A 461,373-nucleotide genomic window follows, 5' to 3' on the forward strand; every position below is an offset into this window, starting at 1 on the left:
TTAATAAATTAATATCAATCCCACAGCTTCGGTACATCACTTAGCCCCGTTCATTTTCGGCGCAAGATCGCTTGACTAGTGAGCTATTACGCACTCTTTCAAGGGTGGCTGCTTCTAGGCAAACCTCCTAGTTGTCTAGGCAATCTCACCTCCTTTATCACTTAGTGATGATTTGGGGACCTTAGCTGGTGGTCTGGGCTGTTTCCCTCTTGACAATGAAGCTTATCCCCCACTGTCTCACTGGCAATGTCTTCTTCTGGGTATTCTGAGTTTGTCTCGATTTGGTACCGGTCTCCCAGCCCGCACCGAAACAGTGCTTTACCCCCCAAATTTAATCATTACCGCTGCGCCTCAACACATTTCGGGGAGAACCAGCTAGCTCCTGGTTCGATTGGTATTTCACCCCTAACCACACCTCATCCGCTGATTTTTCAACATCAGTCGGTTCGGACCTCCACTTGGTGTTACCCAAGCTTCATCCTGGACATGGTTAGATCACCAGGGTTCGGGTCTATAAACACTGATTTAACGCCCTATTCAGACTCGGTTTCCCTTTGGCTCCAGCATTCTCGCTTTAACCTACCAGTGCCTATAAGTCGCCGGCTCATTCTTCAACAGGCACGCGGTCATCCGTTAAATCGGACTCCCACTGCTTGTAAGCTTATGGTTTCATGTTCTATTTCACTCCCCTTCCGGGGTTCTTTTCACCTTTCCCTCGCGGTACTTGTTCACTATCGGTCACACAGTAGTATTTAGCCTTACGAGGTGGTCCTCGCTGATTCACATGGAATTCCTCGTGCTCCATGCTACTCGGGATTCAGCTACTATCCTTTGGTTTTCGACTACGGGACTTTCACCCCCTCTGGTACAGTATTTAGCTGTTTCGTCTAACCTCTAGATTCGATATTGCTGTCCCACGACCCCAAAAGATAAATCTCTTGGTTTAGGCTCTTCCCCTTTCGCTCACCACTACTTAGGGAATCTCTAGTTTGATTTCTCTTCCTCCAGCTACTAAGATGTTTCAGTTCGCTGGGTTGGCTCTTTCCTGTCTATATATTCAACAGGTAGTACATAGGGTTGCCCCATTCGGACATTTCCGGATCTTAGTTTGCTTCCAACTCCCCGGAACATTTCGTCGGTAACCACGTCCTTCATCGCCTCTGTGTGCCTAGGTATCCACCATTAGCCCTTATTAGCTTGACCACATTTCTTTTTGTTTGCTTTCACAAAACACTCTCATGTCTGTGTCTGCCTGCTAATTCTCTTTCTCTTATGCAGTTTTCAAGGTTCTGGCTGGAATTCAACCCAGCATTCTAACTTAATTTGTTAGGTGCTGACTTTGATTCAGTTATGATCTAAAATTTAGTTTTTGACCTAAGGCAAATAATACTTTGAAAGATTTATCCCAATCTCGACCGACCTAGGTTAGACCAATTTAGTTTCTGTTGATAACTTTCATTACCTTCGATTTCTAAATGGATTAGGTCTCCCTAAAAGGAGGTGATCCAGCCACACCTTCCGGTACGGCTACCTTGTTACGACTTCACCCCAGTCATCAGTCCTACCTTAGGCATCCCCCTCCTTTCGGTTGGGGTAACGACTTCGGGCGTGACCAACTTCCATGGTGTGACGGGCGGTGTGTACAAGGCCCGGGAACGAATTCACTGCAGTATGCTGACCTGCAATTACTAGCGATTCCTCCTTCACGAAGGCGAGTTGCAGCCTTCGATCTGAACTGAGCTCCGGTTTATGAGATTCGCATCACATCGCTGTGTAGCTGCCCTTTGTCCGGAGCATTGTAGTACGTGTGTAGCCCAAGACGTAAGGGGCATGCTGACTTGACGTCATCCCCACCTTCCTCCGGTTTGTCACCGGCAGTCTCTCTAGAGTGCCCAACTTAATGCTGGCAACTAAAAACGAGGGTTGCGCTCGTTGCGGGACTTAACCCAACATCTCACGACACGAGCTGACGACAGCCATGCACCACCTGTGTTCACGCTCCCGAAGGCACTCCCAACTTTCGCCGGGATTCGTGACATGTCAATCCTTGGTAAGGTTCTTCGCGTTGCATCGAATTAAACCACATACTCCACCGCTTGTGCGGGCCCCCGTCAATTCCTTTGAGTTTCACAGTTGCCTGCGTACTCCCCAGGCGGGATACTTAACGCGTTAGCTACGGCACAGCTCGGGTCGATACGAGCTACGCCTAGTATCCATCGTTTACGGCTAGGACTACTGGGGTATCTAATCCCATTCGCTCCCCTAGCTTTCGTCCCTCAGTGTCAGTCTTGGCCTAGCAGAACGCCTTCGCCACCGGTGTTCTTCCTGATATCTACGCATTTCACCGCTACACCAGGAATTCCTTCTGCCCCGACCACACTCTAGCTTTGTAGTTTCCACCGCCTTGATCACGTTGAGCGTGACTCTTTAACAGCAGACTTACAATGCCACCTGCGGACCCTTTACGCCCAATCATTCCGGATAACGCTTGCATCCTCCGTATTACCGCGGCTGCTGGCACGGAGTTAGCCGATGCTTATTCCTCAGGTACCGTCATTTTTTTCTTCCCTGAGAAAAGAGGTTTACAACCCAAGAGCCTTCCTCCCTCACGCGGTATTGCTCCGTCAGGCTTTCGCCCATTGCGGAAAATTCCCCACTGCTGCCTCCCGTAGGAGTCTGGGCCGTGTCTCAGTCCCAGTGTGGCTGATCATCCTCTCAGACCAGCTACTGATCGTCGCCTAGGTGCGCCTTTACCACACCTACTAGCTAATCAGACGCAAGCTCTTCTTCAGGCAGCAAGCCTTTCACCTCTCGGCACATCCGGTATTAGCCACCGTTTCCAGTGGTTGTCCCGAACCTGAAGGTAGATTCTTACGCGTTACTCACCCGTCCGCCACTATCTCCGAAAAGACCGTTCGACTTGCATGTGTTAAGCATACCGCCAGCGTTCATCCTGAGCCAGGATCAAACTCTCCATTTTGTTTCTTCGAGTTTGTTGGCTCCGACATTAGTTAAAATCTCGGAATCCTCTACAATTATCTAGGAACTAATTCCTAGTAATTTAAATTATCTTACGACGAGGATTGGTTTAATCTATTCTTTCAAAGTATTATTTTTTCTCGGTTCAGTTGCCGGGAGTTGTTTCTCTCTTCGGCACTTAACTAATATATCAATCCTTCCTAGTTCTGTCAAGGGGTTTTGGCAATCTTTTTTTAGGGATGGTTAATTTGTTGGGGGTGAAAAGCTCAAAAAGCTTGAGCAGAAGGGATTTACTCTAGTTATTTTTTTTCTGAGTGGTTAAGCTTTGAAGAATGAAACTGTATTTTTTGTGGTGTGGGTTGGATTATTGCCAATAGTCTTTATGATCTTGGCTATCAAAACTATCTTTACTGTTGTTGATTGGGGTTTGGTCGTCATAGTAGTGTGGCGTGGATTGAGTGAAGGTGTATGTTAGGCTCTGACTTTGGTAGCTGGACTGCTGTGCGGGCGATGTTTCTAGACCACCAACACGCAACTTTAACGAATTTTCGCTAATGGAGACGACAATGGGAGGAAGGGGAATAGAGTTTGATGATTGAGATTGCAGGCTAAAAGGTAATTGTGATCCTATATTAATCAGATTAATAAATTGCAAGGGAAAAAAGGAGTCTAGCGGGGGGAATAAAGATGGCATTTGCAACCCCGGTGAAGGTGTTGGTGTTGTCGGCTGTGGATTAGTGCTATTTTCGGAGGCGCTGATGATGAGTTGCCGGACTTGGCTTTCTGTTAGATTAGGCATAGCACTAAGGATGAGAGCGACAACACCGGCAATGTGAGGAGCTGCCATAGAAGTGCCGTTGTAAAGGGCATATTGATTATTGGGTATTGTAGAGTAAACATCAACACCTGGCGCGGTAACATAGGTAATTTCTTGAGAACCAGAACGGTTGGAAAAGTCAGCCAGGTTATTATTTTTATCTACTGCACCTACGGCAATGCCTGAATTATAGGCGTAGCGAGCGGGATAAGATGGTATTGGGTTGCCATCATTACCTGCTGCCATGACAACAATTACGCCTTTTTTGCCGGCATATTCGATAGCTGACTTGAGAGTATCATTAGAGGAATTGCCTCCTAAACTAAGATTAATGACATTTGCGCCATTATCAACTGCATAATAAATGCCTTTGGCAATATTTGAGTAAGAACCTGAGCCATTTGCATCTAGGACTTTGACTGGCATAATTCTGGAATTATAGGCAATGCCAGTAACACCAATACCGTTATTTTCTGCGGCTATAGTTCCAGAAACATGAGTACCATGACCATTATTGTCTAGAACATTGTTATTGCTAGTATCAAAGTTCCAGCCTTGAACATCGTCAATATAACCGTTAGCATCATCATCTATGCCATTACCAGCTACTTCTTTGCTATTACTCCAAATATTGTTTTTTAAGTCTTCATGGTTATAGTCTACGCCTGTATCTATTACAGCAACGACAACACCTTTGCCTGTATATCCATGTTGCCAAGCTTCCGGAGCTTTGATCAAATCTGCTCCCCAATTATTGCCACCCATGTCAGGAACATCCGCATAGGGACTTTCACCAGCGGCTTTACTGACTGCTAATCCAGCATTTACTAAGCCATAGCCATTGCTTGAGTTATAACTACTATTACTAGCAATAGATGGGTTTGTTTCTAGATTATCTGGGCTAGAGGAACTATGTTTACCCCAATTGATACTATTATCAATTGGATTTTGAAAAGAATTAATTAGTGAAATAGGAGTGTAATTGATTTCTTTTTGAGATGAAAGGTTTTGAGAAATATCAAATGACATAAGTATTTAATCCCTAAAAATAGCAATATTTTCTCTGACAAGATAATTTTGTCAAAATCTGCAAATACAATAATTTGAAATTGAAATTACCAGTTATTCCCTTTTGTTAATTATTACTATGAGTTAGTTGTACAAAAAGATGTTTTAATTACGAATAAATTTTTATTTAATAAATGATGCTAATAAGAAAAATAAATTAATATTTGATGACAATAAAAGATATGATTTCATGACAAAATCATGATTATTTTATATTACGGATAGTGATCTGTTATTGTCTATAAATACCAAAATCCCCAACTTTTTCAAAAAGCTGGGGATCTAAAAAATGATCAGCTAAAACGCACCTAATTTAAATATTTGGGCGGGCAGGGATGCCCACCCCACAATATTTACACTCTTAACAGGTTATACAATGTAAATGCAGAATAGCTTACTTTGAAATAATTTTGGTTCTGACGTTACTTTTATGGAGAATTAAGTAGGTAGATATAAAATATCCTCTTATGAAGGAGGATAACCAGCAGCAATCAAAGCTTCTTTAATTGCAGTTTCTGAAGCTTGAGTTTCTATATTGACAAACTTGGTTTTAGGATCAGCTTCCACAATAGCATTAGCGTCAATAGCTTTAACTGCATTGGTAATATTATTAGCACAAGTAGCACAAGCCATTCCGGGAACAGTGAGTTTAATTGTCATAGGTAAAAAGGAGTGAAAACTCTATTAAAAGTCAAAAAAATACGCGTCTTAAGTAACTGCATTATGCCTGAAAAGAAAGTATATCCTAAATTTTCTAGATTAATTAGTCAAGGTAGAACAATTGTTGATTGTTGGTACCAAAAAACTAATCTCACTGCGCGGATTTTAACCTGTTACCTGTGGTAGTTGACAGCCAAACATTAATATAGTAGTTTTGTACTATATTAATCTGGTTCTCACTGTCATCTACCTATCGGGAATAAAGCAATGAAGCTATCTAAAATGGATTTAAGCAGTTTGTTGGCTATTTCTCACTCTGAGGGATATTTGCAATTATTACTCGACAGAGGCAACGAGTTTGAATTAATGCAAATTGCTGCCCCAGTAGAGGCTTATGAAGGTTTAAAACAACTAAATGAGGTAATTTCTGATACTGTACACGATGAAGAAGAAATTCCCATGCTACAGGTTAATTCATCTGTGGCTTATGCAATTGGTTATGATGCTGATTCACAAATTTTGCAAGTAGAATTCCAAAGTGGTGAACTTTATCAATATTTTGATGTAGCAGCAGAAACTTGGGAAGATTTTCATTCAGCAGATTCTATTGGTGAATTTTTTAATCAAGAAATCAAAGGTAATTATGAATGCGATTGCATAGATAATATGTATGATGAAGATTATTAAATTCAAAAAACTTATCTTACCCAACAAAAATTTTAACAATTTTGGTTTTCTCTCATTAACTCTGAATTAATGTTTGGAAACCCGGCTCATTTTTAATCTCATCAAAATCAATGTCACTTGCAGCATCTTCTCGATAAATGGGATTAAATTCAATGGCTTTTTGCAGATTTTCTAAAGCTAATTCCACCTTTCTTTGTAGTGCATAACAAGCAGCTTTGTTATAATAGGCACTAGGATAATCAAATTTAATTTCTAGTGCTTTATCGAAACTGGTAATTGCTTCATCATCTTCTCCCAACATTACCAATGTGTAACCTCGTTTATCCCAAACTTTAGGAGAATTGGGTTGAAATTCTAAAGCTTTATCAAAAGAAGCAACTGCATCTTCATAACGTTCTAATTCTACCAAAGATAAACCACGATTTACCCAAGCAACTCCATCATCAGGTTTAATTTTAGTGACTTTATCAAAACAGTTAAAAGCCTCTTGATGTTTGCCTAAATTTCCACAAGCTACACCAATATCACACCAAGCTTGATGATATTCAGGATTGATTTTGATAGCTTGATTGTAGGAAGCTATAGCATCTTTATAGCGTTTTAGACGATTAAGGATTATGCCACGTTTTAGCCAATTTTCTGGATTTTCTGGTTGAATTTTAATAAGTTGTTCATAAATAGCTAAAGCATCTTCATGACGTTTTTCTAAAAATAGCATTTCTGCTCGTTTGATATAATCATCAATAGAAACTTGTGGTTGTAATGCTGCTGGTGCTTTTTCTGGCGCTGGAGTTGGTGTAATTTCGGCTAACTCTTTGAGAATTATCTCTTTACGTTGTTGAGCATCAATTTCTAACTTTTGCAAATTTTCCAGAACAGTAGTTTGCTGTTTTTGCACGTCAGTTTGTAAATCTGAGAATTGAGATGTAAATTCTCCTCCAGATTTTTCTAAATTCTCAATAATTTGCTGTTGTCGTTGAATAGCTGTATTTTGTAATTCTCCAACTTGGTGAGAAAATTCAGCTTCTAATTTTTGCAAATTTTCTAGAACAGTAGTTTGCTGTTTTTGCACGTCAGTTTGTAAATCTGAAAATTGAGATGTAAATTCTCCTCCAGATTTTTCTAAATTATCAATAATTTGCTGTTGTCGTTGAATAGCTGTATTTTGTAATTCTCCAACTTGATGAGAAAATTCAGCTTCTAACTTTTGCAAATTTTCCAAAACAGTATTTTGCTGTTTTTGCACGTCAGTCTGTAAATCTGAGAATTGAGATGTAAATTCTCCTCCAGATTTTTGTAAATTATTAATAATTTGCTGTTGTCGTTGAATAGCTGTATTTTGTAATTCTCGAACTTGATGAGAAAATTCAGCTTCTAATTTTTGCAAATTTTCCAGAACAGTAGTTTGCTGTTTGTTCACGTCAGTTTGTAAATCTGAAAATTGAGATGTAAATTCTCCTCCAGATTTTTCTAAATTCTCAATAATTTGCCGTTGTCGTTGAATAGCTGTATTTTGTAACTCTCCAACTTGATGAGAAAATTCGTCTTGTATTTTAGCTAAACCATCAAGCAATTGATATTTTTGAACTTGAGCATCAGTTTTTAATTCAGTAACATCTGACTTAAATATATTATTAAGAGTTTCGATATTTTCTGTAACTATATCTTTTTGATTTTTAACATCTAATTGAAATTGTGATAATTCATGAGTAAATTCTGATTGTAATTTTGCCAAACTTTCTAAAGCATGATATTTTTGTTCTTGAGTCTCTGACTCCAAACTCTGAACTAATCCCTGAGACTGAGATATCAAATCAGCGCGAGATTGTTCAATACTATTAACAGCAATATCTTTTTGGGTTTCTACTTCTGATTTAAGTTGGGTAAATTGAGAGAATAACTCTATCTCTAATTTTTTAACATTGTCAATTGCAATTCTTTGTTGTTGAGCAGATAAACTTAATTGTTCTAGTTGAGTATTTAATCTAAATTCTAAATTACTAATATTCTCTTGAGCAGATTTAACTTCAAGTTCCAAAGCTGTTAAAAACTCTTGTTTTGATTTGGGTAAATCAGATAAAAGAATAGATAAATTTTGTTCCTCCCCTTGAATCTTTTGTTTCAGATTATTAACTTCCTGTGCTAATTCTTGAGTAGTATTTTTAGATTCTTGAATTAGTTGTTTTGCTTCTGATTGAACTGTAGTTAATTGAGTTTGTAAATTTTTAATACCTTGGATTTGCTGCATTGCTCGTTCTCCAATTTCTCGAATTACGGCTCGACGAAAAAACCATAATATAGCAATTAAAGCCACAGGAAATAAACTTAAAATAGTCAACCAAATATTAAGTAAAGTGTTGGTGCGAGTAAAAGCTCGTTCAAAATTCGATTGAACTTGTTTTTGAGCTTTAGTTTCCTCTCGTAGTCGCGCTAATTCTTCTCGTTCCTGATTTGATAGTATCTGAGCCGTAGCAGATGGTACAAGATAGCTACTGATAAAAGCCGTTGATAGCAGTAAGGGTGACAAGAAAATGGCGCTTTTTAAAGCTAGATCTGAGAATATGGGGTTTTTGTTTTTCATGACTATTTTCCCTATCCGGTGGTTAGTTTTTGCAGGAGCGTGACTGGATGTTAGGGTAGCTGTTTGATATTAGCAGATTATTTAGAGAGATATCCCCCATTTTAGAATGGAAGTATGGAAAATTAAAAGCTATTAAAGTTTTGTATTTTTCAATTTATGTGCAAAAATATATCAGATTTGATATAATAAAAATATGGAGCAAGCTGATAAACCTCTAGTTTGGCTACATGGGGAAGTTAAAACTCCGCCATTTACTGAAGCAGCACGAATAGAGGTTGGTGTATTACTGAGGCGTTTACAGCAAGGTGAAAATCTCGAAATGCCTCATTCTCGACAAATGCCAAGTATGGGAACACACTGTCACGAGTTAAGGGTGAGAGATGCAGATAAGAATTGGAGAATCATTTACAGAATTGATGATGATGCGATATTAATTGTGGAAGTATTCAACAAAAGTTCCAGAGAAACACCAGATAGTGTGATTGATATCTGTAAAAAACGGTTAGGTAAATATGACAGAGATTGAAAGGATTATATTTTATGGATAAATCAAAGAGAGAACGTCTAGAAGCTAAAGGTTGGAAAGTTGGAACAGTCGCAGAATTTCTGGAACTAACCCCAGAGGAAGCAGCGTTAGTAGAAATTAAATTAGCTCTCAGTCGCAGTTTGAAAGAACGAAGACAAAATTTAATGACTCAGGCTGATTTAGCAGCGAAACTTCATTCTAGTCAACCCAGAATTGCTAATGCTGAAAATGGAGATGCTTCTGTTTCAATTGAGTTATTGATCCGGGCGATGTTAGCTACTGGTGCAACTCCCCAAGATATCGGTAAAGTCATTGCTAGTATTAGGGAGTGAGATTATTAGAACTTACTTACAAGTAATGGAAAAACTAACCACGAAGACACGAAGTACACGAAGAAATAAGAGTTTCAGAGAGTTTTTGTATAAGTGCTAAAAATCAAGAAATAAAAGAATGAGCCGAACAAAGTCGCTCATTAAATAGAAGAATATAGAAATTTAGTATTTCCTGATTTCCTTAATGCTACGCTTCGCAATTTGTTACTAACTAATTTTAATGGTTAAATCTTGCTATTGTCAATACAGTTTTTGTCTAACTTATACTCATTCCCCCACTATCCTACCCAACCTTGTCAAGAACCTTTCCCCAATGCTACCGTCTATAATTTGACGTAGTAGTTGTACAGAGTGCAGAAACCATGAACCGTAGACCAAAAAAAGGCTTGCAAACAGTTATCAGCTTCAGCTTATTTACCACCTTCCTCACCCCCTACGCGGTTAGTTATACCCCCCCACGCACCCCAGATAAAACTGTCAACTGTGAGATTCTGATTGTGGGTGGTGGACTGTCTGGAGTAGCTACAGCTTATGAAGGTTTACTTGCAGGACGCACAGTTTGTTTAACAGAAATAACCGACTGGTTGGGGGGACAAATCTCTTCTCAAGGGACATCTGCATTAGATGAAAGACCAACTCAACGAGATAAACAATTCTATTCTCGCGGATATTTGGAATTGCGCGATCGCATTGAACGGAAATATGGCAAACTGAATCCTGGTGATTGTTGGGTAAGTGATTCCTGCTTTCTTCCCCATGATGCTCACGATATCATGGCACAAATGCTCAAGGATGCCGAAAAAAAGGGAAAAGGAAAGTTACAATGGTTTCCGAATACAGTAATTAAAGATTTAGAAATTAGTAAAGATGGCAAAATTATTAATAACGCCATAGCTATTCAACATCAACCAGCAGAAAATCAACCACCTCTAAATACTAATCCTTTATCTCAAACAATTGAAGATGCGTATAGTTATAAAAATTCATCTCTTTTAAATAAAACTATTATTCGTTTTCTGCCGAAACCTGAACAAAACAATTTAGGAAAATGGTATGTTGTAGATGCAAGTGAAACTGGAGAAATTATAGCTTTAGCCGATGTTCCTTATCGTTTGGGAATTGATGCCCGTTCTTATCTAGAACCTTCATCTTCTAGCACTACAAATGATCCTTACTGTACCCAGGGTTTCACTTATACCTTTGCAATGGAGGCAACAAACGAACCGCAAAAACAAATAATGCCACCATTTTATTTACAATATTCACCATATTTCAGTTATGAATTAAAGCGATTAGCAAATTTTGATTTAGTATTTACATATCGGCGGATTTGGAGTCCCCAAAAAGGACAACCAACTAATTTCAATGGTGTTAAGTTTACCGCACCTACACCAGGGGATATTTCCATGCAAAACTGGACTTGGGGCAATGATTACCGTCCAGGAACAGCCGCAGATAATTTAGTTTATACTCGGCAACAATTGCAAGCAAAGGGACAGTTAAAACCAGGAGGTTGGCAAGGAGGACTACGCACAGAAACTCTCCGTAAAGCTGAGGAAAAGGCATTTTCTTTTTTTTATTGGTTATATGGAGGAACTACAGATTCTCAGTTAGGTAATGGTGTTAAAAAACCGCAAACAAATATCCGTTTCTTAACAGGTTTAGATTCGCCAATGGGGACAGTTCATGGTTTATCTAAATACCCTTATATGCGGGAAGGAAGAAGGATAATTGGCCGTCCTAGTTGGGGACAACCAGAGGGTTTTGGCATTTGGGAAGTTGATATTTCTCGACGTAATTATAATGATGAATATTATCGTCAAACTCTACCAGCAAATATGTATCGCAATTTAAAAGCAACAGTAGCTGGTTTTGAAGCGACTTCTGTAATTAGGGGGGAAATTCCTCCAGAAAAAGCTATCCGCAGAAGTCGTTCGACAATTTACCCTGACGCTGTGGGTATTGGTCATTATGCTATAGATTTTCATCCTTGCATGGCAAAAAGCCCGGTGGAAGCACCTGGTAATAAGGAACGCGCGGGAGAAAGACGGGGTGCCGGTCAATCTTATCCTTTCCAAATTGCGCTCAGAGCCATGATTCCTCAAAAAATAGATAATTTATTGGTAGGGGGAAAAAGTATTGCTACGAGCCATATAGCTGCGGCTGCTTATCGAGTTCATTCTTTTGAATGGTCTTCTGGTGCGGCTGCGGGAACTGTGGCTAGTTTTGCACTCAAACAGGGAATTGACCCCTATCAATTAATTGATGATTTACCTCAACAAGAACCGCAATTACAAAATTTAAGAAAGCTGTTAGAACAAAATGGTAATCCTACGGCTTTTCCTAATACTTCTATTTTTAATGAAAGTTGGGACGATTGGCGGTAGGTTTGATATGTTTGGGGGCGACTAGAAGTCGCGGCTACACAGACAAAACCCACCTGCGTGGGTTTAAAATCCTTGATTGTTAAATTTGATACTGTAATTGAGAGGGCGGGGAAACCCTACAAGAGGGCGGGGAAACCCCGCCCCTACAGGCTTTGCGATTTACTGGCTGTATCTCACAAAGAGTGCATACCGCTATATTCTTTTTAATTTAGATCAGATTTTTCAACTTTTAACTGGAAAGTAAAGAAGTTAAACTGTAGCTTATTATATTAGTCGAGTCTATGGCTATCTAATTTTTGATATGTATATAAAATAAAATTGTCAACCAATTATTATCTTGGTATGTCACAACAAAAAAAAGAACCAAATGGATGTGGATGTGCAAATATTCCATTTTCTCTAGTTATAGTTATTTTCGGAGGTGGTTATTGGTGGTTTAGTCAGCCAGGAAATTTAGATATTAGCAAATTTCTACCTCAGATACAAAAATTGAATATTCCTATTTTTAATCCTCCTCCGATTGCTTCTACAATTCCTAATTCTTCTTCATCAACAATTGTTAATATCCCTTCTCATTCTCAGCCAATTGTTTCTAAAATTCCTACTTCTGCTATTTCTAAAAATCAGCAAGTTATCAGCAAAACAATTATCCCCAAAACTCCTTGGCAGAAAAAAGTAATTAGAGGCATTTATTTAAGTCGTTATCAAGTTACTAATAATGCCGATGAAAAAACAATTCGTGAGAGAGTTCGTTACTATCACTCTCAAGGTTTTAATACTATTATTCATGGTGTTTGGGGTAATGCTTGTACTATGTATAACAGTAAGGTTATGCAGCAAACTTTAGGCTATAAAAGTTGTCCAAATCTATTTCAAGATCAATGGCTAGATTGGCTGATTGATGAGGCACATAAACAGGGTATGCAGGTTCATGCTTATTTTGAGAAAGGGATTAAAATAGATAAAAATAGCCCAATTTTTAATTTAGCGATCGCTAAAAAATGGATTGTTCCTGGTGTAGACAAAACTTATTCTGGCATTGATCATTATGTTCTTGATGTAGAAATTCCTGAAGTTGCTAATTTCTTTAAAAATATCTTGGTAGAATTCGTCCAAAGGTATCCCAAAATTGATGCTGTGCAATGGGATGATTATCTTGGTTATCATGCTGAATTACCAGGAAAGGTAGATCGCACTGCTAAGTTAACGACTTTTGTGCAACAAATGATTAAGGGGATGAAACAAGCTAATCCGACCGTTAGTTTTGATATTTGTCATCATAACCCCTATTGGGCTAAACGATATTTCGCGGCTGATTGGCAAAAATGGAATGTAGATAGAGTGTTTATTCAAGTTTATAATGATGCTAATTTTAAAGAAGAACTAAATTATGTGAAAAATTCAGCGGGAATTGCTATTAGTGAGCAACAATTCCATCGTTTAAAAGAATTAGTAAATAACCCTGCTGTTAAAAGTGTTTTAGTTTTTCCCTCATCTGGAAAACCAGAGGAAACAGCTTCTAGCTTAAACAGTTTTATGATGAAATCAGGTGGCTTTCAGTAAGTACAAATTAATCTGGTAGAAATTCAGAACTGAGGGTTTGTTCGCAAGTATAAGGACATATCTCAGGAAATACCTGTTGACCTAATTGAGTTTCTCGCATTGCTAATGCTAAACCTAATTCATAAGCTGTGAGAAAAACTTCCTCTAAATACGGTTTTAAACTGGGACTATCTTGTAAAAGTAGTTTGATTTGAATCCGTTGTTCTCGAATTGTACTCAACCAACTACTACTTCGTTTTTCTGCTTGAAATTGCCACTTTAATAAATGTCCTAGCAACACGGCTAATCTGTTTCTAAATTCTTGTCTTTCTTTTCTTCCCAAAGTTTCTAGTTCTTCAATAATGTTAATAGTATCTAATGTATCCCATTGTTGAGTTTTAAGTAAATTAACCTGTTCTTGAGTCCAAGAGTGGAAGTCATTTGTATAAAGTGGAAATGTGTTCATTTTGTGCATCTGTTATTAAGTTTATATATTCTTCGTTCAATTGTATTCTGGATCTTATAAATAAAGTCCTGAAAAGATAAAGTATTAATTACATTTCATGTGTTTACAAATTATAGCCTGGTAGTTTAGTTATGTTGAACTTCAGTCTGACTACTAACCCAGCCAGCAATAGATTAAACTAGTTATTTGTAGCGTCAGTTTGTACAACGTCGTTTTTGACTTATTTTCCTATGGTAACAAGAATTGCAGATATGTACAGTATGGCTTCAGCACCAACTGTGACACCTGACCGAGTTAATCAAGTGACTCGGAAAACCTATCCTAATTATAAGGTGATTGTATTGAATGATGATTTCAATACTTTTCAGCACGTGTCTGAGTGTTTAATGAAGTATATTCCAGGGATGTCGGGCGATCGCGCTTGGGATCTCACAAATCAGGTCCACTATGAAGGACAAGCTATTGTCTGGACTGGACCCCAAGAACAAGCGGAATTATATCATCAACAACTGCGTCGGGCTGGGTTGACAATGGCTCCTCTGGAAGCTGCTTAACCATTATGTCTAAACCCACTGATGGTAGGCTAGTTTGGAATCATTCTACCCATATTCCTGGTCTTATTCCCATTTTAGAACGTTTGTGCAGACAGGATGGGATTGGGACTGTCACACCTGCGGTCATTGGTAGAGCCAGAGGTCATGCACCAAAAATGCAGTTGCGTGTGTCCGTACCCATTCGCGGTGGTTATAAAATCATTGCTCGTCAAGGTAAGACGGTGCAAGAAGTGTTTATCCTCACAACTTTACTACAGGATGAACTTGAAGGTGCGATCGCTATTGCTATGAGAATTGCTTAAACTATGAATTCAGAAATAGCAAGGTTGGAACTAAATTCAGTTCTAACCTTGACTTTTGATTATTCCTCAATTTTGTGAACTGCAAATTTATGTAACGGTAAACTGAGAATACAAGAAAATGTTAAGAAATATGACAAAGCTATAGTAATTCTCAAGCTGATAATAATAACTTCCCAGTCCAATAAAAATACTTTCTCAATCCCAAAGGCGATGCAATAAACTAACCAGTAAGCAAAGCTCATTCTCAAGAGACTTTCTTCTGTTTGCTGAAAATCATTTATTGATTGATTGCAATCCTTTAGTAACCATAGACCAAGAATACAAGCAATTGAAGAAATAGTAACTACAAACTCATGGCAACACAAATTTACCGTAGGCATTTGTCCAAAGTCTCCATTTTCAATGTTGGATATTTCTATGGAAACCTAGTCTAAAGGAATATGCCAGAGAGTTGTCCAAAATAGTTACAAACCGAAATCCCTCAACAACTTTCTTCACATATACCAATACTTACCCAACTAGTAGAACCATTTTGCCAATGTTCTTTTTTCCAAATCGGCGCATTGTGTTTTAATGTATTAATAGCATACTCACAAGCTGCAAAAGCTTCACCACGATGGGGACAACCTACAGCCACAACTACACTAATTTCTCCAACAGATAATCTGCCAACGCGGTGATATATCACTACCCGACTCACAATCGGCCATTGATCACGAATATCATTAGCAATTTGATAAAATACCTGTAACGCCATCGGTTCATAAGCTTGATATTCCAATGCTACTACAGGCTTACCATCGGTTTGATTACGAACCATGCCACTCATCACTACTACAGCACCATTAGCAGGATTATCTGCCTTTGTGTATACCTCTTCTACAGACAATGGTGCTAATGTTACCCCAAAGCTATCTTCAATTCTTGGTTTAGTTATGATCATTTCCCCTATCCTTAAATATAAAATTTAACAAAAAATAGACAAACACACCTAATAAATGTAGAGACGTTCCATGTAACCTCTCTACAACTACTGTAAAATCATGTAAACTTATGTTTCCATCTATTCACCAAAAACTACAATCATCCCATGCAAGTGCAACTCAGTGGATCTAAAAATCCCCTAGCTTATCTACTATTAATTGCTCCTTTTTTCCTTTGGGGTACAGCAATGGTAGCCATGAAAGGAGTAATTCCCCACACCACACCCCTATTTATGGCCGGAGTCAGGTTAATACCTGCGGGGGTGTTAATTCTCATGGTGGCTGCATTTATGGGGAAGCCCCAACCTAAAAGTTGGTTAGCATGGTTGTGGATTATTATATTTGCTTTAGTTGATGGCACTTTATTTCAAGGCTTTTTAGCAGAAGGTTTAGTCAGAACCAATGCTGGCTTAGGTTCGGTGATGATAGACTCCCAACCGCTTGCAGTGGCTTTACTTTCCCTCTGGCTATTTCAAGAACATATTGGTGTATGGGGATGGTTAGGGTTAGGTTTGGGAATCGCAGGAATTAGTCTGATTGGTTTACCCCAAGAGTGGATTTTTCATGTTCTGAACTCAGGAATCACAATCTCCATGGATAATTGGCAACAGTTATTTAATAATGGTGAGTGGTTAATGTTACTAGCTGCTTTATCAATGGCTGTGGGAACAGTGATGATTCGATTTGTCTGCCGATATGTAGATCCAGTAACAGCTACAGGATGGCACATGATTATCGGAGGCTTGCCTTTGTGGGGAATTTCTTCAGGATTAGAATCCCAACAGTGGCAAAATCTTATCCCATTGGATTGGATAGCGTTAAGTTATGCTACTGTTTTTGGCAGTGCGATCGCTTATGGTTTATTTTTCTATTTTGCTTCTAGTGGAAATCTCACCAGTTTAAGTTCTCTGACTTTTCTTACACCCATTTTCGCTTTAATATTCGGTTATATTTTTCTTTCAGAAATCCTCACAACTATCCAATGGTTAGGAGTTTTTCTCACCTTAATCAGTATTTATTTAATTAACCAGCGAGAAAATATCGGGGGAACAAATCAGACAATAACTATCCCGGAAACAACTACTACAGAACAATCATTAACTTTAGAAGTATCCGCCAAAAAAGGCGAATAGAATTCGCGTCTACACAAACAAAGTCCACCTGCGTGGACTAAAAAATCTCTTATTCCCCTCCTCGCTTGCGGGGAGGGGCTAGGGGTGGGGTGTTATTTTCAATGTCAAATTACTTACATTTTTTGCTGATGTCACTTCCTATCTTACCTCCAGCCCTCAAACCAGGTGATTTACTGCGCGTCATTGCCCCCAGTGGTGCATTACGAGAATTTGAGGCCTTTAATCAGGGTGTGGAAATTTGGAAAGCGCATGGCTACCGCATTGGAATCAGTGATAACATAGATAGCAGACATGGTTATCTAGCTGGTACGGATGCCCAACGTCGTCAGCAATTAGCCACAGCATGGCAAGATCCTGAATGCAAGGGTATTCTCTGCGCGAGAGGGGGTTTTGGTAGCGCTCGCATTTTAGAAAATTGGACTTGGCAAGAAAATGAAATTACACCTAAATGGTTAATCGGCTTTTCTGACATCACAGCCTTGCTTTGGAGTCTTCATGATGCCGGGATTGTCGGTGTACATGGTCCCGTGATGACTACCCTAGCCAATGAGCCAGAATGGTCAATACAGAGGCTATTTGACATAGTAGAAGGTCGTCCCCTTGCACCTTTAAAAGGTTGTGGTTGGGGTGGTGGTGAGGTGACAGGGTTGTTGCTTCCGGGTAATCTCACAGTAGCAACTCATCTTTTAGGAACACCGATTTTGCCTAATCTTGATGGTGTCATCTTAGCCTGGGAGGATGTGACAGAAACACCTTATCGCATTGATAGGATGTTAACTCAATGGCTTGCTAGTGGGGTTTTATCCAAAATTCGTGGTATTGCCTTGGGAGGGTTTACACAGTGTGAAGCCCCACCAAATATCCCTAGTTTTACTGTAGAAGAAGTATTAAGAGAACGCCTTGGTAATTTAGGAATTCCCATAGTTTCGGATTTACCATTTGGTCATGATAGCCCTAATGCTGCTTTACCTGCGGGAGTTATGGCAACATTGGACGCTAAGGAAGGAATCCTGCATTTTTGAACGTCAGTCTTTAGAGTTAAGCTGTCTGAGAGTCTTCTGTCAGTCAAGATAGCACTTGCCTGCTCAGTAAACTAACGATCGCCACCACCAATTTATCGGGTTCAATGGGCTTGACAATGTGTTTCTGAAAGCCTGCGGCGATCGCTTGTTGCCGATCAATTTCGCCAGCGTAGGCAGTCAGAGCGATCGCCGGAACCTGCCCTCCCTGATCTGGGGACAGAGACCGCACCTGTCTGAGCAGCGTATAGCCATCTACTTCTGGCATTCCAATATCACTCACTACCACATCGGGCTGAAATGACTCCAGGACATTGAGAAATTCAGCGGCAGAGGCGACGGTTGTTGCTTCGGCTCCAGCCACACTCTCTAATCTCAAAATAACGTAGTATACTGGGGTTAATCGTATTTAACCGAAAGATGAAATACCTAACCCCAGAACAAGTTTATAAACAGTTCGGCTATCACCCTAAGACGACGGCAGAATGGGCTGACTTAGGGAAAATAGAATGTATCCGTTCCCCTGGTGGACATCGAAGATATCCAGAATCAGCGTTTATAAAAACAGTCTCAACGGATAAAGAGCGGGTTCTTTACGCCCGTGTCAGCACAAAAACCCAGTTGTTAGACCTTGACACACAAATAGAATTTTTAGGTAAAACCTACCCAGGATGTCGAGTCGTCAAGGATGTGGCTAGTGGCATGAATTGGAAGCGGAAAAACTTTCTTAAATTAATGACTCAAGTTGCCCAGAATCAAATCTCTGAAATTGTCGTAGGGCATAAAGACAGATTATGCAGATTTGGATTTGAGTTCGTTGAGTGGTTTTGCAACCTTCACAGCTGCAAAATTGTTGTGGTAAACAATGCCAAGTTATCACCACACGAAGAGTTAATGCAGGACTTTATGGCTATCATGCACTGCTTTTCCTCCAAACTTTACTTCCTTCGGGCTTACAAGAAAAAAATAGCCGAAGAGCAAAATATTCATGAAACAAATAGTAGTCAATACGAGTCAATGGGTGTATAGTAGTAAAAGACGTAGTAAGCCAAACTCATGAAACTCAAGGTAAAGAATCAGTTAACCGTTACGAGAATCGCTATTTTAGGAACTGAAAAACTAAATAACTGGAAATCTAACGAGCTTGATTTGATCGCTTTGAGCTTGGGTAAACTACGCTCTGACCTGTGGAACGAGTTCGGGTCGTTGAAAGCCTGGGGTGTTTCTAAATTTGAGATTGACAAACAGCTACGCACCTTAAAAGACAAATATCAATTACCTGCTAAGTTATGGGAAGCGACTCTCTATGACGTAATTGATGATATTCATTTAGTTCAGGCTGCTTGTGTTGAGAAGGTGATAAAATCTTTGGGGCAATCGTTCCAGTCTTTTCAGGCTAAAAAAGGAGTTTTACAACTTACCTTAGAAAGTCGGGAATGGTTGGAACATCCCAAACTTTGCACCTTAGTTAGAAAGTTTTGGTATCGAGGACACACGAAAGTTTGTAACCAAATTATTGTAAAGGCTTATGATACTAAAACAGATGATAAAGGTGTGGTGTGGTTGCGTTTTGGAGGTTTAACTCCATGTAAAACTCTCAAACTACCAACGACTTTACCAACAGAAATCAAGTGTCAGATAAGGCTAATTAAGCGTAATAGTAGATGGCAAATACATTACACAACTGACATCCAAAAAGCTGAAAAAAAGACCGAGGGTAAAATAATTGGATGTGATAGAGGTTACACCGAAGTTTATGCCACATCTTCTAACGATGGCGCTAGATTTTTAGGTAATGACTTTGGTAAAATCCAAACTCAAGAAACCGATTACAGAACAGCGAAACAAGTTAAACGTAATAAAATCAAGTCAGTTTTTAACAAGTCTACAGCTAAAGGAAATGGTGCTAAGGCTGATAGAATTAAACGGAATAATCTTGGTAGAATCAAGTGGGACAATCGGGAAACATCCTTTAAAGGTAGGATTCAAACAATAGTTTTTACAGCTACGCATGACTTGATGACAGATGCGATCAAGGTAGCTTTTGAAGATTTGACGGAGCAAATAAAAGGCAAAAAGCCCATGAGAAAGCGCATGAAGAGAAATGTTTCTTCATGGTGCAAGGGGATAGTTGCGGATGCCCTCAAACAAGTTTCAACCCGTGTAGGTTGCACGGTTGTTAGTGTTAATTGTGCGTATACGTCACAACTTGACTCCAGATTTAGTACCTTAACGGGGACTAGAAATGGTGACAAGTTTACCGGACATGATGGGGTCGTGATGCACTCAGATACTAACGCTGCTGATAACGTTCTAGTAAGAATGGGTGACGTTGAAATCACTCGTTACATGAAACATTCAAACGTAAAAGTAATATTACTAGAACGAACTCAGAAGTTTCGGGAATCCCTAATAGTGGAGACTGAAGCGAAACCGGGCAAGGATAAGCCCCAGACTCTAGAACCTAAAAGCAAACTTGCGAACAAGGTCAATCAGAGAGCGAACTATAAGCAATTGACGTTGTTTGACCTTGGTTAACTACGTTATTTGTGTATCCCTGAGCAATGACCATCGAAATGAGTTCGCGGCTATCTGGATCGTCGTCAATGATCAGCACGCGGATGCCAGTTAGATCCAGGTTTTGCTCTGGCCATGGGCTAGATTGATCTGCCTTTGAGTTGACGTTGAGTAAGGGTAGCCTGACAGTAAAAGTAGCTCCTTTCCCTTCCCCAGGGCTGTCAGCGGTGACAGTGCCGCCGTGGGCTTCGACCAATTGATAGACAATTGCCATGCCCAACCCTAGCCCACCGTGTTTACGAGTTATGGAAGCATCTTCCTGGCGGAACGACTCAAAGATGTGGGGCAGAAAGTCTAGACTGATGCCTTTGCCCGTGTCTGTGATGGTGATCTGTGCCTGGTCGTTGATTTGCTCTAGCCGAATGTCAATGCGTCCGCCGCTGGGAGTGAACTTAACTGCGTTCGTGAGCAAGTTCCAAATAATCTGCTGGAGCCGAACGTCATCTCCCAAAACTTGCCCGATATCCCATAGCACGGGATTAATTTGCATGGATTTGGCGATCGCCGCAGTCTGCACAGTATCAATCGCAGATTTAATCACCAATAACAGATTGACAGAAGCAGGATTCAGACTTAGCTTGCCGTGCAACACGCGAGCCATATCCAGCAGGTCATCAATCAATTTACATTGCGCTTTAACATTTCGCTCTATCGTCTCCAATGCGGCGATGGTTTTGGTTTCATCGAGTCTGCGAGTTTGCAGCAGTTTTGTCCAGCCTAAGATCGGGCTGAGAGGCGATCGCAATTCGTGAGATAGCACGGTTAGAAACTCGTCTTTGATGTGGTTGATTCGTTCTGATTCCGCTAAGGCAGCTTGTTTATGTTGTAGGATCAGCTCACGATCATGTTCAAGTTGAACGCGATCGGTAATGTCTCGGGAAGTCGCTAATAGTTGACTGACTTGTCCTTCCTGATCCAACATCGGAGTCACAATCACATCCCACCATTTTGGTGTCCCTTTTGCAGTCAGACAAAAGCCCCGAAATCTACTTGTCTCTTTTGACTTTGCCAGCGCAATCGCTGCTTCTACCTTTTGCCGAGATTCGTCTTGCCAAAAATTGACCCAATTTGTGTTTAGATAGGGAGTTGAATCGTCGATCTCCAGCAGGCACAGCCCTCCCGCATTTATATATATAATTTGTGCATCGAGATCAAGGACTTTGATGCAGTCACGACTGCTCTCTAACACCTGTTTTCTAAACTCCTCACTCTGACGCAGTACCTCCTCTGTGCGTTTGCGCTCCGCGAGTTCGTTTTTGACTTGCTGATAAAGCTCTGCTTGGCGGATGGCAACGCTGACCTGTATGGACAACTGCTGAAGTAAATCAATCTCTAACGATCGCCACTGACGAGGGGCAGCACAGTGATGAGCAATCAGCACACCCCAAAAATAGTTGTCGTGCAAAATAGGCACCACTATATTCGCTCTGACTTGAAGCCCCTCCAAGAGTTTAACGTAGCATGGATTGATGCTGCTATCGTAAATATCGGCTTTGACACTCACCCTTCCTTGAAGCTGGGGATCAACATAGCTCTCGACAAAACAGGGATCATATATCTGCTCTGACAGAATCGATCGCCAGTCTGCGCCCACAGATTCTGCTACTACCCTGCCGTTGTCGTTGTCGTCTGGATCTACCTGGAACACGATCACGCGATCAGTCTGAAGAAATTGCCGCACTTCTGTGACGGTAGTGTGTAAAATCTCGTTTAAGTCGAGCAAGCGAGAGACTTTTTGCGAAATCTGGGCGATGACCCGCTCTCGATCAATGCGCTCTTGGAGTTGAGTTTGGATCTGTACCGTCTTAATCGTTGCGTCCAACGCCAGTTTCAGACCCTCTGAAGTGATTTGTTCCTTAACCAGATAATCTTGTACACCCGCCTTGATCGCCTGGACGGCGATCGCTTCGCTGCCAACGCCTGTCATCATCACAATTGACATAGGCGTTTGCGGTTGCTGAGTTTGCAGGGAAACGAGAAATTCTAGCCCGTCCATGTCGGGAAGTTGATAATCGAGCAACACTACATCTGGCTTGTGCTGTCGCCAAAGATTCAATCCTTCTTTACCCAGACTTGCCTCTATGATCGTGTAGTCATAGTCGTGATCGCGCAGCAAATATCGTCTGTACGTCTCGCGGTCTTCTGGGCTGTCTTCTACAATCAAGATAGTGCGATGAAGTTGAGTGTTCATACGTAATTTTTGTTAATTACAAGCCCCATCCTTCTTCAAGGTGGGGTTATTGACTAGCGTGGTTTTACCACATCAGTGGGAAGAATCGTAGTATCAAACCAGTAGTCTATTAAAATTTGAATACTATGCTTTAATCGGTTAAAATCCATAGGTTTGACAATATAGCTATTAACACCCTGTCTATAACAGGCTTCAATATCTTTGGGATTGTTAGAAGTTGTAAATATAACAACCGGAATTAACTTCATATTCTCATCTTGTTTAATTTTTTGCAATACTTCTCGTCCGTCCGTTCCGGGTAAGTTGAGATCGAGCAAAATCAGTCCTAGACGCGGGGCGATTTGGGCATCAGCGTAGCGACCTGTGCGATACAGAAATGCTAGAGCGTCATCGCCATCCACACAGCGATAAATCGGGATTGTCAACGGCGATCGCCGGACACAGCGTTGGAATGCTTCAAAATCTTCATTGCTGTCTTCAACGACTAATAAGAGCGGGGGTTTCTGGATCGCGGTAACAGATAATTCACTCATGATTGCCCTCTTGCTCCCAGCGTGAAGTAAAACGTGCTACCTTCATCGAGAGTTGATTTCACCCAGATTTTTCCCTCATGTCGCTCGACGATCTTTTTCACAATTGTCAAACCTGCCCCCGTTCCACCGCCATACTGGTCTTGAGCATGCAGCCGTTTGAAAATTTGAAACACTCGCTCCAAATGCTGAGGCGGAATGCCAATGCCATTGTCACGGATATAAAAGGTGTAGAGTAACGGGTTTTGAGGATCGCCTCCGTCTGACTCAATGAAACCAATTTCCACCCATTTCTCAGATTTGTCATTGTATTTAATGGCATTGGTAAGCAGGTTGGTGAATAACTCACTCATTTGGCCGCGATCGCAGCAGATCGTTGGCAAGGGACGAGGAAACAGGAACTTGATCAAGCTCTGCGGCTGACTGATTCCCAAGGTATCTATCGCTTGTTGCGCCACTTCATTGAGGTTGGTGAATTGGCGAGAGAGTTCGGCGCGTCCGAGTTGAGAATAGTGCAGCAGTGAATTAATCAGATCTTCCATTCGCTGAGTCAGCCGCACGACGGTATGCAGTTTGGCAACTCCATCAGCATCCAACACTTCTGCATAATCCTCCATCAAGAAATTGGAGTAATTGTGAATCCCTCGGAGTGGTTCCTTGAGATCATGAGACGCAATGTAGGCAAACGAATCGAGTTCAATGTTGCTGCGCTCTAGCTCCAGGTTGATTTTTGCCAAATTGTCCGCCTGCTTGAGAATCACGCCCACAATCAGGCTCCGCAGTTCGTCTACCACTTCGATTTCACAAGCTTTCCAAGGTAATGAGCAACCCTGTACCGTTTCTTGCCATTTTTCAAATGATTTGCGCGGTAATAGCCGTTTTTCTCCGCTGTCTGTCACTTCTACAGGGTTGTTGGGGTTGCCAGCCCAATTCACGGTTTGAATCACCTCTGGGCGAAACCAGAAAATGTAATTTTGGTGGAACCCAGAGAGTTTTAGCGCCAATAGCCCACTGGCAACTGCCTTAAAAGATGCTGCTGCGGGGTAAAGCTGAAAGAGCGATCGCGTCTGAAACAGGTTGTGTTGAATCTGAGTTTTGACCCAATCTCGTAGGGCTGTCAATTCAGTTTCTGGTGGCGTTTGACCGATGCGAATAATTTGATCTACCGTACAAATTGCCGCTCCTGATGCACTAACGAGATCAAGCAAATTTGAGTCTAGTTGGAGCAACCCATCCAAAAAGCGTTCTGACTGAGACAGTGATTCGACTAGTTTGCCTTGCAATGACTTCAAGGTTATTTTGTAGTCTAAGTCTTCACGAGCTTCCTTGTTAGACAGTTCCACCGACATCACTTGCCCCACAAACTCACACATCGTCCGCACACCATAAGGCACATAGCGAGGAGTTGAATGATGACAGACAATCAGCCCCCACATCTTTTGCTCTTGAATCAGAGAAATTGACATGGAAGCCCCAACTCCCATGTTGCTGAGGTATTCCAGATGACCATGAGACACACTCCGCAGCACGGATAAACTTAAATCTGTGGGGCGATCGTCCACTGGATTGTGCGCCGGAACTAACGCGCTCGGCTGATAGGTAACATCAGGAATTAACCGCAGCCAGTTGAGGGTGTAAAGCTTTTTTGCTTGGTCAGGAATGTCACTCTGAGGGTAGTATAAGCCTAGATAAGAAGTCAGATCGTCTGCCCGAGTTTCTGCGATTACTTGCCCGGCTCCTTCTGCATCAAACCGATAGACCATGACGCGATCAAACCCCGTAACCATCCGCACTTCTTTCACTACCGCTTCGGACATTTTTAGCAAGGTGGGAGCCTTTTGAATCTTGGTAATCATGCCTTTAACACGCTGGTAAAACTCAAAAAAATCTGCCTTCTGGCTTTCCTGTTTGGGTTCTAATTCCAAAAAAATTAGCGCATTCTGGCGATGTAAAATTCCATCAAACAGTAACACTTTGGTTGCACTTTCGATGGAGATATCCAACGGATTCACATGATCAAAATCTTCGCTTAAGCATTGCCGAATTGCAGCAATCTGCTTGGGAGCGAGTAAGGTTAATAACGGTTTACCTAATAATTCATCAGGAGAAATACGGATTAACTCAAGCGTGTTGCTACTAACCTGGATGATAGTCAAGTCAGTTTCTTGCAACACCAATAGCACGCCGTGGGGCTGAATTAGTCCCGGAATATGAATCGGTTCGTGGTTGCAATCGGTTAAGTCAACATTTTGATGGGTCATGAATAATTATGGGTACGAAACCAAAGCTCAAAAGCGGGGAACAAAAGGGGGCATACAACAAACAATACATACCCTTGGGGATCTCTAAAAGAGATTGCGTGAGTGGTGATTTTAGGTACTTACTTGTAGCGACCTGCAATTATAAATGCCCAAACCTGCAATCAAGGGATTTTCAAACCAGGATTAAATGCAACTATAATTACACTTCAACCAGAATTAATTGCAACTGAACCAGGATTAATTGCAACCAACCTGCAATCATCGCTTTCAACCAGGATTAATTGCAACTATAAATATTAACATTTTTATCGCAGTTTCAATCCGCTCAAAGTGGCAGTCCCGCCGCCAACATTTGCTCGTGTAATTCACGAGATCGCGCTGGGTCAAGTTGTCGGCGAAACAGCAATTTAATTTCCGCTGGTTTGGCATTAAACTGTTCTGCCAAGCCTCTTACATCGTAGCCATGCCGGGTTAAGGTGGGTTCCAAATCGTCAATTTGCTTAGATAAAACCGACTCAATAATCGCTGTGGTAACTGTTTTTTCTCCAAAAAGGTATGCAGCCTCGAAAGCTAGTGTCAAATGTTGCTCAATTTGCAATGGTGTCCTCAACCGCGTGGCAAGTAAGTCAATGGCATCCGGCTCCAATATGTCACTTATTTGGGTATCTTCAGTAGTACATTTAGATACCAACCATTCAATATATTCTTTTTGGCTACCAACAATACCCTCCAAGGAAAAGACAGTTGCCCGATAGCCAATTTCTTCCATAGTTGGACGGCGCAAATCATTTTTCAGCTTCGGATGACCAGCTAACACTACTGAGAGCGTACCACCACCGTCTTCAACTACCTCAATTAAACGTTTGAGTCCTGTAAGCGTACTGTAATGTAAGTCGTGAGCCTCATCTACAAACAACGCCACAGGCTTTTTACCTTTTCTAATCAGGTCACGCAGTTCTCGTTCCCTTTTTTCCCCAAGTGCAGGAATTTTAATTTCCTTATCTGTTGATAAATCGTAAAATAAGGCAGCAATCAGTGTTGGCAGCGTCGCTCGGTTTTTATCAACAGAAAGCGATTTCGAGACTAAAATCTTGCCTTCTTTCTCCAAAACCTCAAACAAACGTCGTAAAGTCGTTGTCTTGCCACATCCGATAATTCCCGTAATGGCAACCAGCTTTCCTGAATGGATTGCGACTTTAATATCCTTAAACAATTGTTTTTGGTGTTCTGTCTCGTAGTAGCCAGCCTTGCGGAACTCCCTGAGTAACCGAAAGTGTTCCATGACTTCAGTGAGCATTTTGTTCCTCTCCCTTATTTGAGCGGAAATATTGTCGCACTCGTTCAATAATCGCTTTTTTATTCAGAGTCTCAGCCAGCAGCGCATCAATGAATGCCAATTGTTCGGGAGACAATTTAGCCAAAGGTTTGGCCAGTTGTTCAGAAATCGCCCTCTTAGCAAACAATACAGTCGGATAAGTAAATTCTTGGTATGGGTCGGGGTCATTAAAAGGTGTAACAGTTGGCTCCAATTCCTTATATTTATCCACCAGAAATTGTAAGTCCGCGTTTTTATCCAAGGCAGTCCGTGGCAAACCCAACTTTTTAGCTAAATTGGCAATTTTATCTGCCCGTTCTTCAGTTTTAGTTTTCTTAAATTTACGGTAGCGGTGTAAGGGGATAGGTCCGTCAACTGGATAAAATGGTCCGTAACGACGGTCTTCTTTCTCTACGTACAGTTCGTTGTCAAACAAACCCCACCATAGCACGACAGTTTCTCCTGCTAAGTCCGGTTCTACCTCATAAGCCACACCCTCTACCGATACCCTAGCATCTGTTCCCACTTTTCTGCGTTGTGGCTCGCGGGCAAAGGTACAAAATCGCTCCCAACTACACATCGAACGTAAGCCAGACTTAGGTATATTACGCAACCAATCTTCCATCCGAGAATGCGGTTCTATGCGGTGTGGTTTGTCGTTGTAATGCAACAAATATTGGCGCAACCATAAGTTAGCTTCAATGTCGCTTTCCGGTTCATGAAAGTGATACAGAGTTTCGTGGGCTTCTTTGACTGTCCGAAAAGGTCTTTCCACTTTACCCTTGGATCGAGCTGTTACCCGGCGACCATCTTTACCCGCAGGCATATGGGTAACAAGATTGATTCTCAGACAATCCATCACGTTTTGAAATACGTGGCTTTTAGCAATGGGCCCGTTGTCGGTATAAATCATCTCTGGAATCCCCTGAAAGGCAAATCCGTCGGTTGTTTTCGCTGTCATCGCATTAAATAAGAACCGCAATGCAGCTTCCACATCCTCCCCATAAACACAGTGATATTCCTGATAACATAAACCACTACGGTCATCAACAATACTATAAAGCATCAGTAATGGATTCCCTCTCCCTGGTTCTACCCACGATGGCTGTTTTACGTGTTTTAAATCAGATGGGCTGAGGTCGAAATGCCAACATTCGTTGCTGTACTCCGCTTGAAAACGCACAGCAGGCGGTTGCCTAGTCATGCGTTGTTGGTCATACCCCCACGTTTTTAAGTAATAATTGACAGTGCTTCTAGTTAACGCACCTTTATCTGGTTGGACAAAACCATCGGGTGTTTCCATCCCAAACTCCTCCAACAGTTCAATCGCTCGGACTGTGGAGATATGTCGCCCTTTCTTGTTACTAGTACGGATTTTCATGGCCGCGATTATCTCGCAGTAACGTTCCATTTCCTCCAGCGAAAGTTTTCTAGGGGTTCCGCTATCTGAGCGATTTATGGATTTTGGGCGTGATGAGTTACGCAAAGCACGATATAGTGTATCTGTTGACACTCCATACAATGCTGCTGTCTCTTCGATGAGAATTCGCCGCTCTTGACAACGGCTGGGCAATCCGTCGAGGCGGTGGCGTAAATTAATAAGTGCCTCTACAGGGATTTGCTTATGTACCATGTTCAGTTTTTATCTCTGCAATATAGTTGTAGAGCGTTGGTTTGGAAATTCCCATTAACTTACATATTTCAATAATTGTGTATTGTTTTTCCGTATAAAGTCTTACTGCTAATTGACGTTTAGTTGGATCAAGGGCTTTTGGTCTACCTCCCCTATGACCACGCACTCGTGCTGCTACAAGTCCAGCCGTCGTGCGTTCACGGATGAGGTTGCGCTCAAATTCAGCCAATGCACCGAATAAATGGAAAATCAATCTACCACTGTTATTTGTGGTGGTGATGGATTCTTGCAAGCTAGAAAGCCCAATTCCTCGCTTATCCAAGGTTTCCATCATTGAAATCAGATCTTTGAGTGACCTTCCCAAGCGGTCTAGTCTCCATACAACCAAAACATCACCAGTCCTTGCTACTTCCAATGCCAAGGAGAGTCCAGGTCGTTCTGCTTTTGCACCGCTGATTCGGTCGGAGTAAATTTTCTCGCAACCAGCCTGCTGCAAAGCATCCTTTTGCAGATTCAGATTTTGGTCATCTGTTGAAATGCGGGCATAGCCTATCAACATACTTTGAACCCCAACAAGTAAATAAACTCGTTACCTAACAGCATATATTGCCTTTGATATAATTACCGAGTTTCGTTACTAAACTTGATTCAGTTTTGGTTTTGTTTGATGGAAGTAATAGCGGTAAAAGAAACGACCGTTTTTTTTACCTTTATAGTTGCATTTAATCCTGGCTGAAGTTCAAATAGTTTTGTTGATAAATTGGGGTGTTTTTTGAGCAAACTGGACAACTACCGTTTGACGGGACTTTCGGTCAGTTGCAATTAATCCTGGTTGAAAGCGATGATTGCAGGTTGGTTGCATTTAATCCTGGTTCAGTTGCAGTTAATTCTGGTTCAAATGAAATTATAGTTGCAAATAATCCCGGTTTGAAAATGTCTTGATTGCAGGTTTGGGCATTTATAATTGCAGGTCGCTACACTTACTGATAGCTTGCGTGGCGAAGCCATTCCCCACTAACCCCCTTAAAAAGCTCCGGTGTACACACAAGTGATTGAATCGCCCCCTAACCCCCAAAATTGGGGGAACAAGAATTTTCAAAGTCCCCCAGAATTGGGGGATTTAGGGGGCGAAATAGGCCGAAACTAAGACAGGTAGGACTTGTGTGTACACCGTAGCCTTAAAACGGGGGGAACTAGAGTCAAAGTCCCCCTTTTTAAGGGGGATTTATGAGGATCTGAAAATATTTGATACACCATGAGAGACTTTTAAAATATCCTCTAAGACAAAAACCTAAAACGTGACCACAGTCCGAATAGATTCCCCTTTGTGCATCAAATCAAAAGCATCATTAATCCTTTCAATCGGCATTACATGAGTAATTAAATCGTCAATATTAATTTTCCCATCCATATACCAATCTACAATTTTTGGTACATCTGTCCGTCCTCTTGCACCACCAAAAGCCGAACCTTTCCAAACCCTTCCTGTGACTAATTGAAACGGACGAGTGCTGATTTCTTTACCCGCACCAGCCACACCAATAATCACACTTACACCCCAACCTTTATGACAACATTCCAAAGCCTGACGCATGGTATTGACATTACCAATACATTCAAACGAATAGTCAGCACCACCTTTTGTTAAATCTACTAAATAGGGAACTAAATCACCTGCAACTTCTTGGGGATTTACAAAATGTGTCATCCCCATTTTTTCAGCCAAAGCCCGTTTATTAGGATTAATATCTACTCCAATAATCTTATTTGCGCCCACCATTCGCGCCCCTTGGATCACATTTAATCCTATTCCCCCCAAACCAAAAACTACCACATTTGCGCCTGCTTCTACCTTGGCTGTGTAAATGACTGCACCAATACCTGTAGTCACACCACAACCGATATAACAAACTTTGTCAAAGGGCGCATCTTCCCGAATTTTAGCAACGGCGATTTCTGGCAATACCGTATAATTAGCGAAAGTGGATGTACCCATATAATGGTGAATCATGTCACCACCGATCCTAAAACGGCTCGTACCATCGGGCATCAACCCCCGTCCTTGTGTACCGCGAATGGCTTGACAGAGATTAGTTTTGAAGCTTAAGCAATAATCACACTGCCGACATTCAGGCGTGTATAAAGGAATTACATGATCTCCAGGTTTGAGACTTTTGACATTAGCCCCCACTTCGACAACTATACCCGCCCCTTCATGTCCTAAAATAGCCGGAAATAAACCTTCAGGATCATTACCAGAAAGAGTAAAAGCATCAGTATGACAAACCCCACTGGCTTTAATCTCAATTAATACTTCTCCGGCTTGTGGGGGTGCTAATTCTACGGTTTCAATCGTGAGAGGTTTACCTGCGCTGTACGCTACTGCTGCTTTAACTTTCATTAAATTCTCCTGTCTTGTATTGATAAATAGTAATTATCTAATTGGGACTTTTAGTGCGATTCGTTGTTAGCTGAATCACGGTATTCAGTCCGTACATAAGCTAACCAACCCAATCCAACCATGGAGAAAGGTTGAACTCTCGGTCTGATATGGGTGTAAGTCCCATCTGCCAGACTCAGGCATGACTCCCTATCTGCCCACACTGACCAGACTCGGTATCTGGAGGGTGAAGCTGGAAGGCATAATCAGACATCCGTTGTGGGGTGACACTGGTGCTAATGGGGAGTTCCTATGGTAAAACAGAGCCTAGAAAAGCAACCTACCCATAAGCAGGACACAACATCTATACCTGACTTCACTGGAGCTAATTCCCGCCGCACATTAGAAGGGTAGCGGCAAGAGTCCAGGGAATCCAGTGGTTGAATTGGCTACACCTAACGGAACTATCAATCTAACCGAGGGAACGAATAAAAACGGATTGAAGGTCTAAGGGCGGTCGAACCCTAGGTAGGCTGGACGAGCAGCGGAACTCCTTCAATTCGGGTAGGACAAACCGTAATTGGTTTGAGGTGTTCAGAATACACAAACGGTCGCAGAGCATGATTAGACACAGAGACAACTAAGCGTGAATCCTGGAAGACTTTACCTTGGAAGAAATTCCGCCGTAACTTAACTATTGCCAAATTACGAGGTTGAGATAATAATACTTTAAGCATTGCTAGTAATTACATAGAGTAAATTTGATGAATACTATAAGAACATATTACATAAGCGCAGGTACTGCTGGTAACGATAGCAATGATGGACTCTCTACCTCATCGCCCTTCAAAACGATTCAAAAAGCGGCAAATCTCACCAATCCGGGAGATACGGTATTCATTATGGATGGAGTATATGCAAATACTGATCCTCTTGGTGGAATAGTATCAATTACACGCTCTGGAACCTCAAATGCACCCATTACTTATAAAGCATATCCTGGTCATTCCCCGAAGCTTCAGAGTAATGGCTGGAATGCGATCTCAATTACCAATGGAGCTTCTTATATCGAGATTAACGGATTGGAGCTGATCGGGAACAATAGCAATATTACTTTTGCTTATGCACTTAGTCAAAAAGACAACCCTTACAATCCGACAACAAACGGCAACGGTATCATTATTGATGGAAGGAAAAATGGTCATCCTCATCATATAAGTATTATTAATAATAAAATTCATGATTTCGGAGGGGGAGGTATTGCTACAATTCAAGCCGACTATGTGACTATAAATCGTAATGAAGTGTATAATAATGCTTGGTACTCTGTCTACGCTAACAGTGGTATTACTAATTACCAAAATTGGCGACTTGATAGTAGTCAGGGATATAAGATGATTATCTCAAACAATAAAGTTTACAATAATCGTCAATACATTCCCTGGTTTTATGGTGGTGGAAAAATTACTGATGGCAATGGTATTAGTATTGATGATTCCAGAAATACGCAAAATGGGTCTACATTAGGTGCATATAGTGGACGGACTTTGGTAAAAAACAATATCGTGTTTCAAAATGGAGGTTCGGGGATTCACACCTATCAGAGCGATCATGTTGATATTGTTAATAACACCGCTTATTTAAATAGTCAAAGTCCAGAAATAGACTATGGAGAAATATTTGCCAATTCCTCATCTGATGTCAAAATTATTAATAACATTCTCTACGCTATTTCTGGAAATAAGGTTAACAGCAATTATAATAATACAAACGTTACATATAACTATAACCTATACGCTAACAGTACCATTATACCAGTTAAAGGTACTAATGATATTGTCGCCAACCCTCAGTTTGTAAATGCCTCAATTGGGGATTTTCAACTTCACTCCACTAGTCCAGCAATTGACAAGGGTTTTGTGTGGACAGTTTTAACAACCGATTTTGCAGGTAACCCTCGTCCATCTGGCGCTGGGTATGATATTGGTGCATTTGAGGCAAATATTCTCACAGGTGGAGCAGGTAATGATACCCTTACAGGTGGAGCAGGTAATGATACGCTCGATGGTAAAGCAGGTGCAGATACCATGATTGGTGGGGGTGGTAATGATTCCTACTATGTTGATAATATCGGGGATATTATCACAGAAAATCTGAATGAAGGAACTGATACAGTTTTCAGTCCAGTTAATTACACCTTAGGAAGTAACCTAGAAAACCTAATTTTACAAGGTACATCTGCTATTAATGGGACTGGTAACGCCCTAAATAATCTCATTACAGGTAACACTGCTGATAATATTCTCATAGGCGGAGCAGGTACAGATACCATGATTGGTGGGGGTGGTAATGATTCCTACTATGTTGATAATTCCGGTGATATTATCACAGAAAATCTGAATGAAGGAACTGATAAAGTTTTCAGTCCAGTTAATTACACCTTAGGAAGTAACCTAGAAAACCTAATTTTACAAGGTACATCTGCTATTAATGGGACTGGTAACGCCCTAAATAATCTCATTACAGGTAACACTGCTGATAATATTCTCATAGGCGGAGCAGGTACAGATACCATGATTGGTGGTGCTGGTAATGATTCCTACTATGTTGATAATTCCGGTGATATTATCACAGAAAATCTGAATGAAGGAACTGATAAAGTTTTCAGTCCAGTTAATTACACCTTAAGTAGTAACCTAGAAAATCTAACTTTACAAGGCACATCTGCTATTAATGGGACTGGTAACGCCCTAAATAATCTCATTATAGGTAACACTGCTGATAATATTCTCATAGGCGGAGCAGGTACAGATACCATGATTGGTGGGGGTGGTAATGATTCCTACTATGTTGATAATTCCGGTGATATTATCACAGAAAATCTGAATGAAGGAACTGATATAGTTTTCAGTCCAGTTAATTACACCTTAAGTAGTAACCTAGAAAATCTAACTTTACAAGGCACATCTGCTATTAATGGGACTGGTAACGCCCTAAATAATCTCATTACAGGTAACACTGCTGATAATATTCTCATAGGCGGAGCAGGTACAGATACCATGATTGGTGGGGGTGGTAATGATTCCTACTATGTTGATAATTCCGGTGATATTATCACAGAAAATCTGAATGAAGGAACTGATATAGTTTTCAGTCCAGTTAATTACACCTTAAGTAGTAACCTAGAAAATCTAACTTTACAAGGCACATCTGCTATTAATGGGACTGGTAACGCCCTAAATAATCTCATTACAGGTAACACTGCTGATAATATTCTCATAGGCGGAGCAGGTACAGATACCATGATTGGTGGGGGTGGTAATGATTCCTACTATGTTGATAATTCCGGTGATATTATCACAGAAAATCTGAATGAAGGAACTGATATAGTTTTCAGCACAGTTAGCTACACATTAGGAAATAACCTAGAAAATCTAACTTTACAAGGCACATCTGCTATTAATGCTACTGGTAATGCCCTTAATAATCTCATTATAGGTAATACTGCTGCTAATATTCTCATAGGTGGAGAAGGTGCAGATACCATGATTGGTGGGGGTGGTAATGATTCCTACTATGTTGATAATTCCGGTGATATTATCACAGAAAATCTGAATGAAGGAACTGATACAGTTTTCAGCACAGTTAGCTACACATTAGGAAATAACCTAGAAAATCTAACTTTACAAGGCACATCTGCTATTAATGCTACTGGTAATGCCCTTAATAATCTCATTATAGGTAATACTGCTGCTAATATTCTCATAGGTGGAGAAGGTGCAGATACCATGATTGGTGGCGCTGGTAATGATATTATGATTGGTGGGGGTGGTAATGATTCCTACTATGTTGATAATTCCGGTGATATTATCACAGAAAATCTGAATGAAGGAACTGATACAGTTTTCAGCACAGTTAGCTACACATTAGGAAATAACCTAGAAAATCTAACTTTACAAGGCACATCTGCTATTAATGGGACTGGTAACGCCCTAAATAATCTCATTACAGGTAACACTGCTGATAATATTCTCATAGGCGGAGCAGGTACAGATACCATGATTGGTGGTGCTGGTAATGATTCCTACTATGTTGATAATTCCGGTGATATTATCACAGAAAATCTGAATGAAGGAACTGATACAGTTTTCAGCACAGTTAGCTACACCTTAAGTAGTAACCTAGAAAATCTAACTTTACAAGGCACATCTGCTATTAATGGTACTGGTAATGCCCTAAATAATCTCATTATAGGTAACACTGCTGATAATATTCTCATAGGCGGAGCAGGTACAGATACCATGATTGGTGGTGCTGGTAATGATTCCTACTATGTTGATAATTCCGGTGATATTATCACAGAAAATCTGAATGAAGGAACTGATAAAGTTTTCAGTCCAGTTAATTACACCTTAAGTAGTAACCTAGAAAATCTAACTTTACAAGGCACATCTGCTATTAATGGGACTGGTAACGCCCTAAATAATCTCATTATAGGTAACACTGCTGATAATATTCTCATAGGCGGAGCAGGTACAGATACCATAATTGGTGGTGCTGGTAATGATTCCTACTATGTTGATAATTCCGGTGATATTATCACAGAAAATCTGAATGAAGGAACTGATAAAGTTTTCAGTCCAGTTAATTACACCTTAAGTAGTAACCTAGAAAATCTAACTTTACAAGGCACATCTGCTATTAATGGGACTGGTAACGCCCTAAATAATCTCATTATAGGTAACACTGCTGATAATATTCTCATAGGCGGAGCAGGTACAGATACCATGATTGGTGGGGGTGGTAATGATTCCTACTATGTTGATAATTCCGGTGATATTATCACAGAAAATCTGAATGAAGGAACTGATAAAGTTTTCAGTCCAGTTAATTACACCTTAAGTAGTAACCTAGAAAATCTAACTTTACAAGGCACATCTGCTATTAATGGGACTGGTAACGCCCTAAATAATCTCATTATAGGTAACACTGCTGATAATATTCTCATAGGCGGAGCAGGTACAGATACCATGATTGGTGGTGCTGGTAATGATTCCTACTATGTTGATAATTCCGGTGATATTATCACAGAAAATCTGAATGAAGGAACTGATAAAGTTTTCAGTCCAGTTAATTACACCTTAAGTAGTAACCTAGAAAATCTAACTTTACAAGGCACATCTGCTATTAATGGGACTGGTAACGCCCTAAATAATCTCATTATAGGTAACACTGCTGCTAATATTCTCACAGGTGGTGTAGGTAATGATACGATCTATTTAGGTTTAAACGATGGTTCTGTAGATATTGTTAATTATGCTTTAAATGTAAATGATGGGTCAGATTTGGTTTATCAGTTTGTGCGCGGTGTTGGTGGTGATAAAATTCAGTTTACAGGGGTTGCTAATATTGATGTTGTAACATCAGGTGCTAATACTATGCTACGCATTGGTGATGGTATTATGAGTAATACTGGTTTTGGAACTGGTCAGTTATTAGTTACTTTATCAGGTATAACTGGCTTTACTGCTACTGATATTAATGTCAACCTGTTTGGTAGTGTTGGTACTAACTTCTTGTTTAGTTAACATAACACTCCTATGATGCGATTAGGAAGGTGGGGCGGAATATTTTCCATAATTGCTTGTCAAGTGATTTTTTATATAGTATATTAGTACGTATCACAAGAGAAACCCCCCACTTTCAATAGTGGGGCTTTATTAACTGCCATATTTTGTTAAAATCGCATTCACTGGTTTAGATTAATTAAAGGCAGTGGCTGTTTTGGCAACTATAATAAATTTTGTCTTAGCTGCAACTACCCAATCATCTGTCCACTTTGGCGATTAATTCAGTCTGTAACAAACATGATAAAACCTGCCCTTACTAAAATTGGCGCTCAAATGTCCAACTTGACTGGCGTAAGAGCGATTATGAAAGATATTAACGAAACCCTCAGAGCTAGTAAGGGACAGGAATTATATAATTTAAGTGCTGGCAATCCGTTGATTTTACTAGAGGTAGAACAGTTATGGCGCGATTGTACGGCAGATTTATTAGCTAGTTCTGAATATGGTGAAGTTGTTTGTCGTTATGGTTCTAGTCAAGGTTATGCACCATTAATTAACGCAATTGTCAATGATTTTAACCAGCGTTATGGGTTAAATTTAACTGAACGTAACATTTTAATTACTGCGGGTAGTCAAACTATCTATTTCTACGCTGCTAATGCTTTTGGTGGCGATATGGGTAATGGCGAGTTTAAAGAAATTGTCCTGCCTTTAAGCCCAGACTATACTGGTTATGGTGGTGTTTGTCTATTTCCAGAAGCGTTAGTTGCATATAAACCTACTCTGGATATTGATGCAACTGCACACAGATTTAAATATCGTCCTGATTTTAACCAACTTTCCATTACAGAAAAAACAGGTTGCGTGATTTTCTCCCGTCCTTGTAATCCTACAGGTAATGTTTTAACTAATGATGAGGTGAACAAAATCACTGATTTAGCTTCACCTTATAACGTACCTGTATTGATTGATTCCGCTTATGCACCTCCTTTCCCGGCGTTGAATTTTACAGAAATGACTCCAGTATTTGGGGAAAATATTCTCCATTGTATGAGTTTATCAAAAGCGGGATTGCCTGGAGAACGGATTGGGGTAGCAATTGGAGATGAAAACCTGATTCAAGTTTTGGAATGTTTCCAAACTAATGTGGGAATTCATTCTTCTCGATATGGTCAAGCGATCGCTGCTCGCGCGATAGAATCAGGGACATTAGCAAATATTGCCGAAAATGTGATTCGTCCTTTCTATCAGAAAAAGTTTGATGTCTTAGAAAGTACCCTAGAAGCAGCTATGCCTAAGAATATACCTTGGTTTTTACATCGCGGTGAAGGGGCGATTTTTGGCTGGTTGTGGTTGCAAGATTTACCCATGACTGATTGGGAATTTTACCAGGAATTAAAGAAAGTGGGTGTAATTCTTGTCCCTGGTAGTAGTTTCTTCCCTGGTTTAAAGGAGGACTGGGAACACAAACACCAATGTCTGCGAATTAGTTTAACTGGTAGTGACCAGGAAATTACTGTTGGTATGCAGCGTTTGGCTAAGGTTGCTGAACGGATTTATCGAAGTACGGCTGTAAGTGTGTAAGAGATAATGAACCACGAAGACGCAAAAAATGTTGATTATCTTCAACAATATTGTTAAAATACAACATACCCCCGCTATAGTCGTTAGATTGACATAGCGGGGGTATGTTGTATTATTACTGTTTAGCTAGTAAAGCTTTCTTATCTTGAATCAGAGCATTAATTTCGGAATTAATGTTTTTCAACTGTTCTTTTTTTTGCTCTATTGATAGTTCGGTGTTTTGAGAAATACCGTTTTTTTGGTCTCTATAATATGCAATTAGTTCGTCAATGTCTGCAACGGTTTGGGTGGGGGCCGGCGCAGTTGCAGCAGCAGCATATAGTACAGGAGCGGTATATACTGAAGCAGCAAGAGCGGTAGGCACGTTTAACAGCAAACTACAGAACGCGAATAATAACACGATTGAATGTAAAAACACGCGTTTGGCAGAAGTGAAAAGTTTCATTTTTTCTTGGATGATCATAAATTTTCAGTTTGCATACTATTATATTGTCAGTGATATTACGTCGAATTTTAAAATAATTTAACAATTGAGATGTTTTTACGCAATTCCTGTATTTTATATTAGAAGTAGTCTAACAAAATTAAATTCACTCATTGAGAGAGGGAACAGAGAACTAAGTAGGTTAGCATTAAAAATTGTCGTTATGGCAAGGCAAGAAGCACTCATGCAAGAGTGAAGAGGGTTTGGGCGATTTTACTTTTCTTTACACAGATTGGTTTTATTGTGTTCACCTACTTAAAAAATTAGTGTTATTTAACCTAATCTACAAACGTGAAGTGGTAAAATGGAGACAAAGTGAGCAATTAACTAATTAATGAACCACGAAGACGCGAAAAAGAAGCAGGGGAGCAAAGAACCGGGAGTAGGGGGAAAAGTTAAAAACTCTCCAGTCCCCAATCTTGATGATTGGTTGGAAATTGGGAAGATTGTCTCACCCCAAGGTTTAACTGGGGAGTTGCGGGTTTATCCTAATACTGACTTTCCTGAACGCTTTGAAGAACCGGGAAAACGCTGGTTATTACGTCCAGGGGAAACGGAACTTCAATCTGTGGAGTTATTAAATGGGCGGTATATTGAGAATAAGAATCTTTATGTGATTAAATTGAAAGGAGTATGCGATCGCTTTCAAGCTGAAAATATGCGTGATTGTCGGTTTTTTGTGCCTGTTAGCGATCGCCCAAAATTAGCAAAAGGTGAATTTCATGTGATAGATTTGCTAGGGTTACAAGTCTTCATGCAATCATCTGGGGAATTAGTGGGAACGGTGGTAGATATATTACCGTCAGGTCATGATTTATTAGAAGTTCAATTTGATCCTGCTTTTGTGACTAATAATGAAGAACTGACAACTGATAAAGCCCAAAAAACAGTTTTAATTCCTTTTGTGATGGAAATTGTGCCTATTGTTGATTTAGAAACCCGTCGAGTAGAAATTACTCCTCCCCCCGGTTTATTGTCAGTTAATAATTAGAACCATTTCAGGAAACCTGATAGTGTTTTGGGGCAAGCACGGGGGCATTGCCCCTACAAAAAATCCTACTTTACAGATTATTAAATCGGTGTTCTAGACTATAAATCATCATCAGATTCATCAGGATTAACACCTAATTGACGTAACTTTTCAGCTAATATTTCCATTTTCCGTTTTGCTTCAATCACTTCTTGTTCAGCTACAATAGCTCGTTTTGTTGCCACAGCAGCTTCTTCAACGGCAGCAGCAGCTTCTTCAATTGCAGTAATAGCTTCTTCACTCGGTTCAGGAATTAATTCTCCTGCGAGAGTAAACCACCTTAACCACAATTTAGAAATACCTCGAAATGAACCTTGCCATAATCCTAAACTTAACTCTAATTCAGGCATTGGTAATCGCCCTGTAGTCAAATTCATTGGTTCATAATGACCACCAACTAAATGAAATGCGCGGAGTTCATTGGTATAGCGACTAAAAACAATATAATAGGGAATTCGCAAAATACTTTCATAAACTTCCCATTTTGTAGGAGGTTTACCTTTAGCAGTTTTTGTGTTTCCTAAATCTTCATCTTCTGTACCAGGAGATAATAATTCTACTACCACAAAAGGATTTACTGGTTCTTGCCAAGTCACATAACTTAAACGCAAATCTTGACCATGATATAATCTTGATCCTCCAACAACACCAAACCAATCTGAACGTTTATACCATAAAGGATGCTGAAGATCATAATAAAGATTCATATCAGCAGCACTAAAAATGAGTTCTGGACTCCAATTTAGAGGTTGAAAGGTCAGATATAAAAGTAAAGGTTGTAAAAAATGAAATTCGTCTGGCAAACCTTTTTCCTCTGGATTTTCACTAGGTAAATCATACATTGTCGGCAGATTTTCCCAAGGAGGAAGGGGAGGATCTGATTGAGAAATCAACGGAGGGGAGAAAGTCATAAATAAATTAAATAAATTTTGCTTTTCTCAATCTTAGTTTAACAAATATTATGGTCTACCAACGACAAAATCCCCGACTTGTTTTAGAGGATGTTTGAAAAGTCCTTTTCTCGGTATCAAAAGTTTTAGATCCCTCTAAATCTCCCTTAAAAAGGGAGACTTTGATGACCGTTCCCCCTTTTTTAAGCTACGGTGTACACACAAGTCTTCTAGAGTTGCCCCACAACGTTTAGATCCCCCCAACCCCCCTTAAAAAGGGGGGGCTAAATTCTTCAAAGTCCCCCTTTTTAAGGGGGATTTAGGGGGATCGGATAACGTTTAGCATCCTGTCTAGAGATGTGTTTACACCGTAGCTTTTTTAAGGGGGGTTAGGGGGGATCTAAAAGTGCCTAAAGTCACAGCGAAACACTTTATGGCTACGCCACGCTTCGCTATCAAACAACCTCTGAGAAATGGGGGATATATGTTGATAATTATCTTCTAAATTTCCGTTCTAAAAAAGCAATAATTTGTGACCAAGCAGAGGTAGCTGCAACAGCATCATAACGATAACCATCATCTCTCATAAAAGTATGTTCTGCTTCATAAGCGAAAAATTGATGATGGACTTTAGCATTTTCTAAAGCATTAATTATAGTATGTCTATCCTGTTCAGAAATATGTGGATCTTCAGTTCCAAAAATTAACAACATTTCTCCCTTAATTTCCTCAAATCTTTGAATAGTCTCTGCTACACCTTTACCTAATTTACCGCTAGGAATCCCAGTAGGATAACAACAAACAGCCGCAGCAATTTCACTTTCAAAAGCAGTGCGAACAGCCAAATGTCCACCAATACAAAAACCCACAGTTCCGATTTTCTCAGCAATAACTGAACTATCATTTTTGAGAAAATCAATTACTGCACGAGTATCAGCATCATATTCAGAAATTAAGGTTCTTCGGGCATCATCATTACCGCGCATTCTGCCAATATCATTCGGTTCAATTACAGAACCCACAGGTTCAATGCGGTGAAAAATCTCTGGTGCTACAACCACATAACCAAAACTAGCTAAATAATTAACTAACCGAATTATGGCATCACCTAATTGATAGATATCACTATAAAAAACAATTCCTGGATATTTACCTGCTGGTTTAGGAGAAGCAACATAAACCCGCATTAAACTATCATCAACTCTTAAATCAATATTGCGTTTAACGATTTGCATTTTTCATATTTTGGTAATGTGTTAATTTGTAATTCCCAAAATTTAATAATAATCAGCATATTTTAATCAAAAAACATAATTATCTAAGCCTCTTTTCTCTTACCTTATAATTTTTAACGCCAACTTAACTTAGACTACTACTTATACCAATTTGATGTAAGGCTGCACAGAACCCTGAAATCAATTGATTGATACATCTTCATCTGCGTTCATCTGCGTTCATCTGCATTTATCTGCGTTTAATGTTCTTGAGATTTTATTGTATGCAGCTTCATATTAATTTAGTTTTACTGATAAAAAAGCAGAAAATAGTAGACATTCCCTCAATAAAATCTTTCATTTTGTCATAGAGAACTCCACAAAAAAGATGAACTGCTTGCAGCAGCGCTTCGCTATCCAATTTTGTGGGATGGGCATCTTGCCCGTCCCTGTATTATTAGGGGACCAGATGCCCGCACCACAAGAAATTTTGGATATTTCTTTAATTGGAAGTCTCATATATGACGAAATTATAGAAAAATACTCCAATCACTAATCCTATTCTCGTTATTTAATTTACCGAGAAAATATTGCCCATCAACCTATTCACAAAATTTGAGGCTATGATCAAGATAGAGGAATTGCAATTGTAGTCAATGTTGATTGTTTCCAGTCTCAAGACTGAATTAATTAACACATAGGGAAATAAGTATGAAAAATCAAAAATGTCCGACTTGTCAAGGTGAGTTAGAAACTAAGCAAATCGAAAAAATGTTAAAAGGAGGGAATAACACCGCCGTTATCCAAGTAGAAGCAGAAGTTTGTGCAAAATGTGGAGAAAAGCTCTATAAACCAGACGTTGTTAGCCAATTTACTCAAATTCGTGCCAAACTTAGAAACCAACAAACAGAAGATTTTCAAGTTATTGGTCAATCTTTCCGCATTTCTGTTTAATTAATTAATCAAGGAAAGCCGAAAAATCCTATCCTAAGTTTGATAACTGTGAAGATATCACTGAGTTTTCACTAGATGTCTGTTGATAATCTCACATCCCATGGAATTATGCTTTACTTTCAAAAATGGGTGGCCCGGGATTCGAACCCGGAACAAATCGGTTAAAAGCCGAGTACTCTACCGTTGAGTTAGCCACCCTTTTGCTGTTTTGTTTTTCCAACTTTATCAATATACCATCAACAGCTATGGTTTTGTCAAGGGGTTTTTAGAAAAGATTTGCCGTTAACCCAAAAGAAGCAGTACAACTAGCTCCTGGAGCTAACACCGTCAGGTTTTCACCAGTGTTGAAAGCATTGCGGGTGGCACTCCAAGGCTCTAGACAGTAAAATTCTTTGCCCTTAACAGTCCAGAAAACCAACCAGGTAGAGAAATCATCGTAGTCCAGGGTTAGCTTCAACTTGCGGCTGTTATCTGTCACAGAAGCAGATTTACTGGTAAGTCCCCCAAAGGCAAAATCAATTTCATCTTGGTTAAAATCGAATTTGCCGTTAAAGGTGTTAAATTCCTTAGTTTTGTTATCTTGATATCGTGTAGAAGGAAGTTCCACTTCTAGCTGATTTTTATCACCGCAGAGGAAGTAAGGGTGGAAACCAGCGGAAAATGGCATGGGTGTAGATGACAGATTTTTATATTCCTGACGCACCGTTAAAGTATTACCTTGGAGTTCGTAGGTAAAAGCCAATTGAAAATCAAAAGGATAAACTGCCTTTGTTTCCTCATTGCTGGTGAGAACTACAGTCAGACTAGCTTTATCTTCTGTGTGTTGTTGTGTTGCTGTCCAAGGCAATTCACGAGCAAAGCCATGTTGTTTAATAGTATACTCTTTTCCATCAACGCTGTAAGTATTATCAGGTAAGTTACCGCAAAGTGGAAACAAAATTGGATTGCCACCCCTGACGCTCAAATCAGGATGAGTAAAGCGTTCAGCGTCTAGGTAAAATATTTCTTGACCTTGCACCAGCCAACGAGTGATGATACCGCCTCTTTCTGGGACAACTTCTATTTGTGTACCAGCGGTTTTATCAGACAGGATGTAGGTTTTGTATTGTTGTTCTTGAATGTCAATGGTAAACATAGTTTTTAGTCATTAGTTATTAGTCATTAGTCATTAGATAACTCCACAAAAAAAATGCTCCAATCTTGTGGGATGGGCATTTGGCCCCTCCTTGGATTATTAGCAGGCAAGATGCCTGCACCACAAGAGAATTTGGGATATTTTTTATTTGGAAGTCTCTTAGTAATTGGGAATTGGTGATTGATAAAATTTACTTCTGTCACCTGTCACCTGTCAACTGTCAACTGTCAACTGTCACCTAATTACACGTCTTCGGCAAAAATGAAGCGATATAACTCACTAGGGTCTGGTTCAGGGCTACTTTCAGCAAATCTAACTGATTCGTCAATTACAGCCTGAATTTTCTTTTCCACATCTTTGAGTTCTGCTTCTGTGGCTAGATTTTGTTCTAGCAAATAAGCAGCTAACTTTTTAATGGGGTCACGAGCAAACCAAAATTCTTTTTCTTCTTTGCTTCGCATTTCGTCTGGGTCAGCCAGGGAATGACCCCGGAAGCGATAGGTCATAGCTTCAATCAGGGTTGGACCTTCTCCAGCACGAGCGCGGGCTACGGCTTCTTGAGCCACTTGTCGCACTGCTAAAACATCCATTCCATCTACTTCCACGCCCACCATGTTAAACACACTGGCTTTTTTGTAAATTTCTGGTTGGGAAGTTGCCCGTTCGTGAGACATACCAATTGCCCATTTATTATTTTCTACCACAAATAGAATTGGCAGTTTCCATAAAGCCGCCATATTCAATGTCTCGAAAAATTGACCGTTGTTAGCAGCCCCGTCACCAAAGAAGCAAGCGGTTACTTGGTCAGCGTTTTTATCTCCGAGAACTTCCCGACGGTATTTAGATTGAAAAGCAGCACCAGCAGCCACAGGAATACCTTCAGCTACGAAAGCATAACCACCTAATAATCGGTGTTCGGCGGAAAACATATGCATTGAACCACCGCGCCCTTTACTGCAACCTGTGGCTTTCCCAAATAATTCTGCCATTACCTCTCGTGCTGGGACTCCTGCACTCAAAGCATGAACGTGGTCACGGTAGGTACTGGAAACGAAGTCTTCACCGGGACGCATTGCACCTTTGACAATGCCACTACAAACTGCTTCCTGTCCATTGTATAAGTGGACAAAACCAAACATTTTCCCTCTATAGTACATTTCGGCACATTTATCTTCAAACAAACGCCCTAATGTCATGTCTTCGTATAAGCCTAGTCCTTCTTCTTTGGTGATTTGGACTGTGGCAGTATTAAATGTGGGTAATGCGCGCTCTTGAGCCATGCTGGTGAAGTATCCCTATTGTAAAAGTTAAAGTTAAGTTGGTCTTAGGTAAAGTTAGCTATAAATCAGCCACCATTAACAAGGGTCATTTATCAAACCTTATTTTAATATGTTAGCAATCAGGATTACTGGCTTTCTGCATAGCTATTAACAATTAACGTAATTTTATTTGCCGATGAGTTTGACTAGTCCAATCCCCCCAAAATATAGTCCTAAAACTGCACCTGCTAAAAGACTTTGGGTAAGAGGGTCTGTAGAAGGTGTCAGCACTGCTCCTAAAATTACTGCTGCCATAATTACATAACGCCAACCTTTTAACATCATCTGTGAAGAGACTATTCCCAAAATAGCCAGCAAAATTTGAATCACTGGAACTTGAAATGCTAGTCCTGTGGTGAATAACAATAACAGCACAAATTCAAAATACTTATCAATTGACCAAATCTGCTCAACAACATCAGCACCATAGTTAATGAAGAATTGCAAAGCGGCAGGGATGAGTGCTAGATATGAAAAAGCCAAACCAGCTACAAATAGGAAACTTGACCCCAGTACCACAGGAATGACTAACCGCCGTTCTCGCACTGTGAGACCGGGAAGTACAAACTGGATAATTTGATAAAGAATGAAGGGAGTAGCCAAGATTAAACCACCGTAAGCGGCGACTTTCATAGAGACAAAGAAAAATTCTCCTGGAGCTAATTGCAGAAATTTAACACCTTTTGCGGGAACTTCTAGTAACTGCACTAGGGGTTTAACTACGATAAAACAACCGACAACGCCCACTACTACCACTATGAGGGAGTAGAAAATTCTCTGCCGCAATTCCTCCAGGTGGTCAAAAATGGACATTTCTACTTCACCGGGTAATTCATCAAGCGGGTTAATAGATGGTTCGCTAGATGCTTCGGGGTCTAAATCAGGGGAATTTATGGTATCTACGTCTTGTGAAGAGGTCATGAGTTAGCAGGTGGGAAACATTTGTTAGGCAATCTTCGTTAACCATTTTATAAGGAATACGTCTGAAAACTCTTGAAGTTCTAATTAACTCAGGAAAATAGCTGTATTTATTTTTGGTAGTATTTGTACCTTTGTTTTTATTTTTACATTTGCAATTTGATTTTAAGAAAGTATTAATTAGCACGGAATTGATTTTAGCGTTGCTAAATTATTACTACTTCATAAATAAGTATTAATTCCAGACTAAGTATGACCTTATGAATTCTCAACTAACTATATAGCTTATTAAAGCTGGGTTTATTATGATCAGAAAAATACATTATATAGTTTTAAATCAAAAAGGTGTTTTACTGATGGTTTTAAAAGGTGATGCAGAAGAGTTAAGCAGTGTTAGTTTTAGTCCAGATGGTAAAATATTGGCTGCTGGTAGTGGTCAAGGTCATGTAATTTTACGGAAGTTGTCAGATATTAAATTAGAAAGTTTACTAAGAAATAATTGCAATATATTAAAAGATTATCTACAATATAATCCCAACATAACCAGAAGTGATGCCTACAGAGAGCAAAGTTATCAGGCTCTGTGTGATTATAACAGGTAACAGGTGACAGGTGACAGGGAATAGGTGACAGGGAACAGGTGACAGGGAACAGGGAACAGGGAACAGGGAACAGGGAACAGGGAACAGGGAACAGGGAACAGGGAACAGGGAACAGATAACAGAATTGAAGGTCTTATAGTGTTATGCAAATTAATTTTTTACCAGATAATATTACTGTTAATGCCGAAGTAGGAGAACCGTTGTTAGATGTCGCGGAACGGGCTGGAGTATCAATTCCTACGGGCTGCCTGATGGGAACTTGTCACGCTTGTACAGTAGAATTAGATGATGGAGAAATTATCCGGGCTTGCATTACCGCAGTTCCATTGAGACAAGATAAACTAATAGTACATCTTTTTAGTGATCCAACTTGGTAATTATCTATGCAGCAATCTGATTCTCGAAATCACCACGATTTTATCCGTCAACTGATAACTTTAGTCGCTATTGTCGGTTCTTTCGTGGTAAATGTAGCATCAAATATTTTTCCCCTCAATGGACTCAGTATAGGGGCAATTTCTAATACTTTATTTAAAGATGTGCTGATTATCCCTGCTAACTATGCTTTTGTGGTGTGGGGACTGATTTATTTAGGTTTATTCGTTTTAGGAGGTTATCAATTTCTCCCCCAGAAGAAAAAGGATAAAGATTTACGTAAGATAGGATATTTACTGGTTATTGCCTGTGTTGCTCAAAGTATTTGGGTATATTTATTTTTATCTAGACTTTTTGCCCTTTCTGTCATAGCAATGTTAGCTATTTTAGTGCCGCTGATCATTATTTATCGTGTTTTAGGCAGTAGCAAAAAGCGTGCATCTTCCAGAAAAAAGTTATGTTTACATACTCCTGTGAGTATTTATTTGAGTTGGATTAGTGTCGCTACTGTAGTTAATGTAGCTTGCGCGCTCTATTTTCATGGTTGGAATGGTTGGGGGATTAATAGTCAGGTATGGACTATGATCATGTTGGTGGTAGCTACAACAATTGCTACTGTGATTGTCATCAGCTATCGGGATTTTGCTTATACTGGGGTGACAATTTGGGCATTAATAGCGATCGCTATTAAACACAGTAATATTGAAATATTGATGAATCTATCTATATTTTTGGCAGCTATACTGATGTTTATAGTGATAATTCAAAGTTGGCGTAATTAAAAATTATCATATAATCCGTATTATGCCATTTAAGAGGTTGTTTGAAAAGTATTAGATGAAACCGATAATCTCCAAAAACCTAACCCCCCTGCCCCCCTTCCCTACGTTAGCGCAGCGTGCCGAAGGCTGGGAAAGGGGGTTTTAAAGCCTCTCCCCGAAGCGGGGAGAGGTTTACAAGAGGGGTTTATTTATACATTAAAAACTTGTTCATTCATCCTCTAATACAAACATTAAAGACTAAAAATCCACTTAATGGACAAAACACCAATTACACTTTATAGACAAGGAAATGCCAACTCTCCTAGAATTGATAATGTCCGCCCTAATAAAGATATAGCTTGCTATGATAAAGATGGGCAAGTGTGGGTTATGACTACTTTAGCAGATGGGGAATCAACAGGCGGAATATCAACATTTGCTAATCCAGGATATGGTAAAAATTGGTGGCAATTAGAAGCAAACACAAAAATACCAGAACAGCTAGAATTAGTTAATGACTATGATAATCATTGGCTGTGGAAACCCATTCAAGATATGCCATTGGAGGATTATCAAGAAGCATTGCAACAGATAGGCACATACTTCTCTAAAGTTAATGAATAGTAGTGACAATCATCTCTAGAAGGAATTAGCTATGGATTTATCATTTAAAGACATCAAATTTATGATCGAAGCTGTTGATAATTTGATGGTAAAATATCAAGAAAGAATCAATCAAATTGAAGACTCGGATGAATATGAAGATGAAGTTTCTGATCTAGGGAATGATATAATGTTTTTATCATCACTTCGCAAAAAAATAGATGAAAGTTTAAACGATAGCGTTAGTCCGCAATCAAATACTTCTATTTTCAAACTACTTTCTATTTCTCTTTTCAGATCCCTTTCTATTGGGACGAGAAAATATAGTAAAGAGGAAATCACAAAACCCAAATTAAAGCACTTAGAAGCAAGAATAAAGGCGTTAACCAATCACCCCAACGGACATATAAAGTCTGGGTTTGACGAGGATAAATAGTTTCTGCGTGGATTTGATAGGTATCATAAGCCGATTTCCAGAGAGTTTGCCCATGAGGATTAATAAATCCTGAATAACCTGTATTTGTTGCCCTCACAGCCCATCGATCAGTTTCAATTGCCCGCATGATATCCTGGGCATGATGTTGATCTGCCATTGCAGCAGTATAATGGGCATCATTGGAAGAACTGAGAATAAATTTTCCACCCTTATTGGCTTGATAACGGAAGTTTTCCGCAAACGCAGATTCATAACAAATACCAATAATTGCCCTGCCAAAAGGGGTATCAAAAGTTTGATTAGCCTTACCCGGAACTTGATGTGCTTCTAGTGGTGATAAACGTTGAATAATTCCCCCTAAAATATTTTCAAAAGGAATATATTCTCCTAAGGGTACAAGTTTAGATTTATCGTAACGGCTGGTAATTTCTCCATTCCCAAGAACAGTAAATAAACTATTTGTATAACTACTTCCTTTTTCACCAAAAGCACCTATCCAACCTATGACACCCTTTTCTTTAATAGCAGCCAGTAAAGGAGTTTGTGATAAATCACGGGAAAAAATAGGGATAGCGGCTTCCGGGATCAGAACGGCTTGAGCATCTTGATTAGTTAAACTTAAATATCCTTGAGTGTAACCCGTAATCGCTTGACGCAAACCTTGAGGAAGAACCTTAATTTTATTAGGAATATTTCCTTGAATAATCCCGATTTTTAAAGCTGTGCTGGGGATGGGATTTAGGGGGTTACTGTAGAGAATGAAGCCGATAAAATGGGAAGTGATTAATAGTGTGATTGCTAGTATTAGGTAAGAGTTAACAAACCGCCCAGACGCAGAGGTTTTTGAGGTCTGTTGGGTGAGAAATTCCGCAATTAAGCCATTAAATGCCACAATTACCGCAGTGACAGTATTAGGACCAGAAAGTTGTCCTAAATGAAGAATTACGAGATTTTGCGGTGATTGAGTGTAAGCCAAAGCACTCCACCAAAGAGGACTGGCACTCCAAAGACTTTCTAAACCACACCAAAGGGCTGTACCAATGAGGATACGTAACAAAGGGTTTCCCTTGTCTAGACGCACCATTAAAGCTGCCCAAATAGAGACTAAGATTCCACCCCAGAGGCTAATAAATGCCCAACATAATAAGGTGATAGTTAAACTGGGCAACCAAGGTACACCCAACCAATCCATAGGGTGAATACCAGTGATCCACGATAAGGCTACTCCGTGATAACCGATACCCCAAAGCAGGGCAGGGAGCAGGGGGTGGGGGGCAGGGGGATCTGTTTTGGATGTATATTTAATAATTAGTATCCATAGGGGTACATGGGCAATCCAGGCTAAGAACCATGCACCAATAGGGGCGACGGTTGCACCCATTAACATCCCACTGATAAATGATACTGTATAACAGGTGACAGGGCTGAAAGTCTTTTTAAATTTTGTCATGTAAAGTTGCGATCGCTAATTACTCATCAATTAATGCAGAATGATAAAAGTTTAACTACTGTTCTAGATTTATATATTACTGACATACTCTAATAATTGTTTTTTGCTACCATTTAAACACAAAGACTCAAAAATATATGATGCAAACAATAGCTGTTACTGATGCTATCACGACGATTGCTGAGGCTGAAAAAAGATTTGGGTTAAGTCGTAGTGAATCCCACGATTTTTTTACAGAATGGAATCACAAACTACCTGAAATCAATTCTGATGACCAGACTAACTTAGAAATTTTATGGAAACGTTATATTTATCATCGCTCTGGTGGACATCTATTAGAAGCTACAGTAATGTTATTACTGGTTTCTCCATTACTAACCGTCGCTGGTTTGTATGATCCACCCTTTTGGATTAAAGCTGAAGAATCAGTCCAGATAATAATCGCTGATAGTGAAGAAACTCTACAAGGTAGAATAGATATTTTAATATTACGCGATCAGTTATGGATAATTGTTTTAGAGTCCAAAAAAACTATGTTATCTGTGTGGTCAGCATTACCACAGACTCTAGCTTATCTTATGGCTAATCCTCATCGAAATTATCCCATGTTTGGAATGTTAACTAATGGTGATGATATTGTTTTTGTAAAAATAGAAAATCAAAAATATGGAATTTCTAGAGTATTTGCACCTTTAACTGCCCAAGGTGAATTAGAAATTGCTTGTAGAGTTCTACGTAAGATAGCAGAAATTTGTAAACAGAGTATCTAAACACTGATACAGGCAGGATGCCTGTACCACAATGGTAATAATTTACCCCTCTGCTTCTTCTAGTTCACCATTATCACCTGTGTCAGGGGGAACAATTGCCACTCCGGTAATGGCATCATCTTCGTCTAGACGTTGGACTCTGACTCCAGTGGCTGATCTTGATTGGATAGAAATTGCATTCACCGCTTGACGAATAATGATACCGCGATTGGTGGCCATCATGATTTCTTCGTCGCTGTTGACAATTCGCAAGGTGGCTAATTTGTCTTTGGTCTTGCGGTTTTTGAATTTGGTAGCCATTAAACCTTGACCGGCACGGTTTTGCAGTCGGAATTGGGAAACAGGAACACGTTTACCATAACCAGCCATTGTAATGACTAATACCCAAGGTCCCGTACTGTTGGCATTGCCGACTTCAACGATTTCTTCGGCATTTTCGATTTCCGCAATTTCTGCGGTTTCTACGATTTCTGTGGTTTCTTCAAGTTCTGCGGTTTCCGCAATTTCTGCGGTTTCTACAATTTCTGTGGTTTCTTCAAGTTCTGCGGTTTCTTCTATTTCCCCTTCTATGACAATATCCAAGGTATCGAGAATAGCCGCAGGCAAGATATCCATGCCTATGAGTTCATCTTTACCCTTGAGTTTCATGGATTTCACACCACGAGTTGCTCTACCCAGGGGACGCAGTTGGGAGTGAGTACAGCGGAAGTGAATGGCCATACCTTGACGAGAACCAATGATGATGCTGTCTTCTACTCTAGCTCTTCTCACCCAGCGCAGTTGGTCGCCTTCTTCTAAAGATATGGCAATTAATCCGTTGGCGCGAATATGGCTAAATGCTTCTAAGACGGTTTTTTTGATGTTACCGCCTTTGGTGAGCATAACGAGATATTCCTCGCTGCTAAATTCGTCTACGGGGACAATGGAAGTAATTTTCTCTTCTTTGGGAATAGGCAACATTTGCACAATCGGTGTGCCGCGACTGGTGCGAGAACTCACGGGAATTTGATATGCTCTGAGACAGTAAACGACTCCGCGATCGCTAAAGAATAAGATACTATCGTGATCACAGCAGGTTAGGAAATGCTCAATGGTATCATCATCTTTGACTTTAGCCCCGGCTTTGCCTCTAGTAGCCCGGCTTTGGGATTCAAAGGTGTTAACGGGCATCCGTTTGATGTAACCTTGTTCAGTGACCAGAATAATTGCTTTTTCATTGGCAATTAAGTCAATATCATCTATGTCTCCTTCCCCATGGGTAATTACTGTGCGTCGGGGTGTGGCAAAGCTGGTTTTGATTTGGCTGATTTCGGTTTGAATGATTTCTAGCACCCGTTCCCGGTTAGCTAAAATATCCAATAAGTCGGTAATTTTAACTTGTAAGTCGTCATGTTCGAGGCGAATTTTATCGGCTTCTAAGGCCGTTAATCGGCGTAGCTGCATTTGCAGAATTGCGTCTGCTTGCACTTCCGACAGTCCATAGGTGGTAATTAACTCACCTTTGGCTGTGGGTGCATCTGGTGCATGACGAATTAAAACAATAATTGAATCTAATCGTGATAGGGCAATTAATAATCCCTGTAAGAGGTGATCTCGTTCCTGTGCCTTGCGAAGTTCGTAGCGAGTCCGGCGTTCAATGGAGAGAATACGGAAATCTAGGAAAACACTGAGGAATTGTTTGAGACGGAGGGTTTGGGGTTCACTGTTGACTAATGCCAACATATTCGCCCCAAAGTTAGACTGTAAAGGGGTTTGTTTATAAAGGTTGTTTAAAACGACCCGGGGATAGGCATCACGTTTTAATTCTATAACGATTCTCATGCCGTCGCGATCGCTCTCGTCCCGAATATCGGAAATACCATCAATGCGTTTATCATTCACCAACTCGGCAATTTTTTCAATTAAGGCCGCTTTGTTGGTTTGGTAAGGCAATTCGGTGATGATAATTGCTTCCTTGTCTGGACGGTTGCGTTGTTGAAGGGTTTCAATATTGGCAACACCGCGCATGGTAATGGAACCCCGTCCAGTGGTGTAAGCATCTTTAATGCCACTGACTCCCAAAATCTGCGCCCCAGTTGGGAAGTCGGGTCCGTGAATATGCTGCATTAACTGAAGATCAGTTATTTCGGGATTGTGAATCAGGGCCACTAACCCATCAATCAATTCTCCCAAGTTGTGAGGAGGAATATTTGTGGCCATTCCCACTGCAATTCCTGAAGAACCATTCAGGAGAAGTTGGGGAATGCGGGAAGGTAAAACTGTGGGTTCTTGTTGAGAACCATCGAAGTTATCGGCAAAGTCTACGGTTTCGGCTTCAATATCTTGGAGGAGGGCTACACTGGTTAGGGCGTGTAGACGACATTCTGTGTACCGCATTGCCGCCGGCGGATCATTGTCTACTGAACCAAAGTTACCATGTCCACTGATGAGAGGTGATCGCATGGAGAAATCCTGCGCCATCCGCACCAAAGCATCATATATTGACGTGTCACCGTGAGGGTGATATTTACCCAATACGTCCCCGACTACACGGGCGCACTTTCTAAAGGGGCGATCATGTAGTAAACCCAGTTCGTGCATGGCATAGAGGATGCGACGATGCACAGGTTTAAGACCATCCCTAGCATCTGGCAGCGCCCGACCTACAATGACGCTCATGGCGTATTCTAGATAAGATCGCGACATTTCACCTCGCAAATCCGTCGGGATAATCCTCTCCTGTGAGGTTGTCATAAACTCCAAAACTCCAAAAAATGTAGATTTTAGCTTTCAACTTGACAAAAGACAAAATTATGTCAAATTAACTTTGAATAGTTGTCATATTTTGCTTCAATTCTAACATATTGTCACCCAATTAGCAAAATACCATGCAATCTCCCAAAATACTCAGTAAGTCAGCTTACACCGATTTTTAGCTCAATTAACTACCTTGAACAAAGTTTCGCGCAAAGAGACAAAGTAGCAAAGGCATAAAGATAGAAAAGATCAAAAATCTCGTCGCATATTTATAAAAAAATGTTGTTAATTACTAGAGGATATTTTATCTAAAAAAGTTTTAGTAATACTATCTTCTGTCCTATTATAAATATAGGTTTCTGGCTGTTTGATTTTTGCAGTTTTAAAAGTTTTTTCCGCACGATTCCACAAATCTACATCCTCTCCATAAGTAATATAATTAAATCCCTTTAATTCAAAAAATATGTGTCTTTTCCCAAAAAATGTTCCACCAGCAATACACTCTCTAATACTAATTACTTGATCGGGTTGAAAATAATCAGCAACGAAAAATTCTTCTTTAATTTCCCATCCACCTTCAATCAAGTCAATTTCCGGATGACATTTCATAAATTCTATTCGTGATTCTAGATGATTAGGTTTATATGTATCATCACTGTCAATAAATGTGATATAACTGCCGAAGGATGCTTGAATACCTGCATTTCTGGCATAAGCCAATTTACGATTTTGATGTTTAAGATAACGAATATTATTAAATTTTTGTAAGTAACCATTGACAATTTCAAAAGTATTATCTTGGCTACCATCGTCAACTATGACTAATTCAAAATCCTGAAAGGTTTGTTGCAATACACTATTTATGCAATCGGTTAAGTATTTTGCCCGATTGTAGGTAGATAGCACAATGGAGATCGTGGGTTTTGGAAAAAAATTTATACTAGGCATTTACTGAAATAGAACAAAGTTTTCTGAAATTAGGTATAACTTGCATATTATACGTTATTTATGGATTAGTATAAAAAACATACGTTTTTTCAACATCCTTCAACATGATTAATCAAAATCAGCTTATTCAGCGAGAGTTAAATCAGGACATAAGAAGTACAGAATTATATCCTAAAATTACAGTTGTTATGCCAGTATACAATAGTGAAAAATATCTTGACACAGCCATAAAAAGTATTTTAAATCAAACTTTTACGAATTTTGAATTTATCATTGTAGATGATGCTTCAACAGATAGCAGCGTAGAAATTATCAATTCTTATCAAGATCAACGGATTAAATTAATTCAAAATAATGTCAATCAAGGGATTCCAATCAGTAGAAATAAATCTTTAGCAGCATCATCAGGTGAATACATTGCTATTCTAGATAGTGATGATTATGCTTATCCATCTAGGTTAGCAGAACAGCTTGAGTTTATGGAAAACAACCCAGACTTTGGTATGGTTGGTTCTTGGGTGGAATTAATGGATGAAAATGGTGATTTGACTGGTGAAGTATGGAATGAAGAAGAACCTAATCAAAAAATTCCCTGTAGGTTGCTATTCCATAACTATTTTGCTCAGTCAGCGGTTTTTCTCAGAAGAAGTGCTTTAGATGCGGTGGAAATCAATGGAGAGTTTTACAGAAAAGATTATCCCAATGCTCAAGATTACGATCTATGGGTAAGAATATCCAGAAAATTCAAAGTTTGGAATCTGCCCAAAGTTTTGATTAAGTACCGTGTACATTCTAATTGTATAAGTCTCAAAGCAGCAAATTTAGTTGAAAGCTTGACCTGTAAAATAGTTACTGATCAAATTAATCAGTTAGGTATTCAACCTACGGCTAAAGAATTAGCATTACATAGACAGATAGGAGCATACGATCCAAAAGAAATTGATCCATCTATAGAGTACATGAAAGAAGTAGCAAATTGGTTGACCATGCTCAGAAATGCTAATCACAAAATTGGGTTATATGATCATCATCACTTTAATCAAGTTCTAGACGATTTACGATTAAAGAATCTCCGCGTCTAAAGACTCCGAGAATGTCAATTGGATAATTTTTAAGTAGGTAGGCATAATTAAATATAATATGGGCAGGCTAGAAGCCCACATGAGGAAAAGACTCGGGGGACAAGGCAGACAAGGTGACAAGGGAGAAAACACGTATAAAGGAATGTATGATCAGTAAAAAAGTAAACCGTAGTCCGAGTATTTTGTGGATAAAATCCTCCTTGTCTACTATCCTTCCTTCTCTTCCTGGTCTTGCCTTTACGGGGTGGGCTTGGTGGACTTCCAAGAGTTAACAATATTATTTTGATATTATTTCAGCCCATCTACATTACAGCAATTCCGGGTGTTATGAGGTACAAGAACCCCACCCCCAACCCCCTCCCCGCAAGCGATGAGGGGGCTAAGATGTACCTCATAAGAGCGGAAACCGCTGTAATAAGCTAAAAAACATTTAATTTACCAATACCTTAGCCAAATCAAAAAATTCCTTGATTCGTAGGTTGGCTTGAGTCCCGTCCACGCAGTGTATCGTAAGGCACAATCCGACAAATAGGTTGGGTTTCTCTTCGTTCAACCTAACCTACAAAAAAATGGCGAAGGTATTGATTTACACAATCGAATTAAACATAACTCTTGTGGGGTGGGCATCTTGCCCGCCCAGCTTATGCAACTTAAATGTTGATTAGCTTATTCTGATACTTTTAACCGAGACATTACCCGACATCTGAGATATCGTGAATATCTAGTATAACATCACCAATTTAGTCGGTGAAGGTGGTATCCCACATTGCCTTAGAACATAATTCCAAGGCTCTTGATTGTCTATCAACGAGTTCAATACCCAAATTTTCTCTAGAACTACCAAGTTTTCTAATGAAAGGTTTATTTTCTTTGTAGCCATTCAAGTCTATTCGGAACTATTACAGTTACTCAAAATATTTATTGACTTTAAATTAACTACAAAACTCTCGTATATATTTAATATTATGAACCTATTGTCGGGAAATGTCAATAGATGTCTGAAGATTTGATGTCCTATTCTTTATTCTCCCAATGTCTCAAATAACTTCGCTAACATCACATTAGAAAATATAAAACCATCGGGATCGCTAAAACGTAATCTATCTCCGACAATCTTCACCCAACCTTGAGCAAAGTATGGTTGCAAACAGCTTTGAATTTTGTCTACTTGATGGTGGCCAAATTTTACGGCTAGGGAATTTAAACTGATTCCTTCGGCTAACCGTAACCCTAACATTAAAGTTTCTAACAAGACATCTACCGCTGGTGTAACTTCGCAATCAATGACTACACCGTTTTTTAACCATTGGTAATATTCCTGGGTTTTGCGGGGGCGGGTGAAGCGTTTACCTTCTATATAGCTGGCTGCACCCATGCCAAAGCCATAATAGGGGCGATTTTGCCAATAAACTCGATTATGCTGGCATTGATGTCCTAGTTGGGCATAGTTGGAAATTTCGTAATGTTCGTAACCTGCATCTGTTAGGGTTTTTTGCGCGAGTTGATACATTTTGACTGTAGTTTCATCTGTGGGTAAGGGATGATCTCCCGGTTTGTAATAACGATTGAAGGCTGTTCCTGGTTCAATTGTCAGGTCATAGATGGAAATGTGAGTTGGTGCGGCTGTTACTGCTTGGGTTAAGGAATCTTGCCATTGTTCTAAGGACTGATACGGTAAGCCGGAGATTAAATCTAAGCTAAATTCGGGAATCTCGACTTTGTGAATTAACTCTATAGCTGTAAAAATATCTTTAAGTGTATGCGATCGCCCAGCAGCTTTTAACAATTCTTCCTGGAAGGCTTGCACACCTAAACTGACCCGATTTACGCCTGAACTGCGATAACCAGCTAGATGTGCTAAATCAAACGTCCCTGGATCAATTTCCATAGAAATTTCCACCTGAGCAGCAACCCCAAATTGCTTCTCTAAGGTTGTTAGTATACATTGCAACTGTTCAGTTGATAACAGAGAAGGAGTACCACCACCAAAAAAAATTGTTTCTAAAGGCTGACCATAAATGGGTGCAATTCTGATTTCTTGACATAAAACTTCAACATATTCGCTAATTGTCCCCGAATTTTCGCCTCGTGAGTTATCTCCGACCACAAACACAGGAAAATCACAATAAAAACATCGTCGCCGACAAAAGGGAATATGTACATAAGCAGAACGGGGAATCCCCCAACCAATATCTTGTTGACTCATTTGCAGAAATAGTGAAGTTAATTGGATTTGAAGATTAAAAATAATAAAAATGAGGAGTTTGTTGACAACTTTTTCGCCTTTTTCCCTAAAATTAAAAATAATATGCAGTAAAAACCCTTTGGTTATAATGTTGGCATATTCTGTCTGCCTGAGCAGCTAATATTATTCCATCACCAAAAAGGACTCAAGCAAGCGGACTTTACTCTATCAAATAAATATCGTTGTAGGAACACAACACAATCATGCTGGATGTCATTATTATTCTCTCATTTATCTTAGCAGCGGCGGGGATAGGTTATTTCAGCACTGATCTACTCCCCCCAGGTACTCTTGATGGAGTCACTAATTTAGATGCCTTGCGCTTAATTTTAGCTGTGTTTACGGCTATTGTCGGTGGTGCAGTCGGGCTGAGTTTCCAGATTACATACCGTCGTCTAGAGTCACAAGTTCGAGAACTACCCCTAGAAGTTATTTTAACCCGGGCCATTGGCTTAGTAATTGGGCTATTACTCGCCAATCTCATGTTGGCACCGCTATTTTTATTACCCATTCCCACAGATTTTGGCTTTATTAAACCCCTTGTAGCTGTTGTTGGCAGTATTATCCTCTCTGTGACTGGGATGAACTTGGCAGATACTCACGGACGGGGTTTATTAAGATTAATTAACCCCAATACTGTGGAAAGTATGGTGGTGGAAGGAACTCTTAAACCTGCTAACACCAAAGTTTTAGATACTAGCTGTATTATAGACGGACGAATTGAAACATTACTAGAAACAGGATTTTTAGAAGGGCTAATTCTTGTCCCCCAATTTGTTTTACAAGAATTACAACAAGTAGCTGATGCGAGTAAGGATATAAAACGGGTGAGGGGAAGAAGAGGACTAGAAATTCTCAACCGGATTCGAGAAACTTACCCAGATCGCATTTTAATTAATCCTGTAGATTATGAAGATACTGCGACTGTTGATGCCAAATTAGTCCGGTTTGCTCAAGAAATCAATGGCACATTACTCACCAATGATTACAACTTATCCAAAGTTGCCAGTGTGCAAAAAGTCCCAGTTTTGAATGTTCACGACTTAGTAAATGCGGTACGTCCGACTTATTTACCTGGTGATTATCTGGATTTAAAAATTCTTAAAGCAGGTAAAGAACCAAGTCAGGGAATTGGCTATTTAGATGATGGCACAATGGTAGTAGTGGAAGAAGGAAGTCCTTATGTTGGTGGTGAATTGAGGGTAGTAGTTACCAGTGCTTTACAAACTTCAGCCGGTCGGATGATTTTTGCTAAACCCCAAGCTTCCGCATTAGCCTAAGGAATATGGTAGGAAAAATTAGAGTTAAACTATGCAATCGGTGTGGGTAAACTGCACCGATTTTGTATAGAGTTAAAACAGTTTCAATGATAATTGAACGCGGATAAACGCTAATGGACGCAGATGAAGATGTGTCAATCAATGGATTTTAAGATTCTGTGCAGCCTCATAATGAAATTTTGTATTAGACATTTGGTAGAAATTAAATATGCGTGACATGAAACCTTTGTAGAGACGTTCCAGGTCACGTCTCTACATTTATTCCTGGAGATGTCTATTAGATATTTGATATTCTCTGACTATCATTATGGTGTTTTTACAGGTTTAATATTTTTAGCTTTATAAAATGTTTCTAAACTATCAGTATCACCCACAAACCGCCAATGCCAAGGTTCATAACTCACACCTTGAACATTATCTTTAGGAAAGGAAATTTCAAAACTAAACTTGGCAGCATTAGCTTGTAACCATTGATAAGCTTTAGTATTATCAAAATTGGCTTGGAGATTAGTCGCTGGGACTGTGCCATCACCAACATCCACAGCATAACCTGTATGATGTTCACTATGATTAGGAGGTGCGCTGAGGGCGGCTCTTTCCGCTGGGGTTTGATTACGCTGTGCGCCCACACCGAAAAATAACTGCTTTTGCTCTTGTACAGAACGAAAGCCAGAAATTGGGACTAAATTTACACCCGCACTTCTAGCCGCTTGTACCATTGCTTGAAACTTGACAGCAGCAGATTTTCGCATTCTGATTCTACTGTCACCTGTAATTGGTGCTAATTCTGATTCTGGTGCTTCTGAATATGGGAAGTGTCCTAACACCGTACCATTATCATTAATTGGTGTATTTGTAGTTGCAGGTGTAGGATTAATCGGTGCAACCGCAGAATTAGTAGTTTGTTTAGGTGTCGTCAGAGAAAACAAAAAACCACTAATAACAGCCAGCAGCAGAAATCCAGCAAATCCAGATAAGATTAAAACTTGTGGTTTTAATTCTATCTTCCTGCCAGTATCATTCGTATCGCGTAGAGCCACCGGAATATCATCACTAGAGTGAGAATTTGAATTATATGGTTTTTTAGGAAACCCAGCTTTATTCAAGTTTTTGCTCCTGTTTGTGTTTAATAATTAAGGAAAGAAAGAGTTTTTTTAATTTTTAATTCTTAATTTTGAATTGTTCTAGGTGTAATTTTGATAAATCTTTTAGAACTATATATCAAGTTAGTGGGATTAATCCTCGGAGGATTCATATTAGGACGTAAATTACCTGGCGATGCTTCTACTTACGTAGGTCAGTTTCTCTTTTGGGTGGGAGTACCCATCAGTATTATTGGTTTTTTAATACAAACAGATTTATCAGGGCAGATTTGGATTGCACCAGTAATAGCACACTTAGCCATCTTTTTAGGAGCATTGTTAGCTTGGTTAAAAATCAAAGTACAAGCCTATTTGAGCAATTCAGTCCCCCAACCAGCAACTCAAGGTAGTTTGATTTTAGCAGCAATGGTAGGGAATACAGGTTATTTGGGTTTTCCCATCACTTTAGCAATGGTTGGTAAAGAATATTTTGCTTGGGCTTTATTCTACGATATGTTGGGTTCACTTTTTGGAGCTTATGGGTTAGGAGTGGTTCTCGCTGCTAAGTTTGGTAATAATATCCAAAATCATATCCAAATAGCCAAGGTAATTTTCATTAATCCTGCTTTGTGGAGTTTTGGATTTGGCTTATTATTACATCAATTTGCGCTTCCCTCTCCAGTGGTATTTTGTTTAGAAACATTGGCTTGGGGTGCGGTGGCTTTATCTTTAATGTTAATTGGCATGAGACTTTCACAACTGAAATCTTGGCGAAAACTGCCACAAGCTGGGAGTAGTATCTTGATCAAAATGTTACTAGTTCCGCTGATTTTGGGTAGCACTCTTTCCCTGTTTGGGGTGACAGGTAACGCTGCACAGGTGATAGTTTTGCAAATGGGAATGCCTCCAGCTTTAGCTACACTGGTAATAGCGGAAACTTTTAATCTTGATCGTGATTTAGCCGTTACCGCTTTAGCTATGGGGATTATAGTATTATTATTTACTCTGCCTGTTTGGTTATGGTTGTTTTAAGTGAACCATTTAAGTATATATCGTGATAATTTCCAGAGTTTTTGATAAACTAAAAATAGCTCTGAAAGAAAGTATCAAGTAATAACAGTTACTAATTCATTAAAGGCCAGGTAAATTATGACCGTAAACACCGATTTACAATCTTTATATGAAATAGATGAAAGCTTATGGTTAGAAGAAACAGTTATTTTATTGAAAGAAAAACGTTTCCAAGACTTAGACTTAAATAATTTAATTGAGGAGTTAGAAGCATTGGGAAAAAGAGATAAAAACGCTGTTGCTAGTTTACTAGAACAAATAATTAGGCATCTGTTATTATTGCAATATTGGACAGAAGAATATGAAACCAATGGAAATCATTGGCGAACAGAAATTATTGGTTTTCGTAACCAACTTGAGAGATTATTAACCAATAATTTACAAAGTTATCTTCATAGTGAATTAGAAAAAATCTATAAAAGTACCTTAAAATATGTTAAACAAAAAACTAGATTTAAAATTGATTTCCCAGAACATTGTCCTTATAGTTTAGAGCAAATTTTAGATGAAACTTATTTGTAAATTGAGAATAATAAATGCGAGTATAGACGTTCCATGGAAAGTCTCTACAATATTTTTGGGTATTTTGAACTTTATCACCTGTTAAGTAAATGGGCTGAAATAATATCAAAATAATATTGTTAACTCTCGGGTGTTCACCAAGCCCACCCCGTAAAGGCAAGACCAGGAAGAGAAGGAAGGATAGTAGACAAGGAGGATTTTATCCACAAAATACTCGGACTACGGTTTACTTTTTTACTGATCATACATTCCTTTATACGTGTTTTCTCCCTTGTCACCTTGTCTGCCTTGTCCCCCGAGTCTTTTCCTCATGTGGGCTTCTAGCCTGCCCATATTATATTTAATTATGCCTACCTACTTACCTTTGATAACGGCTAAATTTTGCTTTTCTGCCAATTCAGCAGGAGTAATATTTTCATAATGTTCAAAAGGTTGATGAATCCAGGGGTTATCAGCAAGATAATCAACCTGGTAATCAGGAACTATGGCTGAACAAGCTTTATACCAAATTACAGCGGTGCGAATTTCCTCTATAGGGGATTGGCTATAGGAGTTTAACCAAGGAATTGTTTGTTGTAGAGTGATTCCAGAGTCTACTAAATCATCTACTAGCAGAATCCGTGAACCTAAATTTTCGCTAGTCATGGTCAATTGATGAGAAATAATTAAATTACTTCTTTCATGTTTATCCGCGTCGTTGTAAGATGAAGTAGATAAAATTGCTAATGGTTGATTATAAATGCGAGAAAGAATATCCCCTACTCGTAGTCCACCCCTAGCTAAACAGACAATTTGGTTAAATTGCCAGTCTGATTGATAAATCTTTACAGCCAATTGTTCAATTTTGTGGTGATAATCTGACCAAGAAATGTAAAGGTCTGACATAAGACTAAAATAAGTGTGTTAACAATTGTCAATTAATATGGGTGTGATTTATGGTTAAAGATGATTCTGATAATAACAATTTTCCTAAATCTCTGACAAGTGAAAAATTAAATTTTAAAACTAAACTAGCTTATGGGGCTGGAGATTTGGGACCAGCTATTACTGGAAATATTGCTGTTTTTTACTTGATGGTTTTCTTTACCAATGTAGCAGGAATTCCGGCGGGTTTGGCAGGTAGTATTTTGATGATTGGCAAAATTTGGGATGGTATCAATGATCCGATTGTGGGAATGTTGACTGATAAAACCCAATCCCGTCGTTGGGGTCGTCGTCTTCCTTGGCTTTTATATGGGGCAATTCCCTTTGGTTTTTTCTCTTTTTTGCAGTGGATTGTTCCTGAATTTAGTGCTGATAAAAATATTAATATTTGGGGTTTATTTTGGTATTATGTGATAATTGGGGTTATATCTCAGGCATTTTTTACTGTTGTTAATTTGCCTTATACAGCCATGACTCCTGAATTAACTCAGGATTACGATGAACGCACTAGTCTGAATAGTTTTCGCTTTACGTTTTCTATTGGTGGCAGTATTTTATCATTGATTTTAGCAAAAATAATTTTTTCACAAATTGCAGATCGTCAACAACAATATTTAGTATTAGCGGCAGTTTGTACGGTAATTGCAGTTTTGTCTTTGTATTGGTGCGTTTATGGGGTGCGCGATCGCATTTTGGCTTTTGAAGCTAAACGCATTTCTTTACCACAAGAAGCAGAAATTCCCTTTTTTGAACAGCTAAAAATTGTTTTTAGTAATAAACCTTTTCTTTTTGTCATTGCTATATATCTTTTTTCTTGGTTAGGTGTGCAAATCACAGCCAGCATTATTCCCTATTTCGTGGTTAACTGTATGCGTCTGCAAGAGGGAGATGTACCCAATGTCATGATTGCAGTCCAGGGAACGGCTTTAGTAATGTTATTTGTTTGGAGTTATTTAAGTAAAAAAATTGGTAAAAAACTGGTTTATTTTCTAGGAATGAGTTCCTGGATTATCGCTGCTGCTGGATTATTTTTCTTGCAGCCGAATCAAGTTGGTTTAATGTATGTTATGGCTGTAATGGCAGGTGTGGGAGTTTCTACAGCTTATCTCATTCCTTGGTCAATGATCCCTGATGTGATTGAATTAGATGAATTGCAAACTGGACAACGACGCGAAGGCATTTTTTATGGTTTCATGGTTTTATTGCAAAAATTTGGTTTAGCTTTCGGGTTATTTCTAGTTGGTAACACTTTACAAGCTTATGGTTTTAAAGAAGCTGTAATTGGACAAACTTCTTTACCTATACAACCTGAATCAGCACTTTTAGCTATTCGGATTGCTGTTGGACCGATACCAACTGTTTGTTTGATTGCAGGTTTAGTTTTAATCTACTTCTATCCCATTACCCGCGAAATGCACGCGGAAATCATGCTAAAACTGCAAGCACAGCGGGAGAAAGTTGGTTAAACCCTAAGAGAAAAACCATAGTTATTGAAAGTAGTGGGAGCATCTTGCTTCCTGCTGTTAGGTAGCGAGCAAGATGCTCCCACTACTTCAGGTTTCAAAATGGATGAGGTTTAGATGTTGAAAACCAACAATAAATCGGATAAAAGATTAAGCAGCATAACTACCACCGTTTCTATCGCGCAAATATTCCCAAATACGTTTAATTTCAGATTGCCAAGCTTCTCTATCATTTTCCGCATTTTGGATAGAGTGCATTGTGATATCAGTTAAATTGACAACATCATTAGTTAAATTGACAACATCATTAGTTAAATTGTCAATTTTGACACCTAAGTTAGCTATGGCTTGAGTGTTAGCGGCTTGTTGTTGAGCTACTTGGAAAAGTATTGATTCTATTTGATCTAATCGGCTTGGTTCTGTTGTCATAAGTTCTGGGTGTGGTTATTTATCTACTAAAACAAGCAATTCTCCTACCTGACATCCTAGTACCCTGCATAATCTTTCCAATGTGTCTAGTGGTATGGATTTTGCTTTGTTATATTCAATTTTTTGAACATTAGCTAAGGACATTTCTAGTAATCGGGCCAATTCGTTTTGAGAAATATCCTTATTTTTGCGTAATTCCTTGAGTCTTATGATCACGGTCATCGCTATATTAAACCTACTAATAGTATTACATACTCTTGGTAATCTAATTATAGATATTAGCAATACTCATAACAATACCATTAACGGATAACTAGCTGTTATATATCTATCTATCAAGTTACTAACTATCAGTAGGACAGTTTGTGGTAAGAAACCAACCAATCATAAATAGCTCACTGATTCTCGATAAATTTACTCCGAAAATCTCTTATGAGTCTTGCTTCGTAAGGGATTGAGGCTTTCAATCAGCAGCAGTTTTTGACGAATAAGTATATCAAAAACCGATAGATTATTATTATAATTCTATAAACTTGAATAATTATCCTGAAATAACTATATTTTCAAGCTAGAATCAAAGGTTACAGCAATTTTAACTTTAACATAGATACAATTTAGATAATGAACGCTACACAAGAACAACTAAAACTCAAGTTAACACAGGCTTTAGTAGCTGCTTTTGGTGAAGATTATACCAGTACAGATCCAATTTTAGTTTCTGCAAGTAATCCTAAATTTGGTGATTATCAAGCTAATGTAGCTTTATCTTTAAGTAAAAAGTTAGGAAAACAACCCAGAATTATTGCTGCGGAAATTGTTAGTAACTTAGATGTATCTGATATTTGTGAACCTCCAGAAATTGCAGGACCTGGTTTTATTAATCTCAAATTACAAACATCTTACCTGGAAGCACAACTCAACGCTATTCAAGTAGATGATAGATTGGGAATACCCACAGCAACAACTCCACAAAGGCAAATTGTTGATTTTTCCAGTCCGAATATTGCTAAGGAAATGCACGTCGGCCATTTACGTTCGACTATTATTGGTGATTCCATTGCCAGGATTTTAGAATTTTGTGGTCATGATGTTTTACGGTTAAATCATGTTGGTGATTGGGGTACACAATTTGGAATGCTAATTACCTATTTGCGGGAAGTTTATCCAGAAGCACTCACTACAGCAAATGCTTTAGATATTGGAGATTTAGTTAATTTTTACCGCAAAGCTAAACAGCGATTTGATGAAGATCCAGTTTTTCAAGAAACCTCCCGTCAAGAGGTTGTGAGATTACAAGCTGGGGCTGAAGATACGCTTCATGCTTGGAAACTTTTATGTGAACAATCTCGACAAGAATTTCAAATCATTTATGATTTACTGAATATCAAATTAATAGAAAGAGGGGAATCTTTTTATAATCCCTTATTACCAAAAGTTGTTGAGAATTTAGCTACAACGGGATTATTAGAATCAAGTCAAGGGGCAAAATGTGTTTTCTTGGATGGTTTTACTAATAGAGAAGGTAATCCTTTACCTTTAATTGTGCAAAAAACTGACGGTGGTTATAACTATGCAACTACAGATTTAGCTGCATTAGGTTATCGGATTCAAGAAGATCAAGCTAAACGAATAGTTTATGTTACAGATGAAGGACAATCTAATCATTTTGCTCAATTTTTCCAAGTTGCAAGAAAAGCCAACTGGATACCTGAAGATGTGGAATTAGTTCATGTTCCCTTTGGCTTAGTGTTAGGTGAAGATGGGAAAAAATTCAAAACTCGTTCTGGGGATACTGTACGGTTACGGGATTTGTTAGATGAAGCTATTAACCGCGCTCGTGCAGATATAGAAAGTAGATTACAAGAAGATGGGAGAGTAGAAACTGAAGAATTTATGCAAAATGTGGCTGAAATTGTGGGAATTAGTGCGGTAAAATATGCAGATTTAAGCCAAAATCGTACCAGCAGTTATGTCTTTAGTTATGACAAAATGTTATCTCTAAAAGGCAATACAGCCCCTTATCTTCTCTATGCTTATGTGAGGATTCAAGGTATTAGTCGTCAAGGGAATATTGATTTTACTAATTTGGGAATAAATCGCCAGATATTACTAAAAGAAGATGCAGAATTAACTTTAGCTAAACATCTGTTACAACTTGATGAGGTGATTAAGGAAGTAGAACAGGATTTATTACCAAATCGTTTGTGTGATTATTTGTATCAAGTCAGCGATAAGTTTAATAAGTTCTATGAAAATTGCCCTGTTCTTAAATCTGAAGAACCTGTCAAAACTTCGCGGTTAATGTTATGTGATTTAACTGCAAAAACTTTGAAGTTGGGATTGTCTTTGTTGGGAATTAAGGTTGTAGAAAGGATGTAATAAGCAATCAGATCCCCGACTTCTTTAAGAAGTCGGGGATCTTAATTTGTCTGAATCAGGATGTCCAGGATTTAAGGATTAACAGGATGGTTTGTTTCGTTTGCATGAGGATTTATAGAATGAAATTCAGGTTATGTTCCGGGACGAGAGCGAATATGATCTGGTATATGATGCCTATCGCCTAATATTTCTAATAAAGGACCATGAACATCAAATTTAACCATACTTACCGACGCGACCAAAATATTCACCCGATAGCGATAGCGTCCTAAATCAATTCCCAGTAAACTGCAAAGCATAATCCGAATTGTGGCTTTATGGGAAACTACTAAAACATTACCTTGGGGATATTTTTCTTGGATTTCAGCAATTACAGGCATAGAACGGTTTGCAATCTCTACCGCCGTTTCTCCACCTTTGGGCGCATTCCAAGCGGGTTCTGTTAACCATTTTACATAGTTTTCTGCATAATTCTCTTGAGCATAGGATTTACTCTTGCTTTCCCATTCGCCATAACTACCTTCTCTAAGTCCGTCACGCAATTGCATATCCATACCCATAGCATCACAAAATGGCTTGGCGGTTGCAATTGCGCGTTTCATTGGGCTGGCATAAACCGCTTCCCATTTTAAAGTTTTATAAACATCAGCAAAACTGGATGCCATTTGCAGCCCTTCGGATGTCAACTCTGCATCAGTTTTACCGCAGAAATTACCACTTTGACTAAAAGTAGTTTCTCCATGTCGCAGTAAATATAAATTGAGTGTCATAGCTTATATTGCGATTGGGATCAAGGAGTTTGTGTAAAAACAAAATACCATCAATCTCGCAATCAAGTATGTGATACCAGAACAAAGTAATTAATCAAAAAATGTCAGAAATGGCTAACGCCACACTACGTGAACAGGATTTTCAGGATTTGAGGATTTACAGGATGGTATTTTTTGTGGGAGTTAGGATTTATAGCAAATTGTCAGAATCAGGATATCCAGGATTTGAGGATTAACAGGATGGTATTTTTTGTTGGAGTCAGGATTTAAAGATTAACAGGATGGTATTTTTTGTTGGAGTTAGGATTCGCACTTGCTAAATTACTCAAAAACAGGAGACCAAATTTCAGAAATTGCTACTTCAAAACCGGGAAGTAAATCGGGTAGAGTCAAAATATCACCATCTTTTAAAATTACGGTTTCACCAAAACGAGAAACTTCTACTGTTCTTGTTTTTGGATTAATTAAAATTCCAATTTGTGAACCTAAATTGATAAATTCTTGAATCTTTTTTCGTAGTTTATCTAAAGAATCAGTTTTAGATTTTACTTCCACTACTAAATCTGGTACTAATTCTGCATAATCTTCTGTTGAATGTTTCAGTCTATCGGCTCTCACAAAAGATACATCTGGCGCACGCAAATCAGAATTTGGTAATTTAAAACCTGCGCTAGAACCAGTTACACGGCCTAGTTTACGTGGTCTTATCCAGTTACCTAAAATTCTCGCAAACTCAGTACCAACTTCTTCCGATTCATAACCTGACGGACTCATAATAATGATATTCCCCTCTACTAATTCCATACGATAGTCAGGATATGCTATCTGTATTTCTTCTAGTTCTTTTACGGTTAAAGACATGATGGTTTTCTCCTGAAATACTACGGAAATACTATATTGATTTTTGTATCTTATTATATCTTATCTTTTTAACTTGTAACAAAATTAATTAGTTGAATTTCATAAGACATCGCGGTAAGTGGGAAACGAGCGTGTCTTTAGACCTGAGAGGGAAACGACTCGTGCGGTAATAAAGGCATTGAATCTTGTTTCATTAGTGTTGTAATTCTCTAATTTTATTATAGAGGACTTTTACCACTTTTCAGCCCAATAAACTATTTCTGAAGATGCAACATCAATTGCAACTCCACTACTATTACCATGATTCCATTTTGAACCAGGTTGACTTTTATCTTCTGCTTTTAATACCAATATTTCATAGCTGCTAGGAAAGGTTTCTGTTTCTGCATCACTAGTATAAAAAAACGTTGTAGGTACGCCGTTGGGTTGATTACTATGATTATTTGTATTCCCACCCTGGTATTGATGCTGGGATATTTTTTTGTATTGTGTAAGGAGGGTTTTGATCTTTGCTTGTGGTTGTTTGAGACGAATTTGTAAAGAACTGCTTCCGGGAGTTAAACTAGAAGCATAAGCCATTTGTAAAACTTGAGTATCAGCGGGAATTTGTTGAGGAAAATATTGAATTTGTTGAATATCAGTCCATTTGTGATTCCGAATTTCCTGATATTGTGATGTATCAGTAATTAACTGCGATTGTTTATTTTTACTAGAAGCTTTACTAATCCAAAAACCGCCAATAACTAAACCTAAACTACCAATAGATAGTAAAATTATTGTAGCGAGTTTAATAAAAATAGATTGCTTCATAAGGTTGGTTTTTATCTAGCTTGTAGATTAATATCCCAACCTTGAAAACAATCGTCCTGATAGTTTTGAATCTAGCCTGAGTTAGATTGATAGAAAATTTTTTATTTGGTTACATTGATTACAAAATTAAAAAGAACCAACAATCATTCCGGCTAAAATTAAAAAACCAATCCACACATTTTGGCGAAACATTTCCCCGTAAGCAGGGTTAGGTATTTCTGGCTGTTGTAAGCGGATAATTTGCCAAATCCAGGCAATAGTAGCGAGAATTAAACTAATCCAAAAACTAATATTTAAATTAACTAAGAAACCTACGCCACCTAAAAGAATAACCGTACCAAGGAAGAAAATACCAATGGCTATAGGGGCATATTTTCCAAAGAATAAAGCGCTAGAATTAATGCCTATGCGTTGATCATCTATGCGATCGCTCATGGCATAAATGGTATCAAATCCTAATGTCCATAGTACAGTCGCCCCCCAAAGTAACCAAGTTGGCGCTGTAATACTGGCTGTTACTGCACTCCAACTAATTAACACCGCAAACCCCCAAGCAATGGAAAGCACCAATTGGGGAACAGGAAATACTCGTTTTGCGCCGGGATAAAGGACAATTACCGGAACTGCCGCTACAGACAACCAGAAGCTTAAAGGGTTAAGATAGAAAGCGACAACTGCGGCACAGGCAAGGGCGACTATGCCCACTACAATCCCAACTTGAACGGAAAGGGCGCGAGATGCTAAGGGGCGGCTGCTTGTCCTTTCTACCTGGGGATCAATATCTCTGTCCCATAAGTCATTAACTACACATCCAGCCGCACTGGTAGCGATACTACCGAAAATAATCACTCCTACTAAGGGTATAGGTGGTTTACCCGCAGCGGCTAGAAACACAGCCCACAATGCAGGAATCATCAAAATTAATCTCCCTTCGGGTTTATTCCAGCGTAACAACTGGATAATTACAAGCCATAATGGTTCTGGGTTGGTTTTTGGTGTTTCTAACATTTTTGATGATTTAACATATCTTTACATTTATAGGATAGCTTGGTAAGCGTAAAACTCAGTGGCTAAAGCCGGAGAGATATAAGCGACACGGGCGAATTTATTCGCCTTCAATCTTCATTTCTTCTATAAGCTTATCAGTAAATTCTCTTAATCGTTCTTGCCAGTTTGGGACGGCCTTTAACTTTGCCTTGACTCCAGGTAACACTTTAAAGCAAACAGGGTCTTTGTCAAACGGCTGTTTACTTGCGAAACCTAATTTGTTATTTTTTTGAAATGGCATCGCTATTTACTAAATATGTTGATATACTAACAATATCACAGCATTGCAGGTCGAAACAATGTCTAAGGCTAAAAAGTTAATGGGGGTCCAACAAGTTTTATTATCCCCAGATAACGAAACAAAAACGGTATTAGAGTATCTTTGTCAACAATCAGGCAAGATTTATAATAGTGGTGTTTACTTTGCTCGACAGACATTTTTCAAAACTGGAAAGTTGCTAACTAACAAGTTTGATTTGATTTACGAAAAATCTATCAGTAAATCACTTGTAGCTCAATCAATGCCGTCAGTCCCGATGCAACAAACTTTGATGTCAGTAGCTGAAAGTTTTAAATCTTTTAAAGAATTACGCTCTTTGTTTCTCAAAGGTCAATTACATTTTAAACCTAAAGTACCAGATTACTTAACAGGTTCTAAACTTTTCAAGGTCGCTTATCCAAATTCAGGAGGACAACCCCCAACATTAATTAACGGGCAACTTAGATTTTCTCTAGGATTAACTGTTAGACGATGGTTTGGTATTTCTGATTTTTTCCTAACAATGCCTTCAAACATTGCTTACTCAAAGGTTAAAGAGTTTACTATCCTCCCTAAGAATGAGGCTTTTTATCTGGAAATTTCTTATGAAGTCGAGAGACAAAAGCATGATTTAGATATTAGCCAAGCTCTGTCAATTGACTTAGGAACTGCCGATAATTTAGCTGCTTGTGTTGATACTTTGGGTAATTCTTTATTGATTGATGCTCGTTCGATGAAAGCAATGAATCAGTTATGGAATAAGAAAGTATCAACCCGTAAAGAAAATAAACCAGAAGCTTACTGGGATAATTGGTTAGACAGAGTAACCCGTAAACGCAACCATCAAATGAAAGATGGCATTAATAAAGCTGCAAAACTAATTATTGACCATTGCCTAAAGTACAGCATTGGTACATTAGTAATTGGCTGGAATGAAGGTTTTAAATCTAATGCCAATATGGGTAAATTAAACAATCAAAAGTTCGTTCAAATGCCTTTGGGTAAACTCAAAGACCGACTAAAACAATTATGTGATTTACACGGAATTAGATTTCAAGAAACTGAAGAATCTTATACGTCAAAAGCATCTTTCTTGGATGGAGACTCCCTACCCGTTTATGGTCAAAAACCAGAAGGGTGGAAAGCATCGGGTAAGCGCGTTAAACGTGGATTGTATCAGTCAGCTAATGGTTCAATTGTTAACGCTGATCTAAACGGCGCAGCGAACATTTTAAGAAAAGTAGCCAGCAATCTAAGCTTAGACTTAGGCTCACTGGGTAGGCGTTGTTTGACGAACGCAGCGAGAATTAGGCTTTGGGTTTTACCTAAATCTATTCTGTCAGTAGAATCTCAGTGTCTTTAGACCTGAGAGTGTCAATTGCTATTTGTCCTCTAGTAGTCTGTCAAGAACTAATTGACGGGTTCATTCGTTGCCATTTTGATTCTTCCTTCTTCCTTCTTCCTTCGTGTCCTTCGTTCCTATATCCCTCCGGGACGCTCCGCGAACGTGGTTCGTTTCTTATCCGTCAAAATTTATTTGACAGACTACTAGTCCCTATTCATCTATTCACAAGTACAACAAGATGGTAAATTTAATTTCGGCTAACACAGGAAATATATCCAATCAATCAGTTCACAAAAACCAGATGATTGCAGCCATTGATATTGGTACAAATTCTTTACACATGGTGGTAGTAGAAATTGAAGCTACCCTACCATCTTTTACTATTATTGCTAGAGAAAAGGAAACAGTAAGATTAGGCGATCGCAATTTGATTACTGGAGAATTAAAACCAGAAGTGATGAGTAAAGCGATCGCTTGTTTGGGAAGATTTAAAACCCTTGCCCATAGTTTAGGCGTAGATAGTATTGTCGCGGTTGCTACTAGTGCCGTCCGTGAATCTCCCAACGGTAAGGATTTTCTGCACCAAGTGGAAACTGAAGTCGGTTTAAGCGTTGACTTAATTTCTGGACCGGAAGAAGCCCGACGCATCTATTTAGGTGTGTTGTCGGGGATGGAATTTAACAACAAATCGCATATTATTATTGATATTGGTGGTGGTTCTACAGAATTGATTTTAGGAGACAGTGAAGAACCCCGTAGTCTTACTAGTACGAAAGTCGGTGCAGTGCGTTTAACAGGGGAATTAGTCAAATCAGATCCCATTAGCGAAAGCGAATTTAAATACCTTCAAGCTTATGCGAGAGGAATGTTAGAACGGGCTGTAGAAGAAATTCAAGGAAAACTCAAAATTGGCGATTCTCCCCAGTTAATCGGCACATCTGGGACAATAGAAACCATTGCTACCATCCACGCCCGGGAAAAATTAGGACTTGTTCCTTCTACTCTCAACGGCTATCAATTCAGTTTGCAGGACTTGCGAACCTGGGTAAATCGCTTACGCAAGATGACCAATGTAGAACGGGGAGCGATCGCCGAGATGCCAGAAAAAAGGTCAGAAGTGATACTTTCAGGGGCAGTAATTTTACAGGAAGCCATGACCTTATTAGGCGTAGAATCTTTAACAGTCTGTGAGCGATCTTTGCGGGAAGGGGTGATTGTAGATTGGATGCTGACACATGGTTTTATTGATAATAGACTGCGGTTTCAAAGTTCCATTCGGGAACGCAGTATATTAAAAACTGCCAAAAAATACCAGACTAATTTAGAACATAGTCAACGAGTTGCGGAATTTGCCTTGAGTTTATTTGACCAAACCCAAGGACAAATACATCATTGGGGTGCAGATGAACGTCAATTACTATGGGCTGCTGCAATTTTACACAATTGTGGTCACTATATCAGCCATTCAGCACACCACAAACATTCATACTACTTAATTAGAAATGGTGAATTACTGGGTTATAACGAAACCGAAATCGAAATTATTGCCAATATAGCCCGTTATCATCGCAAATCTCCCCCCAAGAAAAAACATGATAGCTATCGAAATCTACTCCACAGAGAACATCGGCAAATGGTTAATCAACTCAGCGCCATTTTAAGATTAGCTGTGGCTTTAGATAGAAGACAAATAGGGGCTATTTCTCATATTCAATGTGAATATTTTCTCAATTTCAAAGAATTTAAGATGTTCATCTTTCCATCCATGATTAATGATGAATGTGCTTTGGAAATGTGGAGTTTAGATTACAAAAAAGGCATTTTCGAGGAAGAATTTGGGTTAAAGTTTGTGGCAACATTAATGAATAGATAAAGTTGCTAAGTAGATGGGCTGAAATAAATATAGAATAATATCCTTGTCGGGTAAGCATACTGCCTGTCCATATTGTATTTAATAAAAGTGCTGTTACTAAAAAGATCAATCAAATTTGCAATCAAAAAGGCATATCTTCAGTATGGCAAAGAAATTTTCATGAACACATTAATCAGGATAAAAAATCATTAGAGACGATTAGAAACTACATTATTAATAATCCTTTAAATTGGGAAAATGATCCTGATAATCTTGGTGAGATTTATTATGATGGTACATTGTTATTAGATATGCCTTTTTAGATTTAGGGTTGATCTGTGGGTGTTTAGAATTGTAGGGGTTTAGCAGTGCTAAACCCCTACGGTTTTGGGATGTGGAAGGGCGTAAGCGTTGCGCGACCTAGGAATCGCTTCATGAAGAGTACAATTTTCTACGCACAGGAGCAAAGGGAATTTCTTTACCCTTTTGTTGATAATCTTCCTTCACTATCTCCCAGGCTAATTTTAGTTCTTGCAAAGCTTCTTCGGGAGTATCACCAAAAGCTGAAATGTTAGGTATTTCTTGGAAATGTGCTAACCAATCTCCTTGTTCATCAATATATAAATTAATTGTAAAGCCATTAAAATTATAATTATTTAAAGTCATTACTGATTTCCCTCTTGATATTCAAAGAACTGCTGAATTTGATAGAGTTTTGCTTTTCCATCTTTACGAGGTTGAATTGGTAAAGGTTGGCCACTAGGTGAATACCATAAACGATGACTTCCTTTTTGACGACTAAATTCCCACCCATTCTGAATGAGGAGAGTTTCAAATTCATCAAAAGTTAGATTTTCTGGACTATTTTTAGCTTTTTGCCATAGTTTTTCTTTTTTAGTCATCACCAAGGCTATTATTTAGTAGATTATCCCTTGATTTTATTATAGTCTGACAGGAATTTAATTTGTGATAGCGTAAGCGTTGCGCGACCTAGGAATCGCTTTTTGGGATGAAGGGATGCGATATAATGGCAGTAATATTGATCTTATTTCACACGAAACAAAAACTACAAAGAATTACCCACTGAGAGGAAAACCTATTACCATTGCTAGTGATTTTGATGAACCTCTGCCTGAACTTTGGGAAGCAATTGCTATAGTTTAATTCTGTCCTTCATCACCAATACCTATAAATAAAAATTATATATGTATAAATATCACAATACAAATTTATTATGTTTACGGTTGTACAGCCCTAACCACACCTTGATATATTCACAGAAGTATTTATCAAAACAAAGTAAAAAATACAACACTTAAATTCCAGAATTTCTTTTATTAAAAATCAGCCTAGCCGTGCTAAAGTCTTGATCTTGTTATATTCCTTAGCTGCTTCAGCTTATGCATCTGCCTTCTTTACATCCACAACACCTTGAAGAATTAGTCAAGAGTGGTGGTATAAACTTAGACTTAATTCGTTTAAATTTTAAATCGCTTCAAGGCAATAATGCTTATGAATATCTGCTAATTTCTGACCAACTCCCTCGCACCAATACAGGGATGATTAAAAATGCTTGGTTACAGCGTTATAGCCACATTACAGAAGGTGGTTGGTGGTGTTCTGGACTAGACCCCCTTAATAACTGGCAGAAGATGGAATGGGGATGTTTTAAACCCAACCAACCGCGACAAAATCAAAAAGGTAAATCAATTAAATACGAACATCCTCCCAGCACACCCACACGCATATTTTGTTTACGCATATCCTTAGAAATTTGGCAACAAGTTGGACAACGTTACAACTTAAAATTACCGGAAAATATTACTATTAATCATGATGGAGAAGCCGAAGGTTTTTGGTCATGGGTAATTAAAAATAAGATATCCATTGTGATTTGCGAAGGTGTGAAAAAAGCCGCAGCCCTTTTAAGCCAAGGATATGCTGCTATTGCTGTTCCTGGGATTACTAGCGGTTATCGAGTTATTAAAGATGAATTTGGCAAAGTTACCCGTCGGCAATTAATCCCCGACTTAGCAGCATTCACAACTACAAAACGCAACTTTTATATTTGTTTTGATTTTGAAACACAAGCTAAAAAAATTGCGGCTGTGAATAACGCTATTTCCCAACTGGGTTGTTTATTTCAACAACAAAACTGCCCTGTTAAAGTTGTCGAACTGCCAGGAAAAGAAAAAGGAGTTGATGAATTTATCATAGCTAAAGGTGTCATAGCCTTTGATAAAATTTATCGTCAAAGTCTAGATTTAGATATTTATATTGCCCAAACCAAACCCCATACAGAGTTAACAATTCCCGCAGCACTTACCGTTAACCGTCCTTATTTGGGAAATATTGCTTTTCCTACCTCTGGCTTAGTGGGAGTAAAATCAGCCAAAGGTACAGGTAAAACCACAGCATTACAAAGCATTGTTCAACAAGCAAAAAGCCGCAATCAACCAGTTTTACTAATTACCCATAGAATCATATTAGGACGGTTCTTGTGTGAAAAGATTGGCATTCAATGGGGAATTGACCATGCAGCATGGAGTATAGAAGCTGATGAAATACCTATTAAATGCCCTTTACCAATTACGCCATCTTTGGGATTATGTGTAGATTCAATTTGGAAATTAAAACCCGAAGATTGGCAAGGGGCAATATTAATTTTAGATGAAGTTGAGCAATCCTTATGGCATTTACTCAATAGTAATACCTGTAAACAAAAACGGGTGAAAATTCTCCGCATTTTTCAACAATTAATTTCTACAGTTCTCACAACTGGAGGTTTGATAATTGCTCAAGATGCCGATTTATCAGATGTATCTTTAGAATATTTACAAACTTTAGCAGGAATTAAATTAACTCCTTGGGTAGTTATCAACGAATGGAAACCAGAAAAAGGTTGGGATACCACTTTTTATGATTCTCCAAATCCTACACCCCTAATTCATCAATTAGAATTAGATCTAATTGCTGGAAGAAAATGCTATGTAACTACCGATAGTCGGGCTGGACGTTACAGTTGTGAAACTATTGAACGTTATTTAAAAGAACGTTTACAAAAACTTAGAAGAGAATTTCCAGAAACCTTAGTAGTTAGCAGTCATACTACGAATACACCTGGCCATGCAGCCGTTGATTTTATTGCTGCTATTAATCAGAAAATAACTGATTATGATACTGTTTTTGTTACCCCTAGTTTGGGAACAGGAATTAGTATTGATGTCCAACATTTTGACCGAGTTTATGGCATTTTTCAAGGGGTAATTCCTGACTCAGAAGCCCGTCAAGCCTTAGCAAGAGTGCGGGATAATGTCCCCCGCATTGTTTGGTGTGCTAAACGCGGTATTGGCTTAATTGGCAGCGGGAGTACAAATTATCGGTTATTATCTCATTGGTATCAAGAAAATCAAAAAGAAAATTTAGCTTTATTAAGTCCATTACATAAAATAGATGTAGATTTACCTCTTGTTTATGATCCTATTCATTTACGCACTTGGGCAAAATTATCTGCCAGAGTCAATGCTTCTATTCGGCTTTATCGGCAATCAATGCAAGATGGATTGATAACTGATGGTCATCAAATTCAAATGCGAAGTAATGAAGTGCAAAATAATATTCTTCGTGATTTGCGTTTGGCATTTTTTGCCACTGAACCTAGTGATTTAGAAAATCGCAAACGCTTAATTGTAGAAATTGTGAAAGTCCAAAAAGATTGGGCGCAAAGTTTGCAAAAATCCAAGGAAATTAAACGCAAAATCAAAGAAATTAAACAGCAAAATCAATTATCAGCCGCAAATTCTGTAGCTACTGCTAAAAATATTGATTATGTAGAATATGAACAGCTATTAACTAAACATTCTCTCAGTAATGTAGAACGTCATCAAGTAGATAAATATATCCTCAAACAAAGATATGGGATTGTAGTTACTCCCCAACTTAAATTACAGGATGAAAAGGGCTATTATGGACAATTATTAATTCACTATTACCTAACTCATGAAAGTGAATATTTTCATGTTAAAGATCAGCAAGAATGGAGTCAGCAGTTATTATGGGGTGAAGGTCAGGTTTTTCTCCCAGATTTAAGAACTTATACGCTCAAGGTGGAAGCTATGCGGGCTTTGGGAATGCTGCAAATTTTGGAAACAGCAAGGGTATTTAAGGAAAATGATCCTGATTTGATTTGGTTAAAAAATGTGGCTGGACAAAGCAGTAAACACATTAAAAGAGCTTTAGGAATTGATTTAGTCAGAGGTAAAGAATCTGTTTCCGGAATTAAGCTATTAAGTCGGCTTTTAGGGTTGTTGGGTTTGAAATTGCAGCAAATAAATGATGGTTATACAATTGATTTAGAAACCCTAAATGATGGTAGAGATAAAATATTTACAATTTGGCATCACCGGGATGATTTGATGTTAACTTCCTTACACAACATGGAAAGGGAAATGGTTAATTTACCTGAAAAATCTCAACATGAAGCTGTACTCATAAGTTAAACTCTATTGACACTCTCACCGTCTTTAGACACTGAGATTCTTTAATCAATGAGCCAACTTACAATTGCTGGATTACTCCAACAAAAACAGAGGTCGATTCTCCTAAAGCGTTAATGACCGTATCCCTACCGTACTCGATTTTTGTATTTCATTTTTCACCAAATTTAGCTTTCCTAAACTGCAATACTGTTAGGTATGACTACGCACTCAACCAAATTAGTTAAGTTTTTACGTTGTTTAGTTATACTTAAATTATGGAACTTTTAAAAGTATATCACACCTACTGTTACTAGTCAACGAGTTAGGCTAAATATTTTCGCCCGTGTCGCTTATATCTCAGCACTAAAGTGACTGAGCTTTACGCTTACCGAGTAATCTTGTAATCCTACATAATATGTGATAAATTACAACCACTGTAGGGTGCGTTAGCGCCAGCCTAACGCACCACTTATCTAGCTCAGGGTGCGTTACGGCTATGCCTAACACACCTTACAAATACTATATATAAGAAAACCCATGAATAAAAATATAAATTTTGATGTTGTTAATGCTTTACATCAACAGGGTTTAGACCATTATCATAGCGGTAATTATCAACAAGCACTGGCTAATTTTGATGCTGCTTTAGAATTATATGCTAATTTTGCGATCGCTTATATTAATCGCGGGAATATATTTCATATTTTAGGTAATTATGAGAAAGCTATTGTTGATTATAATCAATGTATAAAAATCAATCCTAATTTTGCAGAAGCTTACCATAATCGTGGTAATAGTTATTATGCTCTGCAAGATTATCACGGAGCAATAACTAATTACAATCGTTCTCTAGAAATTAATCCTAAATTTGGTGCAGCTTACTACAATCGGGGTTTAGTTTATGCCCGTATTCAAGATTATCACCAAGCAATTGCTGATTTCAATCAAGCATTAAGAATAGTTCCTGATGATGTTCCAGCATACTCTGAACGGGGTTTGGCATATAGCAATTTGGGAGATTATGAAAATGCAATTACTAATTATAATCAAGCATTACAAATTAATCCCGCATTAGTTTTAGTATATGGTTTTCGAGCCAATGCACATCATCAAATGGGAAATTATGAAAATGCCATTATTGATTATAATCAAGCATTACAAATTGACCCTCGTTTAGTTACAGCTTACTATGGACGGGGTAGGGTGTGGGAAGCTATGCAGGATTTTATCAATGCCATTGCAGATTATACCCAAGCCATAGAAATCTCCCCGGAATTTGCCCCAGCATATTGCAAACGGGGTGATGCTCACAAGTTGTTAGGTAATATACAAACAGCAATTCAAGACTATAACCAAGCATTAAAGATAGATTCAGATTTTTTAGCCGCTTATTATCATCGGGGCAGTAGTCGTTATATAGCTAAAGATTTTACTGGAGCAATTAGTGATTTTACTGAGGCTTTACGATTAGATTCCCAGTCTGCTGTCTTTTATAGCGATCGCGCTAATGCCCGTTATGCCCTGAAAGACTATCAAAAAGCCATATCAGATTATACTCAAGCAGTCATCATTAACCCTAATGTAGCTGAGGACTGGTTTAATCGGGGTCGTAGTCGCTTTCTATTGGGAGAATTAAATACCGCATTAACAGATTTAAATCAAGCAATACAATTGCAACCACGTTATTCCCTAGCCTATTTAGTCAGAGCAGATATACATAGAAATTTGGGAAATCAGCTAGAAGCAATTACTGATTTACGCAAATCTGCTGATCTTTATTCTCAGTCAGGAAACACGCGATATTACCAGGAAATTACCAATCTGATTTCCAGAATTTCTAACTCGTTTTCATGAGTTAGGGAACAGGGGGACAAATTTCCTTCTTCCTTCTTCCTTCGTGTCCTATCTCTACGAGACGCTCCGCGAACGCTCCTGCGTGGTTCAGTAGGGGCGTATTGCTATACGCCCCTACTTATAAATTAATTTCTCGATACCGTTTCTGAAGATCCTCAATTGTAAATAAAGCTTCAAACTGTAACCCAGCCGACTCATATAACGCCCCACCGCCTTGCAATCTATCTATCAGAGAAATTACCCTATCTACGGTATAACCAGCAGTCTGTAACCGCTCCACAGCCTTGAGCGCAGATTGTCCAGTTGTTACCACATCTTCCAAAACTACGACTTTTGCACCCTGGGGTAAATTCGGACCTTCAATGTAAGCCATTGTCCCATGTCCCTTGGCTTCCTTGCGAATAATTAAAGCTGGTATTGGTTTATTTTCGTACACAGAAACTACACTTACTGCTGATACAATAGGATCAGCCCCCAAGGTTAACCCAGCTACAGCTTGAGTATCTTCCGGTAACAGTGGTAACAATAATCTGGCCATAGCCAAAGCGCCTTGGGGATGGAGTGTGACTTGTTTACCGTTAATATAGTAAGAACTCCGTTGTCCAGAGGAAAGAACAAAATCACCTTCTTGATACGCCAACTGGCAAAATAAATCTAGTAGCTTGTGACGGAGAGTAGTTAAATCAGTAGTAGTTGCCCAAATATCTAGGTTACTGGGGGTTTGAGTGGAATAAGACATTACAAACCATTAAAAGTTGTGTTACACCGAAGTTGAAACTCAATAGAGTTCCCAAATTAAGCATAAATTAAGATTCACCCAAAAATTGAGGAGTTGACAAGATGGGTATAAAATTTCCAGCCCTGAGTGGATTACTGGTACTTTTAGCTACTAGTTCCGCCTTCCCTGGGGTGGCTCAAGCTGAAACCGCAACAGACCCCCCAGAAACAACCAGTAATACTTTTGAGCGAGCTTATTTTCGCCATGACCCTAACTTTTACGAAAATGGCAGTTTAAAACGTCAAGTAGATTCTTTAATCGGACCTGGGGGTAAATTTGGTACTACCTTTCCCGACAATGAAATCGCCAAAGATGCTGAGTTAGTAAATACTCTTTATCATGATGCTCTGGCTCAACAAACAACCGATGATCCGTATCTGCGGACACCTGACTTACCAAATCCTTATGACTCTTCTCTATTAATGACTCCCCGCTATAATGGCAATACGCTGAGAGTCGGGACAGAATATCGGTTTAAAAATTAACCACAGCTATCAGTTCTGGCTTAGTCTCAATTCCAGTTCTCATTCTTGGCACAAAATTCCCGAATTTTTGAAAATTCGGGAATCCATCATGTAAAAAAAATTCTACAATTTCACATCGGGTGGAAGTAGCACTTTATTAATTACATGAATTATACCGTTACTAGCTTTGACATCTGCTTTAATTACTTTGGCGTTATCTACAGTTACTCGACCTTTTCTAACTTTAATTTGAACTGAAGCACCTTCAACTGTTTTGACATTACCAGTTTTGATAATTTTGGAAGTAATTGCCCCAGGAACTACATGATAGGTCAAAATCTTGACTAAGGTGGCTTTATTTTCTGGTTTAAGGAGTCTTGCTAAAGTTCCTTTTGGTAAAGCTTTAAATGCTGCGTCTGTAGGTGCAAATACGGTAAATGGACCTTGACCAGAGAGGGTTTCTACCAAACCAGCGGCTTTAATAGCTGCTACCAGTGTTGTAAAAACAGGGTTGCTGCTGGCAACTTCGACAATTGTCCCTACAGTATTTGTTTGGGTAACTGGTGTAGCAGGTTTAGCCATAGGCTTTATTTCTGCTAATGTAGGGGCGCTCACAAAAAGAGTTGTTGCAGCTATAGCGATGCTAACTGTTTTATTAAAAAGAGAATTCATCGTTTGTACTCCAAAAAATATTAAAATGTGACGTTTCGGTTAATTTAACTTCACAATCAAGACTGTAACAGAATTTAACGATTTATAACAATTGATTACTATTCTGCCAACATTGCCAATAACTGTGCCTCACTCAACTGACTGATTCCTAAAGTCTGCGCTTTCTCTAATTTAGAACCAGCATCGGCTCCTACAACTAAAAAATCTGTTTTTTTACTTATTGAATCAGTGATTTTACCACCAGATTTTTGAATTAAGGCTTTGGCTTCATCGCGTTTTAAGGTTGGTAATGTGCCAGTCACGACAAATATTTTACCGACAAATTTTTGATTAATTTCGCCCACAGCTTGAGCTTCTGTGCTGGTTGCTAATTGTAAACCAATGGCTTGGATGCGGTCAATCAAGGTTTGATTAGCTGGAGTCCGAAACCATTGATAGACTGATTGGGCAATTTCTGCACCGATACCATAAACGCCTTCAATATCTGACTGTCTTGCAGTTGTTAACTCTGCAACAGTAATAAACTTCTCTGTTAATAATTGGGCGTTGACGCTGCCAACATGACGGATGCCTAAACCATATAATACTCTAGACCAAGGTTGAGTTTTTGATTGGGCGATCGCATTTATCAATTTTTCCGCCGACTTCTGCCCCATGCGTTCTAATTCACCTAATTTATCTGCTGTCAAGTCATATAAATCAGCAACGGAATGAACCAATCCCTTATCTACTAATTGATACACCAACTTTTCTCCAACACCTTTAATATCTAAAGCATCACGACTTACCCAATGTTCAATTTCTCCTTTGAGAATCGCCGCACAAGAAGCATTTACACACCTAGTAACTGCTTCTCCAGTTTCCCTGACTACCTTTTGTCCACAAACGGGACAATGGCAAGGCATAATAAAAGGCTGGGTGTCAGCGGGACGTAATTCTTTAATAACTCGGACCACTTCGGGAATGATTTCCCCAGCTTTGCGAACAATCACGGTGTCACCAATCCGGATATCTAATTGTTCAATGCGATCGCTATTATGTAAGGTAGCACGGGAAACAGTTGTTCCTGCTAATTGTACTGGTAACATTTCTGCTAAAGGAGTTAACGCCCCGCTTCTGCCAACATTAACTGTAATTTTTTCTACACGGGTTGGGGCTTCTTCAGCGGGATATTTTAACGCGATCGCCCAGCGGGGAAATTTCTGTGTAAACCCCAATTGTTCTTGCAGTCTAAACGTATTTAATTTGACGACAACACCATCTGTCATATAGGGAGAATTCAGCCGTTCTGTATCCCAATATTGGTAATATTCAGCCACTTCAGCAATAGAATGGCAGAGTTTATGATTGGTATCAACTCGAAAACCCAACCTTTGCAACAATTCCAAAGCTTCCCATTGAGTATTGGCAATACTGGAATCATCCAAACCCGTAATATGTAAAGTATAGGCACAGAAATCTAACTGCCGCTGTGCCACAATCCGCGAATCCAATTGTCTAAGCGTACCAGCTACAGCATTGCGCGGGTTAGCAAATACCTGTTCCCCGGTTTTTTGTCTTTTCTCGTTAATTTCCTTGAATACCTGTAAAGGTAGAAATACTTCTCCTCGGACTTCCACCTTAGTAATATTTTCCAACCCGTCAAAATTTAAACGCAGGGGAATTGAGCGAATAGTTCTCACATTTTGGGTAATCTCTTCACCCATTATCCCATCTCCTCTAGTTGTACCTCTGACTAGAAGTCCATCTTCATAAGTCAAAGCTAAAGCAGCACCATCAATTTTTAACTCAGATACATATTCTATTTCTCCGTCATTATACTGACTGGGTGCGTGTCGCCGCCACCGCTGATCCCAATTTTGCAATTCTTCAATATTAAAAGCATTTTCCAAACTGTAGAGGGGAATATTATGGCGGACTGAGGTAAAATGGGTAGCAGGTCTTTCGCCAACGCGCTGAGTCGGACTATCGGTCGTAACTAATTCTGGATACTTCGTTTCTAATTCTTGCAATTCTCGATACAGTCGGTCATAAACCGTATCTTCCAGAGTGGGCGCATCTAGTACATAATAAGCATAACTTGCTTTTTGCAATAATCGCCGCAATTCTTCTATTCGCTTCAATTCAGGTTGAGTTGACATCATGAGTTTAATAACCAAACAATAATAGTAGTAGGAATTTAATTAAGTAGGTAGGCACAATTAAATATAATATGGGCAGGCAGGATGCCCACCCCACAAGAATATTATACTTATTGTGGGGTGGGCTTCTAGCCTGCCCTAGTCAATAATATTATTTTGATATTTATTTGGGCCCATGTACTTATAAATAAGATCAGCAAGCAGTCATGACTCAAACTTTCACAGATAACTCCCCTATTATTATCGCTCATCGAGGCGCAAGTGGATACCGTCCTGAACATACTTTAGCCAGTTATGAATTAGCAATTGATTTAGGCGCTGACTATATTGAACCAGATTTAGTAATAACTAAAGATGGGATTTTAATTGCCCGTCATGAAAACGAAATATCAGAAACTACTGATATTGCTAATCATCCCGAATTTGCCCATTTAAAAACTACTAAAATCATTGATGGTGAAATTAAAATAGGTTGGTTTACAGAAGATTTTACCATAGCAGAAATTAAAACCCTAACAGCACAAGAACGCATTCCTCAAATCCGTCCTCAAAATATAGCTTATAACGGGATATTTACTATTCCCACTTTTGCAGAAATTATTGATTTAGTAAAGCATAAAAGTCAAGCAATTGGTCGCCATATTGGCATTTATCCAGAAACTAAACATCCCAGTTATTTTAAGGCGATTGGTTTATCATTAGAATCAACTTTATTATGGAATTTGCAGGGAATTAATTTACCTGTATTTATTCAATCATTTGAAGTTAGTAATCTGAAAGAATTATCACAAAAAACAGATTTACCCTTAGTGCAATTAATTAATGATATTGGTAAACCATACAATTTTATTATTAATGATGATCCGCGGACATATATAGATTTGTTAAGTCAACAAGGGTTAAAAGAAATTGCTGAATATGCCCAAGCGATAGGTGTACATAAAAACTTATTAATTCCTAGAGATATTCATGGTAAATTACTATCACCCACATCTTTAATCACAAATGCTCATAATGCTAATTTACAGGTTCATGTTTGGACTTTTAGAAATGAGGATTGTTTCTTACCCTCAGACTGTCAAGGAAATCCCCAAAAAGAATATGAAATATTTTTTAGTTTGGGCATAGATGGTGTATTTAGTGATTATCCAGATATGGCTTTAAAGATTAAACCTTATGAGTAATTTATTGTCAAATCGCTTAACTGAAGTTGCCCAACTATTTCTCAAATTAGGCATTATTGGCTTTGGTGGACCCGTTGCCCATATTGCCATGATAGAAGATGAAGTAGTTAAACGTCGTCAATGGTTAACACAAGAACATTTTCTAGATTTACTAGGGGCAACAAATTTAATTCCTGGTCCCAATTCCACAGAAATGGCTATTCATATTGGATATATTTATGCAGGTTGGTTAGGATTAATAGTTGCCGGAGTTTGTTTTATTTTACCTGCGATTTTAATTACAGGTTTATTGGCTTGGGTATATGTCAATTATGGAACTTCACCCCAGGTTGCACCGTTACTTTATGGAATTAAACCTGTTGTTTTAGCAATTATCATTAATGCTATTTGGGGTTTAGGAAAAAAAGCCATAAAAACAAGACAACTACTTGTAATTGCTGTAGCAGTTGGGTTAATAACTTGGTTTACTAAAGTTAACGAAGTTGTGGCTTTATTGCTAGGAGGAATATTAGGAATGATTTGGTTACGCAGTGGTAATCAAGCTAATTTAATGATTATTGGTTTAACCACAAGTACATTTTGGCAAACTACCGCAACTTTGAATACAGCGATAAATGATCATATTTCTGTACCTTTATGGCAATTGGGTTTATTTTTTCTCAAAGTTGGTAGTGTGTTATTTGGTGGTGGTTATTTATTAATTGCCTTTTTGCAAGGAGGATTAGTAGAAGAATATGATTGGTTAACACAACAACAATTATTAGATGCTATTGCTATTGGCCAATTTACTCCTGGTCCTGTGCTTTCTACCGCAACATTTATTGGTTATGTAATTGCTGGTTTTCCGGGAGCAATTGTCGCAACTTTAGGAATTTTTCTACCTTCATTTTTATTCGTGGCTGCCTTAAATCCTTTCATGAATCGTCTTCGTAATTCATCTTGGACAAGACCTTTTTTAGATGCTGTAAATGTGAGTGCTGTAGCGTTAATGGTTTTAACTACAATCCAATTAGGAATAGCTACTTTAATATTACCAAAAACCCATTCTGTAGATTTTTTAGGTTTAGTTATGGCTTTGATTTCAGCAGTTTTAGTAATTCGCTATCGCATTAATGCTGCTTATTTAATTATCAGTGGTGCTATTATTGGTTGGGGTGTGAAATGAATTTAGAATTTAGAAAAACAATCATAACATTAAAAATGGCTAACAAAGATATACAAGAAAGAACTCTAAACTTTAGGATAAGAATAGTTAATCTTTGTAAATTTTTGAGAGAAAATGGTGGAACAGGATATGATTTGAGCAAACAATTAATCCGCTCTGGAACAAGCATTGGAGCAAACATTGAGGAAGCACAAAATGCAGAGAGTAAACCTGATTTTATTCATAAAATGAGTATTTCTTTAAAGGAGACTAGAGAAACAAATTATTAGTTAAAAATATTAATTGCAACGGAGAAAACCCTAGAAAAAAGATTACTTCATTTATTAAATGAATCTAATGAATTAATTTCTATTATTCATGCAATCATTAAAAATACCAAGTCTCAAGATTAATTCTAAATTCTAAATTCTAAAAAGATCAATTATTTCTCTTTCTAAGTTATCACGGGCAGATTGTTCGGCACTATCAAACATCAAAGGTGTAAAATAAATTCGTTCTCGTTGCAAAAATCTTTCTAAAACTTGTCTTCTACCAGTGATATATGCCAATTCTGATACCCACGCATATTCTTGACGAATGGCTTGAGAATATTCTTGATATTCAATTGGTTTTGCGGCTAAGATTGCTAAATCTGCGTCAAGTAAAACGTGGCTATTTAAGTCATTACCTTGATGATATTTAGTATTTAAAATTAATTGGTGAACTATGTTAATGTTATTATCTGGAATTGCTAAATTTTCTAGTATCTTGGCAGCATAGTCAGCACTTTTTTCTTCACTGTCTTGACTTTGAGTATTATATATAACATCATGAAACCAAGCAGCAAGTTTTACAGCAGCTAGGTCTTGGGTATAGACTTGTAAAATATCAATCGTACTGATAACGTGATAAATATGCTTTAAATTGTGGTAGTAACGATTAGGACTAGAATATGCTGCAACTAAATCAGTAAAAGCTCTATTAGCTGCTACTTTATCTATATTGAAGAGGTAAAATGTGCTTTGCCAATGAAGAAATAAAGCAGATATCAGTTTTTTGGTATTCATAAGTATTATCATGTTTGGTTAAAGGCTGACAGATCAACTTATAAAGTGTAATATATAACATATACGCTACAATTGAGTAGTCAAATAGGCTTAATATTTAGTTAAAAGAAATTCTTCCTTATCTATTTTTAAATAAAAATAATAACTCAATGAAACTTTGGCAATCTAATCAATATCTGAATAATAATAGATTTATTATCCAAAATGTGTTGGGTAGCGGTGGCTTTGGTATTACATATAGTGTTAAAGAAATATGGCTCTTCGGTACTTGTTATGCTAAACCGAGAAATTGAGAGAAGGGAACAGGGAACAGGGAAAAAATTTTAATTTTCTAGTTTTTTAATAAGACTAATAATCATTCTGCTTTCTTCTTTTAATAAATTAAGAATCATTTCTACATCTTTTTCTGAACATAATCCTACTCGGTGAGATAAAATTAGATGAGTTTCTAATTCATTAACTGACCCTTGAGCTATGTTTAAAAATCTTATATATTCTCCTCTATATCTTCGTCCATATCATAAGAGATATATTAGCACCGAATAGATACAGCACTTCTTCTAATTTTGCATCAGCTGTATTCACATCCGTTGTAGCTAATTTAAGCAACTCCGGCCAATTTAAAGTTTGTGATTTACCACTGGCTGTCTCACCTTGAATAGCTAAATTCCACTGACGCTGCGGGTTCTTTTTGGCTTTATCTGCTAGAATTTCCGCATTGCGATTACTTGCTTCTTTACGCCATAATTCCAATTGTGTATTTGTCGGCTTTTTTGTACAACCTCCCAAGTAGACTACACTTATCCCCAAAGAGACTAAAGCCAAGTTTTTCCAGATATTCGAGACAACCACATTCAAAACTTTTACATCATTAGTCGACATTAATTCAGAAAACTGATTACTAACAAATTTTATGGTATTACAAGTAGAAAACAGCACTTACGAAGCAAAAACTCAAGAAATTGCCAAACAGGTTTTAGCTGCTACCGGGGAAAATCGCTCATTTTTCGGAGCTTTACGGGATCAAATGCGCCTTGATGATAAGTTACTCGACTGGGCTATGAGTAATCCTGGTTTACGAGTCCAACTATTTAGATTCATAGACACTTTACCCGCTTTACATAGTAAATCAGAAATTGCCTCCCATTTACAAGAATATTTGGGAGATGAGTCTGTAGAATTACCCGCAGCTTTAAAAGCAATCTTAAATTTTGCTAACCCTGATTCTATGCCCGCACAGGTAGCAGCCACAACTGTGGGAACTGCTGTAGAAACTTTAGCACATAAGTATATTTCTGGGGAAAATATTAAGCAAGTCATCAAAACCGTTGAGAGACTGCGAAAGGATAAAATGGCTTTCACCATTGACTTACTCGGTGAAGCGGTAATTACGGAAATAGAAGCCCAATCTTATTTAGAAAGATACCTGGAATTGATGCAGCAATTGGTGGAAGCATCCAAAAATTGGGCGAAAATCCCCGCTATTGATGAAGCTGACGGCGAAAATATCCCCAAAGTCCAGGTTTCTGTCAAATTAACGGCGTTTTATTCCCAATTTGATCCTTTAGATGCTGAAGGTAGCGAAGCACGGGTAAGTAATAATATTCGGACTTTACTCCGTCGTGCTAAAGAATTAGGAGCAGCAGTCCATTTTGATATGGAACAATACGCCTATAAGGATATTACTTTTACCATTCTCAAAAAGCTGTTACTGGAAGAGGAATTTCGTCAACGGACTGATATCGGCATGACTATTCAAGCATATCTGCGCGACAGTGAACAAGATGCTAGAGATATCATTGCTTGGTTAAAACAACGGGGTTATCCTCTCAGCATTCGTTTAGTTAAAGGTGCGTATTGGGATCAAGAAACTATCAAAGCTGCTCAAAAACATTGGCCGCAACCAGTTTATAATGATAAGGTCGCTACCGATGCCAATTTTGAAGCGATAACCCAGCTTTTACTAGAAAATCATCAATATGTCTATTCTGCCATAGGTAGTCATAATGTGCGATCGCAATCTCGCGCCATAGCCATAGCAGAAAGTCTCAATGTTCCCCGTCGTCGCTTTGAAATGCAGGTTCTTTACGGCATGGGTGATAAAATAGCTAAAGCTTTGGTAGATAAAGGTTATCGCGTGCGGGTTTATTGTCCCTATGGTGACTTGTTACCAGGAATGGCTTATTTAATTCGGCGTTTATTAGAAAACACCGCAAATAGTTCCTTTCTCCGCCAAAACTTAGAAAACCGTCCCGTTGAAGAATTACTAGCACCCCCAATTCCCATTCCTGCTTCCCCCTCGCTTGCGGGGGGGACCCAGGGGGGGTTCTTAGCTATAGCAGATACCGATTTTGCAAAAGAGGAAAAAAGAAAGAAATCAAGTTTAGCTTTTGCAAATGTGCGTCAGCAGTTAGGGAAAACCTATTTACCCTTGCTGAATGGCGAATATGTGAATACAACAACGTTTGTTGATTCTCTTAATCCTTCTAATTTTAGTGAAGTAGTTGGTAAAATTGGACTTCTGAATATTGAACAAGCCGAAGAAGCAATGAAGTTTGCTAAAGCTGCTTTTCCGGCTTGGAAGAAAACCCCAGTTAAGCAACGGGCTGATATTTTGCGTCAAGCTGGGAAGTTAATGGAGGAAAGACGCGCTGAACTTTCGGCTTGGATTGTTTTGGAGGTGGGTAAACCTGTTAAGGAAGCTGACGGGGAAGTTTCCGAAGCTATTGATTTTTGTCTCTATTATGCTGACGAAATGGAACGGCTGGACAAAGGTGTAATTTATGATGTTGTTGGTGAAACCAATCGTTATATTTACCAGCCTAAAGGTATCGCTGTTGTTATTTCTCCCTGGAATTTTCCTTTGGCTATTGCTTGCGGTATGACTGTTGCGGCTTTGGTTTCGGGAAATTGTACTTTGCTTAAACCTGCGGAAACTTCTTCTGTCATTACTGCGAAGTTTACAGAAATCTTAATTGAAGCAGGAATACCAAAAGGTGTTTTTCAATACGTCCCCGGTAAGGGTTCTCAAGTCGGAGCTTATTTGGTAAATCATCCTGATACTCATGTAATTGCTTTTACTGGTTCACAGGAGGTAGGTTGTAGAATTTACGCAGAAGCCGCCATTCTTAAACCTGGACAAAAGCATCTCAAAAAGGTAATTGCCGAGATGGGTGGCAAGAATGGTGTTATTATTGATGAAAGTGCTGATTTAGACCAGGCTGTTGTTGGTGTTGTCCAATCTGCTTTTGGTTATAGTGGGCAAAAATGTTCGGCTTGTTCACGGGTAATTGTGCTTGAACCAATTTATGATGCTTTTGTGGAAAGGTTGGTAGAAGCAACTAAATCTTTGAATATTGGGGAAACGGAATTACCCAGTACCCAAGTTGGACCAGTGATTGATGCTAATTCCCGCGATCGCATTCTGGAGTATATTCAAAAAGGGAAACAAGAAGCAAAGGTAGCTTTAGAATTACCTGCACCAACTCAAGGTTATTTTATCGGTCCGGTGATTTTTTCGGAAGTACCCGCAAATGGGGTAATAGCCCAGCAGGAACTATTTGGTCCTGTCTTAGCGGTAATTCGAGTTAAAGATTTTCAAGAAGCTTTGGAAGTTGCTAATGGCACAAACTACGCTTTAACTGGTGGGCTATATTCTCGCACACCTTCCCATATTGAACAAGCACAAGCAGAGTTTGAAGTGGGGAATCTCTACATTAACCGGAATATTACTGGGGCGTTAGTTTCTCGTCAACCTTTTGGTGGGTTTAAACTTTCTGGAGTCGGTTCAAAAGCAGGCGGTCCAGATTATCTTTTGCAATTCCTAGAACCACGCCATATCACAGAAAACATTCAACGTCAAGGTTTTGCCCCAATTGAGGGCGCAGATTAACTGGATGATATCACCAGATCCCCGACTTCTTCAAGAAGTCGGGGATCTAAAACTAATTATATATTTTCGCCACACTCACGTAACTTTTTCTTAGCGTAATAGCAATCAAAGTGAATTAATGCGTCTCTACTCGATTTAAACCTACCCAGAGTCACACCAGGATCTTTTTTTGGATCTTTGTCTTTATTCCAAATCTTCAAAGAGTATTTCTGACCATCATCACTAGACCATAACTCATAACGATACTCACCACCATAACCTTCACTTGTCAGGTAGTCAGCTAGTGCTGTACTTGATATAGATATAAGAGTAGATATAGCCAAGATGGGAACTAAAGCTACTTTCAATAGTTGACTTGTTTTCATAGATACACCAATCATTGCTTGCATTTTAAGCATAGTGTGACTGCGTATCATTGTCTAGACTGTAACTCTGCATCTTAGCAAAAAATAAAAATGTTATTCATCCCATCAATTTATGATAGAAGTCGGGGATCTTTATTTATCCTGTTAATCCTTAAATCCTGGAAATCCTGATTCTGACAAATTATGATATTTTGATGTTAAAATATAAAATCAGGGTTTGTCTATATTTATGGGTAAAAAAGATGATATTAAGCAAGTTGATGCAATTGCGAGAGAATTTCGTATGTTACCGGAATTAAGAGATGATTTTGGACCATTTCTGGAGGAAGAAAAAAGAAATGGTTATGGAGGAACTTTAAATAATAGAGGTGATTTTACATATCAGGAACTTAGACAAAAAGCTAAAGAATTTTTAGAGGATAGAGGATATTCATTATGACTCCTAAAACATCTCTTGCTAATTCAATACTAAATCTAAATCAAATTATTCAACCAATTATTGGTGAAATTTGTCATCAGATTACATTTAGCTATGGTGATGAATTACGGTTGCATTTTGGTGAAATGATTGCCTATTCCCATCCTAAATTAGCACATTTACGCAAAGGAACTTGGCGACTTAACACTAGGGCAACACCTTGGTATTTAATGATAGGAAACGGTCTTCTCAGTCATTCATCTATGTTCGTAAATTATAAAGATGCTGCCGAATGTGCTAAAATATCTTTACAATGTTTTTTGGAAAATAAAAAACTAACTAATTTTGTAATTGATAGTAATAATTTTAAACTCACTTTATCATTTGAGGATCATTACGAACTAATTTTAGAACCAGATTTAGAAGATGATTCTGGGCTTGCTTATTGGGAATTAATGATGCCAAATGAGCAAATTTTAACCGTTGGTCCGGGAATGTTTTGGGAATGTAAATCAATTCATGAACCTTATTAATCTGGATATTTAGGTTCAGATAAAATCCCCATCTTAAAATATAATTACTAATTAAAATGCTTAACTAAGTAGATTGGCGTTAAAAATTGTCGTTATGGCAAGGGAACAGGGAACGGGGAAAAGTCAAGAGGTTTTGGACGATTTTACTTTTCTTTACACAGATTGGTTTTATTATGTTCACCTACTTACCTATTATTGTCTAGAATCAAACTTTGTCCGGTTGCGTTTTGGCGGGAAATAAAAGTGATAACATCCTCAAGATAGATACCGCCTCTCTGAAAATATGCAAAAATGAAAGTAGAAACGTCTGTTAAAAAACTTAACTCCATTTTCTGTTTTTGACTCCTGAACTCCTATTTCCAGGGGGGTGAAACTATGATTGATACAAGTAACGATATAAGAATTATCTCTTTAATTCCGAGTGCTACGGAAATCATCGCTAAACTGGGTTTATTTGATGCTATGGTAGGGCGATCGCATGAATGTGACTATCCTCCCGAAATCGTTAACCTTCCAGTTTGTACCCAAGCCCGTTTGAATGGTGACGCTAATAACCATACTGATCACAACGAAGCCAAGGATATATTGCAATCTGCTCTGGGTATCTACAAAATCAAAGTTGATGTCTTAGAGAAATTGCACCCTACCCACATTATTACCCAAGACCAATGTGATATCTGCGCTGTAAGTTTACCAGAAGTAGAAAAAGCAGTTGCCCAACTTACCCACAGTTCACCGCAAATAATTTCCTTACAACCCAACACATTACAGGATCTTTGGGGCGATATTGAACGGGTTAGTCACACATTTGGAGTAGATTCAGTAGAAATACTGGAGAACTTAGAGGCTCGTGTAAGAATTTGCAAGCGTAGACTGCAAGGGCTTTCTCTCGCGGAAATGCCAAAAGTTGCTTGTATTGAATGGACAGATCCTTTAATGACTGCTGCAAATTGGGTTCCTGAATTAATCAAGTTAGCTGGGGGACAACCATTATTTGGCCTCATGGGTAAACCTGCAACCCATGTCAAATGGGAAACATTGGTAGCCAGTAACCCAGATGTGATTATTTTTATGCCCTGTGGCTTTGATTTACCACGGACTCAGCTAGAAACCGATGTATTAACTCAACGTCCAGAATGGAAGAAACTCCATGCAGTCCAAAGTGGTCGAGTTTTCATTACTGATGGTAATGCTTACTTTAACCGTCCTGGACCACGATTAGTAGATTCTTTGGAAATTTTGGCAGAAATATTGCATCCAGATATCTTTGACTATGGTTATAAAGGTACTGGTTGGAAAGTTTTGTAATAGTGAAGTTTTGAAAATATCCCCCGACTTCTCAAAGAAGTCGGGGATATAAAGCGTTACTTATTTCCTGGTATATCTATGTTTAACACCTATCGGAAAATACTCAAGATCACCAGTAGGTTTTAATTCTACTATCGGGGTTTGATATTGGGGAGGAACATAATTAGCAAATTCACTATTCAGACGCAATAATTGAGCCAAAATAGCAGCAGTGATAGATAATCTTTTCTCTTCTTGATCTTCTACTCCTGGCGCTAACTCTACGACTACAGATAAAAAGCGGTTTTTGTCTAAATCTTCCCTTACCTGTAAAACAAACTTACCCGTTACCCATTCTCTGATAATTGGTTGTTCTAATCCTACCGTCACATTTTCTGGATAAATATTTGCGCCAAAATAGGAAACTGTAAAGTTAGAACGTCCGAAAACATAAACAAAAGGTAATTGACGAATTCCGCGATGATTCTCTAATTCAGTGATAGGATCAAAATTCCAATTTGCTAAAAACTCTAGCATTTCGACATAAGTAATTAAGCCACCATGATCGCCAATATTATATCTAATTAAAGGCACACCATTATCACCGGAAAATAGTAAATTGCCCTCTTCCACTTCAAAAAACCGACTATTAGGATCATATTGAACTAAAGTAGGTAAACGAGATTCCCCAAATAATGCTTTAGCGGCTTCTGGTTTAGCTGCTAAAAACCGCCGAATACAAATACTTAAAGGGGTTTCATTTCCTAAAACTCCTGCGTCTGCTGTTCCATACATAGAGGCAAAATCATCACAGGGATTGTCAGAACCTATTCTTTGGGCTACTAAATTTCGCCATTCTTCACTAAATACTTCTCCGGCCATGACTAACTTAATATTATATTGTCCCCACTGCATCCCATTGGCAATACCAGTATCAATGACATCTTTTAAAAATGGTGGATATCCTAATAATACAACTTGCTGAAAATTAACGCCCAATTCCTGGACAATTCGCCAAATTTCCGTTTTATTATTCCCTGGAGTAATGACTGTAATTGGATAACCTTTCGCAGCTAAATGACGACAACAATTGGTAGTAAACATTCCGCCTACCCAAGTTCCCAAGGCAAAACAAATTACTGCTAAAGTGGTTTTATTATCTGCATGAAAACTGTCATGAAAAATTTGCTCAAACCGGGTGGCTATTTGTAATTCATCAGTTAAGGAACGTGGCCAAAATGTGGCTTTACCTGTTGAGCCGGAGGAGGCTGCGATCATATCACAGCCTCCTATATTTCCATTATTACACAATTGGGGCAAAGAATAACGGGAAATATAATTTTCTTTATTAATTTTTGGTAAGTTCTGGAAATCTGCTAATGTTTCAATGTTTCGAGGATTTATGCCTTGTTCTGCTAAAAATGCCTGGTAAGCAGGTACACTAGCAGCTACATCTTCAAATAATGCCAAAACTATTTCTTGACTGTCAATATGAAGATGCTGTTCTAGTTTCTGGGCTAAGGGAGTTGTTATAAAATTTTCTAATCCTAGAATTGCCCTTTGTGATGGTATTTGGTGTTTCATAAGGCTTGTAAATGGCAAAAATCTCGTCGCTTTTTGTGAGTATTCTATCCATAATGCTACAGGAACGTAAATTATCTTACTCCTTTTGTAGCCATTAATAACTCTCTATTTATCCTCCAATACCATGCAAATATATTGCAGTCAGCAGCACATAAATAATGGTAGTCATCGCTTTTGTACTCATTGTGGTGAAGCATTACCGTTGAATGTAGGGCAAGTTATTGATAATCGTTATGAAATTGCGCGGATCTTGGGACAGGGTGGTTTTGGACGCAGTTATTTGGCAATTGATCGGCAAAAATCTCGGAAAACCTGCGTTTTAAAGGAATTTGCCCCCAATATTGTCAAACCGCAGGATTTAGAAAAGGCTAAGGAACTGTTTGAACGAGAAGCCAGTGTGCTTAAAAAAATTCAACATGACCAAATTCCGCGTTTTCATGCTTCTTTTGCCGCCAAAATTGGGACTAAGGATTTTTTCTTTTTGGTGCAAGATTATATTGAAGGTGATAATTATGATCAATTATTTACACAGCGTCAAAGTCAGGGAAAGTCTTTTAGTGAGGAAGAAATTATTAATTTATTGCATAATATTCTGCCTGTGCTGACTTATATTCATTCTTTAGATATAGTTCACCGCGATATTTCCCCGGATAATTTGATTTTACGCGAAAGTGATAATTTGCCTGTATTGATTGATTTTGGTGGTGTCAAACAGTTACCAGCTTCTCAGGGTTTTTGGCGGACACAATTGGCTGTAAATGCAACTTTATTAGGTAAAAAGGGATACGCGCCTGAAGAACAGTTACTTCAGGGAAAAGTATATAAAAATAGTGATTTTTATTCCTTGGCGGTGACGGCTTTGGTATTAATAACAGGGAAAGAACCAAATTTACTTTATGATAGCTATAATGGCGTTTGGTTTTGGGGTAAGGAAATTAAAGTAAGTCCCAAATTAGAGGCTGTCTTCAAGAAGATGTTGGCATATAAGCCGAGCGATCGCTATCAAAAAGCCGAACAAGTTATTAAAGATTTACCTCCACCATCTACTGTATCTACACCACAAATTATGCAAACTTCTAAGAATAATCCCCATCCTTATATTACTAAGTTAAAAACAGAGGTGGTAGCACCGGGTATCAAACGCGCTCGGACTCTTCATGGTGGTGTCAAGAATCAGACGACATTGTTTGTCCAAAAAATACCGATGCCAATATGGTTGCGGCCTTTTACTGTCAGCTTTATCATGAGTACGGGAATATTATTAACTGGTGCGGGTTTCTTCGCTTTAGGAAATTTTGCGGTCAAGGGGATAACATCAATTCAAGTTCCTAAAATTGAAGTTCCCAAAATCCCATCTATTCATAATTCTGGAAGTGGGAATAATGGGAAACGTAGTATTCAACAAGTTTTTAGTCGTGTCCAACAGTTAGAAATTTCTTCAGTATTTTTTACGAATACGGTTAATGAAGTTTTCTATGCCCAAAAACCAGAGTTAAACAGACGCAAGTTAACTGAGAAATCGGAAGATGCGGCTTTACGTGAACAATGGACTCAGGTTGCTGATCAGTTGTTAAATAATCTAGAAAAAGCAAATCTAAGTGAAACAGCGAAAAAGAAAATAGGTAGTTATAGTCAACAAGATTCTCACCGCTGGGATCAACTTGCTAAGGCTGGAAAATTGGGTAATTATAAATCTTTTCAGGATTTACGCGCAGATACGTATCAGACATTTGAACCGTTGTTTCCTGGTCAAAAACGCGGGAATTTAAATCAACAAACTTTTTTGCAAATCTGGTATGCGATCGCATCTGATAAAGTAAAGAATAAGTAATGGGTAATTGGTAATTGGTAATTGGTAAGATGTGACAACTAACAACTAACAACTAACAACTAACAACTAACAACTGACCACTGACAACTGACCACTGACAAATGACAAATGACTAATCTTTATTGTTCTCAAAGGCATCAAAATCCGTCTGGTAGTAGGTTTTGTCTTCAATGTGGGGAGAAAATTGCCAATGTACCGACATCTGTAAATCAGGGTATTCAAGCGGGACAAGTTTTAGGCGATCGCTATGTTATTATCCGTCAAATTGGCCAAGGAGGATTTGGCACGACTTATTTAGCGGAAGATATTAACCGCTTTCGAGAAAATTGTGTTTTAAAAGAATTCTCTCCCCAAGTACAAACTCCTTATGTTGTGAAAAAAGCGGAGGAACTATTTCAGCGAGAAGCAAGTGTTCTTTATAAATTGCAACATCCTCAAATTCCTCGGTTTCGGGAACTGTTACGCATCAATTTACAAGGGAAAGAAAGTCTTTTTTTAGTCCAAGATTATGTAAATGGTGAAACTTATAATTCTTTATTAAATAGTCGTAAACAACGGGGTTTAAAATTTACAGAAGCAGAAATCCGCCAATTATTACAGCAACTTTTACCAGTTTTAGAATATATTCATTCCCTTGGTGTTATTCATCGTGATATTTCTCCTGATAATTTAATGCTGCGTAATAGTGATCAATTACCTGTGTTAATTGATTTTGGGGGTGTTAAACAAGTAGCCGCAACTGTTGCTTCTCAATATTACCAAACAGGGGCAAATGCATCTCCTACCAATGGCACTTTGTTGGGAAAAATAGGATTTGCACCCCCAGAACAAATGCAAACAGGTATGGTGTCTACCCACAGTGACTTATATGCTTTAGCTGTGACAATGTTAGTTTTACTGACAGGTAAACAACCTCAACAATTAATTGATACTTATAATCTGACTTGGCAATGGCGGCGGGAAGTAAAACTAAGTTCCGCATTCGGACAAATAATAGATAAAATGTTATCACCAATTGCTGGCAATCGCTATCAAACAGTTCGTCAAGTTCTCCAAGCCCTTAATCCCCAACCTATTAGCTATCAGCAAACTCAACCTCCCACATCTGCAACTGTCGCTATTTCTCCCCCGAAAATTCCAGTTCCCGAACCTGTGATGATTCCCTCTCTTCCCCAACCAGGTATTTGGACAGGAAGAAATGTTTTTATCCTCGTCATTGTATTGACTATTGGGAGTTATTGTTGGTGGAAATTCAAAACCCCTCATCATAATTTACAGGGAAGTAATGCGACAATTATATCTAGTCCCAATCCCCCGGAAGCCGCAAAACCCGAAGTTAAGTTTTCACTAGAGGAAATACAACGCAAACAAAAATTGCAAGATCGCCGTGAAGAATTGGGTATAAATTATAAATTTTATATTGCGCTGGTAAATCAAATATTTAGAGAAAAAGATCCTAGTTTAAAAGGGCGCACCCTCAGTAATAATCCAGAAGATGAAAGTTTAAGATCAGAATGGGATAAAACCGCCGCCGAAGTCCTAGAAAAGCTGTCAAAAATCACTTCTAATTCCCGTCGTCAACTGGGGAATTATGATTCATTCATACTCGATAACTGGAAAGCCCAAATCAATAAAATTAACGTTGGGAGTCGTTCTTTATCTGATTTAGCTGATGCCGCTTTTTTTAATGAATTTCCTGAACAAAAGGATAAAAGTTTTATTAAACAACCTATTGGACAAGTTTGGTACGCATTTGTCAATGATCAACTTAACGCTATTTTTACTAAAAACGCATTTGCAAAAATTGTTTTTGCTGAAGGTGCTACAGGTAAAACAGTGAGTGGAAGTCTGCAACCAGGAAAAGGTAAAGTTTTTATTGCTGAACTAGCCAAAGATCAGAATATGGAAGTTAAGTTAGAAGCAAATTCCCAAGTTTTATTATCAATTTATTCTCCTTCTGGGAAAATCCGATTTTTAGAAGATTCTCAAGAACGGACTATATCCAAAACATTACCAGAAAAAGGATTCTATGAATTTGTCATTGTTTCCACAGCCTCAGAACCTGTTGATTATCAACTGACTGTAACAGCAGAAAATCCTCCAGAACCAGAACCTACAGAAACCCCCATAGAAACACCAACGCAAGAACCAACTCCAACGGAAACACCCACACCTGAGAGTAATTAAAAAACTTTCTTCTTTCTTTTTCTTCTTTCTTTTTCTTCTTGTTGGCAACTTCTGCCTGTTCTTTTGATTTTTGGAGTTCTGTTGTCCGTTGTGCCACCTTTTCTTCTAAATTTTCAAAATAGCCAACTTATCTTAGCGCCACTACCGATAATGGTTGTTATACCGATTTTGCCCATTTCTAATAAAATATGATCGATACCTAATGAATAACTTTTATAAAAACTTAGAGAGCGTGTATTTTCAAGGTTCAAGTAAGGTGCTATCATTCGTGAACCGTTTATTTTCTGGTATTCAGGTACAAGAGTTATTTTTGGTAAAATACCTTCAATCATGGCTTTTGCCGATGGTTCTTCTAGCATAAAAACTTCTTTGAAGGCTTTGAAGTTTTTTAGACGGATACTTTCTATTTTCATAATTTATCATTAAACGGTTTTTCAAGGTCAATTTCTTTAATAAGATGTCATTAGTTGATAATTTTTCTTAATCCATCACGAAAAACTTGAAAACTTCTAGATTGGTTGTTTTCAACATCCATATGAGGAGATACTTTTTGAGCAAAGTTCATTTTTTGTAACCCTGTTTCATAGCCATACTTTTTGAGGATTTTATCTAATTCTTCCCACGTACCACCTTTGATCGCATCTGGATCACGAAATTTGGCTTGCTGAGGTAAAGAAGCAGGAATCTTTTCATATTCAGCCCTAATTGCTGCCACATCACCTATAAACCAAGATTCAAGTTCTTCTACAACAATTCTATGAAGAACAATATTTCCTTTTTTTTCAGTTACAACACTACTAGCATCACAGAGTTTGTTTTTTAATTCTAAACAATTTGCTCTATCTTCGTCTACTAAAATTACAATTCGCCAATCATCAGGTATAAAATTAGCATAAGCTTTCATCCGTTCAGGTAATTTTTTTAAAAGGTTATTTTTATTGCCAAAATTGTGTATTTCAAAAGTATGAATATTACCTATAATTTTAGGAACAATAAACTTTAAAGCAATTTCAGTGGAAGATTCTTCTACTAAAAAATGTATGTGCATAATCAGTAATTATAATTAATAGGGTAATCCTCTTAGATATCCTTCAGACCAGAGATCACCTAAACCTGCTTCGGATTCTATAAAATGTTTAGCATTAGGGATTTGGTCAGCCCTGGTAACAGTTACATAGCCATTATCATCACGTTGAAAAATCCATAGTTGTTTAGCATCTTTAATGGTATTAACAAAAAATGGTGAGTGAGTAGAAACAAATACCTGTGCGCGTTGTGCATAAGCCTGTAACTCTTCACTTAATGAATCAAGCAGTTTGTGGTGCAGACCATTTTCTGGTTCTTCAATACAAAGTAATTGGGGAGGATTTGGATCATTTAATAATATCAAATATGCTAATAACTTTAGTGTTCCATCTGAAGAAAATCTGGCTAAAAATGGATTATTGAAAGGTTTATCTTTAAATAAAAGAGCCAGTCTACCATCAATTGTTGGTTGAGCTTCTACTTTTTCTAATTGAGGAACACGGCTGGCTAATAACTTCAAAATACTAGATAAAGTTTCTGGATATTCATCAGCAAGGTATTGAACTACATTGGCAATATTGTCTCCTTCACGAGAGAGATGTTCCATTGCACCAGCAGTGGTTAATTGACGGGCTTGATCTGGGATAAAATAAGAGAGAAACCATCCTTCAATAAAACGTCGTAAACTAGCAATGCGCGGGTTATCTGATAGTTGCCCAATAGTTTTAATAGCAAGAGAACTAGGATCATCCATTTGATAATGAATTTTGCTGTCATTTATTTCTGGATTCTCCCCACTAATGACTTCACCTCCACCATTCTCAAACTTCAAATAATAAAAGGGTTTGCCATGAATATCTCGCCCCAATCTCAGAGTTTCTCTTGATACTATTGGCACTCCATTTTGTAAAGCAATAGCAACTGTATAATTAATAATAGGAGATTGTTTATTTTCACGATACTTAATTACAATTTCAATTTCTTGACTTTCACTCTCACGAGAGATAACTTCTGGAAATCTTCCTCGTTTTTCTAAGGCTTTTCTCACATTGGTAGTGATACAATCGGAAAGAAAACCTATTACATCAAAAAACGTAGTCTTGCCACTACCATTAGGTCCAAGGAAGACTGAGAAAGGTTTAATATCTTTGAGGGTAATATTTTGCAAAACCCTATAGTTTTTGACGGAAATTTCTTCAATTCTTGCCATTACATCATCACTTGTATAATTCTGGTACTGCTAAAACTATCTACTATTTTAAATTATTTGTGAATATCCAGATCCCCGACTTCTTAAAGAAGTCGGGGATCTAAATACTACACTACTGAGATTGTTATTAATTATATAAGTACCGCATCCCATTAACAAGCCCTTGTAGATAAGATATAATGAAAAGGCTGTATAAAAGTAAAAGTATGCAGCTAGAAGACTATTTTTAATTTTTAGACCCAGATAATATCCGTATCAAAGGGCATTGTATTAGTATTGACGATGTAATGGATTATTACCTGCAAGAATTTACACCAGAGCAAATTCTGGAGGAGTTGCGATCGCTGAATTTAGAGAAAATTCATGCTACGATTATCTCTCAGAAATAGAATGGCTCATGGTTTAATTAGTAATAATTATTTTTCTAGCCAAACCTACCTTTTCCACAGCCGCTACAGAGTCACCACCACCGATAATGGTAATTGCGCCGTTTTTGCTAATGTTTGCTAAAGTATGAGCGATTCCTACGGATCACTTCGAGATCGCATCACGCCGCAGCTACACATTGGAAGTTTTGCAGCCGATTCAACCATTGATTCCAGTGATAAACTAACTTTGTGCGATCAAACTGAAAAACTTCTGCTTCTTGGTCAGGTAAAGCCACAACAATTAAAGCATGATTAATTTTATCGCCAAATAGATTGGTGTAATAGTGTCTATTAATTGCGCCGCAATAAGCAGTTAGTTGTAAAGGTTTATCATAAAGCTTTTCTAGTTTCTCCTTTGGTTCTTCGGCTGTTGTCCATTCAATGACGTGGGGAATACCTTGATAACGCGCCACAAAATCAACTTTACCAGCGTAAGTTTCCACATAATTAGGTACAACTTGCTCAACCAGTTGCACATCGCTAATATGTTTAAATAAAGGTTGAATGCTATCCCAATAAGGTTGAATAAAGTTGTTTATAGGTTGCTGTGAGTGAGTTTGGAAATGGTGCTGAATCATTTTGTGTAAAGCATTTCCCCGACTACGACTACTATTAGCAACACGATTTGCTTCTGCATCTCCAACTTTTTTCCGCCAATAGTAAAGTCCATTTCGAGACTCTTGGGTTTGTGTGGCTTTAAGAACTGTAGTGACAGCAGGAAGGAGAACGCCGTTATTACCTCGGTAGTAGCATTGACTGTTGATGTAGGTAGATTTCATAGCTTTGTGCGTATTGAGTGACTACATCAACTAGCTTCGAGGGTTGGTGTCTGAGATAGCGTCTGAGTAAGTTGTCTAGGGTGTATGACTTTGTGTATGAGAGTGTATGACTTTTGATAATAATGCGGTTACAATAATTACAAGTTCTGTGGTTAAAATATGACTGGGCGATCGCTTACTGCATCTATAAAAGGTATAGAGAAAGCAAAAAAAGCTTTGCGAAGTAATAGCTTAAATCAAACAGCCTTAGCTAGAGATTTAGGCTTTTCTCGTTCAACTGTTACTAATTTCTTTCGTCAGATACCAATTGAACGCTTGAATTTTGAGGAAATTTGCACAAAACTAGGTTTAGACTGGCAAGATATTGTTGATGTACCAGCAAACGAAACTGAAATAGAGGAAATTGAAAATACTATATTTAAAGATCCTAATTTTTTAGGACGTGAGGAAGATATAGCAAGTATCAACAACCTAGTTAATGAGGGTAAAAAAGTTATTCTGATTAAAGCTGAGGGTGGTATTGGTAAAACAACCTTGGCTGAAAATTGGTTTAAAATTCAAGGTTTAGATTATTTAAAACTTAATGTAGGAACAACATCTCAAAATATCCAATCTGTAGAAGATTGGGTAAGGTTAAAGTTAAAAGATTATTTTCAAATTCCACCAGTAGAAAATTTCATGACAATGCTGGAACAATTTAAAATCAAATTACAGAATCTAAAAATAGGTATTCCACAACTTTTAAATTCTGTAATCCAGGATATTTATCCTTTATTACCTAATTTCATAGATAAACATATATTGGATGTTTATAATAACTATCTTGAGATGCTAAGTTTTTTGAAGACAAATGTTTTGAATGATAAAATATGTAATTTGCAATTTGAAATAGTTATATCATCATTATCTTTTGAGCAAATAAACAACTTAATTGAGAATGAAGGTTTTGATGAAATAAAATTCATCTATTTAGATATGGGTAATAGCATAATATCTAAAGTTACATTTACATTAGATGAATTTAAAGACTTAATAATTGGAGATTTAAGTCAATATCAAGAAAATAGTAACATTTGTATTTCAGGCATTCGTAGTCACAAATCAGAAGTCAAATCTTCAAAATTAAGTGAGAGCTTGATTTTTTATGAAAATCGCAATTTACAAGAAGAATGGAAATTAACGTATAAAGATATTAATATGCTCAGAGATTACTATGATGCTAATTTATTAATTACATATTCCTTATATCTTACTTCCCCAGAAGTTCGCTCTTATATCGAAGAAACCCTACTCCTACCCATCGAAGAAATAGAAAAACACCCATTCAAATATCAAGAATAAAATGTTTCATTTCTGCCAAGTTATCATCTTAGTAAAGATGTATGCTATAATAAAGCTCAGTTGAGTGAGTAAACTATTGATATAGTATATAAATTGTAGTTAAGAAAACCCTTGTATTACCACTGGAGGTTGATCAAAAATGCTAAACCAATCTATTACCGAAATGACTTTACAGGATTTAGAATCCTTAATTAATAGACTTGTTGATGAAAAAATTAATCAAATCAATCTTCCTAAACATCACAAAATAGAAAAGTCTGAACTTGTTAAAAAAATACATATCTTGCAAGAAAACTTAAAGCAAAAATATGGAGAATTTTCTGATTTAACAGAATTATTGCGAGAAGATAGAGACAGATGATCACAGATAAAATCGTCATTGATAGTAGTGTAGTCATTAAATGGTTTATTGCTCAAGATTATTCATTAGAAGCAAATAAAATCCTTGATGCTTATCAATCACAACAAATTACCTTGATTGCACCAGACTTGATTTATGCAGAAATTGGTAATATTGTTTGGAAAATACAGCGATTTCAAGGTTTAACAAATCAGGAAGCTGAAATGATACTTGATTTATTTCAGCAAATACAATTAAAAATATTTCCTGCTGATGAATTATTAAAAGATGCCTATCAGTTTGCAGTCAATTATCAAAGAACCGTCTATGATAGCCTTTACGTAGTTTTAAGTATCAGAGAGAACTGTAAATTTATTACTGCTGATGCAAAGTTGTACAATGCTATTTATCGGCATATTCCAAATATTCAACTTATTAAAGATTGGATTTAAGTTAATTCTTGAAAATGAAGGACAAAGCCCAAAAGCCTCATCCTTCATCCTATTAATTATGCTTCATCCAAAGCTGCAATACCAGGTAAAATCTTACCTTCCAACAACTCCAAACTAGCACCACCACCAGTAGAAATATGGCTCATTTGATCAGCCAAACCAACCTTTTCCACAGCCGCTACAGAGTCACCACCACCGATAATGGTAATTGCACCAGTTTTGCTGATATCTGCTAGAGTATGTGCGATCGCTTCTGTACCTGCCGCAAACTTATCAAACTCAAACACACCCATAGGCCCATTCCAAATCACAGTTTTACAATCAGCCAAAGCAGCTTGGAAAACTTTAATAGAATCAGGTCCAATATCTAAACCCATCCCATCGGCAGGGATATTTTCAATGCTGACAGTAGTAGCATTAGCATCAGGAGAAAACTTATCAGCAGAAACAATATCTGTAGGTAACAATAAAGCTACACCGCGTTCTTTAGCCTTAGCTTCTAACGCCTTCGCTAATTCCAGCTTATCTTCTTCTACCAAAGACTTACCAACACTCAAACCACGGGCTTTATAGAAGGTGAAAATCATCCCCCCACCAATGATCAACTTATCGCACTTTTCCAACAGAGTTTCAATAACTCCAATTTTGCTAGAAACCTTAGAACCGCCGATAATAGCCACCAAAGGACGTTGGGGACTTTCAATTGCACTTTGTAAGTATTGCAATTCCTTTTCCACCAAATAACCAGCTACAGAAGGACTTAAGAACTTAGTTACACCCTCAGTTGAAGCGTGGGCGCGGTGAGCAGTGCCAAAAGCATCATTTACATAAAAATCAGCATTTGCAGCTAATTTCTTGGCAAATTCAGGCTCGTTTTTTTCTTCTTCTGGGTAGAAGCGGACATTTTCCAACAACAGCACTTGACCATTTTGTAAAGCCGCAACCTTAGCAGCTACATCATCACCAATACAGTCATCAGTTTTGACAACTTCTTGTTTCAACAATTCAGAAAGGCGTTTAGCAACAGGTGTTAGACGTAATTTTTCATCTACACCCTTGGGACGGCCGAAATGACTTGCTAAAATGACCTTAGCGCCCTTTTGAGTCAAATCCTGGATAGTTGGCAGCGCAGCCCGAATCCGGGTATCATCAGTAATGTTGCCTTGATCATCCACAGGGACGTTAAAATCAACCCGCACTAAAGCGCGTTTTCCAGATATCTCAGCCGCAGATAAACTTGCTAAACTTTTTTTAGACACAGCCAAACTCTCCTGATTACTTTTTTGTTATTGTTTTCAAAATATGACTATCAAGATTTTACTGGAGTGAGGCGTGCAGAGGTGAAATATGTTTAAAACAGTTCTATTTCCCATTGATCAAAGTCGAGAAGCCAGAGAGGCCGCTGATATAGTTGCCAATATTGTGCAAACCTATGGCAGTCGCTTAATTCTGCTTTCGGTTGTTGAAGAGCCAGACTTAGAAGCACCTGCTACCAGTCCTATGGTGTCTCCAGAAGCAGTTGCCAAACTTTTAGAAAATGCCCAGGCTTTATTTTCTGGACAAGGAATCATCGCGGAATTACTAGAAAGACAAGGTAAACCAGCCTTTACTATCTGTGATGTGGCTGATGAAGTTGGGGCTGATTTAATTATTATGGGCTGTCGGGGACTAGGCTTAACTGACGAAGGTTCAACGGATAGCGTGACTACACGGGTGATTAACCTTTCCCCTTGTCCTGTTTTGGTTGTTCCTTAATTTAATAGACATCTGGTGAAAATTAAATCCGCGTCTTTCTGAACCCTTGTAGAGACGTTTCAGGTCACGTCTCTACATTCTTTTTCACAAGATGTCTATTGTCTAGAATACCCGATGCTGTAGGGATGGCATTTGCCGACGGACTTGTTCTAGTCTGGTAGGTTTAATTTCGGCGATCGCTACTCCTGGTTTTTCGCCAGCGTCTGCTAAAATGACACCCCAAGGGTCAATAATCATAGCGTGTCCATGAGTTTGGCGACGGTCATAATTAGTCCCAGTTTGAGCGGGAGCAATCACATAACAGGTATTTTCTATTGCTCTGGATTGTAGTAATACCTGCCAATGGTCTTTACCAGTAAAGGCTGTAAAAGCGGCGGGAACAAATAAAATATCTGCGCCCTGACTGGATAAATGGCGGTAGAGTTCAGGAAAGCGGACATCATAGCAAATAGAAAGGCCAATTTTCCCCAAGTCAGGGGAAGCATAAACAGCAGGTAATTCAAGTCCAGGCATGACGGTACTTGATTCCTGATAGGTATTACCATCAGGGACATTGACATCAAATAAATGCACTTTTTGGTAACGGGCGAGTTCTTGACCGTTAGCACCTATGAGCAATGCTGTATTATGAACCTTACCGCTACTATCTACAGGGATAGGAAAGCCGCCGCCAAGAATGGTAATTTGAAAGCGTTGTGCCATTTTATGAAGAAATGTTTCCGTTGCTGCGGCAATCTCATTTCCTTGTGCTAGTTTATCTTTTTCTTCCCCCATAAAAGAAAAATTTTCTGGCAAACCCACCAACTCCGCACCCTGACGCACGGCCAAATCAATTAATTCTTCTGCTTGTACCAAATTTTTTTGCAAATCAGGCACACTGGTCATTTGAATAGCGGCAGCTAAATAAGACTTCATAGATTCCAGAACAAACGGTAAATTTAGACAATGTAGATAATTAAATATATCGTTATCGGAGGGAACAGGGAACACGGAACGGGGAACAGAGTTAAGAGTCTTTTTGTGGATGGTTTTTTAGGAACATTTCGTGTCTCAATTAACGTCTATAGCACTTACCTACAGCAAATTGTCATCAAACCTGGAACAAGAACCCCACCCCCAACCCCCTCCCCGCAAGCGATGAGGGGGCTAAGATGTACCTTATATGATTGGAAATCGCTGTAAGTAGGGGCGCAGGGCCTGCGCCCAGTCAATGGTCAGGAGGCACGCCCTACGCCCAGTCAATGGTCATATTTTTACAAAAATCTTTTTTTCAAAGCTAATGGCAGATTTTTCGCCATTTCTAAACCTTCCACATTTTGCCAATTAGTTTTTTCATCCCAGCGGATATCACCAAAGGTATGATCACTAAAGATAGCACCCATAAAGTTCGCACCATCAAAGTTTGCACCGCGCAAATCCGCACCGCACAGATTAGCGCGACTCAAATCTACATCTTTGAGGTTTGCACCAGATAGGTTAGCACGGCTAAGATTTGCACCACTCAGGTAAGTTTCTCCTAAATTCGCGGAGGTAAAATCTGCATTTCTCAAATCTGCACCAATAAAATAGGCGCGGTTCAGGTTAGCATAGCTGAAATTTGCCCCACAAAGACTAGCACGGCTGAGGTCTGCTTCTGTTAAATCTGCGTAGCTTAAATTTATTTGTAACAGACTTGCCCCCCGAAGATGAGCGCCACTGAGAAATTGACCAACTAAATTGCGGAAATTTTCACCCTGTAAACAATTACTGTAATGAATAATATTGTTTAATTGGTAGGTAAAATTGTTCGCTTCCGGTTGACCAGAGGGATAAAAAATTATATGCTCTTTGAGTACCTCATCTTCTTGGGCATAACGCTGGATAGCTAAAAGTAAAATCATCACATTTAACCCAGCATAAATATCTACTTGACGCTGACCTAATTGGTGAATACCAATATTTTGTAATTCTCGTAGCTTGGTTTGGGGTAAGGTTTCTTCAGCGGTATCAATAAATTTACCTTGACACCAACTGACATAAAAATCATTTAACCGTTTATATAGTTGTACCCAACGGAAATTGGGAACAGCAATCATCAAACCCATTAAATATTCAACTATTTCTTTGGTAAGAATCCCAAAACCTAGCAAATCATAAATTTGCCAATTCATTTCGGATTCATTGGTAATTAATTCTTTACCAGATTCTGTATTACAATACTGTGTCCAGGCAGTGAGACTTAATTTCAAACTGTCAGCAAAGAGAAATTCACTAAAGCTTTGATGGCTAAATTTTACCCGATTATCTGACTCATGATCAGGATAAATATAAAAATCTGCTAAAGGTGTTTTGAAAATTTCATCCTTTATTAATTTTGCATCATCTTCAAGCTGAGATTTTAGCATTGATATTGCCGCAAATTCTCCACCTGACTGAGTTACAGCAACAGCAGCTTCTGTGAGAATATCTTTTAAATTTGGTAATTGATCATGGAAATTAGGTGATGATTTGGAAATTAACCAATTTATTGCTTCTTGATAAATTAAAGCTGTAGCAGTTTTAGAATTATCCGTTAATAAATTATCAATTACCAGTTGATCATCTCGATACATTCCCGCTAAAAAGTAAAGTAATAAAGGTTCACTGATTAATTCTTGAATAATTGCCGGACATTTTTGATTAACTAGAAACTCCTGTAAATCTGTATTTTTTCCGTAATTAGCTGGTAAAGATTGCCATCTTTCTAGCCATTTTTCCTGTTGCTGTTGATCTAAAGGCAGAATTTCTACTCTTTCTAAATTTGTGGGTAAATTAGAGATAATTGATAAAGGGATAATATCACTGGTAATTAATACTCTATGTCCCATTCTTTCGTCATTTTTACATTGTTGCTGAAATTCAGCAACTTGTTGGATAAACTTCTCTAAATTCTCACTATTTCTAGACACAATTGATAATTCATCCCAACCATCAAAGATAAAAATAAAGCGATTATTTTTATTTCTTAACCAGTTATGATCACCGCGAGTAAAGCTAATATCTAAATTTGCAGTTAATGTTTCTGATAGCTGAGATGATAAAGTTTTAATATCTTTAACATTAATTAAAATTGGTGTCCAGAAAGGATGTAAATGTTGTCTAATCCAATCTGCGAATATTTTGCAAAAAACACTTTTACCTCTGCCTATTTTTCCTTGGATAAATATAACTTTCTCCAAGTTATTTTCAGCGAGGATATTTTTCTTAACCCATGCTTCTAAATCACAAGATTCAGCATTAATATTTATTTGCCCATATTTATTGACAGGTTTAGCTTTGAGGGGAATATAAATATCTTTAAATGAGCAAGTTTGATCAAAAACCGGATCTAATGCTTGAGTAGCAATGTGATTTGTGAGATATTCCTGAATATTTTGAATGTTCTGTTGTTCTGTTTCCCATTTATCTCGACAATTTTCCATCACTGTTTGGATATCATCACCTAAATCCATCAAAGCTTTAATAATATATATATTAGTATTTCCTGCAATTCTTTTTGCTAAAAGTCTGGCTGGATATTTGCTAAGATAGGGGGATGTTAATCTTGTGGATAATAGGTTATTAAATGCGCCTGCTAATTCAGATTTCTGAAAACATTCAATTGTCTGCATAGCAGTTTGTTCATCTAATTCAATATTATTGATGGTTTCTAATATGGTTACTAATTCTGCATTTCCATCGAAATTATCATAATTTAAGGAAGGATATAAAGATAAAATATCACGGATACTTTCTAAGTAAGCCGCTTGACTAATAATAGATATATAGTCTTCTAAAGTAGGAGCTTGTTGAGAAATATCACGATAAGATTTCAGGAAAGCTATTCCCAGAGATAAAAATGATAATTCTCCATTTATTACCTGGGTTAAGGGTGAACATAACACATCTAATAAAGAAGATGAATTTTGCAGTAACAGTTGTAAAACTTCTAAATTAGCACCTTGTTCTTTAATGCTTGTTGCTGCTTCTAAAACTGCTTTACCAGTTTCCTGGGTTGTATTTATACTTTCTTCTACTGAGAAAGATTGACGAAACTGATACCAAATATTTGATAGGGATTTTTTCATACTAACTTTTTATCGCTACTCAAATTACTTAAAAATCTAATTTCTAGGTTAACAGTAATCACTTGTGAATATGGCTATATCTAAAATCTTTGCAAGAAAAATTTACACCACAAACCTATAGTAACGGTATAATTACGGTATTATTCTTTAGAATTACGATTAATCCAAATGCCTCTCATTCCTGCTGCTTTAGCACCTTGATAGTCATCTATCATACTATCACCGATGTGCCATGCGTCTTCTGGGGAACATTTATGCTTGTTTAAAGCAATTTTAAAAATTTCTGGATCTGGTTTAGCAGCACGGACTTGAGTAGAAATGGTAATAGAAGCAAAGTATTCTCTAAGTCCCAAACCTTGTAAGACTAAATACAGACGGGAATCAAAATTAGATAATACTCCTAATTCAATTCCTAAGCGTCGCCAGTTCATTAAAGCTAGGGTGACATCAGGATAAACATACCAAGGATCGGGAGTACCAAAGTGGATATAAAGTTCGGTAAAAAAAGCCGGAAAATCGACAAATTCTGGAAGAACACCGGCACATTCAAAGGTATTTAAAGCAATAATTCGCCACCAATCATATTCACGCTGGGGAATATCTTTGATATCTGCATCAAGAAATATTGGCGGTGGTGATGCTTTAAAGCTTTTAAAAAAGTTTTTATTTAAAACTTCAGGGGAAACGGAAACGCCAAAATCTGCGGCTATTTGACTATAAATTTCACCAACACTTCCTTTAACACCAAATAATGTCCCAACAGCATCAACAAAAATAACTTTAGGCTTTTTCATATTAATTTTAAATTATCGTGGTTTTCAGATCCCCGACTTCTTAAAGAAGTCGGGGATCTTTAATTTAACTTACTTAGAAACGGCTTCTATTATAGGGCTAACTAACCAATTAAAACCGACTTTCAATTGATGATTTAACGTGGGTAAACGATACAGATAAGCTAGACGACGGGCTAGGTATGCAAAAGAACCATCTAATTGCACACCTAAACCTGTGAGGGTGGCGTTATCTATTCCCAAAGCCATCATTTCTCCCAATGGTTGATAGCGGAAGGGAAGCAGGGGGCGATTGGTGATAGTAGCCCAGATGTTCCATGCGGTATAATCGGCTTGTTGGAAAGCAACTTGGGCGGTTGCGGGGACTTGTTTTCCTTCTGCGTCGAGAGAGTCGGCTAAATCTCCTAAAGCAAAGATTTCGGGATGTTCTAAAACCTGTAATTGGGGTGTGGTGGTGATTTTTCCTTGCTGATTTTGCTTGACTGGTAAGCTTTTCACCACTGGGGAAACTTTTGTTCCCACTGTCCAAATGACTAAATCTACGGGAATGGTGTCTATTTGATTTTTATACTCTAGAGAGATGCTATCTTGATCAATTGCTGCTACTTTGGTTTCTAGGTCAATAAATACGCCTTTGCTATCTAAGGCTTTTTTGGCAGCTTCACGGTTAAATTCTGGGGAAGTTTGTAAAATTTGATCACTGCGTTCAATCAAGCGGAAACGTCCTTTTTCACCAACCCTATCTGCTAGTTTACAGGCTAATTCTACGCCACTGTAACCCGCACCAACTATGGCGACACGGATTTTTTCTGGATTTGTGGTTTCGAGAATTCGCAGCCGTTCTTCTAATTTGTAGGCATCAGTAATGGTACGGAAGGGGTAGGCGTGGGTAGCTGCACCGGGAACTAAGTCTAGGGGTGTTTCGCCACCTAATGCTAAGACTAAGCGATCATAATTCAGTTCTGATTTATCTGCTAATTGGACTGTTTGTTTGTTGATATCTATGGCGGAAACAGCGGCTTGGTGGAATTGGATACCTGTTCCTTGAAGTAGTTCTGAGTAAGGTGGGGCGATTTCCCAGGTTTGAAGTTCTCTGGTCAGGAGTTCGTAAAGTAGGGGAGAAAAGACAAAGCGATCGCTCTGATCTACTAAAATAATCTCAGGTTTAGGTGTAGATTCCCACGGTAATTGGCTTAAACGCAGGGCGGTGTAGAGTCCACCGAAGCCACCACCTAGTATACAAATTTTTGTAGTTGGTTGAGTCATAGTTTTTTTGAGCAGTTAAATTTCGGTCAGATGTTTCTTTTATTGTAATGTTTTATTACGGTTTGTTGCTATTAACCAATAATTCTGATAATCGCCTTTATGCAAATTATGACATTTTTAACAGCTGAAATAATATTTTAGGTGTTGCTGATTAGAAGTATGATTTTGTTTCACGCAGAGGCGCAGAGTCACGGAGAGTAAGAGTTGAAAATCATTTATTTTTCAATGATAAGTTACATAGTTCCTAATACGAATTCTCCTTCATTAACAGAGTTATTTATTGATATATTGTAAACCAAACCTGATTTTTCTGCATGAACATGAATAGTTGTGGGTAATTCACCTATTTTATTGAAAGTGAGAACCTGATATAGCAAATCTCCCTCCTTGACTGAAGTACCTAATATAGCTTTAGATAAAATCATTCCTCCTACGGGACTCCAATATTTTTTAATTTGACTGAGTAAACGAAAACTAGTTTGATGAGATATGGTTTCTGATTTGGTTAAATCCTGGATTGCTAAAATACCTTTGTGATTTAAATAGTTTTTAATTCCGCGCACTCCTTTAGATACTGAATCTGGATTTATTTGCATTCCCGTTCCTAATTCTAAAGTCCATGCTTCTATATCAAATCTCATTTTTTCTCCGGTTAATTTTAACAAAGTTTTCTCTAAAGCTAACCAGGGTTTGATAAATGATTCATCAAAAGCATCACCATCATATTGATCAAATAAAATGCCATAATCAAGGAGAAATAAATTAGCATCATCTTCTCGATTTTGGAAATAATAAAGGTATTCTATTCCTTCTCCAGTGTGACTATGTAAATCAATTACGTAGTCTGCATCTAAATACAGAGATTGCAGCTTATAACGATATTTATCAGTTAATTGGACACTGCTAGGGGCATTTATTTTATCTAAAATACGATGAAAACTAGTTTGAATTTTTTGGTAAAAGTTATATTTAATTGTATCTATATCAAAACCAATTTGAGAACTAGCAAATTCTTCTATATCATGACATTTTTTTTCATAATCCCAAAAAATTCTATTCCAGTCTTTACCATCATAAATATTAAATCTACCTGTGGAAAAGTTATGAGTTCGCTGGTTAACAGCTAAAGGATTACAAACAGGTACAAGCCAAATTTCTCCTATTAACTGAGTATTATTTAATGATATTAAAAAATCAATGATTTGGTAAATGACAGCATTACCAACAATTTCCGCACCGTGTAAGTTAGATTGGATATATACTTTTTTACCAGATTTAGCACCAATAAATTTATATACCTGGAGAGAAAGAAACTCCCCAGAAGCAAGTTGAAAAAGGGGAATAGTTGCAATAGTGGGAATCATAAATCAAATCCCTAGTCAAACTAATAAACAGTTTACTACAAAATCCTAATTATTGAATTAGTTTTGTCTAACTATCTTGAGAATAAATGTCTAATTTATTTCAGATAAAGTTTTAAATTGTTTCTCACTAATACGTCCTGCTGCATATAAAGTTTCTGTAATTTCAGAAATTGTTAAAACTGCGTGTGCTTGATAACCATTTTCTCGCAATCTGTCTTTTACACCTTGTTCATGGTCCATAAATACTACAATATCATTGACATTTAATCCTGCATATTTTAACTTTTCTGCTCCTTCCATTACGCTTTTACCACTGATCAAAATATCATCAACAATGACAACAACTTCTCCAGGATTAAAATTACCTTCAATTACCTTGCGGGTTCCGTGTGCTTTTACTTCTTTGCGGGGAAAAATCATCGGGGAATTTAGATGTAATGATAATCCAGTAGCAGTGGGTAAAGAACCATAAGGAATACCGGCTATTCTATCATAAGTTAGGTCTTTGAGAATCTCTGCATAAGCAATTACTATCTGATGAAATATTTGGGGATTGGAAATGATTTTGCGGAGGTCTATATAATAGGGAAACGTAGCTCCAGAAGCTTGGACAAATTCACCAAACATGATACAACCAATGTCATAAAGTTGTAGAATTAAATCTAAAAGCGGGTGTTTATTTAACAAACAAACATCGGAAAACCAGACGAAACAAGTGGAGTTTTCTTGGGAAATTTCAGTTCTGAGATGATTAATTTCCGCCCTTAAAGATTGCAGTTGTGTACATAGATTTTCACTTCCTAACATATCTTGAGAAACGGGAAGAAGTAACCCATCACCATTATAATTTAATCCCGCTGATAGCAAATTTTTAAGATTACCACCTTCAGACCAAATACTGCGGGCTAAAATTACTCTTTCTGGTGCTTCTTTGCGAATTTTTGCTAAAATATTTGGCTGAATAGTTCCTACTTCTAAACCCAGTTGTTCAGGTGTTCCCCAGTTTTTTGCTTCTTTAACTACTTGTAAATAAAAAGGGGATTCCGCTGTAGGGTATTGCTGCAAAATCACTGCACCTGGATTAGAAGTTGTACACAAAATAAAAACGGCTTTATCGGGATAAACTAAAAAGGGTGCTACGTGATCTTGTCCTGCATAAGGACTCAATGTAATCGCATCAATTTGCCATTCTTCAAAAACAGTTTTAGCGAAAATTGTACTAGTATTAAGATCGCTATGTTTGGCATCTAATATAATCGGAATATGGGCAGGAATAGCTTTTAAAGTTTTTTCTAATAATTCCCATCCTGGAATACCTAAAGCTGCGTAAAATCCCAGAGTTGGTTTATAGGCACATACTAAATCACTGGTTTGGGAAATAGTAAATTCTAACCAATTCCACAGACTATGAATCATACTTTTGGGATCTGATTTCTGGGAATATCGTTCAGGGAGCATTTCTGGATTAGGATCTAGTCCTACAAATAGCAAACTCTGATTTTGAGCGATCGCCCCATTCAATTTATCGTAAAATTTCATAAGTTCTCCTAGCAATATTTTAACTTTAAGGCACTTACTAAAATACTAACTCGTTTTCTCTACCATCATATCATTAATGGTAACATGATTATCCGTATATACGTTAATCTGAGGTTAATATTATACTTGAGAAGGTCATAACTTGCGTTTTCACATCCATATATCCCCTTTAAGCAAAAGCTCAAATTGTCACCTTGCAAAGTATATCATTCCCTCCCATTTTGCTAAAATCTTATCACTAATTCTCGGTACTTTATCTACATCTTGTAAAGAAGTAAACTTTTGCTATTGACGGGCTATAATTATCCTTGGAGCTAACTTCTTACCGACCAGGAAGAGTTTCTAATTCTGCTTGACTGGCTGTATTGAGATTAATTTTAGTGTTAATCGAATTTACAAAAGATGATGGTTGTTTGATTTGGGGACATTTTTTAACTTCCGCATCAATTTTAGATTTGATATTTACTGGTAAGCCTGGCTTGATTTTACTATAAAGACGATTAAATTCCCGTTGATAATGTGCTGCTACTGTAGGATTTTCAATGACTATTAATGTTTCATCATTACCATTATTTGCAGCTTTTGACCAATTATGTGAACCTGTAATTACGGTTTGGTTATCAATGACGGCAAATTTATGATGTAATAAGTCACCTTTTGCTAAAATGGGAACTCCAACTGTAGAAAGAGGATTTTTCCAAGGATGATTATCAACTTCATATTTACAGTTATTACTCAAAGCAAATCCCATCATATCTAAAGCTTCACTGTAGGGACGATAGGCAAATTGGGGTTCAATTAAAGCCCTAACTTGAACATTTTGATGATGACGGTTTTCGAGAATATTTGCAAGTTGTTGATCGGAAAATACAAATAATGCTAAATCAACGGTTTTTGTACTTGTAGATAGGGTTTGAGCAATTAACCCATTACTGCTAATACTCCAAGGTTGAGTTGGAGAAATAGGGGAAAAATGAACTTTAATTTTACTATTACCTAAGATGATTGTTTGCGGTTCACGAACAGGTTTTTTAAGTCCAAACTTACTATCTGGTTTTCCTCCTACACCGTCACCCCATAAAATATTAAATTCTTCCGTTAGTAAAGTCGCTAATTCCGAACTATCAATTTTTAATAAATTATTGGCATTACCTAAACTGCTAGGATTTATATAATCTCCAGATGTATCACTTAACGTAAAATTGGCAGAAGTAATAATTACAAAGCGATGATCAACAATCACAAATTTATGGTGCATTAAACTACTACCTTTAGAACCATCAGCAGTATCATCTATCCAAGGAATTGGGGCATTTTGAATAATTGCTAACCCATCCCGTTGACTAATTTCCTCAGATGTGATTTGATCATCTTGATTGATATCAACAAATTTCCGAAATTCCTGATATCGTTCTTTTTCTCTTTTTCCTAATTTGGCTATTTCTGCGGAAGTGAAACTACTCCAAATTCGAGAATAGTTATTTTCTAAAATCAACCTAATTTTAACCCCAGCTTTTTGCTTTTCTGCTAATATTTGGGCAACTTTTGGTAAACGCAATTCTTGGACAGCTATATCTATAGTAAATTTAGCTTGGGAAATAGTGTCCACAATCTGCTTTTCCAAATCATCTCCTAACCGAGTTTGCTGACGATAGGTTTCTTGATATTCTGAAGATTGGGAATTATTGAAGTAAACTTGAATTAAAGGATCTTGGGGTAATGGTGCTAAACGCTGGTTTAATGATTGAACTTTTTGACAACCAAAAAGGGTGAATAGCAATAAAAAGATAGAAGAAAAATAGCGAATCTGTGAGAAAATAGACACAGTAATCTGATAAAAGTAAATTACAGAGATTTTAATGTATTTATATCACACTCTCCATTAATTTATTTCTTCTTTGCCATCTTTTCATTAAACTTTTACCTAAAAATGACAATAGGTAAATTATTATTCTCAGTCAATGATTAATTTTTATGCAAATATATCTAGATTACAGTGCAACTACTCCAACTCGTCCAGAAGCGATCGCTATCATAGAAGAAACCCTAGCTCAACAATGGGGTAATCCTTCCAGTTTACACGAATGGGGCAACCGCGCCGCTTTAGTTGTGGAAACAGCTAGAATCCAAGTTGCAGGTTTAATTAACGCTGTTCCCGAATCAATTATTTTCACTTCCGGGGGAACAGAAGCAGACAACTTAGCAATTATGGGGGTAGCGCGATGTTATACCGTCCCCCAGCATATTATCATTTCTAGTGTTGAACATTCCGCTATTTCCGAACCGGCGAAAATGTTAGAAAATTGGGGTTGGGAAATTACCCGTTTGGGTGTAAATCATCAAGGAAGAGTCAACCCTGAAGATTTAAAAGCCGCTTTACGAGATAATACCGTTTTGGTATCTGTGATTTATGGACAAAGTGAAATAGGAACAGTCCAACCCATTGCTGAATTAAGGAAAATTACTCAAATACACGGTGCTTTATTTCATACAGATGCAGTGCAAGTTGCTGGACGTTTGCCCATAGATGTACAGACTTTATCTGTAGATTTATTGAGTTTATCTAGTCATAAATTATATGGTGGTTTGGGTGCAGGGGCTTTATATGTACGTCCTGGTGTAGAATTAAAGCCGTTGCTGGGTGGGGGTGGACAGGAAAACGGAATGCGTTCAGGGACGCAAGCAATGCCCGCTATTGCTGGATTTGGGGTGGCTGCGGAGTTAGCAGGGAAAGAATTAGAGATGGAAACAGGGAGATTGATCCAATTACGCGATCGCCTTTTTGGTATCTTAGCAGATGTTCCTGGTTTAATTCCCACAGGTGACAAAATTCACCGTCTACCCCATCATCTTAGTTTTTATTTAGAAGCTGCGGACGGAGAAAAAATCAGCGGTAAAACTTTGGTACGTCAGTTAAATTTAGCCGGAATTGGTATTAGTGCCGGTGCTGCTTGTAATAGTGGGAAATTAAGCCCCAGTCCGATTTTATTAGCTATGGGATATTCTCAAAAAGCGGCTTTAGGGGGAATTAGATTAACATTAGGAAAACAAACAACAGCAGCGGATATTGATTGGACGGGAATGGTTTTCAAACAGGTTTTGGAGAGGGTTATAAATATTTTTGTTTGATAGCGTGGTGCGAACCATATTAGGATGTCCACCGATTTAAGGATTTTCAGAATTAAATAAAAGAGATTTTTTGAAATTTTAAAAGATTTATTTTGTCAGAATTAGGATACAGCACTTCCTGATGTTATGAGGTACAGTTTTTATTGCCAAACCCGTAGGGGCGCAGGGCCTGCGCCCTCCATTGTATTTCATTAGAGCGAGAATTGCTGTATCTCTGACAATTAACATATCAGACAATTGGTAGCATCTCAGCAACTACAATTTCTAAATCAGGAAAATCTAGAGGAGATATTATTTGATGTTCGGTGATAATTGCTTGATTTTGATAACCTTCAGTTGTAGGATTTCTAAATACAATTAATTCACGCTTGACTACATCTAACACCCAATAATCTTTAATTCCTGCTTGAGAATAAGCCTGAGCTTTAATTTCTGTATCTAATTTTAAACTGCTATCTGCAACTTCAATAATTAGATAAATTTCTGCTGGGGTAGGATGATGGTCTGCATAGTCTAGCGGATCTATTTTCACTACAGCAATATCTGGTTCTGGTTCAGACCGTTGATTTAATTTTACAGGGTCTTGAATAGCGATACAAGCTTTATGACCGATTCTGTTTTCCAACAACTTATATGTTCTCCCCACTGCTGAACGGTGGGCTGTTCCTTTAGCAACCATCCAAATTATTTTCCCTTCTAATAATTCTACCCGTTCACTTGGCTCAAATATTCCTGCTTCAGCCATTCTGTGGTATTCATCAACAGTCCACAGCCGCAATTGTAAGGGTGATTCTGTGGTTTGCATAGTTAATTGAGGTAAATATTTATCCGCTATTACATTATATCTTATTGTCAGAATCAGGATATCCACCGATTTAAGGATTTACAGGATTTTTTTTGGAAGTCTCTAATAGAATAGAGAAGGATATTTTTTAACAGGAATGTTGCTATGTATCAAACTGATCCACCAGGTTCTCCCCAGGAAGTGTTACCGACAATGTATGATCTTAAAAGTGAAGATCCAGAGGAGAAAGGTTTGCCAGATCAATTTCATTTATTACAACCCCGTTTATTAGATGAAACTTTTAATTCTCCTACCTATCCTAGCGACAAAATATTTACTGCTAGTGATATGAATTTATATTATGATCCAAATCATCCAAATTGGTACAAAAGACCAGATTGGTTTGTATCTGTGGGTGTTTCTCCCCTTTATAAAAATGGTGATTTACGACTGAGTTATGTAATTTGGCAAGAGGGAATTACTCCTTTTATTATCGTTGAATTGCTATCACCAGGAACAGAAAAAGAAGATTTAGGACAGACTTTGCGAGATGTGGAAAAACCGCCAACAAAGTGGGAAGTTTATGAACAGATTTTAAGGATTCCTTATTATGCTATTTTTGACCGTTATAGTTATACATTTAGAATGTTTAAATTAGATGGTGGTCGTTATGCGGAAATAGATTTATCATCATCAGATTCTCATTTTTGGATACCAGAAATAGAATTAGGTTTGGGTGTTTGGGAAGGAATTTATAATAATATTCAGCAGCCTTGGTTACGCTGGTATGATGTTTCTGGTAATTGGGTTTTGACTCCGACGGAACAGGAAAGAAAACTAAAAGAAAGGTTGATAGAACAGTTAAAGGCGCTTGGTGTTGAACCGGATATTTAATTTGTCAGAATCAGGATGTCCAGGATTTGAGGATTTACAGGATTTTATCTGGCACAATGGAAATCAAATAAACTGTGAATAAATAATGATTACTCAATTAATGGTTCAACCTTCATCTTTAATATCTGATGGTATAAAGATGAGTGAATTTGGTAATATTTATCTATTTAGATTTACCGATGAGTTACCGTCCCGTTTTGAAGAACTTTTAGATAAAAAAAAGCTGATATGCTCACTCTCGAAGAAGAAGCTGAATATATAGGTATTTCGGAGTTACAGCGGATATTCACTTTAATTAATGCTCAAATAGCAGCGAAAAGCAAAACTACTTTCTGCTAGTGAACTCAATCCAAATGCAAAGCTATTTTACCTATTGATGAACTTTTATAAACAAGTTGCAAAAATTATTATAAAATGAGATATATTGCTATATATATTCGGTTAAATACAAGGTAAAATATAAACTATGAAAATTCAAGGAATCATTAAAGGAAATACCATAGAATTATCAGATATAGTATTAGATAAAATTGTGCTACCTGATGGAGTTAGAATTTCCATAGAAATACCAGATGATTTAATCATTAAAAAACCTAAATGGCAAGAATGGGAAAGTATTATAGGTTTATGGAAAGATGATCCTGAAATTGATGAAATTTTTGATATTATTAATCAGGAACGTCATCAAGATTTAGGACGTGAAGTTAATTTAGATTAGTTTTAGCAATTTTAAGATTGATTTGAATAAATCCGAAATCATTAATAATAAAAAATCAGGAATTTATGTATTTACTAGATACTAATATTTGTATTGCGATAATTAAGGGCAATGAGAATGTTGTATCACATTTTCATAAAAAACATGAATCTTGCTATCTTGCGACTTTAGTATTAGCTGAATTATATAAAGGGGTTTATTGTTCAAGTAAGGTTGAGCGTAATTTGGATAATTTACAAAGGTTTGCTAGTCTATTACCAATTATAGATTTTGATGAAAAAGCAGCTATTGAGTTTGGAAAAATTCAGTATGAATTGAGGAAAATTGGTAAACCAACGGGACAATTAGATGCTTTAATTGCTGCTGTGGCTATTTGTAATAATTGTATTTTAGTAACTGATAATACTCGTCATTTTGAAAATATTAGTAATTTGTTGATAGAAAACTGGTTAAAATTATAATTACGAATAGGTAAATATTTATTCTCTATTATATGATATTTTTTGTCTGAATCAGGGTTCCTTAACTTGGTTATTATATTTGACATAATTGATAAGCGTGTTACCAGAAAGCAAAGCAATTACAGAAAAAACGCTTGTTATTAGATAGGAAAGAATAGATTTATCAGGAATACATTTATAAAGAATTTGATCATTAACACATTTTTCAGGAATAGCTAAGAAAAGTTCATACAACTTTGAAATTAGACAATGTGGAAAATCTAATAAAACCATCAACTGCTTTATATCTACTACCATCAGAAATAAAACTGTTATGAAAAATCCAAAATTCAGCAAGTAATACCCCTGAGTCATTGCTTTTATCCTTTATAAGTTTCAATGAATTTTATTAGATTATGAGAATTTATCCTGCGATCGCATTTCATGAACACAAAAATTTACCCCCGTTAACGTTGGGTTTATCAATGCCTTATTTACCCAATAATTCGAGTCGTGAAAGCCATAAATTAAAGTGAGGACATTTACTCCGAATGACTTCTAGTCCAATTGATTCAGCTAATAGTGGTCCATAAGTAGATTTTGCTCTTTTATAATCAGGAAATTGGGCAATAATACGTTTACTGGGGGCTGTTTCCCTGCTATCATTAATCAATTCAGGGGTTTCATAGCCATCAGCAATAGTCTTGAGAATTGCCACCTGATCTGAGCAATTATCATAAAAGGACTCAAAACAAGTAGGATCAGCAAAAAGGTAAGCTTCATATTCATGCAATTGAATGTACGGTATGAATCGTGGATCAACAATATCATCAGCAAAGCCTTTCTCCAAAAATTCGACTCGTTTTATGGGATTTTGGCGCATAATCTCAGCTTCAGCTAATCCCGGTAAATTATAATGAATTGCATACAAATCAATCATGGTAGTAAAGAATACATTAGTTCCTTTCTCCTGCTTGAGAAAACGCAAAATGTCGTCCCTCATGGGCTGATAGTCACCATAACCACTACCACCACGATGAGCTTTACCCTTTTTTCTTGAGTGAGCAATCAGTATAATCTTGTCCAAAAAAACACCATATTGAGCAAGGTGTGGTTTCAGGATGTTATCAGCAAATGTTTGTTCAGTTGGTCCTTCAGCAAATAAATAGAGTCGGATCACTAGTGTGGACCTCCACCCATGATATTTTTCTCCCAAACTTCTCCTAAACTATATTCTTCAAGCCAAGGTTCTAATTCTTCAGGATTTAACCGTTTAAATTGCGATTCCTTACCCACTCTATCTACCGTAATTACATCTTCAGGATTAAAGTTATCTAAAAAAGAACTAGATTGGGTGCTGATGAGAATTTGTGTATGATAGGAAGCCTTACCAAACATCGCAGCTACAACATTAAGCGCATAGGGATGAAGACCAAGTTCCGGTTCATCAACAATTATTAGTTTTGGAAGTTCATCTTCTGGCTGCAAAAGCAAGGTGGTTAGGCAGATAGCACGCAAAGTACCGTCCGAAAATTGGTGTGGACCAAACACTTGATCTGATCCTTTGTGCAGCCAGTTGAGAATAACATGATTCCCTCTAGGTACAAGAACAAAATCATCGAAAAATGGGGCAATTAAACGGATAGTTTTAATAATACGCTGATAGACTGTATTATTATCGTCGCGGAATCGGAGGAGTAAAGCAGCTAAATTTCCCGCATCGGGCTTTAACCAGCGAGTGTCACCAATATAACCAGCTAGACGAACTGGGGCAGTGGAAGATGTATCATGAAAGTGATAAACACGGGAATAGTTGAGTAAGAATCTGAGTGCTTTGGCTGTTTGCATACCACCGTCCGCTGCTTCATTGATTTTTGTCTCTTTATGTCCTACACCCAATGAGTCGGTTCTTGGAGATGACCAACCCTTTTGCAAAAAACTCAATGTCTCTTCGCCAAAAATCAGTGTATCACCTGCGGCATGGAACAAACGCAGGTTGTAGGTATCCATTCCATTCTCGACTTCAAACTCTAGTTGTGCCTCGATTTGCGGTGTTACCTTCGGTCCAAAGTATAATAGGGACTGAGCGTAACCCGATATACCGATATATTCTTGAAGTTTATCGCGCATCATCTCATTCAACATCTTAAAAAACGAGATGAGATTACTTTTACCTGCTCCATTAGCTCCAATCAATATGTTTAAGGGACGCAACTCAAGATCCATTGTCTTCATGGACTTGAAGCCATTGATAATTACTCGTTGTAGCATGATCAACAATTAATTTAATATTTATACAAATTTTTACACATCCTCAACAAACTCAGTCAAGAACCTAAACGCCTTCAAAATATAATTAGCACAGTCTTGAAGAGAACACAAATTAGAAGATTTGTAGGAAAACCAGCGTAAAAAACCTGCCAGAATTAGGTTATATTCAGATTGAGCCTCGCTGACTTCCTCTTGAATTAAAATACAAACCAAAACAGCATTTTTTTCAATTTCTTCTTGGCTAATTGACCATTTAATTGTGTCAAAATTCCCATAACGGGCTTTAACCTGAATACCAATTGATGAATCAGAAGTTAAAGTAAAATCAACCTTTCCATCTCCACCAATGCGTTTTTCATAATCAACCTCAGTTACAAAATTACCTAAACGACTTTTAACAACTTCCTCACCCAGTTTTCCCTTCAAATTATTGATAAAAACATCACGAATAGAAGTTGAAGAACTTCGTCTATATTTTTCAGCCATATTCCCGCAAAAATCCCGTAATTGCTTTAACCTCTCTCCAGATATAACCGTCAACTCACTATGCTGGCCTTCTTTCTCGCAATGCAGGAAATCACCAGATTTAATTCTGGCAATAAAATCAGTTTGTTGTGCTTTGAGTATAGTTGTCCAGTCCATTGGTAAAAATTCGCCTTTATCTGACAAAGAGTATTTATTCTAGTATTTCCTATCAAGCAACAAAAAACACTAATCTAGATCACAAATTATCCCCTTAACCTATATCTTCGAGACTCTCCCACGAACCTGAACACACCCTAAAACCTGTCCACAGATAAAACCGAAAACTTACCCAATTTTACAATATTTAAATAATCATCCTGTAAATCCTTAAATCGGTGGACATCCTGATTCAGACAAACTACAAACTAAATATCCTCCACAAACTCAGTCAAGAACCTAAACGCCTTCAAAATATAATTAGCGCAATCTTGAGGAGAACTATTATAAAATGATGGCCAGGCATGAGATTTATCTTCATCATAGCGATCGCTCCTATGGGGATGATTTTCTAGCCATGCTAACCGCACTGCGTGACCAATTAAGACATCTAAAACTATATATTCTTCAACTTGCAAGCTAGGATTATTAGCCACGATTGTAGCCAATTCCATCAAGGCTTCCACATTGACTTGACGATATTCTGGGGCTTCAATTTTATTTAGTAAATGTTCCACTAATAAAGCAAAATTTCTTTCTCCTGCTGTCATTTCTGAAAGCATAACTTCACTTTCTAAGCGATTTCTTCTTTCCAATTTATCGCCAATTACTAAACCTTTACAATGCTGCATTAATAGCCAAACTTGTTTAAAAAAGTCCTTGGGTACTCGATTCAGTGCGCCCTCAGCTTGACGAAATCTGCGCCAACCATCAGCAGGAACTTCTATTTCTTCACGAATTACAGGTAAGAAAACCCAAGCAATATCACTTTCTTTTTGTTTGACGTGCAATAATTCCTGTTGACGTAATAAACTACTTACGCCACTATATCCAGTTAATACTTGACGTAAACGCATTTTCACTTCAAAAGGTGATAATTGCATTAATTGTTCATAAGCCTCATCTTGGGTCAGGTTAAATTCTCTAGCAATTTCGCTGGTAATTAACAGAATCAAATAACCGACTCTTAATGTTAAAAATCCGCGAAATAATTCTGGTTCGGATTTGATTAAGACACCGAGATAAATTAATACTTCTTGCGTTAAAACGCGATCGCGGATATCCTCACGACAGAAGTTATTAATTTTCTCCACAATCTCATTTCCAGGCATGGGGACAACCATCAAGGAAGCCTGACTGTAAGCCCTACCCACTGCAATTTGCTTACCTTGGACTAAAATACTCGTTACCGCTTCTGATAAGCCAATATCCAGCATTTGGCGTAAACCCGCAGCCCGTCGCACTACCGCCCAAATTCCCATATCTCCGGCTTTGGTATAGACTTCATCGAGTAAATCAGCGACAGTGACAGTATGACTAGGACCTGCATATCCTGTATCAAATTCTAAACCCTGTAACCGAGTTAAAGTTTGCAGTAATTCAATTTGCTCATAAATATTTTCTGATGAGCGTAAATAGTCTAATAATAAATCTAAGTTAGTCTCACATTCCATTTGGAATTCTTGGGTATGTCCCAAACACCAACTTTTTTCTAAATGCGAAGTCAGGTAATAACAACGGATTCCCCGATTTGTAACTGGAGACTGAGATAATATTGTATCTGATAAAAAATCAACTCTTTGAATTGCTGCTGTCAGCATTAATTGATTGAGTTTTCCTAATTTTACCTTGACTCCATTGCAAATACCATCTTTGAGTTCTTGCATTAATTCTAATAATGCTTGAGAACCAGTTTCTAGCATTGTCCGCGTAATCATTAAAGTTAAAGTCGGACGACCTAACTCACTCCAGTATTTTTGAATATAAGCTAATTCTCCTCTAATTTCATCTAATAAAAAATGAGAATCTAGAGTTAAATAAAATTGCTGTGAATCTAGAAATGATGGTAAAAAGACAACCGTTTGATCTTGAATCCGAAAGAATCTTGATGTTGTCAAACTTCTGAGTCTGCGTAAAGGACGACCTGTTAAACCTAGTTGATCATTTCTGCCAATTTGTGTATAAATCTGGGAAAGTTCTTCAGATTTTCTCACTTGAATTGGTACTAATTGGGTAGGTGTTTGGGTTTCAATTCCATATACTTCTAATTGTTCTTGCAGCGTTTCATCTTCTGCAATTAAGGCAATTTGTACTAAAGAACTTCTATTTTTACCGACGTTCAAATGTCTTCCTAAAGGATCAATATCTCCTAGTGAGATTAAGCCTTCGCTTAACATTTCACCCAAATAATATAAACTTTGCGCCCAAACTAAAGGAATATTTTCATTAGGTAAACGTAACTGAGATTGAGGATCTAATTTTTCAGCTTCTATATTTTCTTCGGGGACATAATAAATTTCTGGTAATAGCTGTAATCCATTCTCTTCTACCAACAATGATTTTAAAAGTGTTTGATATTTCTCAACTTGTGCTTGTTCACCGCGAAATAAACCATCAAGAACTAAATAAGTGAAAAATAATGGCCATTCACATTCAATATTTTCAAATTGTTTAAGTTCACTAGGTTCATAGTGTAAGCGATCGCTATTTTCTAAAACGGTTTGATGTCCATCCTTTAAAAACCGTTTACAACCATATTTTCCTGCTAGTTTATGAATAATTTCATTAAATGTGCGTTCTCGCAATTGCTCATCTTTGACAGCAAAAGCAGGATAACTAATAATACTTAATAACGCCGCATCAATTTCCTTAGAACCTGATTCTCTGGGTAATAATGATTCTAAAGTAATTCTGGCTCTAGCGATTTCATCTGGTAAAACATGAATTACTGATGCTTGACTACCATGAACACCAAATAAATTCAGTCCATTTATAGATTCTAAAGCTGCTTTAGCCATTCCCAAAGAACTGGCGTTTAATTCTGCACTACCATGATTAATTTTATTTCCCCGTTCCCAAATGCCAAAATCTGGTGTGCGGTAAGCTCGACCAATATAATAAACTAAGTTTTGGACAAAGTTAACTTCATCCAATGTAAAAATAATTGATAATCCGCTGGCGGTCATTTGTGCCAACATCAATAAAAAGATAGATGTCGCGTCAAGTTGCAAATGTCCCCATTCATCATCACCGACAACAATATCACCTGTAGATGTATTGTATTTGGCGTGCAGTCCATCCAATAATGATTGTGTATGTTTGAATGTTTCAACTTTATGAGATTGTCGCATCATGGCAAACAATAGACCACGCATTAGTTTAACAACACTATGTTCTAATTCATAGGTGCGACCATGATCATGATCTAACTTGCGATAAGCTAGGGCTAAACCCCAAACTGCTAAAATACTATAAACATTATCTCGCACCCAGGCATCTGTATAATCGCCATGAGCAGTAATAGCGGTACTCGCTGGTAATAAACCAGTAATGGGGTTTTGACGGGCTAAAATTATTGTCTTGATTTGCTGATAGTAAAAATCTAAGCGAATTGGTGGTGTGGTGGATGTGTTCATTATGGTGATGAGAAAATTTAAGTTTGTTGCTGTGAGGCTAATAAATAAAAAAGTTGTATAATTCCCTCTTTTGCTGTATATAACAATCATCCAGAGGAGAATTTTTTTGAGTAGGTAGGATAGATTACAATTATAATATGCGACGTGACTCTATTTTCTATTATTTATTTCAAACATATCCAACGTTACTGTTTGAATTATTGCCAAATCCTCCCGCAAATGCGGCTAATTATCGCTTCGATTCGGTAGCAGTAAAAGAACCAAAGTTTGAAATTGACGGGGTGTTTCTACCACCAGAAACCGAAACTCCTGGTGTTGTTTATTTTTGTGAAGTGCAATTTCAAAAAGATGAACGACTGTATGAGCGGTTATTTGGGGAATTATTTCTCTATTTTTACAGAAATAGGGAACGTTTTCAAGATTGGCAAGCGGTGTTAATTTATCCAACTCGGAGTAAGGAACAGGGGGATATTCACCCCTATCGCGCACTTTTGAGTTCGGAACAAGTTCATCGAGTATATTTGGATGAGTTGGGAGAATTTGAGGAATTACCCCTTGATGTCAGTTTGTTGGTATTGACAACTCTAAAACAAAACAAAGCCCCAGTAGCAGCACGATATTTAATCAATCGTTGTCAGCAGGAGTTACAAGAACCAGCAGCTAGACGTGGCATAATGGAAATAATTACCACGATTATTTCTTATCGGTTTATTCGTTTAAGTCGTGTGGAGATAGAAGCAATGTTAGGCATAAGTTTTCAGCAAACTCGCTTGTATGAAGAACTCAGAGAAGAAGCTACCGAATTAGGTATGCAGCAAGGTATACAGCAAGGTAAACAACAAGGTAAACAGGAGGGGGAAGTAAATCTGATCCTGCGGTTGTTATCTAAAAGATTTGGGAAAATTCCTAGTCAGCTAAAAATGCAGATTGAGAAGTTATCTCTGGAGCAATTGGAAGCTTTAACTGAGGTGTTTTTAGATTTTGCGAGTTTAGATGATTTGGTTGTTTGGTTGCAAACTTTAGAAGTTTCTGAGAATTAGAGAATTTTTGAGTCATCTTAAAAATGACTTTTGCTATGAGACTGGGAATTTATTCCCAGTCTGGTTATAGATTGCATTAACAAATTCACTAAACTTAATCTGACGAAATTTATCTATATTTGTATATTTTGATTTAATTCAATAAAAAATAATATAACATAATCTAATAAACTCTTTACAACTATACTTGAGTGTGGTTATTATATTGTCTGAATCAGGATATCCAGGATTTGAGGATTTACAGGATTAATGATTAAAATCTTAGCCAAAAAAATCCTCTAAATCCTGATTCTGACAAAAAAGGAAAAAACTAAAAATGACTATCAACACAATCTTAGATGAATTTAGACAAAATGCTAATTCTCCCCGTGATTTAGGAGATAAATTTGAACGATTAATGGTGCAATATCTCAAAACCGATCCCTTTTACAAACAGCATTTTAGCGAAGTTTGGATGTGGATGGATTTTCCTAAACGGGGAAATATGCCAGATACAGGTATTGATTTAGTAGCAATTGAACGAGATACTGGCGATTATTGTGCGATTCAATGTAAATGTTATGCAGAAGATCAAACTTTAGAAAAATCAGATATAGATTCATTTTTTACTGCTTCAGGAACGAATTTATTTAAAAAACGCATGATTATTTCTACTACTGATAGGTGGAGTAAAAATGCTGAATCTGCTTTGTCAAATCAACAAATTCCCGTTGTTCGTGCTAGTATTTATGATTTAGCTAATAGTCCGGTTGACTGGGATAAATACAGTTTAAAAAATCCTGATAATTTAGAACTTAAACCTAAAAAACAAATTCGTCCTCATCAACAAACTGCTTTAGAAAAAGTCCTCGCAGGGTTTAAAAATGGTGATAGAGGTAAGTTAATTATGGCTTGCGGTACTGGTAAAACCTTTACTGCTTTGAAAATTGCGGAAAATTTCCCTAGAGAAAATAATTTAATTCTCTTTTTAGTTCCTTCTATTTCTTTACTTTCCCAAACTTTGCGAGAATGGACTGCTGAAAGTGATATTAATTTTCACAGTATCGCAGTTTGTTCTGATGTGAATGTGGGTAAAAATAAGAAAAAAAGTCAAAATGATGATCTTGCAGATTTGACTATTAATGATTTAGCTTTTCCTCCTACTACTAATGCTAACGATATTATTAAATCCTATCAAAAAATTCGTGAAAATAATACCGAAAATGTCAATAACATCCCCAATATAGAGACGTTCCATGGAACGTCTCTACAAAATCAACATAATCAAACAGAATTAACCGTTATTTTCTCCACTTATCAATCAATTCAAGCTATATCAGATGCACAATTAAAAGGTTTACCAGAGTTTGATTTAATTATCTGTGATGAAGCACATAGAACCACAGGAGTAACTATTTCTGGAGAAGATGAATCTTATTTTGTGAAAGTCCATAATCAAGATTTTCTCAAAAGTAAAAAGCGTCTTTATATGACAGCGACTCCAAAAATATATAGTCAAGATACAAAAGTTCAAGCCCAAGAAAATGATGCAGTTTTATGTTCAATGGATGATGGAGATATTTATGGTAAAGAATTTCATCGGTTAAGTTTTGGTGAAGCTGTCAGCACTGGTTTATTAAGTGATTATAAAGTCATGGTGTTAGCTGTTGATGAAAAATTTGTGAGTGCAACTTTTCAACAACAATTAGCAGATGCAAATAATGAATTAAATTTAGATGACGCGGTTAAAATTATCGGTTGTTGGAATGGTTTAGCAAAACGTTTAATTAAAGATACAGAAGGAGAAGATATAGAAGATATCAACCCCATGAAACGTGCGGTTGCTTTTTCTCGCACCATTAAAGATTCTCAAAAGATTGTTAAATTATTCGCTGATATTATTAATCAATATCAACAATTAAATCCTGATGATGAAGAATTATTAAATTGTCATTTAGATCATGTAGATGGTACTCAAAACTCCTTACAAAGAAATGGTAAATTAGAATGGTTAAAAGCTGAACCCCCTACAAGGGAGGGAAATAGCGGGAATATTTGTCGAATTTTATCAAATGCGCGGTGTTTATCGGAAGGTGTGGATGTTCCTGCTTTAGATGCTGTCATCTTTCTCACACCCCGTAATTCTATGGTGGATGTGGTCCAGTCCGTTGGTAGAGTGATGAGAAAAGCGGAGGGGAAAAAGTACGGTTATATTATTTTACCCATTGGTATTCCTGCGGATATGTCTCCCGATGTCGCTTTAAAAGATAATGAAAAATATAAAGTAATTTGGTCAGTATTACAGGCTTTGCGCTCCCATGATGAGCGCTTTAATGAAACTGTTAATAAGATAGAATTAAATAAACGTCGTCCTCCTCAAATTGCTGTTGTTGGAGTGGGAGGTAAAACTGAAAATAATGGAAGTTCTCAAAGTGCAAAAAAAGGAAGTTCTTACAAACAATTAGAATTGAATTTTCCCATTGAAGAATGGCGAGATGCGATTTATGCCAAAATTGTTGTTAAATGTGGTAATCGTCGTTATTGGGAAGATTGGGCTAAGGATGTAGCGAGAATTGCTGATACTCACACCTCCCGAATTAAGGGTTTATTAGCAAATTCAGAATCGGAAGCTAAACAGGTTTTTGATGAGTTTATCACGGGATTACATCAAAATATTAATCCCAATGTCAGTGAAGATGAAGCCATTGAAATGTTATCCCAACATTTAATTACTAAACCTGTTTTTGATGCTTTGTTTGAAGGTTACGAATTTACTAAGTTTAATCCTGTTTCTCAGACAATGCAAAGAATGTTAGATCTGTTGGAAAGTCAATCTTTGCAGAAGGAAGTAAAGACTTTAGAAAAGTTTTATCAAAGTGTGCGAGAACGCGCTAGTGGTATTGATAATGCAGAAGGAAAACAGCGGATAATTATTGAATTATATGATAAATTTTTCCGTGCGGCTTTTCCCAGGTTGGTTGAAAGATTGGGAATTGTTTATACTCCTGTGGAAGTGGTAGATTTTATTATTAAAAGTGCTGATTTTGCTTTAAAACAAGAGTTTGGAGTCGGTTTAAGTGATGAAGGTGTTAATGTTTTAGATCCGTTTACAGGGACGGGTACTTTTATCGTGCGGTTGTTACAAAGTGGGTTAATTAAACCGGAAGATTTACAACGCAAGTTTACTTCTGAACTGCATGGAAATGAGATTGTTTTATTAGCTTATTATATTGCTGCAATTAATATTGAGGAAAGTTATCATTTTTTAAGTGGTGGTAAGTATGAACCTTTTAATGGTATTGTTTTAACTGATACTTTTCAAATGTCTGAAAATGAAGGTTATTTGTTAGAAAGTATCTTTCCTGAAAATAATCAACGGGTTATTAATCAAAAGCAAAGGGATATTACTGTGATTATTGGTAATCCTCCTTATTCTGCTGGACAAAAAAACGAAAATGATGGGAATAAAAATCTCAAATACGATAATTTAGATGAAAAAATAGGAAATAGTTATGTAAAATATTCTACTGCTACTTTAAGAAATAGTCTTTATGGTTCAGAAATTAGGGCGTTAAGATGGGCTAGTGATAGAATTAAAGATAGAGGAATTATTTGTTTTGTTACTAATGGAGCATTTATTTATAAAGCTTTTGCTGATGGACTAAGAAAATGTCTAGCAAATGAATTTACTAGCATATATTGTTTCAATTTACGTGGTGATATGAGAGTTAGTAACTGGAAAGAAGAAGGAGGTAAAATTTTTGGTTCAGGTAGTCAAGCTGGTATTGCCATTATTCTACTTGTTAAAAACCCAAATCAAAAAACAGAAACTAAAATCTTTTACCATGATATTGGTGACTATTTAAGTCGTGAACAAAAACTCAGTATTATTAACAATTTTGCTGATATCTCTAGTATCACATGGCAAGAAATAACACCTAATCAAAATTATGATTGGATTAACCAACGCAATGATATTTTTGAAAGTTTTATTTCTTTGGGTGATAAGAAAGATGCAAACTCTAAAACTATTTTTGATTTATATTCAAGAGGTGTCATAAGTTGTCGTGATGCTTGGGTCTATAATTTTTCTTTTCAATCAGTTATTAATAATATGGACAGAATGATTGATTTTTATAATCAACAAGTCGAAAGTTTTAAACAATATATAAAAGGTCAAAATTTAACTAATGCTGAACAAAGAAAAAAACAAGTAGAAAAGTTTATTGATACTGATACAACAAAAATTAGCTGGACAAGAGAACTAAAAGAAGATTGCGGAAAATTGAAAATACACATCTTCAATGCACATGAAGTAACAAAAGGAATGTATCGTCCTTTTTGTAAACAATTCTACTATTTTAATAGATATCTAAATAACTGTGTTTACCAAATACCTAAGTTTTTTCCTAATCAAGATTTAAAAAACTTAGTAATTTGTGTAGTTGGAGTTGGCGCACAAAAAGACTTTTCAGCTTTGATAACAGATGTAATTCCTAATTTACATTTTCAACATACAAGTCAATGTTTCCCCTTATATAACTACGAAAAACAAAGCGAACTAGGTTCACTATTTGCAACAGCAAGCACAGAACAATACACCAAAAAAGAAAACATCCCCGATAGTATCTTAAAAGAATATCAGCAAAAATATCAAGACAAAACCATCAGCAAAGAAGACATCTTCTATTACATTTATGGAGTATTACATTCCCCCGAATATAAACAACGCTTTGCATCAGACCTCAAGAAAATGTTACCACGAATCCCCTTTACAGCCGATTTTTGGACATTCAGTAAAGCGGGAAGAGAATTAGCATATTGGCATATAAACTATGAAACCATAGAACCTTACACATTAGAAGAATTTAAAAAAGAATTATTCTTAAATGATGAAGATTATCGAGTCGAAAAAATGGTATTTGGTAAGAATAAAAACGGCATAGATAAAACCATCATCATCTATAATAGTAAACTTACCCTATCGCAAATTCCCCTAGAAGCCTACGAATATATAGTAAATGGCAAATCAGCCTTAGAATGGATTATGGAAAGGTATAAAGTCACCAAAGATAAAGATAGTGGCATAATTAATGATCCTAACCATTGGTCAGAAAATCCGCGTTATATAGTAGAATTAGTTAAAAGGATTGTGAGAGTAAGTTTAGAAACTGTCAAGATTGTTAATAGTTTACCAGCATTGAATGAAATTGTCTGATAATATTGTCTGAATCAGGATAACCAGGATTATAGGATTTACAGGATGTAATTTTTAAACTTCTGGTTTTCCTTTGCGTCTTATTGTCTGATAGCGAAGCGTGGCGTTAGCCATATCAGGATAACCAGGATTATAGGATGTACAGGATGATATTTTTTGTTGGCTAAAAAAAATGAAAAATAGAGATTAAATTATTATATAATATCTTTAAATTCTGATACAAACAGAAAATTAATCAATAACATCCTGCAAATCCTCAAATCCTGGATATCCTGATTCTGACAAAAAATGCTGATTTTTGTGATATTATATTAGTAATTAAATATAGGAGAAAATAAAATGACATTTAAAGAACAACTGGTTACAGAAATTGAATCAATGACAGAAGAAGAAATAGCAGAAGTGCTGATGATGGTTAAAAATATGAAAATTAAAAAAGCAAAACCTCCTCAACGTCTAGGTTCAGGTAAATCAATTTTACGCCATGCTGGTAAATGGCAAGGTGATGATCTTAAAGATTGTTTACAAGCAGTGTATGATTCTCGTGGTATAGCTGAATTTTAATCATATTAATAATATACTTATGTATTTACTTGATACTAACCATTGTAGTGCTTTTAATTTTTGGTGATTCTATCCTTATTGATCATGCTAAAAGTGTTGGAGAATCTAATTTAGCCATTTCTGCTATAACCGAGGGAGAATTACTGTATATGGCAGAAAATTCTCAGAAAATAGCCGAGAATTTGATGATTATTGAAGATTTTATAGCAGATATTTCTATTTATGATATAGATGATAAAGTTAGTCATATTTATGCAAAATTGAAAGCAAAAATTATGAATAAATTTGCACCAAAGGAAAGAAATAAACGCAGAAAAACCAAAATTACTGATCTTGGTATTGGTGAAAATGATTTATGGATTGCTGCTACTGCTATAGAAAATAATCTAATTGTAGTTTCTTGTGATAGAGATTTTCAAAAAATTCAACAAGCATGGGATTTTCCTTTAGAAAATTGGCATAATTTATTAGAATAACAATTATTTAATTATTTAATTATTTAACGATTTGGAAATAGGGATTTATAAGTTCATAAATCACAATCCTGTACATCCTCAAATCCTGGATATCCTGATTCAGACAAAATAGAAATTTTTCAATAATAGAAAAAAATATCCTATCAACAGTCACAAACAATTCACAAATCACAATCCTGTACATCCTCAAATCCTGGCTATCCTGATTCAGACAAAATAGAAATTTCCCAATGATATAAAAAAATATCCTATCAACATTCACAAAAAATCTATAAATCACAATCCTGTACATCCTCAAATCCTGGATATCCTGATTCAGACAAAAAATTTACCAGAAAACCTATACCCCAAGAGACTTTCAACCCCGTTCCTGTTCCCTGCGATAGCTTTTCTCCTGTTTGCTCTTGAGTGAAGGCGAACTTTATCCTAAAATGGCCAGTAGGCATTTGGTGAAGTGGTTAATTTTAATTGCCTCTTCCTACTGAAAATGAATCAAAAACAGTTAAAAGTAAGATAAGTCACCTGTGAGTAGCCCCTGAAAAAAGCTAACAGCTTGATATTGGATGCTCAAACAAGGTAGATTAGGCGTTTTGAGTATCTTATGAGTATTATGAAAACTATGAAAGCTGAAAAAATTGATTTTCCAGTGCTACACTCGGAATTATTCTTGCGTCATCGTCTACAGGTAGTAGAGGAACTGTGGGAGTCGGTTCTCCGTCAAGAATGTGGTCAAGAAATGGTAGACTTGTTACGTCAACTGCGAGATTTATGTTCTCCAGAAGGACAGGCTACAAATGACCAAGCTGCCTCTGCTGTGGAATTGATTGAACAATTGAATATCAATGAAGCAATTCGTGCGGCTCGCGCTTTTGCGCTTTATTTTCAGTTGATTAATATTATTGAGCAAGAATATGAGCAGAAGCAGCAATTAAACCGCTATGGGGATGAACAAGATGAGAGTGTTTTCCCCAGTATCATTTATTCCACTAACCAACGCGAAGAAGATTTACCTATTACTAAAGAAATAGGTAGCGACTTAATGACCTCGGAAACTCCCCAGAAAGGGACTTTTGCGGCTTTATTTCCCCTATTATTTAAGTTGAATGTCCCACCCCAACAAATTCAACGCCTGATTTCTCAACTGGATATCCGCTTAGTTTTCACTGCACACCCGACGGAGATTGTCCGTCATACTATCCGCGATAAACAGCGTCAGGTGGTCCATCTTTTACAAAAAATGGATCAGGCTCAATCTCATGCTGGGAGCTATCCTTGGGAAGCCTTGGAGGTGAAGGAAAGATTACTGGAAGAAATTCGCTTGTGGTGGCGTACTGATGAGTTGCATCAGTTTAAACCAACGGTTTTGGATGAAGTAGATTATGCCCTTCACTACTTCCAAGAAGTGTTGTTTGATGGAATTACGCAACTATATAAACGTTTCAAATATTCTCTAGCGGAAACTTTTCCCTGGTTAGAACCACCGACAACAAATTTTTGTTCCTTTGGTTCTTGGGTAGGTTCAGATCGAGATGGTAATCCCTCAGTCACACCGGAAGTAACTTGGAAAACCGCTTGTTATCAACGAAAAATGGTTGTCGAGAGATATATTAAGTCTGTGAAAGAGCTAGTGACATTATTAAGTGTGTCTATGCACTGGAGTGATGTACTGCCAGATTTATTAGAATCTTTGGAGTTAGATCAATCGCAGTTAAGCGGTGTTTATGATGCTTTGGCGTTGCGTTTTCGTCAAGAACCTTATCGCCTAAAATTATCTTACATTCTTAAACGGCTGGAAAATACCCGCGATCGCAATTTGGCTTTATATAATCGGGAAACGCCAAATAATGAAGATGCACCTATGTACCGTTCGGGTACAGAATTTTTAGCAGAGTTGTTATTAATTCAACGCAATTTAACGCAAACAGGTTTAAGTTGTCGAGAGTTGGAAAATCTGATTTGTCAAGTAGAAATATTTGATTTTAATTTGACTCAATTAGATATTCGTCAAGAATCATCCCGTCATGCTGACGCGTTAAATGAGATTCTCGAATATTTGCAGCTTTTACCCCAACCCTACAATGAATTATCGGAAGAACAAAGAATAGCTTGGTTAACTTCCGAATTGCAAACTCGCAGACCATTGATTCCTGCTGAATTACCGTTTTCGGAAAAAACCAACGATGTAATTGAAACTTTCCGAATTTTGCGATCGCTACAACAAGAATTTGGCATTAAAATCTGTCAAACTTATATTATTAGTATGTGCCGCGAAGTTAGCGACGTACTAGAAGTTTTACTCTTAGCCAAAGAATCGAGTTTATTTGATCCTGTGGTTGCGGTAGGCACAATTCGCGTCGTTCCTTTATTTGAAACGGTGGAAGATTTACAACGTTCTCGAAACGTGATGCGAGAACTGTTTGAATTGCCTTTATATCGGGCAATGCTGGCTGGTGGTTACGCCGCAATTAACAACAGCGCAGAACAAGCAGCCCCGTCTATCGCTACCCTTAATCCTAACTTACAAGAAGTAATGCTGGGGTATTCTGATAGTAATAAAGATTCTGGTTTTTTAAGTAGTAACTGGGAAATTCATAAAGCTCAAAAATCACTTCAGAAAATCGCTGAAAGTTACGGTGTAAATCTGCGGATTTTCCACGGACGAGGCGGTTCTGTGGGACGTGGTGGCGGTCCTGCTCATGAAGCGATTTTAGCCCAACCAGGTCACAGTATTAGTGGCCGAATTAAAATTACCGAACAAGGGGAAGTATTAGCTTCTAAATACTCCTTGTTAGATTTGGCTTTGTATCACCTAGAAACTATCACCACAGCCGTAATCCAAGCCAGTTTACTAGGAACAGGGTTTGATGATATTGAACCTTGGAATGAGATCATGGAAGAGTTATCTCATGCGTCGCGTCAGCACTATCGTAACCTAATTTATGAGCAACCTGATTTTATTGACTTCTTCCATCAAGTCACCCCCATTGAAGAAATCAGCCAATTGCAAATTAGTTCTCGTCCAGCCCGTCGTCCATCTGGTAAAAAAGATTTAAGCAGTTTGCGAGCGATTCCTTGGGTATTTAGTTGGACACAAACCCGCTTCTTATTACCTTCTTGGTATGGCGTTGGTACAGCCTTACAAGAATTTTTGGACGCAGAACCAGAACAACATCTCAAATTACTGCGCTATTTCTACCTCAAATGGCCATTCTTTAAAATGGTGATTTCTAAAGCCGAAATGACTTTAGCAAAAGTAGACATGGAAATGGCGCGTCATTATGTTGATGAATTGTCTAATCCTGAAGACAAACCTCGATTTGAGATAGTTTTTGAGCAAATTTCTAGAGAATTTTTTCTGACTAGAGATTTAGTTTTAAAAATCACTGGACATGAAAAACTATTAGATGGTGATCCAGTATTGCAACGTTCTGTACAATTAAGAAATGGGACAATTGTCCCTTTAGGATTTATCCAAGTTTCCCTCCTCAAACGCCTCCGTCAATCTAAAAATGCGCCAACAACCGGAGTAATTCACTCTCGTTACAGTAAAGGAGAATTACTCAGAGGGGCATTATTAACCATTAACGGTATTGCTGCCGGCATGAGAAATACAGGTTGATTTGATAATTGACAATTACCATTAAACAGGTAACAAAACCATCGTAGAGACGTTCCATGGAACGTCTCTACATTATTATATTCGCTAATTAATATGATTCAAAAACGCATTCTTATTTGTACATTTTTAGCACTTTCTTCTGGTTTTTTTAGTGGTTTAATAGGTGGACAAATTACCGTTATGCTGCATAGCCAAAGGTGTCAAAATCAGTCTTGGGGATTTAAACAGATGTGTAATGCCTTAGTAACTCCGGGAGCAAGTTTGCAAGGTAGTGCTGCGGGAATGTGGACAGGGACAATTTTAGGGGCGTTTGTGGGTGGGTTAATTACTCGTAAATCGAGTTATTAGTCATTAGTTATTGGTCATTAGTCATTAGTTATTAGAGAATTCCACAAAAAATGATGCAATCTTGTGGGATGGGCATCTGGTCCCTCCTTGTATTATTAGCAGGCAAGATGCCTGCACCACAAGAGAATTTGGGATATTTTTTTATTTGGAAGTCTCTTAATGAAAATTATTGCCTGTTACTTGTTACCTGGTAAAATATTTCCATATCTTTGAAAATGACGTGCTATGACTACTGAAACCACTGGTGCTGATGCTATTGATAGAGCAATTGATAGAGGAATTGATTTTGATGGTTCTCCTATTCCCATAGTCAAATTAGACTTGTATGAACAAGTTATGGGTTTAGAAGCCAATAGACAACGCAGTGGTGTCTCCAATACCATGCGTTCTCGCATTGTCCGGATTGGTGCTAAACACATTCCCCAACCTGAACTTGATAGAAAGCTAGTTGAAGCTGGTTTTGCACCCTTAAAAGAAAAGGAAGTTGCTTTTTTCTATGGTGGTAAATAAAAAATTTATTAACTAGAAATAATTCTGCTTTTTGCTAAGAATCCAGATGTAGGGGCGCAGGGCCTGCGCCCATTCAAGAATCTGTTTCCTGCCATAACATACAAAGCAATAAAAAATTTATTAACTAGAAATAATTCTGCTTTTTGCTAAGAATCCAGATGTAGGGGCGCAGGGCCTGCGCCCATTCAAGAATCTGTTTCCTGCCATAACATACAAAGCAATAAAAAATTTATTAACTAGAAATAATTCTACTTTTTGCTAAAAATCCAGAAGTAGGGGCGCAGGGCCTGCGCCCATTCAAGAATCTGTTTCCTGCCATAACATACAAAGCAATAAAAAATTTATTAACTAGAAATAATTCTACTTTTTGCTAAAAATCCAGAAGTAGGGGCGCAGGGCCTGCGCCCATTCAAAAATCTGTTTCCTGCCATAACATACAAAGCATTTATTTATTGTTTTTTGTATTACCATATTTGATAAAAAAGCAAACTAAAAACTTCTTTTTCTTTCGCTGCATCTTTTCCCCTTTTTGAATAAAGTAAACCTAAAGATATCTAGAATAAATTTCAGTTCTAGCCAGAAATTCTGCTAATTTGTAAATAATTGGTTAAGCTACAAAGATTTTTAGATCAAGAAACCAAGTCAACCAGGTATTTATCGTCATATCAACATTCACGTTTCAGGGGTTGTGGCAATGGATATTACGACGCTGTTAATTGTTTGGTTAGTCACGGCTGTGAGCTTGTGGATTATTAGTAAATTACCTTTGGGAGTTGAAATTGATACTCCAGAAAAGGCAATTTTTTCCGCCGCAGTTTTAGGTATTATTACAGCACTAGTTAAGCCAGTTCTCAAGATTTTGTTTGTGATCCCAAATTTAGCCACCTTTGACTTATTATCTGGTATCTTCACATTCATGATTGCTGTTGCCTGTTTTAGTATTGCTGCTTGGTTAGTAGATGGTTTCCGGTTACGTTTTGGGATTTGGAGTGCTATTTTAGGTGCGTTTGCTCTAACTATTGTTAATAACGTTATCTACAAATTATTGGGTGTTTAAAGATAGTTATTGGTTGGGTTGTAGCAATATCCCCAATGGTACAAAGTGAAACCCAACACAAAAATCACTATTAGACATCTCCAGTAAAATAAGGTAATTCCATGTAATGTCTCTGCATGGTTTGTAGAAACCGCATATTTCATTTCTGGAGATGTCTATTTATTATGATCTTGTTGATTTAACTATGTAAATTTGTAAATAATCTGGCATTATTACCACTCGCACCACTTACCCACACAGATGCTTATGTGAATTAAATCCTGAAACTCTTGTAATACCATTGATGATTCTGCCATTATCGTTTTAAAGAAATATGGAAACTCTGATAAAACGACAAAAATTTCAACTTATATAAAGATGGGTTAATGAAATATAATTCTACAGAAGGAGCGATAGCGAAGCGCTGCTGCAAGCAAATCGCACTCTTCTAGTTTATCTCATGCGAATCGCTTCCCTCACCAAAGAGATCGCTCTGATGCAAACAATAAAGGTGGGTTATTTTTAGAAAAAATCAGCGAAAATTTTCCTATATCCCCTTATTTTTGAAGATTCCTCATTCTCACTTTGTCATTTTCAACAGCATCAAGGGGGAAGTTTTCGTTAGCAAGGAAACGCATGAATTAGGCAGGAATAGCGTAGATTTTTTCGGATTTTAGAGAAGCACTAGCATAGGCAAGACAGGCTTGAATGTCTGCAAGGGTAATACCTGGATAATTACGCAAAATTTCGTCATTACTCCAGCCTTGGGACAGAAGATCGATGATAAATTCAACAGCTAGTCGTGTTCCTTTGATAATAGGTTTACCGACTAAGATGTTTGGGTCAATAGTAATTCGAGATTGCCAATCCATAGTTATTCAGATTACAAATATATGAAGGTGTTTATTAGTCTATTTCATCAATTATTGCACCGATCTCCTGAATTGCTAGGGACAAAAATTCCTCCGCGCGGTCAATTTGTTCTGCGGCTTGGTCTGTTGTGACGGCGTTCAATTGTCCGTAGTCGCCAGTTGTTCGCAGTTCCTGTGCTTCAATTAGGAACCGATGAAAATTAGTTGGGACTAATTGGGGTTTGGCAAATTCTCGCCCAAAAGCAGCAATAACGGCTGAATGTTTAGAAAATGAAAGTCCCTTACCTTCTAAAAATGCTTCTGCAATGTAGAACATGGCGTAGTAGGCGCGGGAAGTGGCGTAGTCTGGGAAGTGGTTGGTGAGTAGGAGTTTTGCAGCTTCTAAACTCTGTTGGGCTTTGAGGAGGAGTTCCCGTTGTTCGTCGGTCATAGAAGAACGCCTTCTTTACGGATATTACGAAGTAAAGAGCCATTGCGGGTTTGGTAGTGGGTTTCGTCCATGAAAAGACAGCTAATGACAACATCATAATCTAGGGAAAGATCGGCGATCGCTTTACCCGTGCGTTTGATTTCTTCTCCGGGGTTAACTGGAGGCTTCAGCACTACCAACACATCTATATCTGATCCGGGTTCTGCATCACCACGGGCTTGAGAACCAAAAAGGGTAAGGTGTTGTAAGCGATCGCCATACAGGTCAGTGAGTTCTTGTTTAAGGTGAGTGAGAATAGGCTGAAGGTTAATGTTCATGGTGATGAAGGTGATCTGAACTTTTCACGAGAATTAGGCATACAATAGCTGATTGTGAATTTCATCAGCCATTAATGTATTTACCAAAATACCAACCCGTTGTGCGATTTCATAGGCATTTTTCTGGGGGACAACGATAATGCCAGAATGCTGTTTGTCTTCCCCGATGTATTGAAAATGCAGTCGTTCAAAATCAACTCGGTTATAGGTGAGGATACATCTATTTAGAGAAGTTGCAAGTTCAAGCTGTTGACGATCCGTTTTTCCGAGGGTTGCTTGTTCGGGAACGGTTGTCACATCCAAACCACGAGAACGCATTCATGGTAGCGACTAATGCGGACATATCCTCATCTATATAAAGTGCTGCAAAGATGGTCATAATGTGCCTAATGCAGTCTTTACAGCAGGATGTACCAATTCATTAGGCACTTGATTTCGTTCAATATAATCGTTAATTTCTGCTTGATGATCAAGATAAAAACTCAAGGCATCAAATACTTGTGCCAGTGTTAAATGTGGTAAATGATTAGGTATTTCTTCTGGCATAATTCCTAATCGCCATAGACCAACAATAGCACGGATTGATGTACGAGTTCCTGTAATAATTGGCTCTCCACCTAAAATTTCAGGATTGCGGGTAACATAGCGTGAGGAGGTTTCAGCAAACATAAGATAAGTTGCTCAGATAGTCTGATGTTTTCTCTAGTTTATCAACTTAGCTGGCTGACTAAACTTTAATGATTATTTTAGTTCGTCTAACCACTTACCAATGCTCCAATACCAACCCATCTACATAATCAAAATCCGTATCATCTGTAACTAATATCCACCCTTTTTCCAAGCACTGAGCAGCAATCCAAATATCATTCATTGGAATTGGTCTGCCTTTGCGCTTCAGCATTAAACGAGTTCGAGCATAGATAGAAGTTGTTTCTCTTCCCAAGTGTACAACTGTACAAGTTGAAATAAACTCTAGATAACGCGGTAAATTTTGTAATGGACGCGATGAATTTTCAGCCCCAAATAACAATTCTCCTGCTACCACTAAAGGTAAAATAACTTCTGGTAACGTCAATACTCTTTCAATAATTGCAGTATCACCATTTAAAAAACGAACTGCAACAGAAGTATCTAAAGCAATTTCACCACTCATTTTTATCCACCTGCCGACATTCAGCAATTGATTGTTTTATCTCTGTTGCTTCTGCGTTGCTTAAAATTCCTGCAAATTTTGCCAGGGGATGATCTTTGCGTGTTGCCTGAACACGGTGTAAATAATCTAGTAACATTTGCACAAGGTCATCAGGTGCTTGTTCTAGTTCTTGGATTAATTGCTCACGGTTTGTCATATATTGCAACCTCTAAAGCATAATAAGTGGGAATCGCTCTCCTCTAGTTTATCTCATGCGATCGCCTGATCATCCTACATGAACCATAAAGATCGCTTCCCTTGTCGCAAACATCGCACTCATACAAAGAAAAAAGGTGGGTTAATAAAAAAAATGTAACTCTACAAGAGGGTCGATCACACTATTGGGTGTAAAATTTTTATGGTTGTTTTATGTTTACAACCTTGGTGCGGAAAACAATAAGTATTTCACTTTTAACTTTGTCTTGATTTGTTACAGAAGCATGACAAAGATGCTCATGACCATCTGGTCCACTTATGTAAATAGAACGTCCTTTCTTCCTTACCCAATAATTACTGCCATCTTCTCCTTCAGCAATAAACCACAGTTCTTTTTTTACCATTTAGCACCTTCTTATTTTCTTTGCATATCTATATTATTAGATAGAAACGTTCTGTTTCTTACAGCGAAGCTTTCCTTTAGTTATGTATAACCAATATCATCAAAATTCAGCTTTGTTTTTATTTCAAACGCCCCGACTTTTAGAGAAATAATGTCATCTAATAGCATAATAGTTCGCAATAAACATCTACGCGTTTCTGCTCTATAAACTTCCGAATGAACCCCTTTGTTAGCTAACTTAGATAATTTTTCTATCTGCTCACACAGAGTCTTTGTACTAACACAGATAAGGTCAATATTGGTATCACTCTTTCTGGTGTCATCCGCAAATGCTAAAAGCCGATTTCTATAGTGCGGTTTTCCAAGTTTGTGTTCTTCAGCTTTTTCTTCTACGGGAGGGAATAATTCATCTGAAACATATTCTACTATTCGTCTACAGGAAGCAGTAACTTGAGCAAATTCTTCATTAGTTTCAGCTTCATTAAAAGTTTTTAAAGTAGCCCATAATTTGTTCCCAAGATCAGGAGCAGTATCACCTAATCTGTGAGCTACACTGTCAGTAACAAAAGCTAATAAATTGCCACAATTTTTCTTCCATTCTGCAATTCTTCTCGCATGGTCAAAATCATGGTACTCGTCAAAGATTGAATATCTGCCATTCAAGCTTTCAAAACTGACTTGTTTGAAGCCAATCTGTCTAAGACGTTCAATAGTAGATTCATCCTTTGATTCATCATCAGGAAAACCATCCCAAAACACTGAGGCATTTTTATTATTAATTCTGTATCTTACACCTATTGCATTTGAGTATATAAACCAATGTACATAGGAAGCATCATCTACCTCCATTGCACCCAAATAGGCTTCAGTCTTTTCTCGAAGCTGTTCATCCAAATAATTGACAAGCTGCATTTCAATTGTTTCAAAACAAATTGTGAAAATCTCGTCTCTTAACGCTTGTATCAAGCTATCGTTAATCATCCTTGACCATACAGTATTCTCAGGATGAAGCCAAAGGTTTACAACCTGAAAATACTTATCTTGATTAAACTTTCGCGTTTCTGTTCCTGAGCTTGTTTTTCTAACATCAACAGCTAGATTCGATAGAAGTAAATCTCCAGTTAATATTTTTGATGATAAATTTAGATTCCGATGGTTCAGAAGAATATTGAATATAAATTTCTCTATATTATTTCCGTAATTTGAGCCTAGACTTGAGTGAAAAGCATTGAAATGGAAAGCGACTTTCATAAATTACAAAGCAGTAAATGTTTAACTTACTTAATAAAAGCTATTTAGATCGTACAAGAATATCATTTTGAATCGCTTGCTCATCATAAATAGTAGGCTTCTTATTAGGTCTTAAAATACTGTAGTAAAGTCTACCCAAATCTAGAACCAACATCTTAGTTTCTTGATTGTTTGGATTAGCTTCTAGTATTTTTAGTGATGTATTATACAACTCTTGCGCCTCAGCGTGTGTAATACCGATAGAAAGGTGAATTAAAGAAATAATTCTCTCCTTTATAGCTTGATTTTGAAACTCTTTCATAAGATTGTCTGCTAGAAGTCTGAATGTATTGGCTCTATTTCGCTTTCCAGCTATATTGATTCCAAAACTCATATTAAGTCTTTGTAAGACTTGTTCCAGTAGCTGCCAAGCTTTAATATTGGATGAGTTTTGCTCACATATTTTAAGAATTCGATCATAATAACCGCTATTAAATATGTCTTCATGCGGAATCCATGTGGAAGACCTCCAAGTTTCAATAAACTTATCGTAAATTTCAGGAAAACTGGGGTTTTTCTCTATTTGGATAATACAAGTTTCAATACTTTTTAACTCTGCTTTACCTTTGGTAGAAACATTGTACCTAACCCAAACTACAACTGCTATAGCTAACAATATGATAATAAACTCCAACATAAACTACTCTCTGATGCTTCACTTGGATATAGGACTCGTATTTATTATTTAACAGGCTATAAATAGCCTAACCCTTCAATTTTAAAGCTGCAACTGTTAGAGGGGCAATATGCACATCAGCAAGAAAGTGAAGGTTATTCATGCCGAAGGAATACCTACAATTCTATCTGAAACAGTCCAAGCTGCGTAGTTAAGAGCCTGTCGAATATCTTCATCCTCTAATTCTGGATAAGCTGCTAAAACTTCCTGAACCGAAAGGTTACTAGCCAGTAATTTCAAGACAAAGCCCACAGTAATCCGCATTCCCCGGATTGTTGGCTGTCCAAGGCAAACGTTAGGATTAACAGTAATACGATCTAATTGAGCCAGCACGGTGAGACTCCTGAAATATAAAAATTCTTTCTCTATTATATTATTTTAAGCGATTACGCCATTTTTTAGGATCTTGAGAACAGGGAAACACCGTATATATAGTTACTAACTCAAGTTGCTGGTCATCTAATTGAGCCTGGTAATTAGTTATAAAATCCCAGTCTTCATCCTGTAAATCCTTAAATCCTGGTCATCCTGATTCAGACATTTTCACATACAACAGGCTTGAGAAAAAAGTCAATTAGTCTTAAATTTAGTTACAGTTAGATCACAAATAAATCGTGAGGGGTGATACTATGCGTGTTTTGCTAGTTTATCCAATATTTCCAAGCACCTTTTGGTCCTATGAAAAAATCCTAGCATTGGTTGACAGAAAGGTTTTGTTACCACCATTGGGTTTGGTGACAGTAGCGGCAATTTTACCCCAAGAGTGGGAATTCAAACTTGTAGATCGTAACATCCGCGCCGCCACAGAAGAAGAATGGGCATGGGCAGATATGGTGATTTTCTCCGCCATGATTGTCCAAAAACAAGACTTATTAGAACAAATTCGGGAAGCAAAAAGACGCGGTAAGTCCGTAGCTTTGGGTGGACCTTATCCCACATCCACACCCCATGAAGTGGAAGCAGCAGGGGCAGATTTCCTGATTCTCGATGAAGGGGAACTGACTTTACCCATGTTTGTGGACGCTGTGCAACGGGGAGAAAAATCTGGAGTTTTCCGGGCTACAGAAAAACCTGATGTCACTGGTACACCGATTCCCCGGTTTGATTTATTAGAGTTTAATGCCTATGATATGATGTCCGTGCAGTTTTCGCGGGGTTGTCCCTTCCAGTGCGAATTTTGCGACATCATTGTGTTGTATGGACGCAAACCCAGAACCAAAAATCCCGCACAACTTTTAGCAGAGTTAGATTATCTCTATGATTTGGGTTGGCGGCGGGGTGTGTTTATGGTGGATGATAACTTTATTGGCAACAAACGTAATGTGAAATTGTTGCTAAAAGAGTTAAAAGTTTGGATGGAAGATCATCAATATCCCTTCAATTTTGACACAGAAGCTTCTATTGACTTGGCACAAGACCAAGAAATGATGGAGTTGATGGTTGATTGTGGATTTAAAGCGGTATTTTTGGGGATTGAAACCCCAGATGAAGATAGTTTACAACTAACTAAGAAATTCCAAAATACTCGCAGTTCTTTAACTGAAGCTGTAGAAACAATTATCAGAACTGGTTTAAGACCCATGGCTGGGTTTATTATTGGTTTTGATGGTGAAAAAGCTGGTGCAGGCGATCGCATTGTGCGTTTTGCAGAACTAGCAGCCATCCCTTCTACCACCTTTGCTATGTTACAGGCGTTACCTAATACCGCTTTATGGCATCGGCTCACCAAAGAAGGAAGACTGCGGGAAAACCAAGACGGGAACATCAATCAAACTACATTGATGAATTTTATTCCTACCCGTCCTCTGGAAGAATTAGCCAGGGAATATGTGGAAGCCTTCTGTGCTTTATATGACCCTGCTGCCTATTTAGATCGCACCTATCGCTGTTTTTTGATGTTAGGTTCTCCCAAATGGACAGCACCAGCGAAAACACCAGAATGGGTAGTTATTAGAGCTTTATTAATTGTCATTTGGAGACAAGGTTTTAAACGGGAAACTCGCTGGAAATTCTGGCATCATTTCTTTAGTATCCTCAAGCATAATCCCAAGGTAATTGAACAATACGTTTCTACCTGCGCTCACATTGAGCATTTTATGGAATATCGGCAAATTGTCCGCGATGAAATTGAAAGTCAATTAGCTGAATATTTAGCCCAAGGTGCAGAAAAACCTTATGTGATTGAGAAAGAAAAAGTAGTAGCTTAATAAGTAGTACCAGATCCCCGACTTCTTTAAGAGGGTGTTTGAAAAGTCTAATTTATACCCACCTGGCGACTAGAAGTCACAGCTACACAGACAAAACCCACCTTCGTGGGTTAAATAACCTTAATTTTTCGTTAGTCCACGCACCATCTGGACTTTGCTTGTGTAGTAGCGTACCCTTCGGGAAGCAAGCTACGCGAAGCGTGCCGGAGGCATCTTTATATTCGCCCAAAACTTTTCAAACATTCTCTAAGAAGTCGGGGATCTATGAGGGATTTATACCATTAAAGGAGGGCTTATGACTCAAGTTATGGAAAGTTCTTTGGCTTTACCATCAGTAGAACAACGTTTTTTCTGTGCAGGAGTAACTTGGGAAAGATTTCAAGTTATTCAAAAAAGTTTTGAAAATGTTCCAGGAGTGCGTTTATTTTATTGTCAGGGAGTGCTAGAAATTGTGAGTATTGGTAAATTACATGAGTTGATTAGTCATTTAATTGGTTTGTTGTTAGGACAGTATTTTTTAGATCAGGAAATTGAATTTTTTCCTAGTGGTAGTTATTCACAAATTATTCCGGGAATAGTTGAATATCAAGCTGATTTATCTTATTGTTTAGGAACTGATAAATCTAGACCAGATTTATGTATTGAAGTTGTTGTTACCAGTGGTAGTCCGATTAAATTAGAAAAATATAAATTAATGGCAGTTCCCGAAGTTTGGTTTTGGGAAGATGGTACACTTGCTGTTTACTGCTTACGGTCAGCAGAATATGAGAAAATTGTTAAAAGTGAGTTATTACCAGATTTAGATTTAAATTTATTTAATCGTTGTTTGTTAATGTCTTCTCCCTTAGAAGCTGTTAAAGAATTTCGTCGCCATTTGGGAACAGAAGCAATTAAAAATTAAAAAATTCCTGCATTTAAATTCAGGCTCAAGTGGCTGAATTTCAAACAACAGAGGCGACTGTAAAGCTGGAAGAGGAAAAAGCGCAAGTTTTAGTTTAGGGGTTGTTTTAGAAGTTTCTGGATGTGGCTTTAGGCACTTATTGATAGCTTGCGTGGCGAAGCCATTCCCCCCTAACCCGCCTTAACAAGCTACGGTGTACACACAAGTATTCTAGAGTTGCCCCACAACGTTTAGATCCCCCCAACCCCCCTTAAAAAGGGGGGCTAAATTCTTCAAAGTCCCCCTTTTTAAGGGGGATTTAGGGGGATTGGATAAGGTTTAGCATCCTGTCTAGAGATGTGTGTACACCGTAGCCTTAACAAGGGGGGAACGGTCATCAAAGTCCCCCTTTTTAAGGGGGATTTAGGGGGATCTAAAATTTTTTGATACATCACTAAGGACTTTATTGCTAACGCCACGTAAGCTATCAAACATCCTCTTAGGGGTTTTTGGTGGGCAATGCCCACCCTACGTAATGATCGGTAAAGTCACTGTAAAAGTTGAACCCACTCCAACTTGACTATTAACTGCAATGTCACCTCCGTGGTCTTGAATGCACTGTTTGACGATTGTTAATCCTAAACCACTACCAGGAATTATCCCTACATTTTCTCCCCGATGAAATGGTTCAAATAGTTGTTTTTGGTCTTTCTCAGTAATGCCAATTCCTTGATCTTGAAATTTTAAAATTATGTCTTTTTCTTGTTTAATTAATTCAAAGAGGACTGTACCACCGGGAATTGCATATTTAATGGCATTATTGAGTAAATTACTGATAATGTGTTTTAATAGAGTTTCATCCCCCAGGAATTCAAAACAGTGTTCGGAACTGGTAAAAATTAAATTCAAGTATTTTTCTTGGGCAGATAATTGAGCTTGTTCTACTAATTCATCGCATAATTTTTCTAAGTCGAGGATGTGTGGTTTGTAGGATAATTTACCTGAATCAGATTTACCAATTAATGAGGCTTCATCTAATAAATTTGATACATTTTTTATGGCTTTACGGATAAGTTGTAAATGATTTATTCTTCCATCATTTGTCAGTTCTTCATCATACTTTTGCAGTAATCCCGCTGCTAGGAGAATGGTATTTAAAGGATTACGAATATCATGGGAAAGCATAGTCACAAATTCAGATTTAAGCTTATTAATTTCTTGGGATTTTAAGAGTTCTGTAGTTTTTTTTTCGATTTGAGTTTCTAAGGTTTGATTGACTACACGTAATTTTTCTAAACATTGTTTACGCTCTATAGCATATCTGCACGAACGCACTAATATATCTGGATTTACGTGTCTTTTGACTAGATAATCTTGCGCTCCTTCTCTAACTGCTTCAATGGCTAATTCTTCATCATTTGTGTTCGTGATAACTATGATAGAAATGCTCGGATCTTTCTCCATTAACTGCGGTATAGAAGCTAATCCTTGACTGTCAGGAAGAGTCAAATCTAACAAAATTACGTCATATTTTTCGTTATTTAATTGGTTGATACCGTCTTGGAGTCTTTGGACATGAACTAAACTAAATTTTTGAGATTTTGTGAGTTTAATAAACTCTTGTAATAACCTAGCTTCTGCTAAGTTATCTTCAATTAATAGGATTTTTAATGGGGCAGTTGCAGTAATCATTCCTTGATTTAACCTGTTATGAATTCTGAGTAAGGTAGGTTGGTTTTGGTGGTCAATGCCCACCCTACGTGTATTTAAAAAATCACATATTCTTCTTATATATCCTAATTATTCTCATGGTAAGATCGCGGTAGAAAACCAAAATTCCTCTATATTTTTGATGATTTGGAATAGCTGATTGAGGTTACGAGGTTTGGCAATGTAGCAGTTAGCGTGTAAGTTGTAACAACGCAAAATATCATCTTGGTTTTTTGAAGTTGTTAATATGATGACGGGAATGGATTTTAATCGAGGATCAGATTTAATTTCTTCTAATACCTCTATGCCATTTTTTTGAGGTAAATTCAAATCCAATAAGATTAAGTCAGGGCGTAGTGCGTTAGTATATTCTCCCTCTTGATGGAGGTAAGTTATAGCTTCTATACCATCCCTAACTGTGACTACTTGATGGGGTAAGGAGATGATTTTCAATGCTTCTTGGATGAGACGAACATCAGCTTTATTGTCCTCCACCAGAAAGATTGTTTTGTGTGTTTCTGCCATTTTGACGTTCATGATCACGGCCTCTGATGGGAATCGTAAAGTAAAAAGTTGCCCCTTGGCCATCTTGAGACTCTACCCAAATTCGCCCCCCATGACATTCGATAATTTTTTTACAAATTGCTAAACCCATTCCCGTACCAGAATATTCATCTCTAGTGTGTAGACGTTGAAAGATGATAAAAATGCGATCGCCAAATTGCGGATCTATACCAATTCCGTTATCTTTAATTGAGAATAACCATTCATCTTCTAGTCTTTTTGCACTAATATGAATTTTTGGTGGTTGACTACTGTGGAATTTAATCGCGTTACCAATAAGATTCAAAAATAGCTGAATTAATTGTGTTTCATTAGCCATGACTGCGGGTAAGGGATCATAGGTAATGATTGTGCCAGTTTCAGTAATGCGTTGATGTAAATTCTTCAAAACTCGATTTAAAGCTGTTCCTACCGACGTGACTTGAAAAGCAGTTCCTAATGTATCTACTTTAGAGTATGCGAGTACGTCATCAATTAACGTCTGCATTAAACTTACACCTTCAACGATATAACCAATAAACTCTTTTCCATCTACGTCTAGTTCTGGGACATAACGCATTTCCAAGAGTTGCACATAATTGGCTACTTGATTGAGTGGTTCTTGCAAATCATGGGAAGCGACATAGGCAAATTTTTTCAATTCTGCATTAGAACGTTGTAAATTTTGGGCTAATTGGGCTAATTCATCAGCTTGACGTAAGACAATATTGATGATTGATTTTCGTAATTCCAATGCAGCTTTAATTTCTACATTTTGCCAAGGTAAAGATGTTAATTGAACTATTTCTTTCCATAAGTCAAATGATTTGCGGGGAGATAATCGGACATTTCCTTCAGATTGATCAACTGAAAAAGCTTGATGAGGATTTCCACCCCAATTTACAGTTTGAATTATTTCTGGTCGAAACCACAATACATAATTTTGCTTAGAAATGGGAATAGCTAATAAACCACTAGCGACATTTTTAAAACTAATCGCATCTGGATACATACTCGGTAAAGAATCTGTGGAAAATACCTCATCTTTTACATTATTTTTCAGCCATTCCACTAAAAAATTCAGTTCTTCTTCTGTGGGAGTATTTCCAATTAGGGTATACTTGCCACCAAAATACACCGCTGCACCTTCAGCATTAGTTAAATCCAGCAGATTTAGTTGATTTCTGACTAAACCATCAATAAAGTTATCTTCTTGAGACATATATTCAACCAACGATGATTGAACTTGTTTTAAATTTATCTGATAGTCGTAGTCTTCTGTTTCTTCTTTTCCAGAAATTTCTGAAAATATGATTCTTCCTAAAAATTCACAAGCTTTCCGTAATTCATAAGAAACAAATTTGGGTGCTTGGTGATGACAAGCAATTAAACCCCAAAGTTTGTTATCCTTAATTAAGGAGATTGTCAAAGATGCACCCACACCCATATTATGTAAATAATCTATATGACATGGTGCAGCACTTCTGAGAATGGAATTCGTTAAATCAATAGGTTTTCCACTAACTGGGTTAATTTTGGGAAAAAGTTCGGCTGATGATTGAAAGTTTGTATCGGGAATAACTCTAATCGAGTTTTCTAAAAATAATTGTCGCGCTGGCCGAGGAATATCTGATTCTGGATAATGTAAACCTAAATAAGGTTCTAAAGTATCTATTTTTTCTTCAGCAATTACAGAACCATGTCCATCATCAGCAAATTTATATAACATTACTCTGTCAAATTCGGTCATTTTGCGGATTTCTTGCACAATGATTTGACTAAAATCGTGGAAGCTTTTACTTTTTTCTAACCGATTAACTGAGGCTTGAGCTAAATGATAAAAACTTAAAAAGGGAATATTCTCTTGAGATGCAGTAGGTTCTAATTCTAAGATAAGAAACCCTTGAGAATGACGATAAAAAGTGGCATCAAATACTGTATATTCATCTCCTTGCTTCTTAATCCAAATTTTAGTAGGATTAATAAAATCAAGGTTCTCTTCCGATAACCAAAACTTAATTTTTTGGATTTGGTAAGGATCTAGTATATCTTCTAATTCCTGTTGCACCATATCTTCTGGAGATATGCCAAAAGTGCTGAAAGTATTTTGACTAATTTGTAATATTTGTAAATCTGGCTCTTTTAAGACCAACAAAACCCCATGTGGTTGAATTTCACTAACCAAATGTATTGGTGCTTCTTTTAAGCTGTTGATATTAACATACTGCTGCTTGACATTGATATCCATAAAGTCTTTCCTCCATGATTCTGGAGTCCAAAATATGTATGTAGCTTTACATCTAAATTCCTCACACCTGTAAAAATTCTTTTTGATTTAGTAGCTTTGATAGTGACAAAGCCATAGGTCCTAATCTCAGAATAATGTAGTGTTTCGTAGTCAATAGCAGAAAAATATTTCCTACTATTGACGTTTACGGTCGGTTTGACCAGTCATTATTTCTAAGTAAAGTTTGCTTCAACCTAGTTATCTAAGCTTGTTAAGGTAAAGACACTTTCCTTTCAGAATGTTTAATCAGTACCGACAGATCATGGAACTAGCGAATCCCAAGGTGTCATGACTTAAATAACGTTTACCCTTTGACTACACTCAGGGTGGTCTGGTTCACATCTAATCCGTATTACTACTTTTTAGAATGATCCCTAAAGTTGTATTTACTTTCATACTTTATTCTTACATAGTTTCACTATTCATTCCCTTATATATAGATAAGAAATGTAAAAATTTTCATGATTAAAGCTACAGTATTTGTGTACATATATTAAGAAAAAAGCAGAATTTAGGTGTAGATGAAACCAAGTATAAATTTAGGTGTAGAGACGTTCCATGGAACGTCTCTACTCTTAATCACCAACATCCAGAAAAAGATCAGAATTTAAATCAAATCCAAGAATTAAACCACATCCGCATTCTATAACCATCAGGAGATATGGGTAAACCTAAATAAATAGGCATCCAGAAAATAAAGGCAGCGATAATAATAAAAGTTATAGTTACCCCTACAATCCGTAATGTGCGATAATAACTCAGCAGACATTGATCAACAAACCAAGCGATCGCTATAAATGTAAAGATAACAGCAGACATATAATGATAGATAAAAACACACCTTGTTACCTCTACCCACGGAAGGAGATTAGCTGCATAATTTATGACTAAAAATAAACCAATCCAAGTATCAAGGCTGAGATTTTTAGGGATAAATAACCGCTTTTTTTCTATTGCCGGCATAGCAATTTTCATTATTACCATCCCAATTAGAAAGATCATAGCAGCTAAACCAAACCACCATAAAAATGGATTACCTATCGCATGAACATCATAAATTATCTTACCTGCACCACTAGGTAAAGGTGGTCCGAATACAGGTAAGCTATCATGAATACTTTGAGTAGTTTCATAGAAATAAGCCATTGGCCGAGTTAATAATGGCCATTTGTACCATGCTGCACAATAAGGATGAACACTAGGACTATTACCACCTAACTGGAGATGAAAGTGTAAGATTTGTTTATGAACTTCAATAAATCCATATCTTTGATCAAGTTGGAGATGAGGAATCCAAATCAGACTATAAATAACTGCGGGAATAATTCCTAAATAGGAAAACATTTGCCAAATATTTAATTTAGCCAGATTTTGTAAAGGTGTTTTTATGGTAACAACTGAGGAATTATTCTGGTGATTAAAAAAATGTAAATAAGAAAATAATGGCACGCGGGAGCTATTATCCAGAGATTGTAACCAGCGAATTATCCAAGCTGCTATCCATAAACCATAAGCACCACAGAGAAACCATAAACCGTTCCATTTTGTCCCAATAGAAGCTCCAAAACTTACACCAGAAAAAATTAACCAAAACCAACGTTTTTGCTTCTCTAATGCTAATAATAAAAACCATTGTCCGAGTAAACCAAAGATAACTATATATACGTTACTTAAAGCATAACGAGATTCTACTAAAAATAAGCCATCACAAGCTGTAAAAAATCCGGCTAATAAAGCAAAACGATGACGATAACTAAATTGATAAGTTAATAAACTCACTACTACGGGAATCAATGAACCAATGAGAGCATTTACCCACCGATAATTCCAAGGGGATAATAAAGAACCTGTAAGACTATTTACAGTATCTCGGCCAATGGGAATATGACTACTAATCCAAATACCCAACCCAATCATATATTGACTTAGTGGGGGATGAGCATTAAAAAATGGTGTATGGGTAAGATAATTATTGCCAAATTTAGCAAAATAGACTTCATCGAATACTAAAGTATTAAATCGGCTGAGTCCCCAAAAACGCAAGCTACATGAAAGCAGAAATATGCCTATTATTCCTAATCGAAACCAAGTTTTTTTCATGATGTTCTTCAGATATTTTGGAAAAAACTAACTAGAGTTAGATCCCCGACTTCTTAAAGAAGTCGGGGATCTTGTTGTTGTTGTCCACAAATATAGAATAATAGCTCTAATACAGTCAGAAAACTTAATTTACTATGGCACAATTAGAGCGATTGGTAAAAATGGCAGAAGATGAACTTACGGAGTATAGCACTGATGCCCGCAAAATGGAAAAACTTCGCCGCAAGATTGGTTTATCAGTATCATTAGCGGAACAGAGGCAAGTAAAAGCAACATTATTAGCTACAATACCATCTAGTAAAATTGCAGAAGTTGTGGAGGAGCAGAGACAAGTCGTGGCCTTGCCATTTTGGGGAATTGCTGGTTTGGGTTTGCTACTTGGGATTTCTCTAAATCAACCCATTGGCTTATTAGCAGCTATAGGGGGGACTGTAGTTGCTTTTAGAATTCAAAAATGGGGTTGGCAATTACAGGCAAATCGTCTATTATTACGGACATTAGAAGATATTGAAACCCGGATTTCTCAACCTAGTAATTAAGTACAAACAACCGATTAATTAAGGAGATAGCAGTTATGACCAAGTATGATTATATTTTTCAATCGAAAGAGACAATAAAAGAATCATTGAATAAACAAGAAGCAGTAGCAGCAATTGCTGTGATTACAACAATAGTTGATTCGGGTACTGAAGATATAGATGCGGAAAGTTTAGCTGATATTCTCTGGGAATTTGAGATATTTGATGAATACTCAGAAGAAGAAATGCTAGAAACAGTGGATAGACTTGTAGAAATTGCCGAGGAAGCTGGATTAGGTTCTTTGTTTAATGCTGCTAGTGCGGGGATTTCTGATGAAGTAGTTTTAGATGGTTTTGCGGCTGGAGTGATTATGCTTTTAGATGCAGAAAATATGATTATTCCTGCTAATAAAAAGGTTTTTCTGAAACAATTACAAAAAGCTTTAGAACTGGATGATGAAGAAGCAGAAGAAATTATTAAAGAGGTAATTGACTCCATAGAAGCAGGAGATGAGGAAGAATATCTAGATGAAGAATATGAAGCTGTAATCTTGAATGAATCGGGTGAACAATTTTATCAATCACCCTTGGGTAACTTTATAGTTCCTGTTCCTCTGGATTCTGAACAGGGTGGAAAAATTCAAGCTGAAGAAGGAATGGTGAGCTTTTCTAATGATATTGGCACTTTACTCAGAATTGATTATTATCCTCTCACTCTAGAACAGATTGATGATCTAGAATCTCAAGAAGATGAAACATATCTTAAATCTGTTCTTGTCAATAAATATGTCCCCCAGACAATTATTTCTCAAGTTCCTAGTGCTGAAGTCAAGTATACAGAATATTTGGAAGATACTTTGGAAACATCTTACTATGTATTAGTAAATATGCCCAAAGGTTCAACTATATCTAAGCATGAAAATAACGGCAATGGGATCAGATTAGATGCCTATAGAGGATTATTGTCCTTTGTCAATAATGAATGTTTGTATATAGTTAGTAGTCAACGCAGCTTTGTAAATGGTGAACTACCTGGTTCAGTCAAAGAAGAGGCTGCGAAAATGAAACAAACTATTTTAGATTTTGTTAGCACGATTGAATTTGCCTAAGAGCGTCTTTGATAGCTTGCGTGGCGTAGCCATAAAATCATGATTGATGTATCAAATATCTTTTACCCCACCCTAACCCTCCCCTTATTCCTAAAGTCAGCAACGCCAAAAATCGTTCAAAAGCTGGTTCCATATTACTTTTGATTTTTGACTTCCGCGAAGCGGTACTAGTACAGCACGGCGTAAATAAAACAACCATTCTCAATCGCCAAAAAGCTTACGCCATATTATTTTTGACTTTTGACTTTTGACTTTTGACTTTCGCCTTGCGGTACTAGGGTATTTCTCTTGAATGTAAAATATTATAGTTGTGGTAATTTTGGAAACATCACCACAACTATAATACAGCTTAAAAATCGTGTAAAACTCAGGATAAAGAAGTAATTGAACGATTTTAACTTTTCAAAGATAGTTTTTCATGGTTTTTGAGCATTTTTCTTTGAATTTCTCATAAATTCGCGTTTGTAAATAATTAGGTTCTGTTATACGTTTTACATGATATAGTACATAGATTAGAAAATACCCAAAAAATTATACATCTTGTGTATGAAATGTGTCTATTTTCTCCTTTAGGGACTTCCAAATAAAAAAATGTCCCAAAACTGACGCAAAAATTCTCTCTCTGTGTTCTCTGTGCCTCTGTGGTTCGTTTATTGGGATAATTTATTTCTTGGAAGTCCCTTAAATATCAAATCCCCAGATAATTTTCAGAAGTATCTACTAGATTTTTATTTTTCCAATATCTAACATGATTACACAAATTCAAAATCTGCGGATTTTTTATCCATTCCTAGTGCCATTTATAAGCTCATCTCAGATTTATTGGTTATACATTTTTTCGGCTTTGTTACTAGCTTTGATTATATATAAATTAGGGTTATCTCAACAAGACGAACAGATAAATTTAAGACAGTATCTTTTGCCAAAAGCAGTTTATTTACATCCTTCAGCGATCGCTGAATATAAGTATTATTTTTTATCTTCGCTCTTAGAAATATTTGTAATATTGCCAGTTATATTCTCTCTACCAAATCTAGCAAATATCATTTGTCATTATTTAACAGAAATTACGCACCTGACAACGCCTTTTTTAATTACCAATCCTCATTGGTATCATTATGTCATATTGAGTATTTTTGTGGCTTTAGCGGGGGATTTTGCCTATTATTGTTACCATTATTTAGCTCATAGAAGTTCATTCTTTTGGGAATTTCATAAAGTCCATCATTCTGCGGATGTACTAACTCCGATGACTGTTTATCGCTCTCATCCCTTTGATTTAATATTAAGTATGATCTTTGCGACGGTAATGCTGGGTTCTACCACGGGAATTTGGATTTATTTATTTGGTAATCAAGTCTCCCTTTTATCCATTTATGGAGTTAACTGGGAGATATTCCTATTTTATCTAACTGGTGCTAACTTACGACATTCTCATATTTGGTTGAACTACCCCTATAAAGTTAGTTATATGTTGATGAGTCCTGCTCAACATCATATTCATCATAGTGTTGAGCCAAAGCATTATGATAAAAACTTTGGTTATATTCTGTCTTTTTGGGACTGGATATTTGGGACTTTGTATATACCGAAAGGTTATGAAAAGCTGGATTTTGGTCTGTCAGATGGGGAATCAAGTTTATTTAATAATCCGATTAATTTATTGGTACAGCCATTTAAATCTATTTGGCAAAGTTACAACCAACAAATATCTAAGTAGGCAGGCAAAATTAATTACATGAAAGATTTAGATTTAATGTAGGGGTAGCGCCCCTGTGCCTACCCCCATATTTCGGGCAACCACAGGGGGTTTGCCCCTACAAAATTAATTGGTTTAGGGATTTTTAAAATACCCCCATATTTCGGGCAACCACAGGGGGTTTGCCCCTACAAAATTAATTGGTTTAGGGATTTTTAAAATACCCCCATATTTCGGGCAACCACAGGGGGTTTGCCCCTACAAAATTAATTGGTTTAGGGATTTTTAAAATGTTCAATTAATTTGGCACGACTACTTAAAAAGTAATTTCCTATCAACAATCTCAATGCAAATTAAGTCAAAAATATAGTTATGAATAACATGAAATTAGATTTGAGTTCAAATTTGTCGGATTCGACTACGATCATCAATGATTTGCCAGAAAATGGTTTTTGTATCCATGATTTATTTGCAATTCAGGTAAAAGCAGCGCCAGATTCAGTAGCGACAATATTTGAAAATCAGCAACTTACCTACCAAGAATTGAATGATAAAGCCAATCAGTTAGCACATTATTTACAGAGTATTGGTGTAGGTGCTGAAGTCATGGTCGGCTTGTGCGTAGAGCGATCGCTCGACCTGATTATCGGTATTCTTGGTATTCTTAAAGCTGGAGGTGCTTATGTACCCATAGATCCAGCCTATCCCCAAGAACGCATAGCATTTATGCTAGAAGATACTAAATTGCAATTTGTGGTGACACAACAACAATGGGTAGTATCTCTACCGGAAAACTCCACAACAATTTGCTTAGATACAGATTGGCAGAAAATAGAGTGTCAAAGTTCCCATGATCCAGTTAGTGGAGTCACAGCCGAAAATCTCGCTTATTTAATCTATACTTCTGGTTCTACTGGTAAGCCAAAAGGTGTACAAATGCCTCATGGTAGTATTTGTAATTATCTTGAGGCGATCGCTAAAATATTACCAGTTAATAGTAACGATATTTATCTCCACACAGCATCTTTCTCTTTTACTGCTTCAGTCAGACAATTATTTTTACCTTTATCTCAAGGTGCAACCAGTATTCTTGCTACTCGTGAACAAACCAGAACTCCTTTAAGTCTATTTGAATTAATTCAAAAACGTGGTGTTACTATTTGTGATGGTGTACCCTCTGTATGGCGATATGGACTCATTGCTTTAGAAAGTTTAGACCAACAATATACAGAATCTCTGAGCGAATCAAAATTAAGATTAATAGTATTTGGTGGCGAATTACTACCCTATCAACTAATTAAAAAGTTACGCAACCTATTCAAAACACCACCCCAATTTTTTAATATTCTTGGTCAAACTGAAAGTATTGGCCATGGTTTTTATACTGTTCCCGCAGACTACGATCTTGAAGATGGCTATGTTCCCGTTGGTCATCCTTTAGCAAATATTCAACAAGTTTATGTCCTTAACGCCAATATGGAAGAAGTCCCCATAGGAGGATCGGGAGAAGTCCATATTCAGTAAACCAAAAAGTTTTTTCCTGAAGGGAGATCGCCAAATACTGTGTAGTATAAAATACTTTTTTATTCCCGATACTCTAATCAGCAGACATAGTATAGATAATAATTACTTATGATTAGCTGGTTAATAATTTCTTGACGCTAACCGGATGGAATATAAATGCTTTCAACGACTTGATATTTCTTCTGTAGGGCTTGAGATAAAAAGGCTAACATCTGTTTGAGTGTAAAAAGTGTGCGATAAATTAATCTACTACCTTTCCTTTTACGACTGATTTTGAGCCATAGTAGATTCACCCAGATGTTAATTAGAAGAAAGGATATTCCAATGAATAGTAATCTCAAGACTGGATTTTTGTTATTCGTCTTAATTCGACAAATATTTTTCAGACGATAACTGGTTTCAATGCCAAATCTTTTTCGATAATCTTGATAGATATAATTTAAATTTGTTTTGACCTTATAAGCAACATAAACAAAGTATTGAACCCCATGCTTTTTATGCTTTCCCTTTCTATATTTACAGACGATCCATAAATCAAATGTGACAAAATCATCTTTGTCTCTTGTAATAGTATAGGTAGTTTTATAACTTTTTTTACCCTTGAGGAATTGTTTGATTCCTCCTTTTTTTCCAGTCTTGATAGCAGGCATAAGAAAGGGAATATCTAATGCCTGTAACCATCTAATTACAGGAGTATTAAAAAATCCCCTATCCAAATAGAGTTTTTTTACATTTATTTTTAGGGATTCAAGTTCTGCTAATAAATAAGTAATTAAAGCCACACTAGTATCTAATTGGCGAACACCTCTTATTGCTAGAGTTACACGCTTATTATTACTAATAACATATAAAGTGGCATAGGCATAAAATGAATTAGTACCAGATTTAGCTTCACTTCGATATATGTAGGGTAATTCTGACGATGTTGGTTGACCATAATAACAAATTAAATTTAAATCAATCGCTATTTTCAAACACCCTTTTTTTAATCCTAAAGGAATTCGACTTTTTAATGCTTGATTTATTTGCGCTTCTAATTCCTCAAAATTGTTAATTTTATTGAGATGATATCTAATATCATTAGCTGTCGGAATATTTTTTAACAATTTAGCTGTGTTTTCAATACTGTCTCCAGTGCTGGCTGCTTTAACCAGAATCTCGAATAAAGTTTGTTGGTCACAGGCTCCTTGCGTTTCAATCGAAAAATTTTCTACTAAACACTGAATAACCTCATCAAGAGTTTCTGAGTCGGTTAAAACGAGTTCTTCTGTAGACTCGCCCCGCGTGGCTTTTGTTAGAGATGAAACAGTCAATTTTTTCAGCCAATATGCTACACACTACTTTCATCATTTCATATTTTGATCCAGTGCAAATTATGATAACTATTTCTTATATATTTGGTATTCTATAGTACATGAGTATCTGTCGTATTTTGTTAGTGATGCCTGCTGCGTCTGTAGCAATAGCGTCAGCACTCCGTAAAAATCACTCTTTGGGAAAAACTTTTTGGTTTACTGATATTGCGGGTTCTACCTTAGCACGAGGCTATTTGAACCGCACCGAGGCAAATAGGGAAAAATTCATTATTAATCCTTTTAATCCTCAACAACGACTTTTTAAAACTGGGGATGTTGCTCGTTATTCAAGCGATCGCAATTTAGAAATTCTCGGACGTATTGATTTTCAGGTAAATATCCGCGGAATGAGGGTTGAATTGGAGGAAATTGAAGCAGTAATTAAACTCCATCCCAGCATCCGAGAAGCTGTGGTTTCTGCTAGAGAAGATGTATCTGGGGGTCAGCGATTAGTTGCTTATATCGTAGTAAATAACCAAGATTTTAATTCGGGAGAATTACGCAATTTCCTGTCCAGTAAACTGCCAGATTATATGATTCCCCATACCTTAATGGTGATGGAGAAATTGCCAGTTTTACCCAATGGAAAATTAGACAGAAAAAGTTTACCCGAACCTGATTTATCAGCAATTCAAAGTGAATTTGTCCCTCCGCAAACACCCACACAAGAAATCATCGCTAAAATCTGGGCAGAAGTTTTAGGCATCGCCAGAATTGGTATTCATGATAATTTTTTAGAATTGGGTGGACATTCTCTACTAGCAAGTTTAGTGATATCAAGATTGCGTGAGGCACTATCAGTAGAATTATCTATTGCCAGTTTATTTGCCGCGCCAACAATTGCCACATTTAGCGAACAAATTGGATCTTCTGCCCAGAATTTACTGCCAACCTTAGAACCAGTTTCCCGAAATATTGAATTACCACTTTCGTTAACTCAGCAGCGGTTTTGGTTTCTTGATCAAATGGAAGGGGCAAATCCTGCTTACAATATTGTCAGAGTCCTGAATTTACAAGGATTGCTTAACTTTATAGCACTTGAAGGGGCGATCGCCACAATTATTAATCGTCATGAAACCCTGCGTACCAGTTTTGGGATTGCCGATGGTAAACCCATTCAAGTTATTACTGATAAATTAGCATTTACCTTACCTGTAATTGATTTACAAGAATTAGCAGAAGATCAGAAAACGACTGCGGCACAAAGATTAACTACTAATGAATATCTTCGCCCTTTTGCCCTAACTGAATCATCTCTCTTAAGAGTGACATTGATCCAATTGGGGGCAGAATCCCACCAGCTATTAGTAATAATGCACCACATCATTTCTGATGCCTGGTCAGCAGGGAATTTTCTTCAAGAATTATCGGTTATTTATTCAGCCTTGACAGCGGGTTTACCTTCTCCCTTACCCCAATTATCAATTCAGTATGCCGACTATGCTTATTGGCAACGACAATGGCTGGAAAATCAACCCGCGCAACTTGATTATTGGCAACAACAATTAGCAGATATTCCCGCAGTCATTGAATTACCTACAGATCGATCACGAACAGCAATTCAAACCTTTCGCGGTGATCTCCAGAAATTTCAATTTGATTCCCAACTCACTCACAAACTTAAAAGCCTCAGTCAAAAATCGGGTTCTTCCCTATTTATGACACTTCTCACGGCCTTTGTGATCTTACTTTCCCGCTATAGTGGTCAGGAAGATATTGTTGTTGGTTCTCCTATTAGTAATCGCAATCGTGTCGCGTTAGAGCCATTAATTGGCTTTTTTGTGAATACTTTAGTTTTACGGACTCGTCTCGAAGGAAATCCCACATTTGAAGAATTACTTCAACAGGTGCGACAGATGGCACTTGATGCTTATGCTCATCAAGATGTCCCCTTTGATCAACTTGTAGAAACCCTCCAACCTCAGCGCCACCTCAGTCATAGTCCCTTATTTCAAGTTATGTTTGTATTGCAAAATTCTCCGGTGTCAAAACTGGAATTAGGAGATTTGCAAGTTACACAAATAGAATTAACAAGAGGGACTGCGGGGGCAACTTTTGATTTAACCTTATCAATGCAGGAAAAAGAGTCAGCATCAGGAACTGAATTAATAGGTGCATTTGAATATAATGCTAATTTGTTTAATGCTGATACTATTGCCAGGATGGTAGAGAGTTTTCACACCTTAGTTGAGGCAATTGTGGTAAATCCTCAAGAGCGGATTAGGACATTACCTTTATTAACAGCATCCCAAGAAAATCAGTTATTAGTTGAATGGAATAATCCAGGAACTGATTACCCACAAAAATCCATTCCTCAATTATTTGAGGAACAAGTAGAAAAAACACCTGATGCAGTAGCGGTAGTTTTTGAAGATCAGCAATTAACCTACCAACAATTAAATTCAGAAGCTAACAAACTAGCTCATTATTTGCAGTTTTTGGGTGTAGAACCAGAAATATTAGTGGGTGTTTATTTAGAACGTTCTCTGGAAATGATAGTAGGATATTTGGGAATTTTCAAAGCTGGTGGTGCTTATGTGCCACTCGATCCTAATTATCCCCCAGAACGTCTCAATTATATGGTGGCAGATTCACAAATGTCCATCATCTTGACTCATTCTTCATTACTCCCACATTTATCATTAACCCTAGAGCGATCTGCTTGCAGCAGCGCTTCGCTATCGCAAACTAAAATCATTTGTTGGGATCAAGATTTTAAAATTGAAATCGCCAGTCAAAGTTCCGATAATCCTATTCATAATTTCACACCTGAAAATTTAGCTTATGTAATTTATACTTCTGGTTCTACAGGGCGACCTAAAGGTGTACTAATTCAACATTCAGCACTATTAAATTTAGTGTTCTGGCACTTAAATAATTTTGAATTAAAATCATCAGATCGAACTACACAGTTAGCAGGAACAGCCTTTGATGCTGCTGTCTGGGAATTATGGCCTTATTTAGTAGTCGGAGCGAGTATATATTTAATTAAATCAGAATTTCTGCTGTCAGCAGAAACACTTCAAGAGAAGTTGATATCACATAATATTACTATTAGTTTTATTCCTACACCCTTAGCAGAACAATTATGTCTTTTATCCTGGACAGAAAAGACAACTTTGCGAACTATGTTAACTGGTGGAGATAGACTTAATTCTTATCCATCAAATAAGTTACCATTTAAGTTTTTTAATAACTATGGACCCACCGAAAATACAGTGGTTACAACGTCTGGACAAATTTTATCAGAAGAATCAGATGGTAAATTCCCACCCATAGGTCGTCCTATTACCAATACTCAAGTTTACATTCTTGATCACTATCTTCAACTCCTACCAATTGGCGTTTATGGAGAAATATACATTGGTGGTCTAGGTTTAGCTAGAGGGTATTTAAATCGTCCTGACTTAACATCTGAGCGATTTATTGCTAATCCTTTTGTGGCAAATGAGCGACTTTATAAAACTGGAGACTTAGGACGCTATTTACCAGACGGAAATATTGAATTTCTAGGACGCATTGATCATCAAGTTAAAATTCGGGGTTTTCGGATTGAACTAGGAGAAATTGAAACAGTATTAACCCAACATCCTCAAGTTCAGCAGGTAGTAGTCATTGTCCGCGAAGATCATCCAGGAAACAAGTATTTAACAGCTTATATTGTCAGCACCACAGAAACATTGACAAGTAGCGAATTACGTCAATTTCTCAAAGAACATCTTCCCGAATATATGATACCTGCGGCTTTTGTCATGCTCAAAACCTTACCTCTGACTCCCAATGGTAAAGTTGACCGGCGGATTTTACCAAAGCCAGAAACAACCAATTTAGAGCTAGAAACCGCTTTTGTTGCCCCTGTGACCGCGCTAGAAACAAAATTAGCCGAAATCTGGTGTACAGTATTAAATCGAGAGCAGGTGGGCATCTATGATAACTTCTTTGAATTAGGGGGACACTCTCTCCTGATCACATCTGTAATATCTCGCATTCGAGAACATTTTTCCATAGTTTTGCCTCTGCGTTCTCTATTTACAGCCCCGACTATCGCTGAACTTAGTCAAGTAATAATTACACATCAACTGGATGCCATGACAGTTGATACCTTACCACCTCTTGTCCCTCAAGCACGAGACACTTGTATCCCCCTGTCTTTTGCACAAGAGTCTATATGGCAGTTACAGCAATTAGCTCCTGAAAGTTGCGCCTACAACAGCTTTTTTATTTTACGTTTCACTGGCTCTCTTTCTGCAATTGCGTTGGAGTCCAGTTTCAATGAAATAATTCGTCGTCATGAAATATTACGCACGGCTTTTACTATATTAGAAGGTCAACCTGTACAAGTAATTAGCCCATTTCTGACTATCCCATTAGAAATTATAGACTTACAAAACCTACCTTTGATAGAGCGAACATCGGGCGCAGAAAGACTAGCTGCATTGCAATATCAGCACCATTTTGATCTGGCTTTAGTCCCTCTCATCAAAACAACTTTACTGCGACTAACTCCAGAAGAACATTGGTTAACACTAAATATGCACCATATCATCACAGATGGCTGGTCATTTGGTCTGTTGTTGGAGGAGTTAGGAATCCTCTATGCAGCTTTTGTCAATGGTTTACCTTCACCCCTACCGGAATTACCTGTTCATTACGCAGATTTTACCCTCTGGCAACGGCAATACTTTAATGAAAAGGTCATAGAAAAGCAATTGGCTTACTGGCTACAAAAACTAACTAATATTGCACTAGAATCTGATGAGATATCTAGCAATCAGCTACAGTTGAGTAATAAAAGTAGCAGCGCAGCTATTTATTCTGTGGTTCTGCCAGCAAGTCTTGTGACATCAATCGAAACCCTCTGCCGTTCTCAAAAGGTCAGCATTTTTACGATCATTCTCACTGCTCTAAATATACTTTTGTTTAAGTGCAATAGTAAGAACGACATTTTAGTAATAGCAACTATTGGTAATCGGAGTACGGTGGAAACTGAAAAAATGCTCGGTTGCTTCATCAATGACGTAATTTTGCGATCGCATCTTTCCTCTGAACAAACTGGAATTAATCTTTTAGAACAAGCCCAAGAAACTCTCACAGAAGCCATTAATAATAAAGAAATTGCTTGTCAAACAGTCACTGACACTATCACCAGCAAACAACCATTGAATATCTCGGCAGCCCTGGCTATGTTACCTCCACAAAATTGGCATAATTGGATGTTAGATGTTGACTTTGTATCAATTAAGCGCGATCTCGACTTGTGGGATGGAGAAATTCCTTTAGAAATTTATGTTTCTTCACCCTCAGTAAATAATCCCACCATGGAAATTAAGGTTTTCTACAGCACGGAGTTATTTACCAATGAAACTATCAAGTTTTTGTTTAGCTATTACCAGCAAATTCTTCAGCAGCTTGTCCAAGATCCAACTAGTCAGGTTTGTGAATTTTTTGATTTGTGAACATTGCAAGAGTCAGATCCCCAACTTCTTAGAGAAGTCGGGGATCTTATTTGACTACTTATATTGACACTCTCAGCCCTAAAGGGACTGAGATTCTGCGGACAGAGTAAACTTAGGTAACGCCCAAAGTCTAATTCTCGCTACGGTCGTCAAACACCGTCTACCCAGTGAGCTTAGGTCTATGCCTAAATTGCTGGCTACTTTTCGCAGAATATTAGCTGCGCCGTTCAAATCTGCATTGATCATTGAACCATTACCCGATTTGTACAAACCACGCTCAACACGTCTTCCAGATGCTTTCCACCCGTCTGGTTTTTGACCATAAACGGGTAGGGAGTCTCCATCTAGAAAACTAGCTTTTGAAGTGTACGCTTCCTCAGTTTCTTGAAATCTAATACCGTGCAAATCGCATAGTTGTTTTAACCTATCTTTGAGTTTACCTAACGGCATTTGGACAAACTTTTGATTATTAATTCTCCCCATGTTGGCGTTAGATTTAAACCCATCATTCCAGCCGATTACTAATGTCCCAATGCCGTATTTTAAGCAATAATCAATAATTAGTTTCGCAGCTTTATTAACCCCATCTTTCATTTGATGGTTACGTTTACGGGTCACACGGTCTAACCAATTATCCCAATAAGCCTCCGGTTTTCCGTCCTTGCGGGTAGATACTTTTTTATTCCAAAGCTGGTTCATTGACTTCATTGCGCGGGCATCAATCAATAGGGAATTACCCAATGTATCAACACAAGCCGCTAAATTATCAGCCGTTCCCAAGTCAATAGATAATGCCTGATGGATGTCTAAAACGTGGTTTTGCTTCTCAACTTCATAAGACATTTCCAGATAAAAAGCACCGTTTTTAGGTAGGATAGTGAACTCTTTAACCTTTGTAATGTCTATATTTGACGGCATTGGTAGGAAAAATTCAGAAATTCCAAACCATCTTCTAACTGTTAGTCCTAACGAAAATCTAAGTTGTCCATTAATTAAAGTTGGTTTTTGTCCCCCACTATTAGGATAGGCAACCTTGAAAAGTTTAGATCCTGTTAGATATCCTGGGGCTTTAGGGTTAAAATGTAATTGACCTTTGAGAAACAAAGAACGCAATTCTTTAAAAGATTTGAAAGCTTCAATTACAGACAATAAAGTTTGTTGTGCCGGGGTAGAAGGCATTGATTGAGCGACCATAGTTTTAGAAACTGAAGGTTCATAAGCTAAATCAAACTTACCCGTTAACAACTTTCCAGTTTTAAAAAATGTTTGTCTAGCGAAATAAACACCACTGTTATAGAGTTTCCCCGACTGCTGACAAAGATATTCTAATACTGCCTTAGTTTCATCATCAGGAGACAACAAAACCTGTTGAACTCCCATGGACTTTTTGTTTTTTACCACCAATTTACGATTTATGAGAAGTTGACTTCTCAATAATAATTGATTAAACTAGGATTGTCAATAAGTATAGAGAAAACAACAAATAAATATGTTAACGCAAGAAGACTACAAAACTCATAACCACGTTAAATTCCTAGTTAACTACCACTTTGTCTGGATACCCAAGCGCCGGAAAAAAGTTTTAATAGGAGAGATAGCAACAAGAGCAAGACAGATTTTTGCTGAACTGGCGATAGAAAAGGGTTGGGATATTTTAGCCTTAGAAGTAGCTCCAGACCATATCCATTTATTTATTAGCGTTAAGCCTACAGATACCCCACATTTAGTTATCAAGGCATTTAAAGGGCGTTCTAGTTTCTACTTGAGAAAAGAATTTCCCCAATTAAAAAAACTACCGTCTCTTTGGACAAGTAGTTATTTTGTAAGCACCGCAGGGAATGTTAGTAGTGAATCGGTGAGGAAATATATTGAAGATCCGCATCACGGATAATACAGAAAATACCACAGCGGTTAAAACCGCTCGCGCCGCTTCCCTCTCAGGTCTAAAGACGCGCTCGTTTCCCACTTACCGTGAGATCTTATGATAAATAAATGTTACATTAAACCATGAGGCTTTGCCGCAAATTCACTAATAATCACTATTGCTATGTTAGAAAACAGCCCACCAGAGTTAAAACAACAACCCAGACTTGGCTCATCTTTATTGAGATGGACTGAGTATTTCTCCAACCCAGAAGGAGAAATAACTCAAAGCATGAGCGTGTTTATCTTGATCTGGTTTGGTCAAGTGTTGTCTCTGGTTGGCTCGCGGACAACCAATTTTGCACTCAGTATTTGGGTCTATCAACATACGAATTCCACAACTCAATTTACACTGCTGATTCTCTCTACAACCCTACCGACAATTTTGATCTCTCCCATTGCTGGTGTGATTGTCGATCGCTTTCCTCGGCGCTGGATCATGATTATTAGTGATTTCTGTGCAGGTTTATGTACCTTACTAATTGCTTGGCTATTTATCAGTAATCACTTAGAAGTTTGGAGTCTGTGCGTAGTCAGTGCGATTAGTTCCAGTTTCAATGCTTTTCAGGGACTAGCCTATTCCTCAGCGACTACATTACTTGTGCCGAAAGCACAACTTGGTCGTGCCAGTTCGATGACACAGATCAGATTAGCGATCGCTGAAATTCTCTCCCCGGTATTAGCCGCAGCTTTATTAGTAACTGTAGAATTTTCAGGAATTGTCATCATTGATTTATCCACCTTAGTCTTAGCCTTGATCTGTTTGCTGGTAGTTAAATTTCCCGAAATTTCGTCCACAGAAAATCCCCATGCAGAAGCTAACTCTTTTTGGCAAGAAATCACCTTTGGCTGGAACTATTTAGTAGCACGTCCTGGACTCCTCGGATTAGTCATGTTCATTGCCATTATCAACTTTCTCGTTGGGAGCGCAGAAGCTCTAACTACACCCTTAGTGCTTTCCTTTGCTTCCGCTCAATCCCTAGGGACTATCTATTCTATTGCTGGTTTTGGACTACTACTGGGCAGTGCCGTGATCGGCATTTGGGGCGGGTTAGAACGCCAGATCAATACTATATTTGTGTCAATGATATTTTTGGGCATCTTCTATGTATTAGCTGGGTTGACGGCTTCAACAATTGTCTTTACGATCGCCAATTTATTGATATTTTTCATATTTCCCATCATCAATGGATCAATTCAAGTCATCTATCAAAAAAAAGTAGCGCCAGAAGTCCAGGGAAGGGTCTTTGCTTTTCGCACTGCCGCTGTGCAGGGGTTTTTACCACTGGCCTACCTGACCTGTGGAGCATTAGCTGATCAATTCTTTGAACCAATCATGGCCAAAGATGGGGCTTTAGCCAATAGTATTGGCCTGATTATTGGGGTGGGTCATGGTCGCGGCATGGGTTTAATGTTTATCATCCTGGGTCTGTTTTCTCTAGTCGCAACTTTAATTGCTTACTTGTATCCACGTCTGCGCTGCGTAGAAGATGAACTACCTGATGCAATTCCTGACCAACCAGATTTTTCTTAGTGTAAATAGGGTTTGCTGAAAAAGGCAAAAAAAATTGACCAGGTACCTAAATTCGATATAAGAAATTGGCTGTAGAATCTCAGTGGCTTTAGCCGCTGAGAGTGTCAATATGGGAGATTTGTTGAGAACAAAGTTCAAGGCCATTTTTCAGTAAAAAGCCTTATTTATAATGTTTTCGGGTATTTTTTTACGTCGAACTCAGGTAAATCACAACCTATTACTTTTTAAACATCCTCTAAATCTCAATTTCTGAGGTATTGGTAAACTTCTCTGATTTTATAGACAGGCATTGCCGAATATAGACAAATGTCTGAAAATTATTGGTAAAATTCTAGTAATTTTATAGACATTGTCATTCATGGTAAATTGCCTATAAAATAAAACTATATTCTCAAGAGTCGAAAACATCTGAATGTTGGGTGAGAGTCCTTTTGGGGTGCGAAGTCGGTAAACAATCCGAATCTATAGGAACTAAAAAGTAAATCACATCAGATCGAGATAATCAATCAGAGAATAAAATGCAAAAAACCATAAAAGTAATCCCTAATGATAAAATCTGATGGGATAAAGGGGATTGTAGTTTCTCCAGTAAAGGTAACACTTTCAAAGTAAAAGATATTTGTCTATATTTTTTACAACTATGCAGCCCTCTACCTTTTGGCATATTAGCGATCGCATAGGACACCAATTGCGAGAAACTAAGAACAAGTTTATTGAAAATAAGGAGAATCTCATGGCTTGGACTCAAGTTTTAGCTGCTAATGCACTGACTACTGGTACGCGGGAAGTAGTCAAAGTAGGCGATCGCAAAATCCTACTGTTAAACCACGAAAATCAACTTTATGCTGTAGATGATACCTGCCCTCACTTAAAAATGTCCTTGAAAAACGGTAAAATCGAAAATGGAGCAATAGTTTGCCCCTTCCACCGCAGTGCATTTGACTTGGGTAATGGTGAAGTAAAAACCTGGTGTCCGTTCCCACCCGTAGTTGGTAAATTACTGTCAATGGTTTCTTCAGAAAAAACTTTGCCAACCTATCCCCTCAAAGTGGAAGCAGGCAATATTTTGATTGATGTACCAGCATAATAGCAGAATTGATCACAATTCTCTGTGATATTGAAATCTAGAGACGTTCCATGGAACGTCTCTACAACTGAATATTTAGAGGATGTTTGATAGCTTGTGTGGCGTTAGCCATAAAGTCATGGTGTATCAAATATTTTTAGATCCCCCTAAATCCCCCTTAAAAAGGGGGACTTTGATTCTAGTTCCCCACTTTTTAAGCTACGGTGTACACACATCTCTAGACAGGATGCTAAACGTGATCCGATCCCCCTAAATCCCCCTTAAAAAGGGGGACTTTGAAGAATTTAGCCCCCCTTTTTAAGGGGGGTTGGGGGGATCTAAACGTTGTGGGGCAACTCTAGAAGACTTGTGTGTACACCGTAGCCTTTTTAAGGGGGGTGAGGGGGGATCAATACAACTTAACTAATTTCTGAATATTTAGTAATCATTGTTTTCACATTTAGTAAATGTTCTTCAATAATTTCGGGAATTTCGGTATTGGTTTCAATAATTAATTCACCAATGGTATTATTAGCAATTTCATTAATAGTATCAATTAAAAGATTTGGCATAGTAATATTGGCTTCAGCAATCTTTTTAATGGTAGCTTTGGGGTTATCTTGCTCAAGAATAGCTTTTAGAACTTGAATTTCATGACCTGGAAGATGTGCTAAGAAATTATGCCACTCTTTAGGTAAATGTCCCCTATTATGATCTTTTCTATCAACTGTATCCAATGGTTCTAATAATTCATCAAAAGGAAATAACTCTAGATAATTTTCGTCATTTTCAGGTAGTGCTGGGGAATCAATTGTTTCTACTTGTTGAAGTAATTCCCAAACTTGATTTTGCAATAAATCCCGTTCGTCTTGTAAGACAGAAATTTGATTTTGCAGTTGATTGACTTCAGATTTTTGTTCTAGTGTTTTGTTTTGTAAAGAATTGAGAGTATTTTCCAGATTAATTCTAGTTGTATTTGTCTGGCTTAGTAAATCATTTTGTTTAGCAATTTCCAGTTCTTGATTTTGAACTTCTATTCGCAGTTCATGAAGCTTTTTCTCTAGTTGTGGTTTAAGTCTTTCTAACAGAATTACATCATTTTCTAGTTCTTTTTTCTGATATTTGAGTGTATCAAGTTGAGGTTGAATTTGGTTAATTTCAGCACGAGATGAGTTACAATTTAATTCTAATTTTCGCTTCTGTATAATCAGATTATTGCAACTGTTATTTAGTTCTATATTACTGTTATCTAAGTTTTTAAATTCGAGTTTTAGATTATTTACTTCCGCTTCAATTTGCTTTTTTTGAGCAGCAAATGTACCTATGTCTCTATGTAAACTATCCCTTTGACTACGACAATCTCCAATTTGGTTTTCTAGTTGCTGAGTTTCTGTATCTAATAAATTTCTATATTCTTCTAATTGGTGTATTTCTCTGACAATACGGGATTTCAATCCTTCTATGTCCCGAATGCGTCTCTGGAGAGAACCAATCATCCTCATTTCATCAATTCTTCGCCGTTTATCAACAAGAAATGCGGCTGAATATGTAGCCAGAATTGTAATTATCCCGGTGAGAAAAGCTTTAGAAAAATCCCAGTTGGGAACAAGGCTTAAACCAAAACTGACACTAAACGCAGCTATCCCTAAAACAACTTGATAATTAACAATTACTGGTTGCATTTTGCGAGGTTTTAGTGTGGTTAAGCTGTTAGCATTATTAGTAATTAACGTCATTATGCCTCACATTTTTATTTGTAAATATACATAATTAGTAGGGGCAAACCCCCCGTGGTTGCCCCTGTTGTGGGGTAGGGGCAAACCCCCCGTGGTTGCCCCTGTTGTGGGGTAGGGGCAAACCCCCCGTGGTTGCCCCTGTTGTGGGGTAGGGGCAAACCCCCCGTGGTTGCCCCTGTTGTGGGGTAGGGGCAAACCCCCCGTGGTTGCCCCTGTTGTGGGGTAGGGGCAAACCCCCCGTGGTTGCCCCTGTTGTGGATTTAATGAACCACGAAGGCACGAAGGACACGAAGGAAGAAGGAAGGAAGAATAGTAAAAAGTTATGACTAACTTTTACCATAAGTTTTGTATCTTATTTAAGTGATACCGCTATAATTGATTTTGATCATGAGTCTGGAGTAAGATTTTTAGTTTCACCAAATACAGCTAAATCTGCTTTTAAAAAGTCAATAAACTGCCTTGCAGTTCTGCCAGAACGTCCATTATGACGAGTTGCCCATTGTAAAGCTTTGAATTCTAAATCTTCAGCAGAAATATTGATATTTGCTGCTAGGTGCTGGACTATTTGTAAATAGGTTTTTTGATCTGCGGCTTCAAACGTTAATGTTAGACCAAAGCGATCGCTAAAAGACAACTTCTCTTGCATTGTATCCCAACTATGAACTTCATTGTTATCCTTGGGATCTGGTCTATCAGTAAAATATTCCCGAATTAAGTGCCGACGGTTAGAAGTAGCATATACAACCACGTTTTTCGGTCTAGCAGTTATATTTCCTTCCAAAACTACTTTCATTGCTTTAAAAGTATCATCATCTTCTTCAAAGGAAAGATCATCTACAAAAATAATAAATTTCTGGGGAACGCCTCGCAATAGTTCGACAATTTTGGGTAAATCTGGCAATTCTGACTTAGACACTTCTATTAAACGCAGGTTTCTATGACTATACTCATTTAATAGAGCTTTAATTAAAGAAGATTTACCTGAACCACGACTACCATAAAGCAATACGTGCAGTGCTGTTTCTCCTGACAATAAAAACTCTGTATTTTTCACTAAAGCATCTTTTTGCCACTTGTAACCTACCAATGTAGACAGTTTGACCAAATCGGGGTGAGGAATACCAACTAACTCCCCATTTTGCCAACGAAAAGCCCAATATTGGGCAAATAAACCAATTCCATATTGCTGATAATAAGCGGCTAAATCTTCTACAGCATCACCCCAATTTTCTAACTGAGGAATAGATGCCATTAAACCCGTTTCTATGCCTACAGATTCCGGTTCTCGATACCAGACGACAGGGGAAATAGGTAAATGAGTTGCCATTTGCACCCACTCGCTTAAAACTGCACTATTACATTCATATAAACTTTGCAATACTTGTAAATCATGTTGCACAGCCACTACTAACGATGAGGCTAATTTGCTAAAATTCTGCTGTTGCGCCAATTTACTAAAAGGATTATCCGCAGTGAGAATTTGCTTAATCAGATATTCTTCCCAGGTTTGATGACTGCTGGCTAAAGCTTGGAAATAACTACCATAAGCTTGGAGGCAATCTCGCCCATCTGCATCAGTATAACGGATGGTTTGTAATAAATTAAGAAAGGTTCTGCCTACGTCGCTTTCCAGGACAGATTGGTACAGTAAAAGGGAGGCAGCCTGGCGTTGTAGAAGTTGAACTGCTGTATAAGATGTGGTATTTGCCGTAAGCATTGCTAGATGATCCATCAATCAACTGGGTAAATTATCTCTCATCATGAATTTAAGTATAATAGACATCTGGTGTAAAAGAATATAGAAACGTTCCCAAACAAAATTGTAGAGACATTCCCAAACAAAATTGTAGAGACGTTCCCAAACAAAATTGTAGAGACGTTCCCAAACAAAATTGTAGAGACGTTCCCAAACAAAATTGTAGAGACGTTCCCAAACAAAATTGTAGAGACGTTCCATGGAACGTCTCTACAAAGGTTCTAAGAAACTAAGAAACGCGTATTTAATGTTCAATGTCCCAAACTTCTTCTTTCTTCTTCTTCTTCTTCTTTCTTCCTTCTTCTTTCTTCCTTCTTCTTTCTTCCTTCTTCTTTCTTCCTTCTTCTTTCTTCCTTCTTCTTTCTTCCTTCCTTCTTCCTTCTTTCTTCTTCCTTCTTTCTTCCTTCGTGTCCTTCGTACCTTCGTGGTTCATTAACTCCTGACTCGGTGACTCGGTGACTCGGTGACTCCTTCTTCCTGACTCCTAATCTTTTCCAGCAATCTCTAAGTAAGAGTGAGTTATAACACCCGTGAGAAGTGATATAAAACTTATACCTACAGGAATACAAGTGTAGCCATTTATATATTAAAGTAGAGAGTGTTAGGGACAAAAGTAAACCGATACTGATAATAGTCAGGATAAATTGCCAACATATATACAGAGAATATGGAACACTGAAGATTGTAAGTAACCATTGTTTTCGCTAGATATCTACTAGCAATTATTTATGAAGCAGTAATGTTTTATTCAACGTGCAAGGCTATACTACAGATATTGTAAAGATTTTATAGTTTCTTCCGTAGACTTGAAAGTAGAAAAATAGCTAATATTGCCATTTTGGCAGGTCTTTCTGGCACAAATCGGATATTAGTAGATAGTAGCAATGTTTCGGAAATTTTTTACCATTAACTCAAGAACTGCTACAGCCACCTCAATCTTGACTGCGGTAATTCTTTAGCCATTAAAATCACTAGGAAATAATTCATGTTATCATCACTGTCTTCTCAAAATGTTATCCGGTATCTGCTCAATGCAGGTCTGTGTAGCGCGGAAGATGGCGCTGCATATAAATTTGTATTGCCAGAAAATAGTCAGAAGAATCGGAATTTATTGGTAATACTGGCAGATAATCGCCAACTGCTGATTAAACAAGAGCATAAAATTAATAATGATCTAAGTTCTCATGAACTCTTTAATGAGTGGCTATTTCACCAGTTATTACAGAAATTTCCGGTAATTGGTAATATTGGGGCGATCGCATCATCATTGCTACACTTTGATGAGGAAAACTCTATCCTTGTGCAGAGCTATTTAAGCGAATATGTGGAACTAGGAAAATTTTATCAACACAGCAGTATTTTCCCCACAGAGATTGCCAGCGCGATTGGTGCTACGTTAGCAGGATTACACCGAGCTACGTTTAATAAACGTGAGTATCGTGATTTTATGTCCACTGCACCCGCAGGACAGTTTCGCTATAATTTTTACAATCCCGCCCAAGGCATACCATCAATCAATCCAGACACGTTTGGTATAATTCCCACTGAGGCTCTAGAATTTCATCGTCTTTATCAACGTTACGAAAGTTTAGAATCGGCCATTGCTGATTTAGCTTATGAGTGGAAACCATCTTGTTTAACTCACAACGATTTACACCTAAGTAATATTTTAGTTCATTCTCGGTGGGAAAAGCTAGATAATTGCTTGATTAGATTAATTGACTGGGAAGCTTGCGGTTGGGGAGATCCAGCTTTTGATTTAGGAACTCTATTAGCAAGTTATTTAAGAATTTGGCTTTCTAGTTTAATAGTAGATCCGACATTGGAATTAGAAGAATCTTTAAATTTAGCCATGATTCCTCTAGAGGAACTACAACCTTCAATTCTGGCTTTAATCCGGGCTTATCTTGATGCTTTCCCCATGATTTTAGAATATCATCAGGATTTCATTGTGCGCGTAGTTAAGTTTGCCGGGTTAGCATTAATTCAACAAATTCAACACAGAATTGAATGCCAAAAATCCTTTGATAATAGTAATTTATGTATGCTCGAAGTTGCTAAAAGTCTTTTGACTATGCCTGAACAGTCAGTATTAACTATTTTTGGCATCTCCGCATCAGAAATTTTGCAATCTGTCTCCACACTTCAGAAACTTCCGCAGCCCCATAAAGAACAACAATTAATCCCTCTTTATTACCAAAGGACTCGCTTACGCGGTTGTTAGACTGATACATATAGTTCTCTAAAATTTGAGGTGCAAAACAAGTTAATGTTTGATGATTCTACCAATCAAATTTTCCAGTCATTATTCGATATTGCCAGTAATATCCAAATTGAATCTAATTTTTGTATTTACCATCCCAATTATCAACCTTTTGCTTTGCCCGCTAACATAGCAAGTAGGTTTCAACAAAACTCACCATCTTTGAAGCAGAAATATTTGAACATACTTTTGAGAAATTTTCTGTATGGGATTTATTACAATGGTTCACTGCAAACAGTTTTAGCCGCAAATAATCATAGTTGTCAATCTGGGGTAAATTTCCTAGAAAACAATAGTTTGGGTGTAGATGAAGATTTCTATGAACAGCTACATCATAGCAATCATGGTACAGGACATTATGAACCCAATTGGCAGATTTTGAGAATTGAACCTGATGGTAGTATGGCTGTTACTAAGAATGGTTTAACCTTATATATTGAGCCGGAATGTCATCTAAAACCCCGAAAAAAGTCGCCTAAAGCGGGGGAATTGATAGCAATATGGATGCCTAAAAATCGCCTGGAAAATGGCTGTTATGTGGCAGTAAGTAATGTAGCAATAGAAAAGCAAGATTCAAAAAATACTGATTTAGGTGTAGGGAGAATTTACTTTAATTTTACATCAGCCGGGGCAATTGTCCTGATGGAGAGTTTAACCCAAGCATTAAATAATGCGACTATTGCCTTTAGTTTTCAGGTTTTTTATAATCCCGCAGCTTATGGGCGTTATGATGCTGGTGTGCTGCATTTTGAACGCCAAAATTACCCAACAATTCGGACTATTCTTCAAGATATTTATCAAGAACATCAAGGTTATTTCCAGCCAGAAATTCCATTGTTTACTAAGTTTTTAGCGCCGGGATTAGGGTTAGCAGAAGAACCAAATCAAAAGTTTGCTCCTCAAGAAAGTTTTGGGATGAACCGTTGTCAAATTGTGGCCAATGCTTTATTGGAGTCTTGGGAAAAGGGTAAAAATGCCCTGGAGGAAAGAATAGAAATTATTAATCAACACTTTGCCCAACATTTAATTGATATGCAGCATCCTTATCTGAATCCGGCTTCTGAGGATATTTATCAACCTTTAAGTTGAGTTTTTAGATTAATCGAATTTTTAAGGAATCAGCCATACCATAAGTATTAACCCAATCTAAAACTTCTGGAGTGAGGAGATTTAAAGATGCACCTTGATTAGCTGCTGCTCTGAGTAAGTTTAAAACCGCTTCTGGTACATCATCAGAACTCAGGCTTTCCCAGCACTGTTTTAACTCTGTGATTTGCATTTGAGTTAATTCAAGTTGATGGATATTTTTAGGATAATTTACTCGCTTGATTTCTTGATCTAAGTTTCGTATCCGTTGCACATGATGACTAAATGCCTGGACTTTAGACAAAAGATTGAGCATTTCCTGATTAGTGCTGGGCATATTTTGGGATAAGTAGATTTGCCAATCTGTAGATAATTGCTGTTTTAAGGTTTGGGTAATATTATCTATTCCCTTCTTGAAAATTTTGGCATCAAAATGTTTATTGTCAATAATCCAATCTGGATTTTCACGAAAATCATTCTCAGCATGGATAATAAAATTTAGAAGATCATCTAATTTTTTATCCACAGTAATGTTACTAATACCTTTCTCTCGAAAAGCCTTTACAGCTTGCATAATTGTCTGTATTTCAGTGATGAAATTATTAATTTGTTCTTCTCTGGATTGAAAACCTTGAAGATTATCAGCATAATTTTTCAGTGAAACTTTACGCTGGGATAATTCAATTAATTCTTGTGATTTTTCTATCAACATATCATTTATCCTTTAATTTCTACAAGCAAATTACGTAAATTAGCTAAACCTTGTTGAATAGCTTGATGACTAGTTTCTACGGTTGCACCATCAGAATTTTCTAAGTCACTAATACTTTGTTTTACTTCTAGTAGAGAAGCATCTAAAAAATTATTAGTATGTTTGATAAAGTCTTCAGTATCTATCATAGTTTTTTGATAGTCTTCACTTAGATATGGCAGCAGTTTTCCTATTTGATCATGAGAATTTTCTTGCTCAGATTGTAGCTTCTTCATTGCTTCCATATAGCCAGAAGTAGCTGTACGTCGAAACTGATCTAGTACAGGTATCATATCCTCAAAGTTTTTTCTACCCCGAAAAACTCCAGCTTCTCTAGCTTTTTCCATTGCCGCTTTTAATTTATCAATAATCTCTTTTTTCTTGAAATCATTTCCTAATTCCACTACTAAAGATTGGTAAATAGCTAGTTGTCTTTCTGTTTCTTCTCTGATAGCTTTTTCTAGTAGTTCATCTACCTGTTGACGGGATTTATGGATTGGTTGAAAAATATCACAATCAACATCAGCAGGAATTTCAGATTGAGGTTGCCAAGATTTTTTAATCTTTTCTAATGGTTGAATAATTTGAGTTGAATCAATAATTTGAAACTGATTAGAGGCACCTTTAGTACAAGCAATGCGACTTTGGACAATCTCTAATAAATCTGGACGGTGTTTTTCGAGAGTAGTAAATAACTTTTTCCAACTAGAAGCGCGATTTACATTTTCTTTGTTATCTACTTCCAGAAATAACGCATTAATCAACTTATCTAAGGAATTAGTATCATGTCCGGCCATTGTAGAACCTATGGCCAACAATTCTAATGCTGCTGGTAGAGGATTCCAAGGTTCTCCAGACTCACGAGGATAACGACGAATCTCTGCTAAGACGTACTGACTCCATTTTTCTAATTGTTTGCTGTAGGTACGAAAATAGCGATCGCCATCTTTAAACTTCCAATGTTTATAATGACTATAGAATAGAATACCCTGGAAAGCTATAGTAGTTTCTCGGAAATCATCAGCATCATCTGGGTTGAGAGGTAGTGATAATTTCACACCAGCAATTGTTTCTCTTGTCACCCTGGGACTATAAAAAACAATATTTCTTTGTTTGAAATATTTACTAGAGTTACTAGCAAATGTTTTTTCTAGTAACATCTCATTGTCCCATTGAATGTGTTGAACAATAGCGGGAAAAATAAATTCACGTACCTCTGTAGCTACTTGTACCTGTAAAATATTTTGATTATTCCAATCATTCAAAATCTCTATTTTTTTAGCTAAGTTTTCGGGGATTCCTTCTATTTTTGTACTTATCTTAACAACAGGCTCAGATTCTGTTGTGTATGTCTTTTGTGGTTTTTCTTCCCCGACTGTAGTTATAGGTTTGGGAGATTGCTTAATCCTTACTCCTACTCCTATTAGAGGTACATTAAAAGCTGTATGCAACTCCGTTGGTAAATCACAAAGTTGATCTCCATCATCCCATAAATCTAAAAGTATCTGATGCCGATCAAAATTTTGTGGATCTTTATTTTTAATATCTTGTTGCAACATGGCACTTAAACGCATTCTGCCAAAGTGTTTTTGCAAACTAACAGATGGAAAATTTCCCTTTTTAATATCATTCCAACCATTGTCTAAAGTGTATTTGAGGACATCTTTAATCAGAATGCGGGGATTAAATTCTTTCTCATTTACTTTAGCAAACATCTGTTTTAAAGCTACAGCATTAAAAGGATATAATCCAACCCCATTAACATCACCAAAACCACTATGACAAGCTTGACGATGTTCGCAGTCATTACAAGCATTTGTTAAAGATTCTTGAACTACATTTTCTTGTTGATAATAACTAGCCCAATTGGAAATTACCTCATCTTCTAAACGAACAGCATTCAGGTATTTAGATACAAATTCTTGAATATCAACTTGAGTAACTAAAGATTGTTCTCCGATTTTTTCAATATCAAGATTGACGCTGAAAGTAACACGCTGTTGCACCGTATCAATTAAATTTTTAAAATAACCTGTAGTACAAGCTAAAGCCGTTCTGATAGCACATAGAGGTTTACTTCCTGGTTGTTGCGGTCTAGCTAAAACTGCCTCTAATAATTCTCTATCAATACCTTGTAATTTAGCAAAATCTTCAATTAATAAAACTAATTCAACCCCCTGTTCTGCTAAAGTTTCGCGCACTTCACGCATTAGTCTTTGTAAGTCTTCACGACCCAAATTCAAAACTTGAGTAATCGCTTCATCTAAGTGAAGATTCAACCAATCTACTGTGATTTTTTTAATTTCGTCATTACTCCAAAGTTCAGTATAAAAACTGCGCGACTTTTCTCCAGCTTTTTGGATATCGAAAATATCATTTGGTAAATCACTAAGAGAAAATTCTCGACGTTCTTCCACAATTTCTAATGTATCTCGATATCCCAGAATATGAATAACTAAACGGTGAATAATACCATTGTCTTTCAACCAATAATTTTCTCGAAAAAATGGATCATATAGCAGGGAATTTAGTTCTTCAACCAGATAAATTTCTTCATAAGTTAGTTTGCTTTTTTCCCGTTTCCCATTGTCCCCAACTGCTGCTGCTAATTGATTAAGTAACTGAACTCGTGCTTGGGTTTCTGTTAATATATTAGTTGCTCTATTTACCCGCTGCCGATAGTCATCAAATTTTTCTCCCTGCATACCTTGGAGAATTAAATTAATAATGTCTTTTAAATTAGTGCCAATTTTGGGAATTAATAAAACCTTTCTTTGCTTGGTTGATTGAATATTAGCTGCTAACCAACGAATTAAATGGGATTTACCTGTACCAGAAGTTCCTAATACTGGGACAAAAGCAAAATCTGGTTCAGCGAGAAAGTCTTTAAGAAATTGCTGTTCATTATAGGGTACTCCTGATGAAGTATCTCTGATCAGTTCATGACGATACATTTTAATAGGATGATGGGTAGCCAAGAAAATGTGATCTTGTGCTTGAGTCGCTTCCACATCCATGACACGATGGACATTTTCTAAATTCCAACAAACAAATTTTTCAAAAGTCATGATTTTTACCCTCTCAAAATAATATGTGAAATTTTGCTATTATCATCAACTTCATTATTCGCTTTCGGAAGCAGCATTAAATCTGCATCTGAATCTCGAATAAACTGAATATAACCTTCATCTTGAAGACGAAATAAAGCGAAAGCTGTACTAGTAGATAAATAGTTAGGTTGACGATAACCAATATTTGCTTCTACTTCATCTCTGAATTTACCTGTTTCAAATAAAGGACACTTTTTGGCTAATCTATCAATAAATTCTTTAATGGGAAGTTTTTTATCTTCTTGGTTAGAAAAGAAATGTTGAAGATTACGTTTAATGTAAGCTGTCGGATCAGGTACTATAACTTTTTTTCCTTCTAAAGCATGAGACCAAGCTAACCCCATGTAGCACATCCAGTCATTCATTTGACTATAAAGTGTACCACTGCTTATTTTTAACAATTCACCTACTTTTTGTTCACTGACTAGCTTTTCTACTGTTTCCCAACTTCCAGAAAAATCATAGATATCTTGTGCTAAAAACCAAGCACAAAGAAGACCAAAATCTTCTTCGTCTTGATTACCAGATGCAAAAAATAATGTAGCTAGAGTATCAGGTAATAAATATTCACCTAATTGGGGATTACGTGCTGCTTCTGATAACATGAGATTAATCCCAATATCATCCTCAATTTCTACTAAAAGACTAGATTTAATACATTCTCTAATATTGTTATGAAACATAGGATGTTTTGCTTTTTTATCACTGGCTTTTTCTTCGGTAGACAGAAGCCGCTCCACCAATTTATTAGGAGAAAGTATTTGTTCTAATACATTTCTCTTCTCTTTTTGATGTTCTTTAGCTAGTAAATATCGAAAAATTCCTTTAAATCTACTGGGTGTTGCTAAGGGTTCTTTAAGTACACTCATAAACCAATCTCCATGCAAAAAAGTGCAAATTTTAATTGTTTTCCGGGAAAAATATCTATTAATCGTCGGTCAGGACGACTAGGATCAGGTGTATCTATAGGCAAGAAAATAATTCGAGGTGCTTGAGAACTATTATTTCTTGTTAAATAGTTATCAAGTAATTTCTCTCCTTGAGGATGAAAAATCAATGTAGGAATATATGGCATTTTCAAAGGTTGATATTTCTCCCATAAAAAGATGAAAGCATGAGGAATGATATTTGCTTCATTGATTAAAGATTTTCTTAACTCTGGTGGCACAATCATATTAATAATTCCCTGTTTTATAAACCAGTTGAATAGTTGATTAATGCGTTCTTTGATATTTCTACTGTCTGAGGATTCATAAAAAATCAGTAATAATTTATTACCTACAAGTAAGCGTTCTAATTCCTTACCTACAAAAAATTTAGGTTCTTGCCAAACGCGACTAGGAGAGGGCATAATTCCGGCAAAGGTCTGTATACCCTTTTGCCGACAGACAAAACAACCTCCACAAGCACGAGAAACTCTCACACCATTTCTGGGTTGTGGTGCATTACGGGAAGGAATAGTATAGGCTTCTGCAAATATTTCTGAAAGACAACGTTTTGCTTTTAAAGCTTCTCTCATGAGTGCTAAATTTTTATCACTCCAGGCTTTACGTTGCCGTCGGATTGGTTCAACTTCATATTCCCAAGTAGATGGATCTAAATGTTTTTCATTGCGGATATTAATAATTCGAGTATTTTGGCTAAATTTATGGGTTTCTTCGGAATCAATATCAATTAATTTAGCCCGCTGTAATAATGTTAATGTGCGTAAATTCCAAGTTGTATTTTGTTCACTATTCATATCAATATCTTTAGTTTCCATAGAAGGAGGATTATTGATAGGAAATCGAAATCTACCATTATTTAATGTTTCTTTAGCATAAAACATACTTTGCCATCGTTGTAACCCTCTATCAACAGTTATGGCTGAATTGTCATTGATATCTCTAGCTACATCGTAATCTTTATTTGTGTATAATGTCAGTGATAAACAAGCTTTGCCATCTCTGCCTCCTCTGCCGACTTCTTGATAAAAGCGGTTGATATTTTCGGGAATACAAACATGAATAACTGCCCGCACATCAGCTAGATCTACACCTAATCCAAAGGCAGATGTAGCAATAACTATATCAATATTTTTTTCTCGCCAATCTTTGATTAATTGTGACCGTTCTTGCTCACTAGATTGACCCGTCATGATCGAACAGCGTTTAAATTCAGCCTGATCTAATTCCTTTTTTAAGTTCTTGACATCATCAATTATTGTTGCGTAAATAATTAGTGGCCGTGGTAGGTGATACAAGGCTTCAATCAACCTTTGTTTTTTCATTTCTTCACTATCACACCATTTAAACCAGTAAGCAGGTTCTGGACGTAGTTGGACAGCAGAAATAACTTGTAAATCTTGACCAAATAATGATTCTAAAGTATCTAAACAAGATTCAGTTAATGTTGCAGTCAGTAATAATGTAGTAAATGAACTATAGTTATGTAAATTTCTAATAAAACCAGGGAGTTCTTGAAAAGCTGGACGAAAATCATCACCCCATTGCTCAATCATATGGGCTTCATCAATAACGAAATATTGCAACATTCCCGATTTTGCAGCTTCATAAATAGAGCTTGCAAGACTACTCATCAGGCTTTCAGGTGAAGTAAAAATTATTTTTTGAGTTCCTGCCCAAATGCGATTTCGTATCCCTTGTCTCCTGGCTTTTCCTGCTGGAGAATCATCTTTATAATATGCTGTTGGATGATTAACAAATTGTTTTAATGCCCGTTCTTGATCTATTGCTAGTGCTGTTGTTGGCACAACTACCACACTAACACCACCATCTTGAGAACTTAATAAAGCTGGTAACTGAGCGCAAAGACTTTTCCCTGATCCTGTGGGTAAATTAATGATTAAAGTTGAGTTTTTTGGCGCAGTTAAAACTGCACGAATAGCTTCTCTTTGTCCAATGCTGAGATATTTATCTAACCGCATTGTTTGCAAAAATGGATCACCGTTAGCTGATTCATGATGACGGCGAATTTCTTCTTTAAATAACGGTGTATCTGGAGGATATTGATTTGTACAATCAAGCCATTTGGGTTGCCAAGGACGAGGACTAATCAGAAAGTAGTCTTGATCTTCACTCAGTATTTTTATACCACATCGTTCCCAAATATCTCGATTAGGAAAAGTATTGTTTCGAGGGATTTGCAGGAAAATTTGCGAATTTCCATCCTGCTTTTCATCTTCAAACCGCAAGATATGACGAATTAAACTGGCAATATCTCCTAAGCCAGATTTATTCCGCAAGGCATTAAATAAACGTTGGTAACACCCTTCTTTAAAATCGCTGATATCTTCAGGAATGTTGCCAGTTTTAAGAATTTCCCTCAGTTTAATAAATGAGTCTGTCATTCGTCACCCTCCTGAGTTAGTTGTAAGTTTCGTCCAGAAATGATCATAAAACCCACAGAATCTAAGCGAATATGTGGATGTTGAATCCCCGCAATTATTTCTTGATTTAATTCTGTTTCTGCTAAGAGTTCTTGCTGCAATACTGAATCATTAATCTGCTCTTCTTGATTAATTCTATTTATTCTTAAATGGAGTTGTTCTAACCTTTTACTAAGCTTTTGTTCAGCCCGTTTAGCAAATTTTTCACACAATTTCTGAAAATCTGGACGTTGATATATGATGTTTAAAGCCGAGTTACTAGCATTATGACAAAAACCTGCCCACTTGCTAGATTCAACAAAATTATCAAGAATAGATAGCCTATTTTTAGCTAAGTTGTAATCTCGGTATGGACTACCTTTAGCTTTATATGGAGTTTGTAATATTTTCAGTAGTTCTAAGTCATCAACAATGCTCATAGGTTCAGATCGAGCATCAATAAATATGGTTTGTAATCTGGGTGGAAATAGCCCATCTGCTAGTCTTTTCAGGGTTCTTAATTTAGCCGGGTTTGTAGTACATTTGGCTAAGTTTGTTTCGATAATATAGTTAAATCGAAAACCAAACCATTCCATCCTTTCACTAGTGTTCCAAGATGGGGCAACTCTCCACATAGCAAAACATTGTCCTCGATCATCCCAATGAATATAAGATGATAGGGAGTCTATAAATCTTTCACCGATTCGATAAAGATTAACTCCAGTATTTTTATTAGCAATTCTCCGGTTAAAAGTGCCAATGTTATTTGTACAAGTTGCAAAGTGAGTTTTGATTTCGTCTACTGAAATTAAGGTATGTTGACTAGGGTAATAGCTAATTACTCCTTCTTTATTTGTATCTAGACTCCGCCGAAAGTTTATGGTTTGACAAATCCAAGTTTCAGTTGCTTGCTGCATTTGCTGATGACAAGCATCATCATTATCTAATGCTTGAAAATATTCTGTTGCCTGATCATCAAGAGCATCAATTTCATCAAGGGCATATTGTTCATTGATCTTCAATATTTCGGCTTTGATTTGTTCCTTAAGTGGTTCAATTATTTCTAATATTCCCACAGCACTTAATTGAAACAAAACTGTTTCTAATTCTGGCAGTTTTTCATCTATGTAAAATTGTAGACTAGCAATTGATTGTTGAAAGATAGTAAAACCATTTTTCAACAGTTGAAACCAAGCATTATGGGGACTCTCTTCTGAATAAAGACCAAGGAATACACAAGATTGGAAATTGATTTTACTGCCAATGCGATCAAGTCTACCAATTCTTTGCTCTAAACGGTTAGGGGAAAAGGGTATATCGAAGTGAATTAACCAGTCTGCAAATTGGAGATTATGTCCTTCTTCCCCAGAGCGATCGCATACAAGAATAAAGCAATTTGGGTTATTCTGAAAATTAATTAAATTCTTCGCAATCTGTTCTCTTGATGCTCCAATATGACAGCTAACTACTGCGGTTTCTCCAAAACTCTGAATTAAATAGCGGACAATTTCTGTACAGGTTTGGACAAAACTTGTAAAGACAACAAATTTAGGTAGTGTATCCCCAGAAATTGGTCTACGAATTCTCTGTTGTATTTTTATGAGTAAATCCTGCTGATTCCGACGCACTGATGGTGGTAGTTTGAAGTAAATACCTAGCTGATTTAACAATACTGTCTGCAAATGTTCAATTCGTTCTCCTGCTTCTGGAGGTTGCTGAATTGTTTTGAGCAAGGATTGTAAAATCTCTTCTTCACCTGAAAATTTTGGTGTTTGCGTTAAGATATTAATATCTTTTTTTGTAAACTCTTGAATGAGTTTTTCTAACTGTTTATTATTACCTAGACGGGCGTTAATTACTTGCTCTAAAATGCCTAACCAAGTTCCAGAACCTAGGAAAAACAACAGATAAATCCGTTGATATTCCTGTTCATGAGGGGCAACAGAACGCCATTCATCAAGGAGTTGGTGAATATCTAGCGATCGCTCGTCTAAATCATATTCTTCTTGAGGTTTAATATTTCTGTCAAAAACAACATCTTCTACTGAAGCCCGACGATTACGCAGCATTCGCCGATGGAGACGATAGGTTTCACTAATGTGGGTGCGAATAGACCGAATAATTGGATCTGTTTGAGGGGATTTTTTTTGTAAACAACTTTCCAAATCATTCGCTAAATTCAATAAATAATTATCTTCTGCAAATAGGTTACGTAATAGCTTGAGATTAGATTTGATCACAAAAGGATTTGCGTCTTCTTTAAAGCCAAGAAGAACTCGACCAATTTGTTGACGATTTTCAACTCTGGTGCGAAACCCAGATACATCATTGAGATGATATGTTGTAGGATCAAGTAGATGTAACATTGCCAAAAAATCCCTCTCATTGTTGAGTACGGGAGTTGCAGACAATAAAAGTAGGCGATCGCTTTTATGGGCGATATCTTTACAAAGTTCAAACTTTTGACGTTCTCCAGGTTCTTGAGAATTTGCTAAACCTGCAATATGGTGAGCTTCATCTATAATCACCAAACCAATTTCTACTTTGGGATTAATTTTTTGAATTTCATCAATAGTAATTATTACTACTTGTTTAGGAAAATGGGAAAGATAAAATTTTTGTTCTAATTCTTGTTGCCATTGTCCTACTAAATATTCGGGAACTATAATTACTGCCCGACCTTTTGGTTCGTCTAACAGGTATTGGCGCAAAATCACACCAGCTTCAACGGTTTTTCCTAGTCCCACCTCATCTGCTAATAAATAGCGTTGTATGGGGTCTTCCAGAACCCGACGGACAACTTCAACTTGATGAGGATAAAGCTGAATATTAGCAGATATCAATCCTGTCATCCCCCGACAGACAGCACGTTGCGAAATTAAGGATTGGACAAAAGTAAGTCGTCTATCATGAAAATAGGGTGTTTCTTGACCTTTCATAGCCAAAGTTTCCATTGGGTTGGCTTGGGGACGATTACAGCGCACATAAATCTCTACCTCACTGACAAAAATTACTTCTTTATCAGGTAGATGAACTTGGTATTTTTGAATCTCTTCATCCCATTCGGAAACTCTGCCGATAATCCATATAGCTTGGGTTTCTAGCCAAATATAGCATCGAGTTTGACGCTGTAGCTTGGTTTTAGTTAATGTATCTAATAGAAAAGTTTCAGGTATGCGTTGACTAACAGAGTAAAAATACTCAACTGTTGCCTGGGTATCAGATATGTCAACGACTTTTCCCACCCCTAAATTATTTCTCTGAGAATAAACCAATGAACCAAGCTGTATCATATTTATAGTCGAATATTTACTTCAACCCTTATTTTTGTGTAGTATGGCAGTAACATAGGTGAGCAAAATCACACATTTTTTGTGATCCTTGGAACAGAAAGATCCCCGACTTCTTCAAGAAGTCGGGGATCTGCACCTCCCAGTATTTATAGATATCAATTAAAATTATCTTTTATAGCATGATTTTAATTGAGGAAATTCAACATGGCTTTTCCATATTACTACACTGTACGATTTCAAGATACTGATGCGGCTGGAGTCGTTTATTTCGCTAATATTTTAAGAATTTGTCATGAAGCTTATGAGGTTTCATTAGCAGCTTCTAGTATTAATCTTAAATCATTTTTTACTAATCAATCTGTAGTTTTTCCTATTGTCCATACAAGTGCTGATTTTTTGCGTCCCCTGTATTGTGGTGACAATTTAATGATTAGTTTATTAGCCGAAAAAATAGGTTTAGATAAATTTGAAATTACCTATGAAATTCTAGTAAATGAGGTAATAGTTGCCAAGGCAGTTACTAGGCACGTTTGTATTGATGTGAGTAGTCGAATTAAGCAGGAATTACCAAATTACATGAATGATTGGTTAGAAACGAACCACAGAGACGCAGAGGGCGCCCAGAGAAGAAAATCAAGGGAAGAGGTGATGTAATTAGTAAGTTTTCAGAAAGTCTTGGGCGATTTTTTGGAGTTGTTGACGGTTGATTTTACCTTGGGTGTTACGGGGTAATTCTGGTAGGGAAATCCAATGTTTAGGAATTTTGAATTTACTAAGTTGATTTTTTAGTTGTGTTTGAATTTCCATGTGAGAGATATTTTGATTATTAGGAATATAAATAGCTGTTAATGCTTGTCCCCAATGTTTATCAACTATACCAATTACACAAACATCAATCACCATGTTAGTTTTTCTAATCGCTGATTCAATTTCTATTGGGTAAACATTTTCCCCACCTGTAATAATTTTGTCACTATTCCGGCCAATAATATGTAAATAGCCTTGATTGTCTAAAAAACCAATATCATCAACTGCAAAATTATCTCTATTTTCCCACATTTCGGGATAATAACCTAATGCTAAAGATTTACTTTGAATATTTATATTTCCTGGTTGATTATCAATGATAATTTTAGCATGGGGAAGAATTTTCCCACTATTGAATTTACCTTGTAAAAATTCATCAGGTTTGAGAGTTGCAATTTGAGAAGCGGTTTCTGTCATTCCATAGGTAGGTGCTAATCTAATCTGATGAAATCTGGCTTTTTCTAATAATTCATCCCAAGCCGGCGCACCTCCTAAAAGTACGGTAGAAAATTTTGATAGCCATTCGGTTAATTCGGGATTTTGGAGGAGTTTTTGTAATTGCGTAGGCACTAAAGATATAAAAAATCCTGCTGGATTAATATTTGATATTTGAGCAGATTCTAATGTTTTAGATGAGGTAATTACTAATTTACCTCCTGTTGTGAATGAACGCATAAATTGCATTAATCCACTTACATGATATAGTGGTAATATACAAAATGAATTAACTGTATTTATTGGAAAATATTCTGTAAATCCTTGGACAGATGCGGTTAATGTTTGCCATGTATGAATCGCAAATTTAATCTTTCCTGATGAACCACCAGTAGGAATCATGATAGTATTGGGAATTGGGAATTGAGAATTGGGAATTGGTGATTTTGAAAAGTTATGATCTATTCCTAAAACTATATCTGGTTGGACTAAATTAAAGACTTGTTCCCATTCGTCGTGACTCCAATCTGGGTTACATAAGAAAACTGGACAGTTAGCCGCACAAGCAGCAATAAAACTGGCTAAAAATCTCACTGGTGATCTTTCCGCAATGATGATTTTTGGGTTTGATAACTGGGTTAATTTTACATATAATTCTGTTGCTATTTGCGGTAATTCTTGGCTATGATCACAAATTAGCCAATCATGGTTTTGGACATTTTCTAAAAGGTTTTCCATAGACTTTCTAACCAGTTTGCTTCTTGTTGTTTAAAAAAGTGATTAATTCCAAAACCAACAGCGCGATTATTTGCAGATAATTCTACTGCTAATTGTAATGCGGCTTGTCTACCAATTTCGGTTGCAAATACAGATGAGAATACAACATCAATTTGATGTTTTTTGCAAAACTGTCTTAACCGAAATGGTGAACCGACTATTCCCGGTTTAATCACAAAAATTCCCCGCCAACCTTGCTGAAAACAGGATTCTAATTGTTGAAGATTGGCGATAGATTCATCTAGTGCTATGGGGGTAGAATAGGAATTACTTAATTCCTGCATTTCTATAAATTTATTTAGAGGTAAAGGTTGTTCGATAAATTCAATTTTGGGGAAGAATTGATCACATTTATTTAACCATAATTCAGCTTGTTGATAAGTAAGTCCACCATTAGCATCTAAACGTAATTTTGCTGATGTTGGTAAACTGGATATTAGTAAATCAAATATTTCTAATTCTTGATTTATTTCATCAACACCGATTTTCCATTTAAATGTTTTATATCCTTGTTCCGATAAACTAGCCCATTGATTTAACGCTGATTTTCCTGCTGATAATAAGCCGCTGTAAGTGAGATTTGAATTGAGCGACTGGAAGTCGCGGCTACACAGACAAAACCCACCTTCGTGGGTTGGAATTAAAGCTGATTCAAAGGCAAATTGACAAGATGGTAAGTTATTGGGAATGGCGAAAATTATCTCTTTGGTAATTGTTTGTGGAAGTTGATTGCAAAAATCTAATGCTTGTTGGATGGTTTCTGAACCAAACCAAGAAATGGGGGAAATTTCCCCCCAGCTAATGTTATTTTTTTCATCAATCAAGCGGATAATAATGCTTTCGCGGATTTCCCAAACTCCATGATTAGTAATAATGGGATTTGTGAATTTTTGGCTAAAGTAACGAAAAGAAAATTGATAAATCATGAGATAAGAATTCAGGAGTCACCGAGTCACCGAGTCAGGAGAAAAAAGAAGAAGTAAGAAGAAAATTTCTTCCCTTCTCTGTTCCTTGCTTGCTATACAGCGGTTTCCGCTTTTATGAGGTACATCTTAGCCCCCTCATCGCTTGCGGGGAGGGGGTTGGGGGTGGGGTTCTTGTATATCCTGAATGCTGACAATCATTAACCAATAATAAATCCTAAACCTAAAAATAAGCAACTTAAAAAATGAACATTGATAGCGATAAATTTAGAATTACTTACTTTATCTGGTAGATTGTGATTTTCTAAGACGTGACGACATAATTTCACCGCAAAAGGTAAACTGAGGAAACTGAGTAATGTCCAAATTGGGAAAATATTCAAAATCACAAATAGCAAAGTTAGGGGATAAATACTCGCAGTAAATCCCACTAAAACCTTTGCAGCAGTTTGAGTTCCTAAACGCACAATAGGAGATTTCTTTCCTGCGGCTATGTCATCGGCAACTTGGTGAAAATGGGAGCAAAATAAGACTAAACTGGTAACAATGCCTAAAATCACTGAAGCTGCTAAATTAGTGATAGACCAGGTTTGGGTTTGGCTATAATAGGCTGCACCCATACCCAAGGGACCAAAGGCAAAAAAGCAGAGAATTTCGCCTAAACCCTGGTATCCTAGACGGAAGGGCGGACCTTGGTACATATAGCCCAAACCACAGCATAAGAGGATTATACCGATAACTGTAGGGTCTTTTTGCAAAAATGCGATCGCCATTATCCCCAACAAACCCAAACCTAAACACAGGTTTCCTATCCAAAACATTAAGGTTTTGTTACCAGTTAAATTCACCAATGAATGATGTTTATTCTGATCAATTCCTGTTGTAGCATCAAATACATCATTACTAATATTTTCCCAAGCTAAAATTAAAATTGCCGCAGCAATAAAAATTGAAAATATTGTTGTATTAAAAATCTTTTTCTCGCTAAATGCTACCGCCGAACCTACCCAAATCGGCATAATAGCAACACTGTACATTGGCGGTTTAATTGCCGCCATCCATAGTTTAGCTTGAGGTGGTGAAATCTGAGTTGAAGTCATCAGTTGTGATTAGTTAAATTACCAGAACTTTAGTTATCAATTAAATTTTATAATTTTCTGTGGCACTTGACTAGCTATTTTAGATTGGAGATTTAGGATTGTTTATCAGTTTAGATCCTACCCTTGCGGGTGTAATCAATCTAAAATTGTTTAACTTTGGTAAATGACCAAAAAATGTTAATTTTGTGATTATAGGTTCACATCCTCCAATATAACCTGCCCTCTTGCAGTCAAAATAGGATTAACCCCAGAACCTAGTCAAATCTATGCTGGTTAATGGTGACTGAATTATGTTACCTATAAAAATACCACCATGATTTATTACATTTTAGGAAGATAACTTAATAAAAATTAACTTATACATCCATGACAATTTCACCATGTCGCAGCCACACCTTTGTAGACTATAAATACCTGAATAAATTACTATTAGAGATTAAGGAGAATTGCCGTCGCCATAATCATAGTAAAATTGTGAGTATTCCCCTAGAAATTGATTTAGTTGATCCTTTGCTGGTTTTAGATAAATTTAAGCAGAAAAATGCCATAAATTTTTATTTTGAAAATAGAAGTAATGGTGAAGCCATAGCCGCAATTGATACTGTAGATAAATTAGAAATTTTTGGTAAAGACAGATTTACAAAATCAGAAGAATTTATTAAAAACTCTCTGAATAATATCATTACTATTTCTGAAGAAAGTCAAACTTTTTTATCACCCCGTTTTTTTTGTACTTTCAGTTTTTTTGATCAGCACGAAAAAGCTGATTGTCCATTTCCCTCGGCTACGGTTTTCTTACCTTGTTGGCAAATAGCTTTAAAAAGTAATTGCTGTACATTAGTAATGAATACAATTATTAATTCTAGTGTTAATATTACCAAAATATTAGATAATTTACAACGCCATTTAGAAATTATTAAGTCCTTAAAGAATTATTCTCTAAATATTAATAAATTTCCCTTGAATTTATATAAAAAAATCACGAAAAACGGTGATAAATTTAAAACCTCTGTCGCATCAGTATTAGAAATAATCCAGTCCAATCATCTCAGTAAGATTGTTTTGGCTGATACCTTAGATGTCAATGCCAATCATGATTTTAACTTATTACAATCTTTAGATAATCTGCGTCAATTACATCCTAATTGTTATATATTCTCTACCAGTAATGGGAAAGGACAAAACTTTATTGGTGCGAGTCCAGAACGGTTAATTAGTATTCACAAACAACAGTTAATTACCGATGCTTTAGCAGGTTCAGCCCCTAGAGGTAAAACACCTATAGAAGATACCGCAAATGCTAACAATTTAGTTAATAGTACCAAGGAAAAACACGAGCATAAACTTGTCCTAGATTTTATTACTCAACATTTATCTCAACTAGGTTTATTCCCCCAAGTTTTAGCCCCCAGACTCCGACAATTATCTAATATACAGCATTTATGGACACCAATTAGTGCCGTAGTTCCGACTAATATTCACCCTTTACAAATTGTTGCTCAACTCCATCCTACCCCAGCAGTTGCCGGGGCAGCGCGAGATATTGCTTGTGCAGAGATTCGCCGTTATGAAAGTTTTGAAAGAGGTTTATATGCAGCGCCTTTAGGTTGGGTAGACGGAGAGGGAAATTGTGAATTTATTGTGGGGATTCGTTCAGCTTTAATTGATGGTAATTATGCTAGGCTGTATGCAGGTGCAGGTATTGTAGCTGGTTCAGATCCAGAAAAAGAATTTGCAGAAGTGCAACTTAAACTGCAAGCTTTATTAAAAGCCTTAGTTTGAAGCAAAAAAACAAAAAAACCTCATCTAGTGATCTGATTACCCAAGACAAGCCCTGGCGATTATAAATCACGGAACCACACAAACAAAGTCTACCTCCGTGGACTAAGAAAAAATACTAGTCCAGGATATTTAACTGGAAATAATGTTATGACAAATCACGATGAGTAAATGATTTAGTATTTGCACCTGTGTATGTTTTCACAATATGTCCATTCCCAGACATTTGATATTTATATGTTACTAAACCTTCTAAACCAACGGGTCCACGAGGTGGCATTTGTTGGGTACTAATTCCCACTTCTGCACCAAAACCATAGCGAAAACCATCAGCAAACCGGGTAGAACAATTATGATAAACTCCCGCTGCATTTACTAGACCCTGGAATGTTTCTGCGGCTGTGATATCTTCAGTAATAATTGCTTCTGTATGTCGAGAACCATAATTACTGATATGAGATATAGCGTCTTCTAAAGAATCAACAATTTTAATGGCTAAAATCAAATCACTGTATTCTGTTTGCCAGTCTATTTCCATAGCTGCGGCAAGATTAGGTAAAATTTCTAAAGTACGTTCATCACCTTTTAATTCTACATTTTGTGCTTGTAAAGCTGTGGCAACTCGGGGGAGAAATTCGGCAGCAATGCTACTATGAACTAGCAAAGTTTCAATGGCATTACAAGCAGCGGGATATTGAATTTTAGAATCTACAGTAATACTAATAGCTTTGGCAATATCAGCGGCTTGATCTACATAAAGATGACAAATGCCATCAGCATGACCTAATACGGGAATGCGGGTATTATCTTGGACAAATTTCACAAAAGCATTAGAACCTCTAGGAATAATTAAATCTACGTATTTATCTAATTGCAAAAGTTCTAATATTTCTTCTCTGGTGGTTAACAATTGCACCGCATCAGGATTAACCGCAGTTTGAGATAATCCTTGTTTAATGGCTTTGACGATGGCTGCACAAGAACGTATTGCTTCTTTACCACCTTTGAGAATGACACCATTACCTGATTTAATTGCTAAAGAAACAATTTGAATTGCGGCTTCAGGACGGGCTTCAAAAATAATTCCTAAAACGCCTAAAGAACAAGTAATGCGTTTGAGAATTAAACCAGTGTCAATTTCTCGATGAATTTGGACTTTACCAATAGGATCTTCTAGTTTACCAACATCTCGCACACCAGCGATCGCATCCCTTAATTTATGTTCATCTAACTGCAACCGTTTATAAAGGGGTTTAGCGATTCCTTCGTCTGTTGCTGCGTGACAATCAGCCAGGTTTGCTTGCAGAATATCATCCTTTGCCAATTCTAAAGCTTGAGCGATCGCTTCAATAGCTTGATTTTTGGCCTCAGAGGAGAGAACTGCCAGCTTACTAGCAGCTTGACGGGTTTGTTGAGCGATAGCTTCGCTGGTAGTAGGCATCGCAGATAGAGGAGAAATAATTTTGAAATTAGTCATAAGAATACCTGGTAAGTGGGAAACTTTTGAGGAAAAAATTAGCTGAAACAGCTAATTTTTGACCCTATTTTTTGAAATTCACCAAATCGAGTCTAGACACTTAACCTTCTTGAACTCGACGTTCAAATTCTTCGGAAGTTTTTCCAACTACATCCAAGGCTGAGGGATAGATATCATTATGCTCCTGTTTCAGCCAGCCTAAGAGATTGGCAATCTGAGCATTCCGTAAATCTAAATCAGTCTGAAAAATGATTGAAGTCGCCATCGCTTCAGCATATTGATGTGGATGACCTTGCTGCACAAAAACATCCACCAAAGCGGCTAAAGCTGTCTGTGGAATATTAACAGGAGTCCCTTCTGTAGACATAATTTCTGAAAAAAATAAAATTCACAGGCCATTTTAATGTAAACCACGTTCAAGATGAAACCTGTAGTTTATCGAATTACCCCACCCCGGTTTTGCTAAAGCAAAACCTACCCTCCCCTTACCAAGGGGAGGGGATTGAGGGGAGGGGTTTTAATTCAGGTTTCAAGATGGATGAGGTATATCCAATAATATTGCCAAAGCCCTGAAACCCTATTGATATCGTCACGATTTTATTGGGTTTCAGACATATATATCTATAGGAATTTGATTGAAGTAGCCATCACGAACTAAGTAGGTTAGCATTAAAAATTGTCGTTATGGCAAGGCAAGAGGCAAGAGGCAAAAGGCAAGAGTGAAGAGGGTTTGGGCGATTTTACTTTTCTTTACACAGATTGGTTTTATTGTGTTCACCTACTTAGTTTACTTTTCGTTACATAACATACTGTTTTTTTTTGCACATCTATTATTCAATATTAATACTTATTTGTGTAACTTTTCTTCATTAGAGTAATTTGCAAAAATTCACAGAATTTAGGCTGTATATCTAAACAATCCAGTTTCAGTAAACCAAAAAGTTTTTTCCTGAAGGGAGATCGCCAAATACTGTGTAGTATAAAATACTTTTTTATTCCCGATACTCTAATCAGCAGACATAGTATAGATAATAATTACTTATGATTAGCTGGTTAATAATTTCTTGACGCTAACCGGATGGAATATAAATGCTTTCAACGACTTGATATTTCTTCTGTAGGGCTTGAGATAAAAAGGCTAACATCTGTTTGAGTGTAAAAAGTGTGCGATAAATTAATCTACTACCTTTCCTTTTACGACTGATTTTGAGCCATAGTAGATTCACCCAGATGTTAATTAGAAGAAAGGATATTCCAATGAATAGTAATCTCAAGACTGGATTTTTGTTATTCGTCTTAATTCGACAAATATTTTTCAGACGATAACTGGTTTCAATGCCAAATCTTTTTCGATAATCTTGATAGATATAATTTAAATTTGTTTTGACCTTATAAGCAACATAAACAAAGTATTGAACCCCATGCTTTTTATGCTTTCCCTTTCTATATTTACAGACGATCCATAAATCAAATGTGACAAAATCATCTTTGTCTCTTGTAATAGTATAGGTAGTTTTATAACTTTTTTTACCCTTGAGGAATTGTTTGATTCCTCCTTTTTTTCCAGTCTTGATAGCAGGCATAAGAAAGGGAATATCTAATGCCTGTAACCATCTAATTACAGGAGTATTAAAAAATCCCCTATCCAAATAGAGTTTTTTTACATTTATTTTTAGGGATTCAAGTTCTGCTAATAAATAAGTAATTAAAGCCACACTAGTATCTAATTGGCGAACACCTCTTATTGCTAGAGTTACACGCTTATTATTACTAATAACATATAAAGTGGCATAGGCATAAAATGAATTAGTACCAGATTTAGCTTCACTTCGATATATGTAGGGTAATTCTGACGATGTTGGTTGACCATAATAACAAATTAAATTTAAATCAATCGCTATTTTCAAACACCCTTTTTTTAATCCTAAAGGAATTCGACTTTTTAATGCTTGATTTATTTGCGCTTCTAATTCCTCAAAATTGTTAATTTTATTGAGATGATATCTAATATCATTAGCTGTCGGAATATTTTTTAACAATTTAGCTGTGTTTTCAATACTGTCTCCAGTGCTGGCTGCTTTAACCAGAATCTCGAATAAAGTTTGTTGGTCACAGGCTCCTTGCGTTTCAATCGAAAAATTTTCTACTAAACACTGAATAACCTCATCAAGAGTTTCTGAGTCGGTTAAAACGAGTTCTTCTGTAGACTCGCCCCGCGTGGCTTTTGTTAGAGATGAAACAGTCAATTTTTTCAGCCAATATGCTACACACTACTTTCATCATTTCATATTTTGATCCAGTGCAAATTATGATAACTATTTCTTATATATTTGGTATTCTATAGTACATGAGTATCTGTCGTATTTTGTTAGTGATGCCTGCTGCGTCTGTAGCAATAGCGTCAGCACTCCGTAAAAATCACTCTTTGGGAAAAACTTTTTGGTTTACTGAGTTTGATCTTTAAAAGGATTTGATCTTTAAAAAGAAAAGATACGTAGGGTGTGTTAGCGACATTCCAAAGCACCATTATCAAAGATTTTGTGCATTCAAGATTCCATCTTATCACGCTAAAATACTTATTTTTGTATGGCTACTCATGCTATAAAAAATACAATATTAATCATAGGTAAAATACAATAGCAATCATATAAAAAATACAATAGTAGTCATATAGACAAAATATGTAATGTGCTTTTTAGATATTTCAAGGTAATTTTTAATGGATAATTTTACCACTTAGGATTTGCTAATAGATCGTAGAGTGGCGTTAGATGTATATACATAAAACCTTTACACAGTAATAATTTTAGGGATATTAAACATTAATAATATGCAATAAACAAGCGTTATCCTATAAATTTATTACTGACTAACTTTCTTAGCAGTCTCTAAGGTTAAAAAAATATTATGCTATCCAGATTTTCTACGTATTGATGATTTACCACGATGTATATTTTTACCTAGTTCATTTGTCTCTCATTTTCTGTGACTCATAAACTTTACATTTCTTGACAGAGTTTTACTTTACATCATAAAAATTAGATGATAGTTTGTTTAAGGGTTAAGTAATTGCTTAACCGATAGTCATAAAACTAACAAAAAGGAATTAAAAAAATGGCAGTTGAAAAGACCAATTCTTCCTCCAGCTTGGCAGAAGTTATTGATAGAATCCTTGACAAAGGTATCGTAATTGACGCTTGGGTTCGTGTTTCCTTAGTTGGTATCGAACTATTAGCAATTGAAGCTCGGATCGTTATCGCTTCCGTTGAAACCTACTTGAAGTATGCTGAAGCAGTTGGTTTAACCCAATCAGCAGCAGTACCTGCTTAATTTAATTAAGCAAGTTACCAAGTAGGAGAATAACCATGACTCATATTTATAGTTATTCTCCGCATTTCCCAAATTTCCGACAATAAATCACAAGGAATTAAAAAAATGGCAGTTGAAAAAACCAATTCTTCCTCCAGCTTGGCAGAAGTTATTGATAGAATCCTTGACAAAGGTATCGTAATTGACGCTTGGGTTCGTGTTTCCTTAGTTGGTATCGAATTACTAGCAATTGAAGCTCGGATCGTTATCGCTTCCGTTGAAACCTACTTGAAGTATGCTGAAGCAGTTGGTTTAACCCAATCAGCAGCAGTACCTGCTTAATTTAATTAAGCAAGTTACCAAGTAGGAGAATAACCATGACTCATATTTATAGTTATTCTCCGCATTCCCCAAATTTCCGACCACAAATAACAAGGAATTAAAAAAATGGCAGTTGAAAAAACCAATTCTTCCTCCAGCTTGGCAGAAGTTATTGATAGAATCCTTGACAAAGGTATCGTAATTGACGCTTGGGTTCGTGTTTCCTTAGTTGGTATCGAATTACTAGCAATTGAAGCTCGGATCGTTATCGCTTCCGTTGAAACCTACTTGAAGTATGCTGAAGCAGTTGGTTTAACCCAATCAGCAGCAGTACCTGCTTAATTTAATTAAGCAAGTTACCAAGTAGGAGAATAACCATGACTCATATTTATAGTTATTCTCCGCATTCCCCAAATTTCCGACCACAAATAACAAGGAATTAAAAAAATGGCAGTTGAAAAAACCAATTCTTCCTCCAGCTTGGCAGAAGTTATTGATAGAATCCTTGACAAAGGTATCGTAATTGACGCTTGGGTTCGTGTTTCCTTAGTTGGTATCGAATTACTAGCAATTGAAGCTCGGATCGTTATCGCTTCCGTTGAAACCTACTTGAAGTATGCTGAAGCAGTTGGTTTAACCCAATCAGCAGCAGTACCTGCTTAATTTAATTAAGCAAGTTACCAAGTAGGAGAATAACCATGACTCATATTTATAGTTATTCTCCGCATTCCCCAAATTTCCGACCACAAATAACAAGGAATTAAAAAAATGGCAGTTGAAAAAACCAATTCTTCCTCCAGCTTGGCAGAAGTTATTGATAGAATCCTTGACAAAGGTATCGTAATTGACGCTTGGGTTCGTGTTTCCTTAGTTGGTATCGAATTACTAGCAATTGAAGCTCGGATCGTTATCGCTTCCGTTGAAACCTACTTGAAGTATGCTGAAGCAGTTGGTTTAACCCAATCAGCAGCAGTACCTGCTTAATTTAATTAAGCAAGTTACCAAGTAGGAGAATAACCATGACTCATATTTATAGTTATTCTCCGCATTCCCCAAATTTCCGACCACAAATAACAAGGAATTAAAAAAATGGCAGTTGAAAAAACCAATTCTTCCTCCAGCTTGGCAGAAGTTATTGATAGAATCCTTGACAAAGGTATCGTAATTGACGCTTGGGTTCGTGTTTCCTTAGTTGGTATCGAATTACTAGCAATTGAAGCTCGGATCGTTATCGCTTCCGTTGAAACCTACTTGAAGTATGCTGAAGCAGTTGGTTTAACCCAATCAGCAGCAGTACCTGCTTAATTTAATTAAGCAAGTTACCAAGTAGGAGAATAACCATGACTCATATTTATAGTTATTCTCCGCATTCCCCAAATTTCCGACCACAAATAACAAGGAATTAAAAAAATGGCAGTTGAAAAAACCAATTCTTCCTCCAGCTTGGCAGAAGTTATTGATAGAATCCTTGACAAAGGTATCGTAATTGACGCTTGGGTTCGTGTTTCCTTGGTTGGTATCGAATTACTAGCAATTGAAGCTCGGATCGTTATCGCTTCCGTTGAAACCTACTTGAAGTATGCTGAAGCAGTTGGTTTAACCCAATCAGCAGCAGTACCTGCTTAATCTAAGCAAGTTACCAAGTAGGAGAATAACCGTGACTCATATTTATAGTTATTCTCCGCATTTCCCAAATTTCCGACAACAAATAACAAGGAATTAAAAAAATGGCAGTTGAAAAAACCAATTCTTCCTCCAGCTTGGCAGAAGTTATTGATAGAATCCTTGACAAAGGTATCGTAATTGACGCTTGGGTTCGTGTTTCCTTAGTTGGTATCGAATTACTAGCAATTGAAGCTCGGATCGTTATCGCTTCCGTTGAAACCTACTTGAAGTATGCTGAAGCAGTTGGTTTAACCCAATCAGCAGCAGTACCTGCTTAATCTAAGCAAGCTCCATAATATCAGGATTAATTAATCCTGATATTGGTTCTGCTTTTTTTAATTATCTAGATATTTGGAAATCAACGCTTCTCAAAGGATATTACAAAAAAGTACGAATCCTTATAATGTAGTACCTGGAGAAGCAATTTCTGGTAGGTCTGGGCTAATTTACTATTTTTTGGAGAACTTCATGATTTCTTTAATGGCAAAAATCCGGCAAGAACATCAGTCAATAGCAGAGAAAGTGGCTGAACTATCTCTTGAGACCAGAGAATTCTTGTCCGTCACGACAGCGAAAAGACAAGAGCAAGCTGAAAAACAAGCTCAAGAACTGCAAGCATTCTACAAGGATCTTCAGGAAACAAGTCAGCAGTTTTTATCAGAAACAGCCCAAGCCAGAATTGCTCAAGCTGAAAAACAAGCGCAAGAACTGTTAGCATTCCACAAAGAACTTCAAGAAACAAGTCAGCAGTTTTTATCAGAAACAGCCCAAGCCAGAATTGCTCAAGCTGAAAAACAAGCGCAAGAACTGTTAGCATTTTATCAAGAAGTTCGGGAAACAAGTCAGCAGTTTTTATCTGCAACAGCCCAAGCAAGAATTGCTCAAGCTGAAAAACAAGCTCAAGAACTGTTAGCATTCCACAAAGAACTTCAAGAAACAAGTCAGCAGTTTTTATCAGCAACAGCCGACGCAAGAACTGCTCAAGCTAAGGAACAGAAGGAATCTCTCCTGAAATTCCGTCAGGATTTGTTTGTGAGTATCTTTGGTTAATAAATACTCTCATTACCTGTAGTCCATTTGTTGGACAATGGGGCTACATAATAAAACCCCCTGATATTCCAGTTGCAAGACTGGTAAGACAAGGGGGCGATTAATAAAATTCAACAACAATTAGTCTTGGCGTGAAGCTTCGGCTGTCTATATTTATACTCCGTATTCGTTAACATAGAAAATCTGTCTAGCATTAACGTTGATACTCTTATTAAACTAGGCTTCGTGCTTCATATACAAACCCAAGTTTGGCAATAATATCCGCACAAACATAAACTTTTTTACCATCTTCAACTCATGACTACTACCAAGGTTAATCATAAAAGAGCCGTTCTTCGTCTTCGTCCAGGGCAGTTTGTCGTCACACCTGCTATTGAGCGAGTCGCAATTCGGGCGCTACGTTATCTCAAATCGGGGTTTCCTGTTCACTTACGCGGACCAGCCGGCACAGGGAAAACAACCCTAGCCATGCACTTAGCTAACTGTCTGGACAGACCAGTCATGTTACTGTTTGGAGATGACCAGTTTAAGAGTTCGGACTTGATTGGTAGTGAATCTGGTTACACTCACAAAAAGGTACTAGACAACTATATCCATAGTGTTGTTAAACTCGAGGACGAATTTAAGCAAAATTGGGTTGATTCCCGATTAACCTTAGCTTGTCGTGAAGGTTTCACCTTAGTTTATGATGAATTTAACCGTTCACGACCTGAAGTTAATAACGTCTTGCTGTCAGCATTAGAAGAAAAAATTCTCAGTCTTCCTCCTAGCAGCAATCAGCCAGAATACTTGAGTGTTAATCCTCAATTTCGGGTGATTTTTACATCGAATCCAGAAGAGTATGCGGGAGTTCACTCAACCCAAGATGCTTTGATGGATAGATTGGTAACTATTAGTATGCCAGAACCAGATGAAATCACTCAAACAGAGATATTAATTCAGAAAACAAATATAGATCGAGAATCTGCTAACTTCATCGTGCGGTTAGTTAAGTCATTTCGTCTAGCTACCGGCGCGGAGAAAACTTCCGGCTTACGGTCTTGTTTAATGATTGCTAAGGTCTGTGCTGATAATAATATTCCGGTGACAACAGAAAGTTTAGATTTTCCAGATATTGCTATAGATATTCTGTTCAACCGCTCTCATTTATCTATGAGCGAATCCACAAACATTTTCTTGGAGTTACTAGAGAAATTCTCAGCCGAAGAACTGGAAATATTAAATAATAGAGTCACAGGAGACAATGATTTTCTGATTGACAATTCCCAATTTGTATCCCAACAATTAGTTGGTCAACCAAATTAGGTTAGAAAGTAGAAGCCTCTCACCTACCCGACCGGGAGGTGATGCGATCAATGCGGGCGAGTCACTACTTGAGCGACTAGCGAAGTTGAACATCGCTCAATCAACAGTGTTAGTCGCTGCGGAATGAACACTTTCTTGGTCAGTTTTTCTGCCGAATATTTGATATAATATTAAGCAGATAGGTGTAACTCAATAAATGTTGAGAAGCAACCTATCGAAAAGGTTAAAACCTCAACTCTGCTCGGCTTTAAGCCTGGGCAAAGCCTAAGGGTTAAAAATTATTTCCAAAAGTCCAAGACTAGTGGTCTGTCAGATTTATTTCGACGGGTTTTTGGTAGTGCGGGCATCTTGCCCGCGTGAGCGAGACGCTCACACTACAGTCCGTCATTTTTATCTTGACAAACTACTAGTAAAGTATGGCGTAAATAAAACAACCATTCTCAATCGCCAAAAAGCTTACGCCATATTACTTTTGACTTTTGACTTTTGACTTTCGCCTTGCGGTACTAGTGGTCTGTCAAATTTCTATTTGTTGATGAGGTTTATAGTTTATAGGCTCTCTATTTTCCCTCAAAATCACAATTTTTAGCCTGACAGACCACTAGCGCAAATGCAAAAAAAAGTTAATTTTTGCCAACTAATAATCAATGCTTTATTTTCTTTAGAGCAGGAATTTTTAGTCTTTAAAGTCAGATAGATATGAGTCCTATACCATTCAGGAGTTGAATTATTTGTGACTTCTACCCCAATACTACCAACACGTCCTCAGACTAACTCAAGTCGAACTATTAACACATCTACCCAAGGTTCGACTTTAGCGGACATTCTCGAAAGGGTTTTAGATAAGGGCATTGTGATTGCTGGCGATATTTCTATATCTATCGCATCCACCGAACTTGTACATATTCGGATTCGCTTGTTAATTTCCTCTGTGGATAAAGCCAAGGAAATGGGCATCAATTGGTGGGAAAGCGATCCTTATCTCAGCACTAAGGCTCAACGTTTGGTTGAAGAAAATCAACAACTTCAGCATCGTCTAGAGAGTCTAGAGGCAAAGCTAAATTCACTGACATCTTCTAGTGTGAAAGAGGAAATCCCCTTAGCAGCAGATGTTAAAGATGATTTGTATCAAACCAGTGCAAAAATTCCATCACCTGTAGATACACCAATTGAAGTTCTAGATTTTCAGGCTCAACCCAGTGGGGGAACTCCACCATATTTAAATACATCAATGGAAATTCTCGATTTCCAGGCTCAAACCAGTGCAGAAAGTTCATCACCTGTGGTTTCAACCGTGGAAATTCTCGATTTCCAGGCTCAAACCAGTGCAGAAAGTTCATCACCTGTGGTTTCAACCGTGGAAATTCTCGATTTTCAGGCTCAAACCAGTGCAGAAAGTTCATCACCTGTGGTTTCAACCGTGGAAATTCTCGATTTTCAGGCTCAAACCAGTGCAGAAAGTTCATCACCAGTAGATCCAGCGATTGATGTCTAACTTGAACTGTTATCTACATTCAATTGATAAAAACTGAAACTCTTGAAAATTTGATGGTCAAATTGCATCAGAGACGTTTAAAACTTTAGGTTGCATCATAAAAATGGTTTGCACTCCCGCTGAAAACTTAAATAATTCACTGACCATTGCTTCTAAACCCAAGAATGAAGCGGGTTTAGCTCCTTTACTTTTGACTGTATTGGAATTGGTGCGTCAGTTGATGGAAGCTCAAGTAATTCGGCGCATGGAAGAGGATTTACTGAGTGAACCTGACTTAGAACGGGCAGCAGACAGTCTGCAAAAGTTAGAAGAACAAATCTTACATTTGTGTGAGATGTTTGAGGTTGACCCGGCGGATTTGAATATAAATTTGGGGGAGATTGGGACTCTTTTACCATCTTCCGGTTCTTATTATCCAGGTCAACCCAGTAGTCGTCCTTCTGTATTAGAGCTATTAGATAGACTTTTAAATACTGGAATTGTTGTAGATGGTGAGATAGATTTAGGTATCGCTCAAATCGATCTTATTCACGCTAAATTACGTTTAGTTTTGACATCAAAACCAATGTAATCCCAATTTATCAATCATAAATTTAGGTTTAATTTATTCACAGCTTATGAGTATTCCTCTTTATTTGTACGGCATTTTTCCAAATAAAATTCCTGAAACTCTTGTTCTTGAAGGATTGGATAAGCAATCTGTTCATAGTCAAGTGGTTGATGAGTTTTGTTTCTTATATTCAGAGGCTCGTCAAGAAAAATATTTGGCTTCTCGCCGTAATTTGTTAACTCATGAAAAAGTTTTAGAACAAACAATGCATGAGGGTTTTCGTGTTCTTCTCCCCCTGCGGTTTGGATTAGTGGTTAAAGATTGGGAAACCATCTTGAGTCAATTGATTAATCCCCATAAAGATCAATTGAATCAATTGTTTCAAAAATTGGCAGGCAAAAGAGAGGTAAGCATTAAAATTTTCTGGGATGCTAAAGCGGAATTACAAACCATGATGGAGTCTCATCAGGATTTGAAGCAGCAGCGCGACAACATGGAAGGCAAAAAGTTGAGTATGGAGGAAGTCATCCAAATTGGACAATTAATTGAAAGTAATCTCCTAGCCCGCAAACAAGCTGTAATTGAAGTTTTCTCTCAGGAGCTAAATCCTTTCGCTCAGGAGATTGTAGTCAGTGACACCATGACGGAAGAAATGATTTACAATGCAGCCTTTTTGATTCCTTGGGAAAGTGAATCTGAATTTAGTGAACGTGTTGAACTGATTGATCAGAAATTTGGCGATCGCTTACGTATTCGCTACAACAATTTTACTGCTCCCTATACATTTGCCCAGCTTGATTCATAGGAGTTATTACGATGCTGACGAAACTGTTACTACTGCCCATCATGGGTCCTCTGAATGGAGTTGTCTGGATTGCAGAGCAAATCCAAGAGCGGACTAACACTGAATTTGATGCCCAAGAAAATTTGCATAAACAATTATTAAGCTTGCAACTTTCCTTTGATATTGGCGAAATTGGTGAGGAAGAATTCGAGATTCAAGAAGAAGAGATTCTTTTAAAAATTCAAGCCTTAGAAGAGGAAGCACGCTTGGAACTAGAAGCTGAACAAGAGGAAGCACGCTTAGAATTAGAAGCTGAACAGGAAGACTTTGAATATCCACCTCAGTTCACAGCAGAAGTTAATAAAGATCAACATCTCGTCTTGTTACCTTAGTATTGATGGGCGCAAGTAAGCCACCTCTTTTTATATTCAAAACCCTTAGAAAACGGTAATTGCGAATTATCCTATAGGAATCCTATTTGATTGTTGAAAAATTGAGAAAGTCCAAGCCTTTCCTGATCGGTGTTACAATCTAAGTATATTGAGTAAAATTCAAATAGGATGGTTATGTAACTAGTAGTTTGTCAATATAAAAATGATGGACTGTAGTGTGAGCGTCTCGCTCACGCGGGCAAGATGCCCGCACTACCAAAAACTGTAGCGTCTCGCTCACGCGGGCAAGATGCCCACACTACCAAAAACTGTAGCGTCTCGCTCACGCGGGCAAGATGCCCGCACTACCAAAAACTGTAGCGTCTCGCTCACGCGGGCAAGATGCCCACACTACCAAAAACTGTAGCGTCTCGCTCACGCGGGCAAGATGCCCACACTACCAAAAACTGTAGCGTCTCGCTCACGCGGGCAAGATGCCCACACTACCAAAAACTGTAGCGTCTCGCTCACGCGGGCAAGATGCCCACACTACCAAAAACTGTAGCGTCTCGCTCACGCGGGCAAGATGCCCGCACTACCAAAAACTGTAGCGTCTCGCTCACGCGGGCAAGATGCCCGCACTACCAAAAACTGTAGCGTCTCGCTCACGCGGGCAAGATGCCCGCACTACCAAAAACTGTAGCGTCTCGCTCACGCGGGCAAGATGCCCGCACTACCAAAAACTGTAGCGTCTCGCTCACGCGGGCAAGATGCCCACACTACCAAAAACTGTAGCGTCTCGCTCACGCGGGCAAGATGCCCACACTACCAAAAAACCGTCAAAATAAATTTAACAGACTACTAGTACAGAATGGCGTTAGTCAACCAACGGCTCGACTGAGATTTAGGTGTGAGAGCAGTCGAACGTCCATTAAAAATACCTGAAAAGCCTGTCTCGGCTAGTTTTTAGCGATTAAGAATGGTTGGTTTATTTACGCCGTGCTGTACTAGTACAATGTTTAGATGAAGTTTAAGTTGATCATAAAAAACCCGCTTTCGCGGGTCAAATGTGGAAAAGGTGTTCATATTTTGCCAAATTTATCAAGATTTAAGATCTTAATATTCAACCTCAAAAGTTTGGTAATTATTCGACTCAACAAAAATATTTGAACGCACTATATTTTGAGCAGTATTTGAGTGAGGTTGACGCAATTTATGAATCGTTTTTTCTGTCGCTTCTATCTGTTGATTGAGGACATCTAAGCGTTGTTGAAGTAAACCCATTCGTTCTTTAATAGAATACATATCTCGCTGAATACGTTGTTTCTCTGTCACCATTTTATAAAGATCCAATTGACTTGATGCATCAGACTTAGGCCGAGGCATTGTGCTAATTTTAGCTCTGATAATACTGCGATTACTAATTGTTTTCATGAAAAATACCTGAATATTTTTTATCATTATAACCAAGTTTTTGTAATTGTAAATCCCCAAATTATCTGGAAAAAAATTTATCCCTTGTTTTAATGAATATGAACTTTAGGTACTTCGTAACAGCAAATATTTTTATCTAGGTGAAATATATGGAATTAGAAAATCTCTACACTTATGCTTTTTTGGAAATACCTAGCTCTCCCTTGATTTTGCCACAGGGTGCTGCTAATCAAGTAGTGCTAATTAATGGTACTGAACTTGCGGCTATTGTCGAGCCGGGGATATTTTTAGAATCATTCCAAAATAATGATGAAAAAATTATCCAAATGGCTTTATATCATGATCGAGTAATTTGTGAACTTTTTCAACAGATTACAGTTTTACCCTTGCGGTTTGGAACTTATTTTACTTCTACAAATAATCTGCTAAACCATTTAAAATCCCATAAAAAAGAATATCAGAATAAGCTAGACAAGATCAATGGTAAAAACGAATTTACTTTAAAATTGATCCCACGAATGATAGAAGAAATACTACCATCTGAAGGGGGAGGTAAGGATTATTTCTTAGCTAAAAAGCAACGCTATCAAAACCAAAACAACTTTAGTATTGCTCAAGCAGCAGAAAAACAAAATCTTATTGATTTAATCACCAAAGTTAATCAATTACCCGTTGTTGTTCAAGAACAAGAGGAACAAGTACAGATTTACCTCTTAGTTAGTTGTCAAGATAAGACCTTACTTTTAGAACAGTTTTTAACCTGGCAGAAAGCTTGTCCAAGGTGGGATCTACTTTTAGGAGATTGTCTTCCTCCTTACCACTTTATTTAATGATTATTTATTAAGTAAGTCGGCGCAAAGAAACCAAACTATGTGAAGATAAGCAAATACGGAAAATAAATCTACTGAGGTGATTAAAATATGGGCGGCCGTTTAAGGGTATTTTTAACTCGTGAGCAAGATAAAACCCTATTTGAACCTAAGAACAAGGGATTTGCCGCAAAAAGTCAAAGATAGAGCCGAGGTAATTAGGTTAAATTCACATGGTTGGGATGTAGAAAAAATAGCTGCTCATTTATATCTTCTTTCTGCCCAAATATTGCTCTGAAATGAATCCAATTGAATTGGAATGGCAGCATCTCAAAAATTTTCCGCCGACCTACTTAGTCCTTTCGTTAATTTTCTAACTTTATTATGAAACAGTACGACTCACTTAATTTGGTCATGTTTAGCGGCAAAGGTGGAGTTGGCAAAACTACCACTTCTTGCAGTTTTGCTCGTTATTGGGCAAAACAGTTCCCAGAAGAAACAATTTTGTTACTTTCTACAGATCCGGCACATTCTTTAGGAGATGTATTACTGGCAGAAGTGAAAGATTATGCTTCACCATTAACCGATTTGCCTAATTTGAGTGTTCAGGCTTTAGATGCTGAAAAACTGCTATTAGAATTTAAGGCCAAATATAGCGAATTTTTAGAACTACTGGTTGAGCGGGGAAGTCTAGCAGACGGACAAGATTTAGCCCCAGTTTGGGATTTGAACTGGCCTGGTTTAAATGAATTAATGGGGTTACTAGAAATCGAACGTCTACTGTCTGAAAAAAAAGTAGATCGCATAGTACTTGATATGGCTCCTTCTGGTCATACCTTAAACCTATTGCGATTGAAAGATTTCTTAGATGTGAGTTTAAATTCATTAGAGTTATTCCAAAAAAAGCATCAGGTGATCACAGAAACTTTGACCAGAAAAAACTATACTCTTGATGAAGTTGATGACTTTTTGGCTGATCTAAAATTTCAATTAGCCGAAGGGAGACAACTGCTACAGGATAATCAATTTACAGGTTGTATAGTTGTCGCCATTTCCGAACCTATGTGTTTTGCCGAAACCGAGCGATTCATAGAAAGTTTAAAAAACCTAGATGTTCCCTATGCGGGAATAATAATCAATCGAATTTTGGCAAATTCAGATACAGAGCTAGACCGCTATGCAGAACAGCAAAACTTCATCAACAAATTCCTCAAAATTTCCCAAGATAAACCCGTTTTCATAGTACCACAACAGCAATTCCCACCATTAGGCGGGTTAGCATTAGATAATCTAGCAGGACAAATTCAAAATATTGATCAAGTGGAACTTGCTTCTCCACCACCAATTCAATGGCCGACTAAAATTCTACCTAGCTTTACTGATTTTGTAGCGGAAGGCTGTCAATTGATTGTTGTCGGTGGCAAAGGAGGAGTTGGTAAAACCACAGTGTCAGCAGCCATGGCCTGGGCTTTTGCTAATCGTTATCCTGATAAAAACATTCGCGTAATTTCCATAGATCCTGCTCATTCCTTGGGAGATGCTTTTGGTGAAAAATTAGGCCATGAACCAAAATTATTAGCTCCCAATTTAAGTGGACAGGAAATTAATGCTGAGAAAATATTAGATCAATTTCGTGCCGATTATCTTTGGGAATTGGCGGATATGATTAGTGGTGAAGGAACAGAGACGGAAAAAACCATAAATATTGCTTATCTTCCAGAGGCTTGGCGGCAGATTATGTCTCAAGCTTTACCAGGTATTGATGAGATGCTATCTCTAATCACCATCATGGATTTATTAGACAGCAACCAGCAAGATTTGATTATTCTAGATACAGCACCCACAGGTCATCTTCTGCAATTTTTGGAAATGCCAACTGCATTAGGAGATTGGTTATCTTGGATATTTAAGTTATGGATGAAATATCAGAATGTCTTGGGTCGAGTTGATTTCATTGGGCGGTTGCGAAATCTGCGCCAACAAGTGGTTAAAGCTCAGAAGAAATTAAAAAACCCAAAGCATACCCAATTTGTGGGTGTAATTCAGGGAGAAGCGGCAATTATAGCTGAACATATTCGCTTAACAGAATCTCTAAAAACCATAGGAATTCAACAGCGTTATGTGGTACAAAATCGCTACACTCAAGATGTAGAGATTGAGAGCAGCTTATTTTCACAGCAAACAATTATTCGCTTACCTAAGTTACCCAGATCTGTCGAACCCATGGCCAGAATTCAAGGTGCCGCCAATCTTTTATTTTAAGTGGATAATGTAGCCAAGAACAATACCTTGTCCAAATCGAAAAAGTCTTGATTTGTAGTTTGGGTTGAGGTACGTTCACGAAGTGTGGCGTATCCCTGCGATCGCCGGAGGCATCAGCCATAACCCAACATGAGCGTCGGGTTGCGCTGTCGCTTAACCCGACCTACAAAAAATGGACAAGGTATTGCCAGCAACAATGGTTTTTTTAGAGTCAATTTTTGGAGGAATCTGATGAGTGATTTATTCAAGGGATTTGAGCAGTTAGTGGAACTGGTAAAAGCTCTGGAAGAAAAGGCAGAAAACGGAGAAATCAAGACCAATGTCCAGTTTAACTCCCGACCCCTAAGCAGTATTCCCAGAACAGGAAATATCCCTCGTACCAGTAATATGGGGGGTAATATGGGCAGTATGGGTAATGATGTGGGTACAAGTCGGATGAACACTCAATCCCCCCCAGCTTCTGGTGCAGGTCCCTCAGATCCAGTTGTTCCTCCCGATCCTACTTCAGGTATTGCTCTTAAAGATATCGGTGGACTGAGCGAAATTCTTAAAGAACTCAAGGAACTGATTGCTATTCCTTTAAAACGCCCTGACCTACTGGCTAAATTAGGACTAGAACCCACCCATGGCGTATTATTAGTTGGTCCGCCAGGAACGGGCAAAACCCTCACCGCCCGAGCTTTAGCCGAAGAACTGGGCGTTAACTACATTGCCATTGTCGGTCCAGAAGTCATCAGTAAATATTACGGTGAAGCGGAACAAAGACTGCGCGGTATCTTTGAAAAAGCCGCCAAAAATGCTCCCTGTATTATTTTTATTGATGAAATTGATAGCCTCGCCCCAGACCGCAGTGCCGTAGAAGGGGAAGTTGAAAAGCGTCTGGTTGCCCAATTATTAGGCTTAATGGACGGTTTTTCCCATAGCCCAGGGGTGATTGTTCTCGCGGCTACCAACCGCCCTGACCACCTTGACCCAGCCCTGCGACGACCGGGAAGATTTGACCGAGAAGTGCAGTTTCGCATTCCTGATATCAACGGCCGTAAAGAAATTCTGCAAATTCTCACCCGTTCCATGCCCTTGGATAACACCGTTGACCTCGATTTTATCGCCGAGCGGGCGGTGGGATTTGTGGGGGCTGATTTGAAGGCCGTTTGTCAAAAGGCGGCTTACACAGCTTTGCGTCGTCAAGTTCCTTCTATAGAGGTGCAAGCGCCAGAAAACATGACGGTTATTCAAACTGATTTTTTGCAGGGACTAAAGGAAATCAAACCGGCTGTACTTCGGAGTGTGGAAGTTGAAGTTCCCCAAGTTGCTTGGGATGATATTGGTGGTTTAGAGAATATTAAGCAAACTCTGCGAGAATCCGTAGAAGGGGCGCTACTTTATCCAGAACTTTATCTACAAACTAAGGCTATAGCTCCCAAGGGGATTTTGCTATGGGGTCCTCCGGGAACTGGCAAAACTTTATTAGCCAAGGCTGTGGCCTCCCAGGCCAGGGCTAATTTTATTGGTGTCAACGGACCAGAGTTACTGACTCGTTGGGTGGGCGCTAGTGAACAAGCAGTGCGGGAATTATTTGCCAAGGCGCGACAAGCAGAACCCTGTGTCATATTCATTGATGAAATTGATACATTAGCTCCGGCAAGAGGAACTTACAGTGGTGATTCTGGCGTGAGTAACCGGGTAGTAGGGCAATTATTAACTGAGTTAGATGGTGTAGAAGTCGGTGCAAGTATTCTGGTCATTGGGGCGACAAACCGTCCTGATGCTCTTGACCCAGCGTTATTACGGGCAGGTAGGTTAGATTTACAACTTAAAGTAGATTTACCTGATTTGGCCAGTCGTTTAGATATTTTGCAGGTCTATACTCAGGGACGACCATTATTAGACGTGAATTTAACATATTGGTCTGAAGTCACAGAAGGCTGGAATGGCGCTGATTTAGTATTGCTGTGCAATCAAGCTGCTGTGGAAGCTATTCGCCGTTTCCGAGGGCAAGGACAGACAGATCCTGCTGATATCAGAATTACTAATCATGATTTTGAATATTCTCATCAGGTTTTAGTCAGTCAACGTCATGCTTAGTTAGATTCTCACTGTTACCCCCGGCTGCAAGGAATTTGGCCGGGGGTCACAAAACATAGAAAAATGAATTGATTTAGCGATCGCTTTACAGCAGTTTCCGATATTAATGATAAAAATCTTGTGGTGCGGGCATCTTGCCCGCCAAAAGTATATCTCACCCTTATGGTAATCCGCTTTATCGAATTTAGTTTAGGATATTACAATTAAAACATTCATTAATTAATTCAAACTCAAAAGAATTGGTAATCACTAAACTTGAAAAAGGATTACCTGCTATTACTCCAGCCTTTGTTGCAACACTAGCATAAGCCTGTGCTGTTTGTTTAATGTACGCAAAAAAGCAATTGCCGGCAGAATTCAAGCAAAACATCAAGCAAGAACTCATGAATAATTGTACCTTGATTTTAATTAATACTGGAATTTTAGCCTGTTGCCTGAGTGCCGCTAATTCTTCTAAACTTTACTATGCGACTATGTTATAAATTTTGTACATTTTGCGAAATTAGCATCACGAATGCTGTATCCATTGAGTGTTAATGAGATCAAAATATCAACCTTTCGGGGATATCATAAATGTCATTGCAATCAGGGTTAAATGCCTTTCAACAAGGGCAATATCAAGAGGCGGTTTATCTCCTAGAGGAATTTTCCCAAAATTCCCTAGAACTCAACTCTCCAGATTATCTGACAGCCCAAATATGGCTGGTGAAAGCTTATCAGAAAATAGGGAGAACTGAACAAGCGACTGTTCTCTGGCAAAAATTAATCAACAGCGATAACCTACAGGTGCGAGAATGGGCAGAAAAAAACCAGCCTGTTTTCTCTTCAGTCACACAGTCCAGTTTCCCAAAAGCGGGACGTGCAGCAACCATGGCAGTGAATTTGGCTATGGGAGGAGTAGGTGGGAGTTTAGCCTTAGCATCTGGTGTCACCATAGCCTTGTTATTTGGCATGGTTTTTGTTTTGGGTTTAAGCCTAGTATTAATTTCCACTAGTAGTGATCCTGTCACCGGACTAGCGATCGCTATTGGTATTACTTTAATATTCAATCTAGCGGCTTTTTTCCTCTCACCCTTCCTAATGGATCTAAGTCAAAGCTGGTTGTACCAAACTCGTTGGGTAAACTTAGCAGAAATCGAAAACCTCAGTCCAGAAACAGGGGAAATTATCCGCCAAGTCTGCCGACAAAAAAACATCAAAATCCCCAGACTGGGAATCATCGAAGATCAAAACCCCACAGCTTTTACTTATGGTTCTTTACCTAACAGTGCCCGCTTAGTCGTCAGCCAAGGACTGTTTACTTACCTAGATGATGATGAAGTTGCTACCGTTTACGCCCATGAACTAGGGCATATAGTCCACTGGGACTTTGCCATTATGACTGTGGCTTCTACCTTAGTGCAGATTTGTTACTTAATTTACAGTACAGTCAGAAGATTTACCAGTGGCGGTGACGACAACAAAATCAAAGATGCTTTAAAAACTGCTGGTTTCGTTGCCTATATCTTTCACATTATCGGTACATACCTGCTGTTATATCTTTCTCGCACCAGAGAATATTTTGCAGACCACTTTGCAGCGGAAACAACAGGGAATCCCAACGGACTCTCCCGCGCCTTAGTCAAAATTGCCTATGGCATCGTGCAAGAGGGTTCACGCGCCCAAGAACCCAGTCGCCTAATTGAAGGAACTCGCGCTTTAGGAATTTACGACCACAAAGCCGCATCTTCAACAGGTACAGCTTACCGCATTTCCTCAGATCCTCAAAAAATCGGTCGCGTCTTCTTGTGGGATATGTTTAACCCTTGGGGTTTGTGGATGGAATTAAATTCTACTCATCCTCTTACTGGTAAACGAGTCCGCGCCCTCAGCACATACTCCGAACAACTAGGTTTATCAACTGAGTTCGACATGGGGCGAGTCATCGGTGAGGGTAAAAACTTAAACAAGAAAAAGCTTTACGGCAACTTCTTTTTAGATGTGATTTTGTATGGTGCAGAAACTATCGGCTTCTTCCTGGGTTTAATTATCGGCGCATTCATATTCTCGGTTGCCAACAACCTTGGCCTAACACTAGGTGCGCCATTGATTGGTGTAGGAATCGGCATATTAATCAAAGCTTTTGTCATGTTCCCCGACTACAGCAAGTCCGTAGCTACAGATATTCTCACCTTAATGTCAAACCCCTATGCCAGTCCTTTGCGGGGACAACCCGCCACTTTAGAAGGGCAATTAATTGGCCGGGGTGATGCTGGTTATAAATTTGGTTCTGACTTGAAACTACAAGATCCTAGCGGAATGCTTTATTTACACTACGCTTCCCGTTTTGGTTCAATTGGTAATTTTCTGTTTGGGATGAAACGAGTAGAAAGTCTAATTGGTCAAAATGTAGGAACTATTGGTTGGTTTCGTCGGGGTATTATGCCTTGGATGGATTTAATCCAATTAAAAGGAGAAAATGGCACAATTGTCCACAGTTATCACCGCTTCTGGTCATTTATTATGGGTAGTGGATTAATTATTTTAGGAGTGGCATTGACTGTGCTTTTGAGTAGCAACTAGCAACTAATTTGCAAAATCAGCATTAGACACCTCCAAAATATAGAGACGTTCCATAGAACGTCTCTACAAGGTTTCTGAATAACGCATATTTAAATTCACCTGATGTCTAATGACCAAGTTGAGCTTTAGCCTGTTGCCACAGGGCATCTAATTCTTCTAAACTATAATCTGTCAACGGACGTTCAATTACATCTTCCATTTTTTGCAATCGTTGAATAAATCGCTGACTTGTCCCTTGTAAACCCGCACTAGGATCAAGTTTATGCCATCTGGCAATTTGAATAATGGCAAATAGTAAATCACCTAATTCTGATTCTTGTCTTTCTTTGGTTTCTTCAGCTAAAGCCTGTTGAAATTCCCCTAACTCTTCCTGGAATTTTCCCCAAACTTCATCTACATTATTCCACTCAAAACCAACTTTAGCAGCTTTTTCAGATATCTTCATCGCCGCATTTAAGGGGGGAAGACTGCGACGATAACGATTCAATTTATCACTGAGTTTTTGCTCTTCTACAGTTTCTCCTTTTTCTGCTGCTTTGATGGTTTCCCAATTTTTGTGTACCTCTTCCATATTTGCCACAGTCACATCAGCAAATACATGAGGATGACGACGGATTAACTTTTGAGCAATACCCTCAGCAATTTCTTGCAGAGAAAAATCACCCGCTTCACTGGCAATTTGCGCCTGTAATACTACTTGTAATAATAAATCACCTAATTCTTCAGAAATAGCCTTTTTATCCCCTGTTTGAATTGCGTCTACCACCTCATAAGCCTCCTCAATCACGTAAGGAGTCAGGCTTTCCGGGGTTTGTGCCAAATCCCAAGGACAACCTTGAGGCGATCGCAATTTTGCCACCACATCAATTAATTCTTGTAACGCCAGCAAAGTTTGATTAACTTCCATATTTTTTACCGCTTTTTCGCACTGCGACGACTGGGGCTAACTTTACGTTTCTTAATTTTGCCACGGGGGAGTAAACCTTGAATACCCTGTTTTTGAAATCGCTTGTAACCAGAAACAGTCCAATCGCTGCAAGAATGACTCATTGCCCCGAGTTCACAGCCGAGAAAGAGGGCAAAAAATTCTCCATAATATATATAGATAGTTTTCCCCAAAGTCCCCCAGACTTCCCCCCAGTTCCAAGTCACATTTCCCAACTTGGTGAAAATTATCACAACCAAAAGGGCTACAAGTGCCAAAAAAGTCGTGAGATATATCACCCTTAAAATCGTGCCAATAATCGGACCATGAGATAAAAAAGACCGATGACGCAGACTTTTTTGATAAGGTAGCCAAATCCACCGCAGAAAACCCCAACGCTGAAATTGACGGGAGTAAATATCCAAATCGGGACCAAACATCAGCCCCCCAAACATAAACCCACCCGCCACCAACAATGTCATATTACTGCTATGAGTGGAAACTAATGTTATACCCGCCACCACAGGCATAGACCAAATAGTAATGCGATCATGCGTTTGACCAGAGGGCATCGAAATTAAAAATATAAAATTAACAGTTAAATCCTGAGTCAGTATAGCTCAATACCGTTCCCATCAGCCTTTCCCATACCCCAAAAAAAAGTTTATCAAAAGACTTGCAAAATTTGCAGAGGCTATGCTATATTGATTAGGTGGAAGAAACGGGCGGTTAGCTCAGTTGGTAGAGCGCCTGCCTTACAAGCAGGATGTCATCAGTTCGAGTCTGGTACTGCCCATTTAAAAGAACAAATAAGTTTTATTATAGCGGTTTGCAATTAATATTGTGAACCGCTAAAACTTTTTGTGGCTAAATTTTTAATTGTACAAAATCATAAGATCTCACGGTAAGTGGGAAACTCACCGGCTAAAGCCGGTGAGAGGGAAGCGACACGAGGGATTTTAATCCCTGTGGTATGCTAGAATGAAATCGTGAGTAAGAACAATAAACATCTACGTGTTGAAACATCCTAGTCCGGAGAAATCCCGGCTCATAAGAAACAACGGTTAGGTTCAAGTCCTAGCGGCAGTATTGACAAGAAAGAGCAAGTAATGGCAGGTTGTGGAGCGTACCGCATCTTGGCTTAGTGATGGACTCACAAAAACACTGAAAACAATAAAAGTAAGCGCAATTTCGACACCTTGATTGGTGGTTGTATTGAGCGTCTAGGCGGCGTTTGATGGTCGCAGCGAGATTAGATTAGGCTAAACCCTTAATCTAATTCTGTCAGTAGAATCTCAGTGGCTGTCTTCCCTGAGAGTGTCAAATCCACCTCCGCTAACTTCCCTCTGGAAACCCGCGCAGGTGGTTTTTTTTTATGGCTTCTGTCACCAAGACTTCTTCTCTGATTTCAAATAAGCAAGCCTTCTCTTTAGCATTGATTATTTTTTTGTCAAGTTCTCACTTTGTAACAATCTTGTTATATTAGTTTACATAAAGTAACAAACAAAGAAAAAACATTGTGATACCACAACTAACGAAGAAGGGATCATTCTAAATCGTAGTAATACGGTTTAGATGTGAACCAAACCACCCACAAGCGTAGTCGAAGGGTAAACGTTATTTAAGTTATGACACCTTGGGATTCGCTAGTTCCATGCTCTGTCGGTACTGATTAAACATTCCTTGTATCGGCTCAATAAGTAGGGGTAACAACTAGTTCTTTGCGAAAAGCGCTCAGACATCGATCATCAAGATCACAAATAACAATGAGAACCGCAGGAAAATAAGATAAAGTTTTACCATAGCCTTTAATAAGTCGGGGCAATTGGTCAAGCAGAATTCGTTTTTTTGGATCAGAATTAGATGTGAGATTTTTAGGAATATGTCCTATTCCTTTATAAGCAATGATATTAAATGTGTGTTCTTCAGTGTTAATAATTTTGGGTACAAGAATATCAAGAGCAGTTTTGCCAGATTTATCCTCAACTAATATCTCAAAGTGCATATATTCACCTGGCATCTAAATAATCACTGTACCAAAGTCCCCCAAGGGGTAACCCTTCAGAAACAAGGTTATTAATTAGAGGATCTTCACTAGCTCGTTTAATTTTAGCAAATCCATCCTCACCTTTTTCCAATACCCAAACCTCTTCAGGTTCAAGGGCATCTACAAAATATGGTTGATGAGTTGTCACAAATATTTGTGATCCACCTTTTTGTCCTGTAGTGTGTTCTCGAAATTCTTGTGCCAGGGTTTCTAATAGTTTATGGTAAAGTCCATTTTCTGGTTCTTCAATGCACAAAAATGGCGGTGGTGAGGGATCTTCTAATAGGAGGAGATAAGCGAATACTTTAAGTGTTCCATCTGACATTTGTTGAGCATAAAATGGATCTTGAAACCCCTTATCATTGAAACGAAGTAGAAGTCTGCTGTCTAGAGTTTTGTCTGTACTAATTTTATTCACACCTGGAATTTTTTTTGCTATTTTTTCCAGTATGGATTGAAACTTTTTCGGGTGTTCTCTTTCCATAAACTGAACTACATTACCCAGATTATCCCCATGAATATTCAAATGCTTTTGTGGTCCAGCTAGAGGTAAACTGCGTGCAGCATCTGGGGTAAAATAGCTTAAATACCATCCTTCAATAAATCTCCGAAAACCTGAAATTCTTGGGTGTTGTTTGAGTGAACCTAAAGTAGCAATTCCCAGTTTTCGTTTATCATCAAGTTCGACTACCTCCGTTTCTTTACTCTCTTCTGCTGCTTCCCCTCTTTGGATTTTATCTATTAAATCTGACAAATCAAAATCATTTTCTGCTTCTTCAACCTGTTTACCTTCTTGTTCACCTTTCCACGCGATTCCTCTACCTTCATTGAGAATTAAAAAGGAAAAAGGTTGTCCCTTGCTTTGTCCTCTTCTGCGTTGTCTAAGTCTCTCACTCTTTACGTAAGGTCTTCCAGATGAGTCAATGTCTATTGCTAACTCATAAGTAATTGGTCTAGCATGACTATCCTCTTTATAATAGATATCAAACTGAATACTTCCTTCTTGTCCTTGGGAACGAATTCTCTCAAAACCACCACGACCACGAGCATCACAGGCTTCTTCTACTCCATTTTTTAAGCAGTCAGCAAGAAAGCCAAAAGTGTCGAAAATTGTACTTTTTCCCACACCATTTTTACCAATAACGGCTGTCATTGGTGCTAATGATTTGGCGTTCTGCGTGTTCCATAGCTTTCCTAACGTGATATCATGAAGAACTCTGTAATTTCTTACCCTAAAGCCTTCTATTTTAGACATTTAAGCCCCCTATTCAACTAATAATAATCAGATCAACTCAATTTTCATTTTTACTCGTTTCCTCACTAATTTTTTGAGGAATAAGATAAATAATTCCTGAAAGAATTGTTAATATTACAGATATCCAAAAGGCAATTAAAACAGGAGTTTGCCAAATTGGTGATAAGGGGGCAATTAATAGCGATATAGCAATGATTTGACTGACTGTTTTCAGTTTACCCCAAATATTCGCACCAGTAATAGTAGTTTGATTAACTCGCCAACCAGCGATCGCTAATTCCCGTGCTAAAATTATAAACACTGCCCAAGCTGGGATTTTTCCTAATTCTACTAATACTAATAATGGTGCAAGTACCAATAATTTATCTACCAAAGGATCAAGAAACTTACCTAACTCACTAATTTGGTTAAGTTTTCTGGCTAAATATCCATCTAACCAATCAGTTAAAGCCGCAATTAAAAATATAGTTAAACATATCCATTTTGCTTCATTGGTGGGATTGTATAAACCATAAAGTAAAAAAGGTATTCCCAGCAATCGAGAAAAAGTAATCCAGTTAGGTAAAGTCATCATAATTTAAAATTACAAACCAAAAATAATTATATAGCGATATACAATTGAATGAGGGACAAAATTCGGATTAGAGACTAGAAACTGGGTAATTTTCCTTCTTCCTTCTTCCTTCGTATCCTTCGTGGTTGAGTAGGGGCGTATTGCTATACGCCCCTACTGACTCCTAGTAGATTACAGCACTTCCTGCTGTTATGAGGTACATCATAGCCCCCTCCTCGCTTGCGGGGAGGGGGTTGGGGGTGGGGTTCATGTAACTCACTCAATCAAGAACCGCTGTATAAATCTTGCATAATTCTTTCTGCAGAGATTCCCGTGAATATTGCCACTAATAACCAGGTAATAGCTAATCCTACAACTTCTGCTAAAAATAAATTAGTAATTCTGTACAAAAATAAGCCCACAGTTGAACCAATGGGTATAGCTATCATCCAACTTATAATATTGACAAATACCCATTTCCATGCCGAAGGAAATGATGGGGGAATAGCTAACCACCATTGTGATATACCAATTAATAAACCCCCAATACCACCAGCAATAATTCCTGCAAAAATTCTTGTAGGGAAAAAATCAGCAGTAGTCACAGTCCAACCTAAAACACCAACCCCAATTGCAGCAATTACAAGCCAAGAAAAAACAGTAGATAATACCCAACTTACAGGAGAAATAGTTTTTCTGAGGATATAACTTTGGGGTAATGAAATAGATAAACTACCTATTAAAGCTTCAATAATATCCATATCTGGTTTTTCACTAATTTCAATCATTAATAAACTAAATAAAAACCCTAGTAAAGTCGCAAAAACCCACTTGAATGTAAAATTTAGAGTTCTATATTTAGTTTTAACAGGTAATGATTGCATTATAACTTCTTGATTTTTAATGGTCTGAGAGCTTGAGTATCAAACATCTTCAAAAAAGCCCGACGACGCTGATAAGGTGATTCAGGAGTAATATAACCCCATAAACTTTCCCAATAGAAAAAAGAGAAACCAGAAAGTTTTTGATTACGAACTATTTGTATTTGTTCTTTAATTTTGTTAATATTTACAGGCTTTAATAAATTTCCTGTTGATATACCAATAGCTACAGGAATTTTACTCGTAGCCAACTTAATTGTAGGTTTAGATATTTCCTTAATAAAAGAGGTTTTATCACTTCTATATACTTGTAAAATCAACTCATCAATTAAATCTTGTTTTACCCAAGTTTCCCAATCTTGTAAATAGTATTTATAGGCAAAATATTGTGAATTTGGAGAAAGAGATATTTTTATATAGGGCTTAATTGCCTTAACAGATTTAGAAATACTTACCATAAATGCAGTAATTTTATTAGCCCTCCAGCGCATCCATTCTGGATCAAGAGGATTAGTCGGCGGTTTTTTTCCTTGATGTTCCTTTTGATAAAGTTTTACAGTAAAAGCATCATAACCAAACTGCACAGGCATTCCAAAATGATCATCAATTTGAATGCCATCTACATTATAATTTTCAACAACTTCTAAAATTAAACCTCGAATAAAATTTTGGACTTGAGGATGTAGAGGATTTAACCAAGCTTGTTTATAAACCCCATTAATCATATCTTCTCGCAAATTTTCCGAGATAGATTCTACCCCCTTTTGTCCGATAGTTAACCAATTTGGGTGTAGTTTAGCTAAAGCTGAATCAGGAGGAGTCATGAACCCATATTCAAACCAGGGAATTATTGTCAAATTTTGACTTCTAGCTAATTTTATTAATTTGGCTAAAAAATCATTGTTCCCATGGATAAAATTCAGCAAAGGTTGACTATCTAAACCTGTGACTTTTTTCGCTAAAGGACTTTTATAAAAAGTGTACCCTCGATTCCAAACTACCGGATAAATAGTATTAAAATTGAGTGCCGCTAATTGACTTATAGCCCTTTCAATCCCCCAAGGCAGATAAAACACACCACTAGCAACATTAGTCAACCAAACACCGCGAATTTCTGTAGTTACAGGCAGAGAATTTGAATTTTGAGTATAACTAGGATTTGCAGAAATGGGAAACATTGTTAAACTGATGACAAATCCCAAACACAAAAAATACACAAAAAACCGCCGTAATACAGAATTCATTAGTTAAATAAGTCTAGATTGCTAATATCTATATAACTACAAAATCCAATTTTATTGTGGGGATTAGATAAAGATATGGATATTTTTTGATAAAACAGTAAAAAAGGCACAATATGTGGTGTACCTATAAGAATTATAAATAGACATCTCCAAAAAATTAGAGACGTTCCATGAAACGTCTCGAAAAGGGTTATAAAAAATTTTAAAGCTTTTTGAAGATGGTAAAACTGCTTCTCCCCCTCCTGTGAGGCTATTTTTAGCCTTGGGAATTCTTGCGTGAGTAATGCCATAGAACATTATTTCATTGTAGCATCTCGATGATTTGTTCTACTAATGTAAAAGGTTCAAATGGTTTGCTAATTATCCCTTTAACTCCTAAGTTGCGATATAGTTCTATATCTGAATTTTGGACTTTAGCAGTCATGAAAATTACTGGTATTGCTTGGGTCTTAGGTTCACTTTGCAATAAACCAAATAAAGTTATCCCATTCATTTCTGGCATCATTACATCTAAAAGGATGACATCTGGTTTTTGTGTTTGTGCTAAACTTAAACCTTTTTTCGCACTATTAGCTATCAACACTTGCGATGATCCAAATTCTTCCAGACAAGTGGAAATGAGAAATCCCACATCATCATTATCATCTATTACTAAAATACGTTTTTCTGGTTTTTCTGTCATTTTCTTATTGAACTCCAAAATAAATTATGATTAATCAATTTAAAGGTTGTTTGAAAAGCTTAAATTTATCCTTCACTTTTATCTTTTTTACCTGTCATCTGTTACCTGCTTAGGAATAGAAAAATAAAAAGTGCTACCTTGTCCTAAAACACTTTCTACCCAAATTTTGCCCTCATGCTGTTTAATAATAGTATCACAAATAGCTAAACCTAAACCTGTTCCTCCTTTTTCACGGGAGTCACTAGTATCTACTTGTTGAAACTTACCAAAAATTGTTTCTATTTTATCGCTAGGAATACCCCTCCCTTGATCTCGAATTTTAAATAAATGGCTATCTGGCGTTTCTTCCACAGTGATTTTGATGGTAGTGTGAGGGGGAGAAAATTTAAAGGCATTACTGATTAAGTTAACAAGAATTTGCAAAATTCTGTCTTCATCTATCCACAATTGCACAGAATTACCTAATATTTGTAAAGAAATATTCTCTTCTTTGACTAATGTTTGAATAGAGTCTACAGCCTGGTGTATTAATGTCATCGCATCGCAGGATTTTTTATTCAAGACAAATTTGTTAGTTTCTAGTCGTTCTAAATCAAGAATGTCATTTAATAACCTTGTTAAACGTTCGGCATTACTAGCAGCAATATCTAATATTTTCTGCATTTTTTCTGGGTTATTTCTGATGCCACTAGTAGTTAGTAATCCTAAAGAACTACGAATAGATGTTAATGGAGTTCGTAATTCATGACTAACTATGGAAATGAACTCACTTTTCATTTTTTCCATTAATCGATTATCTGTAATATCTTCGAGAGTGCCGACATATCCCACAAATTCATTAAGATCAGAAAATATGGGAACAGCAATTAGCCGACAAATCCGAACAGTTTTATCTTCATGGACAAAACGTATTTCTGTAGCGAGTTGCTGATGTGTTGATACTCCCTCATTCCACTGAGGTGAAAATACTTCTAAATCATCAAAGTGAATAAAATTGATCCAGCCTTCTCCTAATGATTGTTCTATGGTAAAACCACAAATTTTCTGACAGCTAGGATTGTTATAGATCATTCTTCCTTGGGTATCTGTTTGAAAAATACCTACAGGTGCAAATTCATTGAGAGAACGAAATAAGTTTTCACTACGTCGCAAAGCAGTTTCAATTTTTTGACGTTCTTGTAGTTCTTGTTCTAATTGTTGGTATAGTTCTGATTGTTGAATGGCAATGCCTACTTGTGTTGCTAATTTTTGCAGGAAATCAATTTCCCAAGGTTGCCACTGTCTTGATGTCGTACATTGATTGGCAATTAATAGCCCCCATAATTTTTGTCCCTGCATAATAGGAACTGACAATTTGGCTTTGATTTGAAATTTCGCTAGTAAATCACGATCACATTCAGCTAGATCGGCTGTATAAATATCTGCTATGGCTAGAAAGCCTCCTTGTATGTATCTCCCTCCATGATTTTCCATCAAGTAAGTATTTTCAATGCCGGCATTTAACGCAGGAGTCCAAGCATCATCAACAGATTCCACCACTACATATCCACTGTAGTCTCTGTAGTCTGGCTGAAAACGATAAATAAATACTCGGTCTGCTTGCATAAATTCCCGAACTTCATGTACAGCAGTGTTGAGGATTTGATCCAGATGCAAACTTTCACGAACACGTAAGGCGATCGCCATCACCAGTCTTTCCTGTTCTATTTGCCGTTGTAATGCTGCTTGATAATTTTCTAGGTCAACAGTTCGGTTTTTAACTTCTGCCAATAGTTCTTGATCACAGTTGCTTAAATCTATTGGTGTATTTACTTGTAAAAAATTGATTTTGTTCATATATAACTCGCATGGTAAACGATAAAAAGGTAAGCCAAATTATTAGAAATAAATTCAAACAAGGCCCTGCTGAATTAAAATCTGAAGTAGATAATTGGCTAAATTTGCCATTCAAATATATGCGTTTATTATAATAAAAATTTCTAATGATTAACCCTCTAATTCTATCTATCTATCTATCTATCTATCTATCTATCTTTAGATAGATACAATTACTTTTACTCTCTATCTTTAGTCTTGTAAAACTATCTGAACTCTCTAATTAAAAACGTTAGCGAAGCGTGGCGTTAGCCATACCACAGAGGACACAGAGAGAGGAGAAATAGTAGGTTGGGTTGTTTGCATTACGGTTGCGAAGCAATGGAACGAAACCCAACATTTATTTTTTACTTAGAATCTTTCTACATCTGGGAATTTTTGAATAGATGCTTTTGCTGATTCTCCACAAGTGCGAGGTGTGGGGAAAATCTTCCCAGGATTTGCTAAACCTTGGGGATTAAAAACCTGTCTTACCCATTGCATAGTTTCCAAATCAGATTCACTAAACATATCTGGCATATAGCATTTTTTATCAGCACCAATACCATGTTCACCGGAAATACTACCACCGACTTTTACACATAGCTTGAGAATTTCCCCTCCCAATTCTTCGACTTTTTCCAATTCTCCATGTACAGAATTATCAAATAAAATTAATGGGTGTAAATTACCATCTCCAGCATGAAAAACATTAGCAATGGGATAACCATATTTATGACTTAATCTTTCAATTTCCTGGAGAACATAAGGTAATTGAGTTCGAGGAATTACCCCATCTTGCACATAATAATCTGGGCTAATATGTCCCGCAGCCGCAAAAGCTGCTTTTCTACCTTTCCATAATTTTAATCTAGTTTCTGGGTCACTAGCACTAGTAACATTTCGCGCCCCATTCTTTTTACAAATTTCTATAACTCGCTGTTTATTGGCAGAAACTTCGACTTCTAAACCATCAATTTCTACTAACAAAATCGCCGTCGCATCACGGGGATAACAATTAGTAGCTACAACATCTTCTACAGCATTAATACTAATATTATCCATCATCTCCATACCACCGGGAATAATTCCCGCGCTGATAATATCAGAAACAGTAGCAGCCGCAGCATCTACACTGGTGAAATCGGCTAATAGCACACAAATTGATTCGGCAGTTTTGAGAATTTTTAAAGTGATTTCTGTGGCAATTCCTAATGTTCCTTCCGAACCCACAAAGACACCTGTTAAATCATAACCTGGGGTTTCGGGAATTTGTCCACCCACATCAACAATTGCACCATTAGGAAGCACAAGTTTTAAACCCAAAACATGATTAGTAGTGACACCATATTTTAAACAATGTACTCCCCCAGAATTTTCGGCAATATTCCCACCAATCGAACAAATAATTTGACTTGAAGGATCTGGGGCAAAATAAAACCCAGCCCCACTAACAGCTTGAGTCACCCAACTATTAATTACTCCCGGTTGAACCACAGCCCGCTGATTTTCTAAATCAATGCTGAGGATTTGTCGCATTAAAGAAGTGACAATTAAAACCGAATTTTCTGATGGTAAAGCCCCACCAGATAAACCTGTTCCTGAACCTCTAGCGATAAAAGGAACAGAGTATTGATTGCAAATTTTGACAATTTCTGATACTTGTTCTGTGGTGCGGGGTAATACTGCAACGGGGGGACGTTGTTTATAGCTAGTTAAACCGTCACACTCATAAGTGAGAAGTTCTTCTTTGCGTTGAACTACGCCTTTTTCACCGAGAACAGCGACAAATTTTTTGATAATGGGTTTCCAGTTGATTTGTGTTTTATCTTGGGTAAGCATAGATTTTTGTTTATGATGTGTAGATGTTTATTTTTACTTTCATCCTAGTATAATTTTTTTTTCGCGCAATCTCTCTTAGAGGTTGTTTGAAAACTTTTTCGTGTGGTCTATGGATTCTGATAGTGTAGGGTGGTGTTGGTATTAGCTATATTATTTGTTTTATGAATTTTCGTGATGAGTTTAAATTGTTACTCCGCGCTCGTTATCCGTTGATTTATATTCCTACTTATGAGGAGGAACGGGTAGAAGCGGCGATTCGGGAAGAGGCGATTAATCAAGGTAATTGTCCGGTGTATACTTGGGATTTTGTGGACGGTTATCAGGGAAGTCCTAATGATGTGGGATTTGGTAAACGTAACCCGTTACAGGCTTTGGAGTTTATAGAAAAGTTGAATGCTGCTGCACCTGCGGTGTTGATTTTGCGGGATTATCATCGGTTTTTGGATGATGTGGCTATTTCTCGGAAACTGCGTAATTTAGCCCGACTACTGAAGTCGCAACCGAAAAATATTGTTTTATTATCGCCTCGTGTCGCTATTCCTGACGATTTAATGGAAGTGTTAACGGTAGTTGAGTTTCCTTTGCCCAATGCCTCGGAAATCAAAACGGAAGTGGAACGGCTGTTACAAGCTACTGGGAATCCACCTGTGGGTAAGTTTTTGGATGATTTGGTGCGTTCCTGTCAAGGATTGTCTATGGAAAGAATTCGCCGGGTATTAGCGCGGGCGATCGCATCTCATGGACAATTAGAACCAGAAGATGTAGATTTAGTCTTGGCAGAAAAGCGCCAAACTATCCGCCAAACCCAAATCCTTGATTTTTACCCTGCTAATGAGGAAATTTCTGATATCGGTGGATTGGATAATTTGAAAGATTGGTTAATTCGGCGCGGTGGTTCATTTAGCGACAAGGCGCGACAATATGGTTTACCTCATCCCCGTGGGTTAATGTTGGTGGGAATACAGGGAACTGGTAAATCTTTAACAGCAAAAGCGATCGCTCATCATTGGCATTTACCTCTGTTACGCTTAGACGTAGGGCGGTTATTCGGCGGTTTGGTGGGTGAGTCAGAATCGCGGACAAGGCAAATGATTCAAGTAGCAGAAGCCCTTGCCCCTTGTATACTATGGATTGATGAAATTGATAAAGCTTTTTCTGGTTTGGGTAGCAAAGGTGACGCAGGAACGACTAGCCGGGTATTTGGGACTTTTATCAATTGGTTAGCCGAAAAAACTTCCCCTGTGTTTGTCGTAGCTACCGCTAACGATATTCAGTCCCTACCACCGGAAATGTTAAGAAAAGGGCGATTTGATGAAATTTTCTTTGTCGGTTTACCTAGCCAAGAAGAAAGAAAAGCAATTTTTAATGTGCATTTATCCCGATTACGTCCCCATAATTTGAACAGCTATGACATTGAGCGATTAGCCTACGAAACCCCCGATTTTTCCGGTGCAGAAATTGAGCAAACTTTAATTGAAGCTATGCACATTGGTTTTAGTCAAAATCGTGATTTCACAACTGATGATATTTTAGAAGCTACGAGTCAAATTATCCCCTTAGCGCGAACTGCACTTGAGCAAATTCAAAAACTCCAAGAATGGGCTGCTTCTGGTAGAGCGCGTCTAGCTTCAAAATACAGTCCTTTGAACGAACGTATTCAACGTCAATTATAGTAGGAGTCACCGAGTCAGGAGTCACCGAGTCAGGAGGAAGAAAGAAGAAGAAAGAAGAAGAAAGAAGAAGAAATTAGAAGAAAAAACAAGAAAGAAGAAGAAATTAGAAAAAAGAAATTTTATCCCTGCCCACTATTCCCTATTCCCTTTTATATGTTTACGAACTTACTTAAATTTATACTCGGTTTTGCGTTAGCGATCGCAGTTTTATGTGGTACTGGCTTGACAGTTGCTCTCTATTTTGTCAACCGTACCGCCATAACTCCTCCTAAACCGATGTATGCTAACGATAATCCATCTAACCAAGCCAAAAAGCCCAAAGCTATTCCCAAATCTCAACCGAAGACACAAAATACTCCTAACCCCACAACTAGCCCTACATCTACTCCCACTCCCACTCCCACAGAATCACCCAAATCATTACCACCAGATGCTTATGAAGGAACTGTTACTTGGTCTGGAGGGCTAAGTATGCGAGCAGAACCAGAGGCAAATTCTTCTAGTACAGGTGGAGTTGGCGCGAATAAAAAAGTGATTATTTTAGAAGAAAGTGCCGATAAAAAATGGCAGAAAATTCGTATTGCTGATACCGATACAGAAGGTTGGGTAAAATCAGGTAATATTCAACGTTCCCAGTAAATCTTTACAGGTTTTCTGTGTATTTCTCAGTCCACTAACCACTAACAAAACCACGTTTAATTTGTTCGCGTTCAATGGCTTGAAATAAAGCCATAAAGTTACCTTCCCCAAAACCTTGAGCCAGAGAACGACGTTCAATAAATTCAAAGAAAAAAGTTGGTTTTGAGAAAATTGGTTGACTGAAAATTTGCAGTAATAACTGCCCTGGATGAGCATCTTCATGCCAGTCTACCAGAATTTCTTGATCAGCGATCGCTTGTAACTCTTGAGGTGAGAGGGAAAATTTATAACGTTGTTGTAACTGGGAATAATAATTTTGGGGAATAGAAAGAAAGGATAAGCCAGCAGCCCGAAACCGAGAGATAGCATCCACAAGATTGGGTATTAATAAAGCAATATGTTGAATTCCTGCTCCTCGATTCACATCTAGAAACTCCTGAATTTGCGAACTAGGTGAAGCTGGTTCATTAATTGGTAATTGGACATAGCCATGAGGAGAAATCATTACCTGACTGTGCAAACCAGAGCGATCAGTTTTAATATTAAAAGCTTGTTGAGGTTGAAAATCAAATATTTTTTGATACCAACTAACAGCCCTTTCTAACTCACCAACTCCTACATTTAAAACTAGATGATCAATAGCAGTAATAGAATCATGTGAAATATTTTCGACTTCTTTTATTTTTGCTTTATTTCTGGTAATTAATGTATGATTCAAACCACCCCAAGCCGCGATTTTAGCATACTGACAAAATCCAGCATCTTGAACAGGTTGGAGAATTGTTGCCCCATGGGTTATGGCCCTTGCTGTCAATGATTCTACATCATCAACAGCAAAAGCTATATCAACCACACCAGGAGGATGTTGACGTAAAAACTCAGCCACAGGGCTAGTAGGTAAAATAGGAGAAGAAAGTAAAAAGTAGACAGATCCACTTTTCACCACTTCTGTACAAGTATGTAAAGATTTTTGATGATCAGAAAGACTTGGAAAAATGCCATCATTTACTGTTTGGAAACCAAGACAATATACAAACCAATCTCGCCACCTTTGGGCATCTTCGACATAGAAGTGAACGTGATCAATTTGCAGCATAATTCATTTAAAATCTTGTATTTACTATCATCTTTATCTATCACATACTAAAAAAATAAATGACTCTCAGGTTGAATATTAATTTCCATCGGTATAGCTTGGGGTTCAGCAGATAAAGCATAAAAAATAGCATTTGCAGCAGTTTCACAACTAAGCATTTTAGTCCGATCTACCTTTAAATTTACTTTATCCCAAAAAGGAGAATCTATCCCCCCAAAGTAAAAAAGCGTAATTTTCACACCAAAGCGTTTCAGTTCTTCTGCCATAGACTTACTAAAACCCACAACACCAAATTTAGAAGCAGAATAAGCCGCAGCCATTGGCATAGAATGTTTGCCAAGAATACCGACAACATTACAAATATGCCCAGATTTACGTTTTTGCATTTCTTTAGCTGCTGCTTGAGTGGTGTAAAAACAGCCTTTTAAATTCAGATCCACCATTGCATCTAAATCTGTCGGTTCAATGTTGTTGTATGCCTTGAGAATGCCTGCTCCGGCTGTATTTACTAGGACATCAATTTGTCCAAATTGGGCTACTGTCGTTTGGATTAACGCTTCTACCTGTTGAGGTTGAGTAATATCCGTAGGGACTGTTAGTACATCTGCTGCCAACTCATTTGCTAATGTGGCTAATTTTGCTGCGTCTCTAGCTACAAGTACCAACCGCGCACCAGTGGGAGCTAATTGACGAGTTAAGGTAGCACCAATACCACCCGTAGCACCGACAATGACAATAACTTTATCTTGCAGCATCACAATATTTACATTTCTTTACAGACTATATTTATCATACAGTCTATCCCGGTATTCTGGGTTTAATCATCTAAATCAAACAAATCACAGTTCCGACAGAATCATCTAAATCAAACAAATCAAACAAATCACAGTTCCGACAGAATCATCTAAATCAAACAAATCAAACAAATCACAGTTCCGACAGAATCATCTAAATCAAACAAATCAAACAAATCACAGTTCCGACAGAATCATCTAAATCAAACAAATCAAACGAATCACAGTTCCGACAGAATCATCTAAATCAAACAAATCAAACGAATCACAGTTCCGACAGAATCATCTAAATCAAACAAATCAAACGAATCACAGTTCCGACAGAATCATCTAAATCAAACAAATCAAACGAATCACAGTTCCGACAGAATCATCTAAATCAAACAAATCAAACGAATCACAGTTCCGACAGAATCATCTAAATCAAACAAATCAAACAAATCACAGTTCCGACAGAATCATCTAAATCAAACAAATCAAACAAATCATAGTTCCGACTTAACCCCCACTTCCCATTTTTTACCTACTTGCTGAACTTGCAAAGATTTGCAAGAATGCAAAAATTTAACAAAACTACCACCAATCTGTAATTGTTTTATTTGCTCAGTGATTGGGTTACCATATTGCTGATAAAACTTACTCCCTAAAATGCTAATATCAACAAATTTCTGATTATCTACCTTGCTGAAATCAGTCAAGATATTACTAATCGCTTGCTCTAAATCTGCGGAAGAAGTAATAGTAGATAATATTTTTGATGTTGTAGTTGGGGATTGTGAATTATTCTGACTATTTTCTGATTCGGGTTGATGATGTTCAAATAGTGTGAGATATAATTCAGATTTTTCATCAATTTGATGAACTACAATCTCAGATGGATAGTTAATAAATATCTCTCTGGCTTTTTTGCCAGGAAAGTGATGAGCAATAATTTGACTAATAGTTAATTGATGTTTGCTTTTAAATAATTTAGATAAAAGCGAAAGTTTAATCCAATAACTTGCAGTTTGTTTTTGCTGTAATTTGATTAAACCCTTAATTTGGGAAATAAACTGCTCTATAGATGGTATTTCTGGCAGGGGTTTGAGAGAATAATTGATAGTTTCACTGGTGGCACTATTGAATACCTTAACATTCTCCCCATGCTGACTAACTTGATAAACTAATATACCATTTTGTTGTAATGTATTACATAAATTTGTCATTACCTTATCTGATGAACAAACAAAAACTTCTTTAATATTGGGATAGCGTTCATGAATAGAAGAACCAAGAGCAATCATTTTACCATCAGCATTATCTCTCCCAGCGGGAACATGAATTAAATCATAACCACGTTCATGTAGTTCTATATCTAATTTTCCGCGATTTGACCAATTAGCAAAAGCAATTTTAACTTGCAAAGGACAATTACAAATAGTGCTTAAAAACCTTTCTGTACTGGTGTTAAGTTGGAGGTTTTCTGCATCTAAAAGCAAAATGGCTATACCAGGAGATTGTCGCTGGAGTAAATGTGTAGTATTTAAATCAGGATTTTCTGGATTTAGCCGATGAATAGAGGAAATTAAATCGGATACTATTTGTGAATCAAAAGCTGCGGGAACAAGCACTGCTTTCAGAGATGATTGCAGTTTTTGTAATAATTCATCCCAGCTTTGAGTTTGACTGAGTATTGCTCTAAATTTTGTACTTAAAGCTGATTTATTCGCAGATATTTGCCAATTAATAGTTCGATATTTTGCAATTAATAATTCTGGTTGCTGCTGTTGAATAGCAATAATTGATTGACAAATCTCGACAGAGATTTTTTGCAATAAGGCGGAATCATGATAGGACATGGCTTACATCGTACAGTAGAGCATCCTGGGCATAAAGTCTGAAGTCTGAAAATATATTTTCCAGAACTCAACTTTCAGTAACTTCTATAACTTTAACTGTTACCTTACCTTGTGCCAACTGAATCAGTAAATTTTCTCCTATAGTCAACTCTGATACAGAACGAGGAATGATCCCATTTTCTGTTCTCACCACTGCATAACCACGCTGTAATACGGCTTTGGGGTCAATACTAGCCAATTTTTGCCGTAATACTTCTAAGTGCTGCCTGGCTTGTTGCAATTGTCCTGTTGTGACTTGTAGTAATTGCCGATGTTTCCAAGATAACTTTTCTTTTTCCTGTTCTACTTGTCTATCTAACCTTAATTGACGCAATCGGTGTTTTAATGCCTGTAGCTGGTTTTCCCTAGCTGCTAATAATGAATTTACGGCTGTACATAAGACTGTAAGTCTCTGCTGGTGTTGAAGTTGTAAATCAGACAGTGCAGGAACAACGGTTTCTGCTGCGGCTGTTGGTGTATGTACGCATAAATCGGCAACTAGATCTGTTAAGGATTCATCCCTTTGGTGTCCAATACCAGTAATAACGGGAATAGAACAATTAGCAACAGCAATAACCACTCTTTCATCATTAAAGCAAGCTAACTCTTCAACAGCACCACCACCTCTTGATAAAATTAATACTTCTGCTCGACCATCTTTTTTAACTCGTTCGATAGCTTTAACTATGGATGCTGGCGCTTGTTCACCTTGCACTGTAGCAGGTGAAAATAAGATGTGTAAGCCGGGATATCTATGTTTGAGGGTTTTTTGAATATCACCCCAAGCAGCGGCGGTAGGAGAGGTAACAACGGCGATAATTTGCGGATGTGGGGGAAGCGATCGCTTTCTGGCTGTATCAAATAGTCCCTCAGCTTGTAAGCTATTTTTCAGTTGTTGATAACGTAATGCCTGTAAACCCACACCCGCAGGTAAAGCTTGCCATACTGTTAATTGATACTCTCCGCGTTGGGGATAAATGCGAATACTACCTAAAATAATTAACTGTTCACCAGTAACTGGCATTTGTGCTAATTTTGCTACTTGACTTTTCCAAGCCACGCACTTAATAGAGGCTGTACTATTAGTATCTTTTAATGTAAAAAATAACCCACTCTGGTGATGATTGGTGCTGGAAACTTCTCCAGTTACCCACACTTGTCTGAGAATTTCATCTTGTTCTAAGAGTAATTTTAGGTAGTCTGTTAAACCAGCTACGGAAAGGGCGGTATTAGGAAAGTCAAAGGTCATAGCAGTAAGTGATAGGTGATACAAATAACCGAGATCCCCGACTTTTTTATCACCTGATCATTTATTGACAAGATTATCTAAAAAGTCGGGGATCTTACTTGCATATTCACTATAATGAATCAAAAGGGGACCACACAGGCATTTCTGTGCAATTATTCAATGTTTCCAATTCTTCTGGGGAAAGTTCTGATGAATAATCATCTGTTGGGATTATTTTCCGTTGATTGTCTTCAGTATTAACCGCAGATTTTAAGTTATTAGCAACTGAATTTTTTGTTAATTGTGAGATATATTCCTGGAGATGTTCTACTACTTGTTTTTGGATATTTAAGGGTAAAGTTGCCATTAATGAGATTAATGCTTGGATATGAGGTGACATATTGTGAATATTTTTGTTAAAAATCTGATGTTGACTTTAATTCTTTCATGCTTTTGATCACTTCTACCAATTTCTTAATATGTCCTAACTCATGCGCTTTTGCTTAACCCAACCTAAAAAAAATAGCTCGATATCAACAATCTGTTTACTTGCAGGATTTATGCAGTCTGACGCACCCTACAACAGATTTTTAGTGTGACACTTGTGTAAGTCCTAGATAATTTAGAGAACTCCATAAAAAAGATGAACTGCTTGCAGCAGCGCTTCGCTATCCAATCTTGTGGGATGGGCATCTTGCCCGTCCTAATATTATTAGCAGGCAAGATGTCTGCACCACAAGAAATTTTGGGGTATTTTTTTATTTGGAAGTCTCTTACCTCACGCTTTCAGAATCGGGATATTGAATACGCTGACGATAAAACTTTATATACTGATATAAGAAAAGACTGATTTATGACAAGACAACCGCACGACCAACTAGCTAAAGAATATCTAGAAGAATTATTAGCACCTTTAGGAGAGGTCAAAACCAGTAAAGATGTAAAAAGCGAAGTTCAGGAAATAGATGTTTGGTTTGTTCCGACAACAACAGCTATAAATTCTGAATTAGGATTATTAGGAAAAATGGCGGTTACAAGCTGTCTTTTTGAACCTTACCGTAATGCACCTAATGAGGTAGAAATTAGGAGTTGTTTGTTAAAATTGTATAGTGTTCAGGGTGAATTGTTAAGACAAGCGAAAAGAGAAAAACGTTCTATCGCTGAAGAAGAATTACCCTTTCTATGGATTTTAACACCAACTTGTTCAGAAAAAATCCTGGAAGGTTTTGGAGCGAAAGCAAAGGAGGGATGGGAAAAAGGAGTGTATTTTCTGCCAAAATACCAAAAAGCAGCTATTGTTGCTATTAATCAGTTATCTGTGACAGAGGATACACTATGGTTAAGGGTACTAGGAAAAGGGAGAACTCAAACAGCGGCTATCAGCGAAGTCGTGGAACTGTCAAAAGACAATGATAAATGGAAGTATCTAGTAAGAATTTTCGCATCTTGGCGAAAAAATTTAGAATTGAATAGTAATGTCAATGATGAAGATGTAAAGGAGTTGATTATGAGTTTATCACCTGCATATCTTAAACAGTGTGAAGAATGGAAACAAGAAGGTAAAGAAGAAGGAAGACAAGAAGGACAAAAAGACGGACAGCGTTTGATGATAGAGAGTTTGTTAGCAGTACGTTTTGGTAATTTAGATGAGGATTTATCTGCTATTGTTAGTCAGTTGATGGAACTTTCTCTAACAGAAAGAACTCAGTTATTAATTAATCTTTCCCGTGAGGAATTATTAGCTAGGTTTAAAGTTGATTAAATGTAATGAAAAATAGAGGCGTTTTAGTTAACGTCTCTTTTAATCTTCTTCATCAGAATCTTGTTGTAAAATATGACTGTTCAATCTTTCATATTCATCCTCTAGTAGCCACATTTTAGCGGCTTCATAATTGTCACTAGCAAAGATAATTTTATAGTTTTGTGCAGGGTTATGGATACAGAATTTTCCTGATTGTTCTTTGACTAACATCAGAATATAAGGAGGAGATATCAAAGTATCTACCCAGATTTCTGCAAACTCCCATTCAGTTTCTTGTTCTGATGTTTGAGAGATTTTAGTAGCTTGTACGGGGTTTTGTGCGAGGTATGACATGATATTTGCCTGTAGTTTTCTTAATTTGTAAAGACTGCTGAAAGAGGGCGATCGCTCCCCAATACTGCTCGGTTAAGCCTCAAAAAGTCAAAATTATTAAAATGTTGGGTTTTATTACCTCAACCCAACTTTGTATCCCTCATCAAAAATTGGATGGATAAGGATAGTCAAAATGTGATTATAATTATCAATGTAATTACTCACCTGTATCTATGAGTCAGTGTCTTAACCCCGACTGTCTACAGCAAAATTCACCGAAGACGATATTCTGTCAACGTTGTGGGAGTAAACTGGTATTGCAAGAACGGTATCGTGGTGTGCGGGTTATTGGAGAAGGTGGCTTTGGGAGAACCTTTTTAGCAGTAGACGAACAAAGATTAGATACTCCCTGTGTGATTAAGCAATTTTTACCCCAACAGTCGGGAAGTGCGGCTTTAGAAAAAGCGACGGAGTTATTTAAACAAGAAGCTTTTCGACTGCGAGATTTAGGGAAACATTCACATATTCCAGATTTACTGGCTTTCTTTCCCCAAGAAGGAAGATTATATTTAATTCAGGAATTTATCGAAGGTAAAAATCTGTTAGATGAATTACAACAAAAAGGAAAATTCAGCGAATCGGAAGTTAAACAGATATTAGTTGAATTATTACCTATTTTACAATTTGTTCATGATAACAAAGTTATTCATAGAGATATTAAACCAGAAAATATTATTAGAAGTTCTCAAACTGGTGCTTTATTCCTAATTGATTTTGGAGTTTCTAAGGAAGTTGGGGGCAGTGTTCTGAGTAAAGTGGGGACGATTACGGGAACGCTGGGATATGCACCACCGGAACAAATGCGCGGGAAGGTTTTTCCGAATAGTGATCTTTATAGTTTAGCTGTAACTTGTATTCGTTTATTAACGGGATATTTTCAAAAAGATGATGGTGATGATTTAATATTTGATTCTATGAGAATGCAGTGGATATGGAAACAATATGTTTCTGTAAGTCAGGAGTTAGAAATTGTTTTAGATAAGATGTTGCAAGACTTACCTATTAATCGTTTTCAATCACCAACGGAAGTTTTATCAGCATTACAAATACAGGAAGTTCCAGCTAATATTATTGTCCCACAACTACCTGTTTCTCCTAATCCCTTTCAGCAAGGTTTACAATTTATTTCTCCACCACTAAAACCACCAGTTTATCCTAACCAAAATGAAAATTTAGGAAAAGGAGTAATTTTAGAAATGGTAGCAATACCTGGGGGAAAATTCCTCATGGGTTCACCCGAAGGAGAAGGAAATGATCGGGAAAAACCGCAACATCAAGTTACCATTCAACCATTTTACATGGGAAAATACCCTGTTACCCAAGCACAATGGGAAATGGTATCACGCTTACCAGAGGTGAAGATTGATTTAAGGTCTAAACCTTCACACTTCAAAGGTGCAAATCTTCCAGTTGAAAATGTATCATGGCATGACGCACAAGAATTTTGTGCTAGGATCAGCAAAGCTACAGGTAAATTATATCGCTTGCCCAGCGAAGCTGAATGGGAATATGCCTGTAGAGCTAATACCACAACTCCCTACTACTTTGGTAACACTATTACCACCGATTTAGTCAATCATAATAATAAGTATGGACAAACCACAGACGTAGGAAAATTTCTCCCCAATGCCTTTGGTTTATATGATATGCACGGGAATATATGGGAGTGGTGTGAAGATGGCTGGCACGAAAATTATATTAACGCACCTACTTGGCCTAATAACACTATCCCTTGGATTAGTCAAGGTGACAATAACCGTATGCTGCGTGGTGGTCAGTGGTATCTCAATCCTTCTTATTGCCGTTCGGCCAGTCGCAGCTACAATAATGGAGACCGCAGAAACAAAGACAACGGTTTTCGGTTGGTAGTTTCGGGTGCAGGGACTCTTTAATTCTTTACCCTTTCAAATACTTTTAATCGAAAATGTCTGAACTATGATTTTTATGATTTAAGGATTTACATGATTTGATTTTTTGCTAAATCTCTACAATGGTTTAAAAAGAAAATCTCTTCCTTTTCTTCTTTGCGACTTTGCGCGAAATAATTGTCAGAATCAGGCATTACCGTAACATTCCAGGCGAGCGCGACACAGGCGCAAGCGTCAATGTTTTACCCTACGAAATTGGATTACAATTAGGACTAGATTGGGATAAATGTGATACATCTGTTACCCTAGCAGGTAATTTAGCTAAATTTCCCGCCAAAGGAGCTACCATTGATGAATTTCTACCTGTGACTATGGTTTTTGCTTGGACTCAAGCTGAAAATACACCTTTACTATTGGGAAGAATCAATTTTTTTCAAGAGTTTGATGTGTGTTTTTATGGTTCTCAATTAGCTTTTGAAATTTTTACCAAGTCTAATGAATCTTAAATGGTGGTTTAGCAGTAGCGCACCAAAGTTATCACCTTTCTTTAGTTATTAAAAATGAAGTGCGATATCGCCTTTTTGCTGAAATGAGAGCGCGATAGCGAAGCGCTGCTGCAAGCAGTTCGCTTTTTTGGTGGAATGAGAGAGCGATTCCTAGGTCGCGCTTCGCTATCGCTCAAAAAAAGTTATAATTTAGAAAATACTCTTGATTAATGTCTTATGCTAACTACATACACCGCAAAATATACCAAAATAAATAGTGGGTATATGGGACAACTGATTGAATGGCAAGAAGTCATTACCGAAGGAGAAACACTAGAAATATGCAGAGCTATGTTACAAGATGCACTCAAAGAAATGATTTTTGCCTATCATCAGCAAAATAAAGAAATTCCCACAGGAAACTCTTTACTTGAACAAATTCCTGTAGAAGTATAATCATGTCCGTAAAACGAAAAGATTTAATTAAGTATTTGGAAGAAAATGGATTTTATTTATTGCGGGAAGGTGGCAACCATTCTATTTATACTAATGATATAAAAACTATTCCCGTCAAAAGACATCGTGCAATTGATCGTATTACTGCCAATTCAATTTGTAAACAAGCTGATTTATTACCTAAATTTTAAACCTTATGGTGTCACCTTTTGTAGTTATGGAAAATGAAGCGCGACCCTAGAAATCTCCTTTTTAGTGGAATGAGAGAGCGATAGCGAAGCACTGCTGCAAGCAGTTCACTTTTCTGTAGTTATCGAAAATAGAGAGCAATCTTGATTTTCGCTATTTATTACTCTAATTCTTCCATACTTTTAATCACTTCTACCAACTTCTGAATATGTCCTAACTCATGGGTAGCCATTACAGATATTCTAATTCGGCTGGTGCTAACTGTGGGGGGACGAATGGCTGGGGCAAAAATTCCCGATTCTCGCAAATGCTTTCCTGCTGTTAATGCTGCGGCTGCATTAGGTAATTGAAAACATAATATCGGCGATTCTGTGGGTAATAACTTTAAATTAGGTAAATTCTCTGTAATTAATTGTTTTAAATAATTGACATTTTGCCAAAGTTGCGATCGCCTTTCCGGTTCTTCTTGTACTATCTTAATAGCGGCTATTGCTGCTGCTGTGTCTGCGGGGGAAAGGGCTGTAGTATAAATCCAACTGGGGGCGCGATTGCGTAAAAAGTCAATTAGAGGAAGGCTACCAGCGACATATCCGCCTAAACTTCCCAAAGCTTTACTTAATGTGCCAATTTGAATTAATTCTCTCCCTGTACACCCAAAATGTTCTACACAGCCAGCACCAGTTTTTCCTATGACTCCCGTAGCATGAGCTTCATCGAGCAGTAGCATACTCCTAAATTCTTCAGCTAAATCTAGCAATTGTGGTAATGGACATAAATCACCATCCATACTAAAGACGCTATCAGTGATGATCAAACAGCGGCGAAAATTTTTCCTGTGTTCCCATAATTTTTCTTGCAGTACTGCAGTACCACCGTGCGGATATTCCATGACAGTTGCACCGCTGAGAATTGCTCCCTTTTTTAAGCTGGAATGATTATATTCATCAGATAAAATTAAGTCTCTTTTGCCGACTATGGCCGCAATTGTCCCTAAATTTGCTAAATAACCAGAACTAAATACTAATGCATCTTGGGTTTGCTTAGTAGATGCGATTCCCTGTTCTAATTCTCTATGTATTTCTCGATGCCCACTGAGTAATCTAGAACCTGTACTACCAGTGCCGAATTGTTGAATAGCAGTAATGGCGGCTATTTGTAAGCGTTCATCTCCTGCTAGTCCTAAGTAATCATTACTGGCAAAATTAATAACCTCTTGCCCAGATAATACCACAGTTGCACCGGGTCGGCTGTGAATAGTTTGCACGGAACGATACCAGTCAGCCCGATGAATAGTGGCGAGAGATTCATTTATCCAAGCATAAGGATTATTATTGATCATGGACTAGGAACACTCTACTTCACTGCTACTAAGATAAGCGATCGCTTGTCTAATCCAATCTTCCACATAGGCATTTTTGGGTAAACCAATATCTTCGCTGACGACGTGCAAGGCGTTACTAACTTCATGGGCAGTATATCCCAAAGCAAAGAGAGTCATTTGCACTTCTTCTAAAATTCCTGGTGCAGGTCCACCTGTGGCCACGAAGAAACCCGCTGATTTGCGCCATTCAATTAGTTTGCTCTTGAGTTCTAAACAGATGCGTTCAGCGGTTTTCTTGCCCACTCCAGGGGTTTGAATGAGCATTTGGATATTAGCGGCGACAATAGCTTGAACTAACTCTGGTAGTTCCATTGTATCCAAGAGTGCGATCGCTAATGCTGCACCAATGCCGCCGACACTGAGCAAATGGCGAAATAAATCTCGTTCCGAAGGAGAAGAAAAACCGTAGAGCATAGGTATTTCTTCTCGAATTTGGTAATGGGTAAAGATTTGGATCACATCTCCAGTTGATGTTAACTGGTTGGATAAACGTTGGGGAATTTGCAAATCGTAACCCATGCCATTGACTTCTAACGTCAAGATGACGCGATTGGGCGTAATGGCTTGGACACCAGCGACGATACCTTTAAGATAGCTAATCATTCTAGGAAACCAAAATATTTTAAACCTTCCATAATCCCAGCAGCACAACGGTTTTGGGCGAGGTAACGGTAGTCCGCAGGATGCTGATGATACCATTGGAGTAACTCGGGACGCGCATTCCCAACAATGATTCCCCGTTCCCTACCGACTGTGAATAAAGCTATATCATTACCCGAATCACCACAAACAACAGTCTGCTCGGCTGCAAATTTCCACTTCCGCCGTAAAAATTGCATTGCTTGACCTTTATCGCTGGTATGGGGTAAAATGTCAAGGTCAATTTCACTACTATAAATTAACTTTACATTTATTTGCGTTTTTTGCAACTCGGACTCCAATTGTGGTAAGATTCCGGACAATTCCGCCTTCAGAAAAAAGCTGACTTTGAAAGGACGTTGTTCTGTATCTGGTTGTAGCACTAATTCTGGGAATTGCTCAGTAATAGATAGAATTTTTTCCCTATCCCAACCTTGAGAAAGAATGTTTGACCATTCTGAGTCAGAATTATTACTACCATCTAAATAAATTTCCGTACCGACAGAGAGAACAAGCGCGTCCGGTGCAAAGAGGTTTTGTTCCTGTTGGAGTTCGCGGTAAAGAACAGGGGAACGTCCTGTAGAGTAGACTATCTTTGTACCATGTTGTTGACGATGTTGTTGCAAGCGATCGCTCAATGCCAATAATCCCTGATCATCGCCTACGAAGGTATGATCTAAATCAGTTACAAATAAAAACTTTGTCACAGTCAACTCCTTTTGTCAGGTTAATCAACAAAAGTGTATGCTGTTTTGGCGAGCATTGCCCACCCTACAATATTTAATATTTTTTTAGGAATCATTGAGGATTCCTAGATATTAATTAATCGGTATTTTGTTGTAACCAGTTTTCTAAATCAGCCATAGCAGAAAAGTCAAAGATACTTTCTCCTAATGTTTCTAATTGAGGACTTGATAACTGGCGAATTTGTGCTGCAAGTTCTTGATCTAAATTACCAAAACGCTTTGATAGTTGACGAATAACTAAATTAGCTTCACCTTCTTGTTTACCGCGTTGTTCCCCTCGCAGTTCTCCCTGTTGCAACCCACGTTTTTCCCCTTCCTTGAGGATTTCTTGATACCAGGGTGATTCTCTTAATACTATCATATCCCACCTCATGATTTGTTGAACTATTGGCATTTCCAGGACAAATGCTGCAAAAAATGATAATAACGGCTCTAAATCGCTTAATTGTTCATTTTCTCGCAGTTTAATTACTGCTTTTCTGACAACTGCTTCTTCTCCACCTCCTTTGAGAATTGGGACAAAGGGTAATAAACTTGATAAGTTTTCTGCAAATACTAAATCAGCTTCAATTTCCCAAAGATTAATGACTCGATAGTCTTGATAACTCTTCATTCCCATAAATTCTTGTTGATAGAAGTTGGGAATATTGGGTGTTTTGACGTGGGGTAAAATATTAATCAGTACGGGATATATGGGTAAATTATAGCGTTCTTCCGCTAAAGCGATATAAGCCCTCATTCTTAAAGGCATTGTCTCTTTATAACGCAATTGTAGCTCATTGAGTATTAAAAATTCCCCTTGTGGATTTTCGACTTTTATGAGTACGTCGTTATCGCGGCTTATCCATTGAAATTCTGAGGAAATAAACTCTTTCACCCAAATATCTTTTCTTTGTGTTACCCATTGTACCCAATTGTCGGGGGCGAGACTTATTAAGCGTTTACTACCAATATCTACTTTTTTGATCATGGATTGATAATTGGGATGTTAAAAATTAGGGAAGGATTATTATAGCAATCCCTATTCAAGTGAGGTACAAGCAGTCGTGATCAAACGCAGATAAACGCAGATAAACGCAGATGATTTTGTACTTTATTAGACTAGGGAATACTATAGCTGTAATGGCACCTTTAATAGAAAATTAAATTTCTGTCATAAATTTAGCCAAAAATACCTAACCTTTATCAATCATCATTTTACAATGTTGTGATAGGCACTCAATAATTTTCCAAAAGGTCTAATGTAAAGAATCATTTCTATAACTGCTGACTTAGCAATTAATAGAGATAACTTTTTATTTTGATACTGTGGATGTGTAAAAATTCAATTATGTTTATCAACACGAAAATAAATCTCTCCTGTCTACCTGCTTTTACTAAGTTGAAGATATATAGAAATGTTACACCTCTAGTATTTGGTTTAATATTATCAGCATTGATTCCTGGTGTGGCTAAAGCAGAAACTGTCATGCAAAAAGTAGCACGGACAGGAGTATTAACTGCTGGTACAAGTAGGGATGCTTTACCCTTTGCATACTCTGACAAGCAAGGAAAATTGACTGGTTATTCTGTGGATATGCTGATTTTGATTCAGCAGCAATTAGAGAAAGAATTAGGTAAAAAAATTCAACTTAAATTAGTTGCAGTTACCCCAGCAGCAAGGATTCCTAAGATCACAAACCGACAAGTTGATATTGTCTGTGATGCTAGTAGTTTTACTTGGGAACGAGATAAAAAGGTTGATTTTTCTATCAGCTATGGTGTCACAGGGACTCAAATCTTAATTAAGAAAAACAGCAATTTAGGTTCACCAGAATCTCTCATTAACAAGCGGATAGGTGTACTAGCTGGAACTACCAACGAACAAGCAATCAAGCGGGTACAACCCCAGGCAAAGCTTGTATATTTGAAAACTAGACCAGAAGGATTTGCGGCTTTGGAACAGGGTAAAATTGACGCTTTTGCATCCGATAGCATTCTTTTAGAAGGATGGTTACAAACAGCAAAAAATCAAGATAGTTTTGCAATTGTTCCCCCGCGTCCTTACTCACGAGAAGGAATTGCTTGCATGGTTCCTGAAAATAATTCTAAATTTCTCGACTCAGTAAACTATTCCCTGATCAAATTTATGCAAGGATTTGTCAACAATAACCCCAAATATGTGGCGATTTTTGACCGTTGGTTTGGTTCTCAAGGTGCTGTATATCTAAATCGAGATTTACGTGATTTAGCTATGGAAACTATGCAATTGATGATAGAGTTTCATGAAGAGATTCCTCAGAAAGATTTGTAGTTGTTAGTTAACAAAAATTCTCAGGCTTTAGATCGGCATCAATTTATTTAGGGACTTCCAAGAAATAAATTATCCCAATAAACGAACCACAGAGGCACAGAGAACACAGAGAGAGAATTTTTGCGTCAGTTTTGGGACATTTTTTTATTTGGAAGTCCCTTAATCAGGTAAAGTTTCAACCATTGGTGTCAACTTAATGTAAAATCTATTACCCGACAGCAATACCTCCAGGAATCCAAATAGGAGTGGATCCAGTGTTAGGATAGGTTGTGAATGTGTGGGATAGTAAAGCTGTAATATAGTAGGCGATCGCTACTATAATCTGCTGCCACCAAGCAACTCGATGAAAATTAAATAAATCTAATTGGGGATGAGGATTAAAAAATTTAAATAGTGATGGCATTTTTTTAATTCTTCAGTAATAGTAAATAGGTTGAGTTATAAGAAAAAGAACTACTTAATAAATATGTGAAAAAACGTCAAAATATATTTCTTTTGTAAAATGGCTAAAACTCAACCCAAATAACTTATTAAGGAAACTTTAAATATTTTGGTTATCTCACGTCCATTTACTTGTAATCATCTTGCAAAGTTTCAATTAACAAATCTACTTGCTGCTGTCGCTGCTGCAAAAAACTGTCACATTCCCGTAAATACTCAACCGCAGTCGCAAATTCTGTAAACACATCTGCTAATTCTAATTCTCCTCCCTCAATGCGAGTGATAATAGTTTCAATTTCTGCTATCTTAGCTTCATAACTTCCCCCATTTGCGGGCATGGAATTAGCCGAATTATTCCGTTTAGCCATAAAATTTTCTCCCCAAATAAATGATGAATTTAAACAATAATACAATAATTGGCGGTATATATGAAGTCTGTATTGGTGTCACAGATGCTATTTCCGCAATTCAATATTGGCAGCAATTTGGCTATCATATTGGAGAAATAGGAGAATTAACCGCAGCAATGGCTAATCAGCTATATCGGGTAAATTCAGCTTTACAGACTATTCGACTTTATCATCAAAATGCAGATCATGGATTAATTCGCTTAATGATTTGGCAAAATCCCACCTCTGCGGGTTTAGGTGTTAGTTCTATGAAAGTAAAAGGTAATCGTTGGGGTACTACCTTAACTGCTAATATATTAGGTATTTTAAATCATGCAGAAGCAGCAAAAGCAGTTAGTGAAAATATTATTTACACTCAACCTCACTGGGAAGTAATTTATAACAAAGATAAAAAAAGTCGTCCTTTTGTAGAACCTTTGGTGGGAGTGCGAGAAATGCTATTACTTCAACCATTAACTCGTCAAGTTTTATTTCAACGCTTTGGTTATAATCTTCTTGATTATGGACATATTAACCATCATGCAGCTTTGCAAACCAGTCAGTTTACTCATGTAGGAATAGTTGTTCAAGATGACAGTAAGGAGATTCTTAAATTCTATGAAGAAGTTTTAGGGTTATTGCGTGTGCGTGATGATGTAGAAACGACTTATGAATCATCTTTAGCAGGAAGAGAATTGTTTGAACTTAATCCAGGAGAAAAATTTATAGTTACGGCTTTTGATGATCCTCGTTCTTCTCAAACTGACTTTATGGCAGCACGCAGTGGTAGACTTTATATTATTCGGTTTCCCGAAAATATTACCTTAGAATCGCGCTTTGTAGATGCCAAACCTGGAAGTTTAGGAATGTGTCTTTATACTTACCAAGTCCAAGGAATAGAAACTTATTTTCAACAAGTGCGAGAAAGTACAGCAACACAAATTACGGAAATTGTTAGTAATGAGTTTGCCCAAAGAAGTTTTTCTTTTATTGCACCTGATGGTTATTTTTGGAATATAGTGGAAGGCAAGTAAATACAGCACTTCCTCCTATGATGAGGTAAATCATAGCCCCCTCCTCGCAAGCGGGGAGGGGGTTTAGTTACCAATTTAAATATTTTGAAAATTCAAGGAAATATAGAATGATACCACAATCTCAACTAGTAGATGTTCAACAATGGATTAAAACCCGTGCTTCTCTAAATCCTAACGAATCTAATTTTCTGAGTTGGACAGGGAATATTTATAGTTTTATTCCTGGAGAAAAACGACAATTATTATTTAAAATTGTGGGAATGAGCGTGAGTCGTTGTATTGCTACTAGTGAAAATAGTTGGGATTTTACTTCTAGAGAATTAACTTATTACCTCAACCCAGAAACAAAAGAGATTTTACATAAATGGGAAAACCCTTGGACAAAAGAAATAGTTCCAGTCATGCACGTTGCTAATAGTCCTGTTCAGGGTCAATTTAAAGGTAAATTACCTGTACAATTAGAAGGAGAAAAAACTAATTTTGTCTTTGATATCTTTCCTGATTATCCCAATCCTCTAGCTGAAAATCCCGAATTTGCTGATTATTGTTCAGGGGGAATTTACCAAGCAGCAGAATTATTTAAAATCTCTGTTTCTACAGTAGATTTAGAGAATTTAGAATTAAATTCCGTTACACAATTAAGCCTATCTTGGGATAGAATTGGACAATGGTTGCCTTGGATGAAAATGGGTAAGCATCCTGGTTATTTAATTTATAGTGCTACAGGTAATAAAGTTAGCGATTTTACAAAATTACACCCAATTTTACAACGGGAAATAAATACTCGCCTTCCTTTATATAAAGCAGCACCAAAAAGTTATATTGAGGGGGAAGATATGACATCTTGGCTTTATTTTCAAAAGCATTTTTCCGCATATTTAGCTGGAGAAACATTCCCCATAGCAGCAGAGGAAGTTTAATTAATTACAACTTTTGCATATTGTGACTAAGAGGATCAAAATTTCGAGGAAATTGGGTGCTTTCATCATAATATGCGCGATGTAAATTGGCTCCGTACAACTTAGTATAATGCAGCCTAGCACCTCGAAGATTTGCTTCAGCGAGATTGACACCAGATAAATTTGCTTTAGTCAAATTTGCCTTTGCTAAATTCGCGCTACTCAAATTTGCTCCCCAGAGTTTAGCTTTAGCTAAGTTAGCTTCACTTAAATCTGCTCCCCATAAATTAATTCCTGGTAAATAGGCATTAATTAGTTTAGCTTTGACTAATTTACCACAAACAAAATATCTTTCTCCTGCAAGATAACGCCGTTTTAGTTCCTCAGTTTCCATATCTTGTTAACCTACTTGAGCAACAAAACCTCTATCTTCAGAATACTTCCTAAGTTGTTTGTTGACATTTTATCAGCACAAAAATTTTTGTCTATATAAACTTACATAGTATTATTAAACATGAGTAAATTCATAATACTTCTACGAATGCCACTATTTTACACATAAAAAACGCCTGGGTTTTTAACCCAAGCGTTCCCCGTATAACTTTCTACCAATTCACTATAATTGTGACATTTGAAACCTGCGACTCAAATAACAGGAAGTATAAGCAGCGCCAGGGAAATTGTAACAAATATAATATGAAGTGGTATCACTCCTTGCATTTATCAAGAATATCCCTTTTAAAATCGAATGACTAGTGTAGAGAGTGACACTTTCTTAACTGACCCTAGTTAAAAATGAATCCTGGTAGATAGTAGCTAATAAAACACAGCTAAATAGTAAATAGCGGAGTATTTCCGTAGTTAAATGCCAGAAATGGTTTAAAATCTGTAATAGACAGTGTTTTATATTTTTGTTGAAGAAGATCCTTTTTCTTGACTCCTTCTTCCTTCTTCCTGACTCGGTGACTCCTGACTCCTTCTCCTGTTCGATAAAACAATAAAGTAACAAGTATAAAATTTACAAAAAACAGTTATGGCACTCAAACGGTTTATTATTGAAATGGGCATGGGTATAGACCAACACGGACAAGAACCGACAGTAGCAGCAGCAAGAGCAGTTAGGAATGCGATCGCTCATAATGCCTTACTTGGTATCATGGAAGTAGCAGGATTAAAAGATCCCAATGAAATGATTATCGAAGTCAAAATTGCAGTTCCCTATCCCGAACAAGTACGAGAAGCAGAAGTATTAGCTGTTCTTCCCTTTGGTCAAAAAACGCTCATATTAGAAGCAGGGGGAATGGTAGTTGATGGTTTAGCAATTGCTGCTCTCAACGATAAAAATGACGAAATGTTAATAGCTGTAGCCGCAGTTACAGTTTTTGTCGAAATTGGATAATTAATCTGAAAATATTGATTTTGTCTGGATTTTATGAGCTAAACTAGAAACACTGGGATCATCTCTGGCAGTAACTTTTCTAAATTATACATCTACAAAACTCCAGCGAAAATGTCTCAAGATCCTCAAAAATCATCTGAAATCCAAGAAATAATTGGACTAAAATCACAACACTTTGCTGACTTAATTAGAACCGCACAATTAATTTTTGATCCGACTGCGGGAGTTACCGGCAGAAATGTAAAAATTGATTGGCAAGATTTTGGCATCCCTCGGAATATAGAGGATAATCTCAGATTTATTGGTGAAGAGTTTCAATATGCTTCTCCCCATATTCCAGTTGATGTGATCTGGGGTAAATTAACGACAGAAACTCGAATTTGGTTTTTGAAAAATAAAGACCAATTGTGGCAATTTGAAGAAATTTTACCTGCACTTGACGAAGATTAACTATTGCCAAAAATGCTTTTTTATAGTAGGATATATAAATTTTGTATCCTACTTATTTACTGGAAAATTAAGTTTATGAAAATCCTAAATTCCCAGGTTTTAGTAGTTTCTTTGTCTTTGATAGTGCCTATAATAACTCCAGCTTTAAATAAGTCTAGTATGGCTTTAGCAGCAATTACAACAAAATATGATCAGTCAATTATTAATCAGCAAATAGTTGTTAATAAAAGTGAATTTGGAGTGAAGGTAGTCAGCGCAGAAGGAAAAGTGAATTTTTTCCCAACCACTACAGTTCCCCTAAAAGAAGGTGATGCTTATGGTTGGAGAATTACACTTGATAACTATCAAGGTAACGTTAAAGGTACAGTTAAATGGCGCGAAGTTTTAACTTTACCACAAGCTCCGGAAACTTGGACAACAGAAAATAATAAAAATTTCTCTATATCAAAAGATGGCAAAACAGCAATTTCCCAGCGCACTGCAACACCTGTTAATGGTGTAATTGAAAATTTCTGGACTATTTCTCCTGGAGATCCTTTGGGTAAACATCAAATAGAAGTCTATATTGATGAACGTTTGATTGGTACTTTTGTATTTGAAATAGTCCCATTTTAAAATGATAGTTTTGTGCTAAATATAAACATAGTATCTTTTTTATAGACTAATTATGTCAATCACATCTTACATTTTTCTAGCTGGTGCTAGTCGCGGTGTTGGTCAAGAAATTGCTAAATATTTGACAGCACAACAAATTCAAGTTAAGGCACTTTTGAGAACAGAAGCTGCTGCTGTGGAAGCGAAAGCAATGGGTATTTATCCAGTTTTAGGAGATGCGTTAAATGTGGCTGATGTGGAACAGGCAATTTTAAGAACTGAACCTATTCAAGCCGTTATCAGTACATTAGGAGGTTTACCTACAGATAATATCAAACCTGATTATATTGGTAATAAAAACCTCATTGATGCCGCCGTAAAAGCGGGAGTACAAAAGTTTATTCTGGTAACTTCCATTGGTTGTGGTGATAGTGTTGCCGCTTTACCTCCCCAAGCTTTAGAAGCACTCAAACCAGTTTTAATTGAAAAAGAAAAAGCAGAACAATATTTAATTACCAGCGGACTTAACTATACAATTATTCGTCCTGGTGGTTTAAAATCGGCACCAGCAACCAATAACGGAATTATCACCGAAAATCCCCAGATTGTGGGGACTATTCATCGTGCAGATGTTGCCAAATTAGTTTGTCGCTGTTTAAATTCTGCTCATACTAATAATAAGGTTTTTTCAGCCATAGATCGGAATATGATATATCCTGGATTACCGGAGTTTGTCGAATTTAATTTAGAGGATGTTTGAGAAGTTCTCTTGTCGGTATCAAAAGTTTTAGATCCCTCTAAATCTCCCTTAAAAAGGGAGACTTTGATGACCGTTCCCCCTTTTTTAAGGGGGGTTAGGGGGGATCTAAAAGTGCCTAAAGTCACAGCAAAACACTTTATGACTACACCACGCAAGCTATCAAACATCCTCTTAGATTAGTTGCTGTTGATGTTGAGGACTAAAGTCCTCACTACTAATTAAACAGAAAATACTACTCGAAACCCACACATTCTCAAACCACCGTCTGCTTCGTTCCAACTTCTACTAGCACTGCGACAAAGTTCTGCACTAAAATTCCATGCACCACCTCTTAAAACTCGACGATGTTGATCACCGCCATCTTCCCATACAGTACCATCTGTAGGTGCGTCATTATAGTTATTATGCCAAGAATCTGCACACCATTCCCACACTAAACCGTGCATATCATATAAACCAAAAGCATTAGCAACTTCAAAATAACCAACATGAGTTGTTTCTTTCCGAAATCTACTTTTTGGTTCTACAGAATAAGTATCACTACCGCTACAGTTAATTAAATCAGAAGTAATTGTTTCTCCAAAATGAAAAGATGTGGTAGTTCCCGCACGACAAGCATACTCCCATTCTGCTTCACTAGGTAAACGATATTGTCTCCCAGTTTTAATTGCCAATCTTGCACAAAATTCCACAGCTTCATACCAAGAAACATTTTCTACTGGCAGATTTGCACCTTTAAATTTTGATGGATTAGGGGGCAATGCTTGTTTAACTTCAGGTAAAGCTGCTACTGTTCTCCACTGTAATTGAGTAATAGGATATTTAGTTATAAAAAACGGTGGAACTATGACTTCATGTTGAGGACGTTCATCATCATCACCTTCACAACTCAGAGAACCCATGATAAAATTCCCACTGGGAATTGATACCATTTCTAAAGTTGTATTTCTGCCTAATTCTTCGGCAAAATATTTAGTATTCCGTCTATCACGGTTAACTTCTCTCCCAGAAGTATCTACCGTAATCACATAATAATCAAAGTTGTACAAGAGAGGTAAGGGAACAGTTATTTTTATTGGAGGTGGTGGTGTTAATGGTGGTTGAGGAAAGGAAGGAAATTTGATGGCTACGGGAGATTTAGGAAAGTTTAAATCATCCAAAACATCCATTGCTGACTGATATCTATCACTAGCAAAATGTTGAAGTAATTTATTTAATATTTGCTTTAATTCATCGCTAATAGTAATTTTTTTGATTCGTAAACGTTTTTCCCATAACCATTTAGCATTCATCGCATCATAAAGATGATCTTGAAGTTGTCCATAATCATCTTGTAATGGTAAATCTTGAGTTAATAACCGCACACAAGTGACACCCAAAGCATATAAATCACTCGCTTGACAAGCAAACCCGGCCATTTGTTCTGTCGGTGCATAACCAAGGGTATAAATAGCCGTAGCTTGTCTAGCTATACTGGTTTGAGTAACTTGTTTCGCACCTCCAAAATCAATTAAGACGGGTTTTTTGTCACTATCCCGACGCACAATGTTTTCTGGTTTAATATCGCGGTGAATTACATTGTGTTTGTGAACAAAATCTAAAACTGGTAACAAATCAGCTAAAAATTGCCGAACTTCGGTTTCACTATAAGCTTGATTTTGCAATTCTTCTAGCAGAGTTTTACCAATAATAAATTCCTGCACTAAATATAAACTAGAACCTTGTTCAAAGTAAGCTAAAAGTCGCGGAATTTGGGGATGATTTTCTCCCAAATCATACAATCTAAAAGCTTCTTCTTTGAAAAATTCTGCTGCTTTAGCACGTTGTCCAGTTCCTTGAACTTGAGGAAAAAATTGCTTAATTACACAAGGTGCATTCAGTCTATCTACATCTTCAGCAGCGTAGGTTCTGCTAAACCCACCTTCACCTAATAACCTCAAAACCCGGTAACGGTTTCGCAGCAATTCCCCAAAATTACTTTCTTGACAACTCAGACAAGATTGAGAGGTTTTCGGGTTGAAGGGGTTGGAACAATTGGGATTTTGGCAAATTTGCATGAATGTTGAGAAAATAGGATCTTGTCAAAATTCAGCCCCAATATTATTAAGTTGTCAAAACGATATTTATTACTGTGAGAAAAATTATCTGAACTATGATTTACTTGATTTAGATGATTATTGTGATTTAAATTAGAGAGATTCAAAAATCATCCTCATCACAAAAATCACAGTCTGAACTATGATTTATTTGATTTAGATGATTATTGTGATTTAAATTAGAGAGATTCAAAAATCATCCTCATCACAAAAATCACAGTCTGAACTATGATTTACTTGATTTAGATGATTATTGTGATTTAAATTAGAGAAATTTAAAAATCATCCTGATCACAAAAATCACAGTCTGAACTATGATTTACTTGATTTAGATGATTATTGTGATTTAAATTAGAGAAATTTAAAAATCATCCTGATCACAAAAATCACAGTCTGAACTATGATTTACTTGATTTAGATGATTATTGTGATTTAAATTAGAGAAATTTAAAAATCATCCTGATCACAAAAATCACAAAAATCACAAAAATCATAGTTCAGACGATGATTAGAGAGATTTAAAAATCATCCTCATCACAAAAATCACAAAAATCATAGTTCAGACGATGATTAGAGAAATCCCCAAATCATCCTCATCACAAAAATCACAAAAATCATAGTTCAGACGATGATTAGAGAGATTTAAAAATCATCCTCATCACAAAAATCACAAAAATAATAGTTCAGACGATGATTAGAGAAATCCCCAAATCATCCTCATCACAAAAATCACAAAAATCATAGTTCAGACGATGATTAGAGAAATCCCCAAATCATCCTCATCACAAAAATCACAAAAATCATAGTTCAGACGATGATTAGAGAAATCCCCAAATCATCCTCATCACAAAAATCACAAAAATCATAGTTCAGACGATGATTAGAGAAATCCCCAAATCATCCTCATCACAAAAATCACAAAAATCATAGTTCAGATTATTTATGAATAACACTATCAGCAGGAAAAATCTGTGTTGTTTGTTGCACAGATTCTAGCTTTTTTTTTGAATATGGTTCAGTTACTCCTTTAGGACTCGCAGAATATAGATTAAATGAACCAGGTATCCCTTACAAGACCGTAGGTATAGACGCAAAGGAAACGAAGGAAGGAAAGAAAAGTTTTGGACGAATATAATTAATAGGGAATATGTATCATTTTATAACTATCTTCACAACTTCTTCAAGTTTCTGATTTAACCTAAAGGTAGATAGAATGCAACTGTTTACAAGACAAATACATCAAAAAATACTTATATCAAGGATGACTTATGGATACTCTGGCATTTATGACCACAATGGAAAATAGATTTAGTTTCACCGCTGAAGATAAATCTATTTTGAAAGCAAATGCTGCTTGGGGTGCGGAAATTGCAGGGGAAATGGCGGAACATTTCTATGGATATTTAGGGCGTGATCCAGAAATGAATGCCATTATTAATGCTAGTGAAGGCAGAATTCAGCGGCTTACAGATACATTTATCAAATGGTTTGGCGAAATGTTTACCGGAATTGATGATTGGGGTGCTGTTTATGCCCAACGGCGTTGGCAAATTGGGGTAGTTCATGTAAAGGTGGGAATTCAACCCCAGCATATAGTTCCCGCCATGTCTACCGTCATTCATGAAGTCGCAAAAAAGCTGAAAGCTGAGGGTAAATCAGAGGATTTAAAAGATGCTTTAGGGCGAATCTGTATGATTGATTTAGCTTTTATCGAACAGTCTTATGTAGATGTTTCCGCCTCCGCTGTGTTAAAAGAAACGGGTTGGTCTTCCGCCTTATTAAAGCGATTAATTAGCACAGGTGCAGCATCAATATCTTAGGTGACAGGGAACAGGGAACAGGTTACGCAGAAAGAATCTTCTTCCTTCTTCTAAACTCCTGACTCCTGACTCCTATATCTTTAAACTTCGCAATTTAACTCGCCAGATTTTTTGGTAAAACGGCGATTTTCTCGATAATCTACGCGACAATCTATAACTGCTGGTACATCTTGAGCGAGCGCTTCTTTAAGTAAGGGAATAAAATCGGCAACAGATTCCACTCGATAACCTTTTAATCCCATACTTTCGGCAAATTTGACAAAATCAGGATTACCAAAATGGACAAAAGAAGAGTTACCTGGACCAAATTGATTTTCTTGTTTCCACTCAATTAAACCATAACCACCATCATTAAAAATCAGAGTTACAAATGGTGTTCCTACTCGCAAAGCTGTTTCTAATTCTTGACAATTCATCATAAAACCACCGTCACCAGTGGCAGCCACAACTTTACGATTAGGATGGACTAATTTTGCGGCTAATGCACCAGGAATAGCAATACCCATGGCGGCAAAACCATTGGAAATAATGCAAGTATTGGGACTATGACAATGATAATGTCTAGCAATCCACATTTTATGAGCGCCGACATCAGAAATAACAATATCATCTGGGCCCATAACTTGCCGCAAGTCATAAATTAATTTTTGCGGTTTAATCGGAAATTCATCATCTTGGGCATATTCTTCATAATCAGCGCGAATATTAGAACGCAAACTAATAGAATAGGGGTTAGGTTTGTTTTTTCTATCTGCTAATTTTAATATTTCATTCAGGGAATCAGAAATATCTCCAACTATTTCTACTTGAGGAATATAACTACTATCAATTTCCGAAGAAGTTGCTGCGACATGGATAATGGGGATTGTCCCTTCAGGATTCCATTTTTTGGGAGAAAATTCAATTAAATCATAGCCAATTGCTATAACTAAATCTGTATTATCAAAGCCGCAGGTAATAAAATCTCGTTGTTGTAATCCCACAGACCAAAGGGCTAAGGGATGGGTATAGGGAATGACACCTTTACCCATAAAAGTATTCACAACAGGAATATTCATTTGGGTAGCAAATTGCGTGACTGCATCACTAGCTTGGGCGCGAATTGCTCCATTCCCGACTAAAATTATGGGATTAACGGCTTGGGAAATTGCCCCAGCAGCAGCGCGAATACTGGCAAAAGAAGCATAGGTTTTTTCGCTATTATCCTTATTTAAAGGTTTGCCTTCTACAGGCATAGCGGCAATATTTTCAGGTAAATCAATGTGAACAGCACCAGGTTTTTCAGTTTGCGATCGCTTGAAGGCTTTTCTGACAACTTCAGGTGTAATACTTGGTCTAACAATCTGTTTATTCCACTTAGTCACCGGGGCAAACATAGCCACCAAATCTAAATATTGATGGGATTCAATGTGCATTCTATCCGTTCCCACCTGGCCAGTAATAGCGACTAATGGCGCACCATCTAGATTAGCATCTGCCACCCCAGTCATCAAATTAGTTGCCCCAGGCCCAAGAGTAGAAAGACATACTCCCGCTTTTCCTGTTAACCTGCCATAAACATCAGCCATGAAAGCTGCACCCTGTTCATGACGAGTAGTAATAAATTGAATTGATGATGTTTTTAAAGCTTCCAAAACGTGCAAATTTTCTTCACCAGGAAGTCCAAAAACATATTGAACCCCTTCGTTTTCTAAACACTGTACTAACAATTCTGCGGTATTCATAAATTTGGTAATTGGTAATTGGTAATTGGTGAAGATAAAAATTATATTTTCTGTCAACCGTCAACCGTCAACCGTCAACCGTCAACCGTCAGCTAATTAACCCAAACAGTTTTGATATTCACAAATTCATGAATACCTTGAATACTCAACTCTCGTCCATAGCCAGAACGCTTAATCCCGCCAAAAGGTAAACGGGGATCAGATTTAACCATGCTGTTAATAAATACTGCACCAGCTTCAATTTCTTGAATTAAGCGATTTTGTTCTTCTATATCTGTTGTCCATGCACTTGCACCCAAACCAAAGGGACTATCATTAGCTAATTTAATTGCCGCTTCGATATCAGGAACTCGGAATAATAATGCCACAGGCCCAAAAAATTCTGCTTGGGCAATTGGTGTACCTACAGGAATATCTATGATAATTGTAGGCGGATAAAAGTTCCCTAGCATTTCTGTTAAAGGATGTCCACCGGTGAGGACAATACCCCCACTTTTGACAGCATTTTTCACTTGTTCGTCTAATTCTTGGAGAATATCAGGAGTTGCCAATGGTCCCAAATCTGTATCTGGTAACATCGGGTTGCCAATTTTCAGGGCTTGAAATTTTTCTAACAGCAGTTTTTCAAATTGATCAGCAATAGCATCAGCAAGAATAAAACGTTTAGCAGCAATACAAGACTGCCCATTATTTAACATCCTTGCTGCTACTGCGGTAGATACTGCTGTTTCTAAATCAGCACTTTCTAACACAATAAATGGGTCACTGCCACCCAATTCTAAAACAGTTTTTTTGATTTGTTTGCCAGATGCAACAGCCAGAGATATTCCGGCTGGTTCACTACCCGTTAAAGTAGCGGCTTTAACTCGCTCATCAGCCATTAAATCGGCAACTTGGGAAGCACCAATTAACAATGTTTGAAATACACCTGTGGGAAAGCCCGCACGGTTGAGAATATCTTCGATTGCCAGGGCGCACTGTGGCACATTAGAGGCGTGTTTAAGTAGCCCCACATTGCCTGCCATTAGCGCTGGTGCAGCAAACCGAAAAACCTGCCAAAATGGAAAATTCCAAGGCATAACGGCGAGAATTACCCCTAAAGGCTGATATTTTACAAAACTATGACTAGCATCGGTTTTGATGGTGACATCAGCTAGAAAACTAGGAGCATTTTCAGCATAATAACGACAAACAAGGGCGCATTTTTCAACTTCAGCGATCGCCGCTTTTAATGGTTTACCCATCTCCAGCGTCATCAATTTCCCTAAATCTGCCTTTTCTTGGTCTAAAATGGTCGCTGCTTGTAATAACCAATGCGATCGCTCGATAAAACTCGTCTGACGGTATTTTTCAAAAGCTTTTCCTGCCACATCTAATTTAGCAGCAATTTCTCCATTTTTTAGCGGCTCAAAGGTTTTGAGCGTTTCCCCAGTGGTGGGATTAATGGTAGCGATAGCCATGATCTGACCTCCCATTTAAATAGCTTGAGTTAGCTTAATAGTTTTACACATATTAATTACAGAAGGTAACACGAAAATTGAACTCCGGGCAAAATAAAAATATGAATTTGTTTCCTACTCTAGGCGCTGCCTTGTCACCCATTAAGAGCTTTTTCATCAGCCTTTAAAAGTTCATATTTTAACCGTGCTGAGTATAACTAAAAATAACCGTATAAATCCGACGCTATCAGCAAACCCTACCTATTGTCTAGCATCTTCAGAACTTATGGTGCATACATTTTAGTTTGATACAGCTTAATTGAACGATCAATGCCTTTAAAACGATAGTTTCCTATGTCAGAGAAATCTGATTTTTCTGACAGCATATTGTAAGTAACTTCACTAATTACACATTCACCAGGAGAACAAATTGTTTCCATTCTTGCTGCTAAATTAATTGTTGTCCCCAAAGCAGTATAGTCTACCCGTTGAGAACTACCAACATCACCAACAATAGCTTTACCACTGTTAATAGCAATGCGTAATTGTAAAGGTTCATGCCAAAAATTATGGGCATTCAGATATTGTAACCGAGTTAACATTCCCTTCGCAGATGCAACTGCCCGATCTGCATGACCTGGATCTGGGTCAGGAGCGCCAAAAAATGCCATAATACAGTCGCCAATATATTTATCTAAAGTGCCACTATATAAAAATACTTCTTTCAACATTTCTTCAAATAACTTATTTAATAATTGAGCAATCTCTGTGGGAGTCAGTTTTTCAGAAATTGCCGTAAAACCTACCAAATCTGCAAATACAATACTAATTTCATGTTCTGTTGGAGCTAAACGTCCATCTGGTGAAGCACCGACAGCTATCAATTGTTGGACAACTGCGGGAGAATGGTATCTTTCTAAGCGATGACGAATTACTTCTTCATTTTTGAGTTTTTCTACTAATAACGAACGTTGGACACTAGAAGCTACAATATTTGCTAAAGCTGAAAAAAAGCTCAATTCCTCTTCCCCTTCTTTTTCCCAATGAGATGAAGAAAGACTAGCATCAGCATAGAGAACTCCAATTACTTTATGTTCATCCCATAATGGGACAGCCATAGCACTACGAATACCTTTAAATAAAATACTTTGTTCACCAGCAAAACGCTGATCAGATTGAGTATCAGCACTTTGAATAGCAATTTTTTCTGCAAATACTTTTTGACAAATACTTCGACTAATCCAACTACCATCCGTTGCTAGAGTTTGCTGCTCAAAAGAATTTCTAGTGGCAGAGTTTGTTAATTCCAAATTACCAGAATCATGAATTTGAACCAATAATGCTAATCTGTCAATACTATCAAGATAACGAAAAACTACTTGTTGTACTTGGGAGAAAATTTCCTCAATAGATGCAGCAGCACAAAGATTTTTAGCTATCTCTACCAAATCTTTAAGACGGGCAATAGTTTCATCGTTATTATTGTTCTTACTATTAATAGTATTAGCACCTATCCATTGTTGCTGTAGTTGCTCAACGTCACGAAAAATTATTTTTTGTGGCTGATTATTGACCTTTCTTAAGAACCTATTAGTAGTTCCATTTGTATCTGTATTTCTTAATTTGACTAATAGTTTAATATTGCCCAAAGAAATCACGTCGTTATTAAATAATTCTTGGATGCCAGTAATCAGATACTGATTAACTTGCGTACCATTTTTACTACCTATATCCTGAATAGTCCACACTCTGTCAGACTTTTTGACGATTCGCGCATGATTGCGGGAAATGCCGCCAAAAGGTAATACCATGTCACATTCGGGCAACCGTCCGATAATAAATACATCTTTATCTACTGGAACTAAGGTTTCGGTATTTCCTTCTTGCTGGAAGAGGAGTGTGAGTTGATTCATACTGTTATACATTCAGACTCGAAGCTTAGGGCGCAAGTATCAATGAAATTAATTTAATATATGGTTTATATATATCAGCACTTACACAGTAGATGCCAGACATTTATCAAAAATTGGTTTAGATACACCAGAATTTCTTGTGTAAGTTCTAACTTTCTATTTATGATACTATTCCTTACATTAAAAAATACCTTCGCCCGTAAAAAAAGATGATAAAAATAGGGCTGATTGGGAAATTATTGCTTTTGTTACTGCGGATTCCTTGAAGCAGAAAATTATGCAACAGGTTTTGGTCGAGAGAATTTCGGTATAGTGAGATTATCTTGACCTAATTGCTGACAATAAAAATAACAGTGCTGTTTTTTATTCATGGTTAATTCCTAACTCAAAATCTGAAGTTTAGCTTCATCAAATACCAGACCTCGACGGGTAAAATATTGATGAATGTTGATTTGCACAAATAAATCTTTGAGTTCTTCGGCAATTTCATTTGGTGGATTTCCTGATAAAGCAACTGCAATTAAATGTTCTGCACTGTGAATTTCTCCACAGTCAATTGCTAGGGTTGCGGCACTGCGATACAATATTGAACGGGTTGGTTCTGCTGCTAAATCATTTGCTATTAATTCTGCTGCTAATCGTTCTTTCTCAAATGCTTGTCGGGATAATTGAGAAGCTAAATCTAAGTTACTTCTAAGTTTAGCAACTTGTGCCATTTCGGCTAAATCCATAGCCTGTTTATGTAACTCTTGAATCTGAATCATTTTTTTACTATGAAGGCTAAAGGGTTGCTAAATTCAGCAACCACAATATAAGCTGGAAGTGTGCCATCTGTGGGGCTGACTTGCTCAAGTTTCTGTTTAATTCTAGCTTTTATTCGGCTGTCGTCGCCTTTACGGATGCCGGAAACTTCTAACCGCACTGCATTTTGAAATGGTAGTTCATTGTTATCACTTTTTTTACCTAACAGGCTTCTGCTAGTGTTGCACCAAAGGCAGGAGTGATAGCAGGTAATCCTTTTTCAAGTTTAGTGATTACCAATTCTTTCGAGTTAAAATTCATCAGTTAATGAATATTTTAATTGTAATATCTTACAATAAAGTGCGATCGCATTAAAAAGGCGATCTCCCTCCTCTAATCAGTTGGGGATTCGATATACCAACGTTATATTAGGTTGCCTAAATTTTTATAGAGACCTTCCATGGAAGGTCTCTACAACTAAGAAAGCTTTTTATTACTGATAACTACCAGTACCGACAGCAACACAGTAAAGAGCCGCATGACGTTCCCCGTCAATACCCAAAATAGTGTTCAAACCCATATCATTAAATCCACCAATACAAAGACTGTCCAGCCCCAATTGCACAGCCATTAAACATACATTTTCAGCTTGATGACCAGCTTCCAAAAGCGCAAAGCGATAACCCCGCGCACCATATTTACACATAGATCGCATAAAAACAGATGTGAACACAAATAGAGCATTGGCATTCACAATGTAATCTTGCTGTAACAATGGTTCTACAAAATCTGCTGGTACTGCCTCATTCACCCAATGTAGCCCATGTCCGCGAGGTTCATAGTGATATAGTCCAGCACCTAGACCTGCTACTGCTTGTGTAGAAACGAACATCTCCAGCGGATAAAGTCCTCCGGCAGAAGGTGAGTTGCGAGCTTCATAAAATTGACCGTCTACTTGACGCAGCCCGTGAAGTCCACATCCTGCGTCGAGCAATTGAGCCAAGCAGACGAGTGGCATGACATGATTCTCAAATGATCGCACAGAAGAACGCGCCGCCAAAAGCTCATTTAGTGGGCTATTGCGTGGTGCTTTTGGCAATTCCAGAAAAGGATCTTCTGGCAGATACCGCAGTTCAGTAGCCGGAACCCGCTTAACATAACTTTTAGGGACAGGAGAATTCAAATGATACAGGAGAGCTAACTCCAGAGGTTCATTAACTTTGTGCATGATTCTAATTTCCTTATTTTAAGCCATAGGATGGGGGCAGCGATTGAGATCATTTATTGTCCGTCGGCCACCATAACCCAACCTTTCTGGGACTTCAAACAAACGCCGAGTTCCCAGTGGCTCTTGTCCATAACCAAAATATATGGGAACGATTTCACTAGCTAAAGTCCGCACCACGCGGAACCCAAGGGAGGCAATATCAGGGGTTGTAATATCCACTAAATAGGGTTCAGCACCCACTGAATGCAGCCTAGTAACTACTGACTGTAATTTCTCTGCTTCTGCTTGAGATTCATAAATTGGTAGATATTCAACTTGGCAAGATTTGTTATGGTGAAATAAGAAATCCAACTCATTTAGGCGAGACGTTGTATAAAAGAAAGCGTTGTGATCGTCCAAATTCTTGACATCGCTATATTGATGGAGATTAGCCCCAGCCCCGGTAGTCATTCGTTCTATGTCACCAAAGCGGGCTTGACAAACTTCAAAAATCGCCTTATTAAAAGCCGTTGCCCCATCCAGATGGCATCCCATACCAGTGGCCACAGCCGGACTTTTGCCCGAACGGTCAATTAACATAGCCAGGACCACTGGGACTTGAATATCAGTAGTCAAATCAAAGGCAACTAGCTCAATTCCAAATCTAGCGTAGTGGCGGGCAATTTCCGTCTCAATTCCTGGTAGGTGGTCGAAATAGATGCGGGGAGCAGGGAGGCGATTTAACCAGGTAATAATAAAAGCATCGCGCTCAATTAACTCACACAAGCCCCGGTAGGCAGCAAACTCCAGATCAGGACCACTAGCCATACCATTAGAAGTAACAGGTAAAATATGATCTCCTTGTTGGTCGCCGTCCCAGTCCAAATAAACCAAGAAAGCTGGGACTAAAACCTGTTGGTTGCTGGCTAAAGACAGAGCAGTTATCCAGGAAGTCTGCATTGCTGGATCAAAAGCTGGGAAAGGGAAATTTGGATTGGAGTATTGTTGGTCAGAAAAAGGGGAAAAAACTGAAGGAGGAACGGCACGACTACCTAATTCTTCATAACTACCAAAAGTCAGTTGCCGATAATCAACAATACCGCCACAATATCTTTCTATAGCTTCGCCCACAGCCCCAAAAATAGCCTGCTCATCAGTCATGCCCCTACCGACACCGTAGCGTAAATCATCCTGCTGTTTGCGAAGCTGGAAACTTGCTAATTCAGCTTGCCACAAAACCGGGAAATCAAACTCCGTATAAGGCTTGTTAAATCTATCTAAAGCTCGGATAATCCCAGTATGAGGGCTGACCAAATCACGCCAGCGGGGACTTGCAATTGTTGTATTCACCTTCTTCTCTCCTATCTTTTTCTGTTCCCTGTTCCCTGTTCCCTATTCCCTTTCTTAGGTGAACAATGAGGACAACCTGGTTTCTTCAGGACAACGTTATGAGTGAGATTTGTACCGAGTAAGTCCAGATGCAATAATTTTCCGTCAGTAGCCATAGGTAGACCAAGAATCATTTTCACAGACTCCAGAGCTAAGTAACTGCCAACCAACATCTGGGCTATGGGCAAATTTTCGCGCAGCCGTGGTTGAGAAAGGCGTTCTCGGTTTAGCAACTGCTCAATTGCCAATTCCGCATCTGGCAGCTTAGAACAGGCCATAGACCGCATCCGATAGCATAGATAGCAAGGTCCCTCCTGGGAAAAAACCAGTGGACCAACAGTTCCCTCCACACCAGCCGCCCCACCTGGTAACAATGGGCGCTCCATCTTCAGGCATAATCTATTGAGACGATATGCCAGATTGACTGATACGGCATCAGTGGCAACAATCACGAGGTCAACGTCATCCAGCAAAGGATTGATTGTTGCGTCATCAGTTAAAGCATCGGTGATAATCTCAGTTTGGGTGACTCCACCAATGGACTCAATTTGTCGAGCCGCTTCTACACCCCGAAAAGCACCGATTTTATGCAATACCGAACCTGACATGATCAGAGAATCGGATGGAACTGTGTAGGCATCATCACATAAACGGAGAAAACCGATACCAGCAGTAGCTAGATTGATTGCTGCTATCAGTCCCGAACCTCCCAGCCCAAACACAGCAATCCTCGCATTGGCTAAGTGTTTCTGAACATCCTTTTTGTCAAAGCCTAACTCATGATAAAGGCTGACTTGAGGAAGTAAATAAGCACGACTATCTAAATCAACCGTATTTTCTAAAGACTCTTCCACCAAGCGATTATCCATCAAAAACTCTAAACATTGATTTAGTGAAGAAGCTGTCAACTTTTCGCCAATTGCATCTCGGATTTCTCCTATGGTTCGAGAGCCGTCTAGTAAAGGTAAAACGATGTTTTCTACATCATGTAGAGCTTGACCTTTTACTCTCAGAGTTCGCCGCGTCGTATTGAAGATCATACTTTCTTCGCCACTACAATCTGACGGCATCACATTAATAACAACGTGTTCTAATAGCCGTAGTCGCTGATCATCATTTAATTTCATAAAATTTGTTTGAGGAATTGAATACTTGTCAGTGCGTTTCCTAGATGTAGAGACGTTCCATGGAACGTCTCTACATTCTGTTCTCTCTCCAGGTTTAGTTAGTATCCAAATCCAATTTCATCAGTGTCATCCAACACACTTGATATTGTTCCATTATCGCTAAATCTACATCCCCCACAGCCAGTACAAGGTCTACAGCCACCACAGCCACGGCATCCACAGCCACCACAGCCACGGCATCCACCACAGCCACGGCATCCACCACATCCACCACCGCAATTAGCAAACCATCTTTGGGTGGTTTCAGAGTCAAATACTCCCGACATTGCTAGTTTTTCTAAAGCTGCTATTTCCTCCTCCGATAACAAAAGTCTTTCGAGTCTATCTGCTTTGTCTACTAAACGCATTTCTACAGTTGGTTGGTCCAGTGTTTTTTCTGCAAGCATTGTCATCTACTCCTTTTAATTTAAACTCAATAACCTGTTGGCAAATCTATATTCGAGTTCAATCAACAATTAAGAGTCCTTCAAGAAGCTGGTTTAATTTGCTTTTTGAATTTTTAATTGTTAATTCTGCCATGGGATAATAGCCGACAAAATGTCAAAATCACTTTCTGATTAGTGCGGGTAAGTATCAGATATAATTTGTATTTCCCCGTCATCTTTCTAGCCAAATATTGTTCTTGTTAGCATTGCAAATTATATCTTTTTTGCTTACCCAACTTCTATAAGAATATCTTTTCCTGTCAGATTTGCTTCATTCTTAAGTAGTATTAGTTTTACTATTGATAGTGAAGAAAGCAATTCATTAAATTGGGTTGATGATGCGTAAAGTTCTGGAAATAGAAAGTAATCTGATGGTTTAGCTTGATTTTAAATAATTTATAGGTAAGTTAAAAATGTAGTTCTATTTCTTTATGATTACTACTTTAGTAAGGTATTCATCCTTTTTTATTTTTCAGCATTTTATTTAAAGAAACCAAATTAGGCATTTAATAATCCTTTAATTATCAAGCCTCTATAGATTCTATGCAGTTTTGATATCCGTAAAAATCCTGAATTAACTATATATTTGAATATTTCTCATATATTCATCCCTAAGAAGTGGAGAACAAAAATTTTGACAATTAGAATAAAAAAATAATATAGGAATCATCAATGATATTTGAAAAATTTTCACTTTTGGTCAGCAATACCCAGCAGAACCTGTGCCAATTTAGCATCAACCTTTTGCAATCAGAGAATTGTCTAACATTTTTATGACTTACGCAAAAATCAGGAAAGAATGAACCACGAAGGAGCGAAGGACACGAAGGAAAGAGAGTTTGAGAGATATTTTGCGTAAGTCCTAATTTTATCAAAAATCAGGTTTAATTAATGAGCGATTTTAGAGTTTGGTTTGGAGACTGCACTAGAGTTTTATTTCGTTCTTTGCCTTTGTTATGGACAGCAGCACCTCAAGAAATGATCTTTTTGATTGCTGTGACTTTATTGCAAGGGTTTCTTCCGGGAATTAGTGTTTGGATTACCAAGCTAGTAGTAGATGCTGTAGCCACAGCCTTAACATCTGGAAGAGCATTAGACGATTCAATTCTCTGGCCTTTAGTAGCAGCATGGGTGGGAGCTTTGCTACTAGAAACGCTTTTATATCCTTGGATATTTGCACTTCAGGGGAATCTCAATGACAAGTTAGCAGCTCACATTAGTTTATTGTTAATGCGAAAAGCTGATAGTTTTGCCGACCTCAGCCGTTTTGAAGATGCTGAATTCTATGATGAGCTACAACTGCTCCAACAACAAGTTAGTTATAAACCGTTAAACTTAGTCGAAAATTTGGTGGAATTAAGTCGCTCTTTGGTGACTTTAATTGTAGTAGTCGGGTTACTAATTCCACTGGCTATTTGGATACCATTGGTAATTGCGATCGCTACTATACCCCAAATAGTAGTTTCTTCCCAATACGGTAGGGCTATTTGGCTCACTTTATTTGAAAACAGTCCCCAAGCTCGGAGAATGCAGTATTACACCACAGTAATGCTGACTGATACCTATGCCAAAGAAATCAGATTGTTTCAGCTAGGCTCATTTTTTATGGAGCTTTACGGACAAGCTTTTCAATCGTTACATCAATCTATGCGTCATCTGCGGGGTAAACAAGCATTTTGGTCATCTAGTTTAGCTATTCTCAGTACATTAGGAAATGGGTTTGCTTTCTATTGGGTGGTACAAAAAGCTTTTCGAGGAGCATTTAGTCCGGGTAGTGTCCTGCTGTTTGTTCAGTCATTAACTTACTTTCAAAATAATTTAGAAAGATTCGTCAGTCATTGGTTGGATCTATTTGAGAATATTATTTATATGCAGCAGTTTTTCAATTTTCTTGATAGTCCTACCCCAATGGTATTAAACATACCTGGAGAAAAAATCCCCACTCCGATTCGTTCCGGTATTACTTTTGAACAAGTTGATTTTCACTATCCAGATGGTAGATTAGCACTCAAGGATATTTCTTTTACTCTTTATCCAGGGGAAACAGTAGCCATAGTTGGAGAAAATGGTGCGGGAAAAACTACTTTAGTCAAGCTATTAACTAGGCTCTATGATCCCACAACCGGACGGATTATTGTTGATGGTATAGACCTGAGAGATTTAAATTTACAACAGTGGCGACAACAAATTGCTGGAGTTTTTCAAGACTTTGGCCACTACTCCCTGACAATAGGGGAAAATATCGCATTAGGAAATTTAGCGGCTTTAGAAAATCGAGAGATTCTTAAATATGCGGTAGAAAAAGCCGATATCGTCAAACTAGTTGCTGATTTTCCCAGCGGGGAAGATACACAATTGGGTAAACAGTTTGGCGGTACGGAACTTTCTGGAGGACAGTGGCAAAAGTTAGCCCTAGCTCGGGCTTTTGTCCGCAAAGAAGCCCAACTACTACTTCTGGATGAGCCTACCGCAGCACTTGACCCCCGCAGCGAGTGTGATTTTTACCTTCGCTTTGTTGAACTAGCTGAAGGCAAAACTACTATTCTCATTACTCACAGATTAGCCTCAGTGCGAATGGCTGACCGGATTTTAGTCCTCAAAGATGGTCATTTAATTGAGGATGGTACTCATCAGGAACTGTTACAAAGTGGAGGCGAATATACTGCCCTATGGAATATGCAGGTAAAACAGTACGGGGTATCATGAAACCCAAAAATCTGATTCCTTGGCTAATTGGGCTGGCTATATTTAGTTTATCGGGAGTTGGTATTGCTTATTTCAGCCATTGGTATCAACCTGCTAAGGATGATATTACAGATTTAACCGTCCCTGTTACTACCAGCAACTTAAAAATTAAAATCAAAACCAATGGAGTTGTCCAACCAGTCCGCAAAATAAATATTGGACCGAGAGAAGCAGGTAAAATTGCTAAACTCTATGTAGATGAAGGTAGTTCTGTTTACAAAGGCCAATTAGTGGCAGAAATGGAGCGTCAAGCTTTTCAAGCCCAAGTGAATCAGTATCGGGCAATGTTATTGAAAGCAAAAGCCGATTTGCAAGAAAAGCGCAAGGGTTACAGACCAGAAGAAATTGCGATCGCTCAAGCTGATGTACATAAATATACAGCACAAGTACGGGAAGCCCAATCTCGTTTGGTATTAGCCACTCAACGAGTCAAGCGCAGACAATATCCTGTATCTCAAGGGGCAATATCTCGTGATGATTTAGATACAGCTTTGAATGAAGAAAAAAGCACCAAAGATAATTTACAACAAGCTAAATTTAGTCTCATATCTGCTCAACAGCAACTAAAAAAACTACTTTCCGGCTATCAGTCTGAGGAAATTACTAAGGCCGCTGCTGAGGTAGCCCAGGCAACTGCCCAGTTACAATTTTACGAAACCCAGTTAGAAAATACTTACATTCGCGCTCCTTTCTCTGGCTTAATTACCCGGCGTTTTGCCCAAGCAGGTGACTTTGTAACCCCAAATACTTCCGTTTCTACCAATGAAGGAGGAACTAGCGCCTCAATTGCCGAATTAGCCAGTGGTTTGGAGATAGAAGCTAAAGTTCCCGAAGTAAATATGGCAAAGATTAAGCAAAATCAGCCTGTGGAAATTCGTCTTGATGCTTTTCCTGAACAAGTTTTTCAAGGAAAAGTTCGTTTGATTGCTCCTAGAGGTGTCAAGGAAGAAAATGTCACATTTATGCGAGTTAAGGTAGCTTTGGCAACAGGTCAAGATCAACTCAAGGTGGGGCTAAATGTCAAGTTAACTTTTCTCGTAAATGACATTCCCAATGCTTTGGTAATTCCTTCGGCTGCGGTGATATCTGGAAAGGAAGGCCAAGTGGGTGTACTTTTACCAGACAAAGATAATCAGGCAAAATTCCATCCTGTTCAAGTCGGAATTACATCTGGGGATAAAACCCAGATTTTGAGTGGACTTTCTCAGGGTGAACGGGTTTTTATTCAACCACCACCTAATCAATTAATTGATGGTATTGACCGTCAGATTGGATCTTAGTCTACTGCTTTCTTAGCAGACAAATATAGATTAAATGAACCACGTTCGCGGAGCGTCCCGGAGGGATATAGGAGCGAAGGACACGAAGGAAGAAGGAAGAAGGAAGAAGAAGGAAGAAATTTTATGCTAGGGAAGGGAGTATGAATTTGCTGGAAAGTGTAAATATGGCTTTTGCAACTATCTCTGCTAATAAACTTCGTAGCGGACTGACGATGCTGGGGATAATTATTGGCAATGCTTCTGTTATTAGTATGATCGGTATTGGACAGGGCGCACAGAATCTTGTATTGGGCAAGCTTGAGGCGTTTGGCGCAAATCAACTGACAGTATATACCAATTTTGAAGATGATGAGGGGATGAAATTTCCTGATGCTCAATTGGTGTTATCAGACGCGGAAGCAATTAAGGCACAAGTTCCCAGTGTTACTAAAGTTGCTCCTGTAGATGAACAGAAAATGTCAATCAGTTTTAATAATAAGTTAATATCAACAACTGTTAAAGGGACTACATCTGATTTACTCGCTGTCCAGAATCTTATTCTTGTTACTGGCAGAATGTTTAATCAAACACAACAGGAACAACAGGCTCAAGTTACTGTTTTGGGTGCGGAAACTAGCCGGAAGCTATTCGGTGATAAAAATCCTGTTGGGAAAGAGGTGATGATTAATAATATATCTTTTCAAGTTATTGGTTTGTTGCAATCAAAAGGTGCATTTGCTGGGGAGAATTTGGATCAAACTGCTATTGTCCCACTCACAACTTATGCTAATAGGTTAGTGGGACGGAGATCAATATCTGATATTCCTATTAGTTACATTTTGGTAACGGCAAAAAATAGAGATAGTGTTCGTACCGCAGGTTTTCAAATTACTAATGTTCTGTCTCGATTACATGGTAAAAAAGATATAGCTGTTTTTGCTAATAAAAAGTTTCAAGAATTAGTGTTACAGGTAACTGGTATTTTGTCATTATTATTAGCTTTGATTGCGGCTATTTCTTTGTTAGTCGGTGGAATTGGCATTATGAATATTATGTTAGTTTCTGTGACGGAACGCACTCAAGAAATTGGTTTACGGAAAGCTGTTGGCGCAACTCAGAATGATATTTTAATGCAGTTTTTAATTGAAGCGATTATTCTCTCTCTTTCTGGGTGTTTATTGGGAATAATTTTAGGAGTTGGGGGAACTTTGCCGTTAGCATTTTTCACGCCTTTGACTCCTCAATTTCCTCTGTATGCTGTTGTTGTAGCTGTGGGCATATCCGGGAGCATAGGCTTGATTTTTGGTGTGTTTCCTGCCCGACAAGCTGCTATGCTAGACCCAATTGTCGCTCTGAGAAGTGGTTAATTAGGATTTGCTGATAGCGGAGCGTGACGTAATTTATGGACAGGAAACAGAAAAACCTTGACAAAACATCTTTATCTGCGTTTATTTGCGTTTAATTAGTATTAATATTTTATTCTATGTAGCTAGGACTAGCCCTTTCAAGGTGTTGTGTAATGGGGTGATTTGTAGTTTGGTTAAGAGAGGTGAAAATCACAGGGTGGAGAAAAAAAATGAGTCTAGGGCAAGTATTTGAGCGGTTTATCAAAGAGAGTCCAGTATCAGTGATGATTCGTGGGCTTTTAGAAAAAGCACTAAGTCCACAAATTTTGGATGAACTATTTGAACGCACTGCGAAAACTCAGTACACCCGTGAATTATTATTCTCTACAGTCGTAAATTTAATGAGTCTTGTGGTGTGCGGAGTCCACCCATCAGTGAATGCAGCACATCAAGCATTAGCCGAAGAAATAGGAGTTTCAGTCACATCAGTCTATAACAAAATCAATGGCATTGAGCCAAATACCAGCACGGAATTAGTCAGAGAGGTTGCTGGTCAAATGGAAGCGACAATTCGGCATCTCAACGCTACGATACCTAATCTGCTCCCAGGTTATCGAGTGAAAATAATTGATGGTAATGCTATTGCCGCCAGTGAACATCGTTTAAAAGAACTACGCCAAATTAGTAGTGCCCCATTACCAGGAAAGTCCTTAGTTGTACTAGACCCTAGCTTGATGTTGGCAGTAGATGTATTTCTTTGTGAAGACGGTCATGCCCAAGAGCGTTCTTTATTTAACGAGGTACTATCAACTGTTGAAGAAGATGATGTTTGGATCGCTGACCGGAATTTTTGTACACTCAAGTTTTTATTTGGAATCGCTAGTCAAAAAGGCTACTTTATAATTCGACAGCATCAAAGTATGCCTTGGCAAGAGACCGATGATTTCCGTTTAGTTGGTCAAAACGATAGTGGTGTTGTGTTTGAGCAAAACATCATGTTAAGTGCGGATGATGGTCATCTCTTAAAAACTCGCCGAATCAAGGTGAGCCTGAAACAACCTAATCGTGATGGCGATAAGGAAATTTTTATTCTTACTAATTTGCCTTCTCAAGTTGCAGATGCACTACTTGTAGCTAAACTATACTGCAAACGTTGGAAGATTGAAACATTGTTTCAAGTCCTCACAGAAAATCTTCTCTGCGAGATTAATACATTAGGTTATCCAAAAGCTGCCTTATTTACCTTTTGTATTGCATTAGTCGCCTATAATGTCCTATCTGCGGTTCAGGCAGCACTTAGAAGTGTTCATGGAACTGATAAGGTAGAAACCGAAGTGCGAATCGTTGGCTAGAAACTAAAAACCCGTAAGGGTTTTGGAGGATTAGCCGCAAGGTACAAAACCTTGACAACTGAATGACCATGTAGGTGAGAGCCATTATCCTAGAACCCCTCAAACCCTACCCCGTAGGTGCAACGGTGAAAGCATCACCCCCAGGTTCGAGACTAGCCATCAAAGCCTGAAGCGGGGTGAAAAGGTGTTATTACTGACAGCCTAAGTTGGTAAGCATCGAGCAAAGTACCCATGAGTAAAGCCTAGGCTTGAAGATGCGATTGAATCGTCGTGACTACCAACCAGCGAAATAAGGCTAAAGGCGCTGGAGTCAAAAGACACAGGATAAGGAGTTGGCAATGTTCGGTTTGACCAATTTGCACTTCCAATAAACCCGGCGAATAGCATCACTCTAAAGGTACACAGCATGGTCATTCGGAACGAGATAACCTCTCGCTTGCTCTCAGGTGATCGAATACCTGAGTAGGTGCTAACCGTATGCAACGAGAAGGTGAGATTAAATCAAAAGCGAATGTCTGGGGTAATGCCCAGAATATGCTGACAGATTTACGGTGATTTGGATGATAAAGTCCCAAGTAGTGAGTATATATGTCTAATACACAGTCTCAACAACTGATGGTGGAATGGCACTCTATTAACTGGCGCAAGCTAGAACGTAGCGTGTATAAGCTCCAAAAGAGAATTTATCAAGCCTCCGCCCGTGGTGATGTAAAAGCATATCGCAGACTCCAAAAGACGCTGATGAAGTCATGGTCAGCAAGAGCTTTAGCGGTTCGTAGAGTCACCCAGGATAACCAAGGGAAAAAGACGGCTGGTGTAGATGGCGTTAAATCGCTGACTCCAAAACAGCGTCTAGAACTCACTGGAAATCTAAACCTGGGGTCAAAGGTCAGTCCAACTAGACGGGTATGGATTCCTAAGCCTGGAACGGAAGAGAAACGACCTTTGGGAATACCTACAATGAAAGACCGAGCCTTGCAAGCACTTGTCAAACTGGTATTAGAGCCAGAATGGGAAGCGCGATTTGAGCCTAACTCTTATGGGTTCAGAGCCGGACGCTCATGCCATGATGCAATAGGGGCAATATTTAACGCTATCAACGGGAAACCAAAATATGTTCTCGATGCCGATATTGCCAAATGTTTTGACCGCATCAACCAGGAAAAACTGCTAATAAAATTGAATACATCCCCCACCATCCGCAGACAAATTCGCGCATGGTTAAAAGCGGGAGTGATGGACGGTAAGCAGTTGTTTCCAACATCTGAGGGTACGCCACAGGGCGGGGTAATTTCCCCATTACTGGCAAATATTGCCCTCCACGGGATGGAAGAACGGATTAAGCAATATACAGAAACGCTGGAAGGAAGGAAGCAGCATAATTATCAAAGCCTCAGCTTAATCAGATATGCCGATGACTTTGTTATTCTCCACAAAGACATAACCGTTGTCCAAAGATGCAAAGAGATAATCTCTGAATGGTTACAAGGCATGGGTTTGGAATTAAAGCCTAGTAAAACGAGACTTACTCACACCCTCCATCAGTATGAGCAAGAAAAACCAGGGTTCGACTTCCTTGGTTTTACGATACAACAATTTCCAGTAGGAAAGTATCACTCGAAGCAGGGCTTTAAAACAATCATCACCCCAAGCAAGCAGAAGCAAAAGGTACACTACGACCAAATCGCCAGTGTTATTGAAGCTCATAAGGCAGCACCGCAAGCGGCGCTAATCAGCCGTTTAAACCCAATAATTAGGGGATGGGCAAATTACTACGCGACTGTGGTAAGTAAGGTGACTTACTCAGATATTGACCACCTTATTTACCAAAAGTTAAACGCTTGGGCAAAACACCGTCACCCCAAAAAGAACGGGAAATGGGTGTCAAAAAGGTATTGGCAATCCATAGACGGTGATAACTGGGTATTCGCAACCAGGAAGGAAGGTTCAACCTCACTTCGGTTACTAAATCATGCCGACACGCCAATAGTGCGTCATGTGAAAGTCAAAGGCGAATCGTCACCATACGACGGAAATCTGGTTTACTGGAGTACAAGAATGGGTAATAACCCAGAAATGCCAACCAGAGTATCAAAACTCCTGAAAAAGCAAAAAGGGAAATGTACCCACTGTGAAATGTTTTTCCGTGAAGACGATGTAATGGAAGTTGACCATATCATCCCAAAATCAAAAGGTGGAAAGGATGAGTATAAAAATCTTCAACTTTTACACAGACATTGCCACGATACAAAGACAGCCAATAATGGCAGTCCTGGCACAAAAATCCGGCTGCAATAGTGCCGAGCCTAAGCCCACCAGAAAACTTGAAAAAGTCGAAGGAAAATGGGTAATGAGGTGTGCATGACAAGCACCAAATCATTGAGGAGCCGTGTGAAGGGAAACTTTCATGCACGGTTTTGAAGACCAACGGGGTTGGTGACAACCTCGTTGAGTTTAATATTTCTAGCTATTATTTAGCTGATGAAATTAAGGGTGTTTATAGAGGGATGATGATTGCGATTCCTCCCCAAGAGTGGCGTGTTTTTCAGAACATCACCTTCACTGAATTATCGCAAATTCTCAAACATCTGGCAGGTCAAGTCAAACTGAGAGCTTTTCGCCGTCATCCACGGGGTCCTAAAACAGCTCAACCAAAACGAACTTACCTGAAGAACAAGCCTCATGTCTCAACTGCTAAGATTCTAGCTCAAAGAACACAGAAAATTAACACACCTTGAAAGGGCTAGTCCTAGAGTAGATGACATACCCGTACTACTCACACAAATAGAACGGTTAACTGTAACTCTTGCTAATTCCATTGAACCCGATTCTCTCACCAACTGGTTAAACCCTCGCCATACGCCGCAACTCACCTCGCCAAACTCAACTCCCCAAATTCACGCTCTGTGACCACGCCCAAAAACCTCGCCACAGTTTCAGCGATCGCACCAAGGAATTAATATTTTCCCAATTTCCGATTATGCTCTCAAATAACTACAAAAACAATGTCCGCGCATAATTTAAAACCTTGGATACCGTTTTATCAAGATGTCATTGACGGTCGCAAGACTTTTGAACGGGAGCAGTAGACCTATACAGTGTATGCTTATTGGTAGACTAGCTGTAGATACTAAATGGGAAACATAGGGTATAGAGTCTGGCTTATTAAAAAATGCTATTCTTCGTGTTTTATCACTATCCAAAATAGCGGATGTTAGATGTATTTTTGTTCACGCTAGTTCACGGTAAATGAAAGTTTTTCTAAGTTTATTTTCATTCATTAAATGAGAAAATATAACCGCGATTGGTTAAAGTTAAAACTGATCTTTTCCATTTAACCCCACCCTTTAGTACTCTATTATTAGTATCAATCTCGATACCACTAATGATGTAGTCCCGTAGTAGAACATTGTTTTCGACAAGCACTTTTTGTTGACCAGGCTTTATGATAAAATGATGATCTAAACCTGTATCAGCCTCTATTTGTACATTAATCATTTGATTAGTATTGTTATTGACATAAATATTGCCTGACGTAGGATCAACATTCCGTAATCCTTCTCTAACAGCAGAGTTTTGGTTAGTTGGATCAATATTAGTCAAACCATGATTTACAGAGTCAACTGCATCACTAAAGAATCCTGCTTGAGCAGATTTTGAAAAGGAAAGTGATAAACCTGAAACCAAACATGAAACAAAAATCAGAGTCGAAAACTTGTTAACTTTCATAGGATCTACTTCTCAGAATATTGTGATGAAAAACTTTCTAAATTCCAACATTTTTGAATTTAATATATAGGTAAACTGATAAAAAGTCAGATACTCTTAATATCATTTATAATCACCTATCTGCTAAGATTAAATTGCTTTCAGCCGATTGAAATTGATTTTGCTATCGACAATTAATTTGGGTAAAGTAAGAGTCTGCTGGTTGACTTGTCCATACTTTAGGTTTTGAATTAACGGAATTTGGGGAATCTGTAAGACTAAGAATCCATGCTTGAACTCTTGTACTCCTGTCGCCGTCAAGTATTTTCCAATAGCTAGATCCAGAAGATCCCTTTTTGTTACAATAGCTATTTGCAATGATATCTCTGGCTTTTTCTGAGCAACTAAGGACATTTGAAGTCCCTCCATTTGATGTATCTACAACATTAGAATAATAATAAGCACAACTACCTACATTCCTATTATCAAAATTGGGCAAATTTAAATTTGATTTATAACCACTCGGTGGTTCTGGCATACTTGGTGGAGCAACATTCCTGAATCCGTCTCTAATAGAGTGAACTTGATTACTAAAGAATCCTGCTTGAGCAGATTTTGAAAAAGAAAGTGAAAGACCTGAAACCAAACATGATACTAAAATCAGAGTCGAAAACTTCTTAACTTTCATAGGATATACTTCTCAGAATATTGTGATGAAAAAGTTTTAATTTCACACACAAGTAAACTGATAAAAAGTTAGATACTCTTAATATCATTTTATTACCTGTCAGCTAAAATTAAATGACTGAAACTCATATACAAACATACTCGATAAAATTCCAAAAGTAAAGTATTTATTCATGAATATTGTGTATGTTTTTTCTATCGAAATCGTGGGAGAATATACTTACTTTTCATCAAAAATAAATGCGAAATATACTTACTTTTGAAAATCTTAAAAACTTTTTCATAAATAAGTCTAGATAAATCTACACCTATACAATCTTGTTGCTAAGAACGAAGACTCACGCTACAAATACCTAACTGTCATAACCAGAAGGAGAACGGTGATATACTCAATACCTTAGCTAATTTTTTAGAACGCCCGCAGAATGCAGGTTTTGGGCTATCGGTTTAAACCTCCATTCAAAAGCCTGAAACCCTTTCTGTCTATGTAATTTAGCTTTTTTGTCTAGCTCTAACCCTCTAATTTTGGCGAAGGTATTGTTATAGGATCAATTTTTCTGTGGAGTTCTCTAAGCACTCTGGACAATTTAAAAATAACGTTATTGGTTAAACGAATATTCAAACTTTCTAAAATCCATTTGTTCAATTGCAGCTTCAAAAGCTTTGATTTTATCAGGGTCATCACAGTGACCCCAAAAAACAGATTGACAGCCTTTGACACCTTCTATAGGCTGCTTCAAAAGCTTTATCCTATCCATTTTATAAGCATAGCCACCTTGGCATGGGGTTGTAGCGTTAGGAAAATGTCCTAACTACCATACCAGCTAGTCAATTAGAATGAAATAGCCCTGCAAAGAGAAGCGCACAAAATCAGCGACAATTAATACGAGTAAAGAACCAATCAGCTGTACCAGATCTCCATTCCCGCGTATCGTCTGCTTTTTCATAAAGTGTCCACGAAACACGTCTATTGTCTACTGTACCTTGAGTCACAGAATAATTTATTGCCGTAGATCCTGAACCTACTTTCCGACAATAGGCGCTTGCAATATCATTTCTTTTGCCTTCACAATCTCGACTCTCGTCATCGTTGCCGTAATAGTAACAAAGAGAAATGTTTCTGCCCTTAAAGTTTGGCCAACTGGATTCAAATGGGAGAGCTGCGTTTGCAGGAGAAGCAAGCACTAAACTGAATGCACTAACTCCAAGCATTGAAATTAAACTAACAAAGCTTAAATTGAAACCTACTATAGCAATATTTTTCTTTGACATTTTTTTGACTCCAGTTAAAGTTGAATTGGCGGTATACACAAAACTGTAGCCCCATATACTATGACCCTCACTGACAAGGTAGGAGCAATTAATAAATTTGTCAGTTGCGTTAATTTGGGGTAAATATAGCGAGCGTGTTACCAGACGCAAGTAGTACAAAACCTCAGTTTGTAGTGAACCTACTCTAATCGTCTTAAAGTCAGCTCTATTACGTCTCGCAAAGTCCAACCGATAAACACCTGAGATGTATTTAGCGAAAAGGATAGACCTAAAAAGTGAGATACTTAAACCGCGAGTTCAAATCTGAAGTGCATCACTCTGTGTAGTTAGAATATGGTAAGCATATCAACTCTTTTGTACTTTCAAACGGAAGGTTTTTTTTGTTAACGCAGTCGCTTAAAAACTGTACATTGGCATTGGTCTGTCGAGATGCAATTTGCTCCCACGAAAGACGTTCAATCGGCATATTCAAACCGTAATATTGATTGAGCTCTGTACAGACACCTTCCATGCTGGGCAATTCCATGCATTGAGAATTCTCATTGATACGTTGCTGCAATCGATTTTTAAGCTCGTTCGCTTGTGCAGTGCCAATACGAACTTGCCGATTCATCCAGCGATCTGTAGCGGCTCCAAAGGCTCTTACACCAGAAGTAGTATCCAATACTTCGCGCGGATTGGTTTGTGTTGGATCACAGCCACCATGCACACAGTTCTTCAATTCATGGCGAACAGAGTCCACGGTATTACTCCAAAAGCCAGCACGAGCAGGAAACTGTAGCACTGTCAGCGAACTCGAAACTAAGACTGCTGTCGTGAGACCAAACATCATACGATGTTTGCTTGGGTTCATAAAAAGTTCCTCAAATCTAAATCGGAAATAGGTCTAGAGAGACGAAACGTGACTGAAATTAGCTTTATACAACTTTAGTTTCTGTGTATCTGATTCGACAGTCGGTAAAAGGGCTGTAAAAAGTCATTACTATAAAGAGGGCTAGTTCATGGCTTTGAATTGATGAGATTAAGTTTTTGATTGTCGATTGGTTAGTGGCGAATTGCACTTCTGGCAGTTCTTCCAGTTTGGTAGCCGAATTGCTCTGAAGAGAAACCAGAGGATGTTGTAAGATTGCAAGCTTCAAAAAGATTGGGAGCATTACCAACAAAGCGACAATAAGCAGCTTTACCATTTACTAATCTAAAACCTCTGGGAAGAGAATCGTATCCCTGATCAACACCACTTATTGATCTAAAGGAAAATTGATTTGCAGAAGACCATCTACCATTCCTGCTACCCAGAACACAAGCAATAAAAATATTTGGAGAGTCGCCAATAAATCGGCAATAATCCTTCACGCCATCACCATTTGCATCAATAAACTCTTTGGGTAGGTTATCATAACCTAAATCTATTCCAGCAGATTTCAAAGGATTAGAATAATAGGGTCCGCCAATCTCACTACCTGACGATTCATGGATACAGTTGCCCGTAAAGTCCAAAAAACCACAGTGATTTGCTTCTGCCTTATTTGCGAAAACAGAAGAAAGAATAACCGCAGTGAAAAGTGTTGTTGCTGACACCCATCGTATTAAGCAGCTTCGTGTTTTTTGAGATTTATTTAAACTCATAAATTGAGACTTCTAGTGTAACTATATGTTTGAACTGAATTCCATCTAATCTCCATACACCTGCCTTGTCAAGCGGATAAGGTATTGAGCCGAGATAGAAGTAAAAACCTGCAAGATGGTCTGGAAAGCGTTGCTATATTACTTGGGCTGTCATTTTTTACCTTAATTTATCTCTCACTTGTGCAAGTGTAATCAATAAAATATTGATTGGCAAGTGAAAAATAAAGATAATTAAATTCTTCTAAAAATGAAGTTTTCGTAATGAATATTAAGACTAAAAACCCTTGTAGGATAGCGTATCTATTGCCAATTAAATATATTTTTGCTACGAGCTATATAGCTTATTTGTCTCTCACTAAGCTGATAAGCGAAACGCCTCTCAACAATTAAGAGGCGTTTTAAATGAAGAACAGGGAAACGGGGAAACAGTTTTGGGTAAGTTTCCCGTTTAGTGGTAAATTGGAACTATAAAAAAGCGGCGGAATTTATCGCCGCTTTGCTGTGCTTATATATCCTTCTACATTCTATCCTTGTTAGTTTGAATGGCGAAAATTGGGCGTTAATCTACCTTGACAGCAATATATTTATTAATGTGACTTGAACCATAATTTGAGCCAAATTGTGAACCATAACATGAGCCATAAGTAACGCCAAATTAAGCTTTTCGAGCAATAGCAATATAAAACTTTGCATCAAATAATGAGCCAGAGTTGATTTTTTGCACCATAAAATAAACCTGAGTTTTAAAAACTCTGTCTAACAAAAATAGAAGTAAATAACCCTCAATCAACAGGAGAATTATCAACTTTAATACTAAGATATGGTTCAAAGTAACCATGTTATGCTTCAGAAACATTAGTAATCAGCAATCTCGTCTTATGTAGTAGCAATCCAAAAGTGTTGCTAGATAAAGGAAAACACACGCTTATCATCTATTATTGCAATGAATCGCTCTCAAAAAACAATGGGATTTCCATAACGCATATTAAGCGATGATTCCGCACAACAACATTTCCATGTAATACACCGTTAATTTGACGTTTTTCCGTGTATTACATGGATAAGATTAGTTCTCTACTTTAAAGAGAAGAGAAGCATAAAATGAGCTTTTAGCTCACTTTATGGTGCAAGTCACAATTAACGCCAACTCCATTGGATTGTTTAATGGTTTTGTTTTGCATAGTCCCCTTGTAACCTAACCAGGGAAGAAGAAGATTGAATCTACTTACAGCCGTATCTTTCATACCTTTAAAACTAATTCCCAGTGATTTAAAATACTCAAAATTATCTTTAATTTTGGTATCTATACCTTTAATTTCTAGTTGCTCTTGCCAGTATTCCTCACCATTTAAAATATTTTCAATCCCTAAGAAAGTGATCACCTCTTCAGATGTTTTAGGTCTAACCCACATTCCGCACCCTGGGGTGTCACATAGTATTATCACTTGATTTTTGGATACAAATTATGCCTTGTCGGCATCATGTATGCGTTAATTCATTGAGATTCGGTATATAATACATCCTCATTTCATCATAAAAAACAGTAAAAACCGATTGTGACAGTTGAGGGTGCGGAAGATAGGGTCTAAATGGTTCTTTTAGGGGTCAAGCCGGGATAAGGGTAAAATGGGACACGATGTAAATAAATGTTTCAGAATGTGCTTTATTGATTTACTAATTTCTTCATAAATGATAGAGGAGCAATTGAAATTTTGCAGAGCAAAATCTACTTTTTATACCTTTAGTACATTAAAATTTTCCGTTAATGATTATTTTTAGTGCTACTCCCAAATTGGGAAAGTATTAAAACAATGAGTAAAGAACGAAAAATCAATGGTTTTGAGCATTGCGTTTACAAAACTTTACATCGTGTCCCATTTTAGCCTTATCCCGGCTTGACCCCTACTTCAACCCAACCTACAAGATCGGCGATCGCACTCAAGAAGGTTTTACGTAAATCTTTCTCTCTCCAATAGATAAAATTTTGACAAGGCGACAGCATCAAAAGCTTTGTGGGATTTGCGTTTCATGGAATCTTGATTTTGTCAATGATTGTTAAGATGCGCTTAACTTGGGTAGATAATCAGTACCGAAGGGTGCCATGATCGTTCCAGATTCTTCCTAATCTTAGTTGAGAGCGAATTACTGCGCCATTACCGTTATCACATGAAGCACTTAATACATTTCCTTGAATAGACAAATCTCTACAGCTTAACTGGAAGCTACTAGAGTTAGTATTTGGATCTTCTTGTAGTGTTCCATTACGGTTCCAGATGCCTCTTAGACCTATGGAAGTCGGAACATAAGAACCGCCTCCTCTATCACATTCGGCACTCAAAATGTTTGAATTAATAGAGATATTCCTACAAGTCAAGTGGGAGCTGCTAGAGTTAGGATTCTGAGGGGGATGAGCGGATTTCAAAGGATTAGAATAATAGGGTCCGCCAATCTCACTACCTGACGATTCATGGATACAGTTGCCCGTAAAGTCCAAAAAACCACAGTGATTTGCTTCTGCCTTATTTGCGAAAACAGAAGAAAGAATAACCGCAGTTAAAAGTGTTGTTGCTGACACCCATCGTATTAAGCAGCTTCGTGTTCTTTGAGATTTATTTAAACTCATAAATTGAGACTTCTAGTGTAACTATATGTTTGAACTGAATTCAATCTAATCTCCATACACCTGACTTGTCAGGCGGATAAGGTATTGAGCCGAGATAGAAGTAAAAACCTGCAAGATGGTCTGGAAAGCGTTGCTATATTACTTGGGCTGTCATTTTTTACCTTAATTTATCTCTCACCTGTGCAAGTGTAATCAATAAAATATTGATTGGCAAGTGAAAAATAAAGATAATTAAATTCTTCTAAAAATGAAGTTTTCGTAATGAATATTAAGACTAGAAACCCTTGTAGGATAGCGTATCTATTGCCAATTAGATATATTTTTGCTACGATAAATACAACTTATTTGTCTCTCACTAAGCTGATAAGCGAAACGCCTCTCAACAATTAAGAGGCGTTTTAAATGAAGAACAGGGAAACGGGGTAGATATAGCGAGCGTGTCATGAGAGGCAAGATAGACTGAAAGTATTACTGCATATACTTTTCAGTTATCGTTTCCGATAAAATCATCTAGACCTAATTCGCACTTATCAGCCAAAATAACCACAAGGATGGAACGAAAGAATAAAGGTTTTAGCCATGTTCTGTCATAAGTAATGAGACAAAATTAATTACACAAACATTTGGACTGAAATCCTTAATGGGCAAAGGATTGGTAAATAAATAATATGTAATTAATTCTGTCCAGGTACTTACTACAAACTGAGGTTTTGTACTACTTGCCTCTGGTAACACGCTCGCTATATTTACCCCCATAAGCTTTATTTATTAAAAAATTTTACGTAAATATGCTGCTGTTAAACCTCATACTAAATATTAAAGTATTTGATGAAGCAATATTCATATCCTCAACTTCAATGAAAGCAAAGATCGTCTTGAGAAGCATTACAACAGCAGGATTAGTATTCTTAAGTATTGGCTTCAATTTTGGAGTATTTCAGTCACCAGCTAATGCAAAAGATTTGTGCGAAAGGGCTGGTATTTGCGCTTCTCCTCCAGAACGACCTACCAAATCCTCTATTGTCAAAAGACTGTCTGGCAATTTCCGTGGAACAGGAGGACAACAGGAAGCAATCATACACGATCTGGGGCGTAACAGAATACAGATTCTTGTCGATGGTGTCGTGTGGTTTGATTCAGGAGATGGAGAATTTAATTTCAGTAGTACACGCGGAAGATGTCTCACTGGTCTATTTTCAGGGAGCGGAAGGACGGATATTACCTGTATGTATGACTATGGCAACTCTAACGTAGGTTTTGTTGTTTTTACCTCTAATGGACGTGGTTTCAGTTTGAATCCGTGGTGGACGAGTGGAGCAGGTAATATGAATCCTGACATGATTGGCGAGATAGTCGCTGGGGACTTTGCTCGAACTGGTGCGACAGGACTTAGATTTTCATATAAATATCCTGAAAATACTGGTTATATTACTATGGCATCCAATGGTTCAAGTTTTAAAGTGCAGAAAATTGATCGATAAATTGAATATTTATTGCCAAAAAATTTGCTTGTAAGCACTAATTAGATTGATGTTTGGCTGTCAGGAATCATTTGTAGATTCTCTAGGATAGCTAGTTCTGAAGTTTCAAAACATTAAAGTCTGAAGATAAACGGATAAAAAATGAACAATAAAAAATTAAATTGCTTGCTTCCCATTGTAGGATTGGTATTGGCTCTTACACCAGTTTTAGAAGCTTCAGCCCAAAACAAGACACAATACTACGAAAGCGTTGCTGCTTCTTGTAAGGCAACGCTTAACTCTACAGGGCGTGCTTCTCTGTAGTCAGATATCCGAAATGCCGCTACCAACGATGCAGGAAACACCAGTAGTGACACTTATTACAAACGAGCGACCGAACATTGTGAGTACAATCTGAGAGGTGAGAAACCTTTATGGGAGCAGATCAGGTTAAATGCGATCGCTTCTCTACCAATTTCCAACCAACCTTATTACCAAAAGAGAATTGCTGCTCATTGTGAGTGGCTCCTAAGTAATACGGGGCGTGCAGACTGGTGGCGTTTAATTCGAGATTCCGCCATTAATGATGCAAATAATACTACTAGTGAGTATTATTACAGGAGAATTGGTGAACACTGTTCTTATCTCCTCAACCAAAGAAAGAAGCCTGAAGATTGGAATCTAATTGAGAAATCTGCAAGGTTAGATTCGTTTAATCAGTAACACGATGATTTTATGCGATACCTACGGCGGTAAACTACACACTGGCAATAGTCCCAATCGCACATCTGAATTTTTCGATTAATCGGTGGTTCAATCGCACAGACTTGACAAAAGCTGATTGCAGAATAATCTGACATAGAAAAAGTTAGAAGAATCTGCAATTTTTCTGGTAAACACTTAATACAAGGAAGGATTTGACTATGAACTTGAGTTTGGACTAACTGGCATTTAGCAGCAATGAAAAGAAGGCAAGAGAAAATTACCCAACATCCTTGAGAGGCCCAGTGTTGTTGAATCGTCGAAAAAGAAGCAGAAACTAAGCAGCAGTTAGGTCAGCGTTCTTAAGTGTTTCTTCTGATTTAGGTTTTTTAGATGGGTGTTTTTTGACAGTAGGATAACGGGGACGTGGAGGTGGCTGATGTCCTTGGGGGCGACCAGGTGATTTACCGCGAGTTTTGGGGGGTTGGGCAGGAGTGCCAATAACAGCTAAAATTAGAGGAAAAGCTTGTGCTACACGCCCTGGAGATAGTGTATCCTGAGTTGATTGCCAAGGCAATGGGGAGTCGATGCAGGCAGATATAGCTAACCATAGTTGCCAAGTTAACAGGGGCATTAGGTCACTCCATCGTTCTGCTGCCCGAGTTGAGCTAAGTTGAGGCTGTGTCCAATGTAACCTTTGCTTCGCAAAACGATACCAATGTTCTAGAGTAAAACGGCGTAAATATTTGTGCCAGAGATCCTCTAATGCAGGCATTGTCTGACCCAACCAAGCCAGCCATAAGGGTTGAAACTGACGATTGCGTCCGACTGGTTGGAGTATCTCGACGCGGATGATTTCCATTGCCCGGTTTGGGGATTGAAGGAAATGAAATCCACTCCAACGCATGACTTTCACCTTTCCAACTTTCGGGTCTTCCACTTCTAAAGTTTCAGTTGCCTCTGGCCAAGTTTCCGGGTCATTGAACTTAAACTTATGACCATGCTTACGAGGTGCGCCTCGTCCTTTATAAGTATCGGGTATACCCCATACACATCTGTTGGATGCTAACCGCAATAATAGGTCTGCCTCAATCTTCTCCGTGGCTTGCACAAATTTGGCATTACCATAGCCTCGGTCATAGGCTGCAAGGGGTCTTTTTCCTAACTCACGAGTGACTTGTAAGAGTTGAAATGCAGCTTTACTTACTGGCGTTTCAAAGCTAGTGATTCGTTCATGTTTCAACGGTAATGCCCAACTCCCATCCTTCTCTGGTATCCAGGCTAATGTACTATAACTTTGTCCGATACCTATGCTCCCTCTGGAGTCTCCATGAAATGTTCTTTCTTTTAGTATCTTTGCTTCTGGTCGTCCCCAAAAGCTATTATCTCCTGCCAGAAATGGCTGTTCATCCGTCTTTACCTCTTGTACCACTAGTTTCATTAGTTTCCTTTTCGGTGGACGACTATCATGCAGTGCTGCATAAGTACTTGACCATTGCCGTCTAAATACTGGACTTTGTGACAAGCTTACAAATGATGTGATACTTGGACTTGTCAATACTGCATCCATCAATTCAAATACTGCATCTCTGGCCTTCCCCAACGAATCATAGATACTTTGGCGAAATTTTTCTAGTTGTGTCAGGATCATCATGTCAATGATTTATTACTTTCATTGACTTTACGCCAGTCAGTGTTACTGCTGACTGCTTTTCTCTAGCTTTTTAGTCCAAAGTCCAGTTCCTATTGGTGGACAACAAACTAATTCTCAATATCAATTTACATTACAAAGTTTAAATATAGAAGAATTGCGAGAATATTTACCAAAGTTATTAAATAGAATTAGAGTGATACCGGGTTTGCGAAGTGTGGATAGTGATTTGCAACTTAGCACTCCTCAAATACAAGTTCAGGTTGATCATGCGAAAGCTGCAACTTTAGGGATTACAGCCGCACAAGTACAAAAAACTCTTAGTTATGCTTATGGTTCTAGTCAGGTTTCTACTATTTATAGTCCGAATAATCAATTTTATGTAATTTTAGAATTAACGCCAGAATATCAACGTGATCCAAATGCTTTAGCTATGCTTTATGTGCGCTCAAATAATGGTAAATTAATTCCTTTGAGTGCGATCGCTAATATAATCCAAACAGTTGCACCTTTGACTGTTAATCACCTATCTCAACTGCCTTCTGCAACTATATCTTTTGATACTTTACCTGAATTTTCTTTAAATCAAGCAACAGCAGCTATTCAGAAACTGGCCGAAGAAATTCTTCCTGCCACAATTACAACTAATTTTCAAGGTTCGGCACAGGTTTTTAATCAGTCTTTTGGAGATTTAGGTTGGTTATTACTAATATCTATTGTGGTAATTTATCTAATTCTAGGGATTCTTTATGAAGATTTTATTCACCCAATTACTATTCTTTCTGGTTTACCTGCGGCGGGTTTTGGTGCATTATTAACACTATATATTTTTCAGGTGGAATTAAATCTTTACTCGTTTATTGGCATTATTTTACTAGTGGGTATTGTGAAGAAAAATGGAATTATGTTGGTAGATTTTGCCATTGAATCCCAGCGTCAATCAGGAAAAACCCCAGTAATGGCAATTTATCAAGCTTGTTTAGTACGTTTTCGTCCCATTATGATGACAACTATGGCGGCGTTAATTGGAACTTTACCAATTGCTTTAGGAACGGGAACAGGTTCAGAAGCGCGTCGTCCCTTGGGAATTGCGATTGTTGGCGGTTTGTTATTTTCGCAAATTTTGACTTTGTATTTAACGCCAGTTTTTTATACCTATATGGAATCATTGAGAAAGAAACTAAATCGCCAAAACAAAAATAATCGGAATGGCTACTCCAAATTGAGAGCAGCAAGTCCTAATTCTCAAAACATCAATAGTGTGGATATAAATTAGCAGTTAAATTTGTGGTAATTCTAAGGGGATACTACCTAGAAGTCCTTTCCGAAAATCAGTGATCATTTGTCTGGCTGTGCGTTCTATATCACCCTTATAACGATGTTCTGCTAAGGCTTGTAAATAGTCTTCTCCTGTGTGCATGATGGAATCGAGATCATAGCGTTTAAGAAATGGGTGTGGTGGTAATGAATGAGAATGTGTTTTCTGAAGTTCATTAACTATATCTATGAATGCCGCAGCTATGAGTTGATTATCATAAGCCGCTTCACCGATATCATCACAAATAGCTAATTTGATAGCTGCGGCTTGGCTGTCAAGTCTGGCTGGAATGACACCAGGAGCATCTAGTAATTGTAGTTCATCTGAAATTCTTACCCACCGCAGTTGACGGGTAACACCGGGACGGGCTGCGCTTTCTACGACTCGCTTTCCTATCAACCGATTAATTAAAGCTGATTTACCGACATTGGGAAAACCAATCACGACAGCACGAACAGGACGAGGTAACATTCCTCTATCTATACGGCGTTGGTTCAGTTCTATCCCCGCTGCTTGAGCAGCTTTGATAATGGCAGTGATACCTTGACCATGTTGGGCGTTGGTAAAATATGGAAATTCACCTCGATTTTTAAACCACTCTATCCATTGCGATCGCACTTGTGGTAAAACCATATCTACTCGGTTGAGTACCAATATTCGGGCTTTTGTCCCTACCCATTCATTCATTTGTGGGTGATTTGTGGTTATGGGAATACGAATATCTCGCACTTCTAAAACTACATCAACCCGTTTTAGCTGTTCTTTGAGATTTTTCTCAGCTTTGGCAATGTGTCCGGGATACCATTGAATCAGATTTAATTTGTAATTTTGTGTTATTGACATTAGTTATTAGTCATTAGTTATTAGTCATTAGTCATTGGTAATATTTCCCCCTGTTCCCTATTACTTTGATTGATGTAAAATTAAACGGTTGCCGTCGGGGTCATAAGCGTAAATTTCTATTCCGTGGGAAGCTGTGCAAGTCATTCCGGGTGGGGGATAGCCTAAAGATGTTAGGTGAGATATGGCAGTTTCTAAATTATTTACTTCTAAACACAAACTTAGGGGACTTTGGGCATTAGTGACAAATTCCGGTTCATTTGCTGATTTAGGTGTAAAAATACCTAATTTTAACCCAGCAAGTTGAAACTCAGCATAAATATGGGGAATTAATTTATTCGGTTTTTGTTCTAGCAATTGAGTATAGAAACTGACTATATTGTCAAAATTAACTGTGGCTATAGTAACGATTATACTATTATATTGCATATAGGAGAATTCAAAAGTATTGCTAACGTTACGCTGCGCTATCAGCAGAAAATTTATTTTCTATTACCAATTACCTATTAAGCATAATATTGTGACATAAACTTATCAGTTACCTGCCAAAGTTGCTCATCTAATTTTGATAATGCCCATTCGGCGATTTCTTGGGGTACACCACCATAAAAGGCTTCAGCAATACTACCTGTAATACAAGCTATGGTGTTACTATCACCACCAATAGAAATAGCATTACGAATTGCGTCTTCAAAATCTGTAGATTCTAAAAAGGCAGTAATAGCTTGGGGAACGGATTCTAGGCAAGATTCATTGAATTCATAAGTTGGTCTAATTTCGGCTAAAGTAGGTTTTAAGTTGTAGCCAAAGGATTTTTGGACATAAGACCTAATACTAGATTTATCATACCCTGTCCGCGCTAAAAAGATGGTGGCTGCGGTTGCCTGTGCGCCCTTAATGCCTTCAGGATGGTTGTGGGTAACTTCGGCACTGCTTTGAGCTTCTTGTAATACAGTATTAAGATCATCAAAGACAGATCCTATGGAACTAACCCGCATGGCTGAACTGTTCCCCCAACTATTGTAGGCTTCGGTGCTATCGGATTTTGCCCATTCTCGAAATTTATCACTATAACCAAGTTCTGGATATTCAGCGTAGTATAATTTGAAGGTTTCAATATATCGAAATTGGTCAATATATTTAGCTATTTCACTGGCTTTTTAGACACAATAAAAGAGCTAGAATTTTTGTGTGCATAATTTATTTTTTGATAGTAACGTAATTTTTACGAACTATTGTTTTGAATTACCCGTGAATGTAGTTTTTGTATACTACTCATTGAAGTGCGGAATGTGGGATTTAAATCATGATTCAAATAAACTCATTTATTCGCCGCCAAATACTTTCTAATAAATCAGGATTATCCATATCAATATATTCAATATTCGGAGATTGTCTAAACCAAGTCCGTTGACGTTTTGCGAATTGTCTTGTATGTAAAGCAATTAAATCTATAGCTTCTTCTAAGTTAATTTCTCCCGTCAAATATTGCTTAATTTCTTGATATCCCAAGGTGTTTAATAAAGATAAATCAGTCCCATGTTTTTGGCAGAGATATTCAACTTCACCAACTAAACCATCGGCAATCATTTGTTCAGTTCGTTTGCGAATTCTCACATCTAAATGTTCTGCATTACTATCTAAACAAATTTGTAAAATTGGATAATTAGGGGGATTTTCTCCCTGTTGTTCAGAAATAGGAATACCAGTTGCATAATAAACTTCTAAAGCTCTTAATGTTCGCACCAAATCATTAGCGTGAATTTTTTGGGTAGCAATCGGATCAACTTGTTGCAATATTTGATAAAGTTGATGTTGACCAAGAGATTCTAATTGCGATCGCAATTCTAGTTGTGGTGATACTCTAGGAATCTTCATTCCCCGCACAATGGAACGGATATATAAGCCAGTCCCACCTACTAACAACAATGGCTTAACTGCCAAACTAGCAATTAAAGCTTGTGCTTGTTCCTGATAATCTGCTAATGTCATTACCTGAGTTGGTTCGCAGATGTCTATTAAATAATGGGGAACTAATTTTTGTTCAGCTATATTTGGTTTAGCTGTACCAATATCAAAATCACGATATACTTGACGGGAATCAGCGCTCAGAATTATAGTATCCAATCTCTGGGCTAAACTTAAAGCTAAACCGGATTTACCCGTCGCCGTCGCCCCACAAATTACAATTAATTTAGTCATTAGTTAGTAGGGGCGCAGGGCCTGCGCCCATTCATTAGTTAGTAGGGGCGCAGGGCCTGCGCCCATTCATTAGTCAGTAGGGGCGCAGGGCCTGCGCCCATTCATTAGTCAGTAGATATTGTTTGAAAAGTTTTTGGCGAATATAATTCGCTACTACACAAGCAAAGTCTATCTATTCCTTCGATCCCGTAAGGGATACGTGGACTAATGAAAAATCAAAGTTTTTTAACCCACGCAGGTGGGTTTTGTCTCTGTGGTTCCGCGACTTCCAGTTGCCAGGTAGGTTATAAATTAGACTTGTTCTTTCAACCTCTCAGGGGAAATATTCTTGCCCTCCTCTTTAGATCACATCATATCCCCTAGATAAACTTCTCATCAAATTGCGCTACAGACGGCAGGAAGGCTTTTGTGTTATAATGTTGGGGCGATTTGACTTTCTTCGCCTTTTGGCGATTTTAACCCCAAGCATCAGGAGAATTTTCATGACGAGCAGTTACAGTGCCGATCAGATTCAAGTTCTGGAAGGTCTGGAAGCCGTCCGCAAACGACCAGGGATGTACATTGGTACTACAGGTCCGCGAGGACTCCACCATTTAGTTTACGAGGTAGTGGACAACTCAGTTGATGAAGCTTTAGCAGGTTACTGTACCCATGTTGAAGTGGATATCAATGCTGATGGTTCTGTCACCGTAACAGATGATGGTCGGGGTATTCCTACCGGTATTCACCCCAAAACAGGGAAATCAGCTTTAGAAACAGTGTTAACTGTTCTCCATGCTGGTGGTAAGTTTGGTGGTGGTGGCTATAAAGTTTCCGGTGGTTTACACGGAGTCGGTATTTCTGTAGTTAACGCCTTATCTGAGTTTGTCGAAGTTACGGTTTGGCGAGATCACAAGGTACATAACCAACGGTATGAACGGAGTTTCCCCGTTACGGAATTGGTAGCACAGCCTTATGCAGAAGATAGAACTGGTACTTCTATTACCTTTAAGCCAGATACACAAATTTTTACCACCAGCATAGAATTCGATTACATTACTTTATCAGGACGTTTGCGCGAGTTGGCGTATCTGAATGCAGGTGTCAGAATTATTTTTACGGATCATCGTTTAGAAATCCTGAAAAGTGACACACCGAGAATAGAAACTTACGAATACAAGGGTGGTATTAAAGAGTATATCGCCTACATGAATCGGGAGAAGCAACCTCTCCATGAAGAAATTATCTATGTCCAGGGGGAACGCAACAACGTCCAAGTAGAAGTTGCTCTCCAGTGGTGTACTGATGCTTACACAGATAATGTCCTCGGCTTTGCTAATAATATTCGGACTATTGATGGTGGTACACACCTAGAAGGTTTAAAAGCAGTTTTAACTCGGACATTAAATGCGACGGCTCGCAAACGGAACAAAATTAAAGAAGGTGAATCTAACCTCAGTGGTGAACACGTTCGCGAAGGTTTAACCGCTGTAATTTCTGTCAAAGTCGTAGATCCTGAATTTGAAGGACAAACCAAAACTAAACTAGGAAATACAGAAGTTCGCGGTATCGTTGATTCTTTTGTCGGTGAAGTCCTCACGGAGTATTTAGACTTTCATCCTGGTATAGCTGATTCCATTTTAGACAAAGCTATTCAAGCCTTTAAAGCCGCTGAAGCTGCCCGTCATGCACGGGAATTAGTCCGCCGGAAATCGGTATTAGAATCTTCGCCGCTACCTGGTAAATTAGCAGATTGTAGTTCTCGTGATCCTGCTGAATCGGAAATATACATCGTAGAAGGCGATTCTGCCGGTGGCTGTTTTCATGGTGATACATTAGTAGCATTAGTTGATGGGCGATCGCTCAGTTTTAAAGAAATCGTCGCCGAACAAGCAATCGGCAAAGAGCATTTTTGCTATACCATTCGGAATAATGGCACTATTGGGGTAGAACGGATTATTAATCCCCGTATGACTAAAGCCAATGCTGAAGTCATCAAAGTAACATTAGATAATGGTGAAACAATTGTTTGCACACCGGATCATCGCTTTATGTTACGCGATGGCAGCTATAAGCAAGCTGCATTTTTAACCCCTGATGATTCCCTCATGCCTCTATATCAGCAAATATCTGATATAAACAATCCAGGGATTACCATTAATGGCTATGAAATGGTTTGGAATCCCCGTTCTGATTCTTGGCAGCAATGGACACCTGAATTTCGCGCCCAACATCATGCTACTTTGCAGCAAACCTACTATCGCAAAACGATTACTGTCCTCAAGCAGATTGAAGTTGAGCAAGGTAAGCTTGATTTAGAAGTTTATAACACCTATCGAAAACAGACAAAAGACAAGTCTTTATTACGGTTTGATAGTTTCTGTCAACGTTACTTTGAAGGTAATCCAGCCTTAGCTTATGAAGCTGTTGCTAATTACAACCACCGCATTGTCAGTATTGAACGGTTAGCAGAACAGGTGGATGTTTACGATATCGAAGTTCCTGAAACCCATAACTTCGCCTTAGCTAGTGGTGTATTTGTTCACAATAGCGCCAAGCAAGGACGCGATCGCCGTACCCAAGCAATTCTCCCGCTTCGTGGTAAAATTCTTAACATCGAAAAAACCGACGATGCCAAAATCTATAAAAATAACGAAATTCAATCGTTAATTACGGCACTTGGTTTAGGTGTCAAAGGTGAAGAATTCAACGCCGCGCAATTACGATATCATCATATAGTCTTAATGACTGATGCTGACGTAGATGGAGCGCACATCCGCACGCTGTTATTAACATTTTTCTATCGTTATCAACGGGCGCTGATTGAACAAGGATTCATCTATATTGCTTGTCCTCCACTCTACAAAGTAGAACGGGGCAAAAATTACCAGTATTGTTATAGCGAACGGGAATTGCAACAGCACCTTGGTACTCTTCCCAGCAATGCTAATTATACCATTCAGCGTTTTAAAGGTTTGGGGGAAATGATGCCTGCACAACTGTGGACAACCACCATGAATCCTGAAACTCGTACCCTCAAACGAGTGGAAATTGAAGACGCAGCCGAAGCTGATCGGATTTTTACCATCTTAATGGGTGATCGTGTCGCACCCCGTCGGGAATTCATTGAAACCTATGGTTCTAAACTGAATATGACAGATTTAGATATCTAAGTTGATTGGTAATTGGTAATTGGGGATTGGTAATTAGGGATTGGTAATTGGTAATTGGTAATTGGTAATTACTCCTCTACCTCCCCTGTTCCCCCTTTCCATAACTTTTTCCCTAAAAATCAGAAATTTTCTCCACAAAGAGGGAAAGCATTTGCTATGCTTATAAAACCCAATTAGATATTATCTACAAGCAAAGATTAATCAGGATACACAAAACTTTTCATAAGACCTGGCTGTAAGTGGGAAACGGGCGCGTCTTTACACCTGACAGCGTTGCCGCACGTAGCAAGATCCCGAAGAGTGCGATTTTAATCGCCGTGGTCTTTGTCTTTGTGTTATGTTTGAGAAAAAGTAAGCACAATGCTTTAAGCGGAGTGTCTAGTGGTTGTTTGGCTCAACCTTTACGAGTGAAAATCTCTTAAGAATCTCAGTGTCTTTAGACGGTGAGAGTGTCAAAAACAGATGACAGCCACCTTCTTAAAATCCAAAGTATTTAAAAGCACAATCAGCACACGTTGATTTACCTAAATATATTATTTGGCAACTTTAGCAACAATATTATTTATCACCTGATTAAAATATCGTTGTATACAGGAGGAACAGTTTGTCAACTTGCACAGGGTAGAAATCTCAACTCTGCGCTAATGTGTGAGTAAGGCTGAATTGATTGAAATCTCTATTCATCTCTCACCCCAATAAAATATGCCATAACTTTAACTCCTTAGTTCAGGTTCTTGGTATAGCATATACAAGGGTTAGTGCCTGGAAACAAACACCAATCACTAGCTGATAGTTAATATGTACAATTAGTTCAACCAGAACTAATTTCTGTAAACAATTACCTGCCGTCGGGTTGAGTTAGAGCAGAAGATAAACGCTAGTAGTTCAGTTGGGAGCAATTTGGATAAGTTTTATAAAGCAGCGAGTGTGCCTACCTCTTAATTTAATAAGAATGCCACTGCCAAACCAAAAAGTTTTCGACAAGATTTAATGGTATCACCGCCATTTTTAATGTCTTTTTGATAAAGGTGGCTTAGTCTTAGTAAATGAGTTCATAAATAATGCACAAAAACAGGCCAATTTTTGTGAAATAGGCTACAATCGGAACAGTATTTACAGTTAAATCTGTCAAGTGTCATCCACTTATATTCGCATCAGGAAACTTTTTGAAAAAGACCGATCTAGATAATAGATTTAGCCAATCAAAAGGGATATGCAGAATTTCCAGGGATGACAATTAAAAAAGCGAGCAATTCACTCTAAAAGTGACATTAGCTACTTTTACTAAACAATCCTGCCTAAAACAGGAAAAAATCACCGAAAATATCTCAAGGTAATCAGCCAAAACCCAATTTTCGGTTTATGGATTACTTAATGCCAAAAGTAATCAAAATGTCTTCATTAAATGATTCTGCAAGGAGCATGAGGAAAGCGGCATGAACCAGGCTAACAACGTACTCGAAAATATTTATCAGCCTGACCTAGAAATGATAAATCCGCCTGAGATCGAATTACAAGCACTCTTAATAGAAGAAGAAGAGGACTTACTGCTGACTGATGACGGCGAAATTGATGATTTTTTAGAGCCTCAGTCTGATGAGGACGACGCAAAGTCTGGAAAAGCCGCTAAATCGCGTCGTCGGACAACAACTACCAAGAAAAAGCACTACACCGAAGATTCAATTCGTTTGTACTTGCAAGAAATTGGGCGGATTCGTTTGTTACGCGCAGACGAAGAAATTGAACTAGCGCGGAAAATTGCTGAATTACTGGAACTAGAACGAGCGCGGGAAAGGCTTTGTGAACGCCTAGAACGCAATCCTAGAGACAGTGAATGGGCCGCAGAAGTATCATTACCATTACCAACCTTTCGTTATCGCCTCCACGTTGGCCGCCGAGCGAAAGACAAAATGGTACAATCTAACCTACGGCTTGTAGTTTCCATTGCCAAAAAATACATGAATCGAGGCTTGTCCTTCCAAGACTTGATTCAAGAAGGTAGTTTGGGTTTGATTCGTGCGGCTGAAAAGTTTGATCACGAAAAAGGCTATAAGTTTTCTACCTACGCTACATGGTGGATACGTCAAGCAATTACTAGAGCGATCGCTGATCAGTCCCGGACTATCCGTCTACCTGTTCATCTTTACGAAACCATATCACGGATTAAGAAAACCACCAAACTCCTATCCCAAGAAATGGGACGCAAGCCCACAGAAGAAGAAATTGCCACTCGCATGGAAATGACCATCGAGAAACTGCGGTTTATTGCTAAATCAGCCCAGTTACCAATTTCCTTAGAAACACCTATCGGTAAAGAAGAAGACTCCCGTTTAGGCGATTTTATTGAATCTGATGGTGAAACCCCAGAAGATCAAGTTTCTAAGAACTTGCTGCGGGAAGACCTAGAAAAAGTCCTCGATAGTCTCAGCCCCCGTGAAAGAGACGTTCTCCGACTGCGCTATGGTTTAGATGATGGTCGCATGAAAACTCTGGAAGAAATCGGCCAGATTTTTAACGTCACCCGCGAACGGATTCGCCAAATCGAAGCCAAAGCACTCCGTAAATTACGCCACCCCAACCGTAACAGCGTATTGAAAGAGTATATCCGTTAGAATCATCACTTATTACAATCATCAGGAGAAAGAGAAGCTGAATTATCAGGTTCTCTCTCTCCTGTGTTGTAATTCATTGGGTATCACTTTTTATACGGAACACGGTTAAACCCACATTCCGCACCCTGGGGTGTCACATAGTATTATCACTTGATTTTCTCTTGATTTTTGGATACAAATTATGCCTTGTCGGCATCATGTATCCGTTAATTCATCGAGATTCGGTATACAATACATCCTCATTTCATCATAAAAAACAGTAAAAACCGATTGTGACAGTTGAGGGTGCGGAAGATAGGTTAAAACATGGACTTTTAAAGGATCATGAAAAACCTAGATGTGTAGGGGTAAAGCAAGAGCTTCATTGGTGTCAACTTAACGTAAAACCTATAGCGGGTGTGGAAGCCAACAGATTTGAGTATATATAATAAATAATAAGAATAATCGAACGCGGATATACGCAGACAAACACAGATAAAGTTTATAGTATAATCTCATTTTTTCCTATTCTCTAACTGTTGTAATAACTGTTGGGAATTTTTAACCCACTGTACGTTACCTTGAATATTATATAAATTGTGTGCATATTGAAAGACTTGTATAGCTTCCTTGTATTGTTTTAACTGCATAAAAACTAACCCGGCACCATAATAGGCATTAGCATAACTAGAATTAGCTGCGGCTGATTTTCTGAAAGCTGCTAAACCTTCATTTAATTGACCCTGATTAAATAAAATTGAACCAAGATTATAGTATGCTTCTGCATATTTGGGATTAATTTTAATGGCTTGATTTAAAGCTACCTTCGCTTGCTCAATTTTTCCTTGTTGTAAATAACATATACCTAAATGGTAGGCAGGTTCTGGAGCATTTTGACTATAGGTTCTAGCTTTTTGAAAAGAGGCGATCGCACTTGACCAATTTTTCTCCTGTTCCCTGAGTAACCCCATGTTATAATGGGCAAAACCCAAATTTGGATTTAATTGCAAAGCTTTATTTAAATAATCTTGCGCCAATTTTAAATTATTTCCCTCTAATAAAGCCCCACCTAAATTTGCAAAAGCTAAAGCAAATTGAGAATCGGCTTGGGTAGCTTGATAAAAAGCATCTGCCGCAGGTTGTAACTTTCCTGATTGTCGGAGTGCTAAACCCAAATTATAGTGCGCTGCTGCTAATTTAGGATCTAATTTAATAGCTTGACGAAACGCGGCAATTGCTTCTTCTACTTTTCCTAACTGTATTTCCTGCAACCCTTGATTTAAAGCGTCTGTAGCTGCTTGACTATTGGTAGATTGTGCTAGAATCAGGGTAGGTAAAGAAGTGGAGGATACTGGTTTAATATTAATAGCTAATAACAAAAGACTGATTATCCCCAAGATAGGATATTTAATTAATGATAATTGCATTGATTTTTTGCCAAATAATATTTTTAGTGACGTTAAATAAATAAAAAGGTTGAGAATTTATTAATTTTTGTCTCACGCAAAGGGAAGAGAAAGAAAAGTTTCTTAGATTAACAATAGAAGGATAACACTACTTTAAATTACCCATTCATAACTCAACCTTAACCTTATTATTATACTTGTATGTTAAGTGTATATCACATCTTAACAATACAGAAAAATCTTATGGGCTTTATAGTCTCCCTCCTCACGAGTCTCATAGCAAGTCTCATATATCTCCAAACAGGCAGAATCACCAGCGAAAGGACTCAATTGGCAGTCCGAGGGATTACGATATTGATTGGTAGTATTGCCTTACTCGCGTCGATTTCTAGGCTGTTGGTGATTGTTCCACCGGGAAATGTGGGTATTATTAACTCATTTGGTAAAATTTCCGACAATACTCTTGATTCAGGAGTTCATCTAGTTAACCCCTTTGCCAAAGTCATCAACTTTTCCACTCGTCTTAAAGATATCAAGGAAAATATAGATACAACATCTCAAGAGGGTTTGAGTTTAAATCTTGATGTTAGTCTTCAATATAAACTTGATCCTCAGAAGGCAGCAATAGTATATAAAACAATTGGAACTGATGAAAAACAATTGATAATTTCTAGATTTCGTTCTACTGTTCGCGCTATTACTGCAAACTATCCAGCTAGTGCAATTTATTCAACCAAACGTCAAGAAATAGCTCAAAAAATTGATCAACAACTCACTCAAGAAATACCAACATTAGGCTTTATTGTTGATCAAGCACTTCTAAGAAACGTCAAAATGCCTGAAACTTTACAAAAAGCAATTCAAGAAAAGCTCAAAGCCGAACAAGAAAATGAACAAATGAAATTTGTATTAGAAAAAGAGCGCCAAGAAGCAGATAGGAAGAGAATTGAAGCTAAAGGTATAGCTGATTCTCAAAAAATTATCTCTGGTGGACTTACTAACCAAGTTTTGCAATTACGCTCAATTGAAGCTACGGAAAAACTTGCTCAATCTAATAATTCTAAAATTGTTGTTATCGGTGCAGAAAAGGGAGGAATGCCTATTTTAATTCAGTCAGAAACAGGAAAATCAAAACCTTAGAACCTTCTCTATTTTGGTTTATTGAAATCAAATAGATTTAAAATAAAATGTTTTTATATCATCTCTTAGAGGATGAATGAACAAGTTTTTAATGTATAAACAAACCACTCTCCAAACCTCTCCCCGAAGCGGGGAGAGGCTTTGAAAACCCCCTTCCCAGCCTTCGGCACGCTGCGCTAACGTAGGGAAGGGGGGCAGGGGGGTCTCACAAGGGTAGGTTTTTTACATTGTCGTGAGGGCAAGACTTGGAAAACAAGGCAGACAAGGTGGCAAGGGAGGAAAAGCGGACAAAATAAACCATAAACTGAGTATTTTGTGGATAAAATCCACCTTGTCTACTATCCTTCCTTGTCCTCCTGGTCTTGCCTTTACAGAGAATATTAAAAACCTACACCTGTCAGGGCAGGGTGGTTAGGTTTTTGGAGATTATCGGTTTCATCTAATACTTTATCGCTAACGCCACGCTATGCCTTCGGCACACTTCGTGAACGCTATCAAACAACCTCTTAAGCAGTTATTTTGTGTTGTGAGCGCCATTATTACCAAAAGATACACAAGGACTATCAATTTCTACTGCTGGAGTAAATGAATTGCAAAAAGTGACAGTAGCACAATTAACTGCCATCTCATCAGGGTGAGTGCATTCTAGATTGATATAAAAAGCACACTCTTCACAAATAGTTTTATGCAAAAATTGCATTGTTATCTTGCATTTATCGTAAATTAACCACAAAAGAACAGTTAAGAAACTGGACTTTAGTGACGTACTCCACACACTCCCTTTCAGGTGAGTGTGGGCAACGAGCGTGACTCCTAATCCGGACATTAACTGAGCTTTAAGACCGTGCGCCCCACGGTTCTTTGGTTTTGAGATTTGTTTTTTGTTTTGTAGGCTGCATTTGGAGCATTTAATTGGACTACACCTACTCTCCTATAATAACATAAAATCAACATTTTGTACTCGCAGGGCGAGAAGCAAGCTACGTTTCGTCGCTGTAGCCTTCTTTGTTTTCGCTACGCTCAAATACAATTTGGGCTACGCAACTCAACTCACGCGCATTCATGAGCCAGCGCTGTAGACGGGTTTCCCGTCGCAGGCGACTGGCATCCCCACGCTCCGGTATAGTGAGACGTGGGGCTTCTGCTGATTAAGCTAACTTATCTTGTTTTTATTAGTTTGTAGAATTAAGCTATTTTTGGTACATAGAATAAATAACGCTATAAATAATTGTCCTTTATCCCATACGTGACATCAAGCTTAGTGAGTGCTAAACGTCTGCCAGAAACTACTGCTCATGTGAGAGTTACCCGCCAATCTTGGCAACAAGGCTTTCTTGAAGGTGAAGTTAGTGCCGGTAATTTCCATTGGCATTTCCAGTGGCATTTCCGTCGGGGAGAACTGTCTGTGAAGCCTTCCCAAGGTCGTGCTTTAATCAAAGAACCTCTAGGGCGTTTTTTGGAACAACAAGATTATCAGTTAGAACCTGGGGGGGATTATGCTTTTACGATTCGGGCTGAACTTTAAATTAGTTATCAGTTAGTCGGTTGAGATATCGTTCAATCAGAAGAATGGCAACAATATCATCTATTGGCCGTGGTGGTTGACGTAAACCCTTGGGTAATAGTTTAGTTATGCCTTGGGGTGGATACATCTGCCAATAGCGATCGCGGGCTTCTAAAGTAGAATAACGTTCATCAACCAAAATGATATTGGTGGGTTTACTTAATTCTTGATTAAGTTGCTGTTTCCACTTTTTCGCCGTTGTTTGATCTCCCATCACTATTAAGGATACGGGGAATTTTTGCAGTTGTATTTCAATATTAGCGATCGCCTCATTTGCCAATACAACTTGATGATAGAACAGTTGTCGATCCAATCCCATCACCGCAACACCGCATTTATCACGACCGGGATCAAATCCTAAAATTACAGGTTGTGTGTTAGTCATTGGTCATTGGTCAGTTGTCAGTTGTCAGTTGTTAGTTGTTAGTTGTCATTAGATTTTTAATTGATTTCACGTACTAAACAGTATTTGTCCATTCAGGATGGCTACTAACTTGACTCTCAATGGACCCACAGTATAAGTATTATCTGCGGCTACAGCTTTAATTTCTACTTCTTGCTCTGTTTGCTGTAATTGACTCATAAAGCGCAGAAAAGTGCCATCTATTTGCACACTTTCTATAATTCCGGCATTGCGGGCGCGAAATTGAGAAGCGGAAATTAGTAAGTCTAAGCGTTGACGCATTTGTTCAGATGTCATATTTTTTAAATCTGCTGTAGTCGTAGCTAGTACCTCACCTGACGAAAATACCAGTTGATTGCGGACTGCATCTGCAAAAAATTCTATTTGCTTTTCACCTCTAACATAATTTCCTGCGGAGAAAATTCGGACTACATATTCTCGACCATCTTTAATTTGGGCAATTAGTTGTTCAACTTTATCCTTGGTAACACGAAGTATTTCTTTATTTACTGGCGTACTACCAGGTTCAGTTAACTGAACATTGGCATTGCGGTTAGCTTCCTGGAGAATTTGGATAATTGCCTGATGTGCCGCTACAGGCTTATCCACAGTAATTAACCCTGCTGCTATCACTTGACCTTTCACTAATGCTAGTTTACCTAACCGGAGGTCACGGTAGGACTGATAATATTTTTCTAGTCTGGCTACTTCGAGTTCTAAAAATTGTTGTTGTTTCTCTAATTCTTTCAAGCGAGATTCTCTAGTAATAATCACTTCCTCTCGCTGTTTAATTTCTAGATTACGATTTTGAATAAGTTTATCTAATTTGGCAATTTTGCGATCGCGTTTTTCAATTGCCGTCTTCGCTTCATCAATAGCTTGTTTAGCCTCAGCATACAATTTCTGCCGTTCCGTCTTTAACTCTGCCACTGCTGCTTGCAGTGTCAAACGCTGATTGTAAAGAGTTTGTAATTCATTTCTAGCTTGTTGATACTGAATGACAATCCCACCTAAATGACTTTGAGTTTCATTAAGTCGCGCTTGGGTTTTGGCTTGTTGATTCAGAGTGCGATTGAGTTGAGCTTGTGTAGCCCTTTGTTTAGTATTTGCCGTCTGTAATGATTTATTAATTTTCTGTAATTCTTGTTGTGCCTGACTTTGTTCCTGTCTGGCTTTATTTAACTTACCCTCTACTTGACTTTTTTGGGCTTCTGCGGTTTTTAGTTGTTCCCGCTTGTTTGTCAAGTCTCTTTGAATATCTTCTAACTCAAATACGCCCTTTCTCAATCCGCCATCAGCAGCAAAGAGAATTGCTAAAGTTGAAGCAGAAATTAGACCACCTGTAAAAATAGTGACAATTACAGCAGTTTTTTTCGGACGCAAATTGAAGAGTGAGAGACGGGCTTTGCCAACTCGTGTGCCGATGCGATCGCCCACGGTGGCAATTACGCCTCCCAAAATGAGAATTGCTGCAATCAGAATGTACCCAGTGGTCATTTTTAGCTACCGCAATCCTGACCGATACAGCCTACCGCACTCAACCATTGTAATCGGGTAAATGGAGTTGGGTAAAAGTATAAATTATTCAATTTTGAAATTTTCCTCCAAATTATTGGCTTAATTTCCGCAAATAGAACCAGCCCCAACTCCATTACCCAGAAATTTAAAAAAAGCATAGAGCAGGAGCAGGGTTTACCCGCTCGTTTATGAGTATACTGCCAGAAAAGTCTGTCATTCTGACTCGGTGACTCCTGTAGGGGCGTATTGCTATACGCCCATACAAAACTAGGGACGCATTGCTGTACATTCCTGTAAAACTGGGTACGCATTGCTGTACATTCCTATAAGACTGGGGACGTATTGCCGTGTATCCCTACAAGACCAGGGGCGTATTGCCATACGCCCCTACAAAACTAGGGACGTATTGCTATACGCCCCTACTGCTTTTTCTAAGTAAATTGCTTACTTAAAGCTACGGGTTTATGCACAGTAATCTTCTTTTTATGGATGGAAATCATTTTCTTCTCGCGCAGATCTCCCAGCAGTCTGGTGACAGTAACGCGAGTCGAGCCAATTGCTTCCGCGATCGCCTGATGGGATAACTTCAGATCAATGGTAATGCCATCAGCGCAAGGAACGCCAAAATCTCGACAAAGAATTAACAAGAAACTAATTAACCTTGAACCCATATCGCGGTGAGCAAGAGTTTCAATCATCATCTCGGTCTGAAGAATCCGCGAAGAAAGACCTCGCAGCATTAACATTGATAATTCTGGATTTTCCTTCAGTGCCTGTTCAACTTGTTCAATTGGTGCTGAAAGCAATTCTACAGTAGTAAATGCCACTGCATGATAGAATCGATCAGACTTGTTACCTGTCAGCAGCGACAGGACACCAAAAACGCTATTTTCCCGGAGCAGAGCTACCGTTATTTCTTCCCCTGCCTCATAGACCCTCGACAGTTTTACAGCACCCTTAAGAAGAAAATAAACTCGTTCAGCAGGATCTCCCGGAAAAAAGATCGTCTTATTGCGCTCAAACGTTTCCACAACCGGAGGAAATGCCCCCGTTGCCATTTGGCGAAAAACATTTGCTAGGGCTTTATCTTGTGTCACTATCATTTCTCCCTTCCCCTACCCAATGCCAGAAAAACAAAAACCGATTACCTAAGAATACACCTGAAAAATCAATAAATCACTATTAATCTTTCTGTCTTTTCCTCTAACCAAATCCAGAATTCTTAGTCATTCGTTTATAATGATACATAATTGTTGATCCGTTTAGCTATTAATTATTGATAAGTAGTTCCACCAAGGATAGTCAAAAGGTTTTGCCTCTAAAAATTGCAAATTCCTTGAGAATTTTTGCAAACATGACCATGTTTTTTTTGAGTCTTACTGCCTACTCTGGGAGCATTTTGGAAAATCTCTACCCCAATGAAGTCAAACTAAGCTCAGATTCTAGTATGCTCCTAATGATAAATTAAATTAGCAATTTCTATGCTCAATCTATCTGGAAAAAATGCCCTAGTTACAGGTATTGCCAATAACCGTTCTATCGCTTGGGGAATTGCCCAACAACTGCACAAAGCCGGGGCTAATTTGGGCATTACCTACTTGCCAGATGACAAGGGTAAAATGGAAAAAAAAGTTTCTGAATTAGTAGAACCGCTCAGTCCTAGCCTATTTTTGCCCTGCAATGTCGAAAATGATGAGCAAATTCAATCCACTTTTGAAACCATCCGGCAAGAATGGGGGAAAATAGATATTTTAGTGCATTGTTTAGCCTTTGCTAAAAGAGAAGATTTGACCGGCGGCTTTAGTCAAACTTCTCGTTCTGGTTTCAATACAGCATTGGAAGTTAGTACTTATTCACTTGTACAGTTAAGCGGTGCAGCCAAACCTTTGATGACTGAAGGTGGAAGTATTATTACTCTTACATATTTGGGAGCAGTTCGGGCAATTCCTAACTACAATGTTATGGGTGTGGCTAAAGCCGGCTTAGAAGCCAGTGTTCGTTACTTAGCCGCAGAACTCGGTCCTGAAAATATTCGCGTTAACGGTATTTCCGCTGGTCCCATCCGCACTTTAGCATCTTCAGCGGTGGGTGGTATTTTAGATATGATTCATCATGTGGAGCAAGTAGCCCCCCTCCGTCGCACCGTCACGCAACTAGAAGTAGGTAATACTGCGGCATTCTTATGTAGTGATTTAGCAAGCGGTATTACTGGACAAATCCTGTATGTAGATGCAGGATATGAAATCATGGGAATGTAGTCAGTGGTCAGTGGTCAGTGGTCAGTGGTCAGTGGCAAATAAAAACAACTGACAACTGACAACCGACAACCGACAACCAACAACTGACAACTAACAACTGACAACTAACAACTGACAACTGACAACTTACAAATGACAAATCACCGAATAGCCACAGTTCACCGCTCTACTGGTGAAACTAATGTTCATGTCACCATTAATCTGGACGGCACAGGGATATGTAAAGTTTCTACAGGTATTCCCTTTTTAGATCATATGCTCCATCAAATCGCATCCCATGGGTTGTTTGATTTGGATATTCAAGCCAAAGGTGATTGGGAAATTGATGATCACCACACTAATGAAGATGTGGGAATTACTTTAGGACAAGCGTTATTTCAAGCTTTGGGTAATAAAAAAGGAATTGTCCGCTTTGGAAATTTTCTTGCTCCCCTAGATGAAGCCTTAGTGCAAGTGGCCTTAGACTTCTCTGGTAGACCTCATCTCAGTTATGGTTTAGAAATTCCTACTCAACGGGTGGGAACTTATGATACACAGTTAGTTCGGGAGTTTTTTGTAGCGTTGGTAAATCATAGCCAAATGACTTTACATATTCGCCAATTGGATGGAATTAATTCTCATCATATTATTGAAGCCACATTTAAAGCCTTTGCTAGAGCCATGCGAATAGCTGTAGAAATTGATTCCCGTCGGGCAGAAACAATTCCTAGTTCTAAAGGTGTGTTATAAAAAATCCCAGCATCGGTTAATCTATTAGTTAGCTCTAAATAGTCAGTATTTGGTAGTTCCATAGCCGTCAGTAACCCAGACCGAAAGGGACTGAGCTTGCAAGAGCAATCAAACAAGCTGTACTGGACCACCCTGAGCATAGTCGTTTGCGTAGCATACCGAAGGTTAGGGTAGCCGTTATTTGAGTCACGACCCCCACCGAATGCGTAGCTAGTTCCCTGCTCTGTCGCTTGTAATTAAACAGTTCTCAGGTCACGCTTTGCAGTGTTACAAGCTCAAGCAAGCTCTTATAACGCAGTCGTTGCTAACATTACCCCAGAAATGGGAGTTGGTTTTTCAGGTTTCCTTTTCAAAAAACCTGACTAAAATTTAAGATTCAATGCCTTTATTACCGCCTGTTCAGTCATTGGGCTTGTCAGTCAATTTTGGATTTACGATTTTGGATTTTGGATTTACTCCACCCTAAAATGTGGAGCTTGAGGATTTTAGATTTTGGATTTTGGATGAATTCCGCCCTGAAGGGGCGGGGAACCTGTGCCGAAAATTCCCAATCTAAAATCTAAAATCTAAAATTTTTCGGTCAAAATGTCGCTTCCCTCTCAGCCCTAAAGGGACTGATTTTCCCGCGTACCACGAGGTCTTATGAATTCTGTTGTAGACAACCCCGATTCTCAACAAAATCCCCTAGATAAAAAACCCGTAGTCCTGACTTGTGAATTACGGAAAGTCTATCGCACAGGATTTTGGCTCAATCAAAAAGTTGTATCTCTCAAAAACTGTTCTTTACAAGTGTACCCAGGAGAAACCTTTGGTCTGTTGGGTCCCAATGGTGCGGGTAAAACTACGCTGTTAAAATTGTTGTTAGGGATTATCCGTCCTACATCTGGAAGAGGCTTACTTTTAGGTAAACCCATAGGCAACGCTAAAGTCAAGCAGCGGATTGGCTATCTTCCAGAAAATTCCTATTTATATGAATATCTGAGTGGTTGGGAGTTTTTGCAGTTAACAGCGGGTTTATTTCAAATTCCTCAAAAGTTACAACGTCAAAGGATTCCCCAATTATTGGAATTAGTTGGATTATCCCAAGCCGATGCTCGCAAAAAGCAAATGCGGCGTTATTCTAAAGGAATGCTTCAGCGTGTGGGTATGGCTCAGGCATTAATTAATGATCCAGATTTGATTTTTTTGGATGAACCTATGTCTGGACTTGATCCTCTGGGACGTTACCAAATGCGAGAAATTATTCTTTCTTTGAAAGCATCTGGGAAAACCATATTTTTTAATAGTCATGTGTTGAGTGAAGTCGAACAAATTTGCGATCGCGTTGCTATTCTGAATCAAGGAGAATTAATCTGTTGCGGTTCTCTCAATGAACTTTTAGGCAACCAAAACACATATCATGTTAAAGGTCAAGGAGGAGATGGAGAAATTTTGAAAAAATGGATAGGTAATTTAGAATTTGGGGCTGATGGTTTTTGGCACGGTATACTCCAAGAAGATTATTATGATTTTCTATCTAGTCTGAGGTTAATGGGCGGGAAAATCATTACCATGAACCTATCACGTCAATCTCTAGAAGAGTTTTTTATCCACCAGATTCAAACCCTAAATCATCCCCTTAATTAAGTTAAAAATTAAGAATTAACAATGAATACAGCGTAAACAAACCAATCATTCTAAATCTGCTTAAAGGCTTGTGTTGTATTTATTCTAAATTCCAAATTCCAATCAATATCCCCAGCAACAAATGATTTATGTCCGGAGAACTAAAGATTTATTAGAAAATAAAATTGTTGAGTCACTACGATTCTTCAGTATACTCGATGTTAAAATGCTTCAGAATAACTGTAAATATCCTCATTTTCAATTTCTAGGTAAATATGTTTAATAAAGATTTGTATAAATTTCTCAGCCATTCAACTATGGGTTTAGCATTGTTAACAACAGTGAATATCACCTTGCCATCTGTGAGTTTGGCGCAAAAACAGCCAGTAAAACCAATACTTAAACAACAGCCAGTTATATTCACGCCCCCAAAAGAATCAGTAAAATCAACACCAAGTATCGCTACAGACTACTTGTTAGGAGGAGGCGATCGCATCCGGGTCAATGTATTTGAAGTACCAGAATATACAGGTGAATATCAAGTTCCTCCTGGTGGTTCCATTAATATGCCTTTAATTGGCAGTATTCCTGTTTCGGGCTTAACCACAGAACAGGCTGCTGATACAATTGCTAAAAAATATGCTCGCTTTCTCAAACGGCCCCTAATTTCCGTCAACCTATTATCACCACGTCCCATCAATGTGTTTGTTGCGGGAGAAGTAACAACACCAGGAGCTTACACCCTTAGATTAGAAGGAGGTGCGGGAAACAACCCAGGTGTACAATACCCAACGGTATTGGCTGCATTAACAACCGCCCAAGGTGTAACACTAGCAGCAGATGTCACTCAAGTGCAATTACGCCGCAAGACAGGACGTTCTGGAGAGCAGACAGTCTCACTGAACTTAAAGGAATTGACACAAACAGGGAGAATATCCCAGGACATTACCTTACGAGATGGAGATACCATTGTTGTCCCCACAGCTACCAGTCTGAATGTAGCTGAAGCCCGAAATTTATTTGCAGCTAACTTTGCTGCTAGTCAAACTGCACCGCGCACAGTAGTGGTAATTGGTCAAGTTTACCGTCCTGGCTCTTACCTGGTGACGACGGGTAGTGGCGGTGGAGCAGAATCTAGTGGTGGTAGTGGTGCTACTGGCGCTGGTGGTGGTTTACCTACTGTGATGAGAAGTTTACAACTAGCAGGGGGAATTACATCTATGGCCGATGTGCGGAAGATCAAATTACGCCGTCCTACCCGCACTGGTACAGAGCAAACTATAGATATTAACCTATGGGAATTACTGCAAAGTGGTGATATCAATCAAGATATAGTGGTACAGGATGGCGATACAATTATTATTCCTACAGCTACGGATATTAGTGCTGCGGAAGCTACGCAATTGGCTACTACTACTCTATCACCAACAACTATTGAAGTGGGTGTAGTAGGTGAAGTCAAAAGAGCAGGAGCAGTTAAACTACAACCGAATAGTTCTTTAAATCAGGCATTATTAGCTGCCGGTGGTTTCAACGATGGTAGAGCCAGTAGAGGAAGTGTAGAGTTAATTCGCCTCAACGCCAATGGTACTGTTACTAAACGTCCAATTAAAGTAGATTTAGCTAAAGGCATTAATGACGAGACTAATCCTATCCTTCGCAATAATGATGTTGTGGTAGTTGATCGGAATACTTTAGCTAAAACAGGTGATAGAGTCAATACTGTAGCTGGGCCTCTCGGTACTATCTTGGGGATTATTAGATTATTCACTGGACTTTAAATTAAGTCTAAAAGTTGGTTTTCTAGGTTTCCACTCAAAAAATCTAGACCTCAGTAAATATATAGTAGCGTTGTCATTTTTTAACCTCACGCTCCAGGCGCAGAGAGGGTATAAGTTATTTGTATGGGATTTTGGGAAAAAAGATTTTCTCAATAATTTGGGGTCTATTCTCATGATTATTGAGAATAAAGTCAATAATTTAACGAGTTTTGGTTATTTCAGTCAGGGGGGTTGACAGTATTCCGAGTTTCGGGTATGCTTATATTAGATCTAGAAATCTGTCCGCGCATATATATTAGGGTTTTAAGTTTTTTATATTTTCAGCATGAGGATTTGAGGATTTTCAGAATCAAATCAATTTTAAATTTTAAGTTATTAACTGCACTTGCATCTCCAGATATTTTTAGTAATGGTGATTGTGAGTATATCTGGTAGTGTGGTGTTGAGTTTAATCATAAGCTTTTAGTGCAAATTATACATATTAATCGATCTTTTTTGCTGCAATTGATTATTAAAGGTGTGGCGATCGCTATACCTCTAATCGCTAATTCATTGGACAAAACTGGACATTAAGTACATATCATGCTATAGTTTTTCTATGGCTAAATATGTGAAACCTAATGAAGCAGCTAACACTCTGGGAGTTTGTTTGCGAACCCTCAGACGATGGGAAGCAGAAGGAAAAATCAGTACCGTTAAAACGCCATCAGGGCAAAGACGGTACGAGATTGAAAAGTTCATCAAGAAAGAGTCAGAACCAGACGGAGGACGCGCCACTGTTGTCTATGCTCGCGTCTCTACCAGACCACAGAAAGCAGACCTTGATCGACAAGTTGAACAATTATCAGCGATCTATCCCGGCGCTGAAGTCGTTAAGGAAGTGGGAGGAGGACTCAATCTTAGGAGGAAAGGACTCATCGCTCTTTTGGGACGAGTTTTGCGAGGTGATATCGCAATTATTGTGGTTGCCCACAAAGACAGACTTGCAAGATTCGGATTTGATATTATCGAATGGCTATGTGAACAATTTGACTGCAAAATCGTGGTTCTCAACCAAATCAGTCTCTCTCCACACGCCGAACTCGTTCAAGATATTGTCGCAATTCTCCACAGCTTTTCAAGCCGACTTGACTCCATTAAAAGACTTGAAAACCAAATCAAAGAAGAATTACAAGTCGAAACCAAGGCACAAAATACAGAAAGACAAGCCGAATAAAACACTTAAAATCAGAGTCTATCCTGAACTTAAATTGCATCAAAAATGGAAGTCGTGGCTATCAGCATCACGCTACTGCTACAACAAAGCTATTGCAGTATTAAAGGCGGGAGAGCAAGCCATAACTAGTGCCTACTCTTTAAGGGATTATGTGTTGAGACTAGACTTACCTGACTGGGTTAAGTCTGCACCATCTCATCCAAAAGAGAATGCTATTTTTGATGCTTGGGATGCTTGCAAACAAGCTAAATCTGTGAATGGTGAGGCAAGTTTTAGAAGTTGCCGACAACCATCACAGTCAATTAAATTTCACAAAGTTAATTTTAATGGAGAGACGTGAGAGTATTGCTATCGCGTATGATCTGTTTGTCCAGATATGTACAGCGTAACACCGTCAGCCTATAATGTGAGCGCAGGTTCATTTTACAGATAATGCAAGCCATAAACTTAATAATCAATTCTGCCCAAAGCTGAAAGAGGAAGATAATTTAATGGATCCAATAATTTTTATCATATTTTTAGCTCTAGTCGGTTATGCTTTGGCATCTGCAAAGATGGTAAATCAAGGAAATGTCGCATTAGTTGAACGGTTGGGGCGGTATCATCGCAAACTTAATCCGGGAATCAGCTTTATTGTTCCCATTCTTGATCAGATTGTGATGGAGGATACAACTAGAGAGCAGCTTTTAGATATTAAACCCCAAAATGTGATTACCCAAGACGGGATTTACTTAGAAGTTGATGCAATTCTTTACTGGCGCATTAAAGATATTGAAAAAAGCTTTTATGCAATTGATGATTTACAAGTGGCATTAGCAAACTTGGCAACAACTAACTTGCGGGAAAATATCGCTCAGAATTCTTTAGAGGATACGAATATGTCTAGAGACGAGATGGATAGAACTATCTTAGGCGCATTAAATCCCATTACATCTGCATGGGGAATTGAAATTATCCGTTTAGATATTCAGAGCATTACCCCACCGGAAACTGTCCGCAAGTCAATGGAAGAACAACAAAATGCACAAATTAAAAAAAAGGCAGTTATAGAAGCAGCAGAAGGGGAGCGACAAGCAGCAGTTAAACGGGCTGAAGGAACTAGAACATCCATAGAAATAATTTCTGAGGCCTTGCGTTCTCATCCTGAAAGTAAGGATATTTTAAGATATCTTGTTGCCCAAGATTATGTAGATGCTAGTCAAAAATTGGGTGAAAGCAATAATGCCAAAATTGTCTTTGTAGATCCTGCCAATTCAACAGAAATGTTTCAGGAATTGATTTCTGATTCAGTCCAAGAGAATCATGGTAAAAATTCTGGTAATGGCAATGGTAATGGCAAAGGTAACGGTAACGGTAACGGTAACGGTAATGGACTTAATTAGGGAATATAGCGGTATGCACTTGCATGAGATACATTCATAAACCCCCTCCTCACTTGCGGGGAGGGGGTTGGGGGTGGAGTTATTGTATTTCACTCAACCAATTTCCTGTTTAAAAGTTGCAACCAAGCGATCGCAATATGTGTGCTGCTGTAAAATCACTTTAGGGAGTTCCAAGAAATAAATTATCCCAAATTATTTGTATATTTATGAGAGTGAAGACCTTCCACCTAGTGTGTTAATTCTGAATCCCTTATCCCATAAGACTTCATGCACAAAATGTGTCGCATATTTTCATGAGGAAGTGCCTGGAAAAGATGCTTTCGGTGTAAACTACGGTAACACCAATAATTTTCTAGACAATCCCTCCAAAATACACAGAATTAACATACTAGCTTTAAACCCAGAAATAAAAATTACCACTCTCCGCAATTTTTCCAGTCTTTTGGTGTGAAATCGCTTGGCGTAAACACAAACTCACTGGAATTGCAATGACGACGCACCACAACCATTGTAATTGTGCCATATTTGCGATTGCCCTCCTCAAATTGAATTACTCCAGTTGTCCCTCTAACCGAGAATTTTGGTTGGGTAAGAGTTTTTTGAATGCCGCTGCGGGTGGGGTTTTCTGTGATGGCTTTGTTTAATACTAATACTGCATCGTAGCTTGTTGCAGTTCGCCAAGAGATTTCAGTATTGGTAGCAAGTGCTTTTTTAGGAATTTTCCAGAGGATTTGAGCTTGCTGTACAAACGCAGAGTTAGGATCATTCATAGGATGCCATGCTATGGCTAACGCCGTCCGTTCGATTCCCTGTGGTGAGACAATTTGATCAGCTTTGAGTAAGTCAGCATCATAGAGACTATCACCTGCAACAATCCAAGCTTGGTTAACATTTGAATGTATTACATTTACAGCATTGGGAATGGCATTATGTAATCCTACTCCAGCATCAGGAATAACGACAATCGCCGTTCCACCTTGAGTTTTGACTTGATTTAAAGCCGCTTTCGCATCAAAATTATCTCTAGCCAGATTGAAAGCTGGTTCCTGATTAATCACATTCCCTTTCAGTAATTTTGCAGCCTCTTGAAACGCTGTTGATAAAGATTGAGCATACTCACTATCCTGACTGTAAAAAATTGCTGCTTTTCGCTGTTGCAGTTCCGAGAAGAGATAGGTGGCCATTTTTTGTGCCGCAATGCGATCGCTAGGTACAGTACGGAAGAAAATAGGACTTTTGAGGCGATCAGAAGTGCTAGTTGCAGAAATTAAAACTACCCCTGCTTTGTGATAAATTGGCAGCGTTTGTTTGGTTGCATCACTGGAAAAATGACCCACAATCGAGAGTAAATCTCGATACTTTACCAATTTTTTGGCAATTCGACGAGCATTATTGCCAGTGTTGCTATCTGCACGATTATGATCATCAGCGATTAGAATCCGTAAAGGCTGGCCACTTTGCAGAATCAAAGTTTGAGCTTGAGCTATACCCCGCAAGATTTCCAACCCTCTAATAGTAGAACGCCCAAGTGGAACTGTAACTGCGATCGTATGAATTTTATCTGTGGTAAATTGCGTTTGAATTTTGGCGTTGTTGAGATAAATTAAAGTTTCTGGATCTGGTTGTTGATTGAAAGCAATTGTAAATAAATGTATAGCGTCAGGAAAATTTTTAGCTCGATATTGTGCAATTGCTGATCGCTTTTCTACTGGCGGCTGATTTGAGTCCGTAAAGTTATCAGGAATAAGGATTTCTTCACCACAACTAAGATTATCTTCTAGAACATTATCACAGGTCAGAGGTAGTGCTGTTTTTTCATAAATTAGTTTTGATCCGATGGTAATCAAAACACCGCAAGCTATCATTAAATAGAATTTTCGCCATTGCAACTGCGGATATTTTTTATTTTTAATATTGGCAACTTTTTCTAGAATTGCTTGAGCAGTTGGTGGACGACGCTGTGGATCGGTATCCGTCATCGTTTGAATTAGATGAATTAAGCTTTGAGGATTTTTTTTATCTTTAATATTTTTAAACCAATTGTAGGAACGAGCGCGACTATCATGAGCCGGATCAATCCCTGTCAGTAAATATATAAAAGTCCGACCTAAAGCATAGAAATCTGACTGGAGAACTGCTTGTCCTTGCATTTGTTCGGGAGCAGTATAACCACTGGAAATAATCACTGTTACTGGCTGATTATTAACAATAGTTTGGGTCAATTGACGCGCCGCACCAAAATCAATTAAAACTAATTTCCCATCAGGGCGAAGCATAATATTTGCAGGTTTGATATCTCGATGAAAAAAACTATTATTATGTACAAATTCGAGAATCTCAACTAATTGATAAAGCCAATCTAAAGCTATTTTATATGATGTTAAATATTGATTTTTAGATAGCCAAGTCTGCAAATTTTCACCAGGAACTTTTTTCATCACGAAACAGCGTAATTGGCGATTTGTCTGCAAAAAAAGTGGAAATATAGTTTCACCAACAGGTAAACCAGGATGTCGTAAATCGGTAAGTATTGATACTTCTTGTTCAAATAATCGAAGTAGATCAGGTGTGACATTTTTTAGTGACTTGAGAACCTTGGGGCGCTCGCGCTCAAGTAAATCTTCGATTTCAAATACTTCTGTATAGCTATGTGTCTCAAGTTGTAGGGGATGGATCAGCCTGTAGCGATTTTGCAGTAAAAGTGCTGTTCCACAAGCTTGACATACTGCACAATTATCAGGATTTTTTCGTTGTGAACAATCTGGATTGATACAGTAAGCCATAAGAGGATGCCTGAAAAGGTTTTAGTGTATAAATCAAATCAACCCCTCTCCAAACCTCTCCCCTGCAAGGAGAGAGGCTTTGAAACCCCCAGCTAAAAAAAGTTTTTCTGCTTCCCTCTCCTCTTAGGAGAGGGTTAGGGAGAGGTAGGGGGGTTAGGTTTTTAAACATCATCTAAAAATGAGAAGTAAATAAACGCTGTACACATTTTAGAAGAACAGGCTGCAAAATAAAGTATTCCTGTGTATTTACTTTCAGGGTTTCTACTAATGCCCGTCTTTTTAAAGATAAAAGTGCAGACAAAATATTTCCTGTTGAAGCATGGCTTGTAAGTTCTAATTGTATCTCCTCGCGAGTCAATCCCTGGGGATATGTAGCTAAACATTTAAGTAGAGTTTGTTCAAGAGAGGAAATGTGTTTAAGCCATTGCGTCACCAGTGGCTCAAATTCACCAGCGACAATAGTTCCCGAAGCTAGAAATTCTCCCACATTCCCAGCAAATAATTCGTGAATTAAATTTGCTGTCATATTTAAAAATAATGGATTACCACCATATTGATTTACCAAAATCATCCATTGTTCGGCATCAAATATCAGCCCATGATGCTGCAAAAGCTCGATCGCTCCTTCCATTAGTCCACCCAAAGGCAAAAAAACTGCACCATTGGCCGTTAAATTATTTAATCCTTCTGGTTGTTCACGACTGGTCAAAATTACGCAGCTTTCATGGGGTGTTTGCACTACCGATTCCAGAAAACTTCTATAGGCAATATATTCGGGAAGATATTTGCCAGCGCGATCGCCCCCCAAAATTCCATCCCAACCATCAAAAATTAGTAGAGTTTTCGGTGGTAGCGATGGTAAATCTGTTGTTGGTAAGGTGCGGTGAAAAGAAAACCACAGCGTTTGTTGAAACCTAGATTGTACTGCTTGGACAAGTTTTGAGGCTATAGCCGTTTTGCCAATACCACCAATCCCTGTAATCACAATCAAGGGTATTTTTTGTTCAATTGCTTGAGTTAGAGTTAGTAGTTCATAACCCCGCCCAAAGAATAAGGGAATATTAGGGATTTGGGATGTACTAGATCCAGAAAAATCCAGGGAACGTGCCAGTACGTCTTGCCAATTTAGCCCCAAAATTTGACAAAACGCTTTGAATACTGAGGCATCAATAGCATCACCTTTCAGAAACCGTTTCCAGGTAGGTAAAGATACACCATTTGCAAAAACTTCCGCATTTTCCCAGTTCCGTGTGGGTTCGAGAATTTGACTCGCGGCTTCTAACCAACAAGGATTATCAATCGTCCATCCTTTTTCTTTCCGAGTTTGTTTGATGATTTGTAGTCCGGTAACTGAGAGTTTGAGACTAGGCATGGGAGATTATTAGAGGCTTGTGCCAAATCTGTCAAGCTCAATTTTAGATCAATCTTGTAGTGAACTGAAACTTAACTAGAAATACTTAATTCCGATCAGTGATATTAAGTATATTCCTCAAGGACGACGGAAAACACTTATGAAGCGTTTTATCTCAACCGCTGTTACTACAGTTTCACTTATGAGTTTGTTATCAACTCAGGCATTTGCTCAAACCAAACCTTCGACGATTACAGCCTTCTTAGATCGTTTAGGTATGAATTATGAAGTCCAAAAAGATGGACGTATTTCAATATTAGCTGGAGTTGAGGGTAATCGGACTCAATATGGATTTATCGTGCCAGAACTTGGAAGAATGCTCAATAATGATGTTATTGCTGTAATGTCTTTTTCTCGAATCTCTAAAACACCTCCAGACGCAGAAAAAACAAAGCAATTGGAAAGCAAAGTTAATGACATATCAAGCGGTTCGGCTACAGTTTCTGAAGAAGGAATGTATGCCACTTTTTACTACAAGATTATACCTCTAAACAAAGATCCAGATTTGGCGCGTAAAGACATCATAGAACTTCTCAATATTGCAGACACCGAAGAAAAAAATTTGGGTAGCAAAGACACATTGTAAACAATTCAAAATTGAAACCAGAAAAATTATGTCAAAAAGTAAAGTTTTCAAGCTCTCAATGCTATGAATTTGAGCTATAGAAAAACCTTTGATTATTGTGCGGGAATTTCACATTTTCGCTTCATAAAGAATTCTTGAAAATCAGATAAAGGATCAAATTATGTGGACTAAATTTATCCGAAGATTCTCTCTATTTTGCATTGCTCTATTTTTCACTATTGGTCTTTCTCTCAATCATGCTACCGCACAAACACCTCCTTTTTATTGGGACTATATCAACGTTAATATTGATGTGCAAACTAACGGAGATATGTTAGTTACGGAAACACAAAAGTATGTTTTTACATCAGATTGGACAAATCAAAGATATCGCTATATTCCTTTAGATAAAGTTGATGAAATTAAGGAAGTAACGGTTCAAGAAAATAATCAAATCATTCCTAGTGAAACTGGAATTGAAAATAATCAATTTTGGATTCGTTGGCAACATCAATTAAAAGCACCAGAATCACATATTTTTGTAATTAAATATCGTGTAGTTGGTGGACTGCATATTAATGGTGATAATACTCAAGTTTACTGGAAAGCCATTTTTGCTGACCGTAAAGCCCCAATTCAAACAGCAAAAGTTAGGGTACAACTGCCAGAAGCTTTATCAGGTAAAGTCGAAGATTTTCAAAATTTTGGTATACCAGCTACAGCCAGTCAAGTAAATCCAAAAACATTGGAATTTGTAGCAAATCAGGCTATTCCACCCCAGGAAGAGTTAGAAGTTCAGGTAACATTCAAGAGTGAAATTCTCAATATTCCTCAAGCTAATTGGCAAAAACGCGGCTTTTTCGACTTTGATAAAGTTTTTAATTTAACTAACTTTATGTTTCTGATCTTTTTTGCCCCAATTGCCTATTACATATTTTCAGCAATCAATGATCGAAAATGTCCTGAATGTGAAAAATTTACCCTCAACCGGAATTCTAGAATATTAGTTGCTGCAACCACTAGCCATACAGGAAGGCAAAGAGTAACCCACCACTGCACAAACTGCTCATACCATAACGTGTCTGAAAAAATAATTCCAGTAATTAGTGAAAGTAGTGGTGGCGGTGGTGGCGGCGGTGGTGGCGGCGGCGGTGGTGGTGGCGGCGGCGGTGGTGGTTGATAGCCAGTCAGCATTTACACCTCATCACAAGTAGCGGTTATTAGTAGCAATTCTCATGTTTTGCACTATAGCGAAGGTATTGATAAATCTGAAAAGTTCTTAATTGAAGAAGGAAAACAAAATGAAAATGTCAAAATTAACAACTTTAGTTTTTGTGTTAGGAGCAATATTATATAGCCCTAAAGTTGATGCTCAAAATGTACCGAATATTTTAGAGTCAGGAAGAGAATCAAAATTACTGTTAGTACAAGTTAATTCACAAGATCCAAAATTTTACATCAAGCGTGGTGAAGCCCGATTGGAATCAGGAGATGTGAAAGGTGCGCTGGAAGATTTTAACCAAGCACTGCATCTTAATTCTAATGATGCCGAGGCTTACAATAACATAGGTGCTGTTCGGTATGAATCAGGAGATTTGAAAGGAGCGATGGAGTATTTAAATAAATCCATACGTCTTGATCCTAATGATGCAGTAGTCTACAGCAATCGAGGCATTGCCCGCTTTCAGTCGGGAGATGCGAAAGGAGCAATTGAAGATTTGAATAAAGCTTTGCATCTTAATCCCAACTCTGTAGAAGCCTACGTAAACAGAGGTGTTATTCGCCGTAAATCGGGAGATATGAAAGGAGCAATTGAAGATTTGAATAAAGCTTTGCGTCTTAATCCTAACTCTGTAAAAGCCTACAATCAAAGGAGTTCTACCCGCAGCGAATTGGGAGATACCAAAGGAGCAATTGAAGATTTGAATAAAGCTTTGCGTCTTAATCCTAACTCTGTAGAAGCCTACAATAACCGGGGTCTTGCCCGCCGTGAATCGGGAGATGCGAAAGGAGCAATTGAAGATTTGAATAAAGCTTTGCGTCTTAATCCTAACTCTGTAGAAGCCTATAATAACCGAGGTCTTGCCCGTACTGACTTAGGAGATGCGAAAGGGGCGATTGAAGATTTCAACCAAGCACTACGTATTAATCCTAACATTGCATTATCCCACAGTAATCGAGGTTTTGCCCGATTTCAATCAGGAGATGTGAAAGGGGCAATTGAAGATAACAACCAAGCCCTGCGTCTTAATCCTAACCTTGGAATAGCCCACTATAACCGAGGTTATGCCCGGTTTCAATCAGGAGATGTGAAAGGAGCTATGGAAGATTATAACCAAGCTCTGCGTCTTGATCCTAATCTTGGAGTAGCCTACTCTAACCGAGGCATTGCCCGCTTTCAATCGGGAGATGTGAAAGGGGCAATTGAAGATTACAACCAAGCTTTACGTCTTAATCCCAACTTTGCACAAACCTACGATAGCCGAGCTTTTGCCCGCGCTGAATCAGGAGATTTGAAAGGAGCAATTGAAGATTTAAATCAAGTTCTGCGTCTTAATCCTAACCTTGCAGATGCTTACAGCAAGCGAAGTTTTATCCGCCTTCAATTGGGAGATATGAAAGGGGCGACCGAAGATTTCAACCAAGCACTACATATCAATCCTAAATATGCAGAAGCCTATGTAATGAGAGGTCTTGCCCTCGCTAAATTAGGAGATTTGCAAGGAGCAATGGCAGATTACAACCAAGCCTTACGTCTTAATCCTACTCTTGCAGAAGCCTACGTAAGCAGAGGTGCTTTACTCGCTCAAATAGGCGATATAAAAGGAGCGATCGCTAATTTACAAAAAGCATCTGAACTATTTCAACAACAAGGAAAAATAGCCGAATATCAGTCTACTCTTAATTTACTTCGGGAGATAAATAATAAGTAGATTTCAGCATATTCCCCGTTATAATTGTCGAAAGGTCTACAAATTGTGAAGCCAACACCAGACGTGGATGAATTGAATGATTTACCGCAAGGGAGTTCCAAGAAATAAATTATCCCCAATTATTTGTATATTTATGAGGGTGAAGACCTTGCACCTGGAAGTGGGATGTGTTTAAAATTGGAGGGTAACAAGTTTTTGCATAATTACAAAAATTTTAAATGAGGTGAAAATGGAAGTTGGAGTTCTCTTAGTCAATCGCTACGAAATCTGCCAACAGCTTAGTAAAAAGGCAGCAAGACAGACATTCTTAGCCAAGGATTTACATACTCAACAATTAGTTATCGTCAAGACTTTACAACTTGGTCAAGAATTTCAGTGGGATGACTTGAAACTATTTGAGCGCGAAGCAAAAACCTTGCAAAACTTAAATCACCCTGGAATCCCAAAATATCTGGATTACTTTGAAGCAGAAATTGATAATATTAAGAGTTTCTTTCTCATCCAAACCTATATTGATGCTCCTTCTCTAGAAACAGTAATTCGTAATGGACGAAAATTTTCTGAAGTTGAAGTCATTGAACTAGCTAAAAGTTTTTTAAATATCCTCACCTATCTACACGAACAAATCCCACCAATAATTCATCGAGATATTAAACCAAGTAATATTCTCTTGACTAACCGTTCTGGTAATAGTATCGGCAATCTCTATTTAGTGGACTTTGGTTCAGTACAAACTGTAGCGAGTAAAGATAGTGGGACGATGACTATAGTGGGTAGCTATGGTTATATGCCTTTTGAACAATTCTCTGGGCAAACAACAATAGCTTCAGATTTGTATAGTTTTGGGATGACTCTAATTTATTTAATGACGGGAGTTCACCCTGCTGAACTGCCACAAGTTAATGGAAGAGTACAAGTCAAAAATATTGCTATTAGTAATAAGTTGATCCGATGGTTGGAGAAGATGACACATCCTTTTCCTGATCAACGATTTGATTCTGCAAAAGTAGCAATGGCTGAACTTAAATCTAAAAATGAAAGTCATAGCGATGATTCCCATCTCAGACCTGTTGGTAGCAAGGTAAAAATATACCGAGATCAAAATAAACTAGAAATAGTGTTGGAAAAATATGAACTAGGAGTGATGAGTATAGCATTACCATTAATAATCCTATCTATTGTTGCTGGGATGTTATTTACATCAGGAATTGCTGTTTTGGTTTGCTTTGGTTTAATTACTTTAGGTGTGCTTATACGTCCGGTTGCAGCCGTAATTAATACAACTAATTTAAGATATAAAATCATATCTATTAATCGGAACTCGACTATCAGGATAGGCTTTAGTGATGACATATCAAAACCTACACGATGGACTGACCCATCTTCGGTCAACAAAATTAATCTTTTAGTGTATAACGCCGGCTATACATTTGATAACTATTTAAATGACCAAGGGAGGGTAGTAAAAGTAACCTATGCAATAACAACTTATCCCAAGTTATTTATGTACGCAGGTAGTATCGAATACGAAGTTAGTCATCAAAATCCTCATAATCTTCAATACTTATCTCAATGTGAATTATTATGGCTAGGACAGGAAATAAGTGATTTTTTAGGGATAGAAATGAAAGTTATTTATCCAACTCCAAAAGTGCCACCAGAAATTGGCTGTGGAGGAGGTTGTTGATTGATGAATGACGTGAAAATGACACCAGAACAGCAAAATTTATATGTTCAGATTTGTCAATTTGAATTAGACCAGCCCTCAGCTTACTTGCCTTTTTCAGCTAAATTAGCTTGGGAATATCAATGGACAGGAATTTATACTTACAGGGCAATTCAGGAATATAAAAAATTTGTGTTTCTCGTCATGGTTGCTGGCCAAACTTTATCGCCTCCAACCACAGTTGATCGAGTATGGCATTTTCACCTTCTTTATACCCAGTCTTATTGGGATAAATTTTGTGGGGAGGTGCTTAATAGACCACTGCATCATCTTCCAAGTATAGGTGGAAAAGAAGAGGGACTGAAATATCACCAGCAGTATTGTCAAACTTTAGAACTCTATCGGCGTTATTTTGGTCCACCACCATCAGATATTTGGAATCTGCCCAAGGTAAAAACTGAAAGTGCATCCTTTCAATGGGTAGATCGTCATCAATATTGGATTATTCCTCAGCCAAGGATTTTACGAACTTTTCAAACTTTAGTATCTCGATTTATTCACCGTAAACTGTAAACATCAACCCCTTTTTCTGGTTCTATATTCTTTCTTGTTCCTGACTCTTAACCTTCACGATAAATAGCATCTGCTACTAAAGTAACTTGTTGGATTTCTTCAACATCGTGAACTCGAAGGATATCTGCACCATTAAAAATCGCTGCACAACAAGCTGCGGCTGTTCCCCAGACTCTTGCTTTCGGATCTGGTTGATTGAGAATATTACCTATAAAACTTTTACGAGATGCTCCCACCAGAATTGGAGAATTGAGGGTTTTTAATGATTCTAAACGGCGAAAAATTTCTAAATTTTGCTCATGGTTTTTAGCAAAACCAATACCAGGATCAATAATTATTTTATTTGGGTCAATTCCCAAAAGTGTAGCTTCGGTAATTTTCTGAGCTAAAAATTGATAAATATCAGGAATTAGATCTTCATAATCTGTGAATTTCTGCATAGTTTGGGGTTTTCCTCGGATGTGCATTAACACAATCGGCACATTTAAACTAGCAACAGTTGGCAACATTTGCGGGTCAAATGTACCAGCAGAAATATCATTAACTATATCAGCCCCAGCGATAATTGCAGCTTTAGCTACTTCTGCTCTAGTTGTATCTACGGAAATGGGGACATCAATTAGTGGACGAAGCAACTCCAAAACTGATATCACTCGCTCCAGTTCTGCTTCTAGGGATATTTGTTCTGCCCCTGGACGGGTTGATTGTCCACCAATATCAATAATGTCAGCACCAGCCGCCACCATTGCCTGTGCCTGGTTTAAAGCGGCTGATGTGGTGTTAAATTTACCACCATCACTAAAACTATCAGGGGTGACATTCAAAATCCCCATGATATAAGTCCGCTTTCCCCAAGCAAAACAGTGATCTCTGATAGTTAAGTTATGAGACATGAAATTTTTTAACTTTTAATTGATGTATCCCCAATCCCCAATCCCCATTATTGATAGTTGACAATTCTGGCAAAACTATCAGCTTTTAGACTAGCGCCACCAACGAGAGCGCCGTCAATTTCTGGTTGTGCCATAATTTCATCAATATTATTCGGGTTGACTGAACCGCCATATTGGATAGGAACTAGGGGATTAGTTAATTGACTGCGAATTAAGCCAATTACCCGATTTGCTTCCTTCGATTCACAGGTATCACCAGTCCCAATTGCCCAAATTGGCTCATAGGCAATGATCAAGTTGGTTTGATCGATGTCTACTAAGTCTTTTTTTAACTGGGTGCTAATTATTGATTCTGTTTCCTCTGCATCTCGTTGTTGTTTGGTTTCCCCAACACAGAGAATGGGGATGAGTCCATGCTTTTGAGCAGCTTTGAGCCGGAGATTCACGGTTACGTCTGTTTCTCCAAAAAACTGCCGTCTTTCGCTGTGGCCAACAATTACATAACGCACACCCATTTCTGTAAGCATAGGGGCAGAGATTTCGCCTGTATATGCTCCATTCTCTTCCCAGTGGACGTTTTGTGCGCCTAAATTTACACGGCTACCATGTAAAGATTTGGACACTAAGCTTAAATCAGTGAAGGGAGGAAACAGTACAATTTCTCGTTCTGAGGGGGTATCCTCCAGGTGAGACAAAAATCCGCTTAAAAAGTCTGCGGATTCTGCCTGGGTTTTAAACATTTTCCAGTTACCAGCAATAACGATTTTCCGCACAGGTGATTTAATCAAAATTTTAATGCTACTAGATGCACTTTTTAATGTACTACTTTTTAGGACTATTCACGAAGCAGAATCCATCGGGTTACAGAAACGGTAGTCAGTAGGAATATAGGCAGAAGTGTTGGTCTTTATAATAAATGAGATGCTTTATAAGTTATTTGTTTATATGCTATCAATCAAGAGGAGGATGCCAACCACTAATTACCCAACGCTTTCGAGCAATAAGAATTACTGGATTATTGATTCGTAGCTTGACTATTGTGGTGCGACCAATAGCATTTATACCTTCTAATCTTGTACCATCAGCACTCCATCCAAAATGGTCAGTCCATTTCTGTTGACGAGGGTTAAAAAGTTGTATAGTTTCACCACTCAAAGGATCTATAGATTCAACTACATCACTTTTGAATTCGTTACATGAACGACAAGCTAAACAGAGATTTTCAAAAGTTGTTTCTCCACCCTTAGAAACTGGTTGAATATGATCATAAGTCATAGGAATACCGCTATTTGCTTCAGATGTTAAGCAATAACAGCAACGTGATTTATCCCTATCTATAATTTTTTTTCTTAAACTTTCAGAAATATATGTAGACACAATAATTTAACAATTTGATAGACGATACCCTCGCCAACTGAGTAATACTGCTGCTTGGGCTTTACATAACATAAATAAATCAGCCTCATATCGAAGTGACATCAACTCTAATCGTTCTACTTCAGTAAGTATACCCCTAGAGTTATGATCAAGCAGGATATTATATCTGTCCATATCATCTGCTGTTTTCCGACTATTGGCAATTTGCCAAAGAGTATTGTCATCTAGCTTATCTAATGCTGCAATTTCAGCTTGAAATTCCTCTGGGACATCATCCCATGCTGGTGGACTACCAACTTGCAAAGCATGAAGCATTACTTCTTCTAAGGGACGTTGAGTGGCATTAGCAGTATTAACTAATCGCTGATAGATAATTTCCGGGATTTGGAGAGTTACAGTTTCACTAAGCATAGGGTTAAGGTTAGGAGCTATTTTGTCTGGTGATTTCCCTTATTCTCAATCATCAATCCATTTAAATCTGAATCGTGCATCCCTATACCATTCTTTACCACCTTCCTGAGTTCTAAATTGTTGATAATATCGTTTGTACAACTTTTCAATATCTGTATAACCTATTATATATCCTAAAAGTTTTAAATCACTAGGATTTCCTGTTTGTAACTGTTTTATTCTCCGAGGCAAGTTCTGAGTTTTACCAATTTTGATACAGTTAGGATCTGCTACTGAATAAATAAAATAAACTACCCCAGGTTCACCTATAGGAGCTTGTTTACAATCTTCACACTGAATTATTTTTGGTAATGGAACAAGAGTTTCAAAAAATTGAAGTTCTTCTTTTAGTCTTTGTCTAAGATTTCTTTCTATTGTAAGGTCTTGCTCTGCTCTTTTTCTCAAATCTCTTTCTATTTCTAATTCTGCTTCTAAGTCTTGGCTCTTATTACGGAAAATACTTAAGTATCTTTTTCTTAATTCTTCGGTCATTTTTTGGCTTGCCTACTTACTACATTATTTTTACTATAATTACATCTTACACAAATGTATAAAAATAGGCAATGTTTCTATATAAGCATTTTCAATCATAACTAAGGTACTGTATACAATATTTACATATAAGGCAGGCTTATCTTGATCTGCCTGCCCTAAATACCCAGTTATAGCTATCCTATCCCAAATACAGAACCCACTGTAGACTTAATTGAGTTTCCTGCATCCTTTAAAGCCTGACTAAAGGGTTGTTTATTCTGCAAGAATACCCGCGCACAATTGCGTCCTGGCATACCGGAAATTGAACCACCGGGGTGTGTTCCTGCACCTGTTAAAAAGAGATTTTCAATGGGGGTTTTATAATTGGCTAATTCTGGCAAAGGTCGGAAAAAGATCATTTGATCCATCGTCATATCAATATGATAATAATTACCTTTGTATGATCCTAATCTTTCTCCTAATTCCGCTGGACTTTCGACTCTTCTAGCAATGATTGATTTTTGCAAATTTGGCGAATAAGTTGCTAATTTATCCACTACTCTATCTGCCACTTTATTTTTCAATTCATCAGTCCAACCTGTCCCTTTTAAACCTGTACCTTCTGCACCAGCAATTTGATAAGGAGCAAAAAATTCAATCCATAAAGTATGTTTCCCCGGTGGTGCTAAACTGGGGTCAAGGGCGCTAGGCATAACAACATACATGGAGGGGTCAGAATCGGGAATTTCCCCTAATGTACATTTACTATGAGCTTGTTCTACATGATTCATAGAATCGGCAATTAGAATTGAACCAATGAGATATTCATCCTTATGATCATGATCAGAAAAATTCAGCGGTTCATCTAATGCTAAATCTATTTTCAGGATAGTTTCATTGTTGTTGATAATGCGGCGTTTTAACCTTTCCCATAAATCAGGATCAACTGCATCAATATCACTTTGTTCAGTCATTTGTAAAAACAATCTTTGGGCATCAATATTAGAAATTACTCCATGTTTTGCTAAATATTCTTTACCATTTGCCACCCGCACACCTACAGCTTTAGCATCATCAATGATAATCTTTTCTACGTGCTGGTCTGTGAGAATTACTCCACCTTTCGTAGTCACTAATTTCACCAATGCTTGCACCAATGCACCTGTACCACCGCGAGGTCTAGCCATACCAGGATTATGACGCATAGCCATCATCATCACCCCAATTGCCAGATTTTTTTGAGAAGGTGGCGCTCCTAATTCTGATGCTAATCTAGCTAGGGGTGCTTTCAAAAATTCTTCATCAAACCATTCATTGAGAATATCCTCAGCACTATTAAGCATTGTTCGCACAAAATCAAAGCTTTTAGCGGGAGAACCAACTACAGAAAATAAATCTTTAACTTGTTGAAGATTGTAATTGCCAAAAATATCTATAATTGATTTGGGTGGGGCATTGAACATGGGAATCATGGCGTTAATTGCCCGTTGCCAATAATCTGTAAATTCGGCATATTTTTTAGCATCTCTTTCATTATAACGAGCAATTTCTGCACAGGTTTTTTCTAATGATTTATGAGCTAAAAAATATTTACCGTCGGGGTGAGGACAAAATACAACTGGGTCACATTCTAGATATTCTAAGCCATATTTTGTCAGTTCTAATTCTTCAACTACTGGACCCAAATGGATAAATTCATGGTCAATGGCACACAAATTAAATTTAAAACCTGGTGCTTTATCTGGGATACATTCTTCTGTTGTTGCTGCACCACCAGGAACAGGACGTTTTTCTAGTAACAGAACACTATAACCTGCTTTGAGTAAATAAGCCGCACAAACTAAGCCGTTGTGTCCAGCACCGATGATGATAACGTCGTATTCTTGCATATTTCTTATTACATACAAACCTGGCTTTTTTATATTATTATATTTAGCGCAAATTGCAAATAAATAAAAAAATAGACGATAAACCCAGATCCCCGACTTCTGATATAAACTCATAATTTATTTACAAGGTGAAAAAAGAAGTCGGGGATCTTCATTGACTAGATTAAACTTTCACTGTTTCTAATTTTACAGATATTGGTTGACGAATATTCTCAATCACTAGATTAATAGGAGCATTTGGACCAGTGACTAAACCCCGTCTTTGTGGTTTAATTTCCTGAGTATCAATTAATTGCATTGACCATGTTTTCATGACTGTAGCTAATATTAATTTCATTTCCATTTGGGCAAATGCTAAACCTATACAACGTCTTGCACCACCTCCAAATGGGAGAAATTCATAAGGTGAAAATTGTTTTTCTAAAAAGCGTTCTGGGTTAAATTTTTCGGGTTGGGGATAAATATCTTCCCGTTGATGAGTTAAATAAATTGAACCCATGATAATTGTCCCTGGTTCAAGTTGATGACCACAAACAGAAATAGGTGTTTTCACTTTGCGGGGAAAAGTCAACATTCCTACAGGATAAATTCTTAATGTTTCATTACAAATGGCAGTTAAATATGGTAATTTAAAGATGGTATTAGAATCAGGATTTTCTCCCAAACTATCCAATTCTGCTAATAGTTTTTCTCGCACTTCTGGGAGTTTATGAATCCAGTAAAAAGCCCAAGAAATCGCTGTAGCTGTAGTTTCATGACCTGCAACTAATAAAGTCATTAATTCATCTCTTAATTCTTCATCAGTCATAGGTTGACCTTCTTCATCTCTAGCAGCCATAAGTAGAGTGAGGATATCTGTTCGAGAAGGATCAAAATTTTCTCTTCTTTCTTGAATTTCTTGGTAAATAATTTGGTCAGATTCCTCCATCTTCTTCATTTTTTGTTTCCAAATTTCTGAAATCCCAAACATCTCCTTTAATTGAGGAAAATACAGAAAAGTAACACTCAATCTGCTACTACTTTGTTCGATAATTTCACAAAGTAACTGTTTAAGTTTTTCAGGGCGTTCTCCTTCATAAATACCAAAAACAGCTTCCATCATTACCCCAAGTGTAATCTCTTGAGAAACATTTCTGATATTAAAAGGTTGATTTTTTGGTTGTTTATTGATAGTTTTTATGGTGATATTTTCAATTATTTCTGCATAAGTTCGCATTCTTTCCCCATGAAAAGGGGGCATAATTAATTGCCGTTGCCGTTGATGTTCTTTCCCACTCAGACTAATGACAGAATTCTTGCCCAGTAAATATTCAAAAATACTGTTCAAATCTCCTGGTGCTTCCAACTCTTTATGATCATTACTTAATATCTGCTGCATAGCTTCAGGAGAATGTACAAATAGCAGAGGTGGTAAACTACTTTGTAATTTCAAAGTAAACAAATCACCATAGGTTTTGGCACATTCTACCATATAAGGCATAGGTCTGAAAATCCAGTTTAACACTTGAATAGTAGCTGGTACTTTTGGTCCTGGTAGTAGTTGCATAATTTTCTCCTGTTATAACTAACTCAACTTCAACTATAAACCCTCTTAGGGTAATTGGAACTTGACACGAAACAAAAAACTAAAAAATCATCAACTTATTCTCAATTTTCAGATTTTGATAACCTGGTTAATCAAAATATTGAAATACCATTTTAATAGGTGGTTAATTCATTAGTATCACTGATAAAAATCATTGGTAATGTCTCCAAGTTACTAATGATAACTATGTTAACGCTTATTTTATTAGCTCTTCCTTCTTCCTTCGTGTACTTCGCTCCTTCGTGGTTCATTTAATCCATATTCTGCAAACAAAGACAGGATAACCGAAAAATTAGTAATTATGGGGGTAACTATTTAACCTACTTATGGTGATATTGGGAAAAAGCAATTAACTATTAGATCCTCAAAGATGTAAAATTTTGGTTACGTTAAACGAGAATCTCGAGTTTTTTCCGATTTTATTAAGGTACTCAGCATGACAGCAATTACGACAAAGACAACTTCCGCAGTTCCAAATTTTTGTGAAGGTATCCAATATTTTGGGGAAGCATTGCCAAATTTTGAAAAATATGGGGCAACGCCGATTATAGAATCTGGTAAAATAGCGATCGCAAATCCCACCGATATAAATGCAGTATATCAAACATTACTGGCTGCCGATGCCCTGCGCTACTTAACCCTACAAGTCGCCGCTAGTAAGGCTTCTGGACATCCCGGCGGTTTTGCCAGCCAAGCAGAAGCTTATGCAGCTTTGGTCATGCTGGGACATAAAAACATTATCACCGAAGTTGGACACCACGCCCCTGGTTTCTATAGTGCCATGTTCTTAGACCGCTCCTTAGAAGACATGGGCATTTCTACAGTACAACAATTGCGCGATCGCTTTCGAGAAAAGCATGGATTATTAGGACACCTTTCCGGCTTCATTCCCGGTATTCTTGCCCCTGCTGGACCCCTGGGACAAGGGCAACATTTCGCCATGTCTGCTGCACTCCTACACCGTGATAAACTCTTCCCCTTCACCCTGGGAGACGGGGGACTGGGTGAACCCTATATCATGAGTGCAATGGCGCATTTTAACACCGCTTACCCCACTGTTACCAACTTCTTACCCATATTAGTGTGGAACGGTTACAGCCAAGAACACCACAGCATGGTATCTCTGAAAACCAACGAAGAGATGATTGCATTCTGGAAAGGTAACGGTTTTGCGGAATTCGTGTTAGTAAATGCCAAAGATTTTGACGACCAAAATCAAACTGGTGATTATGTTGATAGTACCGCATTTTCTTTTGAGAAGCGCCTAGAATTTACCAAAGCCGTATTAGTAGGAATGGATAAAGCTGCGCGTTCTGCACTGAGCGGAAAATTAACAGTATTTATTATCAAACAACTCAAAGGGGCTGGGGTTCATGCTTTAGGTGCAAAATCCCACAACCTCTATCCTAAAGATACATTAGACGCGCCCCATATCGTCGCAGCTTTACAAAAACGGGCATTATCAGCAGCAGCATGGCAAATTGTGCGGACAAATGCCGAACGTGCGGGGGGAGGTCCAGCAGCTAAAACTGTGGTGACAGAATTTGAATTACCCTTAGCAGATTTAGGGGAATTACCATTAGAAGAATATAAAGTCGGTCCAATTCCTCAAGTTTCCACAACCGCAATGGGTAGGTTAGTGGGAATAGTCGGAAATAAAGATAAAAATTTCCTAGTTACCAACGCTGACGGTAACGAAGCATCAGGAATTGCTAACATTAACCAAGCTTTAAAAATCAATCATCCTACTACCGATGATTTATATAATCAAGCCCCAGGAGGTCAAGTTTACGAACCTTTGAGCGAAGATGCTTGTGCAGGTTTAGCCGCTGGTTTATCCTTAATGGGGGCGAGAACTTTGTGGTGTTCCTACGAATCTTTTGCTATCAATGGTTTACCAATTTGGCAAACTGTCACCCAAGCAATGGCAGAATTACGCCGCAAAACACCCTCAACAATTACATTATTTACAGCGGGGGCCTTAGAACAAGGTCGCAACGGTTGGACACACCAAAGACCAGAAATTGAAGCTTATTTTGCTTCTTTGATGAGAACCGGAAATGTCTTCCCATTATTTCCCCCTGATGCTAACAGTATTCAAGTCTGTTATGACTGGGCTTTGCAAACAAAAAATAAGGGCATTGTCATTACTGCTAGTAAGTCTCCTTTGCCCATTAGAACCACTTTAAAACAAACGGAAGAAGGGTTAGAAAAGGGCGCGATTTTATTACATGAAATAGCAGGAGGGAAGACTGTTGTATTGGCTGTAATTGGTGATATGACTTTAATTCCTGCTTTTGAAGCGGCAGCATTTTTAGAAACTGAAGGTATTGGGGTGAAGATTGTTTCTATTATCAATCCTCGTCGTTTATATCGTCCTCATGATACTGCTTGGGAGACTTGTTCTGAAGCTGATGGCGGTTTTTTAAGTGATGCGGATTTTGAGGATTTGTTTGGTGGAGATGCCTTAATTGGTGTGACAGGTGGCGCTGCGGCGATGTTAGAACCAATCATGTTACGCAGTAATTCTAAGCGTGATACTTTTGCCTGGAAGCGTGGGGAAACTACGGCTAGTGCGGGTGAGTTGATGGCTTTTAATGGTTTGACTGCGGAAGCGTTGACTAAGCGGGCTATTGAGTTGGTGCATTAATATAATATAGTACCCCATCTAGGTTTTACTTGGGGAGGGGTATTATACTCAAAACGGTTGGGACATAGACTTTTATAAAATCACGAAAAACCTAGATTTGTAGGGGTTTAGCAGTGCTAAACCCCTACCCGCTTAAATCCAATAACTAAGCTGTTTTGAGTATATATTATGGCTATAATTTCATACTAGATGGTATTAAATTTACTAAGCTTTCAAATTGATTATTTCCTTCAAAAAAACATAAAGCATCTCTACTTAACCAACCTAGTAATTCCTTAGCATCTTTGTAGGTTGTTAGTAATTCATTAAATGACAATTTTCTAGTATTGAAAACAGGTTCATGATGAAATACACGGTTACGTACAACTTTTATATCATATATAATTTTCCGTATTCGCTTTATATCGCGTGCAAAATTGAGTTTTGCAGGAGCATTTGGAAAAACCTCCTTAACATAACGATTTTTCTCAATAAGCCATATAATTTTGTCATAGTCAGAACCCATAATTTCTGTCCAAAAACCAAAATTTAGCTCTGGGGTTAAAGTATCTGATTTGACACTCTCACTGGCTTTAGCCACTGAGATTCTTGGTTCAACGAGTCCACTTAACTTAGAACCCTTGCGGTATCTAAGCCAGAGGTGGTTCTCTCCCCAAGCGTTAACTTTCCCTCTGCCCGAAGGTAGTTGCATTACTGCAAATTTTGATTGAGTTTAAATTCTGTGTCGTCTAGCTCCCATGAAGATTTTACCTATTCGGAGGGCAGTCACTAGAACTATGGAATAGAACCCCATATCTTCAGTTGTCAAGGTACAGATTGCGGTTAGGCAGTTAGGTTTTTATACAGGTTGATTACCATTCCTGTTGTGAACAGTATAACACCATTAAGAACAAAGATGACAAAACTTCATGCACCTCAACAAATCTTCATGAAAAGAAAGACTCTATGCGCTTTATTACCGCAGGATTCGCTTATATCTCAGGTCTAAAGACACTGAGCTTTACGCTTACCGGATGCTCTTGTAAGTAACTTTTGATATTGTGAATTGTTAATTTTCTTATTCTGCTTGTTAATTTCTTCTTTTGCTTTGTCTATCTGTTTTAATAGTCTTGCTCGTTGAGTATTACCAGTTTTGGCTTGCCATTCGGTTGAAGCTTTTCCATTTAACCACTTGCCTTCTTTTTCCTCAAACCAATTATCTCCAAATTCTTGAGCAAGTACATTACTAATTCTATTTCTTAAAGTTATTTCAAATATACATAAAAAGGAATATAGAGATTCGGATAATCTCATATTGAGTTTATATAGTTTTAATGCCTCTAGCTTATCTTGATTGGTAGCAATTAAATATCTTGAAAGGCGTGCTTCGGAAAAAACTATGCAAAGACTATCATAGGTACTAGAGTCAGACATATTAAAAATATGGGTATTAATTATCTCATAAGAATTAATTATAGATCAGTATAATATAGCTGGAGTTATTCAAACCGAAAACATTTATTCTGGATACTTGACAAATCTGGGGAATATTTGTACTATATATGGTGTAAGCCTTGGGTACTCCTTGGAACATAAAATTTGATTCGGCCTTCAAAACGTGAATCAGCGAAGATTAGGCTTTATCACAATTTAGAGTTCCCGACCCCAAGGTAAGAATTTTTTTAACCTAAATAGCCTTAATTAAGTTTGATAAACTAAGTCCGCAGTGATTAACATCCTCATGATACTGCTTGGGATACTTGTTCTGAAGCTGATGGCGGTTTTTTAAGTGATGCGGATTTTGAGGATTTGTTTGGTGGAGATGCCTTAATTGGTGTGACAGGTGGCGCTGCGGCGATGTTAGAACCAATCATGTTACGCAGTAATTCTAAGCGTGATACTTTTGCCTGGAAGCGTGGGGAAACTACGGCTAGTGCTGGTGAGTTGATGGCTTTTAATGGGTTGACTGCGGAGGCGTTGACTAAGCGGGCTATTGAGTTGGTGCATTAATTAGAACGCAGATTAACGCAGATGAACGCAGATAAACGCAGATAAACGCAGATGATTTTGTGTTGACTTACGTATATTTGCGGTTTTGTTTTGAGACATTAAAATATACACTGGCAATAATCTATTCAAAAATTAGGACTATGGGATTTATCGACGCAATTTTTGGATCTGGATCTTTTGTTTTCAAGGGAATCAACACCCTTCATCAACTAGCAAAAAATTATGTTGCTAGACTTGTTGATGAAGCTTTAAGAGAGAGAGGTGTAGAAAACCAGCCTGCATCAAATCCAAATTCTGTTAATGTGCATTTTTACAATGTTCAAAATGTTGAAAATGATATCAAAAATAATAATATTGAACAAACAGAGATTGAGAAAAAGCGGGCGCGTGATAGTTCTCTCAATTTAAGTGATAGAGAGAAATTAGAAGAACTCAAAAAGCAAGGTGAAGATAAGTTTGAGCAGTGGCAAAAGGCTAAAACGCAGGAAGTTATCATTGAACAGGCAAAAAATCCTGATTCCTATGAAACATCATTTTTGAATAATGAGAAGGTTCATCTACTTCAGTTTCAGATGGGGCAAGTTGTCTTAGAAAAGCGATGTGTATGCGGTAGACCAATGATGTTACAGCATAAAGATCGTAAAGATGGTAGTATATTTTTATTGAATGATTTTTTTTGGTCTTGTGTTGGTTATTATAGTAGTCAATGTAGAGCTACACAAAAATTTCAAACACAAGATATTGGTTTACTCCACAAAGCCAATATAATTGAACTTCAGCTATCAAATACCGAACTTGGTCAAAGTTTTACTCGTCCACTAATTCAAAAGACAGTTGTTAGGCTTAGACAACATTTAGGAGAAGAAGATAGAGATATACTTTGTCCAATACACCATGTACCTATGATTGTGAGAGAAAAAGATAAATCTAACCACTCAAATGTAGTTTTAGATATGTTTCATCTAAGATGTCCGCATTTTGAATGTCGGCACACAGTGAAGTTAAAATCACTTGCACAAATTGCAGCACTTTTATATCGTAAGGAAGAACGTGGAATACTTTAATAACTTCAAATTAAGCATTTTCTAAACTTATAAAAAAGCCATTCAGTAAATTTGTGTCTACTCCAAACTCAGATAAAAGCTGTAATTTTTCTTTTCCCGAAAAAAATCAGCAAAGTCAAAATACACCAAATTTAACAGATGTTGATCCTATAGGTAACACTTGGGAAAAGCATCGAGTTAATGCTGATAAAATTGCTGAATTTTACGCCAAATCAGATAATGATACTTTTAATACGTATGCTTGGCGGTTGCAAAGCTGTTCTGAGTGGCTAGAGTTTCGCTTAGTACCAGAAGAAACAGCAAACACTCTCAAATTAAAATTAACTAATGCGCGATTTTGTCGAGTGCGTCACTGTCCTGTTTGTCAGTGGCGACGTTCTATGATGTGGAAAGCAAAAGCTTATCAGATTCTCCCTCAAGTTGTCACAGATTACCCTAAATACCGTTGGTTGTTTATCACTCTGACGGTAAGAAATTGCAACATTGAAGAACTCAGAGAAACCTTAGATGAAATAAACAAAGCTTTTAAACGTTTATCAGAGTTGAAAGCATGGCCAGCTAAAGGTTGGGTAAAGTCTATAGAAGTCACCAAAGGTAAAGATGGAATATCAGCACACCCACATATACACCTTTTAGCGATGGTACAGCCTTCATATTTCAGTCATGGCTATATTTCTCAAGCTAAATGGGTATCATTATGGCAGCAATGTTTAAGGGTTAATTATCAGCCAGTAGTTGATGTGAGAGCGATTAAAAAACACCATGATCCAAAAGTGTTAATTCCTGAAATTCTGAAATATCAGGTGAAAGAGGCTGATTTAGTGGCTGATAGGGAATGGTTTTTAGAGTTAACCCGTCAACTACACAAAACTAGAGCGATCGCAGTTGGGGGAGTTCTCAGACATTATATGCGAGAATTAGAGGAGAAAAATCAAGACCTCATTGGTGACAGTGAAGAGATAGATGAGGTTAAGGATAATAGTTTATATTTCGGATGGAATAGAAAATTACGTAAGTACATAATAGAGGGATAACTAAGATTAGTCAAGACACTCACTATCAAGTAAATACTAGGGTTTGAGAACCTTAAATAGAGTAGAGTTTCTTCAAAATAGAGAGGGTATAGGAAGCAAACCAGGGATTAAGATATTGGGAAGCAAGGGAAGAATACAAAGAAACAGGTGCAATAAACCAGATACATATACCGTGCATATAGGAATGTTCACCAATAACATGAAATAAAGGAAGCCAAGAAAGAAAAAGAGGATGTGTAAGGAAAGAGTGAGAAACATAAAGTCTGCCAACAGGAATACCCTCAAACTTGGGATAACGGGTGAAAATAGAAAACTCAATAATCATTGAAACACCTCAAATGAAATAGATGATTTTGAAACTAGAATACTTTCCTTCACCACAAATCAGGCGTTAGCCTGTGTAGATTAATAAGAAAACAAAGAATATCCAAGAAACAAATTTGCGCGTAGCGCACATAAAAACATATTTGTCTTTCGGATTGAGATTAATGACAAAGTAAAAAACTCTCAATTACATAGTGTTGTAGTAAATGAGAGTTTAAAATAGCCTTCACTTGAAACTAATAAATATCTTCCAAAGAATCAAAAAACCCTGTATCTGTTTACATTATCTCAGTCAAGCATTACTAGGGATTAGTAGAGCGATAGCGAAGCGCTGCTGCAAGCAGTTCGCACCTGAAAACCTTACGCTGTATCTGTTTACGTTATCTCACTCAACCATTACTAGGGATTAATGGGGCGATAGCGAAGCGCTGCTGCAAGCAGTTCGCACCTAAAAACCTTACCCTGTATGTGTTTACATTATCTCACTCAACCATTACTGGATTAGTGGAGCGATCATGTAAATATTCACCTCACCTGAGAATTATCGGTGCGTAGTTTATAATAGGATCATACCGAAAAATTTTATATAGGATTTAAGGTTATTCATAATGCTGCAAATTATCCAAGCAACCTGTACCAACGGTGAACTTATTTTGAATGAAAAACTAAGTTCCGAATTAGAAGGTAAAACCATACAAATTATGATTCTCGAACCCAGCGAATCTAAACAACCAATAGATTCTCAAGAATCGAAAATACAGCAATTCTTAGCGCGAGTTAATAACTACTCCTTCCCAGTTCCCTCAGACTACAAATTTAATCGAGAAGAAATTTATGATAGATAAAATTTTTCTTGATAGTAACCTCTGGATTTATCTCTATGCTAAAAATCCGCTAGAAAAATCCCAGCAAGTTGCAGAAATCATCAAAAATAATTCTTCATCTCTGTTAGTTAGCACCCAGGTTTTAGGAGAATTATTTCATGTTTTAACTAGAAAAAAATTCACATCAAAAACAGATGCAATTACAATCATATCAGATATAGTGAATACTTTTCCGATTCAGGCAATCAACACAACAGAAGTTATACAAGCATTGGAAATCAATGCGAAATATAATTACTCTTATTGGGATAGTTTGATTATAGCTACAGCTTTATTAAGTGAATGTTCCATCATTTACTCAGAAGATATGCAACATAATCAACTAATAGAGAATAAGGTAAGAATTATCAATCCATTTGTTTAATTTCATATCTTTTTAATTCCTGTAGGGTGGCTTAACAACAATATAACCCACCATTAATAACACTAAATTATAACCCAAAAAACCTGTATCTGTTCACATTATCTCAGCCAACCATTACTAGGGATTACTAGAGCGATAGCGAAGCGCTGCTGCAAGCAGTTCGCACCTGAAAACCTTACCCTGTATATGTTTACATTATCTCACTCAACCATTACTAGGGATTACTGGGGCGATCCGCAGTTGAAAAACCCTGTATCTGTTCACATTATCTCACTTAACCATTACTAGGGATTACTGGAGCGATAGCGAAGCGCTGCTGCAAGCAGTTCGCACCCAAAAACCCTACCCTATATCTGTTTACATTATCTCACTCAACCATTACGAGGGATTACTAGAGCGATAGCGAAGCGCTGCTGCAAGCAGTTCGCACCTGAAAACCTTACCCTGTATCTGTTTACATTATCTCACTCAACCATTACTAGGGATTAGTGGAGCGATTCGCAGCCCAAAAACCCTGTATCTGTTCACATTATCTTACTCAACCATTACTAGGGATTAGTAGAGCGATAGCGAAGCGCTGCTGCAAGCAGTTCGCACCTGAAAACCTTACCCTGTATCTGTTTACATTATCTCACTTAACCATTACTAGGGATTACTGGGGCGATAGCGAAGCGCTGCTGCAAGCAGATCGTGTAAATAAGAGAAGATAATAGAACCATGACAGATACACCTGGAAAAATTCACCTCACCTGAGAATTATCACCCGACCATGAGTTATAATCAAGATTAAAGTCATAACCATAAAATTACTATGACTATCCAAACCTTAGACAAAACCACCACAATTTCCGAACAGCAATTTCTTCTACCTGGCCATTACACCTGGGAGGAATTTGAAACAATAGAAACCTTAACCGCAGACGCAGCAGGTTTGCGGATAACTTATCTTGATGGGTGCATCGAATTTATGACGCTGAGTGAACAACATGAAATGATTAAAACCATTCTTGGTTTTTTACTAGAATTATATTCCTGTGAAATAGGTATAAATCTGATTCCAGTAGGTAGTGCTACTCGTCGTGCAAAAGAAAAGAGTGCTTCCTTTGAACCTGATGAATCTTATTACATCGGAGAAAAAAAGGAAAATCCAGATTTGGCAATTGAAATTAATATTACCAGTGGCAGTATTGATAAACTAGAAAAATATAAAAGGTTTAATATTACCGAAGTCTGGTTTTGGGAAAATAATCAATTGTATTTATATCATCTTAAAAATGATAATTATGAGCAAATTAATAAAAGTGAATTATTGCCATATTTAGATATATATTTATTGATGAATTGTGTTTTAATGCCTTCCATCATTGATGCAAGAACAGCATTTATTAAAGGTATTAAAAAGTAGTAGTTTGTTGTTTGGGTTAACACAAGGAAACCCAACAATACCCACCATTAATAACACTAAATTCCAACCCAAAAACCCTGTATCTGTTCACATTATCTCACCCAACCATCACTAGCGATTACTGGGGCGATAGCGAAGCGCTGCTGCAAGCAGTTCGCACCTGAAAACCTTACCATGTATCTGTTCACATTATCTCACCCAACCATCACTAGCGATTACTGGGGCGATAGCGAAGCGCTGCTGCAAGCAGTTCGCACCTGAAAACCTTACCATGTATCTGTTTACATTATCTCACTTAAGCATTACTAGGGATTAGTAGAGCGATCCGCAGTTGAAAAACCATGTATCTGTTCACATTATCTCACCCAACCATTACTAGGGATTACTGGAGCGATAGCGAAGCGCTGCTGCAAGCAGTTCGCACCTGAAAACCTTACCCTGTATCTGTTTACATTATCTCACCCAACTATTACTAGGGATTAATAGAGCGATCCGCAGTTGAAAACCCTACCCTGTATCTGTTTACATTATCTCACTCAACCATTACTAGGGATTACTAGAGCGATAGCGAAGCGCTGCTGCAAGCAGTTCGCACCTGAAAACCCTACCCTGTATCTGTTTACATTATCTCACTCAACCATTACTAGGGATGTTTAGGGCGATAGCGAAGCGCTGCTGCAAGCAGTTCGCACCTAAAAACCTTACCCTGTATCTGTTTACGTTATCTCACTCAACCATTACTAGGGATTAGTAGAGCGATCGCACCCCAAAAGCCCTGTATCTGTTTACATTATCTCACTCAACCATTACTAGGGATTAGTAGAGCGATTCGCAGCCCAAAAAGCCTGTATCTGTTCACATTATCTCACTCAAGCATTACTAGGGATTAATGGGGCGATCCGCAGTTGAAAACCTTACCCTGTATCTGTTTACATTATCTCACTCAATCATTACTAGGGATTACTGGAGCGATCCGCAGTCCAAAAACCCTGTATTTGTTCACATTATCTCACTCAACCATTACTAGGGATTACTAGAGCGATAGCGAAGCGCTGCTGCAAGCAGTTCGCACCTGAAAAGCTTACCCTGTATCTGTTCACATTATCTCACTCAACCATTACTAGGGATTACTGGGGCGATAGCGAAGCGCTGCTGCAAGCAGTTCGCACCTAAAAAACTTACCCTGTATCTGTTTACATTATCTCACTCAAGCATTACTAGGGATTACTGGGGCGATCGCACCCCAAAAGCCCTGTATCTGTTTAGATTATCTTACTCAACCATTACTAGGGATGTTTAGGGCGATGCCTCCGGCGAGCGAAGCTATCATGTGAATAAGAGAAGACAATAGAACCATGACAGATACACCTGGAAAGATTCACCTCACTTGAGAACCATCACCCAGGGCGTAGTTTATAATAGAATCATACCGAAAAAATTTACTCAATTGAGGAGTTAATCATGGTAATAAAAATTGCAGAAGTATCTAAAGATATTGATACCCTAACAGAAGAAGCGCAAATCTTACTACTGGATTTTATTCAATTACTTAAAAAACGTTATCCAAAACCAGAAAATCAACTCATAGAAAATGAGATAACTGTCTCATCTACCCAAAAACAAAAACCACATCCACTAGACACATTTATAGAAAAACATGGTGCTTGGGAAGATGAACGCACAGCAGCAGAAATAGTCAAAGAGATTTATGATAGCCGTACTATTTCTAATTACGATATTAGCTTATGACTTATTTATTAGATACTGACACCTGCATTTACTGGATTAAAAATATTAATTCCGTCAGAGATAAAATTCAACAAATAGGATGGGAGCAAATTTATATTTGCAACATCACCGTTGCTGAACTGTATTTTGGTGCTTATAATTCTCAAAAAGTAGCAGAAAATTTAACTCGTGCAGAAAAATTCATTCAAGATATAGAAGTTATCAATTTAGATAATAATGCTGTCAAAAAGTTTGGAGAATTAAAAGCAGAACTTAGAAAAACCGGACAACCAGTAGCAGATTTCGATTTATTAATTGCTAGTGTTGCAATAACTAGAAACTATATTTTAGTAACTAACAACACTCGTCATTATAGCCGAATTTCCGAGCTAAAATTAGACAACTGGATTGCACCTTAAAAAAGTTCTTGAACATGAATTAACAGTAACATAACCCATCATTAATAACGCACTTATTACAACCCAAAAAGCCTGTATCTGTTTACGTTATCTCACTCAAGCATTATTAGGGATTAATAGAGCGATAGCGAAGCGCTGCTGCAAGCAGTTCGCACCTGAAAACCTTACCCTGTATCTGTTTACGTTATCTCACTCAAGCATTACTAGGGATTGATAGAGCGATAGCGAAGCGCTGCTGCAAGCAGTTCGCACCTGAAAACCTTACCCTGTATCTGTTTACGTTATCTCACTTACCATTACTAGGGATTACTGGGGCGATAGCGAAGCGCTGCTGCAAGCAGTTCGCAGCTATCATGTAAATAAGAGAAGACAATAGAACCACCATAGATACACCACCGAAACATTAACCTCACCTGATAATTATCACCCGAAGTAAATTAACATAGTGAATGATAGAATTAACAGCAAAGTAATGATTCAATTACAACAATTGCAAGAACAGGTATTAAAATTACCAATCAAAGAACGCTGGAATCTTGTGCAAACCGTACTAGCATCAATTCAACAAGAAACCCTATCTTCTATTTCTCCTCAACCCACCCTAGAAACCTTATCTGAACTTGACCCCTGGACACAAAGCCTAATAGGTGTAATTAGCTTAGAATCAGAAAATCCAGAAGAAAGTTATGTTAATTACCTAGAGGAGAAATATAATTGAAACAGATATTATTTGACAGCGATGTTTTGCTGGATATTTTAGCACAGCGTCAACCGTTTGTTGTTGCCTCAGCACAAGCATTAAATACAGTCGTGAAAAAACAGGTGCAAGGCTTTGTTTCAGGACACGCTGTCACCAATATTTTCTATATTTTACGCCGCCAAATTGGTAGCGAAGCAGCACGTAAATTAATAGAAAACTTATTACAACATATTCAAATTGCCAGCGTTACAGATGAAGTAATTCATCAAGCTTTAAAAAGTCCAATTAAAGATTTTGAAGATGCAGTGACAAGTGCCGCAGCAATGTCAACAGGTTTAGAAATAATAGTAACACGAAATAAAGCCGATTTTGTACAGTCTTCAATACCAGCAATGTTGCCAGAAGAGTTATTGAAAATGCTTTGAAAAGTAGGTTAGGTTGACGTAATGAAACCCAACAATACCACCATTAATAACACTAAATTACAGCCCAAAAACCCTGTATCTGTTTACGTTATCTCACTCAAGCATTACTGGGGATTAGTAGAGCGATAGCGAAGCGCTGCTGCAAGCAGTTCGCACCTGAAAACCTTACCCTGTATCTATTTACGTTATCTCACTCAACCATTACTAGGGATTAATAGAGCGATAGCGAAGCGCTGCTGCAAGCAGTTCGCACCTGAAAATCTTACCCTGTATCTGTTTACATTATCTCACTCAACCATTACTAGGGATTACTGGGGCGATCCTTACGGCTATCATGTAAATAAGAGAAGACAATAGAACCATCACAGATACACATAAAAATATTCATTTATATTAAATTCACTAAACCCAAACTAATCTGAATTGCTCTATCTACCTGTTCCATTGTGACTGATTCCAGAACACCCAACCGCTTAATTAATCTTTGTTTATCAATAGAACGAATTTGATTAAGAAGTGCAACAGAATCAACCTGTAAATCTCCTTCTGGTACTTTAATTAGCACTTCAGTAGGATATAAAGGTTCTGTAAACTGAGAAGTAAGAGCAGCAACAATAGTTATAGGACTATATTGATTAGAAACGTCATTTTGTAAAATTAAAGCTGGGCGTGTTTTTTTGATTTCTGAACCTATAGTTGGATCAAAATTAACCAAGTAGATTTCACCACGTTGGGGATAGATAATTTTTCCTTTACTTAACACGCTTCTTCTTCCAGATTAAACCACTCTTCAACTAATCCTAAATCACGTTCTGCTCTTTTAATAGCTCCTTGTTTCAACTGTTCTTTGATATTACTAAATTTACTATAACTACCATTCGCATATTCATCACGGACTAATTGAATTTCTTTTTTAGTTTCTTCATCTTCTTGCAAATTTTCCTCCTCATCATCAGCAATAGCTTCATTAAGAAGCTGCGAAATCTGCCGTTTTTCTGATAAACTTAGCGCATTTAAGGAATTAATCAGTAACTCCATCGGAATGAATAGATTTAATCCAGTTTGTGACATGGCTTTTATCATGATGCGATCACTATTCTACATCATATCAAATGATGATGGATTAGTCTATAAAAACCCTGTATCTGTTCACATTATCTCACCCAACCATCACTAGCGATTACTAGAGCGATAGCGAAGCGCTGCTGCAAGCAGTTCGCAGTCATGGCAGAAAATGACAAAACCTGCCATACTATAGAAAAGAAAATTCAGCGAAGTCACATTTTGAAAAGTATGAATATTTCCTTACCTGACACCATGCGCGATTATATAGAAGAACAGGTAGCGCAAGGTGGTTACAGCAGCGTTAGTGAATATTTTCGGGAATTAGTGCGACAAGACCAAAAACAGAGAGCAAATGAGCGACTACAAACAATGCTCTTAGAAGGATTAAACTCAGGAAATGCAACAGAAATGACTGCACAAGATTGGGAAGATATTCGTCAAGCAGTTTGTGAAAAAACTAACAAACGTCAAAGTGCAATTTAGCCATGATGTTTGCAATTAAAAAAAGACCTCAAGTTATCCGCGACTTGATAGATTTAGCCACCTACATAGTAGAAGACAGTTTAGACGTTTCCGACCGCTTTTTAATAGCAGCAGAAACAACATTTAAACAATTAGCTAAAACTCCAGCTATGGGGAAATTGACAGATTTTCCCCATCCTAATTTAGCAGATATTCGACAACAATCAATTAAAGGATTGAGAAAATATCTAATTTTTTATCGTATCACTGAATCAGAAATTGATATTTTGCGAGTTATTCATGGTGCAAGAGACATTGTAACAATATTAGATGAGGATTTAGAAATATGAGTAATTAGGTTGGGTTGACGCAAGAAAACCCAACAAAACCCACCATTAATAACACTAAATCGCAGCCCGAAAACCCTACCCTGTATCTGTTTACATTATCTCACTCAACCATTACTAGGGATTACTGGGGCGATAGCGAAGCGCTGCTGCAAGCAGTTCGTGTGAATAAGAGAAGATAATAGAACCATGATAGATACACCTGGAAATATTCACCTCACTTGAAAATTATCACCCGCACTAAATCAAACCTTCTACCGATAGGCTAAAATTAGTAAACAAGCCTTTTCACAAAATCACCAGTATGCAAGTTAATAATCTTACCATTGATCAACTAAAAGCCCTGATTCGAGAAACAGTTAGAGAAACCATAGAAGAACTGCTAACAGACTCAGAGACAAATCAAACCATCAAAGAGAATTTCAAACAAGAATTATTAACCATTCAGAAACGCAGAAAAACAGGTGCTAGAGGTATTTCCACAGCAGAAGTAATGCAAAGACTAGGTTTAGAAAACAGATGAATTACCTAGTTGAGTATGAACCAGAAGCACTAGCAGACCTAGAAAAATTGACAAAATCGGTTTGTCAAAGAATAGTTAATAAAATTAATTGGTTAGCTGAAAATTTCGACCAAATTACACCGCAACCCCTAACTGCTGACTTATCAGGTTTCTTTAAATTGAGAGTTGGAGATTATCGAGTTATTTATGAATTTGACTCTGATGAAAGAATTATTTTTATTGATAGAGTTGGACATCGGAGAGAGATTTACAACTAAATCATTTACTTGATTTTAAATTATTTGTTAGAGTGAATTAAACGCACTTATTACAACCCAAAAACCCTGTATCTGTTTACATTATCTCACTTAAGCATTACTAGGGATATTTAGGGCGGTCGCACCTGAAAAGCTTATCCTGTATCTGTTTACATTATCTCACTCAACCATTACTAGGGATTAATGGGGCGATAGCGAAGCGCTGCTGCAAGCAGTTCGCACCTGAAAACTTTGCCCTGTATCTGTTTACATTATCTCACTCAAGCATTACTAGGATGTTTAGAGCGATCGCACGGTTGGATATCTCGTAAAAAATCTTACTTGATTTTTCTTTACATATCGTGTTGCTTTGAGTTATTATTTAAGACTATGATAAAATTGCGGAATTGATTACTATAGAATCTGACTGTTATGAAAATACTTTCTCGAATCTTTGATAACAGAATAAACGCACACAATATTCTGACGGAAATTTCTATTAATGAATATTTAGAAATAGCTAATTTTATTAGTAAAAACAATCCTTTACAAAGGAAAAGATTAAAATCATATTCATCAATATATAACCTACTAAAAGAAGATATAAAAACAGGGTGTACTATACCACCTATAGTTTTAGCTCTTAGTAATGACATCCAGGAAAATATAGATATTAATAATGCTGATGAGGATATAATTATAAATTATATAAATCGCCATAAAGATAAATTAATAATTCTTGATGGACTACAAAGAACACACTTATTAATAGATGTAGATCAAGATTTACATTCTGAAAATAATATAGATGTACTAAAAAAATTTCATAATCATAAATTAAGATTTGAAATTTATTTAGGCATTAAGAAGATAGGTATTCTTTACAGAATGCTAACACTTAATACTGGTCAATCCCCTATGTCTGTTAGACATCAAATAGAAATACTTTATTCTGATTATCTTGATGAAAGTATTTCTTCAGAAATCAAGTTACTTAAAGAAGTTGATGAAGCAAGTCCTCATGAAATTGGGGAATATAGATTTGAATATAGATTTAATGATGTAATAGATGGCTTTACTTCCTATCTTCTTAGAGATGAGGCTAGTTTAGATAGAAGAGACTTACTTGAAATCATTAAAAGTTTAGAAAATCTCGCGCAGGAAAATCAGAATAAGGATCTATTTAAAAGTTATCTAGTAACATATAATGAATTTGTTAAAAAAATACGCGAATTGTCATGTGATTGGAAGTTTAATGATGAGCAAATCCGATTATCAAGTAAACCTTTTGGTGATAGCGTAGATAAGATATTTACTAAATCACAACTAATGACGGGTTTTGGTGCTGCTGTAGGATTTTTAAAAGATAAACATCTGATTAATTCATTTGATGATATAAATCAGAAGATTACCCAGATTCATCTTAGCAATAATGATCAAAGTTTTCTTGACGAGTTAATTCTAACATTAGATAAAATTAGTACAACAGCTAGAAAAATTGGTAATTCTCAAAGAATGTATTTTTACTACTTCTTTAGAGAACTATTTAACAGTGAAAGTGATTCATTTTTATCAATAGATAAATCAATAGAATCTAGTTTTAAAAAATATAGATTAAATGAACTATAAATTAAATGAGTAATTTTTGTATATGCCACTTGAAATAAAAAATGAACTTTCCGAAATCAAATATTCTTTGACAGAAGTTTTACCAAATATAAATAATGAGCAAACTTACTTTGAACTTTTCGATGTACAAAATAGTATTAAAATATATATTGATTATGTTTTAACTCCTCATACGGATTATAAACTTGAAGATTATTCATTATTTATATTGAAATCATTTGAATTAAATAGAGAAAATGATATTTTTCAAGTTTATGAAAAAGTAGCTGATTTGAGAATTGGTTGGATATTTCCTATTCAAGCACTTGTATCTAATAAACATGGATGTGCAGAGAATGAGCATTTTTTAAAATATGCCTATGTTGCGTTTTACAAACTATTACTTAATCAAGAAGATTATAGTCATTTTACTCCCTCTATTGAACAAATAGAAGATTATAAATTAACAGATTTTTACGGAGATAATATTATCATATTAATTTTATTTAAAACTAATATTCATAAAATAGCTAATTTTAATATAGATAATTACCTCACTTCTTTATATTCATACAGTTATTATTACTGTCAACCAACTGAAAATATAAAAGAAATTAAAAACTGTCAACCAACGGAAGATTTAAAAGAAATTAAAAATAGAGCTAATTTAGAATCTTCTGGTAAGACTAGACTTATACTTCAACAAAATTCGCAATATTTACAAAAAGAACCTTATATTGATAGAATTTTTAAAAGTTTATTGAAAACAGAAGAACATCATTTAGTTAGATTTTATCTTCTTTACCAAGTCATTGAACTCATGATACAGATAGTTTTTGAAAGAAAAATCTCAGATGAAATCAATAACTTCAATAATAATGCAGATAAAAACATACGTAAACTTAAGGAGAAAATAGACAATATTTCTACAGAAAAGAAAAGAGTATTCATATTAATCAATGATGATGTAAAAATTAATAATCCAAATTTACTTACATCCTGTAATGAATTAATTAAATTATTTAATGATGATGATAGCAATGAAAAAGATGATAGTAACAAAAAACAGGACTTGGGTGGTGCTTTATATGATGTTAGATGTTTGATTGTTCATCAATTTAGAAAGCTCCCGGATAAGACTTTAGAAGAAAAACTTCGAGAAATTAATAAAGAATTTGAAAATATTGTAATTAAAATAATCCTAGATTATAAATGAACAACTAAGAAATTAATAATTTTAAATTTTATATTTATTGATCTGTGGGTTATATTCCTCAATATATCCAAAATCTATGCCCATTTTAGTAACTCTCCAAAAACCCTGTATCTGTTTACATTATCTCACCCAACCATTACTAGGGATTAGTAGAGCGATAGCGAAGCGCTGCTGCAAGCGGTTCGCACCTGAAAACCTTACCCTGTATCTGTTTACGTTATCTCACTCAAGCATTACTAGGGATGTTTAGGGCGATAGCGAAGCGCTGCTGCAAGCAGATCGTGTAAATAAGAGAAGAGGATAGAAGCATAACAGATACACCACCGAAATATTCACCAGAATTATCACCCAAACTAAATCAAACATAGATTTGATAGATAGTTTAATATTATGCCATAGGGATAGGGGGAATTTATTTTAAAATTAATGTGGCATTCGATAACATTCATGAGCGTATAAAAGAAGCCGCAGCCAAACGCCTTCTATTTCTTCCTCACACCATTCGACAAATATCACGTCCAGAACGCATGATTACAACAAAAGAAATTCAGTCAATTGTGATGACAGGAGAAGTCATAGAAGACTATCCTGAAGATACAAGAGGTCATAGTTGTTTGATATTAGGCTTTGGACAAAATAACCGAGCAATTCACGTAGTTTGTTCACCCAAAGACGAATATTTAGCAATTATCACCGCTTACATTCCTGATTCAACACAATGGTCATCTGATTTCACAAGGAGACTTTAAAATGGAATGCTTATATTGTAAAGGACAAATGCACCGAGAAACAGCCCCATTTACCATTGATAGAAAAGGCTATCATATTTCTTGGGATGCAATTCCAGCATGGGTTTGTGATCAATGTGGTGAATCACTTTTTGAAACTCATGAAGTCGAATTAATTCAAGAAGCCCTTACCGTTTTAGATCGAGAAACAGCCGATTTAGTAAGTTCATCATCACCTTAGTTAGTATGTTGGGTTGACGCAATAAAACCCAACAATACCCACTATTAATAACACTACAATTACAACCAAAAAACACTGTATCTGTTCACATGATCTCACTCAAGCATTACTAGCGATTACTGGGGCGATAGCGAAGCGCTGCTGCAAGCAGTTCGCATCTGAAAACCTTACCCTGTATTTGTTTACATTATCTCACTCAACCATTACAAGGGATTAATGGGGCGATAGCGAAGCGCTGCTGCAAGCAGTTCGCAGCCTGAAAACCTTACTCTGTATCTGTTTACGTTATCTCACTCAACCATTACTAGGGATTAATAGAGCGATAGCGTTCGCGAGAGCGTCCCGGAGGGAACTAGCGCTGCTGCAAGCAGTTCGCTGCTATCATGTAAATAAGAGAAGATAATAGAACCATGACAGATACACCACCGAAAGATTCACCTCACCTGAGAATTATCACCCGACCATGAGTTATAATCAAGATTAAAGTCATAACCATAAAATTACTATGACTATCCAAACCTTAGACAAAACCACCACAATTTCCGAACAGCGATTTCTTCTACCTAGTTATTACACTTGGGAAGAATTTGAAACAATAGAAACCTTAACCGCAGATCCAGGACGTTTGCGGATAACTTATCTTGATGGGTGCATCGAATTTATGACACTTGGTGAACAACACGAAACTATTAGAAGTGTAATTGCTATATTCTTAGCATTATACTTTTTTGAAAAAGGTATAAACTTTATTCCAGTAGGTAGTGCTACTCGTCGCGCAAAAGAAAAAAGTGCTTCATTTGAACCCGATGAATCTTATTACATCGGAGAAAAAAAGGAAAATCCAGATTTAGCAATTGAAGTTAATATTACCAGTGGCAGTATTGACAAACTAGAAAAATATAAACGATTTAATATTACCGAAGTCTGGTTTTGGGAAAATAATCAATTGTCTCTATATCATCTCAAAAATGATAACTATGAGCAAATTAACCAAAGTGAATTATTGCCAGATTTAGATATAGATTTATTGATAAGTTGTGTTTTGATGCCTTCTATTATTGATGCAAGAACAGCATTTATTAAAGGTATTAAAAAGTAGTAGTTTGTAGGTTGGTTTGACATAAGTAAATCCAACAATACCCATCATTAATAATGAACTTATTACAATCCAAAAACCCTGTATCTGTTTACATTATCTCACTCAACCATTACTAGGGATTGCTAGAGCGATAGCGAAGCGCTGCTGCAAGCAGTTCCCTGCTATCGTGTAAATAAGAGAAGACAATAGAACCATCACAGATACACCTGGAAACATTCACCTCACCTGAGAATTATTACCAGAACTAAATCAAATTCTAGAATAAATAGCTTACGTGCTAGTAGTATAATATTAAATCGTCAACAAATTAATACACTTGAAATATAATCATGACCACAGATGCAGAATATCAAGCAAAAATTACCACTTATAACTGGGATGATTTAATCAAATTATGGTCAGAAATTAAAACAAAAAAGACCTCAAATTTTTGGGATGCAGGTAAAGCATTAGAATATTTGGTATTACGTGCATTTCAACTTGATGGTGCTGATATAGCTTGGCCAGAAACCGTTAAAATTCAAGGTAAAATAGTAGAACAAATTGATGGCGTAGTCTATGCAGATAGCCTAGCTTGTCTGATAGAATGTAAAGATACCAGCGAGGAAGTTAATATTGAACCCATAGCCAAACTCAGAAATCAATTATTGCGAAGACCAGCAACAGCTATTGGTAGTGTGTTTAGTCGCAGTGGATTTACAGAAGCTACAGTAACATTAACTGGATTTGTAGCACCTCAAACCATTCTATTGTGGGGAGGAGAAGAAATTGAATATTCATTAAAAAATAAATCTATATGTAAATTTCTCGTCAAAAAATATCGTGTTTGTGTTCATAAAGGTATCCCAAATTACGACATTATAATCTAATAATTACAGCATTGTAAAGGAGGTTTTTCATGAAACTAGCATACATTCTCACAGAAAGTGATAAGGACATAGAAATTCTACAGAAATTATTACCAAAAAAATTAACTCAAGATATTCAATTTATTGCTGGTGGAAGTTCTTACCGAGCGCGTTCTTTAGCTACTTCATTACTTGCTACTAGAAAAACACCAGTTGCTCTTGTCATAGATGCAGATACAAATAACGAATCGCAAATATTTGAAAAGAAAGATTTAATTAATTATGTATTAAGTCAAGCATCATCTGGTATTCCTTTTCAAGTTTCTCTAGCAGTTCCCGAAATAGAATCCGTATTTTTACAAGATAAATCATTAATTGAAAAAATAGCAAAACGTCAATTTAATGATTTAGAATGGCAATTAGCTCAAAGCAAACCTAAAGAATTTTTAGAGACAGTCTTAGATAATAAACAATCTCTCAATGACAAAATACTTGGAAATCTAAATGATGAAGAAATTAAGATATTGCAACAACATCCATTAATACAAGAAATCAAAGGTTTCTTGTCATCAATTATTGAGTCTTCTGTTGCTATTAATTAATCTAACTGGATATAGAATTTCTATTCACCTAATAACGCAGTTATTACAACCCGAAAACGAAAACCCTGTATCTGTTCACATCATCTCACCCAACCATCACCAGCGAACTGCTTGCAGTTCACACCTGAAAAGCTTACCCTGTATATGTTTACATTATCTCACTCAACTATTACTAGGGATTACTAGAGCGATAGCGAAGCGCTGCTGCAAGCAGTTCGTGTAAATAAGAGAAGATAATAGAACCATGACAGATACACATGGAAAGATTCACCTCACCTGAGAATTATCACCCGACCATGAGTTATAATCAAGATCAAAGTCATAACCATAAAATTACTATGACTCTCCAAATCCTAGACAAAACTACCACAATTTCCGAACAGCGATTTCTTCTACCTGGTTATTACACCTGGAAAGAATTTGAAATAATAGAAACCTTAACCGCAGATCCAGGACGTTTGCGGATAACTTATCTTGATGGGTGCATCGAATTTATGACACTTGGTGAACAACACGAATCTATTAAAAAAATTCTCGCTATTTTGATAGAAGCATACCTTTTTGAAAAAGGGATAAACTTCATTCCAGTAGGTAGTGCTACTCGTCGCGCAAAAGAAAAAAGTGCTTCCTTTGAACCTGATGAATCTTATTACATCGGAGAAAAAAAAGCAAATCCAGATTTAGCAATTGAGGTTAATATTACCAGTGGCAGTATTGATAAACTAGAAAAATATAAAAGATTTAATATTACCGAAGTCTGGTTTTGGGAAAATAATCAATTGTCTCTATATCATCTCAAAAATGATAACTATGAGCAAATTAACCAAAGTGAATTATTGCCAGATTTAGATATAGATTTATTGGTAAGTTGTGTTTTAATGCCTTACATTATTGACGCGAGAACAGCATTTATTAAAGGTATTAAAAAGTAGTAGTTTGTAGTTTAGATTGACACAAGGAAACCCAACAATACCCACCATTAATAACACTAAATTCCAACCCAAAAACCCTGTATCTGTTCACATTATCTCACTCAAGCATTACTAGGGATGTTTAGGGTGATAGCGAAGCGCTGCTGCAAGCAGTTCGCACCTGAAAACCTTACCCTGTATCTGTTTACGTTATCTCACTCAACCATTACTAGGGATTAGTAGAGCGATCCGCAGTTGAAAAACCCTGTATCTGTTTACGTTATCTCACTCAAGCATTACTAGGGATTACTGGGGCGATCGCGAAGCGCTGCTGCAAGCAGATCGTGTAAATATTCACCTCACCACCAGAACTAAATCAAATTCTCAAACAACTAGCCAAGAAAATTAGATATATTAATAATCAGCACACAAATATACAAACCCCTCCTGTATGAAATTTCAAGTAATATTCACCTATGATTCAGAATATCTAGGTTACGTTGCTGAAGTACCAGAACTTCCTGGTTGTGTCAGTCAAGGTACAAACTTAGATGAAGCAATTGAAAATATCAAAGATGCTATCAAAGGCTATCTTCACGTATTAGAAAAACATGGTAAACCCTATGTAACCAAAGAATCTCAATCTTTTGTAGGGGAAGTAGTAGTATAAATGGGACGCTTATCAAATATTTCCGGTAAACAAACAGTCAAAATCTTTGAAAAATTTGGCTATGCTGTAGATCATCAAACCGGAAGTCATATCATACTTTGGCACGAATCAAAACCCATTTTATCAGTTCCCAATCATAAAGAACTAGCCCCAGGGTTACTCAGAAGTTTAATTAGACAAGCAGGAATTACCGTAGATGAATTTTTAGGAAATAAGTAATACTTTCAGTGGGTTAACAACAAAATAACCCACTATTAATAACGCACTTATTACAACTCAAAAACCCTGTATCTGTTTACATTATCTCACTCAATCATCACCAGCGATTACTGGGGCGATAGCGTTCACGAGAGCGTCCCGGAGGGAACTAGCGCTGCTGCAAGCAGTTCGCACCTGAAAAGCTTACCCTGTATCTGTTTACATTATCTCACTCAAGCATTACTAGGGATTAGCGAAGCGCTGCTGCAAGCAGTTCGCACCTGAAAAGCTTACCCTGTATCTGTTTACGTTGTCTCACTCAACCATTACTAGGGATTAGTAGAGCGATAGCGAACGCGAGAGCGTCCCGGAGGGAACTAGCGCTGCTGCAAGCAGTTCGCACCTGAAAAGCTTACCCTGTATCTGTTTAGATTATCTCACTCAACTATTACTAGGGATTAGTAGAGCGATCGCGTTCGCGAGAGCGTCCCGGAGGGAACTAGCGCTGCTGCAAGCAGATCGTGTAAATAAGAGAAGATAATAGAACCATGACAGATACACCAGGAAATATTCACCTCACCTAAGAATTATTACCCGAACTATTTTAACTAATTTCAATAGGTGAGATATTTTTCCACTCTTCAGATTCATTTTTCGCACACCAAAGATCAAACTTTTGCTGAAGATTTAACCAAAGTTCCGGCGTAGTTTGAAAAGCATTTGCTAACCGCAAAGCAATATTAGGTGTTACATTTGCACGTTCATTCACAATTTCCGAAACCGTTTTTCGAGACACACCCAAAATATTAGCAAGTTCTGTCACCGTCATATTTAAAGGTTCTAAATATTGACGTTTAATCAAAGCACCAGGATGTCTTGGTTTTCTGTTAGTATTCATGTTAATAATCCTAATGATAATCCTCGTAATTTACGTCGTAAGCATCCCCATCTTCAAAAACAAAAGTTAAACGCCAATTACCAGAAACTGTAACTGAATATTCACCTTTCCTATTTCCTATTAATTGATGAAACTTAGAACCAGGAAAATTCATATCCTCGGCTACAGATGCAGCATCTAGTCTATCTAATAAATCTAACAGTTTTTCAGCATGATTCGGATTAACTCCACTTCCATTATCATCTTCAAACAGCTTTCTTAACCCCTTATGCTTGAAATTTCTGATCATAAGTAAAACAACAATATTTACTGTAACCTACAAGGTTACACTTGTCAATCCATAATATACGCTAAATTTGGTGATTTTGAAAACTCATTGATTAATATTTACAATACTTTACAAAACCAAACAAGCATCAGCAAAAGACATCGGAACAGATTGATAAATCTTGAGAAATTCACCAATAATTACAGATTCATCATCTAAATTAAAAGGTACTTTAATAACTCCATTCCTCACCAAATTTATCACAGCATCTTGACCACCATAAACATTTCGCAACAAAAAACAAGCCTCAGAAATTACAGCTTCACAAGTTAATAAAGGAGGCTCAATATTATCCCATTGTGATGTTACCCAACCATGAAACTGATCACGACGATTAATTATAGCTACCAATGGACTCGTATCTAGTAAAACACATCCTCTCATCATGCACCGTCATTATAGCCGAATTTCCGAGCCAAAATTAGAAACCTGGATTTAACCCCAAAAAACTACCATGACACAAATTACATTTGCAGAACTTCCCCAAACTGTCCAAAATTTAATAAACCAAGCCCAAAAAACAGGCGAACCCGTTACAATTATCCAAAATGGTATCCCCTTCGCTATTATTTTCCCTATTCAGAAACATAAAAGAGCCACCTTTGGAGTAATGAAAAATAGCGTTAGATAATAATTTAGAATAATGACAAATACACCCAAAGTAATGATTAAATTACAAGAATTGCAAGAACAAGTATTAAAATTACCAATCAAAGAACGCTGGAATTATCTCTATATCATATCAAAAATGATAATTATGAGCAAATTAATCAAAGTGAATTATTGCCAGATTTAGATATAGATTTGTTAGTAAATTGTGTTTTAATACCTTCCATTATTGATGCAAAAACAGCATTTATTAAAGGCATTAGAAAGTAGTAATTATCGGGTTTGTAAGTTGGGTTGATGCTCATGTTACCCAACCATTACCAACTATCATCAATAGTATTTTTTACCAATGCCAGAAAATGATAAAAACGGAATTAGATCCCCGACTTCTAAGATAAATTATTTGTATATTTGAAAAATCGTAAAAAGAAGTCGGGGATCTTTAGCTACCATAACCAATTATCAATCTTTGAAAAATTCCTTAGTCTACTTCAGTAGACTTGAGCTATTAGACAGGGAATAAATTCCCACCACGGGTGTGGAAGCCAACGGATAAGTAGGGGCGTATTGCAATACGCCCCTACTCAAATTGACACCAATGAAGCTCTTGCTTTACCCTTGCATTTGACTCGCAGTTTCTGGAACTTTGTTTAAAATTGCTTTTTTTTCACAAACCTCTTGACTTAACTCAGGTGATATGTGTTATAATAATCATGTTAATATTTTTCGGGGTTATAGCGCAGTTGGTAGCGCACCTCAATGGCATTGAGGGGGTCAGCGGTTCGAATCCGCTTAGCTCCATTAGGTTACACTATTTTAAATTATACTGCTGAGGGCTGAAGCCCTGTTTAAAAGAAATCAGAGCGACTTATGGATATTTACGCACATAAGTTAATTTAAGCTTTCATATTTATCAAACTATTGCCAGTAACCCTAATGTAAAAAAATGACACTTGATGCGAAGTGCCTTTTTATCAATTCCAGGGTTTTTATCGTTAGAAGAAAGCTAACTCACTACACTTATTTTTTATTGATGAAGATACCAAAAACTTGATAAGATATTGGCAATCTAGCTGGTAAGTTTAAAAAAATGCCAAGCATAAACGTTGAAGTTCAATTATCTTTGGAACAACTGTTTCAAGCTGTTGAACAATTAACCCAACCAAATTTAGAGCAGTTTCTCTCTCAACTTGTAATTTTGCATACTCACAAAAAAGCAGCCTCTTTGCTCAAGAATGAAGCGAAATTATTTTTAACCCCACATGAAGATATTATTATAGATAATAATAATTATGAAAAATTGATAGATAACAGAGAAGTAGCAACATTAAGAAAAGAAGAATATCAAGCATTATTATATTTGGGAGAACAGATAGATAAACTACAAGCACAACGAATAGAATATATGGCAGAACTGGCAAAAATACATGGTATTTCTTTAACTAAATTGATGGAAAAGCTAGGACTTGAGTAGAGATAAAATTAGTAATTAGTAATTAGCTATTGGCAGATGTAGCGATAGCGAAGCGCGACCTAGGAATCGCCTGTATACTTTATATTACATTGGATATATAACCAGAGAATTATATGATAGCTAAAACACCGCAATGGTTTAAAACCGCTTTACAAATCAAAGGTTCAGTCATTGCTGCAATTTATAAACGGGTGCTTTTATTTGGGGTTTTTGGAGTATTCATTTCTATACTGTATCATTTTCAAGTCCCCGTTTCTCAACCAATTTTGAGTAGTGTTATTCCCAGTATTGTCTTAGGTTTATTATTAGTATTTCGTACTAATACAGCTTATGATCGCTTTTGGGAAGGGAGAAAATCCTGGGGTACAATAGTCAATACTATTCGTAATCTAGCTCGACAAATTTGGATATCTATTGATGAAAAAGAACCAGAAGATAAAGATCGTAAAATTGATACTTTAAACTTACTTCTTGCGTTCGCAGTAGCCACAAAATTACATTTACGAGGTGAACCTATAAATAGTGATTTAGCAGCACTAATGCCTATTTCTCAATATATTAATTTGAAGATTATCAATAATCCTCCTTTAGAAGTGGCTTTTTGGATTAGCGATTATTTACAACATCAATATAAACGTAATTGTATCAATAGTTATCAACTAGTATCTATGCAAAAATTATTGGATATGCTGGTAGATAATTTAGGTGCTTGTGAAAGAATTTTGAAAACACCCATGCCTTTAGCTTATGCTATTCATCTCAAACAATTATTGTTACTATATTGCTTCCTCTTACCATTTCAAATAGTAGCGAATCTTCATTGGTGGACAGGTTTAATTTCTGCCTTAGTTAGCTTTACTTTGTTAGGTATTGAAGCCATTGGTTTAGAAATTGAAAACCCGTTTGGTTATGATGAAAATGACCTACCTTTAGACGCAATTTGCAAAACCATGAGACTGAATATTGACGACTTAATCAGCTTAACTCCTACTGTGAATAAATTCTGAATTTTCTCCAGCACTGGCAATACAATATCTTATTTTAATTATGGGAAATAGAAGCTATAAATGGGGAAATTGCCTCAACAAATGCCTGAGTATATTCATAAGGCATAACATTTTTACCAATGATTTTTACTCCCTGACTTTGAGGTAAGCAATTTAAATAATACGCTAATCTTTCATCAGTCGTTTCTGTTTTACTCTCTTGACTAATACCGCGAGCTTTTTCTCCCACAACTAATAATGTTCGCTGGGAAATGGAGGCAATATCACTACTGTAATCTCTTTGCCAAAATCTCGCTAAAAAAGCAAATACTGCATAACGTCCATTCATATTTTTAGCATCTGCCATGAGAGTATTTAGCCATTCATCATCAACATTTTCACTCATAGCAAATAATTTTTCAGATGAAAAAGAATACAAAAATTTACGAGTTCGAGCATAGCGAAAAAAAGCATTACCTATGGGAGAGGTAAAAATGCTCCAAAGCAAGTTCTGTTGCCATTTAGGAGCGTTTTTAGTAATAACTGGACGAGATGTAGGATCAGATAATACTAACCCGGCAATTAAATCTTGTTCCAGTTTCACTAATTCAATGGCAACTGGTAACAAAGCTCCTTGGACTACGATAATAACGGGTTGTTTAACAACGTTTTGCAAGAAGTATTGTAACTGTTTGGCCCAGTTAATTGGTGTATGCGCTAAAGCTGGCATATCACTTTCACCACATCCCAATAAGTCGGGATTGTAAAGAGAATTTGGGTGATTTTTATCATACCATTCGCGGCAAAATCGTTGCCAAAACTGCCTTGATAGCCCGACACCAATGGGATGAATTAAAAGTAAAGGAATGCCCGCTGCTGGAGAATTCAGAGGTTGATGAATTTCGTAAGCACAGCGGTAATTCTGCCAAATATAATACTCGGTTGGAGATGCTGTTGTGTTGTTCATTGGAGATGATGACATGATGAATATTTTGAATGGTGGCTAAAAAATTATGCGAGGATGAATAAATTGATATCCTGTATCTTTCAATTTCTGATTCGATACCCAGGCATTATATGGACGGATATTTTTATTATCTGCATCCCAAATAACATTAGGTAAATTATTTTTTGTCATCACATTATCAAGTAATTCTTTATTTGTGAGATGACTATCATCCACAAGATTATAAATACCTTGTAACCGATGCTCACGAGCAAATTCTATTGTGCCAACAATATCATCAATATGAATCCAATTGGTAGTATCTTCTCCATTCCCAGGACGAGTTGTTCCTGCGGCTCTACTAAATATTTTTTTCAGTTCTCTACCTGGTCCATAAATACCTCCTAAACGTAAAATACAAACGCGGGTATTGTCATTATTTGCTGATAATAATATATCCTCTGCTTTTCGCAGTAGTTGAGAATTGCGATTAGCTGGTGCTGGTGGACTTTCTTCGTCTACCCATACACCATTTCTATCTCCATAAATTGAATAACTGCTTGTATATATTACTTGGTGAATATGAGGAAATTGGGGTAAAAGAGAAACTAGAGTTTTGGCAGTTTCTACATAAGTTTCTTCATAAGCATCTGCACTTTTTGCCCCTACACTTAATAAAATAATTTCTTGATTTTTTAATACAGGTTTCAATTTTTCTATGTCATTCCCTGAAGTAACGATAACCTTTTGTGCCACTGTTTCTAAAGTAGGTATCCGTTCTGGGTTAGTGGTAGTCGCAGTCAGCATAAAATTACTATTTGACTGCCAATATTTGCTAACTGCATAACCTACATAACCACAGCCAATAATTGCAATGTTCATGATCATTAATAGAACTAAAATAAATTATTTTTAACAATTACCAGTCAATAATGAATAGTACAGGAATCAAGAAGTTTTTGACTAATAAATATTAGTTTGACTTTTTATTTCTGTCTATTCAAATATATAACGTTAGAGCGTGTTTGATAGCGAAGCGTGGCGTAGCCATAAAGTCATGATTGATGTATCAAATATCTTTTTACCCCACCCTAACCCTCCCCTTTCCCAGGGGAGGGAACTTGATTTGCCAATTTCCCCCATTTAGGAGGGAACTTGATTTTCCTTAATCCCCCCTTTATAAGGGGGGATTAAGGGGGGTAAAAAATCACGCCACGCAAGCTATCAAACAACCTCTTAGGAGGAAGCCACATTGATCATTAAATTTTGTGAATATAGCATCCTTTTTTGTCTGTAAACTTGCCTTATGCAGTCGAGCCGCAGGAGGTAGATTGTCTCACATATCATGGAGTATGGCTATATTATTAATTTTAGTGGCTATAACTATGTTAATCACTGGTAATCCAATTAGCAAGAAATATTACTAATTTTTTTTATATTATAAGTAATTTTAACTTGCTTTTTAATTGCTGGAATTGTTTTTAGGTATGAATTATACCATCAGGCATGATGGCTCCAGCTAACTTAGCACCAATTAATTTTACCAGTAAGCGATCGCCAGAACGAATTCTCGCCCCTGTCAAATCAGCACCACGCAAATCAGCACCGCTAAGATCCGCACCAATCAAATTTGCCGAGCGCAAATTGGCATCTCTTAAATCTGCTAACAGTAAGTTAGCTCTAAATAAATTGGCTTCTGACAAATCCGCACCTCTGAGAATCACCTTGTGCATAAAAGTATCACTGAGATTAGAGCCGCTTAAATTTGCATAGCTCAAATTTCTGCCTGATAAATCCCGGTTACTAAAATTAGCACGACTAAAATCTTTACCGCTTAAATCTGAATTTGGCTGTGGTTGTTGATAGGTTGTTTGTGGTGAAGAGTATGTAGATGATGGTTTATCTGCTTGAGGTGCTGGAGAATAAGAGGGCGTGGGCTGTTTATCTCCCAGAGAGCGCAATTTATCACGAGCTTCATTAAATAATTTCAGCTTTTCCTGTGCTTTGTGTTGTAAGCGCAGGTTATCTTTGGGGAGGCGGTCCGGGTGCCAAACAAACACCAAATCTTTATAAGCCTGGTTTATCTGTTCGAGTGTGGCCCCTGGCTCTAATTCTAAGATTCTGTAGTACCTCTCCAGTTCGCTGCTCGTCATGGTGTATTGGTGAATATTAATTACTTTTTGAACAAATGATGAGTTATACGGTTATTTTTTCAGTATAGCCATTGATTGCTACTGCTATCTGCATTAAACATAAATCCAGCAATAGCAACATGAAGAATAATCATAAAATCTGTTCTTTTTGCGAGAAATAAATCTGATAATTTGCGGGCAAATTTACCATAAGATGTTAATTAGGCGTTTTGTGCCTTTCCTAGAATCGAGCAGTAATTTAAGAAGTTTGTGCTCGTGAAAGAAATTTTAGGCTAAAATATAATAATTAATTTGTTACAAATCTGCCCAAATTACCATATTCTGTAAACTCAGGTTGGAGTTAATTCTCAACCGTGGATGAGTTAACTTATTTTTTAAGCGGACTTTCTATGTCCTTCTACCCTCAGATTAAGCAATTTTTTCTCGGTAAATCCTTACCAACCAGCGCCCATAGCGAAGAGCGATTGAGTAATGCAGCAGCCTTGTCTGTTCTTTCTTCCGACGCGCTTTCCTCTGTGGCTTATGCGACAGAAGAGATCTTACTAGTTTTAGTAGCAGCAGGAAGTGGCGCTCTGGGCTTGTCTCTGCCTATTGCTATTGCAATTATTGCCCTCCTGGGCGTAGTTGTCCTTTCCTATCGTCAAACCATTCGTGCTTATCCCCAAGGCGGTGGTTCTTACATTGTCGCTAGAGAAAATCTGGGTCTTTATCCAGGACTGGTGGCTGGTGGTTCGCTGATGATTGACTATATTTTAACTGTTACCGTCAGTATATCTGCGGGTACAGCAGCTTTAACATCAGCAATTCCTGCACTCCAATCTCACACAGTTATTTTGTGTTTGATTTTCATTTTCTTATTAATGCTCGCAAATCTGAGAGGTGTTAAGGAATCAGCCCAAATATTCATGGTTCCTACCTACGCCTTTGTTGTGAGCATTTTTCTATTAATTGGGATTGGATTGTTTAAGTATAGCACTGGGCAAGTTCCCGCAGCCTATCCTTCCCTTCCTGCTACCGAAAGCATAAGTTTATTCTTTATCTTACGGGCTTTTTCCGCCGGATGTACAGCACTGACTGGAGTGGAAGCAATATCTGATGGGGTATTAGCTTTTAAAGCCCCAGAATGGAAAAATGCTCGCCTTACTTTGTTGTATTTGGGAGTAATTTTGGGATTTATGTTTGTGGGTATTACTTACTTAGCAAATATTTATCATATTGTTCCCGAAGATGGACAAACAGTAGTATCTCTATTAGGGAGAGTAATTTTAGGGACAGGCCCTGTTTACTATTTCTTGCAAATAGTTACCTTGCTAGTTTTGATGTTAGCTGCTAATACCAGTTATGCGGATTTTCCCAGACTCTGTTATTTTCTGGCACGAGATGGATTTTTACCCCGCCAATTATCCCTATTAGGCGATCGCTTAGTTTACTCTAATGGTATTATTCTTCTCAGTAGTTGTGCCGGAATTTTAGCCATTATTTTCAAAGGTGAAGTTAACGCCATTATCCCTCTTTACGCGGTTGGTGTATTTACTTCCTTTACTCTTTCCCAAGCTGGTATGGTTCGTCATTGGTTTCAAGGACAAACCAGTAATTGGCGTGCAAGCGCAATCATGAATGGTTTAGGAGCAGTTGCCACCCTTGTAGTATTGATTGTAATCATTTCTACTAAGTTCCTATTAGGTGCTTGGTTGGTAGTCGTAGCAATTCCCTTAGTAGTAGTTTTATTTTCCGCTATTCAACAACATTATCAATATGTAGCTCAACGTCTAAGTATTCAAGATTTAGCACCCCGAAGTTATATCTGGGTTCCCAAACCAGCCGTAATCAGCCATCCTGCGGTAGTTGTGGTAGGACATCTGAACAGAGGCACAGTAGAAGCTTTGGACTATGCGCGGACAATTGCTGATGAAATTGTGGCTGTTCATGTAGATATTGGTTCTACAGACCGGGAAAAACTCCTAGAAAAATGGCAAAATCTCCAATCAGATATTCCTTTGGAAATTATTGACTCTCCTTATCGTTCTGTAATTGACCCAATTGTAGATTTTGTTGGTCAGTTCCAAGAAAATCACCCAGGTGTATTTACAACTATCATTATTCCCGTTTTTGTGCCTCGAAATTGGTGGGATAGTATGTTACATAACCAAACCACCTTGTTTTTAAAGAATGCTTTACGAGCCAAGAAAAGTCGCATTGTCACAACTGTTAGATATTATTTGTAAGGTCAGTAGGGGCGCAGGGCCTGCGCCCATTCATTATTCATTGCGCCCGTCCATTATTCATTGCGCCCGTCCATTATTCATTGCGCCCGTCCATTATTCATTGCGTCCATTCATTGGTGATAAAAATTATGATTACCAAACTCCTTCTTTTTTCCTCCTGACTTTTGACTGGGCGCAGGCCCTGCGCCCCTACCTTCTGACTGGGTGGAGGACTTGCGCCCTTACCTTTTGACTGGTCGCAGGCCCTGCGCTCCTACCTTTTGACTGGGTGGAGGACTTGCGTCCCTACCTTTTGACTGGGCGCAGGCCCTGCGCCCCTACTTCTTGATTTCAAAATCTCCGTTCAAACTCAATTACAGCCCGACTATCATCAGTTAAATTAGTAGAAGAACGGAGACGAAATTCATTATTTATTCGGTAATTAAGACCCCATTGCAAAGGATCACCTGCGGTCAGAATCTTAATAGTAGAAAGGGAAAATTTTGGAGAAATATCAATTCCTGCTTCTAAAGCTAATTCCAAAGATGAGTTATTTCTCCCTGCTTCTGGTCTTTCAGAAAGAATAGTCGGAAATATCCGCAATTCACTTAAACCAAAAGCATCACCAATTTGATTAAATGCACCTTGAAAATTACTGAAAACAGCCGAACTAGCAATATTGATTAAACCCAAGCTACTATCACCGCGTCCTTGATTATCAACAAACCCACCTCCTAACAAAGTGACAATTTGTGTTGGTGAACGAGAAGGATTGCTTTTTAGTTGTAAATTATCATTAATTTGACTACCTAAACCATCAATACTAGCTTCTACTCTAACTGTTTCTAACCCGGCTAAACCTAGAGAACCTTGTCTGCTCAGATCGCTATTTTGAGTTATATCCAGAACCTTCGCAAATAGACGAATATCCAAATTAGGATCACGAGGTTGACGAGCGCTAAAAGTAGCAGTGTGTTTATAACCTCTGGCCAAATTTAATTGGGTAGTGAACAAATTTACTGCACCTTTAGTTAAATTAATAGTTCCTTCTGGAATAGGTTCAGCCAAAGAACCATTAACAATTAGATCTCCAGCAGCTTGAAATTTGAATACTGGTGGTTTGGAAATTTGAATATTTCTACCTAGTTTTAATGCTAAATTATTTAATCTAATAATTTTATTTTCTGTATCTGCTTTATTTTGGTTATTAATTTTAGAAGAAGATGAATTATTATCTGGAGATTCTGTTAACAATACTTGACCATTAAATAATTCTATATTACCGCCAATTATTGGTTTGAGCAGAGAACCAGTAATTGCTAAATTACCATTAGCACCTCCTTGATATAATTCCTTGAGATTTAAAAGTAATTGTTGTAAATCAACAGTCAAGGGAACATCAATTTTGAGATTTGGATTATCAAAAATTGGTAATTCTCCCACAGCTTTAATATTGCCATCACTAAATTTACCTTCAAGATTTTTGATAAACACACGGGTTAAATCAAAAATTGCGTTACCATTTACATTGGTTAACTTTCCTGGTAAAGCTTGGGCGCTAAAGGTAGCATTATTAAGAGAAGCCGTTCCTTTAACAAACGGTTGTTTTCGAGTTCCCCGAACTTTTAAGTCTAATTCTCCTTCTCCCTTTTCAAAAGATATCTCATTAGTAAAGAGATTTAAAAGGGTCAAACCTTCATTCTTAACATTGACATCTAGGGTAACTTGGTCACTGTTTAATTTTTCAGATGCAAAGGGTAAAGTATAGGGAATACTACCACTAATATTTGCAGGTTCAGCCCCCACTCCCAGTACCTGACTACCAAAGTTTAAACGTCCATTAGCATAACTGAAACTAGCATTAGCTGATTCCACTGATTTTTTATCAATTGTCCCTTCTGTAATGCTTAATTCTCCCGTAGCTTGAGGATTGGAGATACTACCAGCTATGGCTGCATTAACATTTAGCTTCCCTGTAATTCCCAGCGGGAGTTTCACCAAATTATTAAATCGCTGAATGGGAAAGTTTTCGATGGTCAATTTACCTGATTGCTTATTACCACCAATGTTACCTGTAAAGGCAATTAGCTTTTGTTGAGCTTGAATGCTTAAAGGTTGTAAACGGAAAATTCCTTCTGCAAAACTACCTTTAGCTATGACCTGTTCCGCACGATAAAAACGGGTTGGTTCTGTTGGTTTGCCCCAAGTAAAGTTTTGTCCTTGGAGATTAAATTTTATTCTTGGTTCGTCCGTAGTTGCAGTATTAATAGAAATATTACCATCCAAAATCCCTTTTAAGTCTCTTAATTCAGGGATAGGTTTAGTATCTAACCGTTGTTGTTGTTGGGTAGTTAGCAGGGCATCAATTTCTGATAACCGTTGTACTTGGGTCAATAGAGACTCTAAGGGTAATCCTTGAGAGTAGGTGGTTAAATCCGCAGCTTTGCCGTAGACGGGGGCGTTTAAACCACGTTGGAAGTCTTGGATATCAAAGATTTGAGCCGCAGTAAGTATATCTTGAATATTGCCTTTGTCAATGTTGACTTTTGCTCGCAGTTGCGGTTTTTTCGTCCACGGTTTGATGTTGGCATCAAAAGTATATCTACTTTCACCTTTGCGAAACTCACTATCATCGAGAACGAATGTATTATTATCATAGCGTAGTTGGGTAGTAAAGCGATCGCCTTTAATTCGTCCCAGTTCAGGATTTTCAATGGCTATATTTCCTGCTGTGGCCAATGTCTGCGAATTAATTTGCAACTTTCCTGTTAATAATCCTCTCACACTTCCCGGACTTAAAGGAGTATTGGCTGGTAGAGCTATATTTAAAGCTTTTAAGGGGAAATTATCCACATTCATGGTCCAGTCAAATCCCGTTACTGCACCTGATAACAAAGCTTGTTGCCACTGAACTAAGAAAGATTGAGGACGATTGTTAGCATCTAAATTAACTGCTATCCTATCCTTTACACCGATAACATCTAAACTTAACCCCTGTCCTGATAGAGAATTCACATTACCAGTCAATAATGGCTCAAAGGCAAATTGCTGAACTTTTAAATTGCGTAACCCCAACTTACCTGTAATATTTGGTGCAGTTGGTTTTCCTATCACTTGTCCACTAAAATCTAAGCCCCCAGCAATATCTGCAAGATCAAGTAGTCGCACTGGCAACCGTTCCAGATTATAATTTTTTGCTTGGATCTGCAAATTCACATCAGTAATTTCTGGGATATTTGCTTTCTGAGCATTAGCTAATAAATAACCTTTGATAGTGAGCAAAGTCGAACTATTAGCTGAAGCATTGGCGCTATTATAACCATCAATAGTCAGCTTTTTTCCATTCCAACCAATATCAGCTTGAATAGGTGAATCAATTCCTCCTAACCCTTGGCTAAACCGCACCTGACCAACAGCAGCCACATCTGCTAATTTAGGAGCAGATAAAATTCCCGATACTTGCAACTTCCCTGCCAACTGTCCTTTTAACTGCTGGTTAAAACGGTTTAATTGTAAAGCTGAAGTAGTTAACAATGCTTGATAATTACCATTATTCAGTTGAATCTCAGAAGCCGTAACTGTCCCACTAGGTAATTTTAAGCGGCCTTTTCCGTCCCCTTGAATAGTTTCTGGCTGGAATGATTCGACAGAACCCGCTACTTGTAATTGACCAGTTATTATCCCCTGCATTTCTGGGCGCAAGGACTGCATTTCTGGGCGCAAGGACTGCATTTCTGGGCGCAAGGACTGCATTTCTGGGCGCAAGGACTGCATTTCTGGGCGCAAGGACTGCATTTCTGGGCGCAAGGACTGCATTTCTGGGCGCAAGGACTGCATTTCTGGGCGCAGGACTTGCATTTCTGGGCGCAGGCCCTGCGCCCCTACGAGTTTTGTTAAAGGGACATTATCAGCTTGAATTTTTGCCTGATAGCGACCTTCTGCAACTTGAATATTAGCGGCTTTAATTGTTCCTTTACCAATATATAGAAGGGCTTCACCGATTCCAGAGAAGGTTTTTAGACTGAAATTTTCCCTATTACCAGTAATCATGAAATTACCTACTAGGGGATTATTTAAAATTGGGTTGGCTTGTTTTAAGATTGTTCCTAAACGTAAATCTTTCCCCGATAACAGGGCTGTAAAATTTTGATCTTCTAACTTAATTTGGGAAATATTAACTTGACCACCAGCAATGTTAACATTGGCATTGTCAGGAATAATTGTCTCTATTTGGAATGGTGAAGAATTTCCTGCTAACCGCAAACCACCGTTAAATTCTGCCCCAACTAGAGAAATATTTTCCTGCTGTTTTTGGTCAACAAAAGATGTTAGTTTAATTTGGCTAGATTCAGCTAAAGCTTGCCAACGCTTACTATCATGATTATAACTACCACTACCCTTAACTATACCCCCACCAACCTTGGCGACTAGATCACGAAAAGAAACTGTGCGGTCGGGATTAATAATAGCTGTCCCTGTCGCTGGATATTTGGCTTGAGGAGCTTGCCATTTAACTACAGTGTGGGTATCATCAGCCACACCTTTTAGCTCTGCGGTAGCTGTCATCAGTCCAATCGGAAATCCTGTTTTGATATCATATACCTGAGCGATCGCATCCCCAGGAATATTTTCGGCTCGGAGTTGAAAATTCAGTGTGGATACTTGACCAAGTTCAATTATCCCCGCACCTTTAACCTCACCCCCATAGGTAGTTTTGCCTTGAATATCTGTAATTTTCAGTAGAGATTTACTACTGATAAGCTCAAATTTACTACTAACTTTCCCAAAATCAACTTGATCAATTCGGGCAGTTTTCAACGTCCTGACACTACCGGATAGCACTGGTTTAGTAGTTGCTCCAATTAGCTGCAAATCGGCTTGAGCGATGCCACGCACCGGAAATGGTAATTTCACCTTTAGAGTTGCTTGAGCATTAGCCAAACTGACCGCATTCACACGCCCTTTTAAATTAAACCCTGCTTGCTGATCAATAGTCCCCGATGCTGTTACCGGGATTTGTCCGTAGCTTGTAACTATATTATCTGATTTAATTACCAGTCCATCAAAACTGAGATTACCCTGACTATTATTGAGTAATTGGGTCAGCTTAGGAATTTGCATCGTCACCCCTTCCATAGTAGCATTACCATAGAGTAAGGTTTTCTGCTTTGGTATCACCTTAATTCGCAAATCACCATTTACTTTACCAGTTTTTAAAGTCAGTGGTAAAGTTACAATCCGGGTAATATCTGCGGCCAGGAGATTTTGCCCTTGCAGTCGAAAATCCCCTGCTAAAGTTTTTTGAGGAATTAGATCTCCGGCAATGGAAATATTACCCCCACTTACTGCTTTACCAGCTAAGTCTAATTTAATCAGTTTATTTTTATTTAAGAGTTGAGCCGTCCCATTAATTCCGGAAAATCCCACAGGAACAGGTAAAGAAAATTTCCCTCTTTCGCTTATTTTCGGCACTAATACTAAATTGGCATCCCGAAACCGCAACTTATCTAAATCAGTTTTAATCAGTGCCTTCCCACTAGGTGGAGCGATAGTAGTCGTTAACCACCGTCCTTGATTATCCTGTTCAACATAAACATCTGGATTAATTAAAGTTACATCTAAGCGAAGATTGCGGTTAATTACTAGCTGCCAAAGATCAAATCCCACATCTACTGCTTTGATATTTGCCCTATCTGAATCTGTGGGTGTAGCGGGAATCTCGGAAGCGGCAAACTGAACGCCAGTCAGGGAAAAGGACTCAACTGCTCCCAGTTTTACTGGACGATTGAGAGTAGTCGTGAGACTTTGGGTAGCTAATGGTACTAATTCCTGGTAAACAAAACTCCTTAATCGCCAAATACCAAAAATAATTCCCAATACTAACAAAGCACCTATCGCTAATCCACCACGACTCAATATCGTCAACCATAGACGCTTTGTTTCAGTATTGATGGGGTGAGAATTTTGATCATGAGAGTTAGACATAGGTTTTCACGTTTTTATTACCAGATATCTCGCAAGATACTCACTACACAGAACTAGACAATCATCAAGGTTGTTTAAGAGGATGTTTAAAAAGTAATACGTTGTAATTTTTTACCCCCCTTAATCCCCCCTGATAAAGGGGGGAAACCGGAAAATCAAGTCCTCTCCCCTTTACAAGGGAAGGGTTAGGGTGGGGTAAAAAGATATTTGATACATCAATGACACTAAGAATATAAATTAATTTTGATGTAATTTTACATTTAACCATTAGAGTATAACGGAACGAGGACAAAAATAACAGCCTGGGTTTGGGCAATCAGAAAATTATATCTTTTGGTCTATGCCTAATTTCCCATGAGCTTGCAAAAATTATCGGAGATTTTCATGAATATACAGCTTGGAACTTTATGATAAATTAAAGAACTGATCAAAGGATATATAATGCGTGTTTTTGTACTGATTTTCAATGCTGGTACTGATAATGAGGGGATTCACAGCATTCGGATTAGCAATGCTCAAGGGATAGAAGGGAATAAAATCCTCATGTTTGAATCAGAAGATGATGCCACCCGCTTTGCTTTAATGTTAGAAGCGCAAGACTTTGCTGTACCGACAGTGGAAATGATGAATGCTGATGATGTTAAGGAATTTTGCGAAAGCACTGGCTATTATTGGGAAGTGATTCCTGAAAACAGTGAATTAGTATTACCACCGGAAATAAACGTGGAACAAACTGATTGGCAAGCTGAAACAGAAATGGCGGATACTAATGAAGAGTTTTCCTCTTTGAATCCACCTAGTCCAGAAATTGCTAATTCTGAGCTAGATAGCTTTCGGCGCAAATTGGAAGGTTTATTGTAGTTTGTCACGAATCATGAGTCATGATGAATAAATGACAACCAACAACCGACCACTGACCATTGACCACTGACAATTAACACAAAATGACAAATTTCCAGGAACGCGGGCATCTGCTCACCGAACAAGTTAATCCCAATAGTCTTAATTTAGACCAACTCAATTCTTTAGAATTGGTGGAGTTATTTAATAACGAAGACCAAAAAGCAGTAGCAGCCGTAGCAGAAGCTAAGGTTCAGTTAGCAGCAGCTATTGACTGCACAGCAGAAAGGCTGCGTCAAGGTGGACGTTTATTCTACGTGGGTGCGGGGACAAGTGGTAGATTAGGAGTGTTAGATGCTGCCGAGTGTCCACCTACCTTCTGCACTCCACCCGAATTGGTACAAGGGATTATTGCTGGTGGTGCGGGAGCATTAGTCCGTAGTTCCGAGGATTTGGAAGATCGGTCGGAAGATGGGGCAAGTGCCATCGCTCAACGACAAATTACCCAACTGGATGTAGTTGTCGGTATTACTGCTGGAGGAACAACCCCTTTTGTTCATGGTGCTATTAATGCAGCTCGTCAACGGGGGGCTAAGACTATTTTTATCGCCTGTGTCCCCGCAGATCAAGTCAGTATTGAAGTTGATATTGATATTCGGTTGTTGACAGGGCCAGAAATTTTAGCTGGTTCTACTCGCTTAAAAGCGGGGACAGTCACAAAATTAGTTTTAAATACCCTTTCGACTGGGGTAATGGTTAAACTGGGTAAAGTTTATGGTAATCGGATGGTTGATGTCGCTGTCACTAATCAAAAATTACGCGATCGCGCTTTACAGATTCTACAAGACCTGACTGGTTTAAGTCGAGAAGCCTCTGGTTTTTTACTAGAACATAGCGGTAAATGGGTTAAATTAGCATTATTAATGCACTGGACTGGTTTAGACCAAGAAGCGGGTAAAAAACTCCTAACTGCCCATCAAGGTAATCTCCGACTAGCTGTAACAAGTTATAGTAGGAGTCAGGAGTCAGGAGTCAGGAATCAGGAGTAAAACCCTTGCGGGGGCTGAGTTTCGTCAATACCTACAGTAGGTTAACATGTTAACGTTAGCCGTGCGTTAGCACTACAATTGATATCCTAACCGTCTTATCCGTTACTATGCGATCATGATCAGAATTCCTCACTACCCAGGTTGCTAATATCGCAAAACAAAATTAAAAAATGGGTAATGGGTAATTACTTATTATTTATTTTACTCCAAGATAAGTATTGCTACTGATATGTTATCATTGGTGAAATGACTATACTGTTACAGTATTATTTAGTATACTAAGATAGTAAGCTACATATCACTGTATCAATTTTATACTTTTTCAATATCTCCTAGCACCGCAAATATTACGTAATATTACATAATAAACCAAGCTAAATTCTATTTGAGTGTTTTTAATTCTTCAATTAAATTGTCAAATGGTTGTTAAACAAGCCAAGCATTGATTTTTATAAATACTTAATCAATAAATTTTCAGGAACAGTATGATGATTAACCCAGAAGTAACAGAAGCGCAAAAATTATTCAATCAGTTTAAAAAGTGTATTCAAATACAATACAACGGACAACTAAATATCAAGAGTTCTAAAGGACGAAAATGGACTTTCTACTATCGTCTGGGGAGAATAGTCTGGGCTACAGGTAGTGATCATCCCTTCAGACGTTGGCGCAGAAACATGGCTAAATATTGTCCTGATGTTGATGTAAGTAAAATTCGCTGTCGTGATGAAGATATAGCTATTGACTTCTGGGATTATCAACTTCTAGACGTTTTATACAAAAAACAGAAAATCCAAAGAGAAAAAATTCACGCCATTGTCGAAAGCACTATAGCCGAATTATTTTTTGATTTAGCTCAGGAACTAGATTTTACCTCTGTTACTTGTAGCTACAGTCAGGAAGTGATTTTGGAAATGCCTATGAGCTTCACAAACGCGGATATGTCCATTAAACAAATGCAAGATGCGTGGTCAATTTGGTCACAAGCTGGGTTAACAAATATTTCTCCTAATTTAGCGCCAGTTCTGCGCCGACCAGAACAATTACAGCAAATGGTAAATCCATCTGTCTACAAAAATTTTGTTGGTTTGATCAATGGTCAATTCACATTGCGGGAATTAGGAATGAAGATGAAACAAGATGTCATGCCTGTGACTCGTTCTCTACTTCCCTATATCCTCAAAGGCATTATTGAGTTAGTACCAGTAATGGATTCACCCTTAACAGTTGAATCCAGTAGTTCTACTACTGTCAAGCAACCGAGAAAGCAAACTGCTCCATTAATAGTCTGTGTAGATGATAGTCCCCAGGTGTGTAAAATCTTAGAAGAAATTATGACCCGGAACGGACTGAGATTTATTCAAATCCAAGACGCTGTGCAAGCTTTACCTATTATTATCCAAGAAAAACCAGACTTAATTTTCTTAGATTTAATTATGCCCATAGCTAGTGGTTATGAAATCTGTACACAATTACGCAGAATTTCGGCTTTTGCACAGACACCAGTAATTATCTTAACTGGTAATGATGGCTTGGTAGATAGGGTTCGCGCTAAAGTCGTCGGCTCTACGGATTTCATGTCTAAGCCAATAGTAGCAGATCGGGTAATGAATATGGTTCGTAAATATTTACGCACACCAAATTTATCAAACAATAACAATAGTGGTAATTTACAAGCTCCCAGTGAGAACAATTTCTAACTTCTAGGACTTACGATGACAGGTAATATACATAATAGTCAGTATTTACAGGCTCTTATATTTAGATATCTCTAAAAAAGTTCATGATTTTTACGGAGATAGTCATAATAAAATAGTGTTAAGATTAACAATGTTGGCTGTTGATACTTTTGTAGATTGCAATCAGCATTAAGAGACTTCTAAATAAAAAAATATCTCAACTTCTCTTGTGGTGCAGGCATCTGGCCCTGCTAATAATATTAGGACCGGACCAGATGCCCATCCCACAAGATTAGATTATCTTTTTTGTGGAGTTCTCTAACTCTTTGCTAATAATATCAGGAGGGACCAGATGCCCATCCCACAAGATTAGATTATCTTTTTTGTGGAGTTCTCTAACTCTTTGCTAATAATATCAGGAGGGACCAGATGCCCATCCTACAAGATTAGATTATCTTTTTTGTGGAGTTCTCTAACTCTTTGCTAATAATATTAGGAGGGACCAGATGCCCATCCCACAAGATTAGATTATCTTTTTTGTGGAGTTCTCTAACTCTTTTTAAGAATGATTTATCAAGCCTAAAATTCATGATTAGGTATGTTAATTCATGTTGAACACGTAGTTACAATGGAGAAACATCTATACAATGTATCAAGTGAGATAGAATAAAACGTCAAAAAGTGTTTATTTAATCTGTCTAATAGGATATTTCAGTTTTTGTTAACATTCTTAAAAGAATTAAATAGGTAATTATCATGAGTACCGTTCTAGTAGTGGAAGATGGGATAACTGATATGCAGGTTATCAGTAAATATTTACAACAGGCTGGTTATTCTGTCGTTTGTGCTACGAATAGTGCAGAAGCACAATCTAAAATAGGTAGTGCTAAACCAGATGTGATAGTTTTAGATGTAATTTTACCTGATAAAAGCGGCTATGAAATTTGTCGGGAATTAAAAGATAATGCCGAAACTAGCAATATTCCTATCGTTTTTTGCTCTACTAAAAGCAGTGATGTAGATAAAATGTGGGGGAATATGTTAGGTGCTGATGCTTATCTAGCTAAACCAGTAGATAAGGAAGAATTAATGCGGACTTTGAAAGAATTAATTAAATCCTAGATTTTTCATTAGTCACTAATTCATAGTGACTAACAAGAATTGTTGAGGGTAAAAGGAAACTAACTTTGGAAACCAAACAAAAATTTTTAAGCTTTTCTTTGGGAGTAAATGACACGGCAGTAATTCCTCTAGAACAAATTACAGAAGTTGTGCAAATACCACTCACAGAAATATGTGGTGTTCCCCAAATGCCTAATTGTGTTGTTGGGATTTATAACTGGAGGGGGGAAATGTTGTGGTTGGTTGATTTGGAAGAAATGCTAGGTTATCCACCACTTTTACAAGGATCAAATTTCTTATCAAAAATGATGGCATTAGTGTTAGAACATGATGGGAAGTATTTAGGAATATTAATCCGTCAACTGATAGATATTGATTGGTTGAATACTCAAGAGATGAAACAAACATCTGGTGAAGTATTCTATCCAGAGATGACACCTTTCTTAAAGGGGTATTTCATCAATGATGCTGAACAAATGATTTTTAATTTAGATGCTTCAGCAATGTTGCAAAATTCTATGTGGATAACACATAACTAAAGAAAGGAGTAGTAGGGGCGTATTGCTATACGCCCCTACAGGAGTCAGGAAAAAGAAAGAAGAAGAAGAAGAAGAAGGAATAAAACTACCAATCACCAATCCCTAGTTTACTACTACTATAATTATTGAGGTTAATAGAATGACGACTTTATATCAAAACTCAAATGAAGATGCTGGAAATGGTTTTACTACAGCACAAAGCGAAGAAAAAAAACAAGGTAATGGCAATGGTGCTAATTATGATTCATCTAGTAAAAGTTTAATTGCTCAGGAATTTAAAATCTGGATACAGCGGTTTCAGGAAATAACCGCCAAAATGCGTCAAGTTCCAGATTTAGAGAAGTTATTAACTGTGACGGTAGCAGAAGTTAGAGATAAACTTGCTGGAGATGGCGAAGCGCCGCTGCGAGCAGATCGCGTCTTAATTTATCAGTTTACCACAGATGATACTGGAACTGTTGTAGCCGAATCCAGAGCCAGCGGTTGGACACCGACAATTAATGAAAATCTGGCAGCTATTTTGTTTGGTGTCTATACCAGTCAAGATTATTTAGAACCTGTAATTATTGACGATATTAATCAAATTCAAGTCACTCCTTACCAAAAGCAGCTACTAGATAAATTTCAAGTTAGATCCAGTCTAAGTTTACCGATTTTTCTTGATAGTAAAGTATGGGGTTTATTAGTAGTTCATCGTTGTGGAGTACCTCGACAATGGCAGGAAACAGAAACCACGCTTTTATCACAACTTGCCACAGAAATTACTTACAGAGTTCAGGGATTTAAATTACAAAGAGAACTGAAACAGTCTTCTCTAGCAAAGCAATCAGCAGCGAAAGTTATTACCAAGATTTTACAACAGCCAGATGTAGAAAAAATCTTTCAAACTACTACTCAAGAAGTCCGCCAATTATTGAAATGCCATCGCGTTGGTGTGTATCGTTTTAATGATGATTGGAGTGGGCAATTTGTCTCTGAATCTGTAGGTAATAATTGGGTAAAAGTGGTAACTCCCGGTTATCAAATGGTCTGGGAAGATACTCACCTCCAAGATACCAAAGGTGGTAGATATGCCAAAGGTGAAAGCTTTGTTGTTAACGACACCTATAAAGTTGGTTTAGATCAATGCCACATTGATATTTTAGAACAGTTTGAAGCTAAAGCTTATATCATTTCTCCCATCTTTTCTGGGGAAAAATTATGGGGTTTACTTGCAGCTTATCAAAATACCGGAGCGCGGGAATGGCAAGATTGGGAAGTAAGTTTTTTAAATCAGATTGGTTCACAATTTGGTGTGGCTGTTTCCCAAGGAGAATATTTAGGAAAAGTTCAGAAACAAACAGAACAATTAGGACAAATAGCTAAACAAGAAAAAGCATTAACTCAGATAGTCAGTCGCATTAGACAATCCTTAGATGTAGGAGAAATTTTTAAGATTGCTACCCAAGAAATGCGCCAGGTTTTGAAATGCGATCGCGTGGCAGTATTTAAATTTCACCCTGATTTTAGTGGCGAATTTGTAGCAGAATCAGTAAGTCAAGGTTGGGTAAGATTAGTTGATACTGCACATAAAGAACTGGTTGAAGATACATTTTTGCAAGAAACTAAGGGAGCGCGATTTGCTCAGGGAGAAACAATTGCTGTTAATGATATCTATGCTGCCAATATTACTCCTTGCTATTTAGAATTGTTGGAACAATTTGAAGCCAAAGCTTATATTACCGTTCCGATTTTCTTTGGTGATGAATTATGGGGTTTATTAGCGGTTTATCAAAATAGTAATTCTCGTGAATGGCAAACATCAGAAGTGAGTTTCTTGAGTCAAGTAGCTCTACAATTTAGTTTAGCAAAAACCCAGATAGATTATTTAACAGAACTCACAAAAAGAGCAGAAAAAGAAAAAGCTATTAATAGGATTGTGAATAGAATTCGTCAATCCTTCGATACAGAAGAAATCTTCCGCACCACTACTCAAGAAATAAGAGCGGCTTTACAATGCGATCGCGTGGGAGTTTATCAATTTCACCCTGATTGGAGTGGGACATTTATCGCTGAATCAGTAGGTAGTGGTTGGAAAAAAATAGTCACACCAGAATTCCAAATGGTCTGGACAGATACCCACATCCAAGAAACCCAAGGTGGTAGATATGCTAAAGGGGAAAACTTTGTAGTTAATGACATTTATCAAGTCGGCCATGCTCAATGTCATATTGAGATTTTAGAGCAGATTGAAGTCAAAGCCTATATAATTGTTCCCATCTTTTTTGAAGACAAATTATGGGGTTTGTTGGCGGCTTATCAAAACACGGGAACAAGAAAATGGCAAGAATCAGAAGTTAACTTTCTAGCGCAAATAGGCTTACAATTTAGCCTGGCTAAATCTCAAATTGATTATCTCGATAAATTACGAGAGCAATCTGCAAAAATCGCCCAAGCAATTGAACAGGAAAAAACTTTCTCCAAAATAGTTAACCAAATTCGTCAATCCTTAAATAGTGGAATAGAGGAAATTTTCAAATCTACCACTCAGGATATCCGCCAACTCTTCAAATGCGATCGCTGTGCTGTCTATAAATTTACATCTGATTGGGGTGGTAACTTTGTTTCCGAATCAGTAGCCACAGGTTGGATAAAACTAGTTACACCTGAACTTAAAACCGCCTTTGATGATCCTTGCTTACAAGCAATTAAAGGCGGTGATTATAAGAAGGGTAATAAATTAATAGTCAGTGACATTTATCAAGCCAGCTTTGATACTTGCTACATTGAACTATTAGAAGGGTTTGAAGCCAAAGCCTATGCAATTGTTCCTATCCTCTTCGGTGAAAAACTATGGGGACTATTGGCAGTTTATCAAAACTCCAGCACCCGTCATTGGCAAGAGTCAGAAACAAATCTGTTAGCGCGGATTGGGGATCAGTTAGGACTAGCTTTGCAACAAACAGAGTTCTTGCAACAGTTACAAACCCAATCGGCTGAACTATCAGCAGCAGCAAGCAAAGAAAAAGCAGCTAAAGAACTACTCCAACAGCGTTCTATTCAACTGCTAATTGCTCTCAAACCTGCATTAAAAGGAGATTTAACAGTTCGCGCCCCCATTACAGAAGATGAAATAGGCACAATTGCAGACGCTTATAACGGGACTCTGCAAGCCCTACAGCAAATCGTCATCAAGGTACAGTCAGCGTCTCAACAAGTAGCCGAAACTTCCAGTAATAGCAGTACATCACTGGTGGGATTGACTCATTTAGCAGAACAACAATCTGATGAAATCACTAAGGCTTTAGGTGATCTGCAACAGATGCTAAACTCTACCCAAGCGGTAGTTAGTAACGCTCAATTAGTCCAAATAGCTGTGCAACAAGCTAACAAAACTGTAGATTCTGGCGATACTGCTATGAATGAAACAGTTAATGCTATTCAAGCCATTCGAGAAACCGTCGCTCAAACCAGCAAAAAGATTAAACGCCTGAGTGAGTCATCTCAAAAAATCTCCAAAGTGGTAAATTTGATTAGTAGCTTTGCGACTCAAACCAACGTTCTCGCGCTCAACGCAGCTATTGAAGCTACTAGAGCCGGTGAATATGGTAAAGGCTTTGCAGTGGTAGCTGATGAAGTGCGTTCTTTATCTCGTCAGTCAGCGGCCGCAACTATCGAAATTGAAAAATTAGTTCAGGAAATTCAAGCAGAAACAGGGGAAGTTGCTGTCGCAATGGAAACGGGTATTCAGCAAGTTGTCGAAGGGACAAACTTAGTTAATGAAACTCGTCAAAACCTCAATGCCATTGTTTCTGCAACTGCGGAAATTAGTCAACTAATTGAACGCATTACTGAAGCTACTCAAATCCAAATGCAGCAATCTGGTACAGTTACTAAATCCATGAATGATGTGGCAGAAATTGCCAACAAAACCTTTGGAGAATCTCAAGAAATTGCCCATGTTTTCCAAAGCTTAACCGGAATGGCACAGGATTTATTAGCAACTGCTAGTAAGTTTAAGGTGAAGTAAACAGGGAATAGGGAATAGGGAATAGGGAATAGGGAATAGGGAACAAATTTTCTTCCTTCTTCCTTCTTCCTTCGTGTCCTTCGCTCCTATATCCCTCCGGTCCCGTCAGGGATACGTGGTTCATTAACTCCTGACTCCTAACTCCTAACTCGGTGAATTCTTACTTAAAATAATTACTAAAATCTAAAAGCAAAAATTATGATTACAGATTCAGCAATTCGTGAACAAGGCTATGCCTATTTTCTGGGTGAAGCACCGGAATTGTTACAAACTATTGAACAAGATTTATTTACTTTAGTTGAAAGTCATAGCACAGCTAAAGTACATAACTTAATGCGAGCAACCCATACAATTAAGGGTGGAGCAGCCAATGTTGGACTAGATACCATCATGACAATTGCCCATTCTTTAGAAGATATTTTCAAGGCTTTATATAGTCCCAATGTCGTTATTGATGGTGAATTACAAGCCTTACTTATTGAAGGTTATGAATGTTTACAATTAGCAGTTATATCTGAAGTTACCAATAGTAATATTAATGCTGATGAACTTTTAAATCGAGCGACTACAGCATTTGCTCAAATTCAAGAAAAGTTAGGTGATGCTTTTGGGGCAGAAACACATATTCCTACATCAGAAGAATTAGGATTTGATATTGTTAAATCTATTTTTGAAGTAGGAGTTAAACAACGGATAGATAGTCTCAATCAAGCTATTAATAATCCGCCAAATCCTAGTGAATTTTGTGAATTATTACACTCTCAAAGTGAAGTATTTATCGGGTTAGCAGAATCTTTAAATCTACCAGGATTGCAAAAACTAGCACGCACAATTATGGCGGCTGTGGATGGGAATCCTGAAAAAGTATTAGAAATTGCTAAAATAGCTTTTACTGATTTACAAGCAGCACAAAAAGCGGTATTAGCAGGCGATCGCACTTCCGGAGGTTCACCATCTTTAGAATTGCAAAAACTAGCAAATACAAATATTATAGATGATTCTGTCTCTGTTGTGGTTAAAACCAGCGCTTTAGCTATAGTACCAAAATATGAATCATCTCTAACATCTATACACCAATCTTTTGCCGAAACATTTTTTAATATTACCACAGAATTTTATCAATTTTTAATTACTCTGAGTAATGGCAATCATGAACCCTTAAAGCCAATTCATGCCAAAATTTATTTAAAAGTAATTCGCTATATTTTTGGCTGGTTTAACCACTATAGAGAGATTCCAGAATTAGAACTAAATCTATCTTTATTAATTCCTCCATCTATTCAAAAATATCCCGTTAATTATCTAGAAAATTGGCTAGGGGAATTTTTCTACTTTATCGAAAATGAAACAGATAGTCAGTCTTTATCTCTTTATCGGCGGGGGATAATTCTAATTATTCTCCTAGCTATTGCCAAATTCCAATATACTGTTGAGCAAAATAATAGTGCTATCCCCATTATTAAAAGATTAAGACAGCAAATCCGCGAACTAGGTCAAGAATATAAAAAATATCCACAAGTCACTGAAGCCGAAAAAAAATGGCTTGATCATCATAAATTACAAAATTTATTAGTTATTAAAGAAATAGTTTCGTCATTATCACTCGAAGACAATAATAATCTCCTGGAATCAATATGGGGAGGAGAATCTATTTTAGATAATAATCCGGAAATAGTCTCTACACCAATCATAGAAACAGGAGAAACTGTTAAACATGATAGTTATTTAGAAAGTGTGACATTATCAGCAGTCACTGAAGAGGTAATTACAGATGATGATTCTACAAGAATTAATCAGCAAGTAGAAGAAAAAACTACCGATTCTGTCAATAGAAACTCCCGTCAACCTTCCTTTGTGCGGGTAGATGTGGAAGGATTAGAACGCCTGAATTATCTCACAGGTGAATTACTAATTTACCAAAAAAGGCGCAGTTTATACGATGACCAAGTTATAGAACTAATTGATAGATTAAGTCAGCAACTTAACCAACACCAACTTACTTTATATCAATTACGGGACTTACCATTACAAGGTAATAATGTAATATCTCATAATAGCCAATCAGTGAGTAGCGTCAATTTTGATTCTTTAGAAATGGATATATATTCAGAGTTTCAATTGATATTACACTCAGCAATGGAAGAAACTCTGCAAATACAAGAAACTTCTGAATCTCTAGAATTACTGATGAGACAAGCTGGTCAAATCAGTGAGAAAAAACAGACTTTAACCCTAAATATTATAGATAACTTAGTAGAAGCGAGAATGTTACCTTTAGGAACTATCCTCAGTCGCTTCCCGCAAATGGTGCAGAATCTAGCCAATGTTTATGGGAAACAGGTAGAATTGAAACTTACTGGTACAAAAGTTCTGGTTGATAAAGCGATCGCGGAAAAACTCTATGATCCTTTATTACAACTGGTACGCAACTCTTTTGATCACGGCATTGAATCTCCAGAAATTCGCCGGGAAAGAGGTAAATCTGCACAAGGTATCATTGAAATTCGTGCCTATAATCAAGGTAGTCAAACTGTTATTGAAATTCATGATGATGGACAAGGTTTAAACTTAGAAAAAGTTCGTAGTAGAGCTATAGAACTGCATCTAATCCCCGATGATCATAGTGAAAATTATGTTCATCATCTCAGCGAATCCGAACTAATAGAGATGATGTTTGCTCCGGGATTTTCCACAGCGGGTAAAGTCAGTGAAATCTCTGGACGCGGTATGGGTTTAGATATTGTCCGTACCCAAATGCAATCACTTAACGGCTCAATTTCTGTGCAATCATCTCCTCATCAGGGAACAACTTTTATCCTCAAAATTCCTTTCTCTATGACTACAGATAAACTCATGTTAGTTCAGGCAGGTGGTGTTATTTATGCTTTACTACAAGATAGTATTGAAAAAATAGTTATTCCCTCTGCTCAACAAATCAAAGAATTTGAAGGCAAACAATTTTTACATTGGCGTACAGATGACGAAGAATTAATGGTCAGCCTCCAAAAATTAGAGGAGTTAATGTATTATAATGGTGCAGTTCTGAGTACGAATAATCTCCAAAATCTCCGCGATAATTCAGAAGCAGGAATAGTCAAAAATCCTATTCTTCTCCTCCGTCGTCATCAGGGAATGGTAGGAATAGAAGTTGATCAAATTATTGGGGAACAAGAATTAGTAATTAGACCTTTAGGAAGTTCTATTACTCCACCAAAATACGTTTACGGTTGTAGTAGTTTAGCTAATGGTAACTTGATCTTAATTATTGACGGCACTATGCTGATTGATACTAAAGAAATGCAAGCAACATTGGATGTCATGAGACTACCGATGACACCCCCAGCAAATCAACAATCTTTGCCAATGTCCAAGGAGATAATTTCCTCTACACCCTTAATTACTACATCAACTCCTGGAACTAATACCCAAAAACAACTAACTGCTAATGTGTCAGGAAATAGCAAATCACCAAAGGTAATTTTAGTGGTAGATGATGCTATTAGTCTACGGCAAACTCTTTCTCTGACTTTGCAAAAATCTGGCTATCAAGTATTACAAGCGCAAAATGGTGTAGAGGCTTTGGAACAGTTGCAGTTACATCCAGAAATTGCCGTAGTTATCTCTGATTTAGAAATGCCAAAAATGAACGGATTTGAATTATTAAGCCATATCCGTCAAAATCCAGATTTTGCCAAAAAACCAGTTGTGGTTCTCACTTCTCGTAGCGCGGATAAACATCGTCAATTAGCTTACGAATTAGGGGCAAATTCTTATTTAACTAAACCCTATTTAGAACATGAATTTTTGTCCACTGTTGAGAGTTTAGCTAATATCATTAAAAATGATTCGACCCAGGAGCTAATAACAGCAGGGAAGTAATGAGGTCTGAACTATGATTTGTGTGATTTACCTGATTTGGATGATTTTTTGCAAAAGTCATTCTAGCTAGAAGCGTAATGAGGTCTGAACTATGATTTGTGTGATTTACCTGATTTGGATGATTTTTTGCAAAAGTCATTCTAGCTAGAAGCGTAATGAGGTCTGAACTATGATTTGTGTGATTTACCTGATTTGGATGATTTTTTTGGCAGAAGTCATTCTAGCTAGAAGCGTAATGAGGTCTGAACTATGATTTGTGTGATTTACCTGATTTGGATGATTTTTTTGGCAGAAGTCATTCTAGCTAGAAGCGTAATGAGGTCTGAACTATGATTTGTGTGATTTACCTGATTTGGATGATTTTTTTGGCAGAAGTCATTCTAGCTAGAAGCGTAATGAGGTCTGAACTATGATTTGTGTGATTTACCTGATTTGGATGATTTTTTTTGGCAGAAGTCATTCTAGCTAGAAGCGTAATGAGGTCTGAACTATGATTTGTGTGATTTACCTGATTTGGATGATTTTTTTGGCAGAAGTCATTCTAGCTAGAAGCGTAATGAGGTCTGAACTATGATTTGTGTGATTTACCTGATTTGGATGATTTTTTTGGCAGAAGTCATTCTAGCTAGAAGCGTAATGAGGTCTGAACTATGATTTGTGTGATTTACCTGATTTGGATGATTTTTTTGGCAGAAGTCATTCTTAGCTAGAAGCGTAATGAGGTCTGAACTATGATTTGTGTGATTTACCTGATTTGGATGATTTTTTTGGCAGAAGTCATTCTTAGCTAGAAGCGTAATGAGGTCTGAACTATGATTTGTGTGATTTACCTGATTTGGATGATTTTTTTGGCAGAAGTCATTCTTAGCTAGAAGCGTAATGAGGTCTGAACTATGATTTGTGTGATTTACCTGATTTGGATGATTTTTTTGGCAGAAGTCATTCTAGCTAGAAGCGTAATGAGGTCTGAACTATGATTTGTGTGATTTACCTGATTTGGATGATTTTTTTGGCAGAAGTCATTCTTAGCTAGAAGCGTAATGAGGTCTGAACTATGATTTGTGTGATTTACCTGATTTGGATGATTTTTTTGGCAGAAGTCATTCTTAGCTAGAAGCGTAATGAGGTCTGAACTATGATTTGTGTGATTTACCTGATTTGGATGATTTTTTTGGCAGAAGTCATTCTTAGCTAGAAGCGTAATGAGGTCTGAACTATGATTTGTGTGATTTACCTGATTTGGATGATTTTTTTGGCAGAAGTCATTCTTAGCTAGAAGCGTAATGAGGTCTGAACTATGATTTGTGTGATTTACCTGATTTGGATGATTTTTTTGGCAGAAGTCATTCTTAGCTAGAAGCATGAGTCAGATAAATCACATAAATCAAAAAAATCAAAAAAATCATAGTTCAGATGATGATTTTTTGCAGAAGTCATTCTAGCTAGAAGCATGAGTCAGATAAATCACATAAATCACATAAATCAAAAAAATCATAGTTCAGATGATGATTTTTTTGGCAGAAGTCATCCTAACTAGAAGCATGAGTCAGATAAATCACATAAATCAAAAAAATCAAAAAAATCATAGTTCAGATGATGATTTTTTGCAGAAGTCATTCTAGCTAGAAGCATGAGTCAGATAAATCACATAAATCACATAAATCAAAAAAATCATAGTTCAGATGATGATTTTTTTGGCAGAAGTCATCCTAACTAGAAGCATGAGTCAGATAAATCACATAAATCAAAAAAATCAAAAAAATCATAGTTCAGATGATTTTTTTTGGCAGAAGTCATCCTAACTAGAAGCATGAGTCAGATAAATCACATAAATCAGAAAAATCATAGTTCAGATGATGATTTTTTGCAGAAGTCATTCTAGCTAGAAGCATGAGTCAGATAAATCACATAAATCACATAAATCAAAAAAATCATAGTTCAGATGATGATTTTTTGCAGAAGTCATTCTAGCTAGAAGCATGAGTCAGATAAATCACATAAATCACATAAATCAAAAAAATCATAGTTCAGATGATGATTTTTTTGGCAGAAGTCATCCTAACTAGAAGCATGAGTCAGATAAATCACATAAATCAAAAAAATCAAAAAAATCATAGTTCAGATGATGATTTTTTGCAGAAGTCATTCTAGCTAGAAGCATGAGTCAGATAAATCACATAAATCACATAAATCAAAAAAATCATAGTTCAGATGATGATTTTTTTGGCAGAAGTCATCCTAACTAGAAGCATGAGTCAGATAAATCACATAAATCAAAAAAATCAAAAAAATCATAGTTCAGATGATTTTTTTTGGCAGAAGTCATCCTAACTAGAAGCATGAGTCAGATAAATCACATAAATCAGAAAAATCATAGTTCAGATGATGATTTTTTGCAGAAGTCATTCTAGCTAGAAGCATGAGTCAGATAAATCACATAAATCACATAAATCAAAAAAATCATAGTTCAGATGATGATTTTTTGCAGAAGTCATTCTAGCTAGAAGCATGAGTCAGATAAATCACATAAATCACATAAATCAAAAAAATCATAGTTCAGATGATGATTTTTTTTGCAGAAGTCATCCTAACTAGAAGCATGAGTCAGATAAATCACATAAATCACATAAATCAAAAAAATCATAGTTCAGATGATGATTTTTTTTTGCAGAAGTCATCCTAACTAGAAGCATGAGTCAGATAAATCACATAAATCACATAAATCAAAAAAATCATAGTTCAGATGATGATTTTTTGCAGAAGTCATTCTAACTAGAAGCATGAGTCAGATAAATCACATAAATCAAAAAAATCATAGTTCAGATGATGATTTTTTGCAGAAGTCATTCTAACTAGAAGCATGAGTCAGATAAATCACATAAATCACATAAATCAAAAAAATCATAGTTCAGATGATGATTTTTTTGGCAGAAGTCATTCTAGCTAGAAGCATGAGTCAGATAAATCACATAAATCACATAAATCAAAAAAATCATAGTTCAGATGATGATTTTTTAAAAAAGTGAAAAAGAATGTAGAGACATTCCATGGAACGTCTCTACAAGGGTTTCAGGTCACGTATATTTAATTTTCACCAGATGTCTAATAATTTAAAGCTGTCTGACTACAGGTTTACCGTCAATAACTTCACCAACAAGAACGATATCTGCACAATTGACGAAAATACCATTTTCCAAAACACCAGGAATGTTATTCAGTGTTTTTTCCAGGTTTGCAGGATCATCAATACTATCGAATGTCACATCTAAAACCATATTACCTTGGTCAGTGATGACAGGACCTGCTTTTCTCACACCCATTCGCAATTCTGGCTTACCACCAAGGGCTTTAATGGCATTAGTGACGGGGGTAAGTGCCATAGGGATGACTTCTACAGGCACAGCAAAACTAGAACCCAGTTTATCTACTAATTTACCACCATCAACAACAACAATAAACTGTGCTGCAAGATAATCTACTACTTTTTCGCGGGTATGTGCTGCACCACCACCTTTAATCAAGTTTTTGTGAGGATCTACTTCATCAGCGCCATCTATGGCAATATCAATATGATCTACAGCGTCTAAAGTGGTGAGGGGAACGCCATACTCTTTAGCTAACACTTCTGATTGAAACGAAGTGGGGATACCGACAATATCTTTGAGTTCCCCTGATTTGAGACGTTCTCCTAAATACTGAATCGTGTAAGCTGTGGTTGAACCAGTACCCAAACCAACTATAGAACCGGATTTTACTAAATTGGCAGCGGCTTTGCCAACTTCTTGCTTCATCAATTTTACGGGATCTGCTGGTATGGACATTCTTTAACTCCTGAAAAACTCATGGGATCGAAAATACTATTACAGCCGACTATACTACAAAATTGGTAATGAGAATTTAGAATTTAGAATTGAGGATTGAGGATTTAGAATTGAGGATTTAGAACTAAAACTCCCTTAATTTTTGATTTTTGAGCAAAATCTTATATTTTATTTACATACAATTTGTTATAAAAATAAAGGTTTATAAATTATATTCAAAAAATCTTTATAATTAATTATCTATAAAATTGGCAACTTCAATTATGCAATTACCGTCAATATCAATAATCTAGTTAAAAGATAATAAGTAGGTAAACAGGAAAAATTAAAGGTATGTAACGGTATGTAAAGGTGTCTCAACGCAAGATTCTGATTGAGTTTCAGCCATTTTACAAAACGCAATAAATTTCGCTTTTATTATGTACACCTACTTAGTGGCAATGAAAAAATTACTGGGTGCATTGACTTTAATCACACTGCTGCAAACTTCCCCAATTATTGCACAGGAACAATCACCAGATACAATACCTGTTACCAGTGCAGAGTATCTACAAAAGGTAGTTGATTCTAAATTAATGGATAATTTTCCCGATGGTGAATTTCATCAGGATAAGTTAATTAGTCGAGCAGAATTGGCATCAATTTTGGTCAAGGCATTTTATTTAGATAAACGGGCTATTCTTTCAGAAAAAAAATCTGTATTCATCCCTGATGTTCCTGCTTCTCATTGGGCATATCAAGATATTCAGATAGTTTTGAAAACCGACATTATGAAAGGTTATCGAGGCAATCTGTTTTTCCCAAATCAAAAGGTTACTAGAGCCGAAGGTTTAGCGATTTTTGCCCAAGCTTATGGGGTTTTTCAATTTCCTGATCAAACTGTTAATAAGATTCTCTCATCACATCCAGATGCAAAAAATATACCTGATTGGTCTAGAAAGGCGATTGCCACACTCATTGCTGAGGAATTTGTGAATATGGATACACAAGGTAATATTTACCCACTAAGCCCCATAACAAGGGGAGATTTAGCTTATATGCTAAGTAAGTATTTACAACGTCAACAGAAGCAACCCTCGACACCTATAGTTCGCTAGATTTCTCCATGTTGATGAAGTTGGAGATGAGTAAAAGTTTTCAAGCTAAAAACTTTTCTAGACAACGCACAAACATTTCTACACCCATTGGTAAAGCAGTTTCATCAAAATCAAATCGGGGATGATGATGAGGATAATCTAATTTTTTCTCTGCATTTGCCGCACCGAGAAAAAAGTAACAACCGGGAACTTCCTGCAAGAAAAATGACATATCTTCCCCACCCATTGTTTGACATTCGGGAACTATCCCAATGGGCGTTTCTATTACATCTTCTGCAACAGAACGGACTAACTCAGCTATTCCAGGATCATTAATCACTGGTGGATAATAATGGATATAATCGAAGTCATAATTTGCCCCGTGACTTTGGCAAATTCCCGCAATAATTTGTTGGATACGGGCTTTAAAAAAACCTCCTAAATCAGGATTAAAATATCTCACAGTCCCACCCATTCTTGCCGTATCAGCAATCACATTAACTGCCGTTCCTGCGTGGAGTTCTCCCACGGTGACAACTGCCGCATCAATGGGGTTAATATTGCGGGAAACAATAGTTTGTAAAGCATTGACTATTTGCGCCGCTACAATTATGGAATCTACCGTTTGATGAGGAATTGCCCCATGTCCACCTTTACCAAAAATGGTACAATGGAACACTTCAACAGCAGCCATTAATGCTCCTGGACGGACTCCCACAGTCCCCAATGGCAGATTATTCCATAAGTGTAAACCGATAATGGCATCAACATCAGGGTTTTTAAGGACACCTGCTGCTACCATCGGTTTTGCCCCACCGGGACCTTCTTCTGCGGGTTGGAAGATAATTTTTACAGTCCCGCTAAAGTCTTGACGGTGTTGATTGAGGTAATATGCTGTACCGAGAGCGATCGCTGTATGTCCATCATGTCCACAAGCGTGCATCACCCCATCCTGTTGAGAACAATAGGAAACTTCGTTGAGTTCTTGAATAGGTAAAGCATCCATATCAGCCCGAATTGCTAATACTTTACCCTGCCCAGGTTTTTCACCTTTAATAATAGCAACAATTCCTGTTTGAGCAATTCCCGTTTGATGGGCAATTCCCCAACTTTGTAACTTCTGGGCAATAAATTCAGCGGTGATTTTTTCCTGAAAACCTAATTCTGGTTTTTGGTGGATTTCTCTTCTCCACTCCACTAATTGCGGTTGTAAAGCCCGAATTTCTAACCTGACATTTTTGAGATTTACCGTTGAAGCTAGAGGAAATGTAGAAACCATAGTTATCAATTAAAAATGCTACAATTAAAAATTAAAAAACTCCTAGCAATTCCCAATCCAAATCCGCAGCAACTTGGGCAAGTTTTGCTAAATCTCTGGGATTTTCCAAATAAGGTATACAACCTAAAACGGGAATATTTGTCAATGATTGAATCAAATCTGGGGGAGTTAAATCAGCAATTTCTGACTCTGTGCGAGGTTGGGTACAATTAAGAATAATTCCCCGCAGATTGATTTTAGCTTGCCTAGCTAATGCTACATTAGCAACAGCTTGAGCGATCGCTCCCAATCTCACACATACCACCAAAACAGTCGGTAATCGCCATTCACCCGCTAAATCAGCCACCGTCAACTCATCAGTAATTGGTGAGCCTAAACCCCCCAAAGATTCCACCAACACAAAATCACGTTGTTTCTGTAAAGCCAACAAAGTTCGCCAAACTATCGCCAAATCAACTTGACGATTTTCCTTAGCAGCAGCTATGGGAGGGGCTAAAGGAGCTTGAAAATACATAGGTGTAATTTCCTCCGGTGACTGTTCCAAATTAAACAGAGTTTGGTACAGTTCCCTATCTCCTACCCCTGATTGAATTGGCTTCATAATCCCCAAACTGCGCTGGGGATAATATTTTTGCCAATAAGCGGCTATTGTTGCTGTGACAACAGTTTTACCAGCGTCTGTATCAGTTCCCGTAATCAGTAAAGTATTCAACAATGTTTCCTGCTAAAATTGACAACTTAATTTGCTTCTTTTGCTAATTTAGCTTAATAAGCAGAAGCCTCTCACCCTGCGAGTACAAAATATTGATTTTATGTTATTATCACAGACTAGGTGTAAATAAATTAAATGCTCCAAATGTAGCCCACAAAACAAAAAACAGATCTTAAAACCAAAGAACCGTGGGGCGCACGGAGTAGGGGCGTATTGCAATACGCCCCTAACCACCTAGTTTCCTCATGGAGGAGTCACGCTCGTTGCCCACACTCATCTGAAAGGGAGTGTGTGGAGTCCGTCACCGTTAATTAGTCCCATTAAACCTGGGTATAGCAGTTTCCGCTGGTATTGGGGTTTCCGTTGGTGTGGGAGTTTCCCTTGGTGTGGGAGTTTCCCTTGGTGTAGGAGTTTCCCTTGGTGTAGGAGTTTCCGTTGGTATGGGAGTTTCCGTTGGTGTGGGGGTTTCCCTTGGTGCAGGAGTTTCCGTTGGTGTTGCTGCCTCTATTGCCACATTCAAACTATAGTTAACATCCGAAACACCTCCAGACAAACCTAATTGAATAATATATTTCCCATCATTGGCTAATATTCCCTCATAAGATGTAGATTGTGGATCTTGAGTATTAATAATTTCACGATCAGCCGTTAAAATCGTCAGCACAATACCACTGTTTTCATTTACAGATACAATTAATTTTTCCCCGCTCTTACCCCGAAAACTATATTGAACTAATTCATTTTCCTTCAGTATCCCGTCAACTTTCGCCTGGTTAGATTTGTCTAATCTCAGACGTTGGCTATTAATCACAGGTTCACTATTAGTTTCTATGGGTGTTGGGGTTGGTGTTAATGTTGTGCCACTAGGAATAACTGGGGAAGGAAAGGATTGTGGCGTTGTGATTGTTTCTCCTGCTGGGCGAGACTGACTTTTCAGTGAATTCACTAAAGTCCAAGAACCAAATCCTGCTAAAATAATCACAATACAGCCAATTCCTCCCAACGCCCAAGTGTTATCCAAAATAGAGCTACTTTGGCTAGAATCAACGGAAGGTTGCGGCTTTTCAGATATTTTTGATATAGGTTGAGGACGATGACCGACGGCGATAGTTTGTAGGTGAGATAAATTAGCAGCCGGTTGACGAGTATAGCCTGTGTTGAGCAGTGCTTGAGTAACATCAGCCGCACTTTGATAGCGTTCCCCTGGCAGATAACTCAACATTCGCTGCAAAACTTGAGCAAATTCTGGTTTCACCGTTGCCCATTGTTGCCAATTCCAAGTTAGTTGCTGCTCATCAAATAAATCTGTCGGTTCTTTCCCCGTCAACAAAACAATGGCCGTCACAGCCAATGCATACAAATCACTACTAGGATATGCTCTACCTGTTTGCATTTGTTCACTAGGCGCGTAACCCAATTTACCTACAGTAGTAACTGGTGTAGGGCTTGAGGATTGTAATTTTGTGGCTAATTCCTTTACTACCCCAAAGTCAATTAATACAGGCAGGAAATCATTTTCCCGTAGAATTATATTTTCTGGGGATATATCTCGATGAATAATTCCTTGACCGTGAATATAACTAAGAACAGGTAATAAAGTACCTAGTAAATGCAATACATCTGCTTCAGTCAAAGTTGTCCCCACGTCTTGGCGTTCTCTGAGCAAATTGCGGTAAGTTTTACCAGCTACAAAATCTTGCACCAAAAATAACTTTTCGTTTTGGGCAAATTTTTCTCGAAATTTGGGAATTTGGGGATGTTCAATTTGATACAAGATAGCAGCTTCTCGCTCAAATAATTCTTGTGCTTTCTGCCCACTATCTGTTCCTGTGATTGGGGCAATTAATTCCTTCAGCACACAAAGCTCATTAAATCGTCTTTGGTCTTCTGCTAGATAGGTTCTACCAAATCCCCCCTGGCCAATAATGTGAATTATGTGGTAACGATTTTGTAGGATAGTACCAACTGTAATCGGTGATTGCATGATCTATTAATTAGAATATAATAGCAACTGAGCTAGAACGAGAGCAAAAGCATCATTCATCCACAACATGACACAGCGTGTATTAATTGTGGCTTCCGTAATTATCCTCTGTTATCCCGCCTCAAAGGAAGTGTATACTAGAAATTAAGTCTTGCATTATTCTATTCTTACATTCTGCCTTGAGTCAGGATGTGTCCCATATAGTAACAGGTATAATCCAGAATGGATAAATTAAGCGGCATCACTAATAATATCAACGTAGCTACTTAACGGTATCTTAGTTTACTGTTTACACACTTAATAGATCCGGAAATTTGACTTCCTGATGATTTCGCTAGTACCACTTTCTCGGAATTTAGAATTAAGAATTAAGAATTTAGAATGAATACAGCATAAGTTTTTCACAAATTCGGAATGGTTCATTAACTTACGCCGGACTGTGCTAGTGTTCTTGATACAAGATACAAATATTTAATCTTTAGTTCACTAGGTCGTTAATTGGTAATAAGTATCATAGAATAATTGTTTGCACTTTCCGTGCTATTTAATAATAGGTGTTCTCACACCCCAGAGCTAACTTGAATATTATTGCTTGACTCCAATTTCCGTTAAATTTGCTCAATCTCTGATAATATTTCTATGAATGCACTTCGAGGATCTGCTGTGCTAAGTTCTGCAACTTTACCAGTCCAGTCAATAGCAACGGGACTACCTGACAATAATCGCTTGCGACTGTTTTCTGGTTCTGCCAATATGAAACTATCGCAAGAAGTAGCTCGTTATCTAGGCATGGACTTAGGTCCAATGATTCGCAAAAGATTTGCGGACGGTGAACTTTATGTTCAAATCCAAGAATCAATTCGGGGTTGCGATGTCTATTTAATCCAGCCCAGTTGTCAACCCGTCAATGATCATTTGATGGAATTACTAATTATGATTGATGCCTGTCGTCGGGCTTCTGCACGACAGATCACAGCAGTAATTCCTTATTATGGTTATGCTCGTGCTGACCGGAAAACAGCCGGCAGAGAATCCATTACGGCTAAGTTAGTGGCTAACTTAATCACTCAAGCAGGCGCTAACCGAGTTCTAGCGATGGATTTACACGCAGCCCAAATCCAGGGCTATTTCGATATCCCCTTTGATCATGTATATGGTTCACCAGTTATCCTCGATTATCTAGTTAGTAAAGGATTACAGGATATTGTGGTTGTTTCCCCTGACGTGGGTGGGGTAGCACGCGCCAGAGCATTTGCCAAAAAACTGAATGATGCTCCACTAGCAATTATTGACAAACGCCGTCAGGCTCATAATGTTGCCGAAGTTTTAAATGTCATTGGTGATGTGAGAGGCAAAATCGCCGTATTGGTAGATGACATGATTGATACTGGCGGTACGATTGCGGAAGGGGCTAGATTACTGCGTCAAGAAGGAGCAAGTCAGGTATATGCCTGTGCTACTCATGCTGTATTTTCTCCCCCGGCAATTGAGAGGTTGTCCAGTGGGGTATTTGAGGAAGTGATAGTCACTAACACTATTCCTATCCCAGAGGCTAGTCAGTTTCCTCAATTGGTGACGCTTTCAGTCGCTAATTTACTGGGCGAAGCAATTTGGCGGATTCACGAAGATAGTTCTCTAAGTAGTCTATTCCGTTAATCAACAAATAACTATCATCCTTAAGGATGAAATATCAATTGTGAAGGATGAAATTTTTCGTTCTTCATTTTTTGTATGCAGCTAAAACTTCTAATTCAGAAACTACTCTTGCTAATTCTTCAACTAAGGGCGTAATTTGATGTTGCCCGAAAGCATCTGCTAGGGCGCGATAATACCAAAGTGTGCCTTCTTTTCCACCTTGAAACCGTTCCCAAACTGCATCACCGATAATCCGATAATCTTTGAGAATTGACCGCACATTATGAAGTTTATCAGATGCAGAAACTAGCAATACTGAGGGGGAAGCGGTGGAAATATGGGCAATATAAGCCTCTTTTCGGGGTTTCCAAGGGGGTTTAGGTGTGGTGTCTGCGTCTGTGCAACCATCAACTATGGCGGTAACATTATCCCCAAACCGCCGGCGAATTTCTTCTCTGGTGGCTGCTCCGCCTTGGTCTTCTATGGCATCATGTAGTAAAGCTGCGATCGCTTCGTCTTCGTTTGCACCATATTCTAAGGCTATGCTGGCTACTCCTAGTAAATGGGTAATGTAGGGAATATCGCCAGCTTTGCGTTTTTGGGTGGCGTGGAGTTCATGGGCGTAGGTAAGAGCTTGGGTAAAGCGTTCTGATAGCATTTTTCGTTAAACAGTTATTTTGACATTATTGGCAGCATTAATAATGTTATTATCTTCTTGGTCAATCATAGTGATAGTTAATTTTAATCCCAAAGCATTGAGCCAATTTGCTAAGTTATAAATTGCTTCATTTCCTGGTTGGGATAGTATTTGATCTAATTGTTCTCGATGTAGTTTAGCTTGTTCTGGAGTAAGATTTTGTTCAGCTAAGGCTTCTGCTACATGACTTAATGCTAGTTTAATTAATCTAGAATCTGGTTCTTCTCCATCGTCTTCTAAGTGCGTTTCTAGATATGTAGCAGCATAAGCTGGATCTTTTAAATGTGAAATTAGAAAGTCATGGTATGGTAAACTTTTAACCATTGTTTTAACTCCTATAGTTTTGCCAATATTCTATAGCTTGGTGAATATCTTGATCTTGGGTGCTTTTATCTCCACCACATAGCAGAAGCACAATTGTTGTCCCAATTTGTCCAAAATAAATCCGATAACCAGATCCATAATCAATTTTAAGTTCAAAAACCCCTTCTCGAAGTGCGCGATAATCACCTAAATTTCCTAAATTAACTCTGTTGAGTCTTTTATTAATTTTTATTTGAGCTTTAATATCTCGGAGATTATCAAACCAGTCATCAAAAGGAATTTTACCGTCTGGTTTAATATATCGTTGAATTTCTCGTGGTTGGGCTTCCATGATCTAAATTGTAACTTATTCTTGTTTATTAATCCATTACCGGAGCTTACCATAGGTATTGATCTCTAGTTTGGTGTTGAGGTTGACAAGAGACAAAGCATATTTGCGTAGCATCCCGTAGGGATAGAACACGAAGGAAGAGAAAGGTGATAGTTTTGAACTAAAATTAGGATTTTACAGTTTGACAAGCTTTATCCATCATTTCTTTTGCTAATGGATGATAACCGTTGTTATTTAAAAATGCTAAGATTGACTCTTTTACTTGATAACTAATTGCTTCATTCGTTGTCACTAATCTAGCAAAGTGTTCACAGTTCCAACCTAATAAACCATAATTCCAAGTTTTGAATAATTCATAAGCAATTAAACATCTATCAAGAACTTCTTTTCTAGGTAATAACTTTATATCTCTTGCTCTTTTAGCTTTTCTGGGAATAGGAAATACAGTAAATCCATTTCCACCAAAATTAAAGGCGTGGGTATCAGAAATAGTTATGTGATAATGCAATGTAGGATCTTTACGATGATCTTTATGATGAATGAGATATCCTGCATTGGAACTATTATAGTCAACATGAATTTGAAATTTACGGACTATATTATCTATTGGTGGAGAATTAACTATTTGAAAAGGTGAAAAACTAATATTTGCAGTTTGAATAATTGGAATATTTAAAAGAGATAACCAATCATTAATTGACTGTGGACGATTTTCCGGCTTTATTTCCATTCCTTTAATTATTGTCTGATTCACCCTATCACTAATACTAGAATTTATCTTTTTCGCTTCTTCCAATTCTGTACCAATAGCTCTCATTGGTGCTATAGTTGGTAATTCTCCAGTTAACAAAGAATACAAAGTTGCAGCTAAAGCATAAACATCTGTAAATGCTCCCCTTCTTGCTCTTTTATCATATTGTTCAATTGGTGCAAAACCATCAGATAATATTTTCGTATGGGTTATGGTTCGATTCGGTGTAAACTCTCGCGCAATCCCAAAATCAATTAACACGGCTTCTGATTTACCAGCACGCAACATGATATTTTGTGGTTTAATATCTCGATGTAATAAGCCGTTATTATGAACTAGAGTTAATACTGATCCAATTTGCTGAATATATCGTAATGCTTCAGTTTCGGATAAAACACCTTGATTTTCTACAAAACTTCCTAAATCTTCCCCCTCAATATATTCCATCACCATACACCAAAGATCATTTTCATGAATGACTTCGTAAATTTGCACAATATGGGGATGACTACATTTAGCTAATTTAATCGCTTCGTTGAGAAAATCTTGTTGAAATTTAGCAAAATCAGCACGTTTTTGGATTGCATTATTTAAAGTTTTGATAACCACAAAATTTCCCTGATTATCTCTAGCGCGATAAGTTATACCAAAACCACCTTCACCTAATTCTTTTTCTATGGTATATTTACCATTTTGTAATTCCTGTCCTGATAACCAAGCCATAACCTGTAAATTTATAGATTTATAAGTTCATTTTGGCACAATTTTAGTTGTAAGTGCTAATTTCAGGTTATTATCTGCCTAAAATAGTAGAAGACACCTGACTACAAACTAAAAACCTATGCCACAAACAATTCTCAAGGAAATTCTCAGTCAGCTTGATAGTCTAGAACAAGATGAACTACAGCAACTTAATCAAGCTATCCAAATATGTCTAACTGATAAAGCACAAGTTAATCAAATCACAAAATTTCATCAAGCACTGTTAAGTTCTGGTTTGGTGAAACAAATTAAACAACCTGCTGACAGTAAACAACATGAAAGAAAACTTATTCAGGCAGAAGGAAAACCTGTTTCTCAAACTATTATTGAGGAACGTCGCTAAATGTCTGTTTATTTTTTAGATAGCAGTGCCTTAGTTAAACGCTACGTTGCGGAAATAGGTTCAGGTTGGGTTGTTGGCTTGTGCAATCCTACGTTAAAAAATGATGTATTTATTGCTGCTATTACTGCTGTAGAGATTACTGCGGCAATTAGTAGGCGATCGCGGGCTGGAACTATTAATATTCAAGATGCTACAATAGTATACCATCAGTTAAAAAATGATATCGAATCTGAATATCAAGTGATCGAAATTACAGAAAGTATCATTAATTCAGGAATGAAATTAGCTGAAAAATATTGTTTACGCGGCTACGATGCAGTTCAATTAGCTGCTGCTGAGTCTATAAATACCCTTTGCATCGCAAATGGTTTACCTCAATTAACTTTTGTATCTGCTGATAAAGAATTGAATATAGCTGCTGTTAGTGCAGGTTTGCTTGTCGAAAATCCTAACAACCACTCTTCAACCTAAATCATGCTTTTGATATTTATTATCAAAATAACAATATTTGTGACAATTAAGGTACAATTATTAAAGGTTCGTTACAGAAATGGCAAATCATCTCCACTTCTGTTAAAACAGCCGAAAATTAGCTTTTTAATCTAAAAACCCTAAAGTTTACCCAAACCCTCTATGACGCTCCCAATTCGTAACGTCGCCATTATCGCCCACGTTGACCATGGTAAAACCACCTTGGTTGATGCTCTCCTCAAACAGTCCGGCATTTTCCGCGAAGGCGAAGACGTTCCGGATTGTGTCATGGACTCCAACGATTTGGAGCGGGAACGAGGCATTACAATTCTCTCTAAAAATACAGCGGTTCGCTACAAAGACACCCTGATTAATATTGTTGATACCCCTGGACACGCTGACTTCGGTGGTGAAGTAGAACGGGTTCTCGGCATGGTGGACGGTTGTATTCTGATTGTTGATGCCAACGAAGGCCCAATGCCCCAAACCCGCTTTGTACTTAAAAAGGCTTTGGAAAAAGGTCTCCGTCCTATTGTCGTTATTAACAAAATTGACCGTGGACAAGTTGACCCCCACATTGCTGTTGATAAGGTCTTGGATCTGTTCTTAGAATTAGGTGCAGATGAAGACCAGTGCGACTTTAAGTATCTGTTTGCTTCCGGTATGGCTGGTTTCGCTAAAGAAACCTTAGAAGAAGAAGGGGTAGATATGCAGCCCCTATTTAATGCAATTCTGCGCCACGTACCTGCACCAGTGGGAGATCCTAACAAACCTCTGCAATTGCAAGTTACCACCCTAGATTATTCTGAATATTTAGGACGGATTGTTATTGGTAAAATCCACAATGGGACGATCCGGGCTGGACAACAAGCCGCTTTGGTAGTAGAAGATGGCACTATTGTCAAGGGCAAAATCACCAAATTGATGGGATTTGATGGTTTGAGACGGGTAGACATGGAAGAAGCTACCGCAGGTTATATTGTGGCTGTGGCTGGTTTTGCTGATGCTTACATTGGTGAAACAATTACAGATCCTAATAACCCCATGGCTTTACCTTTAATTAAGGTAGATGAACCAACTTTACAAATGACTTTCTGGGTGAATGATTCACCTTTTGCTGGTCAAGAAGGTAAATTGGTAACATCTCGTCAAATCCGCGATCGCTTGTACCGCGAATTAGAAACAAACGTGGCTTTGCGCGTTGAAGACACCGACTCTCCTGATAAATTCCTGGTTTCCGGTCGTGGGGAATTACACTTAGGGATATTAATCGAAACCATGCGACGTGAAGGTTTTGAGTTCCAAGTATCTCAACCTCAAGTAATTTACCGCACAGTTGGTGGTCAAAATTGCGAACCTTTTGAACTTCTAGCGTTAGACGTTCCCGCCGATGCAGTTGGTAGCTGTATTGAACGTTTGGGACAACGGAAAGCGGAAATGCAAGATATGCAGCCTGGTAGTGGCGATCGCACTCAATTAGAGTTTATCGTTGCAGCTCGTGGTTTAATTGGTTTCCGGGGTGAATTCATGCGGATGACTCGCGGTGAAGGCATTATGAACCACAGTTTCCTTGATTATCGTCCTCTTTGTGGTGATATTGAAGCCCGCAACAAAGGCGTTCTCATCTCCTTTGAAGAAGGTGTTTCTACCTCCTACGCGATGAAAAACTGTGAAGATAGAGGCGCATTCTTTATCAGTGAAGGAACTAAGGTTTACAAAGGTATGATTATTGGTGAACATAATCGTCCCCAAGATTTGGAATTGAACGTTTGTAAAACTAAGCAATTAACCAACCATAGATCATCTGGTGGTGAAGAACTTACTCAGTTACAAACACCCATAGACATGAATTTGGAACGAGCTTTGGAATACATTGCTCAAGATGAATTGGTGGAAGTTACACCTGAATCTATTCGTCTTCGGAAGATGTCTAAGAAATTGGTGAAACGATAATATCTGTAGGGGTGGGGTTTCCCCACCCTGATTCAATTCTTGTTAAAGGATTGTTTTTTTATACATAATTTTTATTAGTTATATGGTGGGTGGCGTTAAGCGACAGCGCAACCCAACAAAGATTTTAATTACAGCGGTTTCCGCTCTTATGAGGTACATCTTAGCCCCCTCATCGCACCCCCCTCAATCCCCCCGCAACGGGGGGAGGAAAAGGATAAACTTTTGATATTGGAGGGGGTTGGGGGTGGGGTTCTTGTACCTCATAACATCGGGAAGTGCTGTATTACGTTTAATAATGTTGAGTAACATAGGTCAACCCAACGTGACGTACTCCACACACTCCCTTTCAGGTGAGTGTGGGCAACGAGCGTGACTCCTCTATGAGGACATTAACTAAGCTTTAAGACCGTGCGCCCCACGGTTCTTTGGTTTTGAGATTTGTTTTTTGTTTTGTAGGCTGCATTTGGAGCATTTAATTGGACTACACCTACTCTCTTATAATAACATAAAATCAATATTTTGTACTCGCAGGGCGAGAAGCAAGCTACGTTTCGTCGCTGTAGCCTTCTTTGTTTTCGCTACGCTCAAATACAATTTGGGCTACGCAACTCAACTCACGCGCATTCATCCCACGCTCCTAAGAGTGAGACGTGGGGCTTCTTGCTGTTAAGCTAAATTTTTTTATTCTAAAAGTATTGTGTTAGCTAACATTTATTAGCAAAAAAAGTATTGGTTAATTTTTTTCTACCACGCTATAGATTGTCATTAAAATTTGGGAATACTGAGAAATAGGATGAAATAACCTCTAGGGATTATGGGAATTCATATATCAAGTAATTATCAGGGTAATAATCACAATGGTAACTTCAAAAAATAAATTATTTACTCCCCAACATGATGGGAATTCCCCAAATACAAAGGAAGAACAACGGCTACAAGCATTATTAAACCTGGATTTACGACAATCGGAAATGATTCCGGTATTTGAAGAAGCTGCTCAAACTGCTGCTCACTTTTTAGAAGTGGAAATTGCGATTTTGGGATTTATTGATCAAAAATTTCATTGGTTCAAATCAGCGGTAGGCTTATCTCGGTTAGGATTAATGAATGATTTGGCTCGTAAACGCCAACTTTTGCGTCGGGAGTCATTTTGCTCTCAGGTAGTAGAAACTTCGCAAAGCTTAGTAATTAATGATATAAGCAAAGAAACGAATTCTTTGATCAAAGATAGTATATTAGTAAGAAATTATGGGATTAGCGCATATTTGGGAGCACCCTTAATTGATGCAAATGGTAACTGCTTAGGTACATTAGCAGTTATGTCTCGCCAACCTCGTAATTTTACAAACCGCGATATTGAGTTTTTACAAATAGTTGCGCGTTGGAGCATGAGTGAATTTGAGCGCAACCGATTATTACAAAACAACCCAGCAGCAGAGAATAGTAAATCTAAGCTCGAATTTTCACTTTTAGAAGAGCAAATAATTGATTTGAAAATTACTCCTCCTGTTGTGAAAACAGATTTTAATTTCAATCAACAAATTAAATTAGAACTTTTAAATCAGATAATTCAGGAGTTACGCACACCATTAACATCTATATTAGGTATGGCTGGTGTCTTAGAAAGAGAAATTTATGGACTTTTGACAACTAAGCAAAGAGAATATTTAGAAATTATCGAACATAGTGGACGGTATGTACTTTCTTTAGTTAATGAAATTACGGAATTAGACGCAACTAATGAAAATTCTTATTTGATAAATTTAGTCCCTGTTTATATTGAAATGCTCTGTCAACAGGTTATTAATACTTTAGAGGAATTAGCTATCCGTCGTGAGCAAAATATTCGCCTATCTATTGAACCAGGACACAATCGCCTTTTATCGTTAGATAAGGATAAGGTACGACAAATTCTGTACAATTTGATTTTCAGCGTGATTCAAGTTTCTGCTATTGGTAGTATAGTAAGAATTCACGTTACTTATAAATTAGATACACTATGTGTAACGGTGTGGGTATCTCACCCTGATTTAAAAGATGGTGTTAACAATTGTGATTCTTATTTTTACCTAAATTCTTTACCAATTGAGTCTGGGGTAGATAACCATAGTTATAATCATGATTACACAGAAAAACCCCTCAACCTTGATATGTTCGGTAATACTTCATTCGATAAATTGGGGAAGTTATCTGCTGCTATTTCTCGTGAGAAATTAGGACTTTTCTTGAGTTGTCATTTAGCAGAATTACATAATGGACAAATTTCTATTCAAGGTTCACCAGAGTCAGGATACCGTTATGTGCTATCTTTGCCATTAAAGTTTGCGACTTCTTCAGCAAATAGCTGAACTATGATTTATGTGATTAATATGATTTATCGCGGTTGGTGGGAAAAGTAGTCAAAAATTACATCTGAACTGTGATTTATATGATTTATGTGATTAATATGATTAATCCTTCTTGGTGGGGAAAGTAGTCAGAAATCACATCTGAACTATGATTTATATGATTTATATGATTTATGTGATTAATATGATTAATCCTTCTTGGTCGGAAAAGTAGTCAGAAATCACATCTGAACTATGATTTATATGATTTATGTGATTAATATGATTAATCCTTCTTGGTCGGAAAAGTAGTCAGAAATCACATCTGAACTATGATTTATATGATTTATATGATTTATATGATTTATATGATTTATATGATTTATATGATTTATATGATTTATGTGATTAATATGATTAATCCTTCTTGGTCGGAAAAGTAGTCAGAAATCACATCTGAACTATGATTTATATGATTTATGTGATTAATATGATTAATTCTTCTTGGTCGAGAAAGTAGTCAGAAATCACATCTGAACTATGATTTATATGATTTATGTGATTAATATGATTAATATGATTAATATGATTAATCCTTCTTGGTGGGGAAAGTAGTCAAACACTCATAAAAATCACATAAATCACACAAATCATAGTTCAGAAGTTGATGATTAATCCTTCTTGGTGGGGAAAGTAGTCAAACACTCATAAAAATCAGATAAATCACACAAATCATAGTTCAGAAGTTGATGATTAATCCTTCTTGGTGGGGAAAGTAGTCAAACACTCATAAAAATCAGATAAATCACACAAATCATAGTTCAGAAGTTGATGATTAATCCTTCTTGGTGGGGAAAGTAGTCAAACACTCATAAAAATCAGATAAATCACACAAATCATAGTTCAGAAGTTGATGATTAATCCTTCTTGGTGGGGAAAGTAGTCAAACACTCATAAAAATCAGATAAATCACACAAATCATAGTTCAGAAGTTGATGATTAATCCTTCTTGGTGGGGAAAGTAGTCAAACACTCATAAAATCACATAAATCACACAAATCATAGTTCAGAAGTTGATGATTAATCCTTCTTGGTGGGGAAAGTAGTCAAACACTCATAAAAATCAGATAAATCACACAAATCATAGTTCAGAAGTTGATGATTAATCCTTCTTGGTCGGGAAAGTAGTCAAACACTCATAAAAATCACATAAATCACACAAATCATAGTTCAGAAGTTGATGATTAATCCTTCTTGGTCGGGAAAGTAGTCAAACACTCATAAAAATCACATAAATCACACAAATCATAGTTCAGAAGTTGATGATTAATCCTTCTTGGTGGGGAAAGTAGTCAAACACTCATAAAAATCACATAAATCACACAAATCATAGTTCAGAAGTTGATGATTAATCCTTCTTGGTCGGGAAAGTAGTCAAACACTCATAAAAATCACATAAATCACACAAATCATAGTTCAGAAGTTGATGATTAATCCTTCTTGGTGGGGAAAGTAGTCAAACACTCATAAAAATCACATAAATCACACAAATCATAGTTCAGAAGTTGATGATTAATCCTTCTTGGTGGGGAAAGTAGTCAAACACTCATAAAAATCACATAAATCACACAAATCATAGTTCAGAAATTTGCGCTTCTTACCAAAATTACGGTACTATCAACACCAGAGGCAATTTCTTCAGGAATGTTCCCTTGAATGGCTTGTTGTAATAATCCTTCACGGGAAGCACCTAAAACAACAACGTCGAAACCTTCAGTTTTAACTAATTCAATTACTCCCTCTGCGACTGATTCTGCTTGTAAAGATGCCGCAACAACGTTACTGTGTAAATTACGATTACGCATTAATTGGCGCGTAGATTCTTCTAAAACTGTCATATCTGGTGCAGTTTCCCAAGGTTTCACTACCTGAGTTAAACGAATTTCTGTATCATTTTCTAGAGTTACTAAAGCTGGTAATAACTTAATGGCTATTGGTGCATTCGGACCCCCAGCCATTGGTACTAACCACCGTTTAAATTGCTGACAGGAATGGAAATTATTCCCTAATTTCACTAAGACAACATCACAGTTTGCTTGACGAATTACTGTATCTACAACATTACCAAAAATCCTACCGGGGGTAGATGTATTTCCCTTCCAACCCATGAAAATTAAATCTATATATCGTTCCTTGGTGGTTTCTAAAATTGCTTGGGCGATATCATGGGCAATACGAATCTGGGTATGAATAGGAATCTGCCATTTTTTGGCTAAAACTTCTGCATTCCTGAGTAACCGACGACTTTTTGCCGTATTTATCTGGGTTTCGGCAGGAGAACTATGACGAGATACAAGGATGATTTGTAAACATTCTATTTCATAATGGCGATCGCGGGCAATTGCCGCAGCTATTTCTAATAATGCAGGGGCAGTTTCTGGGTTAGCAATGGTGACTAATAATCTACCTCTGCCAATACTAGGAGAACGAGTTTGGTAAACTACATAAGAAGGTTCTGGTTGGGGACCTCTCACCCCATTTTCGCCATTCAAATGATCTGCTTCTGCGCGAATAATATCGGCACGGGTAATAATCCCAATTAATTTTTTTCCATCTACCACAGGTAAACGGCTAATTTTATATCTATCTAATAAATAGAGAACATGACTTAATCTATCTGCTGGTGATACTGTCACCGGCTTGGGTGTCATAATCTCTTTTAAAAGAGTTTCATGGGGTAAAAGATGATCACGGATTTTTTGTAAATCTGTTTGGGAAACTAATCCCACTAACTTATTATTCTCGACGACAGGAAACCCGCGATGATGGGAAAGAGAAAAAGCTTTAATAACTTCATCTCCTGTCATTTCGGCTTCTAAAGTTTCCACTGTACGCTGCATGACATCCTGAGCAGTTAACTGTGTTAATATCCCCTCAGTTTTAGCATCTTTTTTCAGAATAATGCCATTTAATTTTAAAAGTTTGTCATAGAGTGAACCAGGAACAACCTTCTCAGCTACTAGATAAGATGTCACAGATACCACCATTAAAGGTAATACTAAATTGAAATCTGTCGTCATTTCAAAAACAATCACAATCGCAGTCATGGGAACTTTGGAAACTGCGCTAAAAAATCCCCCCATTCCTACTAATGCGTAGGTAGTCGGTGAACCAATTCCAAATATTTGTAATTCACAGACACCAATAATATGTCCTAAGCAAGAACCTAAAATTAAACTGGGTGCAAATAATCCCCCAGGTGCGCCCGAACCAAAGGCAATTAAGGTTAAGATAAATTGGGCAATAAAAGCGATCGCTGCTAAAGGTATATTTGGTTCACTGGCAATCATAAACTCCCGCAAACCTGTATTATCCCGAAAGTGTTCCGGAAGCAAAGCGATAATTAAACCAGAAGCCAAACCGGCTATTGCCACCCGCAACGGTAAACTGATATGTAACCGACTATAAGCTTGAATACTGAAAATTAATCCCTGATTAAATAAAGCTGCCAATAAACCTGTCAAAATTCCTAAAATTAATAAAATGGGAATTTCTAATAGGGAAAAACTGCTAGAGTGCTTAATTATTTCCAAGTCTAGTTGCAGACTTCCACCACCTAACCAGCGGGAAATTACGCCACCAATAAACGAAGCAATAATTGCTGTTCCTAATGTTAAGCCGGATAAATCTTGTAATAACTCTTCAATAATAAATAGTACCCCCGCTAGAGGGGCATTAAAAGCCGCTGCCAACCCTGCACCAGCCCCCGCTGCAATCATTTGACGGCGGTGATCTGGAGATGTGGGAACTAAGCGACTCATTCCCGCTGCTAACCCCGCACCTACCTGAACTGTAGGCCCTTGTCTTCCCAAGGTTAATCCTGAACCCAAGGCGATGATGGCACTAATTAGCTTGACAAAAGCAACTCGCCATGATAATTTAATTGGCACGTTTGCCAGACAGGCTTTAACTTGGGGAATCCCACTACCAGCCGCTTCTGGTGCTAATCGCTGGACTAACCAACCGGATAAAAACCCCAGGGTCAAACCAATAAGTGGTAAAGTTATCCATGGGGGTAGTTCATGTTCTTGTAATATGTGGGTTGTATGCACTCGCCATGTTCCCAACCACCCTGAACCTTGTTTAAGTAATACCGCAGATAAGGCGGCTACTATCCCAATTACGGAAGCTTCTGCTATGGCTAAACCCCTTCTCGGTTGCCAAAAGTTACGAAAGTGATTGGTTAGCATGGGATTTTTAATTATTTTTCCCCGTTATGGATAGTCCTTCTACTATCAGTGATGGTGTATAACAAGAACCATTCCAATCTGCATCGCCACCCAATTGCACCAGTTGTTTCAGGGCTGTATAGACATTCCCTGCCACCATGGTATCCTTCACTCGGCCAATTATTTGACCATTTTTCACCCGATATCCCAAATCAACATTGATGGAAAAATCACCAGATAGTCCGCTACAACTACCTAACATTTGATCGATAATTAAGCCATTATCCATCTTTTTAATCAAGCTTAAGAGGGACAGATCACCGGGTTGAATTAGGAAGTTAAATAGCCCAGGGGTGGGATAACTACCTAAACCGGGACGAAAACCATTACCAGTGCTACTGCTGTTTAATTGTCGTCCGGTGGTGCGATCGCTATAAAAATTCCGTAAAATCCCATTTTCGATAAATATTAATGACTGGGTAGGATGGCCTTCATCATCAAAGGGGCAACTATAGGGCCCTGCTGCTGGGTTTTGGTAAAGGGTAAGCGTCGGGGCAATTACTGGTTTACCTAACCTGTCCACCCAAGGGGAAGCTTTTTCCAAGATGTGTTTACCATTCAAAGCTGATTGCACAGTTCCCCACAGCATATCTGCTGCTTTGGAAGTAAACAATACAGGACAACGACCACTAGGACTAGGAATGTTTTCTTTAGCCCAATTTAATCGCTGTAAAATTTGGCTGGCTACTTTCTCTGGGTTGAGTTCATAGCGTTGGGTTTGGCCATCAGCAACACTCAGAAAATCATCACCTCTGACCCATTCCGCTGACATATAGCAGCTAAGAGTAGTGTCGGTGTAGTGAGAATCTAAGCCTTGACTGTTGATAAGTCTGGTGTTTTCTATATCACATTCCCAGTCACTATGACAAAGAATATCTGGATAGATATCACGAATTAGGGCGATCGCCTCCTTGCCCCATTCAATCAGCATCTCTACGGATACAGATGTGCCTAAATCGGAATAGGATGTCCCAGCATGAGTCTCTAATTCTACTGTTTCCGGTGGATTTAATTGACTCAGTGCCAAAGATTTTTCCACCATAGCTTGGGGATCGACATCGCCATAAGCTACCGTCAAACCGGGACAACCATCCCGCCATAGCCGCAGGGCTGTACCTTCGGCTTGACTAGTTTCTAGTTGTTTAAGACGATTGGCCTCAAAAAAAACTGGTCGAGAAAGCGATCGTGATTGATACACTTCCGCAGCCTCAGCACCAGACTTGAGAGCAAGTTCTAGCAGTTGTTCCGCCAGTGTATCTTGTAACAAATTTTCAGAACCCATGTCCTTTATAAATGATGGATTTTGGATTTAAATTGCTTAATCGTCGCAGACCATTATCCCATTACCGGGTCATCAACTTACCAAATTCCAAATAATGGACAACCAACAACTGACCACTGACCACTGACAAATTAGGGCAAAGTGATTTCTTGTAACAGCCAAAATCCCGCAAAATCTTGAGATTGGGCATCGGACTGGACACCAATAAAATGCACCCCATTGGCCTGTTCCTTAGCTACTGCAAAGCCTTGTGCTTCTGCTAGAAGTTCGGGAGTGCGAATATTAGCCACAACCCAACTTTCCGTAGCCCCAGTCTCTAAAATCAATCTGTTACCTTGCTTAGTGTCAAAGTGCAAATAAGCCATTTCTAAACCAGACATCCAACCCGCTATGGGTAAAGCCCTGGGTGAAAAAATCAAAATCCCTGGAATCCGAGTTTCTGGGGATAACTGCGCCAACTCCAGCGGAAAAGCTTCACCAAAGCCAATGTCCCAATCTGCCATATCCGCAAAATCACTAGCTTCTAAGGTAACAAAAGTCCATTGTTTTCCTTCCAAAGCATCTGGTAACCGCTGAGGTAAAGGTCTATCTAAACGCACGGAAGGATTAGCTACTCCTTGATATCCCTGTTCTTGGGGATAGACTTCCTTCATACGCTGCTGTAGCCACTGATTGAGAACCAAAGTCCGCCGACTGGGTACAGCAGGTATACCCGCATCTTCACAAGATTTTGTAATCATGTTATTCATTTGACGACGAAAAAAGCGGATTTTGGTAGGTGCTGCACCGGCTTTTTCGATAGCTTCCTGGATTGCAGTTCGCAGCCAACCCGAATTTACCTCTGTACTAGAGCAATATTTAGCATAACGAAACAGAGAATCTGTTTGTGTACTAATATCTCCAGGACTTTCACAAACTAACATTTCCCAAACTTTTTTCTGATTTTCGTCCAAAATCGGACGGGAGTAAAAATCAAGTTCCCAGTACATTTTTCTCTGGCTGCCCATATTTTCGCGGTAAAAATCTAATAACTTGATATTATCAATACCTTCGCCATTTTTTTGCTTTGTTGGGTTGAACGAAGGGAAACCCAACGTATTTGTTGGGTTTCATGCCATTGCTCCGCAACGCTGACGCTAACAACCCAACCTACGAATCTTGATATTATGTTAATTTTTAACTTTATCAAGTTATCTCTGGCTTCACTGTTTGTCTTGGTTCTGAAATTCGTCAAACTTAGCCCGAACAACCTGTATATCTTGCCACATTAACCATTTTGGCTTTCCTTGTTCCCGGGAAGGGTTACGTAATAAGTAGGAGGGGTGAAAAATGGGCATACATAAACGTCCTTCCCACTCTAGCCATTGACCACGAATTTTAGTAATCGGTCGTTTGTCGCCAATTACACCTTTAACGGAAGTCGCACCTGTTAATAAAATAATTTTGGGGTCAACTAGGCGAATTTGCTCGAATAAATATGGTTTACAAGCTGCTGCTTCTTCACTCGTCGGTACACGGTTTTCTGGTGGTCTACACTTACAAATATTGGCAATATATATATCAGTTTCTGTGCTTAATTTTACTGAAGCTAAGATATTTTCTAGTAGTTGTCCTGATCTACCCACAAATGGTAAACCTGTTTCGTCCTCGTTTTTTCCCGGTGCTTCCCCAATAATCATAATGTTGGCTTGGAGATTGCCACGTCCGACTACAGCATGAGTCCGGTTTTCGGCTAATGCACAACGGTGACAACTATTACAATGTTTTGCCAATACCTCTATGTTTTCATAAGTTCCGGGGACAATGGGAATTTTATGACTGGTAGGAATCAGCTCTCGTTGGTTCAAACTAGAGTTATCAAAAAGACTAAGTTGAGTTTCATGCTGCATGGAATTTGAACTGGAAACTCCAGAATATTAACGCAGAGGATTACCACTTATCCTATCAAGTAACGAACCCAATCAGGTTGGTTAATTGAATTTCTTCACAGACAGCATACTCGAATCAATTAAGCTTTAAAGCATTAACTGGCACATCATCCCAGGATTTAACTATCCGTAAGTTGGCAATCCAGCCCTCTGCTTTTTGTGTTTTTGTCAGATTATTCTCAAACGACTGATGACAATCTTGAGCCTGAGATTCATCACAGCAAGCAATACAGGCGTGAATCAGCCCAGAAGGATCAATTTGTTCATTTACCCAAATATTCATAAAACCTCGCGGTAAGTGGGAAACTCAGTGGCTTGGCTCCCTGAGAGGGAAACGACACGAGCGGTAATAAAGGCTTTGAATCTTTTTTCATTACCGCCTTGGAGTTAAGAAATTTGGGGTACTTTTGTGATGTACTTTCAACGGGACAATTACCGATTCAAATTTCTTAACTCTGTACGCATAATGTGTTGCACGCGATGTGCCTCCCATTTCTGGGGTAATGTTAGCAACGACTGCGTTATAAGAGCTTGAAAGAAAGAGCAACACTGTTCCAGTGACCTTAGAACTGTTTAATCACAAGCGACAGAGCAGGGAACTAGCTTCGGATTCGGTGGGTGTCGTGACTCAAATAACGGCTACCCTGAGACTATACTCAGGGTAGTCTGGTCAGTACAGCTTGTTTGATTTCTCTTGCAAGCTCAGTCCCTTTAGGGCTGGGTTACTGACATCTTAAAAATATAGTGTTAAGATGGCTATCTTTAATTTTATAATACTTATTAAATTTATTTATCACAATCCTAAATGATTTCTGAAAAATAGTAGGGTGGGTAATACCCACTACATACAGTATGGCTACGCTACGCAGGCTATCAAAAATCAACTAAGAGACTGCCAAATAAAAAAATATCTCAAATTCTCTTGTGGTGCAAGCATCTTGCTTGCTAATAATACAAGGATGGGCATCCTGCCCGTCCCACAAGATTGGATCATTTTTTTGTGGATTTCTGTAATAGTTCTATATTTAAGCGAATATTTAATATTACTTGTTTTTCCCACATTACTATCCCTAATTCCCTTTTAATCCCCATGAGTGCAGAAATTATTTGCGTTGGTACAGAAATGCTGCTAGGAGATATCCTCAACAGCAATGCCCAATATCTGGCACAACAGTTAGCACAGTTAGGCATTCCCCACTACTATCAAACCGTAGTCGGGGATAATCCAGCCAGACTCAAAGAAGTTATCGAAATTGCTGCTTCCAGAGTGCAAATTCTGATTTTTACAGGTGGTTTAGGCCCCACACCCGATGATCTTACCTGTGAAACTATCGCTGATTTTTTTGGTGTTCCTTTAATAGAACGAGCCGATATTGTTGAAGATATAACAGAGAAATTTGCCCAACGGGGACGGGTAATGTCTGCTAATAACCGCAAACAAGCCTTAATTCCCCAAGGTGCGGAAATTTTACCCAACCCCACAGGAACAGCACCCGGTATTATTTGGCAACCCCGTCCGGGACTAACTATTTTTACATTTCCTGGTGTTCCCAGCGAAATGTATCGAATGTGGAAAGAAACCGCTGTCCCTTTTCTGAAAAGTCAAGGTTGGGGACAAGAAATTATTTATAGCCGCAGTTTAAGATTTTGGGGAATTGGGGAATCAGCTTTAGCGGAAAAAGTAGCTCCCTATTTTAACTTAACTAATCCTACAGTAGCCCCCTATGCGGGTAAGGGCGAAGTTAGACTGCGAGTTTCTGCTAAAGCTACAGACGCAGCAACAGCAGAATCTTTAATTACACCCATTGAAAAACAACTTAGAGAAATTGCTGGTTTAGATTATTACGGTGCCGATGATGACACCCTGGCTTCTGTAGTTGGTAATTTGTTAAGGTCAGCCGGAGAAACTCTATCAGTAGCAGAATCTTGTACGGGTGGAGGACTTGGGCAGATGTTAACGGAAATTTCTGGTAGTTCTGATTACTTTTGGGGTGGGGTAATTTCCTACGACAATTCTGTGAAAGTTGGATTATTAGGGGTTAACCCAGAGGATTTGGAGAAATTTGGCGCGGTGAGTGGGACAGTAGCCGAACAAATGGCGATTGGTGTCAAAAATCGTCTCTCAACCACTTGGGGATTAAGTATTACGGGCATTGCTGGACCAACTGGGGGAACCCAAACCAAGCCAGTGGGTTTAGTGTATGTTGGTTTAGCAGGTCCTGACAATGAAGTCATCAGTTTTGAACATCGCTTGGGAACAATTCGCGGACGGTCTGTAATTCGTTATGTGAGTGCAAATGCAGCTTTAGACAATCTGCGACGACGGTTGCTAAAAAGCTTTTAATCTTGATAATTTGTGAATCTGGGTTCTCTATTCCCTGCGGTGAGATGTAATAGTTGCATCCAAATTTTTCTAAAAATTGGCTGTTTCGCTACCTGTATTGTTGACGGAAAAAATATAAAAATTAGGCAGATACGTTTTTAAGAGTGTTTAAACTATTTAATTCTTAAGTACATAGAAGTAAGCGAATTAAGTTAAATACTTAGGGTTTGCATAAAAGAAAGCAAAAGGGTTGATAGATAAAGGTTTGCAGGGTTTTATAACCAAACAAGTGCAAGATTATTGACAATAGATGTTTAAAACCCTGGCATTTTCATCAAAAATAATCGCGTAAATTTGAGGACTAATTGTCCAACCTTCTCTTCCTTCTTCTTCCTCCTCTTTATTCCTCCTGACTCGGTGACTCCTAGCCTTCACGAGAAGACTTTTTCAGCAAACCCTATTTAATTCTTAAGTACATAGAAGTAAGCGAATTAAGTTAATTACTTAAATATACTTACCTAAGGAAATCCGAAATAGTACTTGACTAAATGTTATAAAAATTTCTATGAAAACAAATTTTTAATCCAAGTAGTAATAAATTTATTCTGGCTATGTATTTTTTCAATGGAAGCTATGTAGCTAATAAAACTAAGTGAGGTTTAGATTCTTATCCTGTCCTTAACAGTAATAGGTGTTTAACAAAAACTAAGATAGACTTAACAATTAAATAGACTTAACAATTAATAAGTAATCTATCATGAAAAATAAAACATCGTCCAATCATGAGACTTTTGTAAAACCTGGTTTAGTAGACACTATTCGTCATTTTACAACTGATGATATGACAAATTATCATAAGAAATTAACTACTTTGTCTGTGATCACTGAATTTTTTCCTCCAGACTATGCTGCGACAGGACAGTTGATTGAAGAATTGGTCAAACAGTTGGAGAAAAGAGGGATTAAGATTAGAGTATTCACCGGACAACCAGGATACGCTTTTACTACGGCTCAAGCCCCAGCAGTAGAGCAATTGGGCAATATTCGTGTCCAAAGATCCAGAGCTACTCAGCTTTGGTCGAATAGGATTCGGGGAAAGGCTGTTAATGGTATTCTATTTACAGTCCGGGCTTTTCTGCATATTATCAAGAATGCCCGCAAACAAGATGTATTTTTACTAACTTCAGCGCCTCCTTTTTTGTCAATAGCCGGATATTTGACTCATTTATTATTAAGATTTCCTTATGTATGTTTAATATATGACCTGTATCCAGATATTGCGATCGCTTTGGGAGTAATTCCCCAAAAGCACTGGTTAGTCAAGCTATGGAGAGCAATCAACCGCAGAATTTGGCGAGCATCCCAAGGAATTATTGTTCTGAGTCCTGCTATGAAGGAGAGAGTAATCGCAATCTGTCCAGAAGTGGCTGATAGGATTTCCGTGATTCACAGTTGGGGCGATCCTGAGTTAATTGTACCCATTGCCAAAGAAGAAAATTGGTTTGCTAAACAACATAACTTAGACCGCAAATTTACAGTTCTTTATTCTGGTAATATGGGTAGGTGTCATGATCTAGACACTATATTAGCAACTGCTCAACAATTGCAAGATCAACCAATTCAGTTCGTTTGTATTGGTGGTGGTCCAAAACGTAAAAGCTTTATTGAAGAGGTGACTCGTTTAGGACTAAAAAACTTCCTTTTTCTTCCCTATCAAGATAAAAGTGTGCTACCCTATTCCTTGACAGCTTGCGATTTGTTATTAGTCAGTGTGGAATCAGGTCTGGAAAGTTTAGTTGCTCCTAGTAAACTCTATCCAGCCTTAGCCGCAGGACGACCTGTAGCAGCTATTTGCCCAAAAAATTCCTACTTACGACAGCTAATAACCGATGGTGAGTTTGGGATTAGTATTGACAATGGAGACAGTGATGGTCTATCTACGTTTATTCTCAAGTTAAAGAGCGATCGCCAACTTGCAGAAAAAATAGGTAATGCTTCGCGGGAATACTTGCAGTCAAATTTCACTCCGGAAATCATCAGCAAACAATATATTAATGTACTGGAACAAGCTATAAATTGAAATGTTACCCACGCGTAATCAGCGTCAGTGTGTAAACCTATTCAGTAATTTGAAATAAGTCAAAAAAATTAATACCTCAGATGATGTTGAATCAGGAGTTGGGCTTTGATGGTCTTTTTGATCTCAGTCCCTCCCATGCAACCTTCTTACGATCTATTGTGTAGTTACTGATCAGGAGGACAAAGTGCAGAAAAGGTGTGAGCGAAATCGGAAACGTTCCCAACGCAGGGCTATCTATTGCCCTATCCATAGCTGTTATATAGATAGTGTCAGCCAAAAACATGGACTATTTGCCGAACAAGCCGGACAACTACAAGAGCGCGGTGTAGCTCGTCGAGAAGCGATGATTTTAGTCGCCAATAAAACTACCATTTCTTTAACTGGTGAGTGGTTAGAGGCTTTTTGGTGCAAAGAGTGCCAAGAAACAAAATGGTATCATGTGCATAAGCATGGATCTAAATATGAGATATCTCTTGCCCCAGCCGAACTTTGGCAACAAGCAACAGGTGTAATTCATCCCCATCGTAATCCTTCTGTGGGGGAATTTACCTATAGGCAATCTCGGATGCTTGGAGGTAACAGTGTTAAAGACTTCTGGGTAATGAATTGACATGAAAAAAGCTCTCATTTGTGGAATATCTGGACAAGACGGCGCATATTTAGCAGAATTACTGCTAAAACAAGGCTATACAGTCTGTGGAACTTCCAGAGATGCCCAAATTTCTCCTTTCCAGAATTTAGTCCACTTAGGAATTAAAGACCAAGTAAAGCTGGAGTCAATGTCCTTGACTGACTTCCGTAGCGTCTTACAGGTACTGACAAAAATCCAACCAGATGAAGTCTATAATTTGGCCGGACAAACTTCCGTCGGTTTATCTTTTGGACAACCTGTAGAAACCCTAGAAAGCATAGCTACAGGCACACTAAATTTATTAGAAGCCATTCGGTTTTTAGGTGCGACCATTAAACTTTACAATGCAGGTTCTAGTGAATGCTTTGGTGATACTGGCAATGTAGCAGCCCAAGAAACAACGCCATTTCGTCCCAGAAGTCCTTATGCTGTTGCTAAAGCTGCTGCTTTTTGGGAAGTAGCTAACTACCGAGAAGCTTACGGATTATTTGCTTGTTCTGGCATTTTATTTAATCATGAATCTCCCCTGCGTCCCGAAAGATTTGTGACTCAAAAGATTGTGGCTACTGCCTGCCGCATTGCCCAAGGTAGTCAGGAAAAGTTATATTTAGGTAATATGTCAATTCAGCGGGACTGGGGTTGGGCTGGGGAATATGTTGAAGCAATGTATTTAATGTTGCAACAATCACAGCCTGATGATTATGTGGTCGCTACAGGAGAGAGTAGTTCATTAGAGCAGTTTGTAACATCTGCATTTGTGTCTGTAAATTTAGATTGGCATGATCATGTAGTTGTTGATAGTAGTCTATTCCGTCCTACAGATTTGGCAGTGGGTAAAGGTAATCCCACAAAAGCCAAAATCCAATTAGGTTGGGAAGCTAAATATAAGATGCAGGATGTGGTGCGAATGATGGTAAAGGCCAAGTTAGAGACTTCCAAATAAAAAAATAGCCCAAAATTTCTTGTGGTGCAGGCATCTTGCCTGCTAATAGTATTAGGAGGGAACCAGATGCCCATCCCACAATATTAGATATCTGGTAAAAATTAAATATGCTTGACCCATAACCCTTGTAGAGACGTTCCATGGAACGTCTCTACATTCTTTTTTGGAGATGTTTATTGGATAGTGTAGAACTAGCTTTTCTGCGAGCAATTAATTTTTTTTGTACAGTTCTTTTAGAGAAACAAATATATTAATTAATAGTAATTATGAAAGAAACCATTTCTCAGCCAGAATTAATAATTGAAGCAGGACGCACGGAAAAACAATATTGGCAAGATTTATGGCGATATAGAGAATTATTTTACTTCCTAGCTTGGCGAGATATATTAGTACGGTATAAACAAACAGCTATTGGTATTGTTTGGGCGCTAATTCGTCCTTTCTTGACCATGGTGGTATTTACAGTTGTATTTGGACAATTGGCAAAATTACCCTCCGAGGGTGCGCCCTATCCAATTCTGGTATTTTCTGCCATGTTACCTTGGCAATTCTTTTCTAATTCCCTTTCTGAATGTAGTAATAGTTTAATTAGTAATGCCAACTTATTATCAAAAGTCTATTTTCCCCGGTTGGTAGTACCGACAAGTGCAGTAGTAGTCAGCTTTGTAGATTTTATGATTTCCGGCATTATTTTATTAGCCTTAATGGCATGGTATAACTTTGTTCCCAGTTGGCGGATTTTAACTTTACCATTTTTTATTGCTGTTGCCTTTGCTGCTTCAATGGGTGCAGGTTTGTGGTTAGCTTCCTTGAATGTCCAATATCGAGATTTTCGGTTTATTGTGCCATTTATTGTGCAGTTTGGTTTATATATCTCACCTGTAGGATTTAGTAGTAGTATTGTTCCTGAAAAGTGGCGATTTATCTACTCATTAAATCCCATGGTGGGAGTAATAGATGGGTTTCGGTGGGCAATTTTAGGGGGAAATTCCCAGTTATATTTACCAGGATTTCTTCTTTCTATGGCGTTAGTATTTTTACTATTAGTGAGTGGAATTTGGTATTTTCGCAAGATGGAACGGACTTTTGCTGATGTAATTTAGAGACTTCCAAATAAAAAATATTCCAAAATTTCTTGTGGTGCCAGACAAAAACAGCCTGCTATTAAAATTGATAGTAACGCCCGAAACGGAAGCTCTAAACCTATCAAAACTATCATGTTATTAATCTGTGGGAGGTAGATGTTAACTTAGTTTTTGAGCATAACCTATCAAGTTTATTACCTTTTGTGCCAATATTAAAAGGAGGAGGAAATGAAAACATTGTCAGACAAGCAGTAATTGAATTACGAGCTAATGAAACTTTAACGGATTTAGAACCATTATTATCATTTTTTGCGGGTTTTGTTCTAGATATACCCTTAGTTCAACAAATAATGAGGTGGGATATGACCATATTAAGAGAATCTCCTTGGTATCAACAAATCTTAAAAGAAGGTTTGGAAACAGGAGAAAAACAGGGTTTACAGCAAGGTTTACAGCAAGAAAGTCTCAAGTTAGTATGGAAATTAATTGACCGTCGTTTTGGGAGTTTATCATCTGATTTTAGCCTCAAAATTAATCAACTATCAATTACTCAACTAGAAGAACTGGCAGCAGAGTTACTTGATCTCACTGAAATAAATCAACTAGAAAATTGGTTGCAACAAAATCATCAGAACTTAAAATCTTCTGACTACATCACTGAGCGGATCTACGAGAACGAATTTGTTGAGCCAGCGAAGTTTTTGCCAGTGCGGTTTAGAACAGTCAAAAAACAAGTAAATAAAATAATTAGATATTAAAATTATGGTTAAATGAAACTCTTTAGCAGGTATCAATTATTCAGAGGAGTTAAGCAAAATGTACTGACAATAAAGATGACATTTGAATCAGAATCTCTGAACTTAACGAACTACTAATTAAATCTGTGTTATTCTATTATTCATCCATTAGAGAACGGCGATCGCAAACCTGTATAAAATCAGAGTTACAAAAAATAGATTCAATTATTGTTGTGCGAGAGTGACAGAACCGGATAGTATTCAACAGTGAGTGGGCTTTGATGGTCTTTTTGATCTTGGTCCCTCCATGCAACCTTTTGAGGATCTCTTTTGAGATATTGATCAGGAGGCCAAAGTACAGAAAAGATATAAAAGATTAAGTTTTATTCAAGCCTTTGCTAATTTATATTACGATATTGGGACTATAGAACTTGGAGGCAAAAATGCAATCTATTGATCAATTACCAGTAAAAAATACACCTCAAATCATTTCTGTCGTTATTGAAAGTAATGATGATGGTTACTTAGCAATGATACCGGGTATTCAAGGAGCTTTTGCAGAGGGAGATACACCCCAAGAGGCTATATTTAACTGTATTGATGTTTTAAAAATGATTATGGAGTATAAGCAAGAACAAAATGAGAACTTAAATTTAGGCTCAATTGAACTTTCAGCTAATACAGGTTGGGCTTTTACTATTCCTATTAAACTGTAATTGTTAGATGACAAAGTTAAGAGAATTAACTTATTTAGAAGTAATAAATCGTCTAAGACTTTTTGGTTTTAGATTTTATAGACAAGGTAAAGGTTCTCACGAATTATGGGTTAGAGATTTAGATAATATCGTAATTCCTGTTCCTCATCATCGTGGCAAAACAATTCGTAAAGGTACAATCAGAGCAATTATTAGAGAAATTAATGTAACGGTTGAAGAATTTATGGATAGTCAATAACGAATTTTGCCATAATTAAGCTAAAAATGGTTTTCCAATGCACATCGGCAATATAATCAATTAATTACCAGTAATTATGTTTTTTGGTTCTTTGGTACTTTTTATGGAGAACCCGTTTCAAAATCATTGAAAGCCTTATTGTATTGGCATTTCACTGAAAATATTAGACATTATAGTTTATACCTGATTTAGGTCAAAAATTAGGACAAAATGCTAAACAGAAAGTCATAAGTAGTCGGACAAAATTAAATTCACTCGTTGAGAGAGGGAACAGGGAACAGAAAAATCAATTGTGTAATTAATTCTGTACCATTACATAGAAAGACATGATCTGAATACTTCCGCTCCCAAAAAGTCCTTGGGGAAATTCTTTAGCCTTCACTCTATAAATAAAATAAGAAAATCAGATCCCCGACTTCTCTAAGAAGTCGGGGATCTGAAACTCTAGGATAGCGGCAATTGAGATATACTTTGTTTATATTGAAAGCGATCGCTAATTATGAAATCTCAAATTGGTCGTTGGGGAAATTCTTTAGCCTTGAGAATCCCCAAGTATATTGCAGATGAATTGGCTTTATCAATCAATGATGAAGTTGACTGCCGTATTGAGCAAGGGCAACTCATGGTAAGACCAGTTCAAAAATTTCCCAAATACACCCTCTCACAACTCCTTAGCCAAGATTTAGAGCCAGAAGCGGAGATTGACTGGGGTAAACCAACAGGTAATGAAGAATGGTAGATTACGTCCCCCGTTATGGGGATCTTGTCTGGCTAAACTTTGATCCCCAATCAGGTCACGAGCAAATGGGGCAACGTCCCGCACTAGTGTTAAGTCATACAGAGTTTAACCAGCAACGAGGTTTTATTTTTGTTTGTCCTATCAGTAATACTAAGCGTAAAAATCCTTTCTACGTTGAGATTCCAGATGATCAACCTATTAAAGGCGTAGTGATGTGCGATCAGCTGCGTTCATTGGATTATCGCTCAAGAAAGGCAAAACTGATCTGTATTTGCCCTGAGTGGTTATTAGCAGAAGTGCTTGGTCGCATTCATCCTATTCTTTTTTAGGATCTGAAACTGTTGATCTTGAAAGCGATCGCTAATTTATGAAATCTCAAATTAGTCGTTGTTTATTATAAAATAAGCAATTCAGGGGGAAAAATGAGCGAAGATAAATTGGCGAGCGATCGCCCTTAAAGAATACACTTGAGAACTACAAGCAAAACGGTATATAGAACTATACCAACAGGTCAGGCGATCACTTCCCTCGCAGTAGGCATCGCAACTGAATATATAATGTGATTATAGCCTCTAGTTCAACCAGTACAGGCGATCGCTAATTGATGAAATCTCAAATTAGTCCTTAGGGATTGTAACGTTATGATAAGATAAATATTAGTGTGAAATTAAGGTTTTTGAGCATAACTTATCAAGGGGAAAGTCTCCCAGATTTTACAAGATTACTCGGTAAGCGTAAAGCTCAGTCACAAAGCGTGCTGAGATATAAGCGACACGGGCGAAAATATTTAGCCTAACTCGTTAACTAGTAACAGTAGGTGTGATATACTTTCAAAAGTTCCATAATTTAAGTATAACTAAACAACGTAAAAACTTAACTAATTTGGTTGAGTGCGTAGTCATACCTAACAGTATTGCAGTTTAGGAAAGCTAAATTTGGTGAAAAATGAAATACAAAAATCGAGTACGGTAGGGATACGGTCATTAACGCTTTAGGAGAATCGACCTCTGTTTTTGTTGGAGTAATCCAGCAATTGTAAGTTGGCTCATTGATTAAAGAATCTCAGTGTCTAAAGACGGTGAGAGTGTCAATTCTCTTGATGGGTCGATCGCTTGGTTAAATGAAACTCTTTAGCAGGTATCAATTATTCAAAGGAGTTAATCAAAATGTACTGATAATAAAGATGACATTTGACTCCGAATCCCTGAACTTAACGAACTACTAATCAACTCTGTGTTATTCTATTATTCATCCATTAGAGAACGGCGATCGCAAACCTGTATAAAATCAGAGTTACAAAAAATAGATTCGATTATTGTTGTCCGAAAGTGACAGAACCGGATAGTATTCAACAGTGAGTGGGCTTTGATGGTCTTTTTGATCTCAGTCCCTTCATGCAACCTTTTGAGGATCTCTTTTGAGATATTGATCAGGAGGCCAAAGTACAGAAAATATCTAACCAAAATCTGGAACTTTTTCTACAAGACATCTAATTATGAAATCTCAAATTAGTCAGTGGAGAAATTCTTTAGCCTTCACTCTATAAATAAAATAAGAAAATCAGATCCCCGACTTCTCTAAGAAGTCGGGGATCTGAAACTCTAGGATAGCGGCAATTGAGATATACTTTGTTTATATTGAAAGCGATCGCTAATTATGAGATCTCAAATTGGTTCTTGGGTAAGTTCTTTGAATTTGAGAATTTTCTCTTCCCGTAGTGGTTTTTTCTTGGCGACAGTTTTGGCTAAAATTCAGCACATTTTTTTCTAGCCTATGCCCTACAGTCAATTTACGATTTCTCAAGTAGTTCAGGATTTCGGACTGACTTTAATTGAGGGTGACTCATTTTTGCACCCGGTCGAAGATATTTTTCCCAGTCCCTATCTAGAAGAATTTATAACTAAAAATCTGCAACTAGCGATCGCGCTTAATACTGAAAAAGCACGTTCTGAATTAATTATCTGTCCCGTCTTACTAGCGATTAAAGAGGTATTGCCCAATATTGGATTTTTTTCAGGTGAAGAATTTAATGTGGATGTCTCACTAGGATTAAACGGAGTTTGTGATTATATTTTGAGCAAGTCACCTGAACAACTATATGTTACTGCCCCAATAGCTATGGTAGTAGAGGCGAAAAAAGAAAATCTCAAAGGTGGTTTAGGACAATGTATTGCGGAAATGGTTGCCGCAGGTAAATTTAACCAGCAGCATCAGAATATGATTAATAGTGTCTATGGAGTCGTAACGACTGGAACTGTTTGGAGATTTCTCAAATTACAGGAAGCGACTGTAACAGTAGACTTAAATGAGTATTCTCTTATGCCAACCTCTAAGCTTTTATCTCGACTTATCCAAATGTCCTCACAAAAATAATTCGTAAATTCGGTCGCATTAATACTCCTGTGTATAAATATCTTTGGCAATCAAGATATACTTTGTTGATCTTGAAAGCGATCGCTAATTATGAAATCTCAAATTAGTCGTCGGGGAAATTCTTTAACCTTCACTCTATAAATAAAATAAGAACATCAGATCCCCGACTTCTCTAAGAAGTCGGGGATCTGGAACTGTTGATCTTGAAGGCGATAGCGAAGCGCTGCTGCAAGCAGTTCGCTTGGTTAAATGAAACTATTATACTCAAAACGGCTAGAAGCTGGAGTTTTTTTCATACAAAGAATAAGTTTTAAACAGTGTCAGCACAGAAGCAGAATTTCAGCTAAAATTAGATTTAGTAGAGTCCATACTAGTCAACAAATTTACACAACTAACCCTAGAGGAGATTCAAAAAATGCTTAATCTCAAAGAGGCTGATATTACTCAAACCCGGTTTTATCAAGAGGTGTTAGAAATTGGTGAGAAAAAAGGTTTACAACAAGGAGAAGCAAATCTAACTATTCGTTTGCTAAAACGCCGTTGTGGTAATTTAACTGCTATTCAAGAGCAAAAAGTGCGATCGCTCTCCATTTCTCAATTAGAATCATTAGGAGAGGGATTATTGGATTTTCAAAATATGTCAGATTTGGAAAATTGGTTACAAGATAATCGCTGTTGATATTGAAAGCGATCGCTAATTTATGAAATCTCAAATTGGTCGTTGGAGAAGTTCTTTAACCTTCACTCTATAAATAAAATAAGAACATCAGATCCCCGACTTCTCTAAGAAGTCGGGGATCTGGAACTGTTGATCTTGAAAGCGATAGCGAAGCGCTGCTGCAAGCAGTTCGCTTGTTTAAATGAAACTATTATACTCAAAACGGCTAGAAGCTGGACTTTTTTATCATATAAAGAATAAGGTTCAACGCCTCTCCCTAACCCTCTCCTAAGAGGAGAGGGAAAAGGAATAACATTTAATAATGGAGAGGTTTACCAGAGGGGTTTCATATTTGGTTAAACTATGAACCGTTTGCAGTATAAAAGCTAATTAGCTCTTTACTATTTTGTAAAAAAATAACCTCTAGTATAGATTTAAAGGAATTATGAAACTGCTTAGTTAAAAAATATTGTGAAAATTAGTTATATAAATGAAAACAGATAAATTATTTTATAGAATTTTCTTAAATCAACCAGATTTAATAGCAGAATTAATTCCTGGTATTCCTAGTGATTGTGAATTTGAGTATAGCGCACCTGTACTCAAAGAAAAAGAAACTAGGTTAGATGGGTTATTAACACCGATTAGTAATAATTCTGATGTACCGCTAATATTTCTCGAAGCACAAATGCAGCGAGATACAAAATTTTATAGTCGCTATTTTCGGGGAATATTTAGCTATATTGACCAATATGAAATTAGCAGAAATTGGCGCGGATTACTAATTTTACTGAATAAACGTTTGGAATTAGGTTCAGAACTTCCACACAGAAACTTACTTAATAGTCAAGTAGAAAGGTTATATCTAGAAGATTTATTACATCAAGATGATTTAAGTCCTAATTTATCTCTACTAAGATTAATAGTAACGCCTAAAGACCAAGCAGGATTAGCAGCTAGGAAAATTTTAAACAGTGTCACCACAGAAGCAGAATTTCAGCTAAAATTAGATTTAGTAGAGTCCATACTAGTCAACAAATTTACACAACTAACCCTAGAGGAGATTCAAAAAATGCTTAATCTCAAAGAGGCTGATATTACTCAAACCCGGTTTTATCAAGAGGTGTTAGAAATTGGTGAGAAAAAAGGTTTACAACAAGGTGTGCAACAAGGAGAAGCAAATCTAACTATTCGTTTGCTAAAACGCCGTTGTGGTAATTTAACTGCTATTCAAGAGCAAAAAGTGCGATCGCTCTCCATTTCTCAATTAGAATCATTAGGAGAGGGATTATTGGATTTTCAAAATATGTCAGATTTGGAAAATTGGTTACAAGATAATCGCCGTTGATCTTGAAAGCGATCGCTAATTGATGAAATCTCAAATTGGTCGTCGGGGAAATTCTTTAGCCTTCGCTCTATAAATAAAAATCAAATTTTCGGAGCTTTTAATAGTCATTTTATTTACGCCAAGCTGTACTAGTAAATTCTGTCCATGAAAAATTCAGAAAGTAGGGGCGCAGGGTCTGCGCCCAGAAACGATTCATCAATAACAGCATGAAATTTATTTACCCCTACCCGGAAAATCAGATAATTAAGCCGTGTTGGGTATAATTACTCAGTTATATTTGAGTGATCTGCGGGAGCAGCAAGAACTAACCCCGAATTTGATGCTCTTGCAGTTGGTGGGAGGGGGAATACCAAGGATTAACCAGACAATGGTTAAGATGGTTTGATAAAGATAATAACTGGTTGCCTACTCCAGAAGAGCGAGAAAAACAACGAGCAGATAATGCTGAATTAGAATTAGCAAACTTGCGACAATTATTAGCACAACAAAGTATTAATTTACCTAATTAATTCAAGTTGCTAGTTATCAATTTTGGATGATGTAGGGTGAGTCAGATGCTGAAGAACCTGAAACATTAATAAGTAAGATGGTTGTCTTATGGAAGAGCTATTACTATTGCGCGAACTAATTGAAAACCAAGAATATGATCAAGCCTTAGAAATTGTTAGTCAACTTGAAGAAATGTCAAGGGAAGATAAACTAGCTAAGATTTATAGTTATGCAGTGATATTATTGCTACACTTAATCAAACAAGAAGCAGAAAAACGTAGCACTCGTTCTTGGGAGTTTTCTATTTATAATAGCAGCAAAGAAATTAAGAAGGTGAATAAACGTAAAAAATCTGGTGGATTCTACGCTAGTAAAGAGGAATTACAGGAAATTTTAACTGATGCTTTTGATACTGCTATTAAAAAAGCAGCTTTAGAAGCTTTTGAAGGTATATACGCAGATAATGAACTTAAACAAAAAATTGATGAAGAGGAAATTAAATGTAAAGCACTGAGTTTGATTTGTGATTAATAGTATACAGATAGAAAATAGGCAGAAAATTAAGCCACAAACAGAAAAATTATGTATAAAGCTAGTCGTTTTGAATTATGGGAAAAGGATAAAAATCTAACATCTCTAAAGTACAATTTGTTATCAAAAACTCTCTGAATTAATTAATAATTTCAATGAAAAAATTACTTGTAACTGGTTCTTCTGGGCTAATTGGTTCTGAAGTTTGTATTTATTTTGCCAATCAAGGTTGGCTGATTCATGGTGTTGATAATAATCAAAGAGCCGTATTTTTCGGATCTCAAGGAGATACACGTTGGAATCAACACCGATTACAAAACACTATTAAAGGATTTGTGCATCATGAACTAGATATCCGCGATCGCCAAGGAGTGCTAACTTTAATTGAAAGTATCCAGCCAGATGCTATCGTGCATACCGCAGCCCAACCTAGTCATGATCGGGCAGCAGCCATTCCTTTTGATGATTTTGATACAAATGCAGTAGGAACTCTAAATTTGCTAGAAGCTGTGAGGCGATTTTGCCCAGAATCGCCCTTTGTGCATATGTCCACAAATAAAGTTTATGGCGATCGCCCGAACACAATTAAACTCAAAGAATTAGATACCAGATGGGATTATGATGACCCCATTTATGAACATGGTATTCCAGAAACCTTTAGTATCGATCAATCAAAACATTCGTTATTTGGCGCGTCTAAAGTTGCAGCAGACGTAATGGTACAAGAGTATGGGACGCTATTTTAATATACCAACTTGTTGTTTGCGCGGAGGATGTTTAACTGGTCCAAACCACTCAGGAGTGGAATTACATGGCTTTTTAAGTTATTTAGTCAAATCCAACTTAGAAGGTAAAGAATATAAGATTTTTGGTTATCAAGGTAAGCAAGTTAGAGATAACATTCATTCCTTAGATGTCGCGCGGTTTATTGAAGCTTTTATTAAAAATCCTCGCATAGCAGAAGTGTACAATCTTGGAGGAGGTAAGCAAAATAGCTGCTCAATTCTAGAAGCATTTAATTTAACTGAAAAATATAGTAATAAAGCCATGCTTTATACTTACGTATCAGAAAATCGCATTGGTGATCATATTTGCTATTATTCCGATTTAACAAAAATGCGTGAGCATTATCCTCACTGGGATATTACAATTTCCTTAGAAGAGACAATTAAGCAGATAGTTGAATCTTGGCAACAGCGACTAAATACAGGAGCTAATTAATAATGTATCAAAGTGATGTGTATAGCAAACCCAGCTATGAGCCATTACCTCCTCAACAAACACTGCCAACGATGTATGATTTACCTAGCGAAGATCCAGAGGAGCCAGGTTTGCCAGACGAATTTCACCTTTTACAACCAGAATTATTGCGTAGTACCTTTCGTCCACCTTCTTATCCAGAAGATAATGTATTTACAGGTAGCGACTTAAATTTATACTATGACAGCAAGCATACACAATGGTATAAACGCCCTGATTGGTTTGCGGTATTAGGAGTATCCCGTTTTTATGAACAAACAGAACTAAGATTAAGTTATGTTACTTGGTATGAAGGAACATATCCATTTGTGGTAGTGGAATTAATATCTCCAGGAACAGAAAACGAAGACTTAGGGAGAAATAGAAATTTACGGGAAGTCAATCAACCTCCTAATAAATGGACAGTGTATGAGCAAATTCTGAGAATCCCCTATTATTTTGTCTATAACCGTTATACTGATGAGTTTCACTGTTTTGGTTTAGTAATGAACCGTTATCAACCGCTCTCTATTAATGGATTAGGGGTATGGCTAGAAGAAGCTGAATTGGGTTTAGGATTATGGGAGGGAGAATATCAAGGTTTAACTAGACAGTGGTTACGTTGGTATGATAAAGATAATAACTGGTTGCCTACTCGAGAAGAACGAGAAAAACAACGGGCTGAACAAGAGAAACAACGGGCTGAACAAGAAGAAAAACGGGCTGAACAAGAAGAAAAACGGGCTGAACAAGAAAAACAACGGGCTGAACAAGAAAAGCAACGTGCAGAACAGGAAAAGCAACGGGCAGATTCTGCTGAATTAGAAGTAGCTAAATTACGACAATTGTTATTGGAAAAAGGTATTAGCTTACCTAATGATCAATAGAGTTGAAAAATTGTCCAGCCTGAAAGTCATTATTACTAATTTTATGTCTAAATCACCTCTCTACGAAACAGATTTCATGGATTGGTTAACTCAACAAAAATTAGCCTTAGCCAGTCAAGATATCACAGCTTTGGATTGGGAGAATTTAGCAGAAGAGTTAGATGCTATGGGTATTAGTGAAAAAAATGATTTAAAAAATCGGTTAATCATTTTATTAACTCATTTACTAATATGGCAATATCAATCTTCTAAACGTTCTATTAGTTGGTTTACCACTATTGCTAACCAAAGAGATGATTTACAAGATTTACTCAATGAAAAACCAAGCTTAAAACAATATATTCCTGATATTTTACCTAAATCTTATCGAAATGCGAGAAGAGAAGCATCGGCAGAAACAGGTTTAGTATTAAGTACGTTTTCAGAAATTTGTCCCTATGATATACAAGAAATATTAAATCATGAGTTTTTATGTAACACGACAGATGATTTTGAAAAAGCTATGTAGTGAGCTAATCAATCATGTACCAGATAAATCCACCATTATCTTTCCCTGAAACTTGTCCTTATTCTTTAAGAGAAATTCTCAATCCTGAATGGTTTCCATCATAATAGTTACAGCGGTTTCCGCTTTTATGAGGTACAAAGTTGAATCATGAAACTCTTGTAGTGCGGGCATCTTGCCCGCTAGATATGTACCTCATAACACCGGGAAGTGCTGTATTACAGCAGATTTCGCTCTAATGAGGTACAAACTTGAACTATGAAACTATTGTAGTGCGGGCATCTTGCCCGCTGGATATGTACCTCATAACACCGGAAAGTGCTGTATGATGTTTATAAACTCAGCTAAATATGAACGAAAAATACAATAGTGCCAAAGAATGGCGTAAAGCAAATTACCAAAAATTAAAACAATATCGTGGAGAATGGATTATTTACACTAAGGATGGTGTAATAGCTCATCACCAAGATTATAGAATCATGACACAGCAAATTGACCTTCAGAACTTAAAATCTTCTGACTACATCACTGAGCGGATCTACGAGAACGAATTTGTTGAGCCAGTGAAGTTTCTCCCAGTGCGTTTTAGAACAGTCAAAAAACATGATTGGCAGCCAAAATACGAAGTCTGTCTAACTTTTCAAAATTCTAAAATCCTGGAAATGCTTGTAGATTCTGGTTCGGATATTAGCCTAATTACATTTTATTTAGGCACAGATTTAGGATATGCCCTCTCTCAAGGAGAAGTTCTGAGTAATGGAGAAGGAGTAGGGGGGAGTGTACAATATGTACTCCGACAAGTTGAAATGCAGATTGATAATTATACCTTTTCTGCGCCTGTTGCCTGGTTACAAAATGAGGATTGCCAAGAAGTTTTATTGGGTAGGGAAGTTGTGTTTGATTTATTTGATATTGAATTTAAACAAGCTGAGGAGAAAATCCTATTCAAATATAGGGGATAACTACTGGTAACTTATAAAATAAAATAGGTGTGTTATAAGTGAGCTAATAATATATTATGGGTGGGTAATTTGGCTACTTCTATAATTAAATGCTAAATTTAGCCTAATCTTGAGATATATCAGCCGTCAAATCAATAATTTTCAAATTGATAAATTAATACTTATGTCAGATACAGTTATTCGCGTTGAAAATCTAGGCAAAAAATATATTATTGGCCATCAAAAGCAGGAACGCTACACAGCATTGCGAGATGTCATTACTAATAAGGTTAAATCTATAGGTAATTTAATAAATCCTCAAGCTAAGAATGAAAATCCTGGTTTTGAGGAATTTTGGGCTTTAAAGGATGTTTCCTTTGAAGTTAAACAAGGTGATAGAGTTGGAATTATTGGGCGCAATGGTGCGGGTAAATCAACACTATTGAAGATTTTAAGCCGAATTACTGAACCGACAAAAGGGAGTATTAAAATTAAGGGCAGGGTTGCCAGTTTATTGGAGGTGGGAACAGGATTTCATCCAGAGTTGACAGGGAGAGAGAATATATTTCTCAATGGTGCTATTCTGGGCATGGGTAAGGAGGAAATTAAGCGGAAGTTTGATGAAATTGTAGCTTTTGCTGAGGTGGAGAAGTTTCTGGATACGCCAGTAAAGCGTTATTCTTCGGGAATGTATGTGCGGTTGGCGTTTGCGGTGGCGGCGCATTTAGAACCGGAGATTTTGATTGTAGATGAGGTTTTAGCGGTTGGTGATGCTGCATTTCAGAAGAAGTGTTTGGGGAAAATGGAGGATGTGGCGGAAAAGGAGGGGAGGACGGTTTTATTTGTGAGCCATAACATGGGAGCAGTTGAAAGCCTTTGTAATAGAGGCATTTACCTTGAGAATGGGCACATTAGTTACAGTGGCTTTATGCAGGAAACACTCAAACGTTACCTAACATTCTCTAGAATGGGTTGTGACTACTTAACACCTGGAATTCTATTTCAAAGAGAATACGAAGAAAAAATCGGCGTTGTTCAAATCTTAGAAGTTTCTTTGCTAGATCAAAATTTTCAACTTAAAGCTTTTGTAAAAACATGGGATTATTTAAGGATCAGAATCAAATACTATGCCACTAAATATATTTCTAATGGCTCTGTTGTATTGGAAATAGCAACATTTTCTGGGCATAAATTGATTCAATACTCAACCCAACCACTGAGTGGAATTGAACTTCAGATTGTTAAAGGTGAATCATTTATAGAATGTACAATTCCTTGTTTACCCTTATCTTCTGGTATCTACAAACTTAGTGTGGGTCTAGCAATTCCTATGACAGAGATGCTTTGCTGGGAAGAAAATATCGCTACACTAGAGATAAACAATAATGATGTTTATTGTTCTAAATTTCCGCCTCATCAAGATAGGACAACCTTAGCTATAGAACATTACTGGAAAATTCCCGAAAATGCAACAACTAATAAAAATGTTTCCTGAGAACTTACGCAATTACTATCGTCCGCAGTGGCATCAAATTAAACTGGAAATCTTAATTGCGTTAGGAAAGATAAAAAGACAATTTCTACGTCCAATATCGGCAAAGAATAAAAATGGAGAAATTTATCTACACCTAGGATGTGGCTCGATTAATAATCCAGATTTTATTAACGTTGATGGAATGCCTTTCCCTCACGTTCATTATGTAAGAGAAATTAATGACTTATCTCCGTTCAAAAATGAAAGCATTGATCTAATTTATGCCTCTCACTGCTTAGAGCATTTTTCGCATATCCAGATTTCTAGTATTCTTTCAGAATGGTTTGAAAAGTTGAAGCCAGGAGGGATTTTAAGGCTTTCCGTACCCGATTTTGATCAACTAATTCATATTTATCTTGAAAACAATAAAGATGTTAGCCTAATTTTAAGCCCACTTATGGGCGGACAAAGTAATAAATTTGACTTTCACAAGATAGTTTTTAACTGTGGAAATCTCAAGCAATTACTTATTAATGCTGGCTTCCATGAAGTCAGAGAATGGCATCCATCTTTCTGTAATCCAGGTGATTTTGATGATTGGTCGAATCGTCAACTTTTTATTAATGGGAAATACTACTCTGTAAGTCTTAATCTAGAAGCAGTTAAGTAAATATGCGTTATCCCACTGTTAATGAACTACCAGAACCGCCAGCAGGAAAACAAGGATTTCCTTGGACTGAAGAAACACCCCAGTCTCTTGATAGAGAAACCGAAGGGTATAACTGGCCTAGAATCAGTATTATTACACCAAGTTATAATCAGGGACAATACATTGAAGAAACAATTCGTTCAGTGTTGCTACAGGGCTATCCAAACCTTGAATACATCATTATTGATGGGGGAAGTACAGATAATTCAGTTGAAATTATTACCAAATATGAAAAGTGGCTCACTTACTGGGAGAGTAAACCGGATTCTGGACAAAGTCATGCAATTAATAAAGGCTTACTAAAAGCTACAGGAGAATGGATAAACTGGCTAAATAGTGATGATTTTTTATTACCCGATGCACTTAGTCAACTAGCAACCCACATAGCGGAATTTCCTGGATATACTAACGCAGTCATATTTGCCTGCCAGATTGTTTCAGAAGATGGTAAAAGCATAAAAGAAGTATGGCATCCAAGAAAACCCAAAAATATAACTTCCTTCTTTAAGCGTACTGATCACCCAATTATTCCACAACCTTCTACATTTATTCGCATGGATAAAATGAAGATTTTAGAAGAGTATCATTGTATTATGGATTGGATTCTCTATCTTCAAATTGAGGATCAATTTGCAGGTAGTTTTAGAGAAATAGATATTACCATTGCTGCTTTTCGTGACCACAACTCGTCTAAAACCTCAACTCTATCACAAAAATTCACTGATGAAGCAATATTTTTTCTTAGGAATAACCAATTTCAAACGAAAAATATAAATCGTCTTGTTCTACAAACAATTCAGAGAGTTGAAGTATCTCAAGCAATAGGAAAAATTTTATCAGAAAACAACAGAAAGTCTTTATCACAATTAATTAAACTTCTGCTTAACTCACCTAATTTGATTATTAACCGTATGTTTATTGGGGCAATTAAGAAATTGCTCTGGCAATCTATAAGGTATTCAAAACGCTCTGAATTGAACAGATGAAAAAGATAAAACAAACTATAGATTCGTCAAATTTGCCTCGATTTATTTGCCCTAATTAAAGATTTACCAAAAGTCGTGACTTAAAAAATGGATATGCTATTACAATCTGAGAAGCGTGATCATCAGCTTTCTATCAAAACTTACCATCCTCTGATCAGTGAGTTTCTGTGTCGCTATTATCGCTGGATTGATCATCCTAGCAAATTACGAATTTTAAGATATTTGGAAATGCTTTTAGGTGAGCGTCGCATAATTGCAACTACCATTTATGGCTTTTTAATGGCTGTTGATAAAAATGATTTGATCCAACGTAGTATTTTATATGAAAGGTTATGGGAATCTGATTTAAGTATCCTGCTTGCTCAGGAGTTAACAGAAGAGGATATTTTCTTGGATATTGGTGCCAATGTAGGCTACTTCACCTGTTTTGCACTAGCTCATCAGGTAAAACAAGTTATTGCTTGTGAACCTGATCCTCTGAACTGTGAAATTCTCACGTTGAATCTCAATCTAAATGGTTTTGATTCTAAGAAGGTCATACTTCTTGAAAAAGGCTTAGGGCGATCGCAGGGCAGACTGACTTTCAATCGATCACACGTTGCAAACACAGGAGTAAGTGGGTTTAATGCCTGTAATGCCGTTGCCACCTTTGAAGTGGAGATTGATACTTTAGATAACCTGATTGACTGTGGCAATATTCCGGCTCCAACAGTTGTTAAAATGGATGTAGAAGGGTGGGAAGAGCAGGTCCTAAGAGGGGCTTTCAACCTGTTACAGTATCAACCACCACGCTTAATTATTTTTGAAGCTATCTGTGATGCAGATGGAGTGATTATCAATCAAAAACTAGTTGAAATTTTAAGGAACTTTGGTTTTGTCATTACCCAATCTCTCCTGAGTGATTATGGGTGCAATCATGTTGCTAAGTTTAATGCTGTTTAGTTCTTAGAAAAGGTTAATAATGGCTTGTTCTCTTGCTGTCTTGATTACCTACTACAACGAAAAAGAGTTATTAACTGAATGCCTAAATTCTATTTTTGCTCAAACTGTTCCTGTTGATCAAATAATCATCTATGACGATGCTTCATCTTTCCCCGCAACAGATTATATCCCTCCTGGGTTTCCTGTTCGAGTAATTAGGGGAGAGGAAAATGGTGGACCAGGTTTTGGACGTAACGAACTTTTAAAAACTACTAAATGTGAATATGTTCATTTCCAAGACGCAGACGATTTATTTCATTCTGATTGGTGTCGGCAAGTCAAAGAATCTATTGCCAAAACACAAGCAGATGTGGTGTTGACGGAAATTTCTTCCTACAAAGAAGGAAGTTTAGTCTGTGAAAAAGTAATGGGATTGGATAGATTATCAGAAATTAGTGATCTAATTAAATTTGCTTTAATGGGTTCTATTTTAGTCCCTTCAACTACTTTTCGTCGGGATATTGCACTAAGTAGCGGTGGGTATCGGACTAAAGATATATTACCTCAGTCGGAAGATTTTGATTTTCATGTTCGTCTTGCTGCTACAGGTGCAACTTATGCAATTATTAATAAACCTCTAATCATTCAACGACTTAGGGAAAATAGTCATAGTCAAAATACCAAGCTATGTTACACTTCGGCTATTAAATCCATCACCTTATTATCAGAGGAGTTATCAACTGAATATCATAATGACTTAGCTGAAGCTAGTGCCAGAATTGGTTCTGTTTTATATAAAATGGGAGCAAAATCTGAAGCAAAAGAAGCTTTTATATTAGCCAATCAATTAGGTCAACCTTATTTCTTGTTTCAAGGTAAAATTTACAGAATTATAGCCCGTAGGCTTGGACAAAACTATGCTGAAATATCAAGTTTAATCTATCGTAAAATATTACCAAAATACTTGAGGAAGTTTATAAGAGGCAATTCATAATATGAAAAAAGTAATACTTAGTCCATTAACTGGTATTCGCTTTTTTGCTGCCATTTCCTCACTAAAAAACTTTTTCAGCAACCTTAATTATATGCAAATAGTAATATGGGGTGCTTCGGGTCATGCTCTGGTAGTATCCGAAATTATACGCTTAATAAATCAATATAAAATCATCGGTTTTCTAGATGAGGTAAACTTACATTTACATGGTAAAAATTTTTGTGGCTCACTCATTTTAGGAGGTAGAGAAAAATTTGATCAACTTCATGATGATGGGGTTCAATACTCACTGATTGCTATTGGCAACTGTCAAGCCAGACTAGAATTATCAAACTTAGTTGAGCAAAATGGCTTTCGTTTAGCCACAACCGTCCATCCTCAAGCAATTATAGCTTGTGACATAGCTATTGGAGCAGGTACAGTTATTTGTGCCGGAGCAGTTATTTGTGCCGGAGCAAAAGTTGGTAAAAATGTCATAATTAATACTAGTTCTAGTGTTGATCATGAATGTGTGATTGAAGATGGTGTCCATATTGGACCTGGGGTTCATATTGGTGGTAGAACAACTATCAAACAAGGTGCATGGATAGGAATTGGCGCAACGGTAAGCGATCGCATTACCATCGGGGCAAATTCCATTATTGGTGCTGGAGCAGTTGTAGTGCGGGATATACCTCCTGGCGTAGTTGCCTACGGTGTTCCGGCAAAAGTGATTAGAAATATTGATTCATCTGTACAATATTGATTGGCCATGAATGTTTACAAAAAAATCGAGTATACAACACCCGAATCAACCAAAAAAGCAATTCAAGCAGCCTTAGAGGATTATAAACTTGTTCATTTAATTGGACTCAATCTTCAATTATCTACCCATGAATTTTATACTGATCTGAGTAATTACTTAGGATGGGTAATTGATATGGATGAAGATAAGGAAACTGGTAAAAAAACTGGTAATCGCTGGATTGATATTAGCTATGATCCAGGACAACCTAATAAATATCGGTCCAGTAATACCCGACAGCCTTTACATACTGATAATTCCTACCTCAATCATCATGATGCTGTCAATTACTTTTATTGTCTTTCTCAAGCGAAACTAGGTGGAGCAACTATTTTTCTGGATAGCAATTCATTGGTTAAAGCTTTAGAAATTGATCAAGAATATGGATTGTTAGAAGATTTAAAAACTATTCCTGTTTGTTTTTCTAGGCATGAAAATTGGAAAACAAAACCAATTCTTACTGAGGATGAATTAGGATACCGATTAAACTATAATTACCACCGATTAGAACCTAAAAATGCTCCTGAAGCTAAGGAATTAGTAGAAAAGTTTCAAAACTTTCTGGAAACTCGAATTCACAATAGTCAAATCACCACGAATTTGCTTTTAAGTCCGGGAGATGCAGTATTTTTTCATGATGAAAGACTTTTGCATGGCAGAACGGCCTTTTTTACTACTGAAAAAGGTGAAAGAACACTTATCAAAGGGTCAGTTATTCTCCACTCTCGCAAGCCGAAAAATTTTCATTTAGAAAACATTAGCCAAGATGAAATCATTAACACATAAACTAGGATTTGGCACTTGGCAATTTGGTGGTGAAAACATAGTTAATGGTCAGCATAAAGGTTGGGGAGATATTGAAGAAGCCACCGCTATTCAATCGGTTGGACTAGCTATAGATGCAGGAATACAATTCTTTGACACTGCGGATGCCTATGGATGGGGACGAGCAGAAGAAATTTTAGGGAAAGCTATTGAGCATTATCCCAAAGACAAATTGCAAATCTGTACAAAATTTGGAAATCGCCAAGATCATCAAGGTTGTAGTTATCAAGATTTTTCACCCCAATGGTTAGAGCAAGCTGTTACTAATAGTTTAAAACGCTTAAAGGTAGATTGTATTGATATTTTGCTATTCCACAGCCCCCCTGATGATTTCGACTGGAATAGTTATGATGTATCTACACTCACAGGATTAATTCAGAAAGGATATATTAAGCAATATGGCGTTAGCTCCAAAACTGTAAAGGGGGCTTTAAAAGTTGTAGAATATTCCTTTGGTAATGTAATTGAAGCGATTTTTAATATTTTAGATCGCCGAGCCGAGCAGTTTTTATTTAACCACCTAAATCCTGCATATCAATTTATCGCTAGAGTTCCTTTGGCATCAGGATTTCTAAGTCATAAATATCTTCATCAAGAACCAAATTTTGCTGATAATGATTGGCGTAAGTATTTACCTGAACGCGATCAACAATGGTTGTTAAATAGTTCAAGAAAATTAGATTTTTTGGATGAATTACCTGGTGGAATAACTGTTTCAGCACTAAGATATGTTTTGCATCATCCTCAAGTTGGGGTGGTTATTCCGGGTATGAGAAGCCCTAGTCAAGTTACAGCTAATTTACAAGCCGTGAAACTGGGCGCATTAGATCCGGTGATCATCGAAAAAATTCAGGAGTCCGTTCCTGATGTTCCCGTACATTGGCAATTTTAGTTAGAGAATAAAATTCTGACTCTGGAGATTATTAATCAGTGTTAAAAACCAAATTAGAAGATTTAGCAATCTTTGGTGCCGATCCCACTTTTGCTGAAAAATTACACGTTGGTCGTCCTAATATTGGCGATCGCGAACTATTTCTCAAACACGTCAATACAATTTTAGATAATCGTTGGCTATCTAATAATGGTCCTTTCGTCCAGCAATTAGAACAAGAACTAGCTCAACTCTTAGGAGTCAAACACTGTATCGCTGCTTGTAATGGCACTGTTGCCTTAGAGATTGCCATTAGAGCTTCTGGACTGAGTGGAGAGGTAATTGTCCCTTCCTTCACATTTATAGCTACGCCCCATGCTTTACAGTGGCAGGAAATTACACCTGTGTTCTGTGATATTGACCCAGTAACTCATCTAATCGATCCAGATCGAATTGAAGCTCTAATTACACCCCGAACAACAGGTATTTTAGCCGTTCATCTTTGGGGACAACCTTGTAATGTTGAAGCACTGACAGAAATTGCCAATCGTCATAACTTAAAGCTTTTATTTGATGCTTCTCATGCTTTCGGTTGTTCTTATCACGGTCAAATGATCGGTGGATTTGGAAATGCAGAAGTTTTTAGTTTTCATGCAACGAAATTTTTTAATACCCTAGAAGGAGGAGCAATTGTTACCAATGATGACGAATTAGCAGCTAAAGTTCGATTGATGAAAAACTTTGGCTTTTCCGGCTATGAAAATGTTGTCTATATTGGTACCAATGGCAAAATGAATGAAGTCAGTGCAGCGATGGGATTAACTTCCCTCAAAAATATGGCACAGACCATTGAAATCAATCAAAGAAATTACCATGTTTATAAACAGAAATTAGCAGAAATTCCTGCTGTCCGGTTTCTAGCTTACGATGAATCTGAAAAATTTAATTATCAATACATTGTTTGTGAGTTAAATACTGACCTTACAGAACTTAGTCGGGATAAATTTATCGAAATATTGTGGGCAGAAAATATTTTGGCTAGGCGTTATTTTCATCCCGGTTGTCACCGAATGGAACCTTATCGCTCTTATTTTCCTCATGCTGGTTTGCTATTACCACACACGGAGAAAGTTGCTGACCGAGTTTTCCTATTACCTACTGGTCAAACAATAAACCCAGTAATGATAGAATCCATTTGTCAATTGATCAAGTTTATCTTAATAAACAGTCAAGATATTATCTCTAAACTAGAACAAAGTGGTCATGTCAACTCATTTTTCATCAACGCCCTTAGTCAGCTTCACCGTAACAGCATATAACACTGAAAAATATATTGCCGAATGTCTAGATAGTATTTTTGCACAAAAGGGAAATTATGATTTTGAGGTTGTCGTTGTTGATGATGCCTCCACAGATGCCACGGAACAAGTAATTCGTTCTTATTCTGATCAGCGACTTCGATATATTCGACATACCAGTAATCAAGGAGCTTTTGCAACTGTTAATCGGGGTTTCCAAGAAGCCAGAGGTCAATTTGTGACCAGAATAGACTCAGATGATCGCTACCGACCCGATTTTTTATTAACTGTTGTTCCCATTTTGCAAAAGTATCCTGAAGTCGGATTAGTATATGGTGATATAGCCATGATTGATCCTCAAGGAAAAATTACTGCCCCAGCCGGAAATGTGCTGCGTCACAATCTACCAGCAAAGGGAAATGAACTGATTCCTTTATTAGAAAAAAATTATTTACCAGCACCAACTACAATTGCTAGAAAAGAAGCATGGTTAGAAGGTTTACCTGTACCCCGTGGATTTGATTTTTGTGATTGGTATCTTTCAACTAGTATTGCTAAGAAGTGGGATTTTTATTATTGCGATCAAGTATTAGCTGATTATCGTGTTCATCCTCAAAACCATCACCGATCTATTATTCTTGATAAAACTGGGGAATCAATTATCTTTCAAGTGCTAAAACAAGTGTTTAGCGAAACTGAACGTCAAGATGAAAAAAGCAAAGCTAAGTCAAGAGTTTATGGGATTAATTATCTCACATTAGCTAATCAATACTTTGGTGCTGAAATGCTAGACGATGCACGTCGCTGTTATTTACAAGCAATTCAGTATCAACCCCATTTTTGTTTACATTCAGATATTTTAATTCATTTATTTGGGACTCTGGTAGGTCAAAAAGTATATGAACAAATAAAAATTGTTACCAAACAGGTATTAAAAGTGCAGCGATAGCTAGACTCGTGTAGGTTGAAAGAATTTTTTCTCAAAAAGCTAATACTAATAATTGAAGTATTAAATACATATCAAGAAAAATTCAATGCCTTAACTTTCTTGCATACAAAAAAATCTCAGCACGGAAAATAAATCTATTTAATATGAAAATCATCCACCTTCCCTTCTGCTTTGATCCAGATCCTATGGGTGGAACAGAAATTTATGTAGAAGCATTAGCAAGAGAACTAGCAAAACAAAATATCACTAATATCATAGCCGCACCAGCCGCAAAAAACCAATCCTACATCTACAACCAAATCCAAATTAGACGCTTTGCTATCTCCTCACAAGTCAAACACTTAAAAGAAATCTATGGAGAAGGAGATCAACTCGGTGCTATTGAATTTGGTAAAATTATCGACGAAGAAAAACCTGATTTGATTCATCTCCATGCCTTCACTCGTGGTGTGTCTTTACGCATAGTTAGACTAGCTAAATCAAGGGGAATTCCCGTAATTTTCACCTATCACACTCCCACCGTTAGCTGTCAACGAGGAACATTATTACAGTGGGGAAATCAAGTTTGTAATGGAGAAATAGAGTTAAATAAATGTACTGCTTGCACACTACAAGGACTAAGAATTAGTCAAAATATCGCCCAAATTATTACCCATTTACCACCTATAATTGGAGAAACACTATCTAAATTCAATCTAAGTGGTGGGATTTGGACAGCATTACAAATGCGGGAATTAGTTAATTGCCGTTCTCAAGCTTTTCAATCCCTCATGGGAGAAGTTGACCATATTATAGCAGTATGTAATTGGGTCAAAGATATTCTGATTATTAATCAAGTCCCTGATGAAAAAATTACAGTCATTCGTCAAGGCTTATGTCAAGAGATTTCCGAAAACTTTGTTCAATCTTCTAATAATACAAATAATCAACCTTTACGGTTAGTATATTTCGGTCGTCTTGACCCAAATAAAGGAGTTGAAATTCTCATTCAAGCCCTTCTATCTAAGCCCCAAATTCATGCTACTTTAGACATTTACGGAATTTCTCAATCTAGCTCAACTAACTCTTATGAAAAGCAAATTGAAAATTTAGTTCAAAGTGATCCGAGAATTAATTTTAAACCTCCCGTATCTGCTGCACAAGTAGTCCAAACCATGAAAGAATATGACCTACTCGCTGTTCCTTCCCAATGCTTAGAAACCGGACCAATGGTGATTTTAGAGGCTTTCGCGGCAGGTATTCCTGTTATCGGGTCAAACTTAGGAGGAATTGCTGAATTAGTTAAGCATCATGTTAATGGTATACTTGTCGAAGCTAGTTCTATTAACGCCTGGGCTAATGAATTAGAACAGCTTTGTGAGCATAGGGATAACTTAGAACAGCTAAAAAAGGGAATTAGTCCCCCGCAAATGATGAAGGTAGTAGCTGAGAAAATAAGGTTAATTTACCAAAATTTTATTTGCTCATACAACTAATTTAAAACTCTTGTAAACAAAAAGACAATAACATTATGCAACAATCCAATCAACAAAAATATTACGATGAACATTATAGTATTTCTGAGGGAGAAGCATGGAAGACATGGCAACCTAACCCACTACTATCAAGTAAAGAAATATCTGAATTTTGTATTAATTCTAATGCTCAAGAAACTGTTTTAGCCATTATTTCTGCTTTTGCCCCCTTTAAATCTACTCTTGATGTTGGTTGTAGTGCTGGCGATTTTATTATTCCCATTAGTAAAGCCAGTGTAAATTCTTATGGAGTAGATATTGTAGATTTTTCTATCGCTTGGCCAACTGTTTCAAAGCAATTTAATAATATTCATTTTTCAAAACTGAATCTAGATGAGTCTAATTTGCCATTTAATGACTCAAGTTTTGATTTAGTAACAATGATGATGGTATTAGAACACGTATTTGATGTACATCATGCAGTTAAAGAAGTTAGTCGAGTTTTAGCACCAGATGGAATTGCAGTGATACAAGTGCCAAACATTGGTTATATTAAGAACAGATTTGATCTGTTACTGGGTAACCTGCCCTGTACTTCCAATGTAGAAAAAAAAGATAATAAAACAGAATGGGATGGACAGCATCTACACTATTTTACTTTACAATCACTCAATAATTTACTGAATCAGCATGGATTAGTAGTACAAAGGACTTTATGTTCAGGTAGTTTAAATAAACTTCGCTCGTTTTCAACATCTCTACTTGGAGCAGATATAATAGTTTTTGCTAGAAAAACTTTAGCGAAAGTTTAAAAACTTGAAAACAGATAGCCTATTTTAATCTACATATCATTTGCCAGGAGGAGAAACGGAAGTAAAATCTTTAGGTGAGTTAACTGTAACTGGGATGCTTAAAAACTTTTCAATAACTTATCTAACGATAAGTATTAAAAATTAATCTCCAAAAATTAAAACACTCTTGTTAATTAAAAGACGATAAAATTATGCGTTTAGTAGAGAAATTAACCACCAACTTGAGACATAGCCAAGTTTTAAAAAACTATGATGGCTTATGGAATTTTGTTCGCCCTCTATATAATAGATTCATTGACCAATATGGAAAAAATGGACGGGAACGAAGAATTAATGGCACTGATAAAATCTCAGTTTTACCTAAATTCAGAGGAGTAGCAGAAACCTATGAACCGGATGTTTGGCATGACATCATGAATAATATTAAAGCAGGAGATTGTGTTGTAGATGTTGGGGCTTATATAGGGTTATATGCGATCGCTATAGCTAAACGATTAGAATCAGAAGGAAAAATTATTGCTTTTGAACCAGATCCATTAAACTTCCAAGATCTTAAACAACATATTAGGCTCAATCAAGTTGATCTACTGGTCGAGCCTATTAACCTAGCTGTAGGGGAAAAAGAGTCTATAGTTTATTTTGAATCAGGACGTGATAGTCAATCTTCTATTCAGGAATCCAGTTCCTCAAAAACTATAGCTGTTAATTGTGTCTCCTTAGACAACTATTTTAAAAACGAAAAATTGGATATTTTAAAAATTGATGTCGAAGGTTATGAAGAAAAGGTATTAAAAGGGGCAACTAATTTACTCCATGATCATGAGCGTAGTCCTCGACGTATCTATATAGAAGTTCATCCTTTTGCATGGTCAAAGGTAGGAACATCTTGGGATTCACTGTTGGATTTTTTAGGAGACTGTCATTATGATGTCTTTACTTTAGATGGTACACCTGCAAAACAAATCACTTGGTGGGGGGAAATAATTGCCTCAAAACAATTCAATAATAAAAGCGATCGCTAATTATGAAATCTCAAATTGGTCGTTGGGGAAATTCTTTAGCCTTCACTCTATAAATAAAATAAAAAAATCAGATCCCCGACTTCTCTCAGAAGTCGGGGATCTGAAACTCTCGAAAAATCAAATATTATTCCTATAATAATGATTAAATCAAAAAATCGCATCTTATATATCCAATACACAAACCCCGCAGGTTATCCCCCTTTAGAACATAGTTCTCGAATTTTAGCTCAAGCCTATTGGGATGTGCTGTTTTTAGGTACGGGAGCATCAGGAGCAGACGCTTTAAGGTTTCCACCTCATCCTCATATTACCGTCTATCAAATACCTTTTTGTCACCCAGGCTGGCGGCAAAAGTTACATTACATTCGATATTGTCTTTGGGTGTTGATATCGGTGTTACGTTGGCGACCTCAATGGGTATATGCTTCAGATTTCTTAGTTTGCCCGATGGCTTTAATATTGACTTTTTTCCCCCAGATAAAAATTATTTATCACGAACATGATTCACCAAGCACAAAGGCTGACAGTTTATTTATTAGTTGGTGTTTACAAGCAAGAGAAAAATTAGCACGTCGAGCTAAATTCTGCATTTTACCTAATCAGCAAAGAGCAGATTTGTTTGACAAAGAAGTTAATAATAATCAACATTCCATTTGTGTTTGGAATTGTCCTGCTCAAGAAGAAATAGTTTGTCAACGCTCACATTATCAAGAAAATGATAATATTTGGGTACTTTATCATGGCTCAGTTGTACCAGATAGGTTGCCTCTAACAGTGATAAATGCACTTTCTACTCTACCCGAAATAGTCAAGTTAAGAGTAATCGGTTATGAAACAGTAGGACATAAAGGATATATAAATAAACTCCGAGAAGTTGCTAGTGAATTGAGTATAAGTGATAGGTTAGAGGTAATTGACCCAATGCCCAGAAAACAGTTATTGAAATGGTGTCAACAAAGTGATATAGGTCTTGCTTTTATGCCAGTTACCAGCCAAGATGTTAATTTAATTTCCATGACAGGTGCTTCCAATAAACCTTTCGATTACCTATCTTGTGGTTTACCTTTAGTAGTCTCAGATTTACCCGACTGGAAACAAATGTATGTTGAACCCGGTTACGGATTAGCCTGTAATCCTGAAGATGCTAATAGTATTGCTGATGTGTTACGGTGGTATTTGGAACATCCTCTAGAAATGAAGGCCATGGGGGAAAAAGGTAGACAAAGGATTTTAAATGAGTGGAATTATGAAATTCAATTTGAAGTGGTTAAAAATCAACTTTAATTATATATGGATTATACAACAAAGATTAAGCTCGATTTTATTGCCCCTATATTTCGCTTTTTACCTAAATTTCGGGGAAAATATAGATTAGCTAGATTTATTTTAGGCAAGTCATTAGACACAAAAAATGTAAGTTTAACAGCTCATGATGGTTGCCAATATATTATTCCTAGCCTACAAGAACCTGTTGGTTTTGCTTTATTAATTAATGGGGTTTATGAACCAGATTCAATTCAATTAATGTTGCAAAAACTACCTAAAAATGCCGTTTTTTTAGATATCGGTGCTAATATAGGTGTTTTTACGATTACTGCTGCTAAATTTCTCAAACAAAATGGTCGAGTAATTGCAGTTGAAGCATCACCTAAAATATTTCCATATCTTCAACAGAATATAGAAGCCAATGGACTCAATAATGTCAAAACTTTAGAGTTGGCTGCTACTGAACGGGATAATGAGACAGTTCCGTTTTATGAAGTGCCTACGGATAAGTTTGGTATGGGTTCTCTGGCTCCACAATTTCATAGTTCTCCTATTCAGCTAAAAACCAAGACTATAGATAGTATCCTTCAGGATGAAAAAATAGATAAAGTTGATTTCATAAAAGTTGATGTAGAAGGATATGAAGCATCTGTATTTCAAGGAGCTGAAAAGTTGTTAAATTCACCCAATGCACCTATTATATTGTTTGAGTTTTGTGATTGGGCAGAAGCTAGAAAACCCGAAGGTAATATTGGTGACTCGCAAAGAGTCTTGATAGATTTTGGATATACAATTTGGAGATTAACTGATTTTGTTAAAGGTGGTAAACCATTGGATTCAATTTTAAAAGACGGTTCAGATATGTTAGTAGGAGTTAAACATGGAAATTAAAAATCAGTATAGAGAAAATCCGTTTTTTTCTATTTGTATTCCTCAATATAATCGCACTTCATTTTTAATTGAAGCTTGTAAAGTTCTAGCACAGCAAACATTCAAAAACTTTGAAGTGTGTATTTCTGATGATCAATCTAATGATGGTCGTGAGCAAGAATTAATTGCATACTTACAAAATTCAGGCTTATCTTTCATTTACAAAAGACAGGAAAAAAATCTGAGATATGATGGCAATATCCGTGGAAGTATTGCTTTAGCTAAAGGTGCGTATTGCTTTCTACATGGTAATGATGATTGTCTAGCTTCATCTACTACCCTGGAAGAAATATATCAAGAAATGCAAAAATATGATTCACCGGGAGTCATTATTACTAACTATGAAGACTGGCAAACTGGACAAAAGAATCAACGTCTTCGTCAATCACAATTATTTGATGCTGGGGTAGAAACTGCTGCCACTCACTTTAGGAATGTTGCTTTTGTCACAGGTGTAATTATTGATAGAGTCAAAGCACAGGACTGTTATACAGATAAATGGGATGGTTCAGAAATGTACCAAATGTATTTAGTTTCTAAAATTATAGCCAGTGGTTCTTCTCTCTTAGAACTGAAGATGTCAGCCGTGAGAAAAGATATTCACATAGCCAGTGAAAGCGTTGATAGTTATGCCAAAAGACCTGTATTGAATCCTTGCCCAATTGTCGAGAGAAAATTACCAATGGTGTTAATTGGCCAAGTGGTAGCAGATGCAATTTCTCCCTATCTGGACAAATCTAACCGCGATAGAATCATAGAATCAATTTTTCTGCAATTATATCTATTTACCTATCCTTTTTGGATAATTGAATATCGTCGTGTTCAGTCCTGGAAATATTCCCTTGGTATCTGTCTTGGTATTCATCCTAAAAATACTTTTCTTAAAATAAAATTGGGATGGTTAAGAATAATTAAACTTTACTGTCTATACAGTATTATTTGTGCAATAGGCTTGATTCTGCCAATAAAACTATTTGATCAATTACGAGGAATATTATTTTCATTGTCCAAATCTATGTTTTCGAGCAAACAAGTTGCTCCATTAAGCAACTCATTACTAGATTAGTTTTTGCTGATAAGAAAAAACCGAAAAATCTTTTAAACCCAATGAATAATACGGAGATTATATCAATGAAGACGATAGCTAATAATAAAAGAACCCTCTTAAATTTGGGTTGTGGTCAAACTAGACCAGATAATTGGATTAACACTGATTGCTCTCTTAATAGCTTGTTACAGAAAATGCAATTAATAAGTTTTATACTTACAAAGCTTTATAATCGAACCTCTTACAGTTCAAGTAATGCTATCTACATGGACTTAAATAAACGCTGGAAATTTACCTCTGATAGTGTTGATGTTGTTTATGCGTCCCACGTTTTTGAACATTTAACTTTGGTAACGGCTAAACTTTTTATTCAAGAAGCATATCGTGTAATTAAACCTAGTGGAGTTATTAGGATAATTGTTCCCGACTTATATAAATTATCTAAAGATTATATTCAGAAATATGAAACTGGAGAGCAAGATGCTTACAAGGAACTTTTATATTCACTAAATTTACATCAAGAAGGAACATATTCAACAGATAGAAATTTTTTAGAGAAATTTTTTAATTTAATTCAAGGCTATCCACACCAACATAAATATATGTATGATTCTTTATCTTTAAGAAAAATTATATCTGATGCTGGGTTTATTAATATTTGTGATTCTTCTTATGCAGTGAGTTCATATATTCCAGAAATTCATGAAGTAGAGTTTACAAAAGAAGGTATTCCTTCAATATATATTGAAGCGATAAAACCAGTTAACTAAATCTTATTTGTTTGTTCCTAATATGGGCTTAATTTTAGTTGGCGGTTCTGGAGGAACTAATATCGGTGATGCTTTGCTAAAAGCAGCCTTTAAATTAAATCTAGATCCAGTCTTATACCATAATCGTCTGGCCTATGAAGCGCCTAAATGGCTAAAAACCATTAATTGGCATCTACGAGGTAGATATCCATCAAGGCTACATACATTTAGCCAAAATATAGTTAAAGAATGTGTCAACCTTCAACCACAATGGCTATTAACTACAGGAATAGCTGCTATTAACCATTTAGCCTTACAGCAAATTGGTCAAATGGGAATTAAACGGTTCAACTTCCTCACCGATGATCCTTTTAACCGCGCTCACTATGCACCCTGGTTTTTAAAAGCCTTACCTGATTACGACGTTGTTTTTTCCCCCCGTCGTGCTAATATACAAGACCTGCTGAACGCAGGTTGTCCGAGAGTAGAATATCTACCCTTTGGTTATGATGATGAATTATTCTATCCCGAAGACCCATCTAACATCAACCTAGATGCAACCGTTCCCGATGTTGTTTTTGCAGGAGGGGCAGACTGCGATCGCGTTCCTTATATGAGCGCTTTAATAAAATCGGGCATCAATTTAGCCCTATATGGCAGTTATTGGGAAAAATACCCGGAAACTAAAGCCCATACTCAAGGTCAAGCAGATGTTCCTACCCTGAGATTAGCCATTGGTGGTGCTAAAATTTCCCTATGTTTAGTCAGAAAAGCAAATCGTGATGGTAACTGCATGAGAACCTTTGAAGTCCCGGCCATTGGTTCATGTATGTTAACTGAAGATACTCAAGAACATCGGGAAATTTTCGGTCAAGAAGGTGAAGCAGTTATTTACTTTAATACAATCTCAGAAATGTTAGAAAAAACCCATTGGCTCTTAAATCACGACCAAGAACGCCAACGGTTAGCCCAAAATGCCCATTTACTAATCACTCAAGGACATCATACTTATAAAGATAGACTAAAAACCATGCTGTCTATTTAAAGAGAAATACCCCCCTTAATCCCCCTTACCAAGGGGGGAGACTGGAAAATTTGGAAAATATTGATAATCGAAATTAGTCGGTTTTAACCGACTTTAGCTATGAGACAGGGAATTTATTCCCTGGACATTAGATAATTCTATATAGAGATACTTATTCTATTTATGACCCCACTAAAAATAGCCGTTGTTGTCCATGGTCGCTTTCATAGCTTTGATTTAATACGAGAACTAATAAAGCAAGGACACGAAGTGACTTTATTGACTAATTATCCTAAATATATTGTCGAAAAATTTGGTATTCCTCAAGTTCATGTTCGTAGTTTTTTATTACATGGTATTTGTAGCCGAATCTTTCACAAATTAAATCAGTTCTTACCTATCCCTAGTTTTGAACCCTTATTTTCCTCCTTATTTTCTAAATGGGCTGCTAGAAATATATCGAAAGCAGATTATCATATTATTCATTGCTTTAGCGGTATTGCCGAAGAATTATTTCAATCCATACCATCTAGCGGTAAAACTTTAAAAACTTTAGTTAGAGGTTCTGCTCATATTAGAACTCAAAAACAACTATTAGTAGCAGAAGAAACTCGTGTAAATTTATTAGTAAAATCACCTATAAAAATAGATCAACCTGATGATTGGATTATAGCCAGAGAAGAAAGGGAATATCAATTAGCAAATTTAGTTATTGTGCTTTCATCTTTTGCTTATCAATCTTTTATTCAGGAAGGGATTGAACCAAAAAAATTAAGAATCCTTCCCCTTGGCGCTCAGTTGAGCTTGTTTCGTCCCCAGAAAAATATAATTGTAGCTCGGTGTCAAAGAATTTTATCTGGAGAACCATTAAAAGTGTTAATGGTTGGTACTTTCTCATTGCGAAAAGGCGCGATTGATTTTGTGGAAATCGCTAAAAATGCTGGTTCTGATTTCCAATTTACATTTGTTGGTGCAATAGGAGATGATGCAAATTTTTTATATAAAACCAATAATCAATATATTAAATTTATTCCTAAACAACCGCAGTCAGAACTACCTCCATACTATGGAGCAGCAGATATATTCATATTTACTACCATAGAAGATGGTTATGCGGTAGTGCTATCCCAAGCACAAGCGGCAGGTTTACCAATTATCTCTACCACCAACTGTTCAGCCCCGGATATCATAGTAGAAAATGAAACAGGCTGGGTGTTACCCATTCGCAGTCCAGATGCCTTTATAGACAGGCTAAAATGGTGTCACGAACATCGCCCAGAACTAGCACAAATGGTCAACAAAATATATGAAGACTTTCAACCTAGAGACTGGACTAATGTTGCTGAGGACTTTACTGTAATTGTGAGAGATTATTTAGACAAAGCACAAAAGTAACTTCATGGAAAATCGCTCTGAGTTAATTATCTGGTTGGTGATTTGGGTAGCAATATGTGCGGCTGTAATCCGCGATCAGTGGAGTCGGAAAGTTCCTAGCGTTGGTTTACCCCTTGCTTACCTATTATCCCTGTCAATGATTCATTTTTTCGGGGGACTTATTTACGCTTTACCTTGGTATAACGCAAAAAGCGGATACTTGCGGCAATCAGGGGCTTCCTATGCTCAAGTTTCCGCTGGTTTCATCGAAAGCGTCTATGGTGTCATGGGCTTTGGTTTAGGTAGCACCATTTTAGCTTACTGGATACTACGCACATTTCAACCAAGTTGGCTCAGACAAGTTCCCCAAAACCCTGATTTGCAATTACCCAAACAGTTGCTACAACTAGGGTTCTTTTTCATGCTGATTATCGCTCCTACTATTGGTCGTCTCCCCGGTTTTCAGGGTTTTAGTACATCAGGGGTCTACCTATTTGTTGTATCATTATGTTTGGCTTGTTGGAAAGCATGGTATGAGCAAGATAAAAAAGCTTTTTTCTTCTGGCTGGCTGCCAGTTGTAGTATACCCCTAATTACTATTAACCTCCTCGGTTTTATTGGTTATGGTGCTGCGGCTACCCTAGTTATCCTCATTTTTATATCCACTTTTTATCGTCCCCGTTGGCATATTTTAATCACCGGATTTTTGGTATTCGCTTTAGGACTATCTGTATTTGTTACCTACCTCAGAGATAGAGCAGAAATTAGAGCCACAGTATGGGGAGGACAGGGTTTAGAAGCAAAATATGAACGCATGGTCAATACCTTTAGCAACTTTGAAATCATTGATTTGACTAACCAATTACACTTAGAAGCCATTGACCAAAGGCTAAATCAAAATGGACTTGTTGGCAAATCTATTGAGTACATTAATAGTGGACAAGCAAGTTATGCTTTGGGTGCAACGTTATTAGAAGCAATGACTGCGCCTATTCCTCGAATTCTATGGCCTGACAAACCTAGCTTTGGTGGCAGCGGGAACAGTAGTGGAAAAATTGTTACTTTATATACAGGACAAACCTTTGGGGCTGGTACTAGTGTGGGTGTGGGGCAAGTTTTAGAATTCTATCTCAATTTCGGGTCTATAGGGGTTTTTATCGGCTTTATGGTTTTTGGGGTAATCATCAGAATTGTTGATATCACGGCAGCTTATAAATTATTGTGTGGCAATTGGTTAGGGTTTGCTTCTTGGTTTTTACCGGGGTTGTCCATGCTTCAGCCTGGGGGTGCATTAACAGAAGTTACAGCTTCTTTTGCGGCTTCAGCAGTGTTAATGATTCTCATTAGAAGATTTATCCTGACAAAATCTTCAAAGTTAAAATTGCGGCAACTTAATAATGAACATCAATGAAAAATCAAAGTTGCTTTAAACTAAAACATCGTTTCCACCTCTGGTTTCCCAACTTATTTGAATTTACAGGTGGAATCCAAACCTACTCGGCTTTTTTCCGCCAAGCTATCCAAAATATCTCCCCTAATTCTGACTATCGGGTATTTATTAAGCATGATAAAAAACCTACTCCTAATTTTACTACTGTAGCCTCAACTAAATTCCATTGCACTGGAACAATTCCATTATCACTGAGAACTCCTGCTTTTGCGGCTCAACTATTTGGACGGGGAATTTTACAAAGTCCTGATTTAATCATCTCTACTCACTTGAATTTTACTCCAGTAGCTAATCAATTAAAACAACTTCGGGGAATTCCTTATTGGACAATTGCTCATGGTGTAGATGCTTGGAACATTGACAACCCTAAATTACAACAGGGATTACATCATGCTGGTCGCATTTTAGCAGTTAGCGGTTACACACGCGATCGCCTCCTGCAAGAACAAAACCTTGACCCGGAAAAAGTCTCCATACTCTACAACACATTTGATAGTTCTAAATTTAAACCCGCACCAAAACCGACCTATTTATTAGACCGATATCAACTTAAACCTAAACAACCAATTATTTTAACAGTAGCTAGATTATCAGCTTCAGAACAGTATAAAGGCTATGACCAAATCATTCGAGCCATACCAAAAATTCGTGACCTGATTCCCGATGTTCATTACATCATTGTTGGTAAAGGAGATGATAAATCGAGAATTGACCAATTAATTACCGAATTTAAATTAGAAAACTGCGTCACTTTAGCTGGATTTGTTCCCGACGCTGAACTTTGTGATTACTACAATCTCTGTGATATTTTCGCTATGCCCAGCAAAGGCGAAGGTTTTGGTATAGTTTATTTAGAAGCATTAGCTTGTGGTAAACCCGTACTCGGCAGTAATCAAGATGCGGCAATTGATGCTCTTTGTCATGGTAAACTGGGCGCATTGGTTAATCCTGATGATGTGGATGAAATTGCTCAAACTATTACCCATATTCTTCAACGTACATATCCTCATTCATTAATGTATCAACCCCAATCTCTACGTCAAGCGGTCATTGACACCTTTGGTTTTGAGCAGTTTCAGAAAACTTTGGCTGGATATTTGCACCGATTATGAAGGTAGGAAACCAGGGCATAAATTCTCGGTCTGATATAATTTTGGTGGAGGCGATGAAACATAGGAGATAATTAATCATGTATCAAAGTGAAGCGCCTGCTCACAAAACCATGCCAACTATGGATGATTTACCTAGTGAGGATGTCAATGAAGAAGAATTAGACTCCACAATTCATCCGCGTCCAGTATGGGAAACCATGCCAACTATGTATGATTTACCTAGTGAAAATCCAGAGGAGCCAGGTTTGCCAGACGAATTTCATGACTTTCAACCTCAATTATTACGAGAAACCTGTCAATCTCCTATTTATCCCAAGGAGGAAATGTTCATTGGTACGGATTTAAATTTATATTATGATGGTCGTCATTATTCGTGGTATAAAAGACCTGGTTGGTTTTTGGTATTAGGTGTGGCTGCTTCTGAAAAACAGGAGGATATGCGCTGGAGTTATGTAGTTTGGCAGGAAGTAGTAGCTCCATTTTTAATAGTAGAATTATTATCACCAGGTACGGAAGCAGAAGACTTAGGACAAACATTAAGAAGTGCGAATAAACCCCCCACAAAATGGCAAGCTTATGAACAGTATTTGCGATCGCCATATTATGTTATTTTTGACAGATATGAAAATAAATTACGAGTATTTCAATTGGTTGGTACAAGATATCAAGCGGTAGAACTTGTAGAGCCAAAATTCTGGTTTCCTGAATTGGAATTAGGAGTAGGAGTTTGGACAGGAAAATATCAAGATACAGAAGGTTTGTGGTTACGTTGGTACAATCAAGATGGTGATTGGATTCCTACTTTTGCTGAAAGAGCAGAACAGGAGAAACAACGCGCAGAACAGGAGAAACAACGAGCAGATAAATTAGCTGAAAAATTGCGGGCTTTGGGAGTGAATTTAGATGACATTTAAAGTGTTTTGGCATCAAACTGGGGAATAAATTCCCCATCTGTAATACTGTCGTAAATATATATGTAAGTAGGCAGGCAAAATTAATTATATAAAATGATTTAGATTTAATGTAGGGGTAGCGCCCCCGTGCCTACCCCGGTATTTGGGGCAACCACAGGGGGTTTGCCCCTACAAAATTAATTGGTTTAGGGGTTTTTAAAATGTTCAATTAATTTTGCACGACTACTTAATTCGTGGTTAAATACAATGATTGAATTCCCATCCATTTATGTATGTATAAAGATTAACTATGTGCGGAATTGCAGGTATTATTAATCTAAATCCCAATAATGGAAATTTAGAAGCAAAAATCAAAAAAATGCAAACTGCATTGCAACACCGTGGTCCAGATGATGCAGGTATTTACATTTCAACTGATAAACAAACAGCTTTAGCCCATACTCGTCTCTCAATTCTTGATCTTAGTCCCGCTGGACATCAACCAATGTCTACCAGTGACGGACGATATTTAATTACTTTCAATGGAGAAATATATAACTTTCAAGAACTACGAGAAAATCTCATTTCCCAAGGTGAAAAATTTTATTCCCAAACAGATACAGAAGTAATTCTTAAACTCTATCAAAGAATGGGTTCTGATTGTGTTCAGCATTTACGGGGAATGTTTGCTTTTGCAATTTGGGATGATTTAGAAAAAACTTGTTTTTTAGCTCGTGATCATTTAGCAATTAAACCACTTTATTATTGGCAATCTGGTTCAAATTTGGTATTTGCTTCTGAACTCAGAGCAGTTTTAGCATCTGGTTTACCAGCAATTAATATGAGTGTGGAAGGTTTATATGGCTATCTAACTACTGGTTCAGTTCCCGAACCATACACCTTAATTGCTGATATTCATGGTTTAGCTGCTGGAAATTGGCTATTTTGGGAAAATGGAAATACTACGAAAAAACAGTATTGGCAAATAAATTTTACTCCTGAAAAAATTTCCCCTCCAGAAGCACAAGAAATAGTCCGTACAGCTTTATTAGATTCTATTAAACATCATTTTATTAGTGATGTACCCGTGGGAATTTTTCTCAGTGGTGGTATTGATTCTACAACTATTCTTGCTTTAGCAACCCAAACCCAAAAATCACAATTATCTACCTACTCCATAGCTTTTGCTGAATCAGAATACAATGAAGGAGAATTAGCTGCAAAAATCGCTAATCATTTTGGGGCAAAACATACAGAATATCAAGTTACATCTTCTTTTGCTAAGGGAATATTACCAGACTTTCTCAAAGCAATTGATCAACCGAGTATTGATGGCTTTAATACATTTTGTGTCTCTAAAGTTGCCCATGACAATGGCATGAAAGTAGTATTATCTGGTTTAGGTGGAGATGAAATTTTTGGTGGATACCAGTCTTTTCAAAAAGTGCCTCAGATGGTGGCATGGAGTCAAAAATTGCAGATATTACCTTTCTTGAGTACAGGTTTAGCTATAGGTTTGGAACGTTGGGGAAATTCACCAAAAATGCAAAGATTAGGTAATTTTCTCCAACAACCTCCGAGTTTTAACGCTGCTTACCGTACTTTTCGAGGTATTTTCTCTCATGAAGAAGCTTGTATAATTATTCAACAGTTATTAGGAGAAAGTTTTATTTATCAACAGCAATTAGACGGTAATCAGAATACTCCAGAAGATGAAGTTAGCTTTTTAGAATTAAGCCGCTATATGCGTAATCAATTACTACGAGATAGCGATGTAATGAGTATGAACTGGGGTTTAGAATTACGAGTGCCTTTTGTAGATAAAGTTTTATTAGAAACTGTTGCACCAATTCCTAGTAGTATTCGTTTAGCGCAGGGGAAAAAACTTTTAACCCAAGCAATTATAGAAGTACCTGATTGGGTAATAAATAGACCCAAAAAAGGCTTTTCTTTTCCTTTTGAAAGTTGGATGAATAGTGAATTTGGTGATTATTTCCAAAACCTAAATATACCCCCAAATATACCCATTAATTCTTGGTATCGTCGTTGGAGTTTAGCAATATTGAAACATTGGTGGGAGCAGATTAAATCATGAAAGTTCTCCATATAATTCCCTCTGTTGCGACTGTTCGCGGCGGTCCTAGTCAGGCAATTTTAGAAATGGTTAAAGCCTTAAACAATTTAAATATTGAGGCTGAAATTGCCACAACTAACGACAATGGACCGGATTTATTAAATGTCCCTTTGGGGAAATGTACAGATTATGAACAAGTTCCCATTTGGTTCTTTCCTCGGTTTTCTCCCCCTATCCACGCTTTGAGAGAGTTTGCTTTTTCTAGAGAATTAACTATCTGGTTATGGCAAAATATTCGTAATTATGACTTGTTACACATTCATGCTATTTTTTCTTATAGTTCTACTATAGCAATGGCGATCGCCCGGATGCAAAAAATTCCTTATATCGTTCGTCCTCTAGGACAACTGTGTACATGGTCTCTACAGCAAAGTGCTAGAAAAAAGCAAACATATCTAAGAATTATAGAAAGAGCTAATCTTAATCATAGTCAATCCATTCATTTTACTTCTGAAGCCGAACAAAAAGAAGCTTCATTATTAAATTTAACCTCTCCAAGTTTTATTCTCCCTCACGGACTTTCGATTCCAGCTATAATTCCTGATGCTTATCAACGGCTGCGAGAACAATTTAATTTACCAGTAGATGAACCAATTATCTTATTTTTATCGCGCTTACATCCCAAAAAAGGGTTAGATTACTTAATTCCCGCATTAGGAAAATTAGCTAATTACCGATTTACATTTATTTTAGCAGGTAGCGGTGATGCAGAATATGAAAATGAAATTAAATCACTTTTAGTTGCTAAGGGAATTCAGAACCGTACCCATTTTACTGGATTTATCACAGGGGAAACCAAGGATTTATTGATGCAAGGAGCAGACTTATTTGCTTTAACTTCCTATTCCGAAAACTTTGGTATATCAGTTCTAGAATCTCTAGCTGCTGGTACTCCAGTTATAATTACACCCGGTGTCGCTTTATCTGATATTGTTGATCAACAGCAAATTGGTTATGTTACAGAACTTAATGTAGATAAGATAGCTACTGCTATTCAATATTTCTTAGATAATCCTCAAGATGCAAAAAATATGGGCGATATCGCTCGTCAATTTATCCTAGACAATTATACGTGGGATAGGGTAGCATTAAAAATGGTTTCCGTGTATAAAGGTATTATTGATAATTAACTTACTTCAACTTTTAGTAAACATAAATCATAAATAACAGTGGATATGAATAATATGACTTCAACTCCTAACCAATACGAATATTCTTATCAAAATAGTCAAGCTGGACATCATCATGATTATTTGCTGAAACCACTTATGGAAATGATGTCAGAAATGCTACCCCCCCCCCAATAATATTAACCAAAAACCTCGGATTTTAGATATTGGCTGTGGTAATGGTAGCTTAAGCAATTTTCTAGCACAGCAGGGTTATGAGGTTGTTGGTGTTGAAGAATCTGAATCAGGTGTAAAATTGGCTAATCAAACTTTTCCCAATTGTCGCTTTATTCAAGGTAGCATTTACGATTTACCATATTCCGAACTAGGAGACAACTTTGATATTGTGATTTCTGTTGAGGTAGTTGAGCATTTATTTTATCCTAAAGAATTAGTCAGAAGTGCCAAAAAATGCCTCAAACCCAATGGTGGTTTAATACTCACCACACCTTATCATGGTTATCTGAAAAATCTAATTATGGCAACTACAGGGAAAATGGACAACCATTTTACCGCTCTTTGGGATGGTGGTCATATCAAATTCTTTTCTGTACCAACTATGACGGCTTTACTTGTTTCTGAAAACTATACAAATATCAAGTTTAAGTTTGCAGGTAGATTACCCTATCTTTGGAAATCCATGCTGTGTTCTAGTACCCTAATTCAATAACAAGAATTTATTTAAATATCCTGATGCTGGAAAAAATTACTCCCCTCATCCTTACCTATAATGAAGAACCTAATATTAATTATACTCTCCAACATCTCACCTGGGCAAAGAGTATAGTTGTAATTGATAGTTATAGTACCGATAAAACATTAGAAATTTTGTCTTCCTATCCTCAAGTAGAAGTATTTCAAAGAAAATTTGATTCCTTTGCTAGTCAATGTAACTATGGATTAGCGAAAATTACATCTGAATGGGTACTATCAATAGATGCAGATTATATATTAACTGATGATTTAATTAAAGAAATCAAAGCACTATCAGTAGACTCTGATATAGACAGTTATAGTATTAGATTCAAATACTGCGTCTTTGGTAAACCCTTACGTGGGACTTTACTCCCACCGAGAAAGGTACTTTACAACAGGGAAAAAGCAATTTATCAAAATGATGGACACGCTCATAAAGTTGTCGTCGAAGGTAAATCTAATCAATTATCGGCATACATTCACCATGATGATCGTAAACCTTTAAGTCGCTGGCTATGGGCGCAAGACCGTTATATGGTAATTGAAAGCAAAAAACTCCTAGAAACACCAGATCATGAACTTAGTTTAGGCGATCGCATCCGCAAGAAGAAAATTCTAGCGCCCTTAGTCATTCTCATCTATTGTCTGATCCTTAAAGGCAGTATTCTTGATGGTTGGCATGGTTGGTATTATACATTTCAGCGAGTTTTAGCAGAAATTCTCCTGAGTATACATATAATAGAAGCTGAAAAATTGAATTCAAAATCCGTAGAGGAATGTTAACCTTTTAAAACCTCAGCAACAGTCAACTTCAGATCAGCCAACAGAGGGGATACAATATCCTGATCTCCCACATATACCTGCTCATCATAAAAACCCTCTACCCATTCCAATACTGTCACCTTTTGGGCAATGGGGTCAACAATCCAATATTCAGCAATTCCCCGTGCAGCATACTCAGAACGCTTATAACGATAATCCCGATTTTCCTGATTTGGACTCACCACCTCAACTACCAACACAGGGGGTGGCATATCCATTAAAATCAGAGAGCGCGTAGCTCCTTCCATAATCTTAGCTAACTCCTCAGAAAACACCACTAGATCAGGAACACGCACCCCCACCTGACGGCTATTTACAGCTATTTCTGTTTTCATTCTCAACCGATAATATGGAATACCTAATTTTAGAAAACAGGCAACTAAAAACATCGCTATCCGACAATTTAACTCACTTTCTGAAGGCATAGGGATTAATTCTCCGTTTTCCAATTCATATAAAGCATCCGTACCATCGTCATAATTAAGAAATTCCTCAAAGGTCATCTTTTTAACCGTTGCAACTGTCATTTCTGTTCCTCCTATTGGCAATTTACGAAGGTGAATTTATAGTGCTTTATGGGAATTTTTCACAGCAGTTGTGTAATATTAATTAGTGATAGTGAAAGCACTGCTGCCAGCAGATCGCACCCTCAGACAGAAAATCTTACCATCCCTTATTATTTTAATCTATTGTCTGCTCTCAACAAGTGCTAACAATAAATCTGATAGCATAGCGTGGCGTAAGCCATGTCCTTAACTTAACTACGGTTTTTTTAAAATTACGTTATAACCATACTTGATAGTTTTCTCACAAACTAATAAAACAATGAATATTCTCGGAATTAACGCCTATCATGGTGATGCTTCAGCTTGTTTAATTCAAAATGGTCAATTAATCGCAGCCGTTGAAGAAGAACGCTTTAATCGAGTTAAACATTGGGCAGGATTTCCCACAGAATCTATCCGTTATTGTCTAAAAATTGGTGGTATTAGTGCCGCAGAATTAGATCATGTTGCAGTATCATTCAACCCTAAAGCTAATCTGAACCGCAAACTTCTGTTTACCCTGAAACAACGTCCATCTTTAGCATCACTCCTAGATAGATTTAACAAACAAAGCAAATCTACTAATCTTCAGGAACAATTAGCCGCTGCTGGTAATTGTCAACCCCAGGAAATTAAAGCACCTATCCATAGCCTAGAACATCACACCACACATTTAGCTAGTGGTTTCTTTATTTCCCCCTTTGAAAAAGCCGCAATTCTCTCTATTGATGGTATGGGAGACTTTGTTAGCACACTTTCTGCCGCAGGAGAGGGTAATCATTTAGAGTATTTCTCTCGGACTCACTTTCCTCACTCTATCGGTTATTTATACAATGCCATTACCCTCTATCTGGGCTTTCCAGCTTATGGTGACGAATATAAAGTTATGGGGTTAGCTCCTTATGGAGAACCAGAATATCTAGAAGCCTTCAGAAAACTCATTTTTCCTAAAGGGGATAGTTTTGAGCTAAATCTAGATTACTTTACCCACCATGAGCAAGGTATTGCCATGAAATGGGATAATGGCGCACCCACAGTTGCACCTTTCCATAGTGCAGAACTAGAAAAACTATTAGGACCAGCAAGACAAGTAAATTCTGAACTAACACAAAAGCATCAAAATATTGCCACATCTCTACAAGCTATAACCGAAGAAATAATTTTTCATTTAATCAATCAATTACATCAGCGATACCCTTGCGAAAATCTCTGTTTGACAGGTGGTGTAGCTATGAACTCTGTAACTAATGGTAAAATTACTCAAAATACCCCATTTAAAAACGTCTATGTTCCTTTAGGTGCTGCCGATAATGGTACTTGTATTGGTGCAGCCTTCTTTGTTTGGAATCAAATACTCAAGCAACCTCGTCAGTTTATTTTAAGTCATGCTTATTGGGGATCTGAATTTTCTGACGAAGAATGCTTATTAGCATTGCAATCTCACAATTTACAGCCCAAGCATTTAGAGCAAACCGCACTATTAAATCATGTTGTAGATGCTATTTGTGACGGCAAAGTAGTTGGTTGGTTTCAAGGCAGAATGGAATTTGGTGCTAGGGCATTAGGTAATCGTTCCTTGATAGCTGATCCTCGTCGCGCTGATATGCGAGATATTATTAACCTGAAAATTAAATTCCGGGAAAAATTCCGTCCTTTTGCTCCCAGCATTCTTGAAGAATTTGTTGGTGAGTATTTTGAAATTGACGAACCAGCCCCTTTTATGGAGAAAGTTTTCAAAATTCGCCCTGAAAAAAGAGAACAAATTTCTGCCGTAACTCACGTAGATGGGACTGGACGTTTACAAAGTGTTAGCCGCCAAACAAACCCTCTTTATTGGGAGTTGATTAATACCTTTGCCAAACGCACAGGCATTCCTATACTTCTTAATACATCTCTGAACGAAAATGAACCTATTGTCAGGACACCGGAAGAAGCAATCCAGTGTTTCTTGAGAACAAATATGGATAGTTTAGTTTTAGGCTCTTATTACATAGAGCGCAGTAATATAAATTGAAATTGAGTGCTGTTGCCATGCCTACGTGTGTAGGCACACTAAAAAAGCATGGTTAATACATCGTTGTAAATATTACATATATCAGCATTATCTACGGTAACTTACTTAAAATTTTTTAAATAAAATTTCTTGTGCCTCCTATACTATAGGACTAATACTTGATAAGTAAGAGTATAATGTGCAAATACATTGTTTTTGGTATTCCAGAAGCTTAAAATAGTGGCATGACCTAATTATCTCTAAGTTTATACAAAATCTCAGGCATGAAAATTATACCAAAGTTTGGTTTATGACAAATTCCATTTAAGTATATCTTCCAGCTTAATTGAGTTGTTGAATTAACAAATAGCAATTTCTTCACAATAGTAAAAACGTTTACAGCACTTTCCGGTGTTATGAGGTACATATCCAGCGGGCAAGACTTGTACTGAGCTTGTCGATAGCGCAGCGTGGCGTTAGCCATAGTATGCCCGCACTACAAGAGTTTTATAATTCAAGTTTGTACCTCATTAGAGCGAAATCTGTTGTATATATCATTCCATTACTACTTACACAATAGAAATCAATGCTTAATAAGCAAATTACAAACCAGACAAATTCTATCAATAGCATTATTCCTACATCTGGATCATTTCCAGATTCTACATTTTCTCAGTTTACTGAACAGGAACAGTCTGATGGTCTAAGTATTAAGAGCTTTTTTGAACTTTTACAACGCCGAGCGATTATCATTGTAGTGATTATTTCTGCTGGTATGACTGGTGTTACTTATTCAACACTGAACCAACAACCTATATATCAAGGAAACTTTCAAATCTTAGTTGAACCTGTTAATAATGATGATCAAGTAGGGAAAATAAACCTGGAGGTAGACTCTCCTTTTTCTAAACCTGGACTAGATTACGAAAGTCAAATTCAAGTTCTCAAAAGTTCAGAACTGCTAGAACCAATTATTAAAACATTGCAACAATCATATCCTGAAATTACCTATAATTCCCTTGTTTCAAGTTTAAATATTCGTCGTGTTGGAATAACAAAAATCATCGAAATCAGCTATCAAAGTAATAATCCTCAAGAAATTCAATTCGTCTTAAATACATTTTCTCAATTCTATTTAAAATACAGCCTAGACAAGCGGCAAACCAAACTAAGTCAAGGCGTTAAATTTGTGAATAAACAACTGCCCGATATCCAAAATCGGGTGACACAGTTGCAAAAACAAATGCAAATATTTCGCCAAAAATACAATTTTATTAGTCCAGAAAGCCAATCGGGAATAATTACTGGAAAAATCCAATCTTTGACACAACAACGACTATCTGTAAATCAACAGTTAGCCGCTGCTAAAAATAATTATCTGAGATTGCAGACACCAGAAGAACAATTGGCCATTCTCAATGATGCTCCTCTTTACCAACAGTTAATTGCCCAACAGCGTCAATTAGACACACAAATATCTGGAGAATTAGCTCGATTTCAAACTGATAACCCAGTTATTCAAACCTTACAAGAGAAAAGAAACAATCTCTTACCTATTATCAATGCAGAAGCAAAACGAATTTTGAACACTAGAATAGCTCAAGCGGCTGTTCTCGTTCGGAAAATAGAAGTAGATAATCAACAACTGACACAATCAGAACAACAATTACAAAGCGAATTAAAACAACTACCAATTCTCTCTAGACAATACACTGACATTCAACTGAATTTACAACTAGCAAATGAGAGTTTGACGAGGTTTTTAGCTAAACGTGAACAATTACAAATAGACGTAGCACAAACAGAACTACCTTGGGAATTAATCCAATCATCTACTCCACCAAGATATCCAATTTCCCCAAATGTTCCCCGCAGTTTACTATTGGGATTTGTGGCTAGTTCTTTGTTGGGCATAGGTGCTGCTTTTCTCAGAGAACAGACTGATAATACCTATCACAGTGTTGAAAATGTCCAGGATAAGATAGGAGTGCCTTTATTAGGATCTCTTCCCTTTAATAAAAACTTAGTTCCGAGTTCATCTTTAAACCTGAAAAAGAGAGGAAAAGATCAAGAACCAGAAGTAGTTGTGGACCCTCTTATGGTAAGTGATGAATCTAACACTTCTCCTAGTCGTCCTTCCCGATCCAGCTATTATTATGGACAGGGATCATTTTGGGAATCCTTACAAGTTTTATATAGTAATATTCAACTGCTTAATTCTGATCGACCAATTAAGTCTTTAGTTGTTTCCTCTGCTGTCCCCGGAGATGGTAAAAGTACGGTGGCATTTAGCTTGGCAAAAACAGCCGCGGTCATGGGGAAAAAAGTATTACTTGTAGATTGTGACCTCCGCAAATCCAAGGTTCACAAAATATCAAAATTAAATAATCTGTGGGGAATAACTAGTTTAATTTCTTCAGATATAGATATAGAGCAAGTAATTCAAAAAGTGCCTGGATTTGATGATTTATCTGTGATTACCGCAGGTCCTGTACCACCCGATCCTGCCCGGTTGCTCTCATCAGATAAAATGAGTCAACTAATGGACTATTTCACCGAGAAGTTTGATTTAGTGATTTATGATACTCCTCCTTTATCAGGATTAGTAGATGCTAGATTGGTAGCAGTTCATACTGATGGTGTGATGCTAGTTGTAAGAATTGATAAAACAGATAAATCAATCGCAAAGCAACTTGTTGATACGCTAAAAGCATCTCCCATCAATTTACTAGGATTAGTAGTCAACGGCGATAAATTCCGAGGACTCGGATATAACTATAATTATAGGTATAGTTCATATTACTATACTAAGAGTGAAGCGGTTAGTTAGGGAACACCAAAAAATAAATTACCCAATTTTGTGGGATGGGCATCCTGCCCGTCCTTGATGATTAGGGGACTTTTCGGCCCGCACCACAAGAAATTTTTGGGGATTTTATTTCTTGGAAGTCCCTAAGAGTGGAAACCGCTGTATTAAGCAAAGAAATATTCACGAGAAACAGGTCACAAACATTATTTCGTGTGGTATCTGTGACTTGAATTTATTTTTCTAAATGGGCAGGAGGAGAATCGAACTCCTATGACCTCACGGCCGCCGCATTTTGAGTGCGGTGCGTCTACCAATTCCGCCACCCGCCCTTGGGTGTCACTTTTATAACTATAGCCTATTTTTTTTAGTTTGGCAAGAGGTAATTAGATTTAATTTAGAAATTTTTTGGTAATTGGCTCACTAAACTAGAATCAATATCCCCCAAACTGGCACAACCACTCAGAGCCATTGCCAAATTTAACTCGTCTTGTAGTAAGGAAATGATGTGAGATACGCCAATTTTTCCAGCTACCGCTAATCCCCATAACACCGGACGGCCAATGAGTACGGCTTTAGCACCGTAAGCTAAGGCTTTGAGGATATCTGTACCCCGACGGATACCACCATCCAATAGGACTTCGGCTTTACCGTCTACTGCGGCTATGATATCGGGTAAAGCATCCAAAGAAGCGATCGCTCCATCTAATTGTCTACCACCGTGATTAGAAACTACAATTGCTTGCGCTCCATATTCTACAGCCCGCACAGCATCATCAGCCCGTAAAATTCCTTTTACTACCAAAGGTAGGGGACTCAGAGATTGCAACCATTCCAAATCCTTCCAAGTGACTGCGGGGTTAATTTGTTGGGCAAAATAAGTCAATAAACCAGATTCTCCTGTTGCTTGGGGAATGTCCAAACCGGAGATATTAGTCAAATTAGCGGGATGCAAGCCAGGAGGTAAAGTGAACTCATTGCGCTGATCTCGTTCTCTTTTTCCCAACATAGGAGCATCTACCGTCAGACAAATTGCTTTGTATCCTGCGGTGTATGCTCGTTGCACCAAAGCCTGAGTTAAACCCTGATCTTTATGGATGTAAAGCTGAAACCATTGCAAACCATTGGCAACTGTGGCAACTTCTTCTAAGCTCTTGGTGGCAAGGGTACTCAGCACCATGCCCACACCTGCGATTTCTGCTGCTAAGGCTGTAGCAATTTCTCCTTCTGGATCAGCCAGACATTGAAAAGCCATGGGTGCGATTAATAGGGGTAATTGCAAAGATTCCCCTAAAACCTGGGTAGTGAGGTTAATTTTACTAACATCAACTAACATTTTCGGACGAAGTTTCACTCTTGTAAAAGCAGCGAGATTATCCCGCAACGTGACTTCATCCCATGCACCACTGCTGTAATAATCAAAAGCCATCTGGGAAAGATGCTCTTTTGCTAGTTGTTCATATCCAAATAAATTAATCGGTGATAAAGAATTCATAATCCCAATTGAGAGTTAGACTCTAGCAAAATCTACCAATTACGCCATCCGCCCGGTGATACAGTTTCATTTTTGTCATTAATACCGTGATTTTGCAGCAATTTTTGGTAATCCTGACTACTCGCCCAACGGTCAATTTCTCGCGCTCGTAATACGGGGACAGGATGGCTTAATTCGGCTGTGCGGGCAGATTTTACCATTTCTCCCAGTTCCGTTTTACTAATGTCATCATAGGCACGAGCTTGGTCAATAAAAGCATCGAGATTGAGTTGGCTTGATAAAGTAGGAGAGCCGCCGGCTAACTTCATCAATACTGACATGACAACTTTAGGGTTTTGGGTAGCTAACAAAGCGGCGCGATCGCAGCTAAACTCAGCACAGCGTACCCATGCTAATAATTGTGACTGGATAGCTTGAGCCAACACAGCACCAACATTTGGCACAATGGCGGCAGCTAAAATCAATAAGTTCACTGGTGTTAAATACACACTATGATCACACTTGAGATGGCCTAATTCATGGGCAATTACAGCCTGTATTTCTTCAGGTGTGAGGATCTCAATCAAGGATGTATGGATGACAACAAAAGGCTGTTTACCTCGCATGGCAAAGGTATAAGCGTTAGGGGCAGGATGTTGACGTACATATAATTGAGGTGCATCAATATCAAGAATTTGACAAGCTTCTAATAATAACTTGTGTAAATCAGGGAGTTGTTTTTCTCCTACTAAAATACTAGAAGCGATATTTTCCACATAAAAAATTTGTTCGGCCATTGGCCCTAGCAAATTCCGCACCATCATATCTAAACCAGGAATTTGCTTGAGAGTTTTGGTGGCTTCCAAGTCCAGAGGATGACGGAATGAGTCTGCTTTTAAGCCTGTGAGCGAGGTTTTGAGTAAGGACATAGTATTTTAATTAATCAAAAATGTGAATTCCCATGTTTATGATCGAAGATTTGGTTGGGTTTCCTTGGGTCAACCCAACCGACGATATAGCAATTCTATTTGATTTATAAATACTGGGAGGTTCAGACCCCCGACTTCTTGAAGCAGTCGGGGATCTTTGTGTTCATAATTCATTTAGGATTGCTATATTACAGCAAATTGTCATCAAACTCGGAACAAGAACCCCACCCCCAACCCCCTCCCCGCAAGCGATGAGGGGGCTAAGATGTAACTTATATGATTGGAAATCGCTGTATGTTGATTTCTCTAATTCTAACTAACCTGCGCTTGAGCAACACCTACCGGACAAGCTACGTTAGTACCACCTAAACCACAATAACCACCGGGGTTTTTGGCTAAATATTGCTGATGGTATTCTTCAGCATAATAAAATTCTGGTGCATCTAAAATTTCTGTGGTAATTTGACCATAACCTGCACTGCTGAGGGCTGGTTGATAAGCATTCCGTGATGCTGTTGCTAGTTGTTTGTCAACTTCAGAATAAACGTAAATTCCTGAACGGTATTGAGTCCCAGCATCATTACCTTGACGCATTCCTTGGGTGGGGTTGTGGCTTTCCCAGAAAACTTTCAGGAGTTGGGAATAAGTAATGATTTTCGGGTCAAACACAACTAACACTACTTCATTATGACCGGTCATGCCGCTACATACTTCTTGATAGGTGGGGTTGGGTGTGTAACCAGCCGCATAACCTACCGC

Annotated in this window: 389 protein-coding genes, 4 tRNA genes, 2 rRNA genes and 20 pseudogenes (2 of these 415 running past the window's edge); 226 read left to right on the plus strand and 189 right to left on the minus strand. The window is 37.6% G+C overall.

The annotated features are described in order from the left end of the window. The 4 genes from EZY12_20600 to EZY12_20615 form a co-directional block, all read right to left on the minus strand. Nucleotides 1-1,203: ribosomal RNA gene (locus EZY12_20600) — 23S ribosomal RNA — on the minus strand; it reaches 1,629 nt to the left of the window's first position. 290 nt (nucleotides 1,204-1,493) lie between these two features. Next, a 16S ribosomal RNA gene (locus EZY12_20605) occupies nucleotides 1,494-2,980 on the minus strand. Together the 16S and 23S rRNA genes form the textbook arrangement of a ribosomal RNA operon. Nucleotides 2,981-3,343: 363 nt before the next feature. Beyond that, nucleotides 3,344-4,825, minus strand: a complete 1,482-nt coding sequence (locus EZY12_20610; GenBank protein QSX67118.1) for a S8 family serine peptidase — start codon at nucleotides 4,823-4,825, stop codon at nucleotides 3,344-3,346. Nucleotides 4,826-5,329: 504 nt separating this feature from the next. Continuing rightward, nucleotides 5,330-5,524: a heavy-metal-associated domain-containing protein gene (locus EZY12_20615; protein QSX67119.1), complete on the minus strand. Its 195-nt coding sequence runs from the start codon at nucleotides 5,522-5,524 to the stop codon at nucleotides 5,330-5,332. 267 nt (nucleotides 5,525-5,791) lie between these two features. Between EZY12_20615 and EZY12_20620 the strand changes: the two genes are divergently transcribed. Then, complete coding sequence (locus tag EZY12_20620) at nucleotides 5,792-6,211, plus strand: KTSC domain-containing protein (GenBank protein ID QSX67120.1); 420 nt, start codon at nucleotides 5,792-5,794, stop codon at nucleotides 6,209-6,211. Between the two features lie 55 nt (nucleotides 6,212-6,266). On the opposite strand, the gene EZY12_20625 is transcribed toward EZY12_20620, so the two are convergent. Beyond that, a complete protein-coding gene (locus tag EZY12_20625; GenBank protein ID QSX67121.1) occupies nucleotides 6,267-8,792 on the minus strand; it encodes a tetratricopeptide repeat protein in 2,526 nt (841 codons plus the stop codon). 193 nt (nucleotides 8,793-8,985) lie between these two features. Between EZY12_20625 and EZY12_20630 the strand changes: the two genes are divergently transcribed. From EZY12_20630 to EZY12_20645, 4 genes are all read left to right on the plus strand, one after another. Further along, nucleotides 8,986-9,318, plus strand: coding sequence for a type II toxin-antitoxin system RelE/ParE family toxin (locus EZY12_20630; GenBank protein ID QSX67122.1), 333 nt, complete (start codon nucleotides 8,986-8,988; stop codon nucleotides 9,316-9,318). Nucleotides 9,319-9,332: 14 nt separating this feature from the next. Beyond that, on the plus strand, nucleotides 9,333-9,650 hold the full coding sequence (locus EZY12_20635) for a helix-turn-helix transcriptional regulator (protein ID QSX67123.1): 318 nt from the start codon (nucleotides 9,333-9,335) through the stop codon (nucleotides 9,648-9,650). Nucleotides 9,651-10,012: 362 nt separating this feature from the next. Continuing rightward, nucleotides 10,013-12,037 carry an FAD-dependent oxidoreductase gene (locus EZY12_20640; protein ID QSX67124.1) on the plus strand — a complete coding sequence of 675 codons (2,025 nt, stop codon included), beginning with the start codon at nucleotides 10,013-10,015 and terminating at the stop codon, nucleotides 12,035-12,037. 342 nt (nucleotides 12,038-12,379) lie between these two features. Further along, entirely contained in the window at nucleotides 12,380-13,600 is a 1,221-nt protein-coding gene (locus EZY12_20645; GenBank protein QSX67125.1) for a family 10 glycosylhydrolase, read from the plus strand. Nucleotides 13,601-13,607: 7 nt separating this feature from the next. Here EZY12_20645 and EZY12_20650 read toward each other — a convergent pair whose 3' ends face one another. Then, nucleotides 13,608-14,045, minus strand: coding sequence for a DUF29 domain-containing protein (locus EZY12_20650; GenBank protein ID QSX67126.1), 438 nt, complete (start codon nucleotides 14,043-14,045; stop codon nucleotides 13,608-13,610). A gap of 230 nt (nucleotides 14,046-14,275) precedes the next feature. On the opposite strand from EZY12_20650, the gene clpS reads away from it, so the two are divergent. Further along, nucleotides 14,276-14,599, plus strand: a complete 324-nt coding sequence (clpS, locus tag EZY12_20655) for an ATP-dependent Clp protease adapter ClpS (GenBank protein ID QSX67127.1) — start codon at nucleotides 14,276-14,278, stop codon at nucleotides 14,597-14,599. A 5-nt stretch (nucleotides 14,600-14,604) separates the two neighbouring features. Next, nucleotides 14,605-14,901 (plus strand): metal-binding protein, encoded by a 297-nt coding sequence (locus EZY12_20660; protein ID QSX67128.1) that lies wholly within the window; start codon nucleotides 14,605-14,607, stop codon nucleotides 14,899-14,901. Nucleotides 14,902-14,960: 59 nt separating this feature from the next. Here EZY12_20660 and EZY12_20665 read toward each other — a convergent pair whose 3' ends face one another. Then, nucleotides 14,961-15,281: a hypothetical protein gene (locus EZY12_20665; protein QSX67129.1), complete on the minus strand. Its 321-nt coding sequence runs from the start codon at nucleotides 15,279-15,281 to the stop codon at nucleotides 14,961-14,963. A 101-nt stretch (nucleotides 15,282-15,382) separates the two neighbouring features. Further along, complete coding sequence (locus EZY12_20670; GenBank protein ID QSX67130.1) at nucleotides 15,383-15,844, minus strand: molybdenum cofactor biosynthesis protein MoaE; 462 nt, start codon at nucleotides 15,842-15,844, stop codon at nucleotides 15,383-15,385. 147 nt (nucleotides 15,845-15,991) lie between these two features. Here EZY12_20670 and EZY12_20675 point away from each other — a divergent pair, with 147 nt between their 5' ends. Then, nucleotides 15,992-17,017: a DMT family transporter gene (locus EZY12_20675; GenBank protein QSX67131.1), complete on the plus strand. Its 1,026-nt coding sequence runs from the start codon at nucleotides 15,992-15,994 to the stop codon at nucleotides 17,015-17,017. Between the two features lie 128 nt (nucleotides 17,018-17,145). Then, the gene (locus tag EZY12_20680) at nucleotides 17,146-18,039 is read left to right on the plus strand and encodes an LD-carboxypeptidase (protein ID QSX67132.1); all 894 of its coding nucleotides are present in this window, start codon (nucleotides 17,146-17,148) and stop codon (nucleotides 18,037-18,039) included. A 43-nt stretch (nucleotides 18,040-18,082) separates the two neighbouring features. Here the strand turns inward: EZY12_20680 and EZY12_20685 are convergent, their stop codons facing one another. Beyond that, a complete protein-coding gene (locus EZY12_20685) occupies nucleotides 18,083-18,445 on the minus strand; it encodes a response regulator (GenBank protein QSX70755.1) in 363 nt (120 codons plus the stop codon). An 11-nt stretch (nucleotides 18,446-18,456) separates the two neighbouring features. Between EZY12_20685 and EZY12_20690 the strand changes: the two genes are divergently transcribed. Together EZY12_20690 and EZY12_20695 are read left to right on the plus strand one after the other, a co-directional pair. Beyond that, nucleotides 18,457-19,065, plus strand: a complete 609-nt coding sequence (locus tag EZY12_20690) for an IS607 family transposase (protein QSX67133.1) — start codon at nucleotides 18,457-18,459, stop codon at nucleotides 19,063-19,065. A 27-nt stretch (nucleotides 19,066-19,092) separates the two neighbouring features. Beyond that, nucleotides 19,093-20,574, plus strand: coding sequence for an addiction module component (locus EZY12_20695; GenBank protein QSX67134.1), 1,482 nt, complete (start codon nucleotides 19,093-19,095; stop codon nucleotides 20,572-20,574). Here EZY12_20695 and EZY12_20700 read toward each other — a convergent pair. From EZY12_20700 to EZY12_20735, 8 genes are all read right to left on the minus strand, one after another. Next, nucleotides 20,525-22,804: a response regulator gene (locus EZY12_20700; GenBank protein ID QSX67135.1), complete on the minus strand. Its 2,280-nt coding sequence runs from the start codon at nucleotides 22,802-22,804 to the stop codon at nucleotides 20,525-20,527. The genes EZY12_20695 and EZY12_20700 overlap by 50 nt on opposite strands. A gap of 53 nt (nucleotides 22,805-22,857) precedes the next feature. Beyond that, a complete protein-coding gene (locus EZY12_20705) occupies nucleotides 22,858-23,337 on the minus strand; it encodes a response regulator (GenBank protein QSX67136.1) in 480 nt (159 codons plus the stop codon). Then, nucleotides 23,334-25,595 (minus strand): GAF domain-containing protein, encoded by a 2,262-nt coding sequence (locus EZY12_20710; GenBank protein ID QSX67137.1) that lies wholly within the window; start codon nucleotides 25,593-25,595, stop codon nucleotides 23,334-23,336. Before EZY12_20710 ends, EZY12_20705 begins: the two co-directional genes overlap by 4 nt. A gap of 325 nt (nucleotides 25,596-25,920) precedes the next feature. Beyond that, nucleotides 25,921-26,892 carry an ExeA family protein gene (locus EZY12_20715; GenBank protein ID QSX67138.1) on the minus strand — a complete coding sequence of 324 codons (972 nt, stop codon included), beginning with the start codon at nucleotides 26,890-26,892 and terminating at the stop codon, nucleotides 25,921-25,923. After that, complete coding sequence (locus tag EZY12_20720) at nucleotides 26,882-28,528, minus strand: transposase family protein (GenBank protein ID QSX70756.1); 1,647 nt, start codon at nucleotides 28,526-28,528, stop codon at nucleotides 26,882-26,884. The genes EZY12_20715 and EZY12_20720 overlap by 11 nt, the downstream gene beginning before the upstream one ends. Nucleotides 28,529-28,532: 4 nt before the next feature. Next, entirely contained in the window at nucleotides 28,533-29,102 is a 570-nt protein-coding gene (locus tag EZY12_20725) for a recombinase family protein (GenBank protein QSX67139.1), read from the minus strand. Between the two features lie 732 nt (nucleotides 29,103-29,834). Next, a complete protein-coding gene (locus EZY12_20730; GenBank protein QSX67140.1) occupies nucleotides 29,835-30,944 on the minus strand; it encodes an S-(hydroxymethyl)glutathione dehydrogenase/class III alcohol dehydrogenase in 1,110 nt (369 codons plus the stop codon). A 503-nt stretch (nucleotides 30,945-31,447) separates the two neighbouring features. Further along, nucleotides 31,448-31,660, minus strand: a complete 213-nt coding sequence (locus EZY12_20735; GenBank protein ID QSX67141.1) for a hypothetical protein — start codon at nucleotides 31,658-31,660, stop codon at nucleotides 31,448-31,450. A gap of 27 nt (nucleotides 31,661-31,687) precedes the next feature. On the opposite strand from EZY12_20735, the pseudogene EZY12_20740 reads away from it, so the two are divergent. From EZY12_20740 to EZY12_20760, 5 genes and pseudogenes are all read left to right on the plus strand, one after another. Beyond that, a pseudogene (locus tag EZY12_20740) lies at nucleotides 31,688-33,655 on the plus strand (hypothetical protein). Nucleotides 33,656-33,739: 84 nt separating this feature from the next. Beyond that, a pseudogene (locus EZY12_20745) lies at nucleotides 33,740-34,762 on the plus strand (calcium-binding protein). 219 nt (nucleotides 34,763-34,981) lie between these two features. Further along, nucleotides 34,982-35,251: pseudogene (locus EZY12_20750) on the plus strand (furin). Further along, nucleotides 35,225-36,511: a calcium-binding protein gene (locus tag EZY12_20755; GenBank protein QSX70757.1), complete on the plus strand. Its 1,287-nt coding sequence runs from the start codon at nucleotides 35,225-35,227 to the stop codon at nucleotides 36,509-36,511. Before EZY12_20750 ends, EZY12_20755 begins: the two are co-directional and overlap by 27 nt. A gap of 282 nt (nucleotides 36,512-36,793) precedes the next feature. Beyond that, nucleotides 36,794-38,077 (plus strand): valine--pyruvate transaminase, encoded by a 1,284-nt coding sequence (locus tag EZY12_20760; protein ID QSX70758.1) that lies wholly within the window; start codon nucleotides 36,794-36,796, stop codon nucleotides 38,075-38,077. A 115-nt stretch (nucleotides 38,078-38,192) separates the two neighbouring features. Here the strand turns inward: EZY12_20760 and EZY12_20765 are convergent, their stop codons facing one another. Continuing rightward, nucleotides 38,193-38,540 carry a hypothetical protein gene (locus EZY12_20765; GenBank protein ID QSX67142.1) on the minus strand — a complete coding sequence of 116 codons (348 nt, stop codon included), beginning with the start codon at nucleotides 38,538-38,540 and terminating at the stop codon, nucleotides 38,193-38,195. Nucleotides 38,541-38,895: 355 nt separating this feature from the next. On the opposite strand from EZY12_20765, the gene rimM reads away from it, so the two are divergent. Then, nucleotides 38,896-39,552, plus strand: coding sequence for a ribosome maturation factor RimM (gene rimM / locus EZY12_20770; GenBank protein QSX67143.1), 657 nt, complete (start codon nucleotides 38,896-38,898; stop codon nucleotides 39,550-39,552). Nucleotides 39,553-39,650: 98 nt separating this feature from the next. Here the strand turns inward: rimM and EZY12_20775 are convergent, their stop codons facing one another. Both EZY12_20775 and EZY12_20780 read right to left on the minus strand, forming a co-directional pair. Further along, nucleotides 39,651-40,502 carry a Uma2 family endonuclease gene (locus EZY12_20775; protein QSX67144.1) on the minus strand — a complete coding sequence of 284 codons (852 nt, stop codon included), beginning with the start codon at nucleotides 40,500-40,502 and terminating at the stop codon, nucleotides 39,651-39,653. Between the two features lie 473 nt (nucleotides 40,503-40,975). Next, a complete protein-coding gene (locus EZY12_20780; protein ID QSX67145.1) occupies nucleotides 40,976-41,716 on the minus strand; it encodes a dienelactone hydrolase family protein in 741 nt (246 codons plus the stop codon). Nucleotides 41,717-42,406: 690 nt separating this feature from the next. Here EZY12_20780 and EZY12_20785 point away from each other — a divergent pair. Continuing rightward, nucleotides 42,407-42,649, plus strand: coding sequence for a YgiT-type zinc finger protein (locus EZY12_20785; GenBank protein QSX67146.1), 243 nt, complete (start codon nucleotides 42,407-42,409; stop codon nucleotides 42,647-42,649). Nucleotides 42,650-42,775: 126 nt separating this feature from the next. Here the strand turns inward: EZY12_20785 and EZY12_20790 are convergent. The 4 genes from EZY12_20790 to tatC form a co-directional block, all read right to left on the minus strand. Further along, nucleotides 42,776-42,847: transfer RNA gene (locus EZY12_20790), tRNA-Lys, on the minus strand. A gap of 67 nt (nucleotides 42,848-42,914) precedes the next feature. Further along, a complete protein-coding gene (locus EZY12_20795; protein QSX67147.1) occupies nucleotides 42,915-43,784 on the minus strand; it encodes an aldose epimerase in 870 nt (289 codons plus the stop codon). Between the two features lie 242 nt (nucleotides 43,785-44,026). Further along, nucleotides 44,027-45,064, minus strand: a complete 1,038-nt coding sequence (gene pdhA, locus EZY12_20800) for a pyruvate dehydrogenase (acetyl-transferring) E1 component subunit alpha (GenBank protein QSX67148.1) — start codon at nucleotides 45,062-45,064, stop codon at nucleotides 44,027-44,029. A 165-nt stretch (nucleotides 45,065-45,229) separates the two neighbouring features. After that, the gene (gene tatC / locus EZY12_20805) at nucleotides 45,230-46,024 is read right to left on the minus strand and encodes a twin-arginine translocase subunit TatC (protein ID QSX67149.1); all 795 of its coding nucleotides are present in this window, start codon (nucleotides 46,022-46,024) and stop codon (nucleotides 45,230-45,232) included. 302 nt (nucleotides 46,025-46,326) lie between these two features. Here tatC and EZY12_20810 point away from each other — a divergent pair, with 302 nt between their 5' ends. The 5 genes from EZY12_20810 (at nucleotide 46,327) to EZY12_20830 (ending at nucleotide 48,798) form a co-directional block, all read left to right on the plus strand. Further along, entirely contained in the window at nucleotides 46,327-46,623 is a 297-nt protein-coding gene (locus EZY12_20810; GenBank protein QSX67150.1) for a hypothetical protein, read from the plus strand. A 143-nt stretch (nucleotides 46,624-46,766) separates the two neighbouring features. Next, nucleotides 46,767-47,000 carry a 2Fe-2S iron-sulfur cluster binding domain-containing protein gene (locus EZY12_20815; protein QSX67151.1) on the plus strand — a complete coding sequence of 78 codons (234 nt, stop codon included), beginning with the start codon at nucleotides 46,767-46,769 and terminating at the stop codon, nucleotides 46,998-47,000. 6 nt (nucleotides 47,001-47,006) lie between these two features. Continuing rightward, nucleotides 47,007-47,780: a tryptophan-rich sensory protein gene (locus tag EZY12_20820; protein QSX67152.1), complete on the plus strand. Its 774-nt coding sequence runs from the start codon at nucleotides 47,007-47,009 to the stop codon at nucleotides 47,778-47,780. A 252-nt stretch (nucleotides 47,781-48,032) separates the two neighbouring features. After that, nucleotides 48,033-48,383 (plus strand): hypothetical protein, encoded by a 351-nt coding sequence (locus tag EZY12_20825; GenBank protein QSX67153.1) that lies wholly within the window; start codon nucleotides 48,033-48,035, stop codon nucleotides 48,381-48,383. Nucleotides 48,384-48,414: 31 nt separating this feature from the next. Then, complete coding sequence (locus tag EZY12_20830; GenBank protein QSX67154.1) at nucleotides 48,415-48,798, plus strand: hypothetical protein; 384 nt, start codon at nucleotides 48,415-48,417, stop codon at nucleotides 48,796-48,798. On the opposite strand, the gene lnt is transcribed toward EZY12_20830, so the two are convergent. Continuing rightward, complete coding sequence (gene lnt / locus EZY12_20835; protein ID QSX70759.1) at nucleotides 48,701-50,179, minus strand: apolipoprotein N-acyltransferase; 1,479 nt, start codon at nucleotides 50,177-50,179, stop codon at nucleotides 48,701-48,703. The genes EZY12_20830 and lnt overlap by 98 nt on opposite strands. A 209-nt stretch (nucleotides 50,180-50,388) precedes the next feature. Between lnt and EZY12_20840 the strand changes: the two genes are divergently transcribed. Then, nucleotides 50,389-51,018 carry a type I restriction endonuclease subunit R gene (locus tag EZY12_20840; GenBank protein ID QSX70760.1) on the plus strand — a complete coding sequence of 210 codons (630 nt, stop codon included), beginning with the start codon at nucleotides 50,389-50,391 and terminating at the stop codon, nucleotides 51,016-51,018. 42 nt (nucleotides 51,019-51,060) lie between these two features. On the opposite strand, the gene gyrA is transcribed toward EZY12_20840, so the two are convergent. Beyond that, the gene (gene gyrA, locus EZY12_20845) at nucleotides 51,061-53,751 is read right to left on the minus strand and encodes a DNA gyrase subunit A (GenBank protein QSX67155.1); all 2,691 of its coding nucleotides are present in this window, start codon (nucleotides 53,749-53,751) and stop codon (nucleotides 51,061-51,063) included. Between the two features lie 288 nt (nucleotides 53,752-54,039). After that, entirely contained in the window at nucleotides 54,040-54,702 is a 663-nt protein-coding gene (locus tag EZY12_20850; protein QSX67156.1) for a glycosyltransferase family 2 protein, read from the minus strand. A 107-nt stretch (nucleotides 54,703-54,809) separates the two neighbouring features. On the opposite strand from EZY12_20850, the gene EZY12_20855 reads away from it, so the two are divergent. Continuing rightward, a complete protein-coding gene (locus EZY12_20855) occupies nucleotides 54,810-55,784 on the plus strand; it encodes a glycosyltransferase (GenBank protein ID QSX70761.1) in 975 nt (324 codons plus the stop codon). Between the two features lie 740 nt (nucleotides 55,785-56,524). Here the strand turns inward: EZY12_20855 and EZY12_20860 are convergent. After that, complete coding sequence (locus EZY12_20860; GenBank protein QSX67157.1) at nucleotides 56,525-56,668, minus strand: hypothetical protein; 144 nt, start codon at nucleotides 56,666-56,668, stop codon at nucleotides 56,525-56,527. Between the two features lie 137 nt (nucleotides 56,669-56,805). Next, entirely contained in the window at nucleotides 56,806-57,990 is a 1,185-nt protein-coding gene (locus EZY12_20865; GenBank protein ID QSX67158.1) for a coproporphyrinogen III oxidase, read from the minus strand. Nucleotides 57,991-58,232: 242 nt separating this feature from the next. On the opposite strand from EZY12_20865, the gene EZY12_20870 reads away from it, so the two are divergent. Further along, the gene (locus EZY12_20870; protein ID QSX67159.1) at nucleotides 58,233-59,309 is read left to right on the plus strand and encodes a PIN/TRAM domain-containing protein; all 1,077 of its coding nucleotides are present in this window, start codon (nucleotides 58,233-58,235) and stop codon (nucleotides 59,307-59,309) included. A 305-nt stretch (nucleotides 59,310-59,614) separates the two neighbouring features. On the opposite strand, the gene EZY12_20875 is transcribed toward EZY12_20870, so the two are convergent. Further along, nucleotides 59,615-60,415 (minus strand): D-alanyl-D-alanine carboxypeptidase family protein, encoded by an 801-nt coding sequence (locus EZY12_20875; GenBank protein QSX67160.1) that lies wholly within the window; start codon nucleotides 60,413-60,415, stop codon nucleotides 59,615-59,617. 90 nt (nucleotides 60,416-60,505) lie between these two features. Here EZY12_20875 and EZY12_20880 point away from each other — a divergent pair, with 90 nt between their 5' ends. Continuing rightward, nucleotides 60,506-61,423 carry an AEC family transporter gene (locus EZY12_20880; GenBank protein ID QSX67161.1) on the plus strand — a complete coding sequence of 306 codons (918 nt, stop codon included), beginning with the start codon at nucleotides 60,506-60,508 and terminating at the stop codon, nucleotides 61,421-61,423. 117 nt (nucleotides 61,424-61,540) lie between these two features. Then, on the plus strand, nucleotides 61,541-61,984 hold the full coding sequence (locus EZY12_20885) for a DUF29 domain-containing protein (protein QSX67162.1): 444 nt from the start codon (nucleotides 61,541-61,543) through the stop codon (nucleotides 61,982-61,984). Between the two features lie 354 nt (nucleotides 61,985-62,338). On the opposite strand, the gene EZY12_20890 is transcribed toward EZY12_20885, so the two are convergent. Next, nucleotides 62,339-62,869: a phosphoribosyltransferase gene (locus tag EZY12_20890; protein ID QSX67163.1), complete on the minus strand. Its 531-nt coding sequence runs from the start codon at nucleotides 62,867-62,869 to the stop codon at nucleotides 62,339-62,341. A gap of 50 nt (nucleotides 62,870-62,919) precedes the next feature. Between EZY12_20890 and EZY12_20895 the strand changes: the two genes are divergently transcribed. Further along, nucleotides 62,920-64,374, plus strand: coding sequence for an MFS transporter (locus tag EZY12_20895; GenBank protein QSX67164.1), 1,455 nt, complete (start codon nucleotides 62,920-62,922; stop codon nucleotides 64,372-64,374). A gap of 147 nt (nucleotides 64,375-64,521) precedes the next feature. Here EZY12_20895 and EZY12_20900 read toward each other — a convergent pair whose 3' ends face one another. Next, complete coding sequence (locus EZY12_20900; protein QSX67165.1) at nucleotides 64,522-64,800, minus strand: hypothetical protein; 279 nt, start codon at nucleotides 64,798-64,800, stop codon at nucleotides 64,522-64,524. Between the two features lie 15 nt (nucleotides 64,801-64,815). Further along, nucleotides 64,816-65,022 carry a helix-turn-helix domain-containing protein gene (locus EZY12_20905; GenBank protein ID QSX67166.1) on the minus strand — a complete coding sequence of 69 codons (207 nt, stop codon included), beginning with the start codon at nucleotides 65,020-65,022 and terminating at the stop codon, nucleotides 64,816-64,818. A gap of 399 nt (nucleotides 65,023-65,421) precedes the next feature. Here EZY12_20905 and argS point away from each other — a divergent pair, with 399 nt between their 5' ends. Next, nucleotides 65,422-67,179, plus strand: a complete 1,758-nt coding sequence (gene argS / locus EZY12_20910; protein QSX67167.1) for an arginine--tRNA ligase — start codon at nucleotides 65,422-65,424, stop codon at nucleotides 67,177-67,179. A 131-nt stretch (nucleotides 67,180-67,310) separates the two neighbouring features. On the opposite strand, the gene EZY12_20915 is transcribed toward argS, so the two are convergent. From EZY12_20915 to EZY12_20935, 5 genes are all read right to left on the minus strand, one after another. Then, on the minus strand, nucleotides 67,311-67,949 hold the full coding sequence (locus EZY12_20915) for a histidine phosphatase family protein (GenBank protein ID QSX67168.1): 639 nt from the start codon (nucleotides 67,947-67,949) through the stop codon (nucleotides 67,311-67,313). Between the two features lie 321 nt (nucleotides 67,950-68,270). Beyond that, nucleotides 68,271-68,810: a Uma2 family endonuclease gene (locus EZY12_20920; GenBank protein QSX67169.1), complete on the minus strand. Its 540-nt coding sequence runs from the start codon at nucleotides 68,808-68,810 to the stop codon at nucleotides 68,271-68,273. 231 nt (nucleotides 68,811-69,041) lie between these two features. Then, nucleotides 69,042-69,620: a hypothetical protein gene (locus EZY12_20925; protein ID QSX67170.1), complete on the minus strand. Its 579-nt coding sequence runs from the start codon at nucleotides 69,618-69,620 to the stop codon at nucleotides 69,042-69,044. A gap of 126 nt (nucleotides 69,621-69,746) precedes the next feature. Then, nucleotides 69,747-70,628: a 4-hydroxybenzoate solanesyltransferase gene (locus tag EZY12_20930; GenBank protein ID QSX67171.1), complete on the minus strand. Its 882-nt coding sequence runs from the start codon at nucleotides 70,626-70,628 to the stop codon at nucleotides 69,747-69,749. A gap of 97 nt (nucleotides 70,629-70,725) precedes the next feature. Beyond that, complete coding sequence (locus EZY12_20935; GenBank protein QSX67172.1) at nucleotides 70,726-70,908, minus strand: hypothetical protein; 183 nt, start codon at nucleotides 70,906-70,908, stop codon at nucleotides 70,726-70,728. A 79-nt stretch (nucleotides 70,909-70,987) separates the two neighbouring features. Here EZY12_20935 and EZY12_20940 point away from each other — a divergent pair, with 79 nt between their 5' ends. Further along, nucleotides 70,988-72,289: a transposase gene (locus EZY12_20940; protein QSX70762.1), complete on the plus strand. Its 1,302-nt coding sequence runs from the start codon at nucleotides 70,988-70,990 to the stop codon at nucleotides 72,287-72,289. 220 nt (nucleotides 72,290-72,509) lie between these two features. Beyond that, nucleotides 72,510-74,144, plus strand: coding sequence for a Ppx/GppA family phosphatase (locus EZY12_20945; GenBank protein QSX67173.1), 1,635 nt, complete (start codon nucleotides 72,510-72,512; stop codon nucleotides 74,142-74,144). Nucleotides 74,145-74,555: 411 nt separating this feature from the next. Here the strand turns inward: EZY12_20945 and EZY12_20950 are convergent, their stop codons facing one another. Both EZY12_20950 and EZY12_20955 read right to left on the minus strand, forming a co-directional pair. Beyond that, entirely contained in the window at nucleotides 74,556-74,789 is a 234-nt protein-coding gene (locus tag EZY12_20950) for a type II toxin-antitoxin system HicB family antitoxin (GenBank protein ID QSX67174.1), read from the minus strand. Continuing rightward, nucleotides 74,789-75,025 (minus strand): type II toxin-antitoxin system HicA family toxin, encoded by a 237-nt coding sequence (locus tag EZY12_20955; GenBank protein QSX67175.1) that lies wholly within the window; start codon nucleotides 75,023-75,025, stop codon nucleotides 74,789-74,791. The genes EZY12_20950 and EZY12_20955 overlap by 1 nt, the downstream gene beginning before the upstream one ends. Before the next feature lie 115 nt (nucleotides 75,026-75,140). Between EZY12_20955 and EZY12_20960 the strand changes: the two genes are divergently transcribed. The 3 genes from EZY12_20960 (at nucleotide 75,141) to EZY12_20970 (ending at nucleotide 80,455) form a co-directional block, all read left to right on the plus strand. Next, the gene (locus EZY12_20960) at nucleotides 75,141-75,287 is read left to right on the plus strand and encodes a hypothetical protein (GenBank protein ID QSX67176.1); all 147 of its coding nucleotides are present in this window, start codon (nucleotides 75,141-75,143) and stop codon (nucleotides 75,285-75,287) included. A 236-nt stretch (nucleotides 75,288-75,523) separates the two neighbouring features. Further along, nucleotides 75,524-78,622 carry a DUF3854 domain-containing protein gene (locus tag EZY12_20965; protein QSX67177.1) on the plus strand — a complete coding sequence of 1,033 codons (3,099 nt, stop codon included), beginning with the start codon at nucleotides 75,524-75,526 and terminating at the stop codon, nucleotides 78,620-78,622. A 516-nt stretch (nucleotides 78,623-79,138) separates the two neighbouring features. Continuing rightward, entirely contained in the window at nucleotides 79,139-80,455 is a 1,317-nt protein-coding gene (locus EZY12_20970) for a tetratricopeptide repeat protein (protein ID QSX67178.1), read from the plus strand. 118 nt (nucleotides 80,456-80,573) lie between these two features. Here EZY12_20970 and EZY12_20975 read toward each other — a convergent pair whose 3' ends face one another. Then, the gene (locus EZY12_20975; GenBank protein ID QSX67179.1) at nucleotides 80,574-81,194 is read right to left on the minus strand and encodes an orotate phosphoribosyltransferase; all 621 of its coding nucleotides are present in this window, start codon (nucleotides 81,192-81,194) and stop codon (nucleotides 80,574-80,576) included. A 101-nt stretch (nucleotides 81,195-81,295) separates the two neighbouring features. On the opposite strand from EZY12_20975, the gene EZY12_20980 reads away from it, so the two are divergent. Then, a complete protein-coding gene (locus tag EZY12_20980; GenBank protein ID QSX67180.1) occupies nucleotides 81,296-81,718 on the plus strand; it encodes a hypothetical protein in 423 nt (140 codons plus the stop codon). A gap of 102 nt (nucleotides 81,719-81,820) precedes the next feature. Here the strand turns inward: EZY12_20980 and EZY12_20985 are convergent, their stop codons facing one another. Both EZY12_20985 and ligA read right to left on the minus strand, forming a co-directional pair. Next, nucleotides 81,821-82,369, minus strand: coding sequence for a fasciclin domain-containing protein (locus EZY12_20985; protein ID QSX67181.1), 549 nt, complete (start codon nucleotides 82,367-82,369; stop codon nucleotides 81,821-81,823). 98 nt (nucleotides 82,370-82,467) lie between these two features. Then, nucleotides 82,468-84,513: an NAD-dependent DNA ligase LigA gene (ligA, locus tag EZY12_20990; protein QSX67182.1), complete on the minus strand. Its 2,046-nt coding sequence runs from the start codon at nucleotides 84,511-84,513 to the stop codon at nucleotides 82,468-82,470. A 203-nt stretch (nucleotides 84,514-84,716) separates the two neighbouring features. Between ligA and EZY12_20995 the strand changes: the two genes are divergently transcribed. From EZY12_20995 to EZY12_21005, 3 genes and pseudogenes are all read left to right on the plus strand, one after another. Then, the gene (locus EZY12_20995; GenBank protein QSX67183.1) at nucleotides 84,717-85,694 is read left to right on the plus strand and encodes a glycerophosphodiester phosphodiesterase; all 978 of its coding nucleotides are present in this window, start codon (nucleotides 84,717-84,719) and stop codon (nucleotides 85,692-85,694) included. Then, a complete protein-coding gene (chrA, locus tag EZY12_21000; GenBank protein QSX67184.1) occupies nucleotides 85,687-86,859 on the plus strand; it encodes a chromate efflux transporter in 1,173 nt (390 codons plus the stop codon). The genes EZY12_20995 and chrA overlap by 8 nt, the downstream gene beginning before the upstream one ends. A gap of 35 nt (nucleotides 86,860-86,894) precedes the next feature. Beyond that, nucleotides 86,895-87,251, plus strand: a pseudogene (locus EZY12_21005) (four helix bundle protein). Between the two features lie 9 nt (nucleotides 87,252-87,260). Here the strand turns inward: EZY12_21005 and EZY12_21010 are convergent. Continuing rightward, nucleotides 87,261-87,905 carry a hypothetical protein gene (locus EZY12_21010; GenBank protein QSX67185.1) on the minus strand — a complete coding sequence of 215 codons (645 nt, stop codon included), beginning with the start codon at nucleotides 87,903-87,905 and terminating at the stop codon, nucleotides 87,261-87,263. Between the two features lie 149 nt (nucleotides 87,906-88,054). Between EZY12_21010 and EZY12_21015 the strand changes: the two genes are divergently transcribed. Beyond that, nucleotides 88,055-88,198: a hypothetical protein gene (locus tag EZY12_21015; GenBank protein ID QSX67186.1), complete on the plus strand. Its 144-nt coding sequence runs from the start codon at nucleotides 88,055-88,057 to the stop codon at nucleotides 88,196-88,198. A gap of 30 nt (nucleotides 88,199-88,228) precedes the next feature. Here the strand turns inward: EZY12_21015 and EZY12_21020 are convergent, their stop codons facing one another. Then, on the minus strand, nucleotides 88,229-88,396 hold the full coding sequence (locus EZY12_21020) for a four helix bundle protein (protein ID QSX70763.1): 168 nt from the start codon (nucleotides 88,394-88,396) through the stop codon (nucleotides 88,229-88,231). Between the two features lie 10 nt (nucleotides 88,397-88,406). Next, nucleotides 88,407-88,787 (minus strand): hypothetical protein, encoded by a 381-nt coding sequence (locus tag EZY12_21025; protein QSX67187.1) that lies wholly within the window; start codon nucleotides 88,785-88,787, stop codon nucleotides 88,407-88,409. Between the two features lie 31 nt (nucleotides 88,788-88,818). On the opposite strand from EZY12_21025, the gene pruA reads away from it, so the two are divergent. Then, on the plus strand, nucleotides 88,819-91,797 hold the full coding sequence (pruA, locus tag EZY12_21030) for an L-glutamate gamma-semialdehyde dehydrogenase (GenBank protein ID QSX67188.1): 2,979 nt from the start codon (nucleotides 88,819-88,821) through the stop codon (nucleotides 91,795-91,797). Between the two features lie 56 nt (nucleotides 91,798-91,853). On the opposite strand, the gene EZY12_21035 is transcribed toward pruA, so the two are convergent. Further along, nucleotides 91,854-92,195: a hypothetical protein gene (locus EZY12_21035; protein ID QSX70764.1), complete on the minus strand. Its 342-nt coding sequence runs from the start codon at nucleotides 92,193-92,195 to the stop codon at nucleotides 91,854-91,856. Nucleotides 92,196-92,391: 196 nt separating this feature from the next. Here EZY12_21035 and EZY12_21040 point away from each other — a divergent pair, with 196 nt between their 5' ends. The 3 genes from EZY12_21040 to EZY12_21050 all read left to right on the plus strand — a co-directional run bounded on the left by EZY12_21040 (nucleotide 92,392) and on the right by EZY12_21050 (nucleotide 94,421). After that, nucleotides 92,392-92,601, plus strand: a complete 210-nt coding sequence (locus EZY12_21040) for a hypothetical protein (GenBank protein ID QSX67189.1) — start codon at nucleotides 92,392-92,394, stop codon at nucleotides 92,599-92,601. Beyond that, entirely contained in the window at nucleotides 92,598-93,113 is a 516-nt protein-coding gene (locus tag EZY12_21045; GenBank protein QSX67190.1) for a hypothetical protein, read from the plus strand. Before EZY12_21040 ends, EZY12_21045 begins: the two co-directional genes overlap by 4 nt. Nucleotides 93,114-93,488: 375 nt before the next feature. Beyond that, nucleotides 93,489-94,421, plus strand: coding sequence for a cobalamin-binding protein (locus EZY12_21050; protein ID QSX67191.1), 933 nt, complete (start codon nucleotides 93,489-93,491; stop codon nucleotides 94,419-94,421). A 60-nt stretch (nucleotides 94,422-94,481) separates the two neighbouring features. Here EZY12_21050 and EZY12_21055 read toward each other — a convergent pair whose 3' ends face one another. After that, entirely contained in the window at nucleotides 94,482-95,984 is a 1,503-nt protein-coding gene (locus tag EZY12_21055) for a phenylacetate--CoA ligase family protein (protein QSX67192.1), read from the minus strand. Nucleotides 95,985-96,108: 124 nt separating this feature from the next. Here EZY12_21055 and EZY12_21060 point away from each other — a divergent pair, with 124 nt between their 5' ends. Both EZY12_21060 and EZY12_21065 read left to right on the plus strand, forming a co-directional pair. Further along, nucleotides 96,109-97,815, plus strand: a complete 1,707-nt coding sequence (locus tag EZY12_21060) for a serine/threonine protein kinase (protein ID QSX67193.1) — start codon at nucleotides 96,109-96,111, stop codon at nucleotides 97,813-97,815. 108 nt (nucleotides 97,816-97,923) lie between these two features. Then, the gene (locus EZY12_21065; GenBank protein QSX67194.1) at nucleotides 97,924-100,002 is read left to right on the plus strand and encodes a protein kinase; all 2,079 of its coding nucleotides are present in this window, start codon (nucleotides 97,924-97,926) and stop codon (nucleotides 100,000-100,002) included. A 113-nt stretch (nucleotides 100,003-100,115) separates the two neighbouring features. On the opposite strand, the gene EZY12_21070 is transcribed toward EZY12_21065, so the two are convergent. From EZY12_21070 to EZY12_21080, 3 genes are read right to left on the minus strand one after another with little or no spacing between them, the layout of a single operon-like run. After that, nucleotides 100,116-100,415 carry a hypothetical protein gene (locus tag EZY12_21070; GenBank protein ID QSX67195.1) on the minus strand — a complete coding sequence of 100 codons (300 nt, stop codon included), beginning with the start codon at nucleotides 100,413-100,415 and terminating at the stop codon, nucleotides 100,116-100,118. A 50-nt stretch (nucleotides 100,416-100,465) separates the two neighbouring features. After that, entirely contained in the window at nucleotides 100,466-101,050 is a 585-nt protein-coding gene (locus tag EZY12_21075) for a DUF4276 family protein (GenBank protein QSX67196.1), read from the minus strand. 15 nt (nucleotides 101,051-101,065) lie between these two features. Continuing rightward, nucleotides 101,066-102,238 carry an AAA family ATPase gene (locus EZY12_21080; GenBank protein ID QSX67197.1) on the minus strand — a complete coding sequence of 391 codons (1,173 nt, stop codon included), beginning with the start codon at nucleotides 102,236-102,238 and terminating at the stop codon, nucleotides 101,066-101,068. 287 nt (nucleotides 102,239-102,525) lie between these two features. Between EZY12_21080 and EZY12_21085 the strand changes: the two genes are divergently transcribed. Further along, a complete protein-coding gene (locus EZY12_21085) occupies nucleotides 102,526-102,627 on the plus strand; it encodes a hypothetical protein (protein QSX67198.1) in 102 nt (33 codons plus the stop codon). 13 nt (nucleotides 102,628-102,640) lie between these two features. Here the strand turns inward: EZY12_21085 and pgk are convergent, their stop codons facing one another. Both pgk and EZY12_21095 read right to left on the minus strand, forming a co-directional pair. Then, nucleotides 102,641-102,760, minus strand: coding sequence for a phosphoglycerate kinase (gene pgk / locus EZY12_21090; protein QSX70765.1), 120 nt, complete (start codon nucleotides 102,758-102,760; stop codon nucleotides 102,641-102,643). A 25-nt stretch (nucleotides 102,761-102,785) separates the two neighbouring features. Beyond that, the gene (locus tag EZY12_21095) at nucleotides 102,786-103,445 is read right to left on the minus strand and encodes an exonuclease (protein ID QSX67199.1); all 660 of its coding nucleotides are present in this window, start codon (nucleotides 103,443-103,445) and stop codon (nucleotides 102,786-102,788) included. 159 nt (nucleotides 103,446-103,604) lie between these two features. On the opposite strand from EZY12_21095, the gene EZY12_21100 reads away from it, so the two are divergent. From EZY12_21100 to EZY12_21110, 3 genes are all read left to right on the plus strand, one after another. Then, nucleotides 103,605-104,786 (plus strand): helix-turn-helix domain-containing protein, encoded by a 1,182-nt coding sequence (locus tag EZY12_21100; GenBank protein ID QSX67200.1) that lies wholly within the window; start codon nucleotides 103,605-103,607, stop codon nucleotides 104,784-104,786. A 139-nt stretch (nucleotides 104,787-104,925) separates the two neighbouring features. Continuing rightward, nucleotides 104,926-105,147, plus strand: a complete 222-nt coding sequence (locus tag EZY12_21105) for a hypothetical protein (protein QSX67201.1) — start codon at nucleotides 104,926-104,928, stop codon at nucleotides 105,145-105,147. Next, nucleotides 105,144-105,578 (plus strand): type II toxin-antitoxin system VapC family toxin, encoded by a 435-nt coding sequence (locus EZY12_21110; protein ID QSX67202.1) that lies wholly within the window; start codon nucleotides 105,144-105,146, stop codon nucleotides 105,576-105,578. Before EZY12_21105 ends, EZY12_21110 begins: the two co-directional genes overlap by 4 nt. Before the next feature lie 56 nt (nucleotides 105,579-105,634). On the opposite strand, the gene EZY12_21115 is transcribed toward EZY12_21110, so the two are convergent. Beyond that, nucleotides 105,635-106,837 carry a phosphoglycerate kinase gene (locus EZY12_21115; GenBank protein QSX67203.1) on the minus strand — a complete coding sequence of 401 codons (1,203 nt, stop codon included), beginning with the start codon at nucleotides 106,835-106,837 and terminating at the stop codon, nucleotides 105,635-105,637. Nucleotides 106,838-106,925: 88 nt separating this feature from the next. On the opposite strand from EZY12_21115, the gene EZY12_21120 reads away from it, so the two are divergent. Then, complete coding sequence (locus EZY12_21120; protein ID QSX67204.1) at nucleotides 106,926-107,333, plus strand: universal stress protein; 408 nt, start codon at nucleotides 106,926-106,928, stop codon at nucleotides 107,331-107,333. A 102-nt stretch (nucleotides 107,334-107,435) separates the two neighbouring features. Here EZY12_21120 and EZY12_21125 read toward each other — a convergent pair whose 3' ends face one another. From EZY12_21125 to EZY12_21155, 7 genes and pseudogenes are all read right to left on the minus strand, one after another. After that, nucleotides 107,436-108,248 carry a carbon-nitrogen hydrolase family protein gene (locus EZY12_21125; protein ID QSX67205.1) on the minus strand — a complete coding sequence of 271 codons (813 nt, stop codon included), beginning with the start codon at nucleotides 108,246-108,248 and terminating at the stop codon, nucleotides 107,436-107,438. Between the two features lie 338 nt (nucleotides 108,249-108,586). Then, on the minus strand, nucleotides 108,587-111,418 hold the full coding sequence (locus EZY12_21130; protein QSX67206.1) for a pentapeptide repeat-containing protein: 2,832 nt from the start codon (nucleotides 111,416-111,418) through the stop codon (nucleotides 108,587-108,589). Nucleotides 111,419-111,558: 140 nt separating this feature from the next. Next, nucleotides 111,559-112,212 (minus strand): HAD family hydrolase, encoded by a 654-nt coding sequence (locus EZY12_21135; protein QSX67207.1) that lies wholly within the window; start codon nucleotides 112,210-112,212, stop codon nucleotides 111,559-111,561. Nucleotides 112,213-112,281: 69 nt separating this feature from the next. After that, nucleotides 112,282-113,475 (minus strand): NAD(P)/FAD-dependent oxidoreductase, encoded by a 1,194-nt coding sequence (locus EZY12_21140; protein ID QSX67208.1) that lies wholly within the window; start codon nucleotides 113,473-113,475, stop codon nucleotides 112,282-112,284. Between the two features lie 233 nt (nucleotides 113,476-113,708). Then, nucleotides 113,709-114,839 (minus strand): succinylglutamate desuccinylase/aspartoacylase family protein, encoded by a 1,131-nt coding sequence (locus tag EZY12_21145; protein ID QSX67209.1) that lies wholly within the window; start codon nucleotides 114,837-114,839, stop codon nucleotides 113,709-113,711. 90 nt (nucleotides 114,840-114,929) lie between these two features. Next, nucleotides 114,930-116,378, minus strand: coding sequence for a bifunctional orotidine-5'-phosphate decarboxylase/orotate phosphoribosyltransferase (locus tag EZY12_21150; GenBank protein ID QSX67210.1), 1,449 nt, complete (start codon nucleotides 116,376-116,378; stop codon nucleotides 114,930-114,932). A 189-nt stretch (nucleotides 116,379-116,567) separates the two neighbouring features. Then, nucleotides 116,568-118,203 (minus strand): annotated as a pseudogene (locus tag EZY12_21155) (DUF655 domain-containing protein). A 149-nt stretch (nucleotides 118,204-118,352) separates the two neighbouring features. Here EZY12_21155 and EZY12_21160 point away from each other — a divergent pair. After that, entirely contained in the window at nucleotides 118,353-119,507 is a 1,155-nt protein-coding gene (locus EZY12_21160) for a cysteine desulfurase (GenBank protein ID QSX67211.1), read from the plus strand. A gap of 229 nt (nucleotides 119,508-119,736) precedes the next feature. On the opposite strand, the gene EZY12_21165 is transcribed toward EZY12_21160, so the two are convergent. Then, nucleotides 119,737-120,312 (minus strand): Uma2 family endonuclease, encoded by a 576-nt coding sequence (locus EZY12_21165; GenBank protein ID QSX67212.1) that lies wholly within the window; start codon nucleotides 120,310-120,312, stop codon nucleotides 119,737-119,739. A 144-nt stretch (nucleotides 120,313-120,456) separates the two neighbouring features. Here EZY12_21165 and EZY12_21170 point away from each other — a divergent pair, with 144 nt between their 5' ends. The 4 genes and pseudogenes from EZY12_21170 to EZY12_21185 all read left to right on the plus strand — a co-directional run bounded on the left by EZY12_21170 (nucleotide 120,457) and on the right by EZY12_21185 (nucleotide 122,364). Continuing rightward, nucleotides 120,457-121,185 carry a Uma2 family endonuclease gene (locus tag EZY12_21170; GenBank protein QSX67213.1) on the plus strand — a complete coding sequence of 243 codons (729 nt, stop codon included), beginning with the start codon at nucleotides 120,457-120,459 and terminating at the stop codon, nucleotides 121,183-121,185. A gap of 85 nt (nucleotides 121,186-121,270) precedes the next feature. Continuing rightward, nucleotides 121,271-121,524: pseudogene (locus EZY12_21175) on the plus strand (hypothetical protein). Nucleotides 121,525-121,651: 127 nt separating this feature from the next. Next, nucleotides 121,652-121,903: a hypothetical protein gene (locus tag EZY12_21180; protein QSX67214.1), complete on the plus strand. Its 252-nt coding sequence runs from the start codon at nucleotides 121,652-121,654 to the stop codon at nucleotides 121,901-121,903. Nucleotides 121,904-121,968: 65 nt separating this feature from the next. Further along, nucleotides 121,969-122,364 (plus strand): type II toxin-antitoxin system VapC family toxin, encoded by a 396-nt coding sequence (locus EZY12_21185; GenBank protein ID QSX67215.1) that lies wholly within the window; start codon nucleotides 121,969-121,971, stop codon nucleotides 122,362-122,364. A 51-nt stretch (nucleotides 122,365-122,415) separates the two neighbouring features. Here EZY12_21185 and EZY12_21190 read toward each other — a convergent pair whose 3' ends face one another. The 5 genes and pseudogenes from EZY12_21190 to EZY12_21210 all read right to left on the minus strand — a co-directional run bounded on the left by EZY12_21190 (nucleotide 122,416) and on the right by EZY12_21210 (nucleotide 128,711). Beyond that, nucleotides 122,416-122,718, minus strand: a complete 303-nt coding sequence (locus EZY12_21190) for a hypothetical protein (protein QSX67216.1) — start codon at nucleotides 122,716-122,718, stop codon at nucleotides 122,416-122,418. A 115-nt stretch (nucleotides 122,719-122,833) separates the two neighbouring features. Further along, a complete protein-coding gene (locus EZY12_21195; protein ID QSX67217.1) occupies nucleotides 122,834-123,523 on the minus strand; it encodes a DUF4276 family protein in 690 nt (229 codons plus the stop codon). Beyond that, complete coding sequence (locus EZY12_21200; GenBank protein ID QSX67218.1) at nucleotides 123,523-124,614, minus strand: AAA family ATPase; 1,092 nt, start codon at nucleotides 124,612-124,614, stop codon at nucleotides 123,523-123,525. Before EZY12_21200 ends, EZY12_21195 begins: the two co-directional genes overlap by 1 nt. Nucleotides 124,615-124,752: 138 nt before the next feature. Further along, nucleotides 124,753-125,256 (minus strand): annotated as a pseudogene (locus tag EZY12_21205) (hypothetical protein). A gap of 248 nt (nucleotides 125,257-125,504) precedes the next feature. Continuing rightward, on the minus strand, nucleotides 125,505-128,711 hold the full coding sequence (locus tag EZY12_21210) for a glycoside hydrolase family 15 protein (GenBank protein QSX67219.1): 3,207 nt from the start codon (nucleotides 128,709-128,711) through the stop codon (nucleotides 125,505-125,507). Nucleotides 128,712-128,848: 137 nt separating this feature from the next. On the opposite strand from EZY12_21210, the gene EZY12_21215 reads away from it, so the two are divergent. From EZY12_21215 to EZY12_21250, 8 genes and pseudogenes are all read left to right on the plus strand, one after another. After that, nucleotides 128,849-129,751 (plus strand): Rpn family recombination-promoting nuclease/putative transposase, encoded by a 903-nt coding sequence (locus tag EZY12_21215; GenBank protein ID QSX67220.1) that lies wholly within the window; start codon nucleotides 128,849-128,851, stop codon nucleotides 129,749-129,751. 316 nt (nucleotides 129,752-130,067) lie between these two features. Continuing rightward, a complete protein-coding gene (locus EZY12_21220) occupies nucleotides 130,068-134,948 on the plus strand; it encodes a DEAD/DEAH box helicase (protein QSX67221.1) in 4,881 nt (1,626 codons plus the stop codon). A 339-nt stretch (nucleotides 134,949-135,287) separates the two neighbouring features. Continuing rightward, complete coding sequence (locus EZY12_21225) at nucleotides 135,288-135,512, plus strand: hypothetical protein (protein QSX67222.1); 225 nt, start codon at nucleotides 135,288-135,290, stop codon at nucleotides 135,510-135,512. A gap of 19 nt (nucleotides 135,513-135,531) precedes the next feature. Beyond that, nucleotides 135,532-135,988, plus strand: a pseudogene (locus EZY12_21230) (type II toxin-antitoxin system VapC family toxin). A 610-nt stretch (nucleotides 135,989-136,598) separates the two neighbouring features. Beyond that, on the plus strand, nucleotides 136,599-139,607 hold the full coding sequence (gene ppc / locus EZY12_21235; GenBank protein ID QSX67223.1) for a phosphoenolpyruvate carboxylase: 3,009 nt from the start codon (nucleotides 136,599-136,601) through the stop codon (nucleotides 139,605-139,607). Between the two features lie 93 nt (nucleotides 139,608-139,700). Beyond that, nucleotides 139,701-139,955, plus strand: coding sequence for a hypothetical protein (locus tag EZY12_21240; protein ID QSX67224.1), 255 nt, complete (start codon nucleotides 139,701-139,703; stop codon nucleotides 139,953-139,955). Nucleotides 139,956-140,180: 225 nt separating this feature from the next. Further along, nucleotides 140,181-140,465 carry a DUF4090 family protein gene (locus tag EZY12_21245; GenBank protein ID QSX67225.1) on the plus strand — a complete coding sequence of 95 codons (285 nt, stop codon included), beginning with the start codon at nucleotides 140,181-140,183 and terminating at the stop codon, nucleotides 140,463-140,465. 694 nt (nucleotides 140,466-141,159) lie between these two features. Next, complete coding sequence (locus EZY12_21250) at nucleotides 141,160-141,522, plus strand: phage holin family protein (protein ID QSX67226.1); 363 nt, start codon at nucleotides 141,160-141,162, stop codon at nucleotides 141,520-141,522. Between the two features lie 620 nt (nucleotides 141,523-142,142). Here EZY12_21250 and EZY12_21255 read toward each other — a convergent pair. The 11 genes and pseudogenes from EZY12_21255 to EZY12_21305 form a co-directional block, all read right to left on the minus strand. After that, nucleotides 142,143-142,373 carry a DUF433 domain-containing protein gene (locus EZY12_21255; GenBank protein QSX67227.1) on the minus strand — a complete coding sequence of 77 codons (231 nt, stop codon included), beginning with the start codon at nucleotides 142,371-142,373 and terminating at the stop codon, nucleotides 142,143-142,145. A gap of 34 nt (nucleotides 142,374-142,407) precedes the next feature. Further along, nucleotides 142,408-142,803, minus strand: coding sequence for a HEPN domain-containing protein (locus EZY12_21260; GenBank protein QSX67228.1), 396 nt, complete (start codon nucleotides 142,801-142,803; stop codon nucleotides 142,408-142,410). Further along, the gene (locus tag EZY12_21265; protein ID QSX67229.1) at nucleotides 142,800-143,120 is read right to left on the minus strand and encodes a nucleotidyltransferase domain-containing protein; all 321 of its coding nucleotides are present in this window, start codon (nucleotides 143,118-143,120) and stop codon (nucleotides 142,800-142,802) included. The genes EZY12_21260 and EZY12_21265 overlap by 4 nt, the downstream gene beginning before the upstream one ends. A 33-nt stretch (nucleotides 143,121-143,153) precedes the next feature. Continuing rightward, nucleotides 143,154-143,499 (minus strand): annotated as a pseudogene (locus tag EZY12_21270) (DUF5615 family PIN-like protein). Next, nucleotides 143,496-143,789: a DUF433 domain-containing protein gene (locus EZY12_21275; protein QSX67230.1), complete on the minus strand. Its 294-nt coding sequence runs from the start codon at nucleotides 143,787-143,789 to the stop codon at nucleotides 143,496-143,498. Before EZY12_21275 ends, EZY12_21270 begins: the two are co-directional and overlap by 4 nt. A 94-nt stretch (nucleotides 143,790-143,883) precedes the next feature. After that, a complete protein-coding gene (locus EZY12_21280; GenBank protein QSX67231.1) occupies nucleotides 143,884-144,273 on the minus strand; it encodes a type II toxin-antitoxin system VapC family toxin in 390 nt (129 codons plus the stop codon). Then, entirely contained in the window at nucleotides 144,263-144,469 is a 207-nt protein-coding gene (locus EZY12_21285) for a hypothetical protein (protein ID QSX67232.1), read from the minus strand. Before EZY12_21285 ends, EZY12_21280 begins: the two co-directional genes overlap by 11 nt. A 199-nt stretch (nucleotides 144,470-144,668) precedes the next feature. Then, nucleotides 144,669-144,872 (minus strand): hypothetical protein, encoded by a 204-nt coding sequence (locus tag EZY12_21290; protein QSX67233.1) that lies wholly within the window; start codon nucleotides 144,870-144,872, stop codon nucleotides 144,669-144,671. An 80-nt stretch (nucleotides 144,873-144,952) separates the two neighbouring features. Next, the gene (locus EZY12_21295) at nucleotides 144,953-146,122 is read right to left on the minus strand and encodes a hypothetical protein (GenBank protein ID QSX67234.1); all 1,170 of its coding nucleotides are present in this window, start codon (nucleotides 146,120-146,122) and stop codon (nucleotides 144,953-144,955) included. 40 nt (nucleotides 146,123-146,162) lie between these two features. Then, nucleotides 146,163-146,798 (minus strand): hypothetical protein, encoded by a 636-nt coding sequence (locus tag EZY12_21300; protein QSX67235.1) that lies wholly within the window; start codon nucleotides 146,796-146,798, stop codon nucleotides 146,163-146,165. Between the two features lie 138 nt (nucleotides 146,799-146,936). Beyond that, the gene (locus EZY12_21305) at nucleotides 146,937-147,170 is read right to left on the minus strand and encodes a DUF433 domain-containing protein (protein QSX67236.1); all 234 of its coding nucleotides are present in this window, start codon (nucleotides 147,168-147,170) and stop codon (nucleotides 146,937-146,939) included. A 296-nt stretch (nucleotides 147,171-147,466) separates the two neighbouring features. On the opposite strand from EZY12_21305, the gene EZY12_21310 reads away from it, so the two are divergent. Together EZY12_21310 and EZY12_21315 are read left to right on the plus strand one after the other, a co-directional pair. Continuing rightward, nucleotides 147,467-149,044 carry a DUF4070 domain-containing protein gene (locus EZY12_21310; protein QSX67237.1) on the plus strand — a complete coding sequence of 526 codons (1,578 nt, stop codon included), beginning with the start codon at nucleotides 147,467-147,469 and terminating at the stop codon, nucleotides 149,042-149,044. Nucleotides 149,045-149,339: 295 nt separating this feature from the next. Continuing rightward, nucleotides 149,340-149,945 (plus strand): Uma2 family endonuclease, encoded by a 606-nt coding sequence (locus EZY12_21315; protein QSX67238.1) that lies wholly within the window; start codon nucleotides 149,340-149,342, stop codon nucleotides 149,943-149,945. 507 nt (nucleotides 149,946-150,452) lie between these two features. Here EZY12_21315 and EZY12_21320 read toward each other — a convergent pair. The 4 genes from EZY12_21320 to EZY12_21335 all read right to left on the minus strand — a co-directional run bounded on the left by EZY12_21320 (nucleotide 150,453) and on the right by EZY12_21335 (nucleotide 156,564). Then, the gene (locus tag EZY12_21320) at nucleotides 150,453-151,616 is read right to left on the minus strand and encodes a hybrid sensor histidine kinase/response regulator (protein QSX67239.1); all 1,164 of its coding nucleotides are present in this window, start codon (nucleotides 151,614-151,616) and stop codon (nucleotides 150,453-150,455) included. A gap of 114 nt (nucleotides 151,617-151,730) precedes the next feature. Next, nucleotides 151,731-152,171, minus strand: coding sequence for a response regulator (locus EZY12_21325; protein QSX67240.1), 441 nt, complete (start codon nucleotides 152,169-152,171; stop codon nucleotides 151,731-151,733). Further along, nucleotides 152,116-154,425 (minus strand): GAF domain-containing protein, encoded by a 2,310-nt coding sequence (locus EZY12_21330; GenBank protein ID QSX67241.1) that lies wholly within the window; start codon nucleotides 154,423-154,425, stop codon nucleotides 152,116-152,118. Before EZY12_21330 ends, EZY12_21325 begins: the two co-directional genes overlap by 56 nt. 651 nt (nucleotides 154,426-155,076) lie before the next feature. Further along, nucleotides 155,077-156,564, minus strand: coding sequence for a phospholipid carrier-dependent glycosyltransferase (locus tag EZY12_21335; protein ID QSX67242.1), 1,488 nt, complete (start codon nucleotides 156,562-156,564; stop codon nucleotides 155,077-155,079). Between the two features lie 134 nt (nucleotides 156,565-156,698). On the opposite strand from EZY12_21335, the gene EZY12_21340 reads away from it, so the two are divergent. The 4 genes and pseudogenes from EZY12_21340 to EZY12_21355 all read left to right on the plus strand — a co-directional run bounded on the left by EZY12_21340 (nucleotide 156,699) and on the right by EZY12_21355 (nucleotide 161,408). Further along, nucleotides 156,699-157,103 carry a hypothetical protein gene (locus tag EZY12_21340; GenBank protein ID QSX67243.1) on the plus strand — a complete coding sequence of 135 codons (405 nt, stop codon included), beginning with the start codon at nucleotides 156,699-156,701 and terminating at the stop codon, nucleotides 157,101-157,103. A 35-nt stretch (nucleotides 157,104-157,138) separates the two neighbouring features. Then, nucleotides 157,139-158,191, plus strand: a complete 1,053-nt coding sequence (locus EZY12_21345) for a tellurite resistance TerB family protein (protein ID QSX67244.1) — start codon at nucleotides 157,139-157,141, stop codon at nucleotides 158,189-158,191. 748 nt (nucleotides 158,192-158,939) lie between these two features. Beyond that, nucleotides 158,940-159,911, plus strand: coding sequence for a sterol desaturase family protein (locus EZY12_21350; protein QSX67245.1), 972 nt, complete (start codon nucleotides 158,940-158,942; stop codon nucleotides 159,909-159,911). Between the two features lie 351 nt (nucleotides 159,912-160,262). After that, a pseudogene (locus EZY12_21355) lies at nucleotides 160,263-161,408 on the plus strand (AMP-binding protein). A gap of 143 nt (nucleotides 161,409-161,551) precedes the next feature. Here EZY12_21355 and EZY12_21360 read toward each other — a convergent pair. After that, complete coding sequence (locus tag EZY12_21360; protein QSX67246.1) at nucleotides 161,552-162,727, minus strand: ISH3 family transposase; 1,176 nt, start codon at nucleotides 162,725-162,727, stop codon at nucleotides 161,552-161,554. A gap of 206 nt (nucleotides 162,728-162,933) precedes the next feature. Between EZY12_21360 and EZY12_21365 the strand changes: the two are divergent. Beyond that, nucleotides 162,934-168,225, plus strand: a pseudogene (locus tag EZY12_21365) (amino acid adenylation domain-containing protein). Nucleotides 168,226-168,303: 78 nt separating this feature from the next. Here the strand turns inward: EZY12_21365 and EZY12_21370 are convergent. Then, nucleotides 168,304-169,605: a transposase gene (locus EZY12_21370; GenBank protein QSX67247.1), complete on the minus strand. Its 1,302-nt coding sequence runs from the start codon at nucleotides 169,603-169,605 to the stop codon at nucleotides 168,304-168,306. A gap of 109 nt (nucleotides 169,606-169,714) precedes the next feature. On the opposite strand from EZY12_21370, the gene tnpA reads away from it, so the two are divergent. The 3 genes from tnpA (at nucleotide 169,715) to EZY12_21385 (ending at nucleotide 172,769) form a co-directional block, all read left to right on the plus strand. After that, the gene (tnpA, locus tag EZY12_21375; protein ID QSX67248.1) at nucleotides 169,715-170,116 is read left to right on the plus strand and encodes an IS200/IS605 family transposase; all 402 of its coding nucleotides are present in this window, start codon (nucleotides 169,715-169,717) and stop codon (nucleotides 170,114-170,116) included. A 156-nt stretch (nucleotides 170,117-170,272) separates the two neighbouring features. Further along, nucleotides 170,273-171,682: an MFS transporter gene (locus tag EZY12_21380; GenBank protein ID QSX67249.1), complete on the plus strand. Its 1,410-nt coding sequence runs from the start codon at nucleotides 170,273-170,275 to the stop codon at nucleotides 171,680-171,682. 733 nt (nucleotides 171,683-172,415) lie between these two features. Next, nucleotides 172,416-172,769, plus strand: coding sequence for a Rieske (2Fe-2S) protein (locus tag EZY12_21385; GenBank protein QSX70766.1), 354 nt, complete (start codon nucleotides 172,416-172,418; stop codon nucleotides 172,767-172,769). A gap of 398 nt (nucleotides 172,770-173,167) precedes the next feature. Here EZY12_21385 and EZY12_21390 read toward each other — a convergent pair whose 3' ends face one another. From EZY12_21390 to EZY12_21400, 3 genes are all read right to left on the minus strand, one after another. Next, nucleotides 173,168-174,484 carry a hypothetical protein gene (locus tag EZY12_21390; protein QSX67250.1) on the minus strand — a complete coding sequence of 439 codons (1,317 nt, stop codon included), beginning with the start codon at nucleotides 174,482-174,484 and terminating at the stop codon, nucleotides 173,168-173,170. Between the two features lie 385 nt (nucleotides 174,485-174,869). Beyond that, complete coding sequence (locus EZY12_21395) at nucleotides 174,870-176,216, minus strand: ATP-binding protein (protein QSX67251.1); 1,347 nt, start codon at nucleotides 176,214-176,216, stop codon at nucleotides 174,870-174,872. A gap of 268 nt (nucleotides 176,217-176,484) precedes the next feature. Next, complete coding sequence (locus EZY12_21400; GenBank protein QSX67252.1) at nucleotides 176,485-176,673, minus strand: hypothetical protein; 189 nt, start codon at nucleotides 176,671-176,673, stop codon at nucleotides 176,485-176,487. A 552-nt stretch (nucleotides 176,674-177,225) separates the two neighbouring features. On the opposite strand from EZY12_21400, the gene EZY12_21405 reads away from it, so the two are divergent. Continuing rightward, nucleotides 177,226-178,464, plus strand: coding sequence for an aminoglycoside phosphotransferase family protein (locus EZY12_21405; GenBank protein QSX67253.1), 1,239 nt, complete (start codon nucleotides 177,226-177,228; stop codon nucleotides 178,462-178,464). Nucleotides 178,465-178,509: 45 nt separating this feature from the next. After that, on the plus strand, nucleotides 178,510-179,592 hold the full coding sequence (locus EZY12_21410) for a hypothetical protein (GenBank protein ID QSX67254.1): 1,083 nt from the start codon (nucleotides 178,510-178,512) through the stop codon (nucleotides 179,590-179,592). Between the two features lie 4 nt (nucleotides 179,593-179,596). On the opposite strand, the gene EZY12_21415 is transcribed toward EZY12_21410, so the two are convergent. Genes EZY12_21415 through EZY12_21435 form a run of 5 tightly spaced genes read right to left on the minus strand, consistent with a single transcriptional unit; the run spans nucleotide 179,597 to nucleotide 190,110 of the window. Further along, the gene (locus tag EZY12_21415) at nucleotides 179,597-180,301 is read right to left on the minus strand and encodes a hypothetical protein (GenBank protein QSX67255.1); all 705 of its coding nucleotides are present in this window, start codon (nucleotides 180,299-180,301) and stop codon (nucleotides 179,597-179,599) included. Nucleotides 180,302-180,306: 5 nt separating this feature from the next. Next, a complete protein-coding gene (locus EZY12_21420) occupies nucleotides 180,307-183,408 on the minus strand; it encodes a hypothetical protein (protein QSX67256.1) in 3,102 nt (1,033 codons plus the stop codon). Nucleotides 183,409-183,413: 5 nt separating this feature from the next. Beyond that, on the minus strand, nucleotides 183,414-184,319 hold the full coding sequence (locus EZY12_21425) for a hypothetical protein (GenBank protein ID QSX67257.1): 906 nt from the start codon (nucleotides 184,317-184,319) through the stop codon (nucleotides 183,414-183,416). After that, nucleotides 184,316-186,799, minus strand: a complete 2,484-nt coding sequence (locus tag EZY12_21430; protein QSX67258.1) for an ATP-dependent DNA helicase RecQ — start codon at nucleotides 186,797-186,799, stop codon at nucleotides 184,316-184,318. Before EZY12_21430 ends, EZY12_21425 begins: the two co-directional genes overlap by 4 nt. Continuing rightward, on the minus strand, nucleotides 186,796-190,110 hold the full coding sequence (locus EZY12_21435) for a DEAD/DEAH box helicase family protein (protein QSX67259.1): 3,315 nt from the start codon (nucleotides 190,108-190,110) through the stop codon (nucleotides 186,796-186,798). The genes EZY12_21430 and EZY12_21435 overlap by 4 nt, the downstream gene beginning before the upstream one ends. A gap of 204 nt (nucleotides 190,111-190,314) precedes the next feature. Here EZY12_21435 and EZY12_21440 point away from each other — a divergent pair, with 204 nt between their 5' ends. Then, nucleotides 190,315-190,764: an acyl-CoA thioesterase gene (locus EZY12_21440; protein ID QSX67260.1), complete on the plus strand. Its 450-nt coding sequence runs from the start codon at nucleotides 190,315-190,317 to the stop codon at nucleotides 190,762-190,764. Here EZY12_21440 and EZY12_21445 read toward each other — a convergent pair whose 3' ends face one another. From EZY12_21445 to EZY12_21455, 3 genes are all read right to left on the minus strand, one after another. Then, complete coding sequence (locus tag EZY12_21445) at nucleotides 190,765-192,090, minus strand: 2-succinylbenzoate--CoA ligase (protein QSX67261.1); 1,326 nt, start codon at nucleotides 192,088-192,090, stop codon at nucleotides 190,765-190,767. After that, nucleotides 192,075-193,055 carry an o-succinylbenzoate synthase gene (locus tag EZY12_21450; protein QSX67262.1) on the minus strand — a complete coding sequence of 327 codons (981 nt, stop codon included), beginning with the start codon at nucleotides 193,053-193,055 and terminating at the stop codon, nucleotides 192,075-192,077. The genes EZY12_21445 and EZY12_21450 overlap by 16 nt, the downstream gene beginning before the upstream one ends. A gap of 197 nt (nucleotides 193,056-193,252) precedes the next feature. Beyond that, complete coding sequence (locus tag EZY12_21455; protein ID QSX67263.1) at nucleotides 193,253-194,152, minus strand: 2-carboxy-1,4-naphthoquinone phytyltransferase; 900 nt, start codon at nucleotides 194,150-194,152, stop codon at nucleotides 193,253-193,255. Between the two features lie 366 nt (nucleotides 194,153-194,518). Here EZY12_21455 and EZY12_21460 point away from each other — a divergent pair, with 366 nt between their 5' ends. Continuing rightward, a complete protein-coding gene (locus EZY12_21460) occupies nucleotides 194,519-195,934 on the plus strand; it encodes an isochorismate synthase (GenBank protein QSX67264.1) in 1,416 nt (471 codons plus the stop codon). A gap of 145 nt (nucleotides 195,935-196,079) precedes the next feature. Here the strand turns inward: EZY12_21460 and EZY12_21465 are convergent, their stop codons facing one another. The 3 genes from EZY12_21465 to EZY12_21475 form a co-directional block, all read right to left on the minus strand. Further along, nucleotides 196,080-197,408, minus strand: a complete 1,329-nt coding sequence (locus EZY12_21465) for a glutamate-5-semialdehyde dehydrogenase (protein ID QSX67265.1) — start codon at nucleotides 197,406-197,408, stop codon at nucleotides 196,080-196,082. 100 nt (nucleotides 197,409-197,508) lie between these two features. After that, on the minus strand, nucleotides 197,509-197,775 hold the full coding sequence (locus EZY12_21470; protein ID QSX67266.1) for a hypothetical protein: 267 nt from the start codon (nucleotides 197,773-197,775) through the stop codon (nucleotides 197,509-197,511). Between the two features lie 703 nt (nucleotides 197,776-198,478). Further along, nucleotides 198,479-199,654 (minus strand): ISH3 family transposase, encoded by a 1,176-nt coding sequence (locus EZY12_21475; GenBank protein ID QSX67267.1) that lies wholly within the window; start codon nucleotides 199,652-199,654, stop codon nucleotides 198,479-198,481. An 868-nt stretch (nucleotides 199,655-200,522) separates the two neighbouring features. Between EZY12_21475 and gvpA (EZY12_21480) the strand changes: the two genes are divergently transcribed. The 14 genes and pseudogenes from gvpA (EZY12_21480) (at nucleotide 200,523) to EZY12_21545 (ending at nucleotide 208,279) form a co-directional block, all read left to right on the plus strand. After that, nucleotides 200,523-200,738, plus strand: coding sequence for a gas vesicle structural protein GvpA (gvpA, locus tag EZY12_21480; GenBank protein ID QSX67268.1), 216 nt, complete (start codon nucleotides 200,523-200,525; stop codon nucleotides 200,736-200,738). Nucleotides 200,739-200,843: 105 nt separating this feature from the next. Continuing rightward, nucleotides 200,844-201,059, plus strand: a complete 216-nt coding sequence (gvpA, locus tag EZY12_21485) for a gas vesicle structural protein GvpA (GenBank protein QSX67269.1) — start codon at nucleotides 200,844-200,846, stop codon at nucleotides 201,057-201,059. A gap of 105 nt (nucleotides 201,060-201,164) precedes the next feature. After that, nucleotides 201,165-201,380 carry a gas vesicle structural protein GvpA gene (gvpA, locus tag EZY12_21490; protein ID QSX67270.1) on the plus strand — a complete coding sequence of 72 codons (216 nt, stop codon included), beginning with the start codon at nucleotides 201,165-201,167 and terminating at the stop codon, nucleotides 201,378-201,380. A gap of 105 nt (nucleotides 201,381-201,485) precedes the next feature. Continuing rightward, nucleotides 201,486-201,701, plus strand: a complete 216-nt coding sequence (gene gvpA, locus EZY12_21495) for a gas vesicle structural protein GvpA (GenBank protein ID QSX67271.1) — start codon at nucleotides 201,486-201,488, stop codon at nucleotides 201,699-201,701. A gap of 105 nt (nucleotides 201,702-201,806) precedes the next feature. Beyond that, on the plus strand, nucleotides 201,807-202,022 hold the full coding sequence (gene gvpA / locus EZY12_21500; protein ID QSX67272.1) for a gas vesicle structural protein GvpA: 216 nt from the start codon (nucleotides 201,807-201,809) through the stop codon (nucleotides 202,020-202,022). Nucleotides 202,023-202,127: 105 nt separating this feature from the next. After that, entirely contained in the window at nucleotides 202,128-202,343 is a 216-nt protein-coding gene (gvpA, locus tag EZY12_21505) for a gas vesicle structural protein GvpA (GenBank protein QSX67273.1), read from the plus strand. A gap of 105 nt (nucleotides 202,344-202,448) precedes the next feature. After that, the gene (gene gvpA / locus EZY12_21510) at nucleotides 202,449-202,664 is read left to right on the plus strand and encodes a gas vesicle structural protein GvpA (protein QSX67274.1); all 216 of its coding nucleotides are present in this window, start codon (nucleotides 202,449-202,451) and stop codon (nucleotides 202,662-202,664) included. A 101-nt stretch (nucleotides 202,665-202,765) separates the two neighbouring features. Beyond that, nucleotides 202,766-202,981, plus strand: coding sequence for a gas vesicle structural protein GvpA (gvpA, locus tag EZY12_21515; GenBank protein QSX67275.1), 216 nt, complete (start codon nucleotides 202,766-202,768; stop codon nucleotides 202,979-202,981). A gap of 190 nt (nucleotides 202,982-203,171) precedes the next feature. Next, nucleotides 203,172-203,753: a gas vesicle protein GvpC gene (gvpC, locus tag EZY12_21520; GenBank protein ID QSX67276.1), complete on the plus strand. Its 582-nt coding sequence runs from the start codon at nucleotides 203,172-203,174 to the stop codon at nucleotides 203,751-203,753. 297 nt (nucleotides 203,754-204,050) lie between these two features. Next, nucleotides 204,051-205,058 carry a gas vesicle protein GvpN gene (gene gvpN / locus EZY12_21525; GenBank protein ID QSX67277.1) on the plus strand — a complete coding sequence of 336 codons (1,008 nt, stop codon included), beginning with the start codon at nucleotides 204,051-204,053 and terminating at the stop codon, nucleotides 205,056-205,058. A gap of 733 nt (nucleotides 205,059-205,791) precedes the next feature. Then, nucleotides 205,792-206,181: pseudogene (locus tag EZY12_21530) on the plus strand (gas vesicle protein). 475 nt (nucleotides 206,182-206,656) lie between these two features. Beyond that, nucleotides 206,657-207,124: a gas vesicle protein K gene (locus EZY12_21535; protein QSX67278.1), complete on the plus strand. Its 468-nt coding sequence runs from the start codon at nucleotides 206,657-206,659 to the stop codon at nucleotides 207,122-207,124. 46 nt (nucleotides 207,125-207,170) lie between these two features. Next, nucleotides 207,171-207,908 (plus strand): GvpL/GvpF family gas vesicle protein, encoded by a 738-nt coding sequence (locus tag EZY12_21540; protein ID QSX67279.1) that lies wholly within the window; start codon nucleotides 207,171-207,173, stop codon nucleotides 207,906-207,908. A gap of 11 nt (nucleotides 207,909-207,919) precedes the next feature. Then, nucleotides 207,920-208,279 (plus strand): gas vesicle protein GvpG, encoded by a 360-nt coding sequence (locus EZY12_21545; GenBank protein ID QSX67280.1) that lies wholly within the window; start codon nucleotides 207,920-207,922, stop codon nucleotides 208,277-208,279. 1,095 nt (nucleotides 208,280-209,374) lie between these two features. Here EZY12_21545 and EZY12_21550 read toward each other — a convergent pair. After that, a complete protein-coding gene (locus EZY12_21550) occupies nucleotides 209,375-209,719 on the minus strand; it encodes a gas vesicle protein (GenBank protein QSX70767.1) in 345 nt (114 codons plus the stop codon). Nucleotides 209,720-209,841: 122 nt separating this feature from the next. Between EZY12_21550 and EZY12_21555 the strand changes: the two genes are divergently transcribed. From EZY12_21555 to EZY12_21570, 4 genes are all read left to right on the plus strand, one after another. Beyond that, nucleotides 209,842-210,522: a GvpL/GvpF family gas vesicle protein gene (locus EZY12_21555; protein QSX67281.1), complete on the plus strand. Its 681-nt coding sequence runs from the start codon at nucleotides 209,842-209,844 to the stop codon at nucleotides 210,520-210,522. 363 nt (nucleotides 210,523-210,885) lie between these two features. After that, nucleotides 210,886-212,763 (plus strand): ArsA family ATPase, encoded by a 1,878-nt coding sequence (locus tag EZY12_21560; protein QSX67282.1) that lies wholly within the window; start codon nucleotides 210,886-210,888, stop codon nucleotides 212,761-212,763. Between the two features lie 231 nt (nucleotides 212,764-212,994). After that, entirely contained in the window at nucleotides 212,995-214,848 is a 1,854-nt protein-coding gene (locus EZY12_21565) for an AAA family ATPase (GenBank protein ID QSX67283.1), read from the plus strand. Nucleotides 214,849-215,421: 573 nt separating this feature from the next. Continuing rightward, on the plus strand, nucleotides 215,422-217,410 hold the full coding sequence (locus tag EZY12_21570; GenBank protein QSX67284.1) for a M48 family metalloprotease: 1,989 nt from the start codon (nucleotides 215,422-215,424) through the stop codon (nucleotides 217,408-217,410). Between the two features lie 106 nt (nucleotides 217,411-217,516). Here EZY12_21570 and mazG read toward each other — a convergent pair whose 3' ends face one another. Next, nucleotides 217,517-218,317, minus strand: a complete 801-nt coding sequence (gene mazG, locus EZY12_21575) for a nucleoside triphosphate pyrophosphohydrolase (GenBank protein QSX67285.1) — start codon at nucleotides 218,315-218,317, stop codon at nucleotides 217,517-217,519. 5 nt (nucleotides 218,318-218,322) lie between these two features. After that, complete coding sequence (locus EZY12_21580; GenBank protein ID QSX67286.1) at nucleotides 218,323-218,907, minus strand: metal-binding protein; 585 nt, start codon at nucleotides 218,905-218,907, stop codon at nucleotides 218,323-218,325. A 151-nt stretch (nucleotides 218,908-219,058) separates the two neighbouring features. Here EZY12_21580 and EZY12_21585 point away from each other — a divergent pair. Next, nucleotides 219,059-219,131: transfer RNA gene (locus EZY12_21585), tRNA-Val, on the plus strand. 915 nt (nucleotides 219,132-220,046) lie between these two features. Here EZY12_21585 and EZY12_21590 read toward each other — a convergent pair. From EZY12_21590 to glcD, 8 genes and pseudogenes are all read right to left on the minus strand, one after another. Continuing rightward, nucleotides 220,047-220,355 (minus strand): annotated as a pseudogene (locus tag EZY12_21590) (hypothetical protein). Further along, nucleotides 220,345-221,535, minus strand: a complete 1,191-nt coding sequence (locus tag EZY12_21595; protein QSX70768.1) for an AAA family ATPase — start codon at nucleotides 221,533-221,535, stop codon at nucleotides 220,345-220,347. The pseudogene EZY12_21590 and the gene EZY12_21595 overlap by 11 nt, the downstream one beginning before the upstream one ends. Nucleotides 221,536-221,674: 139 nt before the next feature. Further along, entirely contained in the window at nucleotides 221,675-222,208 is a 534-nt protein-coding gene (pgsA, locus tag EZY12_21600) for a CDP-diacylglycerol--glycerol-3-phosphate 3-phosphatidyltransferase (protein QSX70769.1), read from the minus strand. A gap of 266 nt (nucleotides 222,209-222,474) precedes the next feature. Further along, a complete protein-coding gene (locus EZY12_21605; GenBank protein QSX67287.1) occupies nucleotides 222,475-223,074 on the minus strand; it encodes a hypothetical protein in 600 nt (199 codons plus the stop codon). Next, nucleotides 223,074-224,315 carry a glycoside hydrolase family 10 protein gene (locus tag EZY12_21610; GenBank protein ID QSX67288.1) on the minus strand — a complete coding sequence of 414 codons (1,242 nt, stop codon included), beginning with the start codon at nucleotides 224,313-224,315 and terminating at the stop codon, nucleotides 223,074-223,076. The genes EZY12_21605 and EZY12_21610 overlap by 1 nt, the downstream gene beginning before the upstream one ends. A gap of 301 nt (nucleotides 224,316-224,616) precedes the next feature. Continuing rightward, nucleotides 224,617-224,997, minus strand: coding sequence for a response regulator (locus EZY12_21615; GenBank protein ID QSX67289.1), 381 nt, complete (start codon nucleotides 224,995-224,997; stop codon nucleotides 224,617-224,619). An 87-nt stretch (nucleotides 224,998-225,084) separates the two neighbouring features. After that, nucleotides 225,085-226,833: a GAF domain-containing protein gene (locus EZY12_21620; GenBank protein ID QSX67290.1), complete on the minus strand. Its 1,749-nt coding sequence runs from the start codon at nucleotides 226,831-226,833 to the stop codon at nucleotides 225,085-225,087. A 390-nt stretch (nucleotides 226,834-227,223) separates the two neighbouring features. After that, nucleotides 227,224-228,693 (minus strand): glycolate oxidase subunit GlcD, encoded by a 1,470-nt coding sequence (gene glcD, locus EZY12_21625; GenBank protein ID QSX67291.1) that lies wholly within the window; start codon nucleotides 228,691-228,693, stop codon nucleotides 227,224-227,226. Between the two features lie 161 nt (nucleotides 228,694-228,854). Between glcD and EZY12_21630 the strand changes: the two genes are divergently transcribed. Then, nucleotides 228,855-230,366 carry an AAA family ATPase gene (locus EZY12_21630; GenBank protein QSX67292.1) on the plus strand — a complete coding sequence of 504 codons (1,512 nt, stop codon included), beginning with the start codon at nucleotides 228,855-228,857 and terminating at the stop codon, nucleotides 230,364-230,366. 153 nt (nucleotides 230,367-230,519) lie between these two features. After that, complete coding sequence (locus EZY12_21635) at nucleotides 230,520-231,005, plus strand: SH3 domain-containing protein (protein QSX67293.1); 486 nt, start codon at nucleotides 230,520-230,522, stop codon at nucleotides 231,003-231,005. 34 nt (nucleotides 231,006-231,039) lie between these two features. Here the strand turns inward: EZY12_21635 and hppD are convergent, their stop codons facing one another. The 5 genes from hppD to EZY12_21660 form a co-directional block, all read right to left on the minus strand. Then, entirely contained in the window at nucleotides 231,040-232,101 is a 1,062-nt protein-coding gene (gene hppD, locus EZY12_21640) for a 4-hydroxyphenylpyruvate dioxygenase (GenBank protein ID QSX67294.1), read from the minus strand. A 47-nt stretch (nucleotides 232,102-232,148) separates the two neighbouring features. Next, nucleotides 232,149-232,853, minus strand: coding sequence for an SDR family NAD(P)-dependent oxidoreductase (locus EZY12_21645; GenBank protein ID QSX70770.1), 705 nt, complete (start codon nucleotides 232,851-232,853; stop codon nucleotides 232,149-232,151). Between the two features lie 527 nt (nucleotides 232,854-233,380). Next, nucleotides 233,381-234,733 (minus strand): NYN domain-containing protein, encoded by a 1,353-nt coding sequence (locus tag EZY12_21650; protein ID QSX67295.1) that lies wholly within the window; start codon nucleotides 234,731-234,733, stop codon nucleotides 233,381-233,383. Nucleotides 234,734-234,800: 67 nt separating this feature from the next. Further along, a complete protein-coding gene (locus EZY12_21655) occupies nucleotides 234,801-236,021 on the minus strand; it encodes an exodeoxyribonuclease VII large subunit (GenBank protein QSX67296.1) in 1,221 nt (406 codons plus the stop codon). 109 nt (nucleotides 236,022-236,130) lie between these two features. Next, nucleotides 236,131-236,400 (minus strand): hypothetical protein, encoded by a 270-nt coding sequence (locus tag EZY12_21660; GenBank protein ID QSX67297.1) that lies wholly within the window; start codon nucleotides 236,398-236,400, stop codon nucleotides 236,131-236,133. Between the two features lie 453 nt (nucleotides 236,401-236,853). On the opposite strand from EZY12_21660, the gene EZY12_21665 reads away from it, so the two are divergent. After that, nucleotides 236,854-237,762, plus strand: coding sequence for a hypothetical protein (locus EZY12_21665; GenBank protein QSX67298.1), 909 nt, complete (start codon nucleotides 236,854-236,856; stop codon nucleotides 237,760-237,762). Nucleotides 237,763-237,801: 39 nt separating this feature from the next. On the opposite strand, the gene EZY12_21670 is transcribed toward EZY12_21665, so the two are convergent. After that, nucleotides 237,802-238,056 (minus strand): hypothetical protein, encoded by a 255-nt coding sequence (locus EZY12_21670; GenBank protein QSX70771.1) that lies wholly within the window; start codon nucleotides 238,054-238,056, stop codon nucleotides 237,802-237,804. A 251-nt stretch (nucleotides 238,057-238,307) separates the two neighbouring features. Between EZY12_21670 and EZY12_21675 the strand changes: the two genes are divergently transcribed. From EZY12_21675 to EZY12_21690, 4 genes are all read left to right on the plus strand, one after another. Continuing rightward, entirely contained in the window at nucleotides 238,308-240,026 is a 1,719-nt protein-coding gene (locus EZY12_21675; protein QSX67299.1) for an SUMF1/EgtB/PvdO family nonheme iron enzyme, read from the plus strand. A gap of 140 nt (nucleotides 240,027-240,166) precedes the next feature. Further along, nucleotides 240,167-240,508 (plus strand): retroviral-like aspartic protease, encoded by a 342-nt coding sequence (locus EZY12_21680; protein ID QSX67300.1) that lies wholly within the window; start codon nucleotides 240,167-240,169, stop codon nucleotides 240,506-240,508. A 216-nt stretch (nucleotides 240,509-240,724) separates the two neighbouring features. Beyond that, on the plus strand, nucleotides 240,725-240,943 hold the full coding sequence (locus tag EZY12_21685) for a type II toxin-antitoxin system HicB family antitoxin (protein QSX67301.1): 219 nt from the start codon (nucleotides 240,725-240,727) through the stop codon (nucleotides 240,941-240,943). Between the two features lie 2 nt (nucleotides 240,944-240,945). Further along, nucleotides 240,946-241,134: a type II toxin-antitoxin system HicA family toxin gene (locus EZY12_21690; GenBank protein QSX67302.1), complete on the plus strand. Its 189-nt coding sequence runs from the start codon at nucleotides 240,946-240,948 to the stop codon at nucleotides 241,132-241,134. A gap of 158 nt (nucleotides 241,135-241,292) precedes the next feature. On the opposite strand, the gene bioF is transcribed toward EZY12_21690, so the two are convergent. The 4 genes from bioF to EZY12_21710 form a co-directional block, all read right to left on the minus strand. After that, on the minus strand, nucleotides 241,293-242,468 hold the full coding sequence (gene bioF, locus EZY12_21695) for an 8-amino-7-oxononanoate synthase (protein ID QSX70772.1): 1,176 nt from the start codon (nucleotides 242,466-242,468) through the stop codon (nucleotides 241,293-241,295). Nucleotides 242,469-242,474: 6 nt separating this feature from the next. Beyond that, entirely contained in the window at nucleotides 242,475-243,116 is a 642-nt protein-coding gene (gene ruvA / locus EZY12_21700; protein ID QSX67303.1) for a Holliday junction branch migration protein RuvA, read from the minus strand. Beyond that, the gene (locus EZY12_21705) at nucleotides 243,113-243,859 is read right to left on the minus strand and encodes a sucrose-phosphate phosphatase (GenBank protein QSX67304.1); all 747 of its coding nucleotides are present in this window, start codon (nucleotides 243,857-243,859) and stop codon (nucleotides 243,113-243,115) included. Before EZY12_21705 ends, ruvA begins: the two co-directional genes overlap by 4 nt. A gap of 115 nt (nucleotides 243,860-243,974) precedes the next feature. Continuing rightward, a complete protein-coding gene (locus tag EZY12_21710; GenBank protein QSX67305.1) occupies nucleotides 243,975-244,868 on the minus strand; it encodes an Rpn family recombination-promoting nuclease/putative transposase in 894 nt (297 codons plus the stop codon). A 360-nt stretch (nucleotides 244,869-245,228) separates the two neighbouring features. Here EZY12_21710 and EZY12_21715 point away from each other — a divergent pair, with 360 nt between their 5' ends. Further along, nucleotides 245,229-246,191: an amino acid ABC transporter substrate-binding protein gene (locus EZY12_21715; protein ID QSX67306.1), complete on the plus strand. Its 963-nt coding sequence runs from the start codon at nucleotides 245,229-245,231 to the stop codon at nucleotides 246,189-246,191. A gap of 208 nt (nucleotides 246,192-246,399) precedes the next feature. Here the strand turns inward: EZY12_21715 and EZY12_21720 are convergent, their stop codons facing one another. After that, nucleotides 246,400-246,594, minus strand: a complete 195-nt coding sequence (locus tag EZY12_21720) for a hypothetical protein (protein ID QSX67307.1) — start codon at nucleotides 246,592-246,594, stop codon at nucleotides 246,400-246,402. A gap of 166 nt (nucleotides 246,595-246,760) precedes the next feature. Further along, nucleotides 246,761-247,000 (minus strand): exodeoxyribonuclease VII small subunit, encoded by a 240-nt coding sequence (xseB, locus tag EZY12_21725; protein ID QSX67308.1) that lies wholly within the window; start codon nucleotides 246,998-247,000, stop codon nucleotides 246,761-246,763. 23 nt (nucleotides 247,001-247,023) lie between these two features. Here xseB and EZY12_21730 point away from each other — a divergent pair, with 23 nt between their 5' ends. Together EZY12_21730 and EZY12_21735 are read left to right on the plus strand one after the other, a co-directional pair. After that, the gene (locus EZY12_21730; GenBank protein ID QSX70773.1) at nucleotides 247,024-248,055 is read left to right on the plus strand and encodes a VOC family protein; all 1,032 of its coding nucleotides are present in this window, start codon (nucleotides 247,024-247,026) and stop codon (nucleotides 248,053-248,055) included. Nucleotides 248,056-248,162: 107 nt separating this feature from the next. Beyond that, nucleotides 248,163-248,975 carry a DUF1838 domain-containing protein gene (locus EZY12_21735; GenBank protein ID QSX67309.1) on the plus strand — a complete coding sequence of 271 codons (813 nt, stop codon included), beginning with the start codon at nucleotides 248,163-248,165 and terminating at the stop codon, nucleotides 248,973-248,975. A gap of 4 nt (nucleotides 248,976-248,979) precedes the next feature. Here the strand turns inward: EZY12_21735 and EZY12_21740 are convergent, their stop codons facing one another. After that, nucleotides 248,980-249,348, minus strand: coding sequence for a pentapeptide repeat-containing protein (locus EZY12_21740; GenBank protein QSX67310.1), 369 nt, complete (start codon nucleotides 249,346-249,348; stop codon nucleotides 248,980-248,982). Nucleotides 249,349-249,987: 639 nt separating this feature from the next. On the opposite strand from EZY12_21740, the gene EZY12_21745 reads away from it, so the two are divergent. The 4 genes from EZY12_21745 to EZY12_21760 all read left to right on the plus strand — a co-directional run bounded on the left by EZY12_21745 (nucleotide 249,988) and on the right by EZY12_21760 (nucleotide 252,157). Continuing rightward, complete coding sequence (locus tag EZY12_21745) at nucleotides 249,988-250,353, plus strand: Lin0512 family protein (GenBank protein QSX67311.1); 366 nt, start codon at nucleotides 249,988-249,990, stop codon at nucleotides 250,351-250,353. 111 nt (nucleotides 250,354-250,464) lie between these two features. Then, nucleotides 250,465-250,803 carry a hypothetical protein gene (locus tag EZY12_21750; GenBank protein QSX67312.1) on the plus strand — a complete coding sequence of 113 codons (339 nt, stop codon included), beginning with the start codon at nucleotides 250,465-250,467 and terminating at the stop codon, nucleotides 250,801-250,803. A 75-nt stretch (nucleotides 250,804-250,878) separates the two neighbouring features. Continuing rightward, entirely contained in the window at nucleotides 250,879-251,418 is a 540-nt protein-coding gene (locus EZY12_21755; GenBank protein ID QSX67313.1) for a hypothetical protein, read from the plus strand. A 52-nt stretch (nucleotides 251,419-251,470) separates the two neighbouring features. Continuing rightward, nucleotides 251,471-252,157, plus strand: coding sequence for an SDR family oxidoreductase (locus EZY12_21760; GenBank protein QSX67314.1), 687 nt, complete (start codon nucleotides 251,471-251,473; stop codon nucleotides 252,155-252,157). Nucleotides 252,158-252,375: 218 nt separating this feature from the next. Here EZY12_21760 and EZY12_21765 read toward each other — a convergent pair whose 3' ends face one another. Beyond that, nucleotides 252,376-254,214 (minus strand): SUMF1/EgtB/PvdO family nonheme iron enzyme, encoded by a 1,839-nt coding sequence (locus EZY12_21765; GenBank protein ID QSX67315.1) that lies wholly within the window; start codon nucleotides 254,212-254,214, stop codon nucleotides 252,376-252,378. A 1,307-nt stretch (nucleotides 254,215-255,521) separates the two neighbouring features. On the opposite strand from EZY12_21765, the gene EZY12_21770 reads away from it, so the two are divergent. After that, the gene (locus EZY12_21770; protein QSX67316.1) at nucleotides 255,522-256,073 is read left to right on the plus strand and encodes a hypothetical protein; all 552 of its coding nucleotides are present in this window, start codon (nucleotides 255,522-255,524) and stop codon (nucleotides 256,071-256,073) included. An 80-nt stretch (nucleotides 256,074-256,153) separates the two neighbouring features. On the opposite strand, the gene EZY12_21775 is transcribed toward EZY12_21770, so the two are convergent. The 9 genes and pseudogenes from EZY12_21775 to EZY12_21815 all read right to left on the minus strand — a co-directional run bounded on the left by EZY12_21775 (nucleotide 256,154) and on the right by EZY12_21815 (nucleotide 265,926). Then, nucleotides 256,154-257,797 carry an acetolactate synthase large subunit gene (locus EZY12_21775; protein QSX67317.1) on the minus strand — a complete coding sequence of 548 codons (1,644 nt, stop codon included), beginning with the start codon at nucleotides 257,795-257,797 and terminating at the stop codon, nucleotides 256,154-256,156. 92 nt (nucleotides 257,798-257,889) lie between these two features. Then, nucleotides 257,890-259,257, minus strand: a complete 1,368-nt coding sequence (locus EZY12_21780) for an NAD-dependent succinate-semialdehyde dehydrogenase (GenBank protein ID QSX67318.1) — start codon at nucleotides 259,255-259,257, stop codon at nucleotides 257,890-257,892. Between the two features lie 263 nt (nucleotides 259,258-259,520). Next, complete coding sequence (locus EZY12_21785; GenBank protein ID QSX67319.1) at nucleotides 259,521-261,149, minus strand: FHA domain-containing protein; 1,629 nt, start codon at nucleotides 261,147-261,149, stop codon at nucleotides 259,521-259,523. A 380-nt stretch (nucleotides 261,150-261,529) separates the two neighbouring features. After that, on the minus strand, nucleotides 261,530-261,913 hold the full coding sequence (locus tag EZY12_21790; protein ID QSX67320.1) for a hypothetical protein: 384 nt from the start codon (nucleotides 261,911-261,913) through the stop codon (nucleotides 261,530-261,532). Then, nucleotides 261,910-262,211, minus strand: a pseudogene (locus EZY12_21795) (hypothetical protein). The gene EZY12_21790 and the pseudogene EZY12_21795 overlap by 4 nt, the downstream one beginning before the upstream one ends. 172 nt (nucleotides 262,212-262,383) lie before the next feature. After that, on the minus strand, nucleotides 262,384-263,118 hold the full coding sequence (locus tag EZY12_21800; protein QSX67321.1) for a SagB/ThcOx family dehydrogenase: 735 nt from the start codon (nucleotides 263,116-263,118) through the stop codon (nucleotides 262,384-262,386). An 18-nt stretch (nucleotides 263,119-263,136) separates the two neighbouring features. Next, on the minus strand, nucleotides 263,137-264,447 hold the full coding sequence (locus EZY12_21805) for a YcaO-like family protein (GenBank protein ID QSX67322.1): 1,311 nt from the start codon (nucleotides 264,445-264,447) through the stop codon (nucleotides 263,137-263,139). Nucleotides 264,448-264,458: 11 nt separating this feature from the next. Beyond that, entirely contained in the window at nucleotides 264,459-265,613 is a 1,155-nt protein-coding gene (locus tag EZY12_21810; protein ID QSX67323.1) for a TOMM precursor leader peptide-binding protein, read from the minus strand. 94 nt (nucleotides 265,614-265,707) lie between these two features. After that, nucleotides 265,708-265,926: a hypothetical protein gene (locus tag EZY12_21815; GenBank protein QSX67324.1), complete on the minus strand. Its 219-nt coding sequence runs from the start codon at nucleotides 265,924-265,926 to the stop codon at nucleotides 265,708-265,710. A 1,063-nt stretch (nucleotides 265,927-266,989) separates the two neighbouring features. Between EZY12_21815 and EZY12_21820 the strand changes: the two genes are divergently transcribed. The 6 genes from EZY12_21820 to EZY12_21845 all read left to right on the plus strand — a co-directional run bounded on the left by EZY12_21820 (nucleotide 266,990) and on the right by EZY12_21845 (nucleotide 275,538). Next, complete coding sequence (locus EZY12_21820) at nucleotides 266,990-268,804, plus strand: ABC transporter ATP-binding protein (protein QSX67325.1); 1,815 nt, start codon at nucleotides 266,990-266,992, stop codon at nucleotides 268,802-268,804. After that, nucleotides 268,801-270,123, plus strand: coding sequence for an efflux RND transporter periplasmic adaptor subunit (locus EZY12_21825; GenBank protein ID QSX67326.1), 1,323 nt, complete (start codon nucleotides 268,801-268,803; stop codon nucleotides 270,121-270,123). The genes EZY12_21820 and EZY12_21825 overlap by 4 nt, the downstream gene beginning before the upstream one ends. A 140-nt stretch (nucleotides 270,124-270,263) precedes the next feature. Continuing rightward, nucleotides 270,264-271,469, plus strand: a complete 1,206-nt coding sequence (locus tag EZY12_21830; protein ID QSX67327.1) for an ABC transporter permease — start codon at nucleotides 270,264-270,266, stop codon at nucleotides 271,467-271,469. Nucleotides 271,470-271,678: 209 nt separating this feature from the next. After that, a complete protein-coding gene (locus EZY12_21835) occupies nucleotides 271,679-272,800 on the plus strand; it encodes an IS4 family transposase (GenBank protein ID QSX67328.1) in 1,122 nt (373 codons plus the stop codon). 588 nt (nucleotides 272,801-273,388) lie between these two features. After that, nucleotides 273,389-275,098: a group II intron reverse transcriptase/maturase gene (gene ltrA, locus EZY12_21840; GenBank protein ID QSX67329.1), complete on the plus strand. Its 1,710-nt coding sequence runs from the start codon at nucleotides 273,389-273,391 to the stop codon at nucleotides 275,096-275,098. A 119-nt stretch (nucleotides 275,099-275,217) separates the two neighbouring features. Continuing rightward, nucleotides 275,218-275,538: a hypothetical protein gene (locus EZY12_21845; protein QSX67330.1), complete on the plus strand. Its 321-nt coding sequence runs from the start codon at nucleotides 275,218-275,220 to the stop codon at nucleotides 275,536-275,538. Nucleotides 275,539-276,073: 535 nt separating this feature from the next. Here EZY12_21845 and EZY12_21850 read toward each other — a convergent pair. The 8 genes from EZY12_21850 to EZY12_21885 all read right to left on the minus strand — a co-directional run bounded on the left by EZY12_21850 (nucleotide 276,074) and on the right by EZY12_21885 (nucleotide 282,431). Further along, nucleotides 276,074-276,529: a hypothetical protein gene (locus EZY12_21850; GenBank protein ID QSX67331.1), complete on the minus strand. Its 456-nt coding sequence runs from the start codon at nucleotides 276,527-276,529 to the stop codon at nucleotides 276,074-276,076. A 163-nt stretch (nucleotides 276,530-276,692) separates the two neighbouring features. After that, nucleotides 276,693-277,196 (minus strand): hypothetical protein, encoded by a 504-nt coding sequence (locus EZY12_21855; protein QSX67332.1) that lies wholly within the window; start codon nucleotides 277,194-277,196, stop codon nucleotides 276,693-276,695. Nucleotides 277,197-277,794: 598 nt separating this feature from the next. Continuing rightward, nucleotides 277,795-277,935, minus strand: coding sequence for a hypothetical protein (locus EZY12_21860; protein ID QSX67333.1), 141 nt, complete (start codon nucleotides 277,933-277,935; stop codon nucleotides 277,795-277,797). Nucleotides 277,936-278,065: 130 nt separating this feature from the next. Next, the gene (locus tag EZY12_21865; GenBank protein QSX67334.1) at nucleotides 278,066-278,467 is read right to left on the minus strand and encodes a hypothetical protein; all 402 of its coding nucleotides are present in this window, start codon (nucleotides 278,465-278,467) and stop codon (nucleotides 278,066-278,068) included. A 313-nt stretch (nucleotides 278,468-278,780) separates the two neighbouring features. Beyond that, nucleotides 278,781-279,320, minus strand: a complete 540-nt coding sequence (locus EZY12_21870) for a hypothetical protein (GenBank protein QSX67335.1) — start codon at nucleotides 279,318-279,320, stop codon at nucleotides 278,781-278,783. Nucleotides 279,321-279,511: 191 nt separating this feature from the next. Continuing rightward, nucleotides 279,512-280,093, minus strand: coding sequence for a hypothetical protein (locus EZY12_21875; protein ID QSX67336.1), 582 nt, complete (start codon nucleotides 280,091-280,093; stop codon nucleotides 279,512-279,514). 1,109 nt (nucleotides 280,094-281,202) lie between these two features. Beyond that, nucleotides 281,203-281,505, minus strand: a complete 303-nt coding sequence (locus tag EZY12_21880; GenBank protein QSX67337.1) for a hypothetical protein — start codon at nucleotides 281,503-281,505, stop codon at nucleotides 281,203-281,205. Between the two features lie 671 nt (nucleotides 281,506-282,176). Then, nucleotides 282,177-282,431, minus strand: coding sequence for a hypothetical protein (locus EZY12_21885; GenBank protein QSX67338.1), 255 nt, complete (start codon nucleotides 282,429-282,431; stop codon nucleotides 282,177-282,179). Nucleotides 282,432-283,504: 1,073 nt separating this feature from the next. Between EZY12_21885 and EZY12_21890 the strand changes: the two genes are divergently transcribed. Beyond that, nucleotides 283,505-284,197, plus strand: coding sequence for a hypothetical protein (locus EZY12_21890; protein ID QSX67339.1), 693 nt, complete (start codon nucleotides 283,505-283,507; stop codon nucleotides 284,195-284,197). 1,018 nt (nucleotides 284,198-285,215) lie between these two features. Here EZY12_21890 and EZY12_21895 read toward each other — a convergent pair. After that, nucleotides 285,216-286,529 (minus strand): transposase, encoded by a 1,314-nt coding sequence (locus tag EZY12_21895; protein ID QSX70774.1) that lies wholly within the window; start codon nucleotides 286,527-286,529, stop codon nucleotides 285,216-285,218. Between the two features lie 55 nt (nucleotides 286,530-286,584). On the opposite strand from EZY12_21895, the gene EZY12_21900 reads away from it, so the two are divergent. Continuing rightward, nucleotides 286,585-287,805: an efflux RND transporter permease subunit gene (locus tag EZY12_21900; protein QSX70775.1), complete on the plus strand. Its 1,221-nt coding sequence runs from the start codon at nucleotides 286,585-286,587 to the stop codon at nucleotides 287,803-287,805. Between the two features lie 3 nt (nucleotides 287,806-287,808). Here EZY12_21900 and ylqF read toward each other — a convergent pair whose 3' ends face one another. The 4 genes from ylqF to miaA all read right to left on the minus strand — a co-directional run bounded on the left by ylqF (nucleotide 287,809) and on the right by miaA (nucleotide 290,889). Further along, nucleotides 287,809-288,690 (minus strand): ribosome biogenesis GTPase YlqF, encoded by an 882-nt coding sequence (gene ylqF / locus EZY12_21905; GenBank protein QSX67340.1) that lies wholly within the window; start codon nucleotides 288,688-288,690, stop codon nucleotides 287,809-287,811. A gap of 60 nt (nucleotides 288,691-288,750) precedes the next feature. Further along, entirely contained in the window at nucleotides 288,751-289,116 is a 366-nt protein-coding gene (locus EZY12_21910; protein ID QSX67341.1) for a VOC family protein, read from the minus strand. A gap of 77 nt (nucleotides 289,117-289,193) precedes the next feature. Further along, nucleotides 289,194-289,835, minus strand: coding sequence for an ADP-ribosylglycohydrolase family protein (locus EZY12_21915; protein ID QSX70776.1), 642 nt, complete (start codon nucleotides 289,833-289,835; stop codon nucleotides 289,194-289,196). Nucleotides 289,836-289,998: 163 nt separating this feature from the next. Further along, nucleotides 289,999-290,889, minus strand: a complete 891-nt coding sequence (miaA, locus tag EZY12_21920; protein QSX67342.1) for a tRNA (adenosine(37)-N6)-dimethylallyltransferase MiaA — start codon at nucleotides 290,887-290,889, stop codon at nucleotides 289,999-290,001. A 482-nt stretch (nucleotides 290,890-291,371) separates the two neighbouring features. On the opposite strand from miaA, the gene gyrB reads away from it, so the two are divergent. Then, nucleotides 291,372-294,041 (plus strand): DNA topoisomerase (ATP-hydrolyzing) subunit B, encoded by a 2,670-nt coding sequence (gene gyrB / locus EZY12_21925; GenBank protein QSX67343.1) that lies wholly within the window; start codon nucleotides 291,372-291,374, stop codon nucleotides 294,039-294,041. Between the two features lie 1,436 nt (nucleotides 294,042-295,477). After that, a complete protein-coding gene (rpoD, locus tag EZY12_21930; GenBank protein ID QSX67344.1) occupies nucleotides 295,478-296,653 on the plus strand; it encodes an RNA polymerase sigma factor RpoD in 1,176 nt (391 codons plus the stop codon). Between the two features lie 494 nt (nucleotides 296,654-297,147). On the opposite strand, the gene EZY12_21935 is transcribed toward rpoD, so the two are convergent. Next, nucleotides 297,148-298,059, minus strand: a complete 912-nt coding sequence (locus tag EZY12_21935; GenBank protein ID QSX67345.1) for a tetratricopeptide repeat protein — start codon at nucleotides 298,057-298,059, stop codon at nucleotides 297,148-297,150. 222 nt (nucleotides 298,060-298,281) lie between these two features. On the opposite strand from EZY12_21935, the gene EZY12_21940 reads away from it, so the two are divergent. Continuing rightward, the gene (locus EZY12_21940) at nucleotides 298,282-299,178 is read left to right on the plus strand and encodes a prohibitin family protein (protein ID QSX67346.1); all 897 of its coding nucleotides are present in this window, start codon (nucleotides 298,282-298,284) and stop codon (nucleotides 299,176-299,178) included. Between the two features lie 514 nt (nucleotides 299,179-299,692). On the opposite strand, the gene EZY12_21945 is transcribed toward EZY12_21940, so the two are convergent. Further along, a complete protein-coding gene (locus EZY12_21945; protein ID QSX67347.1) occupies nucleotides 299,693-299,878 on the minus strand; it encodes a hypothetical protein in 186 nt (61 codons plus the stop codon). Nucleotides 299,879-300,439: 561 nt separating this feature from the next. Between EZY12_21945 and EZY12_21950 the strand changes: the two genes are divergently transcribed. Then, a complete protein-coding gene (locus EZY12_21950; GenBank protein ID QSX70777.1) occupies nucleotides 300,440-300,703 on the plus strand; it encodes a DUF3146 family protein in 264 nt (87 codons plus the stop codon). A 1-nt stretch (nucleotide 300,704) separates the two neighbouring features. Here EZY12_21950 and EZY12_21955 read toward each other — a convergent pair whose 3' ends face one another. The 3 genes from EZY12_21955 to ntcA all read right to left on the minus strand — a co-directional run bounded on the left by EZY12_21955 (nucleotide 300,705) and on the right by ntcA (nucleotide 303,766). Beyond that, nucleotides 300,705-301,127 (minus strand): pre-16S rRNA-processing nuclease YqgF, encoded by a 423-nt coding sequence (locus EZY12_21955; GenBank protein QSX67348.1) that lies wholly within the window; start codon nucleotides 301,125-301,127, stop codon nucleotides 300,705-300,707. A 66-nt stretch (nucleotides 301,128-301,193) separates the two neighbouring features. Then, nucleotides 301,194-302,642 carry a DUF3084 domain-containing protein gene (locus EZY12_21960; protein ID QSX67349.1) on the minus strand — a complete coding sequence of 483 codons (1,449 nt, stop codon included), beginning with the start codon at nucleotides 302,640-302,642 and terminating at the stop codon, nucleotides 301,194-301,196. 452 nt (nucleotides 302,643-303,094) lie between these two features. Beyond that, nucleotides 303,095-303,766, minus strand: a complete 672-nt coding sequence (ntcA, locus tag EZY12_21965; protein QSX67350.1) for a global nitrogen regulator NtcA — start codon at nucleotides 303,764-303,766, stop codon at nucleotides 303,095-303,097. 378 nt (nucleotides 303,767-304,144) lie between these two features. Here ntcA and fabI point away from each other — a divergent pair, with 378 nt between their 5' ends. The 7 genes from fabI to EZY12_22000 all read left to right on the plus strand — a co-directional run bounded on the left by fabI (nucleotide 304,145) and on the right by EZY12_22000 (nucleotide 311,634). Further along, the gene (gene fabI, locus EZY12_21970; protein ID QSX67351.1) at nucleotides 304,145-304,921 is read left to right on the plus strand and encodes an enoyl-ACP reductase FabI; all 777 of its coding nucleotides are present in this window, start codon (nucleotides 304,145-304,147) and stop codon (nucleotides 304,919-304,921) included. A 132-nt stretch (nucleotides 304,922-305,053) separates the two neighbouring features. After that, nucleotides 305,054-305,650 carry an imidazoleglycerol-phosphate dehydratase HisB gene (gene hisB / locus EZY12_21975; GenBank protein ID QSX67352.1) on the plus strand — a complete coding sequence of 199 codons (597 nt, stop codon included), beginning with the start codon at nucleotides 305,054-305,056 and terminating at the stop codon, nucleotides 305,648-305,650. Between the two features lie 642 nt (nucleotides 305,651-306,292). Beyond that, nucleotides 306,293-307,276, plus strand: a complete 984-nt coding sequence (locus EZY12_21980; GenBank protein ID QSX67353.1) for an ABC transporter ATP-binding protein — start codon at nucleotides 306,293-306,295, stop codon at nucleotides 307,274-307,276. Between the two features lie 254 nt (nucleotides 307,277-307,530). Continuing rightward, on the plus strand, nucleotides 307,531-309,036 hold the full coding sequence (locus tag EZY12_21985) for a polysaccharide biosynthesis/export family protein (GenBank protein ID QSX67354.1): 1,506 nt from the start codon (nucleotides 307,531-307,533) through the stop codon (nucleotides 309,034-309,036). Between the two features lie 598 nt (nucleotides 309,037-309,634). After that, complete coding sequence (locus tag EZY12_21990) at nucleotides 309,635-310,252, plus strand: IS607 family transposase (GenBank protein QSX67355.1); 618 nt, start codon at nucleotides 309,635-309,637, stop codon at nucleotides 310,250-310,252. 151 nt (nucleotides 310,253-310,403) lie between these two features. After that, entirely contained in the window at nucleotides 310,404-310,592 is a 189-nt protein-coding gene (locus EZY12_21995; GenBank protein ID QSX67356.1) for a hypothetical protein, read from the plus strand. Nucleotides 310,593-310,743: 151 nt separating this feature from the next. Next, on the plus strand, nucleotides 310,744-311,634 hold the full coding sequence (locus EZY12_22000) for an SPFH/Band 7/PHB domain protein (GenBank protein QSX67357.1): 891 nt from the start codon (nucleotides 310,744-310,746) through the stop codon (nucleotides 311,632-311,634). 413 nt (nucleotides 311,635-312,047) lie between these two features. Here EZY12_22000 and EZY12_22005 read toward each other — a convergent pair whose 3' ends face one another. Both EZY12_22005 and EZY12_22010 read right to left on the minus strand, forming a co-directional pair. Continuing rightward, nucleotides 312,048-314,417 (minus strand): ABC transporter substrate-binding protein, encoded by a 2,370-nt coding sequence (locus EZY12_22005; protein ID QSX67358.1) that lies wholly within the window; start codon nucleotides 314,415-314,417, stop codon nucleotides 312,048-312,050. 172 nt (nucleotides 314,418-314,589) lie between these two features. Further along, nucleotides 314,590-315,789 (minus strand): ATP-binding protein, encoded by a 1,200-nt coding sequence (locus EZY12_22010; protein QSX67359.1) that lies wholly within the window; start codon nucleotides 315,787-315,789, stop codon nucleotides 314,590-314,592. 139 nt (nucleotides 315,790-315,928) lie between these two features. Between EZY12_22010 and EZY12_22015 the strand changes: the two genes are divergently transcribed. From EZY12_22015 to EZY12_22035, 5 genes are all read left to right on the plus strand, one after another. Continuing rightward, nucleotides 315,929-316,414 (plus strand): hypothetical protein, encoded by a 486-nt coding sequence (locus tag EZY12_22015; GenBank protein ID QSX67360.1) that lies wholly within the window; start codon nucleotides 315,929-315,931, stop codon nucleotides 316,412-316,414. A 160-nt stretch (nucleotides 316,415-316,574) separates the two neighbouring features. Beyond that, a complete protein-coding gene (locus EZY12_22020) occupies nucleotides 316,575-317,573 on the plus strand; it encodes a DUF2207 domain-containing protein (GenBank protein QSX67361.1) in 999 nt (332 codons plus the stop codon). 121 nt (nucleotides 317,574-317,694) lie between these two features. Next, complete coding sequence (locus tag EZY12_22025; protein QSX67362.1) at nucleotides 317,695-319,326, plus strand: tetratricopeptide repeat protein; 1,632 nt, start codon at nucleotides 317,695-317,697, stop codon at nucleotides 319,324-319,326. A gap of 229 nt (nucleotides 319,327-319,555) precedes the next feature. Further along, on the plus strand, nucleotides 319,556-321,013 hold the full coding sequence (locus tag EZY12_22030; protein ID QSX67363.1) for a serine/threonine protein kinase: 1,458 nt from the start codon (nucleotides 319,556-319,558) through the stop codon (nucleotides 321,011-321,013). Further along, nucleotides 321,014-321,565 (plus strand): hypothetical protein, encoded by a 552-nt coding sequence (locus EZY12_22035; protein QSX67364.1) that lies wholly within the window; start codon nucleotides 321,014-321,016, stop codon nucleotides 321,563-321,565. 47 nt (nucleotides 321,566-321,612) lie between these two features. Here EZY12_22035 and folP read toward each other — a convergent pair whose 3' ends face one another. The 7 genes from folP to EZY12_22070 form a co-directional block, all read right to left on the minus strand. Further along, nucleotides 321,613-322,458, minus strand: coding sequence for a dihydropteroate synthase (folP, locus tag EZY12_22040; GenBank protein ID QSX67365.1), 846 nt, complete (start codon nucleotides 322,456-322,458; stop codon nucleotides 321,613-321,615). A 47-nt stretch (nucleotides 322,459-322,505) separates the two neighbouring features. After that, nucleotides 322,506-323,231, minus strand: a complete 726-nt coding sequence (locus EZY12_22045; protein ID QSX70778.1) for a triose-phosphate isomerase — start codon at nucleotides 323,229-323,231, stop codon at nucleotides 322,506-322,508. A 178-nt stretch (nucleotides 323,232-323,409) separates the two neighbouring features. After that, on the minus strand, nucleotides 323,410-323,835 hold the full coding sequence (locus EZY12_22050; protein QSX67366.1) for an HNH endonuclease: 426 nt from the start codon (nucleotides 323,833-323,835) through the stop codon (nucleotides 323,410-323,412). A 6-nt stretch (nucleotides 323,836-323,841) separates the two neighbouring features. Beyond that, nucleotides 323,842-324,246, minus strand: a complete 405-nt coding sequence (locus tag EZY12_22055; GenBank protein QSX67367.1) for a hypothetical protein — start codon at nucleotides 324,244-324,246, stop codon at nucleotides 323,842-323,844. A 45-nt stretch (nucleotides 324,247-324,291) separates the two neighbouring features. Beyond that, nucleotides 324,292-324,777, minus strand: a complete 486-nt coding sequence (locus EZY12_22060; protein QSX67368.1) for a GIY-YIG nuclease family protein — start codon at nucleotides 324,775-324,777, stop codon at nucleotides 324,292-324,294. 176 nt (nucleotides 324,778-324,953) lie between these two features. Beyond that, nucleotides 324,954-326,648: an NAD(P)/FAD-dependent oxidoreductase gene (locus EZY12_22065; GenBank protein QSX67369.1), complete on the minus strand. Its 1,695-nt coding sequence runs from the start codon at nucleotides 326,646-326,648 to the stop codon at nucleotides 324,954-324,956. A gap of 163 nt (nucleotides 326,649-326,811) precedes the next feature. Beyond that, a complete protein-coding gene (locus tag EZY12_22070; protein ID QSX67370.1) occupies nucleotides 326,812-328,194 on the minus strand; it encodes a cytochrome P450 in 1,383 nt (460 codons plus the stop codon). Between the two features lie 475 nt (nucleotides 328,195-328,669). Between EZY12_22070 and EZY12_22075 the strand changes: the two genes are divergently transcribed. After that, on the plus strand, nucleotides 328,670-330,883 hold the full coding sequence (locus tag EZY12_22075; GenBank protein QSX67371.1) for a phosphoketolase: 2,214 nt from the start codon (nucleotides 328,670-328,672) through the stop codon (nucleotides 330,881-330,883). Nucleotides 330,884-331,055: 172 nt separating this feature from the next. Here EZY12_22075 and EZY12_22080 read toward each other — a convergent pair whose 3' ends face one another. Then, complete coding sequence (locus EZY12_22080; protein QSX67372.1) at nucleotides 331,056-331,574, minus strand: hypothetical protein; 519 nt, start codon at nucleotides 331,572-331,574, stop codon at nucleotides 331,056-331,058. A gap of 293 nt (nucleotides 331,575-331,867) precedes the next feature. Continuing rightward, nucleotides 331,868-332,296 (minus strand): Abi family protein, encoded by a 429-nt coding sequence (locus EZY12_22085; protein ID QSX67373.1) that lies wholly within the window; start codon nucleotides 332,294-332,296, stop codon nucleotides 331,868-331,870. A 267-nt stretch (nucleotides 332,297-332,563) separates the two neighbouring features. Between EZY12_22085 and EZY12_22090 the strand changes: the two are divergent. The 3 genes and pseudogenes from EZY12_22090 to EZY12_22100 all read left to right on the plus strand — a co-directional run bounded on the left by EZY12_22090 (nucleotide 332,564) and on the right by EZY12_22100 (nucleotide 334,970). After that, nucleotides 332,564-332,872 (plus strand): annotated as a pseudogene (locus EZY12_22090) (phosphoketolase). 140 nt (nucleotides 332,873-333,012) lie between these two features. Then, nucleotides 333,013-333,936, plus strand: coding sequence for a hypothetical protein (locus EZY12_22095; protein ID QSX67374.1), 924 nt, complete (start codon nucleotides 333,013-333,015; stop codon nucleotides 333,934-333,936). Nucleotides 333,937-333,965: 29 nt separating this feature from the next. Then, nucleotides 333,966-334,970 (plus strand): protein rep, encoded by a 1,005-nt coding sequence (locus tag EZY12_22100; GenBank protein ID QSX70779.1) that lies wholly within the window; start codon nucleotides 333,966-333,968, stop codon nucleotides 334,968-334,970. A 52-nt stretch (nucleotides 334,971-335,022) separates the two neighbouring features. Here the strand turns inward: EZY12_22100 and EZY12_22105 are convergent, their stop codons facing one another. Then, on the minus strand, nucleotides 335,023-335,295 hold the full coding sequence (locus tag EZY12_22105) for a hypothetical protein (GenBank protein QSX67375.1): 273 nt from the start codon (nucleotides 335,293-335,295) through the stop codon (nucleotides 335,023-335,025). Nucleotides 335,296-335,902: 607 nt separating this feature from the next. Here EZY12_22105 and EZY12_22110 point away from each other — a divergent pair. The 7 genes from EZY12_22110 (at nucleotide 335,903) to EZY12_22140 (ending at nucleotide 341,219) form a co-directional block, all read left to right on the plus strand. Next, nucleotides 335,903-336,139, plus strand: a complete 237-nt coding sequence (locus tag EZY12_22110; GenBank protein ID QSX67376.1) for a hypothetical protein — start codon at nucleotides 335,903-335,905, stop codon at nucleotides 336,137-336,139. Further along, on the plus strand, nucleotides 336,129-336,542 hold the full coding sequence (locus tag EZY12_22115; GenBank protein ID QSX67377.1) for a PIN domain-containing protein: 414 nt from the start codon (nucleotides 336,129-336,131) through the stop codon (nucleotides 336,540-336,542). Before EZY12_22110 ends, EZY12_22115 begins: the two co-directional genes overlap by 11 nt. Before the next feature lie 811 nt (nucleotides 336,543-337,353). After that, nucleotides 337,354-337,947: a Uma2 family endonuclease gene (locus EZY12_22120; GenBank protein QSX67378.1), complete on the plus strand. Its 594-nt coding sequence runs from the start codon at nucleotides 337,354-337,356 to the stop codon at nucleotides 337,945-337,947. A 1,461-nt stretch (nucleotides 337,948-339,408) separates the two neighbouring features. Next, nucleotides 339,409-339,696, plus strand: coding sequence for a hypothetical protein (locus tag EZY12_22125; protein ID QSX67379.1), 288 nt, complete (start codon nucleotides 339,409-339,411; stop codon nucleotides 339,694-339,696). After that, nucleotides 339,693-340,094: a type II toxin-antitoxin system VapC family toxin gene (locus tag EZY12_22130; protein ID QSX67380.1), complete on the plus strand. Its 402-nt coding sequence runs from the start codon at nucleotides 339,693-339,695 to the stop codon at nucleotides 340,092-340,094. Before EZY12_22125 ends, EZY12_22130 begins: the two co-directional genes overlap by 4 nt. A gap of 472 nt (nucleotides 340,095-340,566) precedes the next feature. After that, complete coding sequence (locus EZY12_22135) at nucleotides 340,567-340,812, plus strand: hypothetical protein (GenBank protein QSX67381.1); 246 nt, start codon at nucleotides 340,567-340,569, stop codon at nucleotides 340,810-340,812. Continuing rightward, nucleotides 340,809-341,219 (plus strand): PIN domain-containing protein, encoded by a 411-nt coding sequence (locus EZY12_22140; protein ID QSX67382.1) that lies wholly within the window; start codon nucleotides 340,809-340,811, stop codon nucleotides 341,217-341,219. Before EZY12_22135 ends, EZY12_22140 begins: the two co-directional genes overlap by 4 nt. A gap of 388 nt (nucleotides 341,220-341,607) precedes the next feature. Here EZY12_22140 and EZY12_22145 read toward each other — a convergent pair whose 3' ends face one another. Then, a complete protein-coding gene (locus EZY12_22145) occupies nucleotides 341,608-341,982 on the minus strand; it encodes a type II toxin-antitoxin system PemK/MazF family toxin (protein QSX67383.1) in 375 nt (124 codons plus the stop codon). Continuing rightward, nucleotides 341,976-342,257: a hypothetical protein gene (locus EZY12_22150; protein QSX70780.1), complete on the minus strand. Its 282-nt coding sequence runs from the start codon at nucleotides 342,255-342,257 to the stop codon at nucleotides 341,976-341,978. The genes EZY12_22145 and EZY12_22150 overlap by 7 nt, the downstream gene beginning before the upstream one ends. A 246-nt stretch (nucleotides 342,258-342,503) precedes the next feature. Here EZY12_22150 and EZY12_22155 point away from each other — a divergent pair, with 246 nt between their 5' ends. From EZY12_22155 to EZY12_22220, 14 genes are all read left to right on the plus strand, one after another. Beyond that, a complete protein-coding gene (locus EZY12_22155) occupies nucleotides 342,504-342,767 on the plus strand; it encodes a type II toxin-antitoxin system ParD family antitoxin (GenBank protein ID QSX70781.1) in 264 nt (87 codons plus the stop codon). 5 nt (nucleotides 342,768-342,772) lie between these two features. Then, the gene (locus tag EZY12_22160) at nucleotides 342,773-343,096 is read left to right on the plus strand and encodes a type II toxin-antitoxin system RelE/ParE family toxin (protein QSX70782.1); all 324 of its coding nucleotides are present in this window, start codon (nucleotides 342,773-342,775) and stop codon (nucleotides 343,094-343,096) included. Nucleotides 343,097-343,397: 301 nt separating this feature from the next. Then, nucleotides 343,398-343,616: a hypothetical protein gene (locus EZY12_22165; GenBank protein QSX67384.1), complete on the plus strand. Its 219-nt coding sequence runs from the start codon at nucleotides 343,398-343,400 to the stop codon at nucleotides 343,614-343,616. Then, entirely contained in the window at nucleotides 343,613-343,873 is a 261-nt protein-coding gene (locus tag EZY12_22170) for a type II toxin-antitoxin system RelE/ParE family toxin (GenBank protein ID QSX67385.1), read from the plus strand. The genes EZY12_22165 and EZY12_22170 overlap by 4 nt, the downstream gene beginning before the upstream one ends. A 411-nt stretch (nucleotides 343,874-344,284) precedes the next feature. Further along, on the plus strand, nucleotides 344,285-345,481 hold the full coding sequence (locus tag EZY12_22175) for a hypothetical protein (protein ID QSX67386.1): 1,197 nt from the start codon (nucleotides 344,285-344,287) through the stop codon (nucleotides 345,479-345,481). Nucleotides 345,482-345,503: 22 nt separating this feature from the next. Next, entirely contained in the window at nucleotides 345,504-346,676 is a 1,173-nt protein-coding gene (locus EZY12_22180) for a hypothetical protein (protein QSX67387.1), read from the plus strand. Between the two features lie 428 nt (nucleotides 346,677-347,104). Next, nucleotides 347,105-347,425: a DUF4258 domain-containing protein gene (locus tag EZY12_22185; GenBank protein QSX67388.1), complete on the plus strand. Its 321-nt coding sequence runs from the start codon at nucleotides 347,105-347,107 to the stop codon at nucleotides 347,423-347,425. Between the two features lies 1 nt (nucleotide 347,426). Beyond that, on the plus strand, nucleotides 347,427-347,645 hold the full coding sequence (locus EZY12_22190; protein ID QSX67389.1) for a YgiT-type zinc finger protein: 219 nt from the start codon (nucleotides 347,427-347,429) through the stop codon (nucleotides 347,643-347,645). 505 nt (nucleotides 347,646-348,150) lie between these two features. Continuing rightward, a complete protein-coding gene (locus EZY12_22195; protein ID QSX67390.1) occupies nucleotides 348,151-348,744 on the plus strand; it encodes a Uma2 family endonuclease in 594 nt (197 codons plus the stop codon). Nucleotides 348,745-349,073: 329 nt separating this feature from the next. Continuing rightward, nucleotides 349,074-349,613 (plus strand): restriction endonuclease, encoded by a 540-nt coding sequence (locus EZY12_22200; GenBank protein QSX67391.1) that lies wholly within the window; start codon nucleotides 349,074-349,076, stop codon nucleotides 349,611-349,613. Nucleotides 349,614-349,642: 29 nt separating this feature from the next. Continuing rightward, a complete protein-coding gene (locus EZY12_22205; protein ID QSX67392.1) occupies nucleotides 349,643-350,194 on the plus strand; it encodes a hypothetical protein in 552 nt (183 codons plus the stop codon). A gap of 338 nt (nucleotides 350,195-350,532) precedes the next feature. Then, nucleotides 350,533-351,126 carry a Uma2 family endonuclease gene (locus EZY12_22210; protein ID QSX67393.1) on the plus strand — a complete coding sequence of 198 codons (594 nt, stop codon included), beginning with the start codon at nucleotides 350,533-350,535 and terminating at the stop codon, nucleotides 351,124-351,126. 430 nt (nucleotides 351,127-351,556) lie between these two features. Next, nucleotides 351,557-351,775, plus strand: a complete 219-nt coding sequence (locus EZY12_22215) for a type II toxin-antitoxin system HicB family antitoxin (protein QSX67394.1) — start codon at nucleotides 351,557-351,559, stop codon at nucleotides 351,773-351,775. After that, the gene (locus EZY12_22220; protein ID QSX67395.1) at nucleotides 351,776-351,994 is read left to right on the plus strand and encodes a type II toxin-antitoxin system HicA family toxin; all 219 of its coding nucleotides are present in this window, start codon (nucleotides 351,776-351,778) and stop codon (nucleotides 351,992-351,994) included. It abuts the gene before it with no gap. Nucleotides 351,995-352,577: 583 nt separating this feature from the next. Here the strand turns inward: EZY12_22220 and EZY12_22225 are convergent. The 3 genes from EZY12_22225 to EZY12_22235 form a co-directional block, all read right to left on the minus strand. After that, nucleotides 352,578-352,871: a HigA family addiction module antidote protein gene (locus tag EZY12_22225; GenBank protein ID QSX67396.1), complete on the minus strand. Its 294-nt coding sequence runs from the start codon at nucleotides 352,869-352,871 to the stop codon at nucleotides 352,578-352,580. Between the two features lie 10 nt (nucleotides 352,872-352,881). After that, complete coding sequence (locus EZY12_22230; GenBank protein QSX67397.1) at nucleotides 352,882-353,160, minus strand: type II toxin-antitoxin system RelE/ParE family toxin; 279 nt, start codon at nucleotides 353,158-353,160, stop codon at nucleotides 352,882-352,884. 108 nt (nucleotides 353,161-353,268) lie between these two features. Further along, complete coding sequence (locus EZY12_22235; protein ID QSX70783.1) at nucleotides 353,269-353,583, minus strand: PIN domain-containing protein; 315 nt, start codon at nucleotides 353,581-353,583, stop codon at nucleotides 353,269-353,271. A gap of 70 nt (nucleotides 353,584-353,653) precedes the next feature. Between EZY12_22235 and EZY12_22240 the strand changes: the two genes are divergently transcribed. The 5 genes from EZY12_22240 to EZY12_22260 all read left to right on the plus strand — a co-directional run bounded on the left by EZY12_22240 (nucleotide 353,654) and on the right by EZY12_22260 (nucleotide 356,289). Beyond that, nucleotides 353,654-353,830 carry a type II toxin-antitoxin system Phd/YefM family antitoxin gene (locus tag EZY12_22240; protein QSX67398.1) on the plus strand — a complete coding sequence of 59 codons (177 nt, stop codon included), beginning with the start codon at nucleotides 353,654-353,656 and terminating at the stop codon, nucleotides 353,828-353,830. A 12-nt stretch (nucleotides 353,831-353,842) separates the two neighbouring features. Beyond that, nucleotides 353,843-353,995, plus strand: a complete 153-nt coding sequence (locus EZY12_22245) for a hypothetical protein (GenBank protein ID QSX70859.1) — start codon at nucleotides 353,843-353,845, stop codon at nucleotides 353,993-353,995. Nucleotides 353,996-354,536: 541 nt separating this feature from the next. Next, a tRNA-Ala gene (locus EZY12_22250) sits at nucleotides 354,537-354,609 on the plus strand. A 289-nt stretch (nucleotides 354,610-354,898) separates the two neighbouring features. Continuing rightward, entirely contained in the window at nucleotides 354,899-355,282 is a 384-nt protein-coding gene (locus tag EZY12_22255; GenBank protein ID QSX67399.1) for an STAS/SEC14 domain-containing protein, read from the plus strand. A gap of 113 nt (nucleotides 355,283-355,395) precedes the next feature. Beyond that, entirely contained in the window at nucleotides 355,396-356,289 is an 894-nt protein-coding gene (locus tag EZY12_22260) for a hypothetical protein (protein QSX67400.1), read from the plus strand. 34 nt (nucleotides 356,290-356,323) lie between these two features. Here EZY12_22260 and EZY12_22265 read toward each other — a convergent pair whose 3' ends face one another. From EZY12_22265 to EZY12_22275, 3 genes are all read right to left on the minus strand, one after another. Next, the gene (locus EZY12_22265; GenBank protein QSX67401.1) at nucleotides 356,324-357,250 is read right to left on the minus strand and encodes an alpha/beta hydrolase; all 927 of its coding nucleotides are present in this window, start codon (nucleotides 357,248-357,250) and stop codon (nucleotides 356,324-356,326) included. A 21-nt stretch (nucleotides 357,251-357,271) separates the two neighbouring features. Further along, complete coding sequence (locus EZY12_22270; protein ID QSX67402.1) at nucleotides 357,272-358,096, minus strand: NAD-dependent epimerase/dehydratase family protein; 825 nt, start codon at nucleotides 358,094-358,096, stop codon at nucleotides 357,272-357,274. 599 nt (nucleotides 358,097-358,695) lie between these two features. After that, nucleotides 358,696-359,367 (minus strand): pentapeptide repeat-containing protein, encoded by a 672-nt coding sequence (locus tag EZY12_22275; GenBank protein QSX67403.1) that lies wholly within the window; start codon nucleotides 359,365-359,367, stop codon nucleotides 358,696-358,698. A gap of 389 nt (nucleotides 359,368-359,756) precedes the next feature. Between EZY12_22275 and EZY12_22280 the strand changes: the two genes are divergently transcribed. Further along, entirely contained in the window at nucleotides 359,757-361,592 is a 1,836-nt protein-coding gene (locus EZY12_22280; protein QSX67404.1) for an APC family permease, read from the plus strand. Between the two features lie 330 nt (nucleotides 361,593-361,922). On the opposite strand, the gene EZY12_22285 is transcribed toward EZY12_22280, so the two are convergent. Then, the gene (locus EZY12_22285) at nucleotides 361,923-367,556 is read right to left on the minus strand and encodes a translocation/assembly module TamB domain-containing protein (GenBank protein QSX67405.1); all 5,634 of its coding nucleotides are present in this window, start codon (nucleotides 367,554-367,556) and stop codon (nucleotides 361,923-361,925) included. A 441-nt stretch (nucleotides 367,557-367,997) separates the two neighbouring features. Here EZY12_22285 and EZY12_22290 point away from each other — a divergent pair, with 441 nt between their 5' ends. The 7 genes from EZY12_22290 to EZY12_22320 all read left to right on the plus strand — a co-directional run bounded on the left by EZY12_22290 (nucleotide 367,998) and on the right by EZY12_22320 (nucleotide 380,673). Further along, nucleotides 367,998-368,417, plus strand: coding sequence for a DUF3110 domain-containing protein (locus tag EZY12_22290; GenBank protein QSX67406.1), 420 nt, complete (start codon nucleotides 367,998-368,000; stop codon nucleotides 368,415-368,417). A gap of 83 nt (nucleotides 368,418-368,500) precedes the next feature. Then, entirely contained in the window at nucleotides 368,501-369,445 is a 945-nt protein-coding gene (gene murQ, locus EZY12_22295; protein QSX67407.1) for an N-acetylmuramic acid 6-phosphate etherase, read from the plus strand. A 488-nt stretch (nucleotides 369,446-369,933) separates the two neighbouring features. Continuing rightward, nucleotides 369,934-371,145, plus strand: coding sequence for a response regulator (locus EZY12_22300; GenBank protein ID QSX70784.1), 1,212 nt, complete (start codon nucleotides 369,934-369,936; stop codon nucleotides 371,143-371,145). Nucleotides 371,146-371,880: 735 nt separating this feature from the next. Continuing rightward, the gene (locus tag EZY12_22305; protein ID QSX67408.1) at nucleotides 371,881-372,246 is read left to right on the plus strand and encodes a response regulator; all 366 of its coding nucleotides are present in this window, start codon (nucleotides 371,881-371,883) and stop codon (nucleotides 372,244-372,246) included. Nucleotides 372,247-372,311: 65 nt separating this feature from the next. After that, nucleotides 372,312-372,785, plus strand: coding sequence for a purine-binding chemotaxis protein CheW (locus EZY12_22310; protein ID QSX67409.1), 474 nt, complete (start codon nucleotides 372,312-372,314; stop codon nucleotides 372,783-372,785). Nucleotides 372,786-372,924: 139 nt separating this feature from the next. Then, nucleotides 372,925-376,794, plus strand: a complete 3,870-nt coding sequence (locus EZY12_22315; protein QSX67410.1) for a GAF domain-containing protein — start codon at nucleotides 372,925-372,927, stop codon at nucleotides 376,792-376,794. 198 nt (nucleotides 376,795-376,992) lie between these two features. Then, nucleotides 376,993-380,673: a hybrid sensor histidine kinase/response regulator gene (locus tag EZY12_22320; GenBank protein QSX67411.1), complete on the plus strand. Its 3,681-nt coding sequence runs from the start codon at nucleotides 376,993-376,995 to the stop codon at nucleotides 380,671-380,673. 3,110 nt (nucleotides 380,674-383,783) lie between these two features. On the opposite strand, the gene rpiA is transcribed toward EZY12_22320, so the two are convergent. Next, nucleotides 383,784-384,494, minus strand: coding sequence for a ribose-5-phosphate isomerase RpiA (rpiA, locus tag EZY12_22325; protein ID QSX67412.1), 711 nt, complete (start codon nucleotides 384,492-384,494; stop codon nucleotides 383,784-383,786). Nucleotides 384,495-384,934: 440 nt separating this feature from the next. Between rpiA and EZY12_22330 the strand changes: the two genes are divergently transcribed. Beyond that, nucleotides 384,935-385,591 (plus strand): S-layer homology domain-containing protein, encoded by a 657-nt coding sequence (locus tag EZY12_22330; GenBank protein QSX70785.1) that lies wholly within the window; start codon nucleotides 384,935-384,937, stop codon nucleotides 385,589-385,591. A gap of 40 nt (nucleotides 385,592-385,631) precedes the next feature. Here the strand turns inward: EZY12_22330 and EZY12_22335 are convergent, their stop codons facing one another. From EZY12_22335 to EZY12_22345, 3 genes are all read right to left on the minus strand, one after another. Beyond that, nucleotides 385,632-386,849: an amidohydrolase gene (locus EZY12_22335; protein ID QSX67413.1), complete on the minus strand. Its 1,218-nt coding sequence runs from the start codon at nucleotides 386,847-386,849 to the stop codon at nucleotides 385,632-385,634. A gap of 31 nt (nucleotides 386,850-386,880) precedes the next feature. Next, nucleotides 386,881-387,561 carry an ATP-dependent dethiobiotin synthetase BioD gene (gene bioD / locus EZY12_22340; protein QSX67414.1) on the minus strand — a complete coding sequence of 227 codons (681 nt, stop codon included), beginning with the start codon at nucleotides 387,559-387,561 and terminating at the stop codon, nucleotides 386,881-386,883. Between the two features lie 307 nt (nucleotides 387,562-387,868). After that, complete coding sequence (locus tag EZY12_22345) at nucleotides 387,869-389,545, minus strand: serine/threonine protein kinase (protein QSX67415.1); 1,677 nt, start codon at nucleotides 389,543-389,545, stop codon at nucleotides 387,869-387,871. A gap of 639 nt (nucleotides 389,546-390,184) precedes the next feature. Here EZY12_22345 and EZY12_22350 point away from each other — a divergent pair. Then, nucleotides 390,185-391,201 carry a ribose-phosphate pyrophosphokinase gene (locus EZY12_22350; protein QSX67416.1) on the plus strand — a complete coding sequence of 339 codons (1,017 nt, stop codon included), beginning with the start codon at nucleotides 390,185-390,187 and terminating at the stop codon, nucleotides 391,199-391,201. Between the two features lie 64 nt (nucleotides 391,202-391,265). On the opposite strand, the gene EZY12_22355 is transcribed toward EZY12_22350, so the two are convergent. The 4 genes and pseudogenes from EZY12_22355 to EZY12_22370 form a co-directional block, all read right to left on the minus strand. Next, complete coding sequence (locus tag EZY12_22355; protein QSX67417.1) at nucleotides 391,266-391,838, minus strand: bifunctional (p)ppGpp synthetase/guanosine-3',5'-bis(diphosphate) 3'-pyrophosphohydrolase; 573 nt, start codon at nucleotides 391,836-391,838, stop codon at nucleotides 391,266-391,268. A 6-nt stretch (nucleotides 391,839-391,844) separates the two neighbouring features. Next, complete coding sequence (locus EZY12_22360) at nucleotides 391,845-392,201, minus strand: transcriptional regulator (protein ID QSX67418.1); 357 nt, start codon at nucleotides 392,199-392,201, stop codon at nucleotides 391,845-391,847. A gap of 4 nt (nucleotides 392,202-392,205) precedes the next feature. Then, nucleotides 392,206-392,532 (minus strand): type II toxin-antitoxin system RelE/ParE family toxin, encoded by a 327-nt coding sequence (locus EZY12_22365; GenBank protein QSX67419.1) that lies wholly within the window; start codon nucleotides 392,530-392,532, stop codon nucleotides 392,206-392,208. A gap of 670 nt (nucleotides 392,533-393,202) precedes the next feature. Next, nucleotides 393,203-394,006: pseudogene (locus EZY12_22370) on the minus strand (serine/threonine protein kinase). Nucleotides 394,007-394,124: 118 nt separating this feature from the next. On the opposite strand from EZY12_22370, the gene EZY12_22375 reads away from it, so the two are divergent. From EZY12_22375 to EZY12_22390, 4 genes are all read left to right on the plus strand, one after another. Beyond that, a complete protein-coding gene (locus EZY12_22375; GenBank protein ID QSX67420.1) occupies nucleotides 394,125-394,388 on the plus strand; it encodes a hypothetical protein in 264 nt (87 codons plus the stop codon). Next, on the plus strand, nucleotides 394,389-394,859 hold the full coding sequence (locus tag EZY12_22380) for a type II toxin-antitoxin system VapC family toxin (protein ID QSX67421.1): 471 nt from the start codon (nucleotides 394,389-394,391) through the stop codon (nucleotides 394,857-394,859). Between the two features lie 162 nt (nucleotides 394,860-395,021). Continuing rightward, nucleotides 395,022-396,812, plus strand: a complete 1,791-nt coding sequence (gene typA, locus EZY12_22385) for a translational GTPase TypA (GenBank protein ID QSX67422.1) — start codon at nucleotides 395,022-395,024, stop codon at nucleotides 396,810-396,812. 857 nt (nucleotides 396,813-397,669) lie between these two features. Continuing rightward, a complete protein-coding gene (locus tag EZY12_22390; protein QSX67423.1) occupies nucleotides 397,670-399,160 on the plus strand; it encodes a GAF domain-containing sensor histidine kinase in 1,491 nt (496 codons plus the stop codon). 1,619 nt (nucleotides 399,161-400,779) lie between these two features. Here EZY12_22390 and EZY12_22395 read toward each other — a convergent pair. The 5 genes from EZY12_22395 to EZY12_22415 all read right to left on the minus strand — a co-directional run bounded on the left by EZY12_22395 (nucleotide 400,780) and on the right by EZY12_22415 (nucleotide 406,921). Then, complete coding sequence (locus EZY12_22395; protein QSX67424.1) at nucleotides 400,780-403,389, minus strand: chloride channel protein; 2,610 nt, start codon at nucleotides 403,387-403,389, stop codon at nucleotides 400,780-400,782. A 7-nt stretch (nucleotides 403,390-403,396) separates the two neighbouring features. Next, on the minus strand, nucleotides 403,397-404,710 hold the full coding sequence (locus EZY12_22400; protein QSX67425.1) for a TldD/PmbA family protein: 1,314 nt from the start codon (nucleotides 404,708-404,710) through the stop codon (nucleotides 403,397-403,399). A gap of 131 nt (nucleotides 404,711-404,841) precedes the next feature. Continuing rightward, nucleotides 404,842-405,717: a Tab2/Atab2 family RNA-binding protein gene (locus EZY12_22405; GenBank protein QSX70786.1), complete on the minus strand. Its 876-nt coding sequence runs from the start codon at nucleotides 405,715-405,717 to the stop codon at nucleotides 404,842-404,844. Between the two features lie 195 nt (nucleotides 405,718-405,912). Further along, nucleotides 405,913-406,599, minus strand: a complete 687-nt coding sequence (locus EZY12_22410) for a uracil-DNA glycosylase (GenBank protein ID QSX67426.1) — start codon at nucleotides 406,597-406,599, stop codon at nucleotides 405,913-405,915. Nucleotides 406,600-406,714: 115 nt separating this feature from the next. Next, nucleotides 406,715-406,921: a glycogen debranching protein gene (locus EZY12_22415; GenBank protein QSX67427.1), complete on the minus strand. Its 207-nt coding sequence runs from the start codon at nucleotides 406,919-406,921 to the stop codon at nucleotides 406,715-406,717. Between the two features lie 807 nt (nucleotides 406,922-407,728). Here EZY12_22415 and EZY12_22420 point away from each other — a divergent pair. From EZY12_22420 to EZY12_22635, 44 genes and pseudogenes are all read left to right on the plus strand, one after another. Continuing rightward, complete coding sequence (locus EZY12_22420) at nucleotides 407,729-408,982, plus strand: competence/damage-inducible protein A (GenBank protein QSX67428.1); 1,254 nt, start codon at nucleotides 407,729-407,731, stop codon at nucleotides 408,980-408,982. 820 nt (nucleotides 408,983-409,802) lie between these two features. Continuing rightward, nucleotides 409,803-411,041: a glycosyltransferase family 4 protein gene (locus EZY12_22425; GenBank protein QSX70787.1), complete on the plus strand. Its 1,239-nt coding sequence runs from the start codon at nucleotides 409,803-409,805 to the stop codon at nucleotides 411,039-411,041. A gap of 184 nt (nucleotides 411,042-411,225) precedes the next feature. Next, a complete protein-coding gene (locus EZY12_22430; protein QSX67429.1) occupies nucleotides 411,226-411,651 on the plus strand; it encodes a hypothetical protein in 426 nt (141 codons plus the stop codon). Between the two features lies 1 nt (nucleotide 411,652). Next, entirely contained in the window at nucleotides 411,653-412,615 is a 963-nt protein-coding gene (locus tag EZY12_22435) for a GDP-mannose 4,6-dehydratase (protein ID QSX67430.1), read from the plus strand. Nucleotides 412,616-412,881: 266 nt separating this feature from the next. Next, on the plus strand, nucleotides 412,882-413,718 hold the full coding sequence (locus EZY12_22440) for an ABC transporter permease (GenBank protein ID QSX67431.1): 837 nt from the start codon (nucleotides 412,882-412,884) through the stop codon (nucleotides 413,716-413,718). A gap of 101 nt (nucleotides 413,719-413,819) precedes the next feature. Continuing rightward, nucleotides 413,820-414,326: pseudogene (locus tag EZY12_22445) on the plus strand (DUF4351 domain-containing protein). A gap of 554 nt (nucleotides 414,327-414,880) precedes the next feature. Next, the gene (locus tag EZY12_22450; protein QSX67432.1) at nucleotides 414,881-415,153 is read left to right on the plus strand and encodes a hypothetical protein; all 273 of its coding nucleotides are present in this window, start codon (nucleotides 414,881-414,883) and stop codon (nucleotides 415,151-415,153) included. Between the two features lie 7 nt (nucleotides 415,154-415,160). Continuing rightward, nucleotides 415,161-415,391 carry a type II toxin-antitoxin system HicA family toxin gene (locus EZY12_22455; GenBank protein ID QSX67433.1) on the plus strand — a complete coding sequence of 77 codons (231 nt, stop codon included), beginning with the start codon at nucleotides 415,161-415,163 and terminating at the stop codon, nucleotides 415,389-415,391. A 499-nt stretch (nucleotides 415,392-415,890) separates the two neighbouring features. Then, the gene (locus EZY12_22460) at nucleotides 415,891-416,130 is read left to right on the plus strand and encodes an AbrB/MazE/SpoVT family DNA-binding domain-containing protein (protein QSX67434.1); all 240 of its coding nucleotides are present in this window, start codon (nucleotides 415,891-415,893) and stop codon (nucleotides 416,128-416,130) included. Next, nucleotides 416,124-416,459: a type II toxin-antitoxin system PemK/MazF family toxin gene (locus tag EZY12_22465; protein QSX67435.1), complete on the plus strand. Its 336-nt coding sequence runs from the start codon at nucleotides 416,124-416,126 to the stop codon at nucleotides 416,457-416,459. The genes EZY12_22460 and EZY12_22465 overlap by 7 nt, the downstream gene beginning before the upstream one ends. A 1,444-nt stretch (nucleotides 416,460-417,903) precedes the next feature. After that, nucleotides 417,904-418,503: a hypothetical protein gene (locus EZY12_22470; GenBank protein ID QSX67436.1), complete on the plus strand. Its 600-nt coding sequence runs from the start codon at nucleotides 417,904-417,906 to the stop codon at nucleotides 418,501-418,503. A gap of 328 nt (nucleotides 418,504-418,831) precedes the next feature. Further along, nucleotides 418,832-419,182: pseudogene (locus tag EZY12_22475) on the plus strand (DUF4351 domain-containing protein). 469 nt (nucleotides 419,183-419,651) lie between these two features. Then, on the plus strand, nucleotides 419,652-420,509 hold the full coding sequence (locus tag EZY12_22480) for a DUF2887 domain-containing protein (protein QSX67437.1): 858 nt from the start codon (nucleotides 419,652-419,654) through the stop codon (nucleotides 420,507-420,509). 597 nt (nucleotides 420,510-421,106) lie between these two features. Beyond that, the gene (locus tag EZY12_22485; GenBank protein ID QSX67438.1) at nucleotides 421,107-421,529 is read left to right on the plus strand and encodes a DUF29 family protein; all 423 of its coding nucleotides are present in this window, start codon (nucleotides 421,107-421,109) and stop codon (nucleotides 421,527-421,529) included. A gap of 155 nt (nucleotides 421,530-421,684) precedes the next feature. After that, nucleotides 421,685-422,750: pseudogene (locus tag EZY12_22490) on the plus strand (NAD-dependent epimerase/dehydratase family protein). A 2-nt stretch (nucleotides 422,751-422,752) separates the two neighbouring features. Continuing rightward, on the plus strand, nucleotides 422,753-423,655 hold the full coding sequence (locus EZY12_22495; protein QSX67439.1) for a Uma2 family endonuclease: 903 nt from the start codon (nucleotides 422,753-422,755) through the stop codon (nucleotides 423,653-423,655). A gap of 43 nt (nucleotides 423,656-423,698) precedes the next feature. After that, complete coding sequence (locus EZY12_22500) at nucleotides 423,699-424,163, plus strand: DUF29 domain-containing protein (protein ID QSX67440.1); 465 nt, start codon at nucleotides 423,699-423,701, stop codon at nucleotides 424,161-424,163. A 347-nt stretch (nucleotides 424,164-424,510) separates the two neighbouring features. Further along, the gene (locus EZY12_22505; GenBank protein QSX67441.1) at nucleotides 424,511-425,122 is read left to right on the plus strand and encodes a retropepsin-like domain-containing protein; all 612 of its coding nucleotides are present in this window, start codon (nucleotides 424,511-424,513) and stop codon (nucleotides 425,120-425,122) included. 163 nt (nucleotides 425,123-425,285) lie between these two features. Then, on the plus strand, nucleotides 425,286-426,596 hold the full coding sequence (locus tag EZY12_22510) for an ABC transporter ATP-binding protein (GenBank protein ID QSX67442.1): 1,311 nt from the start codon (nucleotides 425,286-425,288) through the stop codon (nucleotides 426,594-426,596). Continuing rightward, nucleotides 426,568-427,245, plus strand: coding sequence for a methyltransferase domain-containing protein (locus EZY12_22515; GenBank protein ID QSX67443.1), 678 nt, complete (start codon nucleotides 426,568-426,570; stop codon nucleotides 427,243-427,245). The genes EZY12_22510 and EZY12_22515 overlap by 29 nt, the downstream gene beginning before the upstream one ends. A 2-nt stretch (nucleotides 427,246-427,247) precedes the next feature. Beyond that, complete coding sequence (locus tag EZY12_22520) at nucleotides 427,248-428,270, plus strand: glycosyltransferase (protein QSX67444.1); 1,023 nt, start codon at nucleotides 427,248-427,250, stop codon at nucleotides 428,268-428,270. Nucleotides 428,271-428,363: 93 nt separating this feature from the next. Then, complete coding sequence (locus EZY12_22525; GenBank protein ID QSX67445.1) at nucleotides 428,364-429,212, plus strand: FkbM family methyltransferase; 849 nt, start codon at nucleotides 428,364-428,366, stop codon at nucleotides 429,210-429,212. 19 nt (nucleotides 429,213-429,231) lie between these two features. Continuing rightward, nucleotides 429,232-430,185, plus strand: a complete 954-nt coding sequence (locus tag EZY12_22530) for a glycosyltransferase family 2 protein (GenBank protein ID QSX67446.1) — start codon at nucleotides 429,232-429,234, stop codon at nucleotides 430,183-430,185. A 1-nt stretch (nucleotide 430,186) separates the two neighbouring features. Continuing rightward, nucleotides 430,187-430,930, plus strand: a complete 744-nt coding sequence (locus EZY12_22535) for an acetyltransferase (protein QSX67447.1) — start codon at nucleotides 430,187-430,189, stop codon at nucleotides 430,928-430,930. A gap of 6 nt (nucleotides 430,931-430,936) precedes the next feature. Next, nucleotides 430,937-431,755, plus strand: a complete 819-nt coding sequence (locus tag EZY12_22540) for a TauD/TfdA family dioxygenase (protein QSX67448.1) — start codon at nucleotides 430,937-430,939, stop codon at nucleotides 431,753-431,755. Further along, nucleotides 431,736-432,686: an aldo/keto reductase gene (locus tag EZY12_22545; GenBank protein ID QSX67449.1), complete on the plus strand. Its 951-nt coding sequence runs from the start codon at nucleotides 431,736-431,738 to the stop codon at nucleotides 432,684-432,686. Before EZY12_22540 ends, EZY12_22545 begins: the two co-directional genes overlap by 20 nt. A gap of 38 nt (nucleotides 432,687-432,724) precedes the next feature. Further along, nucleotides 432,725-433,984: an aminotransferase class I/II-fold pyridoxal phosphate-dependent enzyme gene (locus tag EZY12_22550; protein ID QSX67450.1), complete on the plus strand. Its 1,260-nt coding sequence runs from the start codon at nucleotides 432,725-432,727 to the stop codon at nucleotides 433,982-433,984. Beyond that, nucleotides 433,929-434,912: a glycosyltransferase gene (locus EZY12_22555; protein QSX67451.1), complete on the plus strand. Its 984-nt coding sequence runs from the start codon at nucleotides 433,929-433,931 to the stop codon at nucleotides 434,910-434,912. Before EZY12_22550 ends, EZY12_22555 begins: the two co-directional genes overlap by 56 nt. A 143-nt stretch (nucleotides 434,913-435,055) precedes the next feature. Then, the gene (locus EZY12_22560; protein QSX67452.1) at nucleotides 435,056-436,387 is read left to right on the plus strand and encodes a glycosyltransferase; all 1,332 of its coding nucleotides are present in this window, start codon (nucleotides 435,056-435,058) and stop codon (nucleotides 436,385-436,387) included. Nucleotides 436,388-436,422: 35 nt separating this feature from the next. Beyond that, on the plus strand, nucleotides 436,423-437,178 hold the full coding sequence (locus EZY12_22565) for a class I SAM-dependent methyltransferase (GenBank protein QSX67453.1): 756 nt from the start codon (nucleotides 436,423-436,425) through the stop codon (nucleotides 437,176-437,178). Between the two features lie 191 nt (nucleotides 437,179-437,369). Further along, entirely contained in the window at nucleotides 437,370-438,200 is an 831-nt protein-coding gene (locus tag EZY12_22570; protein ID QSX67454.1) for an FkbM family methyltransferase, read from the plus strand. A 141-nt stretch (nucleotides 438,201-438,341) separates the two neighbouring features. Next, nucleotides 438,342-439,484 carry a glycosyltransferase gene (locus EZY12_22575; protein QSX70788.1) on the plus strand — a complete coding sequence of 381 codons (1,143 nt, stop codon included), beginning with the start codon at nucleotides 438,342-438,344 and terminating at the stop codon, nucleotides 439,482-439,484. Between the two features lie 6 nt (nucleotides 439,485-439,490). Continuing rightward, nucleotides 439,491-440,357, plus strand: coding sequence for an FkbM family methyltransferase (locus EZY12_22580; protein ID QSX67455.1), 867 nt, complete (start codon nucleotides 439,491-439,493; stop codon nucleotides 440,355-440,357). Further along, nucleotides 440,347-441,462, plus strand: coding sequence for a glycosyltransferase family 2 protein (locus tag EZY12_22585; protein QSX67456.1), 1,116 nt, complete (start codon nucleotides 440,347-440,349; stop codon nucleotides 441,460-441,462). The genes EZY12_22580 and EZY12_22585 overlap by 11 nt, the downstream gene beginning before the upstream one ends. A gap of 65 nt (nucleotides 441,463-441,527) precedes the next feature. Further along, nucleotides 441,528-442,214, plus strand: a complete 687-nt coding sequence (locus EZY12_22590; protein ID QSX67457.1) for a methyltransferase domain-containing protein — start codon at nucleotides 441,528-441,530, stop codon at nucleotides 442,212-442,214. 22 nt (nucleotides 442,215-442,236) lie between these two features. Continuing rightward, nucleotides 442,237-443,238, plus strand: a complete 1,002-nt coding sequence (locus EZY12_22595) for a glycosyltransferase (protein ID QSX67458.1) — start codon at nucleotides 442,237-442,239, stop codon at nucleotides 443,236-443,238. Between the two features lie 162 nt (nucleotides 443,239-443,400). Then, complete coding sequence (locus tag EZY12_22600; protein QSX67459.1) at nucleotides 443,401-444,612, plus strand: glycosyltransferase family 4 protein; 1,212 nt, start codon at nucleotides 443,401-443,403, stop codon at nucleotides 444,610-444,612. A 4-nt stretch (nucleotides 444,613-444,616) separates the two neighbouring features. After that, nucleotides 444,617-446,002, plus strand: a complete 1,386-nt coding sequence (locus EZY12_22605) for a hypothetical protein (GenBank protein QSX67460.1) — start codon at nucleotides 444,617-444,619, stop codon at nucleotides 446,000-446,002. Beyond that, entirely contained in the window at nucleotides 445,999-447,153 is a 1,155-nt protein-coding gene (locus EZY12_22610; GenBank protein ID QSX67461.1) for a glycosyltransferase, read from the plus strand. Before EZY12_22605 ends, EZY12_22610 begins: the two co-directional genes overlap by 4 nt. A gap of 77 nt (nucleotides 447,154-447,230) precedes the next feature. Continuing rightward, nucleotides 447,231-448,067 (plus strand): Uma2 family endonuclease, encoded by an 837-nt coding sequence (locus tag EZY12_22615; GenBank protein ID QSX67462.1) that lies wholly within the window; start codon nucleotides 447,231-447,233, stop codon nucleotides 448,065-448,067. 289 nt (nucleotides 448,068-448,356) lie between these two features. Next, nucleotides 448,357-450,141, plus strand: a complete 1,785-nt coding sequence (asnB, locus tag EZY12_22620) for an asparagine synthase (glutamine-hydrolyzing) (protein ID QSX67463.1) — start codon at nucleotides 448,357-448,359, stop codon at nucleotides 450,139-450,141. After that, on the plus strand, nucleotides 450,138-451,310 hold the full coding sequence (locus tag EZY12_22625; protein ID QSX67464.1) for a glycosyltransferase: 1,173 nt from the start codon (nucleotides 450,138-450,140) through the stop codon (nucleotides 451,308-451,310). The genes asnB and EZY12_22625 overlap by 4 nt, the downstream gene beginning before the upstream one ends. Before the next feature lie 54 nt (nucleotides 451,311-451,364). Further along, a pseudogene (locus EZY12_22630) lies at nucleotides 451,365-452,019 on the plus strand (methyltransferase domain-containing protein). Nucleotides 452,020-452,042: 23 nt separating this feature from the next. Then, nucleotides 452,043-452,828, plus strand: coding sequence for a glycosyltransferase family 2 protein (locus EZY12_22635; GenBank protein QSX67465.1), 786 nt, complete (start codon nucleotides 452,043-452,045; stop codon nucleotides 452,826-452,828). On the opposite strand, the gene EZY12_22640 is transcribed toward EZY12_22635, so the two are convergent. Next, nucleotides 452,825-453,394, minus strand: a complete 570-nt coding sequence (locus tag EZY12_22640) for a Uma2 family endonuclease (protein ID QSX67466.1) — start codon at nucleotides 453,392-453,394, stop codon at nucleotides 452,825-452,827. The genes EZY12_22635 and EZY12_22640 overlap by 4 nt on opposite strands. 298 nt (nucleotides 453,395-453,692) lie before the next feature. Here EZY12_22640 and EZY12_22645 point away from each other — a divergent pair, with 298 nt between their 5' ends. Then, nucleotides 453,693-455,426 (plus strand): carbamoyltransferase, encoded by a 1,734-nt coding sequence (locus EZY12_22645; GenBank protein QSX67467.1) that lies wholly within the window; start codon nucleotides 453,693-453,695, stop codon nucleotides 455,424-455,426. A 565-nt stretch (nucleotides 455,427-455,991) separates the two neighbouring features. After that, nucleotides 455,992-458,235 (plus strand): polysaccharide biosynthesis tyrosine autokinase, encoded by a 2,244-nt coding sequence (locus EZY12_22650; GenBank protein QSX67468.1) that lies wholly within the window; start codon nucleotides 455,992-455,994, stop codon nucleotides 458,233-458,235. A 224-nt stretch (nucleotides 458,236-458,459) separates the two neighbouring features. Here EZY12_22650 and EZY12_22655 read toward each other — a convergent pair. From EZY12_22655 to msrA, 4 genes are all read right to left on the minus strand, one after another. Beyond that, nucleotides 458,460-458,543, minus strand: a tRNA-Leu gene (locus EZY12_22655). Between the two features lie 65 nt (nucleotides 458,544-458,608). Beyond that, nucleotides 458,609-459,706: an alpha-hydroxy-acid oxidizing protein gene (locus EZY12_22660; protein ID QSX67469.1), complete on the minus strand. Its 1,098-nt coding sequence runs from the start codon at nucleotides 459,704-459,706 to the stop codon at nucleotides 458,609-458,611. A gap of 32 nt (nucleotides 459,707-459,738) precedes the next feature. Then, entirely contained in the window at nucleotides 459,739-460,614 is an 876-nt protein-coding gene (locus EZY12_22665) for a M48 family metallopeptidase (protein QSX67470.1), read from the minus strand. Nucleotides 460,615-460,926: 312 nt separating this feature from the next. Next, nucleotides 460,927-461,373 carry the 3' portion of a peptide-methionine (S)-S-oxide reductase MsrA gene (gene msrA, locus EZY12_22670; GenBank protein QSX67471.1) on the minus strand. Its footprint extends 219 nt past the window's final position, so the window shows 447 of its 666 coding nt (coding positions 220-666); its start codon lies beyond the right edge, outside the window; the stop codon is at nucleotides 460,927-460,929.

The sequence above is a fragment of the Dolichospermum sp. DET69 genome (assembly GCA_017355425.1).
GTDB lineage: Bacteria > Cyanobacteriota > Cyanobacteriia > Cyanobacteriales > Nostocaceae > Dolichospermum.

Coding starts and splice junctions, on each gene's coding strand:
- EZY12_20890 (QSX67163.1), bottom strand. CDS start 62,869: ATGTCAGACCTTTACATTTCTTGGTCAGATTATCACCACAAAATTGAA.
- EZY12_21830 (QSX67327.1), top strand. CDS start 270,264: ATGAATTTGCTGGAAAGTGTAAATATGGCTTTTGCAACTATCTCTGCT.
- tatC (QSX67149.1), bottom strand. CDS start 46,024: ATGACCTCTTCACAAGACGTAGATACCATAAATTCCCCTGATTTAGAC.
- EZY12_22610 (QSX67461.1), top strand. CDS start 445,999: ATGAAAAATCAAAGTTGCTTTAAACTAAAACATCGTTTCCACCTCTGG.
- EZY12_21450 (QSX67262.1), bottom strand. CDS start 193,055: ATGATTTATCAATTTTCTTTTCGTTACTTTAGCCAAAAATTCACAAAT.
- EZY12_22170 (QSX67385.1), top strand. CDS start 343,613: ATGAATTACCTAGTTGAGTATGAACCAGAAGCACTAGCAGACCTAGAA.
- folP (QSX67365.1), bottom strand. CDS start 322,458: ATGTCTCATAACTTAACTATCAGAGATCACTGTTTTGCTTGGGGAAAG.
- EZY12_21260 (QSX67228.1), bottom strand. CDS start 142,803: ATGACCGACGAACAACGGGAACTCCTCCTCAAAGCCCAACAGAGTTTA.
- EZY12_20705 (QSX67136.1), bottom strand. CDS start 23,337: ATGAGTGAATTATCTGTTACCGCGATCCAGAAACCCCCGCTCTTATTA.
- EZY12_21460 (QSX67264.1), top strand. CDS start 194,519: ATGACAATTTCACCATGTCGCAGCCACACCTTTGTAGACTATAAATAC.
- EZY12_22415 (QSX67427.1), bottom strand. CDS start 406,921: ATGAATATTTGGGTAAATGAACAAATTGATCCTTCTGGGCTGATTCAC.
- EZY12_20995 (QSX67183.1), top strand. CDS start 84,717: ATGACTCAAACTTTCACAGATAACTCCCCTATTATTATCGCTCATCGA.
- EZY12_21370 (QSX67247.1), bottom strand. CDS start 169,605: ATGGGAGTTCAACAGGTTTTGTTGTCTCCTGATGATGAAACTAAGGCA.
- EZY12_22025 (QSX67362.1), top strand. CDS start 317,695: ATGAAAATGTCAAAATTAACAACTTTAGTTTTTGTGTTAGGAGCAATA.
- EZY12_20775 (QSX67144.1), bottom strand. CDS start 40,502: ATGACTTTCTCCCCTCCGTTGATTTCTCAATCAGATCCTCCCCTTCCT.
- EZY12_21185 (QSX67215.1), top strand. CDS start 121,969: ATGTATTTACTAGATACTAATATTTGTATTGCGATAATTAAGGGCAAT.
- EZY12_22345 (QSX67415.1), bottom strand. CDS start 389,545: ATGCAATCACCGATTACAGTTGGTACTATCCTACAAAATCGTTACCAC.
- EZY12_22595 (QSX67458.1), top strand. CDS start 442,237: ATGGGCTTAATTTTAGTTGGCGGTTCTGGAGGAACTAATATCGGTGAT.
- EZY12_20675 (QSX67131.1), top strand. CDS start 15,992: ATGCAAGTGCAACTCAGTGGATCTAAAAATCCCCTAGCTTATCTACTA.
- EZY12_21240 (QSX67224.1), top strand. CDS start 139,701: ATGATTCAAAAACGCATTCTTATTTGTACATTTTTAGCACTTTCTTCT.
- EZY12_21935 (QSX67345.1), bottom strand. CDS start 298,059: ATGCAATTATCATTAATTAAATATCCTATCTTGGGGATAATCAGTCTT.
- EZY12_20955 (QSX67175.1), bottom strand. CDS start 75,025: ATGACTAAAAAAGAAAAACTATGGCAAAAAGCTAAAAATAGTCCAGAA.
- EZY12_21250 (QSX67226.1), top strand. CDS start 141,160: ATGGATATTACGACGCTGTTAATTGTTTGGTTAGTCACGGCTGTGAGC.
- EZY12_20765 (QSX67142.1), bottom strand. CDS start 38,540: ATGATCATCCAAGAAAAAATGAAACTTTTCACTTCTGCCAAACGCGTG.
- EZY12_22600 (QSX67459.1), top strand. CDS start 443,401: ATGACCCCACTAAAAATAGCCGTTGTTGTCCATGGTCGCTTTCATAGC.
- EZY12_21255 (QSX67227.1), bottom strand. CDS start 142,373: ATGGATTGGCAATCTCGAATTACTATTGACCCAAACATCTTAGTCGGT.
- EZY12_21650 (QSX67295.1), bottom strand. CDS start 234,733: ATGTCCTATCATGATTCCGCCTTATTGCAAAAAATCTCTGTCGAGATT.
- EZY12_21390 (QSX67250.1), bottom strand. CDS start 174,484: ATGACGTTAATTACTAATAATGCTAACAGCTTAACCACACTAAAACCT.
- EZY12_21895 (QSX70774.1), bottom strand. CDS start 286,529: ATGATCCTGACACAACTAGAAAAATTTCGCCAAAGTATCTATGATTCG.
- EZY12_22320 (QSX67411.1), top strand. CDS start 376,993: ATGATTACAGATTCAGCAATTCGTGAACAAGGCTATGCCTATTTTCTG.
- EZY12_22235 (QSX70783.1), bottom strand. CDS start 353,583: ATGAGAGGATGTGTTTTACTAGATACGAGTCCATTGGTAGCTATAATT.
- EZY12_21740 (QSX67310.1), bottom strand. CDS start 249,348: ATGGAAACTGAGGAACTAAAACGGCGTTATCTTGCAGGAGAAAGATAT.
- EZY12_22315 (QSX67410.1), top strand. CDS start 372,925: ATGACGACTTTATATCAAAACTCAAATGAAGATGCTGGAAATGGTTTT.
- EZY12_22535 (QSX67447.1), top strand. CDS start 430,187: ATGAAAAAAGTAATACTTAGTCCATTAACTGGTATTCGCTTTTTTGCT.
- EZY12_22300 (QSX70784.1), top strand. CDS start 369,934: ATGATTAACCCAGAAGTAACAGAAGCGCAAAAATTATTCAATCAGTTT.
- EZY12_20895 (QSX67164.1), top strand. CDS start 62,920: ATGGTTAAAGATGATTCTGATAATAACAATTTTCCTAAATCTCTGACA.
- EZY12_21890 (QSX67339.1), top strand. CDS start 283,505: ATGCTGCTGTTAAACCTCATACTAAATATTAAAGTATTTGATGAAGCA.
- EZY12_21570 (QSX67284.1), top strand. CDS start 215,422: ATGTCATTGCAATCAGGGTTAAATGCCTTTCAACAAGGGCAATATCAA.
- EZY12_21405 (QSX67253.1), top strand. CDS start 177,226: ATGTTATCATCACTGTCTTCTCAAAATGTTATCCGGTATCTGCTCAAT.
- EZY12_21955 (QSX67348.1), bottom strand. CDS start 301,127: ATGACTAACACACAACCTGTAATTTTAGGATTTGATCCCGGTCGTGAT.
- EZY12_20960 (QSX67176.1), top strand. CDS start 75,141: ATGCGATATAATGGCAGTAATATTGATCTTATTTCACACGAAACAAAA.
- EZY12_21300 (QSX67235.1), bottom strand. CDS start 146,798: ATGTTGGAGTTTATTATCATATTGTTAGCTATAGCAGTTGTAGTTTGG.
- EZY12_21060 (QSX67193.1), top strand. CDS start 96,109: ATGCAAATATATTGCAGTCAGCAGCACATAAATAATGGTAGTCATCGC.
- EZY12_21170 (QSX67213.1), top strand. CDS start 120,457: ATGTATCAAACTGATCCACCAGGTTCTCCCCAGGAAGTGTTACCGACA.
- EZY12_21400 (QSX67252.1), bottom strand. CDS start 176,673: ATGAACCACGAAGGTACGAAGGACACGAAGGAAGAAAGAAGGAAGAAG.
- EZY12_22625 (QSX67464.1), top strand. CDS start 450,138: ATGAAAGTTCTCCATATAATTCCCTCTGTTGCGACTGTTCGCGGCGGT.
- EZY12_21780 (QSX67318.1), bottom strand. CDS start 259,257: ATGGCTATCGCTACCATTAATCCCACCACTGGGGAAACGCTCAAAACC.
- EZY12_22060 (QSX67368.1), bottom strand. CDS start 324,777: ATGACCGAAGAATTAAGAAAAAGATACTTAAGTATTTTCCGTAATAAG.
- EZY12_22640 (QSX67466.1), bottom strand. CDS start 453,394: ATGACAGTTGCAACGGTTAAAAAGATGACCTTTGAGGAATTTCTTAAT.
- EZY12_22525 (QSX67445.1), top strand. CDS start 428,364: ATGCTATTACAATCTGAGAAGCGTGATCATCAGCTTTCTATCAAAACT.
- EZY12_20945 (QSX67173.1), top strand. CDS start 72,510: ATGGTAAATTTAATTTCGGCTAACACAGGAAATATATCCAATCAATCA.
- lnt (QSX70759.1), bottom strand. CDS start 50,179: ATGGGTGCAACCGTCGCCCCTATTGGTGCATGGTTCTTAGCCTGGATT.
- EZY12_20840 (QSX70760.1), top strand. CDS start 50,389: ATGCAAACAATAGCTGTTACTGATGCTATCACGACGATTGCTGAGGCT.
- EZY12_22210 (QSX67393.1), top strand. CDS start 350,533: ATGACTCTCCAAATCCTAGACAAAACTACCACAATTTCCGAACAGCGA.
- EZY12_20625 (QSX67121.1), bottom strand. CDS start 8,792: ATGAAAAACAAAAACCCCATATTCTCAGATCTAGCTTTAAAAAGCGCC.
- miaA (QSX67342.1), bottom strand. CDS start 290,889: ATGACTAAATTAATTGTAATTTGTGGGGCGACGGCGACGGGTAAATCC.
- EZY12_21050 (QSX67191.1), top strand. CDS start 93,489: ATGATTGATACAAGTAACGATATAAGAATTATCTCTTTAATTCCGAGT.
- EZY12_20615 (QSX67119.1), bottom strand. CDS start 5,524: ATGACAATTAAACTCACTGTTCCCGGAATGGCTTGTGCTACTTGTGCT.
- EZY12_22005 (QSX67358.1), bottom strand. CDS start 314,417: ATGGCTTACTGTATCAATCCAGATTGTTCACAACGAAAAAATCCTGAT.
- EZY12_21620 (QSX67290.1), bottom strand. CDS start 226,833: ATGAACAAAATCAATTTTTTACAAGTAAATACACCAATAGATTTAAGC.
- EZY12_20865 (QSX67158.1), bottom strand. CDS start 57,990: ATGAGTCAACAAGATATTGGTTGGGGGATTCCCCGTTCTGCTTATGTA.
- EZY12_21420 (QSX67256.1), bottom strand. CDS start 183,408: ATGACTTTTGAAAAATTTGTTTGTTGGAATTTAGAAAATGTCCATCGT.
- EZY12_21960 (QSX67349.1), bottom strand. CDS start 302,642: ATGACCACTGGGTACATTCTGATTGCAGCAATTCTCATTTTGGGAGGC.
- EZY12_21165 (QSX67212.1), bottom strand. CDS start 120,312: ATGCAAACCACAGAATCACCCTTACAATTGCGGCTGTGGACTGTTGAT.
- EZY12_20925 (QSX67170.1), bottom strand. CDS start 69,620: ATGAAGCAATCTATTTTTATTAAACTCGCTACAATAATTTTACTATCT.
- EZY12_21735 (QSX67309.1), top strand. CDS start 248,163: ATGATACCACAATCTCAACTAGTAGATGTTCAACAATGGATTAAAACC.
- EZY12_21775 (QSX67317.1), bottom strand. CDS start 257,797: ATGAATACCGCAGAATTGTTAGTACAGTGTTTAGAAAACGAAGGGGTT.
- EZY12_20725 (QSX67139.1), bottom strand. CDS start 29,102: ATGTTGATAGGCTATGCCCGCATTTCAACAGATGACCAAAATCTGAAT.
- EZY12_20900 (QSX67165.1), bottom strand. CDS start 64,800: ATGACAACAGAACCAAGCCGATTAGATCAAATAGAATCAATACTTTTC.
- clpS (QSX67127.1), top strand. CDS start 14,276: ATGGTAACAAGAATTGCAGATATGTACAGTATGGCTTCAGCACCAACT.
- EZY12_22030 (QSX67363.1), top strand. CDS start 319,556: ATGGAAGTTGGAGTTCTCTTAGTCAATCGCTACGAAATCTGCCAACAG.
- EZY12_21335 (QSX67242.1), bottom strand. CDS start 156,564: ATGAAAAAAACTTGGTTTCGATTAGGAATAATAGGCATATTTCTGCTT.
- EZY12_22435 (QSX67430.1), top strand. CDS start 411,653: ATGAAAAAAGCTCTCATTTGTGGAATATCTGGACAAGACGGCGCATAT.
- EZY12_22400 (QSX67425.1), bottom strand. CDS start 404,710: ATGGGTTCTGAAAATTTGTTACAAGATACACTGGCGGAACAACTGCTA.
- EZY12_22020 (QSX67361.1), top strand. CDS start 316,575: ATGTGGACTAAATTTATCCGAAGATTCTCTCTATTTTGCATTGCTCTA.
- EZY12_21135 (QSX67207.1), bottom strand. CDS start 112,212: ATGAAAAAGCCTAAAGTTATTTTTGTTGATGCTGTTGGGACATTATTT.
- EZY12_22205 (QSX67392.1), top strand. CDS start 349,643: ATGAAACTAGCATACATTCTCACAGAAAGTGATAAGGACATAGAAATT.
- EZY12_21215 (QSX67220.1), top strand. CDS start 128,849: ATGCGACGTGACTCTATTTTCTATTATTTATTTCAAACATATCCAACG.
- hppD (QSX67294.1), bottom strand. CDS start 232,101: ATGCTGCAAATTGATCACGTTCACTTCTATGTCGAAGATGCCCAAAGG.
- EZY12_21720 (QSX67307.1), bottom strand. CDS start 246,594: ATGCCATCACTATTTAAATTTTTTAATCCTCATCCCCAATTAGATTTA.
- EZY12_21465 (QSX67265.1), bottom strand. CDS start 197,408: ATGACTAATTTCAAAATTATTTCTCCTCTATCTGCGATGCCTACTACC.
- EZY12_21870 (QSX67335.1), bottom strand. CDS start 279,320: ATGAACCCAAGCAAACATCGTATGATGTTTGGTCTCACGACAGCAGTC.
- rimM (QSX67143.1), top strand. CDS start 38,896: ATGAACCACGAAGACGCGAAAAAGAAGCAGGGGAGCAAAGAACCGGGA.
- EZY12_21810 (QSX67323.1), bottom strand. CDS start 265,613: ATGAAATTAAATGATGATCAGCGACTACGGCTATTAGAACACGTTGTT.
- EZY12_21290 (QSX67233.1), bottom strand. CDS start 144,872: ATGGTAAAAAAAGAACTGTGGTTTATTGCTGAAGGAGAAGATGGCAGT.
- EZY12_22355 (QSX67417.1), bottom strand. CDS start 391,838: ATGCTATCAGAACGCTTTACCCAAGCTCTTACCTACGCCCATGAACTC.
- EZY12_22135 (QSX67381.1), top strand. CDS start 340,567: ATGATTCAATTACAACAATTGCAAGAACAGGTATTAAAATTACCAATC.
- EZY12_22120 (QSX67378.1), top strand. CDS start 337,354: ATGACTATCCAAACCTTAGACAAAACCACCACAATTTCCGAACAGCAA.
- EZY12_22500 (QSX67440.1), top strand. CDS start 423,699: ATGTCTAAATCACCTCTCTACGAAACAGATTTCATGGATTGGTTAACT.
- EZY12_22055 (QSX67367.1), bottom strand. CDS start 324,246: ATGCTTAGTGAAACTGTAACTCTCCAAATCCCGGAAATTATCTATCAG.
- glcD (QSX67291.1), bottom strand. CDS start 228,693: ATGCTTACCCAAGATAAAACACAAATCAACTGGAAACCCATTATCAAA.
- EZY12_22555 (QSX67451.1), top strand. CDS start 433,929: ATGTCAACTCATTTTTCATCAACGCCCTTAGTCAGCTTCACCGTAACA.
- EZY12_21190 (QSX67216.1), bottom strand. CDS start 122,718: ATGACTCAGGGGTATTACTTGCTGAATTTTGGATTTTTCATAACAGTT.
- EZY12_22015 (QSX67360.1), top strand. CDS start 315,929: ATGAAGCGTTTTATCTCAACCGCTGTTACTACAGTTTCACTTATGAGT.
- EZY12_22480 (QSX67437.1), top strand. CDS start 419,652: ATGAAAACAGATAAATTATTTTATAGAATTTTCTTAAATCAACCAGAT.
- EZY12_22495 (QSX67439.1), top strand. CDS start 422,753: ATGTATCAAAGTGATGTGTATAGCAAACCCAGCTATGAGCCATTACCT.
- EZY12_21150 (QSX67210.1), bottom strand. CDS start 116,378: ATGAAATTTTACGATAAATTGAATGGGGCGATCGCTCAAAATCAGAGT.
- EZY12_21035 (QSX70764.1), bottom strand. CDS start 92,195: ATGCTTAAAATGCAAGCAATGATTGGTGTATCTATGAAAACAAGTCAA.
- EZY12_21410 (QSX67254.1), top strand. CDS start 178,510: ATGTTTGATGATTCTACCAATCAAATTTTCCAGTCATTATTCGATATT.
- EZY12_21865 (QSX67334.1), bottom strand. CDS start 278,467: ATGTCAAAGAAAAATATTGCTATAGTAGGTTTCAATTTAAGCTTTGTT.
- EZY12_21065 (QSX67194.1), top strand. CDS start 97,924: ATGACTAATCTTTATTGTTCTCAAAGGCATCAAAATCCGTCTGGTAGT.
- EZY12_21080 (QSX67197.1), bottom strand. CDS start 102,238: ATGGCAAGAATTGAAGAAATTTCCGTCAAAAACTATAGGGTTTTGCAA.
- EZY12_21785 (QSX67319.1), bottom strand. CDS start 261,149: ATGAATCAACTCACACTCCTCTTCCAGCAAGAAGGAAATACCGAAACC.
- EZY12_21980 (QSX67353.1), top strand. CDS start 306,293: ATGAATTCTGTTGTAGACAACCCCGATTCTCAACAAAATCCCCTAGAT.
- EZY12_21180 (QSX67214.1), top strand. CDS start 121,652: ATGAAAATTCAAGGAATCATTAAAGGAAATACCATAGAATTATCAGAT.
- EZY12_21875 (QSX67336.1), bottom strand. CDS start 280,093: ATGAGTTTAAATAAATCTCAAAAAACACGAAGCTGCTTAATACGATGG.
- gvpA (QSX67271.1), top strand. CDS start 201,486: ATGGCAGTTGAAAAAACCAATTCTTCCTCCAGCTTGGCAGAAGTTATT.
- rpoD (QSX67344.1), top strand. CDS start 295,478: ATGAACCAGGCTAACAACGTACTCGAAAATATTTATCAGCCTGACCTA.
- EZY12_21425 (QSX67257.1), bottom strand. CDS start 184,319: ATGAGTGTACTTAAAGAACCCTTAGCAACACCCAGTAGATTTAAAGGA.
- EZY12_22485 (QSX67438.1), top strand. CDS start 421,107: ATGGAAGAGCTATTACTATTGCGCGAACTAATTGAAAACCAAGAATAT.
- EZY12_22240 (QSX67398.1), top strand. CDS start 353,654: ATGACACAAATTACATTTGCAGAACTTCCCCAAACTGTCCAAAATTTA.
- ruvA (QSX67303.1), bottom strand. CDS start 243,116: ATGATTAGCTATCTTAAAGGTATCGTCGCTGGTGTCCAAGCCATTACG.
- EZY12_20610 (QSX67118.1), bottom strand. CDS start 4,825: ATGTCATTTGATATTTCTCAAAACCTTTCATCTCAAAAAGAAATCAAT.
- EZY12_21380 (QSX67249.1), top strand. CDS start 170,273: ATGTTAGAAAACAGCCCACCAGAGTTAAAACAACAACCCAGACTTGGC.
- gvpA (QSX67275.1), top strand. CDS start 202,766: ATGGCAGTTGAAAAAACCAATTCTTCCTCCAGCTTGGCAGAAGTTATT.
- EZY12_20630 (QSX67122.1), top strand. CDS start 8,986: ATGGAGCAAGCTGATAAACCTCTAGTTTGGCTACATGGGGAAGTTAAA.
- EZY12_22105 (QSX67375.1), bottom strand. CDS start 335,295: ATGATTATTGAGTTTTCTATTTTCACCCGTTATCCCAAGTTTGAGGGT.
- EZY12_22075 (QSX67371.1), top strand. CDS start 328,670: ATGACAGCAATTACGACAAAGACAACTTCCGCAGTTCCAAATTTTTGT.
- EZY12_20825 (QSX67153.1), top strand. CDS start 48,033: ATGGACAAAACACCAATTACACTTTATAGACAAGGAAATGCCAACTCT.
- EZY12_22545 (QSX67449.1), top strand. CDS start 431,736: ATGAAATCATTAACACATAAACTAGGATTTGGCACTTGGCAATTTGGT.
- EZY12_22365 (QSX67419.1), bottom strand. CDS start 392,532: ATGGAAGCCCAACCACGAGAAATTCAACGATATATTAAACCAGACGGT.
- EZY12_21675 (QSX67299.1), top strand. CDS start 238,308: ATGAGTCAGTGTCTTAACCCCGACTGTCTACAGCAAAATTCACCGAAG.
- EZY12_20665 (QSX67129.1), bottom strand. CDS start 15,281: ATGCCTACGGTAAATTTGTGTTGCCATGAGTTTGTAGTTACTATTTCT.
- EZY12_22510 (QSX67442.1), top strand. CDS start 425,286: ATGTCAGATACAGTTATTCGCGTTGAAAATCTAGGCAAAAAATATATT.
- EZY12_22565 (QSX67453.1), top strand. CDS start 436,423: ATGCAACAATCCAATCAACAAAAATATTACGATGAACATTATAGTATT.
- EZY12_22375 (QSX67420.1), top strand. CDS start 394,125: ATGCCACAAACAATTCTCAAGGAAATTCTCAGTCAGCTTGATAGTCTA.
- EZY12_22635 (QSX67465.1), top strand. CDS start 452,043: ATGCTGGAAAAAATTACTCCCCTCATCCTTACCTATAATGAAGAACCT.
- EZY12_22115 (QSX67377.1), top strand. CDS start 336,129: ATGATAGATAAAATTTTTCTTGATAGTAACCTCTGGATTTATCTCTAT.
- mazG (QSX67285.1), bottom strand. CDS start 218,317: ATGGAAGTTAATCAAACTTTGCTGGCGTTACAAGAATTAATTGATGTG.
- EZY12_20870 (QSX67159.1), top strand. CDS start 58,233: ATGCTGGATGTCATTATTATTCTCTCATTTATCTTAGCAGCGGCGGGG.
- EZY12_22665 (QSX67470.1), bottom strand. CDS start 460,614: ATGTCCTTACTCAAAACCTCGCTCACAGGCTTAAAAGCAGACTCATTC.
- chrA (QSX67184.1), top strand. CDS start 85,687: ATGAGTAATTTATTGTCAAATCGCTTAACTGAAGTTGCCCAACTATTT.
- EZY12_21100 (QSX67200.1), top strand. CDS start 103,605: ATGACTGGGCGATCGCTTACTGCATCTATAAAAGGTATAGAGAAAGCA.
- EZY12_22260 (QSX67400.1), top strand. CDS start 355,396: ATGATAGCTAAAACACCGCAATGGTTTAAAACCGCTTTACAAATCAAA.
- EZY12_21220 (QSX67221.1), top strand. CDS start 130,068: ATGACTATCAACACAATCTTAGATGAATTTAGACAAAATGCTAATTCT.
- EZY12_21130 (QSX67206.1), bottom strand. CDS start 111,418: ATGAAAAAATCCCTATCAAATATTTGGTATCAGTTTCGTCAATCTTTC.
- EZY12_20795 (QSX67147.1), bottom strand. CDS start 43,784: ATGTTTACCATTGACATTCAAGAACAACAATACAAAACCTACATCCTG.
- EZY12_21940 (QSX67346.1), top strand. CDS start 298,282: ATGGGCTTTATAGTCTCCCTCCTCACGAGTCTCATAGCAAGTCTCATA.
- EZY12_22645 (QSX67467.1), top strand. CDS start 453,693: ATGAATATTCTCGGAATTAACGCCTATCATGGTGATGCTTCAGCTTGT.
- EZY12_20985 (QSX67181.1), bottom strand. CDS start 82,369: ATGAATTCTCTTTTTAATAAAACAGTTAGCATCGCTATAGCTGCAACA.
- EZY12_21545 (QSX67280.1), top strand. CDS start 207,920: ATGCTGACGAAACTGTTACTACTGCCCATCATGGGTCCTCTGAATGGA.
- EZY12_21440 (QSX67260.1), top strand. CDS start 190,315: ATGGCTTTTCCATATTACTACACTGTACGATTTCAAGATACTGATGCG.
- gvpA (QSX67272.1), top strand. CDS start 201,807: ATGGCAGTTGAAAAAACCAATTCTTCCTCCAGCTTGGCAGAAGTTATT.
- EZY12_20700 (QSX67135.1), bottom strand. CDS start 22,804: ATGAACACTCAACTTCATCGCACTATCTTGATTGTAGAAGACAGCCCA.
- EZY12_21160 (QSX67211.1), top strand. CDS start 118,353: ATGCAAATATATCTAGATTACAGTGCAACTACTCCAACTCGTCCAGAA.
- EZY12_22420 (QSX67428.1), top strand. CDS start 407,729: ATGAGTGCAGAAATTATTTGCGTTGGTACAGAAATGCTGCTAGGAGAT.
- EZY12_20830 (QSX67154.1), top strand. CDS start 48,415: ATGGATTTATCATTTAAAGACATCAAATTTATGATCGAAGCTGTTGAT.
- EZY12_22285 (QSX67405.1), bottom strand. CDS start 367,556: ATGTCTAACTCTCATGATCAAAATTCTCACCCCATCAATACTGAAACA.
- EZY12_20915 (QSX67168.1), bottom strand. CDS start 67,949: ATGACACTCAATTTATATTTACTGCGACATGGAGAAACTACTTTTAGT.
- EZY12_21770 (QSX67316.1), top strand. CDS start 255,522: ATGGATACTCTGGCATTTATGACCACAATGGAAAATAGATTTAGTTTC.
- EZY12_21910 (QSX67341.1), bottom strand. CDS start 289,116: ATGCAATATAATAGTATAATCGTTACTATAGCCACAGTTAATTTTGAC.
- EZY12_20730 (QSX67140.1), bottom strand. CDS start 30,944: ATGAAAGTTAAAGCAGCAGTAGCGTACAGCGCAGGTAAACCTCTCACG.
- EZY12_21550 (QSX70767.1), bottom strand. CDS start 209,719: ATGATAAAAAATATTCAGGTATTTTTCATGAAAACAATTAGTAATCGC.
- EZY12_22175 (QSX67386.1), top strand. CDS start 344,285: ATGAAAATACTTTCTCGAATCTTTGATAACAGAATAAACGCACACAAT.
- EZY12_22410 (QSX67426.1), bottom strand. CDS start 406,599: ATGCAGCATGAAACTCAACTTAGTCTTTTTGATAACTCTAGTTTGAAC.
- EZY12_21265 (QSX67229.1), bottom strand. CDS start 143,120: ATGAACATTAACCTTCAGCCTATTCTCACTCACCTTAAACAAGAACTC.
- EZY12_22190 (QSX67389.1), top strand. CDS start 347,427: ATGGAATGCTTATATTGTAAAGGACAAATGCACCGAGAAACAGCCCCA.
- EZY12_21285 (QSX67232.1), bottom strand. CDS start 144,469: ATGACAAACCGTGAGCAATTAATCCAAGAACTAGAACAAGCACCTGAT.
- gvpA (QSX67270.1), top strand. CDS start 201,165: ATGGCAGTTGAAAAAACCAATTCTTCCTCCAGCTTGGCAGAAGTTATT.
- EZY12_20785 (QSX67146.1), top strand. CDS start 42,407: ATGAAAAATCAAAAATGTCCGACTTGTCAAGGTGAGTTAGAAACTAAG.
- EZY12_22215 (QSX67394.1), top strand. CDS start 351,557: ATGAAATTTCAAGTAATATTCACCTATGATTCAGAATATCTAGGTTAC.
- EZY12_21825 (QSX67326.1), top strand. CDS start 268,801: ATGAAACCCAAAAATCTGATTCCTTGGCTAATTGGGCTGGCTATATTT.
- ylqF (QSX67340.1), bottom strand. CDS start 288,690: ATGTCAATAACACAAAATTACAAATTAAATCTGATTCAATGGTATCCC.
- EZY12_20695 (QSX67134.1), top strand. CDS start 19,093: ATGAAACTCAAGGTAAAGAATCAGTTAACCGTTACGAGAATCGCTATT.
- EZY12_22650 (QSX67468.1), top strand. CDS start 455,992: ATGCTTAATAAGCAAATTACAAACCAGACAAATTCTATCAATAGCATT.
- EZY12_20810 (QSX67150.1), top strand. CDS start 46,327: ATGATCAGAAAAATACATTATATAGTTTTAAATCAAAAAGGTGTTTTA.
- xseB (QSX67308.1), bottom strand. CDS start 247,000: ATGGCTAAACGGAATAATTCGGCTAATTCCATGCCCGCAAATGGGGGA.
- EZY12_20905 (QSX67166.1), bottom strand. CDS start 65,022: ATGACCGTGATCATAAGACTCAAGGAATTACGCAAAAATAAGGATATT.
- EZY12_21245 (QSX67225.1), top strand. CDS start 140,181: ATGACTACTGAAACCACTGGTGCTGATGCTATTGATAGAGCAATTGAT.
- EZY12_20975 (QSX67179.1), bottom strand. CDS start 81,194: ATGTCTTATTCCACTCAAACCCCCAGTAACCTAGATATTTGGGCAACT.
- gyrB (QSX67343.1), top strand. CDS start 291,372: ATGACGAGCAGTTACAGTGCCGATCAGATTCAAGTTCTGGAAGGTCTG.
- EZY12_20970 (QSX67178.1), top strand. CDS start 79,139: ATGAATAAAAATATAAATTTTGATGTTGTTAATGCTTTACATCAACAG.
- EZY12_20715 (QSX67138.1), bottom strand. CDS start 26,892: ATGCTCACTGAAGTCATGGAACACTTTCGGTTACTCAGGGAGTTCCGC.
- EZY12_21985 (QSX67354.1), top strand. CDS start 307,531: ATGTTTAATAAAGATTTGTATAAATTTCTCAGCCATTCAACTATGGGT.
- gvpA (QSX67274.1), top strand. CDS start 202,449: ATGGCAGTTGAAAAAACCAATTCTTCCTCCAGCTTGGCAGAAGTTATT.
- EZY12_21325 (QSX67240.1), bottom strand. CDS start 152,171: ATGAACGTCAAAATGGCAGAAACACACAAAACAATCTTTCTGGTGGAG.
- EZY12_21120 (QSX67204.1), top strand. CDS start 106,926: ATGTTTAAAACAGTTCTATTTCCCATTGATCAAAGTCGAGAAGCCAGA.
- EZY12_22605 (QSX67460.1), top strand. CDS start 444,617: ATGGAAAATCGCTCTGAGTTAATTATCTGGTTGGTGATTTGGGTAGCA.
- EZY12_22245 (QSX70859.1), top strand. CDS start 353,843: ATGACAAATACACCCAAAGTAATGATTAAATTACAAGAATTGCAAGAA.
- EZY12_22225 (QSX67396.1), bottom strand. CDS start 352,871: ATGAATACTAACAGAAAACCAAGACATCCTGGTGCTTTGATTAAACGT.
- argS (QSX67167.1), top strand. CDS start 65,422: ATGAACGCTACACAAGAACAACTAAAACTCAAGTTAACACAGGCTTTA.
- EZY12_21945 (QSX67347.1), bottom strand. CDS start 299,878: ATGCAATTTTTGCATAAAACTATTTGTGAAGAGTGTGCTTTTTATATC.
- EZY12_21990 (QSX67355.1), top strand. CDS start 309,635: ATGGCTAAATATGTGAAACCTAATGAAGCAGCTAACACTCTGGGAGTT.
- EZY12_22425 (QSX70787.1), top strand. CDS start 409,803: ATGACAAATTATCATAAGAAATTAACTACTTTGTCTGTGATCACTGAA.
- EZY12_21110 (QSX67202.1), top strand. CDS start 105,144: ATGATCACAGATAAAATCGTCATTGATAGTAGTGTAGTCATTAAATGG.
- EZY12_22590 (QSX67457.1), top strand. CDS start 441,528: ATGAAGACGATAGCTAATAATAAAAGAACCCTCTTAAATTTGGGTTGT.
- EZY12_22580 (QSX67455.1), top strand. CDS start 439,491: ATGGATTATACAACAAAGATTAAGCTCGATTTTATTGCCCCTATATTT.
- gvpC (QSX67276.1), top strand. CDS start 203,172: ATGATTTCTTTAATGGCAAAAATCCGGCAAGAACATCAGTCAATAGCA.
- EZY12_22265 (QSX67401.1), bottom strand. CDS start 357,250: ATGTCATCATCTCCAATGAACAACACAACAGCATCTCCAACCGAGTAT.
- EZY12_21755 (QSX67313.1), top strand. CDS start 250,879: ATGAAAATCCTAAATTCCCAGGTTTTAGTAGTTTCTTTGTCTTTGATA.
- EZY12_21430 (QSX67258.1), bottom strand. CDS start 186,799: ATGACAGACTCATTTATTAAACTGAGGGAAATTCTTAAAACTGGCAAC.
- EZY12_22095 (QSX67374.1), top strand. CDS start 333,013: ATGGGATTTATCGACGCAATTTTTGGATCTGGATCTTTTGTTTTCAAG.
- EZY12_22455 (QSX67433.1), top strand. CDS start 415,161: ATGACAAAGTTAAGAGAATTAACTTATTTAGAAGTAATAAATCGTCTA.
- EZY12_22350 (QSX67416.1), top strand. CDS start 390,185: ATGAATGCACTTCGAGGATCTGCTGTGCTAAGTTCTGCAACTTTACCA.
- gvpA (QSX67268.1), top strand. CDS start 200,523: ATGGCAGTTGAAAAGACCAATTCTTCCTCCAGCTTGGCAGAAGTTATT.
- EZY12_22530 (QSX67446.1), top strand. CDS start 429,232: ATGGCTTGTTCTCTTGCTGTCTTGATTACCTACTACAACGAAAAAGAG.
- EZY12_20690 (QSX67133.1), top strand. CDS start 18,457: ATGAAATACCTAACCCCAGAACAAGTTTATAAACAGTTCGGCTATCAC.
- EZY12_22200 (QSX67391.1), top strand. CDS start 349,074: ATGACCACAGATGCAGAATATCAAGCAAAAATTACCACTTATAACTGG.
- EZY12_21040 (QSX67189.1), top strand. CDS start 92,392: ATGGGTAAAAAAGATGATATTAAGCAAGTTGATGCAATTGCGAGAGAA.
- EZY12_21610 (QSX67288.1), bottom strand. CDS start 224,315: ATGAATTCTGTATTACGGCGGTTTTTTGTGTATTTTTTGTGTTTGGGA.
- ntcA (QSX67350.1), bottom strand. CDS start 303,766: ATGATAGTGACACAAGATAAAGCCCTAGCAAATGTTTTTCGCCAAATG.
- EZY12_22275 (QSX67403.1), bottom strand. CDS start 359,367: ATGACGAGCAGCGAACTGGAGAGGTACTACAGAATCTTAGAATTAGAG.
- EZY12_21395 (QSX67251.1), bottom strand. CDS start 176,216: ATGGATCATCTAGCAATGCTTACGGCAAATACCACATCTTATACAGCA.
- EZY12_21555 (QSX67281.1), top strand. CDS start 209,842: ATGGAATTAGAAAATCTCTACACTTATGCTTTTTTGGAAATACCTAGC.
- EZY12_21015 (QSX67186.1), top strand. CDS start 88,055: ATGAAACTTTGGCAATCTAATCAATATCTGAATAATAATAGATTTATT.
- EZY12_20650 (QSX67126.1), bottom strand. CDS start 14,045: ATGAACACATTTCCACTTTATACAAATGACTTCCACTCTTGGACTCAA.
- EZY12_22255 (QSX67399.1), top strand. CDS start 354,899: ATGCCAAGCATAAACGTTGAAGTTCAATTATCTTTGGAACAACTGTTT.
- asnB (QSX67463.1), top strand. CDS start 448,357: ATGTGCGGAATTGCAGGTATTATTAATCTAAATCCCAATAATGGAAAT.
- EZY12_20820 (QSX67152.1), top strand. CDS start 47,007: ATGCAGCAATCTGATTCTCGAAATCACCACGATTTTATCCGTCAACTG.
- EZY12_21210 (QSX67219.1), bottom strand. CDS start 128,711: ATGAACACATCCACCACACCACCAATTCGCTTAGATTTTTACTATCAG.
- EZY12_20940 (QSX70762.1), top strand. CDS start 70,988: ATGGGGGTCCAACAAGTTTTATTATCCCCAGATAACGAAACAAAAACG.
- EZY12_22085 (QSX67373.1), bottom strand. CDS start 332,296: ATGTCTGACTCTAGTACCTATGATAGTCTTTGCATAGTTTTTTCCGAA.
- EZY12_21715 (QSX67306.1), top strand. CDS start 245,229: ATGTTTATCAACACGAAAATAAATCTCTCCTGTCTACCTGCTTTTACT.
- EZY12_21310 (QSX67237.1), top strand. CDS start 147,467: ATGCGTGTTTTGCTAGTTTATCCAATATTTCCAAGCACCTTTTGGTCC.
- fabI (QSX67351.1), top strand. CDS start 304,145: ATGCTCAATCTATCTGGAAAAAATGCCCTAGTTACAGGTATTGCCAAT.
- pruA (QSX67188.1), top strand. CDS start 88,819: ATGGTATTACAAGTAGAAAACAGCACTTACGAAGCAAAAACTCAAGAA.
- EZY12_22615 (QSX67462.1), top strand. CDS start 447,231: ATGTATCAAAGTGAAGCGCCTGCTCACAAAACCATGCCAACTATGGAT.
- EZY12_20815 (QSX67151.1), top strand. CDS start 46,767: ATGCAAATTAATTTTTTACCAGATAATATTACTGTTAATGCCGAAGTA.
- pdhA (QSX67148.1), bottom strand. CDS start 45,064: ATGGCTCAAGAGCGCGCATTACCCACATTTAATACTGCCACAGTCCAA.
- EZY12_21535 (QSX67278.1), top strand. CDS start 206,657: ATGGTTTGCACTCCCGCTGAAAACTTAAATAATTCACTGACCATTGCT.
- EZY12_22065 (QSX67369.1), bottom strand. CDS start 326,648: ATGCAAGAATACGACGTTATCATCATCGGTGCTGGACACAACGGCTTA.
- EZY12_20735 (QSX67141.1), bottom strand. CDS start 31,660: ATGCTTAAAGTATTATTATCTCAACCTCGTAATTTGGCAATAGTTAAG.
- EZY12_21145 (QSX67209.1), bottom strand. CDS start 114,839: ATGATTCCCACTATTGCAACTATTCCCCTTTTTCAACTTGCTTCTGGG.
- EZY12_21820 (QSX67325.1), top strand. CDS start 266,990: ATGAGCGATTTTAGAGTTTGGTTTGGAGACTGCACTAGAGTTTTATTT.
- EZY12_22440 (QSX67431.1), top strand. CDS start 412,882: ATGAAAGAAACCATTTCTCAGCCAGAATTAATAATTGAAGCAGGACGC.
- EZY12_21540 (QSX67279.1), top strand. CDS start 207,171: ATGAGTATTCCTCTTTATTTGTACGGCATTTTTCCAAATAAAATTCCT.
- EZY12_21560 (QSX67282.1), top strand. CDS start 210,886: ATGAAACAGTACGACTCACTTAATTTGGTCATGTTTAGCGGCAAAGGT.
- EZY12_22180 (QSX67387.1), top strand. CDS start 345,504: ATGCCACTTGAAATAAAAAATGAACTTTCCGAAATCAAATATTCTTTG.
- EZY12_22540 (QSX67448.1), top strand. CDS start 430,937: ATGAATGTTTACAAAAAAATCGAGTATACAACACCCGAATCAACCAAA.
- EZY12_20950 (QSX67174.1), bottom strand. CDS start 74,789: ATGACTTTAAATAATTATAATTTTAATGGCTTTACAATTAATTTATAT.
- EZY12_21655 (QSX67296.1), bottom strand. CDS start 236,021: ATGACCTTTGACTTTCCTAATACCGCCCTTTCCGTAGCTGGTTTAACA.
- EZY12_22160 (QSX70782.1), top strand. CDS start 342,773: ATGTTTGCAATTAAAAAAAGACCTCAAGTTATCCGCGACTTGATAGAT.
- EZY12_22570 (QSX67454.1), top strand. CDS start 437,370: ATGCGTTTAGTAGAGAAATTAACCACCAACTTGAGACATAGCCAAGTT.
- EZY12_21075 (QSX67196.1), bottom strand. CDS start 101,050: ATGCACATACATTTTTTAGTAGAAGAATCTTCCACTGAAATTGCTTTA.
- EZY12_21660 (QSX67297.1), bottom strand. CDS start 236,400: ATGTCACCTCATATCCAAGCATTAATCTCATTAATGGCAACTTTACCC.
- EZY12_22335 (QSX67413.1), bottom strand. CDS start 386,849: ATGGTTTCTACATTTCCTCTAGCTTCAACGGTAAATCTCAAAAATGTC.
- EZY12_21140 (QSX67208.1), bottom strand. CDS start 113,475: ATGACTCAACCAACTACAAAAATTTGTATACTAGGTGGTGGCTTCGGT.
- ppc (QSX67223.1), top strand. CDS start 136,599: ATGAAAACTATGAAAGCTGAAAAAATTGATTTTCCAGTGCTACACTCG.
- EZY12_22220 (QSX67395.1), top strand. CDS start 351,776: ATGGGACGCTTATCAAATATTTCCGGTAAACAAACAGTCAAAATCTTT.
- EZY12_21435 (QSX67259.1), bottom strand. CDS start 190,110: ATGATACAGCTTGGTTCATTGGTTTATTCTCAGAGAAATAATTTAGGG.
- EZY12_20920 (QSX67169.1), bottom strand. CDS start 68,810: ATGTCTTTAACCGTAAAAGAACTAGAAGAAATACAGATAGCATATCCT.
- EZY12_22270 (QSX67402.1), bottom strand. CDS start 358,096: ATGAACATTGCAATTATTGGCTGTGGTTATGTAGGTTATGCAGTTAGC.
- EZY12_22070 (QSX67370.1), bottom strand. CDS start 328,194: ATGCAACTACTACCAGGACCAAAAGTACCAGCTACTATTCAAGTGTTA.
- EZY12_21125 (QSX67205.1), bottom strand. CDS start 108,248: ATGAAGTCTTATTTAGCTGCCGCTATTCAAATGACCAGTGTGCCTGAT.
- EZY12_21615 (QSX67289.1), bottom strand. CDS start 224,997: ATGACAGAAAAACCAGAAAAACGTATTTTAGTAATAGATGATAATGAT.
- EZY12_21710 (QSX67305.1), bottom strand. CDS start 244,868: ATGATCAAAAAAGTAGATATTGGTAGTAAACGCTTAATAAGTCTCGCC.
- EZY12_22000 (QSX67357.1), top strand. CDS start 310,744: ATGGATCCAATAATTTTTATCATATTTTTAGCTCTAGTCGGTTATGCT.
- EZY12_20710 (QSX67137.1), bottom strand. CDS start 25,595: ATGACCCATCAAAATGTTGACTTAACCGATTGCAACCACGAACCGATT.
- EZY12_20660 (QSX67128.1), top strand. CDS start 14,605: ATGTCTAAACCCACTGATGGTAGGCTAGTTTGGAATCATTCTACCCAT.
- EZY12_21095 (QSX67199.1), bottom strand. CDS start 103,445: ATGAAATCTACCTACATCAACAGTCAATGCTACTACCGAGGTAATAAC.
- EZY12_21790 (QSX67320.1), bottom strand. CDS start 261,913: ATGATTCAGATTCAAGAGTTACATAAACAGGCTATGGATTTAGCCGAA.
- EZY12_21385 (QSX70766.1), top strand. CDS start 172,416: ATGGCTTGGACTCAAGTTTTAGCTGCTAATGCACTGACTACTGGTACG.
- EZY12_22280 (QSX67404.1), top strand. CDS start 359,757: ATGTCCTTCTACCCTCAGATTAAGCAATTTTTTCTCGGTAAATCCTTA.
- EZY12_21565 (QSX67283.1), top strand. CDS start 212,995: ATGAGTGATTTATTCAAGGGATTTGAGCAGTTAGTGGAACTGGTAAAA.
- hisB (QSX67352.1), top strand. CDS start 305,054: ATGACAAATCACCGAATAGCCACAGTTCACCGCTCTACTGGTGAAACT.
- EZY12_22465 (QSX67435.1), top strand. CDS start 416,124: ATGGTAGATTACGTCCCCCGTTATGGGGATCTTGTCTGGCTAAACTTT.
- EZY12_21880 (QSX67337.1), bottom strand. CDS start 281,505: ATGTGGGTTAGACCTAAAACATCTGAAGAGGTGATCACTTTCTTAGGG.
- EZY12_22125 (QSX67379.1), top strand. CDS start 339,409: ATGGTAATAAAAATTGCAGAAGTATCTAAAGATATTGATACCCTAACA.
- gyrA (QSX67155.1), bottom strand. CDS start 53,751: ATGACAACCTCACAGGAGAGGATTATCCCGACGGATTTGCGAGGTGAA.
- EZY12_21320 (QSX67239.1), bottom strand. CDS start 151,616: ATGATTACTGCAACTGCCCCATTAAAAATCCTATTAATTGAAGATAAC.
- EZY12_21665 (QSX67298.1), top strand. CDS start 236,854: ATGACAAGACAACCGCACGACCAACTAGCTAAAGAATATCTAGAAGAA.
- EZY12_21455 (QSX67263.1), bottom strand. CDS start 194,152: ATGACTTCAACTCAGATTTCACCACCTCAAGCTAAACTATGGATGGCG.
- EZY12_22150 (QSX70780.1), bottom strand. CDS start 342,257: ATGGAGTTACTGATTAATTCCTTAAATGCGCTAAGTTTATCAGAAAAA.
- EZY12_20935 (QSX67172.1), bottom strand. CDS start 70,908: ATGCCATTTCAAAAAAATAACAAATTAGGTTTCGCAAGTAAACAGCCG.
- EZY12_21855 (QSX67332.1), bottom strand. CDS start 277,196: ATGAAAGTTAAGAAGTTTTCGACTCTGATTTTAGTATCATGTTTGGTT.
- EZY12_21835 (QSX67328.1), top strand. CDS start 271,679: ATGAGTCTAGGGCAAGTATTTGAGCGGTTTATCAAAGAGAGTCCAGTA.
- EZY12_21070 (QSX67195.1), bottom strand. CDS start 100,415: ATGAAAATAGAAAGTATCCGTCTAAAAAACTTCAAAGCCTTCAAAGAA.
- EZY12_20980 (QSX67180.1), top strand. CDS start 81,296: ATGGGTATAAAATTTCCAGCCCTGAGTGGATTACTGGTACTTTTAGCT.
- EZY12_22360 (QSX67418.1), bottom strand. CDS start 392,201: ATGGTTAAAAGTTTACCATACCATGACTTTCTAATTTCACATTTAAAA.
- EZY12_20635 (QSX67123.1), top strand. CDS start 9,333: ATGGATAAATCAAAGAGAGAACGTCTAGAAGCTAAAGGTTGGAAAGTT.
- EZY12_21765 (QSX67315.1), bottom strand. CDS start 254,214: ATGCAAATTTGCCAAAATCCCAATTGTTCCAACCCCTTCAACCCGAAA.
- EZY12_22560 (QSX67452.1), top strand. CDS start 435,056: ATGAAAATCATCCACCTTCCCTTCTGCTTTGATCCAGATCCTATGGGT.
- EZY12_21295 (QSX67234.1), bottom strand. CDS start 146,122: ATGAAAGTCGCTTTCCATTTCAATGCTTTTCACTCAAGTCTAGGCTCA.
- EZY12_22080 (QSX67372.1), bottom strand. CDS start 331,574: ATGCAACTACCTTCGGGCAGAGGGAAAGTTAACGCTTGGGGAGAGAAC.
- murQ (QSX67407.1), top strand. CDS start 368,501: ATGACAAATTTCCAGGAACGCGGGCATCTGCTCACCGAACAAGTTAAT.
- EZY12_20885 (QSX67162.1), top strand. CDS start 61,541: ATGACCGTAAACACCGATTTACAATCTTTATATGAAATAGATGAAAGC.
- EZY12_20640 (QSX67124.1), top strand. CDS start 10,013: ATGAACCGTAGACCAAAAAAAGGCTTGCAAACAGTTATCAGCTTCAGC.
- EZY12_22405 (QSX70786.1), bottom strand. CDS start 405,717: ATGGGCAGCCAGAGAAAAATGTACTGGGAACTTGATTTTTACTCCCGT.
- EZY12_20755 (QSX70757.1), top strand. CDS start 35,225: ATGATTGGTGGTGCTGGTAATGATTCCTACTATGTTGATAATTCCGGT.
- EZY12_22660 (QSX67469.1), bottom strand. CDS start 459,706: ATGAATTCTTTATCACCGATTAATTTATTTGGATATGAACAACTAGCA.
- EZY12_22390 (QSX67423.1), top strand. CDS start 397,670: ATGGTAACTTCAAAAAATAAATTATTTACTCCCCAACATGATGGGAAT.
- EZY12_20965 (QSX67177.1), top strand. CDS start 75,524: ATGCATCTGCCTTCTTTACATCCACAACACCTTGAAGAATTAGTCAAG.
- EZY12_20670 (QSX67130.1), bottom strand. CDS start 15,844: ATGATCATAACTAAACCAAGAATTGAAGATAGCTTTGGGGTAACATTA.
- EZY12_21685 (QSX67301.1), top strand. CDS start 240,725: ATGCTAACTACATACACCGCAAAATATACCAAAATAAATAGTGGGTAT.
- EZY12_22330 (QSX70785.1), top strand. CDS start 384,935: ATGAAAAAATTACTGGGTGCATTGACTTTAATCACACTGCTGCAAACT.
- EZY12_21315 (QSX67238.1), top strand. CDS start 149,340: ATGACTCAAGTTATGGAAAGTTCTTTGGCTTTACCATCAGTAGAACAA.
- gvpN (QSX67277.1), top strand. CDS start 204,051: ATGACTACTACCAAGGTTAATCATAAAAGAGCCGTTCTTCGTCTTCGT.
- EZY12_21055 (QSX67192.1), bottom strand. CDS start 95,984: ATGAAACACCAAATACCATCACAAAGGGCAATTCTAGGATTAGAAAAT.
- EZY12_21330 (QSX67241.1), bottom strand. CDS start 154,425: ATGGATATCAATGTCAAGCAGCAGTATGTTAATATCAACAGCTTAAAA.
- EZY12_22010 (QSX67359.1), bottom strand. CDS start 315,789: ATGCCTAGTCTCAAACTCTCAGTTACCGGACTACAAATCATCAAACAA.
- EZY12_22290 (QSX67406.1), top strand. CDS start 367,998: ATGCGTGTTTTTGTACTGATTTTCAATGCTGGTACTGATAATGAGGGG.
- gvpA (QSX67269.1), top strand. CDS start 200,844: ATGGCAGTTGAAAAAACCAATTCTTCCTCCAGCTTGGCAGAAGTTATT.
- tnpA (QSX67248.1), top strand. CDS start 169,715: ATGTTAACGCAAGAAGACTACAAAACTCATAACCACGTTAAATTCCTA.
- EZY12_22395 (QSX67424.1), bottom strand. CDS start 403,389: ATGCTAACCAATCACTTTCGTAACTTTTGGCAACCGAGAAGGGGTTTA.
- typA (QSX67422.1), top strand. CDS start 395,022: ATGACGCTCCCAATTCGTAACGTCGCCATTATCGCCCACGTTGACCAT.
- EZY12_21750 (QSX67312.1), top strand. CDS start 250,465: ATGTCTCAAGATCCTCAAAAATCATCTGAAATCCAAGAAATAATTGGA.
- EZY12_21340 (QSX67243.1), top strand. CDS start 156,699: ATGGCACAATTAGAGCGATTGGTAAAAATGGCAGAAGATGAACTTACG.
- EZY12_21850 (QSX67331.1), bottom strand. CDS start 276,529: ATGAAAGTTAACAAGTTTTCGACTCTGATTTTTGTTTCATGTTTGGTT.
- EZY12_20680 (QSX67132.1), top strand. CDS start 17,146: ATGTCACTTCCTATCTTACCTCCAGCCCTCAAACCAGGTGATTTACTG.
- EZY12_22130 (QSX67380.1), top strand. CDS start 339,693: ATGACTTATTTATTAGATACTGACACCTGCATTTACTGGATTAAAAAT.
- EZY12_21595 (QSX70768.1), bottom strand. CDS start 221,535: ATGACAGCCGTTATTGGTAAAAATGGTGTGGGAAAAAGTACAATTTTC.
- EZY12_22380 (QSX67421.1), top strand. CDS start 394,389: ATGTCTGTTTATTTTTTAGATAGCAGTGCCTTAGTTAAACGCTACGTT.
- EZY12_20620 (QSX67120.1), top strand. CDS start 5,792: ATGAAGCTATCTAAAATGGATTTAAGCAGTTTGTTGGCTATTTCTCAC.
- EZY12_21025 (QSX67187.1), bottom strand. CDS start 88,787: ATGTCGACTAATGATGTAAAAGTTTTGAATGTGGTTGTCTCGAATATC.
- ltrA (QSX67329.1), top strand. CDS start 273,389: ATGTCTAATACACAGTCTCAACAACTGATGGTGGAATGGCACTCTATT.
- EZY12_20930 (QSX67171.1), bottom strand. CDS start 70,628: ATGTTAGAAACACCAAAAACCAACCCAGAACCATTATGGCTTGTAATT.
- EZY12_22165 (QSX67384.1), top strand. CDS start 343,398: ATGCAAGTTAATAATCTTACCATTGATCAACTAAAAGCCCTGATTCGA.
- EZY12_21580 (QSX67286.1), bottom strand. CDS start 218,907: ATGCCCTCTGGTCAAACGCATGATCGCATTACTATTTGGTCTATGCCT.
- EZY12_21605 (QSX67287.1), bottom strand. CDS start 223,074: ATGCAATCATTACCTGTTAAAACTAAATATAGAACTCTAAATTTTACA.
- EZY12_21630 (QSX67292.1), top strand. CDS start 228,855: ATGAATTTTCGTGATGAGTTTAAATTGTTACTCCGCGCTCGTTATCCG.
- EZY12_22520 (QSX67444.1), top strand. CDS start 427,248: ATGCGTTATCCCACTGTTAATGAACTACCAGAACCGCCAGCAGGAAAA.
- EZY12_21280 (QSX67231.1), bottom strand. CDS start 144,273: ATGAGTGGTGAAATTGCTTTAGATACTTCTGTTGCAGTTCGTTTTTTA.
- EZY12_21760 (QSX67314.1), top strand. CDS start 251,471: ATGTCAATCACATCTTACATTTTTCTAGCTGGTGCTAGTCGCGGTGTT.
- EZY12_21200 (QSX67218.1), bottom strand. CDS start 124,614: ATGCTACAACGAGTAATTATCAATGGCTTCAAGTCCATGAAGACAATG.
- EZY12_22230 (QSX67397.1), bottom strand. CDS start 353,160: ATGATCAGAAATTTCAAGCATAAGGGGTTAAGAAAGCTGTTTGAAGAT.
- EZY12_21085 (QSX67198.1), top strand. CDS start 102,526: ATGGATTATTACCTGCAAGAATTTACACCAGAGCAAATTCTGGAGGAG.
- EZY12_21225 (QSX67222.1), top strand. CDS start 135,288: ATGACATTTAAAGAACAACTGGTTACAGAAATTGAATCAATGACAGAA.
- EZY12_21275 (QSX67230.1), bottom strand. CDS start 143,789: ATGTTTGCTGAAACCTCCTCACGCTATGTTACCCGCAATCCTGAAATT.
- ligA (QSX67182.1), bottom strand. CDS start 84,513: ATGATGTCAACTCAACCTGAATTGAAGCGAATAGAAGAATTGCGGCGA.
- EZY12_21445 (QSX67261.1), bottom strand. CDS start 192,090: ATGGAAAACCTTTTAGAAAATGTCCAAAACCATGATTGGCTAATTTGT.
- EZY12_21690 (QSX67302.1), top strand. CDS start 240,946: ATGTCCGTAAAACGAAAAGATTTAATTAAGTATTTGGAAGAAAATGGA.
- EZY12_21105 (QSX67201.1), top strand. CDS start 104,926: ATGCTAAACCAATCTATTACCGAAATGACTTTACAGGATTTAGAATCC.
- rpiA (QSX67412.1), bottom strand. CDS start 384,494: ATGTCCATACCAGCAGATCCCGTAAAATTGATGAAGCAAGAAGTTGGC.
- EZY12_22460 (QSX67434.1), top strand. CDS start 415,891: ATGAAATCTCAAATTGGTCGTTGGGGAAATTCTTTAGCCTTGAGAATC.
- EZY12_22450 (QSX67432.1), top strand. CDS start 414,881: ATGCAATCTATTGATCAATTACCAGTAAAAAATACACCTCAAATCATT.
- EZY12_21010 (QSX67185.1), bottom strand. CDS start 87,905: ATGAATACCAAAAAACTGATATCTGCTTTATTTCTTCATTGGCAAAGC.
- EZY12_20645 (QSX67125.1), top strand. CDS start 12,380: ATGTCACAACAAAAAAAAGAACCAAATGGATGTGGATGTGCAAATATT.
- EZY12_21350 (QSX67245.1), top strand. CDS start 158,940: ATGATTACACAAATTCAAAATCTGCGGATTTTTTATCCATTCCTAGTG.
- EZY12_21415 (QSX67255.1), bottom strand. CDS start 180,301: ATGTTGATAGAAAAATCACAAGAATTAATTGAATTATCCCAGCGTAAA.
- EZY12_22305 (QSX67408.1), top strand. CDS start 371,881: ATGAGTACCGTTCTAGTAGTGGAAGATGGGATAACTGATATGCAGGTT.
- EZY12_22470 (QSX67436.1), top strand. CDS start 417,904: ATGCCCTACAGTCAATTTACGATTTCTCAAGTAGTTCAGGATTTCGGA.
- EZY12_21045 (QSX67190.1), top strand. CDS start 92,598: ATGACTCCTAAAACATCTCTTGCTAATTCAATACTAAATCTAAATCAA.
- EZY12_22515 (QSX67443.1), top strand. CDS start 426,568: ATGCAACAACTAATAAAAATGTTTCCTGAGAACTTACGCAATTACTAT.
- EZY12_22110 (QSX67376.1), top strand. CDS start 335,903: ATGCTGCAAATTATCCAAGCAACCTGTACCAACGGTGAACTTATTTTG.
- gvpA (QSX67273.1), top strand. CDS start 202,128: ATGGCAGTTGAAAAAACCAATTCTTCCTCCAGCTTGGCAGAAGTTATT.
- EZY12_20850 (QSX67156.1), bottom strand. CDS start 54,702: ATGCCTAGTATAAATTTTTTTCCAAAACCCACGATCTCCATTGTGCTA.
- EZY12_22585 (QSX67456.1), top strand. CDS start 440,347: ATGGAAATTAAAAATCAGTATAGAGAAAATCCGTTTTTTTCTATTTGT.
- EZY12_22505 (QSX67441.1), top strand. CDS start 424,511: ATGAACGAAAAATACAATAGTGCCAAAGAATGGCGTAAAGCAAATTAC.
- EZY12_22195 (QSX67390.1), top strand. CDS start 348,151: ATGACTATCCAAACCTTAGACAAAACCACCACAATTTCCGAACAGCGA.
- EZY12_21745 (QSX67311.1), top strand. CDS start 249,988: ATGGCACTCAAACGGTTTATTATTGAAATGGGCATGGGTATAGACCAA.
- EZY12_21730 (QSX70773.1), top strand. CDS start 247,024: ATGAATTTAAACAATAATACAATAATTGGCGGTATATATGAAGTCTGT.
- EZY12_20780 (QSX67145.1), bottom strand. CDS start 41,716: ATGCAAATCGTTAAACGCAATATTGATTTAAGAGTTGATGATAGTTTA.
- pgsA (QSX70769.1), bottom strand. CDS start 222,208: ATGACTTTACCTAACTGGATTACTTTTTCTCGATTGCTGGGAATACCT.
- EZY12_21345 (QSX67244.1), top strand. CDS start 157,139: ATGACCAAGTATGATTATATTTTTCAATCGAAAGAGACAATAAAAGAA.
- EZY12_21800 (QSX67321.1), bottom strand. CDS start 263,118: ATGCACAAAGTTAATGAACCTCTGGAGTTAGCTCTCCTGTATCATTTG.
- EZY12_21470 (QSX67266.1), bottom strand. CDS start 197,775: ATGTCTACAGAAGGGACTCCTGTTAATATTCCACAGACAGCTTTAGCC.
- EZY12_21635 (QSX67293.1), top strand. CDS start 230,520: ATGTTTACGAACTTACTTAAATTTATACTCGGTTTTGCGTTAGCGATC.